General features: G+C 60.3%; 402 protein-coding genes, 10 tRNA genes, 3 pseudogenes and 2 riboswitches (1 of these 417 only partly in view). Of the genes and pseudogenes, 166 read left to right on the top strand and 249 right to left on the bottom strand.

What is annotated here, in order from left to right:
• A protein-coding gene (locus tag AD666_RS18790; protein ID WP_053155141.1) for a transglycosylase SLT domain-containing protein crosses the window boundary here: on the bottom strand, positions 1 to 1,163 show its 5' portion. It extends 259 nt beyond the left edge of the window; 1,163 of the gene's 1,422 nt are visible here — the first part of the coding sequence; the start codon lies at positions 1,161 to 1,163; the stop codon falls past the left edge of the window.
• Between the two features lie 235 nt (positions 1,164 to 1,398).
• Between AD666_RS18790 and AD666_RS18785 the strand changes: the two genes are divergently transcribed.
• From AD666_RS18785 to AD666_RS18775, 3 genes and pseudogenes are all read left to right on the top strand, one after another.
• Complete coding sequence (locus AD666_RS18785; protein ID WP_053155139.1) at positions 1,399 to 2,208, top strand: TatD family hydrolase; 810 nt, start codon at positions 1,399 to 1,401, stop codon at positions 2,206 to 2,208.
• 129 nt (positions 2,209 to 2,337) lie between these two features.
• On the top strand, positions 2,338 to 3,819 hold the full coding sequence (locus AD666_RS18780; protein ID WP_053155137.1) for a methyl-accepting chemotaxis protein: 1,482 nt from the start codon (positions 2,338 to 2,340) through the stop codon (positions 3,817 to 3,819).
• Between the two features lie 157 nt (positions 3,820 to 3,976).
• Positions 3,977 to 4,195, top strand: a pseudogene (locus AD666_RS18775) (terminase); the annotation flags it as partial.
• A gap of 16 nt (positions 4,196 to 4,211) precedes the next feature.
• On the opposite strand, the gene AD666_RS18770 reads toward AD666_RS18775, so the two are convergent.
• The 3 genes from AD666_RS18770 to AD666_RS18760 form a co-directional block, all read right to left on the bottom strand.
• A complete protein-coding gene (locus AD666_RS18770; protein ID WP_053155135.1) occupies positions 4,212 to 5,009 on the bottom strand; it encodes an acyl-CoA thioesterase II in 798 nt (265 codons plus the stop codon).
• Positions 5,010 to 5,239: 230 nt separating this feature from the next.
• On the bottom strand, positions 5,240 to 6,001 hold the full coding sequence (locus AD666_RS18765; RefSeq protein WP_053155133.1) for a CHAD domain-containing protein: 762 nt from the start codon (positions 5,999 to 6,001) through the stop codon (positions 5,240 to 5,242).
• 98 nt (positions 6,002 to 6,099) lie between these two features.
• Positions 6,100 to 6,390, bottom strand: a complete 291-nt coding sequence (locus AD666_RS18760; protein ID WP_053155130.1) for a hypothetical protein — start codon at positions 6,388 to 6,390, stop codon at positions 6,100 to 6,102.
• A 205-nt stretch (positions 6,391 to 6,595) separates the two neighbouring features.
• On the opposite strand from AD666_RS18760, the gene AD666_RS18755 reads away from it, so the two are divergent.
• Positions 6,596 to 7,633: a patatin-like phospholipase family protein gene (locus tag AD666_RS18755; protein ID WP_053155128.1), complete on the top strand. Its 1,038-nt coding sequence runs from the start codon at positions 6,596 to 6,598 to the stop codon at positions 7,631 to 7,633.
• 52 nt (positions 7,634 to 7,685) lie between these two features.
• Here AD666_RS18755 and AD666_RS18750 read toward each other — a convergent pair whose 3' ends face one another.
• The 6 genes from AD666_RS18750 to kdpF all read right to left on the bottom strand — a co-directional run bounded on the left by AD666_RS18750 (position 7,686) and on the right by kdpF (position 15,621).
• On the bottom strand, positions 7,686 to 8,399 hold the full coding sequence (locus AD666_RS18750; protein WP_053155127.1) for a response regulator: 714 nt from the start codon (positions 8,397 to 8,399) through the stop codon (positions 7,686 to 7,688).
• Positions 8,400 to 8,447: 48 nt separating this feature from the next.
• Positions 8,448 to 11,099: a sensor histidine kinase KdpD gene (locus AD666_RS18745; RefSeq protein ID WP_053155125.1), complete on the bottom strand. Its 2,652-nt coding sequence runs from the start codon at positions 11,097 to 11,099 to the stop codon at positions 8,448 to 8,450.
• 53 nt (positions 11,100 to 11,152) lie between these two features.
• Complete coding sequence (kdpC, locus tag AD666_RS18740) at positions 11,153 to 11,698, bottom strand: potassium-transporting ATPase subunit KdpC (RefSeq protein ID WP_053155122.1); 546 nt, start codon at positions 11,696 to 11,698, stop codon at positions 11,153 to 11,155.
• Positions 11,699 to 11,763: 65 nt separating this feature from the next.
• Complete coding sequence (kdpB, locus tag AD666_RS18735; RefSeq protein ID WP_053155120.1) at positions 11,764 to 13,818, bottom strand: potassium-transporting ATPase subunit KdpB; 2,055 nt, start codon at positions 13,816 to 13,818, stop codon at positions 11,764 to 11,766.
• A 10-nt stretch (positions 13,819 to 13,828) separates the two neighbouring features.
• A complete protein-coding gene (gene kdpA / locus AD666_RS18730; RefSeq protein ID WP_053155118.1) occupies positions 13,829 to 15,523 on the bottom strand; it encodes a potassium-transporting ATPase subunit KdpA in 1,695 nt (564 codons plus the stop codon).
• 8 nt (positions 15,524 to 15,531) lie between these two features.
• Complete coding sequence (gene kdpF / locus AD666_RS18725; RefSeq protein ID WP_053155116.1) at positions 15,532 to 15,621, bottom strand: K(+)-transporting ATPase subunit F; 90 nt, start codon at positions 15,619 to 15,621, stop codon at positions 15,532 to 15,534.
• Positions 15,622 to 15,877: 256 nt separating this feature from the next.
• On the opposite strand from kdpF, the gene AD666_RS26160 reads away from it, so the two are divergent.
• Positions 15,878 to 16,045 (top strand): DUF2897 family protein, encoded by a 168-nt coding sequence (locus tag AD666_RS26160; RefSeq protein WP_082339829.1) that lies wholly within the window; start codon positions 15,878 to 15,880, stop codon positions 16,043 to 16,045.
• 63 nt (positions 16,046 to 16,108) lie between these two features.
• On the opposite strand, the gene AD666_RS18720 is transcribed toward AD666_RS26160, so the two are convergent.
• Positions 16,109 to 16,960, bottom strand: a complete 852-nt coding sequence (locus AD666_RS18720) for a DUF1989 domain-containing protein (protein WP_053155114.1) — start codon at positions 16,958 to 16,960, stop codon at positions 16,109 to 16,111.
• 173 nt (positions 16,961 to 17,133) lie between these two features.
• Here AD666_RS18720 and AD666_RS18715 point away from each other — a divergent pair, with 173 nt between their 5' ends.
• The gene (locus tag AD666_RS18715) at positions 17,134 to 18,222 is read left to right on the top strand and encodes an acyltransferase (RefSeq protein WP_082339828.1); all 1,089 of its coding nucleotides are present in this window, start codon (positions 17,134 to 17,136) and stop codon (positions 18,220 to 18,222) included.
• A 76-nt stretch (positions 18,223 to 18,298) separates the two neighbouring features.
• On the opposite strand, the gene AD666_RS18710 is transcribed toward AD666_RS18715, so the two are convergent.
• The 29 genes from AD666_RS18710 to mtnA form a co-directional block, all read right to left on the bottom strand.
• Positions 18,299 to 18,634, bottom strand: coding sequence for a helix-hairpin-helix domain-containing protein (locus AD666_RS18710; protein WP_053155111.1), 336 nt, complete (start codon positions 18,632 to 18,634; stop codon positions 18,299 to 18,301).
• A gap of 114 nt (positions 18,635 to 18,748) precedes the next feature.
• On the bottom strand, positions 18,749 to 20,743 hold the full coding sequence (locus AD666_RS18705; RefSeq protein WP_053155402.1) for a nucleoside-diphosphate sugar epimerase/dehydratase: 1,995 nt from the start codon (positions 20,741 to 20,743) through the stop codon (positions 18,749 to 18,751).
• Positions 20,744 to 20,857: 114 nt separating this feature from the next.
• The gene (locus AD666_RS18700; protein ID WP_172679644.1) at positions 20,858 to 21,871 is read right to left on the bottom strand and encodes a glycosyltransferase family 4 protein; all 1,014 of its coding nucleotides are present in this window, start codon (positions 21,869 to 21,871) and stop codon (positions 20,858 to 20,860) included.
• Complete coding sequence (locus tag AD666_RS18695; protein WP_053155107.1) at positions 21,871 to 22,827, bottom strand: SDR family oxidoreductase; 957 nt, start codon at positions 22,825 to 22,827, stop codon at positions 21,871 to 21,873. Before AD666_RS18695 ends, AD666_RS18700 begins: the two co-directional genes overlap by 1 nt.
• Positions 22,824 to 23,594 (bottom strand): glycosyltransferase family 2 protein, encoded by a 771-nt coding sequence (locus AD666_RS18690; protein ID WP_053155105.1) that lies wholly within the window; start codon positions 23,592 to 23,594, stop codon positions 22,824 to 22,826. Before AD666_RS18690 ends, AD666_RS18695 begins: the two co-directional genes overlap by 4 nt.
• A 4-nt stretch (positions 23,595 to 23,598) precedes the next feature.
• A complete protein-coding gene (locus AD666_RS18685; protein ID WP_053155103.1) occupies positions 23,599 to 25,014 on the bottom strand; it encodes a mannose-1-phosphate guanylyltransferase/mannose-6-phosphate isomerase in 1,416 nt (471 codons plus the stop codon).
• A gap of 98 nt (positions 25,015 to 25,112) precedes the next feature.
• Entirely contained in the window at positions 25,113 to 26,087 is a 975-nt protein-coding gene (locus AD666_RS18680; protein WP_053155101.1) for a GDP-L-fucose synthase, read from the bottom strand.
• Between the two features lie 2 nt (positions 26,088 to 26,089).
• Complete coding sequence (gmd, locus tag AD666_RS18675) at positions 26,090 to 27,208, bottom strand: GDP-mannose 4,6-dehydratase (RefSeq protein ID WP_053155099.1); 1,119 nt, start codon at positions 27,206 to 27,208, stop codon at positions 26,090 to 26,092.
• 53 nt (positions 27,209 to 27,261) lie between these two features.
• The gene (locus tag AD666_RS18670; protein WP_156315961.1) at positions 27,262 to 28,374 is read right to left on the bottom strand and encodes a hypothetical protein; all 1,113 of its coding nucleotides are present in this window, start codon (positions 28,372 to 28,374) and stop codon (positions 27,262 to 27,264) included.
• A 40-nt stretch (positions 28,375 to 28,414) separates the two neighbouring features.
• The gene (locus AD666_RS18665; protein WP_053155095.1) at positions 28,415 to 29,305 is read right to left on the bottom strand and encodes a hypothetical protein; all 891 of its coding nucleotides are present in this window, start codon (positions 29,303 to 29,305) and stop codon (positions 28,415 to 28,417) included.
• Entirely contained in the window at positions 29,295 to 30,353 is a 1,059-nt protein-coding gene (gene pseI, locus AD666_RS18660; RefSeq protein ID WP_053155399.1) for a pseudaminic acid synthase, read from the bottom strand. Before pseI ends, AD666_RS18665 begins: the two co-directional genes overlap by 11 nt.
• 4 nt (positions 30,354 to 30,357) lie before the next feature.
• Entirely contained in the window at positions 30,358 to 30,885 is a 528-nt protein-coding gene (gene pseH, locus AD666_RS26155; RefSeq protein ID WP_256222705.1) for a UDP-4-amino-4,6-dideoxy-N-acetyl-beta-L-altrosamine N-acetyltransferase, read from the bottom strand.
• The gene (gene pseG / locus AD666_RS18650; RefSeq protein ID WP_053155397.1) at positions 30,878 to 31,987 is read right to left on the bottom strand and encodes a UDP-2,4-diacetamido-2,4,6-trideoxy-beta-L-altropyranose hydrolase; all 1,110 of its coding nucleotides are present in this window, start codon (positions 31,985 to 31,987) and stop codon (positions 30,878 to 30,880) included. Before pseG ends, pseH begins: the two co-directional genes overlap by 8 nt.
• A gap of 5 nt (positions 31,988 to 31,992) precedes the next feature.
• Positions 31,993 to 32,694, bottom strand: coding sequence for a pseudaminic acid cytidylyltransferase (gene pseF, locus AD666_RS18645; RefSeq protein WP_053155092.1), 702 nt, complete (start codon positions 32,692 to 32,694; stop codon positions 31,993 to 31,995).
• The gene (gene pseC, locus AD666_RS18640; protein WP_053155090.1) at positions 32,691 to 33,851 is read right to left on the bottom strand and encodes a UDP-4-amino-4,6-dideoxy-N-acetyl-beta-L-altrosamine transaminase; all 1,161 of its coding nucleotides are present in this window, start codon (positions 33,849 to 33,851) and stop codon (positions 32,691 to 32,693) included. The genes pseF (AD666_RS18645) and pseC overlap by 4 nt, the downstream gene beginning before the upstream one ends.
• A gap of 3 nt (positions 33,852 to 33,854) precedes the next feature.
• A complete protein-coding gene (gene pseB, locus AD666_RS18635) occupies positions 33,855 to 34,853 on the bottom strand; it encodes a UDP-N-acetylglucosamine 4,6-dehydratase (inverting) (protein ID WP_053155088.1) in 999 nt (332 codons plus the stop codon).
• A gap of 32 nt (positions 34,854 to 34,885) precedes the next feature.
• The gene (locus AD666_RS18630) at positions 34,886 to 36,142 is read right to left on the bottom strand and encodes a lipopolysaccharide biosynthesis protein (protein WP_053155085.1); all 1,257 of its coding nucleotides are present in this window, start codon (positions 36,140 to 36,142) and stop codon (positions 34,886 to 34,888) included.
• A 233-nt stretch (positions 36,143 to 36,375) separates the two neighbouring features.
• Positions 36,376 to 37,434 (bottom strand): LPS O-antigen chain length determinant protein WzzB, encoded by a 1,059-nt coding sequence (locus tag AD666_RS18625; RefSeq protein WP_053155395.1) that lies wholly within the window; start codon positions 37,432 to 37,434, stop codon positions 36,376 to 36,378.
• Positions 37,435 to 37,613: 179 nt separating this feature from the next.
• A complete protein-coding gene (locus tag AD666_RS18620) occupies positions 37,614 to 37,817 on the bottom strand; it encodes a LapA family protein (RefSeq protein ID WP_371259606.1) in 204 nt (67 codons plus the stop codon).
• Between the two features lie 48 nt (positions 37,818 to 37,865).
• The gene (gene ihfB, locus AD666_RS18615) at positions 37,866 to 38,162 is read right to left on the bottom strand and encodes an integration host factor subunit beta (protein WP_053155082.1); all 297 of its coding nucleotides are present in this window, start codon (positions 38,160 to 38,162) and stop codon (positions 37,866 to 37,868) included.
• Between the two features lie 144 nt (positions 38,163 to 38,306).
• The gene (locus tag AD666_RS18610; protein WP_053155080.1) at positions 38,307 to 38,585 is read right to left on the bottom strand and encodes a hypothetical protein; all 279 of its coding nucleotides are present in this window, start codon (positions 38,583 to 38,585) and stop codon (positions 38,307 to 38,309) included.
• A gap of 221 nt (positions 38,586 to 38,806) precedes the next feature.
• Positions 38,807 to 40,492 carry a 30S ribosomal protein S1 gene (gene rpsA, locus AD666_RS18605; RefSeq protein ID WP_053155077.1) on the bottom strand — a complete coding sequence of 562 codons (1,686 nt, stop codon included), beginning with the start codon at positions 40,490 to 40,492 and terminating at the stop codon, positions 38,807 to 38,809.
• Between the two features lie 119 nt (positions 40,493 to 40,611).
• Complete coding sequence (gene cmk / locus AD666_RS18600; protein WP_053155075.1) at positions 40,612 to 41,301, bottom strand: (d)CMP kinase; 690 nt, start codon at positions 41,299 to 41,301, stop codon at positions 40,612 to 40,614.
• Positions 41,298 to 43,505, bottom strand: a complete 2,208-nt coding sequence (locus AD666_RS18595) for a bifunctional prephenate dehydrogenase/3-phosphoshikimate 1-carboxyvinyltransferase (RefSeq protein ID WP_053155073.1) — start codon at positions 43,503 to 43,505, stop codon at positions 41,298 to 41,300. The genes cmk and AD666_RS18595 overlap by 4 nt, the downstream gene beginning before the upstream one ends.
• Before the next feature lie 28 nt (positions 43,506 to 43,533).
• Positions 43,534 to 44,646 (bottom strand): histidinol-phosphate transaminase, encoded by a 1,113-nt coding sequence (gene hisC / locus AD666_RS18590; RefSeq protein ID WP_053155071.1) that lies wholly within the window; start codon positions 44,644 to 44,646, stop codon positions 43,534 to 43,536.
• Positions 44,647 to 44,659: 13 nt separating this feature from the next.
• Complete coding sequence (gene pheA, locus AD666_RS18585; protein WP_053155069.1) at positions 44,660 to 45,754, bottom strand: prephenate dehydratase; 1,095 nt, start codon at positions 45,752 to 45,754, stop codon at positions 44,660 to 44,662.
• Positions 45,754 to 46,839 carry a 3-phosphoserine/phosphohydroxythreonine transaminase gene (gene serC / locus AD666_RS18580; protein WP_053155067.1) on the bottom strand — a complete coding sequence of 362 codons (1,086 nt, stop codon included), beginning with the start codon at positions 46,837 to 46,839 and terminating at the stop codon, positions 45,754 to 45,756. The genes pheA and serC overlap by 1 nt, the downstream gene beginning before the upstream one ends.
• Before the next feature lie 159 nt (positions 46,840 to 46,998).
• Positions 46,999 to 49,662 carry a DNA gyrase subunit A gene (gene gyrA, locus AD666_RS18575; protein ID WP_053155065.1) on the bottom strand — a complete coding sequence of 888 codons (2,664 nt, stop codon included), beginning with the start codon at positions 49,660 to 49,662 and terminating at the stop codon, positions 46,999 to 47,001.
• Positions 49,663 to 50,034: 372 nt separating this feature from the next.
• Entirely contained in the window at positions 50,035 to 51,111 is a 1,077-nt protein-coding gene (gene mtnA, locus AD666_RS18570) for an S-methyl-5-thioribose-1-phosphate isomerase (protein ID WP_053155063.1), read from the bottom strand.
• 107 nt (positions 51,112 to 51,218) lie between these two features.
• On the opposite strand from mtnA, the gene AD666_RS18565 reads away from it, so the two are divergent.
• The 5 genes from AD666_RS18565 to AD666_RS18545 all read left to right on the top strand — a co-directional run bounded on the left by AD666_RS18565 (position 51,219) and on the right by AD666_RS18545 (position 56,103).
• Positions 51,219 to 52,550, top strand: a complete 1,332-nt coding sequence (locus tag AD666_RS18565; RefSeq protein WP_053155062.1) for a TRZ/ATZ family hydrolase — start codon at positions 51,219 to 51,221, stop codon at positions 52,548 to 52,550.
• Positions 52,551 to 52,612: 62 nt separating this feature from the next.
• Positions 52,613 to 53,311 (top strand): bifunctional 2-polyprenyl-6-hydroxyphenol methylase/3-demethylubiquinol 3-O-methyltransferase UbiG, encoded by a 699-nt coding sequence (gene ubiG, locus AD666_RS18560; RefSeq protein ID WP_053155394.1) that lies wholly within the window; start codon positions 52,613 to 52,615, stop codon positions 53,309 to 53,311.
• Positions 53,312 to 53,315: 4 nt separating this feature from the next.
• Complete coding sequence (mupP, locus tag AD666_RS18555; protein ID WP_053155057.1) at positions 53,316 to 53,987, top strand: N-acetylmuramic acid 6-phosphate phosphatase MupP; 672 nt, start codon at positions 53,316 to 53,318, stop codon at positions 53,985 to 53,987.
• 87 nt (positions 53,988 to 54,074) lie between these two features.
• Complete coding sequence (locus AD666_RS18550) at positions 54,075 to 54,815, top strand: YciK family oxidoreductase (RefSeq protein WP_053155056.1); 741 nt, start codon at positions 54,075 to 54,077, stop codon at positions 54,813 to 54,815.
• Positions 54,816 to 55,176: 361 nt separating this feature from the next.
• A complete protein-coding gene (locus AD666_RS18545; protein WP_053155054.1) occupies positions 55,177 to 56,103 on the top strand; it encodes a GGDEF domain-containing protein in 927 nt (308 codons plus the stop codon).
• 75 nt (positions 56,104 to 56,178) lie between these two features.
• Here the strand turns inward: AD666_RS18545 and AD666_RS18540 are convergent, their stop codons facing one another.
• Complete coding sequence (locus tag AD666_RS18540; protein WP_269802788.1) at positions 56,179 to 56,937, bottom strand: iron-containing redox enzyme family protein; 759 nt, start codon at positions 56,935 to 56,937, stop codon at positions 56,179 to 56,181.
• Between the two features lie 78 nt (positions 56,938 to 57,015).
• Positions 57,016 to 59,475 carry an EAL domain-containing protein gene (locus tag AD666_RS18535; RefSeq protein ID WP_053155050.1) on the bottom strand — a complete coding sequence of 820 codons (2,460 nt, stop codon included), beginning with the start codon at positions 59,473 to 59,475 and terminating at the stop codon, positions 57,016 to 57,018.
• A 304-nt stretch (positions 59,476 to 59,779) separates the two neighbouring features.
• On the opposite strand from AD666_RS18535, the gene AD666_RS18530 reads away from it, so the two are divergent.
• A complete protein-coding gene (locus AD666_RS18530; protein ID WP_053155048.1) occupies positions 59,780 to 64,471 on the top strand; it encodes a deaminase domain-containing protein in 4,692 nt (1,563 codons plus the stop codon).
• Between the two features lie 10 nt (positions 64,472 to 64,481).
• Here AD666_RS18530 and AD666_RS18525 read toward each other — a convergent pair whose 3' ends face one another.
• The 5 genes from AD666_RS18525 to AD666_RS18505 all read right to left on the bottom strand — a co-directional run bounded on the left by AD666_RS18525 (position 64,482) and on the right by AD666_RS18505 (position 68,836).
• Positions 64,482 to 66,299 carry an ABC transporter ATP-binding protein gene (locus AD666_RS18525; RefSeq protein WP_053155046.1) on the bottom strand — a complete coding sequence of 606 codons (1,818 nt, stop codon included), beginning with the start codon at positions 66,297 to 66,299 and terminating at the stop codon, positions 64,482 to 64,484.
• Entirely contained in the window at positions 66,292 to 66,927 is a 636-nt protein-coding gene (locus AD666_RS18520) for a DsbA family protein (protein WP_053155044.1), read from the bottom strand. Before AD666_RS18520 ends, AD666_RS18525 begins: the two co-directional genes overlap by 8 nt.
• Positions 66,928 to 66,930: 3 nt before the next feature.
• Positions 66,931 to 67,872: a rhodanese-related sulfurtransferase gene (locus tag AD666_RS18515; RefSeq protein ID WP_053155041.1), complete on the bottom strand. Its 942-nt coding sequence runs from the start codon at positions 67,870 to 67,872 to the stop codon at positions 66,931 to 66,933.
• A 130-nt stretch (positions 67,873 to 68,002) separates the two neighbouring features.
• A complete protein-coding gene (locus AD666_RS18510; RefSeq protein WP_053155039.1) occupies positions 68,003 to 68,302 on the bottom strand; it encodes a BolA family transcriptional regulator in 300 nt (99 codons plus the stop codon).
• 12 nt (positions 68,303 to 68,314) lie between these two features.
• Positions 68,315 to 68,836, bottom strand: a complete 522-nt coding sequence (locus AD666_RS18505) for a DUF2059 domain-containing protein (RefSeq protein ID WP_053155038.1) — start codon at positions 68,834 to 68,836, stop codon at positions 68,315 to 68,317.
• A gap of 191 nt (positions 68,837 to 69,027) precedes the next feature.
• Here AD666_RS18505 and AD666_RS18500 point away from each other — a divergent pair, with 191 nt between their 5' ends.
• Positions 69,028 to 70,422, top strand: coding sequence for a class II fumarate hydratase (locus AD666_RS18500; RefSeq protein ID WP_053155036.1), 1,395 nt, complete (start codon positions 69,028 to 69,030; stop codon positions 70,420 to 70,422).
• A 59-nt stretch (positions 70,423 to 70,481) separates the two neighbouring features.
• On the opposite strand, the gene AD666_RS18495 is transcribed toward AD666_RS18500, so the two are convergent.
• A complete protein-coding gene (locus tag AD666_RS18495) occupies positions 70,482 to 71,444 on the bottom strand; it encodes a DMT family transporter (protein WP_053155034.1) in 963 nt (320 codons plus the stop codon).
• Between the two features lie 190 nt (positions 71,445 to 71,634).
• Here AD666_RS18495 and AD666_RS18490 point away from each other — a divergent pair, with 190 nt between their 5' ends.
• On the top strand, positions 71,635 to 71,832 hold the full coding sequence (locus tag AD666_RS18490) for a DUF6316 family protein (protein ID WP_053155031.1): 198 nt from the start codon (positions 71,635 to 71,637) through the stop codon (positions 71,830 to 71,832).
• A 117-nt stretch (positions 71,833 to 71,949) separates the two neighbouring features.
• On the opposite strand, the gene AD666_RS18485 is transcribed toward AD666_RS18490, so the two are convergent.
• A complete protein-coding gene (locus tag AD666_RS18485; protein ID WP_053155029.1) occupies positions 71,950 to 73,134 on the bottom strand; it encodes a thiolase family protein in 1,185 nt (394 codons plus the stop codon).
• A gap of 105 nt (positions 73,135 to 73,239) precedes the next feature.
• Positions 73,240 to 74,748: a polyphosphate:AMP phosphotransferase gene (pap, locus tag AD666_RS18480; RefSeq protein WP_053155027.1), complete on the bottom strand. Its 1,509-nt coding sequence runs from the start codon at positions 74,746 to 74,748 to the stop codon at positions 73,240 to 73,242.
• Positions 74,749 to 74,899: 151 nt separating this feature from the next.
• Here pap and mnmC point away from each other — a divergent pair, with 151 nt between their 5' ends.
• The 5 genes from mnmC (at position 74,900) to AD666_RS18455 (ending at position 82,334) form a co-directional block, all read left to right on the top strand.
• The gene (gene mnmC, locus AD666_RS18475) at positions 74,900 to 76,882 is read left to right on the top strand and encodes a bifunctional tRNA (5-methylaminomethyl-2-thiouridine)(34)-methyltransferase MnmD/FAD-dependent 5-carboxymethylaminomethyl-2-thiouridine(34) oxidoreductase MnmC (protein ID WP_053155026.1); all 1,983 of its coding nucleotides are present in this window, start codon (positions 74,900 to 74,902) and stop codon (positions 76,880 to 76,882) included.
• A 170-nt stretch (positions 76,883 to 77,052) separates the two neighbouring features.
• Positions 77,053 to 78,825: an N-acetylglutaminylglutamine amidotransferase gene (locus AD666_RS18470; RefSeq protein ID WP_053155024.1), complete on the top strand. Its 1,773-nt coding sequence runs from the start codon at positions 77,053 to 77,055 to the stop codon at positions 78,823 to 78,825.
• A 3-nt stretch (positions 78,826 to 78,828) separates the two neighbouring features.
• The gene (gene ngg, locus AD666_RS18465) at positions 78,829 to 80,577 is read left to right on the top strand and encodes an N-acetylglutaminylglutamine synthetase (protein WP_053155022.1); all 1,749 of its coding nucleotides are present in this window, start codon (positions 78,829 to 78,831) and stop codon (positions 80,575 to 80,577) included.
• 129 nt (positions 80,578 to 80,706) lie between these two features.
• Positions 80,707 to 81,897 carry an osmoprotectant NAGGN system M42 family peptidase gene (locus AD666_RS18460; RefSeq protein WP_053155020.1) on the top strand — a complete coding sequence of 397 codons (1,191 nt, stop codon included), beginning with the start codon at positions 80,707 to 80,709 and terminating at the stop codon, positions 81,895 to 81,897.
• Positions 81,898 to 82,106: 209 nt separating this feature from the next.
• Entirely contained in the window at positions 82,107 to 82,334 is a 228-nt protein-coding gene (locus AD666_RS18455; RefSeq protein WP_024778700.1) for a YheU family protein, read from the top strand.
• Here the strand turns inward: AD666_RS18455 and csrA are convergent.
• The 3 genes from csrA to AD666_RS18440 all read right to left on the bottom strand — a co-directional run bounded on the left by csrA (position 82,323) and on the right by AD666_RS18440 (position 83,879).
• A complete protein-coding gene (gene csrA, locus AD666_RS18450; RefSeq protein ID WP_053155018.1) occupies positions 82,323 to 82,523 on the bottom strand; it encodes a carbon storage regulator CsrA in 201 nt (66 codons plus the stop codon). The genes AD666_RS18455 and csrA overlap by 12 nt on opposite strands.
• A 150-nt stretch (positions 82,524 to 82,673) precedes the next feature.
• Positions 82,674 to 83,006 (bottom strand): YnfA family protein, encoded by a 333-nt coding sequence (locus AD666_RS18445; RefSeq protein WP_053155017.1) that lies wholly within the window; start codon positions 83,004 to 83,006, stop codon positions 82,674 to 82,676.
• A gap of 57 nt (positions 83,007 to 83,063) precedes the next feature.
• Positions 83,064 to 83,879: an SDR family oxidoreductase gene (locus AD666_RS18440; protein ID WP_053155016.1), complete on the bottom strand. Its 816-nt coding sequence runs from the start codon at positions 83,877 to 83,879 to the stop codon at positions 83,064 to 83,066.
• Positions 83,880 to 84,191: 312 nt separating this feature from the next.
• On the opposite strand from AD666_RS18440, the gene AD666_RS26150 reads away from it, so the two are divergent.
• Positions 84,192 to 84,344, top strand: a complete 153-nt coding sequence (locus tag AD666_RS26150; RefSeq protein WP_018606531.1) for a DUF3309 family protein — start codon at positions 84,192 to 84,194, stop codon at positions 84,342 to 84,344.
• Positions 84,345 to 84,396: 52 nt separating this feature from the next.
• Here the strand turns inward: AD666_RS26150 and AD666_RS18435 are convergent, their stop codons facing one another.
• The 11 genes from AD666_RS18435 to ccmA all read right to left on the bottom strand — a co-directional run bounded on the left by AD666_RS18435 (position 84,397) and on the right by ccmA (position 94,133).
• On the bottom strand, positions 84,397 to 86,490 hold the full coding sequence (locus tag AD666_RS18435) for an LTA synthase family protein (protein ID WP_053155011.1): 2,094 nt from the start codon (positions 86,488 to 86,490) through the stop codon (positions 84,397 to 84,399).
• A 249-nt stretch (positions 86,491 to 86,739) separates the two neighbouring features.
• A complete protein-coding gene (locus AD666_RS18430) occupies positions 86,740 to 87,147 on the bottom strand; it encodes a hypothetical protein (protein ID WP_053155009.1) in 408 nt (135 codons plus the stop codon).
• A gap of 14 nt (positions 87,148 to 87,161) precedes the next feature.
• On the bottom strand, positions 87,162 to 88,370 hold the full coding sequence (ccmI, locus tag AD666_RS18425) for a c-type cytochrome biogenesis protein CcmI (protein ID WP_053155007.1): 1,209 nt from the start codon (positions 88,368 to 88,370) through the stop codon (positions 87,162 to 87,164).
• The gene (locus AD666_RS18420; RefSeq protein ID WP_053155005.1) at positions 88,363 to 88,836 is read right to left on the bottom strand and encodes a cytochrome c-type biogenesis protein; all 474 of its coding nucleotides are present in this window, start codon (positions 88,834 to 88,836) and stop codon (positions 88,363 to 88,365) included. The genes ccmI and AD666_RS18420 overlap by 8 nt, the downstream gene beginning before the upstream one ends.
• The gene (locus AD666_RS18415; protein ID WP_053155003.1) at positions 88,833 to 89,369 is read right to left on the bottom strand and encodes a DsbE family thiol:disulfide interchange protein; all 537 of its coding nucleotides are present in this window, start codon (positions 89,367 to 89,369) and stop codon (positions 88,833 to 88,835) included. The genes AD666_RS18420 and AD666_RS18415 overlap by 4 nt, the downstream gene beginning before the upstream one ends.
• Complete coding sequence (locus AD666_RS18410) at positions 89,366 to 91,354, bottom strand: heme lyase CcmF/NrfE family subunit (protein WP_053155001.1); 1,989 nt, start codon at positions 91,352 to 91,354, stop codon at positions 89,366 to 89,368. The genes AD666_RS18415 and AD666_RS18410 overlap by 4 nt, the downstream gene beginning before the upstream one ends.
• Positions 91,355 to 91,357: 3 nt before the next feature.
• Positions 91,358 to 91,813, bottom strand: a complete 456-nt coding sequence (gene ccmE / locus AD666_RS18405) for a cytochrome c maturation protein CcmE (RefSeq protein WP_053154999.1) — start codon at positions 91,811 to 91,813, stop codon at positions 91,358 to 91,360.
• On the bottom strand, positions 91,810 to 91,986 hold the full coding sequence (gene ccmD / locus AD666_RS18400) for a heme exporter protein CcmD (protein WP_053154998.1): 177 nt from the start codon (positions 91,984 to 91,986) through the stop codon (positions 91,810 to 91,812). The genes ccmE and ccmD overlap by 4 nt, the downstream gene beginning before the upstream one ends.
• On the bottom strand, positions 91,983 to 92,738 hold the full coding sequence (locus AD666_RS18395; protein ID WP_053154997.1) for a heme ABC transporter permease: 756 nt from the start codon (positions 92,736 to 92,738) through the stop codon (positions 91,983 to 91,985). Before AD666_RS18395 ends, ccmD begins: the two co-directional genes overlap by 4 nt.
• A 94-nt stretch (positions 92,739 to 92,832) precedes the next feature.
• Positions 92,833 to 93,501, bottom strand: coding sequence for a heme exporter protein CcmB (ccmB, locus tag AD666_RS18390; protein ID WP_053154995.1), 669 nt, complete (start codon positions 93,499 to 93,501; stop codon positions 92,833 to 92,835).
• Complete coding sequence (gene ccmA / locus AD666_RS18385; RefSeq protein WP_053154994.1) at positions 93,498 to 94,133, bottom strand: cytochrome c biogenesis heme-transporting ATPase CcmA; 636 nt, start codon at positions 94,131 to 94,133, stop codon at positions 93,498 to 93,500. Before ccmA ends, ccmB begins: the two co-directional genes overlap by 4 nt.
• Positions 94,134 to 94,331: 198 nt before the next feature.
• On the opposite strand from ccmA, the gene AD666_RS18380 reads away from it, so the two are divergent.
• Positions 94,332 to 95,903, top strand: a complete 1,572-nt coding sequence (locus tag AD666_RS18380; RefSeq protein ID WP_053154992.1) for a flagellar hook-length control protein FliK — start codon at positions 94,332 to 94,334, stop codon at positions 95,901 to 95,903.
• The gene (locus AD666_RS18375; protein WP_053154989.1) at positions 95,900 to 96,229 is read left to right on the top strand and encodes an EscU/YscU/HrcU family type III secretion system export apparatus switch protein; all 330 of its coding nucleotides are present in this window, start codon (positions 95,900 to 95,902) and stop codon (positions 96,227 to 96,229) included. The genes AD666_RS18380 and AD666_RS18375 overlap by 4 nt, the downstream gene beginning before the upstream one ends.
• A 191-nt stretch (positions 96,230 to 96,420) precedes the next feature.
• On the opposite strand, the gene AD666_RS18370 is transcribed toward AD666_RS18375, so the two are convergent.
• From AD666_RS18370 to AD666_RS18070, 62 genes and pseudogenes are all read right to left on the bottom strand, one after another.
• Positions 96,421 to 96,816: a DUF2802 domain-containing protein gene (locus AD666_RS18370; protein ID WP_053154987.1), complete on the bottom strand. Its 396-nt coding sequence runs from the start codon at positions 96,814 to 96,816 to the stop codon at positions 96,421 to 96,423.
• A 1-nt stretch (position 96,817) separates the two neighbouring features.
• Entirely contained in the window at positions 96,818 to 97,303 is a 486-nt protein-coding gene (locus AD666_RS18365) for a chemotaxis protein CheW (protein WP_003183968.1), read from the bottom strand.
• 72 nt (positions 97,304 to 97,375) lie between these two features.
• Complete coding sequence (locus AD666_RS18360; RefSeq protein ID WP_053155392.1) at positions 97,376 to 98,248, bottom strand: CheW domain-containing protein; 873 nt, start codon at positions 98,246 to 98,248, stop codon at positions 97,376 to 97,378.
• 80 nt (positions 98,249 to 98,328) lie between these two features.
• Entirely contained in the window at positions 98,329 to 99,120 is a 792-nt protein-coding gene (locus AD666_RS18355; RefSeq protein ID WP_053154985.1) for a ParA family protein, read from the bottom strand.
• A 49-nt stretch (positions 99,121 to 99,169) separates the two neighbouring features.
• Positions 99,170 to 100,054, bottom strand: a complete 885-nt coding sequence (motD, locus tag AD666_RS18350; RefSeq protein WP_053154983.1) for a flagellar motor protein MotD — start codon at positions 100,052 to 100,054, stop codon at positions 99,170 to 99,172.
• A gap of 15 nt (positions 100,055 to 100,069) precedes the next feature.
• A complete protein-coding gene (locus AD666_RS18345; protein ID WP_053154981.1) occupies positions 100,070 to 100,810 on the bottom strand; it encodes a flagellar motor protein in 741 nt (246 codons plus the stop codon).
• Positions 100,810 to 101,943 (bottom strand): chemotaxis response regulator protein-glutamate methylesterase, encoded by a 1,134-nt coding sequence (locus AD666_RS18340; RefSeq protein WP_053154979.1) that lies wholly within the window; start codon positions 101,941 to 101,943, stop codon positions 100,810 to 100,812. Before AD666_RS18340 ends, AD666_RS18345 begins: the two co-directional genes overlap by 1 nt.
• A 48-nt stretch (positions 101,944 to 101,991) precedes the next feature.
• On the bottom strand, positions 101,992 to 104,277 hold the full coding sequence (locus tag AD666_RS18335; RefSeq protein ID WP_053154976.1) for a chemotaxis protein CheA: 2,286 nt from the start codon (positions 104,275 to 104,277) through the stop codon (positions 101,992 to 101,994).
• 30 nt (positions 104,278 to 104,307) lie between these two features.
• A complete protein-coding gene (locus AD666_RS18330) occupies positions 104,308 to 105,096 on the bottom strand; it encodes a protein phosphatase CheZ (protein ID WP_053154974.1) in 789 nt (262 codons plus the stop codon).
• A gap of 18 nt (positions 105,097 to 105,114) precedes the next feature.
• Positions 105,115 to 105,486 carry a chemotaxis response regulator CheY gene (locus tag AD666_RS18325; protein WP_003183998.1) on the bottom strand — a complete coding sequence of 124 codons (372 nt, stop codon included), beginning with the start codon at positions 105,484 to 105,486 and terminating at the stop codon, positions 105,115 to 105,117.
• Between the two features lie 163 nt (positions 105,487 to 105,649).
• Complete coding sequence (fliA, locus tag AD666_RS18320) at positions 105,650 to 106,393, bottom strand: RNA polymerase sigma factor FliA (RefSeq protein WP_053154972.1); 744 nt, start codon at positions 106,391 to 106,393, stop codon at positions 105,650 to 105,652.
• Complete coding sequence (gene fleN / locus AD666_RS18315) at positions 106,390 to 107,220, bottom strand: flagellar synthesis regulator FleN (protein WP_003184001.1); 831 nt, start codon at positions 107,218 to 107,220, stop codon at positions 106,390 to 106,392. Before fleN ends, fliA begins: the two co-directional genes overlap by 4 nt.
• Before the next feature lie 116 nt (positions 107,221 to 107,336).
• A complete protein-coding gene (gene flhF / locus AD666_RS18310; protein ID WP_053154970.1) occupies positions 107,337 to 108,686 on the bottom strand; it encodes a flagellar biosynthesis protein FlhF in 1,350 nt (449 codons plus the stop codon).
• Positions 108,687 to 108,697: 11 nt separating this feature from the next.
• Positions 108,698 to 110,827, bottom strand: coding sequence for a flagellar biosynthesis protein FlhA (gene flhA / locus AD666_RS18305; RefSeq protein ID WP_053155391.1), 2,130 nt, complete (start codon positions 110,825 to 110,827; stop codon positions 108,698 to 108,700).
• A gap of 123 nt (positions 110,828 to 110,950) precedes the next feature.
• Entirely contained in the window at positions 110,951 to 112,087 is a 1,137-nt protein-coding gene (gene flhB, locus AD666_RS18300) for a flagellar biosynthesis protein FlhB (protein WP_053154967.1), read from the bottom strand.
• Positions 112,088 to 112,090: 3 nt separating this feature from the next.
• Complete coding sequence (gene fliR, locus AD666_RS18295; RefSeq protein ID WP_371259605.1) at positions 112,091 to 112,867, bottom strand: flagellar biosynthetic protein FliR; 777 nt, start codon at positions 112,865 to 112,867, stop codon at positions 112,091 to 112,093.
• A gap of 10 nt (positions 112,868 to 112,877) precedes the next feature.
• Positions 112,878 to 113,147, bottom strand: a complete 270-nt coding sequence (fliQ, locus tag AD666_RS18290) for a flagellar biosynthesis protein FliQ (RefSeq protein ID WP_047226258.1) — start codon at positions 113,145 to 113,147, stop codon at positions 112,878 to 112,880.
• A gap of 23 nt (positions 113,148 to 113,170) precedes the next feature.
• Complete coding sequence (gene fliP / locus AD666_RS18285; protein WP_053154963.1) at positions 113,171 to 113,920, bottom strand: flagellar type III secretion system pore protein FliP; 750 nt, start codon at positions 113,918 to 113,920, stop codon at positions 113,171 to 113,173.
• Entirely contained in the window at positions 113,920 to 114,333 is a 414-nt protein-coding gene (fliO, locus tag AD666_RS18280) for a flagellar biosynthetic protein FliO (RefSeq protein WP_156315965.1), read from the bottom strand. The genes fliP and fliO overlap by 1 nt, the downstream gene beginning before the upstream one ends.
• 27 nt (positions 114,334 to 114,360) lie before the next feature.
• Positions 114,361 to 114,819, bottom strand: a complete 459-nt coding sequence (fliN, locus tag AD666_RS18275) for a flagellar motor switch protein FliN (RefSeq protein ID WP_053154959.1) — start codon at positions 114,817 to 114,819, stop codon at positions 114,361 to 114,363.
• Positions 114,820 to 114,883: 64 nt separating this feature from the next.
• On the bottom strand, positions 114,884 to 115,852 hold the full coding sequence (fliM, locus tag AD666_RS18270) for a flagellar motor switch protein FliM (RefSeq protein WP_053154957.1): 969 nt from the start codon (positions 115,850 to 115,852) through the stop codon (positions 114,884 to 114,886).
• A 9-nt stretch (positions 115,853 to 115,861) separates the two neighbouring features.
• Positions 115,862 to 116,365: a flagellar basal body-associated protein FliL gene (gene fliL / locus AD666_RS18265; RefSeq protein ID WP_053154955.1), complete on the bottom strand. Its 504-nt coding sequence runs from the start codon at positions 116,363 to 116,365 to the stop codon at positions 115,862 to 115,864.
• Positions 116,366 to 116,565: 200 nt separating this feature from the next.
• Positions 116,566 to 117,939 (bottom strand): flagellar hook-length control protein FliK, encoded by a 1,374-nt coding sequence (locus AD666_RS18260; protein WP_053154953.1) that lies wholly within the window; start codon positions 117,937 to 117,939, stop codon positions 116,566 to 116,568.
• Positions 117,940 to 118,036: 97 nt separating this feature from the next.
• Entirely contained in the window at positions 118,037 to 118,381 is a 345-nt protein-coding gene (locus AD666_RS18255) for an Hpt domain-containing protein (RefSeq protein WP_042731736.1), read from the bottom strand.
• A 31-nt stretch (positions 118,382 to 118,412) separates the two neighbouring features.
• Positions 118,413 to 120,119, bottom strand: coding sequence for a fused response regulator/phosphatase (locus AD666_RS18250; RefSeq protein ID WP_053154951.1), 1,707 nt, complete (start codon positions 120,117 to 120,119; stop codon positions 118,413 to 118,415).
• 99 nt (positions 120,120 to 120,218) lie between these two features.
• Positions 120,219 to 120,518 (bottom strand): annotated as a pseudogene (locus AD666_RS18245) (STAS domain-containing protein); the annotation flags it as partial.
• 102 nt (positions 120,519 to 120,620) lie between these two features.
• Entirely contained in the window at positions 120,621 to 121,070 is a 450-nt protein-coding gene (gene fliJ, locus AD666_RS18240; RefSeq protein WP_053154949.1) for a flagellar export protein FliJ, read from the bottom strand.
• Positions 121,071 to 121,076: 6 nt separating this feature from the next.
• Positions 121,077 to 122,435, bottom strand: coding sequence for a flagellar protein export ATPase FliI (fliI, locus tag AD666_RS18235; protein ID WP_053154947.1), 1,359 nt, complete (start codon positions 122,433 to 122,435; stop codon positions 121,077 to 121,079).
• Positions 122,425 to 123,255: a flagellar assembly protein FliH gene (gene fliH, locus AD666_RS18230; RefSeq protein ID WP_053154945.1), complete on the bottom strand. Its 831-nt coding sequence runs from the start codon at positions 123,253 to 123,255 to the stop codon at positions 122,425 to 122,427. Before fliH ends, fliI begins: the two co-directional genes overlap by 11 nt.
• A 7-nt stretch (positions 123,256 to 123,262) precedes the next feature.
• A complete protein-coding gene (gene fliG, locus AD666_RS18225) occupies positions 123,263 to 124,282 on the bottom strand; it encodes a flagellar motor switch protein FliG (RefSeq protein ID WP_053154943.1) in 1,020 nt (339 codons plus the stop codon).
• Positions 124,275 to 126,059, bottom strand: coding sequence for a flagellar basal-body MS-ring/collar protein FliF (fliF, locus tag AD666_RS18220; protein ID WP_053154941.1), 1,785 nt, complete (start codon positions 126,057 to 126,059; stop codon positions 124,275 to 124,277). The genes fliG and fliF overlap by 8 nt, the downstream gene beginning before the upstream one ends.
• A 15-nt stretch (positions 126,060 to 126,074) precedes the next feature.
• On the bottom strand, positions 126,075 to 126,401 hold the full coding sequence (gene fliE, locus AD666_RS18215; protein WP_003199082.1) for a flagellar hook-basal body complex protein FliE: 327 nt from the start codon (positions 126,399 to 126,401) through the stop codon (positions 126,075 to 126,077).
• Positions 126,402 to 126,639: 238 nt separating this feature from the next.
• Positions 126,640 to 128,034: a sigma-54 dependent transcriptional regulator gene (locus tag AD666_RS18210; RefSeq protein WP_053154939.1), complete on the bottom strand. Its 1,395-nt coding sequence runs from the start codon at positions 128,032 to 128,034 to the stop codon at positions 126,640 to 126,642.
• 5 nt (positions 128,035 to 128,039) lie between these two features.
• Complete coding sequence (locus AD666_RS18205) at positions 128,040 to 129,248, bottom strand: PAS domain-containing sensor histidine kinase (RefSeq protein ID WP_053154937.1); 1,209 nt, start codon at positions 129,246 to 129,248, stop codon at positions 128,040 to 128,042.
• Positions 129,249 to 129,358: 110 nt separating this feature from the next.
• Entirely contained in the window at positions 129,359 to 130,834 is a 1,476-nt protein-coding gene (locus AD666_RS18200) for a sigma-54 dependent transcriptional regulator (protein WP_053154934.1), read from the bottom strand.
• A gap of 161 nt (positions 130,835 to 130,995) precedes the next feature.
• Entirely contained in the window at positions 130,996 to 131,292 is a 297-nt protein-coding gene (locus AD666_RS18195; RefSeq protein ID WP_053154932.1) for a hypothetical protein, read from the bottom strand.
• Positions 131,293 to 131,303: 11 nt separating this feature from the next.
• Positions 131,304 to 131,699: a flagellar export chaperone FliS gene (fliS, locus tag AD666_RS18190; RefSeq protein WP_053154930.1), complete on the bottom strand. Its 396-nt coding sequence runs from the start codon at positions 131,697 to 131,699 to the stop codon at positions 131,304 to 131,306.
• 125 nt (positions 131,700 to 131,824) lie between these two features.
• Positions 131,825 to 133,264, bottom strand: coding sequence for a flagellar filament capping protein FliD (gene fliD / locus AD666_RS18185; protein ID WP_053154928.1), 1,440 nt, complete (start codon positions 133,262 to 133,264; stop codon positions 131,825 to 131,827).
• Positions 133,265 to 133,346: 82 nt separating this feature from the next.
• Positions 133,347 to 133,712 carry a flagellar protein FlaG gene (locus AD666_RS18180; protein ID WP_053154925.1) on the bottom strand — a complete coding sequence of 122 codons (366 nt, stop codon included), beginning with the start codon at positions 133,710 to 133,712 and terminating at the stop codon, positions 133,347 to 133,349.
• A gap of 72 nt (positions 133,713 to 133,784) precedes the next feature.
• On the bottom strand, positions 133,785 to 134,630 hold the full coding sequence (locus tag AD666_RS18175; protein ID WP_053154923.1) for a flagellin domain-containing protein: 846 nt from the start codon (positions 134,628 to 134,630) through the stop codon (positions 133,785 to 133,787).
• Between the two features lie 252 nt (positions 134,631 to 134,882).
• On the bottom strand, positions 134,883 to 135,152 hold the full coding sequence (locus tag AD666_RS18170) for a hypothetical protein (protein WP_053154921.1): 270 nt from the start codon (positions 135,150 to 135,152) through the stop codon (positions 134,883 to 134,885).
• Entirely contained in the window at positions 135,149 to 136,441 is a 1,293-nt protein-coding gene (locus tag AD666_RS18165) for a motility associated factor glycosyltransferase family protein (protein ID WP_053154919.1), read from the bottom strand. Before AD666_RS18165 ends, AD666_RS18170 begins: the two co-directional genes overlap by 4 nt.
• Before the next feature lie 84 nt (positions 136,442 to 136,525).
• Positions 136,526 to 137,452 (bottom strand): ketoacyl-ACP synthase III, encoded by a 927-nt coding sequence (locus AD666_RS18160; RefSeq protein WP_053154917.1) that lies wholly within the window; start codon positions 137,450 to 137,452, stop codon positions 136,526 to 136,528.
• Positions 137,453 to 137,772: 320 nt separating this feature from the next.
• Positions 137,773 to 138,474, bottom strand: coding sequence for a pseudaminic acid cytidylyltransferase (gene pseF / locus AD666_RS18155; protein WP_053154915.1), 702 nt, complete (start codon positions 138,472 to 138,474; stop codon positions 137,773 to 137,775).
• 6 nt (positions 138,475 to 138,480) lie between these two features.
• Positions 138,481 to 138,624, bottom strand: a pseudogene (locus AD666_RS26830) (DegT/DnrJ/EryC1/StrS family aminotransferase); the annotation flags it as partial.
• A 6-nt stretch (positions 138,625 to 138,630) separates the two neighbouring features.
• Positions 138,631 to 141,564, bottom strand: a complete 2,934-nt coding sequence (locus AD666_RS18150; protein ID WP_053154913.1) for a TIGR00180 family glycosyltransferase — start codon at positions 141,562 to 141,564, stop codon at positions 138,631 to 138,633.
• 51 nt (positions 141,565 to 141,615) lie between these two features.
• A complete protein-coding gene (locus AD666_RS18145; protein WP_053154911.1) occupies positions 141,616 to 142,344 on the bottom strand; it encodes a cephalosporin hydroxylase family protein in 729 nt (242 codons plus the stop codon).
• A 27-nt stretch (positions 142,345 to 142,371) separates the two neighbouring features.
• A complete protein-coding gene (locus AD666_RS18140; RefSeq protein ID WP_053154908.1) occupies positions 142,372 to 143,037 on the bottom strand; it encodes an acetyltransferase in 666 nt (221 codons plus the stop codon).
• Complete coding sequence (locus AD666_RS18135; RefSeq protein WP_053154906.1) at positions 143,034 to 144,155, bottom strand: DegT/DnrJ/EryC1/StrS aminotransferase family protein; 1,122 nt, start codon at positions 144,153 to 144,155, stop codon at positions 143,034 to 143,036. Before AD666_RS18135 ends, AD666_RS18140 begins: the two co-directional genes overlap by 4 nt.
• The gene (locus AD666_RS18130; protein ID WP_053154904.1) at positions 144,152 to 145,378 is read right to left on the bottom strand and encodes a class I SAM-dependent methyltransferase; all 1,227 of its coding nucleotides are present in this window, start codon (positions 145,376 to 145,378) and stop codon (positions 144,152 to 144,154) included. Before AD666_RS18130 ends, AD666_RS18135 begins: the two co-directional genes overlap by 4 nt.
• Complete coding sequence (locus tag AD666_RS18125) at positions 145,375 to 145,935, bottom strand: dTDP-4-dehydrorhamnose 3,5-epimerase family protein (RefSeq protein WP_053154902.1); 561 nt, start codon at positions 145,933 to 145,935, stop codon at positions 145,375 to 145,377. The genes AD666_RS18130 and AD666_RS18125 overlap by 4 nt, the downstream gene beginning before the upstream one ends.
• Complete coding sequence (rfbG, locus tag AD666_RS18120) at positions 145,932 to 147,014, bottom strand: CDP-glucose 4,6-dehydratase (RefSeq protein ID WP_053154900.1); 1,083 nt, start codon at positions 147,012 to 147,014, stop codon at positions 145,932 to 145,934. The genes AD666_RS18125 and rfbG overlap by 4 nt, the downstream gene beginning before the upstream one ends.
• Positions 146,996 to 147,769 (bottom strand): glucose-1-phosphate cytidylyltransferase, encoded by a 774-nt coding sequence (gene rfbF / locus AD666_RS18115; RefSeq protein ID WP_053154898.1) that lies wholly within the window; start codon positions 147,767 to 147,769, stop codon positions 146,996 to 146,998. Before rfbF ends, rfbG begins: the two co-directional genes overlap by 19 nt.
• A 305-nt stretch (positions 147,770 to 148,074) precedes the next feature.
• A complete protein-coding gene (locus tag AD666_RS18110; RefSeq protein ID WP_053154896.1) occupies positions 148,075 to 151,644 on the bottom strand; it encodes a glycosyltransferase in 3,570 nt (1,189 codons plus the stop codon).
• A gap of 124 nt (positions 151,645 to 151,768) precedes the next feature.
• The gene (locus AD666_RS18105) at positions 151,769 to 153,337 is read right to left on the bottom strand and encodes a flagellar hook-associated protein 3 (protein ID WP_053154894.1); all 1,569 of its coding nucleotides are present in this window, start codon (positions 153,335 to 153,337) and stop codon (positions 151,769 to 151,771) included.
• 13 nt (positions 153,338 to 153,350) lie between these two features.
• On the bottom strand, positions 153,351 to 155,411 hold the full coding sequence (gene flgK, locus AD666_RS18100) for a flagellar hook-associated protein FlgK (protein WP_053154891.1): 2,061 nt from the start codon (positions 155,409 to 155,411) through the stop codon (positions 153,351 to 153,353).
• Between the two features lie 10 nt (positions 155,412 to 155,421).
• Entirely contained in the window at positions 155,422 to 156,729 is a 1,308-nt protein-coding gene (gene flgJ / locus AD666_RS18095; RefSeq protein WP_053154889.1) for a flagellar assembly peptidoglycan hydrolase FlgJ, read from the bottom strand.
• Between the two features lie 10 nt (positions 156,730 to 156,739).
• Positions 156,740 to 157,825, bottom strand: a complete 1,086-nt coding sequence (locus AD666_RS18090; RefSeq protein WP_172679650.1) for a flagellar basal body P-ring protein FlgI — start codon at positions 157,823 to 157,825, stop codon at positions 156,740 to 156,742.
• Positions 157,826 to 157,855: 30 nt separating this feature from the next.
• Entirely contained in the window at positions 157,856 to 158,551 is a 696-nt protein-coding gene (flgH, locus tag AD666_RS18085; RefSeq protein ID WP_053154883.1) for a flagellar basal body L-ring protein FlgH, read from the bottom strand.
• A 52-nt stretch (positions 158,552 to 158,603) separates the two neighbouring features.
• Complete coding sequence (flgG, locus tag AD666_RS18080) at positions 158,604 to 159,389, bottom strand: flagellar basal-body rod protein FlgG (protein WP_053154880.1); 786 nt, start codon at positions 159,387 to 159,389, stop codon at positions 158,604 to 158,606.
• Between the two features lie 49 nt (positions 159,390 to 159,438).
• The gene (locus tag AD666_RS18075) at positions 159,439 to 160,176 is read right to left on the bottom strand and encodes a flagellar basal body rod protein FlgF (RefSeq protein WP_003199043.1); all 738 of its coding nucleotides are present in this window, start codon (positions 160,174 to 160,176) and stop codon (positions 159,439 to 159,441) included.
• A 231-nt stretch (positions 160,177 to 160,407) separates the two neighbouring features.
• The gene (locus AD666_RS18070) at positions 160,408 to 161,973 is read right to left on the bottom strand and encodes a sigma-54-dependent transcriptional regulator (protein ID WP_053154877.1); all 1,566 of its coding nucleotides are present in this window, start codon (positions 161,971 to 161,973) and stop codon (positions 160,408 to 160,410) included.
• Between the two features lie 303 nt (positions 161,974 to 162,276).
• Here AD666_RS18070 and phhA point away from each other — a divergent pair, with 303 nt between their 5' ends.
• The 3 genes from phhA (at position 162,277) to AD666_RS18055 (ending at position 164,709) form a co-directional block, all read left to right on the top strand.
• Positions 162,277 to 163,062, top strand: a complete 786-nt coding sequence (gene phhA / locus AD666_RS18065) for a phenylalanine 4-monooxygenase (protein ID WP_053154874.1) — start codon at positions 162,277 to 162,279, stop codon at positions 163,060 to 163,062.
• Between the two features lie 97 nt (positions 163,063 to 163,159).
• Complete coding sequence (locus tag AD666_RS18060; RefSeq protein ID WP_003184087.1) at positions 163,160 to 163,516, top strand: 4a-hydroxytetrahydrobiopterin dehydratase; 357 nt, start codon at positions 163,160 to 163,162, stop codon at positions 163,514 to 163,516.
• Complete coding sequence (locus AD666_RS18055; protein WP_053154871.1) at positions 163,516 to 164,709, top strand: amino acid aminotransferase; 1,194 nt, start codon at positions 163,516 to 163,518, stop codon at positions 164,707 to 164,709. Before AD666_RS18060 ends, AD666_RS18055 begins: the two co-directional genes overlap by 1 nt.
• Before the next feature lie 72 nt (positions 164,710 to 164,781).
• Here AD666_RS18055 and AD666_RS18050 read toward each other — a convergent pair whose 3' ends face one another.
• Positions 164,782 to 165,345: an NAD(P)H nitroreductase gene (locus tag AD666_RS18050; protein ID WP_053154868.1), complete on the bottom strand. Its 564-nt coding sequence runs from the start codon at positions 165,343 to 165,345 to the stop codon at positions 164,782 to 164,784.
• Positions 165,346 to 165,517: 172 nt separating this feature from the next.
• On the opposite strand from AD666_RS18050, the gene AD666_RS18045 reads away from it, so the two are divergent.
• Positions 165,518 to 166,972 (top strand): TrkH family potassium uptake protein, encoded by a 1,455-nt coding sequence (locus tag AD666_RS18045; RefSeq protein ID WP_053154865.1) that lies wholly within the window; start codon positions 165,518 to 165,520, stop codon positions 166,970 to 166,972.
• Here AD666_RS18045 and AD666_RS18040 read toward each other — a convergent pair.
• Complete coding sequence (locus tag AD666_RS18040) at positions 166,929 to 167,984, bottom strand: AraC family transcriptional regulator (RefSeq protein ID WP_053154862.1); 1,056 nt, start codon at positions 167,982 to 167,984, stop codon at positions 166,929 to 166,931. The genes AD666_RS18045 and AD666_RS18040 overlap by 44 nt on opposite strands.
• A 136-nt stretch (positions 167,985 to 168,120) precedes the next feature.
• On the opposite strand from AD666_RS18040, the gene AD666_RS18035 reads away from it, so the two are divergent.
• The gene (locus tag AD666_RS18035; RefSeq protein WP_053154859.1) at positions 168,121 to 168,432 is read left to right on the top strand and encodes a DUF962 domain-containing protein; all 312 of its coding nucleotides are present in this window, start codon (positions 168,121 to 168,123) and stop codon (positions 168,430 to 168,432) included.
• A 53-nt stretch (positions 168,433 to 168,485) separates the two neighbouring features.
• On the opposite strand, the gene AD666_RS18030 is transcribed toward AD666_RS18035, so the two are convergent.
• Entirely contained in the window at positions 168,486 to 169,304 is an 819-nt protein-coding gene (locus tag AD666_RS18030) for a UDP-2,3-diacylglucosamine diphosphatase (protein ID WP_053154856.1), read from the bottom strand.
• A 134-nt stretch (positions 169,305 to 169,438) separates the two neighbouring features.
• Here AD666_RS18030 and AD666_RS18025 point away from each other — a divergent pair, with 134 nt between their 5' ends.
• Both AD666_RS18025 and AD666_RS18020 read left to right on the top strand, forming a co-directional pair.
• Positions 169,439 to 170,182, top strand: coding sequence for an AraC family transcriptional regulator (locus tag AD666_RS18025; protein WP_053154853.1), 744 nt, complete (start codon positions 169,439 to 169,441; stop codon positions 170,180 to 170,182).
• A 245-nt stretch (positions 170,183 to 170,427) separates the two neighbouring features.
• Positions 170,428 to 171,315 carry a DMT family transporter gene (locus tag AD666_RS18020; protein ID WP_053154850.1) on the top strand — a complete coding sequence of 296 codons (888 nt, stop codon included), beginning with the start codon at positions 170,428 to 170,430 and terminating at the stop codon, positions 171,313 to 171,315.
• Here the strand turns inward: AD666_RS18020 and AD666_RS18015 are convergent.
• Complete coding sequence (locus tag AD666_RS18015) at positions 171,309 to 171,596, bottom strand: SelT/SelW/SelH family protein (protein WP_053154847.1); 288 nt, start codon at positions 171,594 to 171,596, stop codon at positions 171,309 to 171,311. The two genes, AD666_RS18020 and AD666_RS18015, sit on opposite strands and share 7 nt — an antisense overlap.
• Before the next feature lie 70 nt (positions 171,597 to 171,666).
• On the opposite strand from AD666_RS18015, the gene AD666_RS18010 reads away from it, so the two are divergent.
• On the top strand, positions 171,667 to 173,868 hold the full coding sequence (locus tag AD666_RS18010; RefSeq protein WP_053154844.1) for a patatin-like phospholipase family protein: 2,202 nt from the start codon (positions 171,667 to 171,669) through the stop codon (positions 173,866 to 173,868).
• A 59-nt stretch (positions 173,869 to 173,927) separates the two neighbouring features.
• Here the strand turns inward: AD666_RS18010 and AD666_RS18005 are convergent, their stop codons facing one another.
• The 3 genes from AD666_RS18005 to recQ all read right to left on the bottom strand — a co-directional run bounded on the left by AD666_RS18005 (position 173,928) and on the right by recQ (position 178,677).
• On the bottom strand, positions 173,928 to 175,898 hold the full coding sequence (locus tag AD666_RS18005) for a FimV/HubP family polar landmark protein (protein WP_053154841.1): 1,971 nt from the start codon (positions 175,896 to 175,898) through the stop codon (positions 173,928 to 173,930).
• A gap of 100 nt (positions 175,899 to 175,998) precedes the next feature.
• On the bottom strand, positions 175,999 to 176,433 hold the full coding sequence (locus AD666_RS18000; RefSeq protein WP_053154838.1) for a MarR family transcriptional regulator: 435 nt from the start codon (positions 176,431 to 176,433) through the stop codon (positions 175,999 to 176,001).
• A 117-nt stretch (positions 176,434 to 176,550) separates the two neighbouring features.
• Positions 176,551 to 178,677: a DNA helicase RecQ gene (gene recQ / locus AD666_RS17995; protein WP_053154835.1), complete on the bottom strand. Its 2,127-nt coding sequence runs from the start codon at positions 178,675 to 178,677 to the stop codon at positions 176,551 to 176,553.
• Positions 178,678 to 179,001: 324 nt separating this feature from the next.
• Here recQ and AD666_RS17990 point away from each other — a divergent pair, with 324 nt between their 5' ends.
• From AD666_RS17990 to AD666_RS26825, 5 genes are all read left to right on the top strand, one after another.
• The gene (locus AD666_RS17990; protein ID WP_053154832.1) at positions 179,002 to 179,589 is read left to right on the top strand and encodes a YecA family protein; all 588 of its coding nucleotides are present in this window, start codon (positions 179,002 to 179,004) and stop codon (positions 179,587 to 179,589) included.
• 10 nt (positions 179,590 to 179,599) lie between these two features.
• Entirely contained in the window at positions 179,600 to 179,995 is a 396-nt protein-coding gene (locus AD666_RS17985; protein ID WP_053154829.1) for a YbaN family protein, read from the top strand.
• A 459-nt stretch (positions 179,996 to 180,454) separates the two neighbouring features.
• Complete coding sequence (locus AD666_RS17980; protein ID WP_053154826.1) at positions 180,455 to 180,784, top strand: DUF6124 family protein; 330 nt, start codon at positions 180,455 to 180,457, stop codon at positions 180,782 to 180,784.
• Positions 180,785 to 180,912: 128 nt separating this feature from the next.
• On the top strand, positions 180,913 to 182,511 hold the full coding sequence (locus tag AD666_RS17975) for an Ig-like domain-containing protein (protein WP_156315959.1): 1,599 nt from the start codon (positions 180,913 to 180,915) through the stop codon (positions 182,509 to 182,511).
• Between the two features lie 303 nt (positions 182,512 to 182,814).
• Positions 182,815 to 185,124, top strand: a complete 2,310-nt coding sequence (locus AD666_RS26825) for a hypothetical protein (RefSeq protein WP_053154820.1) — start codon at positions 182,815 to 182,817, stop codon at positions 185,122 to 185,124.
• Positions 185,125 to 185,217: 93 nt separating this feature from the next.
• Here AD666_RS26825 and AD666_RS17965 read toward each other — a convergent pair whose 3' ends face one another.
• Complete coding sequence (locus AD666_RS17965; RefSeq protein WP_053154817.1) at positions 185,218 to 192,333, bottom strand: retention module-containing protein; 7,116 nt, start codon at positions 192,331 to 192,333, stop codon at positions 185,218 to 185,220.
• A 50-nt stretch (positions 192,334 to 192,383) separates the two neighbouring features.
• Here AD666_RS17965 and AD666_RS26470 point away from each other — a divergent pair, with 50 nt between their 5' ends.
• The 4 genes from AD666_RS26470 to AD666_RS17950 all read left to right on the top strand — a co-directional run bounded on the left by AD666_RS26470 (position 192,384) and on the right by AD666_RS17950 (position 197,756).
• The gene (locus AD666_RS26470; protein WP_156315958.1) at positions 192,384 to 192,599 is read left to right on the top strand and encodes a hypothetical protein; all 216 of its coding nucleotides are present in this window, start codon (positions 192,384 to 192,386) and stop codon (positions 192,597 to 192,599) included.
• Positions 192,600 to 192,782: 183 nt separating this feature from the next.
• Positions 192,783 to 194,141, top strand: coding sequence for a TolC family outer membrane protein (locus AD666_RS17960; protein WP_053154814.1), 1,359 nt, complete (start codon positions 192,783 to 192,785; stop codon positions 194,139 to 194,141).
• An 18-nt stretch (positions 194,142 to 194,159) separates the two neighbouring features.
• A complete protein-coding gene (locus AD666_RS17955; protein WP_053154811.1) occupies positions 194,160 to 196,319 on the top strand; it encodes a type I secretion system permease/ATPase in 2,160 nt (719 codons plus the stop codon).
• Between the two features lie 72 nt (positions 196,320 to 196,391).
• Positions 196,392 to 197,756 (top strand): HlyD family type I secretion periplasmic adaptor subunit, encoded by a 1,365-nt coding sequence (locus AD666_RS17950; RefSeq protein WP_053154808.1) that lies wholly within the window; start codon positions 196,392 to 196,394, stop codon positions 197,754 to 197,756.
• A 112-nt stretch (positions 197,757 to 197,868) separates the two neighbouring features.
• Here AD666_RS17950 and AD666_RS17945 read toward each other — a convergent pair whose 3' ends face one another.
• Positions 197,869 to 198,831, bottom strand: a complete 963-nt coding sequence (locus tag AD666_RS17945) for an IS110 family transposase (protein WP_053147561.1) — start codon at positions 198,829 to 198,831, stop codon at positions 197,869 to 197,871.
• A gap of 334 nt (positions 198,832 to 199,165) precedes the next feature.
• Between AD666_RS17945 and AD666_RS17940 the strand changes: the two genes are divergently transcribed.
• The gene (locus AD666_RS17940; protein WP_053154805.1) at positions 199,166 to 200,845 is read left to right on the top strand and encodes a methyl-accepting chemotaxis protein; all 1,680 of its coding nucleotides are present in this window, start codon (positions 199,166 to 199,168) and stop codon (positions 200,843 to 200,845) included.
• A 177-nt stretch (positions 200,846 to 201,022) separates the two neighbouring features.
• Here the strand turns inward: AD666_RS17940 and yegQ are convergent, their stop codons facing one another.
• Positions 201,023 to 202,348 carry a tRNA 5-hydroxyuridine modification protein YegQ gene (gene yegQ / locus AD666_RS17935; protein ID WP_053155387.1) on the bottom strand — a complete coding sequence of 442 codons (1,326 nt, stop codon included), beginning with the start codon at positions 202,346 to 202,348 and terminating at the stop codon, positions 201,023 to 201,025.
• A 151-nt stretch (positions 202,349 to 202,499) separates the two neighbouring features.
• Here yegQ and AD666_RS17930 point away from each other — a divergent pair, with 151 nt between their 5' ends.
• Positions 202,500 to 203,561, top strand: a complete 1,062-nt coding sequence (locus AD666_RS17930; RefSeq protein WP_053154802.1) for an AI-2E family transporter — start codon at positions 202,500 to 202,502, stop codon at positions 203,559 to 203,561.
• Here AD666_RS17930 and AD666_RS17925 read toward each other — a convergent pair.
• The 4 genes from AD666_RS17925 to AD666_RS17910 form a co-directional block, all read right to left on the bottom strand.
• Positions 203,558 to 203,740: a hypothetical protein gene (locus AD666_RS17925; RefSeq protein WP_053154799.1), complete on the bottom strand. Its 183-nt coding sequence runs from the start codon at positions 203,738 to 203,740 to the stop codon at positions 203,558 to 203,560. The genes AD666_RS17930 and AD666_RS17925 overlap by 4 nt on opposite strands.
• An 88-nt stretch (positions 203,741 to 203,828) precedes the next feature.
• The gene (locus AD666_RS17920) at positions 203,829 to 204,023 is read right to left on the bottom strand and encodes a hypothetical protein (protein WP_053154796.1); all 195 of its coding nucleotides are present in this window, start codon (positions 204,021 to 204,023) and stop codon (positions 203,829 to 203,831) included.
• A 244-nt stretch (positions 204,024 to 204,267) separates the two neighbouring features.
• Positions 204,268 to 204,343, bottom strand: a tRNA-Asn gene (locus AD666_RS17915).
• A 198-nt stretch (positions 204,344 to 204,541) separates the two neighbouring features.
• Positions 204,542 to 205,738 (bottom strand): amino acid aminotransferase, encoded by a 1,197-nt coding sequence (locus tag AD666_RS17910; RefSeq protein WP_053154793.1) that lies wholly within the window; start codon positions 205,736 to 205,738, stop codon positions 204,542 to 204,544.
• A 332-nt stretch (positions 205,739 to 206,070) separates the two neighbouring features.
• Between AD666_RS17910 and uvrB the strand changes: the two genes are divergently transcribed.
• The 11 genes from uvrB to AD666_RS17855 all read left to right on the top strand — a co-directional run bounded on the left by uvrB (position 206,071) and on the right by AD666_RS17855 (position 214,239).
• Positions 206,071 to 208,086: an excinuclease ABC subunit UvrB gene (gene uvrB / locus AD666_RS17905; RefSeq protein ID WP_053154790.1), complete on the top strand. Its 2,016-nt coding sequence runs from the start codon at positions 206,071 to 206,073 to the stop codon at positions 208,084 to 208,086.
• A gap of 224 nt (positions 208,087 to 208,310) precedes the next feature.
• Positions 208,311 to 209,792, top strand: coding sequence for a glutamate--tRNA ligase (gene gltX / locus AD666_RS17900; RefSeq protein ID WP_053154787.1), 1,482 nt, complete (start codon positions 208,311 to 208,313; stop codon positions 209,790 to 209,792).
• 146 nt (positions 209,793 to 209,938) lie between these two features.
• Positions 209,939 to 210,014, top strand: a tRNA-Ala gene (locus AD666_RS17895).
• Positions 210,015 to 210,092: 78 nt separating this feature from the next.
• Positions 210,093 to 210,168, top strand: a tRNA-Glu gene (locus tag AD666_RS17890).
• A 53-nt stretch (positions 210,169 to 210,221) separates the two neighbouring features.
• Positions 210,222 to 210,297, top strand: a tRNA-Ala gene (locus AD666_RS17885).
• A gap of 76 nt (positions 210,298 to 210,373) precedes the next feature.
• Positions 210,374 to 210,449 (top strand) — tRNA-Glu (locus AD666_RS17880).
• Positions 210,450 to 210,630: 181 nt separating this feature from the next.
• On the top strand, positions 210,631 to 211,170 hold the full coding sequence (locus AD666_RS17875) for a TetR/AcrR family transcriptional regulator (RefSeq protein WP_053154784.1): 540 nt from the start codon (positions 210,631 to 210,633) through the stop codon (positions 211,168 to 211,170).
• Positions 211,171 to 211,197: 27 nt separating this feature from the next.
• Complete coding sequence (locus AD666_RS17870; RefSeq protein WP_053154781.1) at positions 211,198 to 212,031, top strand: alpha/beta fold hydrolase; 834 nt, start codon at positions 211,198 to 211,200, stop codon at positions 212,029 to 212,031.
• Between the two features lie 76 nt (positions 212,032 to 212,107).
• Positions 212,108 to 212,551 carry a thioesterase family protein gene (locus tag AD666_RS17865; protein WP_053154778.1) on the top strand — a complete coding sequence of 148 codons (444 nt, stop codon included), beginning with the start codon at positions 212,108 to 212,110 and terminating at the stop codon, positions 212,549 to 212,551.
• 155 nt (positions 212,552 to 212,706) lie between these two features.
• The gene (locus AD666_RS17860; RefSeq protein ID WP_053154770.1) at positions 212,707 to 213,666 is read left to right on the top strand and encodes a tRNA-dihydrouridine synthase; all 960 of its coding nucleotides are present in this window, start codon (positions 212,707 to 212,709) and stop codon (positions 213,664 to 213,666) included.
• A 120-nt stretch (positions 213,667 to 213,786) separates the two neighbouring features.
• Positions 213,787 to 214,239, top strand: a complete 453-nt coding sequence (locus AD666_RS17855) for an Hsp20 family protein (RefSeq protein WP_053154767.1) — start codon at positions 213,787 to 213,789, stop codon at positions 214,237 to 214,239.
• A 53-nt stretch (positions 214,240 to 214,292) separates the two neighbouring features.
• Here AD666_RS17855 and AD666_RS17850 read toward each other — a convergent pair whose 3' ends face one another.
• Positions 214,293 to 217,571, bottom strand: a complete 3,279-nt coding sequence (locus AD666_RS17850) for an EAL domain-containing protein (protein ID WP_053154764.1) — start codon at positions 217,569 to 217,571, stop codon at positions 214,293 to 214,295.
• 66 nt (positions 217,572 to 217,637) lie between these two features.
• Positions 217,638 to 218,528, bottom strand: coding sequence for a LysR family transcriptional regulator (locus AD666_RS17845; RefSeq protein WP_053154761.1), 891 nt, complete (start codon positions 218,526 to 218,528; stop codon positions 217,638 to 217,640).
• 166 nt (positions 218,529 to 218,694) lie between these two features.
• Here AD666_RS17845 and leuC point away from each other — a divergent pair, with 166 nt between their 5' ends.
• From leuC to AD666_RS17750, 19 genes are all read left to right on the top strand, one after another.
• The gene (gene leuC / locus AD666_RS17840) at positions 218,695 to 220,113 is read left to right on the top strand and encodes a 3-isopropylmalate dehydratase large subunit (RefSeq protein ID WP_053154758.1); all 1,419 of its coding nucleotides are present in this window, start codon (positions 218,695 to 218,697) and stop codon (positions 220,111 to 220,113) included.
• Positions 220,114 to 220,124: 11 nt separating this feature from the next.
• Positions 220,125 to 220,769, top strand: a complete 645-nt coding sequence (gene leuD / locus AD666_RS17835; protein WP_053154756.1) for a 3-isopropylmalate dehydratase small subunit — start codon at positions 220,125 to 220,127, stop codon at positions 220,767 to 220,769.
• Between the two features lie 137 nt (positions 220,770 to 220,906).
• Complete coding sequence (locus AD666_RS17830) at positions 220,907 to 221,671, top strand: class I SAM-dependent methyltransferase (RefSeq protein ID WP_053154752.1); 765 nt, start codon at positions 220,907 to 220,909, stop codon at positions 221,669 to 221,671.
• A 64-nt stretch (positions 221,672 to 221,735) separates the two neighbouring features.
• The gene (gene leuB / locus AD666_RS17825; RefSeq protein WP_053154750.1) at positions 221,736 to 222,818 is read left to right on the top strand and encodes a 3-isopropylmalate dehydrogenase; all 1,083 of its coding nucleotides are present in this window, start codon (positions 221,736 to 221,738) and stop codon (positions 222,816 to 222,818) included.
• Between the two features lie 54 nt (positions 222,819 to 222,872).
• Positions 222,873 to 223,985 carry an aspartate-semialdehyde dehydrogenase gene (asd, locus tag AD666_RS17820; RefSeq protein ID WP_053154747.1) on the top strand — a complete coding sequence of 371 codons (1,113 nt, stop codon included), beginning with the start codon at positions 222,873 to 222,875 and terminating at the stop codon, positions 223,983 to 223,985.
• Between the two features lie 253 nt (positions 223,986 to 224,238).
• A complete protein-coding gene (locus AD666_RS17815) occupies positions 224,239 to 225,249 on the top strand; it encodes an aspartate-semialdehyde dehydrogenase (RefSeq protein WP_053154744.1) in 1,011 nt (336 codons plus the stop codon).
• 211 nt (positions 225,250 to 225,460) lie between these two features.
• Positions 225,461 to 228,064, top strand: a complete 2,604-nt coding sequence (locus tag AD666_RS17810) for a FimV/HubP family polar landmark protein (RefSeq protein ID WP_053154741.1) — start codon at positions 225,461 to 225,463, stop codon at positions 228,062 to 228,064.
• A gap of 164 nt (positions 228,065 to 228,228) precedes the next feature.
• Positions 228,229 to 229,053: a tRNA pseudouridine(38-40) synthase TruA gene (gene truA, locus AD666_RS17805; RefSeq protein ID WP_053155384.1), complete on the top strand. Its 825-nt coding sequence runs from the start codon at positions 228,229 to 228,231 to the stop codon at positions 229,051 to 229,053.
• Positions 229,054 to 229,116: 63 nt separating this feature from the next.
• Positions 229,117 to 229,749: a phosphoribosylanthranilate isomerase gene (locus AD666_RS17800; protein WP_053154739.1), complete on the top strand. Its 633-nt coding sequence runs from the start codon at positions 229,117 to 229,119 to the stop codon at positions 229,747 to 229,749.
• 256 nt (positions 229,750 to 230,005) lie between these two features.
• On the top strand, positions 230,006 to 230,926 hold the full coding sequence (accD, locus tag AD666_RS17795) for an acetyl-CoA carboxylase, carboxyltransferase subunit beta (protein ID WP_053154736.1): 921 nt from the start codon (positions 230,006 to 230,008) through the stop codon (positions 230,924 to 230,926).
• Positions 230,923 to 232,230 carry a bifunctional tetrahydrofolate synthase/dihydrofolate synthase gene (gene folC / locus AD666_RS17790; RefSeq protein ID WP_053154734.1) on the top strand — a complete coding sequence of 436 codons (1,308 nt, stop codon included), beginning with the start codon at positions 230,923 to 230,925 and terminating at the stop codon, positions 232,228 to 232,230. Before accD ends, folC begins: the two co-directional genes overlap by 4 nt.
• Positions 232,214 to 232,915 (top strand): SPOR domain-containing protein, encoded by a 702-nt coding sequence (locus AD666_RS17785; RefSeq protein ID WP_053154731.1) that lies wholly within the window; start codon positions 232,214 to 232,216, stop codon positions 232,913 to 232,915. Before folC ends, AD666_RS17785 begins: the two co-directional genes overlap by 17 nt.
• Positions 232,916 to 233,014: 99 nt before the next feature.
• Positions 233,015 to 233,575, top strand: coding sequence for a CvpA family protein (locus AD666_RS17780; protein ID WP_053154729.1), 561 nt, complete (start codon positions 233,015 to 233,017; stop codon positions 233,573 to 233,575).
• Positions 233,576 to 233,616: 41 nt separating this feature from the next.
• Complete coding sequence (gene purF / locus AD666_RS17775) at positions 233,617 to 235,122, top strand: amidophosphoribosyltransferase (RefSeq protein ID WP_053154726.1); 1,506 nt, start codon at positions 233,617 to 233,619, stop codon at positions 235,120 to 235,122.
• A 57-nt stretch (positions 235,123 to 235,179) separates the two neighbouring features.
• Complete coding sequence (locus AD666_RS17770; protein ID WP_053154725.1) at positions 235,180 to 236,391, top strand: O-succinylhomoserine sulfhydrylase; 1,212 nt, start codon at positions 235,180 to 235,182, stop codon at positions 236,389 to 236,391.
• Positions 236,388 to 237,143 (top strand): SDR family oxidoreductase, encoded by a 756-nt coding sequence (locus AD666_RS17765; RefSeq protein ID WP_053154722.1) that lies wholly within the window; start codon positions 236,388 to 236,390, stop codon positions 237,141 to 237,143. Before AD666_RS17770 ends, AD666_RS17765 begins: the two co-directional genes overlap by 4 nt.
• 145 nt (positions 237,144 to 237,288) lie before the next feature.
• A tRNA-Val gene (locus tag AD666_RS17760) sits at positions 237,289 to 237,364 on the top strand.
• A gap of 58 nt (positions 237,365 to 237,422) precedes the next feature.
• Positions 237,423 to 237,499, top strand: a tRNA-Asp gene (locus tag AD666_RS17755).
• A gap of 89 nt (positions 237,500 to 237,588) precedes the next feature.
• Positions 237,589 to 237,665 (top strand) — tRNA-Asp (locus tag AD666_RS17750).
• A 255-nt stretch (positions 237,666 to 237,920) separates the two neighbouring features.
• Here AD666_RS17750 and AD666_RS17745 read toward each other — a convergent pair.
• Positions 237,921 to 239,279, bottom strand: a complete 1,359-nt coding sequence (locus tag AD666_RS17745; RefSeq protein WP_053154721.1) for a PLP-dependent aminotransferase family protein — start codon at positions 239,277 to 239,279, stop codon at positions 237,921 to 237,923.
• Positions 239,280 to 239,503: 224 nt separating this feature from the next.
• Here AD666_RS17745 and AD666_RS17740 point away from each other — a divergent pair, with 224 nt between their 5' ends.
• Complete coding sequence (locus AD666_RS17740; protein ID WP_053154718.1) at positions 239,504 to 240,133, top strand: LysE family translocator; 630 nt, start codon at positions 239,504 to 239,506, stop codon at positions 240,131 to 240,133.
• Positions 240,134 to 240,281: 148 nt separating this feature from the next.
• On the opposite strand, the gene AD666_RS17735 is transcribed toward AD666_RS17740, so the two are convergent.
• Positions 240,282 to 241,565 carry an FAD-binding oxidoreductase gene (locus AD666_RS17735; protein ID WP_053154715.1) on the bottom strand — a complete coding sequence of 428 codons (1,284 nt, stop codon included), beginning with the start codon at positions 241,563 to 241,565 and terminating at the stop codon, positions 240,282 to 240,284.
• 183 nt (positions 241,566 to 241,748) lie between these two features.
• Between AD666_RS17735 and AD666_RS17730 the strand changes: the two genes are divergently transcribed.
• The 5 genes from AD666_RS17730 (at position 241,749) to AD666_RS26135 (ending at position 246,216) form a co-directional block, all read left to right on the top strand.
• Positions 241,749 to 241,825: transfer RNA gene (locus AD666_RS17730), tRNA-Val, on the top strand.
• A complete protein-coding gene (locus tag AD666_RS26140; protein ID WP_256222696.1) occupies positions 241,799 to 242,359 on the top strand; it encodes a DUF935 family protein in 561 nt (186 codons plus the stop codon). The genes AD666_RS17730 and AD666_RS26140 overlap by 27 nt, the downstream gene beginning before the upstream one ends.
• Before the next feature lie 169 nt (positions 242,360 to 242,528).
• A complete protein-coding gene (locus AD666_RS17725; RefSeq protein WP_256222695.1) occupies positions 242,529 to 243,155 on the top strand; it encodes a phage minor head protein in 627 nt (208 codons plus the stop codon).
• 111 nt (positions 243,156 to 243,266) lie between these two features.
• Positions 243,267 to 243,746, top strand: coding sequence for a phage virion morphogenesis protein (locus AD666_RS17720; RefSeq protein ID WP_053154712.1), 480 nt, complete (start codon positions 243,267 to 243,269; stop codon positions 243,744 to 243,746).
• A 52-nt stretch (positions 243,747 to 243,798) separates the two neighbouring features.
• Positions 243,799 to 246,216, top strand: a complete 2,418-nt coding sequence (locus AD666_RS26135) for a DUF4238 domain-containing protein (RefSeq protein WP_082339823.1) — start codon at positions 243,799 to 243,801, stop codon at positions 246,214 to 246,216.
• A 175-nt stretch (positions 246,217 to 246,391) separates the two neighbouring features.
• On the opposite strand, the gene AD666_RS17710 is transcribed toward AD666_RS26135, so the two are convergent.
• Positions 246,392 to 247,429, bottom strand: coding sequence for a hypothetical protein (locus AD666_RS17710; RefSeq protein ID WP_053154706.1), 1,038 nt, complete (start codon positions 247,427 to 247,429; stop codon positions 246,392 to 246,394).
• Positions 247,430 to 247,732: 303 nt separating this feature from the next.
• On the opposite strand from AD666_RS17710, the gene AD666_RS17705 reads away from it, so the two are divergent.
• The 4 genes from AD666_RS17705 to AD666_RS17685 all read left to right on the top strand — a co-directional run bounded on the left by AD666_RS17705 (position 247,733) and on the right by AD666_RS17685 (position 251,272).
• Entirely contained in the window at positions 247,733 to 249,121 is a 1,389-nt protein-coding gene (locus tag AD666_RS17705; protein ID WP_053154703.1) for a HEPN domain-containing protein, read from the top strand.
• Positions 249,122 to 249,300: 179 nt separating this feature from the next.
• Complete coding sequence (locus AD666_RS17695) at positions 249,301 to 249,771, top strand: hypothetical protein (RefSeq protein WP_156315957.1); 471 nt, start codon at positions 249,301 to 249,303, stop codon at positions 249,769 to 249,771.
• Between the two features lie 42 nt (positions 249,772 to 249,813).
• Positions 249,814 to 250,215, top strand: a complete 402-nt coding sequence (locus AD666_RS17690; protein WP_156315956.1) for a hypothetical protein — start codon at positions 249,814 to 249,816, stop codon at positions 250,213 to 250,215.
• A 226-nt stretch (positions 250,216 to 250,441) separates the two neighbouring features.
• Positions 250,442 to 251,272 carry a hypothetical protein gene (locus tag AD666_RS17685; protein ID WP_156315955.1) on the top strand — a complete coding sequence of 277 codons (831 nt, stop codon included), beginning with the start codon at positions 250,442 to 250,444 and terminating at the stop codon, positions 251,270 to 251,272.
• Between the two features lie 85 nt (positions 251,273 to 251,357).
• Here AD666_RS17685 and AD666_RS17680 read toward each other — a convergent pair whose 3' ends face one another.
• Together AD666_RS17680 and AD666_RS17675 are read right to left on the bottom strand one after the other, a co-directional pair.
• Entirely contained in the window at positions 251,358 to 252,356 is a 999-nt protein-coding gene (locus tag AD666_RS17680) for an Abi family protein (RefSeq protein ID WP_256222693.1), read from the bottom strand.
• Between the two features lie 130 nt (positions 252,357 to 252,486).
• On the bottom strand, positions 252,487 to 252,780 hold the full coding sequence (locus tag AD666_RS17675) for a DUF3077 domain-containing protein (protein ID WP_053154688.1): 294 nt from the start codon (positions 252,778 to 252,780) through the stop codon (positions 252,487 to 252,489).
• Between the two features lie 526 nt (positions 252,781 to 253,306).
• Between AD666_RS17675 and AD666_RS26820 the strand changes: the two genes are divergently transcribed.
• The 3 genes from AD666_RS26820 to AD666_RS17660 all read left to right on the top strand — a co-directional run bounded on the left by AD666_RS26820 (position 253,307) and on the right by AD666_RS17660 (position 257,422).
• Positions 253,307 to 253,570 carry a DUF6124 family protein gene (locus AD666_RS26820; RefSeq protein WP_371259604.1) on the top strand — a complete coding sequence of 88 codons (264 nt, stop codon included), beginning with the start codon at positions 253,307 to 253,309 and terminating at the stop codon, positions 253,568 to 253,570.
• A gap of 770 nt (positions 253,571 to 254,340) precedes the next feature.
• Positions 254,341 to 256,380, top strand: a complete 2,040-nt coding sequence (locus tag AD666_RS17665; protein ID WP_053154682.1) for an FAD-dependent oxidoreductase — start codon at positions 254,341 to 254,343, stop codon at positions 256,378 to 256,380.
• Between the two features lie 133 nt (positions 256,381 to 256,513).
• Complete coding sequence (locus tag AD666_RS17660) at positions 256,514 to 257,422, top strand: 1-aminocyclopropane-1-carboxylate deaminase/D-cysteine desulfhydrase (RefSeq protein WP_053154680.1); 909 nt, start codon at positions 256,514 to 256,516, stop codon at positions 257,420 to 257,422.
• A 7-nt stretch (positions 257,423 to 257,429) separates the two neighbouring features.
• Here the strand turns inward: AD666_RS17660 and AD666_RS17655 are convergent, their stop codons facing one another.
• Together AD666_RS17655 and AD666_RS17650 are read right to left on the bottom strand one after the other, a co-directional pair.
• Positions 257,430 to 257,978 carry a cytochrome b gene (locus AD666_RS17655; protein WP_053154677.1) on the bottom strand — a complete coding sequence of 183 codons (549 nt, stop codon included), beginning with the start codon at positions 257,976 to 257,978 and terminating at the stop codon, positions 257,430 to 257,432.
• A 150-nt stretch (positions 257,979 to 258,128) separates the two neighbouring features.
• On the bottom strand, positions 258,129 to 259,535 hold the full coding sequence (locus tag AD666_RS17650) for a type VI secretion system Vgr family protein (protein WP_053154674.1): 1,407 nt from the start codon (positions 259,533 to 259,535) through the stop codon (positions 258,129 to 258,131).
• 218 nt (positions 259,536 to 259,753) lie between these two features.
• On the opposite strand from AD666_RS17650, the gene AD666_RS17645 reads away from it, so the two are divergent.
• Positions 259,754 to 260,458, top strand: a complete 705-nt coding sequence (locus AD666_RS17645; RefSeq protein WP_053154671.1) for a YebC/PmpR family DNA-binding transcriptional regulator — start codon at positions 259,754 to 259,756, stop codon at positions 260,456 to 260,458.
• 39 nt (positions 260,459 to 260,497) lie between these two features.
• On the opposite strand, the gene AD666_RS17640 is transcribed toward AD666_RS17645, so the two are convergent.
• From AD666_RS17640 to AD666_RS17605, 8 genes are all read right to left on the bottom strand, one after another.
• Entirely contained in the window at positions 260,498 to 261,811 is a 1,314-nt protein-coding gene (locus tag AD666_RS17640; RefSeq protein WP_053154669.1) for a leucine-rich repeat-containing protein kinase family protein, read from the bottom strand.
• Positions 261,812 to 261,910: 99 nt separating this feature from the next.
• Positions 261,911 to 262,957, bottom strand: coding sequence for an ABC transporter substrate-binding protein (locus AD666_RS17635; protein WP_053154666.1), 1,047 nt, complete (start codon positions 262,955 to 262,957; stop codon positions 261,911 to 261,913).
• A gap of 18 nt (positions 262,958 to 262,975) precedes the next feature.
• Positions 262,976 to 264,091, bottom strand: coding sequence for an FAD-binding oxidoreductase (locus AD666_RS17630; protein ID WP_053154663.1), 1,116 nt, complete (start codon positions 264,089 to 264,091; stop codon positions 262,976 to 262,978).
• Entirely contained in the window at positions 264,088 to 265,443 is a 1,356-nt protein-coding gene (locus AD666_RS17625; protein ID WP_053154659.1) for an NAD(P)/FAD-dependent oxidoreductase, read from the bottom strand. The genes AD666_RS17630 and AD666_RS17625 overlap by 4 nt, the downstream gene beginning before the upstream one ends.
• Positions 265,440 to 265,730: a (2Fe-2S)-binding protein gene (locus AD666_RS17620; RefSeq protein ID WP_053154656.1), complete on the bottom strand. Its 291-nt coding sequence runs from the start codon at positions 265,728 to 265,730 to the stop codon at positions 265,440 to 265,442. Before AD666_RS17620 ends, AD666_RS17625 begins: the two co-directional genes overlap by 4 nt.
• A 7-nt stretch (positions 265,731 to 265,737) precedes the next feature.
• On the bottom strand, positions 265,738 to 266,532 hold the full coding sequence (locus AD666_RS17615) for an ABC transporter permease (protein ID WP_053154653.1): 795 nt from the start codon (positions 266,530 to 266,532) through the stop codon (positions 265,738 to 265,740).
• 6 nt (positions 266,533 to 266,538) lie between these two features.
• Positions 266,539 to 267,408, bottom strand: coding sequence for an ABC transporter permease (locus AD666_RS17610; protein ID WP_053154650.1), 870 nt, complete (start codon positions 267,406 to 267,408; stop codon positions 266,539 to 266,541).
• Positions 267,405 to 268,430, bottom strand: coding sequence for an ABC transporter ATP-binding protein (locus AD666_RS17605; protein WP_053154647.1), 1,026 nt, complete (start codon positions 268,428 to 268,430; stop codon positions 267,405 to 267,407). The genes AD666_RS17610 and AD666_RS17605 overlap by 4 nt, the downstream gene beginning before the upstream one ends.
• A 245-nt stretch (positions 268,431 to 268,675) precedes the next feature.
• Here AD666_RS17605 and AD666_RS17600 point away from each other — a divergent pair, with 245 nt between their 5' ends.
• Positions 268,676 to 269,512 carry an IclR family transcriptional regulator gene (locus AD666_RS17600; RefSeq protein ID WP_053154645.1) on the top strand — a complete coding sequence of 279 codons (837 nt, stop codon included), beginning with the start codon at positions 268,676 to 268,678 and terminating at the stop codon, positions 269,510 to 269,512.
• A 129-nt stretch (positions 269,513 to 269,641) separates the two neighbouring features.
• Here AD666_RS17600 and AD666_RS17595 read toward each other — a convergent pair whose 3' ends face one another.
• Entirely contained in the window at positions 269,642 to 270,394 is a 753-nt protein-coding gene (locus AD666_RS17595; protein ID WP_053154642.1) for an anti-sigma factor, read from the bottom strand.
• A complete protein-coding gene (locus AD666_RS17590; protein WP_053154640.1) occupies positions 270,391 to 270,897 on the bottom strand; it encodes a sigma-70 family RNA polymerase sigma factor in 507 nt (168 codons plus the stop codon). Before AD666_RS17590 ends, AD666_RS17595 begins: the two co-directional genes overlap by 4 nt.
• A 163-nt stretch (positions 270,898 to 271,060) precedes the next feature.
• Between AD666_RS17590 and AD666_RS17585 the strand changes: the two genes are divergently transcribed.
• Together AD666_RS17585 and AD666_RS17580 are read left to right on the top strand one after the other, a co-directional pair.
• On the top strand, positions 271,061 to 272,143 hold the full coding sequence (locus AD666_RS17585; RefSeq protein WP_053154637.1) for a catalase family peroxidase: 1,083 nt from the start codon (positions 271,061 to 271,063) through the stop codon (positions 272,141 to 272,143).
• Entirely contained in the window at positions 272,140 to 272,682 is a 543-nt protein-coding gene (locus AD666_RS17580; RefSeq protein WP_053154634.1) for a cytochrome b, read from the top strand. The genes AD666_RS17585 and AD666_RS17580 overlap by 4 nt, the downstream gene beginning before the upstream one ends.
• A gap of 85 nt (positions 272,683 to 272,767) precedes the next feature.
• On the opposite strand, the gene AD666_RS17575 is transcribed toward AD666_RS17580, so the two are convergent.
• A complete protein-coding gene (locus tag AD666_RS17575) occupies positions 272,768 to 273,919 on the bottom strand; it encodes a M14-type cytosolic carboxypeptidase (protein ID WP_053154625.1) in 1,152 nt (383 codons plus the stop codon).
• 487 nt (positions 273,920 to 274,406) lie between these two features.
• Entirely contained in the window at positions 274,407 to 274,751 is a 345-nt protein-coding gene (locus AD666_RS17570; protein ID WP_053154622.1) for a DUF6124 family protein, read from the bottom strand.
• 128 nt (positions 274,752 to 274,879) lie between these two features.
• Between AD666_RS17570 and AD666_RS17565 the strand changes: the two genes are divergently transcribed.
• A complete protein-coding gene (locus tag AD666_RS17565; protein ID WP_053154619.1) occupies positions 274,880 to 275,527 on the top strand; it encodes a LexA family transcriptional regulator in 648 nt (215 codons plus the stop codon).
• Positions 275,528 to 275,556: 29 nt separating this feature from the next.
• Here the strand turns inward: AD666_RS17565 and AD666_RS17560 are convergent, their stop codons facing one another.
• The 4 genes from AD666_RS17560 to AD666_RS17545 are packed head-to-tail and all read right to left on the bottom strand — an operon-like array spanning position 275,557 to position 281,132.
• Positions 275,557 to 277,506: an acetyl/propionyl/methylcrotonyl-CoA carboxylase subunit alpha gene (locus tag AD666_RS17560; protein ID WP_053154617.1), complete on the bottom strand. Its 1,950-nt coding sequence runs from the start codon at positions 277,504 to 277,506 to the stop codon at positions 275,557 to 275,559.
• Positions 277,506 to 278,336 (bottom strand): gamma-carboxygeranoyl-CoA hydratase, encoded by an 831-nt coding sequence (locus AD666_RS17555; RefSeq protein WP_053154614.1) that lies wholly within the window; start codon positions 278,334 to 278,336, stop codon positions 277,506 to 277,508. The genes AD666_RS17560 and AD666_RS17555 overlap by 1 nt, the downstream gene beginning before the upstream one ends.
• Positions 278,337 to 278,349: 13 nt before the next feature.
• Positions 278,350 to 279,957: a carboxyl transferase domain-containing protein gene (locus AD666_RS17550; RefSeq protein ID WP_053154611.1), complete on the bottom strand. Its 1,608-nt coding sequence runs from the start codon at positions 279,955 to 279,957 to the stop codon at positions 278,350 to 278,352.
• 11 nt (positions 279,958 to 279,968) lie between these two features.
• Positions 279,969 to 281,132 carry an isovaleryl-CoA dehydrogenase gene (locus AD666_RS17545; protein ID WP_053154605.1) on the bottom strand — a complete coding sequence of 388 codons (1,164 nt, stop codon included), beginning with the start codon at positions 281,130 to 281,132 and terminating at the stop codon, positions 279,969 to 279,971.
• 216 nt (positions 281,133 to 281,348) lie between these two features.
• Here AD666_RS17545 and AD666_RS17540 point away from each other — a divergent pair, with 216 nt between their 5' ends.
• A complete protein-coding gene (locus AD666_RS17540) occupies positions 281,349 to 283,046 on the top strand; it encodes an AMP-binding protein (RefSeq protein WP_053154603.1) in 1,698 nt (565 codons plus the stop codon).
• 560 nt (positions 283,047 to 283,606) lie between these two features.
• Here the strand turns inward: AD666_RS17540 and AD666_RS17535 are convergent.
• The 3 genes from AD666_RS17535 to AD666_RS17525 all read right to left on the bottom strand — a co-directional run bounded on the left by AD666_RS17535 (position 283,607) and on the right by AD666_RS17525 (position 286,189).
• Positions 283,607 to 284,506, bottom strand: a complete 900-nt coding sequence (locus AD666_RS17535) for a hydroxymethylglutaryl-CoA lyase (protein ID WP_053154598.1) — start codon at positions 284,504 to 284,506, stop codon at positions 283,607 to 283,609.
• Positions 284,507 to 284,647: 141 nt separating this feature from the next.
• Positions 284,648 to 285,049 (bottom strand): MerR family DNA-binding transcriptional regulator, encoded by a 402-nt coding sequence (locus tag AD666_RS17530; RefSeq protein ID WP_053154595.1) that lies wholly within the window; start codon positions 285,047 to 285,049, stop codon positions 284,648 to 284,650.
• A 210-nt stretch (positions 285,050 to 285,259) separates the two neighbouring features.
• Positions 285,260 to 286,189, bottom strand: a complete 930-nt coding sequence (locus AD666_RS17525; protein WP_053154592.1) for a LysR family transcriptional regulator — start codon at positions 286,187 to 286,189, stop codon at positions 285,260 to 285,262.
• A gap of 174 nt (positions 286,190 to 286,363) precedes the next feature.
• On the opposite strand from AD666_RS17525, the gene AD666_RS17520 reads away from it, so the two are divergent.
• Positions 286,364 to 287,593: an acyl-CoA dehydrogenase gene (locus AD666_RS17520; RefSeq protein ID WP_053154589.1), complete on the top strand. Its 1,230-nt coding sequence runs from the start codon at positions 286,364 to 286,366 to the stop codon at positions 287,591 to 287,593.
• A gap of 147 nt (positions 287,594 to 287,740) precedes the next feature.
• Here the strand turns inward: AD666_RS17520 and AD666_RS17515 are convergent, their stop codons facing one another.
• From AD666_RS17515 to AD666_RS17465, 11 genes are all read right to left on the bottom strand, one after another.
• On the bottom strand, positions 287,741 to 288,610 hold the full coding sequence (locus AD666_RS17515; protein WP_053154586.1) for an oxaloacetate decarboxylase: 870 nt from the start codon (positions 288,608 to 288,610) through the stop codon (positions 287,741 to 287,743).
• A gap of 183 nt (positions 288,611 to 288,793) precedes the next feature.
• Complete coding sequence (locus AD666_RS17510; protein ID WP_053154584.1) at positions 288,794 to 288,976, bottom strand: hypothetical protein; 183 nt, start codon at positions 288,974 to 288,976, stop codon at positions 288,794 to 288,796.
• 16 nt (positions 288,977 to 288,992) lie between these two features.
• Positions 288,993 to 289,652: a hypothetical protein gene (locus tag AD666_RS17505; protein ID WP_053154581.1), complete on the bottom strand. Its 660-nt coding sequence runs from the start codon at positions 289,650 to 289,652 to the stop codon at positions 288,993 to 288,995.
• Entirely contained in the window at positions 289,649 to 290,422 is a 774-nt protein-coding gene (locus tag AD666_RS17500) for a hypothetical protein (RefSeq protein WP_256222691.1), read from the bottom strand. Before AD666_RS17500 ends, AD666_RS17505 begins: the two co-directional genes overlap by 4 nt.
• Before the next feature lie 258 nt (positions 290,423 to 290,680).
• A complete protein-coding gene (gene astA / locus AD666_RS17495) occupies positions 290,681 to 291,715 on the bottom strand; it encodes an arginine N-succinyltransferase (RefSeq protein ID WP_053154575.1) in 1,035 nt (344 codons plus the stop codon).
• Between the two features lie 61 nt (positions 291,716 to 291,776).
• The gene (locus tag AD666_RS17490; RefSeq protein ID WP_053154573.1) at positions 291,777 to 292,793 is read right to left on the bottom strand and encodes an arginine N-succinyltransferase; all 1,017 of its coding nucleotides are present in this window, start codon (positions 292,791 to 292,793) and stop codon (positions 291,777 to 291,779) included.
• Between the two features lie 126 nt (positions 292,794 to 292,919).
• Complete coding sequence (locus tag AD666_RS17485; RefSeq protein WP_053154570.1) at positions 292,920 to 294,269, bottom strand: APC family permease; 1,350 nt, start codon at positions 294,267 to 294,269, stop codon at positions 292,920 to 292,922.
• A gap of 56 nt (positions 294,270 to 294,325) precedes the next feature.
• On the bottom strand, positions 294,326 to 295,078 hold the full coding sequence (locus AD666_RS17480) for an N-formylglutamate amidohydrolase (RefSeq protein ID WP_053154568.1): 753 nt from the start codon (positions 295,076 to 295,078) through the stop codon (positions 294,326 to 294,328).
• On the bottom strand, positions 295,062 to 296,414 hold the full coding sequence (locus tag AD666_RS17475) for a glutamine synthetase family protein (RefSeq protein ID WP_053154563.1): 1,353 nt from the start codon (positions 296,412 to 296,414) through the stop codon (positions 295,062 to 295,064). The genes AD666_RS17480 and AD666_RS17475 overlap by 17 nt, the downstream gene beginning before the upstream one ends.
• Positions 296,411 to 297,055 carry an isochorismatase family cysteine hydrolase gene (locus AD666_RS17470; RefSeq protein WP_053154560.1) on the bottom strand — a complete coding sequence of 215 codons (645 nt, stop codon included), beginning with the start codon at positions 297,053 to 297,055 and terminating at the stop codon, positions 296,411 to 296,413. The genes AD666_RS17475 and AD666_RS17470 overlap by 4 nt, the downstream gene beginning before the upstream one ends.
• Positions 297,056 to 297,057: 2 nt before the next feature.
• Positions 297,058 to 297,915, bottom strand: a complete 858-nt coding sequence (locus tag AD666_RS17465) for a MurR/RpiR family transcriptional regulator (RefSeq protein ID WP_053154557.1) — start codon at positions 297,913 to 297,915, stop codon at positions 297,058 to 297,060.
• 299 nt (positions 297,916 to 298,214) lie between these two features.
• Between AD666_RS17465 and AD666_RS17460 the strand changes: the two genes are divergently transcribed.
• The gene (locus AD666_RS17460) at positions 298,215 to 298,793 is read left to right on the top strand and encodes a histidine phosphatase family protein (RefSeq protein ID WP_053154555.1); all 579 of its coding nucleotides are present in this window, start codon (positions 298,215 to 298,217) and stop codon (positions 298,791 to 298,793) included.
• Positions 298,790 to 299,545 (top strand): precorrin-6A synthase (deacetylating), encoded by a 756-nt coding sequence (gene cobF / locus AD666_RS17455; protein WP_053154553.1) that lies wholly within the window; start codon positions 298,790 to 298,792, stop codon positions 299,543 to 299,545. The genes AD666_RS17460 and cobF overlap by 4 nt, the downstream gene beginning before the upstream one ends.
• 184 nt (positions 299,546 to 299,729) lie before the next feature.
• On the opposite strand, the gene ftrA is transcribed toward cobF, so the two are convergent.
• Positions 299,730 to 300,704 carry a transcriptional regulator FtrA gene (gene ftrA, locus AD666_RS17450; RefSeq protein ID WP_053154550.1) on the bottom strand — a complete coding sequence of 325 codons (975 nt, stop codon included), beginning with the start codon at positions 300,702 to 300,704 and terminating at the stop codon, positions 299,730 to 299,732.
• A 101-nt stretch (positions 300,705 to 300,805) separates the two neighbouring features.
• Between ftrA and AD666_RS17445 the strand changes: the two genes are divergently transcribed.
• The 4 genes from AD666_RS17445 (at position 300,806) to AD666_RS17430 (ending at position 304,282) form a co-directional block, all read left to right on the top strand.
• On the top strand, positions 300,806 to 301,240 hold the full coding sequence (locus tag AD666_RS17445) for a rhodanese-like domain-containing protein (protein ID WP_053154547.1): 435 nt from the start codon (positions 300,806 to 300,808) through the stop codon (positions 301,238 to 301,240).
• 265 nt (positions 301,241 to 301,505) lie between these two features.
• Positions 301,506 to 302,285, top strand: a complete 780-nt coding sequence (locus AD666_RS17440) for an ABC transporter substrate-binding protein (protein ID WP_053154544.1) — start codon at positions 301,506 to 301,508, stop codon at positions 302,283 to 302,285.
• Between the two features lie 103 nt (positions 302,286 to 302,388).
• Positions 302,389 to 303,501, top strand: coding sequence for a M14 family metallopeptidase (locus AD666_RS17435; RefSeq protein WP_053154541.1), 1,113 nt, complete (start codon positions 302,389 to 302,391; stop codon positions 303,499 to 303,501).
• Positions 303,502 to 303,565: 64 nt separating this feature from the next.
• Complete coding sequence (locus AD666_RS17430; RefSeq protein WP_053154538.1) at positions 303,566 to 304,282, top strand: alpha/beta hydrolase; 717 nt, start codon at positions 303,566 to 303,568, stop codon at positions 304,280 to 304,282.
• 165 nt (positions 304,283 to 304,447) lie between these two features.
• Here AD666_RS17430 and AD666_RS17425 read toward each other — a convergent pair whose 3' ends face one another.
• Both AD666_RS17425 and AD666_RS17420 read right to left on the bottom strand, forming a co-directional pair.
• Positions 304,448 to 305,050 carry a hypothetical protein gene (locus AD666_RS17425; RefSeq protein ID WP_053154535.1) on the bottom strand — a complete coding sequence of 201 codons (603 nt, stop codon included), beginning with the start codon at positions 305,048 to 305,050 and terminating at the stop codon, positions 304,448 to 304,450.
• 87 nt (positions 305,051 to 305,137) lie between these two features.
• Complete coding sequence (locus tag AD666_RS17420) at positions 305,138 to 305,422, bottom strand: hypothetical protein (RefSeq protein WP_053154532.1); 285 nt, start codon at positions 305,420 to 305,422, stop codon at positions 305,138 to 305,140.
• Between the two features lie 159 nt (positions 305,423 to 305,581).
• On the opposite strand from AD666_RS17420, the gene selD reads away from it, so the two are divergent.
• Together selD and mnmH are read left to right on the top strand one after the other, a co-directional pair.
• Positions 305,582 to 306,616: a selenide, water dikinase SelD gene (selD, locus tag AD666_RS17415; RefSeq protein WP_053154529.1), complete on the top strand. Its 1,035-nt coding sequence runs from the start codon at positions 305,582 to 305,584 to the stop codon at positions 306,614 to 306,616.
• Complete coding sequence (gene mnmH / locus AD666_RS17410) at positions 306,616 to 307,719, top strand: tRNA 2-selenouridine(34) synthase MnmH (protein WP_053154526.1); 1,104 nt, start codon at positions 306,616 to 306,618, stop codon at positions 307,717 to 307,719. The genes selD and mnmH overlap by 1 nt, the downstream gene beginning before the upstream one ends.
• A 61-nt stretch (positions 307,720 to 307,780) precedes the next feature.
• Here the strand turns inward: mnmH and AD666_RS17405 are convergent, their stop codons facing one another.
• Together AD666_RS17405 and AD666_RS17400 are read right to left on the bottom strand one after the other, a co-directional pair.
• A complete protein-coding gene (locus tag AD666_RS17405; RefSeq protein ID WP_053154524.1) occupies positions 307,781 to 308,833 on the bottom strand; it encodes a permease in 1,053 nt (350 codons plus the stop codon).
• Between the two features lie 90 nt (positions 308,834 to 308,923).
• On the bottom strand, positions 308,924 to 309,598 hold the full coding sequence (locus AD666_RS17400) for a hypothetical protein (protein ID WP_053154521.1): 675 nt from the start codon (positions 309,596 to 309,598) through the stop codon (positions 308,924 to 308,926).
• Positions 309,599 to 309,955: 357 nt separating this feature from the next.
• Between AD666_RS17400 and AD666_RS17395 the strand changes: the two genes are divergently transcribed.
• The 3 genes from AD666_RS17395 (at position 309,956) to AD666_RS17385 (ending at position 312,912) form a co-directional block, all read left to right on the top strand.
• Positions 309,956 to 310,654 (top strand): glutathione binding-like protein, encoded by a 699-nt coding sequence (locus AD666_RS17395; protein ID WP_053154518.1) that lies wholly within the window; start codon positions 309,956 to 309,958, stop codon positions 310,652 to 310,654.
• An 8-nt stretch (positions 310,655 to 310,662) separates the two neighbouring features.
• Positions 310,663 to 311,508, top strand: a complete 846-nt coding sequence (locus AD666_RS17390; RefSeq protein WP_053154515.1) for a PhzF family phenazine biosynthesis protein — start codon at positions 310,663 to 310,665, stop codon at positions 311,506 to 311,508.
• 309 nt (positions 311,509 to 311,817) lie between these two features.
• Positions 311,818 to 312,912: a DUF1615 domain-containing protein gene (locus AD666_RS17385; RefSeq protein WP_053154512.1), complete on the top strand. Its 1,095-nt coding sequence runs from the start codon at positions 311,818 to 311,820 to the stop codon at positions 312,910 to 312,912.
• 75 nt (positions 312,913 to 312,987) lie between these two features.
• Here the strand turns inward: AD666_RS17385 and AD666_RS26815 are convergent, their stop codons facing one another.
• Positions 312,988 to 313,422 (bottom strand): phage infection protein, encoded by a 435-nt coding sequence (locus tag AD666_RS26815; protein ID WP_082339844.1) that lies wholly within the window; start codon positions 313,420 to 313,422, stop codon positions 312,988 to 312,990.
• A gap of 197 nt (positions 313,423 to 313,619) precedes the next feature.
• Between AD666_RS26815 and AD666_RS17375 the strand changes: the two genes are divergently transcribed.
• Positions 313,620 to 314,246, top strand: coding sequence for a glutathione S-transferase family protein (locus AD666_RS17375; protein ID WP_053154506.1), 627 nt, complete (start codon positions 313,620 to 313,622; stop codon positions 314,244 to 314,246).
• A 15-nt stretch (positions 314,247 to 314,261) separates the two neighbouring features.
• Here AD666_RS17375 and AD666_RS17370 read toward each other — a convergent pair whose 3' ends face one another.
• The 5 genes from AD666_RS17370 to AD666_RS17350 all read right to left on the bottom strand — a co-directional run bounded on the left by AD666_RS17370 (position 314,262) and on the right by AD666_RS17350 (position 318,252).
• Complete coding sequence (locus tag AD666_RS17370; RefSeq protein ID WP_053154504.1) at positions 314,262 to 314,798, bottom strand: membrane integrity-associated transporter subunit PqiC; 537 nt, start codon at positions 314,796 to 314,798, stop codon at positions 314,262 to 314,264.
• Between the two features lie 17 nt (positions 314,799 to 314,815).
• Positions 314,816 to 316,474, bottom strand: a complete 1,659-nt coding sequence (locus tag AD666_RS17365; RefSeq protein ID WP_053154501.1) for an intermembrane transport protein PqiB — start codon at positions 316,472 to 316,474, stop codon at positions 314,816 to 314,818.
• Positions 316,455 to 317,099 (bottom strand): paraquat-inducible protein A, encoded by a 645-nt coding sequence (locus tag AD666_RS17360; protein ID WP_053155379.1) that lies wholly within the window; start codon positions 317,097 to 317,099, stop codon positions 316,455 to 316,457. Before AD666_RS17360 ends, AD666_RS17365 begins: the two co-directional genes overlap by 20 nt.
• 11 nt (positions 317,100 to 317,110) lie before the next feature.
• On the bottom strand, positions 317,111 to 317,707 hold the full coding sequence (locus AD666_RS17355; RefSeq protein ID WP_053155377.1) for a paraquat-inducible protein A: 597 nt from the start codon (positions 317,705 to 317,707) through the stop codon (positions 317,111 to 317,113).
• Positions 317,708 to 317,811: 104 nt separating this feature from the next.
• Positions 317,812 to 318,252, bottom strand: a complete 441-nt coding sequence (locus AD666_RS17350; RefSeq protein WP_053154498.1) for a CBS domain-containing protein — start codon at positions 318,250 to 318,252, stop codon at positions 317,812 to 317,814.
• A 201-nt stretch (positions 318,253 to 318,453) separates the two neighbouring features.
• On the opposite strand from AD666_RS17350, the gene AD666_RS17345 reads away from it, so the two are divergent.
• Positions 318,454 to 320,817, top strand: a complete 2,364-nt coding sequence (locus AD666_RS17345) for a DNA polymerase II (protein WP_053154496.1) — start codon at positions 318,454 to 318,456, stop codon at positions 320,815 to 320,817.
• 30 nt (positions 320,818 to 320,847) lie between these two features.
• Here AD666_RS17345 and AD666_RS17340 read toward each other — a convergent pair whose 3' ends face one another.
• The 5 genes from AD666_RS17340 to AD666_RS17320 all read right to left on the bottom strand — a co-directional run bounded on the left by AD666_RS17340 (position 320,848) and on the right by AD666_RS17320 (position 326,169).
• Entirely contained in the window at positions 320,848 to 322,356 is a 1,509-nt protein-coding gene (locus AD666_RS17340; protein WP_053154493.1) for a tripartite tricarboxylate transporter permease, read from the bottom strand.
• A gap of 23 nt (positions 322,357 to 322,379) precedes the next feature.
• Complete coding sequence (locus tag AD666_RS17335; protein WP_053154490.1) at positions 322,380 to 322,871, bottom strand: tripartite tricarboxylate transporter TctB family protein; 492 nt, start codon at positions 322,869 to 322,871, stop codon at positions 322,380 to 322,382.
• A gap of 1 nt (position 322,872) precedes the next feature.
• Positions 322,873 to 323,844, bottom strand: coding sequence for a tripartite tricarboxylate transporter substrate binding protein (locus AD666_RS17330; RefSeq protein WP_053154487.1), 972 nt, complete (start codon positions 323,842 to 323,844; stop codon positions 322,873 to 322,875).
• A gap of 212 nt (positions 323,845 to 324,056) precedes the next feature.
• Positions 324,057 to 324,878: an aldo/keto reductase gene (locus tag AD666_RS17325; protein WP_053154484.1), complete on the bottom strand. Its 822-nt coding sequence runs from the start codon at positions 324,876 to 324,878 to the stop codon at positions 324,057 to 324,059.
• A gap of 139 nt (positions 324,879 to 325,017) precedes the next feature.
• A complete protein-coding gene (locus AD666_RS17320) occupies positions 325,018 to 326,169 on the bottom strand; it encodes an aldose epimerase family protein (protein WP_053154481.1) in 1,152 nt (383 codons plus the stop codon).
• Between the two features lie 293 nt (positions 326,170 to 326,462).
• Between AD666_RS17320 and AD666_RS17315 the strand changes: the two genes are divergently transcribed.
• The 3 genes from AD666_RS17315 (at position 326,463) to AD666_RS17305 (ending at position 328,950) form a co-directional block, all read left to right on the top strand.
• Complete coding sequence (locus AD666_RS17315) at positions 326,463 to 327,212, top strand: hypothetical protein (RefSeq protein WP_053154479.1); 750 nt, start codon at positions 326,463 to 326,465, stop codon at positions 327,210 to 327,212.
• A 111-nt stretch (positions 327,213 to 327,323) separates the two neighbouring features.
• A complete protein-coding gene (locus AD666_RS17310; protein ID WP_053154475.1) occupies positions 327,324 to 328,109 on the top strand; it encodes a sulfite exporter TauE/SafE family protein in 786 nt (261 codons plus the stop codon).
• A gap of 283 nt (positions 328,110 to 328,392) precedes the next feature.
• Complete coding sequence (locus AD666_RS17305) at positions 328,393 to 328,950, top strand: DUF4174 domain-containing protein (RefSeq protein ID WP_053154473.1); 558 nt, start codon at positions 328,393 to 328,395, stop codon at positions 328,948 to 328,950.
• A gap of 128 nt (positions 328,951 to 329,078) precedes the next feature.
• On the opposite strand, the gene ampC is transcribed toward AD666_RS17305, so the two are convergent.
• Positions 329,079 to 330,227 carry a class C beta-lactamase gene (gene ampC / locus AD666_RS17300; protein ID WP_053154471.1) on the bottom strand — a complete coding sequence of 383 codons (1,149 nt, stop codon included), beginning with the start codon at positions 330,225 to 330,227 and terminating at the stop codon, positions 329,079 to 329,081.
• A gap of 233 nt (positions 330,228 to 330,460) precedes the next feature.
• On the opposite strand from ampC, the gene AD666_RS17295 reads away from it, so the two are divergent.
• Both AD666_RS17295 and AD666_RS17290 read left to right on the top strand, forming a co-directional pair.
• On the top strand, positions 330,461 to 331,339 hold the full coding sequence (locus tag AD666_RS17295; RefSeq protein ID WP_053154468.1) for a Dyp-type peroxidase: 879 nt from the start codon (positions 330,461 to 330,463) through the stop codon (positions 331,337 to 331,339).
• Positions 331,340 to 331,417: 78 nt separating this feature from the next.
• Positions 331,418 to 332,164 carry an SDR family oxidoreductase gene (locus tag AD666_RS17290; protein WP_053154465.1) on the top strand — a complete coding sequence of 249 codons (747 nt, stop codon included), beginning with the start codon at positions 331,418 to 331,420 and terminating at the stop codon, positions 332,162 to 332,164.
• A 141-nt stretch (positions 332,165 to 332,305) separates the two neighbouring features.
• Here the strand turns inward: AD666_RS17290 and mapR are convergent, their stop codons facing one another.
• The 3 genes from mapR to AD666_RS17275 all read right to left on the bottom strand — a co-directional run bounded on the left by mapR (position 332,306) and on the right by AD666_RS17275 (position 335,742).
• Positions 332,306 to 333,715 (bottom strand): GntR family transcriptional regulator MpaR, encoded by a 1,410-nt coding sequence (gene mapR, locus AD666_RS17285; protein WP_053155375.1) that lies wholly within the window; start codon positions 333,713 to 333,715, stop codon positions 332,306 to 332,308.
• A gap of 164 nt (positions 333,716 to 333,879) precedes the next feature.
• Positions 333,880 to 335,292, bottom strand: a complete 1,413-nt coding sequence (ccoG, locus tag AD666_RS17280) for a cytochrome c oxidase accessory protein CcoG (protein ID WP_053154462.1) — start codon at positions 335,290 to 335,292, stop codon at positions 333,880 to 333,882.
• A gap of 216 nt (positions 335,293 to 335,508) precedes the next feature.
• The gene (locus tag AD666_RS17275) at positions 335,509 to 335,742 is read right to left on the bottom strand and encodes a DUF3203 family protein (RefSeq protein WP_053154459.1); all 234 of its coding nucleotides are present in this window, start codon (positions 335,740 to 335,742) and stop codon (positions 335,509 to 335,511) included.
• 133 nt (positions 335,743 to 335,875) lie between these two features.
• On the opposite strand from AD666_RS17275, the gene AD666_RS17270 reads away from it, so the two are divergent.
• Positions 335,876 to 336,382, top strand: coding sequence for an MgtC/SapB family protein (locus AD666_RS17270; RefSeq protein ID WP_053154456.1), 507 nt, complete (start codon positions 335,876 to 335,878; stop codon positions 336,380 to 336,382).
• Between the two features lie 109 nt (positions 336,383 to 336,491).
• Here AD666_RS17270 and AD666_RS26645 read toward each other — a convergent pair whose 3' ends face one another.
• Positions 336,492 to 336,656, bottom strand: a complete 165-nt coding sequence (locus AD666_RS26645) for a hypothetical protein (protein ID WP_165887612.1) — start codon at positions 336,654 to 336,656, stop codon at positions 336,492 to 336,494.
• 191 nt (positions 336,657 to 336,847) lie between these two features.
• Between AD666_RS26645 and AD666_RS17265 the strand changes: the two genes are divergently transcribed.
• From AD666_RS17265 to glgB, 3 genes are all read left to right on the top strand, one after another.
• A complete protein-coding gene (locus AD666_RS17265; protein ID WP_053154453.1) occupies positions 336,848 to 338,845 on the top strand; it encodes an alpha-1,4-glucan--maltose-1-phosphate maltosyltransferase in 1,998 nt (665 codons plus the stop codon).
• 113 nt (positions 338,846 to 338,958) lie between these two features.
• Positions 338,959 to 342,303: a maltose alpha-D-glucosyltransferase gene (treS, locus tag AD666_RS17260; RefSeq protein WP_053154450.1), complete on the top strand. Its 3,345-nt coding sequence runs from the start codon at positions 338,959 to 338,961 to the stop codon at positions 342,301 to 342,303.
• An 11-nt stretch (positions 342,304 to 342,314) separates the two neighbouring features.
• Positions 342,315 to 344,549 (top strand): 1,4-alpha-glucan branching protein GlgB, encoded by a 2,235-nt coding sequence (gene glgB / locus AD666_RS17255; RefSeq protein WP_053154447.1) that lies wholly within the window; start codon positions 342,315 to 342,317, stop codon positions 344,547 to 344,549.
• Between the two features lie 166 nt (positions 344,550 to 344,715).
• Here glgB and gudD read toward each other — a convergent pair whose 3' ends face one another.
• A complete protein-coding gene (gene gudD / locus AD666_RS17250; RefSeq protein ID WP_053154444.1) occupies positions 344,716 to 346,059 on the bottom strand; it encodes a glucarate dehydratase in 1,344 nt (447 codons plus the stop codon).
• Between the two features lie 28 nt (positions 346,060 to 346,087).
• Positions 346,088 to 347,434: an MFS transporter gene (locus AD666_RS17245; RefSeq protein WP_053154441.1), complete on the bottom strand. Its 1,347-nt coding sequence runs from the start codon at positions 347,432 to 347,434 to the stop codon at positions 346,088 to 346,090.
• A 121-nt stretch (positions 347,435 to 347,555) separates the two neighbouring features.
• On the opposite strand from AD666_RS17245, the gene AD666_RS26810 reads away from it, so the two are divergent.
• Positions 347,556 to 347,681, top strand: coding sequence for a hypothetical protein (locus tag AD666_RS26810; RefSeq protein ID WP_256222689.1), 126 nt, complete (start codon positions 347,556 to 347,558; stop codon positions 347,679 to 347,681).
• Positions 347,682 to 347,775: 94 nt separating this feature from the next.
• Positions 347,776 to 348,489, top strand: a complete 714-nt coding sequence (locus AD666_RS17240; RefSeq protein ID WP_053154438.1) for a FadR/GntR family transcriptional regulator — start codon at positions 347,776 to 347,778, stop codon at positions 348,487 to 348,489.
• 222 nt (positions 348,490 to 348,711) lie between these two features.
• On the opposite strand, the gene AD666_RS17235 is transcribed toward AD666_RS17240, so the two are convergent.
• Genes AD666_RS17235 through AD666_RS17225 form a run of 3 tightly spaced genes read right to left on the bottom strand, consistent with a single transcriptional unit; the run spans position 348,712 to position 351,304 of the window.
• On the bottom strand, positions 348,712 to 349,893 hold the full coding sequence (locus AD666_RS17235; RefSeq protein WP_053154435.1) for an acetyl-CoA C-acetyltransferase: 1,182 nt from the start codon (positions 349,891 to 349,893) through the stop codon (positions 348,712 to 348,714).
• Positions 349,894 to 349,904: 11 nt separating this feature from the next.
• Positions 349,905 to 350,570 carry a CoA transferase subunit B gene (locus AD666_RS17230; RefSeq protein WP_053154432.1) on the bottom strand — a complete coding sequence of 222 codons (666 nt, stop codon included), beginning with the start codon at positions 350,568 to 350,570 and terminating at the stop codon, positions 349,905 to 349,907.
• 35 nt (positions 350,571 to 350,605) lie between these two features.
• On the bottom strand, positions 350,606 to 351,304 hold the full coding sequence (locus AD666_RS17225; protein ID WP_053154429.1) for a CoA transferase subunit A: 699 nt from the start codon (positions 351,302 to 351,304) through the stop codon (positions 350,606 to 350,608).
• Between the two features lie 129 nt (positions 351,305 to 351,433).
• Here AD666_RS17225 and AD666_RS17220 point away from each other — a divergent pair, with 129 nt between their 5' ends.
• Positions 351,434 to 352,336 carry a LysR family transcriptional regulator gene (locus AD666_RS17220; protein ID WP_053154426.1) on the top strand — a complete coding sequence of 301 codons (903 nt, stop codon included), beginning with the start codon at positions 351,434 to 351,436 and terminating at the stop codon, positions 352,334 to 352,336.
• A 33-nt stretch (positions 352,337 to 352,369) separates the two neighbouring features.
• Here the strand turns inward: AD666_RS17220 and AD666_RS17215 are convergent, their stop codons facing one another.
• The gene (locus AD666_RS17215; RefSeq protein ID WP_053154423.1) at positions 352,370 to 353,209 is read right to left on the bottom strand and encodes an NAD-dependent protein deacetylase; all 840 of its coding nucleotides are present in this window, start codon (positions 353,207 to 353,209) and stop codon (positions 352,370 to 352,372) included.
• A gap of 191 nt (positions 353,210 to 353,400) precedes the next feature.
• Between AD666_RS17215 and AD666_RS17210 the strand changes: the two genes are divergently transcribed.
• The 10 genes from AD666_RS17210 (at position 353,401) to AD666_RS17165 (ending at position 361,126) form a co-directional block, all read left to right on the top strand.
• The gene (locus tag AD666_RS17210; protein WP_053154420.1) at positions 353,401 to 353,910 is read left to right on the top strand and encodes a ferritin-like domain-containing protein; all 510 of its coding nucleotides are present in this window, start codon (positions 353,401 to 353,403) and stop codon (positions 353,908 to 353,910) included.
• A gap of 62 nt (positions 353,911 to 353,972) precedes the next feature.
• Positions 353,973 to 354,242, top strand: coding sequence for a hypothetical protein (locus AD666_RS17205; protein WP_053154417.1), 270 nt, complete (start codon positions 353,973 to 353,975; stop codon positions 354,240 to 354,242).
• A gap of 33 nt (positions 354,243 to 354,275) precedes the next feature.
• Complete coding sequence (locus tag AD666_RS17200) at positions 354,276 to 354,530, top strand: metallothionein (RefSeq protein WP_053154414.1); 255 nt, start codon at positions 354,276 to 354,278, stop codon at positions 354,528 to 354,530.
• 471 nt (positions 354,531 to 355,001) lie between these two features.
• A complete protein-coding gene (locus AD666_RS17195) occupies positions 355,002 to 355,379 on the top strand; it encodes a general stress protein (RefSeq protein WP_053154413.1) in 378 nt (125 codons plus the stop codon).
• A 234-nt stretch (positions 355,380 to 355,613) separates the two neighbouring features.
• On the top strand, positions 355,614 to 356,495 hold the full coding sequence (locus tag AD666_RS17190; protein WP_053154410.1) for a manganese catalase family protein: 882 nt from the start codon (positions 355,614 to 355,616) through the stop codon (positions 356,493 to 356,495).
• A gap of 73 nt (positions 356,496 to 356,568) precedes the next feature.
• A complete protein-coding gene (locus AD666_RS17185) occupies positions 356,569 to 357,498 on the top strand; it encodes a ZIP family metal transporter (RefSeq protein WP_053154407.1) in 930 nt (309 codons plus the stop codon).
• 213 nt (positions 357,499 to 357,711) lie between these two features.
• Positions 357,712 to 358,368: a hypothetical protein gene (locus tag AD666_RS17180; protein ID WP_053154404.1), complete on the top strand. Its 657-nt coding sequence runs from the start codon at positions 357,712 to 357,714 to the stop codon at positions 358,366 to 358,368.
• The gene (locus AD666_RS17175; protein ID WP_053154401.1) at positions 358,365 to 358,796 is read left to right on the top strand and encodes a phage holin family protein; all 432 of its coding nucleotides are present in this window, start codon (positions 358,365 to 358,367) and stop codon (positions 358,794 to 358,796) included. Before AD666_RS17180 ends, AD666_RS17175 begins: the two co-directional genes overlap by 4 nt.
• On the top strand, positions 358,793 to 359,593 hold the full coding sequence (locus AD666_RS17170; RefSeq protein ID WP_053154399.1) for a DUF3618 domain-containing protein: 801 nt from the start codon (positions 358,793 to 358,795) through the stop codon (positions 359,591 to 359,593). The genes AD666_RS17175 and AD666_RS17170 overlap by 4 nt, the downstream gene beginning before the upstream one ends.
• A gap of 126 nt (positions 359,594 to 359,719) precedes the next feature.
• On the top strand, positions 359,720 to 361,126 hold the full coding sequence (locus tag AD666_RS17165) for a saccharopine dehydrogenase C-terminal domain-containing protein (RefSeq protein ID WP_053154396.1): 1,407 nt from the start codon (positions 359,720 to 359,722) through the stop codon (positions 361,124 to 361,126).
• Here the strand turns inward: AD666_RS17165 and AD666_RS17160 are convergent.
• A complete protein-coding gene (locus tag AD666_RS17160) occupies positions 361,113 to 361,517 on the bottom strand; it encodes a YkvA family protein (protein WP_053154393.1) in 405 nt (134 codons plus the stop codon). The two genes, AD666_RS17165 and AD666_RS17160, sit on opposite strands and share 14 nt — an antisense overlap.
• A gap of 163 nt (positions 361,518 to 361,680) precedes the next feature.
• On the opposite strand from AD666_RS17160, the gene AD666_RS17155 reads away from it, so the two are divergent.
• Entirely contained in the window at positions 361,681 to 362,700 is a 1,020-nt protein-coding gene (locus tag AD666_RS17155) for a hypothetical protein (protein ID WP_053155373.1), read from the top strand.
• A 9-nt stretch (positions 362,701 to 362,709) separates the two neighbouring features.
• On the opposite strand, the gene AD666_RS17150 is transcribed toward AD666_RS17155, so the two are convergent.
• A complete protein-coding gene (locus AD666_RS17150; RefSeq protein ID WP_053154390.1) occupies positions 362,710 to 362,904 on the bottom strand; it encodes a hypothetical protein in 195 nt (64 codons plus the stop codon).
• Positions 362,905 to 363,048: 144 nt separating this feature from the next.
• Between AD666_RS17150 and glsB the strand changes: the two genes are divergently transcribed.
• The gene (gene glsB / locus AD666_RS17145) at positions 363,049 to 363,957 is read left to right on the top strand and encodes a glutaminase B (RefSeq protein WP_053154388.1); all 909 of its coding nucleotides are present in this window, start codon (positions 363,049 to 363,051) and stop codon (positions 363,955 to 363,957) included.
• 101 nt (positions 363,958 to 364,058) lie between these two features.
• Here glsB and AD666_RS17140 read toward each other — a convergent pair whose 3' ends face one another.
• Together AD666_RS17140 and AD666_RS17135 are read right to left on the bottom strand one after the other, a co-directional pair.
• Positions 364,059 to 364,388, bottom strand: coding sequence for a hypothetical protein (locus AD666_RS17140; protein WP_053154384.1), 330 nt, complete (start codon positions 364,386 to 364,388; stop codon positions 364,059 to 364,061).
• A gap of 519 nt (positions 364,389 to 364,907) precedes the next feature.
• A complete protein-coding gene (locus AD666_RS17135) occupies positions 364,908 to 366,854 on the bottom strand; it encodes a DNA topoisomerase III (protein WP_053154381.1) in 1,947 nt (648 codons plus the stop codon).
• A gap of 238 nt (positions 366,855 to 367,092) precedes the next feature.
• On the opposite strand from AD666_RS17135, the gene AD666_RS17130 reads away from it, so the two are divergent.
• Entirely contained in the window at positions 367,093 to 367,500 is a 408-nt protein-coding gene (locus tag AD666_RS17130; RefSeq protein ID WP_053154378.1) for a response regulator, read from the top strand.
• A 68-nt stretch (positions 367,501 to 367,568) separates the two neighbouring features.
• On the opposite strand, the gene AD666_RS17125 is transcribed toward AD666_RS17130, so the two are convergent.
• Both AD666_RS17125 and AD666_RS17120 read right to left on the bottom strand, forming a co-directional pair.
• Complete coding sequence (locus AD666_RS17125; protein ID WP_053154375.1) at positions 367,569 to 369,191, bottom strand: MFS transporter; 1,623 nt, start codon at positions 369,189 to 369,191, stop codon at positions 367,569 to 367,571.
• Positions 369,192 to 369,398: 207 nt separating this feature from the next.
• Positions 369,399 to 371,042, bottom strand: a complete 1,644-nt coding sequence (locus AD666_RS17120) for a GMC family oxidoreductase (RefSeq protein ID WP_053154372.1) — start codon at positions 371,040 to 371,042, stop codon at positions 369,399 to 369,401.
• 119 nt (positions 371,043 to 371,161) lie between these two features.
• On the opposite strand from AD666_RS17120, the gene AD666_RS17115 reads away from it, so the two are divergent.
• The 4 genes from AD666_RS17115 (at position 371,162) to AD666_RS17100 (ending at position 375,256) form a co-directional block, all read left to right on the top strand.
• Positions 371,162 to 372,046, top strand: a complete 885-nt coding sequence (locus AD666_RS17115; protein ID WP_053154369.1) for a LysR family transcriptional regulator — start codon at positions 371,162 to 371,164, stop codon at positions 372,044 to 372,046.
• Positions 372,047 to 372,197: 151 nt separating this feature from the next.
• A complete protein-coding gene (locus AD666_RS17110; RefSeq protein WP_053154365.1) occupies positions 372,198 to 372,557 on the top strand; it encodes a cytochrome c5 family protein in 360 nt (119 codons plus the stop codon).
• A gap of 117 nt (positions 372,558 to 372,674) precedes the next feature.
• Positions 372,675 to 373,973, top strand: coding sequence for a D-arabinono-1,4-lactone oxidase (locus tag AD666_RS17105; protein WP_172679649.1), 1,299 nt, complete (start codon positions 372,675 to 372,677; stop codon positions 373,971 to 373,973).
• Positions 373,974 to 373,999: 26 nt separating this feature from the next.
• Positions 374,000 to 375,256, top strand: a complete 1,257-nt coding sequence (locus tag AD666_RS17100) for a DSD1 family PLP-dependent enzyme (protein WP_172679648.1) — start codon at positions 374,000 to 374,002, stop codon at positions 375,254 to 375,256.
• Positions 375,257 to 375,401: 145 nt separating this feature from the next.
• On the opposite strand, the gene AD666_RS17095 is transcribed toward AD666_RS17100, so the two are convergent.
• Complete coding sequence (locus AD666_RS17095) at positions 375,402 to 376,346, bottom strand: transporter (protein WP_053154356.1); 945 nt, start codon at positions 376,344 to 376,346, stop codon at positions 375,402 to 375,404.
• A gap of 204 nt (positions 376,347 to 376,550) precedes the next feature.
• On the opposite strand from AD666_RS17095, the gene AD666_RS17090 reads away from it, so the two are divergent.
• The 7 genes from AD666_RS17090 to AD666_RS17060 all read left to right on the top strand — a co-directional run bounded on the left by AD666_RS17090 (position 376,551) and on the right by AD666_RS17060 (position 386,044).
• Positions 376,551 to 377,600, top strand: coding sequence for an AraC family transcriptional regulator (locus AD666_RS17090; RefSeq protein WP_053154353.1), 1,050 nt, complete (start codon positions 376,551 to 376,553; stop codon positions 377,598 to 377,600).
• A gap of 43 nt (positions 377,601 to 377,643) precedes the next feature.
• Positions 377,644 to 378,261, top strand: coding sequence for a transcriptional repressor LexA (lexA, locus tag AD666_RS17085; protein ID WP_053154350.1), 618 nt, complete (start codon positions 377,644 to 377,646; stop codon positions 378,259 to 378,261).
• Positions 378,261 to 378,893 (top strand): translesion DNA synthesis-associated protein ImuA, encoded by a 633-nt coding sequence (gene imuA, locus AD666_RS17080; protein WP_053154346.1) that lies wholly within the window; start codon positions 378,261 to 378,263, stop codon positions 378,891 to 378,893. The genes lexA and imuA overlap by 1 nt, the downstream gene beginning before the upstream one ends.
• 7 nt (positions 378,894 to 378,900) lie before the next feature.
• Entirely contained in the window at positions 378,901 to 380,316 is a 1,416-nt protein-coding gene (locus tag AD666_RS17075; RefSeq protein ID WP_053154343.1) for a DNA polymerase Y family protein, read from the top strand.
• Entirely contained in the window at positions 380,292 to 383,387 is a 3,096-nt protein-coding gene (locus AD666_RS17070) for an error-prone DNA polymerase (protein ID WP_172679643.1), read from the top strand. The genes AD666_RS17075 and AD666_RS17070 overlap by 25 nt, the downstream gene beginning before the upstream one ends.
• Positions 383,388 to 383,555: 168 nt before the next feature.
• Positions 383,556 to 385,667 (top strand): ATP-binding protein, encoded by a 2,112-nt coding sequence (locus AD666_RS17065; protein ID WP_082339822.1) that lies wholly within the window; start codon positions 383,556 to 383,558, stop codon positions 385,665 to 385,667.
• 107 nt (positions 385,668 to 385,774) lie between these two features.
• Positions 385,775 to 386,044 (top strand): hypothetical protein, encoded by a 270-nt coding sequence (locus AD666_RS17060; RefSeq protein ID WP_053154337.1) that lies wholly within the window; start codon positions 385,775 to 385,777, stop codon positions 386,042 to 386,044.
• A 69-nt stretch (positions 386,045 to 386,113) separates the two neighbouring features.
• Here the strand turns inward: AD666_RS17060 and AD666_RS17055 are convergent, their stop codons facing one another.
• Positions 386,114 to 386,635 carry a DUF4142 domain-containing protein gene (locus AD666_RS17055; protein ID WP_053154334.1) on the bottom strand — a complete coding sequence of 174 codons (522 nt, stop codon included), beginning with the start codon at positions 386,633 to 386,635 and terminating at the stop codon, positions 386,114 to 386,116.
• A 230-nt stretch (positions 386,636 to 386,865) separates the two neighbouring features.
• On the opposite strand from AD666_RS17055, the gene AD666_RS17050 reads away from it, so the two are divergent.
• A complete protein-coding gene (locus AD666_RS17050) occupies positions 386,866 to 387,102 on the top strand; it encodes a YdcH family protein (RefSeq protein WP_053154331.1) in 237 nt (78 codons plus the stop codon).
• A 64-nt stretch (positions 387,103 to 387,166) separates the two neighbouring features.
• Here the strand turns inward: AD666_RS17050 and AD666_RS17045 are convergent, their stop codons facing one another.
• The 4 genes from AD666_RS17045 to AD666_RS17030 all read right to left on the bottom strand — a co-directional run bounded on the left by AD666_RS17045 (position 387,167) and on the right by AD666_RS17030 (position 391,104).
• Positions 387,167 to 388,030, bottom strand: a complete 864-nt coding sequence (locus AD666_RS17045) for a LysR family transcriptional regulator (protein WP_053154328.1) — start codon at positions 388,028 to 388,030, stop codon at positions 387,167 to 387,169.
• Positions 388,031 to 388,093: 63 nt separating this feature from the next.
• A complete protein-coding gene (locus tag AD666_RS17040; RefSeq protein WP_053154325.1) occupies positions 388,094 to 389,812 on the bottom strand; it encodes a hydrogenase maturation protein in 1,719 nt (572 codons plus the stop codon).
• A gap of 211 nt (positions 389,813 to 390,023) precedes the next feature.
• The gene (locus AD666_RS17035) at positions 390,024 to 390,341 is read right to left on the bottom strand and encodes an SCP2 sterol-binding domain-containing protein (RefSeq protein WP_053154322.1); all 318 of its coding nucleotides are present in this window, start codon (positions 390,339 to 390,341) and stop codon (positions 390,024 to 390,026) included.
• A gap of 52 nt (positions 390,342 to 390,393) precedes the next feature.
• Positions 390,394 to 391,104 (bottom strand): histidine phosphatase family protein, encoded by a 711-nt coding sequence (locus AD666_RS17030; RefSeq protein WP_053154320.1) that lies wholly within the window; start codon positions 391,102 to 391,104, stop codon positions 390,394 to 390,396.
• Positions 391,105 to 391,333: 229 nt separating this feature from the next.
• On the opposite strand from AD666_RS17030, the gene sohB reads away from it, so the two are divergent.
• Positions 391,334 to 392,365: a protease SohB gene (gene sohB / locus AD666_RS17025; RefSeq protein ID WP_053154317.1), complete on the top strand. Its 1,032-nt coding sequence runs from the start codon at positions 391,334 to 391,336 to the stop codon at positions 392,363 to 392,365.
• A 126-nt stretch (positions 392,366 to 392,491) separates the two neighbouring features.
• Here sohB and AD666_RS17020 read toward each other — a convergent pair whose 3' ends face one another.
• The 4 genes from AD666_RS17020 to metH all read right to left on the bottom strand — a co-directional run bounded on the left by AD666_RS17020 (position 392,492) and on the right by metH (position 399,184).
• On the bottom strand, positions 392,492 to 392,986 hold the full coding sequence (locus AD666_RS17020) for a DUF934 domain-containing protein (RefSeq protein WP_053154313.1): 495 nt from the start codon (positions 392,984 to 392,986) through the stop codon (positions 392,492 to 392,494).
• A complete protein-coding gene (locus AD666_RS17015; RefSeq protein WP_053154310.1) occupies positions 392,970 to 394,628 on the bottom strand; it encodes a nitrite/sulfite reductase in 1,659 nt (552 codons plus the stop codon). Before AD666_RS17015 ends, AD666_RS17020 begins: the two co-directional genes overlap by 17 nt.
• Positions 394,629 to 395,168: 540 nt before the next feature.
• A complete protein-coding gene (locus AD666_RS17010) occupies positions 395,169 to 395,387 on the bottom strand; it encodes a DUF2970 domain-containing protein (protein WP_024781254.1) in 219 nt (72 codons plus the stop codon).
• Positions 395,388 to 395,473: 86 nt separating this feature from the next.
• Complete coding sequence (gene metH, locus AD666_RS17005; protein ID WP_053154307.1) at positions 395,474 to 399,184, bottom strand: methionine synthase; 3,711 nt, start codon at positions 399,182 to 399,184, stop codon at positions 395,474 to 395,476.
• 153 nt (positions 399,185 to 399,337) lie between these two features.
• Here metH and AD666_RS17000 point away from each other — a divergent pair, with 153 nt between their 5' ends.
• Together AD666_RS17000 and nfuA are read left to right on the top strand one after the other, a co-directional pair.
• Positions 399,338 to 401,629, top strand: a complete 2,292-nt coding sequence (locus tag AD666_RS17000; RefSeq protein ID WP_053154304.1) for a fatty acid cis/trans isomerase — start codon at positions 399,338 to 399,340, stop codon at positions 401,627 to 401,629.
• Between the two features lie 83 nt (positions 401,630 to 401,712).
• Positions 401,713 to 402,297: a Fe-S biogenesis protein NfuA gene (nfuA, locus tag AD666_RS16995; protein WP_053154301.1), complete on the top strand. Its 585-nt coding sequence runs from the start codon at positions 401,713 to 401,715 to the stop codon at positions 402,295 to 402,297.
• A 121-nt stretch (positions 402,298 to 402,418) separates the two neighbouring features.
• On the opposite strand, the gene cobM is transcribed toward nfuA, so the two are convergent.
• From cobM to AD666_RS16975, 4 genes are all read right to left on the bottom strand, one after another.
• Complete coding sequence (gene cobM, locus AD666_RS16990) at positions 402,419 to 403,165, bottom strand: precorrin-4 C(11)-methyltransferase (protein WP_053154298.1); 747 nt, start codon at positions 403,163 to 403,165, stop codon at positions 402,419 to 402,421.
• A 76-nt stretch (positions 403,166 to 403,241) separates the two neighbouring features.
• Entirely contained in the window at positions 403,242 to 403,640 is a 399-nt protein-coding gene (locus tag AD666_RS16985; protein ID WP_053154295.1) for a cobalamin biosynthesis protein, read from the bottom strand.
• Positions 403,637 to 404,332 (bottom strand): CbtA family protein, encoded by a 696-nt coding sequence (locus AD666_RS16980; RefSeq protein ID WP_053154290.1) that lies wholly within the window; start codon positions 404,330 to 404,332, stop codon positions 403,637 to 403,639. The genes AD666_RS16985 and AD666_RS16980 overlap by 4 nt, the downstream gene beginning before the upstream one ends.
• Before the next feature lie 11 nt (positions 404,333 to 404,343).
• The gene (locus AD666_RS16975; protein WP_053154287.1) at positions 404,344 to 404,532 is read right to left on the bottom strand and encodes a CbtB domain-containing protein; all 189 of its coding nucleotides are present in this window, start codon (positions 404,530 to 404,532) and stop codon (positions 404,344 to 404,346) included.
• Between the two features lie 98 nt (positions 404,533 to 404,630).
• Positions 404,631 to 404,854, bottom strand: a riboswitch (cobalamin riboswitch).
• A gap of 200 nt (positions 404,855 to 405,054) precedes the next feature.
• Positions 405,055 to 405,281: riboswitch (cobalamin riboswitch) on the top strand.
• 98 nt (positions 405,282 to 405,379) lie between these two features.
• Here AD666_RS16975 and cobW point away from each other — a divergent pair.
• From cobW to AD666_RS16910, 13 genes are all read left to right on the top strand, one after another.
• Positions 405,380 to 406,444, top strand: a complete 1,065-nt coding sequence (gene cobW / locus AD666_RS16970; protein ID WP_053154276.1) for a cobalamin biosynthesis protein CobW — start codon at positions 405,380 to 405,382, stop codon at positions 406,442 to 406,444.
• Positions 406,445 to 406,447: 3 nt separating this feature from the next.
• Entirely contained in the window at positions 406,448 to 410,230 is a 3,783-nt protein-coding gene (cobN, locus tag AD666_RS16965) for a cobaltochelatase subunit CobN (RefSeq protein ID WP_053154273.1), read from the top strand.
• Positions 410,231 to 410,240: 10 nt separating this feature from the next.
• Positions 410,241 to 411,242 (top strand): ATP-binding protein, encoded by a 1,002-nt coding sequence (locus AD666_RS16960; protein ID WP_053154270.1) that lies wholly within the window; start codon positions 410,241 to 410,243, stop codon positions 411,240 to 411,242.
• A gap of 53 nt (positions 411,243 to 411,295) precedes the next feature.
• Positions 411,296 to 411,898 carry a VWA domain-containing protein gene (locus tag AD666_RS16955; RefSeq protein ID WP_269802975.1) on the top strand — a complete coding sequence of 201 codons (603 nt, stop codon included), beginning with the start codon at positions 411,296 to 411,298 and terminating at the stop codon, positions 411,896 to 411,898.
• Positions 411,899 to 412,093: 195 nt separating this feature from the next.
• Complete coding sequence (locus tag AD666_RS16950; protein ID WP_053154266.1) at positions 412,094 to 413,740, top strand: phospholipase D-like domain-containing protein; 1,647 nt, start codon at positions 412,094 to 412,096, stop codon at positions 413,738 to 413,740.
• Between the two features lie 363 nt (positions 413,741 to 414,103).
• A complete protein-coding gene (locus tag AD666_RS16945; RefSeq protein ID WP_053154263.1) occupies positions 414,104 to 414,952 on the top strand; it encodes a transporter substrate-binding domain-containing protein in 849 nt (282 codons plus the stop codon).
• 54 nt (positions 414,953 to 415,006) lie between these two features.
• Entirely contained in the window at positions 415,007 to 415,669 is a 663-nt protein-coding gene (locus tag AD666_RS16940; RefSeq protein WP_053154260.1) for an amino acid ABC transporter permease, read from the top strand.
• A gap of 9 nt (positions 415,670 to 415,678) precedes the next feature.
• Complete coding sequence (locus AD666_RS16935) at positions 415,679 to 416,341, top strand: amino acid ABC transporter permease (protein ID WP_053154257.1); 663 nt, start codon at positions 415,679 to 415,681, stop codon at positions 416,339 to 416,341.
• Complete coding sequence (locus tag AD666_RS16930; RefSeq protein WP_053154255.1) at positions 416,338 to 417,129, top strand: amino acid ABC transporter ATP-binding protein; 792 nt, start codon at positions 416,338 to 416,340, stop codon at positions 417,127 to 417,129. Before AD666_RS16935 ends, AD666_RS16930 begins: the two co-directional genes overlap by 4 nt.
• Positions 417,130 to 417,154: 25 nt before the next feature.
• Positions 417,155 to 417,541, top strand: a complete 387-nt coding sequence (locus AD666_RS16925; protein ID WP_053154252.1) for a RidA family protein — start codon at positions 417,155 to 417,157, stop codon at positions 417,539 to 417,541.
• 176 nt (positions 417,542 to 417,717) lie between these two features.
• Positions 417,718 to 418,482, top strand: a complete 765-nt coding sequence (locus AD666_RS16920; RefSeq protein WP_053154249.1) for an IclR family transcriptional regulator — start codon at positions 417,718 to 417,720, stop codon at positions 418,480 to 418,482.
• Positions 418,483 to 418,521: 39 nt separating this feature from the next.
• Positions 418,522 to 419,739, top strand: a complete 1,218-nt coding sequence (locus tag AD666_RS16915; RefSeq protein WP_053154245.1) for an amino acid deaminase — start codon at positions 418,522 to 418,524, stop codon at positions 419,737 to 419,739.
• Between the two features lie 153 nt (positions 419,740 to 419,892).
• On the top strand, positions 419,893 to 420,807 hold the full coding sequence (locus tag AD666_RS16910; protein ID WP_053154242.1) for a sugar kinase: 915 nt from the start codon (positions 419,893 to 419,895) through the stop codon (positions 420,805 to 420,807).
• 153 nt (positions 420,808 to 420,960) lie between these two features.
• On the opposite strand, the gene AD666_RS16905 is transcribed toward AD666_RS16910, so the two are convergent.
• Complete coding sequence (locus tag AD666_RS16905; RefSeq protein WP_053154239.1) at positions 420,961 to 421,236, bottom strand: peptidylprolyl isomerase; 276 nt, start codon at positions 421,234 to 421,236, stop codon at positions 420,961 to 420,963.
• 54 nt (positions 421,237 to 421,290) lie between these two features.
• Entirely contained in the window at positions 421,291 to 423,828 is a 2,538-nt protein-coding gene (locus AD666_RS16900) for a PAS domain-containing sensor histidine kinase (RefSeq protein WP_053154236.1), read from the bottom strand.
• A 123-nt stretch (positions 423,829 to 423,951) separates the two neighbouring features.
• Between AD666_RS16900 and AD666_RS16895 the strand changes: the two genes are divergently transcribed.
• Positions 423,952 to 425,067, top strand: a complete 1,116-nt coding sequence (locus tag AD666_RS16895) for a PilT/PilU family type 4a pilus ATPase (RefSeq protein WP_053154233.1) — start codon at positions 423,952 to 423,954, stop codon at positions 425,065 to 425,067.
• 54 nt (positions 425,068 to 425,121) lie between these two features.
• On the opposite strand, the gene AD666_RS16890 is transcribed toward AD666_RS16895, so the two are convergent.
• The 10 genes from AD666_RS16890 to AD666_RS16845 form a co-directional block, all read right to left on the bottom strand.
• Positions 425,122 to 427,077 (bottom strand): acetoacetate--CoA ligase, encoded by a 1,956-nt coding sequence (locus AD666_RS16890; RefSeq protein ID WP_053154230.1) that lies wholly within the window; start codon positions 427,075 to 427,077, stop codon positions 425,122 to 425,124.
• Between the two features lie 188 nt (positions 427,078 to 427,265).
• Positions 427,266 to 428,042, bottom strand: a complete 777-nt coding sequence (gene hbdH / locus AD666_RS16885) for a 3-hydroxybutyrate dehydrogenase (RefSeq protein ID WP_053154227.1) — start codon at positions 428,040 to 428,042, stop codon at positions 427,266 to 427,268.
• Positions 428,043 to 428,049: 7 nt separating this feature from the next.
• On the bottom strand, positions 428,050 to 429,441 hold the full coding sequence (locus tag AD666_RS16880) for a GntP family permease (protein WP_053154224.1): 1,392 nt from the start codon (positions 429,439 to 429,441) through the stop codon (positions 428,050 to 428,052).
• A gap of 291 nt (positions 429,442 to 429,732) precedes the next feature.
• A complete protein-coding gene (locus AD666_RS16875) occupies positions 429,733 to 431,148 on the bottom strand; it encodes a sigma-54-dependent Fis family transcriptional regulator (protein WP_053154222.1) in 1,416 nt (471 codons plus the stop codon).
• 143 nt (positions 431,149 to 431,291) lie between these two features.
• On the bottom strand, positions 431,292 to 432,872 hold the full coding sequence (locus AD666_RS16870; RefSeq protein WP_053155369.1) for an ABC transporter ATP-binding protein: 1,581 nt from the start codon (positions 432,870 to 432,872) through the stop codon (positions 431,292 to 431,294).
• A gap of 14 nt (positions 432,873 to 432,886) precedes the next feature.
• Complete coding sequence (locus tag AD666_RS16865; RefSeq protein WP_053154219.1) at positions 432,887 to 433,909, bottom strand: ABC transporter permease; 1,023 nt, start codon at positions 433,907 to 433,909, stop codon at positions 432,887 to 432,889.
• On the bottom strand, positions 433,909 to 434,967 hold the full coding sequence (locus AD666_RS16860) for a microcin C ABC transporter permease YejB (protein ID WP_053154216.1): 1,059 nt from the start codon (positions 434,965 to 434,967) through the stop codon (positions 433,909 to 433,911). The genes AD666_RS16865 and AD666_RS16860 overlap by 1 nt, the downstream gene beginning before the upstream one ends.
• Positions 434,967 to 436,835: an extracellular solute-binding protein gene (locus AD666_RS16855; RefSeq protein ID WP_053154213.1), complete on the bottom strand. Its 1,869-nt coding sequence runs from the start codon at positions 436,833 to 436,835 to the stop codon at positions 434,967 to 434,969. The genes AD666_RS16860 and AD666_RS16855 overlap by 1 nt, the downstream gene beginning before the upstream one ends.
• A 161-nt stretch (positions 436,836 to 436,996) precedes the next feature.
• Entirely contained in the window at positions 436,997 to 437,278 is a 282-nt protein-coding gene (locus AD666_RS16850) for a peptidylprolyl isomerase (RefSeq protein WP_053154209.1), read from the bottom strand.
• Between the two features lie 97 nt (positions 437,279 to 437,375).
• Complete coding sequence (locus AD666_RS16845) at positions 437,376 to 438,254, bottom strand: triacylglycerol lipase (RefSeq protein WP_053155367.1); 879 nt, start codon at positions 438,252 to 438,254, stop codon at positions 437,376 to 437,378.
• A gap of 325 nt (positions 438,255 to 438,579) precedes the next feature.
• On the opposite strand from AD666_RS16845, the gene AD666_RS16840 reads away from it, so the two are divergent.
• Positions 438,580 to 439,674, top strand: coding sequence for a hypothetical protein (locus tag AD666_RS16840; RefSeq protein ID WP_256222687.1), 1,095 nt, complete (start codon positions 438,580 to 438,582; stop codon positions 439,672 to 439,674).
• Here AD666_RS16840 and AD666_RS16835 read toward each other — a convergent pair.
• Positions 439,663 to 440,733 carry a 3-deoxy-7-phosphoheptulonate synthase gene (locus AD666_RS16835; protein ID WP_053154206.1) on the bottom strand — a complete coding sequence of 357 codons (1,071 nt, stop codon included), beginning with the start codon at positions 440,731 to 440,733 and terminating at the stop codon, positions 439,663 to 439,665. The genes AD666_RS16840 and AD666_RS16835 overlap by 12 nt on opposite strands.
• Before the next feature lie 636 nt (positions 440,734 to 441,369).
• Between AD666_RS16835 and AD666_RS16830 the strand changes: the two genes are divergently transcribed.
• The 5 genes from AD666_RS16830 (at position 441,370) to AD666_RS16810 (ending at position 445,120) form a co-directional block, all read left to right on the top strand.
• The gene (locus tag AD666_RS16830; protein ID WP_053154203.1) at positions 441,370 to 441,804 is read left to right on the top strand and encodes an N-acetyltransferase; all 435 of its coding nucleotides are present in this window, start codon (positions 441,370 to 441,372) and stop codon (positions 441,802 to 441,804) included.
• A gap of 116 nt (positions 441,805 to 441,920) precedes the next feature.
• On the top strand, positions 441,921 to 442,562 hold the full coding sequence (gene uvrY / locus AD666_RS16825; protein ID WP_082339821.1) for a UvrY/SirA/GacA family response regulator transcription factor: 642 nt from the start codon (positions 441,921 to 441,923) through the stop codon (positions 442,560 to 442,562).
• 2 nt (positions 442,563 to 442,564) lie between these two features.
• Positions 442,565 to 444,388 (top strand): excinuclease ABC subunit UvrC, encoded by a 1,824-nt coding sequence (uvrC, locus tag AD666_RS16820; protein WP_053154197.1) that lies wholly within the window; start codon positions 442,565 to 442,567, stop codon positions 444,386 to 444,388.
• Between the two features lie 32 nt (positions 444,389 to 444,420).
• Positions 444,421 to 444,981 carry a CDP-diacylglycerol--glycerol-3-phosphate 3-phosphatidyltransferase gene (gene pgsA / locus AD666_RS16815; protein WP_053154194.1) on the top strand — a complete coding sequence of 187 codons (561 nt, stop codon included), beginning with the start codon at positions 444,421 to 444,423 and terminating at the stop codon, positions 444,979 to 444,981.
• A gap of 63 nt (positions 444,982 to 445,044) precedes the next feature.
• A tRNA-Gly gene (locus AD666_RS16810) sits at positions 445,045 to 445,120 on the top strand.
• Positions 445,121 to 445,580: 460 nt separating this feature from the next.
• Here AD666_RS16810 and AD666_RS16805 read toward each other — a convergent pair.
• Genes AD666_RS16805 through AD666_RS16785 form a run of 5 tightly spaced genes read right to left on the bottom strand, consistent with a single transcriptional unit; the run spans position 445,581 to position 453,787 of the window.
• On the bottom strand, positions 445,581 to 447,047 hold the full coding sequence (locus AD666_RS16805; protein WP_053154191.1) for an FAD/NAD(P)-binding protein: 1,467 nt from the start codon (positions 447,045 to 447,047) through the stop codon (positions 445,581 to 445,583).
• Positions 447,048 to 447,074: 27 nt separating this feature from the next.
• Positions 447,075 to 447,707, bottom strand: a complete 633-nt coding sequence (gene cysC / locus AD666_RS16800; protein ID WP_053154188.1) for an adenylyl-sulfate kinase — start codon at positions 447,705 to 447,707, stop codon at positions 447,075 to 447,077.
• Positions 447,708 to 447,733: 26 nt separating this feature from the next.
• Positions 447,734 to 448,741: an NAD(P)-dependent alcohol dehydrogenase gene (locus AD666_RS26125; RefSeq protein WP_172679641.1), complete on the bottom strand. Its 1,008-nt coding sequence runs from the start codon at positions 448,739 to 448,741 to the stop codon at positions 447,734 to 447,736.
• On the bottom strand, positions 448,738 to 452,814 hold the full coding sequence (locus AD666_RS16790) for an SDR family oxidoreductase (RefSeq protein WP_053154181.1): 4,077 nt from the start codon (positions 452,812 to 452,814) through the stop codon (positions 448,738 to 448,740). Before AD666_RS16790 ends, AD666_RS26125 begins: the two co-directional genes overlap by 4 nt.
• A gap of 37 nt (positions 452,815 to 452,851) precedes the next feature.
• The gene (locus AD666_RS16785) at positions 452,852 to 453,787 is read right to left on the bottom strand and encodes a DMT family transporter (RefSeq protein WP_053154178.1); all 936 of its coding nucleotides are present in this window, start codon (positions 453,785 to 453,787) and stop codon (positions 452,852 to 452,854) included.
• 92 nt (positions 453,788 to 453,879) lie between these two features.
• Here AD666_RS16785 and AD666_RS16780 point away from each other — a divergent pair, with 92 nt between their 5' ends.
• Positions 453,880 to 454,785, top strand: a complete 906-nt coding sequence (locus tag AD666_RS16780) for a LysR substrate-binding domain-containing protein (protein ID WP_053154176.1) — start codon at positions 453,880 to 453,882, stop codon at positions 454,783 to 454,785.
• On the opposite strand, the gene AD666_RS16775 is transcribed toward AD666_RS16780, so the two are convergent.
• The 5 genes from AD666_RS16775 to AD666_RS16755 are packed head-to-tail and all read right to left on the bottom strand — an operon-like array spanning position 454,768 to position 460,090.
• Positions 454,768 to 455,928 (bottom strand): aromatic ring-hydroxylating dioxygenase subunit alpha, encoded by a 1,161-nt coding sequence (locus tag AD666_RS16775; protein WP_053154173.1) that lies wholly within the window; start codon positions 455,926 to 455,928, stop codon positions 454,768 to 454,770. The two genes, AD666_RS16780 and AD666_RS16775, sit on opposite strands and share 18 nt — an antisense overlap.
• A 35-nt stretch (positions 455,929 to 455,963) precedes the next feature.
• On the bottom strand, positions 455,964 to 457,067 hold the full coding sequence (locus AD666_RS16770) for a mandelate racemase/muconate lactonizing enzyme family protein (RefSeq protein ID WP_053154170.1): 1,104 nt from the start codon (positions 457,065 to 457,067) through the stop codon (positions 455,964 to 455,966).
• Positions 457,064 to 458,431 carry an NAD(P)-dependent oxidoreductase gene (locus tag AD666_RS16765; protein ID WP_053154167.1) on the bottom strand — a complete coding sequence of 456 codons (1,368 nt, stop codon included), beginning with the start codon at positions 458,429 to 458,431 and terminating at the stop codon, positions 457,064 to 457,066. The genes AD666_RS16770 and AD666_RS16765 overlap by 4 nt, the downstream gene beginning before the upstream one ends.
• Positions 458,432 to 458,454: 23 nt before the next feature.
• A complete protein-coding gene (locus AD666_RS26120) occupies positions 458,455 to 459,384 on the bottom strand; it encodes an isopenicillin N synthase family oxygenase (RefSeq protein WP_177330469.1) in 930 nt (309 codons plus the stop codon).
• 16 nt (positions 459,385 to 459,400) lie between these two features.
• Entirely contained in the window at positions 459,401 to 460,090 is a 690-nt protein-coding gene (locus tag AD666_RS16755) for a class I SAM-dependent methyltransferase (RefSeq protein ID WP_053154164.1), read from the bottom strand.
• 471 nt (positions 460,091 to 460,561) lie between these two features.
• Between AD666_RS16755 and AD666_RS16750 the strand changes: the two genes are divergently transcribed.
• On the top strand, positions 460,562 to 461,017 hold the full coding sequence (locus AD666_RS16750; RefSeq protein WP_218186708.1) for a hypothetical protein: 456 nt from the start codon (positions 460,562 to 460,564) through the stop codon (positions 461,015 to 461,017).
• Positions 461,018 to 461,373 lie beyond the last annotated feature (356 nt).

The raw sequence follows: 461,373 nt of genomic DNA, 5'->3' as shown, positions 1-461,373 counted from the left end.
AGTTTGGGGCTGGAAAAAAACTTGCGACGGATCATGGCCAGGTACTTTGCGCTGGCCTGCACGTTCGCATCCAGGTTCTGGATATTGCCTACACCTACCCGCTGGGCTGCCGACGGAGTGATCTGCATCAGGCCTGTGGGCCCGCTGCCACTGCGGGCATTGGGTTGCAAGGCCGACTCCTTGAACGCCAGGGCAGCCAGGTTCAGCCAGTCCATGTTTTGAGCCTCGGCATGCTTTTGCAACACCGGACGCAGCTTCTCCAAACGCTGGCGATCGGCCCGAGCCAATGGGTTGTGGACCTGATACAAACGACGATAGATACGCAGGAACGCCGCATCCTGATTTGACGGCACCTTGTAGGTGGTCAGGAATCCGTTGATGCTGGCGCGCAGCATGGCAGCGTCACGGCGAACGAACCAGTGCTCGCTTCGCGGTTCACCAATCAACACCTGTCGATCGAAACGCAGCTTGGGGAGAATCTTGCCCCAGCGCTCGGCAATCGGTTGTTCGACGATCGTCAGGTGAAAGATCCCACCCTGGACCATCTCCAGCACATCTTCCACCGCCAGGCTCGGATCCACCCATTCGATCTTCACCGGTGGCAATTTGAGCAGCCCCAGCTTCTGGTTAATCTGGTTCACGGCATCTCCCGCCGCACTGCCATTGGGCAGGGCCAGGCTCTTGCCGGAGAGCTGTTCCACGCGGGTATAACGTTTCTCGCCCTTTATGCCCACCAGCAGCAGGGGCACATCGGATCGGATCGGATCGCTGGCGCTGACCGCCTGGCCAGCCTGGGGTTCGAGCAATTCGCCCGGCGCCACCATGTCGCCCTCGCCACGGTGCAAAGCACCTAGCAACTGGTCCTTGGCAGTGGGGATGATCTTGAGGGTGATTTCCTGGCCATCGCGGGCGTGGCCGTTCAGGTACTGCTCGAAGGCTCGCAGCCTGTGATATTCGACGCCGATGGATTGTCCCTGGACTTCACCGGAACTGTTTCGACTTTGATTGACCAGCACTTTGAGCACGCGACTGCTGCGGATCTGCGCCAGATCCCGCACGGTACCCGGCGCCACGGTTTGCACTGGTCCGGGCAGCCGCGCTTCGGCCGACCACGGCAAAAGCAGCGAACAACACAGCAGTAACAATACCTGAGGACGTGCCATCCATTCTCCGGGAGGATACCGGGACTCGCCTTTCAGAAAAATCGAGGCTTGAGCCGACGGAAACAGAGCGCCCGAGGCGCTGAAAAGTGCGCAAGACTGGCACAGTGCTGGCTTTTATACCAACCCGACCTGTCTCATGGCCTCAACAGACAGCCTCAACTCATTGTAGTTCTTGGCTTTTCTTATAAATCCACAGCTCTGGTATGCTTTCGGGCCCTTGGGCCGAGATAGCACCATGCAACTCATCGATATCGGCGTCAACCTGACCAACCCCAGTTTCGCCGACAAACACGAGGCGGTGCTCGAACGTGCCTACGATGCCAGTGTCTGCCAACTGGTCCTGACCGGCACCAGCATCGAGGGCAGCGAAGAGGCGATCGAGCTCTGCCAGCGCCTCGATGAAACCGCGCAACGGCTGTTTTCCACCGCCGGCATTCACCCTCACAGTGCCAGCGAATGGACTGCCGACAGCGCGCGGCACCTCAAGGATCTGCTGAAACAAAGCCGGGTCCGGGCGGTAGGTGAATGCGGACTGGACTTCAACCGGGACTTCTCGCCTCGTCCACAGCAAGAAAAAGTCCTGGAAGAGCACCTTGCCCTGGCGGTGGAACTGCAGCTTCCGGTCTTCCTCCACGAACGCGACGCCGACCAACGACTGCTCGAAATCCTGCGGGACTTTCGCGACCGCTTGCCAGCCGCGGTGGTGCATTGCTTCACCGGCGAGAAAAAAGCGCTGTACAGCTATCTCGACCTGGATCTGCACATCGGCATCACAGGCTGGATCTGCGACGAGCGCCGGGGCACGCACTTGCATCCCTTGGTACGCGACATCCCTCGCGGCCGGCTGATGCTGGAAAGCGATGCGCCGTACCTGCTGCCCCGCACGCTGCGTCCCAAGCCCAGGAACGGCCGCAACGAACCGGCTTACCTGACCGAAGTGTTGCGCGAAGTCGCCTTGCACCGGGGTGAGTCCCAGGAAGACCTCGCGGCGCACAGCACAGCGTGTGCCCGAGCGTTTTTCGGGTTGCCGGTCATTCCAGGCTAGGACACACCTCCTCTGCGGCAGTCCCTGGACAGTGTGATCTGTTGATCCGTATCAAAATCCCCAGCCTTGGTTAGCGGCACAATAATGGCACCTTGCCAAAACTGTTTCCGCTATCAGAGAAGACCTTCCATGGGTGCCTGGCTTAGCAACATCTCGCTGAAATACAAATTCTGGGCGGTCAATGCGGTGGCCTTCGTGACCACCCTGCTGCTTGTCCTTTTCGCGGTGCATCTGGAGCAACAGGCTCGCAACCACGCAGCCCTGGCGAATGCCCAGGCCCAGGCCCGGTTGCTCGACCGTTGGCCTGTTGGACAGGCCATGCCCAAGACCGATTACCTGTTGACCTTCCCCCGAGGCCAGGTCCCCGTTTTCGAGGGCGTGCCGTTGCCGACACTGGCGGCGGCCGCAGGCTGGGTCGAGCTCGATGCCAAGCCATTATTCGGCGACCGGCCGCTGTTGGGCGCCGAGGTGATCCAGCGAAGCGACGGCCAGCAACTCGCCGTCCTCGCCCCTGGGGCAAGCCTGAGCCAGGTCTTCAGCGAACGCTTCAGCCAATACGCCGTGGCGGTATTCGTGCTGATGTTGGCGATGCTGGGTGCGTCTCAGTTGTTGATCCGCTTTTTGCTCAGCCAACTCAACACGTTGAAGGACGTGATGCTGCACGTGGAACGGACCGGCGATCTGTCCGCCCGCGTGCCCCTGGCCTGCCAGGATGAAGTAGGCCAGATGGCCGCGGCATTCAATGCCATGCAGGCCGGTTATCAGCGGGTCGTCGATACCGTAGCCAACACCGCTCGACAACTGGACAACGGAGCGGCACGCCTGGCGTCGAGCATGAACGATGTGCGCCACGGCATGCTCGGCCAGCAGAGCGAAACCGATCAGGCAGCAACGGCGATCAACGAAATGTCTGCCACGGTGCACCACATCGCCCAACATGCCGGCGCCACCCGCGACCTGTCGAAAACCGCCGACACCCTGGCCGGCAACGGTCGCGAAGTGGTGGGCCGTGTACAACAATCGATCACCGGGCTTTCATCCGGCGTGCAACAGACCGCCGAAATGATCCAGCGCCTGGCCGAAGACAGCCAGAAGATCAACAGCGTGGTCAGCGTGATCCACAGCATCGCCGAACAGACCAACCTGCTGGCCCTCAATGCAGCCATCGAGGCGGCGCGGGCCGGGGACATGGGTCGGGGCTTCGCCGTGGTCGCCGATGAGGTACGCAACCTCGCCAAGCGGGTGCAAATCTCAACAGACGAAATCACCACCATGATCTCCGCCCTGCAGGCAGGGACCCGGGATGCGGTGGATTTCATGCAGGAAAGTTCCTACAAGGCTGACGACTGCGTACAGCAAGCTCGCGAAGCGGGCGAGGCGCTGGAACAGATTACCGGCGCGGTGGCGCAGATGCGTGAAAGTAACACCCAGATCGCCGTCGCGGCCGAACAGCAGAGCCAGGTTGCCGAAGAAATGAACCGGGCGGTAGTCGGTATTCGTGATGTCACTGAAAACACCGTGCGCCAAACCGTGGACTCGGCCACCACCAGTCATGAACTGGCGACCCTGGCGGGTGAACTGAACAAGGCGATCGGGCAGTTGAAACTCTGAGACACTGTTATCGCAGGCAAGGCCTGCCCGCGATGACAGTCTGCCATTGATCCAGACTCCAGCACCTATCGCTTCGATAGCCAACCACGATTCGCCCGCCCTTCCTGCCGCGCCTATCCTTGGGTCATTCGGTTCCATCGACTCAAGGATCACCATCATGGGCAAACGTCACCCCAACCTTGCGGCCTGGCAATGGCGCGTCTACCCCGACAACCACCGCCAACCGACCCATCAGGTTTTGCAGTTGATTGCGATCCCCCTGTTCATCGTTGCGTTCCTGTTGATCGTCACAGGGATGTTCAAGCTGAACCTGGCGGATGTCGCCATCGGCATCATCGGTGTGTTCGCGTCGCTTTCACTGCAACGTCACCGACACTGAACAGACCGCAGCGTCAGCCGAAGATCGTCACGGTCTGCCGGCTCATGGCGATCAGACGCCCATCGGCGCTCCAGAACTTCGCGGCGACGTGTCCGTAGCCGTCCTGGGCGTGCTCGATTTCGGCCAGGTATTGGCACCAGTCCAGGGTCGTAAGCTCCAGCACCGGCTGGACAAACTCGATGGTCCAGGTGAGCGTGCTGCCCGGCGCCATTTGCGTGAGGTGAGGCAACAACGCGGGAGGCCAGGCGTCCACCAACGCCAGGATGTGAGCCTCGTTGAGCGGTTCCTCCTTTACATCCCCCCGTAACCGTACCCAGCCCCCCATACTCCGGGATTTATTTCCGGTAAACGGCAGGCCGCCGACGCTCCAACGCATTGCCAGATGCCTCATGAACTCCGGCGTGGCGCCTTTGACGTAGGGCAGCTCCTGGCACCGCTCCACCTCAGTGAAGGGCGGAGCAGGTTCGGCGTGTACCGCCACCACGGAAGCACGGGATGCACCGAAGCTGCCCTGGACCAGGGTCACCACCTGCCCCTTCTGCACCGCACGCCCCACGACCTGGCTGACCGCCTTGCCTTCACGCAACACGTCGACCTCGAAACTGACGGGTACGTCCGGTTCGACCGGGCCGACGAAGGTGATCGCCAGCGAACGCACCGGACGATCCGCCGGGACCTGCGCACGCATCGCTTCGTATTGCAACGCCGCTATCAGCCCACCAAAACTGGCGCGTCCCTGGCCCCATTCCGGCGGAACAACCACGGCGCCGGGTTGGTGGCGCACGGCATCGATCAAATCGGAAAAGCGCATGACAACCTCGAAGACTGGGAAGAAAGTTGAACGGATCTTAACCAGCCGGGGGCAATGGCACAGCGCTCATTCCGGCCAAAGAGGCTGACAGAAAAGCCGCCATACCTGAATCTACCCATCTCCATGTGGAAGCGGGCTTGCTCGCGAAGAGGCAGGCACATCCAATAGAGATGTCGACTGACACGCCGCCCGGAGCAAGCCCGCTCCCACAGGCGGAATAGGTGCAGGGGTCAGGATTTTTCGAAGCAACTGGCAATCAGCTTATCGAGAACCCTGTCGGACTTGGCCTCGGCCTTGCCCATGGTGATTTGCCAGACCGGCACGCAAGGTTGCAGATCTCGCTCCTGCTCGGCCCTGGCCAGCCACTGCCAGCAATCGTGCCAGTCACCCAGCGCGCCCTGGGCGGATTTGAGTCGTGGCATGGCCGCTTCGGGCAAGCGGTTGAGTTCAGGGTAAGCCTCGATGGCGTAGCGCACGCGCTTGATCAGCAGGCGCAGCCGATGGCGGTCGTGAGCTGGATCGCGCAAGGCTTCGCCGAGTTTCTTCCATTGTTTGTCCAGACGCTTTTCGATGCGCTTGCGCAGGCCTTTGAGCAGCCCTTCACGTTGGGCGGCACGAATGAAGCGCGGGAACGCGTCGAGGATCATCAACAGCTGCGCCAGCTCCGGGCTTTCGGCCACGGCAGGATAGGCGCCCTCCATCTGCACCCGACGCTGCTCGGCGGCTTGGGCCTTGCCATGTTTCTCAAGATAGGCCGCCAGCACTTCCCGATCACGCAACGGGGTGGTCAGGGTGCCGACCGCCGAAGCGGCGGACTCCAACTGCTCGACGCCGGGCAACCCCCGCAACGGACGAAGCAGGCTGCGCAAACGGCGAACCGTGGTACGCAGGTCATGCAGCGCCTCGCTGTCGGTATGGGCATTCAAGCGGGCCTGGCAGGCCAGCAGGCGGACTTCCAGGCCCAGTATCCGGGCCACCAATCGATCGATCATGGACGTACTCCGTACGCAGCTTTCAGCTGCAAGCGTCAAGTGAGGAGCGATGCATGCCCCTTCACTTGTAGCTCGCAGCTCATGGCTTGTCGCTGGTTTTATCGTCCTGCGCGGGATTCGCGGATGTAGAAACGCGCCTTCTCGGCTTTTCTGGTGCAGCCTTCAAAGGCTTCGAACTGCTGCTGGGTCTTGGCACCGGTCAGCAGCGACAGGGCTTTGGAATAACTCACGGTGCCGGCAAAACCTTCGGCCTTGGCCAGGTCGAGTTCCTTCCAGGCGGCGTCGAGCTGGCTGCCGCAGCTGTCACGGTAAGCGGTTTTGCCGGCGCAACCGGCCAGGGCCAGAACCATCAGGGAAGCCACCAAGGGCAGGCAGATCCGGGCTTTCATCGATAACACCTCAAGGTCAACAGTCGTGCTGGTAAGACGGTCCCGCCAGCAAAAAGTGCCGAGGCCGGACCGCGTTAATTCAAGTGTGGGCGAGAATACAAAAAAGCCACATCGGCGTGTCAAAAAACGACGCCTGCGCCATGACGATTGAGCCGGGCCGTCGATGAGTGCATTGTTGAAGTCTGTTCGACAAGGGGGCCAGGTCATGACAAAACGTGTCGCATTGGTATTGGGCTCGGGTGGCGCACGGGGCTACGCGCATATTGGTGTGATCGAGGAAATCGAACGGCGTGGCTATGACATCGCCTGCATCGCCGGTTGCTCCATGGGCGCCGTCGTCGGCGGGATCTATGCCGCGGGCAAACTCGACGACTATCGCAACTGGATCGAAAGCCTGGACTATCTGGATGTCCTGCGACTGGTGGACGTAAGCTTTCGCCTGGGGGCGATCCGTGGGGAAAAGGTCTTCGGACAGATCCGCAAGATCGTCGGCGAACTCAATATCGAAGATCTGCGCATTCCCTACACGGCCGTGGCCACCGACCTGACCAACCAACAGGAAATCTGGTTCCAGGAAGGTTGCCTGCACCAGGCCATGCGGGCGTCGGCGGCAATTCCCAGCCTGTTCACACCAGTGATGCAAGGCAACCGCATGCTGGTGGATGGCGGCCTGCTCAATCCATTGCCGATCGTGCCGGTAGTGTCCAGCCATTGCGACCTGATCATCGCGGTCAACCTCAATGCCACGAACCAGCGACAATATCGGTTGCCGGTGATCCCACGTCCCGCTGCGTTCCGGCGCCGCTTCGACACCCTGGTCAACTCCTTGGGCTCGCGCATGCCGTTCCGGCGCAAACAAGCCGAACAATTGCTGCTGCTGGAACAGGAGGCGCTGAAGGCGGAGGCAGCGGCGCTCAATCCATGGATCGAATCCGCCGAACCCGAAGGCCAGCAACCGGCCGCCGCGCCTGAGGCCGAAGGCGCACCAAAGTCCGCTACGGGCTCGTTCATCATCGATAACGTCGGCCCGGCTTCGTTATTGGACCTGATCAACCAGAGTTTCGAGGTGATGCAGACCTCTCTCGCCCAGTACAAGATCGCCGGGTACCCGCCGGATGTGCTGATCAACGTGCCGAAACGGGTATGCCGTTTTTTCGAGTTCTACAAGGCGCCTGAATTGATCGCGCTGGGGCGGGAAATTGCCAGTGATACGCTGGATCGGTATGAGCGTGAGGAGCGATGAGTGACTGAAGGATCTCTATTGGCTGTCAGGGCCTGATCGCGATGGCATCAGATCAGACACCACTGAACTGGATCCCACCCTCTTCCAGCAACCGATACCCCACCCCCGCTTCGGTCACGATGAACCGGGGCCGCGTAGGATCATCCGCCAGCTTTTGCCGCAGGTGGCCCACCACAATCCGCAGATAATGGCTGTCTTCGACGTGGGTCGGGCCCCAGATGTCCTTGAGCAGTTGCTGCTGGGTGATGACCCGCCCAGGGTGACGCGCCAGTTGCGCCAACACTGCATATTCCTTGCGGGTCAGCGACACTTCGGCGCCATCGAGCAGCACCCTCCGGTAAGCCAGGTCCACCGTCAGCGGGCCGACGGTCACAGCCGCTTCCCGCCCCTCCGCCGCTGGAACCTGTCGCAGCAGCGCACGGATGCGGGCCAGGAACTCCTGGATGCCGAACGGCTTGGTAACGTAGTCATTGGCCCCATTGTCCAGCGCCTCGACCTTCTGCGCTTCGCTGGCCCGCACCGACAGCACCAGCACCGGTACCGCCGACCATTGGCGAAACTCGCGCAGCACTTGTTGGCCGTCCATGTCCGGCAGGCCCAAGTCGAGGACCAGCAGGTCGGGCTTGTTCAACGCTGCCTGGGCCAGGCCGTCGCTGCCCGTGGCGGCCTCCAGCACCTTGTAGCCCTGGGAGGCCAGGCTGATGCGCAAGAACTTGCGGATCTGCGGTTCATCGTCGATGACCAAAAGTGTGGCGGTCTGGTTCATGAGGTCCGTTCAATACAAATAGATGGCAGGAGAATATCCCAGCCCGGCTCAGGCTTCATCGTCCATGCCCGGTTGTGCCTGCGAGGGCAAGTGCAACGTGATACAGGTTCCGCGTCCGTCGAGCCCTTCGTCCACACTGATCCGCCCGCCATGGGCACCGACCATGCCCTGGCAGATGGCCAATCCCAGCCCGGTGCCCTGTCCGCCCCGATCGCCGCGCGCAGCGGTGTAGAACATGTCGAAGATTTTGTCCCGCTCCTCTGCCGGAATTCCCGGCCCCTCATCGGCCACGGCAAAGAATACTTCGCGATCCGTCGCTCCGGCGCTCAGTAACAACCGGCCGTGCGCCGGTGAGAATCGCGCAGCGTTCTCCAGTACATTCACCAGGGCCTGTTCGATCAGCGCTGCATGGATGTGCAGCAACGGCAGTTCGGCCGGCACCTCGACGCTGACCTCCAGCGACGCCAGCACCGCACGCAATCGATTGAGCGCGCTGCCCACGATATCGGCCGGCGCCACCCAGTCCCGCGCCAGTTTCAGGGCGCCGTGACCAAGCCGGGTCATGTCCAGCAGGTTCTGGATGTAGCGATCCAGCCGTTCGGCTTCGTCGCGAGTGCCTTCAAGCAATTCGCGACGATCTGCCAACGGGATCGCCTCCCCCAGAGCCAGCAGGCTGTCGATGCTGCCCCGCATCGCGGTCAGCGGTGTGCGCAGATCATGGGACACCGAGGCCAGCAAGGCGCTGCGCAGTTGCTCGGTTTCGCCGTGCAAGCGTGCCGCTTCCAGATCCTGGGCCAGCTGGGCCCTCGCCAACGCCTGGGCCAGCGGCTGACCGAGGGCGGCCAGCAGACGTCGCCGCTGACCACTCAACGGCTTGCCGTCCCTGGGGCATGCCCCCAACAATGCCAAGGGCCCACCCTCCACCGACAATGGCCACCACCACCAACGCCCGGATGGCAGCGTACCGGTCCCTGCCCCGGCTGACTGATCATGCTGCCAGGCCCAGTCGGCGGCGGCACGCTCGGCCTCGCTGAAGGTCAGCGGTTCGCCGGTTTCGACTTTCCAGCCCGCCTGGCCACCACGGTTGAGCAGACACAACTGCAAATCGTGCCAACCGTCAAAGTGCTGCACGGCGGCACTGATCACTGCCTGTCTGTCAGTCGCCGCCGTGAGCTTTCGAGACAGGTCGAGCAACTCGCCGGTTTCCTGCTGGGTATCGCGCAGCACCTGCAACTGACGACGCTGGCGAGCGGCGAGGTTGCCGGTCAGGGCCGCCATCAGCAGGAAGAACACCAGCGTCAGCACGTCCTCTTCGCGCTGGATCGTGAAGGAGAAATTCGGCGGGATGAACAGAAAGTCATAGGCCAGGAATGACAGAGCCGCGCACGCCAGCGCGGGGCCGAGGCTGCTGCGCACCGCCACCAGCAAGACCGCCATCAGAAATACCAGGGAAATGTTGGGCAATGCCAGCAGCCCGGAGATCCCCCAGGCCAGCGCGCTTGCGGCCATGGTTGCTAACAGCGCCAACGCATAGTCGAACCCGCTGCGCGCGGCATCTGAACGCACATGGGCGGGACGCGGCTGCTCATCGCTGTCCAACACGTTGATCTCCAGTCCCCGGGCATTTCGCAGCAGACGCGACGCCAGACCGCCGCCGAACCAGCGCCGGCGCAAGCGTGGCCGGGATTGCCCCACCAACACCAGCGTGGCACGGCGCTCGGTGGCGTGCTGGATCAAGGTCCTGGCCACTTCACCGGCCCTCAGCAGCACCACTTCGCCGCCCAGGCGTTCCGCCAGTTGCTGGGCGGTTTGCAGGCGTTGACGCGAGGGCTCGTCCCGGGTGCTGCCGTTATCCACATGCACAAGGCTCCACGGCAGATGCCGGCGCTGGGCGACGCGGCTGGCGTGGCGCACCAGACGTTCGGCCTGGATGTCGCCATCCACCCCCACCAGCAGTCGTCCGCGCACCGCCGGCGCAGCCTGACCCAGTTGCCGATAGCCCTGGGTCAGGTCCTTGTCCACCTGGGCCGCGGCGGTCTGCATCGCCAGCTCGCGCAAGGCGGTCAGGTTGGTCTGGCTGAAGAACGCATCGATGGCTGCCCGAGCCTGCTCCGGGACGTAGACCTTGCCTTCGCGCAGACGCTCCAGCAGCTCACGAGGGGGCAGGTCGATCAGCAGCAGCTCGTCGGCCTCCTGCAGAACCCAATCGGGCAAGGTCTCGCGAACCTGCACGCCGGTGATGCCACGCACCTGGTCGTTGAGACTTTCCAAGTGCTGGACGTTCACGGTGGTATAGACGTCGATGCCGGCGGTAAGCAATTCCTGGATATCCTGCCATCGCTTGGCGTGCCGGCTGCCGGGGGCATTGCTGTGGGCCAGTTCGTCCACCAGCACCAGAGCCGGACGTGCCGCGAGCAGGCCGTCGAGGTCCATTTCTTCAAGCGTCACACCACGGTATTCCGAGCGCACCAACGGTTGCTGTGCCAAGCCACCGAGCAGCGCCTCGGTTTCGGTTCGACCATGAGTCTCCACCACGCCAGCGAGCACCTGCACGCCCTGGCGCAGTTGGGCGTGGGCCGCCTGCAACATGGCGTAAGTCTTGCCGACCCCAGGGGCCGCACCAAGGAAGACCTTGAGCCGACCACGGCCAGTGCGGGGCAAGTTGGCTAACAGTGCGTCGGCACGGTCGGAGTCGCTCATGCGATGGGGTTCTCTCGTTTCAGATTTTGATGCAGTGAATGTTCGACGCCTGATTACAGCTTTTCCAAAGCCAGGTTCAATGCCAGGACATTCACCACCGGCGGCCCCACCAAGGGCTGCTCGATGTGTGCATCGAGTAATTGCTGCACAGTCGAAACCGGCAGATTGCGCGCCGCGGCGACACGCGCCAGTTGATAGGCAATTGCTGCCGGAGGCAAGTGCGGATCGAGGCCGCTGCCGGAGGTGGTGAGCAGCGCCAGCGGTACAGGCCCTTGCTCGGTCACCTGAAGCTTGCGAGCGTCTTCGATCACTCGGGCGGCCAGAGCCGGATTGCTCGGGGAAAGGTTACTGGCGCCACTGGCGACCGTGGCGAAGGCACCGGCCGATGGCCGTGGATGGAACCAGGCATCGCCCTGGAAATCCTGGGCGATCAGCATCGAACCGCGCACCTTGCCGTCGGCATCCTGGACCAGGCTGCCGTTGGCCTGGGCGGGAAACACCATTTGCGCGACGCCCGTCACCACCAACGGATAAGCAACACCTGTGATCAAGGTCATCAGCAATAACAGGCTCAAGGCCGGGCGTAACAGTGTGGACATCTCAGAATCCTCGAATTGAAACAACAACCTCTAGCGACGCTCAGGCCAGTTGGCCGGCATCAGGCTCAGACCAGGTTCAACGCTGTCAGCAACATATCGATTGCCTTGATGCCTGCGAATGGCACCACGATCCCACCCAGGCCGTAGATCAACAGGTTGCGCCGCAACAGTGCCGCCGCGCTCGCCGCCTGCACCCGCACGCCCCGCAGGGCCAAGGGGATCAGCACCACGATAATCAGCGCATTGAAGACGATGGCCGAGACAATCGCGCTTTGCGGGCTGTTCAAGTGCATCACGTTCAACACACCGAGCTGCGGATAGATAGAAGCGAACAACGCCGGCAGGATTGCGAAGTACTTGGCGACGTCATTGGCCACGGAGAACGTGGTCAACGCGCCCCGGGTGACCAGCAGCTCCTTGCCGATCTGCACCACATCCAGCAATTTGGTTGGGTCACTGTCGAGGTCGACCATATTGGCCGCTTCCCGCGCTGCCTGCGTGCCGTCATTCATTGCCATGCCGACATCGGCCTGGGCCAGGGCCGGCGCGTCGTTGGCGCCGTCGCCGCACATGGCTACCAGTCGGCCGTCATTCTGCTCGTGACGAATACGCGCCAGTTTCTTTTCCGGCGTGGCTTCGGCCAGCACGTCATCGACACCGGCCTCGGCAGCAATTGCGGCGGCGGTCAGAGGGTTGTCGCCAGTGACCATCACCGTGCGAATCCCCAGCTTGCGCAGCTCGGCAAACCGTTCGCGGATGCCGGGCTTGACCACGTCCTTGAGATGGATGGCGCCCAACAACTTGCCGTCGACGCACACCAGCAGAGGCGTGCCACCACTCTGGGCGATCCTGTCGACCTCCCGAGCGAGCACCGGGGGCAACTCATCGCGTGGCAGACCAACGAATGCCAGCAGCGAATCGACGGCCCCCTTGCGATATTCGCGTCCCTGATAATCGACACCGGACAAACGGGTCTCCGCGCTGAAGGGGACGACAGTCAGCAAGTCGACAGCGGGCTCGGGCTGCGGATGCAGACCGCGCAGGTATTCGACGATGGACTTGCCTTCGGCGGTCTCGTCGGCCAACGAGGCGAACAGCGCGCCTTCGGCCAGCTCTCTGGCACTGACACCCGGAGCGGCATACACCGCGGCGCAACGCCGATTGCCAAAAGTGATGGTGCCGGTCTTGTCTAGCATCAGCACATGAACGTCCCCCGCCGCCTCCACCGCACGACCGGACTTGGCGATCACATTCAGGCGTACCAGCCGGTCCATGCCGGCGATGCCAATGGCCGACAGCAGACCGCCGATGGTGGTGGGAATCAGCGTAACCAGCAGCGCCACCAGGAAAACCAGCGGCAGGCTGCCATTGGCGAAATGGGCGAACGGTTGCAACGTGACGACCACCAGCAGGAAGATCAGGGTCAGGCCGATCAACAGGATATCCAACGCCACTTCGTTGGGGGTCTTCTGGCGTTTGGCGCCTTCGACCAGGGCGATCATGCGGTCCAGCGTGGACTCTCCGGGGTTGCTCGTGATACGCACCAGCAACCAGTCGGAAACCAGCCGAGTGTTGCCGGTGACGGCCGAACGATCCCCACCGGATTCCCGGATCACGGGTGCCGACTCCCCCGTGATGGCGGCCTCGTTGACTGCAGCAATTCCTTCGATCACTTCACCGTCGCCCGGAATCATCTCCCCCGCCTCGACGCGAACCACGTCGCCCTTGCTCAAGGCGCTGGCGGGGACCGATTCAAAACCTGTAGCTGTCCGGCGGCGTGCAGTGAGGCCGTCGCTACCGGCCTTGAGGCTGTCGGCCCGGGCCTTGCCACGCCCCTCGGCCAAGGCTTCGGCGAAATTGGCGAACAGCACGGTGAACCACAGCCAGAGCGCAATCTGCGCAGCCACGAAGACTGGCACAACGCTGTCGGGAATGAAGCACAACACCGTAGTGAAAATCGCCGTCAACTCCACCACCAGCATCACCGGTGCCCGATACAACTGCCGCGGATCGAGCTTGACGAAAGCTTGCTTCAGCGCGGGCCGCCACAGGGTAGAGATCGAAGTCTTCGGTGCTTGGGCGGCCTTGGTGGCGACCGTTTCGGTTGCAGACATAGTCATCATCGGTTCCTCAGAAGCCCATGCTCAGGTGTTCGGCAATCGGCCCCAGGGCCAGGGTCGGCAGGAAGCTCAGGCCGCCTACCAATAGAATGGTCACGGTCAGCAGGGTCACGAATAACGGACCGTGGGTGGGGAAGCTGTTCTGGCCGATCGGCGCGTTTTTTTTCAGCGCCAGGCTGCCGGCCAATGCCAGCACCGGCAGGATGTAGCCGAAACGACCGATCAGCATGCCCAGGCCCAACATCAGGTTATGGAAAGGCGTATTGGCGCCGAACCCGGCGAATGCCGAACCGTTGTTCGCCCCCGCCGAGGTATAGGCGTACAGCAACTGGCTGAAGCCGTGGGCGCCAGGGTTGCTCACTGCGGACGATGGTCCCGGCAGGCTCGCGGCGACAGCACCGAGCACCAGGACACTGACGGGCATGACCAACAAGGTCACCACCAACAACTGCACTTCCCTGGCACCGAGCTTCTTGCCCAGGTATTCCGGAGTTCGGCCGATCATCAAGCCTGCCAGAAACACCGCGATCAGCACGTTCAACAGCATCCCGTAGAGCCCGGCACCCACGCCGCCGAAGATCACTTCGCCGACCATCATGTTTACCAACGCGACCATGCCGCTGAGCGGGTTCAGGCTGTCGTGCATCGCGTTGACCGAGCCATTGGACGCCGAGGTGGTGGTCACCGACCACAGCACCGTGGCGGTGGTACCGAACCGTGACTCCTTGCCTTCCAGTGGCGCGGCTTGTTCCACCGCCTCGTTGATCAGGGCCGGATTGGGCTGGTATTCCGCCCATAACGAAGTAGCGCCGCCGATCAAGAACAGCACAAGCATGCAGGCGATGATCGCCCGGCTCTGGCGCAGGTCCTTGACGTAGTGGCCGAAAGTGAACACCAGCGCGGCGGGAATCAGGATGATCGAGGCGACTTCGAACAGGTTGCTCCAGGCCGTCGGGTTTTCGAACGGATGCGCCGAGTTCACACCAAAGAACCCGCCACCGTTGGTACCCAGTTGCTTGATCGCAATCTGGCTGGCGGCCGGCCCCAGCGGGATCACCTGGTCCGTGCCCTGCATCGTCACGGCGTGGACGTAATGCGCGAAGGTCTGCGGCACGCCCTGCCACACCAGGAACAAGGCCAGTAACAGGCACAACGGCAAGAGCCCGTAGAGCGTGGCACGGGTCATATCGACCCAGAAATTACCCAGCGTCGCGGCGGACCGGCGCCCGATGCCACGACACAGCGCCACCAGCACCGCCAGGCCAGTGGCGGCGCTGACGAAGTTTTGCACGGTCAGGCCGACCATCTGGCTCAAGTAGCTCAAGGATGCCTCGCCACTGTAGGACTGCCAGTTGGTATTGGTCATGAAACTGACGGCCGTGTTGAAGGCCTGGGTCCACTCCATGCCAGGCAATTGCTCGGTATTGAGGGGCAGATATCCCTGTAGCAGCAGCATTACGAACAGCAACACAAACCCCACCAGGTTGAAGGCAAGCAAGGCCAGGGCATATTTTTGCCAGCTCTGCTCAATAGCAGGATCGACACCAGCCAGGCGATAACAGCCACGCTCCATCGGACCGAGAATGGTTGAAAGCCAGGTGCGCTGGCCCTCCATGACCCTGTAATAGAACCGTCCCAGAAACGGTGCCGGAATCAGCACCAACGCGAAAAAGGCAAGTATCAATCCGTAGTCATAACCGTGCATGGCCGCTCCTAGCTCCGATCCGCGCGCAACAGCGCAACCAGCAGATAAATGAACAGTGCCACTGCCAAGAGCAATGACACCCCGTCCAGAACACTCATGGGATTTCTCCGTGTTACGGCGTCGTGCCGTGTTGGAGCGATTGTCCTCAGGGAGCCTGTAAAGGAGCGAGATCGAGAGTGAGCGTGGGGATAAAAAATGCGTAAAGAATGAGCCAGGGTTTTGTTATGACAACGACAGTGCGCAGCAGACAGTGTGCTGCAGGGGTAATATTGAACCACTGCGAACGACGTTCGCTCCAAACTGTAATGATGGCTGAGGCAAGCGGCCCTTAACGCACGCCTCTAGGAGAGCCCTATGCCCTGGTATGCCTGGTTGATTCTGATTATTGCCATCGGCTCGATCGTCGGCGGCTTGATGCTACTGCGCGACACCGCCAACAAGGTCGAACTGACTGAAGAGCAACGTAAGCGCGTTGCCGAGAGGAACGCCGAAATGGATGCGAAAGAAGCCAAGGATCGTTAACTGTCCATGGCTTGCTTTTTCGTAACCCGGGGCAGGTCCCCTCGCCACGAAAAACTTTTGCGCCTATTTCTCCCAGGACGCCTTGGCAATTTGCAAGCCATGCAGTCCGTTATACGCCGCACGCTCGGGCTGGGCCCAGCCTTCCAGCAATGAATCTGCAAGCTGATAAATCTCCACGCCCAAGGGGCGGCAGACGCTGAGCGGATCCTGGGCATCCGGACCCCACATCGCCAGCGACAAGTCACCGCCAGGACAGGTAGACAAGGCGCATAGAAGATCGATCTCGGCAAAGAACTCCAGATAATCCCCCTTCTGCGCCGGGCAGGCCTTCATGAAGTACATGTCGTCATGATTCAGTCCCGTGCACTGGAAAATATTCAGCACATCATGCACATCGAACTCCGTGAGGCCATGGGGAAGCACTGCACGGGTCAGGTTGGAATGGCAATGGTGATGGAAGTCCTCACCGGTGAGCATCTTGTTCACATAGGGATCACAACGCGTTCCCAACAGATCATGCAGTCGTCCGCCGTGTTCATCGATTCCGTAGCCGGCCAGACTGTCATCGGTGATAGTCACCAAGGGACGCAGGAATGGCAGGTTCGACCACAGTCGGTCATGGGTAGTGACGTGAGCGCCCTGAAGCTGCCGGGTGCGCGCCGCCCACAGGCGCTCCCGCGGATCGTGGGCGTTCCAGACGTTGAAATCCCCCACCTGCGGGCCCACGGGCGTGGTGACGCGAAATACATGGCCGGCCGGCACGTGCCAGGCGCGACCGGTACGGATAGGGACTTCGAATTGTTCGATGAGCGTGCGCTTGTCCTGCTGGGTGCGGATGCGTTCGTAGAACGGCTTGTCCACCTGCAGGGCGGAACCTTTGCTGACCTGGTAGGCGGCTGGATAGTCTTTATACATGGCTCGGATCCTTGATCAGTTTTGATTGATAAATTCGGCTGATCCAAACGCTCATCGGCGACAAACCTTTCGCACCAGAGCAGCAAGGGAAAATTCTTTAGAGGAAGAAGATAGTGCAGGCAAATCAGAAAGATTGCTATGATCAGAAAACGTAAACCAGTTTCAGGTCAAACATGCAAAGGGTTCACTCGATAGACTATTTACGGGGTCTTATGGCCCTGTCTGTTTTATTTTATCATTTTGCCGGCTGGAGCGTGGGGGTGCCAGACTCCAGCACTTTATTGGGCCGCCTTGGTATTTATGCAGTTTCCATATTTTTCATCATCAGCGGAATGTCGCTCTATATCGCCTATCAGCATCAAAACTGGAATAGAGACGAACTGGTTTTCTTTATAAAGAAACGATACCTGCGGCTGATTCCGGCGTTCTGGGCAGGGTGTTTTCTAAGTATTAGTTTATTCTTCCTGACCATCGGTAACCGACCTATCCATTGGGAGACGCTTTTTGTAAATCTCTCGCTCAACCTATCCCTGACGTTTGGCTTCCTGGACCCGGGCAATTACTTGACAGTTGGAGGGTGGTCAATCGGCAACGAGGTTGTTTTTTATGCCATATTTCCTCTTATCATGTGGCAAGCCAAAAACCGAAACCGCTCGATCAAGCTTGCTCTGTTAATAAGTGCAAGCGCGTTTTTATTTTATGCGCTGTACAAACTTTCCACAGGCACGACACTTGCGAGCCAATGGAAAACTTATATCAACCCGCTGAACAATGCCTTCCTGTTCATCCTTGGCATATCTATCGCCTGGGCCAGTAAAAACATTCAACACAAAATCCCTCAAAGCGGACTTATCGCCATTCTGGCACTTAGCACGTTACTGTTCTTGGTGTATCCAGCAGAAGGCAATCAGATTTCCATCGTAACCGGCATTGATCGAGTGCTCTTCACCGCCTTCTGCGGCGCCATCTGCTTTTCAGTTCTTAACATGCGACTCAATCTGGGGAACACCGTTACGCCACTGCTCAAGATCCTCGGTGATATCTCGTACACAATTTATATGTTCCACGGGGCTTTGGGTCAATTCACGCTACAGCTCATCGCTCCGGCATTAGACATGACCAGCCAAGAGGAAAAGTATCGACTCCTCATGTATTTTACTGCTCCGATCACTTTGATTGCTTCGTATTTTTTCTACACCTTCGTGGAAAAACCGATAATGAAATTTGGCCGACAACGAGCAGCTATTCCACAAACTATTTAATAGACTTCAACGTTCATGAGGCTACGTCCACCTGATAAAGGCCAGTCAGGTTCGACCGGCCTCTTCAACATCACACTCAGTTAACTTCCAACTTGTCACGATTTCTGTCCAGAATCGCCTTGCCAATCCCCTTGACCTCAAGCAGTTCATCTACCGACGAAAAGCCCCCATTACTTTCACGATACGCAACAATCGCCTCGGCCTTGGATTTGCCTATTCCCGCCAGCTCCCGTTGCAACGTCGCGGCATCCGCTACGTTGAGATCCACCTTGGCACTTTGAGGTTTTACTGAAACCTCCGATGCGTGCGGCGTGGCTATCGTCTCGGGCTTGGCCGTAGGCGCAGCAATGGCGGCTATGGAAGCGCTGGTCAGAAGGGCAAAAACCAGGGAGTAGAAATAGCCTATACGCATAAGTGACGCTCCATGACATCGTTAAGAGAGAAGCAGCTTTTCCGAAGCTGCCTCTGAAATCTAGGCGATGATGGGCCGCTGTCAAAAGCGTCTACGTTACAGCATATGTAACAATCAAGGTTCGAGGCGACGTTGCTGGTAGATCCAGTCGACAATCTCGCCGTCCGGGGCGTAACCACTGACGGTGTCCCGAAGCAGCTGCCGGACTCTTGCATAGTCATCATGCTCTATGGCTGCCAGCAACTCCGCCAGCTTGGCCTTCAGCACATCCCAGGGCAGATGATCTTCGTTGGCACTCATGATCATAGGATGCGGTGTCGCTACCACGTTGTCGCCTATCAGCAACTCCTCGTAAAGCTTCTCGCCAGGGCGCAAGCCTGTGAACTCGATAGCGATGTCTCCGTGAGGGTTTTTATCTGATCGCACACTCAGGCCCGACAGATGGATCATCTTTTCCGCCAGTTCGACAATCTTTACTGGCTCACCCATGTCCAATACGAAAACATCACCACCCAGCCCCATGGAGCCGGCCTGAATGACCAACTGAGCGGCTTCAGGAATGGTCATGAAATAGCGTGTGATCTTGGGATGAGTGACAGTCAGCGGCCCACCGGATTTGATTTGTTTATGAAACAAAGGAATAACAGAACCAGACGAGCCTAATACGTTACCGAACCGCACCATTGTGAAGCGGGTCTTATTGACACGCGAGACGTTGGACTTATCCCCGAACAGCACAGGGGCCAGTTCGTGGCTGAGGGCCTGTAAAGTGAGTTCGGCAAGCCGCTTGGTACTACCCATCACGTTGGTGGGACGCACAGCCTTGTCCGTTGAAATCAGAACGAAATTCGACACTCCCGCCTGCAAAGCGGCCTGTGCGGTGTTCAGCGTTCCGATCACATTATTTAATACACCCTCCGCAATATTGTGCTCGACCATCGGTACGTGCTTGTAAGCGGCGGCATGATAGACCGTGTCGACACTCCAAGTCTTCATCACATCCAGCAACTTTTCCTGATTCCGCACCGAACCCAGGATAGGCAACAAACGAACGGATAACGACTCTCGAGCGACTCGAGGTTCAAGTTCGGAAAGAATATTGTAGAGATTGAATTCGCTGTGTTCGTATAGCAGCAATGTCGTAGGTTTGAGAGCCAGGATCTGCCGACAAAGCTCCGAACCGATCGATCCCCCTGCTCCGGTCACCAGAACCGCCTGTCCTGCGATGCAGTGCTCAAGCAAATCGGCTTGCGCAGGTACCGGATCACGCCCCAGAAGATCTGCCACATCCACTTCCTGGATGTCGTCCACCTTGACCCGACCGCTCGCTAGATCCATGAAGCCGGGGACACTGCGTACGTGCAGCGGAAAGCCTTCGAGCAACGTGAGGATCTCTCGACGGCGCCCCCGTGATGACGAAGGGATCGCCAGTAGGATCTCCTGCGCACCGGTCTCATCGATCATTTTCTGAATATGTTTGGGCTGGTAGACCTGCAATCCCGCAATGACCCGGTCTGCAATGCTGCGATCATCGTCAATAAACGCGACAGGCCGCATCACCCGCCCCATGCGCAAAGCGGCTACGAGTTGGTTACCTGCGGCCCCTGCACCATAAATAGCGACTTTATGCAGCCCGTCGTCTCGGCTGGCAAACGGCACATGCTGGGCAGCCGTAAACCAGTCGCCCAGGAAGTACTGCCGCATCATCAAGCGCAACCCCCCGATCATGATGAGGCTGAGCCACCAATAGTTGAAAATGATGGAGCGTGGCACAACGTTCGTGTGATTGCTGTACCAATACACTACGAGCGCCAACAGCAAGGCAGAGAGACTGACCGCCTTACAGATGGTGATTAACGCGTCATTACCGAAATAGCGCATGACGGCGCGATACATCCCAAAGCGGATAAAGATCGGAATGGCGATCAGTGGCGCTGAGCCGAAAAGCCATAAATGCGTCTCGATCGGGCTGGCCAACGCCTCGACGCCCAAACGAACGACAAACGCCAGCCATAAGGCGCCCCAGACCAGAAACACATCCGTTGCCACCTGGATCGCACGCTTATGACGCCTTGGCAATCCCAACAATGCCGTTCTTATCTTATCCATAACCCCTTCATGCACCTTGGCCTGCTCCTGAAAACGGTCCATTACCCAATATACGCTGTCACATCATTGACCGTTGGACACTCGAAAAGCGAAAAGCGCGACCCTTGCCTGGAGTCAGGCTTTCTCGAGTTCACCCGCATGAAACTTGATGGCCAGCAACACCAAAGGTACGTAGGCAACTACCAAAGCCAACGCGCCATCCATGTCCAACAAAACCACAGCCGCCGCCAGAGGCAAGAGCCATAACACATTGATCGCCGCCACCGCGAGCGTCACCGGCAAATGCCTGCCATACCGGCGCGAGGCAAATTGATAAGCATGACTGCGGTGAGCTTCATAGACCTTATCGCCCCGCAAGAGACGACGGATCAAGGTCACGGTAGCATCGACAATAAAAACACCCAGCAAAATCAGCCAGACCCAAAGAAGCTTGGATGAAACCCAGGCGGCCTGCAGTGACAACAAGCCCAGGATAATACCGAGGAACCCACTTCCCGCGTCGCCCATAAAGATACGTGCGGGAGGAAAGTTCCAATACAGGAAACCTCCGACAGCCATTGCGAGCACCAACGGAGTCACGATCAGCGTTTCAAAATCACCTAACCAATAAAGCAGGCAAGCCCCAAGGCAAGCGCAAATCGCTTCAACGCTGGCGATTCCGTCGATTCCATCCATGAAGTTATAGAGGTTAAGCAACCACACCAGGTAGAACACCGCCAGAACGTGGCCAAGCCAAGCTAAATTCAGCTCCAGTCCGAACAAAGAGATAGCCGGCAAGCCGCCCAGCCAGTACAACGCCCATATTGATGCCGCAAAATGCCCCAGCAATCGCCACCGAGCAGCGATATGCCCATGGTCATCAAGAAATCCCAACACAGCGATCCCTGCTCCTGCCCCCAGCATTGCCCATAGGGTTGCCCCCGTCAGGAACCCACTGGCTGCCAATACGGGCAGAGCCGCAAGGAAGCTGAGAACAATGGCTACGCCTCCGCCACGAGGAGTTGGGACGGTGTGTGAACTGCGAGCGTTGGGGATATCGATAATGCTTCTGGACAACGCATAACGGCGCAGTAGCCATGTTGTGAGAAATGAAACGACCACAACAACCAGTAAACCTTGCGAGACCATTATTTACCCTGCTTCAAGAAAAAGCTCACCGTGTCTGCCAATCCTTGATCGACGCTAGTGACAGGAGCCCAGCCCAACAATTTACGAGTTTTACTGATATCGACCTGAAGCGAACCGCACAAACGCTTGGAAAAGTCTCCTTTCCCAGCCAATCGCGCAGCGAAGTCGAGTATCCAGGATGGAACAGGAACCAAGCGCGAAGGTTTTTTAAGCGCTCTCGAAATCCGTACTAAAAGCTGGGTAGTGGATAAGTCTTCCCCATCGCTGACCAAGAAAATCTGATTAGCCGCAGCGGGGTGACTTACGCACGTCACGATCAAATCAACCAGATTGTCGATACCTACCAGGCTTCGGGCATTATGAATAGCTCCCAAAGGCAACGGTATTCCTTTACTGAGCCAACGCATCATATTCAGGAAATTGGCTTTGACACCTGGACCATAAACCAGAACCGGGCGGATAATTACCACTTCCATGTCACTTTGCTCCGCCAGTGTCAGCAGCGCTTTTTCAGCCTCCATCTTGGAAACACCATAAGGGTCCAGCGGACAAGGAATATCATCCGGTTTGAAAGGCTGGCCCAGCGCAGTGCTTTCTCCGTTAACCTTGATTGAACTGAGAAAAATAAATCGTCGTACACCTGAAGCGGCAGCCTGGCGTGCGAGATTCAGAGTGCCGTCGACATTAATCTTTCTGAAATCCGCCAGTGGATCAGTCGAAGCATCGCGCATGACATGCACACGTGCAGCGGTGTGGATAACTATATCTACTCCTTCAAGGGCCGCGGCCCATGAAGTTTCAGCGGCAAGATCCGGTATCTGGTGCGTCAGGACACCCGAGAGCTGTCGCGCATCACGAACCGAGGCACTGAGCTCAAAATGCTTATCGCATTTGATCTTATCAACCAAGGCAGTCCCAACAAATCCACTCGCACCTGTCACCAACACTCGAGTCATCGGGAAGACCCTGCAGGACGCTTAATGTATTCAAACAACTTGAACGGAATCTTGCTCAGGACCATAAGCAAATTGGTATAAACACCATTGCGGCGACATGCTTGAACGATCTCCTTGTTCAGATGAAGACTGCTCTTCACACCGGAAGTACTCACGCCGCCAGCCCGCATACGAACCAGAACCCGATCAAGCCTCGCAAATGCAAACTTATGAACCAGCAGCAGCCGAACGAACATCTCATAATCCGCAGATATTTTATATTTTACCGAATAAGGCCCTACCGCCTTGTATGCATCGGCTCGAACAAACGTCGCGGGATGAGGCGGCATCCAACCAAAACGAAGCTTCCAGGGACGAAAATGACCTGCGCTATAGAACCGAGTTACCGTGCCCAAATCCTCAGCGTTGACAAAAACGATATCACCGAACACAAGCTGGCTTTCCGGTGAGGAATTGAAACATTCAACTACCGCGCCAACGGCGTCGCTCGATTCAAAAAAATCATCTGAATTGAGAATACCAATAACATCACCGCTCGCCAGTGAAATGCCCTTGTTCATGGCATCATAAATACCTTTATCTGGCTCACTGACGATTTTCGCGATTCGATCACTGTACTCGTTGACAATAGCCATGGTTGAGTCTTTGGAGGCCCCATCGACAATGATGTACTCGATGTCTTCGTACCGCTGCGACAAGACTGACTCTATCGTGTCGCGAATGGTGGCTGCACTGTTATAGGAAACAGTAATAATCGAAATTTTCAAACCATCATTCCTTTACCCGACCGTATCTATCTTCAAAACGGACAATGTCATCCTCCCCCAGGTAGGTACCCGACTGGACTTCAATCAACTCCAAAGGGATCACACCAGGATTCTCAAGGGCATGAACTTGACCAACGGGAATGTAAGTTGACTGGTTCTCCGTAACCAGATAAGTTTTATCTCCGTTGGTTACCTGCGCCGTTCCGCTCACCACTATCCAGTGTTCCGCCCGATGGTGGTGCATTTGTACCGACAACTTGGCACCGGGATTAACTGTAATACGTTTGACCTGATAACGCGGTCCATTATCGATAGAGTCGTAAACACCCCATGGACGATAGACTTCACGATGATTGGCATACTCGGGACGCTTGCAGCTTTTCAACTGATCGACGATTTTCTTGACGTCCTGTACGTCCCCCTTATGGGCGACAAGCACCGCGTCTTTGGTTTCAACGATCACCAGGTCATCAACCCCGATTGTCGCCACAAGTCGATGGGTAGCATGTACATAGCTGCTGCTGGTACGCTCCGTGATCACGTCACCTTTAAGAACATTGCCATGGGCATCTTTTTCTGCGGTATCCCAAAGTGCGGACCAAGACCCCACATCATTCCATCCGGCGTCCAACGGCACCATCACAGCATCCGAAGTGCGTTCCATCACAGCATAGTCAATTGAGTTTTCAGGGCATGCTGCAAAGGCCTGAGCATTGACGCGTGTAAAGTGCATATCCTCTTGAGCACTGGCAAAAGAGGCACGGCAAGCATGCAGAATATCGGGAGCAAAACGCTCCAACTCTTCTAAATAGCGGCTAGCCCGGAACATGAACATGCCGCTATTCCAAAAATACTCTCCACTTTCCAGATATTTTTGAGCAGCCGCTGAATCGGGTTTCTCCACGAAGCGATTGACAACATAACCACCGTTGCCAAGTGCCTGGCCCCTTTCCAGATAACCAAAACCGGTTTCCGGGTGAGTGGGGACGATTGCGAACGTCACCAGCTTCCCCCCCTCAGCCAGCGCCAAGGCGCGTTCGATACTTGTGTGGAACGCTCCAACGTCTTGAACAAGATGGTCCGCCGCAAGAACCAACAGGACTGGATCCGCCCCCGAAACCGTGGCTTGTAATGCTGCCAGCGCGATAGCCGGTGCGGTATTCCGCCCCACCGGTTCGAGCAGAATACGAGCTTGCTCCATTTCAAGCTGCCGCAGTTGCTCGGCCGCAAGAAAGCGATGCTGTTCATTGCAAATCAGTATGGGCAAATGATGATCGAGCCCTTCCAACCGCTTGATTGTCGATTGGAGTAACGATTGCCCAGCATCCACCAAAGGAAGAAACTGCTTGGGATTGAGCTGGCGAGACAAGGGCCAGAGGCGAGACCCCGCCCCCCCTGCCATGATGACCGGAAGAAACATTCAAGATCGTCCTGTACTGCTGCTATCGAGGTTGGCCATTAAATTTTTTATTCATAGGCTTACGGCGCGACAGGCCGTAAAAACGTACTTAGACAAAATCAATGTCTGGCTTCCAGACGATGCTCTACAAACCATTGATACGCATCACTCAACCCCTCTTCCAGCTCAATCGACGATTGCCATCCCAGCGCGCGAAGCCGGGAGACATCCATCAATTTACGGGGTGTGCCATCAGGCTTGCTGGCATCGAACGACAATCGCCCCTTAAACCCAGTGACTTTGGCGATGGTTTGCGCAAGCTCGCGTATTGTACAGTCCTTGCCTGTCCCCACATTGATATGAGACAGCATAGGCTGGGTGTTGGCCTGATAGGTGGCGCCATCAAGTTCCATCACGTGCACACTGGCCGCCGCCATATCGTCGACGTGAAGAAATTCGCGCATCGGGTTGCCACTTCCCCAGATAACCACTTCCGCCTGGTCTGTCTGCACTGCTTCATGAAAACGACGAAGCAGAGCCGGGATCACATGGCTATTTTCCGGATGATAGTTGTCATGCGGCCCATATAGATTGGTTGGCATGACGCTGCGATAATCGCGGCCATGCTGGCGATTATAGCTCTCGCACAACTTGATCCCGGCAATCTTGGCGATCGCATACGGCTCGTTGGTCGATTCAAGGACGCCGGTAAGCAACGCCTCTTCTTTCATCGGTTGTACCGCCTGCTTGGGATATATGCAGGAGGAGCCTAGGAACAGCAGCCTCTGCACGTCCGAATCATGCGCCGCCCGAATCACGTTAGCTTGAATCATCAAATTGTCGTAGATGAAGTCCGCGGGAAACGTGTTGTTGGCATGAATCCCCCCTACCTTGGCTGCCGCCAGATACACTTGATCAATTTGATTTCGCGCGAAAAAAGCCCGTACCGCCTGTTGATCCAGCAAGTCTAATTCGTCACGGCTGGCACAAAGAACGGAACGATAGCCAAGAGCCTGGAGCCGACGCACGATGGCCGAGCCCACCATGCCTCGATGGCCGGCAACGAAAATGGTCTGGTTCAATTCGCGGGACATTATTAATTCTCCAAGGCGACCGGGACATCGTGGCCGTACTGTTTGAGCAAAGCATGACGCTGAGCCGCCTTGAGGTCTTCCCTGACCATTTCCGCACACATCTCCTGTACGGTGATTTCCGGCACCCAGCCCAGGTTCTTCTTGGCTTTGCTTGGGTCGCCCAACAGCGTTTCCACCTCAGCAGGCCGGAAGTAACGTGCGTCCACGCGAACGATAACATCTCCAACACTCAACGCCGGAGCCAACTGACCGTCGATACGCTCAACGACGGCACGTTCTTCCACACCTTCGCCTTCAAAGCGCAGTGTGATACCCAATTCAGCAGCAGACCAGCGCACGAACTCCCGTACGGAGTATTGAACGCCCGTAGCGATCACATAATCCTCTGGATGCTCTTGCTGCAACATCATCCATTGCATGCGCACATAATCCTTGGCATGCCCCCAGTCCCGCAGCGCATCCATATTGCCCAGGAAGAGGCATTTTTCCAGTCCTTGGGAGATGTTTGCCAGGGCCCGGGTGATCTTGCGCGTTACAAATGTCTCGCCGCGACGTGGAGATTCATGATTGAACAGGATCCCGTTACAAGCGTACATGCCGTAGGCTTCGCGATAATTCACGGTAATCCAGTAGGCATATAGCTTCGCCACCGCATAGGGAGAGCGCGGGTAGAAAGGCGTCGTCTCCTTTTGGGGAATCTCCTGGACCAAACCATACAATTCAGAAGTCGAAGCCTGATAAAAACGGGTCTTCTTCTCCAAGCCCAGCAAACGGATAGCTTCAAGTATCCGCAACGTTCCCATTGCGTCAACATCAGCCGTGTATTCGGGAGACTCGAAACTCACCGCAACGTGAGATTGAGCCCCAAGGTTGTAGACCTCATCCGGCTGAACTTCCTGAATGATCCGAGTCAGGTTGGATGAGTCGCTCAAATCGCCGTAATGGAGGACAAAATTGCGGTTATCGACGTGTGGATCCTGATAGATATGATCGACGCGCTGGGTATTAAAGGACGACGCCCGGCGCTTGATACCGTGGACCTCGTAGCCTTTTTCGAGTAACAGCTCCGCCAAATACGAGCCATCCTGACCGGTAACCCCGGTGATTAGAGCCTTCTTCATATACCTACACTCCCAGTCATTTTTGTAAATCCTAAAAACACCAGCCTGTCCACCTAACCATACGAAGGGGGTGATTCCGCCGCCCTTCCGAAACGGGGTATGAAGCGTTTGAAATACCAATAAAAAACCAACGGAAAAACCAGAAAATCCATCAGATTAAACAAGTAAAATATATCAAACGCAGCACGAAACAAATACAGCAAGAGAACAATCGCCAAAAAATACCTTTCATCAGCCAGCAAGGCTATGAGAGACCAACCGGCAATAAAAATCAGAAAAAATATTGAAACACCAAAAAAGGAATGCAATCGAAGGAATGCGCTATGAGGGTTGCCCCCAAAAGACTCGACCATCGGCACACCTGTTAAATCCACACCCGCAAAAAAGCTGATAGGATCCAGATGGGCAAAATAATCTTGGGCAATGAGATACCTCTCACTCTCCAACCCCGCTGTTAAATTCGTCTGCGACTGCAAAAGATCATAAAAATACTCCCAACCAAAAACCAAAACTATGGCACCGATCAATCCCATAGCCAGAACGACAAAAGCGTTTTTACGCCACAACGCACACAACAACAGCACAAACGAAACAAACAGCCCATTACGGCTGTACAAGGGAATACTTATCAAAAACACTAAAAAAAGCAACGTGACGGAAACAGGTTTACCCCGAAGCTCCCGAGAAAAAATATAACCACTTGCGAGCGCCAGCAGAATGCCCGAATACACGTTCCGACTTGATCCAGTTAAAACCTTATTAAATTCAGTTGGCCCATAACCTTCAGCCACAATCAGCCAAACCGTAGCAGCCAAAAACATCAGAAAGGGATATTCGAAGAACATTGCCGTCTTACGACACTCTACCGCATACCAGGCAATACCAAGCCCTGAAACAAAAACAAAAACCGTGAAAATACTCCGGTACTCAGACCAATCATAGTTAAACAATGAGAACGCGAACAAACAGACAAGCAAAAGCTGCATAGAAAAGAAAGCTAAGCCGTTTCGTCCTCGGGAAACCGATAACATGACAGCGAATACCGCCCCTCCAACGGCCACCGCTCCGGTACGGTAGTCGATCGCCCCATAAAAAAAGGCCAATGCAGAAAAAACGATGTACATGCACGCACACAAAAATGCGCTACCTTGAAGGACAGCGGTCACTCAGTCACCTTTACAAGAAACAGTCCATTTATCATTCAGGCTAAACCCACCCCAAGACTTTGGCCGACGGAGACAGCCGACTGGCTGCCAACACTTCAACATCGTATTTCTTTAGTTCTTCCTTTAATGCTTGAATGACCGGCATTACACCAACGCCATTTTCACCGACAGCGGTTTTATGCAACTCGACCCCTGCCTCATCCAACGTCAATGGTTGAGGGAGCTCCGCATTATTGAAAATTACCTCGGAAGCATCGGCACCATAAAAGTGCGGTCCTTGAAAGTCTAGACCATGAACGATAATTTTCTTGAAGCCCATGGTCTTGGCCAATATAACCAAGCCAACAACACTGGAGACAGCCTGGGGCAGATGTCGGGAGTCTGCACACATCTGAGCCACCACAGGAGCGACTCCCTTGCTACCAAAAATCCGGAAATGCCGATCCTTGATAAATAGCGCCTTGCCTGAGTAAAGCATACCAATCAGACCGATCGAATTCTTAAGCTCCGATAAATTCTTGAAAACAACTTTTGAATTGGAAAAAACATTAAATTTTTCCAGAGCGAAATGCATTTGGTAGGTATTGACAAAAAAACGCAAATTTTTGACGGAGGCATTTTCTACGAAGTGCAAGTCCGGGTCCTTGCACTTCAAAAAAGAAAAATTGAACCCGATGACAAATGCATTCGCACGATCGATACTGTCAAAGGAGTGATTCAAACTCCAACCTGAGGCAAGGATATGACAAACTCGGGAAGAGTCAAATTCATTCACGGGAATAACAAACTCGGACATCCCCATTCGCTTTAATCTGGCTGCCCGCCGCCGCTGCACAACAGATTCAAAACCAAAAATCAAGTGCGCACAGAAGAGCTGAAGCATCAGCGGCAAACGACCGAGGACGGCCCTTATTTGCTTCTTATCTGCCATAGAAATCGTCCATTTTTACAGGAGTGTTTTCCGCTACATCCCTGATCAACACACTACCAACAACACTGTCCATGAATTTAGGAGGCACACCAAACCCTGGCCTCACGCTTCTAACCGAGTCGGCCGTAATAACATCACCTGCCTTCAAGGATTTGACAAAATATAACGAACGCCGAAACTGCACGTTTCCCTGCTCGCTTGATTTTCTACCGTAATCAACCCTGCCCAACGCTGCCCATGCCGTTTTGCTATCCTGACATAAGGCCATCAACTCCGAGGGTTCGAGTGAGAAACTGTCATCGGGCCCACCACCATTCCGGTCAAGTGTGAAGTGTTTTTCAATGATTGATGCACCCAACGCTACGCTCGTAATAGCAGTAGTGTTATCTAATGTATGATCGGACAACCCCGTCACCAACCCGTGTCGCCGGATCATGTCGGGTATCGTTCGCAAATTATAGTCATGCGCAGGAGCAGGATAACCACTGACGCAGTGAAGTATCGCCAACTCCTTACAACCACCCTCACGGGCCGCCACAATGGCCTCCTCTATTTCCTCGGCATCAGCCATGCCAGTGGAAATAATCATGGGTTTCCCCGTACTGGCGACATATTTGATGAGAGGCAAATCAATCGCTTCAAACGATGCGATTTTATAAGCAGGGGCGTTTAATCCTTCCAGCAGATCGACTGCCGTCCTATCGAAGGGCGAACTGAAAATCGTGATACCCAACTTTCGTGCATAATCAAAAAGTGGGGCGTGCCACTCCCAAGGCATGTGTGCCTCTTCGTACAAGTCATATAACGTTCGTCCATCCCATAACCCGCCGCTGATCCGGAACTCATCTGAATCAGACTTCAATGTAATGGTATCGGCTGTATACGTCTGCAACTTGATCGCGTCAGCGCCGGCCTTTTTTGCCTCCTCCATGATTCGCTTGGCGGTTTCAAACTTTCCATTATGATTGGCAGATAGTTCAGCTATGATATAGGGCGGTTCATTTACACCAATCTTCCTGCCAGCGATGTTAATACATGAGTTCGGCATGCTATTAATTCCCATTTCTTGATCGCCATTCAGTGCTTAACAATCCAAAACATATGACGGCATGATAATGCTCTCCGTCGTAGTGCTGGTCGCGCAGAGTCCCTTCCTGCTGAAATCCCAGGCTTCGATGAAACCTGATGGAGCGCTCATTAAAATTCAATGCCTGTCCACATACTTTATGAAGATTAAGAAAGTGGAAAGCGTATTCCAAAGCCGCCTCCCCCAGCTGCCTTCCTGTACCTTTTTCTGCTCGGGGCGCAACATAGAAGCCCCAATCGGCGACTCGGGAAGACGGGTGCTCGGTGAAGTTTATAAAGCCGCGGGAAATGCCATTCATTTCAAAAATCAACAAATGTTTATTGGGATCGCTAGAGGCTCGATTGAACCAGGCACAGTGCTCTTCCAATGAAATTTCATGCTGAGTGTACATATAACGACGAATGTCTGGATGATTTCGCCAAGCAAGGACCGCCTGCAAATCATCTGTCGTCATAGTACGCACTGATAAATGAGTTTGCTCCAAATTATCCATTGTTATAGCTCATGTTTTTCAGTACTCGCTCAACACCTAACCCGTCACAGACATGGCGCGCCTTGTTGCTCAGCTCCATTAAGGCGCCTCCGTGTGTCAAGGCCTCTATGGTTGGAGGCAAGCGGATGGTGATGTCAAATACGTTTTCAATAAGAATGACACTACCCGAATGCAGAAGCGCCTTTGCCCCAGGTTCCTGGTTAGCTGCCAAAATCAACAGAATTGTCGGAACCCCCAAGCATGATCGCTCCCAAGAGGTGCCTCCAGCCGCACCAATAATGAGGTCTGCGCTAGCCATGCGTTCGGCCATATCAACAACGTTAACCAACACTGAGGTTGGCCATGGCATAGTGGCCGCTATGTCTTTTACCAATGTCAAATAAGGTGCCTTAAGTCCCATGACTACGCTGATGTGACAATTGTCAGGTAACGAGCAGGTCTTCAAGGCCTGCAAAACAGTACAGGTTGCGTTCGTTTGGTCCATCCCGCCCATTGTGATCAAAAGATGCTGGAGTGTTGATGATCCACGTCTTACTAAGCTTTTACTTCGCAGACGTGAAAATTCGGGTCTTAGAAGCGCAAACTTTGGGCCGACCAGTATTCGGCAGTTATGGGGTACTAGGCCTCTGTAGTCTTGCTCGGTACGGCCAAGATTCTGATCAAGAAGCAAGCTACAAATATGCTTGCGATCGGCCAGATCATCGATGACTAAAAGCTCTTTGAAGTTTCCCTGTAGTGTTTTTTCCCATTGTATATCCAAGGCATAGTGATCCACCACTAGCCAATGGGGTCTCAATACTTTAAGAAGGTTTTCACATTCTTCAGCATCCTGTAATTGAGTCGTTCCTAGCCAATTTGAGTGTCTTAGCCCATCCCCCCTCGAAACCGGGCTATGGATGTAACTCTCATCAGTTATTGGAGCTAGTCCAAACGCCTGAAAATTTTTATCACGAATGAAGTCAAGTAAATTTCCCGAATGTTCTCGGCAAATGAAATAGCATTCAGCTCCCTCATCTCTTAGGGCTTCAGCCAACGTCAGGCAGCGCATAACATGCCCGCTCCCCATTTGCAGCGAGGCATCGGCTCGGAAAACTACTTTCATGCCATTCACAACTGGCTCGACTCTACTTGGAGTGCTTTGTACATCCATTCCGCACGGAGCCAGTCTTCGGGGGTGTCGATGTCTTGCACACGATGACGCGGCAGCAACACTGCACTGGACTCAAGGCTGAAAATCACTTCGCCCTTCAGCCATGCATCAGCGACCCCCCAATAAAATTGCCCAGCGTCATGATAGCTTTCTTCAAGATCTTGAGAGCGGGTGTTGAAATGCTCAGCATCGAGCATTTCAACACGTCCCGCCTCTGTCAGACGAATCGCTCTCTGGATTGGAAATGCGTAATTGGTGACAGAAAACGCATATTGGCTGCCAGTTTGCTCAAGGATGGTCAAGCCACGCCTCAGATCCTCAGGGCTGACAAAGGGTGCAGTTGCATAAAGGCAGCATACATGCTGAGCTTCAAACCCGTCAGCCTTAAGCCATTCAATAGCCTGCCGTATAACCGGTATGGTTGGAGTGTAATCATCAGACAGCTCAGCAGGGCGCATGAACGGAACGCTTGCGCCGTACTGCCGTGAAACCCTTGCAATTTCATCGTCGTCCGTCGAAACGATAACTTTATCGAAACAACCGCTTTCAAGTGCAGCTTCGATTGACCACGCAATCATCGGTTTCCCGCAAAACATCTTGATGTTTTTCCGGGGGATACGCTTGCTGCCCCCTCGAGCAGGTATCACGGCCAGCTTCATACTTTTAACGCCAATGAGATAGCAGCGACGACTTGATCCTGTTGCTCGTTGCTCATCGAATGAAACATCGGGATGCTAATAGCTTCGCGATAATAATCTTGCGCCCCTGGGAAATCCTCAGGTTTGAACCCCATCTGCGCATAGTACGGCTGGGTATGAACTGGGATGTAATGCAGGTTCACGCCAATCCCTTGCTCGCGTAAGGACTCAAATACTTGACGATGTGTCTTGGTTATTTTTTTTAGTTGCAGTCGAATTACATATAAGTGAAGTCCCGAATAACTATCGGCGTGCTGCCAAGGCGTCGTTACCGGTAATGCTGCCAATAAATCGTTGTAACGAGCAGCCAATTGATGGCGTCGCGCAACATATTGATCCAGGCGTTCCATCTGGCTGACGCCCAACGCTGCCTGCAGTTCAGTCATTCGATAATTGAAGCCAAGATCGATCTGCTGGTAATACCAAGGCCCATCCGTCTCGTGAGTCATCATGTGAGAATCACGGGTAATGCCATGGCTACGCAAGAGCGCCATCTTATTGGCCAGGTCTGCATCGTTGGTCAGGGCCATGCCGCCTTCGGCGGTGGTGATAATTTTGACTGGATGAAAACTAAACACGGTAATATCGCTATATTTACCGTTGCCAATGTATTCGCCTTTGTATTTACCACCAATGGCATGCGAAGCATCTTCGATGACTTTGAAGCGGTAGCGCTTGGCGAGTTTGTGAATTGCCTCCATGTCGCAAGGCTGACCACAAAGATGTACAGCTACAACCACCTTAGGCAAACTACCCTCACGCTCAGCCTTCTCCAACTTCCGCTCTAGCGCGTCAGCACAAAGGTTGTAAGTGAGAGGATCGATATCTACGAAATCAACCTGGGCACCACAATACAAACCGCAGTTGGCAGATGCCACAAACGTAATAGGGCTCGTCCATAAACGGTCGCCCGGGCCAAGACCCAATGCAAGACAGGCAATGTGCAACGCAGATGTCGCGCTGTTAACTGCCAACGCGTGACTGGCACCGACATGCTGAGCAACCAACTGTTCGAAGCGAGGCACCATCGGGCCCTGGGTTAGAAAGTCGGATTGCAACACCCCAATTACCGCATCGATGTCAGCTTGGGTTATATCCTGGCGACCGTAGGGAATCATCGATCAGATACTCCCAATCTTGGCTTCGTTGAGATTGATCCAATTGCGCAAATCGTCGTCGCTCATCCATTCAGTGTTGTTATCGCTGGAGTAAACGAACCCCTCAGCGACCTTCTTGCCATCCTTGATGCGCTTCGGACAAGTTGCCCAGTCATTGATCACCGGAAGGATTTTGAAGTGCTCCGGATACTCATACGTGTAGTAGGAGTCTTCAGCACTGATCATTTGTTCGTGGAGTTTTTCACCTGGGCGGATACCGACGATTGTCTGCTTGGCATCAGGGGCAACGACGCGGGCTAGATCGGTTACCTTCATTGAAGGGATCTTCTTTACATAGATTTCCCCGCCTTCCATGTCTTCAAAAGCATGCCAGACCAGCTCTACCCCCTCTTCCAGGGAGATCATGAAACGAGTCATGCGATCATCCGTGATCGGCAGTTCCCCTTTACCCTTGATCGACATGAAAAACGGAATGACCGAACCGCGCGACCCCATGACGTTACCGTAGCGCACGACCGCCATGCGAGTTTCGTGGCCACCGGCGTAGGAGTTACCGGCAACGAACAGCTTGTCCGACGCCAGTTTGGTTGCGCCATACAGGTTGATCGGACTGCTGGCTTTATCGGTGGACAAGGCAACGACACGCTTGACGCCTTTATCGATGCACGCGTCGATAAGGTTCATGGCACCATTGATATTGGTTTTGATGCACTCAAAAGGGTTGTATTCCGCCGTTGGAACGATCTTGGTCGCCGCAGCATGGACTACGTAATCGACGCCATCCAAGGCTCGGTACAAGCGCTCCTTGTCGCGAACGTCGCCAATAAAGAAGCGAACACGCGAGTCGCCCTCAAACTTCTTCGCCATGTCCCACTGCTTCATCTCATCCCGGGAAAAAATGATGATTTTTTTCGGGTTGTATTTTGCCAGGGTCATAGGCACGAACGTATTACCGAAAGAGCCGGTACCGCCGGTGATGAGAATGGTTTTGTTGGTAAACATTGACGCGTCCCTTGGTTACTTCCCGCACGAGGTCAGGATTGGAATAAACGGTAAGGTGCTGGAGTCAGGCGGTGGAAACTCCAAGCCTTCCAGCACAGAACGAAGAAAAAGCTGATGCACAATCCTAACGGCACCGCCAGCTGGGGCCAAAATTGCGCAAAAATCCAGGTGGCCAGAACGAATACTATCAAACTGACGATGTGACTGTGGATAATGGGCCGATCATGCCCTTGAGCATATAGCCCAAAATGCGGAACCATGCCTACCGCATAGAGCACGGTAGCCGATAGGATCCAGACGAAAAGCCCTTGCTGCGCGCTGTACAGCGGCCTGTCAAGCCACAGCAGCAACGGCCCCACCGCCAATAGCCCGGCCACAGAAAAAATGCAGGAAAAGCTGATCGTCTGCAGCAAGAGCCTACGCATTCCGCTACGAAATCCAGCTGCATTTCCCTGCTGATGAGCGCTTATCAACCCAGGGTAGATAAATGCGAATACACCAGCATCCAGAAAAGAGATAAGCGCCATACTGATTCCCATGAACAGCACATAGGCTCCCAGTGCATCGAGCCCCGCCAGGTGTCCAAACCAGTAACGATCCAGAGTGAAAAGCGCACGGATAGCCAACGTCGCAATCAACAGCGCAAACGCGAGCTTCAGCCCCTTCAAGACCCAGGCCCAATCAATTTCCTGCTGCCACCCGGACAGCCTCATTCGCCATACTCTGGAAAATCCTAAGGATAGAGCCACCAGGCTTCCCAGAACCCACGCACCCAATACAACATCAAGATCTCGGGTCTTCGGAACTCCCCACATCATTCCGGCCACCAAGACCGCCCATATACCGGAACGAAAAAAAAGAACCAGGCTCGCATACAGTTGATCAGACACCGCCACCAGCAAGCGACCGAGTTCCTGAGTAAGGTGCTCAAGAACCAATAACGCAAAAAACCAACCGATGACACTTACAGGTAGCAACCCACCGATAAAAATCAAAGTCAGCAATGGCAGAAAAACCACGTACAGCACCAACGTCAACGCGCCTTGAGCCTTGAGCAGCCCTCCCCATTCCTTCCGGTCACGCTTAAGCAGCTCGCGGGTGCTGTAGGTATAAAAGTCAAAACCCAAAAAATACAAGGAGTAACTTACGGTAGCAGCCAGCAAACCGTAGACACCCAACTCTCCGGGCTCGAGAAATCGAGCCAGAAAAAATATAAGTAAAAACTTACTTACCAGTGTCAAACCGCGAATTGCGATATTGGTAAGCTGTGATAAATTTCGCGTGCGCATGAGATATTCTATTCGGCTTTGCTACTGCGCAGCGATGGCTGCAGAAAGATACCGTTGCCCCCTCCTCATTAGTGCGCCGCCCTCACAATCATGAATAGAACAAGCTCTATCGACAATTGGATGCTACAGGCACAGCGAGGAAGGAGGATCTTTTTATTTTAGGCCAACACTAAAAACCCGCCACAGCCGAACAACCCAGGCTATGGCGAGTTTGAACAAGCACACCGTGTTTATTACACCGGATGAGCTTGCCTTTGTTTGCTTCGGCCTATCACAAATCTAACAAGGGCTATAAAACCGCCCAGCACAAAGCCCACAACAATACCCAAGATAAGAATCAGAGCTTTCTTGGGTTTTACTGGACTCTCTGGCACATCGACGTTACCGTCCTGCCGATAAATCGAAACACGCTCAGGATCAATATTCAACTTACGATAGAAGTTGTATCGCATTTGCAACAACCGCAAATCCTTGATAAAGGCGTCATCGGAAGAACGCGACTCCAACGCATTGATTTCGGCGATCAGCGCCTTGCTGCCTCGCTGGTAATCCATCTTGTTATTTGTCTCTACCGTGATATCGATAGCGGCGGAAGAATTGATTGTAGGCGTTGTAAGCCCGATTGCCTGCGCAATCTTCAATGCTTCGCGAAGTTGCTGTATACGATCCTCTCGTATCCGCAGCGCATTTTCGCGCAAGCTGACAATTCTCTGTTCAAGATTACGCGCCCTGACCGAAGCCTCGGTAGTGACGTTCTTGATCAGCTCCGACTCCGCAGCATCATTGGCGCGCTGTACGTAAGCTTTGGCCCACTCTGTGGCCTCTACCGGATCGTCACTCCTGACAGTAACTGAAAACCGATCCGGAGTGTTCTTGCCGGGACCTTTTATTATTAAATCGCGAGAGAAGCGCTCATATACCTGGCCCAACGCCCCTTTCCGCTGAGACTCTTCGAGTGAAGGAACGTACACCTCATTGAAGAATGCCTGCCGAAGAGTTTCCGCCTGCAGGTTCCGGGCAAACACATCATAAACATGCTGGATAGTATAAAGATCCAACTCCGTGCTTTTCCCTCGACCATAATTCAGCTCAGCAATGCCGTTCTGGGTAGGAGGCATAATAAAAAGCTTGGCTTCATAAACCGGCTTACTGAGGAACGCGTAAGCGCCTGCGCCCACGGCAACCAGTAGAGCCACTCCCAAGATCAGCCATTTTTGAACCCAGAGACCTTGAGCCAGTTCAATCAGATCAACTTCATCAGCGCCACGAGCTTCAATACGATCATTTTGCATGAAGATCCCCGCCCGATATCGCACTTGCAGACACATCAAACGCATCAAAAGGCAAAACGAGCAAGGCCTCAGCAGATACAGTAAAAAACGGAGTCAGATTCAATACGAACAAAACGCACCCAAAAGTCAGAAAAATTGCAGACAGTGATCCTTACCAAGACTACGGGCTCAGGCATCCATTATTTCAACCGTCGACTCACACCAATGAACCATGTGAGCAGAGGTCCTATCATCATACCAGCGAGAAGCGCCAGCAGCACGAAAACCGAGATCGGAAATTGCGGACCCGACCACCCCAAGAATAGCAGCGTAACGGGCTGACGATTTTCGAGCACGAACAGGACAATGGCAGCAGCCACGAGTAGCACAGCTACGACAAACATCAGGCGCTTAATGTTCCGCATCCCCACCCCCTTTTCGTCGATTCTCCTTTAAAGGTCACTCCCCTCCTCCTCATTCACACGATCCCTGAGCTCTTTACCTGGCTTGAAATGAGGAACGAATTTGCCGTCCAGACTTACCGACTGCCCGGTCTTGGGATTACGCCCTACCCGCGGAGCACGGTAATGCAGGGAAAAACTGCCAAAGCCACGGATCTCGATACGATCCCCGGTCGCCAGGCACTGGGACATTTGTTCAAGCATGGTCTTGATGGCCAGCTCCACATCTTTGGATGAGAGTAGCCCTTGATGGGTGACAATTCGTTCGATCAACTCCGACTTCGTCATATTTTTCCCTTCTTTATCAAGCAGCTAGATCAGTGCTTCAAAAGGTTTTAGCATGCCCGAAGGGATTTGAACAGCCCGAGTATTGACAAATCTTTTATGTATCTGGCTATCCCTTTTTTGGTGCAGACACGAGAGCTCTTATGACTATCGGCATATAACCAGCATTGTTCGGGTCAGGTACCCAGCAGGGTTGAAGCCCAAAGGATACCAATCCTCATCCTTTGCATCGTCAGACCGGGTTATCACCTTATAACCCGCCCCTTCGCACTCCCTGGCAGCACGTTTGTGGCATTTCTCCCACCCGGAACCCAGTCCCGAGCAATCAATCTCAATGCCGCTGACGCCGCGCACTGCGTGTGTCTTAGCACTGGTAGAACACCCCACCAGCACCAGAACAACCAAGACTGGAAAAAGCTTCTTCATTCGACTCCTTGAGCCAAGAACCTGACCAATCATACGCACCAGGCTCGGACCCACTCTTATAGATGATCGGCCCACCTGATAAAGAGACAATTTGAATCGGAGGTTGGTTTCGCGGTAACCGCACCGGCGAATCCCCCCCCCTGTACACCACGAAACGCAGAATATCCGCAGGCACAAAAAAGGGCGACCGAAGTCGCCCTTTTTCTACAGAAACCCAGAACTCAGTTCTGTTTTTCCATTTGCGCACGCAGCAGGTCACCCAGAGTGGTGGCCGGCGCATCCGGAGCTGGCTTGTCGCGCAGGCTCTGGATAGCTTCTTTCTCTTCTTCAACGTCTTTCGACTTGATCGAGAGCTGGATTACGCGGCTCTTGCGGTCAACGCTGATGATCTTGGCTTCTACTTCTTCGCCTTCTTTCAGCACGTTGCGAGCGTCTTCAACGCGGTCACGGCTGATTTCGGAGGCTTTCAGAGTCGCTTCGATATCATCGGCCAGAGTGATGATGGCGCCCTTGGCGTCAACTTCCTTCACAGTGCCCTTGACGATGGCGCCCTTGTCGTTTTCCGAGACGTATTCGGAGAACGGATCGCTTTCCAGTTGCTTGATACCCAGGGAGATACGCTCGCGCTCTGGGTCAACCGACAGGATAACGGTGTCCAGCTCGTCACCCTTCTTGAAACGACGTACAGCTTCTTCGCCCACTTCGTTCCAGGAGATGTCGGACAGGTGAACCAGACCGTCGATGCCGCCGTCCAGACCGATGAAGATACCGAAATCGGTGATCGACTTGATGGTACCGGAGATCTTGTCGCCCTTGTTGAACTGGCCAGAGAAGTCTTCCCATGGGTTCGACTTGCACTGCTTGATGCCCAAGGAGATACGACGACGCTCTTCGTCGATGTCCAGAACCATGACTTCCACTTCGTCGCCGACTTGTACGACTTTCGAAGGGTGGATGTTCTTGTTGGTCCAGTCCATTTCGGAAACGTGTACCAGACCTTCAACGCCTTCTTCCAGCTCAGCGAAGCAGCCGTAGTCGGTCAGGTTGGTAACACGAGCGGTGACGCGGGTGCCTTCTGGGTAACGGGCTTTGATAGCGACCCATGGATCTTCACCCAGTTGCTTCAGACCCAGGGAAACACGATTGCGCTCGCGATCGTACTTCAGAACCTTGACATCGATCTCGTCGCCAACGTTGACGATTTCCGAAGGATGCTTGATACGCTTCCAGGCCATGTCGGTGATGTGCAGCAGGCCATCGACGCCACCCAGATCGACGAATGCGCCGTAATCGGTGAGGTTCTTGACGATACCTTTGACCTGCTGGCCTTCCTGCAGCGATTCCAGCAGAGCTTCACGCTCGGCGGAGTTCTCGGCTTCCAGGACACTGCGACGGGAAACGACAACGTTGTTGCGCTTCTGGTCCAGCTTGATGACCTTGAATTCCAGCTCTTTGCCTTCCAGGTGCGTGGTGTCGCGCACTGGACGGACGTCAACCAGGGAACCTGGCAGGAACGCACGGATGCCGTTAACGTCGACAGTGAAGCCGCCTTTAACCTTACCGTTGATAACGCCCTTGACCACTTCCTCAGCTGCGAAAGCCGCTTCCAGAACGATCCAGCATTCAGCGCGCTTGGCTTTCTCACGGGACAGCTTGGTTTCACCAAAGCCATCTTCAACCGAGTCCAGAGCAACGTGAACTTCGTCACCGACGTTGATGTTCAGCTCGCCAGCGTCATTGTAGAACTGTTCCAGCGGGATGAGGGCTTCAGACTTCAGGCCAGCGTGAACGGTTACCCAGCGAGCCTGGTAGTCGATATCAACGATAACACCGGTGATGATGGAGCCTGTCTGAAGGTTCAGGGTTTTCAGGCTTTCTTCAAAGAGTTCCGCAAAGCTTTCGCTCATTTTAATTCCTGTTGATGGGGGCGAAGAATACGCCCGGCTCCACGCCCCAGACGACGTGGGTTAGTTTCATATAAAAGAAGACCGCAGGACTATGACTGGTCCCCTGCGGAGCTTCCTGGTCACCCGGCGATATCGCGAATAGCGATCTCGCTCATGATGCGTTGCAACACCTGATCGATGGACAACTCCGTGGAGTCCAGCTGTATCGCATCGGCCGCCGGCTTGAGCGGGGCTACTGCGCGCTGGGTGTCACGCTCATCGCGCGCACGGATCTCATCTAGCAGACTCGACAGACTAACATCCTCGCCTTTGCCCTTCAACTGCAAATATCGGCGGCGAGCCCGCTCCTCCGCACTGGCGGTCAGGAAAATCTTCAATGGTGCGTCCGGAAACACCACCGTTCCCATGTCCCGCCCATCGGCCACCAACCCTGGCGCCTCCTGAAATGCACGTTGGCGCTGCAGCAAGGCCTCGCGCACCGCTGGCAGCGCGGCAACCTGGGAAGCGCCGGCGCCGACACTCTCCGTACGGATGACATCGCTGACTTCGTCACCCTCCAGAATAATGCGTTGCAGCTGGCCCTCGGTGGCGGCAATGAACTGTACATCCAGATGAGCCGCCAGGGCCTTTAGCAGCTCTTCGTTGGTGAGATCCACGCCATGGTTGCCGGCCGCGAAAGCCAGCAATCGATACAGAGCCCCGGAATCGAGCAGGTTCCAGCCCAACTGCCGGGCCAGGATCCCGGCCACGGTGCCCTTGCCCGAACCGCTTGGGCCATCGATAGTGATGACCGGTGTCTTGATCTTCACGACTGCGCCTCTTGTGCTACTCGAATACCGACCTGCGCGCACAGCGCCAGGAAGTTCGGAAACGACGTCGCGACGTTGGCACAGTCATGGATGCGGATCGGTGCGCTGGCACGCAGGGACGCAACACTGAACGCCATGGCGATACGGTGGTCGCCATGCCCATGGACTTCGCCGCCGCCGATCTGGCCGCCATCGATGATGATGCCATCCGGGGTTGGTTCGCATTTGACACCAAGCGCCAGCAAGCCATCCGCCATGACCTGGATACGGTCCGATTCCTTGACCCGCAGCTCTTCGGCGCCCGTCAATACGGTACGCCCTTCTGCACAAGCCGCCGCCACGAACAGCACCGGGAACTCGTCGATCGCCAGCGGAACCAGCGCCTCCGGAATCTCGATACCCTTGAGTTTAGCCGCTCTTACGCGAAGGTCCGCAACCGGTTCACCGCCGACCTCGCGCTGATTCTCCAGGGTGATGTCCGCGCCCATCAGGCGCAGGATGTCGATCACGCCGGTACGGGTCGGGTTGATCCCGACATGCTCGAGGACCAGGTCTGAACCTTCGGCGATTGACGCCGCCACCAGGAAGAACGCGGACGAGGAGATATCGCCAGGCACTTCGATGTGGGTCGCGGTCAATTGGCTGCCGGACTCGACCGAAGCCGTGGCGCCATTCACCGTGACCGGATAGCCGAAGCCGCGCAGCATGCGCTCGGTATGGTCGCGGGTCGGGGCCGGTTCGGTGACAGTGGTCTTGCCTTCGGCATAGAGACCGGCCAATAGCAGGCAGGACTTCACCTGGGCGCTGGCCATCGGCATGGTATAGGTCAAACCCTTGAGCTTGTGGCCACCACGAATGGTCATCGGCGGACGACCGTCGGCTGCGGTCTCGATGACAGCGCCCATTTCGCGCAAAGGATTGGCGACGCGATTCATCGGACGCTTGGACAGCGACGCATCACCGGTCAGGACACTGTCAAAGTCCTGGGCCGCCAGCAGGCCGGACAACAGGCGCATCGAAGTACCGGAGTTGCCCAGGTAGATCGGACCCGGTGCAGGCTTGAGGCCATGCAGGCCAACGCCATGGATGGTCACGCGGCCGTGGTGCGGCCCCTCGATGACCACGCCCATGTCGCGAAACGCTTGCAGCGTCGCCAGGGCATCTTCGCCCTCAAGGAAGCCTTCCACCTCGGTCACACCTTCAGCCAGGGAGCCGAGCATGATCGAGCGGTGGGAAATCGATTTATCACCCGGTACACGAATACGCCCGCTCAGGGAGCCACCAGGTTGTGCCAGGAAAATCAGATCGTTGGAATTCATAGCGTCCACATAGGCCCGACGGGCCAGGATTTTACTGAAATGCTCGCGGGCTACCCTGGCGCGTGTGAAAACGCCCAGCAATTGGTGCCCGTCCCCTGCATCGACCGCGTCGCGCAAGGCGTCGAGGTCGCTGCGAAATGTATCGAGTGTGCGCAGGACAGCTTCGCGGTTGGCGAGGAAGATGTCGTGCCACATGACCGGGTCGCTACCCGCGATTCTCGTGAAATCGCGGAAACCGCCGGCAGCGTAACGGAAGATCTCAAGATTTTCATTGCGTTTGGCCAATGAATCCACCAGGCCGAACGCCAACAGGTGTGGCAAATGGCTGGTGGCGGCCAGTACTTCATCGTGACGCTCGACTTGCATGTGCTCGACATCGGCACCCAGTTCACGCCACAAACGGTCTACGACCTCCAACGCGGCCGGATCGGTCTGGTCCAGCGGCGTCAATATGACCTTGTGGCGACGAAACAGCTCGGCATTGGAAGCTTCCACCCCGCTCTGCTCGGAACCGGCAATCGGGTGGCCGGGCACGAAACGCGTCGGCATTCCACCGAAAGCTTCGGTGGCTGCGCGCACGACGTTGCCTTTGGCACTGCCGACATCAGTCAGGATCGCCTGCCCAAGTTCCATGGTCGCCAGGCGTGCCAGTAGTTTTTCCATGGCCAGGATCGGCACTGCCAGCTGGATCACGTCCGCGCCCTGGCAAGCGATGGCCAGGTCATCCTCGCAACGGTCCACTACCCCTAGCTCCACCGCCAGCTTGCGCGACTGCGGATCCAGGTCGACACCGACCACCTCACGACACAGGCCGCTTTCACGCAGGCCCTTGGCAAACGAACCACCGATCAGCCCAAGGCCGATCACCACCAGGCGACCGATCATCGGGACGGCAGGTTGCAGTGAAGTGACATCAACCACGTGCCAGGACCTTGCTCAGCGCCTCGAGGAAACGGCTGTTTTCCGCTGGCAGACCAATCGTGACGCGCAGGTGGTTCGGCATGCCATAGTTGGCCACCGGACGGACGATCACGCCCTCGCGCAGCAAGCCCTGGAACACTGGCGCGGCAACACGACCAACGTCAACGCAAATGAAATTCCCCTTGGACGGAATCCAGCTGAGGCCCAACTCACGGAACCCGGCCTCCAGTTGCCCCATGCCCGCCTCGTTCAAGCGTCGGCTTTCGGCCAGGTAGGCCTCATCCTGCAACGCCGCACAGGCACCGGCCAAGGCCAGGCTGTTGACGTTGAATGGCTGACGCACCCGGTTCAGCACGTCGGCCACCACCGCAGTGGACAAGCCATAACCGACCCGTAGCGACGCCAGACCATAGGCCTTGGAGAAGGTGCGCGAGACCAGCAGGTTCGGGTAGGCCGCGAGGAAATCCAGGCCATCCGGCAAGTCGCTGCCTTCGGCGTATTCGATATAGGCCTCGTCCAGCACCACCAGCACATGCTCGGGTACGTCCTGGAGGAAATCGTCCAGGGCCTGGGCATCGAACCAGGTGCCGGTCGGATTGTTCGGGTTGGCGATGAATACCACTCGGGTGTTGGCATCGATGGCTGCCAGCATCGCCGGGAGATCATGCCCCCAATCCTTGGCCGGCACCACGTGGGCGTCGGCACCGACGGCCTGGGTGGCAATCGGGTAGACCGCAAAGGCGTGCTCACTGAAAACGGCATTGAGGCCCGGCGCCAGGTAGGCACGCGCCACCAGTTCGAGGATATCGTTGGAACCATTGCCCAACGTCACCTGGCTCAATTCAACACCGCAACGTTCGGCCAGCAGGCTTTTCAATGCAAAGCCGTTGCCATCGGGATACCGGGTCAGCTCGGTCAATGCGCTGCGGATTGCCTCAAGCGCCTTGGGGCTCGCTCCCAGCGGATTTTCGTTGCTCGCCAACTTGACGATGCTTGCCGGGTCCAGATCCAGCTCGCGAGCCAGTTCATCCACAGGCTTGCCCGGAACGTAAGGCGACAGTTGTTGCACGCCTGGCTGAGCCAGCGCGAGGAAGTTGCCACTCATTTGCTATCCGCCCTTAAAGAACTGCCTTGGGGTAGGAACCCAGCACCTTGAGTGCCACTGCTTCCTGACTGATTTTCTCCAGCACACCTTTTACCAGCGGATCGCGGTGATGGCCGACGAAATCGATAAAGAACACATAGGTCCATTTACCGCTGCGCGAAGGACGGGTCTCAATCCGGGTCAGGTCGATACCGTTATCGTGGAACGGGACCAGCAATTCGTGAAGCGCGCCGGGCTTGTTGCTCATGGAGACGATAATCGAGGTCTTGTCGTCGCCGGTCGGAGGCACTTCCTGATTGCCGATCATCAGAAACCGCGTGGAGTTGTCCGGACGGTCCTCGATCTTTTCGGCCAATCGGGTCAAGCCGTAGAGGCCCGCCGCCATATCCCCGGCGATCGCGGCGGAATTCCACTCGCCCTTCACCCGCTTGGCCGCTTCGGCGTTACTCGACACCGCCACGCGCTCCACATTCGGGTAATGGGCATCCAGCCACTTGCGGCACTGGGCCAGGGACTGGGCATGGGAATAGATCCGGCTGATGCTGTCGGTCTTGGTGTTCTCGCCCACCAGCAAATGATGGTGAATACGCAGCTCGACTTCACCACAGATCACCATGTCGTGCTCGAGGAAGCTGTCCAGCGTGTGGTTGACCGCACCTTCGGTGGAGTTTTCCACCGGCACCACACCGAAATTCACCGCACCGGCCGCCACTTCGCGGAACACTTCGTCGATGGCCGCCATTGGCTTGCTGATCACCGCGTGACCGAAGTGCTTCAAGGCGGCGGCCTGGGTAAACGTGCCCTCCGGCCCCAGGTAGGCGACTTTCAGCGGTTGCTCGAGGGCCAGGCACGAGGACATGACTTCACGGAACAGCCGTGCCATTTCTTCGTTGCTCAGCGGCCCCTTGTTGCGCTCCATGACCCGCTTGAGCACCTGGGCCTCACGCTCTGGGCGATAGAACACCGGCGTCTCGCCTTCGGCCAGGGACGCCATTTTTACCCGGGCAACTTCCTGGGCGCAGCGCGCGCGCTCACTGATCAACTCCAGGACCTTTTCATCCAGGGCGTCGATGCGCAGGCGCAGCGCCTTGAGTTCTTGCTCTGACATCAGCCGTGTTCCTTCTCGAACTCCGCCATGTAGGCCACCAGCGCATTGACAGCGTCGATGTCCACGGCGTTGTAGATCGAAGCGCGCATGCCGCCCACCGAGCGATGCCCCTTGAGATTCAGCAGGCCGCGTTCGTCGGCACCGGCCAGGAACGGCTTGTCCAGACGGTCGTCGGCCAGGCGGAACGGCACGTTCATCCACGAACGGTCGGTCTTGTTGATCGGGTTGCTGTAGAGGTCGCTGGCATCGATGAAGTCATAGAGGGTGCGCTGCTTCACTTCGTTGAGCTTGCCGATGGCCTCGACGCCACCCTGCTCTTTCAGCCACTCGAATACCAGGCCGGACAGGTACCAGGCCAGGGTCGGCGGGGTGTTGTACATCGAGCCGTTGTCGGCCGCGACCTTGTAGTTGAGCATGGTCGGGCACAGGGAGCGGGCGCGACCCAACAGGTCTTCACGGATGATGGCGACCAGGATGCCGCTCGGGCCGATGTTCTTCTGGGCTCCGGCATAGATCATGCCGAAGCGGGAGACATCCACAGGGCGCGAAAGAATGTCCGAGGACATGTCGGCCACGAGCGGCACGTCGCCGGTTTCCGGGATCCAGTTGAATTCCAGGCCGCCGATGGTTTCGTTTGGCGCGTAGTGAACATAGGCCGCGTCCTTGGACAGGTTCCATTCATTCTGGCCAGGAATGGCGAAGTAGTCGTAGGGCTTGGCGGTGCCGGCAATATTGATGCGGCCGTAGCGCGAAGCCTCTTCGATGGCCTTCTGCGACCAGATGCCGGTGTCGATGTAGTCGGCGTGGCCGTTTTCCGGCAGCAGGTTCAGCGGAATCTGGGCAAACTGCTGGCTGGCGCCGCCTTGCAGGAACAGCACCTTGTAGTTGGACGGGATGTTCAGCAGATCACGCAGGTCCTGCTCGGCCTTGGTGGCAATGGACACGAACTCATCGCTGCGATGGCTCATTTCCATGACGGACAGGCCCTTGCCATGCCAGTCGAGAAGTTCACCCTGGGCGCGCTTCAGGACCGCTTCAGGAAGCGCCGCCGGGCCGGCACAGAAGTTATAGGCTCTCTTGCTCACATCCAATCTCGCTCTGATCTGGTGGTCACACATTAATACGGTGTCAGCGAGTGCTCACTGTGGGAGCAAGGCTCGCTTACACAGTTATGCAGTGTCGCAAATTTTCAAAAGGGATAAACAACAAGGGGGCGAATCTTCATCCGCCCCCTGCGTGTCTGCTTAGTCCTGCGGTTCTTCTTCATCTGCGGCAGCGTCGAGCGACTGGTCGCCAGTCATGTCATCGACGTCAGCTCCAAGGGCGCCGTCGAAGGTCACGTTCTCGTCGCCTTCCAGCTCCTCGCCTTCGACTTCCGATGGCTCCTGGACCCGCTCGAGTCCCACCAGCGTTTCGTCGTTGGCCAGCTTGATCAGCGTCACGCCCTGAGTATTACGGCCCAGGCTGGACACTTCGTCGACCCGTGTACGGACCAGCGTACCCTGGTCGGAAATCAACATGATTTCCTCGCCATCGAGCACCTGGACAGCCCCCACCAGGCGGCCGTTACGCTCGTTGCTGACCATGGCGATCACGCCCTGACCGCCACGCTTGTACTCCGGGAACTCGCTGATAGGCGTGCGCTTGCCATAGCCACGCTCGGAAGCCGTGAGGATCTGGCTGCCTTCTTCGGGGATCAACATGGAAATCAGCTTCTGCCCTTCCGGCAGGCGCATACCGCGCACACCGCGGGCGGTACGGCCCATGGCGCGGACGTCGGATTCCTTGAAGCGGGTCACCTTGCCACCGTCGGAGAACAGCATCACTTCACGCTCGCCGTCGGTGATGGCAGCGGAGATCAGCACGTCGCCTTCGTCCAGCTCCAGGGCGATCAGGCCCACGCTGCGCTGGCGACTGAACGATTCGAGCGGGGTCTTCTTCACCGTACCGTTGGCGGTCGCCATGAAGATGTAGTGACCTTCGGTGTATTCCTCGACCGGCAGCATGGTGGTGATGTACTCGCCATCGTCCAGCGGCAACAGGTTGACCAGCGGACGACCGCGCGCAGCACGGGACGCCTCGGGGATTTCATAGGTCTTGAGCCAGTACACCTTGCCCTTGCTGGAGAACAGCAGCAGCGTGGTGTGGCTATTGGCGACCAGCAGGTGAGCGATGTAGTCCTCGTCCTTCACGCCAGTGGCCGACTTGCCTTTGCCGCCACGGCGCTGGGCCTGGTAGGCGGCCAGCGGCTGGGTCTTGGCGTAACCGCCGTGGGAAATGGTCACCACGCGGTCTTCTTCCGGGATCATGTCACCCAGGGTCAGGTCCAGGCGCGCATCGAGGATCTCGGTGCGGCGCACGTCGCCGTATTCGGCGCGGATCACTTCCAGTTCTTCGCGGATCACTTCCATCAGGCGCGTGGCGCTGTTGAGGATGCGGATCAGCTCGCCGATCTGGTTGAGGATTTCCTGGTACTCGGCCAGCAGCTTCTCGTGCTCCAGGCCGGTCAGGCGGTGCAGACGCAGTTCCAGGATGGCCTGGGCCTGTTCCGGGGACAGGAAATACTTGCCGTCGCGCAGACCGTATTGCGGATCGAGGTTCTCCGGACGGCACGAGTCGGCGCCGGCACGCTCGACCATCGTCATCACCGCACTGGATTCCCAAGGGGTGCTGACCAGCGCTTCCTTGGCTTCCGACGGGGTCGGCGAGGCCTTGATCAGGGCGATGACCGGGTCGATGTTCGACAAGGCAACGGCCTGGCCTTCGAGGATATGGCCACGCTCGCGAGCCTTGCGCAGTTCGAACACAGTACGGCGGGTCACCACTTCGCGACGGTGACGCACGAAGGCTTCCAGCAGGTCCTTGAGGTTCAGGATCCGCGGACGACCGTCGATCAGCGCAACGATGTTGATGCCGAACACGCTTTGCAGCTGGGTCTGGGCGTAGAGATTGTTGAGGATCACCTCAGGCACTTCGCCACGACGCAATTCGATCACCACGCGCATACCGTCCTTGTCGGACTCGTCACGCAACTCGGTGATACCTTCGAGCTTCTTCTCTTTCACCAGCTCGGCGATCTTCTCGATCAGGCGGGCCTTGTTCAGCTGGTATGGCAGCTCGGTGATAACGATCTGCTGGCGGCCGCCGACCTTGTCGATATCTTCGACGGTGGAGCGGGCGCGCATGTAGATGCGACCACGGCCGGTGCGATAGGCTTCGATGATACCGGCGCGGCCGTTGATGATCGCGGCGGTCGGGAAGTCCGGGCCGGGAATGTACTGCATCAGCTCATCGACGGTCAGCTCGGGATTGTCGATGAGGGCCAGGCAGCCGTCGATGACTTCACCGAGGTTGTGCGGCGGGATGTTGGTGGCCATGCCCACGGCGATACCGCTGGAGCCGTTGACCAACAGGTTCGGGATACGGGTCGGCATCACCGCCGGGATCATCTCGGTGCCGTCGTAGTTCGGCACCCAGTCCACGGTTTCCTTGTGCAGGTCGGCCAGCAGCTCGTGGGCCAGCTTGGTCATGCGCACTTCGGTGTATCGCATGGCCGCGGCGTTGTCGCCGTCCACGGAACCGAAGTTGCCCTGACCGTCTACCAGCAGGTAGCGCAGGGAAAAGGGCTGCGCCATCCGGACGATGGTGTCGTACACGGCAGTGTCACCGTGGGGGTGATACTTACCGATCACGTCGCCGACGACACGGGCGGATTTCTTGTACGGCTTGTTGAAGTCGTTGCCCAGCTCGCTCATTGCGTACAGCACGCGCCGATGCACGGGCTTCAAGCCATCGCGCGCATCCGGCAGCGCCCGCCCGACGATCACGCTCATCGCGTAGTCGAGGTAGGACTGTTTCAGCTCGTCTTCGATATTGACCGGGAGGATTTCTTTGGCCAGTTCGCCCATGAGAAGCCTGATTCCTTTTTCTGGTGAAACCCCGTGCGTCCAGATGGGACGAACGAAGCTCGCCGCTGCAGAACAAGTGCCATGCAACGACTTACGACAAATCAACGAGTTATGCCATGGATCTGCGCAGTAGAGACTGCCTCGCAAGGCAGCCCTGGAAACCGCCGGATGTTATCACAAGAGCCGCCACGCACCTATCCCCCAGATGCGCATGGTGAGTAGTTAGTTGACCGATGACAGGCTGATATCGGAGCAGAGGCGCTTAGAGGCTTGCCGGATGCAGAATGGTGGGGTGGTTCTGGCTATTCCACTGACTTTAAGGGCCCTATCGCGAGCAGGCTCGCAATAGCGGCTTTTTGGTCAACCCTGATATCAGTGCAACCGCTTGCGACACATCAACTGCGCCAGTTTCGCGGTATCCGGGCGCTCGACGATGCCCTTTTCCGTGATGATGGCGTCGATCAGGTCTGCCGGCGTCACGTCGAATACCGGATTGAAGGCATCCGCCTGCGCGCCGACCCGCTTGCCGCCAACTTCCAACAGTTCGCACCCATCGCGCTCCTCGATGGGAATGTCCTCGCCACTGGCCAGGCTCATGTCGATGGTCGAACTCGGCGCCACCACCATGAAGCGCACGCCGTGGTGCATGGCGCAGACCGCCAGTTGGTAAGTGCCGATCTTGTTCGCCACGTCACCATTGGCGGCGATGCGATCGGCACCGACGATCACCCAGGTCACGCCCTTGGTTTTCATGATGTGGGCGGCCGCGGAGTCTGCGTTGAGGGTTACCGGGATGCCTTCGTTGAGCAATTCCCAGGCGGTCAGGCGCGAACCCTGCAGCCACGGACGGGTTTCGCCGACATAGACGCGCTCGACCATGCCTTCGAGAAACGCGCCACGGATCACGCCCAGGGCCGTACCGAAACCACCGGTAGCCAGGCCGCCCGTGTTGCAGTGAGTGAGGATGGCCTGGGCATTGCCCTGGTGCCTGCGAATCAGATCGACACCGAGCTGGGCCATGGTCAGGTTGGCTTCGCGGTCGCTTTCATGGATAGCCATGGCCTCGGCTTCGAGCGCCGCCAGCGGCTCGACATGCTCCTTCAGACGCGCCAGCCGGTCGCGCATCCGGTCCAGGGCCCAGAACAGATTCACCGCTGTCGGCCGGGATTCGGCCAGCAGCGCAAAGTCGGTTTCCAGCGCGACCCGCCATTCACCGCCTTCGGCAAATCGCGCGCGAGCGGCCAACACCACGCCATAGGCCGCACTGATGCCGATAGCCGGCGCACCGCGCACCACCATCGAACGGATGGCTTCGGCCACGCCGGCCGCACTGTCATAGGCAATCCAGCGTTCCTCGAACGGCAAAAGACGCTGATCCAGCAAGTGCAGGTAGCCATTGCGCCAGTCGATGGCCTTCACCTTCTCAGCTGCCAACAGACGATCGCGCATCCCTCACCCCGCACTCATGAACAAAAGCCGCCGATTATAGCGATCCCTCCGCGAAGACGCTCGGGTATACTTCGCCATCCTTATATATCCGATGGAACCGACCCACGATGCCCAGGACCGCCGTTGCGCTCGACTTATTATTGCTGCCGACCTGGTTGGTGCCTGTCGAACCCGCCGGTGTGGTACTCAAGGATCATGGTCTGGGTGTCCGCGACGGCTGCATTGTCTTCATCGGGCCACGGGCAGAAGCCCTCCAGTGCAACGCCGCCGAAGTCCGCGAGCTGCCGGGCATGCTACTCAGCCCAGGGCTGATCAACGCTCACGGCCATGCGGCGATGACCCTGTTCCGCGGCCTGGCGGACGACCTGCCGTTGATGACCTGGCTCGAGCAGCATATCTGGCCGGCCGAGGGCAAATGGGTCGATGAGGCATTCGTCCGCGATGGCACCGATCTGGCAATCGCCGAGCAGATCAAGGGCGGCATCACTTGTTTCTCTGACATGTATTTCTATCCCAAGGTTGCCAGCGAACGCGTTCATAACAGCGGCATCCGCGCACAAATCGCCCTTCCGATCCTTGACTTCCCGATTCCCGGAGCCGCCAACGCCGACGAAGCCATCCGTCAGGGCATCGAATTGTTTGGCGACCTCAAGCACCATCCTCGGATCAAAGTTGCATTCGGGCCCCATGCGCCCTACACCGTCGGCGACGACAACCTGGAAAAAATCCGCGTCATCGCCGAGGAACTGGACGCAGCAATCCATATGCACGTCCACGAAACCGCCTTCGAAGTGCAGCAGGCATTGGATAACACTGCTGAGCGGCCCCTGGCGCGCCTGGGTCGACTGGGTCTGTTGGGCCCACGATTTCAGGCCGTGCACATGACTCAGGTCAGCGATGAAGACCTGGGGTTGCTGGTAGAAAGCAATTGCAGCGTGATTCATTGCCCCGAATCGAACCTCAAGCTGGCCAGCGGCTTTTGCCCGGTGGAGCGTCTGTGGCAAGCCGGGGTCAATGTCGCGATCGGCACCGACGGCGCGGCGAGCAACAACGACCTGGACCTGCTGAGCGAAACCCGCACCGCGGCGCTACTGGCCAAGGCTGTCGCCGGCTCGGCCACCGCCCTCGACGCCCACCGGGCGTTGCGCATGGCCACGCTCAATGGCGCCCGGGCGCTGGGCCTCGAAGCGACGGTTGGCTCGCTGGAAGTCGGCAAGGCGGCCGACCTGGTGGCCTTCGACCTGTCGGGACTGGCGCAGCAACCGATCTACGATCCGGTGTCACAACTGATTTATGCCACAGGCCGCGATTGCGCGAAGTACCTGTGGGTGGCCGGCAAACCATTGCTGGAGGACGGCCGGCTGACTCGCCTGGACGAATCGCAACTGATCGCCACGGCCCAGGCCTGGGGGCGTCGTATCGGCGGCCATGACGAATGACCCTGCCCCTCGAGCCGCGGCTCGGGGCCCTGATTTTTTTAAAGTTTTTCGAGGATCTGCACATGAGTAACGTCGACCACGCCGAAATCGCCAAATTTGAAGCACTGGCCCATCGTTGGTGGGACCGTGAAAGCGAATTCAAACCGCTGCACGACATTAACCCGCTGCGGGTCAACTGGATTGACGAACGGGTCAATCTGGCCGGCAAGAAAGTGCTCGACGTCGGCTGCGGCGGCGGTATCCTCAGCGAAGCCATGGCTCTGCGCGGGGCGACGGTGATGGGCATCGACATGGGCGAAGCGCCCCTGGCGGTCGCGCAACTGCATCAACTGGAATCCGGCGTCAACGTCGAATACCGGCAGATCACCGCCGAGGCCCTGTCCGAAGAGATGCCCGGGCAGTTCGACGTGGTCACCTGCCTGGAAATGCTTGAACACGTGCCAGACCCCTCGTCGGTCATCCGTGCCTGCTTCCGCATGGTCAAACCCGGCGGCCAGGTGTTCTTCTCCACCATCAACCGCAACCCGAAGGCGTATCTGTTCGCCATCATTGGTGCCGAATACATCATGAAGCTGCTGCCGCGCGGCACCCACGACTTCAAGAAATTCATCCGTCCATCCGAGCTCGGCGCCTGGAGCCGCATGGCCGGGCTGACCGTCAAGGACATCATCGGCCTGACCTACAACCCGCTGACCAAGCATTACAAACTGGCCTCGGACGTTGATGTCAACTACATGATCCAGACCCTGCGCGAGGAGTAAGTCAATGCGTCTGAAGGCAGTTCTCTTCGACATGGATGGCACGCTGCTCGACACGGCACCGGACTTCATCGCCATCTGCCAGGCCATGCGTGCCGACCGCGGCTTGCCGCCGATGAATACGCAGCATATCCGCGACGAGATTTCCGGGGGCGCCCGGGCGATGGTCGCGGTGACCTTTTCCATGGACCCGGAATCACCCGGGTTCGAGGAACTGCGCCAGGAGTTCCTGGATCGTTACCTCAAGGGTTGCGCGGTCCACAGCCACCTGTTCGACGGCATGGCCGAGGTGCTGGCCGACATTGAAGCCGCCAACCTGATCTGGGGCGTGGTGACCAATAAACCCGTGCGCTTCGCCGAACCGATCATGCAGCAACTGGGGCTGGCCGAGCGCTCGAAGGTGCTGATCTGCCCGGATCATGTGAAGAACAGTAAACCCGACCCGGAGCCGTTGATCCTGGCGTGCAAAATGCTGGACCTGGACCCGTCCAGCGTACTGTTCGTGGGCGACGACCTGCGGGACATCGAGTCCGGCCGCAGCGCCGGTACCCGGACCTGTGCGGTGACCTACGGCTATATCCATCCAGACGACAACCCCAGACATTGGGGGGCGGATGTGGTGATCGATCACCCGTCGGCGCTGCGGGAAGTATTGGATAACGCGTTGTGCAGTTGCTGAGCTGAAAGTCGCAGTCGTGAGAAGGGGATCCATCCCCTCACCACAACAGTGCATCACCACGCATCGTTTTGTTTCGTGAGGTTCTTTATGTTTGATTACACCGCCCGCCCCGACCTGCTCGAAGGCCGGGTCATCCTCGTGACCGGCGCCGGTCGCGGCATCGGCGCCGCTGCCGCCAAGGCTTACGCCGCCCATGGCGCCACCGTGTTGCTATTGGGCAAGACCGAAGCCAACCTGACCCAGGTCTACGATGAAATCGAAGCGGCCGGCCATCCACAACCGGCGGTGATCCCGTTCAACCTCGAAACGGCCCTGCCCCACCAGTACGATGAATTGGCGGCCATGATCGAAACCGAATTCGGTCACCTGGACGGCTTGCTGCATAACGCCTCGATCATCGGCCCGCGCACACCGCTTGAACAACTCTCCGGCGAAAACTTCATGCGCGTGATGCACGTGAACGTCAACGCCATGTTCATGCTCACCAGCACGCTGCTGCCTTTGCTGAAACTGTCCAAGGATGCATCGGTGGTGTTCACCTCCAGCAGCGTCGGACGCAAGGGCCGGGCATACTGGGGTGCGTATGGCGTGTCAAAGTTCGCGACCGAAGGGTTGATGCAGACCCTGGCCGACGAGGTCGACTCCGTTTCGGCGGTTCGCGCCAACAGCATCAACCCGGGCGCCACCCGCACCAGCATGCGTGCCCAGGCCTATCCAGGAGAAAATCCACTCAACAACCCGACGCCTGAAGAGATCATGCCGGTCTATCTGTATTTGATGGGCCCGGACAGCACGGGTGTCAACGGCCAGGCTTTCAACGCCCAATAACGCCTCCACTTCACGTCGCGGCGGTTTACCGTCGCGGCGCTGCCTCGTGCAATGCCAAGCCAGGCGAATCGCCAGACCTCTGTCGCTCGACGCCAGTGCCAGGCCCGCATCTGCATTTCACTTCGTTGATTTTCCAAGTGATTTTTCCGTATTGAACGGACTGGCACGAGTTTCGCTCTAAATACCCTCAAACACGCCATGTCCGGCGGGTAACAGGCATTGAGGCGAGACCTGCGGCCACTCAGGGAAAGCAGACTAGACTCAACTCAATGCCTCACGGGATTGATGGACCAGTACGATACGCAGCCCGGCGCTGCCTCGCCCACCCTATCGGGACAGATTTTGCAGGGGCTTACGCCATATGAAAACGCCCACCCAGACCAATACGATTGACTTCGACAGCGCCAAGTTGCAGCGCCTGGGGCTCGGCCAGCCGTCACCGTTATCGGCGCGGTCCGTCACTCTTGAGCAATTGCGCCAACAACTGGGCCAGCAATTGCAGACCAGCCTGGAGCCACAGCGGGTCCTGGGGCTGTTCTTCCGTGAAGTCCAGCGGCTGGTGCCATTGGATGCACTGGCCTACCAGCACAAGCCCAGCGACCTACGCATGGAGTTCGGCCAGCGCGGACACCACGTGCTCAGCTACAACTTGAGTCATGGAGGCGAAGATCTGGGCGAGCTGGTATTCCGGCGCAATCAGCGCTTTACCGATCCCGAGCAGCACGACCTCGAGTCCGTGATGTCGACGCTGCTGTTTCCACTGCGCAACGCCCTGCTCTACCGCGTCGCGACCCAGAGCGCCCTGCGCGATCCGTTGACCGGCACCGGTAACCGCATCGCGATGGAACAGACCTTGAATCGGGAAATAGACATGTCCCGGCGTCATATGCAGCCGCTGTCGCTGCTGATGCTCGATATCGATCATTTCAAGCGCATCAACGACACCTACGGCCATGACGCTGGCGATGTAGTGCTCAAGACTGTCGCCGAGTCGATCAAACAGCAATTGCGCAACGTCGACATGGTGTTCAGGTTCGGCGGTGAGGAGTTCCTGATCCTGCTTTCCAATACCAGCCGAGAGGCCGCAGCCGTGGTCGGTGAAAGGCTGCGTCATGCCGCTCAGTTGCAGGATTATTTTGCAGCGCAAACGAGGATCGACCTGACGGTCAGTCTCGGTTGCGCGACCCTGCTGCCGGGGGAGTCCGTCGATAGCGTGCTCAGAAGGGTCGACAGCGCGCTGTATGTCGCCAAACGAGAAGGACGGAACCGGTTGGCGATGGCGGGCTGAAATGTTTGCGAGCCTGTTCGCAATGAAGTCCGACAGCCAACCTCCCCGTTGGCCATCGGACTGACTCAGGGGTGATCAGCTCCCGGCCAGGGCCAGACGCTCGCGAGTGGATGAGATTTTCTCCTGCTCCAGTTGCATACAGCGTTCCAGGAACAGGTACATGTAGTCATAGCTCTTGCAAATGGCTTGGCGCAGCTCGGCTTGCAAAGCCTTGCTCGGGTTCATGCCCGCCAGCGTGCAGATGATTTCCAGCGCTTCCCACGGGTGGGCGTCGTCGTACTGGGCATGCATCTTCAGCCATTTCATGGCCCGCTTGCGGTCTTCCTCGGCAAAGGCTGCCGCGTAGACACCACTGGAACACACCAGCGCCGACCACTCCCCGGTCGCACCCTCGATGGCATAGTTGGTCGCCGCAATCGCCACGACCAACGAATCCGATGAGCTGGTGTGCCAGCACCAGTGACTCAATGCATGCAGTTCAGGTGGCACCTGCTGTGCTTGCAGGTCTTCCAGCGTAACGCCATGGGCCGCACTCCAGTTCACCCAGTAGTCGGCATGGTTGAGTTCGACACGAATGTTGCGCATCAGCCAACGACGGGCCATGTCCTCGCCAGGGTGGCGGGCAAAGCGGGTCTTGGTGAGGTTCTGCGCCATGTACAAGGCGAATTGTTCGACGACCGGCCAACCACCGATGAGGTAGTGGCGCATGGTCCTGGTGCTGAGCTTGTTATCACGCATGCGCTGATACAGCTCGTGTTCGACAACCCGGCGCTTGCTCTCGCTGCAATCGGCAATGAGCAACTGTGCCCATTTCGGATAGCTTGTGGCGTCCATGAGCGGGCCTGTTCGGTTGAATGTGTCGATCACTGTCTGGCTCCTTTTGATTGTGATTTTTACGGATCAACAAGAGGTTCAGCGGAACGTGCCGGGGGCCTTGAATAACAACGGCTGGGGCCGGGCCGGCCTACACTGCAACGTGTCACAGGTAAACAATTGCGGGCGCTCGATCACATACCCTTGAGCGTAATCCACGCCGATTTCCAGCAATGCCTGCTCGATCTGGGCGGTTTCAACAAACTCTGCAATGGTGCGCTTACCCATGACGTGGCCGATGTGGTTGATCACTTCGACCATTGCACGGTTAATCGGGTCGTCCAGCATATCCTTTACGAAACTCCCATCGATCTTCAGGAAGTCTACAGGTAAATGTTTCAGGTAAGCGAATGAAGACATTCCGGCGCAAAAGTCATCCAGGGAGAAATAACAACCCAAGCCCTTGAGTTCATTAATAAAGCGGATCGCACTGCCTAAATTCGAAATAGCGCTGGTTTCGGTTATTTCAAAACAAATCATTTCTGGCGGAACCGAATAGACCGCAAACTGTTTACGCAAGAAATCGAGAAACGCCTGATCTCCGATAGTCGTGCCTGACAGATTAATCGCACACGTGGCCAGCGGTCTCTGTCCCGTCTCATTCAGGCACTGACGAATGATCTTGAAGACGTTCTCCACCACCCAACGGTCCAGAGAGGTCATCAGGCCATAGCGCTCCGCCGCGGGAATGAAGCTGTCAGGCAATATCATCCGACCGGCTTCGTCATACAGGCGCAACAGGATCTCGATATGCCCGCCGCCATGGTCACCTGGCCCGAGCGCGGCAATTTCCTGGGCATAAAGACAGAAGCGGTTTTCCTCCAGGGCCATGTGCAAACGCTGCACCCAGGCCATTTCGCCAAATCGCAGGGACAGCTCCGAATCGTCGGCGTGATAAACCTGCACGCGGTTGCGGCCCTTCTCCTTGGCCATGTAGCAGGCCATGTCGGCGGCACGCAGGGACGCCTCCAGGGTCGCCGGGTTCTGAGCGATATGCACCAGCCCGATACTGACGGTGGTCACAAAGGGCCGGCCTTTCCAGACGAAATGCAGATTCTGCACGGTCTGGCGCAGCCCCTCGGCGATCTTCTCCGCCGCGTCTGGCGCGCAGTTCTCCAGCAGGATACCGAACTCATCCCCACCCAGCCGGGCAAGGGTGTCGTTTTCCCGCAACCCCGATTGCAACAAAGCACAGATATGGCGCAACAGTTCATCACCCGCCGCGTGGCCGCAGGTATCGTTAACCAGTTTGAACTGGTCCAGATCGAGGAACATCAAGGCATGACGACCGCTCTGGCGCGTCAGGCTGTGCAAGGCCTGCTCCAGGCGGTACTCGAATTCCCGGCGGTTAGCCAGGCCGGTCAAGGCGTCATGGGTGGCCTGCCACGATAGGTTGGCGATGTATTGACGCTCCTGGGTCATATCGTGCAATACCAGCACGGCGCCACTGACCTTGCCGCCATGGCGGATCGGCGCACCCACGAGCGTCACCGAAACCGTGCTGCCGTCCAGGCGCTGGATCAGTTTCGAATGCTCACTGCCGCCACCGAGCCGACCGCTGAGGATATGCTCGATCAGGGTCAAGCCCTCGGTCTGGGCGTTGTCGTCGAGTAAATTGAACAGCGCAGCCAGGGGCAGGCCGGTGGCATGCTCGGCCTTCCAGTGGGTCATCGCCTCGGCCGCAGGGTTCATATAGGCAATGGCGCCCTCGACGTCGGTGGTAATGACACCGTCGCCAATAGACTGCAGCGTGATCTGCGCCCGCTCTTTCTCCACTTGCAGCGCGTTGGCAAAAATCTGTCGTTGGGCCAGAAGTTTATGGGTACGCAACAATGCCAGGACAATCAGACCCAGGGCGGTGGCGAAGTTGGTCACCAGTAACAGGCGCAGAATAAAGCGAGACCCCTCGCCCAGCGCATCACTGAAAGCCTTCGCGGCAGGTGTGACGGAATCGTTGATGGCAAAGATCCGCGCCTTCCAGCCGCGGATATCTGGGTCCGTGGCCTTGCCTTGGGAAATGCTCTCGTGCATCTGCCGGGCGACGCTATTGAGTTCGGTCAGATAGCTGTCCCCCACCGTCCAGAGATCGATGGCTTCTTCCAGGTAACTGAAGTGACGGAAATTCAGGTAGAGCCAGATCAGGCTGGCGACGTCGTCCGGGTGATTGCCCCCCTTGAGGATACCCGCCCGTGCCGCTTCCAGATCCGGCGGCTGGCGATCCAGCGCCACTCGCAGTTCATGACCGCCCTCGGGCACGGCGATGGCTTGCTGGTACTTGTGGAAAATCGCCTCGTCGCGGCTGTCGGCGTAAAGATTGAGATAATAGATCGCATCTTTCTGTCCCTTCGACCAGAGACTTTCTCCCGCCACATAGCCACGGACCGCCGACAATACGTAAAGACTGACGCCTCCCAACAAGGCCTGAAACAGGACAACGGCTATAAAAGGCCAGACGATGCCCAACAACCGGGGAGTTCCGAGAGTCCGCGCTTGATTCATGAGGTCCCTGTCTAGTGGCCTGCTAGGCTCGTCGACCAGCCTTCAGACCGATCATTCCAGCAAGACTAGGAGCAGCGAGAGTTCCCCGCAAGAGGCCACACATTATTTAACGTTGCTCCCACTCGAACACCCGAACCGCTGCTGGCGACGCGTGAGGGTAACTACCGAAAAAGTGACAACATGCCTGCACGCTATACATATCTACCGCCTCGGACTTTCCCTGGACTGATTGGATACGAGGGCTCTCTATTTCGCACTTTTGAAGCGGTAGAGAACCTTTCGTTAGTTATCAGGGAACCCCACTATGCCGTCCTCGCCCGCTTCTGACCTTTCAGCACTGAACCCATGGCCGTCTCATGCCCAAGCGCACCAGGGTCTGCTGGATGAATATGACGCACTGCTGGCAGTGATTCGAAGCAATGAAACACCCTCCGACAGGTTTATCGACAGGCTGCTGATCCCCAGACCGTGCTCGCCCATGGCCCTGGAAAATGAAGTCGGTCAACGTGCATTGCGAGCGCTGATCGAAGACAAGGCTTATCAAGCGCTGTGCGACAGGCTGGATGCCTCGCCCGACAAGCTGACGGTCACGCTGAAAGAAGGCAAAGCCTTTTACTCGACACACCAGAAGAGCGGTCCCGATGTCGTCCAGCTTGAACTCGACAAGCAGCCTGGCTGCCAGGGCTTATTGGTGAACATTGAAAAATCCGCTCTAAGGCTGGGTGGCAAGATCCGCTTCGACAGTCAGTTTTCCCTGATCAGAATGACCCGCTTCTATGGTTTTATCCCTTGGGACCCGCAAGACACCGGACAACGTGAAGCCACGATCGATGCTCTGGAAGAAAAGCGTGCTCGCCATTCACTCGGACTGTGGCATGGCATAAATCTCGACGAAGCCAGCCAGGAACCGACACCCGAACAGGCGCTGACCAACAGTCGGATCATCGACACGGTGCGCCGATTCCTGCCCACACCACAAACCTCCCTGCTGGCCTGTCTCGATGCTGTCGACATCGACAAGCTGACGACGGCGAAACTCCGTGCGAAACCGTCGATGTACCTCGAAACAATCCTGCAATCGGCAAAAGCCCAAGCCTTGGCGAACCTACTGTTGCAAGCCCTGGGCTGGTTCGGTGGCGGAGCCGGCGAAGAAACCGCTCCTGGAATTCGCGTCCAGCTGGTGATCAAAGCCCTTCGCCTGTGGATCGCCTCGGCAGGTGGCGAAAATCCGGAGGGCGTTGCCGGCTATGTTTGGCAAAAGTCGTCCTATTGGGGAAAGAGCTACCAGGAAATCCAGACAGGGTTCGAGGAGCATCTGCTCGCGTCCAAACGCGCCTCGTCCGAGAACGAATCCATTTTGATTGCGGGGCTTTTCCAACCCTTGTTCCCGGCGGAGTTCCAAGTTCGCGATATACCGCCACAATTGGCTTACCGAAGCTCCACTGTCTGGGTGAATTTTGTCCATGGCGTCCATCTCGCCAATGCCATTGACCCTTTGTTATTGCACCGCCTGAACTTCCAGCCATTGGTCGATCTGCCAATACGGCAGGCCGACGAAGCAACATCCGAAGACTTGAAGTTGATTACGCTGACCCGATTGAAACCGATGCTGGAATGGGCCGTGACGAATGGAATGGTTTCTTACAAAGCTGACGCCAACTATTCGACGCAAGATCTACAGGACACCACGCAAAAGCTCGATACCACCATCGATAGTTTGAATCAGGCGATCCGCTGGCTCGACAGTCCACCGCCCGAAAGGCTGAACATTGCCAAACTCAAGGTGGCGAGACTCTTTGGCGAAGGACGCTTCGTGACCGATGGAAGGAAACTGGTCAAGGAAGCCGAAGCTGTTCACGCCGCCCCAAACTTTCGAAGTGTGCCCCCGATTGGCGGAACTGCCCCAAACACTTATTCATTTATTGACGTCTACGCCTCCGGCCAACTCACCGGGCGAAAATGGTTTGTCACCGGGCCCGATGGAAAATATGCAACCAATGCCTGGTTGAAAATCGCCAGTGATCGAACCGTTCAGACGAATCTGTGGTGGCCGAACCTGTCTGCAATACCCCGGGAAGACAGAGTTCTGCCGGATATCGAGAAGACCTTTGCGACTCACTTCAAGATTTACATCCACCAAATCAAAAGCGCCTACAGGACACTGATCGCCCACCAACTCGCGTCTCTTCCGTTGTCTGACCGTCACACCTTGGAATATGGATCGATCAAGGTCTACTCCTTGAGACAAGCAACCACCGGGGTCGAAGCGGCGAATGAGACGCACGAGACGACGCTCCCTCTGCGCGCACGCAACGGATTCATCCTGGCGGCGACCCGAGACGAAAAAACTGCCTACTATGAACTGCTGCCCCGGGCCGGAGTCATCCGGCGCCGAACGGATATGACTTCGCAGCACCTGGGTGGCGAACAAAAAACCGAGAAATGGAGAGTCAGCCGCGGTTCAGCCGTGAGCGCGACAGTGATACGTCACAAGCGTCTCCCTTTCGATTGGGATGCCCATGTAAAAGGAACGGCTCCAGGCGCTGATGCCCACTGCGACGCGATCCTGGATCAGCTCGGTGACACACTTGAACCGACAGAAAGAAATGACAACACCGCCCTGCCAAATACATTGGAGTCGAAGACCACTCACCGAATCACCCGGCACATTGCCCAACATCTGCTTTTCGTCGATGAAAAAGCGCTGTACGACAGTTGCTATGGAAAAACCGAATTCGACCATGAAGAAGCCAGGCGCAAGAAGATCATCGAATGGGCAAAGATGCTGGTGCCTTTCTGGAGCAGCATCGAAGACCTGACCTCAGGTGATCGTGGCCGGCTGGCAAGCGGTGCCTTTGGCCTGTTCATTGATTTTGCATCGTTCGTCCTGCCCATCGGGAAATTCGCCTCGGGCTCATTGAAGCTGGTCAGGACGGTGGGGAAATGGAGTATCCGCGAAACCCTTCCCGCCTTTGCGAAACTCTCGGGCACCTTGCTTAACGCCACCCTGAACCCCCTCGATGGCATTCCATCCTTGTTGCAGGCCGGTAGCCAAAGCGCCTACCGGCTCGGCAGAAAAGGTTATATCAGCCTCAAGTCCTTGAGCGGCAGAGCAGGACAATATGATTTCGTGAAAGGCATGGGCCAGGTCACCGATCCTGGACGATGGCGCCCCCTGCTGCCAAATGATCACCTCGGCGCCGTGCGTGGTGTCGATGATGTGCCTGTGCGCAACGTCGGCACCCTGGAGATTGCCGACTACCGCCTGGTAGACCCGCTCTCCTCCAAACCTTACGGTTCGTCGCTGACCGCGGCTTCAGCCGACTTGTCCCTGGGACGCTCCCACTACAGCACGCTGGTCCGGACCGACGCCCATGTCATCGTCCAGGTGCCGGATAAAACCCGCGTGCGAGAATTGCTTGAAGTCGACGGCAACCGGACCTTTTATCTGGATGATGTGCCCTATCGGTTGCACGATGGACGCCTGCGTCGGGCCAGCCAACTGGACGCCAGCGAACGACTCGGGCAACGCCCATGCCGTGTGCGTCGTGCACCCGACGAGTTTTGCAAGACCAGGTATGTGTTGCCGGGCAAGCCCGCCGAACGGCCACCTGCCGGTGAGTTCGACCCCGAACCGAGTTGGGCCCCCTGGTTCGGCGATACGACGCTTTATCCCTCCGTGCCGAAAACCGTCAATGACCGCGCCCTGTTGGCCTTCGAAGGGAAGATCTATGAACTCAAGGGCGGCAAGCTCAACACTTATAAAGGCCGACCGGAATGGATTGGCCTCACCAGCAAAGTTCCCGTCCCTCGGGAAACCGTTTCGGCGACACTGCAGTTCCAGACCGGTCTGTATGGGGGAATCAAAGTTACGGGTACAGCACAGAACATCGACGATATACATGAGACGGGCGCGTTGATCATCCGCTCTCTCGACGAGAAATCCACGTATGTCTTCACTCGCCTGAACTTCGATGATTACTACATGACGACACTGTCCTCCACCGACAGTGTCGAGTCTGCGCTGACCCTGAAGAAATTGAGCACTGACGACCTGGCGCCAGGCACGGTGGGTGAGGAACTGCAACGGGTGTACATCGGTTCGCTGAATGCGAACAATGCCGCCAGGGTCTACGGCAGAGACCAGATCGAACTGGCGCTGGACAAAATCGATGAAATTTCGATTCCCATTGGAGCGCCTGTCCACCCTCCTTCGAACATGAAGTGGGTGAAAGTTAATACCTACTCCGCTGAAGCCGTGTTGTTCGACCGCAGGACGAGAATGATCGTCTGCGAGCTACCCAATGGCGCGGCCGTCTGGAAGCCTTCCACGCAGGCGCCCGAAGCCCTGCAAAAATCTACAGGGGACGTGTTCAACGCGCTTTTTACAAATCCATCCACCCCCGATACGGCGCCATCGTCAAGCCGGGTCATCACCATCAACGACGCCATGCAGGAACTGCAAAAAATCCTGCCGACGCAAAACCAGAAGAACATCGCCTTCGCCAGCGTGACCACCGCGTCGGGCAAAAATGAAGTCTATGTCAGCGTCTCCGGAATCGAGGACTACACCCGGCATCTGCCACTGTTCAAATCCAGCGGTGGGCTGACCGAGATTCCACGGGGCGACACCACATACTTCAATGTCGACGGCCTCAGGCCGCCCATCGATCCAGCCGCGCTTAGCCTGAGCCCTGAAGGGAAACTGCTGGCCATCCCTCACCTCATGGACGGCTCAGGCAGTTCGGACAGGCTGAGCCGCGTCACTTCGGGTGACAGCGAAAGCAAACTGATCGCCTATCTCAGTGAAAAGTACCCGGATCCGGAAGACATCAAGTCGATCACAATGGCGACGACCCTGCCGCCCTGCGAATCCTGCTCGATTGTCATGAAGGAATTCGGCCATGAACGCGGCGCCGATGCACTGAACGTCATCTGGGGACAGCGGCGCAAGCGACCGGCCACGGAGATGAATACGTCAACCGATTCGGAATGATCCCGCGTCATCAATGCTGTTGCAGATGACCGTAGAGCTTGGCGTAGAGGCCACCATCAGCCATCAATTGCTGGTGACCGCCGTCTTCGGCAATTTGTCCGCCATCGAACACCAGCACCCGGTCAGCCTGTTTCACGGCCGACAAACGGTGCGCAATGATCAGGGTTGTCCGGTTACTCAGGAACCGGGCCAGCGCCTGGTGCAGGTTGTATTCGGTGGCGGCGTCCAGGGCGGACGTCGCCTCGTCGAGGATCACCACCTTCGGCTCGGCCAGTACCATGCGGGCGATGGCCAGGCGCTGGCGTTGCCCACCGGACAAACGCACGCCGGAACGCCCGACGATGCTGTCCAGTCCGTTGGGCAGCTCGCGGATCGTGCTGTGCAACTGCGCGATTTCCAATGCCCGCCAGCAGGCCTCGTCGCTGCGTTCGCGGCCCATGGTCAGGTTGGCCCGCACCGTATCGTTGAACAGTGCCGGGTGTTGCAGAACCACTGCGACATTTTCCCGGATGGTTTCCAGGCCGATCTCCTGTTGCATGGCATCGCCGAAGCGGATGCTGCCCGACTGCGGTGTGTAAAGTCCCAGCAGTAGCTGCACCAGGGTGCTTTTGCCACCGCCGCTGGCCCCGACGATGGCGACTTTTTCCCCGGGCGAAATAGACAGGTTCAACTGGTTGAGCACCAGTTCCTCACCATAACCGAAGCTCAGCCCCTGAATATCGATCCCCACGGTGTCACGCCCCTCGAAGGGGTCGATGTCGCCGCTGTACTGGGGCTCGTCGTTGCGCGCCAGCAACTCGTTGATGCGGCTCAGGGCACCGCCCGCCGCGTAATAGGCGTACTGCAGATTCAACAATTGCTCCACCGGGCCGATCATGAACCACAGGTAGCTGAACACTGCCAGCATCTGGCCAATGGACAGGTCGGAGAACAGTACGGTGAGCATCGCCGCGGCACGAAAGATATCGATACCGAACTGGAAAAGCAGGCCACTGGCGCGGCCCGATGCGTCGCTTTTCCATTGGGAATTGACGGCGTAGTCACGCACTTCCCGTGCACGCAGACCCAGTCGCCCGAGGAAGAAACCCTGGCGGTTACCGGCCCGTACCTCCTGGATGGCATCCAGGGTTTCGGTCAAGGCTTGAGTGAAACGCGAGGTGCTGTCGTTCTCCAGCTTCTTGAGGTGCTTGACCCGTTTACCCAGTTGCACCGTGGCGTAGATCACCAGGGGGTTGAACAGCAGGATCAACAGCGCCAGTTTCCAATGCATCCACATCAGAATGCCCGCGGTGCCCACCAAAGTCAGCATCGCCACCAGGAACCGGCTGAGGGTTTCGCCGACGAACTTGTCGAGGGTGTCCAAGTCGGTGACCAGGTGAGCCGCCACGGTGCCGCTGCCCAGGCTTTCGTATTCACCCAGGGAGATGCGCTTGAGGCGGTCGATCAAGCGGATGCGGATGCGATAGACAATGTCCTTGGCCAATCTTGCGAACAAGCGCGCCTGCAAGACGTTGAACAGCAACGCGCCGCAGCGCAGAACCAGGGTCGCCAGTAGCATCAGCCCGATGTAGCCGGCCGCGCTCTGCCAACCTGTCGGCAAGGCGTGGTTCATCACCTCCAGTGCCGCATCGCCACGGCCCAGTAGCACTTCGTCCACCAGCAATGGCAACAGCAAGGGAATCGGTACGCTGCACAAGGTCGCCAGCACGGCCACGCCGTTGGCGATCCACAGGGCTTTTTTGTGCTTGAGGGCCAGGCGACGGATTTCTGCCCAGGTCAATCGATCGGTGCGTTGCGGGACCGAAGCCCCCTCCGGCAGGTCACGCACAGGCCGCGCGCTCCAGCCAACGACCCAGCAATGGAGACAACTGGCTCAGAGGCTGGTAGCCGTTGGTGAGCAAGGCCAATTGGCCGTCACGCTCGGCGAGCAGCGTGGGGAACCCGGCAATACCGAGGTCCTGCACCCAAGTGAAATCCGCAGCGGTGGCCGCATGTTGGTCGGCACGGTCAAACGCTTCGGCGAACTCGATGCGCGGTAGCCCGGCCTGCTCGGCCAGTTCCACCAGGACGCTGGCATGGGTCACGTCGCGCCCTTGTACATAGAACGCCTGCTGGATCAGCTTCACCAGCTTCCAGGCCAGGTCCGGCGCCAGGCTGCGAGCCGTCACTACCGCCCGGCAGGCAGGTTCGGTGTCATAGACGAAACCGTCCGGCAATGCCCCTTCGAACTTGAATGGCTGGCCGGTGGCCTGTGTCACGGCCTGCCAATGCTCGAGGATGTAGCGCCGGGTCGTCGGCTCCAGCGCCGAACCACTGCCGGTACGCAGCCCCCCCATGACCAAATGCAGTTCGACGCCAGCGGCGTGCGCCTGCTCGGCCAATGCATCGGCTACCGGCGCGAAGCCCCAGCACCAGGAACACATCGGGTCCATCACATAGAGCAGGCGCGACGCCATGGTTCAAGCCTCGGAAGCTGATTGCTTGTAGTTGTAACCGATCGGGTGCGGCATGTTACGAGCTTTCGCCAGCTCGATCTGCTTTTGCCGGTCGATGGCACTGCGCCGGGTCTTCTCGCTCAGCGTGTCCCAGCAATGCGGGCAACTGATACCCGGTACGTAATGCTCCGAAGCGCGATCTTCGACGCTGACCGGCGTACGGCAGGCATGACATTGATCATAGTCGCCCTCGCTGAGGTCGTGGCGAACCGTCACACGGTTATCGAACACGAAGCAGTCACCGCGCCACTTGGTTTCTTCCTGAGGCACTTCTTCGAGGTATTTCAGGATCCCACCTTTGAGGTGATAAACCTCATCGAACCCTTGGCCAAGCATGTAGCTGGAAGCCTTTTCACAACGAATGCCGCCGGTGCAGAACATCGCCACTTTCTTGTGCCTGGCCGGATCGAAGTTGGCTTTGATGTAGTCGGGGAATTCGCGAAAACTGGTGGTCTTCGGGTCGATGGCGCCTTCGAAAGTGCCGATGGACACTTCGTAGTCATTGCGGGTGTCGATCAGCAGCACTTCCGGATCGCTGATCAGTGCGTTCCAGTCCTTGGGCTCGACATAGGTGCCGACCTGCTTGTTCGGGTCCACGCCTTCGACGCCAAGGGTGACGATTTCTTTCTTGAGTTTGACCTTGGTGCGGTAGAACGGCTGTTCGTCGCAGTACGACTCTTTATGGTCGATATCGACCATGCGCGGATCGCTTCGCAACCAGGCCAGCAGTCCGTCGATGCCTTCGCGAGTACCGGAAACCGTGCCGTTGATGCCTTCCAGGGCAATCAGCAAGGTGCCTTTGATGTCGTTATCGAGCATGGCCTTGAGCAGTGGCTCACGCAACTCGACGTAATCTTCCAGGGTGACGAACTTATACAGTGCCGCCACGACAATGGGTGGTGTCATGGGTATTTCTCCAGGTGGCTACCCTCGTAAAGGGTGAACCGGATACGAAAAAAAACGCGCCGGGTAAGCGGCGCGCTGCGGATTCTAACAAATACACGGTGGCTTTAGGAGCACACCTGTGGCGACTGCATCAGTGCTTGCTGCCACCGGCACAGGTCGGCGAAGCCGGGGCCGCGTCGATCTGTGCCCACTCTTCGGGGGTGTAGGTGTGCAGTGCCAACGCATGGAATTCGCCCATCAGCTCGCCGAGGGTGCCATAGACCTTCTGGTGGCGCTTGACCCGATTGAGGCCTTCGAATTGTCGGCTGACCACCACCGCCTTGAAATGGGTCTGCTGCCCGCGGCTATGCATGTGGCTTTCATCCAGCACTTGCAGATGCTCGGGCTGCAGCAGCCCGAGCGTCGATTCGATGCGTTGTTGCATGCTCATATCGGGCTCCGCTTACGGCTTTTTCTTGACCGGGGCGGCGGCTTTCGGTTCGAGCTCGGCGGTCATGTCCGCCAGCAGCTTGTTGACCACCGGCACGGCGCTTTCCAGCTTGGCCTGGGTCAGTTGGGCCGACTGCTGGGTCAGCTGCGGCATTTTTTCCAGGACTTTCTTGCCCAGGGGCGACTGGTAGAAGGCTACCAGGTCCTTGAGCTCCGACTCGCTGAAGTTGGTGGTGTAGAGCTTGACCATATCCGGTTTGAGCTTGTTCCAGCCGATGGCCTGGTCCAGCGCGGCGTTGGCCTTGGCCTGGTAGGTTTCCAGGGTGGCTTTCTTCGACTCGGGCGCCTTGGTCTGCTCGAAGCGTTGGGCAAACATCTGCTGCACCTGCATGTACACCGGGGTGCCCAGTTTGTCAGCATGCGCCAGGGTCAGGAACGCTTCGGCACTGGCGTTGTGGCTGGCGGTATCGGCGAGAACAGGGCCGCTGGCACACACCAGAGCAACTGCGGTACAGATGGCACGAAGACGGGTCATCGAGTTTCCTTTTCTAGCTGGCGAGGTTAAACCCCAGGGGCGACCATTCTGCGCCTAAAAAACGCCGCGCCTCAACCCCGTCCCTTGCCGGGTCCGATTGACGGACCGAACCGGGCGCTCCTACATTGACGGAACCGGTGCCGCCCGCCAGGGCCTAAACAGCGCATTCAGACCTACAGGAGTTTGACCCGATGAGCCGTATTGAAACCGACAGCCTTGGCCAGGTTGAAGTCCCGGATGAAGCCTACTGGGGAGCCCAGACCCAGCGCTCCATGATCAACTTTGCCATCGGCAACGAACGCATGCCGCTGTCGGTGTTGCACGCCCTGGCACTGATCAAGAAAGCCGCCGCACGGGTCAACGACCGCAATGGCGACCTGCCCGCCGACATCGCCCGCCTGATCGAACAGGCCGCCGACGAGGTACTGGCCGGCCAGCACGACGATCAGTTCCCGCTGGTGGTCTGGCAGACTGGCAGCGGCACCCAGAGCAACATGAACGTCAACGAAGTGATCGCCGGTCGCGCCAACGAGCTGGCGGGTAATCCCCGTGGCGGCAAGAGCCCGGTGCACCCTAACGATCACGTCAACCGTTCCCAGAGCTCCAACGACTGCTTCCCGACCGCCATGCACATCGCCGCCGCTCAGGCCGTCCATCAGCAACTGCTGCCGGCCATCGCCGAGTTGTCGGGCGGGCTGGCGGAACTGGCGGCGCGGCACATGAAACTGGTCAAGACCGGTCGTACCCACATGATGGACGCCACGCCCATCACGTTTGGCCAGGAACTGTCGGCTTTCATCGCCCAACTGGACTATGCCGAACGGGCGATCCGTGCCGCGTTGCCAGCGGTGTACGAACTGGCCCAGGGCGGCACCGCAGTGGGCACCGGGCTGAATTCGCCCCATGGTTTCGGCGAAGCGATTGCCGCTGAGCTGGCGGCGCTATCCGGCCTGCCGTTCGTCACCGCGCCGAACAAGTTCGCGGCCCTGGCGGGCCATGAGCCGCTGACCACCCTGTCCGGCGCCCTGAAGACCCTTGCCGTGACCCTGATGAAAATCGCCAACGACTTGCGCCTGCTGGGTTCCGGGCCTCGTGCGGGGTTCGCCGAGGTGAAGCTGCCAGCCAACGAGCCGGGCAGCTCCATCATGCCCGGCAAGGTCAACCCGACCCAGTGCGAAGCATTGTCGATGCTGGCCTGCCAAGTCCTGGGCAACGACGTGACCATCGGCTTCGCCGCCAGCCAGGGTCATTTGCAACTGAACGTGTTTAAACCAGTGATCATCCACAACCTGCTTCAATCGATCCGCCTGCTGGCCGACGGTTGCAGCAACTTCCAGGCGCATTGCATCGCCGGGCTGGAGCCCGACGGCGAGCAGATGGCGGCGCACCTGGAACGCGGCCTGATGCTGGTCACCGCCCTGAATCCGCACATTGGCTACGACAAATCCGCTGAAATCGCCAAGAAGGCCTATGGCGAAGGGCTGACCTTGCGCGAATCGGCCTTGCAGTTGGGGTATTTGACCGACGAAGAGTTCGATGCCTGGGTACGGCCGGAGAACATGCTGGAGGCGGGAAGCCAGGGCTGAGTCGTGTGTGACTGACAGACCTCATCGCGAGCAGGCTCGCTCTCACAGGGGAATGAACCCTATCGCTCTGTAACCATCCGCTCACGCCGGGCCCTGAGCCCGGCCATCAGCGAAGGCCCCAACGCCACCAGCGCCGAACCGAGCACCACCAGCACTGCCCCCCCATAGCCCAGCAGATTGATCTGCTCGGCATGGACGTAATCGGGCCACCACCAGGCGGCCAGCGCCACCGCAGCGAAAGTCACCAGCGGCGTGATCGCCAGGGTCGCACTCACCCGCGAGGCTTCCCAATGAGCCAGGGCCTCGGCAAACGCACCATAGGCAATCAGGGTGTTGAGGCAGCAGGCCAACAGCAGCCAGCCTTGCAAAGGACTCAGTTGCAAGGCCTCCAGCGGATGCACCCACGGCGTGAGCAACAAGGCGCAGAACAGGTAGATCACCATCATCACCTGCAAGGAATTCCAGACCGTCAACAATTGCTTCTGGCCCAAGGCGTAGAAGGTCCAGACCGTCGATGCCAGCAGCACCATAAGAACCCCGGCGGTGTAGTCGCTCAAGGAAGTCAACAATTCCGCGAGGCGCTGGTTGAAGAACAGCGTGAAACCGATCAACAACACCAGCAGGCCGATTCCCTGCCCCAGGCTGAAACGCTCCTTGAACACAAACAGGCTGGCCACCAGCAACATGATCGGCCCCATCTGTACCACCAGTTGCGCGGTGCCGGGGCTCAAGCGATTGAGGCCCATCAGGTACAGGACGTAGTTACCCACCAGTCCCAACACTGCCATTGCCACCAACCAGCCGCCACGCGGGCCAAGCACTTTGCGGCTGGGCAAGCGTCGCGTCGCCGCCAGGTAGATGAACAGCAGTCCGCCGGACACCAGCAAGCGAAACCAGGTCACGGTGATCGGATCCATCACTTGCAGCACTTGCTTGAGCTTGATTGGCAGGATGCCCCATAACAGCGCGGTCAATAAGGCGAGCAGCAGGCCGTAGACCCAACGACCGGACGAAATGTGCATGCAATCCCCGAGGCTCAAGAAAAGAACGGCTATTCTAGTTGGAGAATGCTTTGGCGACACAGAGACAGTTGGGTACTAACAGTTCGGGCAAAAGGGTATGGCACATTGCCGCCTATCGGCTGGCCAAGCGCCAGTGAACGGCAACTCATAGAATGCGCCCTTCGTTCGACGCTTTTTTTGGAGCCTTCCAATGCTTGGCAAACGCGCCCAAGACATCGCCCCGGCGATGGTCTTCCCCAGTGACCGGATTTGCCGGATAAACGGTGAATTCTATTTCAGTACCCGGGAAGGCACCCAGGAAGGCCCGTTCGTCAGCCGCGAGGTTGCCTTGCTCGAAGTCGAGGCCTATATCAAGCGAATGCTGCAGGTGGATAAGGTCGCCAGCTGACGACCTTATCGGGACTGTCTGACCGGAGCAGCAGACCAAAGCATCCCGCTGTTAAATGAGGGCTGCTGCGCAGCCCAACGGGGATAAATCCCCTCACCACAACAGCTCGCGGCTTGATTACCTCACCGCCTCGAACAACCCCGTCGCCCCCATACCGCCGCCCACGCACATGGTCACCACGCCATAACGCAAACTGCGCCGTTGCAGTTCACGCACCAGATGCCCCACTTGGCGCGAGCCGGTCATGCCGAACGGATGGCCAATGGCGATCGAGCCGCCGTTGACGTTGTATTTCTCGTTGTCGATCTCCAGGCGATTGCGGCTGTACAGGCACTGGGACGCGAACGCTTCGTTGAGCTCCCACAGATCGATGTCAGCGATCTGCAGTCCCTTGGCCTTGAGCAGTTTCGGTACCGAGAACACCGGACCGATGCCCATTTCGTCCGGCTCGCAACCGGCCACGGTAAAGCCACGAAAAAACGCCTTGGGCCTGAGCCCCAGGGCCAGGGCTTTTTCCAGGCTCATCACCAGGGTCATCGAAGCACCGTCGGAGAGTTGCGACGAGTTGCCCGCCGTAACCGATCCGTCCTCGGCGAACACCGGCTTCAAGCCGGCCAGGCTCTCATAGGTCGTGTCCGGGCGGTTGCAATCGTCGCGATCGACCACCCCATCGAGGATCTGCACCGCACCGGTGTGCTTGTCTTCGACCTTGTACTTGACCGCCATCGGCACGATCTCATCCTGAAACAAGCCCGCCGCCTGGGCGCGGGCGGTGCGTTGCTGGCTCTGCAAGGCGTAGCGGTCCTGCTCCTCGCGGCTGACCTGATAACGGCGTGCGACGATCTCGGCAGTCTGGCCCATGGGAAAATAGATCCCCGGTACCTGTTCCTTGAGCAACGGATTGATCAGGTTGTCGGTGTTGACGCTTTTCATCGTCAGGCTGATGGACTCCACGCCCCCGGCCACGATGATCTCGCTGCAACCGGAGGCGATCTGGTTGGCAGCGATGGCGATGGCTTGCAGGCCGGAAGAACAGAAACGGTTGAGTGTCATGCCGGCGGTGTCGGTGCCCAGGTGGGACAGCACCGCCACGTTACGACCAATGTTATAACCCTGGGCTCCCTCGTTGGAGCCGGCGCCGACAATGCAGTCTTCGACGCTGGCGGGGTCGATATCACTGCGCGTCAGCAGCGCGTTGACGCAATGGGCCGCCATGTCATCCGGCCGAGTCATGTTGAACTTGCCACGAAAGGACTTGGCCAGGCCAGTCCGGACGCTGTCGACGATCACCACTTCACGCATGGCGCTACCTCATTGTCGTTATTGGATTAAGTGACAACGAGCATAGATCCGACACATAACCGATCGCGATGATCATTCACCTCGCGTATGCAGCGCCATCGTTGGCTACTTCTTGCGCGCCTGCCTTGCACTGCGTTCGAACGCTGCCTCCAGCGCCTCATTGAGGGTGCGCAACACCTTGACCCGTGCCCAGCGCTTGTCGTTGGCCTCCACCAGGGTCCAGGGGGAGATCTCCGTGCTGGTGCGATCCACCATGTCACACACCGCTGACCGGTAGGCGTCCCACTTGTCTCGATTGCGCCAGTCGTCCTCGGTGATCTTGAATCGCTTGAATGGAATTTCCTCGCGCTCCTGGAAACGTTCGAGCTGGGTTTGCTTGTCGATAGCCAGCCAGAACTTGACCACCACCACACCGGCGTCGGCGATCTGCTCCTCGAAATCGTTGATTTCGCCGTAGGCTCGCAACCAATCGGCCCGGCTGCAAAAACCTTCGACCCGCTCCACCAAAACCCGTCCATACCAGGAGCGATCGAACATGGTGAACTTGCCCCGTGCCGGAATGTGCCGCCAGAACCGCCACATATAGGGATGGGCGCGCTCTTCTTCAGTGGGCGCAGCGATCGGCACGATGCTGTACTGGCGCGGATCGAGGGCCGCCGCCACCCGCCGGATTGCCCCACCCTTGCCCGCCGCATCGTTACCCTCGAACACGGCCACCAGAGCATGTCGGCGCATCCGTTTGTCCCGCAACAAACCGGCGAACCGTGCCTGTTCGGTGATCAACTGTTCTTCGTAGTCGGCCTTGTCCAGGCGCAAGGTCATGTCGAGGCTGTCGATCAAAGTGATCTGCTCGTCCAGCGCCGGCAGCGGCGCCACGCTGACTTTCTCCGGCTTGATCTTCGGCCGGTCCAGAGCCTGACGCAACCCTTCGAGCAGAATCCTGCCGACCGTGAGGCTGCGGTAGCAGGCGTCCATGCCTTCGATGACATGCCACGGCGCGTAATCTCGACTGGTCCGGCGCAGCACCCTTTCGCCATACTTGACGAATTTGTCGTAGGTCTCGGATTGCTGCCAGTCCAGCGGGCTGATGCGCCAGCTGTGCAGCGGGTCATCCTTGAGGCTCTTGAGCCGGGCCTTCATCTGCTTCTTGGACAGATGGAACCAGAACTTGAAGATCAACGCGCCCTCATCGCAAAGCATTTTCTCCAGGCGCTCGGCCGCGTTGATCGCCTGGTCCAGCCGAGGATCCTTGAACTCGCCATGAACCCGCCCCTGGAGCATCTGGCTGTACCAGTTGCCGAAGAAAATCCCCATGCGCCCCTTGGCCGGCAGCATTCGCCAATAGCGCCAGGCCGGTGGCCGCGCCAGCTCCTCATCGGTCTGCTGGTCGAAGGTGCGCACTTCGATCAACCGCGGATCCATCCATTCGTTAAGCAACTTCACCGTCTCGCCCTTGCCCGCCCCTTCGATACCGTTGATCAACACGATGACCGGAAAGCGCCCCTGCTGGTGCAACTCGAACTGGGCTTCGAGCAACGCTTCACGCAAGGCCGGCACTTCGGCTTCAAAGGTGTCTTTATCGATGACGTGGCCGATTTCGGCGGATTCGAACATGGGCAGCTCCTTCCAGGGAATGGGCCAAGACTAGCGGATTGGATACGCCGACGCGCAGCAGATTCCATCCAGATGCGCAGTCTGTTGCGATGGATCAAGCAAGCCGATAGCGATCGGCTAGAATGGCCTCCCCGTTTCCACCGAGCCTGCCATGACACCCATCCAGCTCCACGCCCAACTCGACTGGGACGAACACGGTCGCCCGCGCTCGCGGGTGTTCGACGACGTGTATTTTTCCGACCACTCGGGGCTGGAAGAAACCCGCTACGTGTTCCTGGAGCAGAACAACCTGGCCGAGCGTTTTACCGCGTTGCCGGCCAACGGCCGGCTGGTGATCGGTGAAACCGGCTTTGGCACCGGTCTGAATTTCCTCTGTGCCTGGCAGTTGTTCGAGCAATGCGCGCCGGCCAGGGCACGCTTGCACTTTGTCAGCGTCGAAAAATACCCGCTGACTCCGGCGGACCTGCAGCGCGCGCTCGCCCTGTGGCCGTCGCTCAAGGGCCAGGCCGATCAACTGCTTGAACAGTACGTCGCGATTCACCAGGGCTTCCAGCGCCTGGTACTGGCGGGTGGACGCGTCACGCTGACCCTGATGATCGGCGACGCGTTGGAACAGTTGCCGCAACTGGACGGGCAGATCGACGCCTGGTTCCTGGACGGCTTCGCGCCGGCCAGGAATCCCGACATGTGGACCGCCGAACTGTTCGCCGAGCTGGCGCGGCTGGCGGCACCCGACGCCACTTTGAGTACCTTCACCAGTACAGGTTGGGTGCGCCGGCTGCTGAACTCGGCCGGATTCAAGATGAAGCGCACACCGGGCATCGGCCATAAATGGGAAATTCTTCGAGGGACTTATCTCGGCTGGCCGGAGCAGACGCCGGCACCATCCCAGGCGAAACCCTGGTATGACCGCCCCGCCCCACTGGCCGGAGAGCGCCGCGCACTGGTGATCGGCGGCGGCCTGGCCGGTTGCGCCAGCGCGGCCAGTCTCGCGGCACGAGGCTGGCAGGTCACGCTGCTGGAACGCCACGCCGGATTGGCCGAAGAAGCGTCCGGTAACCCCCAGGGCGTGCTGTACCTCAAGCTTTCCGCCCATGGCACGGCGTTGTCGCAGATGATCCTCAGCGGTTTCGGCTACACCCGACGCTTGCTCGAACATCTGCAACGGGGCGTTGACTGGGACGGTTGTGGTGTCCTGCAACTGGCCTTCAACCACAAGGAAGCCGAACGCCAGGCCCAACTGGCCGAGGCCTTCCCCCATGATTTGCTGCACCGGCTGGACCAGTCCGAGGCCGAGGCGCGCGCGGGCATCGGCCTGGCCTGTGGCGGCGTGTTCTATCCCGAGGGTGGTTGGGTGCATCCGCCGGCGTTGTGCCGCTGGCAGGCTTCGGCGCCGGCCATCGACCTACAGACTCACCATGAAGTATTGGAGCTGCGCCGCGTCGACGGGCAATGGCAAGCTTGGGATGGCAAACGGTGCCTGGCCAGCGCACCGGTGGCGATCCTCGCCAGTGCCGCCGAAATCAAACGTTTCGAACCGGCCGCCGACCTGCCGCTCAAGCGCATCCGCGGGCAGATCACTCGCTTGCCGCAGACCGCCCGCAGCCAGGACCTGCGCACCGTGGTCTGCGCCGAAGGCTACGTGGCCCCGGTGCGGCTGGGCGAGCATACCCTCGGTGCCAGTTTCGACTTCAACAACGACGACCTGACCCCCACCGCTGCCGAACATGCCGGCAACCTACAGATGCTGGAGGAAATTTCCGCCGATCTGGTGGATCGTCTGGAGGCCGACGCCCTGGCCCCGGAAAACCTCGAAGGCCGCGCGGCGTTCCGTTGCACCAGCCCGGACTACCTGCCCATCGTCGGCCCATTGGCCGATAGCCAAGCGTTCACCGAGGCCTATTCGGTACTGGGCAAGGATGCCCGCCAGGTACCGGATACCCCCTGCCCCTGGCTCGACGGCCTGTACATCAACAGCGGCCACGGGTCCCGGGGTCTGATCACCGCCCCGCTGTCGGGCGAATTGATCGCCGCCTGGCTGGAAAACGAACCCCTTCCTCTGCCCCGCAGCGTGGCCGAGGCCTGCCACCCGAACCGGTTTGCGTTGCGGTCGTTGATTCGTGGCAAACCCTGACACCATTGCCGACATGCCACAACATCTGTGGGGGCGAGCCAGTCCCCATCCATCGGCTTATAACGCATCGATATAAAACTCACGGCAATCCCTCCGGTCAGTTTCAGAGTACCCGCCCTATCGGCGCGTACCGCTTGACCCCTCCCCAACGGAAAAACCGGTAAGGACTTATGTGCGGATTAGCTGGAGAGTTACGTTTCGATCAACAACCTGCGGACCTTGCGGCCGTAGAGCGAATCACCCATCACTTGGCCCCTCGCGGCCCCGACGCGTGGGGCTTCCATAGCCAGGGCCCGATTGCCCTGGGCCACCGTCGCCTGAAAATCATGGACCTGTCCGATGGCTCGGCCCAGCCGATGATCGACAATCAACTGGGTCTGTCCCTGGCGTTCAACGGTGCGATCTATAACTATCCGGAACTGCGCGCCGAGCTCGAAGCGCTGGGCTATGCCTTTTACTCGGGTGGCGACACCGAAGTGCTGCTCAAGGGCTATCACGCCTGGGGTGAAGCGCTGCTGCCCAAGCTCAACGGCATGTTCGCCTTCGCCATCTGGGAACGCGACGCCAAGCGGCTGTTCCTCGCCCGCGACCGGCTCGGCGTCAAGCCTTTATACCTGTCGCGCACCGGCCAGCGGTTGCGTTTTGCCTCCGCGCTGCCGGCACTGCTCAAGGGGGGCGACATCAGTCCGGTGCTCGACCCGGTGGCACTCAATCACTTTCTGAATTTCCACGCAGTGGTCCCGGCCCCCCGCACGTTGCTGGCCGGCGTTGAAAAACTGCCACCGGCCACCTGGATGCGCATCGAAGCCGATGGCAGCAGCGAACAGAAAACCTGGTGGACCCTGCCCTACGGCCCACGAGCCGATGAACAGAACCTTAACCTGGAAGACTGGATCGATCGCGTGCTCGACAGTACCCGCGAGGCTGTCGCGATCCGTCAGCGGGCCGCCGTGGATGTCGGTGTGCTGCTGTCCGGCGGCGTGGATTCGAGCATGCTGGTAGGACTGTTGCGGGAAGTCGGTGTGGAAAACCTGTCGACCTTCTCCATCGGTTTCCAGGATGCCGGTGGCGAGCGAGGTGACGAGTTCCAGTATTCGGACCTGATCGCCAAGCACTACGGCACCCGTCATCACCAGTTGCGCATCGACGAAAAAGAGATCATCGAACAACTGCCGGCGGCTTTCCGCGCCATGAGCGAACCGATGGTCAGCCACGACTGCATTGCGTTCTATCTGCTATCGCGGGAAGTGTCCAAGCATTGCAAAGTGGTGCAAAGCGGCCAGGGCGCCGATGAACTGTTCGCCGGTTACCACTGGTACCCGCAGGTGGACGGTGCCAGCGACCCTTACGCGGCCTATCGTGCGGCGTTCTTTGATCGCAGTTATGAAGAGTACGCCGCCACCGTGCAACCCCAATGGCTGGTCGCTCACGACGCGGCCGGTGATTTCGTCAAGGACCACTTCGCCCAGCCGGGTGCAGACGCGGCGGTGGACAAGGCGCTGCGCCTGGACAGCACCGTGATGCTGGTAGACGACCCGGTCAAGCGCGTCGACAACATGACCATGGCCTGGGGTCTGGAAGCTCGCACGCCGTTCCTGGATTACCGACTGGTAGAACTCTCGGCCCGGGTCCCGGCGAAATTCAAATTGCCCGACGGCGGCAAGCAGGTGCTCAAGGAAGCGGCCCGGCGGGTGATCCCCGGCGAAGTGATCGACCGCAAGAAGGGCTATTTCCCAGTGCCGGGTCTCAAGCACCTGGAAGGCGATACCCTCGCCTGGGTTCGCGAACTGCTGCTGGACCCGAGCCAGGATCGCGGCCTGTTCAAACCGGCCATGCTCGACCGCCTGCTCACCGACCCCAACGGCCAGCTCACCCCATTGCGCGGCTCCCGGCTGTGGCAACTGGCAGCGCTGAACCTGTGGCTCAGCGAGCAAGGAATCTGATTGATGAAACCCAACCCTACCGTTCACAACCAACGCCTGCTGCGCGGCCAGGCCCCCTCCTACGAGCGCTTGCAGGCTCGTCTGGCCGAAGATGGCAGCGAAATGGGCGCAGCTCCCATCGCCGTGCATTGCGGCTGGGGCCGATTGCTGATCGGCCACACCTTCCCGGACCCTGCCACCCTGGCCCGGGAGCTGCTCAACGAACAACCCGGCGAGCGCGACATCGCGTTGTATGTCGCCGCTCCCCAGCAAGTGCTGGGACTGGAGCCGGCGCATCTGTTCCTCGATCCCTCCGACACACTGCGCCTGTGGTTCAGCGACTATCGGCAAGCCACACGGGTGTTTCGCGGTTTCCGGATTCGCCGGGCCCAGAGCGAGACCGACTGGCAAGCCATCAACCAGCTCTACCTGGCCCGGGGCATGCTGCCTATCGACGCACAACGACTGACCCCGCGCCACCAGGGAGGGCCGGTCTATTGGTTGGCGGAAGACGATGACACCGGCGCGGTGATCGGCAGCGTCATGGGCCTGAATCACCAGAAAGCCTTCAACGATCCGGAAAACGGCAGCAGCCTCTGGTGCCTGGCCGTGGACCCGCAATGTTCAAGGCCAGGGGTTGGCGAAGTGCTGGTGCGTCACCTCATCGAGCACTTCATGAGCCGGGGGTTGAGTTACCTCGACCTGTCGGTGCTGCACGATAACCGCCTGGCGAAAAACCTTTATGCCAAGCTCGGCTTCCGTAACCTGTCCACCTTTGCCATCAAGCGCAAGAACGGCATCAATCAACCGCTGTTCCTGGGCCCGGGGCCCGAAGCGCAATTCAATCCCTATGCCCGGATCATCGTCGACGAGGCGCATCGCCGGGGTATCGAAGTGCAGGTGGACGACGCGGAGGCCGGGCTGTTCACGCTGATCCACGGCAGCCGCCGGGTTCGTTGCCGCGAATCCCTGAGCGACCTGACCAGCGCCATCAGCATGACGTTGTGCCAGAACAAAAGCCTGACCCACAAGGTCCTGAAAAACGCCGGCCTGAACCTGCCGGCCCAACAGATGGCAGGCAATGCCGACGACAACCTGGCGTTTCTCGATGAGCACGCACGGGTGGTGGTCAAGCCGCTGGACGGTGAACAGGGCCAGGGCGTGGCGGTGGACCTGCGCACCATCGAAGACGTGCAGAGCGCCATCGAAGCCGCCCGGCAATTTGACAGCCGGGTGCTGTTGGAGAGTTTCCACGAAGGCTTGGACCTGCGGATCCTGGTGATCAACTTCGAAGTGGTGGCAGCAGCGATCCGGCGTCCGGCGGAGGTGATCGGTGACGGCCAGCACACCATCGGCGCGTTGATCGAAGCACAGAGCCGCCGTCGGCAGGCGGCTACCGGGGGCGAAAGCAAAATCCCGATGGACGCGGAGACCCAACGCACCCTGAGCGCGGCGGGTTATGACTACGACAGTGTCCTGCCGGCTGGCGAACATCTGTTCGTGCGACGCACGGCTAACCTTCACACAGGCGGCGTGCTGGAGGATGTCACCGGCATTCTTCATCCGACCCTGGCCGATGCGGCGGTACGCGCCGCGCGGGCGCTGGACATTCCCATGGTTGGCCTCGACCTTCTGGTGCCAGCTGCCGACCAGCCCGAATACGTCTTCATCGAAGCCAACGAACGCGCCGGCCTGGCCAATCATGAACCGCAACCTACCGCCGAGCGTTTTGTGGATCTGTTGTTTCCCCATAGCCAGGCGGTGGCCTTATAGCGATGTAGCGCCTGAGCGGGCCTCATCGCGAGGCTCGCTCCCACAATATGTCAGGGCGGACAACGGCGACCTGACACCCACCCTTCAGAAGACGGGCCACTCATCGAAACCAACCGATCAGGAGTTTCCATGATCAGCAAAATTCCCGAACCGGATCTCGACTACCTGCAAAAGGTCCTGCTGGAAATGCTGGCCATTCCCAGCCCCACCGGCTTCACCGACACCATCGTGCGCTATGTCGCCGAGCGGCTCGAAGAACTGGGCATTCCTTTCGAGATGACCCGGCGCGGCACGATTCGCGCAACCCTCAAGGGCCGCAAGAACAGCCCGGACCGGGCCGTATCCGCCCACCTGGACACCATCGGCGCTACTGTGCGTGCCATCAAGGACAACGGCCGCCTGACCCTGGCCCCGGTGGGTTGTTGGTCCAGCCGGTTTGCCGAAGGTAGCCGGGTCAGCCTGTTCACCGACACCGGGGTGATTCGCGGCAGTGTGCTGCCATTGATGGCGTCCGGCCACGCGTTCAACACCGCCGTGGATGAGATGCCCATCAGTTGGGACCACATCGAACTGCGCCTGGACGCCTACTGCGCCACCCGCGCCGATTGCGAGACCCTGGGGGTGGGCGTCGGAGACTACGTCGCTTTCGATCCTTTGCCGGAGTTCACCGAGAGCGGCCACATCAGCGCCCGGCACCTGGACGACAAGGCCGGCGTGGCAGCGTTGCTGGCGGCGCTCAAGGCCATCGTGGACAGCGGCGAGGAACTGCTGATCGATTGTCATCCGCTGTTCACCATCACCGAGGAAACCGGCACCGGTGCCGCCGCCGCGCTGCCCTGGGACGTCAGCGAATTCGTCGGCATCGACATCGCGCCGGTCGCGCCGGGCCAGCACTCCAGCGAACACGCGGTGAGCGTGGCGATGCAAGACTCCGGCGGCCCCTACGACTATCACCTGTCCCGGCACCTGCTGCGCCTGGCCAAGGAAAACGACCTGCCGGCCCGCCGGGACCTGTTCCGCTATTACTTCAGCGATGCCCATTCGGCCATCACTGCCGGCCACGACATCCGCACCGCCCTGCTCGCCTTCGGCTGCGATGCCACCCATGGCTACGAACGCACCCACATCGACAGCCTCGCCGCGCTCAGCCGCCTGCTGGGTGCCTATATCCTCAGCCCGCCAGTGTTTGCCAGCGACGCGCAACCGGCCCAAGGCTCCCTGGACCGCTTCAGCCATCAGATCGAGCATGATGCACAGATGGAAAGCGATACCCGCGTGCCGTCGGTGGACAGCCTGGTGGGGCAGCGTTCAGAGAACTGACCGGCACTTTTTGTTGCCTGGGCGATCGTCATCGCGAGCAGGCTCGCTCCCACAGGGGATCTTCAGCGGATGCACATGTTGTGTTCCATACAAACCTTGTGGGAGCGAGCCTGCTCGCGATGGCAATCACCCGGACACCCACGTCCCCAAGGCTAGCCGCCATCGTCCATTGGACGTAGCATCGCGACATTGTCCAGCCGAGGTAGACCATGCTGATTCCCCACGACCAACTCGAAGTCGACACGCTCACTCGCCTGATAGAGGATTTCGTGACCCGCGACGGCACCGACAACGGCGACGACACGCCCCTGGAGACGCGAGTGTTGCGGGTTCGACAAGCCCTGACGAAAGGTCAGGCGATGATCGTCTTCGACCCCGAAAGCGAACAGTGCCAATTGATGCTCAAGCACGACGTGCCCAAACACCTATTTGACTGAACACGCCCCAGGCGTGGCTTGCGCCTTCTTTTTCTGGATTTTCTCGTAGATTTCAAAGCGATGAACATCGATGTGCCGTGGCGCTTCCACGCCGAACCGCACGGTGGTGCCGTTGACCGACAGCACCCGGACGGAAATATCATCACCGATGGAAATCAGTTCACCCACAGCACGGCTTAATACGAGCATGGTCCTTGTCCTTAAGAATGTCTGGACCTTGACCATGCCCGGCCTCACGCATGTTCACAAGACAACGACAAGAATTCAGTAAACCCCTACAAACAAGGCACTCGTGACTGACGGAAACGTCCTGCAAAACCCTGTGGAATTGTCCGGTTCTCAGGAAGCCGAGAACCGCGGACCGAACAGAATGACGCTGGCTCCCAACACACAGAGCGCCACGCCGATCCAGTCGGATCCCAGCGGCCTGGCGCGTTCCACCACCGCCAGCCAGCCGATCGAGGCGATGATGTAGATACCGCCATAGGCGGCATAGGCGCGACCGGCATACGTTGCCTCAATGCGAGTCAACAGCAGCGCGAACAGCGTGAGGCTGAGCAATGCCGGCGCGATCCACCAGGCGCTTTTGCCCTGGCGCAGCCACATCCAGAAGGCGTAGCAGCCAGCGATTTCAAACAGCGCGGCCAGTAAAAACCACAAGTAATTGAGCATTGGAATGTCCATCAGGAAGGCCGGATGGCGCCATCCTGAGGACACCGAGCGCCCAGGTCAACTCGAGCTTTGGCGGGCCTTGGCGCGCATTTTATCGGCCATGGCGGTCATCTCATCGTAAAGCAGCTGCGGATTCTTCTGCTTGGTCGCCCAGGCCAGGCGCCCCTGCTCATGAGGCAAGATCAGGAACTCGCCCTGGGCCACCTGACGATAAATGTAATCGGCGATGTCGGCTGCCGTAATGGGCGAACTCTCCAGCAATTTGCCCACCTGGGCTTTCATCGCCGGGGTCGGGCCACGGAAAGAGTCCAGCAAGTTGGTCTGGAAGAACGACGGGCAGACGACGTGCACACCGATTTCCTGCTGCGCCAACTCCACCAGCAAGCTTTCCGACAAGGCGACCACGCCGGCCTTGGCCACGTTGTAGTTGCTCATCGCCGGCCCTTGCATCAGCGCTGCCATGGAAGCGATGTTGATGATCTTGCCATGGCTTTTTTCCAGCAACGGCAGGAACGCCTTGCAGCCCTTGACCACCCCCATCAGATTGATCGCGATCTGCCAGTCCCAGTCCTCCAGGGATAGCTCACTGAAAAAGCCGCCCGACGCCACGCCAGCATTATTGACGATGATATCGATGCCACCGAGCTTCTCGTCGCAGGCCTGGGCAAATGCAGTCAGCTGACTGTAGTCGCGCACATCACAGCGCTGGACGAAGCCGTCGCCGCCGGCATCACGCACCAGCTTGAGTGTCTGCGCAAGGCCCGCCTCACTGACATCCGACAAGGCCAGGCGCCAACCTTCACGGGCCCAGCGCAGCGCGATTTCGCGACCCAGGCCGGAGCCGGCACCGGTGATCATCATGCGATTTTGCATAGGAAACAGCCTTGTTGTTCCGGGGGAGATGGGCCGAGTGTAGCGAAGGACACGACCTGCCCCATCCTCCATCAGATTGCTGAATGGCAGGGACAAACTTGTAGAGTCCCAGTGAGAGCAAGATCTGTGGGAGCAAGGCTTGCCCGCGATGCAGACACCACCGAGTTTGAACTCACCGGCCAATACCATTAAAAACTTTGAATTTTTTACAGGACGTTACGGTCGGAATTATTAAGCCGCCCGGATTTAATGCAGCGCGCTGGCAGTTGAAAAGTTGTCTCACTCCGAAACTGACCAATAAGGAAATCAACAATGGGCACAATACTCATCATTATCCTGATCCTCCTCCTGATCGGTGGCCTACCGGTCTTCCCACACTCCAGAAGTTGGGGTTACGGCCCATCCGGTATCATCGGCGTAGTGTTAGTGGTGCTGTTGATCCTGCTGTTACTGGGCAAGATATAAAACCCAGGCAAAAAAAAGAGGCCTTTCTCAAGGCCTCTTTTTTTATCGCTCATCAGTCCGGCTTGCCGTCTACCACGCCGGCGGTGTTATCCAGCAGGCTCTTGGTGGCCGTTTGCAGGAAGGACTCAAGCTGGAGCCTCATCTGCGCCGTAGCCGGTGCGTCCGGGATGATTTCCGCACGGGGGTTGCTACCCAACTCATAGCGGTACATCTTCGGCGCCATTTCCTTCTCCCTTGGCAGTACCAGGATCTGGTCGTCGCGGATGATCGCCGTGGTCTGCTCGCTTCCCGATGGCTTGATCACACCGAAACCGGTGTCGCCTTCCGGCAGGTTCAACAGGTCCCGGCCCCAGCATTGGTTGCGCACCTGGCCACCGATCCGGCCCATGATGGTCGGGACGATGTCGACCTGGGTCCCCACGGTGTGATTGCGTTGGCCGAACTTTTCCTGGATGCCCGGGCCGATCAGCAGCATCGGCACGTTGAAACGACCCAGGTCCATTTCGGTGATCTGGCGTTCGTTACCGAAACCATGGTCGCCTACCACCACAAACAGCGTCTCCTTGAAGTAAGGCTCCTTGCGCGCCTTCTCGAAGAACTGGCCCAGCGCCCAGTCGGCATAGCGCATGGCGGTCAGGTGCTCGTTGAGGCTGCCTCGGTCAGTGACCTTCTCCACCGGCAACGGCGTCGGCAGCGCATACGGCGTGTGGTTGGACAGGGTTTGCAGCAAGGCATAGAACGGTTTGCCATTTTCCCGCGCCTTGAGCTCGATCAGGCCACGGTCGAACATGTCCTGGTCGGACACACCCCAGGTCGGATCGGAAAATACCGGGTTCACGAAGTCGTTACGCCCGATGAAATTGGTCATGCCCTGGCCGCTGAAGAACCCCGACTGATTGTCCCAGGCAAAATCGCCGTTGTAGACGTACACATCGTCGTAATCACGGGCACTGAGCAGTTGCGGCAGGCCCGACAGCTTGTGGCTGCCTTCCGGCGTCTGCATCAGGTATTCAAAGCCCGGCAGGTTCGGGAAACAGGCCATGGTGGCGAACATACCCTGGTGGGTATGGGTGCCGTTGGAAAAGAAACGATCGAACAACAGGCCTTCCTTGGACAATTTGTCCAGATATGGCGTGATGTTTCCCGGCGCGCCCAAGGCGCCCACCGAGTGCCCCGCCATGCTTTCCATGAGGATGACGACCACGTTCTTGATCGGCAGGGTCTTGTCGACCGGTGGCGTGTAATCACGACGTACGGCGGCGGTCTCGGTATCCACCAGTTTGTCGTCGGGCATCACCAGCATGTCGCGCACGGTCTGCTGGGCCAATGGTTGTTCGAGGGTGGCTTTCCAGATGTTGTCACGGTCTTCGGACATCCGACTCTTGGCCGCTTCCACCAACGACAGCGTACCGTTGAGGCCCAACTGGTTGGCGAAATTCGAATCGGTGGTATAGACGTCCCCCCAACGCATGGGTGGCCCCTGGCGCAGGGTGCCACGGGCGGCAGCGACGGCCACCAACAGGCAGACCATGAACACCGCTACACGCCCATACCACGGGGCGACCCGGCGCGTGCTGATGCTACCGCCGCTGAAAGGTCCACGCGGTCGGGTCGCACGATCGGCGCCCTTGAATGCAAAACTCAGGAGAAGGGTTCCGCCGACCCAGGCCAGCAGGTAGCGAACCACCGGAAAACCATACCAGAGCATGCTCATTACGGTCTTCGGATCTTCCTTCACGTACTGGAAGACCAGGCCATTGAGCCGTTGGTGGAACTCGCGGTAAAAGTCCATTTCCATCAAGCCCAGGAACAGCGCGATGCTGGAGGTCACCGTCAGCCAGAAACGGAAGAATCCGCGTGCCGCCATTGCCCGGACACTGACCAGGGACAGCAGCAGCGGAATACTGAGATAGACCACCAGTCTCAGGTCGAAACGCAGACCATTGACGAAGGCCTCGACGAAGGTCGAAGCCGGGGTATCGAGGATCATCTCGCGGTTATAAACCAGCAGCGCCAGGCGCAGCAGGCTGAACATCACCATCATCACCAGGGCACAGAGCAAGGTATAGGCCAAGTGTGATTTGACGGTCGGTTGCAGCAGGCGATGCGTACTTCGCTGTGGGCTCAGGGCGTCCGGAATTGCCATGTCTTTTGAGGACCTATTGGAGTGTGTGAGACAGATGGAACAACGGCGTCCCCCTCTGTTGCCCGAGGGGTTTGCGCAGAGGGGGCAAATCTTGCACGAACGGTCGGGGCATTTCCATTAAATAACCGACGGCAATAAAAGCGCGAGGAATTGTCCTCAAGCATTTGTGAAAATTTCGTTCAATGCATATTCGGAAATACAAAAAACCCGGTCCGCCGATGGCATTGACCGGGCTGTCGTGGAGAGCGATTAACGGAACTGACGCCCCAGACCCGCCGGCACCCCTTCGATGGTGGTTTCCTCCCAAGGGCCGTTAGGGCTGACAGAGCGGCTCCAGCCGTTATTCCAACGGTAGTAGGTCCGTTGGCGGTAAAAGGTATTGGTCTGGTTATCCAACACATAGACCCCAAGCTTTGCGTCCCAATGACTGTTGCCGCCCGGCGGCGGGGCGAAGCTGGCGGAAGTACGGGGCAGCGGCTTGGCCGGCTTGCTCGGCGTAGCCGGTTTGCCGGGGACCGTCGATGGCACCGGCTTGCTGGCAGGTCCGGAAGGCGGGATGGGTGGCAACGGCGCCGAGGGCTCCGGCGGGCGGTGGACCGCACAAGCGCTCAGGCCCAGGACGAGCGAAAGCAGGGTGATACGAGCGAGGGCGGTCATGGTGCGAGTTCCTGTCATTGGTCCGGGCTGTCGATGGTCAGTTGTTGCGGCGTCCGGGTGCTGCTCGCCAGAGGCTGGCTGCGACCAATCCATTCGCCGGCGGTCGGTTGACCGGCGCGGGAAATCCGCGCCACCAGTTGGACTTCGGGGAAGTTCGACAGTTTCAGTTGCGGCATCATCGCATCCGCATCGCCCAGTTCGACATTGGCCGGCAGGTCAGCGACCGTCAGGCGCTTGGCAGCCAGCGGCGCGGGCGGGCCGGAAGCGGCGCGGGCAAAGACGAACACGCTGTCGCCCGGCTTGACCTTGGCCTTGACCGCCGGAGCCAGGTCGACGCGCACCGTGAGTACGGCAGCGGCTGTCGTTACGGCAGCCGGGGCCGGGGCGACCTTGCCACCACTGGCCTGAAGCTTCTCGGTGGCGCGAGCGATGCCGCCCTGCAAGGCCTCACGGGACTTGTCACCTTCCGGCAGTTGCGCCAGCAGGCGTCCCCAGTAATCGATAGCGTCCTGATAGCGCTCGCCCTCGAACGCAGCGATCCCCAGCAGGCCCAGACTAGTGACTTCCTTGGGGTCGACCTTCAGGGCTTCGTCGGTCAAGGCCTGGACCTTGTCGGACCATTTCTTCCCGTCGGCGAAATACTGGGCCTGAGCCCATTGCCCGAGCAGTTCAGGTTGCCGACCGGCGAGCGCCACGGTGCGCTCGAAGATCTTCGCCGCGTCCGCCGGACGGTCCTGGGCCATGTACGTACGCCCCAGGAAATACAAGCCCTCCGCGTTTTCCGGTTGTGCCGCCACGGCCCTTTCCAGGCGCCGGGTCATTTCTTCCATCGACTGTGGTGCCTGGGCAAATTCGCGGGTCAGCTCGACTTTGTCGCTGGCGCCGAAGTGCAGGTACAACCCCAGGCCCAGCACCGGCACGAGCACGGCGGCGAGCAATGGCAATGGCTTGCCCAGTCGGGACTCCCGTGGCGCGTCGGCGCCTTCGGTGTCGGCGAGCAATTCACGGGCAGCTTCGGCGCGGCCGGTGTCCAATTGCGCGGCGTTGAGCACGCCCTCCTCCTGCTCGGCCTGCAGTTCGGCGACGCGCTCCTGATACAACGCTACGTTGAGGGCAGTACGGTCCTCTTCCCGCTGGGCGCGGCGACCGCGTAACACAGGGATCAGCAGAAAACTCAGGGCAACCAGGAGAAGCAGACCTGCGGCGAGCCAGAAATCAATCATGCTTGGTGTTATCCAACAGTTGGTCGAGGCGTTGGCGCTCTTCGACGGAAAGCGAGTCCGGGGCTGCGGTGCGCTGGACCCGGCGACGGCGCACGATCACAGCAATGACGACGAAACCGCCAAGCAACAGCCCGGCGGGACCGAACCAGAGCAGCGCGGTCTTGGAGGTCAGGGCCGGGTTGTAGCGCACGAACTCACCGTAGCGATCCACCATGAAATCGATGATCTGCTGGTTGTCCTTGCCCTCACCAAGCATGCGGAAGATTTCCTTGCGCAGGTCGGCGGCAATCGGCGCATTGGAATCGGCGATGTCCTGGTTCTGGCACTTGGGGCAGCGCAGTTCCTTGGTCAGCTCGCGAAACCGCTCGCGCTCGGCGTCGTTGGCAAACTCATAAGTATCGATGGCGGCATGCGCCACACCGGCGAGGCTCAAGCCGAGGATGACAGCGGCTAACCAGCGCTTCATGGCTTGGCCTCGTCCACCAGCGCCTGATACTTGGCAGCGAGTTTCTCGCGCCAGACCTGCTCGTCGATCACGCCGACGAATTTGTCGCGGATGATGCCCTTGGCGTCGATGAAGAAGGTTTCCGGCGCGCCATAGACCCCCAGATTCAGTCCCAAGGTGCCTTCCTCATCGCGAATGTCCAGTTGGTAGGGGTTATGGAATTCGGCCAGCCACTTCAAGGCGTCGGCGTTGACGTCCTTGTAGTTGACGCCGTAGATCACCACACCGTTCTGGGCCAGCTTATTCAGCACCGGGTGCTCGACCCGGCAGGAAATGCACCAGGTGCCCCATACGTTGACCAGCGCCGGCTTGCCCAGCAGATCGGCGCGAGTCAGGGTCCTGTCGCCTTGCACCGAAGGCAGGGTGAACTCCGGAAACGGCTTGCCGATCATCGCCGAGGGCAAATCAGCCGGGTTCAGGAACAGCCCCCGGTACAGAAAGACCGCCACCACCAGGAACAGCGCCAGCGGCAACAGCATCAACCAACGTTTCATGCAGTGGCTCCCGTTACACCCAGGGCTTCACGCACCCGGGTCTTCACCTTGACTCGATAGCGCCGGTCCAAAGCCGCCAGCGCCCCACCCAGGCCGGTGAGCAGGCCACCGAACCAGATCCAGCGTACGAACGGCTTGACGTGCACCCGTACCGCCCATGCCCCCTCACCCAGGGATTCGCCCAGCGCCACATAGAGGTCGCGGGTGAAACCGGCATCGATCCCGGCTTCGGTCATTACTGAGTTCTGAACGGTGTAGAGGCGTTTTTCCGGGTGCAACACCGTCACTTCCTGGCCGTCACGGATGACCCGCACGGTGCCCTTGTCGGACGTGAAGTTCGGCCCTTCGAAATGCCTGGCCCCTTCGAAAACGAACTGGTAGCCCCCCAGCTCCATGGACTCGCCCGGCGCCAGCCGCAGGTCGCGCTCGGCGCTGTTCTGGCTGGACAGGACCACGCCCAGGGCGCAGACGGCAATGCCCAGGTGCGCGATCTGCATGCCCCAGTAACTGCGGGTCAGGGTTGGCAGGCCCTTGATCAGGCCCTTGTGGCGGGTCTTGTCGAAGATGTCCCGGATGCCGGCCAGCAATACCCAGGCCGCCAGCACGAACGTCGCCAGCACCGCCCAGTTGAAATCGCCATAGACGATGCCGGCCACCACGGACAAGGCGGCGGTACCCAGCAGCACCGGGGTCAACATGCCCACCAGCCACTTGACCGGCGTGTCTTTCCAGCGCACCAGCACGCCGACCGCCATCACCACCATCAGGATCGCCATCAGCGGGATGAACAATGCATTGAAGTACGGCGGCCCCACCGACAGCTTGGCGCCGGACAGCGCATCGAGCACCAGCGGGTACAGCGTCCCCAACAGGATCATCGACGCCGCCACCACCAGCACCAGGTTGTTGCCCAGCAGCAGGGTTTCCCGCGACCAGAGGTTGAAGCCGACCTGACTCTTGACCACCGGAGCACGCACCGCGAACAGCGTCAGCGAACCGCCGACCACGAACAGCAGGAATATCAGGATGAACACGCCACGCTCAGGGTCCGAGGCGAAGGCATGCACCGACGTCAGCACGCCGGAACGCACCAGGAAAGTCCCCAGCAGGCTCAACGAAAACGCCGCGATGGCGAGCAATACCGTCCAGCTCTTGAACACGCCGCGTTTTTCCGTAACGGCCAGGGAATGGATCAGCGCCGTCCCCACCAGCCACGGCATGAAGGAAGCGTTCTCCACCGGGTCCCAGAACCACCAGCCGCCCCAGCCCAACTCGTAATAGGCCCACCAGGAACCGAGGGTGATGCCGATACCGAGGAAGGCCCAGGCGACAATGGTCCATGGACGCGACCAGCGGGCCCAGGCGGCATCGAGGCGACCGCCCAGCAAGGCAGCGATGGCGAAGGCAAACGCCACGGAGAAACCGACGTAGCCCATGTAAAGCATCGGCGGGTGAACGATCAGGCCGATGTCCTGCAGCAGCGGGTTAAGATCGCGGCCATCCATCGGCACCTGGGGCAGGATGCGCTCGAACGGGTTGGACGTGACGATCAGGAACAGCAGGAAACCAGTGCTGATCATGCCCATCACCGCCAGCACCCGAGCCAGCATGACTTGAGGCAACTGCCGGGAGAACACCGAGACGGCGAAGGTCCAGCCGCTGAGGATCAGCGCCCACAGCAGCAATGAACCTTCGTGGGCACCCCACACCGCGCTGAACTTGTAGTACCAGGGCAACGCGCTATTGGAGTTGCTGGCGACATATGCCACGGAGAAGTCATCGACCATGAAAGCATAGGTCAGGCAACCGAAGGCGAACACCATGAATGCGAACTGCCCCCAGGCCGCCGGTTGCGCCAGGCTCATCCACAGGCGGTCACCGCGCCAGGCGCCGAGCAACGGCACCAAGGCCTGTACCAGGGCCAGACACAAGGCCAGGATCATCGCCAGGTGGCCCAATTCGGGGATAAAAAGTCCTGCCGTCATCGATCAGCCCTCCTTCACGGGAGCAGGTGCCGATTGACCACTGTCTTTCAACGCCTTGGTCACTTCCGGCGGCATGTATTTTTCGTCGTGCTTGGCCAGCACCTCATCGGCCACCACCACGCCGTCGGCATTGAGCTTGCCCAGGGCGACGATGCCCTGCCCTTCGCGGAACAGGTCGGGAAGTATGCCCCGATAGGTGATGGTCACGGTCTTGTTGAAGTCGGTGACGTTGAAGGTCACGTCCAGCGAATCCCCGGATCGCACCAGCGAGCCCTTCTCCACCATGCCGCCGGCACGGATGCGCGTGTCCTTCGGTGCTTCGCCATTGGCGATCTGGGTCGGGGTGTAGAACAGGTTGATGTTCTGTTGCAAGGCGCTGAGGGCCAGGCCGACCGCGGCGCCCACCCCCACCAGGATCGCAAGAATGATGACAAGACGCTTTTTGCGCACCGGATTCACTGACCACTCTCCCGGCGCAAACGACGCGCCTCTTGTTGCAGATACCGCTTGCGGGCCAGGATCGGCACCGCCACGTTGAGGACCAGCACGGCCACGCAAATGCCATAGGCTGACCAGACATACAGGCCATGATGGCCCATGGCGAGAAACTCGCCGAATGAAGCGAAACTCATCGAGCGCTCTCCAGGCTGTTCTGTACTTCGGCCTTCACCCAACTGGCGCGGGCTTCGCGCTTGAGCACTTCCAGGCGCATGCGCAGCAGCAACACCGCGCCGAAGAAACAGTAGAAACCCAGCGCAGTGAGCAGCAACGGCAGCCACATTTCCACGGGCATCGCCGGTTTTTCGGTCAGGGTAAAGGTCGCGCCCTGGTGCAGGGTGTTCCACCACTCCACCGAATACTTGATGATCGGGATGTTGATCACGCCGACAATCGCCAGAACCGCGCAGGCCTTGGCCGCACTCTCACGATTGCTGATGGCGTTGCCCAGCGCAATGAGACCGAAGTACAGGAACAGCAGGATCAGCATCGACGTCAGTCGGGCATCCCAGACCCACCACGAACCCCACGTCGGCTTGCCCCAGATTGCCCCGGTGACCAGCGCCACGGCGGTCATCCAGGCGCCAATGGGCGCGGCGCATTGCAAGGCAACGTCGGCCAGCTTCATCTTCCACACCAGCCCGACCACCCCGCATACCGCCAGCATCACGTAGATGGACTGGGCCAGCACCGCCGTGGGAACGTGGATATAGATGATGCGGAAACTGTTGCCCTGCTGATAGTCCGGAGGGGCGAAAGCCAGGCCCCAGACCACGCCGATACCGATCAGCAGCAGTGCGGCGATGCTCAGCCAGGGCAACAACCTGCCACTGATGCCGTAGAACCATTTGGGTGAGCCGAGCTTATGAAACCAGGTCCAATTCATTGCTGTTTCCATCACGGTCGCGGCTCGCTGTCACGCGCCGCAGGGTATGCCTTTACTTCACGGGAAGTGGTCAGTTTTTGACCAGGCCTCATTATTATTCGCCGACGCTGATCTTCAGGCCAGCAGCTATTGCAAAGGGTGTCAGGGTTATCGCCAGGGCGGTCAGGCTCCCAAGCCACAGCAGATAACCGGTTGCCGGCATGCCTTGCAGCGCGGCTTGCAAAGCCCCGCTGCCGAGAATCAGGACCGGGATGTACAGCGGCAGGATCAACAGCGCAAGCAACAGGCCACCGCGCTTCAATCCTACGGTCAATGCCGCGCCCACTGCGCCGAGCAGGCTCAACACCGGTGTACCCAGCAACAGAGACACCAGCAACACCGGCATGCAGGCGGCGGGTAACCCCAGCATCATCGCCAGCAGCGGCGAGAGCAACACCAGCGCCAGGCCGGAAAAAACCCAGTGTGCCAGTACCTTGGCCAAAACCAGAAGGGCCAGGGGGTGCGACGAAAGGACCCACTGTTCCAGCGAGCCGTCCTCGAAATCACTGCGGAAAAGCCCGTCCAGCGAGAGCAGGACCGATAAAAGCGCCGCCACCCAGACCAACCCCGGCGACAAGGTTTGCAACAATTGAGTCTCGGGGCCAACCGCCAGCGGGAACAGCGCAATGACGATGGCGAAAAATACCAAGGGGTTGGCCAGTTCGGCCGGTCGGCGGAACAACAGGCGTGCTTCGCGGGCGAGCAACAGGCCAAACACAGTCATACGGCCCAATTCCCCAGATCGATATTGCGGTAACCGGACGGCATCCGGGCCAATGTATGGTGGGTGGTCAGCAACACCATGCCGGCGTTTTCGCAGTGGCGAGCCAAATGCTCCTCCAGTTGCGCTACCCCTTGTTTGTCCAGGGCGGTGAACGGTTCGTCGAGAATCCACAGCGGCGGGCTGTCCAGATACAACCGGGCCAGGGCCACGCGGCGCTGTTGGCCGGCGGACAGGGTATGGCACGGTACGTCTTCGAAACCGCGCAATCCTACCCGCGACAATGCCTGCCAGATCGCCTCCCGCCCGACGGGCCGATGCAGCGCGCAGAGCCAGCTGAGGTTTTCTTCGGGGGTCAGCAGGTCCTTGATACCCGCGGCGTGGCCGATCCAGAGCAGGTTGCGGGCCAGTTCGCTGCGCTGCTCCTGCAGCGGCTGGCCGTTGAGCAACACGTGGCCAGCGGTCGGTTGCATCAATCCGGCCAGCAAGCGCAACAAGCTGGTCTTGCCGCTGCCGTTGGGACCACTGACCTGCACCATATCGCCAGGCGAGAGTCTCAATTCGAGGTGTTCGAAAAGCAGCCGCAAGTCTCGCTCACAGGCGAGGCCGACGGTTTGCAAAAGAGGACTGGTCAAGGGATCGCGGGCCTTATACGGTTCAAGTCGGCGGTGCAGCGGCCGTTAAAGAGGTGCAGCATAGATGCTTTGAGGGCCTGTTCCACAGAGCTGCGTCAAACAATTGCAAGGTTTTCGCCACTGCCTGAAAGACGGGCGGCATTATACATGCCGCTCCCGGGTCTAAAGAGAGCTTATTTTTCCAAGGTAAGACCGCAGATGACAGGCGACATGAACATCCTGCCGCTGCCCCAGGCCACGGCAACGACACGCACGCCGGTGGTCAACGGCGAGCTGCTCAAACTGTTGACGCCGGTCGAGGGCCTGATCGGCTCCGGCCAGACCGCCCAGGCCGAGGTCTTGTCACTTAAACAGGCGGACCAGACCTTTCAGCTGTTGCTCAAACTCACCCTGGACAGCGGTCGCCAGGCCACGGTACAGGCCACCAGCACCCAGCCGCTGCCCCAGGGCACCAGCCTGGCGGTGACCCAGCCGTCCGCCAACAACCTGGCGATTGCCGTGCAGCAGGCCGTCGCGTCCAGCGTGGCCGCCCTGACCCGTATCGACACAACACAGATGCCCGTCGGCACCTTGTTGCAAGGCAAGGTCATCACCAGTCAGGCGCTGCCGCAGGTGCCAGGGCAGCCGGTGGTCTACCGGTCGTTGGTGAGCCTGCTCAACACCGCCCAGGCCGGCGCCACCCTGGATATCGACAGTCCCCAGCCGCTGCGTATCGGCGCGCTGCTCAGCGCCCAGGTCCAGGATGCCCAGACACTGAAGTTCGTTCCATTGAGCAACCGCCAGGAACAATTGGCGGTGAGCCAGCAACTGGTCACCCAAGTGAGCCGTCAGGGCTCGCTGGACAATTTGATTACCGTGTTGCAGAACCTGCCCGCCACCGAAGACACCGGTATCGAGCTGCGCGCCGCGGTGACGCGCCTGTTGGCCAGTCTGCCGGACGTCCAGCAACTGAGCACGCCCAAGGGCCTCGCCCTGGCCCTGGCCTCCAGCGGCGTGTTCCTGGAAAGCAAATTGCTGGCCGGACAACCGCCCGCCGTGGCGCCGGACCTCAAGGGTGACCTGCTGAAACTGATCGCTCAACTGACACCGGCCCTGCCCGCCTCCACTAACCTGAGTGCAATCATTGCTGCCAACACCCTGGCCCAGGCACTGCCCAGCTTCGTGCGCAACGCCCTCGGCACCCTCGGTCAGGTCAGCGCCAAGCCGCAACCCACCAGTTTTCCCCTCCCCTCGCGCCTGTTGAAAGAGCAGGACGACGAAGGCGATCTTGAACACCTGCTGCGCCTCGCCGCTGCCGCCGTGTCGCGCCTGCAGAGCCATCAACTGTCCAGCCTGGAACAGACCGGCCTGACCGACGACGGTCGCTTGATGAGCACCTGGCAACTGGAAATCCCGATGCGCAACCTGCAGGATATTGTGCCGTTGCAGGTGAAGTTTCAGCGCGAGGAAACCCCGCCCCGTGAGCAATCGAACGAGCATCGGGAAGAACGCGAGACACGACAGCAGCTCTGGCGGGTCGAGCTGGCGTTCGACATGGAGCCGCTGGGGCCGTTACAGGTTCAGGTGCAGCTGCTCAGCGGCAGTCTGTCGAGCCAGTTGTGGGCACAACGGCCTTACACGGCCAGCCTGATCGAAAGCAACCTGGCCGCGCTGCGCGAACGCCTACTGACCTGTGGTCTGAACGTGGGTGATCTCGATTGCCATCTCGGCACCCCGCCCCAAGGCCCCAAGACCCGGCTCGAACAACGCTGGGTGGACGAAACCGCATGACAAGCCACACCGAACCCCGCCAGGCCATCGCCCTCAAGTACGATGGCCATCACGCCCCGACCCTCACCGCCAAGGGCGACGAAGCCCTGGCCGAGGAAATCCTGCGGATCGCCCGGGACAGCGAAGTACCGATCTATGAAAACGCCGAGCTGGTGAAGCTGCTGGCACGGCTGGAATTGGGGGATAGCATTCCGGAAGAGTTGTACCGCACGATTGCCGAAATCATCGCGTTTGCCTGGAACCTCAAGGGCAAGTTTCCTCAGGGCTATGACCCGCACGCGCCGAGTCTCGAGAAAGACGTGACCGATCGCGGCGACGATTACTGACCACGACGACCTTGGGATAAAAAGATCCTGGCTGCTACCCGATGCTGGTCAGTCAGGGATCAAACGGCGCTACAACACCCGTGGGAGCATAGCTTGCTCGCGATTGGGGCAGGTCAGTCGACAATTGTCTTGACTGGTCTACCGCTATCGCGAGCAAGCTGTGCTCCCACAGGTTCTGCGACTTGAGGCGCTCACCCGCCCCGGTGCAACTTACTCATCAACTCCGCCTCGGCCTGGGTCAAGCCGCAGGCCTGGGTCAGTTCGTCGACGCTGGCGCCCATGCCGACCAGGCGGGCGGCCTGGGCGAAGGACAGGCTGGAGGGGTCGCGCTGTTCCAGTTGGGCCAGTTTGTCCGGCAACGGCGCGAGCACGGCACGCAGCTCATGGATGGCTTCGCCCATGCGCACGGTGCCGTTCTGGTAATCGTCGACACGCTTGGCCAAGTCCTTGATGCGCTGGTCACGCAGCGCATCGCCCTGGGCCTGCTGTGCGGCGATCTGCCGCTGGCCGCGTATGTACGCTAAAAACATCGCCAGCGTGCCCGCCCAGAACAGGAACAGGACAATGACTGCTACCTCAAGGATCAAATCAGATACTCTCCAGTTCCGACCACTCTTCTTCGCTCATCATTTTTTCCAGCTCGACCAGGATCAGCAACTCGTTGTTCTTGTTGCAGACGCCCTGGATGAACTTGGCCGATTCTTCGTTACCGACGTTAGGCGCGGTTTCGATTTCCGACTGACGCAAGTAAACCACTTCGGCAACACTGTCGACCAGGATACCGACCACTTGCTTGTCGGCCTCGATGATCACGATACGGGTGTTGTCGTTGACTTCTGTGGAGCTCAGGCCGAAACGCTGACGGGTGTCGATCACGGTGACCACGTTACCACGCAGGTTGATGATACCCAGCACGTAGCTGGGCGCACCCGGCACCGGCGCGATCTCGGTGTAGCGCAGCACTTCCTGCACGCGCATCACGTTGATGCCGTAGGTTTCGTTATCGAGCTTGAAGGTGACCCATTGCAGGATCGGATCTTCGGAACCCTTGAGAGACGACGCCTTATCATTCATACCCTGACCCCTCGAAAAACCGCCTGTGGCGGTGTGTATTCTGCCCCGTGACGCTGCGCGTCGCCGGTTGTGTTATTTCGGTTTCTGGACCGGCTTGGTGCCGCCCAGGTGTTTTGCCCCGCCGCTGGCGATCAGCTCAGCCAACTCGGAAACGTCCAGCAAGGCGCACATGTGTTCGATCACCGTACCGGCCAGCCATGGCCGTTGCCCTCGATGGCTGCGCCACTTGATTTCGTTCGGGTCCAGGCGCAACGAGCGACTGACCTGATGCACCGCCAACCCCCACTCGTAACCCTGTACCGAAATCACGTACTGCAAGCCCTGGCGAAAATCGTCGCGATAACGATCCGGCATCACCCAGCGCGCGGTATCCAGTACCTTCAGGTTGCCGGCCTGGCTGGGCAGGATCCCGAGGAACCATTCCGGTTGGCCGAACAACGGCGTCAATTCCTGCCCGGCCAGGGAATAAATCGATCCCAGGCACACCAGCGGCACGGCCAGGGTCAACCCGGCCACATCGAACAACAGGCACTCGAACGCTTCGGCGGCCCAGGCCGGACGGTCGTCGCCCGGCACCGGTGGCGGCGGACTGCTCGGCGGCAGGTGGACTTCCACCACCGGCTTGACCAGGCCCTGCAACAACGGCGCAACGGTCGAGACCGGCGCCAGGATTGGCGCGGGTGCCTCCATCACTTTCACCGGCGGCTTGACGAACGGTGCTTCGACCGCCGCAGTCATGACCGACTGGCGTGCATCACGGGCCTGCTCCTCGAGCACGGCCGCTTGAAACTCATCCAACGCGCCTTCGGCTTCGACGGGTTCGGGCGTAGCCTCGACCACGCTCGGCTGCGGTGGCAGTTCTTCGGTCGCTTCCTGCAGAAGCCCGTCCAGGTAGGACTGCAAGGCCAATTGCGGACGCGAGGTTGTCTTGATCGGGCGGTTCATTGAAACAGTGCACCGCATATGGATGTTATCGGCATGATTGCCATGGGACTTGAGCCTGGGAAACATTTAGAGGCGTTCAATCAGGCCACCTGCTGTGGAACGAGCTGCTGAGCCAGCAGATGCTTGAGCAGTGCCCGGTAAGCCAGCACGCCACGGCTCTTGCCATCGAATTGCGAAGGAGTCAGGCCGGCACGGCTGGCATCGCGCAGGCGTGTGTCCACCGGGATATAGCCTTGCCAAATGTCATCGGGATACATGTCGCGCAATACCCGCAGGGTGCCCATGGAAGCCTGGGTGCGCCGGTCGAACAGGGTTGGCACGATGTTGAAGGCCAGCGATTGCTTGCGCGAGCGGTTGACCATCGCCAGGGTGTTGACCATCCGCTCCAGGCCTTTGACCGCGAGGTGTTCGGTCTGCACCGGGATCACCAACTGCTGGCTGGCCGCCAGGGCATTGACCATCAATAAGCCGAGCAGCGGCGGGCTGTCGATGATCGCGTAATCGAAATCCTGCCACAGCTGCGCCAGACTCTTGGCGATCACCAGGCCCAGGCCGCTCTGGCCAGGCGACTGGCGCTCCAGGGTGGCCAGGGCGGTGCTGGACGGCAACAGTGAAATCCGCTCGTCACTGGTGGACAACAACAATTGCCCCGGCAACCCTTCGGGCACGCTGCCCTTGTGCAGGAACAGGTCGTAGTTGCTGTGCTCGAGGCTGTCGGGATCGTAGCCGAAATAGCTGGTCATCGAGCCGTGGGGGTCCAGATCGACAATGACCACGCGCTTGCCCGCCTCCGCCAGCAATCCGGCTAAAGCGATGGAAGAGGTGGTTTTACCCACGCCCCCTTTTTGATTGGCAACTGCCCAGACTCTCATTCGGATCGTTCCTCCCGGCCGAAACTGGCTCGACCGAGAAATAGCTCGGTTATAAAGCGGGTGACGGAGAATTGACGGCGCTCTGTCTTCCCGGTGTCTTGACCGGAGCCGGTGCAGTTTGTGTGCCAGCCCGCTTCAATGCCGCGTCCGGCGTCGCGTGGGCCGTGCCGGTACCGGTCAGGCTGCGGCGCACATCAAGGTTGCGCGACACCACCAGTACCACGCGACGGTTCTTGGCCCGCCCTTCGACGGTGGCGTTGTTGGCCACCGGCTGGAACTCGCCATACCCCACCGATGCCAGGCGACCCGGGTTGACGCCCTGCATGGCGAGCATGCGCACGATGCTGGCCGAACGAGCCGAAGACAATTCCCAGTTGGTCGGGTACTGCGCGGTGCGGATCGGCTGGTCGTCGGTGAAGCCTTCCACATGAATCGGGTTGTCGAACGGCTTCAGGATCGCCGCCACTTTATCGATGATATTGAACGCCATGTCGCTGGGCATCGCATCGCCGCTGCCAAACAACAGGCTGGAGTTGAGCTCGATCTCTACCCATAGCTCATTGCCGCGCACGGTCATCTGGTTGGAGCTGATCAAGTCGCCGAACGCAGCGCTGATATCATCGGCGATGCTTTTCAGCGGATCGCTGCCACCAGCGATTCCGGCATCGACCTGCTCGGCGTCCCTGACCAGCGGCTTGGCCGGCGTCGTGGTCTTGGGTCGTTCCTCCCCGATGGGAATGGGCTTGAGGGCACGGTCCGAGTCGGTAAAGACCCCTATCAACGCTTCGGAAATAACCTTGTATTTGCCCTCGTTCACCGACGAGATCGAGTACATGACCACGAAAAAGGCGAACAGCAACGTGATGAAATCGGCGTAGGAAACCAGCCAGCGTTCATGGTTGACGTGTTCTTCATGATGTCTGCGGCGCGCCATGGTCCATTACTCCCATCAATCCATGAAGCCCTGAAGCTTCAACTCAATGGAACGCGGGTTCTCACCCTCGGCGATGGACAGGATGCCTTCCAGCAACATCTCGCGATAACGCGACTGGCGTAATGCGATGGACTTGAGCTTGGCGGCAATCGGCAACAGCACCAGGTTCGCACTCGCCACGCCATAGATGGTGGCGACGAAGGCCACCGCAATGCCGCTGCCCAGCTGCGATGGATCGGCCAGGTTGCCCATCACATGGATCAGGCCCATGACCGCACCGATGATGCCAATGGTCGGTGCGTAACCGCCCATGCTTTCGAACACCTTCGCCGCTTCGATGTCGCGACTCTCCTGGGTGTAGAAATCCACTTCCAGAATGCTGCGGATGGCTTCCGGTTCGGCGCCATCCACCAGCAATTGCAGGCCTTTGCGCGAATAGGCGTCCGGCTCCGCATCGGCGACCCCTTCCAGGCCGAGCAGGCCCTCCTTGCGAGCGGTCAAGCTCCAATTCACGACGCGATCGATACCACCGGCCAAGTCCACCCGTGGCGGGAAAAGGATCCAGACCAGAACCTGTATGGCGCGCTTGAAAGCGCTCATGGGCGATTGCAACAAAGCCGCACCGATGGTGCCGCCGAGCACGATCAATGCTGCGGGGCCGTTGGCCAGCGCGCCCAGATGGCCGCCTTCCAGATAATTGCCACCAATGATGGCGACGAACGCCATGATGATGCCGATCAGGCTGAGTACGTCCATTACACGCACGCCTCGACCAGGTGCTTGCCAATATCGTCCAGCCCGTATACCCCATCGGCCAGGTCCGCTTTGACGATCGCCATCGGCATGCCATAAATCACACAGCTGGCTTCGTCCTGGGCCCATATCGTACTGCCGCCCTGCTTGAGCAGGCGCGCGCCTTCGCGACCATCGGCGCCCATGCCGGTGAGCACCACCGCCAGAACTTTGTCGCCGTAGGATTTCGCAGCGGAACCGAAGGTGATGTCCACGCAAGGTTTGTAGTTCAAGCGCTCATCGCCAGGCAGGATTTTCACTGCGCCACGGCCATCGATCATCATCTGTTTGCCACCCGGCGCCAGCAGGGCCAGGCCAGGACGCAGGATATCGCCGTCCTCGGCTTCCTTGACACTGATGCGACAGAGCTTGTCCAGGCGTTCGGCGAACGCCTTGGTGAACGCGGCAGGCATGTGCTGAATCAATACGATGGGTGCCGGGAAGTTGGCCGGCAACTGGGTCAGAACCCGTTGCAACGCCACCGGGCCGCCGGTGGACGTACCGATGGCGACCAGCTTGTAGGCCTTTCGCTTGGGCGCGGGCGACGAAGCCGTGGCCGTGGCTGGCGCAGAACGGGCCGGCACGGGGGCCGGTACACTGCGTGAGGGCGAAGGACTGAAGCTGCTCGATGGCGCCGGGGCAGGCGCCGGGGCAGCCACAGGCGCCGAGGCCGGTGGGCTATAGGCGCTGACACGCCGGTTGCTGCGGGAAATGCTGTGGACCTTCTCGCAGAGCAACTGCCGGACCTTGTCGGGGTTGCGCGAGATGTCCTCGAAATTCTTCGGCAGGAAATCCACCGCACCGGCGTCCAGCGCATCGAGGGTCACCCGAGCGCCTTCGTGGGTCAGTGAGGAAAACATCAATACCGGAGTCGGGCAGCGCTGCATGATATGCCGCACGGCCGTGATGCCGTCCATCATGGGCATCTCATAGTCCATGGTGATCACGTCCGGCTTGAGGGCCAGGGCCTGATCGATCGCCTCTTTGCCGTTGGTCGCGGTGCCGACGACCTGAATACTCGTATCCGCTGAAAGAATTTCCGAGACGCGGCGGCGGAAGAACCCCGAATCGTCCACCACCAGGACTTTAACTACCATAAACACTCCGTTAGACGAGGCGCGGCCCTGGGCCACGCCCCTCCAGAATCAAATACGCCGTGTGGCGTAACGCTTGAGCATGCTTGGCACATCGAGGATGAGCGCAATGCGACCGTCGCCGGTGATGGTGGCGCCGGACATGCCTGGGGTCCCCTGGAGCATCTTGCCCAACGGCTTGATGACCACTTCTTCCTGGCCTACGAGCTGGTCGACGACAAAGCCGATCCGCTGGGTGCCCACCGAAAGGATCACCACATGGCCCTCGCCCTGTTCTTCATGGGCGGCGGAACTGACCAACCAGCGTTTGAGGTAGAACAGCGGCAACGCCTTGTCCCGCACGATCACCACTTCCTGGCCGTCCACCACGTTGGTTTTCGACAAGTCGAGGTGGAAAATCTCGTTGACGTTGACCAGCGGGAAGGCGAATGCCTGGTTGCCCAGCATCACCATCAGGGTCGGCATGATCGCCAGGGTCAGCGGGACCTTGATCAGAATCTTCGAGCCCGAACCCTTGACCGACTGGATGTTGATCGAACCGTTGAGCTGGGAAATCTTGGTTTTCACCACGTCCATGCCTACACCGCGGCCCGACACGTCGGAAATCTCGGTTTTGGTCGAGAACCCCGGAGCGAAGATCAGGTTGTAGCACTCGGTGTCGCTCAGGCGGTCGGCGGCATCCTTGTCCATCACGCCGCGCTTCACGGCGATGGCGCGCAGTATTTCAGGGTCCATGCCCTTGCCGTCGTCGGAGATCGACAGAAGGATGTGGTCACCCTCCTGCTCGGCCGCCAGGATCACCTTGCCGCTACGGACCTTGCCCGCGGCTTCGCGCTCTTCCGGCGACTCGATACCGTGGTCGACCGCGTTGCGCACCAAGTGGACCAGCGGGTCGGCCAAGGCCTCGACGAGGTTCTTGTCGAGGTCGGTTTCTTCACCCACCAGTTCCAGGTTGATTTCTTTCTTGAGCTGGCGAGCCAAGTCACGTACCAGGCGCGGGAAGCGCCCGAACACCTTCTTGATCGGTTGCATCCGGGTCTTCATGACCGCGGTCTGCAGATCGGCCGTGACCACGTCGAGGTTCGACACGGCCTTGGACATGGCTTCGTCCTGGCTGTTGAGGCCAAGGCGCACCAGACGGTTACGCACCAACACCAGTTCGCCAACCATGTTCATGATCTCGTCCAGGCGCGCGGTATCGACCCGCACGGTGGTTTCGGCTTCACTGGCAGGTTTTTCCGGCGGTGGCGCGGCGGCAGCGCGGGCTGGCGCCGGGGCGGCAGCGGCAGCGGCAGCGGCAGCGGCAGCGGCAGGCTTGGGTGTCTCGGCCTTCGGTTCCGGCGCCTTGGCGGCGGGTTTTGGCGCAGCCTTGGCGGCCGGTGCAGCCGTAGTCGCGGCAGTTGCAGGCGCAGCGGAAGCCGTACCGACTTCGCTGAATTTGCCCTTGCCGTGCAGCTCGTCAAGCAGCGATTCGAATTCCTGATCGGTGATCAGGTCACTGCCGGCCGCTGCAGCCGAAGGCTTGTCCGCGGTCGGCGCAGATGCGATAGCCGACTCCAGTGCATCAACGGCAAACGTGCCCTTGCCATGCAATTGGTCGAGCAGCGCTTCGAATTCATCGTCGGTGATATCGGAATTGTCACCTGTTGCATTCGGAGCGGCAGGCGCCGCTGCCGGGGCTACGGCGTCGGGCGCGAACTGACCTTTGCCGTGAAGCTGGTCGAGCAGCGACTCGAACTCGGCGTCGGTGATTTCATCGCTGGCCGTGCCCTCGGCAGCCGGGGCAACAGGTGCTGCCGGGGCCTGGGCTTCGGCTTTCACCGCGCTCAGGGAGTCCAGCAGTTGTTCAAATTCGTTATCGGTAATATCGCCCGACGCTTCGGCAACCGGCTCTTCGACAGCGGGTTCTTCAACCACGGCTTCGACCGGAGCGGCTTCGTCAGCCGATTGCGGCTCGGCCAGGCGCGACAGCGCGGCGAGCAACTCAGGCGTGGCGGGGGTAATGGGCGAGCGCTCGCGCACCTGGCTGAACATGCTGTTGACCGCATCCAGCGCTTCAAGCACCACGTCCATCAACTCCGAGTCAACGCGACGCTCCCCCTTGCGCAGGATGTCGAACACGTTCTCGGCAATGTGACAGCACTCCACCAGCTCGTTGAGCTGGAGGAAGCCGGCGCCTCCTTTTACAGTGTGGAAACCGCGAAAAATTGCATTGAGCAGATCCGCATCATCGGGACGGCTTTCCAGCTCGACCAATTGTTCGGACAGTTGCTCTAGAATCTCGCCGGCCTCAACCAGGAAATCCTGAAGGATCTCTTCATCGGCGCCGAAGCTCATCAAGGGGTGCTCCTAAAACAGGGCTAAAACTCAGAATCCAAGGCTGGACAGCAAATCGTCCACATCGTCCTGACCGGACACAACGTCTTCTCTTTTATCGGCATGAATCTGCGGACCTTCACCCTGAGAGAGATGTTTTTGTGGATCTTTTTCAGCGAGCATCGCCGCACGGTCATGTTCGATGCCCGCAAAGCGGTCCACCTGACTGGCCATGAGCACGAGTTTGAGCAGATTGCTTTCGACTTCGGTGACCAGTTGGGTCACGCGCTTGATCACCTGACCGGTCAGGTCCTGATAGTCCTGGGCCAGCAAGATGTCATTGAGGTTGTTCGCCACGGCGCGGTTTTCGGTGCTGCTGCGCGTCAGAAAACCGTCGACGCGACGGGCCAGCTCGCGAAACTCTTCCGCTCCGACTTCACGCCGCATGAACCGGCCCCAATCGGTGCTCAAGGCCTGGGCTTCGTCGCTCAGGCCGTTGACCAGGGGCGTTGCGCTTTCCACCAGGTCCATGGTGCGGTTGGCCGCGGCCTCGGTCAGCTTGACCACATAGGACAGACGCTCGGTCGCATCAGTGATCTGCGAGACTTCCTCGGCCTGCGGCGTGTTCGGGTCGATCTGGAAATTGACGATCGCGCTGTGCAGTTCACGGGTGAGCTTGCCGACTTCCTGATACAGACCACGATCTCGGGTCTGATTGAGCTCGTGGATCATCTGGACTGCATCGCCGAAGCGGCCTTTTTCAAGGTTCTCGACCAGTTCGTGGGCATGTTTTTTCAGGGTCGATTCGAAATCGCCCATTGAAGATTCGTTATGCTCCATAGCTCCCCCGTGGCGCCATTAACCGATGCGTTCGAAGATTTTTTCGATCTTCTCTTTCAACGCCTGGGCCGTGAAGGGTTTGACCACATAGCCGTTCACACCGGCCTGGGCCGCTTCGATGATCTGCTCGCGCTTGGCTTCGGCGGTGACCATCAGCACGGGAAGGTGCTTGAGTTTTTCATCGGCGCGCACGTGACGCAGCAAGTCGATACCGGTCATGCCGGGCATGTTCCAGTCTGTTACCAGAAAGTCGATACTCCCGCTGTTGAGGACCGGGATGGCAGTGGTGCCATCGTCCGCCTCGACCGTGTTGGTGAACCCAAGGTCACGCAACAGGTTTTTTATGATCCGCCGCATCGTTGAAAAATCGTCAACGATGAGGATTTTCATGTTCTTGTCCAATTCGACCTCCAAGCAGTCTTAAACGTGTCCAGCACCTGAACGCGCCATTTCAATCAATCCGGCACAACACTCGACAACGGTCCGGAACACACCGTACGGCGACTGACGCGGCTTGCCTCGCCAACCTCGCCCAATGCGTTCCTGCCGCCTGTCAGCGCGCTCGCCACTCCCCCAAACGCCCCCGTAAACGGGCCGCGCACTGGCTGTGTAACTGGCTGACCCGCGATTCGCTGACTCCCAGGACTTCACCGATTTCCTTGAGGTTCAGCTCCTCGTCGTAGTACAGCGCCAAGACCAGTCGCTCGCGCTCCGGCAAATTGGCAATCGCATCCGCCAACGCACTCTGGAAGCGTTCATCTTCCAGGTCACGCGACGGTTCCATGTAGGTACTTGGGCCATCCTCATGCAGCCCTTCGTGTTCGCCGTCCTGCAACAGGTCGTCGAAACTGAACAGGCGGCTGCCCAGGGTATCGTTCAAAATCCCGTAATAATCGTCGAGACTCAACTGGAGTTCGGCCGCAACCTCGTGATCTTTAGCGTCACGCCCGGTTTTAGATTCAATGGCGCGAATCGCGTCACTGACCATGCGGGTATTGCGGTGGACCGAACGCGGTGCCCAATCGCCCTTGCGGACCTCATCGAGCATCGCCCCACGGATACGGATACCCGCGTAGGTCTCGAAACTGGCGCCCTTGCTAGCGTCGTATTTGTTCGCCACTTCGAGCAGGCCGATCATGCCGGCCTGGATCAGATCCTCGACCTGGACACTGGCTGGCAGACGCGCCAGCAAGTGATAGGCAATACGCTTGACCAGGGGCGCGTAACGCTCCACCAGCTCGTATTGGGCGTCCCGTGCCGATTTCTTGTAGAGATGGTTGTAACCGCTGGCTGTCATAACACGGGCCCTGCTGTTTGTTGCACAAGACGCTCGACGAAAAATTCCAGATGCCCGCGTGGGTTTGCCGGTAGCGGCCAGGTATCGACCTTCTGGGCGATTGCCTTGAACGCCAGCGCGCATTTGGAACGTGGAAAGGCTTCATAGACGGCACGTTGCTTCTGGACGGCCTTGCGTACGCTTTCGTCGTAAGGCACGGCGCCCACGTATTGCAGCGCAACATCCAGGAAGCGATCCGTGACCTTGGTCAACTTGGCGAACAGGTTGCGTCCCTCCTGGGGGCTCTGGGCCATGTTGGCCAGGACGCGGAAGCGGTTCATGCCGTAGTCGCGGTTCAGCAGCTTGATCAGGGCATAGGCGTCGGTGATGGACGTCGGCTCGTCGCAGACCACCAGCAACACCTCCTGGGCTGCGCGCACAAAGCTGACGACCGAGTCACCGATGCCGGCCGCGGTATCGATCACCAGCACATCGAGGTTGTCACCGATGTCGCTGAACGCCTGGATCAGGCCCGCGTGCTGCGCCGGAGTCAGATGAACCATGCTCTGGGTGCCAGAGGCGGCCGGCACGATGCGAATCCCGCCAGGGCCTTGCAGCAGCACGTCACGCAGCTCGCAACGACCTTCGATGACGTCCGCCAGGGTGCGCTTGGGTGTGAGCCCCAGCAGCACGTCGACGTTCGCCAGGCCCAGGTCGGCGTCCAGCAGCATGACCCGTCGGCCAAGCTCTGCCAGAGCCAGGGACAAGTTCACTGACACGTTAGTCTTGCCGACGCCACCTTTGCCGCCGGTCACCGCGATCACCTGTACGGGATGCATGCTGCCCATGTTCGTTCTTTACCTTGTCTTACTTAGACGGAGGCCACATTACTGGCTGCGCGTTCACATTGAACATTGCATGGCAGACCATCGATGTAGGTACAAAAAAAATATTCATGATTACCTCAGCCAACCTGCTTGGTCGGGCTGTGGTAGATATCAGCGAACATGTCAGCCATGGCTTCTTCGCTGGGTTCGTCCTGCATTTGCACACTCACTGCACGGCTGACCAGTTGATGGCGACGCGGCAGATGCAAATCATCCGGGATCCGCGGCCCATCGGTCAGGTACGCCACCGGCAGATCGTGACCGATCGCCAGGCTCAATACCTCGCCCAGGCTTGCCGTTTCGTCCAGCTTGGTCAGGATGCAACCGGCCAGACCACAGCGCTTGTAGCTGTGATAAGCGGCCGTTAGAACCTGTTTCTGGCTGGTGGTTGCCAACACGAGATAATTTTTTGACCGTATACCGCGACCGGCCAGGCTTTCAAGCTGCATACGCAGGGCCGGATCGCTGGCTTGCAGGCCGGCGGTATCGATCAGCACGACGCGCTTGCGCAGCAGGGGTTCCAGCGCCTGGGCCAGGGATTGGCCCGGGTCCACGTGGGTCACCGACACATTGAGAATCCGACCCAGGGTCTTGAGCTGTTCCTGGGCGCCGATGCGGAAACTGTCCATGCTGACCAGGGCAATGCTCTGGGCACCGTACTTGAGTACATAACGGGCGGCGAGCTTGGCCAGGGTGGTGGTCTTGCCCATGCCGGCCGGGCCGACCATCGCAATCACCCCGCCCTCTTCCAGCGGCTCGACTTCCGGCGTGGCGATCATCCGTGCCAGGTGCGCCAGCAGCATGCGCCAGGCCTGGCGAGGCTCCTCGATGTCATTGATCAGCGCCAGCAGGTCGCGAGCCAACGGGCCGGACAGGCCGATGCGTTGCAGGCGACGCCACAGGTTGGCCTGGGCCGGACGGCTACCTTGCAACTGATTCCAGGCCAGGGAGCCGAGCTGGACTTCCATCAACTCGCGCAGGCTGTTGAGTTCGAAGCGCATCGAGTCCAGGGCCCGCGGATCGAGACCGGGGGCTGGCGCGGCCGGTGCCGGAGCCGGACGACGCGGCTCGGCCGGGGTCGGCTCGATCAGTGGCTCGGCAGCGGTCAAGGGCAGGCCGGCGGTCAACGGCTGGCCGGCGAACAATTGACGATTGGTACCCGCCGCGGCCTCGCCTTCGCTGCTGCGCAGGCTCAGTTCAGCCTGGGCGCTGGCGATGCGCGACTGGGTCTTGCGCAGCTCATCCTCGAGTTCCATGTTCGGAACCCGCGGGGCCAGCGCAGACAGTTTGTAGTCCAGGGCCGCCGTCAGCTCGACACCGCCGGCGATCCGGCGGTTGCCGATGATGGCTGCTTCGGCGCCCAGCTCGTCACGAACCAGTTTCATGGCCTGACGCATATCGGCGGCGAAAAAACGCTTCACTTGCATAAACCACTACCTCAGCCGTTGGGCCCTACTGTCGCAACAATGGTCACTTGCTTGTTGTCCGGTATTTCCTGATACGCCAGCACATGCAGCCCCGGAACTGCGAGGCGGCCGAAGCGCGAGAGCATCGCGCGGATCGGACCTGCCACCAGCAGGATCACCGGTTGGCCTTGCATCTCTTGCCGCTGGGCTGCCTCGATCAACGAACGTTGCAGCTTCTCGGCCATGCTTGGCTCCAGCAGAACACCCTCTTCCGAGCCTTGTCCTGCCTTCTGAAGACTATTGAGCAATATCTGTTCCAACCTTGGTTCCAGAGTGATCACAGGCAGCTCGGACTCAGTGCCTACAATGCTTTGGACGATTGCACGGGATACGCCGACCCGCACCGCAGCCACCAGGGCGGCGGTATCTTGACTCTTGGAAGCGTTGTTGGCGATCGCTTCGGCGATACTGCGGATGTCGCGCACCGGCACCTGTTCGGCCAGCAGCGCTTGCAGGACCTTGAGCAGTTGCGACAACGAAACCACACCTGGCACCAGCTCTTCGGCCAGTTTGGGCGAGCCTTTGGCCAGTACCTGCAACAATTGCTGGACTTCTTCGTGGCCAATCAGCTCGCTGGAGTGCTTGTACAGAATTTGATTCAAATGGGTTGCAACCACGGTACTGGCGTCCACCACGGTGTAACCGAGGGACTGGGCCTGGGCCCGTTGACTGATTTCGATCCACACCGCTTCCAGGCCGAAAGCCGGATCCTTGGCGGTGATGCCGTTGAGCGAACCATAGACCTGACCCGGGTTGATCGCCAGTTCGCGATCCGGGTAGATCTCGGCCTCGGCCAGGATGACCCCCATCAGCGTCAGCCGATAGGCGCTCGGCGCCAGGTCGAGGTTGTCGCGGATGTGCACGGTGGGCATCAGGAAGCCCAGGTCCTGGGACAACTTCTTGCGCACGCCCTTGATCCGCGCCAGCAACTGGCCGCCCTGGTTACGGTCGACCAATGGGATCAGGCGATAGCCGACTTCCAGGCCGATCATGTCGATGGGCGTCACGTCGTCCCAGCCCAGCTCCTTGGTTTCCATGGCGCGCGCTGGCGACGGCAACAGCTCCTGCTGACGCTTGACCTCTTGCAGGGCCTGCTCCTTCTGCACGTTCTGCTTCTTCCAGAACAGGTAGGCACCGCCTGCCGCCACGGCCGCCATGCTCAGGAAGGAGATGTGCGGCATGCCCGGCACCAGCCCCATCACCGCCATCAGACCCGCGGCCACGGCCAGAGCCTTGGGCGATGCGAACATCTGCCGGCCGATCTGCTTGCCCATGTCTTCGGAGCCCGAGGCACGGGTGACCATGATCGCGGCGGCTGTGGATAACAACAGTGATGGCAATTGCGCCACCAAACCGTCACCGATGGTCAGCAACGCGTAGACCTTGCCGGCGTCGCCGAAGGTCATGCCATGCTGGAAAATACCGACAGCCATGCCGCCGATAAGGTTGATGAACAGGATCAGCAGACCGGCGATGGCATCACCGCGCACGAATTTGCTGGCACCGTCCATGGAACCGTAGAACTCGGCTTCCTGGGCCACTTCCAAGCGACGCGCCTTGGCCTGACCCTGATCGATCAGACCGGCGTTGAGGTCGGCGTCGATTGCCATCTGCTTGCCGGGCATCGCATCGAGGGTAAAGCGCGCGCTCACCTCGGAAATCCGTCCGGCACCCTTGGTCACCACCACGAAGTTAATGATCATCAGGATGGCGAAGACCACGATACCGACCACGTAGTTACCGCCGATCACCACCTCACCGAAGGCCTGAATCACCTTACCGGCGGCGGCGTGACCTTCCTGGCCATGGAGCATGACCACGCGGGTGGACGCCACGTTCAGCGCCAGGCGCAACAACGTTGCCACCAGCAGGATGGTGGGGAACACCGCGAAATCCAGCGGACGCAGGGCGTACACGCAGACCAGCAGGACCACGATCGACAAAGCGATGTTGAACGTGAAGAACACGTCCAGCAGGAACGGTGGTACCGGCAGCATCATCATGGCCAGCATGACCATGAGCAACAGCGGCACGCCCAGATTGCCCCTGCTGAGGTCTACGACGTTGCTGCGCGCGGTGCTGAGTAGCTGAGAGCGATCCACCAATATTCCCCGTTCCGTGAAGCAAACTTTTGACGCCCGGAGCGGGCTCGGAGGGGGTATTGCAAGAAGCCTTCCAACTTTTGCCAAAGGCCAGAACAGGGGCCTGAAAGCCAACCCGGTGAATCAAGAGTCGCGGCGCAGGTCCGGCGGAATCGGCAAGTCCTTGAGCGGTTCGGGTCGCTTGCCCTTGCCGGCGCGGTGCTGACGGATCTGGTACACGTAGGCCAACACCTGAGCCACCGCCAGGTACAAGCCGCCAGGGATTTCCTGGTCGAGTTCGGTGGAGTAATAGATCGACCGCGCCAGCGCCGGGGATTCGAGCAGCATCACTTCGTTGGCAACGGCGATTTCACGGATCTTCAACGCCAGGAAGTCGCTACCCTTGGCGAGCAACACCGGGGCGTTGCCTTTGTCGGGGTCGTACTTGAGCGCCACGGCGTAGTGGGTCGGGTTGGTGATGACCACATCGGCCTGCGGGATCGCCGCCATCATCCGCCGCTGGGACACTTCGTGTTGCAACTGACGAATCCGCTGTTTGACCTCGGGCTTGCCCTCCTGCTCCTTGTGTTCGTCACGAACTTCCTGCTTGGTCATCATCAGCTTCTGCTTGCTCTGATAGAGCTGGATCGGCACGTCGATCGCTGCGATCAGAATCAAACCACAGGCCATCCACAAGGTACTCCAGCCCACCAGTTGCACACTGTGGATGATGGCCTGCTCCAACGGTTCATGGGCGATGCGCAGCAGATCGTCGATGTCGGCTTGCAACACTGTCAGGGCCACGAACAGGATCAGCAGGAACTTGCCAAGTGCCTTGAGTAACTCCATCAGCGCCGTGGTGGAGAACATCCGCTTGAGACCCGAGAGCGGATTCATCCGACTGAACTTGGGCGCCAGGCTTCCGCTCGCGAACAACCACCCTCCCAGGGAAATCGGACCGATGATGGCAGCCAGCAGAAGGAAAATCAGGATCGGCTGCATCGCCAGGATAGCGATCTTGCCCGAATGCAGCAGGTATTGGGTCATGGCCCCCGGCGTGAGCAACACCTCACGGGGCAAAGAGAAGTTCAGGCGCATGATCTCCAGCAGGTCCAGGGCCAATCCTCCCCCATAAATCAGCAGTCCACCGGCACCGGCCAGTGTCACCGCCAGGGTGTTGAGCTCCTTGGAGCGCGCAATCTCCCCCTTCTCCCGGGATTCGCGCTTGCGCTTGTCCGTGGGGTCTTCTGTCTTGTCCTGACCGCTCTCGCTTTCCGCCATGGTTCAGCGCGCCTGTGCCATGTCACGCAGCAACTGCAAGGCCTGGGTGGCCAGCGGCTGATACTGATTGAGGATATCTCCCAGGCTGATCCAGAAAATCACCATGCCAAGGACGAGAGTCAGTGGAAAACCGATGGAGAAAATGTTCAGTTGCGGCGCGGCGCGGGTCATGACCCCGAATGCGATATTGACGATCAGCAATGCTGTGATTGCAGGCAAGACCAGAACCATGGCAGCTCCCAGCACCCAACCGAGCTTGCCGGCGACATCCCAGAAATGGTTGACCAGCATCGCACTGCCCACCGGCAAGGTCGTGAAGCTTTCGGTCAATACCTCGAACACCACCAGATGACCGTTCATGGCCAGGAACAGCAGCGTAACCAGCATGGTCAGGAACTGCCCGATCACCGCCGTGTTGACCCCGTTGGTGGGGTCGATCATGGAGGCGAAAGCCATGCCCATCTGGATCGAGATGATCTGCCCGGCCACCACGAACGCCTGGAAAAACAATTGCAGCGAAAAACCCAACAACACACCGATGAGGATCTGCTCGGCCACCAGCATCAGCGCACTGAGGTCCAGGGCGTTGACCGGCGGCATCGGCGGCAGGCCGGGCACGATGACCACTGTGATAGCCAAGGCAAAATAAAGGCGCACGCGCGTGGGTACCAGAGTCGTGCCGAAGACCGGCATGCTCATCAATACGGCCGTCACGCGAAACAGCGGCAGGATGAAGGACGCCACCCACGTACTGATCTGGGTGTCCGTCAACGCTAGCATCGACATCGGGTCAACCGATCAACTGGGGAATACTGCCGTACAACTGCAGGATGTATTCCATGAAGGTTTGCACCAGCCATGGACCGGCGACGATCAGCGTCACCAGCATGACCAGCAGACGTGGCAGGAAGCTGAGGGTCTGTTCGTTGATCTGGGTTGCGGCCTGGAACATCGCCACCAGCAGGCCCACCAACAAACTGGGAATCACCAGCACGGCCACCATCATGGTCGTCAGCCAGAGAGCCTCGCGGAACAGGTCTACCGCTACTTCAGGCGTCATATCTTGCTACCTGCACGAATGGTCTAAACACCGCCGAAACTGCCTGCCAGCGTACCGATGATCAAGGCCCAGCCATCCACCAGCACAAACAGCATGATCTTGAACGGCAGGGAAATGATCAGCGGCGACAGCATCATCATACCCATCGCCATCAGCACACTGGCGACCACCAGGTCGATAATCAGGAACGGGATGAAAATCATGAAGCCAATCTGGAACGCGGTTTTCAGCTCGGACGTCACGAAGGCCGGCACCAGGATGGTCAGCGGCGCCTGGTCGGCGCTGGGGATATCCGTACGCTTGGACAGGCGCATGAACAGTTCCAGGTCGCTGCTGCGGGTCTGGGCCAGCATGAAGTCCTTGACCGGCACCTCAGCCTTGGCCACGGCTTCCTGGGCGGTGATTTTCTCTGCCAGGTAAGGTTGCAGCGCATCCTGGTTCACCCGATCGAACACCGGAGCCATGATGAACATGGTCAGGAACAGCGCCATGCCGGTAAGGATCTGGTTCGACGGCGTCTGCTGCAGGCCAAGGGCCTGGCGCAGGATCGAAAAGACAATGATGATCCGGGTGAAACTGGTCATCAGCATGACGAACGCAGGGATGAAACTCAGCGCCGTCATGATCAGCAGGATTTGCAGGCTGACCGAGTATTCCTGGGCTCCTTCGGCGTTGGTGCCGAGGGTGATCGCCGGGATCGACAACGGATCGGCGGCAAACGCCAACGGTGCGGCCAGCATCAAGGCCAGCGCCAACAGAATGCGCAACGGCATTACTTTCTATCCTTCTGGTCTTTACCCAGCAGTTCCATGAGGCGCTGGGCAAATTCGGGAGCAGCCTGTTCGGAAGTGGGCACCTGCACCGGCTCCTTGAGCACGTGCAACGCGGTGATGGTGCCGGGACTCATGCCCAGCAGGATCTGTTCATTGCCAACCTGCACCAGCACCAGACGATCACGCGGCCCCAGCGCGCGGGAGCCGACGATGTCGATGACCTGCCCCTTGCCGGCCGGCCCCGCCTGCTGAACGCGACGCAGCAGCCAGGCCAGGAAAAAGATCAACCCCAGCACCAACAGCAGGCCGAGCACCAATTGCGCCAGCTGCCCGGCCATGCCACTGCCGGTCGCCGCTGCGCTTGCCGTTGCAGTCGCCGCAGGCTCGGCGGCCAACACGCTGAACGGCAGCATGAGGGCTGTTGCGATAACCCCTTTCACTCAGCGCAGCTTCTTGATGCGTTCGCTCGGGCTGATCACGTCCGTCAGGCGGATGCCGAACTTCTCGTTGACCACCACCACCTCGCCATGGGCGATCAGGGTGCCGTTGACCAGCACGTCCAGCGGTTCGCCGGCCAGGCGGTCCAGCTCGATCACCGACCCCTGGTTGAGCTGCAGCAGGTTGCGGATATTGATGTCGGTGCTGCCCACTTCCATGGATATCGACACCGGGATGTCGAGAATCACGTCCAGGTTCGGTCCATCCAGCGTCACCGGCTCATGACTCTTGGGCACGCTGCCAAACTCTTCCATCGGCAGACGGTTGGACGCATGGGCGCCGGTGTCGGCGGCCAGCAAGGCGTCGATGTCGGCCTGCCCGGCTTCACCGGCTTCTTCCAGGGCCGCAGCCCATTCATCGGCCAGCGCCTGGTCGTCCTGGTTGTTCATATCGTTAGCCATCATTTGTCCTCGGCGGGCAAAAATCAGTAAAAAACCTAAATTCGATTACAGCGTTCGACACCACTCAACGGCGTTCGATCGGCTCGATTACCTGCAACGCCAGGTTGCCTTTGTGAGAGCCCATCTTGACCTTGAAGGCCGGCACGCCGTTGGCGCGCATGATCATGTCTTCGGGCATTTCGACGGGAATGATGTCCCCTGGCTGCATGTGCAGGATGTCCCGCAGGCGCAGTTGACGCCGGGCAACCGTCGCCCCGATCGGCACATCCACGTCCAGGACGTCCTGGCGCAGGGCATTGATCCAGCGCTCGTCCTGATCGTCGAGGTCCGACTGGAAACCGGCGTCGAGCATTTCGCGCACCGGCTCGATCATCGAATAAGGCATGGTCACGTGCAGATCACCGCCTCCTCCGTCGAGCTCGATGTGGAAAGTCGATACCACAATGGCTTCGCTCGGGCCAACGATGTTGGCCATGGCCGGGTTCACCTCCGAGTTGATGTACTCGAAGTTCACTTCCATGATCGCCTGCCAGGCTTCCTTCAGGTCAACGAAGGCCTGCTCCAGCACCATGCGCACCACCCGCAATTCGGTGGGAGTGAATTCACGCCCTTCGATCTTGGCGTGCCGACCGTCGCCGCCAAAGAAGTTGTCCACCAGCTTGAACACCAGCTTGGCGTCCAGAATGAACAACGCGGTACCGCGCAGCGGCTTGATCTTCACGAGGTTCAAGCTGGTGGGCACATACAGCGAATGCACGTACTCACCGAACTTCATCACCTGCACGCCACCGACGGCCACGTCGGCCGAACGGCGCAGCATGTTGAACATGCTGATGCGGGTGTATCGGGCAAAACGCTCGTTGATCATCTCCAGGGTCGGCATGCGTCCACGAACGATGCGGTCCTGGCTGGTCAGGTCATAGCTTTTGACGCTGCCCGGTTCAGTAGCGGTTTCGGTCTGCACCAGGCCGTCGTCGACACCATGCAACAGCGCGTCGATTTCGTCCTGGGACAAAAGGTCCTGCACGGCCATGTCGTGTTCCTACTGCAATACGAAGTTAGTGAAAAGCAGTTGTTCGATCACCACTTTGCCCAGCTCTTTCTGAGCCACTTCCTGAACGCTGGCCGTGGCTTTCTGACGGAGCATTTCCTGGCCGACCGGAGTCGCCAGGGTGTCGAAATTCTGTCCGGAAAACAGCATCACCAGGTTATTGCGGATCAGCGGCATGTGCACACGCAGCGCTTCGAGGTCGGCCTGGTTGCGGCCCAACAAGGTAATGCTGACCTGCATGTAGCGCTGGCGACCATTCTGGGTGTAGTTGGCCACGAACGCAGGCGCCATGGGCTCGAAAATAGCCGGCTGCTTGCCGACCGGAGCCGCTTCGGCCACGGGCGCTGGCTTGCTTTGAGCGTTGTGCATGAAATACCACGTCGCCCCCACGGAAACACCGATCGCCAGCAGCAAGCCCACCACGATCAGAATGATCATCTTGAGTTTGCCTTTGGTCGCGGGGTCTTTTACAGCTGCTGCTTCGCTCTTCGCCATGCCAATAATCCGTCACTAATCGGGGGGTTTACGGTTGCATGGGAAGGCAGGAGCAAGTGTTATGCCAGAAGCAATTTGCAAAACTCAAAACAACTGTGGGAGCGGGCTTGCTCGCGAAGGCGGAGTGTCAGTCGACGTCATCGATACTGATATACCGCTTTCGCGAGCAAGCCCGCTCCCACAGGGTCTGTGGCGCCTGATCAGGCGTAGTAATCCACCGCGCTGGTGCCGATGACGCTGGTGGTGTTGGCTGCGGCATCGGCCACGTTGGCCGGCAGGCTTTCATCGGCCGAATCCAGACGCGAACCGCTTGAGGTGATGCGTCCGGCCTGGGCCTGCTGCTGTGCCTGTTGGTCCTGGTTCTGGGAGCCACGGGACTGATCGGAAACGTTGACATCGACCTGCCCCATGCCCTGTTGGGCGAAACTGTCCCGCAAGCGGTGCATCTGGCCTTCGAGGGCCTCGCGAACGCCGGAATGGGCGCTCATGAAGGTCACCTGGGTCTGCTGGTCCGGAACCATGTTCACCCGGATATCCAGTCGCCCGAGTTCGGCCGGCTGCAATTGGATGTCCGCCGCCTTGAGATTGGCGCTGGAGAGGTACATGACCCGGTTGACGATTTCTTCAGTCCAACCGCTCTGGTTCATGGCGATGGGCTGGTTGACCGGTACCGCATTGGCCGTCTTGGGTGTAGCGGCCTGGGTCAGTGCCGCCAGACGGTTGGCGAAATCATCCACCCGGGTATCGCTGGATGCAGCGCCCAAATCCTTCAGACCTTCGCTGATGAGGCCGCTAAAGGCTTTGTCGCCGCCCTGACTACCCGGGCCGGTGCTGTCCTGGTCGGCCTGGACGCTGAGCATATTGGCCATGCCGGCGGCAAATGCCTGGGCCGACGTGGACGTCTGTTCAGCTTCGAGCGGCGCCGTAGCGGCCGCCTTTGGCTGGCTGGCAGCGGAAACATGGCCGCTCTGCTCCATCGCCAGGCGCAGCACTGGCAGGGCATCGAGGGGATCAGCCTGTGGATCGAACTCCGGATCCACCACTGGCGTCTCGGCCTTGGCCGGCGTGATCAGGGGAACAACCGGCGATGCCACCGCAGTAGCCACTTGAGATGCAGAGGAAGCGTCCACCGGCGCGGGGGCAACCTCCACGGTCACGACCGGTGCGACGGTCTCCGGCAACAAGGCAGGATCGAGCGTCGGATCGGCAGGCTGAGCCTCGGCCACAGGCGCTTGGGCGGTATCGTCGCGGTCTTCGCTGGCGCCCTGATCGTCAGCCGTAGCCGGCTTGTCGGCGGGCAAAGGTTTGCCGCTATCGGCAACGGTCGGTTCTGGCGCGGCAGCCGTTTCGCTGTCGACCTCCTTCTTGACGGGGTTGTCGGGGCTCTTATCACGCACCGGCTTGATCGAAGGGTCCGAGACCGACGGTGATTTGACAGGCGTCTGCTTGGCGAAGACCTGCGCGAAGCTGGAGGCTCTATTCCCTGGCTCCGGGGCCGCTGCCGGTGAATTGACGGCGGTCTGGGGCTTGGCCTGGGTAGCGGCCTGCAGCAGTGTGTTGGGCGTAACGGGCATAAAAGTCTCCGCTGCACTGAAATCATAGGTACAGTCGGGACAAGTCACTGCAAGGGTTGGGCCAACTCAGGCAAACATGGAATTGCGCGCACGACTCTCAGCAGTGGAAACCTTCGCGCTCTTCCCTGCAAAGGTTGCGCACATGAGCAAATTCACTGTCGATTTCGCTGACCAGTTTCTCGATGCCACCCAGCGAAGGCTGTTTGGCGCGCTGCTCCAGCTCACCGCACAGCTCGGCCAGGCGGATGGCGCCCATGTTGCTGCTGCTGCCCTTGAAGCTATGGGCCGTGGCACTCAGTTTCTCGGCGTCGCGGGCCTCGTGCAGCACCCGAAGGCGAGCCTCGGAATCGTTGAGGAAGGTATCGAGCAATTCCAGATACCCTTCCTCCATGACTTCCTTCAATGTGCTGAGCACATCGCGGTCCAGATGTATCTCACTCACTTGTTCACTCCTTGATCAAGAATGGCCTGGATTATGCCAGAGCCTCCCAGAAAAACTCCACGCGTACATTACGACCATCGTCTGACCAGACGGCCTGATGGCTCAACTGGCGTACCAGGCTCACGCCTCGCCCGGACAGCCTGTCGCAGTCCTGCGGGCGCGCCAGCACATGGGCGACATCGAAGCCCCCACCACTGTCTTCGACCTCAATCACCAAGCGCCCCCCCTCACCATGGGGGGTAACGTGCAAATGCACCCTGATATGACCGTCACTCAACGCCTCCAGGCGTGAGTTGCGCTCCGTATAGTAGCGCGCAAAACCCGACGCATCACGCTTGATACCCGAGTCGAGTCCCAGCACCCCATGCTCAAGGGCGTTGGAATACAGCTCCGAGAGAACGCTGTAGAGGGCTCCACTCTGAGCCCTGAGCCCATGAACCTCCTGCAACAGCTGCAGCAAGTACGGCATCGGATTGAACCGCCTGAGCGTCTGCGCCCGGAATTCGAAGCTCACCGACCAGTCCAGGGGGCTGGACTGGCCGCTATCGGAATAGACCGGTGGCGGCGGGTTGAGTTGCGTCGGCGCAACCATCCGCACCTCCACCATGCTGAAGTCATCGCGAGCCTCGCCACGGAACTCGCGCAGCGACTGCTGGATTTCTTCAAAAAGGCAGTCCGGCTCGCGATTGGCAGCGAATACCGCCTGTAGCCGTTCCACACCGAACAGTTCTTCCTCTTCATTACTGGTATCGATCACACCATCCGACAACAGGAATACCCGATCCCCCACCGCCATGGGATGCACTTCGGTACGGTCGTCGAACAGTTGTGGCGTCAGTACGCCCAACGGCAAATGGCGCGCTGGCAGGGGCTTGCGCGCGCCGCTGAGACTGTCATGCAGGTAGCCGTCGGGCATGCCACCGTTCCAGATTTCCACGGTGCAACGCTGAAAGCTCAGGCACAACAGCGTCGCGCAGCAAAACATGTCGACCGGCAGGATGCGCTTGAGCTTGGCATTCATCTCCCGCAGGATCTGCGCCAGGCCGTAGCCCTTGGCGGTCATGCCGTAGAAGACCTCCGCCAAGGGCATGGCGCCGACCGCCGCCGGCAAGCCGTGCCCGGTAAAATCCCCCAACAGGACGTGCATGTCTCCGGCCGGATTGAAGGCGGCCAGGAGCAAATCGCCGTTGAACAGGGCATAGGGCGATTGCAGGTATCGGATATTCGGCGCGCTCAGGCAGCCGGAATGGGCGATCTTGTCGAACACGGCCTTGGCGACCCGTTGTTCGTTGAGCAGGTAATCATGGTGTCGAGCGATCTGGTCGCGCTGTTCGACAACCGTGGCCTGCAACCGGCGCAAGCGGTCCATGGCCTTGATCTTGGCCGCCAGAATCACCTGGTTATAGGGTTTGGCCAGGAAATCGTCGCCACCGGCCTCCAGGCAACGAGCCAAGGCTTCACTTTCGGTCAAGGACGTGAGAAAGATGATGGGGACCAGCTGTTCGCCGGCCAGGTGCTTGATCTTCTGTGCCGCTTCGAATCCGTCCATGACGGGCATCATGGCATCCATCAATACCATGTGAGGACGTTGCTGCCGGTATACCTCCACCGCCTCGGCGCCATCGGCGGCAGTCAGCACATGATGACCCTGGCGACGGACAATGGTCGACAACAGCAGCCGATCAGCGGCACTGTCCTCGGCAATCAGGACCGTCAGGGGCTCGGTATCGGACAACATGGCTGCCGGTCAAGCTTTGCCTGCATGAAGCTTGTCCCGATGGGCGTGGTCGTGCTGCGCTGCGTCTTTAGGATCCGACCTGTCCTCTTTCGGGCCGTCGATGTCGAACAGCTTGTCGAAATTGGAAATCGCAAGAATCTTGCGCACATCCGCACTGCAGTTGGAGACGCTCACATTGGCGTCTTCCCCTCCGGCGTAATCCCGAAGCAGGAGCAACATGCCCAAGGCGGAGCTATCAAGATAAGTGGTGTCTTTCAGATCCACGACGTAAATTTCGGGCTTTTGGGAAAACTTTTCGTAAGATTCACGAAATTCCTGATGCCGCCCGAAATCGAAACGACCCTTGATCGAAATCGTCAGTTTCTTCCCATCGCCGGAGACTTCTGTAACGACTGACATAGTAGGCTTCCCTGTCATGGACATACGTGTACAAGGTGTAGCACCTGGTAGAGGTCTGAGCAAGGTTTTGGATCGCCCGTTCCTCTAAATTCGGTGCCGCGATCAGAATGGATCCTGGCGCGGCAGGCGCTGGGACAGTTCATCCAGCAATTTTTGCTCGCGCTTGTCCTCCAACTGCCGCGCCTCATCGATATAGCGCTGCACCAGCTTGCGCAGCCCTTCGACCCGGGCGAAGGCCTCTTGCCAGCTCTGGCGAGCCTTCTCCAGATTGTTCTGGTGCCAGACCAGGCTCTGGCGCTGCTGGTCGATGGCCGTCCCCAGTTGCGCGAGAAACCCCTGATAGCCCAATAACCACTGGCCGGAAACGCCGTGGCTGCCACGGGCGATCCATTGTTCCTGATATTCGAGGCGAAAATTCTCGAGGTCCGCCAGTTTGCTTTCGGCGACGGCCACCTGGCCCTGAAAATACGCCAAACGTTGAACGGCAGTTTTCTCGGCCTTTTCCGCCATATCCACCACAGGCGCCAGACGCGCCGCACGACTCGTGGCCATGATCGGTTATCCGCCGGATACCGGGGCGAAGATGGTCTGCAGGTGCGCTTCGCTGGCTCCCATGCCAATGTTGTCGTTCAGGCTCTGGCGCAGGTAAACCGCCATGGCCGGATAAAGATTGATGGCAGTGTCCGTCTCGCGGTCGCCACCCGGCACGTAGGCCCCCACACTGATCAGATCGCGGCTCTGCTGGTAACGCGACCAGTATTGCTTGAACTGTTGCGCACGCTTCAGGTGTTCGGCGCTGATGACGGACGGCATGACCCGGCTGATGGACGCCTCGATATCGATGGCCGGGTAATGCCCCTCCTCCGCCAGGCGCCGGGACAGCACGATGTGCCCGTCGAGCACACCCCGCGCCGAGTCGGCAATGGGATCCTGCTGGTCGTCCCCTTCGGAAAGGACGGTATAGAACGCGGTGATCGAACCGCCGCCCTTTTCGGCGTTACCGGCACGCTCCACCAGCTTGGGCAATTTGGCGAACACCGAAGGTGGATAACCCTTGGTGGCCGGGGGCTCGCCGATGGCCAGGGCGATTTCCCGCTGGGCCTGGGCGAAACGGGTCAGCGAGTCCATCAGCAACAGGACATTCTTGCCCTTGTCGCGGAAATATTCGGCAATACGGGTGCAATACATGGCGGCCCGCAACCGCATCAACGGCGCATCGTCCGCCGGCGAAGCCACCACGACGGAACGCTTGAGGCCCTCCTCGCCGAGGATGTGCTCAATGAATTCCTTTACCTCACGACCCCGCTCGCCGATTAACCCGACCACGATGATGTCGGCTTCGGTGAAGCGGGTCATCATGCCCAACAGCACACTCTTGCCCACGCCGGTACCGGCGAACAGACCCAGACGCTGACCGCGCCCCACCGTCAACAAACCGTTGATGCAACGAATGCCCACGTCCAGCGGAACGCTGATGGGATCACGCTTGAGCGGGTTGATGGTCGGGCCGTCCATCGGCACCCAGTCCTCGGCCTTCATGCCGCCCTTGCCATCCAGGGCACGACCGGCCCCATCCAGCACTCGGCCGAGCATGCTCATGCCCATGGGCAGTCGGCCCGTATCGGCCAAAGGCACCACGCGCGCACCGGGGGCGATCCCGGCCACACTGCCCACCGGCATCAAAAAGACTTTGCTGCCGGAGAAGCCCATGACTTCGGCTTCGACCTGTACGGGATGATAAGTGTCGTCGTTGATGACCAGGCAGCGGCTGCCCATGGCGGCGCGCAGGCCTTCGGCTTCGAGGGTCAGGCCGACCATGCGCAGCAGGCGCCCTTCCAGGATGGGCTGGCCGGCCAGTTCGGTGGCCTCGGCATAGCTGCCCAGGCGCTTGCCGAAGCTGGTTCGTTCAAGACGCATCGCGACCATCCGGTTCAGCTGCGATCAATTCAGCGGCGTCCGGGCTGACGCCAGCGGTGACCTTGGGTTCATCCGGCAATTGCAGGCTCAGGTCCGGAGCGGCCGGATGCAGGGCCTGCTCGTGAAGCTGGTCGAACAACTTGGCCATGATCTGCGCAATGCGGGTTTCGATGGTCGCGTCAATGCGGCTGTGTTCGGTTTCCACCCGGCAACCGCCCGGCAGCATGGACTCGTCTTCGACGATGCGCCAGGTTTCCTCATGACGTTCGCGCAAGGCCTTGACCAACGCAAAATCCTGGGGATTGATGTAGAGCCGCACATTGTCCACGCCCAGTGGCAAGAGCTTGAGGGCTTCGCGCATGACGTGTTCGATCTGGCTCGAATCGATGGCCAGTTCGCGCTGGATCACCTGCCGGGCGATGTGCTGCACCAACCCCACCAGGGATTTTTCGATCTGCGTATCCTGCTCGGCGATGGGCTCGAACAGGTTGTGCATCAACGCCTCCATCGTCTGAAGCTTGGCCGCCAGTGCAATGTCGGCTTCCTGGCGGACCTTGATCGAGGTGCTGTGGAAGCCTTCCTTTTCACCGATGGCGAAGCCTTCGTTGTAGGCTTCCTGACGAATGCTTTCGACTTCCTCCAAGGTCAGCGGCTGGACTTCCTCCAGTGGCACTTCCTCGATTTCCGGCAACTCCTCCACCGGCTCGGGTTCAGGCTCCGGCACATGGGGGTCGAAGCTGGGCAGCGACCAGACGTCGAAACCGCCGACGTCCCGGGCGCGGATCAGGTCGCTGGGTGCTTCATCACTCTTGGCAGACATAACGACCTTAGATCATCTCTTCGCCGCCCTTGCCACCGAGCACGATTTCTCCGGCTTCGGCCATGCGACGGGCGATGGTGAGGATTTCCTTCTGTGCGGTTTCCACGTCGCTGACGCGCACCGGGCCCTTGGCCTCGAGGTCGTCGCGCAACAGTTCGGCCGCCCGCTTGGACATGTTCTTGAAGATCTTTTCCTTGACGCCTTCGTCCGATCCCTTGAGGGCCAGCACCAGCACATCGGAGGACACTTCGCGCAACAGGGCCTGGATACCACGGTCGTCGACATCGGCCAGGTTGTTGAACACGAACATGAGGTCTTCGATCTGACCGGACAGGTCTTCGTCGAACTCGCGGATCGAGTCCATCAGCTGACCTTCGATCGAACTGTCGAGGAAGTTCATGATGTCCGCCGCACGCTTGATGCCACCCAGGGTGGTGCGCGAGGCATTGGAGTTGCCCGAGAACTGCTTCTCGAGGATCTGGTTCAATTCCTTCAGGGCCGCCGGCTGCACGGTGTTGAGCGACGACACCCGCAGAATGATGTCCAGGCGCGCCTTGTGATCGAAGTTGCCGAGCACTTCGCCGGCCTGGTCCGGATCGAGGTAGGCCACCACGATCGCCTGGATCTGCGGGTGCTCGTAACGGATCACGTCGGCCACGGCACGTGGCTCCATCCACTTGAGGCTGTCCAGGCCACTGGTGTTGCCACCCAGCAGGATCCGGTCGATCAGACCGTTGGCCTTGTCTTCGCCCAGGGCCTGGGTGAGCATTTTGCGCACGTAGTCATCGGAACCGACGCCGAGGCTGGTCTGATCGCCGACGATGTCGACGAACTCGCTCATGACCTGCTCGACCTGTTCACGATGCACGTTACCCATCTGGGCCATGGCCACGCCCACACGCTGGACCTCCTTGGGCCCCATGTGACGCAGCACCTGGGCGGCATCGGTCGACCCCAGGGACAGCAGCAGGATCGCGGCTTTGTCGACCCGGGACAATTTGGCTACGGCGGCTCGATTATCACTCATCTGCGTTAATCCACTCTTTCACGACCTGGGCCACACGACCCGGATCTTCTGCCACCAGACTCTTGATGGCGTTCAACTGTGCGTCATAACCTTCGCTCGGGCTTGGCAGCAGAATGCTCTGCGGCCCGCCGAGGCTGACGCGATCGTTGGCCAATTCGCCATCCAGGCCGCCCATGCCTCCCAGCTCTACATCACCCAGGCCGGCCAGTTGCTTGTTCTTGCCGCCATTGGTGATGTTGTTGAGCACCGGACGCAGCACCCCGAATACCAGCACCAGGATGAACAGCACGCCCAATACTTGCTTGACCACATCCCAGAACCAGGGTTGCGAATAAAACGGAATTTCGGCGATCACCTCTCCGCGCTCGGAGGAGAACGGCACGTTGATCACGCTGACGCTGTCACCACGGCTGGCGTCGAAACCGACGGCGTCTTGCACCAGGCGGGTGAAGCGCGCCAGTTCGTCGGCGCTCCATGGCGCACGGGTGGTTTCGCCATTGGCCGGGTTGACCTTGACCTGATCGTCCACCACCACCGCAACCGACAGACGGTTCAAACGCCCCTGCTGTTGCTTGGTGTGGCTGATGGAACGGTCCAGTTCGAAGTTCCTGGTCGCTTGCTGACGCTTGTCGGCCGGGTACGGCGCGAGCATCGGCTGGCCGGTGGCCGGGTCCATGATCTGCTGACCGTTGGCGTCCACCAGCGGCTGGCCTGGCTGCACCATGCCGGCGGCACCGGCGGCACCACCCGTGGTCTGCGGCGCACTGGCCGGTGATGGCGGCTGGTTGCTCAAGGCACCGGGCACACCTTGTGGGCCATTGCTGGCGGTGCGCTGCTCGGTGACCGACTGCTCGCTGCGCAACGCCGGCTGATCGGGGTTGAATTGCTCGGACGTCGATTCAACGGCGCTGAAATCCACATCGGCCGACACTTCGGCTTTGTAACGGTCATTGCCCAGGATCGGTTGCAGGATGTTATGCACACGCTGGGTCAACATGCCTTCCATGCGACGGCTGTAATCGAATTGTTTGCCGGCCATGGTCAGTTCGGAGTTTTCCACCTGATCGGACAGCAGGTTGCCTTTCTGGTCGACCACGGTGATCTGCGACTTGCTCAACTCGGGAACGCTGGTCGCCACCAGATTGACGATCGCCAGGACCTGGCCAGGCTCGAGGGCACGGCCCGGATAAAGGTCGACCAGTACCGAAGCACTCGGCTTGCGCTCATCACGCACAAACACCGAGCTTTTCGGAATCGCCAGGTGCACACGAGCCCCCTTGACGTTGTTCAGGCTGGAGATGGTACGCGCCAGTTCGCCTTCCAGGCCACGACGATAACGGGTCGCTTCCATGAACTGGCTGGTGCCCAGGCCCTGGTCCTTGTCGAGGATCTCGAAACCGACATTGCCGTCGCTCGGCGTCACGCCGGCGGCGGCGAGCTTGAGGCGCGCACGGGCGACATCGTCAGCCTTGACCAGCAAGGCGCCGGAGTTGGGCTCGACGGTGTATGGAATGTCGGCAGAAGCCAGGGTCTCCATGACTTGCTTGGCGTCCATGCCTTCCAGGCTGCCGTACAAAGGACGGTAGTCCGGCTGCTGAGACCACAGCACCACGGCAAAACCAATCGCCACGCTGGCAGCCAGGCCGACCAACAGGCCCACCTGACGCAGCATGGTCATCTCGGAGAGATTTTCCAGGAAGGACAGGCCGAACAGCGGCGGTTTGCCGTCGGTCGGGGTGGCCTTGGCCGGAACGTTATCTACGGCTGCTTCTGCCATGACTCAATAGTTTCCTTAAACCGGCATCTGCATGATGTCTTGGTAGGCTTGAACCAGTTTATTGCGAACCTGGGTCAACGCCTGGAACGAGACACTGGCTTTCTGCGAAGAGATCATTACGTCAGTCAGGTCGACGCCACTTTTGCCAATTTCAAAGGCACTGGCTAATTGGTTCGATGCCTGCTGGGTATCGTTCACTTTATTGACGGCCTGACCGAGCATGTCGGAAAAGCTGCTGCCACCCACCTGGGGTACGGCGACCGATTTCGGCTGGGCCATGGCGTCCATTTGCATGGCCCGCATGTCCAACATCAATCGATTAAATTCAATACCTTGGCTCATGCTCTATTCTCTCTGGCGGTCCGCGTTTTTTTGACACTTGGTCAGCGGGTATCTAGGTAGTAGCAACAAGGGTGCCAGCTCCATGGCCGCGATAAACAAATGCGCATACCGTCCCGTCAGGCTCCCGTGGGAGCGAGCCTGCTCGCGATAGCGGTCTGACAGTCAAGCTGTGCATCGCTGGAATCACCGCCTTCGCGAGCAATCTCGCTTCCAAAGGAATGGCGGTGTCGGTGTGTTATCAGCTAGCGAACAGATAAGCCTCCACATCCATACCGGCATCACGCATCTGCGCCAGTTTGTAGCGCAAGGTGCGGGGGCTGATGCCCAAGCGTTCTGCCGCCTCCTTGCGACGCCCGCGCTCGGCGCGCAGGGTGTCGATGATCATCTGGAACTCACGCCGACGCAGGTCGTCGCCCAAAGCGCCGGCCGACTCGCCATCCACGTCCACCGGGGCCGCAAACACCGGTGCGGGTGCCGCTGCCAACACGGGCAACGGCGCACAGGCCACCGGACCGGCCAGGCAGAAATCCTCCGGCTGGATCAAGCCGCCCTGCTGCAGGATCAGCGCCCGCTGGATGGCGTTATCCAGCTCTCGTACGTTCCCGGGCCATGGATACGCAACCAGGCAGGCCTGGGCCGCCGGCGAAAGCCTCGCCGTCGCGTGTTTCATTTTATTGACGTGCCGGGCCAATAGCCGTTCAGCCAGCGGCAGGATATCGGCAGTGCGTTCGCGAAGTGGACGCCAGGCCAGGGGAAAAACCGACAGGCGGTAATAAAGGTCTTCGCGAAACCGTCCCGACGCCACTTCGCCCGCAAGGTCGCGGTTGGTGGTCGCCACCACGCGGATATCCAGGCTGATGGGTTTGCGCCCACCAACCCGCTCCACCTCCCGCTCCTGGAGCACCCGAAGCAGCTTGGCTTGCAAGCCCAGGGGCATTTCGGAGATCTCATCGAGCAAAATGGTGCCACCATCGGCCTGTTCGAATTTGCCGGCCTGGGCCGCAATGGCCCCGGTAAACGCCCCCTTCTCATGACCGAACAGTGTCGCTTCGAGCATGTTGTCGGGAATTGCCGCACAGTTGATGGCAATGAACGGTTCGTTGGCGCGACGGGATTGCTGGTGGATATAACGCGCCAACACTTCCTTGCCTGTACCGGATTCACCGGAAATCAACACGGTTGAATCACTGCGCGCCACTCGCGCCGCCAATTCCAGTAATTGCGCACTGGCCGGCTCGAACGCCACCGGGCCTTCACCCTCGACAACAGGGGTGCCCAACGCATGACGCGCCACCAGATCAAGCAGCGCCTTGGGTTCGAATGGCTTGACCAGATAATCCGCTGCGCCCTGGCGCATGGCTTCCACCGCACGCTCGACCGCCCCATGGGCCGTCATCAGCAATACCGGCAACTGAGGGTGACGGGCACGCAACAACCCGAGCAACTGATGCCCATCCATACCCGGCATGTTCACATCGCTGACCACCAGGTTGAAGGTTTCCCGAGCCACCGCCTGCAACGCATCCTCAGCCGAACCTACGGCCACGTAGCCATGCCCGGCCAAAACCAGCGTATCGGCCAGCGCTTCACGCAGGGCCCGATCATCCTCTACCAGCAACACCTTGATCGCCATCGCTATCACTCCACCTGCGGCGCACTGGAAAACAATGGCAGGCACACCGTTGCACAGGTCCCACGCCCCAGCCGCGAACGTAACGTCAATTCTCCCTGATGGGCACGAGCCACGGCCTTGACCACGGTCAGGCCGAGCCCGGTGCCAGTCGCCTTGGTCGTGAAGAACGGCTCGCCGAGGCGTGCCAGCACGGCCGGCTCGATACCACCGCCGCTGTCGCTGACACACAGGCGAAGGGAATCATCGCGGGTATAAAGGTGAATCTTCAGGCGAACTGTCTCGCCGCCAGCCTGGATCGCATTTTCGATGAGATTCAGCACCGCCCCCACCAAGGTGTCGCGGTTACACAGCACCTCGCCGACATGGCTGTCGCACTGCCAGCGGATCGGCAAACCCTGTACATGGGTAGACGCCGCCGCTTGCAACGCCTGCAACAAGGCTTTCGGCGTCACGCGATCGGTCAGCGGCAACTCGCCACGGGCGAAGACCAGCATGTCCCGCACCTGATGTTCCAGCTCGTGCAAACGCTCTTTCAGGCGCCCGGCGAAACGCTGCTGGGTTTCCATCGGCAGTTGTTGCTCGGTCAAATGACTGGCGTACAGCAAAGCGGCGGACAACGGCGTACGAATCTGGTGCGCCAGCGACGCCACCATTCGCCCCAGGGAAGACAGACGCTCATGGCGCGCCAGCTGGTCTTGCAAGTGACGGGTTTCAGTCAGGTCGTTGAGCAGCACCAACTGCCCGGGCTCGGCGTCCAGCGAACGGGTCGAGATGGACAGGCGTCGTCCGTTCTTGAGGGATACTTCATGACCATCGTCTTCACGAGGTGCGAAGCATCGGGTTATGACATGTCGCCACAGCTCGCCTTCGAGCGGCAGCCCGAGTAATTCGCAAGCGGCCGGGTTGGCCTCGCGGACAAAGCCATGGGCATCGATGACAATGACGCCGCCCGGCAAAAGATCGAGCAGATTCTGCAACCGGTTGGCCAGGCGTTCCTTTTCCGCCAGCTCCTGCATGCGCTGGGCGCTGACCACTGCCAATTCACCCTTGAGCTCAGTAACACGGGCTTCGAGCAGACTGTAGGAATCGGTCAGCTGGCTGGACATCTGGTTGAACAGAGAAAACGCCTGCTCAAGTCCGAGCCGGCTTGCCTGCTCGGCGGACGGCATGCTCCCTGATTCGGAGGCAGGAGATATCTGGGCGACTTGGGGCATCGGACTCTCTCGCTTGGCTGACCGTCAGTTAAACGGAATGTTGAGAGAGCCTTAGCAATACCCATGCCTAAAAAAAACCGCCTGAAAATCAGGCGGTTGCAAAACAGGCGTCAATCATCCGCCTGTTCGTCTCCTTCGCGACGGCTCATGCCGTACTTGCGCATCTTCTCCACCAGGGTGGTGCGACGGATACGCAGGCGCTCCGCTGCCCGAGCCACGATGCCGTTGGCGTCATCCAAGGCCTGCTGGATAAGCCCTTGCTCCAGGCCACCGAGGTAGTCCTTGAGATCAAGACCTTCAGGCGGCAGCATGGCATTGGCCGTGAAATCAGGCGTGTGGCCGTTGATCGCCACCCGCTCTTCCAGATCGGTGCGCAGGCTGTCGACCATTTGCTCATCTTCGTCGTCGACGTAGCGGAATTTCTTCGGTAGCTCAGCCACGCCGATCACGCCATAGGGATGCATGATCGCCATGCGCTCCACCAGGTTGGCCAATTCGCGCACGTTACCCGGCCAGCCATGACGACACAGGGACATGATCGCCGCCGAGTTGAAGCGGATCGAACCGCGCTTTTCGTGCTCCATGCGCGAAATCAGCTCATTCATCAGCAACGGGATGTCTTCGACACGCTCGCGCAACGGCGCCATTTCGATCGGGAATACGTTGAGGCGGTAATAGAGGTCTTCACGGAAACTGCCTACCTCGATCATGCTCTCGAGGTTCTTGTGGGTCGCAGCAATGATGCGTACATCGATACTCTGGGTTTTGTTACTGCCCACACGCTCGAAAGTACGCTCCTGCAGAACTCGCAGCAGCTTGACCTGCATCGGCAGCGGCATGTCACCGATTTCATCGAGGAACAGCGTACCGCCGTTGGCCAATTCGAAACGCCCGGCCCGACTGGTGATGGCGCCTGTGAAAGCGCCCTTCTCATGACCGAACAATTCGCTTTCCAGCAACTCGGCCGGGATTGCGCCACAGTTGACCGGCACGAACGGAGCTTCACGACGCTTGGAATGGTAGTGCAGGTTGCGCGCCACCACTTCCTTGCCGGTGCCCGACTCGCCCAGGATCAACACACTGGCGTCGGTGTCGGCCACCTGTTGCATCATCTGGCGCACGTGCTGGATCGCCCGACTGGTGCCGACAAGACTGCGGAACAGATTGGGTTCGCGGTGCCTGCCACGCTCACGAGCCTGGTCGTACATCTCGCGATAGACCTGGGCGCGGTGCAGCGAATCGAGCAACTTGCTATAGCTAGGGGGCATTTCCAGGGTGGAAAGCACCCGGCGGCGCTGGTCTTCCGGTAAGTCAAGGGAAGAATTTTCGCCCATTAACAAAACCGGAAGGAACTCATCCCAGGTTGACAGTGTCTTTAGCAAGCCCAAAAGAGTTGCGGGAGCATTTACGGTCCCGATAAGGACGCAAATGACTTCACGACTGGACGACAGAGAGCCGACAGCCTGCTGCCAATCATGGCTGCCGCAGGGCAAATTTTCTTCACCGAGAAAATTCAGGATTACCGCCAGATCACGGCGGCGGACGCTGTCGTCATCGATCAGGAGAATTTTGGTTTCACGCCACATGCAATAGCAACTTCCTAGTCAACTCAGAGCCCGGGATTTGGGGGCAAGCTAGACGCTTGCAGACTTGTTGTGCCTGTAGACGTCTGAAATCTGAAAACAGTTACTAGTTAAGTCAAAAAACGGGTCACAGTCAAATTTATGGCGCACTTTGCATGGATTTATTATCCAAACAAGTTGTAGACCTTTGCCGCATTTTGTGCTTGATGAACCTGCGACATCTCGTCGACGATTGCCTGGCGCTCCCCTGTCGCAGCCTCCAGAAGCTGCTTGTAGACCCCCATCAGTTCCTCAAGATTGGCGCGCAATGCCGCTCCATCCACCTCGTACGCCTCCAGCACATCTTCCATGCAGGAACGACACGTCATGTCCAACTGACCAATGGCCTCCCAATTGCGCTCGGCCAAAGCATCGACCAGAGCGTCACGGGTTTGTTCTATTCGCTGCAGGACATGACTCATGGGAGTGCTCCTTAGAATTGCGGACCGGGATCGGCGATACCATCCCAGCCTTCCTTGACCGTACGAAGCAGATCGGCCACTTCGTCAAGGATCTTCGGGTCGGTCTTGGCGTTGGCTTCGGCCAAGCGTTGCATCATGTAGGCATAGAGACTATCCAGCTCAGCCACGGACTCGGCCTGGTTTTCCAGGTCCAGGCCTTCGCGCAGGCCGCCGATAATGCCGATGGCCTTGCCAATGAAAACACCTTTATTAGCGATGTCTTTACGCTCCATGGCACCTTTGGCCTGAGCAATACGATCCAGCCCCCCTTCCATGAGCATTTGCACCAGACGGTGAGGACTGGCCACGGAAGTCTGGGCATGGGCACCGACCTTCTGATATTGCCGAAGGGCCAACATCGGGTTCATGTTTTACCTCATCCAAACTCTGTATTCGTATAACCAGTCTATCGACCTGGCGTCAGAATTCTTTAGATCAAAAACCAAAAAGCCCGGCAAGCGTCATCCGCTGCCGGGCTTCTGGCGCTCATAGGTTACGAGGCGTTTTTCTGGGCATTGATCGCTTCGAACATCGAAGTGATATTACTTGCCGTCGCCTTGAGCTGACCGACCAGCTTGTCCATGTCGTTGTATTTTTTAGTCAACGTAGCCGTCAGGGTTTCGATCCGACGATCCAAAGCTTCCTGCTGGCTTGCCAGATTCGTCTTGATCTTGGCAAGGCTGGTCGAACGGGCATCGAGAATGCCGTTGTTGCCCGTCAAGGTGTATGGCGTGATTGCATCGTTCATGCGTTCCAGCAGGCCTTTGGCCGCAGTACCGGTCGCAGCCGGATCCCCCAGGAACAGTTTCTGGATCTCACCGCCCAGTTGCTGGGTATCCATCGCCTTCGAAAACTTGGTGCTATCGAAGTCCAACGCACCGGTTTTCTGGTTGGTGGTAATACCCAACTGCGAAAGCACGGTCAGCTTGTCACCGGCACCGGTGGTCACCAACGGCTCGCGAATCGAAGCCAGGATGCTACGCGCCAGCGGGTCACCTGTCAGCGCCGCGCCAACTGTAGGCTTGCCGTCAGCGTCCAAAGTCGGCTTGGTCAGAGTGTTGACACTGCTGACAACCTGATTGTACGCATCGACGAACGCTTGAATCGACTTCTTCAGGCCATCATTGTTCGGCCCGACTGTCACGGTAGTGGTTCCAGTGGTGGCCACCAGATTCAAGGTCAATCCCGAAATAGCCTTGTCGACGGTATTGCTTTTGCTGGTCAGCGTCAGGCCATCCACGGTGAAGCTGGCGTCTGTGGCGAAATCGCCAATGGCACCTGCCGAAGTCGCCGTAGGCGTTGCCCCCATTTGCTGGCCGGCATTGACTTCCAGGCCGGCAATGCCGCTAAGGGTGATGTCGGAACCGGCACCGGTCGTCGTAGACCCCATTACCAAGCGCGAGCCGAACGAGTCGGTGACGATGTTCGCACTGAAACCGTTGATGCCTTGCTGGGCGTTGATCGCGTCACGCACCGACTGCAGGGTTGCGTTCGCACCAATGGTGACGGGGCGAGATACACCGTTTTGAGTGATGGTGAGCGTACCGCTCGGAATGGCACTGGTTGGACCGCCTGCAAAAGCAGCAGTAGCCACCTTGGAGGACGTCGCCAGGTTGTTGATCTTGATGGAATAAGTGCCATTCACCGCCGTATTGCTGGCCACGGCCGTCAGCACTTTGGGATCAGCCGACGTTGCGTTGTACCCTAGAAACTGCGGGGTCTTGGTGTCCCCCAGATTTTTGATCGCCGTCTGAAAGTTCGCCAGGACACTTTTGAGAGTACCAACACCGGAAATCTGCGCAGTATTGATGGAGGTCTGACGGGTGATCTGGTTCTGCTTGGCAGATTTATCAGCATCAACCAGAGCCTTGACGATCGCGGTAGTATCGAGGCCGGAACCTAAACCCAAGCCAGGTAGAATTGGACTTGCCATGTGGGACTCCCTTCAGTGTGTCGCCGGCTTTTTGACCACTACAACGCCCAAAAGAACATAGCAACAAAATTCATGCCAGCTATCAGACTTTCGCACTGAATAGCAGGCTGTTTGCATCATTCAAACTGTTTGCCAGCTTCAAGACTTCCTCGTTAGGGATCTGACGGACCACCTCACCAGAATCACCGGCAATCACTTTGACCACTACTTTGCCAGAAGGCTCGTCAATCGAGAACTCCAGGTTGCGCTTGACCGATTGAACAAACTTTTCGATTTCCTGAACAGCCCGTTTAAGCTTTTCCTGTTCAACCTGCTCGCTTTTGCGCTCATCCTTGACGGCAACCGCAGGCGCGGCTTCCGCTCGAGGCTTCTCCACCGGCTTGCTGGCAACAGTTGTCGCCTGCTGAGCCGCAGGATAAGACAAGTTCAGCTTCACGCTCATATCCATGTCCAACACCTCTTAAACTGAAAAAGCGAGGGAGCACGCAAGCGCACCCCCCCGCTAAAATTCATCCAGCGATTACTGAAGCAGTTTCAGTACAGCGGATGGCAATTGGTTGGCCTGGGCCAGAACCGAGGTGGAAGCCTGTTGCAGAGTCTGCTGCTTGGTCAGCTGTGCAGTTTCAGCAGCGAAGTCGGTATCTTGTACGCGGCTCAGTGCAGCACTGGCGTTTTCGTTGATGTTCTGCAGGTTCGAGATGGTGCTCGAGAAACGGTTTTGAGCAGCACCGAGGTCGGCACGAGTACTGTTGATTCGTCCCAGAGCCGCGTCGATGGCCGAGATGGCCGACAGAACTGCCGAGTGGTTAGCGCCGTTGGAGGTACCCGAAATGGTAGTACCGGTCATGCCCAGGGCGCTGGAGTCGAAGCTCGAAGCCAGAGTCAGGGTGATCTGGTTGTCCGAAGTGGTGTTCGAACCTACCTGGAATTCCATCGAACCAGCAGTACCGTCCAGCAGAGCCTTACCGTTCAGGTTGGTCGACTGAGCGATACGGGTCAGTTCAGCAACGGACTGTTGGTATTCTTTGTCCAGAGCGGTACGGTCGGCAGTGCCGTTGGAGTCGTTTCGCGATTGCAGTGCAATTTCACGCATACGCTGCAGAATGTTGGTCGACTCTTGCAGGGCGCCTTCAGCGGTCTGAGCGATCGAAACACCGTCGTTGGCGTTTTTGATAGCCATGGTCTGACCACGGATCTGCGAAGTCATACGGGTAGCGATCTGCAGGCCGGCGGCGTCGTCTTTGGCGCTGTTGATTTTCAGGCCGGAAGACAGACGGGTCATCGAAGTCGACAGCGCGTCGGAAGCGCGGCCCAGGTTCTTCTGAACACCCAGCGATGTGGTATTGGTATTTACTGTTAAAGCCATGACGAATTCCTCGTTGGTTGGGTACTGCGGCTTCCGGCCCTGGCAACTCGCCGGGTGTGGCCTAGAGAACCTTCGTAATAGTTATCGTCGTAATCGGAGCTTGCTTTAGCAGTTTTTTCAAATTTTTTGCCATCAGGGTGCCACCCCTCATAAATCAAGGACTTGGACGAGATCGAGGACTGAAAAAATGACGCCAGAGATATGTCGACCAGGATTCCGGGGGAGCAAGACAAGGCAGCCTGTCGGTGAAGCCTAGATACGAGCCCCGCCCGTCAGCAGATCGACGAGTTCGCGGTCGAGATAATCTGCCAGTGATAGCCAGTTCTGCGCTATCTGGTCATTGATCATCAAGGTCAACAGCTCATGCCATGACGAGTGGATGTCACTCGTCATATTTTCAACCAACAGTTGAGCAGACTCGACCAGTACCACCATCGCCAGCCCCGCCTCGACGTCCCGCCCCAGGCGAAACAGCCGGGCACAGTCATGAGCCTCCCGGACCACGTCTTGAAGTTTGTTCACTGGGTAAACTCCGGATCGAAATCAGTGCCGGCGATCATCGCCCCGTCCCGGCTACTGTTAAAGAAACGCACCCGGGGATGCCCGGCGATAAAACGCTCCAGTTCACACAGATAACTGCGGAAGTTGAGCTGGGTCTTGACTCGCTGCCCATGACCATCGAGCACCCAGTGCCTTGCGGCGTCCAATTTGGGCCCCAGGTCCCCGTCATTCCACCCTGCATGAGTCCTGTCATGGGGGAACGCGAAGTCAGCACCGAACAGAGTGACCCTTGACGCTCCCATTTTGACGGCCAGGTCGACGGCCGGATGGATCACACTGCCCCCCACATACAACTCATGCCGGAGCATCTGCTGGCGCATCTGCCGATAGATCGGACTGGCGGAATACCCCACATACCGCGCGCCCTGCCAAGCTTCAATTACCAGCGGATCAGCCATGGGGAGATAAACCAGCGTAACGCCGCCTGAATGTTCGGCCGGGAGGTGCCGCATCGAAATGCGTTGATCGATGGTGACCACGATATCTGGTCGTATGCCATGGTTGATCAACGGTCGGTAGGCAGTATCGACACAAATCAACAAGGGCCGCTCGGCCTGGTCATGCAGGTTGCGTAGTTTCTCGAAGTGCTGCTCGAGGCTGGGCCCGGTTGCGATGACGAAAGCGTCCCGCCCCTTATAAGAACCGAACAGCTCGCCTACATCACGATCACGCTGCACCAGGTTGAAGGTCGATCGCAGGCGCTCGATAATCTCCGGGGCACCGGGATCGAACTCCCGATTGTTGAACACCAGATGGGTTTCACTGATTAATCGGTCGCGAATCTTGGCGTTGTAGTCGTCGGCCAACACCAGTTCTGCAGGCAAGGCGAAGAACGGTAGCTGGATTTCCGTCAGATCGCCGGCGTAAAGCAACTCGACGCGAGGATCGACGAGCCATGGCGACTGGTCCAGCACCTGCAACACCAGCGCGAACACAGAGCCGTTGAGAATATGCACGTACAGGCGCTCAAGCGCTGGTCTCTCCAGCATCCGGTTTTGCAGATCACCCAGCCCCGTGCCATAGACATGCACAACGGCAGCGTCCGACGGCAGGCTGGAGGCCTGTAGCTCGGCCTCGGCGAGGCGGTCATGACGACTGGTCAGCTGAATGCCATTGATGCTCAAGGTCGAGCCCATACCCTCCACCAGATCCGCCTGCAATCGGCTGGCATCCTCCAGCACCAGGCGTTCGGCCAGGGCCGGCCAGCGCTGTTCGATCAGTTGGAGATTGCGCGCGAAGAACTCACTCATTGCGTCTCGCCTTTCGTCGGGCAAAAAAAAATAGCGCTCAAGATTACACCTTGGACGCTATTTTTGTGCCCGGATCCAAGTGAATCAAGGACGATAGATGATCGCCGAGCCCCAGGACAGCCCGACCCCGAAACCGCTCAGGGCCACGCGTTTCCAGTTGGAATCGAGTACATGCTTTTCCAGCAGCAAAGGAATGCTCGACGATACCGTGTTCCCGGTCTCGACCATATCCTTGATAAATTTCTCTGGTTCACCTTCAAATCGCCGCGCCACGGCATCGACAATCGCCGCGCTGCCCTGATGGATGCAAAACGCGTCGATATCAGCGGGCTGCAGATCGGAATCGGCCAGCAACTCATGCAGGTGGGCAGGAACCTTGAGCAAGGCGAAGTTGAACACCTGACGGCCATTCATGAAGAACACGCCGTCGCTGACCTTCAGATGCGGCGCACCGGAACCGTCGGTGCCGAACTTGGATTTGCCCAGTTGCCACGGCGCATCTTCACCCATCCACGTGGCGGTGGCGGCATCGCCGAACAGCATCGTGGTGTTGCGGTCTTCCGGGTCAACGATCTTGGAGTACGGGTCAGCCGTGATCAACAGCCCGTTCTTCAAGCCAGCGGCTTCCATGAAGCCCTTGATGGCATAGATTCCGTAGACATAACCCGAACACCCCAGGGAGATATCGAATGCTGCCACGGTGGTAGGCAAGCCCAGCTTGTCCTGAACGATGGCCGCCGTATGGGGCAATCCTTCCTCATCACCGTTCTGGGTGACCACGATCAGTACATCGATGGCTTCGCGCTTCAGACTGGGATTGTTGGCAAACAGCGCGTTGGCAGCTTCGACACACAAATCCGAGGTTTCCTGGTCGTCACCCTTGCGAGGCAGGAATGCCGAGCCGATCTTGCCGAGAATGAATTCTTCATCCTTTTCAAACTTCGCACCCTGTGCGTAATTGTCCACGCCGGCTACAGGAACGTAGCTCGCAATGCTCTTTATGCCAATCATTACGGCTTCCCAATCAAAAACAGCCCAATACCACCGCTCGCAGGAATCGAGGGGCGCCGACAAAGGGAAGTACAAAGGGCTATCACTGGACCCGATAACGGCCAGGCGCCATCTTCCCGGTCAATACAATACAGTGAAGATGCGCGTTATGACTCGCAGGTCACGCAATTTTGCCGAATAAGGCCGATCAACAGGCTATTCAACCAGCGACCAGGTCAACGGCATACCCCACTTAATTACAAGGCGAGCGCGACGCGCCGACGATTGACTCTGCATTATTCAGCCGATGATTGGCGAAGCGTCAGCGCGGATCAGTATCTTCATTGCAGCTCTCCGCCAGCCTTCAATGCGGCGAAGAGGTATTCGGCACGCGTCCAGTCCTCAGGCGTGTCGATGTCCTGCACCAGATAACGGGGCAGGATCACCGGCAAGCTTTTGGATGAAAACAGCACGTCACAGCTCAACCATGCTTCCCGGCGCCCCCAGTAGAACTGGCCGGCATCGTGGAAGGTCTGAGGCAAGTCCTGGGAACGAGTGTTGCGAAACTCAGGATAGAGCGGCGTCAGTGCCCCCTGCCTATCCAGGGTCAAGGCACGCTGCACAGGGAAGCCGAAATCCGTGACAGAAAACGCGAACGATCTCTCGGGATGCGCCCGTAATAGCTCCAATCCCTGCCGCAGGTATCGGGCCTGCAGCAGCGGTGCGGTGGCATAGATGCAACATGCCAGATCAAATGCCCGCTCCTGCAACTCCCTCAGGGCATGGGCGATCACCGCGGCCGTTCCCGTGAAATCATCGGCCAATGCCGCCGGGCGCATGAACGGAACCTGCGCACCGTGGGCCTGAGCCAGCCGGGCGATTTCTTCGTCGTCGGTGCTGACAATCACTTCATCGAACAATTGTGACGACAACGCGGTTCGAATCGAGTGGACAATCATCGGCACGCCGTCGAACGGCTTCAGGTTCTTGCGAGCGATCCGCTTGCTGCCGCCACGGGCGGGAATGATCGCGACAGTACTCACTGGCCGTTACCCCTCAAACAATCGGCGAAGTTGCTCAACCACATAACCCAATTGTTCGTCGCTCCGGGAAGAAAACATGGGCAAGCTTATGGCCTCGGTGTAATAACGTTCGGCCTGGGGAAAATCGCCTTCGGCAACCCCCAGGTCGCGCCGTGCCTATGCGAGCAATTGTGCCCAGTCCACTGCATGGGCTTCGCCCAGCGTAAAAGGCGTCCCAGTGACGGCCAGGCTCTGGTTGTAGGCCGGGTCTTGAGCAAAACGTGCCTGCCATTTTTTCCGAAGCGCAGCCACCGCCTGAGGATTTTCCGGCAAGGTGCCGGGGTGTGCGATCTGGACCTGCGGCGTCCACACGGTCAACAACCCGTGGTCTGCGACCCGCAGGCACAAATCGACATCGGCATACGCCTGTGCAAAATACTCCTGATCGAGCCCGCCCAGCTCGTCGAACACAGCCTTGCGCACCATCAGGCACGCACCAGAGACCGCCGAGCAGTCCTGCTCGACCTGTAATCGATACATATAGCCTTGAGCGTCCTTTTCCTCGCCAACGAATGCTGAAACCACACCGCCCTCGAAGCCTAAAATCAGCCCGGCGCCGGTCACACCACCTTCGCGATCCACCAGCTTGGCACCGACTACGCCGACTTCCGGACGTTGGGCCTGGTTCAGCAACGCTTCGATCCAATTGGCATTGATCACCTCAGCGTCGGCTGCCAACAACACCAGGTATTCACCCTGCGCCTGCGCGGCAGCCTGATTAAGCAACGCCGAAGAACTCAAGCGCTGCTCGTTTTTAATCAAATGGATCCGCCCACGAGCGTTTTGTTGAAGGCTGTCGAGCCAGTCCAGAAGTTCCGCTGACTGACTGCAATTATCAGTAATGATGATTTCGTTGTTTTGGTAGCGCGTGCGTTGCAATACGCTCACCAGGCAGCGCTGCAAATCCGCCTGATTGTCTTCGCTGGCGATAATGATCGACACTTTCGGTCGGTCGGTATGACGGTAGTCGACACGCAAGCCACCAAACGCCTCGGCGCTCACCTGCGCCTGGTAGCCGCGGTTTTTCAGATGACGCAGCAAGGCCTGACGCGCCTGCTCGTTCGGCGCCATGGACGCTGCTGGTGCGAGCAACAACGGTTCGGCCAGATGCGCCAGTCCTGCCATCCCACCCGCCTCGATCAGGCGCAGCAGCAAGTCGAACTCCAGCGCATCGGCGAACTCCCGATCATAGCCACCGACATCGTTCAGTGCTTCGCGACTGATCAGCCAATGCCGTGACATCAGCGCCGGCAGGCTTTGCAATAAATCGAGGTTGAAGGCCGGACGGAAAATATCGGTCAGAGTGCCGTTACTGCGACGATGAATTTCATCCATTGCCACCGCACGGCAGCCGTCGGCTTTCTGCAATTCCAGGCTGGCACGCAACAAACCGGCAGCGGTGAACTCATCGCCCGCCTCGGCCAGCAGCAGCCAATCGGCGCTTGAACGCCGGGCTATCTGATTGAGCCGGTCGACATAATTATCGGCAGTGACCTTGACGAAATGCACCGTGTGTTTTTCGGTGGTGACGGCCGGCAGTTCTCCAGTGGTGAAGACCACGACCTTGAAGGCCCGGAAAGCGCTCTCCATTAGACTGTCGAAGGTGCGCTGCAACTTGTCCATGTCAGCTTCAAGATCGAGCAGCAGAATGCCGAACTGCGGGCCTCCACCCGTGGCCGCCAGATGCTGGTTGATCTTGCGCACGGCCGTGTCGTTCGGTTGACGCGCCTGCAACCAGTTCAACAGCCGACCCGACGGCATGCTGTCGAGCAATCGGCGACTGTCGAAGGTCGGGACACTGTCCAGCCGCGCAATCCAGTCGCTCAGCACTTTTGCTTCGGCGGACTCTCCCTTATCCAATATCTGCTGCTCCAGTTTCTGCACGACGTGGCGGTTGAACGCGCCCAACTGCACGGCTTCCAGCAAACGGTTCTGGATGGTTTCCGGGCTATCGTTTGAATAAGTACGTTGCAGCCGGTGCTGCTGGAGCAGTGCACCTTCCATTTCTTCCAGTTGCAAACGGCCGGCAGGCATCGCGTGCAGCAGGAATTCATATTCGGTGAGTCGATCAAAAAAAGCCTGGTTGTAGAACGGCATCTCGACATACTGCTCAGTACCGAATACCCGCTTCGGCCCCACAGTCGGATCCTTCCAGTAGGACTCGAAAATCGGCTCGATGGTCAACGCGTTGCGCTGGGCAAGGCTGTCCGCAAGTGCCTGGAAACTTTTCATGGCGAACTGCGCGGTCTGGGCTTCGTCCAGATCGCTGATGCCGGTTGGCAACGTCGCGAGGAAAGCGGCGAAACGCTCGCGGTCGGCGACGGAGCGGGCATCCTTGAAACTCAGTGTGCTCATGATTTCGGTGTTGTGGTCGGAGCGGCCATAATTGACCTCTCGCACCACATACGGCCTTGGCAGAATGCGCGCCTTGGCCCGTGCCAGCATGTAGTACACGTGGCCGATTTCCTGCCACTGGAAAATTGTCCCGTCCGGCATCGCTGCATACCAGTCGCGCAACAGCGCCGTGCGATGCACCGCATAGAACGGCGGGATGTACTGGCTCATGCAATCAAGCACACGATCCTGGGCACGGTCGGCGCAGTAGTCCTCCTGCACCTTTTTGTCTCGCCTGTAGTACTGCACATAGTTGGAGTGCGTCAGGTACATCAGGCAGTAGCCGTGGCACAGGCCGTAGTCAGGGTTGGCCTCAAGGAAATCAACCGATTCGATCAACGCCTCGTGCACCAGGAAATCGTCATCGGAGGCGAAGACCATGTATGGCGTGGTGACCTGTTCGACGCCGTACTTGAGCTTGTTCTGGATTCCCCAGTAGCCAAACTCGGGCAAATGCCGATAGTCGATGGTCCGGGCTATTGCGCCGGCGCCTTCAAGCGCGGCGGACGAGGAGTCGAGAACCAGGATCCGGCAAGGCAACGTGCTATAGAACTGCAATGCCCTACGCAGGAACGCCGGGCGATTGTGTGTAATCAGCACCAGAGTGAACAGCTCACTCAGGGGCAATGTATGTTCAGAACCATGGATGCCTTGCATTTCTTTCCTCGCCAAAATCGACTGCCGATGAACGCTTGAATGAGGGACCGTTTAGCGCACTCGGCGCAGGTAACCGTCCGGTGCGACTGTGATCAGCAACTTGCTGTGGATCGCTTGATCGATCTCAAAATCGCGGTTCTCTTCAAGGTAGGCCCAGACTGCGGTTTTCGGGTTGTCTCCCTTGCCCCACGGGCGATCGGGGAACGCGTCCTCCGGCATATCTTCGACCACGGTATCCATCACCACACAGTAACTGCCCACCGAGACCAGCGGCGCATAGAGACGCAGCTCTTGCAGCACGTGTTCATGGGTGTGGTTGGAGTCCAGCACCACCAGTACTTTCTTGCCCTGGATACGTTCACGGACCTGATCGACGACTGCAGTGTCGATGCTGGAACCCTGGATCATGCTGATCCGTTTGCTCATCGGATGAGCTTCGATGGCCTCGCGGTTGTGCTGACGAATATCGATATCGACACCCAGCACTTCACCATGGCCTATCAGCTCAAGCATCGAGGCGTAGAACACCAGCGAACCGCCATGGGCGATCCCGGTTTCAACAATCACGTCCGGACGCAGGTTCCAGATGATTTCCTGCATGGCGACCATGTCCTGCGGGAACTGAATGATCGGCCGGCCCATCCAGCTGAAGTTGTAGGTGTATTTGTGCTTGGCCGTGGTGCCGACCCAGCCCAGCGACTGCTCCTGCAGCGCTTTGTCCTGTTGCAAGCCTTCGATGTTGCCTTTTACTTCTTCGCGAAACTGCTCATGGGGATTCATTGAACTCTCCAGAAAATAGGGAAGCAACTACTTCAGTACCCGACCGTCGGGATAAGGCACTGAGTTAGTCTTGATGATCCTGGCGGGATTGCCCGCCACGACCGAGAAATCAGGAACGTCCTTGGTGACCACGGCACCGGCACCAATGGTGACCCAACGGCCAATACGCAGGCGCGGCAGGATCGTCGCATTCGTGCCGATAAAGGTGCCGTCGCCGACTTCCACACAGCCGGCGATACACACGCCTGGTGCCAGGAACACCGAATGACCGATTCGCCCTTCGTGGCCCACGACGCTGCCGGCACTGATGCTGGTGTTGTCGCCCAGTGTGACTTCGGCCTGCATCAGTACACCTTCTTGCAGATAGCACCCCGCTCCGACACGGATCATGCTCAAATCGACACTGGGATGAATGAACTGCCCCAGGCGCGCACCGGCCTCGACCAGTTGGCAGGTGGTCTCGTAGCGCAACCGGGTGGAGCCGGTGATCAGGTTGACGAAATGAACATCCGGACCGTTGAGCTCGCCCACTCGATCAGATCCGCCGACCACCGGTACGCCGTGGAACAACGTGCCCTGTTTGCGCGGATCGTTATCCAGAAATGCAAAATCGATATTCGGCACGCTGCGTTTGACGGCGAGCAGCATTCGCACCGCTTCCGGGTTCGCGGCCCCCAGCAGATACATCTTCACAGCGCGTGCCTGCTTACCAGTTGGCCGAGCACGACATCCACCACGCGTTGCTGATCGGCATCGGTCATGTCGTGATAACTGGGCAGGTTGAAGGCTCGCTCGGGCAAGGCGAACGCATTTGGCGTATCCACGACATGAGCACTGAACATGGGCAACGACGACAGCGGCCAGAAAAATACCCGGGCGTCGATGTTCGCGGCCTCGAAAGCGCCAATCAACTGCTCGCGACGCACGCCGGTATCCGCATCGAATACAACAGTGGGCATCCAGTAGCCGTTGCGTCCATGTGCCGGTTCAGGGTTCAGGGAAACGCCCTGCACGCCTTCAAGTGCCTGCGCATAATTGGCGAAGATTGCCCGCTTGCGCGTGATCAACTCCTCGATCCTTTCCACTTGGGCACAGCCGACTGCCGCCTGCAGATTACTCATCTTGTATTTGAAGCCGAGCATTTGTGGCCAGAACTGCTTGGTGCTACCGGCTACCCGGCCATGATTGGACAAGGTAAGGACGCGCTCGTACAACGCTTTGTCCGAGGTGACGAACATCCCGCCCTCGCCAGTGGTCATTGTCTTGGTGCCATGAAACGAAAAAGCCCCGAACGCGCCCAGCGAGCCCGCCGCTTTACCGCGCCATTGCGAACCGATGGCCTCCGCCGCGTCCTCGATCACCGGAATGCCGAACTCCCGACCGATTGCCAGCAAAGCGTCCATGTCACACAGGTTGCCGTACAGATGAACCGCCAGGATCGCCTTGGTTCGCGCTGTGATGGCGCGTCTGACTTCCTGAGGGTCAAGGCACCAGCTATCACTCAGCACGTCAACGAATACCGGGGTGGCCCCCAGGTAGGTGATCGGCGCTGCGGAGGCAATCCAATTGGTGTTGGCCAATATCACTTCGTCGCCAGGACCGATGTCCAGCGCCGCCATGCCCATGTGCAGGGCTCCGGTGCAGCTGGAAGTCGCAATTGCGTAGTTCGCCCCCAGATGCTCGGCAAAACTGCTTTCGAAGCGGGTCAGATACTCGTAGCAACGAGCTCCCCAACCGTTCTGCACAGCATCCAGGGCATAGCGCGCTTCAAGCTCGCCAACACTGGGTTTGGTGTAATGAATTCTGCTCATCGAATGCTCAACTCCGGCACGGCAACGACAAATTTAGCTCCCCATTGGGTTGCATGGGCCAACTGGCGGGTAACTTCTTCCAGCAGATTCCACGGCAGCACCAGAATGTAGTCAGGCTTTTCCAGCGCTATGCGCTCGGGCGCCACAACAGGGATGCGGCTACCTGGCAGGTACTTGCCTTGCTTATGAGGGTTGGCATCGGCCACCCAGGCCAAAAGATCCGGCTTGATCCCGGCGTAGTTGAGCAAGGTGTTGCCTTTGGCGGCGGCGCCGTAGCCCACCACACGCTTGCCGTCGGCCTTGGCTTGCAATAGAAACCGCAGCAACTGATGTTTGATCCGCTCGGCCGCGGGCGCCAGGGTCGCGTAGTACTCGACCGTTTTCACACCCGCCGCCAGTTCGAGCTGTAACTGCTTTCGCACTTCTGGCTGCACAGCGCGTCGTTCGCCATCCTGACGCTGGACGAATACCCGTAGCGAGCCTCCGTGGGTGGTCAACTGGCTGACATCGAAGACTTCCAGGCCGTTGCGCTCGCACAACGCCTGAACGGCGGTGAGTGACAGGTAGGAATAGTGTTCGTGATACAGCGTGTCGAACTGCTGCCCAGCCATCAGCGTCAGCAATTGCGGGAACTCGAAGGTTGCCACTCCCGTGGGTTTGAGCAGGGTCGCAAAGCCGGCGAGAAAATCATTGATGTCCGGTACATGGGCCAGCACGTTGTTGGCAGCCATCAAGTCGGCGGCCCAGCCTTCGCTTTTCAGCTGCGTCGCCGTCTCGCGACCAAAGAACACCTCGCGAATCTCCAGGCCCTTTTCACGCGCCGCCTGCGCAGTGCTGCGGGTCGGCTCGACGCCCAGGCACGCTATGCCGCGCTGAGCGACGAACTGCAACAGGTACCCGTCGTTGGCAGCAATTTCCACAACGCGGCTGTCGGCATTTAAAGCAAAACGCTCGACCATCGCATCCACATAGGACTCGGCATGGGCCAGCCAGGTTGTGGAGAATGAACTGAAATAGGCGTATTCGGCATCGAACAGGCTGTCCGCGCTGGTGTAATCCTCGGTCTGTACCAGCCAGCATTGCTGGCATACCGCGGCTTTCAACGGAACCCACTGCTCGGCCTCGGCCAGGCGATCGGCATGCACATAGGCGTTGGAAGGTGGAGCGGTACCGAGATCGATCAACGGCAGGCTCAGTGGTGCAGCGCAACCACGGCAATTCATAGACGCACTCCGGCAAAATTTTGATCGAGCGGACGATGACTGGCGTCCCTGGCCGACAGATTATTGACAGGCAGCGGCCAAGTAATGGCCAGCCTGGGGTCGACGACCGACAGGCCGCCCTCATGCTCTGGCGCGTAGTCGGCGCTGTGCAGGTAAAGCAATTCGGCGTCGTCGGTGAGGGTCTGGAAGCCATGGGCAAATCCGGCCGGAATCAGCAGACTGCGGCCATCCCCGGCTTTCAGATGTTCGGCATGCCAATGTAAAAAGTTCTCCGAATCTGGTCGAAGATCCACGGCCACGTCCCATACCTCCCCTCGCAAGCAGGTGATCAGCTTGGCTTCGGGTGCCTGGCTTCCCTGGTAATGCAGACCGCGCACGCTTCCACGCTCGCGGGTGCAGGAATGGTTGATCTGGCGAATGTGAAAAGATTGGCCGAACGCCATCAGGCTACCTTCACAAAATAATCGGGCGAAATGCCCTCGCTGATCTTCAAAACGTTTGTGCTGGACGCTGAATAGTCCGGCCAGGGGCAGTTCCTTCAGGGAAAATTCGCTCACAGCGTCCCCCGATACAGGCTCAATTGGCCGAGTGTAACCGCGCGCATGTCGTCGCCTTGCTGCCAGGCCAAATGCCAATCGAGTGTCTGGGCCAGGCATTGCTGCAATGTCCAACGGGGCTGCCAGCCCAGGAGCTGGCGGGCGCGACTGCTGTCCAGGCGCAGGAGGCCGGCCTCATGCAGATCGCTCGGCTCGATGCGCAAACCAGGCGCTTCAGGCCAGCGATCGGCGAGCAGCTGGACCACTTCGCCCACGCTGCGCATGTCCGCTTCGCCGGGTCCAAAGTTCCACGCCCCGGCAAATTTCGGCCCCTCTGTATAGAGGCCTGCCGCCACCAACAGATAACCGGCCAGCGGCTCCAGCGCATGCTGCCAAGGGCGCACGGCTTGCGGATAGCGCAGGGTCACCGGCTCATCCGCCGACCAGGCCTTGAGGACATCCGGAATCAGGCGCTCGGGTGCGAAATCCCCTCCGCCCAGCACGTTACCGGCACGGGCCGTGGCCAACGCCAAACCGTGATCGGCGTATCTTTCGGCCGGGAAGAACGACGCCGCGAAAGACTGCGCCAGCAACTCGCAACAAGCCTTGCTGCTACTGTAGGGGTCATGACCACCGAGAGGCTCGTCCTCACGATATGGCCACACCCACTCTTTATTGGCGTAAACCTTATCAGTGGTCACTAGCACGCAGGCTCGCACGCCGCCGACCTGGCGTATGGCTTCGAGCAGGTTGAGCGTACCCATGACATTGCTGGAGTAGGTCCCTAGCGGATCCCGGTAACCTTCACGCACCAACGGCTGGGCAGCCAGGTGCAGGACGATTTGCGGTTTCACTTCAGCGATCAACTCCAACAGCGCGCCAAGATCGCGTAAGTCGCCACGTCGGTCATTGATCCCCTCGTGCACACGCGCCAGCTCGAAAAGGCTGGGACGGGTCGATGGCTCCAGAGCGAACCCGCTGACCTCAGCACCGAGACTCTGCAGCCACAGCGCCAGCCAACTGCCCTTGAACCCGGTGTGACCGGTCAACAGGACACGCTTGCCGCGCCAGAATTCCGGGCTCAGTCCCATTGCTTCCACGGTGCCTCCCCGGTTTGCCACAGCGCTTCCAGATGGTTCTTGTCACGCAGGGTGTCCATGGGTTGCCAGAAACCGTCGTGCTGATAGGCCATTAGCTCCCCACGACTGGCGAGATCATCAAGAGGGCCGGATTCCCAAGAGGTTTCATCCCCTTTGATCATAGGCAGGACATCGGGGGACAAGACAAAGAAGCCACCATTGATCCAGCCACCATCGCCGCGCGGCTTTTCGGTGAAGCCGAGCACCCGGTCCCCATCGCGATCCAACGCGCCATAGCGTCCTGGTGGTTGAACTGCGGTCACCGTCGCGGATTTACCGTGACCAAGATGAAACTCCACCAACGCGCTGATGTTCAGGTCCGATACACCGTCGCCATAGGTAAAGCAGAAGGCTTTTTCGTCTTTCAGATAACGCGATGCGCGCCGCAAACGACCGCCGGTCATAGTCTCCTCGCCGGTGTCGATCAATGTGACGCGCCAGGGTTCGCTGTAGTTCTGGTGGACATCCATGCGGTTTTCACGCATGTCAAAGGTCACATCGGAGGTATGCAGGAAGTAGTTGGCGAAGAAATCCTTGATCGCGTAGCCCTTGTAGCCCAGACAAATCACGAAATCATGAATTCCATGGGCGGAATACTGCTTCATGATGTGCCAGAGAATTGGCTTACCGCCGATCTCGATCATTGGCTTGGGTTTGAGGTGCGACTCCTCGCTGATGCGCGTGCCCAGGCCACCCGCCAAAATAACTGCCTTCATCAACTCCCCTCTCGTTCATCTCAGGGCCGCGCGCGGCTGTCTTGAGCTTCGCGGGCCTTGTGGCTAAACCGGTTGCCAGTTCAAGTACTGTCGGGATGACCCGCGAGTGCTCTTTTTATGGCGATTCAGGGAGGGACTTGCAGGAAACGCGCCAGCTCAAGGGAGGATAAACGGTATGAGAAAGGGACGCCCCCTGCTGGATTAGCCAGGGCTGTCCCTTTGATGAATAACAACAGAGCTTGCGATTGGCTGTCCCAACAAAACAGGTAAAACCAAGGTCACCTGCGATAGGCATCCGTCTCAGCTCAGCCCGGCAACCAACCCTCCGCCCAGTAGTTAAGGTTGTTACCCCGCAATAGATAATCGCGCAGCACTTCTTCTCGCAGCGCGTCGCCCATACGGTAACTGGCATCCGGGTCAGACAGATGCATGCGGATTGCCTCCAGCCATTCTTCGGTACTGTTGCTGACGACCTTCGTACAGGGCAGATAGCCGCGATAGGCCTCGGTGTCGGTGCAGATGACCGGATACCCGCAAGCGCCATATTCCAACAGGCGCAGGTTGCTCTTGCAGTCGTTGAAAATATGAAATTCCAACGGGGCGAGAGCCAGGTCGAGATTGAGACTGGCCAGTTTGGCTGGATAGGCTTGCAGCCCGACGCCGGAATGGAACTCGTGAACGAACGGACGCAGCGCCTCTGGACACATGCCGAAGAATACCCAATCGACCTCATCGGCCAACAAACGTACGACGTCTGCAATGATTGCCAGGTCGCCATCATGACTTGTTCCGCCGCCCCAACCGACGCGGGGTTTACGTGAGGTACGCCGTTGGCTGGTCAATCCGAGCCACAGATGCGGTGCAAGCATGTTCGGAACGACCCGGATGTCGTGATGCATGTCTCGCAGGGCATCAGCCAGGGGCTGGGTCGACACCACGACACGGTCACACAGGCCAACGCCACGACGCACCAGTTTATCGACCCCAATTTCGGCTTTACGGATATGCGCATTCTTTTTCGGCACATCGATCACGTAATCATCGAGTTCAAAGATCCGAAACGCCCGTGAGGCATTTTTGACCCGTTCAACCTCGTCGACCGCGCCTTGGCTGTATCGGCCCTGCAACACGATCACATCGGGCGAGCAACGCTCAAGTTCAATGTCCGACGGCGTGTGATAACTCAAGTGCCCGACCACGCGACCGGCAGCCTCCAGTTCCAGAAATGGCTGGCTGACGCGGTAATGGCCCACGGCGGTCGCATTGATGGGAATCGCCAGGACCTTGGGCAGAATCTGCCGTGAGAACGGATCCCAGCCGTCCTTGAAACCTGGTTCCATGCTGAAATTACTGGTCCCCAGGCTCAGGTTAGGGTTATAGGCCGGATCCCGGGCCACCAACGGCATCCAGCGCCGATAGAAACTTTTCTGCTCGGCCTGCAACACGCTGGGCGTTGGATGGGGAGCCGACGCAGGCACCGCACGCACCAACTCGGCGTAAGGCGTCCATACCACCAGGTGGCCGCTCTCCCTGACTCGCAGGCACAGGTCGGTACCATTAAGCACCTGCGACAGGTCTTGCTCATCCAGCCCGTTCAGGTCATCGAATATTGTCTTGCGTATCAGCAGACACTCAATACTCACGGCACTGAAGTTTTGCACCGTTTGCTGACGCTTCATATAGCCCGGCGTACTGAGCGGCTCACCACGATTCGGGACGCCAATGGCTCCGCGCAAGCCCAGCACCAGGGCCGTACCTTCGATGCGGCCTTGCGAACTTACCTGGCGCCCGCCGACCACTCCGACCTCAGGACGCTGGGCATGGTTGAGTAATTCATCCAGCCAATCGGGATTGACGATCCGGTTGTAGGAACTGAGGAACAACAGGTAATCGCCCCGCGCCTGAGCCGCGGCGAAATTGTGCACAGCCGCCAGATTGTCACCGTGATCACAGCGCAGAATCCGCAGCTTGTCACCGCCGACCTGCTCCATGGCCGACAACCAGTCACGAGCATCAATCGCAGTACTGGCGTTATCGACAACAAGAACTTCGTATCGGGTATTGGCCGTCTTCTCCAACAGGCTTTCAACACAGCGCTCCAAAGTGTCGAGATCGTTGCGGGTGGCAATGATGATCGACACCATGGCCGGTTGATCATGCAGATAGTCCACGCGGTTGATCAGCGGCACACTGCCGGAACGGATCCGATGGGGCGCGCCAATCCGCTGTAAATGAGCGGCCAGCACACCTGGATTGTGCTCGACGACTTGCGGTTGCATCAGCCATTGGGAGAGGCGCAACGTTGATTGCACCAGAACCTCAGTGACATGCCCTACCGCATGAGGGCCGTTGGTTTCCACCAGGCGCCAGATCAGGTCGTGGACAGCCAGGTCGCCGAAGCCGTCGGCAATGCCCCCAAGCGCCACAGCCTGCTGCCGCTCAAAAGCCAGGACTCGCCCGATATAGGGGTAACTGCGCATCAGGTCCAAGTTGAAATCCGGCTTGAACACCGGTTCGACCGAAAGATCGTCGCGCAGGCCACCCTCGTCACTGTAAAGGCACCGCACGTCTGGCATTTCTACCATGCGTTCGGCCAACAACAGCAACGCACACTCGCTCAGGCGATCACCGGCACGCAGCAGATAGACCCAGTCAGCATCGTGCAGCTCAGCCAGCAAGCGATTGAACTGAGCGACCGGGTTTTCCTCCAGAAGCACATAGCGCACATCTTCATCGGTTTGCGAAGAATCGCAGAGCACCACGATCTGTTCTGCAGCGTAGAGCTGTTGGCGAATGCTCTTGAGCGTTACGTTCAGCGCGTGGGTGTCGCCATTGGCGTCCAACACAATCGGTACGATGCGTGGACGCCAGCTCCAACTCTGCAAGCGCGTCCCCAACAAGCGCTCCTGCGCTGGATTCAAATGACGACAGGACAGCCACTCCTGATAAAGGTCGGTAAAACTGTCACTTTCGCTGCCGACCCGAGACTCAATGAGTGTTTGAATAAAACCCAGCTGCCGACCAAGACCGGTTTCTTCCCAGGCATAGGGCTGCCCTTGAATGGCATCGGCCAATGCGATATAGCGCACCCAGCCGGGAGCAGGTGCCGGCTCGCCACTACGCAGGGCAAGCATCTGCTTAAGCCAGTCGAGTTCCGTCATCACGGCATTGCTGACCGATAACTGGTTACTCAAGCGTGCCGGATGCAAACGCTCCAGACTCAGCACCTGGCTGATCACCACCAGATTACCGCGTCGCAGCAGACAGGCGAACAAGGCGAAGTCCAGGCGAGCGATAAAACCATCCCCCACCTGGGTCAGCGCGGGCAGGTATTCCAACGCATGGCGGGTACGCAACAACGCCCCGCTCAAACCGCTGAGGAAATTGATCAGGGTACTTTCAAGAATCCCCAACAGATCCTCACCCTTGAACAAGGTAACTCCGGTGGAAAAACAGCAGTTTTCCAGACGCTCTGACAGCAGCAGGTAATCCTCATCGCAGAACTGCCGTTGCGCGGTCACCAGACTGACATCTTCGTGGTCAACGAAACCGATGATCTGCTGCGCAATACATTCAGGCAACAACTGATCATCGTCACACAGGAACTTGAGAAACTCGCCTGTAGCCTCTTGCGCACATGCCAGCAGGTTACCTTGGAAGCCCAACCGGCTTGGGTTACACACGTAACGCAGTCGGGTCGTGGCCGGCACTTCGCAAGCAGCGACGAGTTGGCGGATTTCCTCGCCACCGCTGTCATCACAAACTATGACTTCCAGAGGGGAGTAGGTCTGATTCAGCGCACTTTGCAGCGCCGCCTGGAAGAATTGCGGATTGAAAGCGGGGATGGCAATGGTAACGAGAGGGGCTGATTTCACTGTGGCTGAACTCGCGAGCGGCGGGAGCTCACTTCAACGAAGTGAAACCCCCTTAACCGCTGAATGAAAACGGTTTTTCGCTCGGCATTCGCAACCATCGCAGGATGATCACAAAGGCGCTGACTCAGACTTTGTTGAACAGGCCCAACTGAGCGATTTTGCTGAAGGCCAGTTGCGAAGCCTGCAGCATGGTTTGCTGTAGCGTCAGGCGGGTCATGACTTCCGCTGGATCGGAATCGCGGATGGCACCCTGAGTCTGGGTATTGGCCAACGCCAGGCTCTGGTTGATGTCGGTCTGGGTCACCAGCGATGCCCCGCGCCCGCCCACCGAACTGAGGCTCGACGACAGCTTATCAATACCAGCAGACAAGTTACCGACACCGGCAAGGACCGCCGCGTTCATTTTCTGAATGGCGATCGGGTCATTATTGGTTGGCGTCGATAACGCTGTTTTCAGCTGACTTACGGTGTCCAGGACGTTTTGGGTCTGGTGCGTATTGACCCCTATGGAAAACTGATCGCCTGTACCAGGCGTGCCGGACACGGTAAACGAAACACCTGAGGCCGTTGCAGTCGTTCCGGCCATGGTGCCAGTAGATACCGGCGTGCTATTGGCGGTCAGGGGGGACGCATACAGCTCGAAATCGGTGGCACTGGTGAACTTGAGGACCGCTCCGCCGCTTGGGAAGCTGGCATGGTAGTCCACGCTGTTAGTCACCGTGGCACCCGTGACCAGGGCTGCGGTCGGATTACCCGGACTGCGCGACGTGATGAAGCTGTCCGGCTTGGCCGCCAGGGTAAACGTGTGGCCGGCGATAACAGCGTCAGGGTTGGTATCACCGGCCTTGAGGTTAATGTTGAGCTTCAAATCAACGCCCCGGAAGCTCACCGTCTGCGAATCTGCGGTGCCGGATTTGAACGCGCCGTTCTGGCTGGCTTCAGCCGTCACGTCATTGCCCAACGCATCGGTGATCTGCAACTGAGTGCTGCTCAAAAACGATACGGTGTAAGGTTCACCGCTGCGAAATTTGGCGTTGTAGGTCACATCGGACTCGACCTGACCGTTGGACAACACCACGCGATTGTCATCCACGGCCGGCGCTACCAGCGTGGTTCCGGTGCGATTGGTGTTGATTGCCTGTTGGAATACTTCCCAACCGGTACTGTTGGTGGCCATCGACTGGGTATCGCCAATCGGCAGATCGAGCGTCACCTGATCTCCGTTATAGCTGTACGTGCCGTCGCTATTGCGCGAGAACGGCGCTACGTCGCCCTTTGAACCGGAGAAAATGTATTTGCCGTTTTCGTCCTTGCTGTTCATAAGGCTGAGCAACTGCTCTTCGATCTGCCCCAGCTCGGATGCGTTCGCCTGCCGATCGCTGTCGGTGTAGCCCGCGTTACCGGCACCTAAAGCCAGTTCCTTGGCCCGTTGCAGCACATTATTGATACTCGTCATCACCGCTTCGGTTTGGCCCAGCGTGCCCTTGATGGTGGTCATGTTGGCCGAATACTGATTCAGCATCGAAGCCTGCGTACCCAACTGCAACAAGCGCGAAGCCCCTACCGGATCATCGGCGGCGGTATTGACCCGCACCAGGCTGCTGGCTTCTTCGCTGGTCTTGACGACTTTGGCGAAGTTCTTCTGGTAGTTCGCAGCCGTGCTTTCGTAAAACTGGGAGGTAGAGATGCGCATGGGCTACGGCTCCTTAAAGACTGTTGATCAGTGTGCTGAAGATTTGCTGCGCCGCCTTGATGATCTGCGAAGACGCGGTGTAGTACTGCTGGAACTTGACCAGGTTGCCGGTTTCTTCGTCCAGGTCCACACCCGACAGCGAATCGCGGGCGTTCTTGGCGTTGTTCAGGATCGCTCCGGTGGCGGCGCTGTCGAGCTTGCCTTGGGCGGCCTTGGCCCCCACGCCTTCCACGAGCTTGCCGTAGGCATCGTTCAGGGAAATACCCTTGCTGCTCGAACCGGTGTCCACGGTCTTGGCCGTCTGCAACGCAGCCAGGGCAGTACCGTTACGGTTGTCCAGGCTGCCGGGCTGGCTGAGGCTGATGTTGATGCCAGCCCCATCCGATGGCGCTCCAGCAATGGACATCTCGAACGTGACGGTGCGCTGTGCCGGCGGAACGGACGAATCCATGATCGGGTTGCCGCTGGCGTCCTTGAGCGGAACACTCAAGCTCAGTGTATTGCTCTGGCCAGGGGTGATCGTGCCGCTGCTGATCAGGCCGCCCTTGGCATCCAGCAAGCGGTAACCCTGGCTGGTACCTGAAGCCGCGTCGAAGACCACCTTGACCGGCATGGAATTCTTGATGCCGTCCTGGATGATGGACGTGGTGGCTTGATCATAGATGTCAAACTTCGTCGTCAGGGTCGGCTGGCCGCTGGCAGGAATGGTCAGCGTGCCGCTACCGCCCGGCGCGATGGCAGCGCCCAACGGCGCGGCAATCGCCAACCGCTTGGAGTCGGTCATTTCGGTCTTGATGCTGCCCGCCGCGTTGCGGGTCGGGGTGATCTTGAACGAATCACCGGCCACCGGAGCGCCGCCAGCGAAGGACATGGAGAAACCATCGATCACCGGTGGCGGTGTGGTGGTGGTGCTGAACGCGCCCATCGACGTGCCTTCGGGCAAGCGTTGCACGATGTACCCGGTGGCGCTGGTGAACGTCACTTTGTAGTCGTTGGTGGTCAGCTTGCCGGTGTCCTCGATGGACACGTTGAAGTTACCGGCGCCGGCACTGTTGTTCAGTGAAGCGACGCTGCGCTGGCTCATCTGCGCGGTGCTGTTGATGTTGCTGAACAGGTTGGAGCCGAAGGCTCCGTTCATGTCGATGCCGGACGCCTGGATGCGGTTCATCTGGTCGGCGACCACCAGCGCCACACGGCCCAACTCGTTCATGGCCGGGTCGAGCACGGTGCTGCGGTAGCGCATCAGGCCACCGATTTCGCCACCGGTGAGCACCGAGGTAATGTCCATGGAACTGGAACCGCTGTTGAGCTGGATGCCCATGCGACCCGGGTCGTTCTTGTCCGGCACGGCCTCAAGGGTATTGGTGATGTTGCCCATTACCAGCGGTTGGCCGGAGCCCAGGTAGATGTCCAGGCTGCTGCCGTTTTCCACGACCTGGGTGCCGGTGAAAGTCGACAACTGGCGAATGGCCTCGCCACGGGAATCCAGCAGGTCGTTGGGCGCACCGCCGGTGTTGGAGACTTCGGCGATTTTCTTGTTCAACTGGGCAATGGTGGTCGCCAGTTTATTGACCTGATCGACCATGCTGCTCAGGTTGCCGTTGATGTTATTGCTCTGCTCCGTCATCTGGCTGGCAACCGAATTGAACCGGTTACTCAAGGCCTGGGCGTCGCTGAGCAGCAACTGACGCGAGGCATCGTCGCCCGGCTTGGCATTGACGTTCTGCACCGAGGCGAAAAACTTGGTCAGCGCGCCGTTCAGGCCGGTGCCACTGTCCGACAACAACGAATCCAGGGGCGTGATCTGCCCCTGATAGGCTGCCGCATCGCTGTTGAGCGATGTGGTGGTCTTCAGTTGAGCTTCGAGATAGGAGTTATACACCCGGCGCACATCGGCCAGCGTCGTGCCCGAACCGATGAACACGTTGCCGTACTGGTTCGACGCCTTCGTGGTCTGCACGGTCTGCTGACGCGAATAACCGGCGGTATCGACGTTGGCGATGTTGTTACCGGTGGTCACCAACGCGGTCTGGCTTGCAGACAGACCCGACATCCCTATGTTGAGCAAACTCATGGTTCAGACCTTATAAAGTCGTGGTGGCGCTTACAGATGCGTAGTTTTGGTAACTCGTCATCTGCCGGGCAATATTCGAAATCTTGCGGGCGTAGTTCGGGTCGGTGGCATAACCGGCCTTTTGCAGCTCGCGTACAAACTGTTCCGGGTTATCGGCCGACTTCAGCACATCTTGATAGCGGCTGTTGCTTTGCAGCAGATTGACCAGGTCATGGAAACTGTCGCGGTACGAGGCGTAGGAACGGAACTCGGCCGTCTCCTTGACCATCTCGCCATTACGGAACTCGCTGGTGATTGCCCGCGCCGAACCGCCTTTCCAGTTCTGGCTGGCCTTGATGCCGAACAGGTTGTGACTGCTACTGCCATCAGGCTGGCGCATGACCGATTTGCCCCACCCGGTTTCCAGGGCGGCCTGGGCCACCAGGTAACGCGGGTCGACACCGATGCGATCTGCCGCTTCCTTGGCCATGGGCAACATGGCGTTGACGAACTCGTCGGCATCGCGGAAGGCCTTGCGGGCCGGCGCAAGTGGCGGCTGGGCCACGGCACGGCCGTAGATCTGCATATCCCCTTTCGACTCGGAGGCCTTGAGCGCAGCCAGCCAGTCGCCATTGGCCAATTCGCCGGACGCGGGCTTGACGGCTGCGACGGCACGATCCGGCAGAATATTTTGCGCAGCGGCGTCGCCCGTGGCGTTGACCGCGGCCGAAGGCACCAGGCCGGCCAGCAAGCGGTCAGCCAGTTTCGGCGGCAGGGCCAGGCGACGCTGGTTGAGCAGTTCCATGTCGTTGCGGTGGATGCCTTCTGCGCCATGCGGCGCATTCGCGGCCCGCGACGCCCACAACGGACGCTGGCCGCTGGTGCGCGAAAGAGGCCCGTCGGACAACGTTCCCGCCGCCACGGGCGTGGGTACCGGCGCCTTGGCCACCTTGTCCAGCGCTTCTTGCTGCTTGGCAGCCGACAAAGTAGCCGCCTCGCCCGACGCCAACGGTTTGTTCTTGGACATCTGACGCAACAGCACATCGGCCAGGCCGATGCCGCCACCTTCGCGGGACATGGAGACGGCCAACTGCTGGTCGTACATTTCCTGGTACTGCTTGGCCTCGGGCGTGTTCATGGGGTTGTCCTTGCCCAGGGCCTCGGTGGCCGAACGCATGGACTTGAGCATTTCGCCGAGGAACAGTGACTCGAATTCCTGCGCCACCTTGCGCAGGTTGCCATCGCTGTTCTTGTCGCCGACCTTGAGCTGGTTCAGGCGATTCAGGTCCGAGTAGGACGCCGAATCCCCGCTGATCAAGGCACCTTTGCGCATATCCATGGCTCGTTCCTTAAATCACGATCAGGTCGGCGTGCAACGCCCCGGCCTGCTTCAAGGCTTCGAGGATTGCCATCAGGTCACCCGGTGCCGCGCCGACCTGGTTCACCGCCCGGACGATTTCATCCAGGGTAGTGCCCGGGCCGAACTTGAACATCGGCTTGGCTTCCTGTTCGGCATTGACCCGCGAACGGGGAACTACCGCGGTCTGGCCGTTGGACAACGGGCCCGGCTGGCTGACGATCGGGTCTTCGGTGATGGTCACCGTCAGGCTGCCGTGGGTCACGGCGGCCGGCGAAACCTTGACGTTCTGGCCGATCACGATCGTGCCGGTGCGCGAGTTGATGATGACTTTCGCCACAGCCTGGCCAGGATCGATTTCCAGGTTTTCCAGGATCGACAGGTAGTCGACCCGCTGGCTCGGGTCCAGGGGCGCGGTGACGCGGATCGAACCGCCGTCGATGGCCTGGGCCACGCCTGGGCCGAGCATGTCGTTGATTTTGTCGACGATGCGCTTGGCGGTGGTGAAGTCGGAGCGGTTGAGGTTCAGCGTCAGGCTGTTGCCCTGGTTGAAACCGCTCGGCACCGCACGCTCCACCGACGCACCACCGGGGATTCGACCGGCCGACGGAACGTTGACGGTGATCTTCGAACCGTCACGCCCTTCGGCATCGAAACCACCCACCACCAGGTTGCCCTGGGCGATGGCGTAGACGTTGCCGTCGATACCCTTGAGCGGTGTCAGCAGCAGTGTGCCGCCACGCAGGCTCTTGGAGTTACCGATGGACGAAACGGTGATGTCCACCTGCTGACCGGGCTTGGCGAACGCTGGCAGATCGGCACTGACCGACACCGCAGCGACGTTCTTGAGCTGCACGTTGCCCGAACCGGCCGGTACCTTGATACCGAACTGCGACAACATGTTGTTGAAGGTCTGCAGCGTGAACGGCGTCTGGGTGGTCTGGTCACCGGTGCCGTTCAGGCCCACGACCAGGCCGTAGCCGATCAACTGGTTGGAACGCACACCGGAAATGCTGGCGATGTCCTTCAAACGCTCGGCTTGAGCGGCGAAGGCTGCCGACATCAGCAATGCACCCATCAACAGCTTCTTAAGATTCAACGGGGCCACCTAGAAAGGGAACTTCGGGCTGAGGAAGAAACGGTCGAACCAGCCCGGCTGGCTCGCATCGGCAAACGCACCGGTACCCGAGTAGGTGATGCGCGCATCCGCCACACGAGTCGACGACACAGTATTGTCGGTAGCGATATCGTCAGCACGAACCATGCCGGCGATGCGCACCAGTTCGTCACCGGTATTCAAGGTCAGCCACTTCTCGCCACGTACGACAATGATGCCGTTGGGCAGCACATCGGCGACAGTGACGGTAATCGAGCCGGTCAGGCTGTTGCTCTGCCCGGACTTGCTGTCGCCCTTGGTGGCCCGGTCGGCGCCATAGCCGGCGTTGAGGCTCAGGTCACCGCCACCGATAGGGTTGTTGGTGGTCATGCTCGAACCGAACAACGAGGTCAGGCCGACACTGGTTTCGCTGGTCTTGTCGATCTGCGAGTTGGCGTTCTTGCTGGCCTGGGTCCGCTCGTTCAGGGTGATGGTGATGAGGTCACCGACCCGGAAGGCCTTGCGGTCGCTGTACAGGTTCTGCTCGAAACCGGCCTGATAGATCGAGCCGTTGTTGGCGGCGGCCGGCAACGGCGTGCGCGGCAACACCGGAGCGTAGTATGGGTCATTGGGCTTGGGCGTAGGCGCGACGCAGCCCGCGAGCGCGGTGATCCCACTCAGTGCCAGTACAGATACAAAGCGATTCATGACCCTACCTCTAGGTGTTGCAAGGCGGCTTGCGACCGCCTCATGGACGTAATTACAGATTCTGCGTAACGAACGAGAGCATCTGGTCGGCGGTGGAGATCACCTTGGAGTTCATCTCGTAGGCGCGCTGGGTGGTGATCATGTTGACCATCTCCTCAACGGTGCTCACGTTGGAGGTTTCCAGGGTGTTCTGCAGGGTGGTGCCGAAACCGTTCAGGCCCGGCGTACCGACTTGTGGCGCACCGCTGGCGGCGGTTTCCAGGAACAGGTTGTTGCCCACCGCTTGCAGGCCGGCCGGGTTGATGAAGTCGGCGGTCTGCAGGTTGCCGATCACCTGAGCGGCCGGGTTGCCCGCCACGGTGATGGACACGGTGCCGTCACGGCCCACGGTGAAGGTCTGGGCATCGTTCGGGATGATGATGGCCGGCTCCAGGGCGAAACCGCTGGCGTTGACGATCTGGCCATTGGAATCGAGGTGGAACGTACCGTCACGGGTGTAGGACGTGGTGCCGTCCGGTTGCAGGATCTGGAAGAAACCGCGACCGTCGATGGCCATATCCAGTGGCTGCTCAGTGGTTTGCAGGCTGCCGGCGTTGAAGTTCTTCTGCGTGCCGACGATGCGCACACCGGTACCCACTTGCAGGCCCGACGGCAGTTCGCTGTCCTGGGTCGACTGGGCACCTGGCTGGCGCTTGACTTGGTACAGCAGGTCCTGGAACTCGGCGCGATCACGTTTGAAACCCGTGGTCGAGACGTTTGCCAGGTTGTTGGAAATAGTGGAAAGGTTGGTGTCCTGGGCGGACAAACCTGTTTTGGCAACCCACAGAGCCGGAAGCATTCGATTCTCCTCGTACGCCTGATTTTCGGCGCGACGCTTTAATTAATGGTTAGATCTGCAAGACCCGAGCCATGGCCTCGTCGCCTTCTTTGGCGGTGTTCATCATTTTCACGTGAAGCTCAAATTGCTTGGCCAGGGCCAGCACCGAAGTCATCTCATCCACGGCGTTGACGTTGCTCGCTTCCTGGAAGCCCGACACCAACTGCACGTTGGCGTCGATCGGCGCCGGCTGGCCATCCTTGGTACGAATCGAGCCGTCGAGCCCTTTGGTCATATTCTTGAGGTCGGGATTGACCAGCTTGATGCGGTCGACCTCAGCCATCACGCGCGGACCTTCGCCCATGGCGCGGATGCTGATGGTACCGTCCTGGCCAATCTCGATTTTCTGCTCCGGCGGCACGGCAATCGGACCGCCGTTGCCCATCACCGGCATACCGTTGCCGGCCCGCAGAACGCCCAAGGCGTCAACGTTCAGGCTGCCGGTACGCACATAGCTTTCACCGCCGTCCGGGTTCTGCACGGCCATCCAGCCTGGCCCGCTGACCGCCACGTCGAGGTCGCGACCGGTTTCAACCAGCGCGCCTGGGGTGAAGTCAGTGGCAGGACGTTCGGACATGGCGAATGCCCGCGCCGGAAAGCTGTCGCCGAACACCGGCATCGAACGCGCCTGCTCCAGGTCTTTCTGAAAACCGTTGGTGGAGATGTTCGCCAGGTTGTTGGCATGAGCCCGCTGCGCCAATGCGTTCTGGCTGGCACCGGTCATTGCCACATAAAGGTACTTGTCCACTTTCGTTCCTCTGCATGCCGGACGTTTGCCGCCCACTGCTGTACTGCTGAGCCTTAAGCAATTTGCAGACCAAGTTATTTCCTGACGCTCAAGAGCCCGGAAAACAAAGGGTTTGAGGGAATTGAAGGGAGTTTTTTCAGCAAGGGGAAAGACGTAAAACCGGCGGTGTCATGCCGCTTACGGCAAGCAACGGCCTTTGATAGCCTCGCCACAAAAGGAACTGTTTGTCAGTCACTCACGAGCCGGCTCCTTGCCCACCTCATACTCACGCAACTTGTTGGCAATGGTCGTATGGGAAACCCCCAACCGCTTACCCAACTGCCGGCTGCTGGGGTGTTCGGAATACAGGCGTTCCAGCACGGCCTTCTCGAAACGCCCGACGATCTCATCCAACCCGCCTTCAAGGGAAAAATCCCCCAGGGGCTGACGCACGCCATAGTCCGGCAAGCGGATGTGCTCGGCCTTCACCGTACCGCCATCGCACAGGGAGACGGCCTGGAACAATACGTTTTCCAATTGCCGGACATTGCCCGGCCAGTGGTAATGGCTCAGTCGCTCCATTGCCGCCGGAGCCAGCTTCGGTAACGAGCAGCCGATTTGCCGGCTGGCCTGATCGAGAAAGTGCTCCACCAGCGGCGCCAGGCCATCGAGACATTCACGCAGCGGCGGGATGTGCAGCGACAGCACATTCAAGCGGTGATACAGATCCTGGCGGAATTCTCCCCGAGCACAGAGCTCGGACAGGTCCACCTGGGTCGCGCAGATCACCCGCACATCCAGGTACACCTCTTCATCGCTGCCCACCCGTCGGAAGCAACCGTCCTGCAGGAAGCGCAGCAGCTTCACTTGCAGACGCGGGCTCATCTCGCCCACGCCGTCGAGAAACAGGGTCCCTCCGGCAGTGAGCTCCAGCAGGCCAAGCTTGCCTTCGGCGCGTGCGCCTTCGAAGGCGCCGGGGCCGTAGCCGAACAGCTCGGTCTCGGCCATCGACTCCGGTAACCCCGCGCAGTTGAGCGCCATTAATGGCGATTGCCCGCGAGGGCTCGCCAAATGGCATGCACGGGCCAGCAATTCCTTGCCGGTGCCGGTTTCGCCTTCTATCAGCAGCGGCGCATCCAGCGGTGCCATGCGCCGGGCTTCGCGGACTACGGCCGCCATGACTTTGGAGCTCTGGAAGATACTGTCGAAGCCCCGCAGTTCCTGCTTGCGTACGTTATAGATACGCTCACCGACCCGGTCGGCGCGGTGCAAGGTCAACACCGCGCCGGCCATGGCCTCGCTGTCGTCGTGCTCCGATTGCAGCGGAGCAATGTCGGCCAGGAACACATCACCCTTGACCTTGACCCGCAGTCCGTTGATGCGCGACTGATTGGCTCGCACCAGTTCCGGCAAATCGAAATCCTCGGCGTACCGGGACAATGGAATGCCCGGCACCTCATCCACCCGCACCCCGAGCAACTGCGCCGCCGCCCGGTTGGCCGCGACGATGGATCCGCCCATGTCGATGGACAGCACCGGAAACTCCAGGGCGCCGAGCAGGGCATTGAGCTCCATATGCCGCCGCTCGCTGGGCATCAGCCCTACGCGCTTGACGCCGAATACCCCGGCGATGCCCTCGAATTTCGGTCGCAGCGCCTGGAATTGAATGTTGATCAGGTTCGGGCAATGCAGGTAGATCGCATTGCCGTGCTCGCCACCGACTTCGCCCCGGGCGACGTTGATTCCGTATTCCACCAGCAGGTTGAGGATATCCCGAAGGATGCCGATGCGGTTCTGGCAATGGACTTTGATGCGCATAAAAGGCCCGATGAGTAGGAACAGCCTGCACGCCACCCGCTTTTTTCTGTCTGGCAGCGCAAATAGTCGTCAAGATTATGTGACAGTTGTAGGCCGATTCCCACCGCGAAATCTCGATACGCGTTAACTCCGTTCAGATACGTAAAGAAAACGTTACGAATTTCCATCAATCGCCCGTCTCGCCTTCCATGGAGCTGCTGTGCATCTGCGTGTATCGGGTTTATCTCTAATGCATCGCTGGACATAACAACAAACAGCTTTCCCCGGTTCGAAACACCGGTGAAAAAACAGCAGGAGAGCAGCATGAAGCAGACGCAATACGTGGCCCGCGAGCCCGATGCGCAAGGTTTTATTCACTACCCCGCCGAAGAACACGCGGTGTGGAACACGCTGATCACCCGCCAGCTGAAAGTCATCGAAGGCCGTGCGTGCCAGGAATACCTGGACGGCATCGACAAACTTGGCCTGCCCCACGACCGCATTCCGCAGCTGGGAGAAATAAACAAAGTGCTGGGCGAGACCACGGGCTGGCAAGTCGCCCGGGTGCCAGCGCTGATCCCCTTCCAGACCTTCTTCGAATTGCTTGCCAGCAAGCAGTTTCCGGTGGCGACTTTCATTCGTACCCGTGAAGAACTGGACTACTTGCAGGAACCGGACATCTTCCACGAGATATTCGGCCACTGTCCGCTGCTGACCAACCCCTGGTTCGCCGAGTTCACCCACACCTACGGCAAGCTCGGCCTGCAGGCCTCCAAGGAAGAGCGCGTCTACCTGGCTCGCCTGTACTGGATGACCATCGAGTTCGGCCTGGTGGAAACGCCTCAAGGTCGACGCATCTACGGCGGCGGCATCCTGTCATCGCCCAAGGAAACCGTGTATTGCCTGTCCGATGAGCCGGAGCACCAGCCCTTCGACCCGCTGGAAGCCATGCGCACGCCGTATCGCATCGACATCCTGCAGCCAGTGTATTTCGTGCTGCCCGAACTCAAGCGCCTGTTCGACCTGGCCCACGAAGACATCATGGGCATGGTCAAGCGCGGCCGGGAACTGGGCCTGCACGCACCGAAATTTCCGCCGAAAGCCGCCTGAATGGCGTTTTTCGACCTCAAGTGAGTCTGTTGCACCGCACGGCTTTGCTTTAGCGTGGGTGCATCGACGCTTTCATCTATTGATCCAGGAACACACCATGAACACTCTGAACCAAGCCCACTGCGAAGCCTGCCGCGCCGACGCCCCACAAGTCAGCGACGAAGAACTGCCGGTCCTGATCAAGCAGATCCCGGACTGGAACATCGAAGTGCGCGACGGCGTGATGCAGCTGGAAAAAGTCTTCCTGTTCAAGAATTTCAAGCATGCCCTGGCGTTCACCAACGCCGTCGGCGAGATTTCCGAGGCCGAAGGCCATCACCCTGGCCTGCTCACCGAATGGGGCAAGGTCACCGTGACCTGGTGGAGCCACTCCATCAAGGGCCTGCACCGCAACGACTTCATCATGGCCGCCCGCACCGATGACGTGGCCAAAACCGCCGAGGGCCGCAAGTAATGCATTTCGACGCCATCGGCCGGGTGCCCGGCGACCCGATCCTGGGCTTGATGGAGGCCTACGGGGCGGACAGCAACCCGAGCAAATTCGACCTGGGCGTTGGCGTCTACAAGGATGCACAGGGCCTGACGCCCATCCTGGAGTCGGTGAAACTGGCCGAACAGCGGCTGGTGGATCGCCAGACCACCAAGACCTACATCGGTGGTCATGGCGATGCTGTATTCGGCCACTTGATCAACGCGCTGGTGCTGGGCGCCGGCTCCTCGCTGATCGCGCAACAGCGTGCTGGCGCCACACAGACCCCGGGAGGCACCGGGGCCTTGCGCCTGAGCGCCGATTTCATCGCCCAGTGCCTGCCGGGCCGTGGCGTCTGGTTGAGCAATCCGACGTGGCCGATCCACGAAACCATTTTTGCAGCCGCCGGCGTCAAGGCCAGTCATTACCCTTACGTGGGCAACGACAACCGTCTGGATTTCGAGGCGATGCTGGCGACCCTGAAGCAAGCGCCGACCGGTGATGTGGTGCTGTTGCATGCCTGCTGCCACAACCCCACCGGCTTCGACCTGTCCCATGACCAATGGCGCCAGGTATTGGAGGTGGTGCGCAGCCGTGAACTGCTGCCGCTGATCGACTTCGCCTATCAGGGCTTTGGCGATGGCCTGGAGCAGGATGCCTGGGCTGTCCGGTTGTTTGCCGATACCTTGCCCGAAGTATTGATCACCAGCTCCTGCTCCAAGAACTTCGGCCTGTACCGCGACCGTACCGGCGCGCTGATCGTCTGCGCCCGCGATGCCGACAAGCTGGTGGACGTGCGCAGCCAACTGGCGAATATTGCCCGCAACCTGTGGTCGACCCCACCGGATCATGGCGCGTCGGTGGTGGCGACCATCCTCGGTGATGCAGCACTTAAAAGCCGGTGGAGCGATGAGGTAGAGCACATGCGGCTGCGTATCGCGCAGTTACGCAATGGCCTGCTGGAGGCGCTGGAGCCCCATGGTTTACGGGAACGCTTCGCCCATATCGGCGTGCAACGCGGGATGTTTTCCTACACCGGTTTGAATCCGGAACAGGTCAGGCAACTGCGCGAGTGCCACAGCGTGTACATGGTCGGTACGGGCCGGGCCAACGTGGCCGGCATCGACGCCACTCGCCTGGACTTGCTGGCCGGGGCCATTGCAGACGTCTGCAAATAACCAACACCGAAAGCTCAAACGGCGGACAACCTGTGGGAGAAACGCTTGCTCCCACAGGTTAGTCTGACGGACCTACGCCCCCGTCCACTCACCAACGAATTCAGCCGTATCCTCCTTCGGCGCGATCCGGGCTTCTTTCTGCGGCGTGCCCAGGTAGAGGAAGCCGATCACCTCTTCGCCAACCTCCAGGCCAAGCCCCTCGGCCACATGTGGCGAATAGGCCAGTTCCCCCGTGCGCCAGACTCCACCGATGCCTTGGGCGTAGGCCGCCAGCAGGATGGCGTGCGCCGCGCAACCCGCCGCCAGCAGCTGTTCGGACTTGGGCACCTTGAAATGGTCCTGCAGACGAGCGATCACCACCACGACGAGCGGTGCGCGCAACGGGCCATTGAGGGCCTTTTCCACCACGGCCTCGGGTACCAGCGGGTCATTGAAGCGCGCCGCTTCGGCCAGCAGTTCGCCCATGCGATAACGCGCTTGCCCTTCGACCGTCAGGAAACGCCATGGCCGCAACTGGCCGTGATCCGGAGCGCGCATTGCGGCAGCGAACATCACTTCCCGTTGTTCGGCCGTGGGCGCCGGCTCCATCAGGCGTGGAACGGAAACACGGTTGAGCAGTACGTCGAGAGCCTGCATCAGGCACCTCCCTGGAAAAAATGTCCGACTATTCTAGTGGCTGCACGGCCCGTCCGTCAGCGCAAATTCCGATGTCAGGCTCCTGCTCGCCGCAAGCGCCCAAAGGGGCTGGTTTACACGAAGTCTGTCGCAGGTAGAATGGCGCCCTTCCCTTTCAGCCCGAGCGGACTCCATGGCGTTGCCGACCCTACGGATCATTGGTTTTATCATCGGCATCTTCCTGATCACGCTGGCGATCTTCATGGTCGTGCCCATGGCCACCCTGCTGGTCTTCGAGCGCACAGGCGACCTGCCATCATTTCTCTGGTCGAGCATGATCACCTTCGTCGCCGGCCTGGCCCTGGTGCTGCCCGGACGCCCTGAACACATTCATCTGCGCCCCCGGGACATGTACCTGCTGACCGTCAGCAGCTGGGTGGTGGTGTGCATCTTCGCGGCGCTGCCATTTCTGCTGACCCAGCACATCAGCTATACGGATTCGTTCTTCGAAAGCATGTCGGGGATCACCGCCACCGGCGCTACGGTCCTCAGTGGCCTGGACACCATGTCTCCCGGCATCCTCATGTGGCGCTCGCTGCTGCACTGGCTCGGCGGTATCGGTTTCATCGGCATGGCGGTAGCGATCCTGCCGCTGCTGCGCATCGGTGGCATGCGGCTGTTCCAGACCGAGTCGTCGGACCGTTCGGAAAAAGTCATGCCCCGCTCCCATATGGTGGCGCGACTGATCGTGGCGTCCTACGTCGGCATTACCATATTCGGAACCCTGGCGCTCTGGTGGGCTGGAATGAGCCCGTTCGATGCCATCAACCATTCGATGTCGGCGATCTCCACCGGCGGGTTTTCCACCTCGGACCTGTCCCTGGCCAAATGGACCCAACCGGCGGTGCATTGGGTCGCTATCGTCATCATGATCCTCGGCAGCCTGCCGTTCGCCCTGTATGTCGCGATGCTGCGAGGCCATCGTCGGGCGCTGATCAAGGACCAGCAGGTTCAGGGTCTGATCGGTGTGTTGTTGGTCACCTGGCTGGTCCTCGGCACCTGGTATTGGGCCACCACCGACCTGCATTGGCTGGACGCACTGCGCCACGTGGCGCTGAATGTGACGTCCATCGTGACCACCACGGGATTCGCCCTGGGAGACTACAGCCTCTGGGGCAATTTCTCGCTCATGCTGTTTTTTTACCTGGGCTTCGTGGGCGGCTGCTCGGGTTCGACGGCTGGCGGGATCAAGATTTTCCGCTTCCAGGTCGCGTATATCCTGCTCAGGGCCAACCTCATGCAATTGATCCACCCGCGCGCGGTGATCAAGCAAAAATACAACGGTCACCGCCTCGATGAAGAAATCGTGCGGTCGATCCTTACGTTCTCGTTCTTCTTCGCCATCACCATCTGCGTGATCGCCCTCCTGCTGTCCTTGCTGGGCGTGGAGTGGATGACCGCGCTGACCGGGGCAGCCAGTACGGTGTCCGGCGTCGGCCCGGGGTTGGGGGAAACCATCGGGCCGGCCGGCAACTTCGCGCCGCTGCCGGATGCGGCCAAGTGGATCCTGTCGGCGGGCATGCTCCTGGGTCGCCTGGAAATCATCACGGTGTTCGTGCTGTGCATCCCGGCGTTCTGGCGTCACTGACCGGCTTGAGTCCCCTTGCCGCCCGGTATTCTCCGGGCGTGGCATCGAACCAGCGGCGGAAGGCGCGGAAAAAATTGCTCGGATCGGCAAACCCCAGCAGATAGGCGATTTGCAGTAATGTCATGTCCGGCTGTGTCAGGTACTGCTCGGCCAGTTCTCGGCGGGTGTCGTCGAGCAAATGCTGGAAGCTGGTGCCCTCCTCCTGCAGCCGTCGCTGCAAGGTCCTCTGGGACAAGTGCAATGCCTGCGCCACCACATCGCGCTTGGGTTCGCCCTGGGGCAACAGCCGGCAGAGGGCTTGCCGCGCCTTGTGGGTCACTCGGCTTCCCGAAAAACGGGCCAAGTACTCGCCGGCAAAGCGGTCGTGAAGCAATGCCATGGCCTCGTTGGCCGTCGGCAGCGGCGCTTCCATGTCTGAGCGCTCGAAGACCAGCGCATCGTACGGCGCATTGAATATCAGCGGCGCGGCAAAAGCCTGCTGGTAAGGTGTCGGATCAAGGGGTTCAGGGGCCTGGAACAACACTTTCACCGGATGCAGGGTGCGTCCGGTCAGCCAGTTGCACAGGCTCAGCGCACAGGCCAGGGAGGCCTCGGTACTTTGCCGGGTGGGCGGAATATGGTCGCCGTGCACCGTCAGGATCAGTCCGTAATGGCCATCCAACTGGCGAATACTGACCTCGGCGCTTTCGGCGATGATTCTCTGATAGCGCACCAGCCGCTGGAAACCCTCGATCAACGTGCGGCTGGACATCAGGGCATAACCCACCACATGGAACGACGCCGGGCGGACTACCTTGCCCATGTTCAGGCCGATGGCCGGGTTACCCGATAGCTCCACCGCCCGTTGCCAGAGTCGCGTCATCGAGTCCTGGGGGAACCGGGCGTCCGGATCGTCCAACGCATCAAAGTCCAGCCCCAGTTGCCCGAACAGCGCGCGACAATCCAGGCCGTCCATTTCCAGCGCCTTGACAATCCCCATCGCCCAGCTGGAAGAAGTGGTTCGTTCGCCCATACGTTTCCCCCGCATGACGGGCCGTGTGCCACGGCCGGTTTTGCGAAGGATACTAAAGTGGCGCTCTTTGTCACTGGCCAATGCAACCGTTCGCCCTAGACTTGGATACAGCACAACAACCAAAGAGCCCGCAGTCTTGGAAAAGCGCAAACGATTCGACAGCTTTGCCGAGTTTTACCCGTATTACCTCGGCGAACACAGCAACAGCACCTGTCGGCGCCTGCACTTCGTCGGCACCTCCCTGGTCATCCTGATTTTCGTCCTGGCGCTCGTCGCAACCGTCTGGTGGTGGTTGATCGCCTTGCCGGTGGCCGGCTACGGCTTCGCCTGGGTCGGGCATTTCTTCTTCGAAAAGAACCGGCCGGCCACCTTCCAGCATCCGTTCTACAGCCTGTTGGGGGATTTTGTGATGTACCGCGACATGCTGCGGGGCAAGGTGGCATTCTAACCGGCGGACCAGGGTGTTCTTATCGCGGGGCAAGCCTTGTCCCGCGACACGACTCAAGCAGGTTCGGAAATCTTCAACCCGGCCTTGATCTGCGCCTCGCGCGCCTGGGCATCCGCCAACCGGTACAACTCGATCGAGCCATCCCAGTGTTCGATCAATGCCGTGCACGATTCGACCCAGTCACCGCAGTTGAGGTACTCCACCTCTCCCACCTTGCGAATCTCGGCATGGTGAATATGGCCGCACACCACGCCGTGCAACTCACGTTTCACGCATTCGTGGGCGATGGCCTCCTCAAAGTCGCTGATAAAGCTGACAGCGGTCTTCACCTTGTGCTTGAGGTAAGCCGACAGTGACCAGTAGCCGTAGCCATAACGGGCGCGCCAATGGTTAAGCCAACGGTTCAGTGTGAGGGTCAGTTCGTACGCCGAATCGCCGAGGAATGCCAACCAGCGATGGTAACGGGTGATGACATCGAACTGGTCGCCGTGGATCACCAGCAGGTGCCGGCCATCGGCGGTGACATGCACCGCCTCGTCCACCAGCTGGATATTGCCCAGGATCAGCTTCGAATAGCGCCGCAGAAATTCATCATGGTTGCCGGTGACGTAGATCACTTCGGTGCCGCGCTTGCTCATGGTCAGCAAGCGTCGGATGACGTTGGTATGCGCTTGGGGCCAGTACATGCCGCCGCGCAGTTTCCAACCGTCGATGATGTCACCGACCAGGTAGATCCTGTCGGCGTGATAGCCCTTGAGGAACTGCGACAGGTGCTCGGCCTGGCAGTCCCGGGTGCCCAGGTGTACGTCGGAAATCCACAGGGTGCGGACACGCTGCTTGCGGCTGGGTCTGGCGAGCTCGGCGCTGGTCATGGGCACCCCCTCTATCGTTTTCACCACTGTGCACGCTGGCGATTAATGCCCCATGACAAACACAAGTCCATTGCATGACAGCGCGCTACGTCACGTCCTCAGTGTATCCTGACGGCCTGCCACGGGAGACCGCGATGAGACCGATCCTCACGCTACGCCAATACAGCCAGGACCTGATCGTCCACAGCCATGACCATGCGCAATTGGTATTCGGGTTGTCCGGTGCGCTGGATTTCGAGATCGAAGGTTGCGGCAGCCAGGTGGTCCGGCAGAGTTTCGTGGTAGTGCCGGCCGGAGCACACCACGCTTGTGACAGCCCCCACGGCAGCCGCTGCCTGGTGATGGACGTGCCGGGCGACGACTGGATCGATCAGTGCCTGGGGGACCACGCCGACGCCAGCCGGCGGTTGCTCGACAGCAGTGCCCGCTTGCCCCTGGATGCGGGGCAAAGCCAATTGGTCTGTTGGCTGGCAAGTAGCCGGATGGACGATCCGTTGATTGCCCGACAGGGAGCCGTGCTGCTCCTGGCCAGTCTCAATGGGGCTCGTCCCGCCACGACCGGAGGCCGTCGCCTGCCCTACGCCGCGCTCGACGCTCACATCGACCAATACGCGGCCTATCCGCTTCAAGTGGCGGACCTGGCCCAGGTCGCCGGGCTGTCCAGCGCCCGCCTGCATGCGCGCTTCATCGCCGAATGCGGCCAGACGCCGATGGAGTACATCCGCAGCCGTCGCCTGCACAAGGCCGTAGGGTTGCTGCGCGACACGGACCTGCCGATTGGCGAGGTCGCTCACCGGGTCGGCTATGGCTCCCAGAGCGCCTTTGCCGCCGCGGTGTTGCGCGAATTCGGCGTGTCGCCGAGCAAGCTTCGGCGCTAGCCTGGCGCTAAAAATCGCCAGGATCGCGACAGACACACCGCTCTTGACCACGTTTAAATACTGACCGGAGAAAGCTTCGGTGGAAGCGGGCTTGCTCGCGAACGCGGTGTGTCAGTGAATACTTTCGTGACAGGTCGGTCGCATTCGCGAGCAAGCCCGCTCCCACAGGGGCGGCGGTGTTCCGGGCTTTTGTGAATGCCTCCCTCAGGGATCCGCCTGTTACCGTTTTGTCTGGAAGGATTGTGATGACGCCCCGTACCGCCCTCGGCGCCCTGCACATTGGCGCTCTCATGTTTGGCCTGACTGGCGTGTTCGGCAAGCTCGCCGTCGCGTCGCCGACAGTCATCGTGTTCGGTCGTGCGGTATTTGCCGTACTGGCCCTGGCGTTCTTCGCCCGCTTTGCCAGCCGCGCCCGTTGGCAGAAACTCCGTGCGGCGGACGGCCGGCGATTGCTGCTGGGTGGCCTGCTGTTGGCGGGACATTGGGTCAGCTTTTTCATTGCGGTAAAAGTCGCGGGGGTGGCGGTCGCCACGTTGGGGTTCGCCAGTTTCCCGGCCTTCACGGTATTGCTCGAAGGACTGATCTTTCGCGAGCGGATTCGCGCTAATGAAATCCTGCTGGTGGTGTTGGTAAGCATCGGGCTGGTGCTGGTCACGCCAGCATTCGACCTGGCCAGCAGCGCCACCTCCGGGCTCCTGTGGGCGGTGGCATCGGGGTTGCTGTTTTCCCTGTTGTCGCTGACCAACCGCGCCGGCTCCGGCCATGTCCCTCCCGTACAGGCCGCGCTCTGCCAGAACCTGGTGGTCGGGTTATGCCTGTTGCCCCTGGCCGCTCCGCAACTGAGTGATGTGCGCCCGCTCGACTGGCTGTGGATCGGCCTGCTCGGGGTGTTCTGCACCGGTCTGGCACACAGTCTGTTCGTTGCCAGCCTGGGGGTGATCAAGGCCCGCACCGCGGCCGTGGTCTTCGCCATGGAACCGGTCTATGGCATCGCCATGGCCTGGCTGTTGTTCAGCGAGACCCCGACCTTGCGCATGCTGCTGGGCGGCCTCCTGATCATCGTCGCGATCGTGGTGTCGAGTCAGTTGAGTTCGAAGAAACCACAGGCAAGCGTCGAAGCGACGTCTCACTGAACCCGGTCGTTATGGCCCAGGTCCCGTTCCGGATCGATACGGTCGCGCACCCGCTGCTTCAGCACCTTGGCCTCAGGGAATCCGCCATCAGCCTTGCGCTCCCAGAGTTGCACGCCGTCGCAAGCGATGCGGAACACTCCGCCAGTGCCGGGCACCAGGGAAACTTTGCCCAAATCGTCGCCGAACGTGCTGAGCAGCTCCTGGGCCAGCCAGGCCGCACGCAGTAACCATTGGCATTGAGTGCAATAGGTGATGACGATTTCCGGTTTTTGCTCAGTCATTGGAGGTCGGCTCGTGGGTTCGAAGGCATCGCTATAATACTCGCCTTTGCCCCACGCCCCGAGATTGACGATGCGCCGCTTGCTGCCCTGCCTGCTCTTGCTATTGATGCCCCTGTTCGGCCATGCCAGTGAATCCGCCGTCGACACCCCGCGCCCGAAGATTGGCCTGGTGCTGTCCGGCGGCGCGGCGCGAGGCCTGGCCCATATCGGTGTGCTCAAGGCCCTGGAAGAGCAAGGCATCAGGATCGACGCCATTGCAGGCACCAGCATGGGCGCCGTGATCGGCGGGCTGTACGCTTCCGGCTACAAGATCGACGAACTGGAAAAACTCGCCCTGGACATCGACTGGCAACAGGCCCTGTCCGATGCCCCACCCCGCAAGGACGTGCCATTCCGACGCAAGCAGGACGACCGGGACTTCCTGGTGAAACAAAAACTGAGCTTTCGCGATGACGGCAGCCTCGGCCTGCCATTAGGCGTTATCCAGGGACAAAACCTGGCCCTGCTGCTTGAGAGCCTGCTGGCGCATGCCAGCGACACCCGAGACTTCGACAAACTGCCGATCCCGTTCCGTGCCGTCGCAACGGACATTGCCAGCGGTGAAAAGGTCGTGTTCCGCAAAGGCCACCTGCCCAAGGTCATCCGCGCCAGCATGTCGATCCCGGCGGTGTTCGCTCCGGTGGAGTTGGACGGCCGCCTGCTGGTGGATGGCGGCATGAGCGACAACATCCCCCTGGATGTGGCGCGGGAAATGGGCGTGGACATGGCCATTGTGGTCGACATCGGCACCCCGCTGCGCAACCGTAAGCAACTGGTCACGGTATTGGACGTCCTGAACCAGTCGACCACCCTGATGACCCGGCGCAATTCGGAAGAACAACTGGCCACGCTGAAAAAAGACGACGTGCTGATCCAACCGGCCCTGGCGAGTTTCGGCTCGACCGACTTCGGCCAGGCTCGTGAAATGATCGATGCGGGTTACCGCGCCACTCGGATTCTCCAGGCCCGCCTGGCACACCTGCGCCCCCTCGAGGCAGCCGATCCGCAACTCGTGGCGGCCCGCACCCCCAGCGAACGGACACCGGTCATCACGGCGATCCGCGTGGAGAACGACTCGAAGGTCGGCGACGATGTGATTCGCTATTACATTCGCCAGCAGATCGGCGAGCCGCTGGACCTGGGGCGCCTGCAAACCGACATGGGCACGCTGTACGGCCTGGATTACTTCGAGCAGGTGCAATACCGCGTGGTCCATAAGGGGTCGGACAATACCCTGGTAATCAATGCCCGGGGCAAGCGCACCGGCACCGACTATCTACGGCTGGGACTGAGCCTGTCAGACGACATGCGCGGTGACAGCGCCTTCAACCTCGGTGCCAGCTATCGGGTCAACGGCATCAACCGCCTGGGCGCCGAATGGCTGACCCGGGCGCAGATCGGCGACAGGCAGGAATTGTACAGCGAGTTCTATCAGCCCCTGGATGTAGGCTCGCGCTACTTCATTGCCCCTTATGGGCAGTTCGAATCCCGCAATGTCGACGCGATCCTGGACAATGACCCGATCGCGCAGTATCGCGTTGAACGTTACGGACTGGGCCTGAACCTGGGCCGCCAGATCGGCAACAGCGGCGAGATCCGTTTCGGGGTCGGCCAGGCTTGGGGCAAGGCGGACGTACGCATCGGTGATCACGACCAGCCCAGCGAAGACTTCAACGAAGGCTTCTATGAGCTCAAGTACTCGTTCGATTCCCTGGACAACGTGTATTTTCCCCACGAAGGCGAAGACGTCGGTCTGTCCTGGCGCCAGTACGATCCAGGACTGGGCTCGGACCAGCGTTACCGCCAGTGGGAGCTGAAGCTGGACAAAGCCCTGAGCAATGGCCCGAACACGTTTATTCTCGGCGGGCGCTACGGCCGCACCCTCGACACGGCCGAGGTCGTGACTTCCAGCTTCGTACTTGGCGGGGCACGGCAGCTATCAGGTTTTCGCGAAGACGGGATTTCCGGGCAGAACATGAGCCTGATGCGCGCCGTTTACTATCGCCGGCTGACCCCACGAGCCTACCTGCCCCTGGATTTCCCACTGTACTTCGGCGGCTCGCTGGAACGGGGCCGGGCCTGGAACAACGACAACGCGTTCGACAGCGGCTACATCAATGCCGCTAGCATTTTCCTGGGTTTCGACACGCCACTGGGGCCACTGAACTTCAGCTACGGCTTCAACGACGACGATGAACAAGCGGTGTACCTGAATTTGGGGCAAACGTTTTGACGGGTCTGGCTGGGCTTGCCCGCGAAGAGCTGCACCCAGCCAGCCTTGATCCCAGCGTATCAGCGAATCCCGGCCAGCAGCACCCTAGCGGTCTGCTTGAGCGGTTCGTCGCCGTCCTCAAGCAGTTCCTCCAGCAGCGTGACGGCGGTCTTCAAATCGCCCTCATCAATGCAGTTCTGCGCCTGTTCCAGCTTTTCCGAATGTTCCGCGGCCTGAGGCTCCAGGGACATTGACTCTGACTCAGAGGGCAGCGGCTCCAGCTCGAGCGACTGTTCTTCATCGGCAAATCCATCAAGAAAGGCGTCATCCAGCGACTCGGTTTCCAGCGGGGCGCTCCACTGCAGATCCGACTCGTCGAAACCGGAAAGCGACAGCCCCTCCGAAGCCTCGGCAGCGGGTGACGCAGCGGCGTTTTTTCCAGCGACGGAGCCCTGCCCATCGGCCAGGTCCCAGCTGGTTTCCATGGACAGCGCGTCCAGGTCCAGCTCGAATTCGTCGCCGGATTCAGGTGCGGGTTCAGGAAGCGGAGACGGTGGCGGCGCTGACACCACCTCGGGTGCGCTGGTCACGGCAACCTTCGGATACCGCCCGCGAATTTCCTCCAGCAGGCTGGCATCGACGCCCTGGGTGGCCAAATGATGCTCCTGAGCCTGAAAACCGATGGCGTCGCCCTGCTTGCCCAGCACTTCCAGCAACTTCAGGCCCAGGTCCGTGCGCTCCGGTTCCGCCAACAGCGCGGCCCGCAACAATCCCGCTGCTTCGCTGAAGCGACCATAGGTGAGGTAGATCCCGACGCCTTCCAGTACATCCCCTAAAGGCGTGTCGCCGTTATTGAATGAGGTCGCGGCCTCGGACTGCCCCGTGTCGACCGGCGATGCAAAGCTTTCAGTATCGTCGTCGAGCAGCAGTTCGGGACGCTCGCTCATGGACTCCGAGCCAGCCTGCGCCTGTTGCCTACGGCGCATGACCAGCAACAGCGCGAGCAGCCCCAACAGGCCTGCCAGCGCCGCCCACAACAAACCGCTGAAGCCCTCGGACTCTGCTTCTGGCGCTGTCATGGGAGGCTCGACAGCCGTTGTGTCATTCATCGCCTCGCCTGCCGGTGGCGCCGGTGGCGGTGTTGCCGCGGTTTCGGCAGCAGGGCTGACCTCGGCCAATTTCGCCTGCAACTCGCTGATCTGCTTGCGTTGACCGGCCAGTTCTTCATCCTGGGCCTGAATCCTGGCTTGAAGTTCGTCGATGGTTTTCTGTTGCTGCTGGTTTTGCAGCACGCTGGCGGCCAGTTGTTCGTCAGAAGCGGCAGCGGCGGGCCCAGTCGCTGCTTCGGCGGGGGACGGCAGTACCGCCGAGTCGGGCAGTAACAAGCGTTGACCGATAGAAAGCCGGTCACTGCCCGGGTTCAGGGCCTGGATGCCCTGCATCAACTCATTGACCGAACCGCCGCTGCCGGCAGCGTGCAGGCGTTTGGCAATGAGCCAGGGGTTGTCACCCTGCACGACGGTGTAGTGCTTGCCTTGTGTGGCGGGGGGCGGCTTGATGGCAGGTGTTGCCTGGGCCGGCAGCGAAGACCGGGACACATCGGCAAGTGGGTCGGCGGCAGGCACGACGCCCGGCGTGCCCGGCGGGTCGATCAGTACGGTGTATTCGCGCAGCAGGCGTCCATTAGGCTGATTGAGCTGCACCAGAAAATTGAGAAACGGCTCCTCCACCGGCTTGCTGGAGGTCACCCGGATGAAACTGCGCTCACCACGCAGCACCGGCGTAAAGCGTAGATTGTTGAGAAAAAACACCCGTTCCACGCCGGCTCGGCTGAAATCGTCCGGGCTCGCCAGGCTGGCCGAAAGATCGCCCTCTTCCAGCCCGGCCACGTCGACCAGGGCAATATCAGCGCGCAACGGCTGGTTCAGGGCTGAATGGAGCGTGATCTCCCCCAGCCCCAGCGCAGACGCCAAAGCCGAATACCCCAAGGCACCCAAGACGACCGACACGTTGACGCAACTGCGCAACGTGGACTGCAAACTTTCAAGCATGGGTATCCCTTTCGATTCGAACGCTTCCAATACGAACGCTTAGTACTGGTTATAGTTCGCTAACCGCCGAATCTCAAAGGCATGCCAGCCGTGATATGCCTCAGGATTTTTCCAGATTGGCGAGGATTGTGCCGTGAACGCGCATGCACACGCGCATGTCCGCTTCGTCGACGCCTTCGAACAGTTCCTTGCGCAACTGGGTGGCAATGGTTTCGATCTGCTCGATCAACGGCCGGGCCGGTGCGCAAAGGACGATTTTCTTGGCCCGACGGTCTTCGGCCACGGCCTGGCGCTGCACCAGCCCCTGAGTTTCCAGGCTGTCGAGCAGGCGTGCGAGGGTCGGGCCCTCGACGGCGACGCTCTGGGCCAATTCCCGCTGGGTCGGCGCGTGTTCGAAACGGGCCAGGTGCAACAGCACCAGCCAACGCGCCTGGGACAGGCCCAGCCCGGCCAGGCGCCGGTCCAGCTCGGCACGCCAACCTCGGGACATCTGCGCCAGTTGCATGCCAAAACGGTGTTGATCGGTTAACGACATAAAAAACTCATCAGATCTGAAATAGAGGAATACTAATTATTAGTCAGCTAAGCATGCGTATCGGATTCAGGCAAGGCCCGCTCCGTACTGAATCGTTAAAGGGACGCAACATATTGATCAGACTTCGAATTCCGACTGCAAGGCGGCCCTGACGCAATACAGGACGCCTTCCGGCACACGCCCGACAAACAGCGCGGCAACCTCCGACACGGAAGGTAATTCGCCCTCGCCATCGAGGAACGCGTCCTGGACCTCGCCCAGCAATTCCTCCGGCAGGTCCAATGCCTGTTCCAGGGATAATTGCTGCATGCCAATGGCCTCGGCGAGCATCGCGTAGACGTTCTTTTCCGAGCATTGCAATTGCCCGGCAATCTGCAATGGCGTCATGCCGGCCCGGGCAAGGGTAATGAGTTCGTGGCGCACATCGGCCACCGATTTCGGCGTCTCGGCCTCCCCGCCCAAGACCTGGAGGAACGCCTCGCCATAACGCTCCAGCTTGCGTGCGCCCACACCGCTGACCCGGGCCATTTCGGCGAGGGAGGTGGGTTGGCTGCGCAGCATTTCCAGCAACGTCGAGTCGGGGAAAATGACATAGGGGGGGACGCCGTGCTCCTCGGCCAGTTTGCGACGCAAGGCGCGCAAAGCTTCCCACTGATCGCGCTCCTCGCCACGCACCAGTTGGCTGGCCTGGCTCTTGCTGCTCTTGACCGCCGTTGCCGGCTTGAGATCACGACGCAACTCCAGGGTGACCTCGCCTTTGAGCAACGGTCGGCAACTCGCACTCAGGCGCAGGCCGCCGTAGCCTTCCAGGTCGATATCCACCAGGCCACGCGCCACCAGTTGCCTGAACAACGAACGCCATTCGCTCTCGGAACGGGCCTTGCCCACGCCGAACACCGACAGATGCTGATGGCCGAAGCTGCGGACCTTTTCGTTGTCCTTGCCCAGCAAGACATCCACCAGATGACCGACGCCATAGCGCTGGCCGGTGCGATAAATGGTCGACAGCGCCTGACGGGCCGGTTCGGTGGCATCCCAGGTTTCCACGCCATCGACACAATTGTCGCAATGCCCGCACGGCTGGGGCATGTCCTCGTCGAAATAGGCAAGCAAGGTCTGGCGTCGGCAACGGGTTTCTTCGCACAGCGAGAGCATGGCATCGAGCTTGTGCTGTTCAAGGCGCTTGTGGCGCTCGTCGCCTTCGGAGTTCTGCAACATCTGCTTGAGCATCACCACGTCCTGCAGGCCGTAGGCCATCCAGGCATCCGCGGGCAAGCCATCACGGCCCGCTCGGCCGGTTTCCTGGTAATAGGCCTCCAGGGACTTGGGCAGGTCCAGGTGCGCGACGAAACGCACGTTGGGCTTGTCGATGCCCATGCCGAACGCCACGGTGGCAACCATGATCAGGCCTTCTTCGTTGAGAAAGCGCTTCTGGTGATAGGCCCGCAGGTCGTTGGGCAGACCCGCGTGATACGGCAGCGCCGGAAATCCCTGGTCGCAGAGGAACGCCGACACCTCATCGACCTTTTTTCGCGACAGGCAGTAGACGATACCGGCATCGCTGCGACGCTCGGCCAAGAACGCCAGCAACTGCTTGCGCGGCTGCTCCTTGGGCACGATGCGGTAGAAAATATTGGATCGGTCGAAGCTGGACAGGAAGCGCTCGGCGTCCTGCAAGTGCAGGCGCTCGACGATTTCCTCGCGGGTACGCTTGTCGGCGGTGGCGGTCAGGGCGATGCGCGGTACGTCCGGGAACAGTTCCGCCAGTTGCCCCAGTTGCAGGTACTCACGACGGAAATCGTGACCCCACTGGGAGACGCAGTGGGCTTCGTCGATGGCGAACAGGGCAATTTCAAGGCCCTGCAGGAATGCCAGCATGCGCGGCTGCACCAAGCGCTCGGGGGCCAGGTACAACATCTTCACTTCGCCGCGCTTGATCCGCGCCGCCAGGTCCCGCTGCTGATCGGCACTCAAGGTAGAGTTCAGCGAAGCGGCGGCAACCCCCAGTTCCTCAAGGGTGGCGACCTGATCGTCCATCAGGGCGATCAGCGGCGAAACCACCACCGCCAGGCCGTTGCGCAACAGCGCCGGCACCTGGTAGCACAAGGACTTGCCACCGCCGGTGGGCATGAGCACCAGGGCATCGCCACCGTTGGCCACGCGCTCAATAATGGCACCCTGACGGCCACGGAAACTGTCGTAGCCGAAGATGTCCTTGAGGACGCGTTGAGCCTGTTCGAGCATAGAAACTCCAAAAATCACCGAAACATCCCTGCAAGGCTGGTTCAGAATCGAAAAGGCTGCACCGGCAAATCGTAAGGGCGCGTTTCGAACCGGTGGGACACCGCAGGGCATCACAAAACGCGGCAGTATACCCGAGGCCTTCGTCCCAGAGGGCGATGCTGACAAGAGGTGATCGCGCCTTCTCACGCTCCCACATTGATCGGGGGCGCCGCTGTATTCGCGGCCACCTCGCGCCTTAAAGAGGCAAATCTGCCACGCGGCTGGCCTGGGCGCTCAAGAAGGCCTAGAATTCCCGCATTGTTTATTCCCCCAAGGTAGCCCGCAATGTCCTTCGCTGAGCAATTGACCCGCCTGCAAGTCTTCCTCGATGCCGATGAGCTGCACGACGAAGCGCTGGATTACGTGGCCGCTCATGGCTATCTGACCGCCCTCTCGATCTGTTCCGAGCAGGTGCCCGACCGGGAGTGGATCGACGCCCTGTTCGCCGAAGAGCCGCATTACACCGACGAAGCCCAGCGCACCGAGATCGAAGCGACGCTGGTGGGTCTCAAGGCCCATATCGCTCGTCAGCTGGCCTCGGACGAAGAATTCGAACTGCCGTGCGAACTCGACCTGGGCGACGACCCGGACGATTCTGAATTACGTGGCTGGTGCATCGGCTTCATGGAGGGTGTCTTCCTGCGCGAAGCCGCCTGGTTCGAAACCGCCGAAGAAGAAGTCAGCGAAATGCTCCTGCCGATCATGGTCGGTTCCGGCCTGTTCGATGAACAACCGGAGTTTTCCGACATCGCCGCCGACCCGAACCTGATGGACGACATGATCGTGCAGATCCCGGAAGCCCTCACCGCCCTCTACCTGCTGTGCAACGCACCGGACGAGAAACCGGCGATTCTCAAGCCTCGCCATCACTAAGATACGGCCTATGGACAACCCCATAGGCAACCGCCCCCTGATGTTGCGCTACGTCCTGCTGTCCATCGGCTGGCTGAGCGTGGCGTTAGGGGTGATCGGGATCTTCCTGCCGGTACTGCCCACCACCCCCTTCCTGCTGCTCGCCGCGGCCTGCTTCGCCCGCAGCTCGCCACGCTTCTACCGCTGGCTGGTGGAACATCCCCGGCTCGGCCCGTGGATCAGCGACTACCTCAGCGGCCATGGCATCCCACTCAAGGGCAAGGTCTACGCCATCGGTTTGATGTGGGCGAGCATCCTGTTGTCCTGCTACCTGGTGCCGCTGCCGTGGGCACGGGGGTTCATGTTGACCAGTGCGGTGTTGGTGACGGTTTATATCCTCAGGCAAAAGACGCTGCGCCGTCCCTGATTGCAGTCCAACCCTGCCTGTTGCTTCTAGCGCACCGAATCCCCTGTGGGAGCAAAGCTTGCTCGCGATGCGGGCGATCGGGTTTCTGAAAGCGGAACTGTCCCCAGCGATCCAATGTTTATTCTGCCGTAGGACACTGCTGGACTTGGCTACATCGCCTTGCGCCATTGCCTACAACTACGCCAGAATCCGCCGGCTTGTGCGCCTTGGGGGTGGGTTCTATCGTTTGCGGGTCGCTGACTGATCAGCGATCGGGTTTAGCGACCCGGATCACTCTAGGCACAATAAGCACTCCATGCTTCGTTGCAGTTCTGACTGCAATTACGTTATGGCGGCTGTATGTGGGAGACCTTCGGGTCTGCCGGGTGCCTACGACCGGTTCGCTAACCCGCATGCAGCCGCCACCCAGTTCTGTTTAGCGACAGGTTTGGGTGGTGCCATCCCCGTAGGAGATTCACCATGTTCAAACCAACCCCCAATCCGCCGGACACCGATCCAACCCCAACAGCCTTCGACAAAGCCGCCAAACGCGCCCTCGATTTTTATCTAGAGTCAAAGCCCGACACCGATCCGCCCCCCAATCAACTCTTTACCGTCGTAAACGGCATCGACACCGAACACCTGCTCGCCAACCTCAGCGAAACACTGGCCTCGGCCGACGCCATGATCAGCGACCTGGCCTTTGAACTGGACGGTTCGCGGCGGCACGTGGCGCTGGGCATCCAGCAGTTGATCGAGCTGAGCGGATTACTGGCGAACCGGGCGCTGGACACCGTCAACCCGCGCTAGTCGACACACCGACCGCTCGTCTTAAACCAGTCCTAACCTGTAAGTTCTGACAGTAGCCAGTCTCTTCAGCCTGGAGTGTGATGACCATGTCTCTAGAGGTCACGGTCATCACTTGCCAGGAGAACCCGATGGCTAACCACTCTTCTACCCTGGACGATCTGTTCGCGCTTTATCCCGTCATCATTCCGGGTTGGATTACGCCAGTGAAACCGGTCGACCTCGCCGATGGCGGTATCCCTAAAAGCCTTTACGACGATCAGCCTCAAGGGCTCCAATGCTTGATTGACCCGTTGCCGGAGATGCAGCGTTTAGCCTGGCCGCTGGCGGCTTGGGATCGAGTCGATCTGTATGTCAATGACAACCCCACTCCCGTCGCTGGCGATACCGTCCAGCCAGGGGAGGAAGGAAATCGCATGTCGTTGCATATCCCCCATGGACGCTTGATCCATGGCGTCAACAGGCTGTACTACCTGGTGACCCGTCCCAGTGACAATTCCTCACAGCCCTCCAGGGACTTATTCGTGTTGTATCACCTGCGCGCTCCGGGCGAACCCGCGCCGGAAGGCCTGGATCTGGTGATTCCCCCCGATGTGATCCGCGATGGGGTCAGTGCCGAACGGGCAGCGCAGGGCGTGGAGTTTGGTTTTACCTACTCCAACCCGCGAAGCTACGACCGCATCGATTTTCTGTTGGGAGATGTAACCGTCCCGTTCGAGGTGATCGACGCTTCGACCCCCGTGACAAAAACCCTTTTCACCGACACCTTTCAACAGGTGGGTGACAACGCCAATACCTTGATCCAATACCGGGTTACTGATCAATTGGGCAATTTCAACCAGTCATCCGCCAAGCGCCTGGATATCCACCTGAACCAACTTGCCCCACCGCAAATCACCTCGGTGAAAGATGCCCAAGGCGCTGACATTCCCGATGGCACAAGCACCGAGGCTACCGCCGTCACGCTCAGGGGCACCGGGGTGAGCGGTCAGCGAGTGGAGATTTTCGACGTCATCGACTCCAAAGGTATCGCCTACGTCGACGGCGGTATCTGGACCCACGCCGTCATCGGCTTGGCCATGGGTCACCACAGCTTCACCGCCAAAGGGAAATATGGAACCGAACCGGTGTCGCAACCCTGGACGTTTACTGTCGGAACCTCCGAGATCATTGATACAACCCCACATGTCTTTACCCAGATCATCTACACCACCAGCAACTTCGCGTCGAAAAATCGTTACTACGACTTGGAACGAAAGCCAACCGGAGGAATGCCCCCGTATACCTACCGGTCCAGCAAGCCAAGTGTCGCCACGGTCGATGCTGAAGAAGGAGGCGTTCTGGTCAAGGGCGCCGGCACTACCACAATCACCGTTCGTGACTCCGCAGGGAAAACCTCGAGCTACGACGTCACAGCCGGCAGGGTTCACGACGTTATCCTAAATAACGGGAACGCCTACATGGATGCATGGCAAGCCAATACCTGGGCTACGCCTTACGTTCAGGCCGGGGGCTTCAGGCCCGAATTTGGTTGGGGCAGCTCTCTGATTACGCGCTTCGAGATCGGAAGCGAGTGGCTATATCCGACCGTATTGATATGGGCTCCTCCCCCTATTCCCCCAAACGGCAGCTGGGGATTTACCTCGTTCCCGTCAGACATTGTGAGTTCTACTGACAACGCCACGCATTTTGCGGGAAGGGCTCTGATCTGTATGCGGGTCATCGGGTAAATGCACAAACCTGAATTTCGGCTCAGGCGCGGCGGGAACCCGTCCCCAGATCCCGGACCCCTTACCCCTGTACCTGCTGGTGACGGTGTATTTCCTCAGGCAGAAGCAACTGCGCAGGCCTTGCCTGCCGTTTGCGCAGTGAATCACCGTCTCCGGCATATTTTCGCGTTCAACCAACAGTCCCTACCATCCGTCCTAAACCTGTTCTCTACTGTCAATTCTGACAGTAGGCAATTGCCTCGGTGTGGCGTGTGATAAGCCCTACCCAAGAACCTCACGCCCGTCACCCGCTAGGAGAACCCGATGGCTAGCCACTCTTCTACCCTGGACGATCTGTTCGCGCTTTATCCCGTCATCATTCCGGGTTGGATTACGCCAGTGAAACCGGTCGACCTCGCCGATGGCGGTATCCCCAAAAGCCTTTACGACGATCAGCCACAAGGGCTCCAATGCCTGATTGACCCGTTAAATGAGATGCAGCGTCAATCCTGGACGCTGGCGGCTTGGGATCGAGTCGATCTGTATGTCAATGACAACCCCACTCCCGTCGCTGGCGATACCGTCCAGCCGGGGGAGGAAGGAAACCGCATGTCGTTGCATATCCCCCATGGACGCTTGATCCATGGCGTCAACAGGCTGTACTACCTCGTGACCCGCCCCAGTGACAATTCCTCACAGCCCTCCAGGGACTTATTCGTGTTGTATCACCTGCGCGCTCCGGGCGAACCCGCGCCGGAAGGCCTGGATCTGGTGATTCCCCCCGATGTGATCCGCGATGGGGTCAGCGCCGAGCGAGCGGCGCAGGGCGTGGAGTTTGGTTTTGCCTACTCCAACCCGCGAAACTACGACCGCATCGATTTTCTGTTGGGGGATGTAACCATTCCGTTCGAGGTGGCCGACGCTTCGACACCTGTGGTGAAGACCTTGTTTACCGATACCTTCCAACAGGTGGGTGACAACGCCAATACATTGATCCAATACCGGGTGACCGACCAATTGGGCAATACCAATCAGTCGCCCATCAAGCGTTTGGATATTCATCTTGGTCGGCCGTCAGATCTGCTTCCCCCTTCGGTGAAAGAGGCCGCTGGCGCGACCCTGAACCCGGTCAATGCCAAGGACACGCTGACCGTTCAGGTGCCGGCCAACGCCGCGCTGCTGCCCGACGACACATTGAAAGTCACCTGGACCGGCGCGTCGGGCACGCCAGCCGGAGGTTCACACACCTCGGGCGAATGGCCGGTCAGGGATGGCTTGGAGGTTCCGATTCCGAACAGTGTAGTGGCGTTCAGCATGGGTAAAGCGGTGACGGTCAGTTACACGGTGATCCAGAACGGCGTGGAGTCGCCGCCCTCGGAGGTATTGACGTTAAATGTGCAGGCGATGCCCGTGGCCAGCCTGACGATACCGTTGATTCCGGAGGCGGCGCAGGGGGGGCTTGGTAGTGAGTTGGATCTGAGTAAATTTATCGGGGATGCACGCGTTACCGTAGCGCCTTGGCCGTTGATTGCGGTGGGGCAGCGGGTTTGGCTGAGTTGTGAAGGCACCAGGACCGACGGTACAAAGCATACGATCATCTTGCAAACCGCGTCCGAAGTGACCGCTGATGAAGTCCAAGCGGGACTGCTCAAACCGGTTTCACGGGGCCAGCTACAACTTTTGCGGGACCGCTCTGACCTGACCATTGTGCTGCGGGTAACCTTCAACGCTTCCGCTGATGTCCTGGAGGCCACCGCCTTTCCGTTACGCACTTATTCGGTCAAGTCCGCAGTGCTGGATACACCGCTTATTACCTCGGTCAAGGATTTAAGCGGCACCCCAATCTCCGATAGCGGTTATACACTCGCGACGAGCGTAAGGCTGACCGGCGAAGCAACGCCCAATACGAAAGTCGAAATTTTTGACAGCAGTGGATATATAAGAACCGTAGAAGTTGATGCCAATGGCTTATGGCATGACACCCTCAGTGGACTCCAGATAGGGGGGCATAGCATCACCGCTCGGGCGACCTACCGTGATAATCCAGTGTCGCCTCCTTGGCGATTTACAGTAGTGGAACCTATGGCGATCGATACCAGCGACGCCATTCTCAGCACGAGAATGTATAGAACTGCCAAGTTTCCAGCGCGCCCGCCGGTAGGTGCATACGTGGAGCGGACACCGACAGGGGGGGTGCCTCCCTATATATACACCTCCAGCGATCCCAATATTGCTGAGCTTCTTACGTCAACACAACCACGGGTTGTGTCGAAATTCTCAGGGTCGGCCACCATCACCGTTCATGATCAATTCGGTGGGCACGTCAGCTACCCAGTCACCACCTCCGGCGTTTGGCTGCTCATGGGCATGGGTGATGTCTATAAATGGCACACGTACTGGTATTGCTGGAGCGCTGCGGTGAGCTTTGGAGGTGTCATCCCAGACCTTCAGACTTGGGGAGCCATTCGAACAATCCATGACGGTGACCCGGGTTTGAGCAACCTGCGTTCATGGACTTCAAACCCAGCTCCCGGTGATAGAAGAGAATATTCCATCAATCCTTTGACAGGGGCTACTGAGTCATTGCATCAGGATGACGACTATGCGACAGGATGGATGATCAAGGCGATATGACAGTCCCCGCCCCCCAGCGGCAATTCGGCGCCGTTGGCCTCGGCCGATGCATTTCCAGCGAGGGAAAGGCGGGGTCTGTCGTTTCAGTTCACCTCACACCGTATCCACCTTCAACGAATGATCATTCAGCATCCCATTGATGATCGTCGCCGTGTCCGCCCCGCCCGATATGATTCCGCCCGCCCCCGGTGTGACACCGTAGTGGCTGGCGAGGTCGACACCGGCCAGGTCGATGGTCTGGTTCGGGTTGGCGCCGGCGGTGGTGCTGACGTCGATGCTGGTGATGACCGAGGCACCGCTGCCCGTGACGGTGAAATGCAGGTAATCGTCCAGCGATGCGCTGCTGCCGCTCTCGCCCAATAGCAGTTGGGACAGGTCGAGCTTGTCCAAGCCCGGGGTGAAGTCGGTCACGACATCGTGGCCGCTGTTGCCCGCCTGCCACTGGAAGGTGTCAGCGCCGCTGCCGCCGGTGAGGGTGTTGTTACCCAGGCCGCCGATGAGGATGTCGTCGCCACCGCCACCATTGAGTACGTCATGGCCAAGCCCACCGTCGATGCGGTTGTTGCCGCCGTTACCGGTCAAGGTGTCGTTGAAGTTCGAACCCACCAGGTTCTCGATGCTGCCCAGGGTGTCGGTGCCGGAGCCCCAGGTGTTTTGTGCAGCCAGCAGGCTCAGGTTCACCGTGACGCCCGCCGTGGCATGGGCGTAGCTGGCAGTGTCGTTGCCCGTGCCGCCGTCGAGCAGGTCGTTGCCCGCGCCGCTGTAGAGCCAGTCATTGCCCGCGCCGCCATGCAGCGTGTTGTTGCCCGAGCCGGCGCTGAGGATGTCATTGCCGTCTCCCGCGTTCAGGACGTTGTCGCCGTTGCCGGCCAGCAGCACGTCGTCCCCGCTGGTGCCCGTCAGGGTGTGGCCCGCCTGGTAGCTGATGTCCACCGCCGCGCTGTCGCTGCCGCCATGGTTGTCGCTGGCGGTGTAGGTGCCGTGGTAATCCGGCGCGCTGTCTTGGGCGCCGGCGTAGTTGACGGTCAAGGTCAGTTGGTAGTTTTCCGAGGCATTGACGTTGCCATTGCCTGGGTTGGGGATGTTGGTCACGTGGATCTGGTAGTTGCCGTCCGCCGCTGCGGTGAACGAGGCACCGTCGTTGATGGCGATGAAAGGCCCGCCATTGAGGGAGTATTCCAGGGCGATGCGCCCTGCCGCCAGGTTGTGGTCCAGGGTAAGGGTTTCGCCCTGCTTGAGGCTGATGTTGAGCCGGTCTTCATCGTTGGCATTGTTGTTGGATACCGCCCCCAGCGCACCGCTGACCACCAGCACCGCCGTCATGGCGGCAGCATTGGCGACGAAGGTGCTACGGTCGAGATTGATCGACTGTACGTTGTGGCCGGTGAAGCTGACCGTGCCGGTAGTGCCGGTGAAGTCCGCGCCCCTGGCGATCCAGCCAGTATTGAAGCCGGTGGGCGAAGCAGTCAGCGGATCGCCGTTGGCATCGCTGTCATTGCCCAGCAGCAATTCACCCGGCACCACGATATTGCCCGACAGCACGTTGGTGATGATGTGGTCGTCCATCGCTACGGGCGCGCTGTTGGGCACGACCTTGATCACTAGCGTGGAGTTCGCCAGATCACCGTCGTTGTCACTGACGGTGTAGCCGATGTTCTCGGTGATGAGCGTGCTGGTGGTGGTTTGCGAGGTGTAGTTGTACTCGCCGGTGTCGAGGTTGACCACCAGAGTGCCGTCGTGATCGGTGGCGATGCTCAGGGTGTTGTCGACCGTGTTGAAGGTGCCATGGTTGGCTCCGCCGCTGGCAGTCAATGCGCCCTGTCCACCGTTGGCGGCCGGGTTATAAGAATAGGTCGTGCCATCCACCACCAGGCTTTTGACAAAGCCGCCGTCGGCGCCGAACGAACCGCCCTCGCCCAGCAGACTGCCGGTGACCGGCACGCCTTGCACAGTGCCGGAAAGCACCGAATTGAGCTGGTTCAGGTCGGTGACCACCACCGCGTTGGTGTCCGTGTGGGTACTGCCGTCGTAGGCCAGCGGATCGAGGTTGGCATTGCTCACGCCACTGCCCAAGCCGATGGCGTAATTCTTGATGCCGTTGGCGTCGAGAAACGCTTTCCATGCAGCCTCATCCGCCGTGCCGGTTTCCTGGCCCGAGGTGGGTTTGCCGTCGGAAAAGAAGTAGCCGACGTTCTGCGCCCCGGTCAGTTGCCCGGAGGTGACGAAGGCCGTCTTCGCCGCAGCCACTGCCGCGTCGTAGTTGGTGCCGCCTCCGGCCGACAGGTTGGTGAGCAATGTCTTGGCGGTCGCCACATCCACCCACACGGACGTCTGGTCGGTGGCGCTGCTGCTGAAGGTTACCAACTGGACCTTCACGTCCCCCATGTCATCGTATTTATCCAGCAAGGCGCTGATGGCCTGTTTCGCCAAATCGAGCCGCGACAGCCCCGGCACACCGGAAGGATCGGCCATGCTGCCGGACACATCGAGCACGATCAGCAGGTTCGAGTCGATCTCCACCGCCGTCACCGAACGCTCGGACGCAACGGTCGTGGGCACATCGTCGACAATATTGACCACCAGGCTGCCGGTCGCCTTGTTGCCGAGGGCGTCCGTGGCTTCATAGGTGAAGCTTTCGCTCAGGACATTCGGGCCGTCGTTGACGTGGGGCGTCGTGGTGGCGGGAGAGGTCAGCGTGTAGGTGTAGGAACCGTCCGGGTTGAGCAACAATTGGCCGTAGGCGCCGGTGGCGTTGCCCACCAGAGTGAACGTCACGGCGCCCGTGGCACCGGTGACCGAGCCCACCAGGGACCCCGTGGCCGTTTCACCCGTAGCACTCGGGTCGCTGCCGTTGACCGTGCCCGGCGCCAGGTCCTGGCCGTCCTGCTGCAGGTCGAGGGCTTTTTCGTAGACGGTGATGTCCTGATCGGTTTCAGCGACCAGGCAACTGTTGTGCACATCAATGGTGATCGTCGTGGTGCTCTCATCGCCATCGGCGTCGCGCACGGTATAGGTAAACACGTCCGTGGCGCCGGGTGCGCCAACGCTGTCCGGGTTGCTGTGGTAGACGGCGTTGCCGTTGGCGTCCAGGGTCAGGTAGCCGTAGGTGCCGTTGATCTGGGTGTTGAGCCCGCCAATGGCGGGGGTCGAGGTATCGTTGCCGACGCGTATACCGATGATCGTTCCGCCATCGGCGCCGAGTACGTCGTTGTACAGCACGTTGCCGCTGACGGTGCCGCCCTCCAACACCGAAGCGGTATCGCAGTGAGCCTGCGGCACGTCGTCGACGATGTTGATGACGATGGTACTGGTCACCGTGTTGCCCAGGGAATCCGTGGCCTGATACGTGAAGCTCTCAGTCATCACGTTCGGGCCATCGTTGGCGTGGGGCGTCGTGGTGGCGGGAGAGGTCAGCGTGTAGGTGTAGGAACCGTCCGGGTTGAGCAACAATTGGCCGTAGGCGCCGGTGGCGTTGCCCACCAGAGTGAACGTCACGGCGCCCGTGGCACCGGTGACCGAGCCCACCAGGGACCCCGTGGCCGTTTCACCCGTAGCACTCGGGTCGCTGCCGTTGACCGTGCCCGGCGCCAGGTCCTGGCCGTCCTGGTTCAGGTCGAGGGCTTTTTCGTCGACGCTGATGTCCTGGTCCGGCGTGGCGATGAGGCAGACGTCATGCACATTGATGGTTATGGTGGTGGTGCTTTCATCGCCATCAGCATCGCGCACGGTGTAGGTGAACACGTCGGTGGCGCCGGGTGCGCTGACGCTGTCCGGGTTGCTGTGATAGACCGCATTGCCATTGGCGTCCAGGGTCAGGTAGCCGTAGGTGCCGTTGATCTGGATGTTGAGCCCGCCGATGGCCGGCGTCGAGGTGTCGTCGCCGGCGCGTACACCGATCACCGCGCCGCTCGGGGCCGGCCCGTCGGCACCGCCCACGTCGTTGTCCAGCACGTTGCCGCTGACCGTCCCGCCCTCCTGCACCGAGGCAGAATCGGCATGAGCGGTGGGCACGTCATCGACGATGTTTACATCCAGGTTGCCGGTAGCGGTGGTGCCGTTGTCATCGGTGAGCACGACCGTGAACTGTTCGCTCAGGCTGTTGGCGCCGTTGGCGTTTGGATGGGACTCGTTGTCCAGCAAGGTGTAGCTGTAACTCACAACGCCAGTAATGGCGTTGAAACCGGTGATGGTCAGGGTGTTGCCCAACGCGGTGGTGATGGATTGCGGGAAGCCTGCCACCACGCCGCCGGTGACGACGTTGATACCGCCGACGCTGAGGGTTTGCACCCCATCCAGTGCGGTGACAGTGAACGTACCGCTCTGGGTCAGGGCCGGCGCATCGGGACTGGTGCCATCGGAGAGGTTGTTCTCCTGCACCACCAGCTCGCCGCCCTCTGTGTCGAGGCCGTCGAGGATCACCGGGTCGTCGTTGTTGTGGACTTGCAGCACCAAGTTGGCGGTGCTGGTGTCGCCGTCGGCATCGGTCAGGGTATAGGTGAAGGTTTCGGTGCCGCTGCCACCGCCGTGCAGGCCTTTGAAATCCGCATCGGCTGTATTGAGAGTGTAGGTGTAGGAACCGTCGGCGTTGAGGACCAGAGTGCCGTAGGTCCCGGTAAACGTGCCCGCCGTGACAGGGCCGGACGCCACGTGATCGGCGCCTTCGGTGTCGTTGGCCAACACGTTGCCGGTCAGGGTCAGGCTGCTTTCCGATGCGGTGCCGTTGCTGTCGTCCACGGCCTTGGGCACGTCATCGATGATGTTCACATCCAGGTTGCCAGTGGCAGTGGTGCCGTTGTCATCGGTGGCCACCACCGTGAACTGCTCGCTCAGGCTGTTGGTGCCGCTGGCATTCGGGTGGGCCTCGTTATCCAGCAGGGTGTAGCTGTAGCTGACCACGCCGGTGACGGCGTTGAAGCCGGTGATGGTCAGGGTATTGCCCAGCGCCGTGGTGATCGATTGAGGGAAACCGGCCGCCACGCCACCGCTGACCACGGTGATGCCACCGACGCTCAGGTTCTGCACACCGTCCAGCGCTGTCACGGTGAACGTGCCGCTCTGGGTCAGGGCCAGTGCATCCGGGCTGGTGCCATCGGCCAGGTGTTGTTCCCGGACGGTCAGCTCGCCGCCTTCAGTGTCCAGCCCCTGGATGATCACCGGATCGTCGTTGTTATGGACCTGCAGCACCAGATTGGCGGTGCTGGTGTCGCCATCGGCATCGGTCAGGGTGTAGGTGAAGGTTTCCGTGCCGCTGCCGCCGCCATGCAACGCGATGAACTGCGGATCGCTGGTGTTGAGGGTGTAGGTGTACGACCCGTCGGCATTGAGCACCAGCGTACCGTAGGTGCCGGTGAACGTGCCGGGGGTGATGGGGCCGGACGCCACGGTGTCGGCGCCTTGGCTGTCATTGGTCAGGACGCTGCCGCTCAGGGTCAGTTGGGTCTCCGAGGCGGTACCGGCGTTGCTGTCATCCACGGCCTGGGGCAGGTCATCGACGATGTTCACGTCCAGGCTGTCGGTGGCGGTGGTGCCGTTGTCGTCGGTAACCACCACGGCAAACTGCTCGCTCAGGCTGTTGGCACCGCTGGCATTCGGGTGGGCCTCGTTATCCAGCAGGGTGTAGCTGTAGCTGACCACGCCGGTGACAGCGTTGAAGCCGGTGATAGTCAGGGTATTGCCCAGCGCCGTGGTAATCGATTGAGGGAAACCGGCCGCCACGCCACCGCTGACCACGGTGATGCCACCGACGCTCAGGTTCTGCACACCGTCCAGCGCTGTCACGGTGAACGTGCCGCTCTGGGTCAGGGCCGGTGCATCCGGGCTGGTGCCATCGGCCAGGTGTTGTTCCCGGACGGTCAGCTCGCCGCCTTCAGTGTCCAGCCCCTGGATGATCACCGGATCGTCGTTGTTATGGACCTGCAGCACCAGGTTGGCGGTGCTGGTGTCGCCATCGGCATCGGTCAGGGTGTAGGTGAAGGTTTCCGTGCCGCTGCCGCCGCCGTGCAACGCGATGAACTGCGGATCGCTGGTGTTCAACGTATAGGTGTAAGTGCCATTGGGGTTAAGCACCAGGGTGCCGTAAGTGCCGGTGAACGTGCCGCCAATGATCGGCCCGCTGTCGGGGCCGGTGGGTATACGATCGGCCCCCTGATGGTCGTTGGGCAAGACGTTGCCGGTGAGGATGACCAACGATTCCGACGCTGTACTGGCGTGGCTGTCGTCGATCGCCTGGGGCACATCGTCGGTGATATTGACGTCCAGGGTGCCGTTCGCGCTGTCACCGTCGTTGTCCACGGCCACGACCGGGAACTGTTCAGTGAGGGTATTGGCGCCGGCACCGGCCGGATGGGTTTCGTTGTCCGTGAGGGTGTAGCTGTAGCTGACGACACCGGTGGCGGGGTTGTAGCCTGTGATGGTCAGGGTGTTGCCCAGTACCGTGGTGATCGATTGAGGAAAACCTGCCGGTACGCCGCCAGCGATGACGCTGATGCCCCCGATGCTCAGGCTGCTCAGCCCGTCGGGGGCGTTGATGGTGAAGGTACCGCTTTGCACCAGCGCCGCCGGGTTGCTGGCCGAACCGTCGGACAGACTGGCCTCGTCTGCCGTCAGCTCGCCGCCCTCCACGGTCAGCCCGTCGAGGGTCACCGGGTTATCAGGCGTCTCGGGGGTCACTGGCGGTACGGTTCCATCGTCACCGTCATCCGCATCCCCCGCCAGGCGCAGCAGAGGAAATTCGGGAATCCCGTTGAATCCCGCCGTAGGGAATCCGATGCTCGGGTCAACCGCCCCGCCCACCTCTTCCAGCAGCACAAAACTGTGTCCCCCCCCAAGGCCGCCCGGGGCATTGCCAGCACCGGGGCCGGCCGCCGTGGCTTCGCCGGTCTGGGTCGGGTCGGCACCGGCGGCGATGGCTTGTTGCAGCTTCTGCACATCGGTCAGTTGCGCATCACTCGGTGCCGCTGCCTCAGGCGTCTCGACGCGAGGCGCCTGCCGGGCCAGCAACTGCGAGGTCAGGGTCAGGTCGCTTTCACGTCCGAGGGTCAACTCCTGGCCATTGGCAAGCTGCACGGCCACGGCACCCTCGGCACCGGTCACCAGATGCTCACCGGCATACAGTCGATCTCCCTCCACCAGCGGGCGTCGCAGGCCCCCGGCCGCTTGCGCGAAAACCTGCCCGATTACCTTGCTGACGGTACCGATGAGCGCTGCCATGTGCATTCCTCCGTTGCCAACCGCGGTCGGCATGTCTGGGTGAAGAAGCGATGCCTGAAGAGCCCCCCGAAAATCTGGAAAATCTGCCAGGTTTCACAGGATCCGAAGGGCTAGCTCTTTGCCACAATGACAAAAAACCGTCGCAAAACATCACCCTTCATTTCGCTCTTTCGACCACTTCCCCACGTCGTTCAAAAATTTCCATGGAACTTTTGTTGACGCCTAAAAGCCGTCAGAACCCGCATTTTCAAAGGCTTTCGCTTTGAACAATGTGCCGCTTTTTTCCAAGCACATAAGTTTTTTTCGGAATAACTGCTATGAGAAATTCTTCTTAGGTTTCTCGCAGGATGTTCTTAGCTGTGTTGTTACAAGGTTGAAACGGTTTTGATCTTAAATACGTCAAGATTTTGGCGACACAGAAGCACAACAGACCTCAGGAGATGCACCCCATGCGCGTTTTATCCCCCCTCTGCAGCGCGGTTTTGCTGGCCATGGCCTGCTCTTCTCACGCCCAGGCCATGTCATTGACCGAAGCGATCCAGAGCACCATCGCGACCCATCCGGAACTGGCCCAACGAGTGGACAGCCGTCTGTCGGCCAATGAAGACGTCAAGGTCGCCAGGGGGGGCTTTTTCCCGTCGGTGGATTTGAATGCCGGCTACGGCCGGGGCTACAGCGATAACCCCAGTACTCGGGGACAAGGCGACCACCACACCAATGTCCTGACTTACACCCAGTCGGAGTTGCGCCTGCGGCAGATGCTCTTTGACGGTTTCAACACCACCAACGAAGTGGAACGCACCAAAGGCGTGGTCAACTCCCGCGCCTATTACGCCCAGGGCACTGCCCAGGACTTGGCCCTGCGCACCATCGAGGTCTATCTGGAAGTGCTCAAGCGCCGCGAACTGGTGACCCTGGCCAAGAACAACCTGCAAGCCCACCTGCGAGTCAACGACCAGATCGGCCTGCGCACCGAGCGCGGGGTGGGCAGCACCGCCGACTCCGACCAGTCCAATGCCCGCCGCGCCCTGGCGGAAAACAACTACGACACCGCCCAGGTAGACCTGGCCGACGCCGAGGCGAACTTCTACAGCGTGGTCGGACGCATGCCCGACGAGCTGGAAACGCCCCCCTCGACCCGAGGCGAGATCCCCGCAGACCTGCGCCAGGCCCAGCAAAGCATGGTAGAGAACAACCCGTACCTGAAATCGGCCCAGGCCGACATACAGTCCGCCCAGAGCCAGTATGAATCGGCCAAGTCGCCGTTCTACCCACGGTTCGACGCCGAAGCGGCGGTGGGTGCCAATAACAACATCGGTGGCGAAGAAGGCCATGACAACAACTGGCGGGTCGGTGTGGTGATGAACTACAACCTGTTCCGCGGCGGTAGCGACAAGGCGCGACTGGCCTCCAATTCCCACCAGATCAACCAGGCCATGGACATTCGCAACAACGCCCTGCGCCAGCTCAACGAAGACACGCGCCTGGCCTGGAACGCCATGAACAATGCCCGCAAACAGACCCCCACCGCCCGGGAATATGCCGACACCACCGCCCGTGTCCGGGCGGCGTACCAGGATCAGTTCGGCCTCGGCCAGCGGACCCTGCTCGACCTGCTCGACAGCGAAAACGAGCTGTACAACGCCAACCGTCGCTACACGGAAGTCCGCTACACCGAGGAATACTCGATGTACCGCGTGCTGGCGAACATGGGCGTGTTGCTGAGCAAGCAGCGGGTAGTACTGCCCGCTGACGCAGTTGCCCAGACCGAGGTCAAGAACGAAGCGCGGTTGCCTGAACTGAAGTAGTCCACGGGGAGCGATCCGATGACCAGCATGGCACCCGCAACGCCCAGCGCCGATCCGCGCGTGACTGTCGATGACCCATTGCTGGACGGTCTGTTGATCCTCTGCAAACTCCATGGCGCGACGGCCAGCCGCGCCAGCCTCAGCGCCGGGCTTCCAATGGCGCACCAACGGCTGAGCCCGGACCTGCTACCTCGCGCGGCGGCCCGGGTCGGTTTGCAGGCGCGGGTGCTGCGTCGCAAGCTGGCCGAAATTTCACCGCTCAACCTGCCGGTGATGCTGATTCTCGCCGGTGGCCGCTGTGCGGTGCTGCGGCGCTGGGGTGAGGATGGCCAAGCGTTGATTTTGCCCAGCGAAGCCGATGGCGGCGAACAATGGGTCAACGCAGAGGAACTGGCCCTCGACTACAGCGGCCAGGCCCTGTTCGCCCGACCACGCCATGAACTCGAAGACCTGCGAGCACCCTTGGTGCCACGGGTCGAGGCCTGGTTTCGGGATACCTTGAAACTGTCGCGCTGGCTGTACAGCGACGCGATCCTGGCGAGCCTGCTGATCAACCTGCTCGGGCTGATGGTCCCGCTGTTCGTCATGCAGACCTACGACCGCGTGGTGCCGAACCAGGCCACGTCCACCCTGTGGGTGCTGGCCGTGGGGCTGTTGATCGGCACGGGATTCGAGCTGGTGCTACGAGTGGTGCGCGCCCACCTGCTGGACACGGCCGGCAGGAAAACCGATGTGATTCTCTCCGCGACCCTGTTCGAGCGCATCACCGGGATGGCCATGAAAGCACGGCCAGTGACCATAGGCGGTTTCGCCCAGAGCATCCACGACTTCCAGGGGCTGCGGGAATTTCTCACGGCTGTCACCTTGACCAGCCTGATCGACCTACCCTTCGCCGTGCTGATGCTGCTGGTGATCGGCCTGCTGGGGGGCTGGCTGGTGGTGATTCCGGTGGTGGCTTTTCCGATCACCATTGTCTTCGCCATGATCATCCAGGCACGCCTGCGCGACACCGTGCAAAAAAGCCTGGCCCTGGGCGCCCAACGCCAGGCCCTGCTGATCGAAACCCTCGGCGGTCTGGAAACCCTCAAGGCCTGCAGCGCCGAAAGCGAGCGTCAGCATCAGTGGGAAAGCACCCACGGCGCCCTCACCCGCCTGGACAGCCATGCGCGCAACCTCTCGGCCCTGGCGACCAACGGTACGCTGTTCCTGCAACAACTGGCCGGCATGGCGACCATCGTTGCCGGCGTCTACAGCATCATCGCCGGCAACCTCAGCGTCGGTGCGCTGGTGGCAAGCTACATGCTGGGCAGCCGGGTTCTCGCGCCGCTGGGACAAATCGCCGGGCTGATCACGCGTTACCAGCAGGCCCAACTCACCATGCGCAGCACCGACGCCTTGATGGCCTTGCCCCAGGAGCGCGACGCCAAACAGCGGCCATTGGACCATCCTCAATTACAAGGTGCCCTGGACATCCAGGGCGTGACGTTCCACTACAACGGCCAGAACACCCCGGCCCTGGCGAACGTGAGCTTCAGCCTCAAGCCCGGCGAGCGGGTCGGGATCATCGGCCGCAGCGGCTCGGGCAAAAGCACCCTGGCACGGCTGGTGATGGGGTTCTATGCACCGGAGGAAGGTCAGTTACTGCTCGATGGCCTGGACCTGCGACAACTGGACGTCGCCGACCTTCGGCAACAGATCGGTTACGTTGCCCATGACCTGCCGCTGCTGGCCGGCAGCCTGCGGGACAACCTGACCCTCGGCGCTCGCTACATCAGCGACGCACGCATGCTGGAAGTGGCGGAACTGACCGGCGTCACCGAACTGGCCCGCCAACATCCCCAAGGCTTCGACCGCCCGGTGGGCGAACGTGGCCAGTTGCTGTCCGGTGGGCAGCGCCAGGCGGTACTGCTGGCCCGGGCGCTGCTGCTCGATCCACCGATTCTGCTGCTGGACGAACCCACCAGTGCCATGGACAACAGCAGCGAAGATGCCTTGCGGCAAAAACTCCAGAACCACGTCCAGGGCAAGACCGTGCTGCTGGTCACCCACCGCACCTCGATGTTGAGCCTGGTGGAGCGGCTGGTGGTGCTGGACAACGGTCGGGTCGTGGCGGATGGGCCCAAGGACGTGGTGATCGATGCGTTGCGCAAGGGGCGAGTGGGTTCCGGGGCGGTTTAACAGCTTCCATGCCTGCTCGCTCCCATCGGTCATGTGCCGAGCTTCAACTTCATTTAACCGACGAGTACCGCCATGTCTGCTCAAACATCCGATTCCGCCGCCCGAAGCTACTTCGGCAGCTTCAGCAAAAGCGCCGAAAGCGAGTTCATGTCGGAAACCACCGGGGCTGCGTTGCAGGATTCGCCCCGTCGGTCCCGCGTCACGGTGTGGCTGGCCGCCGGGCTGATTATCACCGGGCTGGTGTGGGCGAAGCTGGCGGTCTTGCAGGAAGTCACCACCGGTGAAGGCAAGGCGATTCCGTCGAGCAAGGTGCAGGTCATCCAGAACCTGGAGGGCGGCATCGTCACCGAGATTTTCGTGCGCGAAGGCCAGATGGTGAACAAGGGCGATACGCTGCTGCGCCTGGACGACACGCGCTATCTTTCCAACAAGGGTGAAAGCGAAGCCGACCGGTACGCCCTGATGGCCCAGGTCGAGCGCCTGTCGGCCGAGGCCGAGGGCCGGCCGTTCCAGGTATCCGCCGAAGTGACCGCCAAGGCACCGCAGGTGGCCGAAGACGAGCGCTCGCTGTATGAACAACGGCAGCGGCGCCTGGCCAGCGAACAACGCACCCTGACCGAACAACTGCGGCAGAAAACCCAGGAGCTGGCGGAGTTTCGCTCCAAGCAAGGCCAATTCAGTTCCGCCCTGGCCCTGCTGCAGGAAGAAATGAACATGTCCGCACCGCTGGTGAAAACCGGGGCGGTGTCGCCGGTGGAAATCCTGCGGCTCAAACGCAGCGCGGTAGAAGTCCGCGGCTCGCTCAACGCCACCACCCTGGCAATTCCCCGGGCCGAATCGGCGATCAACGAGATCAAGAGCAAGATCGACGAATCGGAACAGAGCTTCCGCTCGGACGCAGCCAAGGAGCTCAACGAGAAACGCACCGATCTGTCGAAAATCACCGCTTCGAGCATCGCCATCGACGACCGCGTGACCCGCACCACCGTCGTCTCGCCGGTGCACGGCGTGATCAAACAACTGAAGGTAAACACCATCGGCGGCGTGGTCCAGCCGGGCAGCGACATGGTGGAAATCGTGCCCCTGGAAGACAACCTGCTGATCGAAGCCAAGGTCCGCCCACAGGACGTGGCCTTCCTCCATCCGGGCCAGAAAGCCATGGTCAAGTTCAGCGCCTACGACTACACCATCTATGGCGGTCTGAGCGCCAGGCTCGAACTGATCGGTGCCGACACCATCACCGACGACAAGGGCAACAGCTTCTACCTGATCCAGGTGCGCACCGATAAGAACCACCTGGGCGGCGATGCCAAGCCGTTGCTGATCATCCCGGGGATGGTGGCGACGGTGGATATCATCACCGGGGAGAAAAGTGTGTTGGATTACTTGCTCAAGCCGGTGTTGAAGGCCAGGACCGAGGCGATGCGGGAGCGCTGATATCCTCAGGAGAATGTGTTGTTTGATACGCCGCCTTCGCGAGCAAGCCCGCTCCCACAGTGGATCTGCGACGGACACTCATTCGCCCACTGGAGATCTACTGTGGGAGATTCTATGTTGCAGGGCAACCCTGCAACATCGGCTTCGGCTGGTATTCGCTCTGATTTTTCATCAGAGCGAATGCAACTCGGCAGAGCTTACGGGCAAGCACCACCAATGCCTGAGTTTTTGAAAAGCCTCTTGCCAGGTATGACTCGTAGAAGGGTTTCCATCTAGGCGAGCGAGAGGCCGTCATCGCAGCGATGTGAGCTAAGCGCCTTATCTCTGGATCGCCTTTCTTGGTTAGATACCGGGGGCCATTCTTTTTGCCAGAGTCATCCACCCTCAGGTCCATTCCCAAAAACGCAATAAATGCATTGCTGTTCGCAAAATTGCCCCGCATGTAACTGGTGGCCAGTCCGGTTGCGACCAGCTCGCCTACGCCTTCGATGGCTTTACAACGGACGATGTTTTCTGCAATTCCTGAGTCTTTGCTGACCTTTCGTAGCAGTTTCTGAATAGCCTTGATCGCTTGCTCAAAGGCTGTTTGCTGAGTGGCCAGCGCTTCCTTCAGCAGAGGCTCGTCGATCCAGCTCAACATCAGAGCGGTATGATTTCTGACCAGCGTCGCACGTCTATGAAGCAAGCTCTTTAGCGTTGTGTAGGCCTTTGGAGGGGGACACCAGAGCCGCAGCTCGTGCTGTTCATTGGTCAAATACCGCGCTAACAAACGAGCATCACAAGGATCGTTCTTGGCTCGCTGCCCAATGCCGCGACGATAGTTACTTACCCGATAAGCATCCACGACATAAACCTGATGCCCCATCGCATGAGCCAAGTCGACGGTGTCCAGGTGATAAATGTTGGTAGCTTCAATGGCAATGGCGCTTTGGGCGGGCAACGTTTTAAGCCAGCGTTTTAGGGTTGTTCGATCATTCTTAACGGTATCTATCGTTTGCAGATCAGAGCGATATACAGCGATTTCGGCCTTAGCGACATCAATGCCAACAACCGTTTGCGAGGTAAGGATTGTCATAACAAATCCTCGGGGCTAGGGTTTAGGTGCTTGTCGGGGTCTACCTTTGCGCTGGCTTGCATCTATCGTCGATCTTGTCGATGAATTCCATATTGGCGCTTTGGGTAGAAGGGGCGGGACGAGAAGTCTCCCACGGTCCGTACTGGCTAGAGTCGGAATCGAGCTTTTAGTCCCGCCCACCCCTTCAAGTCTAAACATACAAGCGAGCCTGCTCGCGAAGGGGCCGCCCAGATCAACCCTTCCCTAAGCCCCTGCTCACCTTGTCCTACAGTTTTGCCGTGCGATGCCGTTAATACAGCTAACCACGCCAATAACACCTACAAGAGTGAACAGCATGCGCCTGAGCCTGAAGGCTAAAGTCCTGTCCCTGGCAATACTCCCGGTATTGCTGTCCGCTGCGATCATCAGCCTGACCACGGCATTCATCCTGAAGGAACAGGCCGCCAACGAGGTCCGGCAGACCCGTGAGCGCCTGCTCGCCGAGGCCAAGGCCACGCTGCAGAATTACGTGGCGGTGGGCCTGACCGCCATCAGGCCGCTGTACGATGCCGCCGCGCCCGGCGATAACGCTGCGCGAGCCCAGGCGATCAAACTGCTGTCGAACGTCAGCTACGGCAAGGACGGTTATTTCTTCGGCTACGACTCCGAAACCGTGCGCCTGTTCAAGGCCAACAGCCCCGATGGCGTGGGCAAGAGCTTCAAGGACAACCGCGACCCGAACGGTGTCTACGTCAACCGTGATCTGGTGAAGGTCGCCAAGGACGGGACCCATTACCTCGAATACAGCTCGCCACTGCCCAACAGCAAGGACCTGGTGCCCAAGCTCGGCTACACCGAATACCTGCCCAAATGGGACATGGCAGTGGGCAGCTCGGTCAACCTGGACGGCATCGAAGCCCAGGTTGCCCTGGTGGAAGCCAAGGTCCATGAGCGTGTGCAAGGGGTGATATTGAGCATTGTCGGCATCGCCGCCGTCGTGTTGCTGGTGATTGCGGTGGTGGGGCTGCTGCTGGCCAACACCATCCTGCGACCGCTGCACCTGATGAAAGACAACCTCGATGACATCGCAGCGGGTGAGGGCGACCTGACCCGGCGACTGGCCATAACCAGCCAGGACGAGCTCGGTCAACTGGCCGGTTCGTTCAACCGCTTTGTCGACAAGATTCACAGCCTGGTACGGCAGATCACTGACATGACGTCGCAATTGACCGGGTTGGTGACTCAGGTATCCGAACAGGCCCAGCGCTCCGAGCAGGCCATGGAACGGCAGCGCCACGAAACCGACCAGGTCGCCACGGCGATCAACCAGATGTCCTCGGCCGCACAGGAAGTGGCTCGCAGCGCCCAGGGCGCGGCTGTCGCGGCCCAGCAGACCGATGAAGAGGGTCAGTCCGCCAAGCGCGTCGTGGCCGGCAGCATCCAGCAGATTCATGCGCTGGTAGAGGATATCCGCAGCAGCGGCGTGTCCCTGGACAGTCTGCAACAGGACGTGGCCTCGATTGTCAGCGTACTGGGCGTGATTCGTTCGATTGCCGAGCAGACCAACCTGCTGGCCCTCAACGCCGCCATCGAAGCCGCACGGGCCGGGGAGGCCGGGCGCGGCTTTGCGGTGGTGGCCGATGAAGTCCGGGCCCTGGCCAGTCGGACCCAGCAGAGCACCCAGGAAATCCAGGGCATGATCGACCGCCTGCAATCGGGTACCCATGCCGCCGTGGAAGCGATGCGCCGCTCCAGTGAGGCCGGCGATGGGACGTCGGTGCGGGCCAACGAGGCGGGGGCGTCCCTGGACACCATGGCGCAACTTATTGGCACTATCAACTCCATGAACGCCCAGATCGCCAGCGCCGCCGAGGAGCAAACCGCCGTGGCCGAGGAAATCAACCGCAGCGTGCACCAGATCGCCGTGGCAGTGGACACCGTCGCCGACGAAACCCAACTCGGCGCCCAGACCTCCCGCAGCCTGAACGAGCTGGGCCAGCGCCTGGGCAAACTCGTGGGTCAGTTCCGGATCTGATCCCCAGGAGTTGCCGAAGGCTGCGGTCTTTCGCTCTCGATCCAGATGCAACGCCTGGGCAACCGGGCCCTATCGGGAGAGGAGGACCGCAGCCTTCGGCAGTTTCTGCGATCAAAAGGTCAATGCATGCTATTGTGGGAGCGAGCAAGCCCGCTCCCACAATAGACGGCGGCGCCCCTAAGCCTGGCGCACATCCCGCATCAACAACCCGAACCGCAAATCCACCGCATCCGGAATCGGCACGTACACCACATGCCCGTCTCCCGGGGCGACGTCGATGCGTTGGCCTTTGACGTCCTGCAATTGATGCAGGTCGAAGTGGAAGTTGCCCTTGGGTGTCATCAGTTCCAGGTGGTCGCCGACTTCGAAGCGGTTCTTGACCTTCACCTCGGCCAGGCGTTCGCGGCGCTCGCCGGTCAGTTCGCCGACGAACTGCTGGCGCTCCGACACTGAGCTGCCGTTCTGGTAGTTCTGATACTCATCATGTACATGCCGCCGCAGGAAGCCCTCGGTATAGCCGCGTTGGGCCAGCGACTCCAGGTCGGTCATCAGGCTGCGGTCGAATGCCCGACCGGCCACGGCGTCGTCGATGGCCCGGCGATACACCTGGGTGGTGCGGGCGCAATAAAAGTGCGACTTGGTCCGGCCTTCGATTTTCAGCGAGTGCACGCCCATGCGAGTCAGCCGCTCCACATGCTGCACCGCCCGCAGATCCTTGGCGTTCATGATGTAGGTGCCGTGTTCGTCCTCGAAGGCCGGCATGGATTCGTCCGGGCGGTTGGCTTCCTGGAGCAGAAACACCTGGTCCGTGGGTGCCCCGAGGCCCAGGGTGGGTTCGGGTTGATAGGTGTGCACGATATCGCCCGTCGCATTTTCCACCGCCGGTTGCGCCGAGTACTTCCAGCGACAGGCATTGGTGCAACTGCCCTGGTTGGCGTCGCGCCTGTTCAAATAACCCGACAGCAGGCAACGACCGGAATAGGCCATGCACAGCGCACCGTGGACGAACACTTCCAGTTCCATGGCCGGCACGTGTTCGCGAATTTCGGCGATTTCCTCCAGGGATAATTCCCGCGACAGGATGATCCGGCTCAGGCCTTGTTGCTGCCAGAACTCGACGCTCGCCCAGTTCACCGTATTGGCCTGCACCGACAGGTGGATAGGCATCTCGGGGAAATGCCGGCGAACCAGCATGATCAGCCCGGGATCGGACATGATCAGCGCATCCGGCGCCATGGCGATCACCGGTTCGAGGTCCTTGAGGAACGTGCGCAGCTTGGCGTTGTGCGGCGCAATGTTGACGACCACGTAGAATCGCTTGCCCATGGCCTGGGCCTCTTGGATGCCCAGAGCCAGATTGGCGTGGTCGAATTCATTGTTGCGCACCCGCAGGCTGTAACGCGGCTGGCCGGCGTACACCGCGTCGGCACCGTAGGCGAAGGCATAGCGCATGTTTTTCAGGGTGCCGGCGGGGGCGAGCAGTTCGGGGGCTACGAGGGGCATGGTGGCGTCGGATCGCAAAAAGCGGCGAGGGTAGGCCACGCACGGCCGGACGGTATTGACGCAGGTCAATATCCGAAGGAGCAAACGCGACGGCACTCCGGCGAGTCCGGGCTGACTAAAGGTTATCCGGCCTTGTAGACATGGAAAGCTGATGAACCGAAAGATGCTGCAAAACAAATCCCAGATGCTGTTGCTTGCCCTGGTCACCATTGCCTTCATCTGGATCCTGCTGCCGTTCTACGGCGCAGTGTTCTGGGCGGTGATCCTGGGCATCGTCTTTGCGCCGATGCAGCGTCGCCTGCAACTCAAGTTCGGCTGGCCGCGCAACGTCACGTCGCTGTTCACTCTGAGCACCTGCGTGGTCATTGCGATCCTGCCGGTGATCGTCATCAGCACGCTGTTGGTGCAGGAAGGGGCGGCGCTGTACAAGAGTCTGGAGAGCGGAGAGCTGGATGTCGCCGATTACCTGGCCCGGTTCAAGGATGCCTTGCCACCGTACTTCCAGCATCTGCTTGACCGCTTCGGCCTGGGTAACCTGAGTGGGTTGCGGGACAAGATCGTCAAGAGTGCGATGCAGGGCAGCGAGTTCTTCGCCACCCAGGCCTTCAGCTTTGGCCAGGGTACGTTCCAGTTCCTGGTGAGCTTCTTTGTCATGCTCTATCTGTTGTTTTTCTTCCTGCGCGATGGCGCGGAGCTGGTGCGCAAGGTGCGTACCGCCATCCCCTTGGCCGAACACCAGAAACGTCGCCTGCAATTGAAGTTCAATCGGGTGGTGCGAGCGACGGTCAAGGGCAACCTGCTGGTGGCCATCACCCAAGGGGCCCTGGGCGGATTGATTTTCTGGATCCTGGGAATTCCGACGGTACTGCCGTGGGCGGTGCTGATGGCGTTCCTGTCACTGCTGCCGGCCGTGGGGGCGGGCATCGTCTGGGCACCGGTGGCGGTCTATTTTCTGCTGTCGGGGGCGATCTGGCAGGGCGTCGTCTTGACGCTGTTCGGTGTATTCGTGATCGGGCTGGTGGACAACTTCCTGCGTCCGATTCTGGTGGGCAAGGACACCAAGATGCCTGACTACCTCGTGTTGGTCTCGACGCTGGGCGGCCTGGCGGTGTTCGGGTTGAACGGGTTCGTGATCGGGCCGCTGATTGCCGCGCTCTTCATCTCGTGCTGGGCGCTGTTTGTCGAGAGTGGGCCCAAGGTGAAGTTGCCTTAGGCGGTCAGGACATAAGGGCCGATACGTTGCGACAACGCCTGGGCGGCGGGCAGTGAAGTCAGCGGGCCGCTGATCGTCACGCCGTCCTGGACCAGATACCAACAGGCCAGCAGGCCACGTTCCCTGAGCGGGGCGGGGACGGCGCTGCCAACGACAGACATGATGTGAATCTTGGACATGAGAACCTCCATCAATCGATGGGGTTACCTTACGACTCAGCCGGCAGGACGAAAAATCAACAGCCTCGATAGTAGGAATCGACGCCGCTCAATCGACGACCTGATCGAGCATGTGCAGCACTTCCCGTTCGTTGAGCAGGCCTTTGCGCACCAGATTTTCAGTCAACAGCGAAAGGAATTTGGCGCTGCGATGGCCTTCCAGTTGCTTGAGCTCGGTCAGCGCGTTGTACACCTTGCTCGAGGTGCACAGGCCGACGATGCGGTGGGGATTCTGCGTAGGCATACCTTCGTCCTTGTTGTTATAAGCTGCTGTTCATGGACAAGCGCCAGCTTGCGGCGGCGTCATGACACCCGCGTGACAGCTTGGGTTGCAGGAAAAGAAAGCAGGATTCAGACCATAATGCCTTTTTGGCGCCGGATTATTGTTCCGGTAGCGACATCGGGCAGGCTTAAATGGCCATGAGCCTGAGAATCGCCCACAAAAAAGCCCCTGAATCTTTCGATTCAAGGGCTTTTGTATTGCTATCTGGCTCCACGACCTGGACTCGAACCAGGGACCCAGTGATTAACAGTCACTTGCTCTACCAACTGAGCTATCGCGGAATGACGCGTATGTTACTGATTGGAAAAGAGAAGTCAAGCTTTGAGTGATGATTGGGGGATTGGAAGGCAGTGGGCGATCCTTTGCTCACTTGTTACCGCTTCACCCAGCCCCTGAGACGGGAAACGCACGAACCATGTGGGAGCGAGCAGGCTCGCTCCCACAGGTTTTTTTCATTGAGTCCCGTTATTCAGCGGGCTTCAGATGACCTGCACGATCGCCTTGGTCACCACGTCGATGTTGTTCTGGTTCAGCGCCGCCACACAGATGCGACCGGTATCCAAGGCGTAGATGCCGAACTCGTTGCGCAGGCGCGCTACTTGTTCGACGGTCAGGCCGGAGTAGGAGAACATCCCGCGCTGGCGTGCAACGAAGCTGAAGTCGCGGTGCGGTGCGGCCTTGGCGAGCAGGTCCACCATCTGGTTGCGCATGCCGCGGATCCGCAGGCGCATTTCGGCCAGCTCCGCTTCCCATTGGGCTCGCAGCTCAGGGCTGTTGAGCACGGCGGCCACGATGCTGGCGCCGTGGGTCGGCGGGTTGGAGTAGTTGGTGCGGATCACACGCTTGACCTGGGACAGCACGCGAGCACTTTCTTCTTTCGATTCGCTGACGATCGACAGGGCGCCAACGCGCTCGCCGTACAGGGAGAACGACTTGGAGAACGAGCTGGATGCGAAGAAGGTCAGGCCCGATTCGGCGAACAGGCGCACGGCCGCCGCGTCTTCGTCGATACCGTCGCCAAAACCCTGGTAGGCCATGTCCAGGAACGGAACGTGGTTCTTGGCCTTGACCACCGCCAGTACGTTTTTCCAGTCTTCCGGGCTCAGGTCCACGCCGGTCGGGTTGTGGCAGCAGGCGTGCAGCACGACGATGGAGCGGTCGGGCAGGGCGTTGAGGTCTTCCAGCAGGCCCGTGCGGTTCACGTCATGGGTGGCCGCGTCGTAGTAGCGGTAGTTCTGCACCGGGAAACCGGCGGTTTCGAACAGGGCGCGGTGATTTTCCCAGCTTGGGTCGCTGATGGCCACGACGGCGTCGGGCAGCAGTTGCTTGAGGAAGTCGGCGCCGATCTTCAGCGCGCCGGTGCCACCCACGGCCTGGGTGGTGATGACGCGGCCGGCGGCGATCAGCGGAGAGTCCTTGCCGAACAGCAGGGTCTGGACCGCCTGGTCGTAGGCGGCGATGCCATCGATTGGCAGGTAGCCACGGGAAACGTGCTGGGCCACGCGAATCGTTTCGGCTTCGACCACGGCGCGCAGGAGTGGAATGCGCCCCTCCTCGTTGCAGTAAACACCCACGCCCAGGTTGACCTTATTGGTACGGGTGTCGGCGTTGAATGCTTCGTTGAGGCCCAGGATGGGGTCGCGGGGTGCCAATTCGACAGCGGAAAACAGGCTCATTATTGCGCGGCTCTGAATGGAGTATGAGGGGACGTGTCGCGCTCCAGCCGAATGCACTAGAGCGGTGCACAAACGGGGAGCTAGTATAGAGGCCATCACCGGGCACGGCGACAGGCGATTCGGCATTTACGGTAAGTATTTTCGATTTTTTTCGACCGTTAGTCCTGTCGCAGCGTCAAAGACTCCAAGGCGTGTAGGACGTTCGTCTTGAAAGCGAAGGCATTCACCTCCACATTGTCTGCATTCCAGCTTTTTCCTCGGACGACATCAGTCGTTTCGGTCTTCCTCGTTCCTGTCGCCTGGCCGACAGGAGTGAACCCAGAGGTTATGTCATGTCTGAATTCCAGCTCGTCACCCGATTCAAGCCCGCCGGCGACCAGCCGGAAGCCATCCGCCTGATGGTCGAAGGTATCGAGGCGGGGCTTTCCCACCAGACGCTGCTGGGTGTGACCGGCTCGGGCAAGACCTTCAGCATCGCCAACGTGATCGCCCAGGTGCAGCGTCCGACCCTGGTACTGGCGCCGAACAAGACCCTGGCGGCGCAGTTGTACGGTGAGTTCAAGGCGTTTTTCCCCAACAACGCGGTGGAGTATTTCGTTTCTTACTACGACTACTACCAGCCTGAAGCCTATGTGCCGTCCTCGGACACCTTCATCGAGAAGGATGCCTCGATCAATGACCACATCGAACAGATGCGGCTCTCGGCCACCAAGGCGTTGCTCGAGCGCAAGGACGCGATCATCGTCACCACCGTGTCATGCATCTACGGCCTCGGCAGCCCGGAGACGTACCTGAAGATGGTGTTGCACGTCGACCGAGGCGACAAGCTCGACCAGCGCGCCTTGCTGCGCCGCCTGGCGGACCTGCAATACACCCGCAACGACATGGATTTCGCCCGGGCGACGTTCCGGGTCCGGGGTGATGTAATCGATATCTACCCGGCGGAGTCGGACCTGGAGGCGATTCGCATCGAGCTGTTCGACGATGAGGTGGAGAGCATCTCGGCGTTCGATCCGCTGACCGGGGAGGTGATCCGCAAGCTGCCGCGCTTCACCTTCTATCCCAAGAGTCACTACGTGACGCCACGGGAAACCCTGCTGGACGCCATCGAGGGCATCAAGGCCGAGCTGCAGGAGCGCCTGGAATACCTGCGCTCGAACAACAAGCTGGTGGAAGCCCAGCGCCTGGAACAGCGAACCCGTTTCGACCTGGAGATGATCCTGGAACTGGGCTACTGCAACGGCATCGAAAACTACTCGCGCTACCTGTCGGGCCGCCCGGCGGGCGCGCCACCGCCCACCTTGTACGATTACCTGCCGGCCGATGCCTTGCTGGTGATCGACGAGTCCCACGTCAGCGTGCCTCAGGTCGGCGCGATGTACAAAGGCGACCGCTCGCGCAAGGAAACCCTGGTGGAATACGGGTTCCGCCTGCCCTCGGCACTGGATAACCGGCCGATGCGCTTCGACGAATGGGAGGCCGTCAGTCCGCAGACGATCTTTGTCTCGGCCACCCCCGGCAACTACGAAGCCGAGCATGCCGGCCGTGTAGTCGAGCAGGTGGTGCGGCCGACCGGGCTGGTCGACCCGCAGGTGGAGGTGCGTCCGGCACTGACCCAAGTGGACGACTTGCTCTCGGAAATCAACAAGCGCGTGGCGGTGGAGGAGCGGGTATTGGTCACGACGCTGACCAAGCGCATGGCCGAAGACCTCACCGACTACCTGGCCGACCATGGTGTGCGGGTGCGTTACCTGCACTCGGACATCGACACGGTGGAGCGGGTCGAGATTATCCGGGACCTGCGCCTGGGCACCTTCGACGTGCTGGTGGGCATCAACTTGCTGCGCGAAGGCCTGGACATGCCGGAGGTGTCGCTGGTGGCGATTCTCGACGCCGACAAGGAGGGTTTCCTGCGCTCCGAACGTTCGCTGATCCAGACCATCGGCCGTGCGGCGCGTAACCTCAACGGTCGGGCGATCCTGTATGCCGACAACATCACCGGCTCCATGGAACGGGCTATCGGTGAGACGGAGCGCCGTCGTGAGAAACAGATTGCGTTCAACCTGGCGAACGGCATCACGCCCAAAGGGGTGTTCAAGGACGTTGCCGATATCATGGAAGGCGCCACCGTGCCGGGCTCTCGCAGCAAAAAGCGTAAGGGCATGGCCAAGGCCGCCGAAGAAAGCGCCCGCTACGAGGCCGAACTGCGCTCGCCCAGCGAAATCACCAAGCGGATCCGGCAATTGGAAGAAAAAATGTACCAGTTGGCCCGGGACCTGGAGTTCGAGGCGGCGGCGCAGTTGCGCGACGAGATTGGGAAGTTGCGGGAGCGGTTGCTCACTGTCTGAGTCTTTTGTTGCCTGTCAGGGCCCTATCGCGAGCAGGCTCGCTCCCACATTGGACTTGTGGCGTTCACAAATCCCCTGTGGGAGCGAGCCTGCTCGCGATTGAGGGCGACTCGGTCCAAAGGTCGGCTATACAAATCCCCCTCTGACTGGAGCCCGCCCACCATCGCCTGTTACCATTCGCCCCCTGTTTCACCTTCGCTTTTATCTTCTTTTTGAGACATGCCATGACCACCGTCCGCACCCGCATCGCGCCTTCGCCCACTGGCGATCCCCATGTCGGCACCGCCTACATCGCCTTGTTCAACTATTGCTTTGCCAAGCAGCACGGCGGTGAGTTCATCCTGCGGATCGAAGACACCGATCAGTTGCGCTCGACCCGTGAGTCCGAGCAGCAGATTTTCGACGCCTTGCGCTGGTTGGGCATCGACTGGAGCGAAGGTCCGGATGTCGGCGGCCCGCACGGCCCGTACCGCCAGAGCGAGCGTGGTGACATCTACAAGCAGTATTGCCAGCAGTTGGTGGACATGGGGCATGCGTTCCCGTGTTTCTGCACCGCCGAAGAGCTGGACCAGATGCGCGCCGAGCAGATCGCCCGTGGCGAAACCCCGCGCTACGACGGCCGTGCGCTGCTGCTGTCCAAGGAAGAAGTCGCCCGTCGCCTGGCGGCCGGCGAGCCCCATGTCATTCGCATGAAAGTGCCGAGTGAAGGCGTCTGCGTGGTGCCGGACATGTTGCGCGGCGATGTCGAGATCCCGTGGGATCGCATGGACATGCAGGTGCTGATGAAGACCGATGGCCTGCCGACGTACTTCCTCGCCAACGTGGTCGACGATCACCTGATGGGCATCACCCACGTGTTGCGGGGCGAGGAATGGCTGCCATCGGCGCCGAAACTGATCCTGCTCTACGAGTACTTCGGTTGGGAACAGCCGCAGTTGTGCTACATGCCGCTGCTGCGTAACCCGGACAAGAGCAAGCTGTCCAAGCGCAAGAACCCGACCTCGGTGACCTTCTACGAGCGCATGGGCTTCATGCCCGAGGCGATGCTCAACTACCTCGGCCGCATGGGCTGGTCGATGCCCGACGAGCGTGAGAAGTTCTCGTTGCAGGAAATGGTCGAGCATTTCGACCTGTCGCGCGTCTCCCTGGGAGGCCCGATCTTCGACATCGAGAAGCTGTCATGGCTCAACGGCCAGTGGCTGCGGGACCTGCCGGTGGAAGAGTTCGCCGCTCGCGTGCAGAAGTGGGCATTCAACCCCGAGTACATGATGAAAATCGCGCCCCATGTGCAGGGCAGGGTAGAAACCTTCAGCCAGATCGCCCCGCTGGCCGGTTTCTTTTTCGCTGGTGGCGTGACGCCGGATGTGAAGTTGTTCGAATCCAAGAAGCTCTCGGGCGATCAGGTGCGTCAGTTGATGCAACTGATCCTGTGGAAGCTCGAAAGTCTGCGCCAGTGGGACAAGGACAGCATCACCGCGACCATCCAGGCCGTGGTCGAGTCTCTGGAGTTGAAATTGCGCGATGCCATGCCGCTGATGTTCGCCGCCATTACCGGCCAGGCCAGCTCGGTATCGGTGCTCGACGCGATGGAAATCCTCGGGCCGGATCTGACCCGTTTCCGTCTGCGCCAGGCCATCGATCTGCTCGGTGGTGTGTCGAAGAAGGAAAACAAGGAGTGGGAAAAACTGCTGGGCGCGATTGCTTAAGCGGTCGATGAGGCAGGGCACACCCCGGTTTTCCGGGGTTTGTCGGTAAGTGATTGTTATCCCGGCAAAAAATTTTCAAATTTGTTGAAAATAAATTTGACAGCCCTCCGATACGCCCTTAAGATTCGCCCCGTCCTCAGCGATGAGGGGCTATAGCTCAGCTGGGAGAGCGCTTGCATGGCATGCAAGAGGTCGACGGTTCGATCCCGTCTAGCTCCACCAATTTACACTTCAAGGTCTGGCCACACCGACCTTGAAGGGATCAACACTCAGCGTTGATCAGTTGTTAGAAGGGTTTGCGTCCCCTTCGTCTAGTGGCCTAGGACACCGCCCTTTCACGGCGGTAACAGGGGTTCGAGTCCCCTAGGGGACGCCAGTTTTACAGAAGCGATATTGCAATATGTCGCTCCGCCGCAAGGCGAAAAATTCGGGGCTATAGCTCAGCTGGGAGAGCGCTTGCATGGCATGCAAGAGGTCGACGGTTCGATCCCGTCTAGCTCCACCAATCGACAGGTTCAAGGTCTGGCCACACCGGCCTTGAATCGATCAGTTCTCAGTGCTGATCAAGCAAGAAGGTTTGTGTCCCCTTCGTCTAGTGGCCTAGGACACCGCCCTTTCACGGCGGTAACAGGGGTTCGAGTCCCCTAGGGGACGCCACGATTACCCGCTCTGCGGGATTTTTAAGGGTCATTCAATCATTGAATGGCCCTTTTGTTTTTCTGGCGTTCAGCCAATTTTCAATCTCAATAAAATGATGCTTCTGACGGGCGGTCCGTGAATTCGCTTGCAGAAATTTATTATGCGAATAATATTTCAGTCGTAATATTTGGAGGCAGCGATGAGCGATAAAAAGGCACAGACCCGTGAACGCATTATCAAGGCCGCCAGCGACGCGCTGATTCAGCGTGGCCCGGCCGAGCCGAGCGTGGGCGAGGTGATGGGCGCGGCCGGGCTGACGGTCGGCGGCTTTTATGCCCATTTTGAAAGCAAGGACGCCTTGATGCTGGAGGCGTTCAAGCAATTGCTCAGTCGGCGTCGCGGTTTGATCGCCGACATGGATGCCGAACTGACCGGTGAAGAGCGGCGTGCTCTGGTGGCCGCGTTCTATCTGTCGCGAAAGCACCGGGACTCCACTGAGAATGCCTGCCCGATCCCCGCATCGATCGGTGAGCTCGGGCGGCTGCCGGACCCTTTCCGTGAAGTGCTCAATGAGCACGTCGAGCTGATGACCGCACAGTTGGCGGCCAGCCCGGAGGACGCCGACAAAGCCCTGGCCGATATCGCCTTGATGGTCGGCGGCCTGGCCCTGGCGCGGGCGTTGGGGCCGGGAGATTTATCGGATCGTTTATTGCGTGCGGCCAAATCGGCGGTGCGCTGAGCACAGACGCAGTTCTGGAGATGAGCGATGGACAGGTTGAGCTGGATTCGCGGCGTCAATGGCACGCTTGGCCGGGTAGCCCCGCGCCTGGTGGCGAAGAAAATGCGGACGCTGTTCATGCGACCACGAAATCTGCCGCCACGGGACTGGGAACTGCCCTTGCTGGCGAGTTCCGAGCGCGTCACCTTGCGCTTCGGTCTTTCTGCCTTGTGCTGGGGCAAGGGACCGACTGTTTTGCTGATGCACGGTTGGGAAGGGCGGCCCACGCAATTCGCTGCGCTGATCACCGCGCTGGTGGACGCCGGGTATACGGTGGTGGCGCTGGACGGGCCGGCCCATGGCCGCTCTCCCGGTCGCGAGGCGAATGTTCTGCTGTTCGCCCGGGCCATGCTGGAAGCCGCGGCTGAGCTGCCGCCATTGCAGGCAGTGATCGGGCATTCCATGGGCGGCGCCAGCGCCATGCTCGCGGTCCAGTTGGGCTTGCGCACCGAGACGCTGGTCAGCATTGCCGCGCCGGCGCGCATCCTTGGGGTGTTGCGTGGTTTCGCCCGGATGATGGGATTGCCGCCCAAGGCGCGCTCGGCGTTCATTCGTCAGGTGGAAAATGATGTGGGTATGCCGGCTTCGAAGATGGATGTCGCGCACTATCAATTGGACGTGCCGGGTCTGATCGTCCATGCCGAGGATGATACGTCGGTTCCGGTTACGGAGTCGCAACTGATCCATGATGCCTGGTTCGACAGCCGCCTGCTGCGGCTACCGGCGGGCGGGCACCAGCGGGTGCTGGCCGATCCGCGCGTCATCGAAGGCGTGTTATCACTGCTGGCCGGGCGTAACCTGCAAGCGCGGCAATCGGCCTGAGTGTGCGAGCAAGGCTGGCCCGGGTCCCGCAGGGATCGGGTACACTGCCTCGATCACATTCGACCGGGAGAGGGGCATGGGCTGGGATCGGGCAACACCGTTCATCATTGATCTTCAGGTAAACCCCGAAGATATCGACGGGCTGGGCCACGCCAACAACGCGGTCTATGTCACTTGGCTTGAGCGCTGTGCCTGGCGTCATTCCCAGCGGCTGGGACTGGATCTGGCGGAATACCGGCGACTGGACCGGGCCATGGCGGTAGTGCGTCATGAAGTCGACTATCTGGCTGCTGCCTACGAAGGGGACGAGTTGCAACTGGCAACCTGGATCGTCGATTGGGACCAGCGATTGAAGATGACCCGGCATTTCCAACTGATTCGTCCCAGCGACAACACCACCTTGCTGCGTGCCCAGACCACCTTCGTCTGCATCGAACTTTCCACCGGCAGGCCCAAGCGCATGCCGCCGGAATTCGTTGAGGGTTATGGTGCGGCCATACCCACGGCAGCGTTGTCATGAGTCGAACCCCTGTGGGAGCGAGGCTTGCCCGCGATAGCATCGCCTCGGTATCAGAATAAACCGAGGTGTCTGCATCGCGGGCAAGCCTCGCTCCCACAGGATTGGGGCAAAATCCGGTAAACTGCCGCACGTTTTTTCGTTGAGTGCGTTTTCCCATGCAAATTGCCCTGGCGCCCATGGAGGGGTTGGTCGACAACATCCTGCGGGACGTCCTGACTCGCGTTGGCGGTATCGACTGGTGCGTGACCGAGTTTATCCGCGTCAATGACCGCCTGCTCACGCCGGCCTACTTCCATAAGCTTGCCCCGGAGCTGCTGACCCATGCGCGGACCGCTGCCGGCGTGCCGTTGCGGGTGCAACTGCTGGGTTCGGACCCGGTGTGCCTGGCGGAGAACGCCGTGCTGGCTTGCGAGCTGGGCGCGGAAGTGATCGACCTGAACTTCGGCTGTCCGGCCAAGACCGTGAACAAGTCCAGAGGCGGGGCGGTGCTGCTCAAGGAGCCGGAGTTGTTGAACGAGATCGTCGAGCATGTGCGTCGCGCGGTGCCCGGCCATATTCCGGTCACCGCCAAGATGCGCCTGGGGTTCGATAGCCCGGACGGCGCGCTGGTCTGCGCCACGGCCCTGGCCGAAGGTGGCGCCGCGCACATCGTGGTGCATGCGCGGACCAAGACCGACGGTTACAAGCCGCCGGCGCACTGGGAATGGATCCCGCGGGTCCAGGAAGTGGTCAAGGTGCCGGTGTTCGCCAATGGCGACATCTGGAGCGTGGAGGATTGGCGCCGTTGCCGTGAAATCAGTGGCGTCGAGGACATCATGCTCGGTCGCGGTCTTGTTTCCCGTCCCGATCTGGCCCGGCAGATCGCCGCGGCCCGGGCTGGCGAGGAAGTGATCGAGATGTCCTGGGCCGAGCTGCAACCGATGCTCCAGGACTTCTGGATGCAAGTGGTCGAGCAATTGACTCCGCGCCAGGCCCCCGGTCGGCTGAAGCAGTGGCTGGCGATGCTGACGCGCAATTATCCCGAAGCGGTTGTGCTGTTCAGCGCGTTACGACGGGAAACCGACCTGGATGCGGTGGGCCATTTGCTGGGAGTGCAGCGCACCGAAGCGGCCTGAAAAAAATTTCGAAAAAAGCTCTTGAAAAGTATTTGGCGGACCCTAGATAGGGGGTACGCGATGCCGAATTCGGGTCGCGGAGACAAAAAACCTTGCTGAACTTTTCAGGAGATTTGAATCATGAGTACTGCATTCTCGCTGGCCCCTCTGTTCCGTTCCTCGGTGGGCTTCGACCGTTTCAACGACCTGTTCGAAACCGCCTTGCGTAATGAACCGGGCAGCAGCTATCCACCCTACAACGTGGAAAAACATGGCGATGACGAATACCGCATCGTGGTCGCCGCCGCCGGGTTCCGGGAAGAAGACCTGGACCTGCAGGTGGAAAAAGGTGTGCTGACCATCAGCGGCGGCAAGCGCGAGGCCAGCAACGACAGCGTGACTTACCTGCACCAGGGCATCGCCCAGCGTGCGTTCAAACTGTCCTTCCGGTTGGCCGATCATATCGAAATCAAGTCCGCCGGCCTGAGCAACGGTCTGTTGAGCATCGACCTGTTGCGGGTGATTCCGGAAGAGGCGAAAGCCAAGCGCATCCCGATCAACGGTGCGCAGCAACAACCCGCGCTGCAGAACTGATGCATCGCCACTGAAAAAGGGCGCCGGAAGGCGCCCTTTTTCATGCTCGTCGCTTACGGCAACAACCGCTCGAACGCTTCCAACGGCAACGGCCGGCTGTGCAGGTAGCCTTGGTACAAATGGCAATCGAGCCCCTGCAGGAACTGTAACTGTTCCAGGGTTTCCACACCTTCGGCAATCATCTCCAGATTCAGGCTGCGGGCCATGGCGACGATGGCGCGGATGATTTCGGCGTCGTTGGGGTCGCTGGTGGCATCGCGCACGAATGACTGGTCGATTTTCAGCGTGTCCACCGGCAGGCGCTTGAGGTAGGTCAGCGATGAATAGCCTGTGCCAAAGTCATCCATGGCAAAGCTCACCCCCAGTTTCTTGAGGCGGCGCATCTTGCCGATGGTGTCGTCCAGGTTCTGGATCACGATGCCTTCGGTGATTTCAAGCTTGAGCATGGAGCAGGGCAGGCCGTGAATGGCAAGACTGGTTTCAATACGTTCGACAAAATCGCTCTGGCGGAATTGTCGCGGGCTGATATTCACGCACAGGCTGAAGCGCCGGGGATCGACCTTGCCCTTGGCGATCAGTTGCCTGAAGCCGTCGCAGGCCTCGTCGAGGATCCAGGTGCCGACTTCCAGGATCAGTCCGCTGTCTTCCAGGACCTTGATGAACTCGTTGGGCGACTGGGCGCCCAGTTCCGGGTGATGCCAGCGCACCAGGGTTTCGGCCCCGATGATGCGGTTGTCCCGGGCATCGACCTGAGGCTGGAAATGTACGCTGAACTCGCCACGGGCCAGGGCCTGGCGCAGGTCTGTCTCCATGCGCAGCCGTTCGCTGGCGGCCTTTTGCATTGTGGCCTGGAACATCTGCGAAGTGTTGCGTCCCGAATCCTTGGCGCGGTAGAGCGCGATGTCGGCGCGCTTGAGCAGGTCGGCGGGCGTGGTGCCATGGTCGGGGATCAACGCCATGCCGATGCTTGGTGTGACTTGTAGCCGCTGGCCATCAAGGGACATCGGTTCGGAGAGCAACTCGCGCAAGGTGTCGGCCAGCTTCTGTACCTGTTCGCTGACTTCAGCGCGAGTGCCTTCCAGGCCGCTGAGCAGCACCACGAACTCGTCGCCACCCAGTCGTGCGACGGTGTCTTCCTGGCGCACGCTGGCTTCAAGGCGGGCAGTGATGATCTTCAATACCGTGTCGCCCACCGGGTGGCCAAGGGAGTCGTTGATGTGCTTGAAATGATCCAGGTCCAGGAACAGCAGCGCGCCCCGCAGGTCATGGCGTTTGAGCAGGGCGATCTGCTGGCTCAGCCGGTCCATCAACAGGGCGCGGTTGGGCAGGTTGGTCAGCGGGTCGTGATAGGCCAGGTGGCGGATCTGTGCTTCGGCGTTGCGCAACAGGCTCACGTCCCGGGCCGTCAGCAACAGGCAGGCCGTTTCATTGAGCGTGATGGGCTCCACCGAGACTTCCACGGTGAGCATCTCGCCGCGCTTGTTGCGCCCGAGCATTTCCAGATGATGGACGCGACCCTTGAGTTGCAGTTCGGCCAACAACGCCGTGCGTTGCTTGGTTTCCGCCCAGATACCCACCTCATACACCGTATGGCCGATCACTTCGTCGGCACGGTAGCCGGTCAGGCGACAGAAACCATCGTTGACCTCAAGGTAGCGGCCGCTGTCGCGTTCGGTGATGGTGATGGCGTCGGGGCTGGAGTGGAACGCCTTGGCGAATTTCTCTTCACTGGCCTTCAGGGCTGCTTCGGAGCGTTGCTGCTGGGTGATGTCCCGCAGGGTGGTGACGATGCAGGGCTGGTTGCCGACATTGATCTGTCGGCTGGAGATCACGCAGGTCAACGGATAGCCGGATTTATGGTGCACGACAATGGCGACGTTGCTCAGCGACTGCTCGCGGATCACTCGTTCGATGCGTTGCAGGCTGCTGCCCGAGGCGTCCCATAGACCGATTTCGTCGGCGGTGCGGCCAATGACTTCGCTGGCGACCCAGCCGAAGGTCTGGGTGAAGCTGGAGTTAATCTCCAGGAACCGACCGCTGTCATGGTGGGTGACACAGATCGGGTCGGGGCTCACCTGGAACAGTGTGGCGAATTTCTCTTCCGACGCCGCCAGGCTCTGTTCACGCTCCACCTGGTCGGTAATGTCCAGCAGGGTTCCGGCCATGCGCAGGGGGCTGCCGTCTTCGTTGCGATAGAGGCGTGCGCGGCTTTCCAGGTAGCGGGAGCTGCCATCCGGTAGCTGTACGCGGTAGGTCAGCTGGTAGTTGCCGGCCGGGCCCTCGCGCAGGCTGCGGTAGGCGTTGCGCATGTTGTTGCGTTCATTGTCCGGTACGCCCTCGAAAAACGCATCGAAGGATTCATGGAAGGGCTTGGGCTCCAGGCCGTGCAGCTGGGCGGCCCGGGCCGAGCCGTAGAGCATGCCGCTGGGGATGTGCCAGTCCCAGGTACCCAGCTGTGCCGAGTCGAGCGCCAAGTCCAGGCGTTCCTGGCTGTCCTTGAGCGCCTGTTCGGCCAGTTTGCGTTCGGTGGTGTCGAGGAAGGTGCTCAACAGGTAGGGCTGGCCTTCGAGCTCGACTTTCTGCGCGCTGAGTATGCCGTTGTGAATCTGGCCGTTGCTGGCCCGGAACTCCACTTCCATGCTGACCAGCTCGCCCTTGGCCTTGGTCGCTTCCACCAGCCTGGCTCGTTGGCTGGGGTCGACCCACAAACCCAGTTCCAGAGTGGTCCGTCCGATCACGTCATGCACCGGCCAGCCGAACAGGCTTTCGAAATACTGGTTGGCTTCGCTGATCAGTCCATCTTCCTGGCGGGTCAGCAAGACCATGTTCGGGCAGAGATGGAAGAGCGTGGCGAAACGTTTTTCGGAGCTGCGCAGGGCCTGTTCGCGCTCGCGCTGGTGGGTGATTTCGCGGATCACGCCGATCATGCGCGGACGACCGTGCTTGTCGGGCAATACGCTGCCATTGATCTCCAGCCAATGCAGGCTGCCATCGGGCCAGACGATGCGGTGGTGCATGGCCTGTTCCAATGGCGCGCCAGCCACGGCCGCGTGGAACGCCCGGATCGCCTTGGCCCGGTCTTCGGGCAGCAACAGGTCGAGGTACTCAACGTCCGTTGGCAGCGGCTGGCGCGGATCGAAGCCGAACAGCGCCTGGGTACCCCGGGACCAACTGATCTTCCCGGTCTCGATATCCCACGACCACGCCCCCAGGTGCGCGCCGTTCAGGGCGGCCAGCAGCTGCGGTGCGCTGTCCCAGCTTTGCTCGGACCGCTTGGGGTCAAGCGCCTGGATGCGTGGCAAGGGCGGGGTATGGTCGGCAGGGTTGGGCATTATCTAGCGAGCCTTGGGCAGTTGGGCGTTAAGCACAGGCATTCGGCACCAGAGGAGTAGCACAACCTATGCCTGGGTCCCTGGCAGATCGATTTGTGCGTCCAGTAGGGCCATGAAAGCCCGAGCAGCGTTCGACAGCGTCCGTTCGGTGTGCAGGATATAGCCTAGCTGGCGACTGAGCTGTATGCCCGGTAAAGGAATGCGCGCTACCTGATCGTCAAGCATAGTGCGTGGCAGGACGCTCCACGCGAGGCCGATGGAAACCATCATTTTTATGGTTTCCAGATAATTCGTGCTCATGGCGATGTTTGGCGTCAGGCCCTGGGCCTCGAACAGGCGCTGGACGATGTGATGGGTAAAGGTATTGCCACCTGGAAATACCGCCGGGTGCAGCGCAATGTCCGCCAGGCTCACGGTGGGGTTCTCCAGTAACGCATGCTCTGGCGCCACCACGAAGTCCAGAGGGTCGTCCCACACCGGCATGGCGCGCATCAGGGCATGCGGCTCCGGGGCGAGGGTGATGATCGCCAGTTCCGCCCGGCCATGAAGGATTTCTTCGTAGGCGACTTCCGAATCCAGAAACTGGATATCCAGCGCCACCTGCGGGTAACGACGGGTGAATTCGCGCAGCAGAGGCGGCAGGCGATGCAGGCCGATGTGGTGGCTGGTGGCGAGCGTCAGCCGTCCGGTGACTTCGCCGGTCAGGTTGGTCAGGGCACGACGGGTGTCGTCCAACACGTTGAGGATCTGATAGGCCCGTGGCAGCAGCGCCCGGCCGGCCTCGGTCAAGCCTATCTCGCGGCCCAGCCGGTCGAACAGACGCACGTTGAGCTGCTGTTCCAGGCCGGCGATCCGCTTGCTGACCGCCGGTTGGGTCAGGTGCAGGCGTTCACCGGCACCCGAGAAACTGCCCGTCTCGGCAATGGCGATGAAGGCGTTGAGGTTCGCAAGGTCCATGGCCGTCTCGATGGGATTCCTGTGAGTTATGCAAAGCATGAAAAATATGAATTTGAGTTATTTAATGTAGCCTCTTACCATCAGCCTCACAAGCCAAAGGGTTATTGATTCAATAAAAGCCCAGGCATAGAACCAAATAGAAACAAGCTGATGAGGAAACCGTCCAATGGCCGGCAAAACGCTCTACGACAAGCTCTGGGACTCGCATTTGGTCAAACAGCGCGACGATGGCTCGGCGCTGATCTATATCGATCGTCACATCATCCACGAAGTGACCTCGCCGCAGGCCTTTGAAGGCCTGCGCCTGGCCGGGCGCAAGCCATGGCGCATCGACGCCAACATCGCGACCCCGGACCACAACGTCCCGACCACGCCGGAGCGCAAGGGCGGCATCGAAGCCATCGTCGATCAGGTCTCGCGTCTCCAGGTTCAGACCCTCGATGACAACTGTGACGAATACGGCATTGTCGAATTCAAGATGAACGACGTGCGCCAGGGCATCGTCCACGTTATCGGCCCGGAGCAGGGCGCGACCTTGCCCGGCATGACCGTGGTGTGTGGCGACTCCCACACCTCCACCCACGGCGCATTCGGTGCGCTGGCCCATGGCATCGGCACTTCCGAAGTCGAGCACGTGCTCGCCACCCAGTGCCTGGTGGCCAAGAAAATGAAGAACATGCTGGTACGCGTCGAGGGCAAGCTGCCATTCGGCGTGACTGCCAAGGACATCGTCCTGGCCGTGATCGGCAAAATCGGTACCGCCGGCGGTAACGGCCATGCCATCGAGTTCGCCGGCAGCGCGATTCGTGACCTGTCCGTCGAAGGCCGCATGACCATCTGCAACATGTCCATCGAGGCCGGCGCCCGCGTCGGGCTGGTGGCGGCCGATGAAAAGACCATCGAATACGTCAAGGGTCGCCCGTTCGCCCCGAAAGGCGCCGAATGGGACAAGGCGGTCGAAGCCTGGAAAGACCTGGTGTCCGATCCCGACGCAACATTCGATACCGTGGTCGAGCTCGACGCCGCGCAGATCAAACCGCAAGTCAGCTGGGGCACGTCTCCGGAGATGGTGTTGGCGGTGGATCAGAACGTCCCGGATCCGGCCAAGGAAATGGACCTGGTCAAGCGCGACTCTATTGTCCGCGCCCTGAAATACATGGGCTTGAGCGCCAACCAGGCGATCACCGACATTCAACTGGACCGCGTATTCATCGGCTCCTGCACCAACTCGCGGATCGAAGACCTGCGCGCTGCGGCGGTGATTGCCAAGGGGCGCAAGGTGGCCTCGACCATCAAGCAGGCCATCGTGGTGCCGGGCTCAGGGCTGGTGAAAGCCCAGGCGGAAGCGGAAGGGCTGGACAAGATCTTCCTCGAAGCCGGTTTCGAATGGCGTGAGCCAGGCTGCTCGATGTGCCTGGCGATGAACCCGGATCGCCTGGAGTCGGGCGAGCATTGTGCGTCCACCTCCAACCGTAACTTCGAGGGGCGTCAAGGCGCCGGTGGCCGTACGCACCTGGTCAGCCCGGCCATGGCCGCGGCTGCCGCTGTCAACGGCCGTTTCGTCGACGTTCGTGAATTGATCTGAAGGAGCGCAGCATGAAAGCTTTTACCCAGCACACTGGTCTTGTCGCGCCTCTGGATCGTGCCAACGTCGACACCGACCAGATCATTCCCAAGCAATTCTTGAAATCCATCAAGCGCACCGGTTTCGGTCCGAACCTGTTCGACGAGTGGCGCTACCTGGACGTGGGCCAGCCGTACCAGGACAACTCCAAGCGCCCGCTGAACAAGGACTTCGTTCTCAACGCCGAGCGCTACCAGGGCGCCAGCGTGTTGCTCGCCCGCGAGAACTTCGGTTGCGGCTCGAGCCGCGAACACGCGCCGTGGGCGCTGGAAGAGTACGGCTTCCGCAGCATCATCGCGCCGAGCTATGCCGATATCTTCTTCAACAACAGCTTCAAGAACGGCTTGCTGCCGATCATTCTGAGCGATGCGCAAGTGGACGAGTTGTTCCAGCAGGTCGAGGCCAATCCGGGCTATCAACTGCAGATCGATCTTCAGGCCCAGACCGTGACCCGTCCCGACGGCAAGGTGTTGAGTTTCGAGATCGATGCGTTCCGCAAGCACTGCCTGCTCAATGGGTTGGACGATATCGGCCTGACCCTGCAGGACAGCGACGCGATTGCGGCGTTTGAGGCCAAGCATCGGGCGAGCCAGCCTTGGTTGTTTCGTGATGCTTGATTTTGCGTAAGGCGTAATGATGCCATCGCGAGCAGGCTCGCTCCCACATTGGGTTTGCGGCGTTCACAAGAACCCTGTGGGAGCGAGCCTGCTCGCGATGAGGCCAGCCCAGACAACACAACCCTTAAGGACATCCCATGACCAGCACCGCCCACAGTCAGGTTGTACAAAAGCAATTCGGTGAGCAGGCCTCGGCCTACCTGAGCAGCGCCGTGCACGCTCAGGGCGCCGAGTTCGCGTTGCTACAGGCGGAGCTTACCGGTCATGCCGGCGCCCGTGTGCTGGACCTGGGTTGCGGCGCCGGTCATGTGAGTTTCCATGTGGCGCCATTGGCCGCTGAAGTGGTGGCCTACGACCTGTCCCAGCAAATGCTGGACGTTGTGGCCGCGGCGGCAGCGGATCGGGGCCTGGGCAATATCGGCACGGTGCGCGGCGCCGCCGAACACCTGCCGTTCGCCGAGGGCGAGTTCGATTTCGTGTTCAGCCGTTATTCGGCGCATCATTGGAGCGATCTGGGCCTGGCCCTGCGGGAAGTGCGTCGGGTGCTCAAGCCGGGTGGGGTGGCGGCATTCATCGATATCCTTTCGCCGGGTGCGCCATTGCTGGACACCTACCTGCAAAGTGTCGAAGTGCTGCGCGACACCAGTCATGTGCGCGACTATTCGGCTGGCGAATGGCTGCGCCAGGTCAGCGAGGCGGGGTTGCATACCCGTAGCACATCGCGCCAGCGCCTGCGTCTGGAGTACCGCTCCTGGGTCGAGCGCATGCGCACGCCCGAAGTGATGCGCGCCGCGATCCTCGAGCTGCAACGCTCGATGGGCGATGAAGTGCGTGAATATTTTGAGATTGAGGCCGATGGTTCGTTCAGTACAGATGTACTGGTGCTGTGGGCCGAGCGATAGACTTTTCCCGGCCAGTCCCAGGTTGCAAAGCCTGGGGCGCGTCGACAGAGCAAATGAGGAATACATGAGCAAGCAGATTCTGATTCTCCCAGGCGACGGCATTGGTCCGGAAATCATGGCCGAAGCGGTCAAGGTCCTGGAGCTGGCGAACGACAAGTACGGCCTGGGCTTCGAGCTCAGCCACGACGTGATCGGTGGCGCGGCCATCGACAAGCACGGCGTGCCCCTGGCCGATGAGACCCTGGATCGCGCCCGTGCCGCCGACGCCGTGCTGCTGGGCGCCGTGGGCGGTCCGAAATGGGACAAGATCGAGCGCGACATTCGCCCCGAGCGCGGCCTGCTGAAAATCCGTGCGCAACTGGGCCTGTTCGGCAATCTACGTCCGGCGATCCTTTATCCGCAACTGGCTGATGCGTCGAGCCTGAAGCCGGAAATCGTCTCGGGCCTGGACATCCTCATCGTCCGTGAACTGACCGGCGGTATCTACTTCGGCGCCCCGCGTGGCACCCGTGAGCTGGATAATGGTGAGCGTCAGGCCTACGACACCCTGCCGTACAGCGAGAGTGAAATCCGCCGTATCGCCCGGGTCGGTTTCGACATGGCCCGCGTGCGAGGCAAGAAACTGTGCTCGGTGGACAAGGCCAACGTGCTGGCGTCCAGCCAATTGTGGCGCGAAGTGGTCGAGCAGGTGGCCAAGGATTACCCGGACATCGAACTGAGCCACATGTACGTCGACAACGCGGCCATGCAACTGGTGCGTGCGCCGAAGCAGTTCGATGTGATTGTCACCGACAACATGTTCGGCGACATTCTGTCCGACGAAGCGTCGATGCTCACGGGTTCCATCGGCATGCTGCCGTCGGCCTCCCTGGACGCCAACAATAAAGGCATGTACGAGCCGTGCCACGGTTCGGCGCCGGACATCGCGGGGCAGGGCATTGCCAACCCGCTGGCGACCATTCTGTCGGTGTCGATGATGTTGCGCTACAGCTTCAATCTCAACGCCGCCGCCGATGCCATCGAGAAGGCGGTCAGCGTGGTGTTGGACCAAGGGTTGCGCACCGGTGACATCTGGTCGGCCGGTTGTACCAAAGTCGGTACCCAGCAAATGGGCGACGCAGTAGTCGCCGCGCTGCGGAATCTGTAATCTCTCGGGCCCACTGCCTGGACGGTGGCCCACTTTTGTAAAGGTGTAGTTGCGATGAAACGTGTAGGTCTGATCGGTTGGCGCGGCATGGTCGGTTCCGTGCTCATGCAGCGAATGCTGGAAGAGCAGGATTTCGATCTCATCGAGCCGGTGTTTTTCACCACTTCCAATGTTGGTGGCCAGGGCCCTTCCGTGGGCAAGGACACCGGTGCGCTCAAGGATGCCTACAGCATTGAAGAGCTCAAGACCCTTGACGTGATCCTGACGTGCCAGGGTGGCGACTACACCAGCGAAGTCTTCCCCAAGCTGCGCGAAGCCGGCTGGCAGGGTTACTGGATCGACGCTGCTTCGAGCCTGCGCATGAAGGACGACGCGGTGATCATCCTCGACCCGGTGAACCGCAAGGTCATCGACCAGCAGCTGGACGCGGGCACCAAGAACTACATCGGCGGCAACTGCACCGTCAGCCTGATGCTGATGGGCCTGGGCGGCCTGTTCGAAGCCGGCCTGGTGGAATGGATGAGCGCCATGACCTACCAGGCGGCCTCCGGTGCCGGCGCGCAGAACATGCGTGAACTGATCAAGCAGATGGGTGCGACCCACGCAGCCGTCGCCGATGACCTGGCCAACCCGGCCAGCGCCATCCTGGACATCGACCGCAAGGTGGCCGAGGCAATGCGCAGCGATGCGTACCCGACCGAAAACTTCGGCGTGCCGCTGGCCGGCAGCCTGATTCCGTGGATCGACAAGGAACTGCCAAACGGCCAGAGCCGTGAAGAGTGGAAGGCTCAGGCTGAAACCAACAAGATCCTGGGACGCTTCAAGAGCCCGATCCCGGTGGATGGCATCTGCGTGCGCATTGGCGCCATGCGCTGCCACAGTCAGGCGCTGACCATCAAGTTGAACAAGGACGTGCCGATCGCCGACATCGAAGGGCTGATCAGCCAGCACAACCCATGGGTGAAACTGGTGCCGAACAACCGTGAAACCAGTATGCAGGAGCTGAGCCCGACCAAGGTCACCGGCACCCTGAACGTGCCGGTGGGCCGTTTGCGCAAACTGAACATGGGTTCGCAATTCGTCGGTGCTTTCACCGTCGGCGACCAACTGCTGTGGGGCGCGGCCGAACCGCTACGCCGCATGCTGCGGATCCTGCTCGAGCGTTGATCGGTTTGTTGCAGTGAAAGAGCCCGTGCCTTGCGAGAGGTGCGGGTTTTTTTATGGATATTGTGTTGGCTCTAATGGCCTCATCGCGGGCAAGCCTTGCTCCCACAGGGGATCTACAATGGCCCCAAGACCAGTGAGAGCAAGGCTTGCCCGCGATGAGGTCGCCACAGTCACCGGAAATCCCAGCCCCATTTGCCTGCATACCTGCCACCCGGTAAAGTGCCGCTCCCCCCGTTTTGCCTGAGGTAGTCCCATGAGCCAGTCCTTCGATATTGCCGTGATCGGCGCCACCGGTACTGTCGGCGAAACCGTTGTCCAGATTCTCGAAGAACGCGACTTTCCCGTCGCCAACCTGCACCTGCTGGCCAGCAGTGAGTCGGCGGGCAGTTCGGTGGCGTTTCGAGGTAAAAACGTGCGGGTGCGGGAAGTCGATGAGTTCGATTTCAGCAAAGTCCAACTGGCGTTTTTCGCCGCCGGACCGGCAGTGACCCTGAGCTTCGCTCCCCGTGCCACCGCCGCCGGTTGCGCCTTGATCGATTTGTCGGGCGCTTTGCCACCGGAGCAGGCGCCGCACATCGTGCCTGAAGCCAACGCTCACATGCTGGCGGGGCTGGGCAAGCCCTTTCAGGTGAGCAGCCCCAGCGCATCGGCCACGACGCTGGCGGTCGCGTTGGCGCCGTTGCGGGACTGCCTGGATCTGCAGCGTATCAGCCTGACCGCCAATCTCGCCGTTTCCGCCCAGGGGCGTGTCGCGGTCAGCGAGTTGGCGCGCCAGACGGCCGAGCTGCTCAATGCCCGCCCGCTGGAGCCGAAGTTCTTCGACCGGCAGATGGCGTTCAATCTGCTGGCCCAGGTGGGGACGCCGGACGAGCAGGGCCATACACCGCTGGAAAAACGTCTTGTGCGTGAGTTGCGGCAGGTGCTGGATCAAGCTTTATTAAAGATTTCCGTTACTTGCATTCAAGCCCCGGTGTTTTTCGGCGATAGCTTTAGCGTGACCGTGCAGTCTGCAACGCCCGTCGATCTGGCGAAAGTCAGTGCCGTCCTGGAAGCCTCACCCGGCATCGAGCTGGTGGAGGCGGGTGATTATCCGACGCCCGTGGGCGACGCAGTGGGGCAGGACGTGGTTTATGTGGGACGCGTACGCGCCGGTATCGATGATCCGATGGAGCTCAATTTGTGGCTGACCACGGATAACGTGCGCAAGGGCGCGGCCCTCAACGCGGTGCAGGTGGCGGAGTTGTTGATAAAAGACCTGCTGTAAAAGATACTTGGCAACAATTTGTCGAATGATTCTAGCTGGGCGCTATGCTTGGCGAGAGTAATGAAGGCGAACCATGCTCCCGGAGTATTTCCGGGCATGTGTGAAACGATCGCGCGCACCGTTGTTTACTGGGGGCAGTGCGCAATGCCTCGCGGCGGCGACAACACTATCTTCTCGCTGGCCGAGGAATGTTCAAACAAAGGAAGAGGCTATGGTTCAAGTTCGCAAACTGGTGTTAGCAATAGCGGCCGCCTCGGCGCTGTCCTCCGGTATGGCGCAAGCGCTCGGGCTTGGGGAATTGACCCTCAAGTCGCCGCCGAACCAGCCTCTGGTCGCCGAGATCGAGTTGCTCGATGTGCAACAGCTGACCGCTGCCGAAGTCGTACCGAGCCTGGCCTCGCCCGAAGAATTCGCCAAGGCCGGCATCGACCGCCAGGCCTTTCTCAATGACCTGACGTTTACCCCAGTGATCAACACCAGCGGCAAGAGCGTCCTGCGCGTGACCTCCAGCCGGCCGCTGTCCGAGCCGATGGTCAAGTTCCTGGTGCAGGTTCTGTGGCCCAACGGTCGCCTGCTGCGCGACTACAGCGTGCTGCTCGACCCTTCCAAGTTTTCGCCCCAGGCGGCCGAGGCTGCTCGACCGAAACCGCCCCAGGTCATCTCGACGCCGGTGACCGGTGCTACCAAGCCGTCCCAATACACCACCACGCCGCGCGACACCCTGTGGGAAATCGCCGCCAAGGCGCGCAACGGTGGCTCGGTCCAGCAAACCATGCTGGCGATCCAGGCGCTGAACCCGAACGCATTCATCGATGGCAACATCAACCTGCTCAAAACTGGCCAAGTGCTGCGCCTGCCGGATCCGGTGCAGAGCACCGCGTTGCCGCAGGCCCAGGCCATTGCCGAAGTGGCGGCGCAGAACGCGGCCTGGCGAGGGCGTCAGGGACGCCAGGGCGTGGCACGTAGCGGCCAGCAGCAACTGGACGCGACCAAGCGTGGCCGTGGCGAAAGCGCACCGGCGCAGGCCGTCGGTCGCGATAACCTGAGCCTGGTATCGGCCGAATCTGCGAAGAAAGGTGGCAAGGGCCCCGCCGGCGATGCCCAGGCGCTGAGCAACAAGCTTGCGATCACCCAGGAGAGCCTCGACTCGGCTCGCCGCGATAACGAAGAACTGAAAAGCCGCATGGCGGACCTGCAGAGCCAATTGGACAAATTGCAGCGCCTGATCGAGCTCAAGAACGATCAACTGGCCAAGATGCAGGCCGAAGGCGCCGCTGTACCACCGGCTCCCGGATCGACCCCGGCGATGTCGGCGCAACTGACGCCGCCGCCACCCTCGGCACAAGCTCCGACAACTGCGCCCGCACCGGCCGCCCAGACTACGCCGCAAGCCACGTCCGAGGCCGCCCCTGAAGCGACGCCGCCGGCTGCTCCTGCCGAGCAGAAGTACAACGACCTGCTGACCAATCCGATCCTGCTGGGATTGATCGGTGGTGGGGTGGTGATCCTGCTGTTGCTGCTGTTGTTACTCGCTCGTCGTCGCAAGGCGCAACAGGAAGCCGAGAAACACCTGCGCATGGCCCGAGCCCTCGAGGAGGAGGCCGACTTCTCCCCGGAGCTCGATCTGCCCCCGAGCAGCTTCGAGGGCATTGAAGTCCCACCGCCAAGCGTAAAACTCGAACCCAAGCCAGCGCCGGCGCCAGCGCCCAAGCCGGCTCCGGTCGTGGCTCCTGTCGTAGCTCCCGTTGTAGTTACGCCGCCTATCGCTGCGCCACTGGTAGCGCCGGCCGCCGATCGGTCCGACGACGTGCTGCCCCAGGCTCAGGCCCATATCGATCGTGGTCGCCTGAACCAGGCGGCTGACCTGCTCGAGCAAGGCATCAAGGCCGAACCACAACGCAGTGATCTGCGCCTTAAACTGATGGAGGTCTACGGTCAGCAAGGCGATCGTGATGCGTTCGTCGCCCAGGAGCGCCAGCTGGTGGCCAATGGCGATAATTACGCCCAGGTCGAACAACTCAAAAGCCGCTTCCCGGCCATGGCAGTCGCCGCCGGTGCTGGCCTGGCCGCCGCAGCAGTGGCCGCCGAACTGGACGCGCAGTACGTCAAGGAACTGCTGGAAGACACGCCGCCGACCAATGAAGAGCTCGACAATGCTTTCGATCTGAGCCTGGACGACCTGGAGACCGCACCGACCACGCCGGTGCCCGAACCGGTTCCCGAGCTGGACGCATTCCCGGCCGACGATGACCTGAGTTTCGAGTCGGTGCTCAAGCAGCAGACCGAAGCCGCCGAAAGCCTGGACGACTTGTCGGAGTTCGACCTGGACCTGGGAGCCGATGCGCCAACGCCGGCCCTGGCCGACGAAGATTTCCTGCTGGATCTGGACGACGACCTCAAGGGGCTGGACGTGTCGCCAGCCGAGACGCCGGCTCTGGACGATACCCCGGCCGATGACCTTGAGCTGCCGGCGGATTTCGACCTGTCCCTGGCCGATGAAATGGATGTTCCCGAGGCGCCGAAGGATCCTTTCGAGTCCGAACTGGACGATGTCAACGCAGAACTGGAGCGTCTTTCCGAGGGTCTGGGCCAGCCGTCTTTCACCGCTGAGGATGCTCTCGCCAGTGCGGAAGACGAGCCGGACTTCGATTTCCTCAGCGGCACCGACGAAGTGGCGACCAAGCTCGACCTGGCCCAGGCTTACATCGACATGGGTGACAACGACGGCGCCCGGGATATCCTGGGTGAAGTCCTCAATGAAGGCGATGCGACCCAGAAGAGCGAAGCTCAGGAGATGTTGTCGCGCCTGGCCTGAGGTCATAGGGGTATTCAGAGCGGCAGCCGGTGAGGCTGCCGTTTTTGTATGAGAGGAGGTGGTGTCTGCACTGGCATCCCACCCCATCAGCCTTATAATGCCCGCCTTTGCGTACCTCAGCAGGCTGTAATTCTTTGGCAAACATAGACAATCCGGCCGCCGAAATGGCGGCCGACGGCTTTTTCCGGATCGCCCTGGGCGTTGAATACAAAGGCTCGCGCTATCGCGGCTGGCAGCGCCAGGCCTCCGGTGTGGCGACGGTGCAGCAGACCCTTGAAGAGGCGCTGTCCAAGGTCGCCGATTCACCCGTGTCGCTGCATTGCGCCGGTCGCACCGATGCCGGCGTGCACGCTTGCGGGCAAGTGGTGCATTTCGATACCCAGGCCGAGCGGTCGATGAAGGCCTGGGTCATGGGCGCCAACATCAACCTGCCACACGATGTCAGTGTCAGTTGGGCCAAGGTGATGCCCGCGCATTTCCATGCGCGTTTCAAGGCCATTGCCCGTCGCTATCGCTATGTGATCTACAACGACCAGATCCGTCCGGCGCACCTGAACGAAGAAATTACCTGGAACCATCGTCCGCTGGACGTCGAGCGCATGGCCGAGGCCGCGCAGTGCCTGGTCGGCGTCCACGATTTCAGCGCCTTCCGCGCCGGCCAGTGTCAGGCCAAATCGCCGATCAAGGAGCTGCATCACCTGCATGTGACCCGTCACGGCAAGATGATCGTACTCGACATCCGCGCCAGCGCATTCCTGCATCACATGGTGCGCAACATTGCCGGGGTATTGATGACCATCGGCGCCGGCGAGCGGCCGGTGGAATGGGCCAAGGAAGTGCTCGACAGTCGCATCCGCCGCTCCGGTGGTGTGACGGCGCATCCGTTTGGCCTGTATCTGGTGCAAGTTGAATATCACAAGGAATTCGAGCTGCCGGAGCGTTACATCGGGCCACATTTCCTCACGGGCTTCTCGGAACTCGACGGCTGACGCCCTCCGCTGCATTTGCTACCATCCGGGACTTTCACGGATCTGCCTGAGGTTTTTCACGATATGCCAGCCGTTCGCAGCAAGATTTGCGGGATCACCCGCGTCGAGGACGCGTTGGCGGCAGTCGAGGCCGGGGCCGATGCCATCGGACTGGTGTTTTACGCCAAGAGTCCCCGGGCGGTGACGGTGCAGCAGGCAAGGGCGATCATCCGTGCATTGCCGCCGTTCGTGACCCCCGTGGGCCTGTTCGTCAATGCCAGCCGTTGCGAGCTGGGCGAAATACTCGACGCGGTGCCGCTGGCGCTGTTGCAGTTCCACGGTGACGAGACGCCGGCCGATTGCGAAGGCTGGCATCGCCCGTACATCAAGGCGCTGCGGGTCAAGGCCGGTGATGATATCGCCGCCGGTTGCGAAGCTTTTGCCAGTGCCAGTGGCATTCTGCTGGACACGTATGTCGAAGGCATTCCCGGAGGGACCGGCGAGGCATTCGACTGGTCGCTGGTGCCCCAGGGTCTGAGCAAACCCATCATCCTGGCCGGAGGGTTGACGGCTGACAACGTGGCCGAAGCCATTCGCCAGGTCCGTCCGTACGCAGTGGATGTGAGCGGCGGGGTAGAGCAGGGCAAGGGCATCAAGGATCCAGAAAAGATTCGTGCGTTCATGGCTGCTGTGCGCAGCAGTCAGTCGCCAATGTGACGGCTGGCAGACTGCCGCCGTCCATACCTGCACTGTACAAAGCAGGCAGGCGCCGCCTCAGGGCGGGCCGATAGCGTAGTGGCAACCGCGGTGAAGCAGTTGTCGGAATGGCAGGGAAGGTCGAGCTGCTCGCAGGTCATGTTTCGCGCTGACCGTGGTGGCTCCCCGAACCCCGTCACACAATGAATTTAGCTCAAGGGCATACGCGGGGCCGCGAACCAGAGCGTTCGGGCCGCCGGTACTGGAGAAAGAAAGCATGAGCAACTGGTTGGTAGACAAACTGATCCCTTCGATCATGCGTTCCGAGGTGAAGAAAAGCTCGGTGCCCGAAGGTCTGTGGCACAAATGTCCATCCTGCGAAGCGGTGCTGTATCGCCCCGAGCTGGAAAAGACCCTGGATGTTTGCCCCAAGTGCAACCACCACATGCGCATCGGCGCACGTGCCCGTATCGACATCTTCCTGGACGCCGAAGGCCGTGTTGAGCTGGGTGCCGACCTGGAGCCCGTGGATCGCCTGAAATTCCGCGACGGCAAAAAATACAAGGACCGCCTGACCGCGGCCCAGAAGCAGACCGGTGAAAAGGACGCCCTGGTGTCCATGAGCGGTACGCTGCTGGGCATGCCGGTAGTGGTTTCGGCCTTTGAATTCTCGTTCATGGGCGGGTCCATGGGCGCCATCGTCGGCGAGCGCTTTGTTCGTGCCGCCAACCATGCCCTGGAAAACCGTTGCCCGATGGTCTGCTTCTCCGCTTCCGGCGGTGCGCGGATGCAGGAAGCGCTGATCTCCCTGATGCAGATGGCCAAGACCTCCGCGGTGCTGGCGCGTCTGCGAGAGGAAGGCATTCCATTCATCTCGGTACTGACCGATCCGGTCTATGGCGGCGTATCGGCTAGCCTGGCGATGCTTGGCGACGTGATCGTCGGCGAGCCGAAGGCCCTGATCGGCTTCGCCGGTCCGCGCGTGATCGAGCAGACCGTTCGCGAAAAACTGCCGGAAGGCTTCCAGCGCAGCGAATTCCTGCTGGAGCACGGCGCCATCGACATGATCATCCATCGCCAGGAGCTGCGTCCGCGCCTGGGTAACCTGCTGGCGCAACTGATGGGCCTGCCGACGCCTAAGTATGTCGCCACGCCCATCGAGCCGATGGTAGTTCCACCGGCGCCTGCGGGCCTATGATCCAACGTACCCTGAGCGATTGGCTGGCCTATCTCGAGCAGCTGCACCCGTCGGCTATCGACATGGGGCTGGAGCGCTCGCAGGTCGTCATGTCCCGCATGGGGCTGGGCAAGCCGGCCCCCAGGGTCATCACTGTCACCGGCACCAATGGCAAGGGATCGACCTGCGCCTTCATGGCCTCGCTGTTGCGGGCCCAGGGGCTGAGTGTCGGTGTGTACAGCTCGCCGCACCTGCTGCGTTATAACGAGCGGGTGCAGATCAACGGCGTCGAGGCTGGCGACGCCGAGCTGTGCGAGGCCTTCGTCGCGGTGGAAGCCGGGCGAGGCGAGATATCCCTGACCTATTTCGAGATGGGCACTCTTGCGGCGTTCTGGTTGTTCGCGCGTGCCGGTCTCGATGCCGTTGTGCTGGAAGTGGGCCTGGGAGGTCGCCTGGACGCCGTCAACCTGGTGGATCCAGACGTCGCGCTGGTGACCAGTATCGGCGTGGACCATGCCGATTACCTGGGCGACACCCGCGAATCCGTGGCTTTCGAAAAGGCCGGCATCTTCCGCCAGGGCGCGCCTGCGCTCTGCGGCGACCTCGATCCACCACAGCCATTGCTGGACAAGGCTCGGGAACTGGCCTGTCCGTTTTTCCTGCGTGGGCGCGATTTCGATCTGGCCATGACCGAGCAGCATTGGCAATGGCGTGGCAGCGATGCCCAGGGTAATCCGGTGGAGTTGCATGACCTGCCGCTGCTGGACCTGCCAATGGAGAATGCCGCGCTGGCACTCCAGGCCTACCGGTTGCTGGGGCTGCCCTGGGATGCCGGCCAGATCGTCAAGGCCTTGCAGGCGACCCGTGTCGTCGGCCGGCTCGATCGCCGCACGTTCGATTGGCAGGGCAAGCGCCTGAGCCTGCTGCTGGATGTCGGCCACAACCCCCATGCGGCGCACTACCTGGCCGAGCGCCTGGCTCGTCGGCCTGTGGCGGGGCGGCGACTGGCGGTATTCGGGTTGCTGTCCGATAAGGATCTGGATGGCGTGGTCGAGGCGTTGAGTGCTAGTGTCCAGCATTGGGCAGTCGCGCCGCTGGACTCGCCGCGCTCGCGTCCGGCGACACAATTGCAGGCGGCCTTGCAGGCGCGTGGCGCTTCGGTAGATGCTTATGCAAGTGTGGTCACCGCGCTGGAAGGGCAGTGCGCCCTAGCGACCGCCGACGACGAAATCCTGGTGTTCGGATCATTTTTTTGTGTCGCCGAGGCCCTTCAATGGCTGAGCCGGCGCTCCACGGAGGAAGCTGCAGATGGCATTGCTGGATAAGGCATACAAGCAGCGCATGGTAGGGGCCCTGGTATTGGTGGCCCTGGCGGTGATTTTCCTGCCGATGCTGTTTTCCCGTCAGGACGAGCAGCGTCAGGTCACGGTCGATGCACCGGCCGCGCCCCAGGCGCCGGCGATGCCACCGGTGCAGGTCGAGCCGGTGACGGTGCCTGAGCCCCAGGCGCTGCCCCAGGAGCCAGTTCCAAGCGATGAAGAACTGGCCGCGCAACCCGCGCCTGCCATGCCGATCACGCCCGCTCCAGCGGCTCCTGCGGCGCCGACCGCTGCACCGGCTGCACCGACTACATCGAGCAAGCCGCCTGTTGCAGCGGCTCCTGTGCCAGCCGCGCCTGCTGCTCCGGCAGCCAAGCCGGCGCCGAGCCAGCCGATCACCGCTGCGCCGATCAAGCCGGACACCACCCAGAGTCGTGTGGACGCCAATGGCCTGTCGGTCAGTTGGTCCGTGCAGTTGGCCAGCCTGACCAGTCGCGAAAGCGCCGAGAACCTGCAGAAATCCCTGCGCAGCCAGGGGTACAACGCCTACATTCGTTCCGCCGATGGCAAGAACCGGGTGTTTGTCGGGCCGTTGATCGAGCGTGCCGAGGCCGATCGCCTGCGGGACTTGCTCGGTCGCCAGCAGAACCTCAAGGGCTTTGTGGTGCGCTTCCAGCCGGAGCGCGGTTGATTGCGGTTCGCCTGATTTGAATCACACTGACAATCGCAGCTTACCGACAGCTCTGCGCTCTGCTAAAATGCGCCGCCTTATCCGTCTGTAGGCTGCACCGTGCCATTTACCTGGGTTGACTGGGCGATCGTTGCGATCGTCGCTATCTCCGCATTGATCAGTCTGAGCCGCGGCTTCGTCAAGGAAGCCCTCTCGCTGCTGACCTGGATCATCGCGGGAGTCGTAGCCTGGATGTTTGGTGGCTCGCTGTCCCAGTACCTCGCCGGATACATCGAAACGCCGTCGGCTCGCGTCATCGCGGGCTGTGCCATTCTGTTTATCGCCACCTTGCTGGTCGGCGCAATGATCAACTATCTGATCGGCGAACTGATCCGCGTCACCGGGCTTTCCGGGACGGACCGGTTCCTGGGCATGGCTTTCGGCGCCGCGCGTGGCGCGTTGCTGGTGGTCGTGGCCGTCGGGCTGCTGAGCCTGGGGCCGGTACAACAGGATAAGTGGTGGCAGGAGTCCCGGCTCGTGCCACAATTTTTATTGGTCGCAGACTGGTCCAAGAACCTGATCCTGGGTTGGAGCAGTCAGTGGCTTGCCAGCGGTATCAGCGTACCCGCTGAAATACCGTTCAAGGAACAGCTCTTGCCGATGGCCAAAACGCCTCAGTAAGGGTTGTTCAGTTCAGATCCATTAAGTAGGGGTTGCGTCGCATGTGTGGCATCGTCGGTATCGTCGGTAAGTCGAACGTCAATCAGGCGCTGTATGACGCGCTAACCGTGCTCCAGCACCGCGGCCAGGACGCTGCCGGTATCGTGACCAGCCATGATGGCCGGTTGTTCCTGCGCAAGGATAACGGCCTGGTGCGTGACGTGTTCCAACAGCGCCACATGCAGCGCCTGGTCGGCCACATGGGCATCGGCCATGTGCGTTATCCGACCGCGGGCAGCTCGACCTCGGCTGAAGCTCAGCCGTTCTACGTCAACTCGCCGTACGGCATCACCCTGGCACACAACGGCAACCTGACCAACGTCGAACAGCTCGCCAAGGAAATCTACGAATCGGACCTGCGTCACGTCAACACCAGCTCCGACTCGGAAGTGATGCTCAACGTGTTCGCCCACGAGCTGGCCCAGCGCGGCAAGCTTCAGCCTACCGAAGAGGACGTGTTCGCCGCCGTGTCGGAAGTGCATAACCGTTGCGTTGGCGGCTACTCGGTGGTGGCGATGATCACTGGCTACGGTATCGTCGGTTTCCGTGATCCCCATGGCATCCGCCCGATCGTGTTCGGCCAGCGTCACACCGACGAAGGCGTCGAGTACATGATCGCCTCCGAAAGCGTATCCCTGGACGTGCTGGGCTTCACGCTGATTCGCGACCTGGCCCCGGGCGAAGCGGTCTACATCACTGAAGACGGCAAGCTGTTTACCCGCCAATGCGCGACCAACCCGTCGCTGACGCCCTGCATCTTCGAACACGTGTATCTGGCGCGCCCTGACTCGATCATGGACGGCGTCTCGGTCTACAAGGCGCGCCTGCGCATGGGCGAGAAGCTGGCCGAGAAGATCCTGCGCGAGCGTCCGGACCACGACATCGATGTCGTTATCCCGATCCCGGACACCAGCCGCACCGCGGCCCTGGAGTTGGCGAACCACCTGGGCGTCAAGTTCCGTGAAGGCTTCGTGAAGAACCGCTACATCGGTCGTACCTTCATCATGCCGGGTCAGGCTGCGCGGAAAAAATCCGTGCGCCAGAAGCTCAACGCCATCGAGCTGGAATTCCGTGGCAAGAACGTGATGCTGGTAGACGACTCCATCGTGCGCGGCACCACCTGCAAGCAGATCATCCAGATGGCGCGCGAAGCCGGCGCCAAGAACGTGTACTTCTGCTCGGCGGCCCCGGCCGTGCGCTACCCGAACGTCTACGGTATCGACATGCCGAGTGCCCATGAGCTGATCGCTCATAACCGTACCACCCAGGAAGTGGCCGACTTGATCGGCGCCGACTGGCTGATCTACCAGGACCTGCCGGACCTGATCGAGGCGGTCGGTGGCGGCAAGATCAAGATCGACCAGTTCGACTGCGCGGTGTTCGACGGCAAGTACGTCACCGGCGACATCGACGAGGCTTACCTGAACAAGATCGAAAGCGCTCGTAACGATGCGTCCAAGGCCAAGACCCAGGCGGTCAGTGCGATCATCGATCTGTACAACAACTGAGTGACAAACCGGCCCTGAGGGGCCGGTTTGCGTTAAACCGATTGAAGGAGTGGCAGCATGAGTCAGGATTGGGATGCCGGTCGGCTGGACAGCGACCTTGAAGGCGTAGCGTTCGACACCCTGGCGGTACGCGCCGGCCAGCATCGTACGCCAGAAGCCGAACATGGCGATCCGATGTTCTTCACTTCCAGCTATGTGTTCCGTACCGCTGCCGATGCGGCGGCCCGGTTTGCCGGTGAAGTGCCGGGCAACGTCTACTCGCGCTATACCAACCCCACCGTGCGAGCGTTCGAAGAGCGTATCGCCGCGCTCGAAGGCGCCGAGCAAGCGGTTGCCACCGCCACCGGCATGGCCGCGATCATGGCGGTGGTGATGAGCTTGTGCAGCGCCGGTGACCACGTACTGGTGTCGCGCAGCGTCTTCGGCTCGACCATCAGCCTGTTCGAGAAATACTTCAAGCGCTTCGGCGTGGAAGTCGATTACGTGCCCTTGGCTGACCTGTCCGCTTGGGATGCGGCAATCAAGACCAATACCAAGCTGTTGTTCGTGGAATCGCCTTCCAATCCGCTGGCCGAGCTGGTGGACATCGCCGCCCTGGCGGAAATCGCCCATGCCAAGGGCGCCATGCTGGTGGTGGACAACTGCTTCTGCACTCCGGCGCTGCAACAGCCGTTGAAGCTGGGGGCGGACGTGGTGGTGCACTCGGCGACCAAGTTCATTGACGGCCAGGGGCGTTGCATGGGCGGTGTGGTGGCCGGCCGTGGCGAGCAGATGAAAGAAGTAGTGGGCTTCCTGCGCACTGCCGGTCCGACCCTCAGCCCGTTCAACGCCTGGGTCTTCCTCAAGGGCCTGGAGACGCTGGGGCTGCGCATGAAGGCTCACTGCGCCAACGCCCAGGCCCTGGCCGAGTGGCTGGAGCAGCAGGACGGCATCGAGAAGGTGCATTACGCCGGTCTCAAGAGCCATCCACAGTACGAACTGGCCGTGCGTCAGCAGCGTGGTTTCGGTGCGGTGGTGAGCTTCGAGGTCAAGGGTGGCAAGGAGGGCGCCTGGCGTTTCATCGACGCGACCCGTCTGATCTCCATTACGGCGAACCTGGGCGACAGCAAAACCACCATTACTCATCCGAGTACCACCTCCCATGGTCGTTTGTCGCCCCAGGAACGTGAGTCGGCAGGCATCCGTGACAGCCTGATCCGCGTTGCGGTCGGCCTGGAGGATGTAACGGACCTGCAGGCCGATCTGGCTCGTGGGTTGGCGGCCTTGTGATTGACGGCATTCATGGCCGGGTTGCGCTCGTAACGGGTGCCGCCCGGGGCATTGGTCTCGGCATCGCGGCCTGGCTGATCTGTGAGGGCTGGCAGGTGGTCCTGACCGACCGGGATCGCGAGCGCGGTTCCCGGGTCGCCAAGGCCCTCGGAGATAACGCATGGTTCGTTGGCATGGACGTGGCGGACGAAGCACAGGTCGCAACGGGCATCGCCGAAGTGCTCGGCCAGTTCGGTCGCCTCGACGCGCTGGTATGCAATGCCGCCATTGCCGATCCCCACAACATCACCCTGGAAAGCCTCGACCTGGCTTACTGGAATCGAGTCCTGGCGGTCAACCTGAGCGGACCGATGCTGCTGGCCAAGCACTGTGCGCCATACCTGCGTGCCCACAACGGCGCCATCGTCAACCTGGCGTCGACCCGTGCCGCGCAGTCCGAGCCTGACACCGAGGCCTATGCAGCCAGCAAGGGCGGGCTTCTGGCCCTGACCCATGCCTTGGCGATCAGCCTGGGGCCAGAGATCCGCGTCAACGCCGTGAGCCCCGGCTGGATCGACGCGCGGGACCCTTCGCAGCGCCGTGCAGAGCCGCTGACCGATGCCGATCATGCGCAGCATCCGGCGGGCAGGGTGGGTACGGTAGAAGACGTAGCGGCCATGGTGGCGTGGTTGTTGTCGCGCAATGCCGGTTTCGTCACGGGCCAGGAGTTCGTGGTGGACGGTGGCATGACCAAGAAAATGATTTACGAATAAGAACAGCGGCGAGCTGCGAGCGATTTCGCGGTGTTGGCGTTTCTGCTTGCAGCTTGTCGCTCGAAGCTGTTTTTGAAAAAAACTCAATCCTGCTATTGACTTAGCTTCGGCACCTGCGTAAATTTCGCGGCCTCAGCGAAGCAAAGGGTGATTAGCTCAGCCGGGAGAGCGTCTGCCTTACAAGCAGAATGTCGGCGGTTCGATCCCGTCATCACCCACCATGTTCCATGAGAGTCTTGCGAGAGCAAGATGGAAGCTGTCAGAAGCCTCCACCGACGCGCAGCGGTAGTTCAGTCGGTTAGAATACCGGCCTGTCACGCCGGGGGTCGCGGGTTCGAGTCCCGTCCGCTGCGCCATATTTTCCGAAGCAGGTTCGCCTGATTCGAGATCGAAACCCAAGGGTTCCGATCAGATGAGTTAACTGGACGCAAGTCCATAGCGATACGCAGCGGTAGTTCAGTCGGTTAGAATACCGGCCTGTCACGCCGGGGGTCGCGGGTTCGAGTCCCGTCCGCTGCGCCATATCTGCTTCGAGGCCCACTGAACGCCTTTAAGCTAAGAAGAGAACCGCAAGGTTTCTTCCAATCGATAGCAAAGACCCTGGTCGAAAGACCGGGGTTTTTTGTTTCTGCCTGTCCAAACCTGACCCGTTCTGTTTTTGAAAGCGTGAGTTGTGGTTTGTGCGCATTCCATCACAGGGAAGTATGAGCGCTCACCTGCGCAGGGGAGTGAGACGTTGATGCTGGACTTCTGATGAGTTTGGAGGTTGTGCCTGGTTCAAACGGGCCCATCCGGCTCGTGCTTCAGCAGGTCCGACAGGCGGTTCAGCCCCTGGGTCAACGCCTCGAAAGACGGGCCACCCAGACACAGGCGAATACCGGTCATCTGTTCATCGCGATCCACCATCAGCGATTGTGGTGTCGTCACCCTGATGCCCGCCTGGGCTGCCGCTTTCGTCAAGCGCTCAGCGGCGTCACGAGGCATTGGTAGCCAGATGTGATAAGCGTCCGGGTGCGAGACGCATTCGGTGTCGCCGAGCCATTCGGCGGCGAGGCTGGTCCTGCGCCGAGCTTCATGACGCAAGTCCTGCTGGATGGAGGCGATGACGCCGTTGGACAGCCAGTCTTCCACCACGGCGCAGGACAACGGCGACGGGCCCAGGGGAATGTCCTGCAGATGTTCCTGCGCAGCGTCATGCATTTCAGCGGGCAGCGTGAGCATGCCGATTCTCAACCCGGGGCCGAGGGACTTGGACAGGCCATTGACGTGCAACACCCTTTCGGGCGCCAGCGTCGCAAGGGCAGGCACTGGCGCAGATCCCAGCGCGTAGACACCATCCTCGATGATCCAGGCACCCGCTTGTCGACAGACCTCGACGATAGCCTGCCGTCGCGCCGCACTCATCGTCGCCGTGGTGGGGTTGTGAAGGGTGGGAGTGAGATAGACCACTTTGCCGGCGGTCGTTGCGAGACGGTCGAGGGCGTGCGCAAGCGCCTCCGGCAGCATGCCTTGCCCATCGATCTCGATCCCCTGCATCCGATAGCCTTTGCGCCGGGCCAGCGCAATCGCGCCGGGATACGTGAGGCGTTCCGTCAGGATCACCCCGTGGGGGCCGCAAGCGAGGTCGAAAGCCAGGGAAATGGCCTGGCGGGCATTGCCCGTCAGCACCAAGTGGGACGGTTCAACCACGATGCCGAGGGTTTCGAGCCAACGGGCCAGCAGGCGCCGATGTTCCAGGTGTCCGGCGGGGGGTGAGTAGAGATTGAGATGATCGGCGTCGATCTTGCGAGCGATACCGGTCAAGGTTCGCGCCAGGAGACGGCTCGTCAACAGGGCGGGGGGCACATTGGATGAAAGATCGATCAGTTGCTGCCCGTGTGCCTGCAGGATGGCCACGAACGTTGCCCGACCCTTGACGCTGCGCACCAGACCCCGCCGTTCCAGGGCGGCATAGGCTTTCGTCACCGTACCCAACCCGACCCCCAGCTGCCATGCGAGCTGTCGATGAGCGGGGAGGCGGTCGCCGCTTTTCAATCGTCCTTCAACGATGTCGTCAGCCAGGGCGCACACCAGGCGTTCTGATGCGTTCGCTTCGATGTCCGCAAGGCGGGGTATCCAGGGCGATTGAAGGCGCATGGTGAGTATCCGGTGAATGAATAGTGTCGCGTGACACTATTTAAATAGTCATGAAGTGTCACGCGCATTATGGTGTTTCCAAATCATTCGTTAAACCGCGACAGCAGCAGGGAGCGCCAGATGTTCAGCCATGTCACCGTGGGGGCGCAGGACTTTGAGCGGGCCGGCCATTTCCTGAATAAGCCTATTCACGGGGTTCGACCTCCATTCCCGGGAGCGTCCTTATGATCGACCATCCGATCATGCTCGCCTTTGGCAGCTACATCCTTGCCGCCGCCAGCCCAGGCCCCAGCAATATGGCGATCATGGGGGTGGCGATGCGTGACGGGCGCTCCCACGCTCTGGTCCTGGCGTCCGGCGTCATGACAGGTTCGCTGTTCTGGGCATTCCTGGCGGCAAGGGGCATCTCCGCCTTGTTGACGGCTTGTGCTCAGGCACTCTTCGTCATCAAGGTGGCGGGTGGGGTCTATTTGCTTTACCTGGCGATGCGTGCGGGCAAGGCTGCCATGGCATCGACACACGAGAGCGCCGGTGCGGTTGCCGGACGGGAGGCTCGGCGTTATCTGCCTTTGTACCGCCAGGGCGTGCTCATGCACATCGGCAACCCCAAGGCCGTCATGTCCTGGATAGCGATCATGTCGCTCGGGCTCCGTGAAGACGCGCCAGTCGGTACTTTGCCTGTGATCATCGGCGGTTGCGCCTTGCTCGGCATCATCATCTTCGGCGGCTACGCCATCGTGTTTTCGACGGCCAGGATGATTGCCGGCTACACCCGGCTGCGGCGCTGGGTTCAAGGGCTGTTCTCTGCGCTGTTTGCGGTCGCGGGATTGAAGCTCCTCGTGTCGTCTCACTGATGTTCCGGTGTTGTGAAGTCGCGAGGAAAAACGAAGGCGGATGCCTCGATCGGTCGCCAGCCCATGAATGGCAACCACCAGCGCACTATCGTCGAAGACCTGGTCACAGGCAGCCCTCACTTGTCACGCGGGGCTGCCGAGCGTGGGGTTACACCCCAAGCTTGTCCCGCAACCCGTAATACCAAGCCCCCAGCGCCGCAAACGGCGTGCGCAACAACTGGCCGCCAGGGAACGGGTAGTGGGGCAGGTCGGCAAACGCATCGAAGCGCTCGGCCTGGCCGCGCAACGCTTCCGCCAGGACCTTGCCCGCCAGATGCGTATACGTCACGCCATGACCGCTGCAACCCTGGGAATAATAGATGTTGTCCCCCAGGCGCCCGACCTGAGGAAGACGCGACAGCGTCAGCAAGAAATTGCCCGTCCAGGCGTAATCGATCTTTACATGCTTGAGCTGAGGGAAGGCCTTGAGCATCTTCGGTCGAATGATCGCTTCGATGTTAGCCGGATCCCTGGCGCCATAGACCACGCCGCCCCCGAAGATCAGGCGCTTGTCACTCGTCAGCCGGTAATAGTCCAACAGGTAGTTGCAGTCTTCGACGCAATAGTCCTGGGGCAGCAGGCTATGGGCCAACTCGTCCCCCAGCGGCTCGGTGGTGATGACCTGCGTGCCGCACGGCATGGACTTGGCCGCCAGCTCCGGTACCAGATTCCCCAGATACGCGTTACCGGCGACGATAATGAACCTGGCCCTGACCTTGCCCTGTGGCGTATGCACCACCGGGCTGGCGCCACGCTCGATTCGAACGGCCGGTGATTGTTCGTAGATGACACCGCCAAGGGACTCCACGGCCGCCGCTTCACCCAGCGCGAGGTTGAGCGGATGAATATGGCCGCCGCTCATGTCCAGCATACCGCCGACATACTCATCGCAAGCCACCACCTCGCGAATGCGACGCTGATCCATCAGTTCCAGCTGGGTATGACCGAAGCGCTCCCATAAGCGTTTCTGGGACTCCAGATGACCCATCTGTTTGGCGGTAAGGGCCGCGAACACACCGCCGTCCTTCAAATCGCACTGGATCTGATACTTCGCCACCCGCTCGCGAATGATCCGACCGCCCTCGAACGCCATATTGCCCAGCAACTGCGCCTGCGCAGGCCCGACACTGCGTTCGATCACATCAATATCGCGGCTGTAGCTGTTAACGATTTGCCCGCCGTTGCGACCCGAAGCGCCAAACCCCACCTTCGCCGCCTCGACAATCGTGACCTTGAAACCGTTCTCCAGCAAAAACAGGGCAGAGGACAGGCCGGTGTAACCCGCGCCGATGACACACACGTCGGTTTCGACGTCATCCTGCAGGACCGGGCGCGACGGCGTCGGGTTGGCCGACGCGGCGTAATAGGACGCTGGATAAGGAGTGTTCGCCATTCTGCAACCTCTGTTTTATATTTTTTACGAGTGCGCCGATCCTACCCGAGATAAAAATCGGCCGCCAGCCACCGCAAAAACTTCGTCGCGGCGGCGAAATTAAATATTTTGCATATTCATAGGGTTAGGTGAAAAAAAGGTGTTGACACCCCTTTGGAATTCCGTAGAATGCCGCCTCACAGCAGGCACGTAGCTCAGTTGGTTAGAGCACCACCTTGACATGGTGGGGGTCGTTGGTTCGAGTCCAATCGCGCCTACCAAACAAAATCCGCTCTGCTGGGCGGTGTGAGGGGGAATCCGAAAGGGTTCCCCTTTTTCTTTGCCTAAGAAAACGTTCACAAACCAAAGGCTTCGTTCACACCAGACATCCGCGACGGCGCGCAGCCATCGTCACCACCGCACTCAACGCCTGCATCGGCCACGTCGTCGACCTCAACTTCGGCCCCCAGGTCATCGCACCGCGCTATGCCCTCTGGCAACAAGAAGAAATCGACAAGTCCCTGGCCCAGCGCGACAAGGCGCTGACCGCGTCCGGCGTAAAGTTCACCAATGCCTACTGGCAACGCACCTACAACCTGCAGGACGATGACCTACAACAAGCGCAGACCCAAAGCGAAAAGCCCGCATTCGCCGGAGCCACGCAACACCCGGCGCCGGATCAAACTGCCCTCGACCAAGCCATCCATAACCTGCCGACCGAACACTTGAACCAGCTGACTGAAAACCTCGCCAACCTGATGTTCATGGCCGACACCTGGGGTCGCCTAAGCACCAGCTCAGACCGGGAAGACTGACATGCCCAGCCCTGCAAAACAGCTCGACCCCGCAGACCTCAAGGCCATCTTCGGCTTCGAACCCGCCCACGCCATCGCCTACCTGAAAGCCAAGGGCTACACCATCACCTGGCATTGACAAGACATCCTCGACCAAGCCCACGACCATGCGTTCACCGTGGCAAAAGCCATGCGCCTGGACCTACTCAGCGACATCCGCGCCGCCCTGGAGACCGCCCTTCAACAGGGCCAAACCCTCCAGCAATTCACCGCCAACTTGAAACCCATCCTACAAGCCCAGGACTGGTGGGGCCGGCAAGTCATCGTCGACAGCCGAGGCAATGCCGAACCCGTCCAGCTCGGCAGCCCACGCCGGCTCAAAATCCTCTACCAAACCAACCTGCAAAGCGCCTACATGGCCGGCCGCAAAGCCGGCATGGAACAAACCACCGAGACCCACCCGTACTGGATGTACATCGCCATCCTCGACGACAAAACCCGGAGCAGTCACCGCGCCATGCACGGCCAGGTCTTGCGTCACGACGACCCCATCTGGCAAACCATCTTCCCGCCCAATGGCTTCAACTGCCGCTGCCGCGTCATCGCCCTGAGCGAAGCCGCCGTCAAACGCCGAGGGCTCACCGTCATATCAAGCCTAGGGAAAACCTTCACCGAAACCATCGAGACCGGCACCGACAAACGCACCTGCGAGATCAGAACCGTCACCATCACCGGCATCCGCCTCACCAACGCCCAAGGCCACACTCTCACATTCCGCACCGACCCAGGCTTCAACCACGCTCCTGGGCCAGTCTGAACACACCTCCCCGTGGCGAGGGAGCTTGCTCCCGCTGGGCTGCGCAGCAGCCCCAAACCCAGCCCAACCAATACCTCCTGACCCACTGCAAACCAAAATGGAAGGCATCCCATGTTCATCATCGAACTAGACCACCAACGCCTACAACAAACCCTAAGCAAAGTGGAACAGGCCATCGGCGACCTCACGCCACTGATGCACAGCCTGGCCGCCGAACTCACCAGCCAAACCGAAGAAAACTTCGAACAGGAAGGCCGCCCGCAATGGCCCGAGCTTTCTGACGTCACCATTGAACGCAGAGCTGAAACAGGGCATTGGCCCGGAAAGATGCTGCAAGCCAGTGCTGCCGGCCTGGCGGCCTCAATTACCACGCAAGCCACCGAGAGCTCGGTGCTGGTAGGCAGCAACAAACCATATGCGGCAATGATGCAGTTCGGTGGGGACCAGGCGGACTTTCCGCAGCTGTGGGGTGATATCCCGGGTCGGCCGTACTTGCCCATGGATGCTGAAGGCAACCTGCAGCCCGAAGCGGAAAAGGCCTTCTTGGATTTAGCATTAGCTCACCTAGTATATAAAGGCTCGCTGACGTAGCCTTAAGCACTTCCCGGCAAACCTCATAATGATAAAAAGGACTTAATATTAAATGAAGGATACTTTTTCTAAGCGGAGTGTAATGAGCAAAACCAGAGACAATCATTTTGTACCGCAATGGTATCAAAAAGGCTTTATGGATGATCGAGACGACCAGCTCTGCTATCTCTCGCGCAGAGAAATAGACCTTAAGAATGGCGGCACCAAAATAGTGCACTCTAAAAGGTGGCATACGCCAGCTCAACAATTTTATAAAAAGGATCTGTATTCAACGTTCTTCGGCACAGAAATAAATGACGATATAGAGCATAAGCTTTTTGGCCCAATTGATGATAATGGCTCCAAAGCCATTCGCGCTTTTTTGAATGACGATCAATCGCAATGGCATCATAATTTTCAAAATTTTTTTATTTATCTTGACGCACAAAAATTGAGAACCCCTAAAGGATTGGACTGGATCAAAAGTAAGTATCCAGAACTAAGTCAGATGCAGCTTATGATGGAGATGCAGTCGTTACGCTCAATGCATTGCACTTTATGGAGTGAAGGAGTCCGAGAGCTAGTTTCAGCAGAGGAATCGGATATAAAATTCATCGTTTCCGACCATCCCGTCACGATCTACAACTACGCATGCCCTCCAGCATCAAAGTTGTGCGGATACCCAGATGATCCAGATATTTCATTAAAGGGTTCGCAGACAATATTTCCGCTGAGCAAGAACCGTTGCTTGATTCTAACTAATCTTGAATATGCCAGAAATCCGGATGATGTTAATCCTCTAGAGCAGCGAACCAACCCGACTCGCGTTCGCCCAAGTATGGTGAGCACCATCGAGTTTATTAGCTCTCGCAAGCTATCGGCAGCTGAAGTCAACCAAATTAATCATATCATTAAAAGTAGAGCTATCTCATCGGTAGCAGCCGGAAAAGAAGAATGGCTTCATCCTGAAAATAATATCAAATGTGACTGGAGTGAAATCAAGCAAGTATTGCTGCCGCCGAAGAATGAACTTCATAGATTCGGCGGTGAAATTTACGCACGTTTTGATGATGGTTCCGTGCACTATCAGGATGCATTTGGTAGAACAGCGCCAAAAAACAAATTGCTAGATAAGCACATTAATGAAGCTCAGATTGGACGTAACGATTTTTGCGGTTGTGGTAGCGGTCGCAAATACAAAAACTGTTGTCGAAACCTTCCTATAGATCTTCGAACGACTTGGAGTGTGGCAAGTGTCCGAGAGCGTAACTTGGCATTTTGCAACTGTATTCGGGGAGTTTTAGGCCTAGACAGCGGCAAAACGTGGGTGGACGTCAGACGTGAGCTATCCAACAACCAAATATCACAAATTTATGAATTTTATTCGATCTTATGGCCGCGTGAAACAGATATCTATTCATTATTACCTAAGTCCGATGGGAAATTTCGCGCGCTTTACAGCGGGATTTTAGATGTTCGAACGATTGGCGCACATGCGTTGCCAATGGCAACTTTTTTTGATGAGTTTTTAGTTGAAAACCCAATAACCAATCCTAATAACGTTAAGCCGGAGTTCAGCCCAATTAAATCACCCGAAAAATATAAATATCAAGCTTTGAAGGACTTTCTTTTTATGCTTGAGATGGAACCATTTATCGGGTTTGGCCTAATCAACCTTATCCCAAACCCCGCTGAGTTTGACCTTGACTTGTTGGGCGCAATGATGGAAATGGCTAGGACCCGTTCGGATCCGCGCACTCCCGATATAACCTGTGAACAAGATAAAAAGATATCTCTCAGATTGGCGACTGAAGATCTGCTAAATTCGATGGCGATGATGCCGAGGGACGTAAAAATACAAATGCTAGTTAGTCAATTCGGATTGACTGAGAAACGTGCAGAAAATGCTATTATTGAACTGGAGGAAAGTGCGGAAAACTCACCACTGACGCTGTTGCAACAATTAGACGCCGATAAAGCAAGTCAGTTCTTTCAGTTTAGGATGGGGCCAAACTATGAAATGTCGCTATTTGTAGCGCAAGTCACTGGTTCAGTATTGGTCACGGACAGTGGTTCGAGATGGCGAGAGCTGGTTGTTGCTCAGCACCGAGATCAAGGACTTATAAACTACCCTTGGAGCAATGCACTTGATCAGATAGTTTCGATTCCCGTCGATTACCAATTATTGGAAAAACTCGAGAAATCTCAATCTCACTTCGCCACATTCAGAAAACTGATAAAATCAGCAGATCGTATGATTTTGGACAATGACTGCTCCCCGACTAAACTGAGTCGGCTAGCTGATCAAGCTAAGATGTGTATGAACCAGATTGAAAAAGCCGCAGAGCCAGTGGTAACACATACCTTGAAGGTATTAAGCCCAGCTGGAGGGTTCTATGACGCCCACGTCCAACGTTTACTTGCTCGTTCCGGCTGCTCGAGATACGACAATCAGGTTAGATCCGTTTTTGGCGTTTCCTTTCAAATTTAAATTTTTTCTCCCACTGTAATTTTCCAAAAGAACAAATCCACTCCCTTTACTTTTGTAAAGGGGGATAGATGTTTGCTGTCCATACGCATCGTATTCTTATACGCTATAACTTCAAGGACACTCGTAATGGCATCTAGGGGCGTATAAGCTGCGCAATTCATTTCATTATATTTAATCAATCGTCTCGCATAAACTTCTCATAAGAATGAGCATGATAGGAACACAGTCCGCCATTGTCCTGATCTTCTTGCCCCAAACTTTCGTCACACATTTCACATTCTGTGTATTCAAGTTCCGCAGCGCACCACAGACAGGACTGCTCATGAATTAGGAACGTATTTTTGCTACATTGATTGCAGCGTTCTAGGAGTGGTTCATCCCCGTCACGTGGATCATAGCTATGGGCTTTCTCTACCGCGTCGATCATGAGTTGGGCTATCAATACTACGCACCCGCAGGCGATACATGTAGCCTGAAAGCTATCATCGTTGGATTCAACCGTATCGCCTGCGTCCAAGTTTTCTTGCGCAGGTGCTAATAAGGCGGAAGCGCATTCCGGGCACTTGCATTCTTTCAGCCATGGTTCCATCCCTTTTGGCACACAAGCATCTGCCCAAGCCTCTTCGCATTGGTGGGTGGTGTCTACAAAAAACCTGTGATGCAACAGCATCAGTTGCCAGGCATCGCCAAGAATTGCTGCTGGCGGCTCTCCCAGTTCTGTCTGAATGAAATCCCGGAGCACTGGGAATAGTTCAGCTACGAAATCGGCCACCTCACCTAAAGTGTGAGCTGGATGCAGGTGCTCCAGATGGTTGCGACAGGCCTGTAGCTTCTCGATCACATCCCAGTCAACATCGATTTCAAAAGCTTCGAAACGCTTTTGAATCGTTCCAACGTCGATTGTGGTGGCCTTGAATTTGCCGACTGGCACCCAGTTGATACCTCCATAGCCATCTGAATGAGGCAAGACCTCCGGCGGATTGAAAATCAGAGCCGCCGCATCAGCAGGATCATCGACACACGTAGCAATTTTGTACTTGAATAGTAGCAGTACTCCAGCGAAGAGATTTCGAATAGCCGAGAGCGCCCGCGCTGGATCTCCCTCAGGGTGCCTACAGCGCTCGAAGTCCTCAACGCCTAACCTGATGGAGGTAAGCGCATTCTCGCGAAGCTTGGCGGCATCAAGCATCGGCATGGGGCGTGGGAGGGCCATGTGGTGATTGTCCTGAAGGCGTCAGATAGTTCGGGAGAGCTTAGCCGATAGCTCGGTGAATCGCTCGCCGCACCTGATAACCACCGTAGCGGGGACTAGCTCTATTCAGAATCATTACATTGCCCCAAGTTTCATGAGTACCTAATTTCAGGTCCACTTTGAACCACTTTCCACTCATGGCGGGCAGCAATTGGCAGATACCAAGATGGCGCTTCCAGGATTCAAGGCATGGGGCACTCTCCAAATGGTATTACCATTCTGCCCCGCTTGGCGCCTATATAGTTAACCTTAAAAGGATTTCACATGCGAATTGAAGAAGAATACAAAAAATCAGGCTATTTCTGGCTGCCTGGAAAGGAAGAGAGCAAAATTCCCGGGATATTATCAATCGACAATGGTGGAAAAATTAAATTAGAAATTATAGGCCATTTTAATGATGGTCCCAGCTTACTAAGCAATGATGGCTTAAGTCGTATAATTGGCCATGTCGAAAAAGACGGGTTGGTAACTCTGGATAATTGCTTTTATATAACAAAAAATATTTCATTGGGCGGCATATCCAAATCAACAGTACACGTAAATACCGTTTTCGGCGGAGCTGCATGGGGTAAGGAGGAGACCGTAACCTTCAACACCTTTTCGTTTTCAGTTGACTGCTTAGACGAATGGGTTGGAATTAGTGGCATTGATGTAAGTACTGACTGGGATGCTAGGGCTGCAACAATTAATTACTACCCACCCGAAGAAAAAGTCTTCTCGCTTGATAACGGCATGAAGCTTGAAATTTGCTTTGCATATACTCTTCCAGTATTTCCAAATATCACAGAGGCCAAAATTACTCAGCGAACCTATTTTAGACTCAGCTCAGAGGAGTTACTAAACTTAGATGACTTCACGACTACTGCCTTTAAAATAACAAATTTAATGTGCTTTGCTATAGGCGAGATTGTTAGCTTGAAAAATGTATCGGCAACCTCGCGTGAGTTGCAGCGCGGCGTGGACAATAAGCAATATTCTGTTCCGATCTCAATTTACTATCAAAGCATTCCGTTCTCTGAAAAAATGCCAAAGAAAGATCGGCGCTCGATGCTTTTTAATTTTGCCGTTATTACGACCAGCGCACAGCAGGTCCTCAATAATTGGTTAAATGCTTATGAGTATCTGTACCCAGCACTTAATTTATATTTTTCAACGAAAACTGGCGCCCAGAAATATCTTGAAGGTAAATTTCTGGCTTTGGCACAAGGGCTAGAGACTTACCATAGAAGAACCAGCAGCGAAACATTAATGGAGCCAAAGTCCTTTGAGGCGGTGGTAGAAAAAATCCTTTGCGCGTGTCCGGAAGAACATGTCGGCTGGCTACAAGGTAGATTGATGCACGGCAACGAAATCAATCTTGGCAAGCGATTAAAAAGAATTATTGAACCATTCAAAAAACACCTTGGAACAAGCGCAGAACGAAATAAGATGCTAAAGAAAATTGTAGACACTAGGAACTACCTGACGCATTACAATGAGGATTTGAAAGATACTGCTGCCAAAGAAGGAGATCTTTGGGGTCTTTGTGCGAAAATGGAGTCCATATTTAACTTGCACTTTCTTAAGGTCATTGGGTTTACTGAAGAGGAAATAGATTGGGTAGTAAAAAATAGCTTTCCACTAAAACAAAAATTACAGGGAGCTAATATGTGATACTTCACTATTGCTCGCGGCGTTAGCCTCCCTTATTGGCAGGAAGCGGCTCTCCAAGGGAACAGCTTCCCGCCCATCACACCAGCCCCATAAGGGACAGACAGTAACTGCAACAGGTTGGCTTGATCCCACACAGACTCCATGGTTCCCTTTACCTCTACACGTCTGATCTGGATCCCATGAGCAATCACGAAGAGTTCCCACAGCAGTGGGGCGACCACCTCCACGCTGAAGCTCCAATTACCGCACAAGAATACGTACCGCCTAAAACATCTAGCGCACTGCGGCTTGAGGACATGTACCCCGAGCCATTCGAGCAGCTGTGCTGGTGGCTTCTTCAGAAAGAACACACGCTCACTGGCTGTCAGCGCCTGGGTAACAAAGGAAAGATTTCCCAGCACGGCATCGATTTATTCGCATTCGATCGTCTGAGCAAGGACCGTTTATTGGTATTCGAATGCAAGTGCTGGAAAGATTTCACTGGCAGCAATCTGACCGCCGCAGTCGACCGTTTCCTAGCGGGCGAGTGGGCAAAATCCGCGGGACGCTTCACGCTGATCCTGGCTCAAAGCACCGTTCGGTCTCTTGACCAAGCCTGGGTCGAAGCCAGCCTCAAACTGTCGGCGCGTGGTATCGAGGCGGATTTATAGACAGCGGAACACCTAACGGAAAAGCTCAAAAACGCCCCAGACGTGCTCACTCGTTTTTTCTCCGGGCCACATGTCGATCAGTTCTGCAATCAGTGGATGCAGCGTGAGGGCTTTCAGGAAATGTTCCTGAAAGCCCTCAAAGATCCGAGAGCAGAAGTGTCAGCGTTGGCAAATGAATTTCTGAACAGCGGAGCGATTGACAAGGAAGACCTCACCGTTCGCCATGCGAACGGCCGACATTGGGCCTTGAAAAAGCTATGGGTCGATGTATCGGCGATGCTCCCCACACCCGAGGACTATCCAGGCTCGGCCATCATTTCGATCTCCATGCCCGACACTGAAGGTGTAATGGTGGTCCTGGACCAATTGTGGCTGCTGAACAACTTATTAGGTAACGAGGGGGAACCGCTGCTGGCGCAATGCCGTCCTTTTTTCAAGGCGTAACCACGCAGACACCGAATAACCACATAGTTGACTTGAAAACTGCCGGTTCCTCCTGCCTGAGCCAGCAGCCCAAGAACTCATCAATGTCGCGGACGAGTTTTCAGCACAGTACCTACAGAGTTTGAAGCAAGTCGAGACGCAATGGGAGGCGCAACACTTTCCCGTCGTGAAATGGGCGGGTACGCGAGTCGCATTATGCAAAGTCGATGCTTGGGTGTGGGAGCAAATGCTTGAGTTCGCCAACGTGCACGACACCAATAACGGCAACTCTGCATGGCACATGTTCCACAATGCGTCGAATAGACTCATGCCGGTTTCAAGCGCTGGGTACCATGGCGTTATTTTCGGCGCCGCCATCGAGGACCTTTGCTACATGGATCAGGTTGCAATTCTATGGGAACCGCCGACCTATCATGCTTACAATGAATCCCGGTGGACGTGTATGGAGACCTATCAGTGGCTGACCAACGAGTTGCTCCCTGCAATCGGGCGTTGGCAGGCGGGTCAAATCGGCCGATATTGGCGGAACTGGCTACGTCCATTAGCAACACGAGCAAAGATCGCCCGTGTCACCAAGTTTTGGAGCAGCTCAGAACCTTACAGCGATGTGCGCAGAATGCCGTTGGTCGAGGCTGACAGATTCCGAGAACTGGGAGTCCTGGAAACATTGGAGATGCTTCAGTATTTTTACAACAGTGATCGAAGCAACCGTGCTCGGTTTACGACCAATCAGCGTGCAGGTTTGTATCGCGCCCTGATGCTGTTACTCAAAGGCGGCAAGGGCTTTACCGGGTATATGCGCTCAAGCTTAGGTATCAGCTCAGCAGAGACCCATGAGGACCCATGCGAAGCCATCAGCGACATGTTGAAACAGGCTCACTTTGTTCCGCTCAGTGACAACACCGATTACGTGATGAGAGCCATGCTGGAAGCAACCGGTCGCAACGGAGATTGGATCAGTCCAAAGGATCGCGAACAAATCTTCCAGGCGCTGCTTCCCTACATGCAAGTCTATGACCGCCAGTTGCTCATCGAACGTCATAGTCGCTACCTGTGAACATCGCGCAGGTATCAGCCTGCGCTTTTCCCTAAGCCCCAAGCACAGTCGGTTCCAAACAACCGTCCTCACGGCATAAGGATGGTCATATCCCGAACAGCCCCCGAGGGAACCCGGTTTCATCAGGAAAGCCCAGCGCCGCCAAGGGGCAGCCAGGTAACGTGGGTTTAGCGTCGATAACGTCTGCCACCTGATGGATCCATTTCGAGTTGACGCCGATATTTTTGACCAGATACCAGATTACCGCGATCAGACCATAAAGACGGCTCGTCGCATTCGAGTCGAGGCCGAGCCTCTGAAAGTAGGGATCGTTTGCCACGGTGGGTATAGGGTTAGCTGAAATCTGGTTCCAGATGCGACTATGGTGCGCACACCGGTTGCGCAGGGTGCTGATCTCCTGGAGCCATTCTTTAAGAATTCTTGCATGAGTGAGACCGAACCGTTTGCAGATTCTGTTCCGATGGCTGTCTTTGAGTATCTCGTAGTACTTCGATGCTATTCCAAAGTCCCATGCTTCGACGATCACCCAAAAGGGCATTGCTTTACGCTGCTGTCGATGCCACTCGATGCTGTCCTCGCGGCTACGAGCAATTTGCTCTTCTTGACGCTTTGACCAGTCGTTCCAAATGTTGCGTGACTTACCCTGTTTGGTCGTGAAGGTCCTGGTTTGCGAAGGATTGATGTAGCGGATGTCCTGATAGGCCAGCGGGTCGTGATAACCCACCTCGTGAGCGATTGCCGAGCGTAAGTGCACCTCAACGCGCTCAATGGCATCAAGCATCAGTTGGCGCAATTTTTTGTCGAACAGATAGAGTTCAATAACGGAATCGAAATGAGTGCCAGGGGTAAACGCGTTTTGACGTCGTGGTTTTTTACCTGCGGCGCATAGCACCACGTCGCCCTTGGCGTTACGAAGAAATTCACGGCACGGATACCAGAATCCGCTCAAGCGGTAGTAGCCAATCTGACTGAGTTTACGTTCGGCGCGGGGTACGTCGAGGATCTGCATACCACGGCTGGTGAGCAGAGCGCATAGATCGCTGTAGGATCGAAACGGCTTTGGCGGAGCTAATGGCTGCAACATCCTTTGTCCAGAAAAAAGAAGGCCCAAACATAGTGCTGGACTGAGCCAGCACCAGAGGTTCGGGCGCTATTGGGTTAATTATCTGCGCTCATTACCGCGCAGTCAACGCGGCGTGTGCTCCTGTAGACCGTCATGGTTTCACCCCATACAGGTCCAGCCCGGGTTTGGGCGTAACGGTCATTACCACGTCATCAATGACCGCCTTGCCCATCACCGTAAAATAATGCGCAGCCCAGGCGTGTCGGTCGGTATCGCGTATGAACGCTGCGTCTTCGGCAAACGCCTTCGCCAGAAATAGCAAGTCTGACGCCATTGCCAGTGCCTCGTAGACGGGTACGCCAGCGCTGACATGAAACAGCGGATGACCTGAGCAAGAGACGAAGGGCGTCAGGCCGATGGTCTTTTCTTCCGTGTATTCAGTCATTGATCACCTCCAATGATGGAGGTGTAGTGAGATTCAGATTCTGAATCGAGGGGATCGGAGGACGGGAATCTGTATGGGGTGACTGTTCGCATTGTCTAGCTCCTTGACCGTTAGGAACTGCCACTTCTCGTTACCAAGCGAATGGGTGGCAGCTGCGCGCAGGTTGGTAAACCGGGAGTCAAGGAAACCGGCACGCCCGAGAGCGTCCCACGCACAGCCGCCATAACAATATTGCAGGCGTAACGAACTAGCCATTGAGAATGGCGCTGTTGCGTAACTCATCGGGTTACCAATCCCGGTCGCTGAATTTGCAGCGACCTGAAGAAAATATCCCGGTGAAGAGCTGGCCATCAAGGGAGCTACGATTAAAAAAACACCGTAAAAGGCACCTCCTACGCAACTATCGGAGTTTGCCTACAACTCCGGAAAAGGTCATCCATTTTATCCGGCGGGTCGAGTCCTCCAGCCATACACACCCCGTAACCCCGAGCCCTAGTCCCGAGGCTACGCCACCTCCGATCGGGCGCTGGATTTCTATCTGAAACCGAAAGGAACCGACGCCAAAACCGACCGACCACCGGGCCAGCTCTTCACCGTCATCAACGGCATCGATACCGAAAGTCTGCTCGCCAACCTCAGCGAAAGCTTCGCCTCGACCAACGCGATGATCAACGTCCTGGCATTCAATCTTGAGGGGGCACAGCGACATATTGTCTTTGGTGTTCAACAAGTCATCGAGTTGAGCGAACTGTTGGTCAACCGGGCGCTGGACAACGTCGATCCACGCTAGCACCCAGCCTGTAACGTACGCCTACCGGGCCGCCGACCCACCGGCCCGCACGGCAGCCTGTGCAGTGTCCTTTTACCCACTGCACACGTAACCCACGACGGGCTATCTTCACGGCATGCGGCTCATCGAACTCAACGACGGCACCCGCGGAATAAGCTCATCCATGTTGCCGGACGAGCGTTGAACCGCTACGCGCTACAAGCTCATCTGACCTGCGTACAGTAGCTGTAGTGGTCAAAATAATCAGAGCCCGCTTCGGCGGGTTTTTTAATGTTTGGAGAAAACTCATGTCCGGTAAGTCACTTGGCACCCTGGCGCTGACTTTGGCTGCAAAGATCGGGGCTTTCACTGGGGCACTTTATAAGAAGAGTCGAGACGCAAAAAAGCGAAGCGAAAAGAATTGGAAAGCCTTTTAATAGTCTGGCAAAAAGTGTCGGTACAGCAATTGGCAGCATTCCAGCTGTTCTACGGCGCTGGTTGTACACTCGGCGAGCGTGGCCAAAGAGATCGCAAACCAGTCCGCCCTGGCGGGGTTGAAGGCCGCCCCGCAACGCCGATTTTCGCGATTTGCAAACCTTCACACTCGTCTCTGTGCACGGCCCTCGCTCCCACAGCAAGACCGGTAGAAAACCCCTGCACATTTGGATCATTAACTTGTCAGTTATGGTCATTGAGCGATCGCCCCCGGCCTTTTAGGCTGTTGGGCATGACTGACGGAGGCCGCAGAGCTTTCGCATTTTTTCCGTGATTTGCCCGTTGTGGAGTGACCAATGACCGCCTCTCATTACCCGCACCTGCTGGCCCCGTTGGATCTGGGTTTCACCACGCTGCGCAACCGTACCCTGATGGGGTCGATGCACACGGGCCTTGAGGAGAAGCCTGGTGGCTTCGAACGCATGGCGGCGTATTTTGCCGAGCGTGCCCGGGGCGGCGTGGGGCTGATGGTCACCGGCGGGATTGCGCCGAACGACGAGGGTGGGGTCTATTCCGGCGCAGCCAAGCTGACCACGGAAGAAGAGGCGCTCAAGCACAATATTGTGACCCGGGCCGTGCACGAGGCCGGAGGCAAGATCTGCATGCAGATCCTCCATGCCGGACGTTATGCCTACAGCCCCAAGCAGGTGGCGCCAAGCGCGATCCAGGCGCCGATCAACCCGTTCAAGCCCAAGGAGCTGGACGAAGCGGGCATCGAGAAACAGATCAGTGACTTCGTCAGCTGTTCGGTATTGGCGCGCCAGGCGGAATACGACGGTGTCGAGATCATGGGCTCGGAGGGTTATTTCATTAACCAGTTCCTCGCGGCCCACACCAACCATCGCACCGACCGTTGGGGCGGCAGCTATGAAAACCGCATGCGCCTGCCCGTGGAGATCGTTCGGCGGGTACGCGAGGCGGTTGGCCCGGATTTCATCATTATCTTTCGCTTGTCGATGCTGGATCTGGTGGAAGGCGGCAGTACCTGGGAAGAGATCGTTCAGTTGGCCAAGGCCATCGAGCAGGCCGGGGCGACGATCATCAACACCGGCATCGGCTGGCATGAAGCACGGATCCCGACCATCGCCACCAAGGTTCCGCGTGCAGCGTTCAGCAAGGTCACGGCCAAGCTGCGCGGCTCGGTGAGCATTCCGCTGATCACCACCAACCGCATCAACACGCCGGAAGTCGCCGAGCGGATCCTGGCCGAAGGTGACGCCGACATGGTGTCCATGGCTCGGCCGTTCCTGGCGGACCCGGAGTTCGTCAACAAGGCAGCCGCCGGCCGGGCGGATGAGATCAATACCTGTATCGGCTGCAACCAGGCCTGCCTCGACCATACCTTCGGCGGCAAGCTGACCAGTTGCCTGGTGAACCCACGGGCGTGTCATGAAACCGAGCTCAACTACCTGCCGGTGACAAAGGTGAAGAAAATCGCCGTGGTCGGTGCCGGCCCGGCCGGGCTGTCTGCCGCGACCGTGGCGGCCGAGCGCGGTCATCAGGTGACGCTGTTCGATTCGGCCAGTGAGATTGGTGGGCAGTTCAATATCGCCAAGCGGGTGCCGGGCAAGGAAGAGTTCTACGAGACGTTGCGCTACTTCAACCGCAAACTGCAGACCACCAACGTCGAAGTGTGCCTCAACACCCGTGTGGATGTGGCGCAACTGGTGGCAGGGGGTTACGACGAGATCATTCTCGCCACCGGTATCGCGCCACGGGTTCCGGCGATTCCTGGTGTGGAGCATGCCAAAGTCCTGAGCTATCTGGACGTGATCCTGGAGCGCAAGCCGGTAGGCCGCCGTGTTGCGGTGATCGGGGCGGGCGGTATCGGCTTTGACGTGTCGGAGTTCCTGGTTCACCAGGGCGTCGCCACCAGCCAGGATCGCGAAGCCTTCTGGAAGGAATGGGGTATCGACACCCGACTGGAGGCGCGTGGCGGCGTGGCCGGGATCAAGGCCGAGCCCCATGCGCCGGCGCGTCAGGTATTCCTGTTGCAGCGCAAGACTTCCAAGGTCGGTGATGGTCTGGGCAAGACCACTGGCTGGATTCACCGCACGGGGCTGAAGAACAAACAGGTGCAGATGCTCAACAGCGTTCAGTACCTGAAGATCGACGACGAAGGCCTGCATGTCCGCATCGGCGAAACCGGCGAGCCGCAGGTGTTGGCGGTGGACAACATTGTGATCTGCGCCGGCCAGGATCCGCTGCGCGAACTCCAGGAAGGTCTGGAAGCGGCGGGTCAGACCGTCCACCTCATCGGCGGCGCCGACGTGGCGGCGGAGCTGGATGCCAAGCGGGCGATCAACCAGGGTTCGCGGTTGGCGGCGCAGTTGTAAGGTCTGACTTCTCACCGATTCTTGTAGGAGCGGGCGATCCCGCTCCTACAAATGCAGTGGGGTGAGCCTGGTTACTGCGGTCATCCGCGACCAAACTGATAAGATGCGGCCTCTTCCTGCAAGGCTTGCCGCAATGCTCCTTCCCGCCCTCGACTGGCACCCGCAACCCAAACTCGAACGGCTTTCTCTGGACTGGCTTAGCCGTGCCGGTGTCGAGGTGGCGGTGTTGCGCCTGGATCGGATCGATCCGCTGATCAGCGGCAACAAATGGTTCAAGTTGCGCCATCATCTGCGTATCGCGCATGAGGCTGGAGCCAGCGGCCTCATGAGCCTGGGCGGTGCCTACTCCAATCATCTGCATGCCCTGGCTGCGGCCGGTCAGCGTTTCGGGTTCCCAACGGTCGGGCTGTTGCGAGGACATCCTCGGGAGACGCCGACCGTGTTCGATCTGCAAGCGTTCGGCATGACCCTGCACTGGTTGGGTTACGGTGGATACCGAGAGCGACACGCTGCGGATTTCTGGCGACCCTGGCAGGTGCGTTATCCGCATTTGCATCCAGTGCCCGAGGGTGGTTCGGGGTTGCCCGGCGCGCAAGGCTGCATGGCCTGGGTGGCCATCGCCCGTGCGCAGCTGGCGGCCTTGGAGTGGGCGGATTATCACGGCTGGTGGTTGGCCTGCGGCACGGGAACGTCGTTGGCGGGGGTGGTGCTGGCGGAAGCGGGGGAGCGACCGGTCCATGGCGTGCTCGCGGTGCCCGAGGATCACGGTGTGGCGTCGCAGGTCGCAAGCATCCTGCGAGAAGCCGGCCTTGCTAATCCGCGTTATGAACTGCTCGACGGCAGCCGTGACGGGTTCGCCCGGGTCGACGCCGAGCTCAGCGCTTTCATCAGGGCGACCGATACCCTCGAGTTGGAGCCGCTGTACACCGGCAAGGCGCTGATGATGCTCAAGGCACGGGTGGAAACCGGGCAGTTCGCACCCGGCACCCGCCTGATCTTCGTCCATACCGGCGGCATGCAAGGCCGCCGTGGATTCGAGTGACGGGCTGTCAGCCGCGTTTGGGCATCATGCGCAGCAGTGTGTTATCGCGCACCACGTAGTGGTGATACAGCCCGGCCAGGGCATGCAGGCCGATCAGCCAATAGCCGATGGTGCCACCCAGTACGTGCCAGCTCTCGAGCCGCTTGGCGAAATCCTTGTCCTGGTCGACGAGCAATGGCAGGTCGAACCCATAGAACATCACTTGATGCCCTTCGGCGCTGGTGATTAGCCAACCCAGCAGTGGCATGGCGATCATGAACAGGTACAGCGCCCAGTGCATCAGGCGCGCCAGAACGGTCTGCCAGGCAGGCGATGCCGGAAATATCGCCGGTGCCTTGCCTATGCTGCGGGCGAACAGGCGCAGCCAGACCAGCAGGAACACCGTCAGACCAAGCATGAAATGCGCTTCCTTGATCAGCGTTCGACCGCCACTGCCCTTGGGAAAGATCCCGCGTAATTCGATGCAGGCATAGACCACCGCCAGCAGCACCAGCATCAGCCAGTGCAGGGCGACCGTGACGGTACTGTATCGGCTCTCGGAGCTTTTCCAGGGCATTGCAATATCTCCAACTGTCAGGGTAGAGCACCGTCTTGAGCGGCGTTGTGTTTACTGTAAGCCCGTTTCGCTGGGTTCGCTTGTGCCAGATCAGGTTTTGCCGGCTCGGCGCAGGTGGGATTCTGCGCGAGCCAGCCCCCCTTCGTCGTGTCAGGCTGTGGTGTCGGGAGGGTTCAAGAGCCAGTCGAACAGTAGCCTTGCGTCCCGGTTGCCTGATGCGGGTTTACGTGGCGCGGCGACTTGTCCGCTGCCGGTGTCGATGGCGCCAGGACATAGCACTGGCCGGTCGGGGTCGCCATCGAGGAAGCTCACCAGCACTTCACTGCCGGCTATCAGGGGGCTGTTGCCATTGGACATCCGTCGCGACACGGGCAGCGCGACGCCTTCCTGGTCCGGGGTCCACAGGCTGACCTGGATCCGCCCACGCTCGTCGGGCGTGGCTGGCTGGTTCGGTGGGCCGAGTACGTAGGCAATGTGATAACCGGGAACGCAGGGCTTGGGGTGGTCGAGGGCTGGCCTGAACACCGTAGACCAGGGAATGGCCGAGAAACGGCTTCGGTAGTCCCGGACCGGCGGCGAGAGGGATGGATTCGCTTCGAGAATGGACGCTTGCTGCCCGCTATGCTCGACCTCGGTGACAAGCCATTGGTCGTTGAAGGTGGAAATCGGGTGCCCTGCGATTTGCATGACCTGACCGCTGCGCAGCACGGGCAGGGTAGTTTGACCGCAGACTTGCCGTTGTCGACAGCGCAACCGTTCCAGGTTCCGACGCCCGACCTGGTGGGCATGAGCCAGGGCTGGATTGCCCCGCACTGGCTCGCGATCGGCATCGTTGAAGGCATGATTCGCGGCGTTGGCGGTGGCGCGGGTCGTTGCACGGTCGCTGAAGCGGGGAGGCAGGAAGGGCGTCGAGTGCTGGTAATGCTGGTAGAGCCGCTCGATCGGCGGTTGGCAATTGGCGTCGGCACGCAGGAAAAGTTCGCCCGGTCGCGTGGGAAAGCTTTTCGGATCTTCTGCGAATACCACGACATGACCGTAGGGCGTATGTTCGAAGTGGTAATGGATGCCTTCTTCCTCGCACAGCCGTTGCAGCAACTCCAGGTCGCTTTCCTCGTACTGGATGCAGAACGGACGACACGGGTACTGCCCATGGGGCAATTCGAAACGGTAACTGTGGGTGGGCAGAGCGTGGTCCTCCAGCAGGCATTGGAGGATCTGGACGACGCTGAGTCTCTGGAAAACCCGTCGTTTCGGGCCTTGTTCCAGCATCTGCAGAAAAGGAACCAGTGTCAGGCGATAGCCGATACGGTGCGGGGCATGGGCGCTGAGGCTGACGTCGTACACGATTCCGTGCACACCCGTTGTGCGGTCCATGTACAGGTAGGCCGGTTGCCCCAGTAATGCGTCGGGGCTGATGGGAGGGGCCAGGCCGATCAGTTCGAGGTCGAAGCGATACGGCTGGTTGAGCGCTTCCCGACCGCTGAACCGCAGCACTTGCAGGCGCAAGTCGCTTTGCGTGAGCGTCAGGCTGAAGGGGCTTTCCGTGTCATTGCGCATTGCAGTGCTTACTTGAGAAGTGAAAGCGATGAGGGTACGAAACCATTGGGCAAAACGGGTGAGGCGAGTCGCTATTTCAGAAAACCCCTACAATGCGTTGCGAAAATGTCGATTTTCCAGGGTGCATTTTTTGGTCGATCAGTCGGTTTAGGCCGTATAAACTTGCGCCACAGCGTCGGCCAGCAGATGTCTCGGCGCGTCAGACAAGAGAGTGAGTAATGGGCGCACAGTGGAAGGTTAAACACAAAGAAGCGGCTGCCAACGCCAAGGGTAAGATCTTCGGCAAACTGGTGAAAGAAATCAGTATTGCTGCACGAAACGGCGCCGATGTTGCCACCAACGCGCACCTGCGGCTGGTAGTCGAGCAGGCCAAGAAGGCTTCCATGCCCCGCGAGACCCTGGAGCGTGCCATCAAGAAAGGCTCCGGACAGCTCGGTGAAACCGTGCAATACCACCGCGTCACCTACGAAGGCTTCGCGCCTCACCAGGTGCCGCTGATCGTCGAGTGCGTGACCGACAACATCAACCGCACCGTGGCCGAGATCCGCGTTGCGTTCCGCAAGGGCCAGTTGGGCGCTTCGGGTTCGGTGTCGTGGGACTTCAACCATGTGGGCATGATCGAGGCCACGCCGGACAGCCCGGACGCCGATCCGGAAATGGCCGCCATCGAAGCTGGCGCCCAGGATTTCGAGCCGGGCGAAGAGGGCGCGACCCTGTTCATTACCGATCCTACCGACCTCGACGCTGTGCAGAAGGCGCTGCCGGAGCAGGGCTTCACGGTGCTGTCCGCCAAGCTGGGCTACCAACCGAAGAACCCGGTCAGCGGCCTGTCCGACGAGCAGATGGCTGAAGTCGAAGCGTTCCTGGAAGGTCTTGACAACCACGATGACGTGCAGGATATGTTCGTCGGGTTGGCCGGTTAAACAAAGCCTGTGGCGAGGGAGTTTGCTCCCTCGTCGCGGTCAGTGTTTGAGTTTCCCCAGGCACTGTTCGATCTCATCAAACCCGGGCCGGGCCAGCACAACTGGCTGACAGCAGCGTGCCTGCAGCTCTTGCAGTGTTCCAAGCTCCACGCCGTCGGGTTCGACTCTCTCCAGCAGTTCTCCCAGCAGAATTCCAAACGCCCGTACTTCGATGCGCTGCAATGCCCTGGTCTGCAGGCTGTCTGTGGTGGCATGGAATGACGCTGCGCCGAAATCCCCCAAGAGGCAATCGCCCTGCTCATTGAACAGAATGTTGTGTCCGTACAGATCACCATGGGTGATGCCTTGGCGATGCAGATGCGCCGCCACCGAGGCGATGCCGTGGGCGATACGCAACGCTACGGGCAGACCCAAGCGCAGTTCATCGGCATACACGTCACGGGTGCAGGATTCCAGGCTCGGCAGTCCGGCCAGATTGCGATAACGGGGTTCGACCAGTGCCATGACCAGCCCGGCCTGTTCCTCGGGATGCCCGACGATCTGGCCCAACACCTCGATCAGGTTCGGATGCCGGCCCGCCGTGATGCAGGCATGCATTTCGTGCAGCGGTGAGCCATCACTGGTCATCTCGCCCTTGTACAGCTTCACCGCAACGTTCCGGGCCGCCTGGCCAGGGGGCTGCCATTGCGCCTGATGAATCACCCCCGAGGCGCCTTCGCCCAGCCGTTGCCGCACAGTCAACTGCGACCAATCGATGGGCGTCGTGCTGTTCGGTGCGGCGGCTTCGGCCTGGGTCTCCAGCGGATTCCCGGCGTAAGCCAGCCAACTGAGGCTGGGCAGTTCAAGCAGCCATTGCGGCAGTTCGGTCAGTCGATTGGCGGCGACGCGCAGTAGCTCGAGTTGGCGGCACTGCGCCAGGCTCTCCGGCAATTGCTGCAGACGGTTGCCGGCCAGCATCAGTTTTTGCAGATAAGGGCGATGACCCAGTTCGTCCGGTAGCTGACTGATGCAATTGTCCGTCAGGATCAGCCAGCGCAGCAGCGGCGGCAGGGCCGCGCCCGTCACCCGTTCGATGCGATTGGCCTTGAAGCCGACCATGGTCAAGGCGGCGCAGCGGCCCAGGCATTCGGGCAGTTCGGTGAAGCGGTTGTTCGAGCAGAACAGGATGCGCAGCCGACTCAACCGATGCAGGTCGTCGGGTAGCGTATCGAGCTGATTGCCACTGAGGTCGAGGATTTCAAGGGAGTCCGCCAGGTCAAAAATTTCACCAGGGAACTGCGTCAGGCCGCAGGCCAGGCTGAGGCGGGTGATGCCCGACAGTTGGCCGGCGCGAAGTTGGTCAAGGGTGTCCATGGTACGGTCGCTGTGATCAAGGGGAATCTGATGCCAGCTAGTTTGTTATAAAAAACTGTGGCGAGGGAGTAAATCCTCTCGCCACACGCGCTATGCCGGTTAGCGCTCGATGCTGCGGTTCCACCGAGCATTCCATGCCGGGCGCTGTTCATTGACCTGGTCCCAGTCCACCGCAATCGCTGTTGTGAGGTATTGCTTCATCGCTTCGACCTGGCCACGGGTCTTGTCGGTGGTCGGGGTGTTGGGGTTGGACGGGATCTGGTCGCCTTCTTCCAGGGCGATGGCCTGGGCCTCTGGGGTCAACAGGAACGCGGCGAGTTTCTGTGCCAGTTCAGGCTCGGTGTTGCGTGCGATGGCACATTCGGCAACGTTGAGGACCACGGCGCCTTCCTTCGGTTGCGCGTACTCCACTGGCATGCCCTTGAGTTTCAGCGCGGTGACCTGGGTAGGTGTCAGCGGAAACAACGCCGCTTCGTCGGTCTGCAGCATTTCCGAGATCTTCGCCGAGCTGGGGATGTATTCCAGCACGTTGCGTCCGACGGTGTCCGGCCAGGCCTTGAAGCCCGGTTCGACGTTGGTCTCGTTGCCGCCCTGGATGCGGTTGAACATCAGAAAGCCGTGCAGGCCGAAGGTCGATGAGGCCACCGACTGGAACACCAGCTTGTCCTTGAAGCGCGGGTCGGCCATGTCCATCCACGAAGTGGGCGCGCTCCAGCCTTTTTCCTTGAACAGCCGCGTGTTGTAGGCCAGTCCGGTCACGCCGAGGCTGACCGCGACGGCTTCGTCCTTGATGCGACCCTTGGCCGGAATTTGCGCCAGGGTCGGGTTGTCCTGAAGCTTGTCGCACAGCCCCATGGCGATGGCGCGATACATGATGCCGTCATCCAGGAACATGACGTGCATCTGCGGGTTGTCCTTGCTGGCCTGGACTTTGGCCAGGATGTCGGCGGAGGTGCCGGGTACGATCACCACTTTTACGTTGTTGGCTTTCTCGAAGGCTGGCAAAACCTTGTCGGCGTAGAGCCGCTCCATGGTCCCACCGTTCATGCCCAGGTAAAGCGTCGGCTCGGCGTGTGCCTGGCCAATGCCGAGCAAGACGCTCAAGCAGGAAAAGCCCAGAAGTGCAGTGCGTTTGACGTTATTCATTGGCGCGACCTTCCTCTATCAAGCAACGGAGATGGAGTGAAACCGGGTGATGGAAAACGCATCCAGCGGCGTGTTCGAGGCGCCGCAACAGATGATTTCGGTGAGTGCCTGGCCCACCGCAGGGCCGATCTGGAAGCCTGCGCCGGCGAAGCCGAACGCGTGCAACAGACCGGGTTGGGTACCGCTGTGGCCGATTACCGGCTGGCGATCGGGCAGGTAACCTTCGGTGCCGCTCCAGGTACGAATCGCCTGGGCGCCCTCCAGAAACGGGTAGAGCTCGACCGCCTGGCGCAGAATCTCGAGCACGGCGTTCTGGCCGGGACGGGCGCGTGCTTCGTCCAGCGCGAAACCCTGACCACCCCCCAGCACGCAATTGCCGCGAGCGACCTGGCGGGCATAGATTCCGCCGCCTTCCACGCCGGTACTGGCATCCATCACCCATGGCAACGGTTCGGTGACCAGCATGGCCGGGTGTCCGGCGTACATCGGCACGGCTTCGCCGAATTGCGCGGCAAAATGGCTGGCCCAGGCGCCGGCGCAATTCAGCAGCCAGGGTGCGCGAAACGTCAGGCCGGTTTCGGTACGCACGACAAAGCGCTGGCCATCATGTTCAACGGTGTTCACGGGGCATTGTTCGTGGACCTGGGCACCGTGCCTGCGAGCGGCCTGGGCGAATGCCGGGGACACCAGTCGTGGGTTGGCGTGGCCGTCATCCGGGCACAGGGACGCTCCCACCGCGACGGCGCCCACCCAGGGGAAGCGGCTGTGCAGCTCGTCATGATCCAGTAGTTGCAAGTCGAGGCCGAAGCCCTGACTGCTGGCGGCATAATCCTGCAGCGCTCGCAGGTCATCGGTGCTACGGGCCAGTTTCAGATGACCGCTGCGCTGGTATTCGCCGTCGATGCCGATCAGTTGTGGCAACTGGCTCCAGATTTCATGGGCCCGCTGCGACAGTGGCAGTTGAGACAAGGGCCGTCCCTGGCGCCGCACGCCGCCGTAGTTCACGCCGCTGGAGTGAGAGCCGCAGAAATCCCGTTCTAATAGCGCCACCCGGCGCCCGGCCTTGCTCAGGAATAATGCCGCCGAAGCACCGACAATGCCGCCGCCGATGATCACCACGTCCACTTCGATCATGGTTCGACCTCCAGGCCGAAGGGCAGGGGCTTGACCGGCGCCTGGGCCCGCAAGCGACCGACCCCGCAGACCGGGCGTGCGCTTTCGCGGGCAATGATTTCCGCGGCCGCTGCGCCGCACATCCTGCCCTGACAACGCCCCATGCCGACCCGGCAATGGGCCTTGACCCGGTTGATTTCCCAATGGCCTTCGTTCACCACCCGGCGGATGTCGCCGGCGCTGACTTCTTCGCAGCGGCAGATCACCAGGTCGTCGGTGGCGTCGCCGGCCCAATGTTCCGGAAAGATGAAAGCCTGTTCCAGGCCCTGGCGAAAACGACCGATACGTTCCAGTGAGCGCTCCAACCGAGCGCAACGTTGGGGATCGACGCGGTATCCGAGGTCTGCGAGCAAGGCCAGGGCGGCCCGTTCGCCGGCTTTTTCCGCCGCATCGGCGCCCATGATCCCGGCCCCGTCGCCCGCCAGGTAGACGCCGGGCACACTGCTGCGACCGGCGGCATCCCGCTGGGGCAGCCAGGCCCGGTTGAGCGGCTGCCAAGTGAATTCGCAGCCCAGCAGGTCGGCCAGTTGGGTTTCGCTGCGCAAGCCATGGGCGAAGGCCACCGCATCGCAATCGAGAAAGTGCTCGCCTTTTGCGTTGCGCCATTTCAGCCCGTGCACCCGGCGCTCACCTTCGATCCGCGACAGGTTCGCGCCTTGATGCACGACGATGCCGCGAGCGGCCAGCCAGCCTCGGTAGTAGAGGCCCTTGGCGAGCGTGGCCGGTTGCACCAGCAGGCCAGGCAGCGCGCGGGCCTGGGCGCTTAACGGGGCACTGTCGAGCACCGCGACCACATTGGCACCGGCCTTGGCATATTGATACGCCACCAGATACAGCAGGGGGCCGCTGCCGGCGAACACCACTCGTTCGCCGATGGCGCAGCCCTGGGACTTCAGGGCAATCTGCGCCGCGCCCAGGCTGTATACCCCGGGCAAAGTCCAGCCCGGCACAGGCAGGATACGGTCGGTGGCGCCCGTCGCGACGATGACGGCGGCGTACTCGAGCCGGGCGGCACGCCCCTGATGCAAGGTATCCAGCAAGCCAGCCTCGGCATTCCACACCAGCGTGTCGGGACGGTAGTCGAGTTGTCCGCGCAGTGCGTCGGCGGTCTGGTGGATGGCAGTGGCCTTGTGCGCTTCGAAGCCATACAGGCGGGTCGGTGAGCGTTTGAAGTTGGCCGGTTGGCGCCGATAGATCTGCCCACCGGCGCGGGCGGCTTCATCCAGCAGCACGGGAAATACGCCGTGGGCGACCAGGGTCTCGGCAGCACGGATCCCGGCCGGGCCGGCGCCGATGATGGCGATCGGTTTCATACCTGCCGCCCCGGCTCGCGAGTGATCTGTTGCCCGGCTTCCAGGAAGGTGGAGCAGGCGCGTACGCGGCGGCCGTCGCCCAGGCGCACCCAGCAATCCTGGCACGCGCCCATCAGGCAGAAACCGGCCCTGGGTTCGGCGCTGAAATCGCTGCCGCGCAGGTGTTCCTCGCGGGTCAGCACTGCGGTCAGCAAGGTATCCCCCAGCAGGCCGGTAGCCGGTGTGCCGTCGAGGGTAAAATCGAGCACCGGGCGGTCGCCTTCGGCCAGTCGTTTCAGCAGAGCCATGGCGCCCTCATTGTTTGCCTACCAAGACCCGATCCAGGCCGTAGACCCGGTCGAGCAGAATCATGGTCAGCGCCGTCAGGGCAATGACCAGCGCCGACACCGCGGCCATCATCGGATCGATGGATTCGGTGGCGTAGACGTACATGCGCACCGGCAGGGTTTGTGTGGCCGGTGACGTGACAAAGATCGACAGCGTGACTTCATCGAAGCTGTTGATGAACGCCAGCAGCCAACCTCCGGCTACGCCCGGCAGGATCATCGGCAGGGTGATCTGCCGGAACAGCGTGAAGCGTCCCGCCCCCAGCGATTGCGCGGCCTGTTCGGCGCTGCGGTCCAGACCGATGGCCGAAGCCAGCACCAGTCGCAGCACGTAGGGCGTAATGACCAGCACATGGGCGAAGATCAGCCAGGTGAAGTTGCCGTTGACGCCCATCAGCGCGAACAGCCGCAACAGCGCCACGCCCAGCACCAGGTGGGGGATGATGATCGGCGACAGGAACAGGCCGTTGAAGAAATCCCGACCCGGGAATTCGAGACGGGTGATTGCCAGCGCCGCCGGCACCGCAATCAACGTCGCCAGCGAGGCCGCGCAGAACGCCAGGGCCAGGCTGTTGTAGAACGCATCGACGAAATCCGCGCGCTCGAACACGGCACGGAACCAGCGCAGGGAGAAATCCGTGGTCGGCAGGCTCAGGGTGTTTTCCGGTGTGAAGGCGACGAGACAGACCACCACCAGCGGCGCCAGCATGAAGACCACCACCAAGGCATGGAACAACAGGGCGAAAGGACCGTTCCTGGACATGACGAATTACCCCAGTGACTTCTTGTAGCGGCCTTCGATCATGCGGTTCCACGACAGCATGATCAGCAGATTGAGCAGCAACAATGCGATGGCAATCGCCGCGCCCATGGGCCAGTTGAGTTCCGACAGGTACTGGTCGTAGATCAGCGTGGCGACCATTTTCAGGCGACGTCCGCCCAGCAGGCCGGGGATGGCGAAGGAGCTGGCGGCCAGGCCGAACACGATCAGAGTGCCGGACAGCACGCCGGGCATGATTTGCGGCAGCACGACCTTGCGTATCACCGTGAACTGGCTGGCGCCCAGGGACAATGCGGCCTGTTCGGCGGCCGGGTCGAGTTTTTGCAATGAGGTCCAGACCGGAATGATCATGAACGGCAGCATCACATGGACCAGGGCGATAACCACCGCGAACGGCGTGTAGAGCAGCTTCATCGGCGCGCCGCCAAAGGCCTGCAGGGTTTGGTTGACCAGACCGTCTGCACCCAGTAACAGGCTCCAGCCGAAGGCCCGCACCACCACTGAAATCAGCAGCGGGGTCAGGATCAGGATCAGGAAAATCGAGCGCCACGGTGCCCCCATGCGACTGAGGATGTAGGCCTCGGGCACGCCGATCAGCACGCAGAGCAACGTGGTCAGGGCACTGATCCAGAAGGTGCGCAGAAAGATCTCGTAGAAATACGGATCGCCCAACAGGCTGATGTAGTGATCGAAGGTGTAGGCGCCGCTGTCGATGCCCGAGCCATAGTCGAAGACGTTGAACGACAGCACCAGCGTCAGGCCCAGGGGGATGACCAGCAAGCCCAGGTAAAGCGCCAGGGCCGGTGCGGACATCAGGTAGCCCGGGCGGCCCCGGCGTAGTCTATCCAGCCACTTCATGCCGGCACCTCGTCCACGCTCAGCACCCGCAACAAGGCCGGGTCCCAGTCCAGGCCTACAACCGTGCCTTCGGTCAGAGGGGCGGAGCCGTCGTTGCGGCGTACGACGCAGAGCTCGCCCAGATCGGTGGACACGCCGTACAGCCACTGGCTGCCGAGAAAGAAACGACTGACGAGGGTGCCTTGCAGGCGCCCGGTACCGGCGGGGCACAGGTCGATTTTTTCCGGCCGCAGGCTCAGGGTCAGGTCACCCGTACCTGGGCTGCAGGCCTGGACAACGCCCGCGCTGTCACGTTCGCCCGGCAGCAGGTTGGCTTTGCCGACGAAGCCGGAGATGAACTCCGTGCGAGGATGTTCGTAGAGGGTGTATGGCGCGTCGATCTGGGTGATGCGCCCGGCCTGCATCACCACGACCCGGTCGCTGATGGACAACGCTTCGGACTGGTCATGGGTGACCATCAACGTGGTAATGCCAACCTCCCGCTGGATGCGACGGATTTCGAATTGCATCTCTTCACGCAGGTTGGCGTCCAGGTTGGACAGCGGTTCGTCGAGCAACAACACCGGCGGCTCGATCACCAACGCCCGGGCCAGTGCCACACGTTGACGCTGGCCACCGGAGAGTTCCCGTGGGTAACGCTCGGCGTGCCGGTCCAGGCGCACCAGTTTCAACACCCGATCCACCCGAGGTTGCAGCTCGGCGTTGGGCACTTTGCGCATGCGCAGGCCGAAAGCCACGTTGTCCCGGACGGTCATGTGGGGAAACAGTGCATAGCTCTGGAACACCACGCCCAGGCCGCGACTGGCAGGTTTGGCGTGGGTGATGTCCCGGCCATCCAGCAGGATGCGACCGCTGCTGACTTCGACGAAGCCGGCGATCATTTGCAGGGTGGTGGTTTTGCCGCAGCCGGAAGGGCCCAGCAGCGAGACGAATTCGCCTTTTTCCACCGAAAGGTTGGTGGCAACCACGGCGTCGATGTCGCCGTAGCGTTTGCTCAAGTCTTGAAGTTGCACGAAAGCCATGACCGCGCTCCACCTGAGATTGTTATGCGTCGCCAGCCGGCGCGCTTTTTTGTATGGGCAGATACGAAGGGATATTGCGGGGTGCGTTGGCGCTCGACCTTGGGTCGGCTGCCGCTGTTGTTCGAATCGCCCCTGTATGGACGCAGAGTAGGACGAAGACTAGGATGGGCTCAATGGACTATTTCACTGAAGCGATGATTATTTTCAGTTTTATTCGGTGAGCAAATTTTTATACGAGAAAGGTGATGAAAAATTCCATTGATCGGAATAAAGAAAAAGGCGAAGTGGGCGTCGGCGCGGTATCCAGACTGTTTGCCGTGTTGCGCACCCTTGGGGACACCGCCGAGGGCGGCGAGCGGGTAACGCAACTGGCCCAGCGCATCGGCCTTTCCCAGCCGACCACCCATCGCATGTTGCGCAGCTTGATGGACGAGGGCATGGTCGAGCAGGATGCACGCAGCAAGCGTTATCGCCTGAGCCTGGACTTCTTCGCCCTGGCCGCCCGCGCCGGCAACACCGGTAACCTGCGCGAACTGGCGCGGCCGGCCATGTTGCGGCTGTCGGCCTCACTCGGGGACTCGTTGTTCCTGCTGGCCCGCAGTGGTTTTGATGCGATCTGCCTGGACCGTAGCGAAGGGCCTTTCCCGATCCGCACCTTCACCGGTGACATCGGTGGTCGGGTGGCGCTGGGGGTAGGTCAGGGCAGCCTGGCGATTCTGGCGTTCCTGCCGGAAGAAGAGCGCGACACCGTCATTACCTACAACCTGCCGCGGCTCAAGGATTTTCATCTGTACGACGAAGTCTTCCTGCGCTCGGAAGTCGAGAACGTGCGCACCCTGGGTTACGCCGGACGCAATACGGGCGTGTTGCAGGGGATGGCGGGGGTGGCCGTGCCGATCCTCGACCGCGAAGGCCGGGCCGTAGCGGCCTTGAGCGTGGCCACGATCAGCGATCGGCTGGGGCCGGATCGCCTGCCGACCGTGGTGGAAATGCTCAAGCGCGAGGCGAACCTGATCGGGCCACGAATCAACCCGTTCGATCCGGTGTTGCGCCGGCCATCGCAGGTGTTCGGGCAGGGGTGAGTACATCAAACATCCGCAGATCCCTTGTGGGAGCGGGCTTGCTCGCGAATGCGGTGGTGAAGTCAACATTGATGTTGAATGTCAGGTCGCTTTCGCGAGCAAGCCCGCTCCCACAGGCATCTGTGGTGGTCAGAAGTTAAGTGTCTGCCTGAGCTTCTGCGCCGCCGGCAGGTCGCTGGGAATGACCATCGCATAGTTGTAGCCTGGCCCGGACCAGTACTCGGCCTGCAATTCGCCGTCGCGACGACTGCCCCGGGGCAGCAGGAAATTCCTGGGGCCCGGAGGTCGTACATAAAAGCTGATCTTCTGACCGCTCGGGTCCTGATAGACCACCATGGCCGCCGCCCCTTGCTCGGTGCTGAGCAACCGTCCACTGACGGGTTTGAAACCCGCGCCCGACAAATCCGGCAGCCGATTGATCTGGTTGAAGTAGCGGTCGAGCCAATCCTGCATGCTGTGTCCATCGCCGCTCTGGTAGTCGGCCGGCAGGATGCCTTGCTGGGCAAATAAACGGTATGCCTGCATGGCGTCCGCCATGGGGGCCGCAGCGCTGAGAAGCGTCATTTCCCGGGCATGCCAGCCACCGAACCCGCTCACGCTGACGGCCAGCAACAGGACAGCCGCGCTGGCCAGATAACGGCGGGCACGGTGCTTCAGGCGCAGGCGAATCATGGCTGGATCGAGGTCCGGATTCGTCGGTTGCTGCAGGGCTCCGCTCAAGGCTGTGCGCAAGTGCTGCGCATCCTGCTGCCAGGCCCGGACCTTGGCGGCGACGTCGGGGTGATTGGCGAGGTACGTGTCCACCAGGTGCTGGTCGGCCTCGCTCAGTTGTCGATCAATGTAGGCGTGCAGGTCGTTTTCGCTGGGGGGCATGCTGATCATTTGAGTATCCGCAGGGCAGGGCGGGTGATTTCGCCTTCGCTGAGTTGGCGCAGGGCCTGGCGGGCACGGGACAGGCGAGACATCACGGTGCCGGTCGGTACGTCGAGAATGTCCGCGACTTGCTGGTAGCTCAAGCCTTCCACCGACACCCACAACAGCAGGGCGCGTTGCTCGGTGGTGAGCTGATCGAACGCCTGGAGCGACGATTGGGCGATCACGCTGCGCTCGGCCGAAGGCTGGGTGTCGTCGCGACCGGTGAAAAATTCCAGCATGCGCGCATAACGCCGGGAACGGCGATGAGCGTCGAGGAACTGCCGATAAAGAATGGAAAACAACCAGGCGCGCAAGTCACCCTCGGGACGTTTGTCCTGCCATTTCGACAGCGCTCGTTCCAGGCAAGTCTGCACCAGGTCATCGGCGTTGCTGGGGTTATGCGTCAGTGACACGGCAAAGCGCCGTAGCCTGGGGATGAGCACGCGCAACTGGTCATCGAGTTCGTTCATGGGAGGCTTCTGTGAGGCAGTCAGTGCACCGAGGCTGGAAAGACGACCCGCGAACAAGATTATTCCAGAGCAGGAAAAATAAATACGAGGCCTGGGAATAAACCTGCCGTGCCTACGTCTGACGGGTCCTTCCTCAAATGGCCTTGGGCCTTGGAGCTTCGTCATGGTTGACCCTTCCGCTTCACCGAGCCGGCCGCCGTTGAGTCCCGCAGCCCTGGCGCTGCGCCTGAGTGGCATCGCCGTCATTGTGGCCGCGTTGGGCGGGGCGTTTGCCTACGTCAACGGCTCCCTTGACCCACAGCGACTGACGCCCGATGCGCTGGTCAATGTGCTGGAAAAAAATAACGGTGTTCACCCCGGTTTTCGACGCAACCATTCAAAAGGTGTCTGCGTTGCCGGCTATTTCGAAAGCAGCGGCGAGGCACGAGCCTATTCCCGAGCCCAGGTGTTCATGGAGTCGCGCACGCCGGTAGTCGGACGTTTCGCCTTGCCCAGTGGGAATCCTTACGCACCGGACGGCAGCGTGCCGATCCGCAGTCTTGCGCTGCGTTTCACCCAGGCCAACGGCCAACAATGGCGTACCGGCATGAACAGCATGCCGGTGTTCCCGGTGGGTACGCCTGAGGCGTTTTACCAGTTCCAACAGGCTCAACTGCCCGACCCGGCCACGGGCAAACCCAATCCGGCGGCGGTGCCGGCGTTTTTTGCCGCGCATCCGGAAGCCATGCCGTTTCTGCAATGGATCAAGACGGCCAGGCCGTCGGCCAGTTATGCCACTGAAACCTATAACGGTATCAACGCGTTTTATCTGGTCAATCAGGCAGGGCAACGTCAGGCGGTGCGCTGGGGCGTGGTGCCCTTGAGCCAGGATACGGCGGACGCAACGCCACCCCAGGGGGCCGACTTTCTCGAACAGGACCTGGCCAAGCGCCTCGCTGCCGGACCGTTGCGCTGGCGGTTGAACATCACTTTGGCCAACCCGGGGGATCCAGTAAACGACGCCAGCAAGGTCTGGCCCGCCGATCGCAAGGTGCTCAATGCCGGCACGCTGGTACTGGAGCGCACCCAGGCGCAGGACAACGGTGAATGCCGCGACATTAACTACGACCCGCTGATCCTGCCCAGCGGTATCGAAGGTTCCGAAGACCCGTTGCTGGTCGCACGGTCCGCCGCCTATGCCAGGTCCTACTTGCGGCGTGCCAGTGAAGTGAATCCATTGCCCGCCAACCAGGAGTCCCGCCCATGAACGCCCCCCATCACTTCGCGCCGCTGGCTCGGTTGCTCCACTGGCTGATGGCCCTGATGATCATTGCCATGCTGTTCATAGGCGCGGGCATGGTGGCTTCGGTGTCCGAGCGTCATGAGTGGCTGCTGCAACTGCACAAGCCGTTGGGGGTGGCGATCCTGCTGTTGGTGATCGTGCGTCTGGTGGTGCGGTTCACGACTCGGCAGCCGTCGCTTCCCGCCGATCTGCCGGGCTGGCAGGCGTTGGCGGCCAAAGCGTCGCATGTCCTGCTGTACGCCTTGATGCTGGTGTTGCCGTTGTTGGGTTGGGGAATGATTTCAGCGGCCGGGGACCCGGTGATGCTCAGCGACACGCTGCAACTGCCTTCGATTCTACCGGCGGACGCACCGACCTTCGCGCTGCTGCGCAAGGCCCACGGTTACCTGGCGTATCTGTTGTTCCTGACCGTGCTGGTGCATCTGGCGGCGGCGCTGTTTCACGGTTGGGTAAGACGGGATGAGGTGTTGGACAGTATGTTGCGGGGTAGAGATCGGACTTGAGACGGATGAAGGTTTTGTGGCGAGGGGATTTATCCCCGCTGGGTTGCATAGCAACCCAACCCCCTCGCCACAAGGAGTGCTTGCTTCAGCGCAACTCGTCGACCATGTCCGCCATGGTACTCAATACATCCTTGCCCAGTTGCATCGAGCGCTTGCCGGACCAGCCTGTGTGCGGGTTCGGGTGGTCGTTGTGGTCTTTGAAAGGCATTTCCAGGGTCAAGGAAAGGCAGTCGTATTTCTGACCGACTGCATTACAGGCCAGCGTCATGTTGGCCTGGCCCGGTTCGTCCCGGGTGTAGCCATAGGTGGTCTGGAAGTCTTTGGTCTGGTGTTTGAGGTGGCTGCGGAAGCGTTCTTCGAGTTTCGCAATGCGTGGCGTGTAGCCTGGATTGCCTTCGCAGCCGGCCGTGAATACGTGAGGAATTTCCTCGTCGCCATGGACGTCCAGAAACAGATCGACGCCGTATTTCTCCATTTGCTGCTGTACGAAAAACACCTCAGGGCTTATCTCCTGGCTGGCATTCTGCCAGGCGCGGTTGAGATCCTGGCCCATGGCGTTGGTCCGCAGATGGCCATGGAACGCACCGTCCGGGTTCATGTTCGGTACCAGGTACAGGTCGGCCTTGGTCAATAGCCGGTTCAGTTGTGCATCGTCCTTGTCCTCGAGGCGTTCGATCACCCCTTCCATGAACCATTCGGCCATGTGCTCGCCAGGATGCTGCTGGGCGATGATCCAGATCTTGCGTTGGCCTTCGGCACCGCTGCCTTTGCGCAGCAATTGAATGTCGCGCCCTTCGGCGCTTTTACCGGTGGCCAGTTGTTCGATTCCGGCCTTGTGTTGTGCCTGCTCGATCAACCAGTCGTGTCGGCCACGGCTGTAGGGTTCGAAATAGGCGAACCAGGCATGAGACTGTTCGGCTTCAAGATGAAAACGCAGGGCATCGCCTTCGAACTGAGTAGGGATGCGGAACCAGTTGACGTGATCGTAGGATGCGACGGTCTGATAACCCGTCCACGCCTTGTTGTAGGACGATTGACTGGCATTGAGCAGTCTGAAGGAATATTCCTGACCAACGTGAAGACCGCTGGCTTTGAAGTGGAACCATTGGAAGTGGGCGCTGCGGGTGTCGGGTCTGATTTTCAGCAACGACTGCAACGGGTTGCTGATGTCCACGACTTCGATGTTGCCGCTGTCGAAATTGGCAGTGATATCAAAAGAGGATTTAGCCACGGTCACGATTCCCGAAAAGGATTTTTATGGCCGTTACTTTACACGCTGGAAAAGAAAAATCGGGACGATTTGCATCATGCGCGAAGGGGGCGTCCTCCCTGGACGCAAAAGCAGCTTAGAGAGTCTGCAATTGATTCTCAAGTGCTGCCTGTCAATAGTTTTCACCGCGATGGCGGGTGATGTTTGTCAACGGGTTTTCATTTGCTATCATCGCCGCCATCAAAATCAGCCACACCCAAAAGACTTCATTAGCCTGAAGCCATAAGCCGAAAATCGGCCAAAAAAAGACCCGGCAAAAAGCCGGGTCAAAAACCGTGATTAGCCTGATGAGGAGATATTCCAGAAGTCCGACCTAAGGTCTTCTGGTCTATCGACTGATCTCGCGACCAGCTGATGCAATAATAATCATTATCATTTGCAAGTCAAATGATTTTATTGCATTCATTGGAAAAAATTTTCCTGCCGGTCGCGTCCGCCGCGCCATTCCCAATGGTTACGCCTGACGGGTAGGGTAGCTATCCAGCGAGCGGTCAAGCATTGCCTTGACCAGATCAATCATATGCACCACTGAAAATGCCAGGTCACGGCTCGAACCTTCCAACCGATTGGCTGACTCGTGGGCGGTGGCAGCTGCGCAGCGCAGCAGGTCGCACGCGTGAACCAGGGCTTCTTCTCCGCTGATGTTGCGGTTCACGTCGAAAAAACGATGCTCTTGAGTCTCTGAAACACCCGGTTTCAAGTAGTAATCCAGGGCCCGCTGGGCGGCCGGGCAATCCTGTAGCGAAGGGAACGCGCTGTCGAAAGGGTTGATAGGCTCGTCTTTGTTGGCAGTGTCCATGGTATCGAGGTTCTCCGTGAGGGGCTTGGATCCTCGATTCAGAATAGTACTAATCGTAATTGTGACGGCGATTTAAATACTACAATATGTGTTTTGATGGTGGAGATCATCCACGTATCGTGCCGCTCATGGATAAATGGATAGAGTTGGTCAAGGCCAAGATGAAGGAGCTGCGCGTCACGCAAGTGGTGCTCGCAGAACGTTTGGGAATGTCTCAGGGCGGCGTCGGCCATTGGCTGACCAAGCGCCGGCAACCCAGTGTCGAAGACATGAACCGGGTCCTGCAGGAATTGGGCATGGAGTTCCTCGAAGTGGCGATGGTGATCCGCGAGCCGGACACATCGACCGAAGAGGGGATGGCCCTGGCGCAAAAGTACAACCCGTACTTCCGCTACCCGGTGAGCGACTGGCAGGATGTTGGCGCAGTCCGCGAAGGTGCTCCTGGCGATTACAGCCAGGCACGCTTTGAGCTGACGGACTACCACGCGCAAGGAGACGCGTTCTGGCTGGTCGTGGTGGGGGATGCGATGACTGCCCCGACCGGGTTGAGCATTCCCGAGGGGATGTCGATCCTGGTGGACCCGGCCATCGAGGCGGTGCCCGGCAAGCTGGTGATCGCTCAGTTACCGGGTTGCAGCGATGCGACCTTTCGCAAACTGATCGAAGAGAGCGGGCAGCTTTACCTGGTCCCGCTCAATCCGACATACCCGAAAAACCTGTACACCGAGCAGTGCCACATTATCGGTGTCGTCGTGCAAGCCACTATCCGGTTCTGATCGTATCGGCCCCTGGGACGGGCCGATATCTACTCCTCGAATGCCACCAGCGTGCTGCCTTCGCTGACCATATCGCCTTCCTGGCAATACAACGTTTTGATCACGCCGGCCTTGGGCGCACGGATGCTGTGTTCCATCTTCATGGCTTCCAGCACCACCAGTTGAGTACCTGCTTCCACTGTCTGGCCGGGGCTCACCAGCACCCTGACGATGCTGCCGTTCATGGGCGCGGTCAGGCCACCCTGGTGGCTGTGGCTGGCTTCGGCGGCGGCCAGCGGATCGTACAGGTCGATGCGGTGCAGATCCCCGTTCCACTGCAGATACAGGCTGTCGCCCAGGCGTATGACGCGATGGCCACAGCGCAGGCCGTTATGCTCGATGATCAGTTGCTCGCCACGCAGCTCCGCGGCCGCAGCCTGGAGGTCCAGCGTCACCGCCCGGTCCTGGCCGTCGCAGCTCAAATGCAAGGTGGTTTCCCCTGGCAAGCCCAGGCGCAGTCCGGTGGGACGGGACCAGGGCGAGCCGGCATCGTCGGATCGCTGGCGTGGCGTCAGGCTCAAGGCGAACCCTTGGGCTGCGGCGTACCAGAATGCGTCGTCCAGTTCACCAGATTCCGGCAGCAATTGCGTCTGGTAACGTGGGATAAATCCGGTGTCCAGTTCGGCCGCCGCGAAGGCCGAATGAGCCAGAATGCGCCGCAGGAAGCCGATATTGGTTTTCAGGCCACCGATGGCAAATTCGTCGAGCATGCTCAACAACCGCAACCGTGCCTGTTCACGGTCTTCACCCCAAGCGATCAGTTTGCCGAGCATCGGGTCGTAGAAAGGTGAAATTTCGTCGCCTTCCTCCACTCCGCTGTCGACGCGACGGCCGGGTCCTGCCTGGGATTCACGGTACAAGGCCAGCCGCCCCGTAGCGGGCAGAAAGTCATTGGCCGGATCTTCGGCGTACAGTCGCACTTCGACGGCGTGGCCTCGCAGGGGAACCTGCTCCTGGGTGATGGGCAACGGCTCACCCTGGGCGACGCGGATCTGCCAGGCGACCAGGTCCAGGCCGGTGATGGCTTCGGTGACCGGGTGCTCGACCTGCAACCGGGTGTTCATTTCCATGAAGAAGAACTCGCCCCGCGAATCCAGCAGGAATTCCACCGTGCCCGCGCCGACGTAGCCGATCGCCTGGGCCGCACGCACGGCGGCTTCGCCCATCGCCTTGCGCAATTGCGGGGTCAGGCCTGGGGCGGGCGCTTCTTCCACCACCTTCTGGTGACGGCGCTGGATCGAACAGTCCCGTTCGTTGAGGTACAGGCAGTTGCCATGCTGATCGGCAAATACCTGGATTTCCACATGACGCGGCTTGAGCAGGTACTTTTCCACCAGCATCCGTGAGTCGCCGAACGACGACTGCGCTTCACGTTGCGCCGAGGCCAGGGCTTCGGCCAACTGGCTGACGTCTTCGACGACTTTCATGCCTTTGCCGCCACCACCGGCCGTGGCCTTGAGCAGGACCGGGTAGCCGATGCGCCCGGCGGCGTCGCGAAAGGTATCCAGGTCCTGGGCTTCGCCATGGTAACCAGGCACCAGGGGGACGCCGGCGGTTTCCATCAGCGCCTTGGCCGCGGATTTACTGCCCATGGCGTCGATGGCCGACGCCGGCGGGCCGAGAAAGATCAGCCCGGCATTTTCAATCGCCCTGGCAAACCCGGCGTTCTCTGAAAGAAAGCCGTAGCCCGGATGAATGGCCTGGGCGCCGCTGGCGTGGGCCGCGGCAATCAGTTTGTCGATCTGCAGGTAGCTTTCGGCGGCCTTGCTGCCGCCCAGGTCGACGCGTATATCGGCTTCGCGGCTGTGGCGAGCGTCGCGGTCGATGGCGCTGTGCACCGCCACAGTGGTCAGCCCCATGGCCTTGGCGGTGCGCATCACGCGGCAGGCGATTTCACCGCGATTGGCCACCAGCAATGTGGTGAGGACGGGGGCGGTCATCAACGCGACTCCTTATGTTTCGACGCGGCAGGGGGCGTATCGGCTTGCCAGTTTGGCGCCCGTTTTTGCAGGAAGGCCCGCAGGCCTTCCTGGCCCTCGGGACTGACACGGATGCGAGCAATGGCATTTTCCGTATACCGCCGCAACGCCGGGGTAAGGGCACCGCTGCCGACTTCGCGCAGCAGTTCCTTGCTGGCGCGCATGGCCGCCGGGCTGTTGAGCAGCAGGTTGCCGATCCATTGTTCGACTTGGGCATCCAGCGTCTCGGGCGGGTAGCTTTCCGACAATAAACCGAGTTCTTTCGCACGCTGGCCGCTGAAGCGTTCTGCGGTAAGGGCGTAGCGTCGGGCCGCTCGCTCACCAATGGCCTGCACCACGAACGGACTGATGACCGCCGGTGCCAGGCCAATGCGCACTTCCGACAGGCAGAATTGCGCATCATCGGCGCCGATAGCCATGTCGCAGGCGCTGATCAACCCCAGGGCGCCGCCGAACGCCGCACCCTGAACGACCGCCAGCGTAGGAATTTTCAGCTTGGCCAGGTTGTACATCAACTCAGCCAATTCCCGGGCATCGTCGAGATTGGTGTGGTAGTCGAGTTCGGCCGACTGTTGCATCCAGGCCAGGTCGGCGCCGGCGCTGAAATGTTTGCCACGTCCCCGGATCAACAGGAAACGCAGGTTTGGATCATTGCCGATATGGTCGAGGGCAAGGATCAGCTCGCGGATCATTTCGGCGTTGAAAGCGTTGTTTTTCGACTCGCGACTCAGCCACAGGGTGGCGACGCCGCGTGGGTCGGTGAGCAGTTCGAGGGTGTTGAAGTTATCCATGGACATTTCCCGGTTACATCCGGAACACGCCGAAGCGGCTCGGTTCAATGGGGGCGTTGAGTGACGCGGACAGGGCCAGGCCCAGTACGTCGCGGGTCTGGGCCGGGTCGATGACGCCGTCGTCCCACAACCTGGCGCTGGAATAGTAGGGGTGACCCTGTTCTTCGTACTGGTCGAGGATCGGTTGCTTGATCTCGGCTTCCTGCTCGGCGCTGAACGGGTGACCGCTGCGTTCGGCCTGTTCGCGCTTGACCTGCACCAGCACCCCGGCGGCCTGTTCGGCCCCCATCACGCCGATGCGTGCGTTCGGCCACATCCACAGGAAACGTGGGTCATAGGCCCTCCCGCACATGCCGTAGTTACCCGCACCAAAACTGCCACCGATGATGACGGTGAATTTAGGCACCCGGGCGCACGCCACCGCGGTGACCAGTTTTGCGCCGTGCTTGGCGATGCCACCGGCTTCGTATTTTTGCCCGACCATGAACCCGGTGATGTTTTGCAGAAAAAGCAGTGGAATGCCCCGCTGGCAGGCCAGTTCGATAAAGTGCGCGCCTTTTTGCGCCGCCTCGGCAAACAGGATGCCGTTGTTGGCGAGGATCGCCACCGGGTAGCCGTGCAGGTGGGCAAAGCCGCACACCAGCGTGGTTCCGAACAAGGCCTTGAACTCGTCGAATACCGAACCGTCCACGAGGCGTGCGATCACCTCTCGCACATCGAAAGGCTGTTTGGCATCGGCCGGCACCACGCCGTACAGCTCTTCGCTCGAGTACAGCGGGGCGATCGGCGTGCGGGCCTGCACGTCACCGAGTTTGCGCCAGTTGAGATTGGCGATGCTGCGGCGGGCCAACGCCAGGGCATGCTCGTCGTTGTCGGCGTAATGGTCGGCCACGCCGGAAGTCCTGCAATGCACATCCGCACCGCCCAGATCCTCGGCGCTGACCACCTCACCGGTGGCGGCTTTGACCAACGGCGGGCCGGCGAGGAAGATAGTGGCCTGCTGGCGAACCATGATCGCTTCGTCGGCCATCGCCGGTACATATGCGCCACCGGCGGTGCACGAGCCCATGACCACCGCAAGCTGCGCGATACCCTGGGCGCTCATGTTGGCCTGGTTGAAGAAAATCCGTCCGAAGTGCTCGCGGTCCGGAAAGACTTCGTCCTGACGGGGCAGGTTGGCGCCACCGGAGTCCACCAGGTAAATGCAGGGTAGGCGATTCTGCTGGGCGATGGCCTGGGCCCGCAGGTGTTTCTTCACCGTCAGCGGGTAGTAGGAACCGCCTTTGACCGTCGCATCGTTGGCGACAATCATGCATTCGACACCTTCCACGCGACCGATCCCGGCGATAACGCCGGCGGCAGGGACGTCTTCGCCATAAACCTGATGGGCGGCCAACGGGCTGATCTCCAGAAAGGGCGAGCCCGGATCCAGCAGCCGGTTGATGCGTTCGCGAGGCAGCAGCTTGCCCCGTGAGGTATGGCGTTCCTGAGCCTTGGCGCCACCCCCTTGCCGGATTTGATCGAGCAAGGTGCGCAGGGCCTCGACCTGGCCGAGCATGGCATCGCGGTTGACGATGAACTCCGGCGAGCGGGGGTTGAGCTGAGTGTGCAGCGTGGCCATGGTCAGCTCCGTTAGCGAGTTTCGTTGAACAGTTCGCGGCCGATCAGCATCCGACGAATCTCACTGGTGCCCGCGCCGATTTCGTACAGTTTGGCGTCACGCAGCAGACGTCCGGCGGGGAACTCATTGATATAGCCGTTGCCCCCCAGGATCTGGATGGCGTCCAGAGCCATTTGTGTGGCGCGTTCGGCGGTGTAGAGAATCACCCCGGCGGCGTCCTTGCGGGTGGTCTCGCCGCGCTCGCAGGCCTGGGCCACCGCGTAAAGGTAGGCGCGGCTGGCATTGAGTTGGGTATACATGTCGGCCACCTTGCCCTGGATCAGCTGGAACTCGCCGATGCTCTGGCCGAACTGTTTGCGGTCATGGATGTAGGGGACGATGAGGTCCATGCAGGCCTGCATGATTCCGGTGGGGCCGCCGGACAGCACCACGCGTTCGTAGTCGAGGCCGCTCATCAGGACCTTTACGCCACCGTTGAGCACACCGAGGATGTTTTCTTGCGGTACTTCGACGTCATCGAAAAACAGCTCGCAGGTGTTGGAGCCGCGCATGCCGAGCTTGTCGAACTTGTTGCTGCGACTGAAGCCTTTCCAGTCGCGCTCGACGATGAATGCGGTGATGCCGTGGGGACCCTTTTCCAGGTCGGTCTTGGCGTAGATTACGTAAGTGTTGGCGTCGGGGCCGTTGGTGATCCAGGTCTTGCTGCCATTGAGCACGTAACGATCACCGCGCTTGTCGGCCCGCAACTTCATGGACACTACGTCGGAGCCCGCGTTGGGCTCGCTCATGGCCAGGGCGCCGACATGTTCGCCGCTGATCAGCTTTGGCAGGTATTTGGCTTTCTGTTCGTGATTGCCGTTGCGGTTGATCTGGTTGACGCAAAGATTGGAGTGAGCGCCATAGGAGAGAGCGACCGAGGCCGAACCGCGACTGATTTCTTCCATCGCCACCACATGGGCGAGGTAGCCCAGCCCGGCGCCGCCGTACTCTTCCGGTACGGTAATGCCCAGCAGGCCCATATCGCCGAATTTGCGCCACATGTCGGCAGGGAACAGGTTGTCACTGTCGATCTGAGCCGCGCGAGGGGCCAGTTCGGCCTGGACGAAGGCTTGCACCTGGTCACGCAACATGTCGATGGTTTCGCCGAGGGCAAAATTCAGGGATGGGTAGCTCATGGGACACCTTTGGCTTTTTTGTGGGTGCGGAGGAGCGATGGGATGGCTCTCACCTTTACGTTAACGTAAACCTGCGATGGGTGACTGTCAATCGCCCTTTACGTTAACGTCAACTTGAGCGAGAGTAAGGACGCTGCATCAGCTTTCCTGTGGCGAGGGAGCCTGTGTGCATACGGTTCACCGATACACCCACTAATAAAGACAAGAGGGAGCATCATGGATCAACCCGGTTCGCATTCGCAGCTCAGCTATACGCGAGGTTTGCAGGCCAAGGACCTGCTGGCGCAAACCATCGGCGAGGCTTTCGACCAGACCGTGCAGCGGTATCCCGATGGTGAGGCGCTGGTGGTTCGTCATCAATCGGCGCGTTACACCTGGCGAGAATTGGCCGAAGCTGTCGACCTGCACGCTCGGGCCTTTCTGGCGCTGGGTTTGCAAACCGGCGACCGCCTCGGTGTATGGGCACCCAATTGCGCCCAGTGGTGCATCAGCCAGTTCGCCAGTGCAAAGATTGGTGTCATCCTCGTCAACATCAACCCGGCCTATCGCACCTCCGAGCTGGAGTATGTGCTCAAGCAGTCCGGGTGCCAGTGGCTGGTGTGCGCTGGGGCGTTCAAAACTTCCGATTATCACGCCATGTTGCAATCTCTTGCGCCGGAGCTGGCGCAGCAGTCGATCGGCCATCTGGACAGCGAGCGCTTGCCGGACCTGCGAGGCGTGATCAGCCTCGATCTACAGCCGCCGTCAGGCTTTTTGCCCTGGTCGCAACTGGCGGCGCTGGGCATGGCGGTATCGCCCGCGCAACTGGCTGAACGCGAGGCCGGCCTGCACATCGATCAGCCGGTCAACATTCAATACACCTCTGGTACCACTGGCTTTCCCAAGGGCGCGACCCTCAGTCACCACAATATTCTCAACAACGGTTACATGGTGGGTGAAAGCCTGGGCCTCACGGCCAACGATCGGTTGGTGATCCCGGTACCGCTGTATCACTGTTTCGGCATGGTGATGGGCAACCTGGGCTGCATGACCCACGGCAGCACCATGATCTATCCCAACGACGCTTTCGATCCGTTGCTGACCCTGACCACCGTGGCCGAGGAAAAAGCCACTGCGCTTTATGGTGTGCCCACCATGTTCATTGCCATGCTGGACCACCCTGAGCGACGCGAACTGGACCTGTCCAGCCTGCGCACGGGAATCATGGCCGGCGCGACTTGCCCGATCGAAGTGATGCGGCGGGTCATCAGCGAGATGCACATGGCCGAATTGCAGATCGCCTACGGCATGACGGAAACCAGCCCGGTGTCATTGCAGACCGGTCCTTCAGACGAATTGGAATTGCGCGTCACCACTGTCGGCCGTACCCAGCCGCACCTGGAAAGCAAGATTATCGACGAGGCTGGCGAAGTCGTCCCTCGAGGGACTATCGGCGAGCTGTGTACCCGCGGCTACAGCGTGATGCTCGGTTACTGGAACAATCCCAAGGGCACTGCCGAGGCTATCGATCCAGATGGCTGGATGCACACCGGCGACCTGGCGACCATGGATGAACAGGGTTATGTCTGCATCGTCGGACGCAACAAGGACATGATCATCCGCGGTGGCGAGAATATTTATCCTCGTGAACTGGAAGAGTTCTTCTTTACCCATCCGGCGGTGGCCGACGTACAAGTGATCGGCATCCCGTGCTCGCGTTATGGCGAAGAGATCGTCGCCTGGATCAAGTTCCACCCCGGCCACAGTGCCACCGAACAGGAACTGCAGGCCTGGTGCAAGGAGCGCATTGCCCACTTCAAGACACCGCGTTACTTCAAGTTCGTCGAGGCGTTTCCGATGACCGTCACTGGGAAGATCCAGAAATTCCGCATGCGTGAAATCAGCATTGAAGAAATTTGCGACAGGGAATGCTGAGGCTGACCACAAGGAAAAACCCAAACACCAGACAGCACAAAGGGGAGCCGAAGCTCCCCTTTAATTTTGTCGTCGCGTGCTCTTTTTATTATTGAGGGGCGGCCTGTTGTTGTTTTTGGCAGCCGTGACCCTTTACCGCTGTTTTGGGCGATCCCCATCCGGGATCAAGAGCAAACGTATTTTTTTGAGCGCTGATCTGCTTTTTCGCTTCGCGATCCAACCGATTCGGGTACTACCTGACGGTAGTCTTATTCTTCTCTGCCCGGTTGCGGGTTGCTCCTGGAAGCACCCTGAAAAGCACATCTTCTCCAAAAAAATCTGTTAGCTGCGTCTCTGCCGTGTTGTTTTTGTTATGTCAGAGTCGTTTCGTCTTGTTTTTATTGGTTTGCTACTTTTTTATTCTTGTTATGCCAGAGAGAAAGCAGGTGCCGTGCCAACTTTTAAAAGTCCTTTAAAATCAATGGCTTGATTTTTCCGGGCGCCGTCGAGGGCACGGCAGATCTGACAAATTGTTTCCGTGTTACTCGTTTCGCCGTCGTTACAAACGAGGCAGGTAACACTCACGACGCGCTGCGTGCCTTGGCCACCCGTGAACCGGTCGGGCGACCCAGCACGTCACAGATCTGTCGGCCCGCGTGAATCAATGCATCCAGGTCAACCCCGGTTTCAATGCCCAAGCCGTTGAGCAAATACAGTACGTCTTCGGTGGCGACGTTACCGCTGGCGCCCTTGGCGTAGGGGCAGCCGCCGAGCCCGGCAATGGAGCTGTCGAACACGGCGATGCCTTCCAGCAGGCTGGCGTACACATTGGCCATGGCTTGACCGTAGGTGTCATGGAAATGCCCGGCGAGCTTGCTACGCGGCACTTGTTCGCCGACCACCTCGAACATCCGGCGGGTGGCGCCTGCGGTGCCTGTGCCGATGGTGTCGCCCAGGGATACTTCATAGCAGCCCATCGCATACAACTCGCGGGCCACCCAGGCGACCTGCTCAGGCTTGACCGCGCCTTCGTACGGGCAGCCCAGCACGCAGGACACATAACCCCGCACGCTGACGCCGCTCTGCTTCGCAGCCTCCATGATCGGTGCGAAGCGGTTCAGGCTTTCCTTGATGGAGCAGTTAATGTTGCGCTGGGAAAACGCTTCGGACGCCGCGGCGAATACCGCCACCTCCGTGACGCCGGCCGCCAGTGCATCCTCGAAACCCCGCAGGTTCGGTGCCAGAGCGCCGTAGGTGACGCCGGGCTTGCGCTGGATTTGTGCAAACACATCGGCGGAGCCGGCCATTTGCGGCACCCATTTGGGCGAGACAAAGCTGCCGACCTCGATGTAACCCAGGCCAGCGGCGCTCAAGGCATCCACCAGGCGAACTTTGTCGGCGACGCTGATGGGTTGGGCTTCATTCTGCAGGCCGTCGCGGGGGCCGACTTCGATCAGGCGTACAAAGGAGGGGAGGGACATGGAGATTGACCTGTAGTGGTGGGGCTCATCAGGTCCAGTGTGGGAGCGGGCTTGCTCGCGAAAACGGTGTGTCAATCGACAGATGAGTCGAAATAAATCCGCGTTCGCGAGCAAGCCCGCTCCCACAATGGATCCGTATCGTTACTGGACGGTTTTTTCACCCTTGAGCGTCTGCTCCAGCGCCTGGATGCAGCGTTCTTCGGCGGTGTCGAGTTCAAGCTTCATCTGTTCGATATCGAGCAATTGCTGTTCGAGTTGTTCCCGGCGCTCGGCGATCTTGGCCAGCATGCTGTGCAGCTGTTTCTGGTTGCCGCTGGAAGGGTCGTAGAGTTCGATCAGTTCGCGGCATTCGGCCAGGGAAAAACCAATACGCTTGCCCCGCAGGATCAGTTTCAGACTGACCTTGTCCCGCGGCGAATAGATGCGTTCCTGCCCACGTCGTTCGGGGCTCAGCAAGCCTTGTTCCTCATAGAAACGAATGGCCCGGGTGGTGATGTCCAATTCGCGGGCAAGGTCGGAAATGCTGTAGGTCTGGCTACTCATGGAAGCGCTCGAAACGGAAGGGGCTGGGGCTAAGCTAATGGCAGGTTGACGTTCACGTCAAGCAAAGCGCTCTGGAACTCAGGGACCCAAAACCTGTGGGAGCGAGCCTGCTCGCGATAACGCGGCACCTTCAACATCAAAGCAACCTGATCCACCGCTATCGCGAGCAGGCTCGCTCCCACATTGGATCGTTTCCCCGTTTTTAGTCGCCTAGACCGTCTCCAGTTTCCTCTCATGCGCTGTCACCTGCTGGCACAGCTCGATCATCTGCTCGCGCATCCAGCGGTTGGCCGGGTCCTGGTCGGTGCTTTCATGCCAGTAAAGATGGGTTTCCACTGGCGGCACATCGTTGACCGGCAGCAGGAAGGCATGCAAATCGTGACGACGCGTAAAGCGTTCAGGCACGGTCATGACCATGTCAGTCTGTTGTAACACCTGGGAGGCCATCAGGTAATGTTGGGAGCGCAGGGCAATCTTGCGCTGGATGCCCATCTTGCCGAGGGCGAGGTCGACATAGCCCAACCCGTTGCGCCGGCTGGAAATATGAACGTGGGTCTGGGCCAGGTAGTCATCGAGGCTGAGCTTTTCCTTGCCCGCCAGCGGGTGCCCCTTGCGCATGGCGCACACATAGCGATCTTCCATCAGCTTGACGTGACGCACTTGCGGGTCGGTATTGAGCGGCGCGTCCACGGCAAAATCGAGGCGGCCAGCGGCAAGTTCCTTGGTGGTTTCGCGACGCTTGGACAGAAAGCTCTCGATGGCCACGGTGGGCGCCAGTCGGCGCAGGCGCTGGAACAGCGGCGGCAGAATCACGCCTTCGGTGAGGTCGGTCATGCTGATGCGGTAGGTCTTGACCGCCTGGAGCGGGTTGAAGATCCGGCTTTCCTGCACTGATACCCGCAGCAGCGACAAGGCATTGCGCACCGGGCCGATGATGTTCTGGGCCATGGGCGTGGGGACCATGCCTTGGGCGGTGCGTACGAACAGCGGATCGTTGAACGTCTCGCGCAGGCGCGCCAGGGCATTGGATACCGCTGGCTGGGTGATGCCGACGATCTGCCCGGCGCGGGTCAGGTTGGCTTCGGTGTAGATCGCATCGAAGACAATAAAAAGGTTGAGGTCGACCTTGCTCAGATTCATGCGCTGCACTCTTGTTCTTGGACTGTTGTGAGGTGCCAGGTGGCGATGCGAATCAGTGAAACATATATCGGTGATGAATGTTAATACACGCCGAGAATAGGTTAGGTAAATTTTCGTAGCTGAACTAGGATCGATTTCATGACCTAAAACAACCTCTGCCAAGAAGGTGCTCTCATGGATTTCGCGTATTCCCCCAAGGTTCAGGAGCTGCGTGAACGCGTCACGGCGTTCATGGACGCCTACGTCTACCCGGCCGAAGCGGTATTCGAACGGCAAGTGGCTGAAGGCGACCGCTGGCAGCCCACGGCCATCATGGAGGAGCTCAAGGCCAAGGCAAAAGCCGAGGGGCTCTGGAACCTGTTCCTGCCTGAGTCTGAGCTGGGCGCCGGCCTGACTAACCTGGAATACGCGCCACTGGCGGAGATCATGGGGCGCTCCTTGCTGGGCCCGGAGCCGTTCAACTGCTCGGCACCGGACACCGGCAACATGGAGGTGCTGGTGCGTTACGCCAATGAAGAACAGAAGCAACGCTGGCTGGAGCCGTTGCTGCGTGGCGAGATCCGTTCGGCCTTCGCCATGACCGAACCGGACGTCGCCTCTTCGGACGCTACCAACATGGCCGCCCGTGCCGAGCGCGACGGCGACCAGTGGGTGATCAATGGCAAGAAGTGGTGGACCTCCGGTGCCTGCGACCCGCGTTGCAAGATCCTGATCTTCATGGGGCTGAGCAACCCTGATGCGCCGCGCCATGCCCAGCATTCGATGATTCTGGTTCCGGTGGACACCCCTGGGGTAAAAATCGTACGACCGCTGCCGGTGTTCGGCTACGACGATGCGCCTCACGGCCACGCTGAAGTGCTGTTCGACAACGTGCGGGTGCCGTACGAAAACGTGCTGCTGGGTGAAGGACGTGGTTTCGAAATTGCCCAGGGGCGCCTTGGCCCAGGCCGGATTCACCATTGCATGCGTTCTATCGGCATGGCCGAGCGAGCATTGGAATTGATGTGCAAACGTGCGGTGAGTCGCACCGCTTTCGGCAAACCGTTGGCGCGGCTGGGCGGTAACGTCGACAAGATCGCCGATTCGCGGATGGAAATCGACATGGCGCGGCTGCTGACCTTAAAAGCGGCCTACATGATGGACACCGTTGGCAACAAAGTGGCCAAGAGCGAAATCGCCCAGATCAAGGTCGTGGCGCCCAACGTGGCCTTGAAAGTCATCGACCGTGCGATCCAGATTCACGGCGGTGCCGGGGTTTCCAACGATTTCCCGTTGGCCTACATGTACGCGATGCAACGCACCCTGCGCCTGGCCGACGGCCCGGACGAAGTCCACCGCGCCGCCATCGGCAAGTTCGAGATCGGCAAGTACGTGCCCAAGGAAATGCTGCGCAGCGGGCGCTGAAATATCATTTCACCCCGGTGACGCCATCGCGAGCAGGCTCGCTCCCACAGGATACAGCGGCGGTCATCAATCTTTGCGTCTGCCATAGCAACCTGTGGGAGCGAGCCTGCTCGCGATACGTCCTTGAATCTCACCACAGGTTAAAGGTCACTCCTTGACGCTCATGTACTCCTCGGCCCAGCGGATGTATTCCTCGGGTTGGGTGTACGTGTGGGTCAGTTCGGTGGCGCTGAGGTCCGAAGCCTGAGTGAAGATCTGCCGTTGTTCGCGAAGGCTGTCGTAGGTGGCCTTGATGGCCGCGAAATAGGCACCGTGACCGTCGATGGTGACCCGCACACCCAGCTCGGCGAGGCGCTTGTCGTCACGAAGGAGCGGGTTGCCGTAGGTGACGAGCATCAACGGTACGTTCAGGTTCTCGCTGATTTTCTCCAGATGCTCGAAGTCCTGCACGCCCACCATGCAGATCCCGTCAGCCCCGGCCCGCTCATACTGTTGGGTGCGGCTGATGATTTCCTGGACCGGCAGGATTGCGGCATTGGTGCGGGCGATGATTGCCATTTCCGGATCGACCCGGGCTTCCAGCGCTGCACGAATCTTGCCGACGCCTTCAGCGACGCTGATCAGGTCGGTGGATTTGCGCCCGAATTGTGCCGGCAGCAGCGTGTCTTCAATTGTCAGCGCCGCGACGCCGGCGCGTTCGAGTTCGATGATCGTGCGCATCACGTTCAGGGCGTTGCCATAGCCATGGTCGGCGTCGGCGATTACCGGCAATTGGGCGACACGACCGATACGGGTGGCCTGTTCGGCAAATTCGCTCAGGGTGATCAGCGCAAAGTCCGGCGCGCCCAACACTTGCAACGATGCAACCGAGCCGCCCAGGATACCCACTTCAAACCCCAGGTCGGCGGCAATGCGCGCCGACATCGGATCGAACACCGACGCGGTGTGGTAGCAGGTCTGGGAAGCCAGCAGTTGGCGGAAGTTACGGCGTAAATCTTGATGGGAAAGCCTGGACATATAAGTTCCACCAATGGAATGGAAGGGCTTGAGCAAAAGTGTCAACGCCGAAAGTACCAAAGGCTATCACGTGGCTACCACCCAGATGATGACGAATGTGCATGGGCTATGTTGGCAGCGCATCAAAAGGCCGCGGACCTGAGGTCGGCGGCCTGGGTCATGCACCCTTCATTACCGGGCTATTCAGCCTTGGGCCGGAACGCTCCAGATTTTCTTGATCTCATGAATATTTCCGACGTTGAAACGTGTCGGGAAGCCAGGAATGGTGCAGTAGATTTCGCTGCTCAATTGGGTTGCGGTATGGACCACATTGGTTCCCGCTCGCAGCAAAGGGGCTTCGTCCCAGTTGTTCATCAGATTGTTCATGTTTCTTCCTTTTAGTTTATTGGGCAGCGTAAGGCTGCCCGGGATTGAGCAATGACAGCGTCTGTGTAAATAACGCTGTTTCTTGCGCGGCAATGCCGGGGTAAAGCGGCATGTAGTGCTCGTCGAAACACCAGGCTTCGTCGATCTTTTTTGACGTCTCGGGATGAATGAGCAAACTCAATGACGCGGACATTGACTCAGGGGCAACTTGTCTGTGGATCTCTCTCAGCGCCGGCATGTATAAAACTTCGCCAGGTGCGAGTTTGACTGTTCGCTCTTTGCCTAGTCGGGGTGTCCTGCCTGATTGCAGAGGCAGGTCGTCCAGTATTTCGCGTATGACAGTGGTGTACCCGTCGCCGCTATAGCCAACGGCATACATTTCAAAGTCATGGCTATGATTCAGGTCGTAAATGAATGTCTCGCTTTCGTCGTAAGTATCAACCGGCGACCAGAAGCCCATGCGAAGGGTGAATAGATCATTGCTGTACAAAACAAAAGCATAAACGTTGTAAAGACTGTTATGCGTAGCAAAACCGTCCTGCTGGATCGTGGCATGGAGATGGTCGCTCAATAAGGAACGATTGGTTGCCAGTTGCCGGAGGTCTTCGATGATGTGAGTGTTGTCACGCTGCAGATCATAAGTGCCCAGCCGTGCAACAAATGTTTCCAGCTTCATGCTGCCATCTCCAATGGATGCAACAGTTGGTCCAGTCGCGGGTTTTGGTGTCGTTTCAACAGTGGGAGGTAGCTCAATGCATGCCGTGGCGCAGCCTGATAAAGCAACTGGAAGGCCTTCCATGCCACGGCGGGGTGATAGTGGTAGATCAGCTCCTCGGCCACGGCGGTCCCCTTGGGATCCCGAATCGTTTCGAGCAGCTCCAGACTCACGAGGTACCGGGCGGCACTTTCATCGTGAGGGAGCCAGGCGACTTTTTTCAGCGAAGTTCGATCAAACACGCCGATGTCCGAACTTTTGTTCAGCAGGTTGATTCTGCCTGCCAGTCGGGCTGAAGTCTGGTGTACTTGGCCATAGTCGAAGACTGTTCGACTGCCCTCGATGACCAGTGGCTTGTTCGGCCTGACAGTAACGACATCGGTTTTTTCAAGTTCATTATCGTGACGTGCATATCGCTGGACTTCGAAGGGGTGGTCAAGTGCGAATAGAATACTTTTCCCCGGTACCGAAAACAGGTGTGGGGAGGGCCTGTTATGGGTAATGGTCGTGAGGGTGATATTACCGATCCCTGTGCAATGCAACGTCAGGGTTTTTGTGTGAGGGTTGACCATGCGCATAATGGTTGCGCGTCGGGATTGTGCTGTGGCAAGTGTCTCGTTGTCACACAGCGTGGTAATCAGTTCATTGATTTCCGTTGCCATGTTTAATGTTTTTATTCTTTTCATAATGTCTTCCAGTGGCAATGGATTGGAAATCAGATTCTTGATCATGAGCGTCTTTTCGTTGCAGTGAGTTGGTGTTGGGAAGTATGGATTTTGACTGTGGGAGTGGCAATTATGGAATTGTCGATAAGTATTGCCGATGAACTAAGTGCTTATCGAGCAATCATGCAGCTCGGCATTTTTTCGATGTATAGAACATGTCCCCTCATGTTGCTGAGGGGATCGAAAAGAGTCTGGTGAGGGGGTGATGGTAAGCAGGGAAAGCGTGGTCAGGCCACTGCTTTGGATAAGGTATTTATGTTCAGGCTACGCCGCTACGGCCTGCCGGGCCTGACTGAGCAGCGGCACCGCCCGTACTGTGTCACCGGGTTGCATTTGCAGTCGCTTGGCGGTGAGTCGATCGACGAGCAGGCTATGACCGTGCAGATGGGCCCGTGCGCTGGTAACCCGGCAGTGCGCCAGGCGACGGTTGTGGATCAGCCACACCGGCGCCTGTTCATCCGGCGTGCCGATGGCCAGGGCCAGCGATTGGCTGTCGCGTACGCTGCGGATTTTCGAGACCGATGCTTCGATCACCGGGCCGCCGTCGAAAATGTCGATATAGCCCTTATGGCTGAAGCCTTCGGCACCCAGGATCTTCAGGGCCGGCTCGGTGTTCGGGTGGGCGCGGCCGATCACAGCCTGGGCCTGTTCGGTGAGCAGGCAGGTGTACAGCGGTTGGCGCGGCATCAGTTCGGCAATGAAGGATTTGTTGCCCATCCCGGACAACTGATCGGCGTAGCTGAAGTCCTTTTGGAAAAAGTGCCGGCCCAGGCTGTCCCAGAACGGTGAGCAACCCTGCTCGTCGGCGTGGCCCCGCAGTTCGGCAATCAGTTTTTCGCCGAACAGTTGGGAGAACTCCGCGACGAACAACAGCCGCGCCAGGGACAGCAGGCGCCCGTTATGGCCGTGACGCTGGGCCGGATGCAGGAACAGCGAGCAGACTTCCGATTGCCCGGTCATCTCGTTATTGAGGAACAAGGTCGGGATCTGACGCTGTATTCCCAGCTCCGGCGCAGAGCTGACGGTGACCCCGACCCGGTAGTTGTACCACGGCTCCCGCAGCCCGACCGCACCGGTCAGGGCACTGATACCGACCACCTGTCGGTCATCGTCCTCGAGCACGAACAGATAGTCGGCGTCGGCGCGTTCGACTTGCCCGGCAAAAGTGCGCTGGGCCCAGCGCACACGGTGGGCCAGGCGCTCTTCGTTGGCCGGCAGGCTGGTGACGCCAGGGCCTGCACAACGCGCGAGCTCCAACAGCGCAGGCAGGTCGGTGATGGCGACCGGGCGGACAATCATGATGCAGCTCCTTGATTCTGTCGGCCTTGAGGTGTTGGCAGGGCCCGACTTCCCGCGACGTTCATAAGCTGACCATCCGGATCCGCTCGCCTTCGGTGATTTCCAGCGCCGTGAGCATGTCAGGTGTCAGGGCCACGGGGCCCTCGGCATTGACGTCCAGCTCGGCCACGATGGCCCGATAACCTCCAAGGTCGTCGTTACTGACCAGATAACGGCCCCGTGCGTCGATCTGCGAGCCTTTGCAAGCCTGGGCCACACGACTCTGGGCGATGGATCGGATGCACGGGACACGGGCGTGCAACGTTGGTCCGCCATCGAATAAATCCACGTAGCTGTTGGTTTCGAAGCCCTCGCGTTCCAGAATGTCGAAGGCTTCCTGTCCATCGGGATGCACCCGGCCGATGCACGCCTGGGCCTCGGGCGACAACATCGGCACATAGATCGGGTACTGGGGCATCAACTCGGCGAGAAAGGTGCGACTTTGCAGGCCGCATAGGCGTTCGGCTTCGGCGTAGGGCAGGGCGAAGAAATGCTGGCCGATGGCATCCCAGAACGGTGATTGGCCGTCATCGCTGCTGTAGCCGACGATTTCAGTGATAACCGATTCGGCAAAGCGTTGCGGGTGTGCGGCGATGAACATCAGCCGGGCTCGGGACAGCAGTTCCGATTCCGGGGTGCGTACCCGCTCGGCATCGATGTGAAAACCGCGCAGCAGTGTCTGGCCATTGAGGTCCTGGCACACCGATAATGCGGGTACACCATGCTGGATGTTCAGTTCCCGGGATGAGCTGGAAAACGGACGGTTACGCAGGCTATAGAACGGTTCGTTGCAACCGGTTCGGGCGAGAATCTCCGAACAGCCCACCAGGCGGCCGGAGGCCAGGTCTTGTAGGACGAACAGGTAGTTCTCCCCGCCCGGGCTTTGCACATCGGCCTCGAACGAGGCGCATGAGTCGAGGATTTTCTCCCGCAGGCGCTCGGTGTCGTCTGGAAGCGAAGTGACACCCACCAGGCTGTCGCGGGCCAGCTGCTGCAGTTGCGGCAAATCGCTCAATTGAACTGGACGTAAGGCCAGCATGGATTGCACTCCTGTTCCAGAGCCCGGTGGCCGCACCGGGCGTGACGATCACTGTCGATGTCCACGCGTTGTAACCGTTGTGTTGTATCAAGGCGGCGCCGGGCAGCCGGCAGCCACCGTTTGACCTCATTGACCCGCTGGGTCGGGCAGGGCCGTGCCGGCAGCGAATTTATTGAGCACGCATAGATAGACGATGCCCGCCGCGACCCAGATCAGGCCGAGCTTTTGCGCGTCCACGCCCATGTTGTACAGAATGGCTGCGACGATGCCGAAGCCGATCAAAGGGCAGACCAGGTGACGGATCACTTGCCCGGACCGCTGGCGGCGCCAGTAATGATTGATCACCGTGATATGCAACAGCATGAAGCCGCTCAGTGCGCCAAAGTTGACCAGGGAGGTCAGGGTGTCCACGGCATTGATGAACAGATAGCAGATCAGCAATGACAGTACGGCGACCAGATAAATGCTCACATACGGGGTGTTGTGTTTCGAATGGACCTTGGCCAGCACCTTGGGCAACTTGCCGTCCCGGGCCATGCCGAACAGCAGGCGCGACACCGCCGCTTGTGAGGTGATCGCCACGGCCACGCCCCAGGACAAGGCGGTGGCAACCGCGGTCAGGGTCGCCAGCCAACTGCCGGCCGCCAGTTCGGCGATTTCATAGAAAGCGGTATCGGCGGATTTGAAACCCATGCCGGCCGCCAGGTCGGTGGCGATCCAGGTTTGCGCCACGAAGATCGCGCCCATCACCAGCAGGGTCAGCATCGATGCCTTGCCGACGCTGCGCCCCGGATCACCCTTGATCTCTTCGGCCAGGGTGGAAATAGCATCGAACCCCAGGAATGACAGCACGGCGATCGACACGGCTTGCATCAGCAGGGCGAAGTTGAAGTGATCCGGGCTGTACAGCGGCGCCAGGGTCAGTTGGCCGTTGCCGGCACCGCCGTGCAGGGCGTTCCAGGCGTAGAACAGGAAAATGCCCAGCACCGCCAGTTGCGCCAGCAGGAAGATGATATTCATGCGCGCAGTGAAGGAGATGCCCCGCAGGTTGACGAAGGTTGCGCTCACCAGGAAGGCCAGGATGAAGCCGACCTTGGGAATCTCCGGGTATAGATGATTCAGCGCCATGGCGGCGTAGACATAGAGCAGCGGCGGGATCAGCAGGTAGTCCAGCAGCATCAGCCAACCGGCGATGAAGCCTACGTGTGGGTTGAGGCCCCGTTGTGCGTAGGAATAGACGGAACCGGCTACCGGAAATGCCCGGGCCATGCTGCCATAGCTCAGCGCAGTGAACAGCATCGCCACCATGCCGATGATGTACGCCAGTGGCACCATGCCAGGCGCCTCGGCATTCACGTAGCCGTACACGCCGAACGGTGCGATGGGAATCATGAAAATCATCCCGTAGATCACCAGGTCCGCCAGCGACAGGCTGCGCTTCAATTCCTGTTTGTAGCCAAATACCTCGATGCTCACAAGCCGTTCTCCTTTTCAGCCGATCATTGATTTCGTTGTGCCTTGTCGCGGGCTTTCTACAGCAACGGCGCCAGGTAGTCGCACCAGGTTCGTACCGCTTCGGGGGTGCGCAACAGATCGTTGCGCACTTCGATCAACACCGAATCCAGGCCGCGGCCATCGCCGTGCACCGGGACTGTCATGTCGCTCAAAGGGTTGATCCGGTAGGGCTGGTTGCCCGCCACACGCAGCGAGTGCCGGCTCAGCCCGTCGACGATACGCTGGGCGTAATCCACCGCTTCGGCGAACAGCACACCGGCCTCCAGGGCGCGAGGCTGGCCATAGAACACCGGCGTGAAACTGTGGATGCCCACCACCCGCACCGGCCGCTGGTCGGCCAGGCGCTGGTCGATCAGCGACCGCAGGCGGTCATGGAACGGGTGGAACAGGTACTGTTGCCGATAAGCGCGAGTGGCCTCGTCCAGGGACTGATTACCCGGTATCTGATAAATCTCGCTCTGGGCCGGGATGCTGTCCGGCACATGGAGCGGGCGGTTCAGGTCGATCAGCAACCGTGAGTAGTTGGCCGCCATCAAGGTTGCGCCGAGCGTTTCGGCCAGGCGCTCGGCCAGGTCCAGAGCGCCGATGTCCCAGGCAATGTGGTCATGGGATGCCGTTTCATCCAGGCCCAGGTCATTCAGGGCGGCGGGGATGAAACGGCTGGCATGTTCGCACACCAGTATCAGAGGATGCCCGGCGTTCTCCCGGATCAACCGGTAGGCGGGCTCGGTATAGAGACCCGACTCGGCACACTCAATAGATTCGCGCATAGTGCTCACAACGCTCGGCAGGTGATAGCGCCTGGGTCAAGGCCAGCTCCTCGGCCTTCAAGGCGAAGTAGGTGTCGACCAGCGGGCCGGGCAAGGCTTCCAGCAGTGCCCCGCTATGACGTAAGCAGTCCAGCGCCTGAGTGAGGGTGGTCGGCAGGGCGATAATGCCACGAGCCTCCCGTTGTGCCTTAGTCAAATCGTCGGGTATTTCGTCGGTGACAGCGTTGAGCGCGAGGCGCTGTTCGATGCCCAGGCGCCCGGCCATCAACAATGCAGCCATGGCCAGGTGCGGCGAGGCGGTGGCGTCCATCGCGCGGAACTCCAGGTTGTACTGGTTCGCCACCGGTTTCGCGCCCAGGCTCACGGTCGGGCAGATACGCAATGCCGCCTCGCGGTTGCGCTGTCCCAGGCAAGCGTAGGACGCACTCCAGTGATGGGGTTGCAGACGTTCATAGGACACCGGTGTCGGCGCGGTCAGCGCGCACAGGGCCGGCAGATAGTGCAGCACACCGGCCGCCCAATGCCGACCGACGCTGGAGAGACCGTTGGCGCTCGTGGCGTCGTGGAGCACCGGGTCGCCGCTCAAGTCTTGCAGGCTCAGGTGCAGGTGTACGCCGTTGCACACGGCATTCTCCGAGGTCTTGGGGGCGAAGCTCACCGCCAGGTCCATTTGCCGGGCAATTTCGCGAGTGATTTCCCGCACGTTCACTGCACGGTCGGCGGCAGCGACGCCCAGGGCGGGGCGGCAGGTGATTTCGTATTGGTGCTTGCCGTATTCGGGCAGGAACATCTCCGGTTCGACACCACCGGCCCGCAATGCACTGAGCAACCATCCGGCGAACCCCGCCTGCTGGCGCTGGGCTTGCAGGCTGAAGGCCAGACGATCGGGTTGAAGCTGGGGAGCCTGAAGGCTGAATTCATGCTCGAAGGCGGCAAAGATTTGCAAGCCCAGCTCGGCGCGGTAGCGCTCCACTTCGTCCTGCAACAGCGTGCGTGGGCACGTGCTCCATGGGCGCCCGTCGGTTTCCCGCACGTCGCAATGGATGAAATCCAGGACGGGGGCCTGAGCATCGGGGCCATTGGTGATGGTTACGCGGCTGGACAGGTCCGGGATCAGCCGCAGATCGCCATAAGCGCCCCAGGGATTGACCGAGGCAATGATGTCCTGGGGGGTCAGGGCACTGTTGGCCGGCACCCAGCCGCAACCGGCGGTGACGTAATGAGGCAGTTCATCGCTGGGAAACGAACGGCCGCGGGTCACCCCGATCAGATCGGTACTGACCAGCGTGGTTACGGGCAGCGGTGCCAGCGGCGTAGCGCCTTCGAGTCGGCTCACGGCAGCATCTCCTGCAAGCGTCCGAGTACGGTGTCGGTATCGGTGATCCAGCAATAGCCCTGGATTGCGTTCAGGCAGGCCAGGTGGCGTTGTTCGGTGTAGGTGGCGCAGGCGTCTTCCACCAGGGTGACCAGGTAGCCGCGGTCGGCGGCGTCGCGCACGGCCATGTCGACGCATTGGTCCGTGACGATGCCGGCGACGATCAGGTGCCGGGTCTCCAGGTTGCGCAATACATAGTCGATGTTGGTGGAGTTGAACACGCCAGAGGACGTCTTGGGCAAGACGATTTCATTCTCCAGCGGTGCCAGCTCGGCGATGATCTGCGCCTGTGGGCTGCCCTTGGGCAGGTGCATGTCCGACAATTTGTGGTCCAGCGAGCGGTCGCGGCCATCGGCGGTGAGGCTTTCGATGTGGGTGTGCAACACGTTCTGCCGGACTGCTCGTAACCCCGCCAGCAGGCGCTGCTGGTTGGGAATCACCAGGTCGCGGGCACGACGGATGAAATAGTCGGCCTCGGGGGCGTCCAGGTGGGCATCGAATTGCGGCTCCAGCCAGGCGCGTTGCATGTCCACCAGCAGCAAGGCGGTGTGGTCGCGGGTGAAGGGCAGGTCCCTGGGGGAGCGGTGGGGGAGTGAGAACATCCTTATTTTTCCTCCAGCAGATGCGTGTTGAACTCTGTGCGCAGGGCATCGATGCCTTCCAGGCGTTCGGCCAGCTCCGGGCATTGCAGGGTCAGGCAGGCGATCAGCGCCTCGACCTGGGCCAGGGCCGGGACCAGGCTGTCGAACGCCGAGACCGACGATTCCACCGGTGCACTGATGATCAGGTCGGCCAGTTCGCGCAAGGGCGATGTGTAGATATCACTGAACAGCACGACCCTGGCGTGGCGCTCCTTGGCCGCATTGGCTACGCGCAAGGCCTGGGCCTGGTAGCGACGATAATCGAAGATCAGTACCACGTCCTGGCGCTGCACGTCGAACAGCCGGTCGGGCAATTGGGCGTTGTCCTCGAGGGCAAAACAGCCAGCGCGAAGCAGGCGCAGGTGGTTGAGCAGATACTGGGCCAGGAAACTGCTGAAGCGTCCGCCGAAGCAATGCACCTGATGCCGGTTGTCGAGGAGCCACTGCATCAGAATGCGCACATCTTCGGGCTGGGTCAGGGCCTGGGTTTCAAGGAGCGTCTGATGGCTGGCGGCCAGGTACTGGCTCCAGGTATCGCCCTGTTGCAGTTTGGCGCGGGGGTGTAACAGTGTCCGGGGAGAGCGCAGCCGATGATCCATGTCGACCAGTAGCGCATCCTGGAACTCGGCATAACCACCGAAACCGAGTTTTTTCACCAGCCGCACGATGGTCGGGTCGCTCACGCCGGCATGCTCGGCCAGGCGCGACATCGGCCCCAGGCCGTTGCGTGGATAGTGATCGAGCAGAGCGCGCACGACCTTGCGTTCCGACGGTGTCAAATCCAGACCGGGGTCGGTAATCAGGTCTCTGAGGGGGGGCATCCGTGCTCCTTGCCTGGATGGGTGTTGGATTTCTTTCATAACTCCTGAAAAGAGTATTTATGTAGCGGGTACTACATGTCCAGCGCTTTTTACGTTCCGTTTAAAATGCTCGAAAATGGTGCGAAACCCCTGTAGGACGGGGACTTGGTAGATCGGCATTTGTGTGTCAGCCAATGCTCCTTTTCATGTAAGAGATAACGTCACTTTGTCCTAGATATTTGATTTCATATAAGGTGTTGTACAAGAAACTGCCCCAGCATGGCCGTCCCTTTAGTCCCTCCGGTTGCGTAGAGCCCTGTGTGCAAGCCACTCGTCTGACCCTGCTGTGCCATGCCCGTACCGTCGCTCAGAAAGCGGCGCGCTTTGCCTTGGACGAACCGGTGGATACCGATTGGCTGTCCAGGCGCCCGGACGTCGGCCATGGCTTTGGCAATGTCCGGCAATTGCTTTGTGGTCCAGAGCTACGCACTCGCCAGACGGCGGCTCTGTACGGCGAAACCTTCCGGGTGGAGCAAGCCCTGGCCGATTGTGATTTGGGGCAGTGGCGCGGTTTGTCTATCGACGAACTGCTCAAGGCCGAACCGCAGCGCTTGCAAGCCTGGCTGGACGATCCCGATGCAGCGCCCCATGGCGGCGAGTCCATCACCCGATTGTGTCGCCGTGTCGGAGACTGGCTGGCCAGCCTGGAAAACACCCCTGGGCATGTGCTGGCTGTTACTCATCCGTTCGTGATCCGGGCGGCCCTGGTGAATGTCCTGCACTGCCCGGCGTCCACATTCAATCGCATCGATGTCGAACCGCTGTCCGCCTTGGAGTTGCGGTTCAACGGCGTGTGGCGATTGCGCACCCTGGGGCCTGACGTGGAGCCAAACCAATGAAGAGATTGTTGGTCATCGGCATCGGTGCCGGCGATCCGGATCATCTGACGATGCAGGCCGTGAAAGCCTTGAACCGGGTGGATGTGTTCTTTCTCATGGACAAAGGGCCTGCCAAGCATTCCTTGGTGGATTTGCGGCGTGCAATCTGCGAGCGCTACATCGTCGATCACACCTACCGTTTCATCGAGGCTGAAAGTCCCGAGCGCCAACGCGGCGAGCTGGATTACACCCGCAGTGTCGAGGCACTGAACCGTGCCAAGCAGGCGATGTTCGAAAGGCTGATCAATGAAGAATTGTCCGATGGACAGTGTGGCAGTTTCCTGGTGTGGGGCGATCCGTCGTTGTATGACAGCACCGTGCGCATCCTCCAGGCGATTCTTGATTCGGGATGCTGTACCTTCGAATTCGAAGTGATCCCCGGCATCAGCAGTGTCCAGGCCCTCGCGGCAAGGCACAAGGTGCCGTTGAACAGCATTGGCGGTGCGCTGGAAATCACTACCGGACGTCGGTTGGCGAAGACCCAGGTGGGGGACGGGGCCAGCGTGGTGGTGATGCTCGATGCGCAGGATGCGTACCGCCAGGTGAGCGACCTGGACACGCACATCTACTGGGGCGCCTATCTCGGTACGCCGGATGAAATCCTGATCGCAGGCCGGTTGGGGGAGGTGGCCGATGATATCGAACGTACCCGCAAGGTCGCACGTCAGGCTAACGGATGGATCATGGACACCTATTTGTTGCGTAAACCCTGAAAGTTCGCAGGCATGTCTTAATGCCGATCAGTTAAGCCACAACCTGTGGGAGCAAAGCTTGCTCGCGATTGGGCCGGGTTTGGTACAACGGTGTCGGCTGGCCTACCGCTATCGCGAGCAAGCTTTGCTCCCACGGGTTTGACTGACCGGCATTCGGGCAAGCCCTGGTGCTACAGGCGCTTGTTCAGCGGGACGGCCTCATACCCCGTCCAAACCGCTCCCGATACACCGACGGCGCCAACCCCACCACGCTGCGAAAAGCCACGCGAAAGCTTTCGACCGAACGGTAGCCGCACAACTGGGCGATGTTGTCGGTGGTGTCTTCGGTGCTTTCCAGCAACTCGCGGGCTCGCGCCAGGCGCTCATGTTGCAACCAGGCCTTGGGCGACTGGCCGCAGGCCTGGGTGAAATGGCGCAAGAAGGTGCGTTCGCTCATGGCGGCCTGACTGGCCAGTTCGCGTACGCCGAGGGGTTCATGGAGGCGTTCGCGGGCCCATTGCATCACGCGTGACAGATCACCACGGGGCGTGCGGCTGACCGGTGAGGGAATGAATTGCGCCTGGCCGCCCGTGCGTTGCGGTGACATGACCAGCCGACGCGCCACCGCGTTGGCGACCTGGGCGCCGAAGTCCCGCGCCACCAGATGCAGACAGGCATCGATACCCGCCGCGCTGCCGGCCGAGGTGATGACCTGGCCGGCATCTACATACAGTACGTCCGGATCCACCAGGATGGCGGGAAAGTTCTCGGCCAGTTCATCGGTGTAGCGCCAGTGGGTGGTGGCGCCCAGCCCGTCGAGCAGGCCGGCAGCCGCCAGCACGAAGGCCCCGGAGCAGATCGATAGCAGGCGCGCCCCTCGGGCGTGGGCGTTGCGCAATGCGTCGAGCAGGGCCTCGGAAGGTGTTTCGCTGCGACTGCGCCAACCGGGAATCACAATCGTCCGGGCCGTCTCCAGCAGTTCCATCCCGCCATCGGTCAGGATCTGGAAACCACCCATGGCACGCATCGGGCCGTCATCGACCGCAACGATTCGATGTTCATACCAGGGGAAATCGAATTCCGGTCGGGCAAGGCCGAATATCTCGACGGCTACGCCGAATTCGAACGTGCACAAGCCATCGTAGGCGAGGACGGCGACAAGGCCGGGGGAGGGCTGCATATGGCGGAAAATTCCCACAGAGTGTCTTACGGGCCACTGTAGCGGTTAGTATCAGACGGATAAAGTCTGCCTACGCCCTCATCCTCCATGGAGTACACCTGATGACCAGTCTGGTTAGTGAAGTACCGGCTGCCCCGTCCGACGTCGCCCTGCAGCATTTCAGTCGTCGTCTGACGTTCGAAACGGATTGTTCCGACGTCCATGCCAGCCAGCAGGCCGGGCAGGTCGATTTTATTCTTCTGGACGTGCGCGGGCCGCTGGCGTATGAGCGAGGGCACGTGCCGGGGGCGGTCAACCTGCCAACCCGGTCGATTACCGCCCAGGCATTGTCGGTGTATCCGCCGGACACATTGTTCGTGGTCTATTGTGCAGGTCCGCACTGTAACGGGGCGAACAAGGCGGCGGTCCGCCTGGCGACCCTGGGTTACCCGGTCAAGGAAATGATCGGTGGCATCATGGGCTGGCTGGACGAAGGCTTTCGCCTGACCGGTTCGGTGGAGCGGGTGACGGACACAGCGATCGGCTGCGACTGCTGAAGCCTTTTCTCTGTTTGACAGCCTTCGGTGGCAGGGGCCTCGCTCCCTCGCCACCACAGGTCCGTCAGGTCTTTCGTAAATCCGTAAGTCTGCGGACGAATCCGGGTATTTCTGTAAGTATTTGTCGCTTCAACATAACTTCCCGCCTGAGCACCCCTCTAGACTGCCGGCCACTTCGGTTTTGCCGACCTGATGCTGCACTCCGGTAAGCCGTCGAATCTGCCCGATCCGTCAAAGAATAAAATCAGCGCACGCAGGAGAGTTCATGAAGAAGCTAGCAATGTTCGGTGCCCTGGCACTGTCCGTGTTGTCTCTGTCGGCCGTAGCCGAAGATGCCAAACCGATCCGTCTCGGGATCGAAGCCGGTTACCCACCCTTTTCGATGAAGACGGCCGATGGCAAGCTGGCCGGCTTCGACGTCGATATCGGTGATGCGCTGTGTGAGCAGATGAAAGTCAAGTGCATCTGGGTCGAACAGGAATTCGACGGCCTGATCCCGGCGCTGAAAGTGAAGAAAATCGACGCGATCCTGTCGTCCATGACCATCACCGACGATCGCAAGAAAAACGTCGATTTCACCATCAAGTACTACCACACCCCAGCGCGCTTCGTAATGAAGGAAGGCTCCACGGTCAAGGATCCGCTGACCGAGCTCAAGGGCAAGAAAGTCGGCGTGCTGCGCGCCAGTACCCATGACCGTTTCGCCACCGAGGTGCTGGTGCCGGCGGGCATCGACCTGGTGCGCTACGGCTCCCAGCAGGAAGCCAACCTGGACATGGTCGCCGGCCGTCTCGACGCCATGTTGGCCGACTCGGTCAACCTCGATGAAGGTTTCCTGAAGACCGACGCCGGCAAAGGCTTCGCCTTCGTAGGCCCGACCTACGAAGATGCGAAGTATTTCGGTGGCGGCGCCGGCATTGCCGTGCGCAAGGGCGATACGGCCCTGGCCGAGAAATTCAATGCCGCCATCACCGAAATCCGCGCCAACGGCACGTACAAGAAGGTGCAGGACAAGTACTTCGCCTTCGACGTCTACGGGCATTAATCCCGCGGACGCCAAGGTGGCCCTCCGTTGACGCGGTCGGCCACCTTTTTCATGGGCGATTGTTTTACCCTGCGTCCTGAGCGCTTTCGTATTTGGAGATTTCATGCAACGCATCGACCATACCCTGCCATGGAGCCACCTGGGAACCGAGCGCCGGCTCAGTGTGTTTCGTTACGGCCACGGCCCGCGCAAGGCCTACATTCAGGCCAGCCTGCACGCTGATGAGTTACCTGGCATGCGCACGGCCTGGGAGTTGAAACAGCGGCTCAACGAACTGGAAGCCCAGGGGCTGCTCAAGGGTGTGGTTGAGTTGGTGCCGGTGGCCAACCCCATCGGGCTGGACCAGCATCTGCAAAGCGCCCACATGGGGCGTTTCGAGCTGGGCAGCGGCAAGAATTTCAACCGCTCCTTCGTGGAGCTCAGCGCCCCGGTGGCGCAACGCATCGGCGACCGGCTGGGGGACGACCCGGCTGCCAATATCACCCTGATCCGCCAGACCATGACGCAGGTACTGGACGAACTGCCGGCACCACCTTCGCAACTCGAAGCGCTGCATCGCCTGCTGCTGCGACACGCCTGCGATGCCGACATCACATTGGACCTGCACTGCGATTTCGAGGCGGTCATTCATTTGTATGCCTTGCCGCAACACTGGCCGCAATGGCGCTCCCTGGCGGCGCGGTTGAAGGCCGGTGTGGCACTGCTGTGCGAGGACTCGGGCGGCAGTTCGTTCGACGAGTCCTGTTCATCGCCCTGGCTGCGCCTGGCCAAGGCGTTTCCCGAGGCCGCGATCCCGCTGGCCAACCTGGCAACCACGCTGGAATTGGGGAGCATGGGCGACACCCGAGTGGACCAGGCCCAGGCCAATTGCGAAGCCATTCTGGGGTTTCTCGCCGAGCAGGGTTTTATCGGCGGCGACTGGCCGGCGGCGCCTGCGCACTGTTGCGGAGGGTTTCCGTTCGAAGGCACGCAATACCTGTTCGCACCGCACCATGGTGTGGTGAGCTTCCTGCGTGAGGCCGGTGAGTGGGTGGAGCAGGGTGATCCGGTGTTCGAAGTGGTCGATCCGCTGAATGATCGGGTCACCACGGTAACGGCCGGCACTGCCGGTGTGTTGTTTGCCCTGGACCGTGGACGTTACACCCAGCCGGGTATCTGGCAGGCGAAAGTGGCCGGGGCTGAACCGATTCGCAGCGGGAAATTGATCAACGACTGATAACTGCGGTCTACCTCACCGCACGGCGGTTGCCGTGCGGCTATCGAACGATGGAGGAAGATGAATGCTCAGAGCCCTCACGCTGTTTCTGCTGCTGGTGTCTGCCGGGGCGCAGGCCCAACCGGCACTGCACACGGACCTGCCGCTGAACTACCTGGCGGACGCCGATGAGCAGACGAGAGACCGGCCACTGGTGATTTTCCTGCACGGCTCCGGCAGCAACGAACAGGACCTGTTCGAGCTCAGGGAGGCGTTGCCCGAGCACTACAACTACCTCTCGGTTCGAGCGCCAAAGGTCATGGAACCGGGCCATTACCAGTGGTTTGCGAAAAAGGGCGAGGGTGCTTATGACGGCGACACCTCGGATTTGAAGGCCAGCGGCCAACTGCTGCTGGATTTCATCGCAAAGGCGCGGGCCAAATACCCGACCGACGCCAGTCAGGTGTTCCTGGTGGGCTTCAGCCAGGGTGCGATGATGAGCTACGAAGTGGCCCTGCGACACCCCGATGCTGTCGGCGGCATCGCCGCGATGGGCGGGCGGGTCCTGTCCGGGCTGCGGGCCGAACTGACGCCCGACGAGTCGCGCCGGGCGCTGGCCGTGTTCATCGGCCACGGCACGGCGGATCCGATCATTCCCTACCATGACGGCACCGACGCCAATACGTTCTTGAAGACCCTGGCCCTGGAACCTGAATTCCATGCCTACCCGGGTGTTGGCCACAGCATCAGCGCCATGGAGGTAAAGGATCTGCGAGCCTGGCTGGAACGGCTCAATCCCTGAAATGGGTCACCCCCGTGGGAGCGGGCTTGCTCGCGAAAGCGGTGGCTCTGCCTGCATTGATGGTGAATGTGCCATCGTCTTCCGGGCAAGCCCGCTCCCACAGAAGGTCCATTCACCACCGTCCCATTGTGGGAGCGAGCTTGCTCGCAATGGATGCGACGCGGTTCATTTGCCGGACGACGATTTCCCACCGGCAATCTGCTGCACCAGCGCCTCATGACCTTCCTTGTCACTGGCCCTGGAAATGATCTGCACCACCGCCATGCGCGTGCCGGAGGCGCCCAGCAGCGTGGTGTCGAGCGTCGGTCCGCCGCCCTGGGTGGCGCGGGTATCGAGCTGGCGCAAACCCAGGCCGGTACTTTTCAGGGTCAGGCTTTTTTCACTCAGGATCCTGGCATCCGGCAAGGCTTTGGTTCGTTGGGCAGCGTAGTCAGCCATGGTCGCGTCAAGAAACGCACCGTCGTCGTCCTTTACGTTCGCCCCGTCGATGATGGTGTTTTCAGCGGTGATCACCACGGTTTTGCGGGTGGCGTTGCTGTACATCGTTCCCGATGCCCCCCCTGTGCCCTGGGCCGCCTCACCAGCGGGCAGCGGGGTGACAGTGAAACCCTTTGGCAGGGTGAAGGTAAACTTGCCGCCCAGCATCGAAACCTTCCGGGCCGGCAAGTCACCGTCGGTTTTGGGCTGGGCCGAATGGGCAGGCACCATGACCAGGCCTGCGATGGCCGTCAGAAACAGAGCGGCGGCGTGTTTACTCAGCAGTGACATCGAAACTCTTCCCGTGAGGCGCGTGAAGCGCCAATCATCCCACGGGTCATCACCTGGCTCCAGCAGTGTCCGGCAGGCTTGTATACCTCAGTCCGGCTCTACGTCCAGTTGCAGAGTGTCGTCGGCCAGGCGCTCGGTGCGCCGGACAATGCCACTGATCTTCCGGCCCTCGGCCCTGAACACGACGATCTGGGCCTTTTCCAGGTCCTCGGGCAGTGGCGGCTGCACGCGCAGCGCGAACCATGGCGGCTCATCGTCGTCGAGGCGCATGATGTGGAAGTGGCATTCGACGCTTTTGGTTTCTCGACCAAACAAGGTATCGAGACCGTAGTCAAGGTGTGTGCCGTGGTCGGTTGCAGGGGGCAGGGACATCGCAATCTCCTGGCTGAATGCGCGACTGATGTTCAAGTGATTCTCTGCGTGAAGGAAAATTCCCTTTGGTAAGACGCAAGGGCTGCGCCATCGCTGCAAGCGCTGAAGCATCGGCGTTGCTGCTAGAATCGCCCACCTTGACCTACGCGAGGTATGCCCATGAGCGAACCTATTCGCCTCACCCAGTACAGCCACGGCGCCGGTTGCGGTTGCAAGATTTCACCCCAGGTACTGGAGGTGATTCTGGCCGGTAGCGGCGCGCAGAATCTTGATCCCAGGCTGTGGGTCGGTAACGCCTCCCGGGACGATGCTGCGGTATACGCCATCGATGAGGAGCGCGGGGTGGTGTCGACCACTGACTTTTTCATGCCGATCGTCGACGATCCGTTCGATTTCGGTCGTATCGCCGCCACCAATGCCATCAGCGACATCTACGCGATGGGCGGCGATCCGTTGATGGCGATTGCGATTCTCGGCTGGCCCGTCAACGTACTGGCTCCGGAAATCGCCCGAGAGGTGATTCGCGGTGGTCGTTCGGTGTGTGATGAGGCGGGCATACCGCTGGCGGGCGGCCATTCGATCGACGCGCCCGAGCCGATTTTCGGCCTTGCCGTCACGGGGCTGGTGAGCAAGCGCCACATGAAGCGCAACGACACCGCCACCGCCGGCTGCCTTCTTTACCTGACCAAGCCCCTGGGCATCGGTATCCTGACCACGGCGGAAAAGAAGGGCAAACTGCGCACCGCCGACGTGGGGCTGGCCCGTGACTGGATGTGTACCCTCAATAAACCCGGCAGCCGCTTCGGCAAGCTCGACGGTGTGACGGCGATGACTGACGTCACCGGTTTCGGCCTGCTTGGGCATCTGGTGGAAATGGCCGATGGCAGCGGTCTCACGGCACGCATACGCTATGACGCCGTGCCACGGTTGCCGGGGGTCGAGTATTACCTCGACCTGGGCTGTGTGCCGGGCGGCACGTTGCGCAACTACGACAGCTACGCCAGCAAGGTCGGTCGGGTCCAGGAACTGCACAAGCGTGTGCTGTGCGATCCGCAAACCAGCGGCGGGTTGTTGATTGCGGTCAGTCCCGAGGGCAACGAGTCGTTCCTGGCGGTGGCCGCCGAGCTGGGCCTTGCGCTGGAACCGATTGGCGAGCTGGTCGAGCGACAGACCAACGCGGTCGAGGTGTCATGATGGCCAATGACATTACCGATTACCGCGAGATTTTCCTCAACGACCGGCCGATGATGGATACCCGCGCGCCCATCGAATTCCACAAGGGTGCGTTCCCCGGCGTGGTCAACCTGCCGCTGATGACGGACATCGAACGACAGCGGGTCGGTACCTGCTACAAGCAGCAAGGCCAACAGGCGGCCATTGTGCTGGGGCATCAATTGGTGTCTGGTGAGATCAAGGCGCAACGCATCCAGGCCTGGGCCGAGTTTGCCCAGGCTCACCCGGACGGCCTGCTGTATTGCTTCCGTGGTGGTTTGCGCTCGCAAATCGTCCAGCAATGGCTCAAGGACGAAGCGGGTATCGAATATCCCAGAGTTGGCGGCGGCTACAAGGCCATGCGCACCTTCCTGCTGGACACCGTCGAACAGGCGGTTGCCCAGTGCGACCTGGTATTGCTGGGCGGCATGACGGGCACCGGCAAGACGGAGGTCCTGACCCGGTTGAACAACGGCCTCGACCTGGAAGGCTTCGCCAATCACCGGGGTTCAAGCTTCGGCAAACGTGCTACCGGACAGCCTTCGAACATCGATTTCGAGAACCGCCTGGCGGTGGACGTGCTGAAAAAGCGCGCCGCCGGCATCGAGCAGTTCGTGGTCGAGGATGAGAGCCGCGCAGTCGGCAGCTGTGCCTTGCCGTTGCCGTTGTACCAGCGTATGCAGCAGGTTCCGATGGTCTGGCTCGAAGACAGCGTGGAGCGACGGGTCGAGCGGATCTTGCGGGACTACGTCATCAACCTGAGCGCCGAATTTGTCGCTGTACACGGCGATGAGGGGTTTATGTTGTTCTCCGAGCGGTTGCTGGCGAGCCTGGACAACATCCATAAGCGCCTGGGCGGTGACCGCCATCGGCGCTTGATGACGATCATGGAAGCCGCCTTGGCCGAGCAGGCCGATAGCGGTGCCGTCGACCTTCATCGTGGCTGGATCGAAGGTCTGCTGCGTGAGTACTACGATCCGATGTACGCATTCCAGCGGGAAAAGAAGGGCAGGCGGATCGAGTTTTCCGGGGAGCAGGCCGCTGTGCTGGAATACCTGCGTGAGCGAGCGGCCCGGACAAAGTGAGCAAGTTCAACTCCCACATCGACCGAGGTGGGAGTCCTGCCAAGGGGCGGCGACAGACGCGTTAAAGCAGCGCTGCCCCGATCAATCCGAAGACGATGCCTACCAGGATGGTCAGCAGCGCCACGGTCACCAGCACCCGGGCGTCAAAATCTTTGCGCAACATCAGCAGTGACGGCAGGCTGATGCTCGGCAGGGTCATCAACAATGCCACGGCCGGGCCGGTGCCCATGCCCAGGGACATCATGGTCTGGACAATAGGGATCTCCGCCGCGGTCGGTATCACGAACAGCGTGCCGACGATCGCCAGCGGTACCAGCCACACCAGACTGTCGGCCATGGCCCCGTCGACATGAGGAAACAGCCAGACCCGCGCAGCGCCCAGTACCAGCACGGCCAGCACATAGACCGGGATGGTGCTCCAGAACAATTGCCATAAGGTGCGGGCCCAACGGACGGCGAACGGTTGCGCATCCACCACGCTGGCCTCGGTCACCGCTTCCACCGCCGCTTCGGGCAGGATCTCTGGCCGTGCGATGCGCTGTGCCACCATCGACACGCCAAACACCAGCACGATACCCGCCACCAGGCGCAGAGCGGTGAAGCCCCAGCCCAACACGAACCCCATGAAGACCAGGGTCGCGGGGTTGAGTACCGGGTTGCCGATCCAGAAAGCCAGCGCCGCGCCCACCGAGACGTTCTGCCGGCGCATGCTGGCCGCTACCGGCGCCGCGCAGCATGAGCACATCATGCCGGGCAGGGCGAACAACCCGCCGCGCAAGGTCGAGGCAAAGCCGGCCTGGCCGAACAGGCGTAACAGCCAGTCGCGGGGGATCAGCACCTGCAACAGGGAGCCGAGGATCACCGCCAGCACGGCAGCTTTCCAGATGGCCAGGAAATACACCTTGGCATAGGTCAGTGCCGCCATCAGTGGCGCTGTCTGGGCATCGTTGAGAATCGAGTTGCCGATGTTGTGGCTATCGGCGGCGACGAACGCCTTCAGATAATAGGGCGACCATTTGACATAGTAGAGCCCGACAACGGCCACGAGCAGGAACAGGGCGGGTTTCCACCAGAACGACCAGCTCCGGTCGTCGGCGGCAGAGGTTGGAGACATGAAAAGCGTCCGGTCAGCTGGAGAGTGGGCGCATCATACCTCAGCCTGCCCTGTCCGTGACCTGCCCTGACCGTAGGAGGTGTCGACAGGTCAGGTCGGACAGGTTTCCTGCCCATTGTCGAGGCCTTGCTTGTAAGTCCGGCTGGAGAGGCTGGCCTTGCCGTTGTGCCAGGTCAGCGTCAGCACGTACAGCGAATCGAAATCCCCCGACGCCCAGTCTTCGGTGATGGTCTGCTTCTTGCCCACGGCTTCGCCGGCGACCTTGTTGATCAGTTCGGGCAGATAGCCATGTGACCAGGCCGTGTAGATAGTGGCGTTGTGGTATTTGTCTTCCAGCAGTTCATTTGCGAGGTCGCTGGTGTCATTGGCCGAATATTCGATATTGACGGGGAGCCCGAGCTTGATGGCGCTGGGACTGATGGTCATCAGCGGACGAATATAGCTGTATGAATTATCCAGCTCACCCTCTTCGACGTTGCGGGTCGGGTTGGCCGCGAACACGTAATCGGCCTTGCCGAATTTTTCCGGCAGCAGGGTAGCCAGATCGATGGCGCGATTAAGCCCCCGGCAGTTGAGCTGGCCCAGGCCGCCGGCGGGTTTCTCGGCGTGGCGCAGGAACACCAGGGTCTGGACACCATTCACCGGCTGGGCGCGGCTGACGCTGGACTCCAGTGACAACACCAGACCGCAGGCTACCAGCAGTGTCGGTAGCACCAGCCATGAACGGGGTTTGAAATGTCTGGCGAAATTCAGTGGCTTGATCATCGATAGTAGTCTTCGGCTGTCTCGAATCGAACATCGAGTCAGGCTGACAAACCCTGGCACCGCGAAGCGTTTGGCCTCGGGTGTTTTCCCTGTCGTTACACCCGCTTCGATTCCCCGGGGCATTGCTCAGAGTCCTCTGAAGCCCTTTGGTTCGATCCAGCGGCGGCTTCTTCCATGAGATGGGATGAACGTTAGCGACAGGATGTTGCGAAATTAAGAAGAGTCGGTGTGAATCCCATGACGGTGTATGGGGGCCGGAACCCGTCATCGAAGACGAGCCGGGCGAGGAAACCTCTGATGCCTCCAGGGCGATCCTGAATTATGCTCCATCCTTTTAAAGTCGCTGTGGAGCCCCCCGTGCCCAACCTGACCCCATTCCCCATCACCCAGAAATGGCCCGCCCAGTATCCCGAGTGGATCCAGCTCTACTCTCTGCCAACCCCCAACGGGGTAAAGGTCTCGATCATGCTGGAGGAGATCGGCCTGCCTTACGAACCCCATAAAGTGGACTTCGACAGCAACGACCAGTTCTCTCCCGAGTTCCTGTCCCTGAACCCCAACAACAAGATCCCGGCGATCCTCGACCCTCATGGGCCTGGAGACCAGCCGTTGGCGTTGTTCGAATCGGGGGCGATCCTGATTTATCTCGCGGACAAGAGCGGTCAGTTACTGGCCCGGGAATCGGCGGCGCGTTACGAGACGATCCAGTGGCTGATGTTCCAGATGGGCGGGATCGGGCCGATGTTCGGGCAGTTGGGCTTCTTCAACAAGTTCGCCGGCAAGGACTACGAGGATAAGCGACCGCGTGATCGTTATGTCGATGAGAGCAAGCGCCTGCTCAAGGTGCTCGACGGTCGCCTGCAAGGACGAGACTGGATCATGGGCGAGCGCTACACCATTGCCGATATCGCCACGTTCCCCTGGGTGCGCAACTTGATCGGTTTCTATGAGGCGGGTGATCTGGTGGGCATCCAGCATTTCCCGAATGTAACGCGGGTGCTGGAGCGCTTCCTGGCGCGACCGGCGGTGATTCGCGGACTGAAGATTCCGGAGTGAATACATCCATGGCCCACCGATTCGATTTCAAGCAACTGGATGTGTTCAGCGAAGTACCGCTCAAGGGCAATCCATTGGCCGTGGTGCTGGGGGGCGATGGGCTCGGTGATGAGCAAATGATCGCGTTTGCCAATTGGACGAATCTCAGCGAAACCACTTTTTTGCTCGAGCCTCGGCATCCGGAGGCGGATTACCGGGTCCGGATTTTTACGACCTCGACCGAACTGCCCTTTGCCGGCCATCCGACGCTGGGCAGTTGCCATGCCTGGCTGGAAGCGGGAGGCGTGCCGAAAGGGCAGGAGATCGTGCAGGAGTGCGGCGTTGGCCTTGTCAGAATTCGTCGCAGCGAACACGGCTTGTCATTCTTGGCACCGCCGTTGATCAAATCCGGGCCGCTGGAGGCCGATGTGCTTGAGCGGGCGCGAAACGGGCTCGGGCTGGCGGCCGAGGCCATTGTCGAGGCGCAATGGGTCGACAACGGCGCGGGGTGGCTGGCCTTGATGCTCCGGGACCGGCAACAAGTCTTGAACCTCAAGCCTGATTATCACCAATTGCTGGATCTGGCCGTAGGCGTCGTGGCGCCCTGGGACCCGGTCGTCGATGGTGTCGACGCGCAATTCGAAGTCCGGGGTTTCATTGCCGGCGACGGAATGCCGGAGGACCCGGCCACCGGCAGCTTGAACGCCGGTCTCGCCCAATGGATGCTCGCCAAGGGGCTGGCACCGTCGTCTTATGTGGTCAGCCAGGGGTTGACCATGGGCCGGGCCGGGCGGATTCATGTGGAACAGGTAGGTGAGGAGGTCTGGATCGGTGGCGCGGTGGTGACCTGCATCGACGGCTCGCTGACTTTGTGAGCCGGGAAGTTGCGAACACACGAAACCTGATGTGGGAGCGAGCCTGCTCGCGAAAGCGGTGGGTCAGTTTGCATCGATGTTGAATGTACCACCGTCATCGCGAGCAGGCTCGCTCCCACAAGGGGGCCTTGGTGCTCACGGTTTTGCATCCAACAATGATCTACTGTGGGAGCGGGCTTGCTCGCGAAAGCGGTGGGTCAGTTGCATCGATGTTGAATGTGCCCCCGTCATCGCAGCCAGTTCTGCCTTGCTCCCACGTGCCCGGCACAGGGTATCTGGCCACAGAAATAACAAAACTGTTGGAGTTTTATGCGATTCAATCGAGGGTTGATCGGTCTGTTTTCCTTGCTGGCCCTGGCCGGTTGCGGCAGTCGTCAGGCCCAGGAGCCTGAACGCCAGCCAGCACAGGTCAAGGCGCAGATCGTTCAGTTGCTGCCCGCCAGGACGGTAGACCGAGAGGGCTGGGCCACCGATATATACGTCGCGTTTGCCGCTCAGCAGATCCCGCCCACAACACAGAATATCTGCTCGGTGCTGGCGGTGACCGAACAAGAGTCCACTTTCCAGGCCGATCCGACGGTGCCGGGGTTGGGCAGGATTGCCCGGCAGGAAATCGACCGGCGTGCGGCGAAGTTGCACATCCCCAATGTATTGGTCAGCGGCGCGCTCCAGGTGCGGTCCCCCAATGGCAAGAGCTATGCCGACCGGCTCAACGGGGCGCGCAGCGAGAAGGAATTGAGCGGCATCTTCGATGATTTCATCGGTATGGTGCCGTTGGGCAAGACGCTGTTCGACGGCTTCAACCCGGTGCATACCGGCGGGCCGATGCAAGTCAGCATTGCTTTTGCCCAGGCCAATGCCCGGAACTACCCCTATACGGTGGACGGCTCGATTCGTCGCGAAGTGTTCAGTCGTCGAGGCGGCATGTATTTCGGCATCGCTCATTTGCTGGGGTACCCGGTGAGCTACATCGAACCGCTGTACCGTTTTGCCGATTTCAATGCCGGCTGGTATGCCAGTCGCAACGCGGCATTCCAGCACGCAGTGAGTCGCGCCTCAGGGATTACCCTGGTATTGGACGGCGACCTGATCCGGCATGATTCGATCATGCCCGGCAGCACCGAACTGGCAGTGCGAACCCTGGGAAAGTCATTGGGGATGCGCAATCCGACCATCCGTGACCAATTGGAGTTGGGTGACACCCTGGCCTTCGAGGACAGCAAACTTTACAAGCGGGTGTTCGAGCTGGCTGAGAAAGCCGAAGGTAAACCGCTGCCCCGTGCGGTGCTGCCGGGCATCGTGCTAAAGAGTCCGAAGATCACTCGCAAACTGACCACGGCTTGGTTTGCCAAGCGGGTGGATGAGCGTTATCAGCGATGCGTGAGTCGGTCATCCGGGCGTTAGACAACGATCATGAAAAAGCCCGGCGGGTTAGGCCGGGCTTTATTGGGACGCTTTCGGGTGTTGCGGTCAGACAACTCATACGCGGTTCTGCGGCAGACGGTCGGAACCCCCTTCAGCTACACGATTTTCGATCAGACGATCGGAGCCACCTTCAGCAACGCGATTCTCGATCAGGCGGTCGGAACCTCCTTCGGCCAAGCGTTTCTCGATCAGGCGATCGGAACCACCTTCAGCAACGCGATTCTCGATCAGGCGATCAGAACCCCCTTCGGCAACGCGTTTCTCGATCAGGCGGTCGGAGCCATCTTGAGCAACACGTTTCTCGATCAGGCGATCAGAGCCATCTTGAGCAACACGTTTTTCCATCAGGCGGTCGGAACCCCCTTCGGCGACGCGTCGTTCGATCAGTCGATCAGAGCCATCCTGGGCGACGACCGGATGGGAGGAAGCGGCGAATGCGTTGGCGGCCAGAACCGAGAAAGCGAGGCTGAGGATGATTTGGCGTTTCATGATGGTGTGCTCCGGGGTGTTGTGGGTTGGTGTGGCGCCATTGTTGCGCCGGGCAATCATCAAGAGAACTTCATTGACGTGATGGTGACCATCGACGGCAGTGATAGCTGATCGGGAAAGAGCGCCTGTCGTCCATCGGACGGAACATCGGCCAGCCGCCGGGTTCTATCGTCTGAACCCAACAGGGAGGCTGGCTTATGTACCAGTTATTCGGCCACAGACAATCCGGTTCCTCGGCCGTGGAGATTGCGTTGTGCCTGTGCGGCGTGCCCTATCGCCGGATAGATGCCTACTCGACTGAAGACAGCGAGGCGGCGACAGAGCTCGAGGCGTTGAACCCGCTGAAACAAGTCCCGACCCTGCAGTTGCCGGACGGCTCCGTGTTGACCGAAGCCGCGGCCATATTGATTCATCTAGGGTTGACCTTTCCTGCATCGAAGTTATTGCCGGACGATCCCGGGCTGCGCGCACAAGCCATAAGGGGTCTGGTCTACATCGCAGCCAATTGCTATACACCCATCGGCATCATCGATTTTCCGGAGCGTTGGCTGGAGGCGGACGACGACACCCGGCAGCAGTTAGTGTCGGGCACCCAGCAACGGCTGTACCGCAACTGGGCGTTGTTTGCCGATCAATTCCCGGCACAGCCGTTTCTGGGGGGGCATGAGCCAGGAGCGCTGGATATCCTCGCGGCTGTCATCACTAAGTGGCAAGGAACGCGAGAAGCCATGCTCCGCGCACGGCCCGCCTTCCACGATGTATTGGAGCGAATCGATCATCACCCGCGTGTTGCGCCGGTGTTGTCGCAGCACTGGCCGTCGTAGGCGCGGCCGAAAGGATCATGGGCAGGTTTTTCGGGCAGCGGCCCGAACGACCAGGTCGACGAATTGCCGCACGTTGTTCTGATGGGCTGTCACCAGATCATCGAGTGCGGCTGTTGCCGGTGTTTGCAGTGTGCTGCGGCAGGTGAGAGGAGAGGCTTCGTTGCCAAGGCTACGCAAGCGCCATTGCACATCCATACGGGCGTAACGGCCAGGGATCGAGTCGAAGCGCTGCACGTCCACCCGCAACAATAATCGGGCCGCCCCAGGGTTGCTCAGTGGCTCCTCCAGACTGCTGCGCAGCTCATCCGCGAGGCTGGCACCCCACCATTCGGTTTCCAGGATGACCAGGCCACTGTTGCCTTGGCGTATGACCATCTGGGGACGATCCACCTGGGGCGGAACGCTCACTTGCTCGATCCGGATGTCGGCGTTGGCGGGCGGTTGGCTCGCCGGTTGAGCCGGGCTCAAGGTGTGGTAATGGACCGGATCGCTGCGGCAGGCGCCGAGCAGCAGCAGGGCAGCAACCAGGGCGGATTTCAGCATCGGCGGCATGGGACGGGCTCCTGTGATCATTCGTCCACCGGGAATGTGAGGTTCTGTGCCGGAGCGTCCTTGGGACGGCCGCGAAGCAGCGATTCAGGATGGCGGCTCAGGTAGTCGGACAGTTCGCGCAGCGAGCGTGACATACGTCCCAGGTCGTCGAGGGTCTGGGTCAGTTGTTCGCGCTGCGGCGAATCTTCAGCCAGGGTGGAGTTGGCCGATTGCAGGGTCTTGCTGACGTCCTGCAAGGTGTTCTGCACCCCCGGCAGGGTCTTGCTGTTGAACTGCGTCAGGCCTTTGCGCAACTCCACCAGGTTGCCATCCAGGTTGCTGGCGATGCTTTCCAGCGGCAGTTTGTTGATCCGTTCGACCACCGATTGCAGTTGCTCCTGCAACTGCTGCAGGCTTCCCGGGATGGTCGGGATACGGACAGGACGGGCATTCGGATCGAACGCGACTTTTTCGGCTTTGGGGTAGAAATCCAGGGCAATGTACAACTGTCCGGTCAGCAGACTGCCGCTGCGCGCCTGGGCACGCAGGCCCCGCTCGACAAAACTGCCCATCAGGCGGGCGGAGGCGGCTTCGTCCTCCGGATCGTGATTGAGCGCCTTGAGCAGTTTCTCGTGGGCTTTACCCAGCCGCTGGGGATAGATCACAACGCCGACGTTGAGGGGGAAATTGCGCTGTTTTTCGTCAAAATCCAGGTTGATGGCCACCACCCGACCGATCTCTACGCCCAGGAATTCGACGGGTGCACCCACCCGCAATCCGCGAAGTGCCTGATCGAAACGAAGCGCCAGGTATTGTGCCTTGCCGTTGGGTGGCGCCAGGGCACTCTGTTCGTCGGCGAACAGTTCGAACGTTTTGTCCTCGCTGGCGGAGGTATCGTTGGGGCTGTATTCCGGTGCCCGGAACGCAATACCGCCCAACAGCAGTGCCGAGAGCGATTCGGTCTTGACTGCAAATCCGTTGGCGCCGACGTTCAGGTCCACCCCGCTGACGTTCCAGAACCGGGTGTTTTCGGTGACGTATACATCGTTGGGCGCGTTGATGAACACGTCGATATTGACGCCTTTGCCGTCGGCGTCCAGCCCGTAGGACACCACTTGGCCTACCGGGATCTTGCGCAGGTACACGGGAGAGCCGATGTCCAGGGAACCGAGGTCCTGGGAGTGAAGGGTAAAGCGCTTGCCCGGTTCGCCGTAGGTAATCGGCGGCGGGGCCTCAAGGCCAGTGAACGACTTGGCGCGCACCTTGGACTGGCCGGCATCGGCGCCGATGAAATCGCCGGAGAGTAAAGTGTCGATTCCGGAGATACCGCCAGCGCCGATGCGCGGCCGTACCACCCAGAACACCGAGTCCTCGTGCGTGAACGTGTCGGCTGTCTTGGCGAGCTTGACCGTCGCGGTGACGTTTTTCTGATCGTCGCTCAGTTGCACGTCGGTGACCTGGCCGATCACCACGTTGCGGTACTTCACCTGGGTCTTGTTGGCGGTCAGGCCCTGGCCGGTCTTGAAGGTAATGGTGATGGTCGGGCCCTCCTGCAGCCAGTTATTGACCACCAGGGACAACCCCACCAGCACTGCGATGATTGGCACCACCCACACCAGCGACACCGTCCAGCGGCGGCGGGTGACATGGGCGCGGCCCGGTAACGGTTTGTGTCCGTCAGTGGTTTGTGACTTCATCCATGGCCTCCTCGGATGGGGGGGTGTCCCAGATCAACCGTGGGTCGAAACTCATGGCCGACAGCATGGTAAACAACACCACGAGGCCGAAGAACAGGATCCCCGGTCGTGGTTCGATATCGCTCAGTGCCTGGAATTTCACCAGGGCCGCCACCAGGGCCACCACCAGCACGTCGAGCATCGACCAATAGCCGATGACCTCTACCAGCCGGTAGAGCTTTGCCCGCTGGAGCTGAGCCCAGGTGCTGCGCCGCTGGACGGTGACCAGCAGCAGGGTCAGAACCACGAATTTGATGCCCGGCACCGCGATGCTGGCGATGAAGATGATCAGGGCGATGTCCCAGGCGCCGCTATGCCAGAACTCGATGACACCGCTGATGATAGTGCTGTCGGCACCGTCGCCGAGCATCTGCGTGTTCATCACCGGGAGCAGGTTGGCTGGAATATAGAACACCAACGCGGCCAGCATATAGGCCCAGGTGCGAGTGATGGGATCGGGTTTGCGTCGATGCAGGACGGCGTCGCAACGGGGGCACGTCTGGGGTTCGTGGGTCATGTCGCAGGCCAGGCCGCAGCCATGGCACAGGCACAGGTTGAGGTCGCTGGCCTGGGGCGGGGGGCGCAATGGCTCGCCGTTCACAGCTGATCCCAGAGGTCGCGGATGTCGCGCCCGGCAATCCGGATCATCAGCAGGCTCAAGGCCGCCAGGGCGAACAGGCCGATGCCGGGCAGCACGTCCAGCAGCCCGGCGAGCTTGATCACCGCCACCAGGGCCCCCAGCAGGCAGACCTCCAGCATGCTCCACGGCCGCAGGGTTTCCAGGCTGCGCATGCACAGGTTGAACCCCGGCGCCCGGCGGTTGCCGTAGGCGTGGCCCAGCACCCAGAGCAGGAGCACCAGTTGAAGGGCCGGCGCGACGATGATTGCCACCGCGGCGACCAGTGCGATGAAGGTGATCGGTCCCTGACTCAGCGCCACGATGGCGTCCCACAGCGTGGCGCTGTTGCTCAGACCCTGGAAGCGGATGTTCATCACCGGATAGACATTGGTGAAGGCCCACAGCACGGCGGCCGTCACGCTCAGGGCGAGGCGTTTTTCGATGGTCAGGCCGTTGTAGCGCTGAATCACCGCATGGCATCGCACGCACGAGGCTTTCTGGTGCGCCACGAGTACGACCGGCTCGTACACCGCATCGCAATGCTCGCAGATGATCAGTCGGTCGGTATCGGCCATGGGGATGCTCGGCAGGACAACCCCTTCAATATAGAAGTCCGTCGAGAATGAGCAACCCGTCTGACGGGCCATGTGAGGATTTATCCCACACGGCCCGGGATCGATCATTCTCCGCGGATGTACTGCTCCAGCTGCCGGATCAGGTCGGCCTGCTCGGCGATGGCTTCCTTGACCAGGTCACCGATGGACAGCAGGCCGACCAGCTTGCCGTCTTCCACCACTGGCAGGTGGCGCAGGTGCTTTTCGGTCATGATGCTCAGGCAGGTCTCGACGTTCTGGTGCGGGTCGATCGTGATCACGGGCGAGACCATGATCTCGCTGACCCGCGTGCCCACCGACGAGCGACCATGCAGGACCATTTTACGGGCATAGTCGCGCTCGCTGATGATGCCCAGCACCTCATCATTTTTTACCACCAGCAAGGCACCGACATTCTTTTCGGCCATGCGCATCAGCGCCTGTAACACCATGTCGTCCGGTGAGACGGTGTGTACTTGCTGGTTCTTCTCGTCTTTCATCCGGAGCAACTGTGCGACGGTTTTCATGAAGGGCCTCGAGTGTTTTTTTGCGGGTGGTAAAAGAATCGTAGACCCGGCGGCACAGAGCAAGCGGTAAAGCGGCGGCCAGTCGTCCAAAAGCGTCATGGCCGGCGAAGTCGCATGCCCTTCACCAGGGTGGCGAGGGGGATAAATCCCCTCGCCACGGGTAGAATCCGGCTATACGCATAAATTCGAGGTTTGCAAACGGTGGATCTACAGCAGGGCTTCGTTCTGACCCGGCATTGGCGCGATACCCCGGCGGGCACCGAAGTCGAGTTCTGGCTGGCCACCGATGCAGGGCCACAGCGTGTGCGCCTGGCGGTGCAGCCGTCGGTGGCGTTCGTGCCACAGATCCAGCGCGGCCAGGCGGAAGCGTTGTTGCAGGGAGAAAAAGACGTCGAGTTGCGTCCCCTCGACCTGCTGGATTTCGAACATCGTCCGGTGCTGGGCCTGTATTGCCGCCAGCACGCTCAACTGATGCGGCTGGACACCACCCTGCGCCGGGCTGGGGTAGAGGTGTTCGAGGCCGATATCCGACCGCCGGAGCGTTACCTGATGGAGCGCTTCATCACCGCGCCGGTCTGGTTCGGCGGCACCCCCGCCGCCGACGGCCTGCTGCTCGACGCCCAGATGAAACCCGCCCCCGACTACCGTCCGGCGTTGCGTCTGGTGTCCCTGGACATCGAGACCACTGCCCAGGGCGAGTTGTATTCCATTGCCCTGGAGGGCTGCGGTGAGCGTCAGGTGTACATGCTCGGCCCGCCCAATGGCGATGATAGCGGCGTGGATTTCCAGCTCGAATACTGCGAGTCCCGCACTTTGCTGCTGAAAAAGCTCAACGACTGGTTCGCCCGTTTCGACCCTGACGCGATCATTGGCTGGAACCTGGTGCAGTTCGATCTGCGCGTGCTGCACGAACATGCCCGGCGGCTGGCGGTACCGTTGCGCCTGGGACGCGGGGGTGAAGAGATGCAGTGGCGCGAGCATGGCGCACGCAACAACCATTTCTTTGCCTCGGCGACCGGACGGCTGATCATCGACGGCATCGAGTCCCTGCGTTCGGCGACGTGGAGTTTCCCTTCGTTCAGCCTGGAAAACGTCGCACAGACCTTGTTGGGGGAAGGTAAGTCGATCGACAACCCTTACCAGCGCATGGATGAAATCAACCGCATGTTCGCCGAGGACAAGCCCGCCCTGGCTCGCTATAACCTCAAGGACTGCGAGTTGGTGACGCGTATTTTCGCCAAGACCGAACTGCTCAAGTTCCTGCTGGAGCGAGCCAGCGTCACCGGCCTGCCGGCGGATCGCAGCGGGGGGTCAGTGGCTGCGTTCACGCATCTGTACATGCCGCTCATGCACCGACAGGGGTTCGTTGCGCCGAATCTCGGTCAACGCCCGCCCCAGGCCAGCCCGGGCGGTTTTGTCATGGACTCTCAGCCGGGGCTCTACGAGTCGGTGCTCGTTCTGGACTACAAGAGCCTGTATCCATCGATCATCCGCACCTTTCTCATCGATCCGGTGGGCTTGATCGAAGGCTTGCGTCACCCGGACGACCGCGAGTCGGTGCCCGGTTTCCGCGGCGCGCGGTTCTCCCGCACGCGGCATTGCCTGCCGTCCATCGTGGCACGGGTCGCCGAAGGCCGGGAAACCGCCAAACGCGAGCGCAATGCGCCGCTGTCCCAGGCCTTGAAGATCATTATGAACGCCTTCTACGGCGTGCTCGGTTCCAGTGGCTGTCGCTTTTTCGATCCGCGGCTGGCCTCGTCCATTACCTTGCGCGGCCACCAGATCATGCAGCAGACCCGGCAGTTGATCGAAGCGCGGGGGCATGTGGTGATCTATGGTGACACCGACTCCACGTTCGTCTGGCTGCGCCGTGCCCACGGGCAGGAAGAGGCGGCCAATATCGGGCGTGAACTGGTGGCTTACGTCAATCAGTGGTGGCGCGAGTACGTGCATGAGACGTTCGGCCTGGAGAGTGCGCTGGAGCTGCAGTTCGAAACGCATTTCAAACGCTTCCTGATGCCTACGATCCGGGGCGCCGAAGAGGGCAGCAAGAAACGCTACGCCGGGCTGGTGACCCGCGACGACGGCAGCGACGAAATCGTCTACAAGGGGCTGGAGGCCGTGCGCACCGACTGGTCGCCGCTGGCCCGGCAATTCCAGCAGGAGTTGTATGAGCGGATCTTCCACCGCAAGCCTTACCAGGATTACGTGCGCGACTACGTGCACCAGACCCTCGCCGGGGCGTTCGATGATCGGCTGATCTACCGCAAGCGCCTGCGCCGGCCGCTGGACGACTACGAACGCAACGTTCCGCCCCATGTGCGGGCGGCGCGGATTGCCGACGAGTTCAACCAGCGCCAGGGGCGTCCACGGCAGTACCAGAGCGGCGGCTGGATCAGTTACGTCATCACTGTCGCCGGCCCCGAGCCGCTGGAGACCCGCAGCGCGCCCATCGACTACGACCACTACGTGACCAGGCAGCTGCAACCGGTGGCGGATGCGATCCTGCCGTTCGTGGGGGATGATTTCCTGACGCTGGTGGGCGGGCAGATGGGGTTGTTCTGAGGGCTCGCTCCCACAAGCGTTCACCGCTGCTCAATCATCCTCATGCAGGCGAATACCGCGCCTATGAAGCAGATGAGGCACCACCAGCACCAGCAACGTCAGCCCCAGAAACGTGGCCGAAATGGGTTCGGTCAGGAATACCATCCAGTCGCCCTGGCTGATGGATAACGCGTTGCGCAGTTGTTTCTCCGCCATCGGCCCCAGCAGCATGCCGACGATGACAGGCGCAACGGGAAAATCGAAACGCCGCATCAGCACGCCGGCCCAACCGATCGCCAGCATCAGCATCAGGTCGAACGAGGAATGGCGCATGCCGTACACGCCAATGGAGGCAAACACGAGAATGCCCGCGTTGAGGTACGGCCGCGGGATCTGCAGCAGCTTCACCCAAAGCCCCACCAGCGGCAGGTTGAGCACCAGCAGGATCAGGTTGCCGATGTACAGCGATGCCACCAGCGTCCAGACCAACTCACCCGATGTCTGGAACAGCATGGGACCCGGTTGCAGGTTGTAGTTCTGAAAGGCCGCCAACAGTATCGCCGCCGTGGCCGAAGTGGGAATGCCAAGGGTCAGCAGCGGTACCAGGGAACCTGTGGCGCTGGCGTTATTGGCCGCTTCCGGGCCGGCCACGCCTTCGATGGCGCCCTTGCCCTTGCTGGCGGCGAATTCTTCCGGGTGCTTGCTCAACTTGCGCTCGGCCGAATAGGACAGGAAGGTCGGGATCTCGGCGCCGCCGGCCGGGATGGAGCCGAAGGGAAAACCGATCATCGTTCCGCGTATCCAGGCGGGAACGGAGCGTTTCCAGTCGGCACGGGTCATCCACAACGAGGTCATCCGATGCCGCCCGGTCGTTTCTTCCCCTTGGTAGAGCAGGCTGTACAACGCCTCGGCGACGGCAAACAAACCAACGGCCACCAGCACCACTTCAATGCCATCCACCAGCTCGGGCACGCCCAGGGTGTAGCGGGCGATGCCTGAGGTGGAGTCCAGGCCGATCAGGCCAATGGTCAAGCCGATGCCCAGGGAAGCGAAGCCGCGCAACATGGACGCGCCCAGGACCGCCGACACCGTGGTGAATGACAGCACCAGGATGGCAAAGTACTCAGCCGGCCCGAACCTGAGGGCCAGCGTCGCGACGAGGGGCGCGAACAGCGTCAGCAAGAGGGTGGCGACCGTGCCGGCCACGAACGAGCCGATGGCGGCCGTCGCCAGGGCAGGCCCCGCGCGGCCGTTGCGGGCCATGAGGTTGCCTTCCAGGGCCGTGATCATCGACGACGACTCGCCCGGCGTATTGAGCAGGATGGAGGTGGTCGAGCCGCCGAATTGGGCGCCGTAATAGATCCCGGCGAACATGATCAGGGCACCGGTCGGGTCGACCTTGGCGGTGATCGGCAACAGCAACGCCACCGTCAATGCCGGTCCGATCCCCGGTAACACACCAATGGCGGTGCCGAGCAAACAACCGATGAAACCCCATAGCAGGTTGATCGGATCCAGCGCCGAAGCAAAACCCGAAGCCAGGTTCAAGAGAATGTCCACTGCATGATCTCCTTCGACCCAAATCAGATCCAGGCATTGATCAGGGGCGGCAAAGCGACCCCCAACCCGGCATTGAACAGCCAGTAGATCGGTAGCGTCAGGGCTATGCCGATGGCGAGGTCACGCAGGGGATGGCGGCTGCCGAACCCGCGTGCCGAGCAGGCGAACAGCAGCGCCGCGGCCAAGACGAACCCGATGACATTGATCAGCAGGGCGATCGCCACAATGCCGGCGGTTACCCAGGCCGCTCCCGACTTTCCGTTGGCCTGCAGGTTGGAGGCCTGAAGATCCCGCGACAGCTCACGAAAACCGCCCGTCATCGCCTGGTAGCTCAGCACCACGCCCACCCCGGCCAGGAACACGGCCACGGCGCAGGGATAGACGTGAGCCCCCAGAATGACGAAACCCATTTCGGGGGGAAAGCGGAAGGCGCCAATCGCAAGGACCAGACCGATGGCGATCACGCCGACGCCGATGGCCAATTGGATTGGCACTATTGCGTTCGGGCGGGCCATGTCAGAGCAATCCGACCTTCACCAGCATGGCCCGCAGGCGCGCATGCTCCTCATCGACGAATTTGCCGAACTCGTCACCGGTCAGGATGACCTGTGTCCAGGCGTTGGCCTTGATGTTCTCCTGCCAGACCTTGCTATGGGTGGCGGCCAGTACGGCGTCGGTGACTTGCTGGCGTTGTTCCGGCGTGAGATTCGCCGCGCCGTAAACGCCACGCCAGTTGCCGATGGTGACGTCATAGCCACTTTCCTTGAGGGTCGGCGCGTCGATGCCTTCGACACGGTTGGGGGCACCGATGGCCAAAAGGCGGAACTGTTTGGATTGCACATACTTGGCCAGCTCGGCATAGCCCCCGGTGATCACGGTGATGTGTCCACCCAGGGTCGCGGCGACGACTTCGCCGCCCCCGGCATAGGCGACGTAGTTCACCTGATTGACCGGAATATCCATCTTGCTCGCCAGATCAGCGATGCCGATGTGATCGATCGAACCCTTCGAGCCACCGCCCCACTTGATACTGGAAGGCTTGGCCTTGAAGTCTTTCAACAAGTCATCCAGGTTCTTGTAGGGCGAATCCTGGCGGACGGCAAGCACGTTGTATTCGGTGAACAGCCGGGCGATGGGGGTCACATCCTTCAAGGTGATCTGCGGTTTGTTCTGCTCCACCGCCGTGACCATGATCGCGCCTACCACCAGCAGTGCGTTGGGATCGCCCTTGGTGCTGTTGGCAAATTGCGCCAGGCCCAACGTACCCCCGGCACCCCCCTTGTTCTCGAACGTGACGGACTTGGCCGCCTCGGCCTCGACCAGCGCCTTGCCCAGGATCCGCGCGGTCTGGTCGTAGCCTCCGCCCACGGAGCCAGGGGCCATGAATTTCACGGTGTCCAGGGCGAGGGCGGGGAGTGCGAGTGTGGCAGCGCCCAGGGCTGCGGCGAGAGCGATGCAACGGCTGAAGGGGTGGGTTTTCGTGAGCATGAGGTTTCTCCCGCGATTATTGTTTTTGTCGGTACCGGTTGATCCAGCCTAGCAGTGCCGCGGGATTTTGGGAGAAACACAGGGTGGCTGCTGTCGGTGAGGATTGACCCTGTGGAAGCAAAGCTTGCTCACGATGGTGGCGGTCCATACAGCTTTGAGGAATCAGACTCACCGCTATCGCGAGCAAGCTTTGCTCTCACGGATCTATTTATTCACACCATCGCCAGCCGCTGCTTGCCCTGGGGCTGCGGGAAGATCAGGTCGAGGGCGGCGAGGTCCTGGGGGGCGAGCTTGAGATTCGCCGCTTCGGCGTTCAAGCGTACGTGTTCCGGTTGTACGGCTTTAGGGATGGCGATGACGTTGTCCTGGCGCAGCAACCAGGCCAATGCGATCTGCGCGGGTGTAGCCCGGTGGCGCTCGGCGATCTGGCTCAGGGTTTGATCCTTGAGCAGATGCCCGCCCTGGCCGACCGGGCAGTAGGCCATGACCGGCAGGGAGCGTTGCTGGCACCAGGGCAGCAGGTCGAATTCGATACCTCGCTCCTGCAGGTTGTACAGCACCTGATTGGTGGCGCAGGCAGGGGAAGCCAGTTCTTCAAGGTCGGCGACATCGAAGTTCGAGACGCCCCAGCGGCCGATCTTGCCTTCTTCGCGCAGGCGTTCGAAGGCCTCGACGGTTTCTTCCAGTGGGTATTGGCCGCGCCAATGCAGCAAGTAGAGGTCGATGTAGTCGGTATCCAGTCGCCGCAGGCTGCGTTCGCAGGCTTGCGGGATGCCCTTGCGGCTGGCGTTGTGGGGATAGACCTTGCTCACCAGAAACACCTGGTCTCTCAGGCCGGTGATCGCTTCGCCGACCACTGCCTCGGCACCGCCCTCGGCGTACATCTCCGCCGTGTCGATCAGGGTCATGCCCAGTTCGATGCCCAGGCGCAGGGCCGCGACTTCTTTTTTTTGCTGGGATGGCTCTTCCCCGATGCGCCAGGTGCCCTGGCCGATTACCGGTACGGACATGCCTGCCAATTCGAGTGTGTTCATGCCTGCCTCCTGTGTGCTTGAACCTCAGACGTGTGGCAGCAGGATAGACCAAGTGTTCAAAGCCGATTATCGGTGGGTGCGAGCAGGCTCGCTCCCACAAGGTGGCGGCTTGCGCCGGATCCTGCGGGAGCGATCAGGTTTACTTCGCCGAGAACTTCAAGACCATGGTCTGGGTATAGGTCTGGCCTGGATCAAGCCGTGTGGAAGGGAACGCCGGCTGGTTGGGCGAGTCGGGAAAGTGTTGGGTTTCCAGGGTAAACGCGCCCCAGTGCGGATAGGCCTTGCCTTGCTTGCCCTTGACCGTGCCATCGAGGAAGTTGCTGGTGTAGAACTGCACGCCAGGCTCCGTCGTGAAGAGTTCCAGACGCCGTCCCGACTGCGGGTCGTAGACATCGGCGGCCGGTTTGCTTACGTCACCCTTGGCATCGAGGACCCAGTTGAAATCGAAACCACCCTGTTTCGGTTCGGCGAACTTGAGCTGGGGATGGTCAGCCTTGATATGGGTGCCGATGGCAGTCGGTTTGGTGAAGTCCATCGGGGTGCCCGCCACGGGTGCCAGTTCCCCGGTGGGGATCAGCTTGCCGGTGACCGGCGTGTAGCGGGCGGCATGAAGTGTCGCCACCTGCTTCAGGATGTCGCCATTTCCGGCGCCGGCGAGGTTGAAGTAGCTGTGGTTGGTCAGGTTCAGCACCGTAGGCTTGTCGGTGGTGGCCTTGTATTCAATGCGTAACTCGTTCTGTTCGTTGAGGCTGTAGGTGACGTCGGTTTTCAGTGCACCGGGAAAACCCATCTCACCGTCGGCCGACAGGTAGGTCAGGGTCACGCCCACCGAGTCCTTGCCGTCATGGGGCACCGCCTTCCATACGCGTTTGTCGAAGCCTTGCGGTCCGCCATGCAGGGAGTTGCCATGGTCGTTCTGCGGTACCTGGTAACGCTTGCCGTCCAGCTCGAATGCACCGTCGGCCAAGCGATTGCCGAAGCGGCCGATGGTGGCGCCGAAATACACGTTGCCGTTCTTTTGATAACCCTGGACATCATCGAAACCGAGCACCACGTCGGCGGTCTTGCCATGTTTGTCCGGCACGATCAGTGACTGGAGTATCCCGCCGTAGGTAATGACGGTGGCCTCCATGCCGTGACTGTTACGCAGGACATATTTCTCCACCGGCGTGCCGTCGTCGGTCTTGCCGAATGCGCCGTGTTCGTTGGTCAGGCCGGCGGCCTGGGAGGCGGGGGTGGCGATCATCAGAGACACTCCGAGGGCCGTGAGCAGCTGTCTGGATTCAAGCATGGTGTGACCTTCCTGTGGTTTTGTTGTTGTTTTGAACGCGCGTCGAGTCCGTTACTGGTCGGACAGCGCTGAAGGTTTTTCTGTTCAGTAGTCTTTCTATTTGTGTGGATCGAAACGATTTATAGCTATAAATCGAGAATTTTCAACTAAAAAGTCAGACTAATTGGATGTCGCGAGTCATGTCCCGGCAGGAGCCCCCTCGCCGGGCACTGCACTTTTATGATTTTTGCCGCTCTATCCATGGCCAGGAAGCGGCGAGCCCCACCGCCTCCCCATGCTCAGATCGAGAGTCGATGGCCGATGTTTTTTATCCCTTGAGGGAATTACGACGTTGCGGTCCGGTGCTATCGGCCGTCGTCCTCATGTTGCTCAGTGGCGGTTGCACTCATCAGCAGGGCCAGGACATGGTCACGCAGTTCAGCAACACCAAGCCCCAGGAGTTTCTGCAGACCAGTGTCGACCGCATGGCCACGCTGTCGATGCATGACAACCTGCAGAGCCTTTATCTGCTGATGAACAAGTTGTACCTGCGCAATCCCGAAGAACTGCGCAAGTCGGGCTTCCTCGATGCGCGCAGCGCTGAAAAGCAGGTGCGCATGGCGATCGAGCAACAGCAGCCTCTGCCGACCCTGGGTGGAAAAAAGGATCTTGCAGCGTTGAGTTATGCCATGAGCCCGGAATTTCTCGGCGACCGGGTGGGTGCCTTTATCTACGCCATCGGCAGCATGCTGGTCACGGCCCATGGCAACCGGCTCGAGTTCTACATGACCGACACCATCGACCCGCGCTTTGTCAGCAACGCGGCGCGCAATATTGAGAAGGCCACCTGGCTGCTAAGCCAGCGACAGGATAAGGACGGCAAGCCATTGCTGTTCTCCAATGAGATTTCGGAAGAGGGCAGTAACCTGAGCTTCGCCGTCGAGTTCGGCAAAATCGTTGCGCGGTTGGACCTGCTGACACAGATGCTGGATGAGCGTTACCGGCGGATCGGGTTGAACTATGCCCAGAGCCTGCTGTTTCTCAACTTCTTGCCTGTGCAATAGCTTAAAGCCGAAAAAGCATAAAGATAGATCACAATGATATAGGGGCGTTATAAGAAAAATCGCTATGCTCGCGGCCAGTTTTTTCCTTGCGGTTGCGCTGAGACGGGTTTGATGGATTTCGGTAATGTCGGTTTAGTCGTAGCGGGCCTGGTGGTCGGTTTCATTGTCGGAATGACCGGCGTCGGCGGTGGTTCGCTGATGACACCCATTCTGTTGTGGTTCGGCATCAATCCCGCGACGGCGGTAGGGACGGATCTACTGTATGCGGCTATTACCAAGTCCGGTGGCGTCCTGGTTCACGCCAGGAACCGCAATATCGATTGGGCTATCACGGGTTGGTTGACGTTGGGCAGTGTGCCAGCGGTCGGGCTGACGCTGTGGTTTCTCAGCAGCCTGCACAGTTCGCCCGACGCCATGAACGCTGTCATCAAGCAGGCTCTGGGTTTCGTGCTGTTTGCCACGGCACTGGCGATCCTGTTCAAGAAACGCCTGCTGCAATTTGCCCACGACCGCGCCGGCGGACACTACAACCCCACGGGCTCGCGACTCAACCTGCTGACCGTTGTCACCGGCCTGGTGTTGGGGACGATGGTTGCACTGACGTCCATCGGCGCCGGCGCCCTGGGCACCGTCGCCTTGTTCATCCTCTATCCGTTTCTCCTGACCAGGCGCCTGGTGGGGACGGAAATCGCCCACGCCGTGCCACTGACCCTGGTTGCCGGCCTGGGTCACGCCAGCATGGGCAACATGGACTGGCACATCCTTGGCTTCCTGCTGGTCGGCTCGTTGCCGGGTATCTACCTGGGCAGTCACTTGTCGGGCCGCATCTCCGATGACCTGCTGCGCCCGTGTCTGGCGGTGATGCTGGCGATGATCGGGTTCAAGTTGGCGTTCTGATAGATCCACAAGGTTTCAGTGATCATGTGGGAGCGGGCTTGCTCGCGAATGCGGTGTGTCAGTTGGCGCAGATGTCACTGACGCGCCGCATTCGCGAGCAAGCCCGCTCCCACAGGAATTCGTCTCAGGCTCTGCATTGCAATTGCCTTCTCGCGCCCCGGTTGCGCAATGAATCTGCTGGCCTAAGCTTCAAGGCAGACAGGCGCAGTATCGGGCGACTCTCTCGCGGAACATTCGCCGCCCTGTGCAATCAGTACAGCGTGAATACCAAAAGGAGAGGCGCATGCTCATTCGGTCATTGACCTTCGCTACCTTGCTGGCCGTCGCCGGCCCCTTGTTCGCTGCCGATGGCGACTCCCCTTTGTTGGCGGAGGCAGGCAAGTCCCGCCCGTTGATCGTCATCGCCCCCAGCACTGTCGACCCGACCTGGGTCAGCCTGAAAAAGGCCCTGGAAGAGCCAACGGGCAAGCAAGGCTTTTCCGAACGCAACATGGTGCTTTTCACCGTGCTCAACACGATAGGGCAGCGAGACGGTAAAGATCTGGATCCGCAGAGCACCATGGCGTTGATCCGTTCACTCAAATTGGGTGCCGGTGCCCAGACCAAGATCATTCTGGTGGGCAAGGACGGGGAAAAGAAGCTTGAACATTCCGGGGCCATTGCACTGAAAGACATTTTCGACACCGTCGATAAATTGCCGGCAGCCGAAAAAGAAGCCACTCCTCCAGCCCCGCCACCCGCGCCGGAACCCGCACCGACCAAGGATGCGAAGGGGGCCAAGCCCGGCAAGGCAGGCAAACCCGCAAAATCGACGGAGCCACCGAAGCCGTTGGATGACTGAGCAGTGGGAGCAAGGCTGTGAGAGGCGGTCTGTGGGAGCAAGGCTTGCCCGCGATGCAAACACCGCGGTCGATCAGGCATTGCGCGTCGATGCCATCGCCGGCAAGCCTTGCTCCTACAGCCTTGCTCCTATTTCTCCGCCAACGCCGTCAGGATCCGGTATGCCACTTTCACCCGTTCCTCGATCGGGTAGTTCTTGTTCGCCAATAGCACGATGCCCATGTTTTGCGCAGGCACGAACGCCACGTAGGCGCCAAACCCGCCCGTCGACCCGGTCTTGTTGATCCAGGCATTGTCCGGCGCCGGGCGAGGTGGATCGAGGGGGGCTGCCTTCTGTGGCATGAGCGCCATCTGTGGCGAGTTGCCAGCCAGCAGCGCTTCCAGGCTGATCGGGTAAGGGTAGAACTCCCAGCCCAGCCCCTGGGTCATTTCGCCGACCTGATAGAACCCGGTGTGAGTGGTGGCGATGGCCTGGCGCAGGTGGGTGTCCAGTTTTTCAGGATGCAGATTGGCCTCGACAAAACGAATCAGGTCCGACGAACTGGTTTTTACGCCATAGGCTTCGGCGTCCAATGCGCCGGGACCGACCCGGACGGGTTTGCCGTCCTTGGCATAGCCTTGGGCATATCGGCTCGACTGCTCCGACGGCACATTCAGATAACTGTGCTTGAGACCCAGCCCCGGCATCACCACGTTTTCCATCGCCTCGTCGAACGGCCGATCCAGGCTGCGGGCCGCCAGGTAGCCGAACAGGCCGATGCTCGGATTCGAGTAGAGCCGTTGGGTGCCGGTCGGGTAGAGCGGTTTCCAGGCCTTGAAATAATCGAACATCCGCTGCGGGTGGTCGGCCTCATCGGGGAACTGCAACGGCAGCCCACCTGGGGTATAGGTGGCGAGGTTGAGCAGGGGAATGGCGTCCAGGGCGCTGCCTTGCAACTCGGGGGCATAACGGCCGGCCGGGTCCGAGAGGGAGAGCTTGCCTTGGGCCAGGGCATAGGCGCCGAGGGTTGCGGTGAAGGTTTTGCTGACCGAGCCGATCTCGAAGAGGGTCTGGTCGGTGACAGGGTTTTTCGTATCCTTCGACGCGACACCGTAGTTGAAATAACGAGGTTGGCCACCCACCGTGACCGCGACGGCCATGCCAGCGATGTCCTGTTGTTTCATCAAGGGTCGGATCGCCGCGTCGACCGTGTCCTGGATAGGGTCCTGGGCAAAGCCCTGCGGCATTCCACACAGCAGGACGAAAGCGCCTGCCAGTAGCGATTTGGCAATGTACATGTCTGACCGTTCTCCGTGGATCGGTGCACCGAAGGGGTGGTCAATCTAGGCACTTTTCAATGAGCAGGCAACGGGAGGTCATTCACGCCGGGCCTGGTTCCGAGTCCTCCGACGGTGTTGCCAGAGCGTTCCTACAGCGGGTACGAGTCGCCCAGGCGTATCGGGCATCGTACGGCAGTCACCACAAACCTGCGGCCGGCGGGTAAACTCTCGTTCTTTCCAGAGGAGATCACATGAGTTACTACCAGCCCGGCATTCTCGCCACCCCTGTCCCGCCTCAGGCCCGTCATTTGTTTTTCGCCCTGGAATCGGTCGAGGCGCTGCCGGCTGCGATCGATAGATTGTCGCTGCAACTGGACGGTCGTGCGGTAGTCGGTTTTGGGGAGTCGCTGGTTCAGGCGCTGGGTGCGCAAATTGAAGGCCTGCGGGCATTTCCTGCCTTGGCCGGCGTGGGGGTTGATAACCCGTCGACCCAACATGCGCTGTGGTGCTGGCTGCACGGCGAAGACCGTGGCGAACTGCTGCACCGTAGCCGCGCCATCGAGGCGGCGCTGGCGCCGGCGTTGCGCCTGGTGCAAATGAATGAAACCTTCCGCCACATGACCGGCCACGACCTGACGGGCTACGAAGACGGCACCGAAAACCCCCACGACGAAGCTGCCATCGCTGCAGCCCTGGCCCAGGGTAACGACGGGCTTCGCGGAGGCAGCTTCGCGGCGATCCAGCAGTGGCAGCACGATCTGGACGGGTTTGCCGCGATGCAGCCCCATGAGCGCGACAACATCATGGGCCGGCGCCTGAGCGACAACGAAGAACTCGACGACGCACCGGAGTCGGCTCACGTCAAACGCACCGCCCAGGAAAGCTTCGCCCCGCAGGCCTTCGTTGTGCGCCGCTCCATGCCATGGATCGAAGGCGACCGTGCTGGCCTGATGTTCCTGGCCTTCGGCTTCTCCCTCGATGCCTTCGAAGCCCAACTGCGGCGCATGAGCGGCCTGGAGGACGGCATCACCGACGGGCTGTATCGCATGAGTCGGCCGATCACCGGTGGTTACTACTGGTGCCCGCCACTGTTGGACGGACGGCTGGATCTGCGGGCCCTGGCCCGTTAAGCGCAGCGGTTTGTGCAAAGCGCGGCGTGAACGCTATTCTTGGCCCGGACGTCTATCCGGGGAACGGGAGAAGCAATCGTGGATAAAGTCATTGTCATCACCGGGGGCGGCCGAGGCATCGGAGCCGCCACGGCGCTGCTGGCTGCCGAGCAGGGGTATCGGATCTGCATCAACTACCAGTCCGACGAGAACGCCGCGCATGATGTGCTCGAACAGGTCCGCGCCAAGGGCGCCCAGGCGATCGCCGTGCGGGCCGACGTCAGCATCGAGGACGAGGTGGTCGGCCTGTTCCATCGGGTGGACGCTGAACTGGGGCGCGTGACGGCCCTGGTGAACAATGCCGGGACGGTGGCCCACAAGTCCCGGCTCGACGAAATGTCCGAATTCCGCATTCTGAAAATCATGAAAACCAATGTGCTGGGGCCGATTCTCTGCGCCAAGCATGCGGTGTTGCGCATGTCACCCAGGCATGGCGGGCAGGGCGGCAGCATCGTCAATGTCTCTTCGGTGGCGGCGCGCCTGGGGTCGCCGAACGAATACGTCGATTACGCCGCATCCAAGGGCGCATTGGATACGTTCACCATCGGCCTGTCCAAGGAAGTGGCCGGCGAAGGTATCCGCGTCAACGCGGTGCGTCCGGGTTACATCTACACCGATTTCCACGCCCTGAGTGGTGATCCTGACCGGGTCAGCAAGTTGGAGTCGGCCATTCCCATGGCCCGGGGTGGTCGTCCGGACGAAGTGGCCGAAGCGATCATTTGGTTGCTGTCGGACAAGGCGTCGTATGCGACCGGGACGTTCGTGGAGCTGGGTGGGGGGCGTTGAGATCTAGGTTGTCTGGTCTGGCCTCATCGCGAGCAGGCTCGCTCCCACACTGGACCGCGTGCAACCGCAAATTCATTGTCGAAACGATTCAAATGTGGGAGCGAGCCTGCTCGCGATGAGGCCGGCACAGGCAACCCAATATCAAAATGAGCGAATAATCCGCCCCAACGTCTCCATGGCCTTCTCCGACGCTTCTGTCCACGGGCTGCCATAGTTCAACCGGATGCAGTTCCTGAACCGCCGGGTCGGTGAAAAGATCGGGCCCGGCGCGATGCTGATGCCCTGGGCGAGGGCCATCTGGAACAGTTTCAGAGAGTCCATCTGCTCCGGCAATTCCAACCACAGAAAATAGCCGCCCGCCGGCTGGCTGACGCGGGTCTGGGCCGGGAAGTGGCGGGCGATGGCGGCGAGCATCGCGCTCTGCTGTTCCTCCAGGGCGTAGCGCAGTTTGCGCAGATGCCGGTCGTAGCCGCCGTGTTGCAAATAGTCGGCGATGGCGGCCTGGGCGGGCATCGAGGCGCACAGTGACGTCATGAGCTTCAATCGCTCGATCTTGCGGGCATAGCGACCGGCGGCGACCCAGCCGATGCGGTAGCCTGGCGCCAGGCTCTTGGCAAACGAACCGCAATGCATCACCAACCCTTCGGTGTCGAATGCCTTGGCCGGTTTTGGAGCCTGCTGGCCGTAATAGAGTTCGGCGTAGACGTCGTCCTCGATCAAGGGCACCTGATGACGACTCAGCAACGCCACCAGCGCCTTTTTCCGCTCCTCGGGCATGGTCGCGCCCATGGGGTTCTGGAAACTGGTCATGCACCAGCAGGCCTTGATCGGATGGCGCTCCAGCGTCTGTTCCAATACATCAAGATCGATACCGTCGCGCGGATGCACGGGGATTTCCACGGCCTTGAGCTTGAGCCGCTCCAGCACCTGCAGGCTGGCGTAGAACGCCGGCGCCTCGATGGCCACCAGGTCGCCGGGCTCGGTCACGGCTTGCAGGCACAGGTTCAAGGCTTCCAGGGCGCCGTTGGTGACCAACAATTCCTCCATGGGCAGCATCAGCCCGCCGACCATGTAGCGCAGGGCGATCTGCCGGCGCAGTTGCGGATTGCCAGGCGACATGTCGGTGACCACCACCCGCGGGTCCATGTCCCGCGTGGCGCTAGACAGCGAGCGGGACAGGCGTTGCAGCGGGAACAACGTCGGGCTGGGAAACGCCGAACCAAAGGGGACGGTCGCGGGGTCCTTGATCGACTCCAGTACGGAAAACACCAGCTCGCTGACGTCGACTTCGGTGGATTCGTGCACCTGGCTGCTGATCACCGGCTCGGAAAACGGACTCGGCGCATGGTGGTTGACGAAGTAGCCGGAGCGCGGCCGGGCCCGGATCAGCCCGCGTCGTTCCAGCAGGTAGTAGGCCTGGAACACCGTGGAAGGACTGACGCCATAGGTCTGGCTGGCATAACGCACCGACGGCACGCGCTGTCCCGGCCCCAGCATGCCGGAGCGGATCAGTTCTGCGATGTCGTCGGCGAATTTTTCGTAGCGCTTCATGGCGGGTCCGGTCTTGTACGGTTCAGGGTAGTGCGTGGCTTGCGCACCAATTGTGGGAGCGGGCTTGCTCGCGAATGGCGGTACATTCAGCATTGGTACAACCTGGCACACCGATTTCGCGAGCAAGCCCGCTCCCACAGACAATGGCTTGGCATCTTAAAGCTTCACCGATTCATCGGCGCTACAAAACGGCTCTTGGCCACGCTGTAGATCTCGGGCTCGTCACTGTCGACCACCTTGAAAGTCATCTCCTGCGAGCCGCTGCGGGGCCTTTCGCTGAGCATCGCCACCGACACCGGCACGTCGACGATCTCCCCTGGCGCCAGGCTCAGTTGCGTCTTGCCCTGCAGGACGAAGCCGTCGCCGTCCACCAGGGACAGGTGGTAATCCTGGCGCTGCTGGGTCTTGTTGATGATCTTCAGGCTGTAGATGTTCTCGATCAGCCCCTGGCTGTTTTCGCGGAACAGGCCGCGGTCCTTGCTGACGTCCAGCGAAACCATGGGCCGCTGCACCAGCGCTATCGCCAGCGCCGCGATCATCACCAACAGCACGGCGGTATAGCCGATCAGCCGGGGCCGCAGCAGATGCGTCTTGCCCCCTTGCAACTGATGCTCGGAGGTGTATTTGATCAAGCCACGGGCGTAGCCCATCTTGTCCATGATCGAATCGCAGGCGTCGATGCACGCCGCGCAACCGATGCATTCCATCTGCAGGCCGTCGCGGATGTCGATGCCGGTGGGGCAGACCTGCACGCACATCTGGCAGTCGATGCAATCGCCCAGGCCGATATTGGCCGGGTTTACCTCGCGTTTGCGCGGGCCGCGGATCTCGCCACGGGCGGCGTCATAGGAAATGGTCAGCGTGTCCTTGTCGAACATCACGCTCTGGAACCGTGCGTAGGGGCACATGTGCATGCACACCGCCTCACGCAACCAGCCGGCGTTGAGGTAGGTCGCGCCGGTGAAGAACAGCACCCAGAACAGGCTGATACCGGCTATTTGCAACGTCAGCAACGCTTCGGCCAGTGGCCGGATCGGGGTGAAATAGCCGACGAAGGTGAGGCCGGTGAGCAGGCTGATGCCCAGCCATAATGTGTGCTTGGCCGAGCGGCGCAGCAGCTTGTTCAGGCTCCAGGGCGCGGCTTGCAGCTTGATCCGCTGGTTACGATCTCCTTCGGTGATTTTTTCACACCACATGAAGATCCAGGTCCAACTGCTTTGCGGACAGGTGTAGCCGCACCACACCCGCCCGGCGAACACGGTGATCGCAAACAGGCCAAAGGCGGCGATGATCAACAGCCCCGACAGGAGGATGAAGTCCTGGGGCCAGAACGTCGCGCCGAAGATGTGGAATTTGCTTTCCGACAGATCCCAGAGCACCGCCTGGCGGCCGCCCCAGTTCAACCATACGGTGCCGAAGAACAGCAGGAACAGAAACCCGGCGCCGCTCATGCGCAAGGTGCGGAACAAACCGGTGAAGCTGCGGGTGTGGATCAGGTTATCGGTGCTCCGGGCCTTTATCTTGCCTGGAGTGGGGTCGAAGGTCTGTATCAACTGGACGGGGATTCGGTCGCTCATGGTCGGTCGCTCATCAGCCGTTATCTGGCCGGGGCACTATGACCACGAAACTGTTTGCATAACAGGCTCAGGTATTTCGATTAAAACCGGATCAGATGGCCTGTAGCCCAGGCCCTGCGACACTTTGATGCACCCTGATTGATCTGCTCGAGGCTGCCATCCTGTTTGCGCCTGCCACCCGGGTGCCAGGGAAGAAGGGCAGCCCCGCAGGGGGTCTCAAATAGCCGAACCGCTGTCGGTGGCCTTGAGGTTGCGGCGCCCATCGTTCGCTCCGGCTACAGTCAATGCGTCGACTTCGGCCTCGGTGAGGTAGATCCGTTTGCCGTTGAGGTCCACGGCTGACATGGCTTTATCGGCGTCGGTAATGATCGTCAGCTCGCTGGCGGAACACTCCAGCGTGCCGTCGGCTGTCTGGAATTCGCAGATGCCGTCAGTGATGTTCATAGTCATGGTGTCACTCCTTCACGTTGATAAGCGTTAGGTGTCGCCGGCAAGGCAGGGTTCGTTGCGTCGGATCAGCGGTCGGGCGCACCTCTGGCGTCGTTTGCGGTCCATCGTTCATGGACTGAAAGAGGAGGCACCTATGGAAACCTGGTGGCATCAGGTCTGGATCACTATGCAGTCGGAATTCGCCGATATCGGCGACACACAACAGATGACCCGGGTCACCGTGCGCCTGGTGATGGCCGCGCTGCTGGGCGGCATCCTGGGGTTCGAGCGAGAACACAAGGGCAAGGCCGCAGGCGTGCGCACCCATATGCTCGTTGCCCTGGGGGCTGCGCTGTTCGTATTGGTACCGCAGATGTCCGGTTCCCAGGCCGATGCGATGAGCCGGGTGATACAGGGCGTGGTGGCGGGCATCGGTTTTCTCGGCGCCGGCACTATCCTGAAAAACAATGAAGGCGACGAAGGCCAGGTAAAGGGCCTGACCACGGCCGCCGGCTTGTGGATGACTGCGGCCATCGGCGTGGCGGCGGGCCTGGGCAAGGAAGGAACGGCGGTATTGAGCACGGTGCTGGCACTGGCGATCTTCAGCGTGATGCCGGTGATTGTCCGGGCTCTGGAAAAGGAGCGGGACGACAAACCCTGATTTCATGGCCACTTGCACAGAACTGCTGGCGACGTGGCCTGCCAGCCGACCTTGACGGTGGCTGACAGTCCGTTGCCGCTAACGCCCCATGATGCTTATGAATGATGCCTCAAACCCGCTCCGGCGAATTCTCGTTCGGCGGGTCGCCCACGGGCGGCTGCGGGTCGAGGGGCGGGTCCTTTTCCGGTATGGGCTCCGGGTCGGGGCCAGGCGGTGGCAAAGTGGGGTCGTCGATGTTCGGATCAGGTGTTTCGGCCGGGATGGGAATATTCATCGGGACGGGTCTCCGTGAGGCATATGGCTTGAGTCGTGCTTATCCTTGTTGACCATCCGGGACCAGGTTCGATCCCCCCAGGTGTCCCGGGTAAATCTCGCTGAACTTTTGGTTGCCGGCCCGGTTCGGAGGTTAAGTGAGTTTTTTATCGTCACAAGCACGTCCATGGGGCGTAAAAGGAGCGATGCTCGATGACTGCTGAACACTCGACTGACTTGGCGTACAACCCGCACTTGCCACTGTCCCACGCCTTGTTGCTGCCACGTATCGCCATTGAGAACACCATGCCGGTGATCGACGGTGGGCAATTCGCCGCCAAGGTCGTCGCCGGGCGGGATGTGACCGTGACCAGCAAGGTCTTCGCCGACGGTCATGACAAGCTGGCCGTGCGGATCCGCTGGCGGGCGCTGGAGGATGAGGTCTGGAACAGCGAGGTCATGACCGACCTTGGCAACAACAGCTGGCGAGGCCAGTTCAACGTACCCGAACAGGGCCGTTACGTGTTCTGTATCGAGGCCTGGTTCGATCAGTTCGCCAGCTTCCGTTATGAACTGGAGAAGAAGTACGGCGCTGGGGTACCCATCAGCCTCGAATTGCAGGAAGGGCGCAACCAGGTGCAACTGGCCGCCGAGCGTAGCGACGGCGAATTGAGCGAGGAGTTGGCAGCGTTGCACCATGAGCTTTCGGGCCTGTTGCCCGAGGAGCAGGTGGCGCTGTTTCTCGCACCACGCAGTGCCGATCTCATGTCCTTGGCCGATCATCGACCCTACCTGAGCATCAGTCCCGAGTACCCGCTGGACGTAGAGCGCAAAGAAGCCGAGTTCGCCAGCTGGTATGAGCTGTTTCCCCGCTCGATAACCGACGATCCCAACCGTCACGGCACATTCAATGACGTGCATTCGCGCCTGCCGATGATCCGTGACATGGGTTTCGACGTGCTGTATTTCCCGCCGATCCATCCCATCGGTCGCAGCTTCCGCAAGGGGCCGAATAATTCCCTGACCGCCGGGCCCGACGATCCGGGCAGCCCGTATGCCATTGGCAGCGAGGAGGGCGGACACGAGGCGATCCACCCACAATTGGGCACCCTGGAGGATTTTCGGCGCCTGGTGGCGGCTGCCGCGGATCACGGCCTGGAGATCGCCCTGGACTTCGCTATCCAGTGTTCCCAGGATCACCCTTGGCTCAAGCAACATCCGGGCTGGTTCAGCTGGCGGCCGGACGGCACGATCAAGTACGCCGAGAACCCGCCGAAGAAATACCAGGATATCGTCAACGTCGATTTCTATGCGGCCGATGCCATCCCCAGCCTGTGGATGGAGCTGCGGGATATCGTGGTGGGCTGGGTCAACGAAGGCGTGAAGATGTTCCGCGTCGACAACCCACACACCAAGCCGCTGCCGTTCTGGCAATGGTTGATCGCCGATGTGAGGGCGCAGTACCCCGAAGTGATTTTCCTCGCCGAAGCCTTCACCACGCCGGCGATGATGGCGCGGCTGGGCAAGGTCGGTTATTCCCAGAGCTACACCTATTTCACCTGGCGCAATACCAAGGCCGAGCTGGCGACCTACTTCACCGAGCTCAACCAATCGCCCCTGCGCGAGTGCTACCGGCCGAACTTTTTCGTCAACACTCCCGACATCAACCCGGCCTTTCTCCATGAGTCGGGACGCCCGGGTTTTCTGATCCGCGCGGCGCTGGCGACCATGGGCTCGGGTTTGTGGGGCATGTACTCGGGGTTCGAGTTGTGCGAATCGGCGTCGGTACCGGGCAAGGAGGAATACCTTGACTCGGAAAAATACGAGATCCGCCCAAGGGACTTCACCGCGCCGGGCAACATCATTGCCGAGATCGCGCAGCTCAACCGTATCCGCCGTCAGAACCCGGCGCTGCACACCCATCTGGGTCTGAAAATCTATAACGCCTGGAACGACAACATTCTGTTTTTCGGCAAGCGCACGCCCGATGGCAGCAATTTTGTCCTGGTGGCGGTGAGCCTGGACCCGCACAACCCCCAGGAAGCGAATTTCGAGTTGCCACTGTGGGAAATGGGTTTGCCGGACGACGCCCAGACCCAGGGCGAGGATTTGATGAATGGACACCGCTGGACCTGGTACGGCAAATACCAGTTCATGCGCATCGACCCGGCCTACCAGCCGTTCGGGATCTGGCGGATCAGCGCGGCGTAAGGCTGTGCAACGAGAGATGCCAGCGAGGGCCTTTATGTAGAGGGGATGTATCCCCTCGCCACAAATGAGCCCTAGTGCCCCAACGGCCTTATTGAATTCATCAGGAGTTGCAAATGGCGAAAAAACCGCGGTCCGCCACATTCATCAAGGATCCGCTCTGGTACAAGGATGCGGTGATCTACCAGGTCCACGTCAAATCGTATTTCGATTCAAACAACGACGGCATCGGCGACTTTCCCGGGTTGATCGAGAAGCTCGACTACATCGCCGACCTGGGCGTCAATACCATCTGGTTGCTGCCATTCTACCCATCACCCCGGCGCGACGACGGCTACGACATCGCCGAATACCGTGGCGTCAGCCCGGACTACGGCACCATGGCCGATGCCCGGCGTTTCATTGCCGAAGCCCACAAGCGCAACCTGCGGGTCATCACCGAGCTGGTCATCAACCACACCTCGGACCAGCACCCGTGGTTCCAGCGCGCCCGCAAGGCCAAGCGGGGCTCGGCGGCGCGGGATTTCTACGTCTGGTCCGATGACGATCACAAATACGACGGCACGCGGATCATTTTCCTCGACACCGAGAAATCCAACTGGACCTGGGACCCGGTGGCCGGCCAATACTTCTGGCACCGCTTCTACTCCCACCAGCCCGATCTCAACTTCGACAACCCACAGGTCATCAAGGCCGTGTTGTCGGTAATGCGTTACTGGCTGGACATGGGCATCGACGGCCTGCGCCTGGACGCGATCCCGTATTTGATCGAGCGTGACGGCACCAACAACGAGAACCTGCCCGAGACCCACGATGTCCTCAAGTTGATCCGCGCCGAGATCGACGCCAACTACCCGGACCGCATGCTGCTGGCCGAGGCCAACCAATGGCCGGAAGACACCCAGTTGTACTTTGGCGATGTCGATGCCCAGGGCCTCAATGGCGACGAATGCCACATGGCGTTCCACTTTCCGTTGATGCCGCGCATGTACATGGCGCTGGCCCAGGAGGACCGTTTCCCCATTACCGACATTCTGCGCCAGACCCCGGAAATTCCCGCCAACTGCCAATGGGCGATCTTCTTGCGCAACCACGATGAGTTGACCCTGGAGATGGTCACCGACAAAGAGCGCGACTACCTGTGGAACTACTACGCCGCTGACCGGCGGGCGCGGATCAACCTGGGGATTCGTCGACGCCTGGCGCCGTTGATGGAGCGCGACCGTCGCCGTGTGGAGCTGCTCAACAGCCTGCTGTTGTCGATGCCCGGTACGCCGACCTTGTATTACGGTGACGAGATCGGCATGGGTGACAACATCTACCTGGGCGACCGCGATGGCGTGCGCACGCCGATGCAGTGGTCCATCGACCGCAACGGCGGCTTCTCCCGGGCCGACCCGGCCAGCCTGGTGCTGCCGCCGATCATGGACCCGCTGTACGGCTACCAGTCGGTCAACGTCGAGACTCAGTCCGGCGACCCGCATTCGCTGCTCAACTGGACGCGGCGGATGCTGGCGGTGCGCAAGCAATCCAAGGCGTTCGGTCGTGGCACCTTGAAGATGCTGTCGCCGAGCAATCGCCGGATTCTGGCCTATACCCGCGAATACACCGGGCCCGACGGCAAGCACGAAATCATCCTGTGTGTGGCCAACGTGTCCCGTAGCGCCCAGGCCGCCGAGCTGGATTTATCCGCTTATGCGGGCATGGTCCCGGTGGAGATGTTGGGAGGCAACGCGTTCCCGCCTATTGGCCAGCTGAATTTCCTGTTGACCCTGGCACCGTACGGTTTCTACTGGTTTGCCCTGGCGGCGGAAAACCAGATGCCGAGCTGGCATGTGGAACCGGCCCAAAGCCTGCCGGATTTCACCACGCTGGTGCTGAAGAAACGCCTGGAAGAATTGCTCGAAGCCCCGGCGCGCGCCACGTTGGAGCAAACCATCCTGCCGAGCTGGTTGCAGAACCGGCGTTGGTTCGCCGGCAAGGACAGTGCCATCGAGAAAGTCGACATCGTCTATGGCGTGCGCTTTGGCGAGCCACAGCATCCGGTGCTGCTCAGTGAAATCGACGTGACCAGCGCAGGGCAGACGCTGCGCTATCAATTGCCGTTCGGCCTGTTGGCCGAGGATCAGGTGGGGGCGGCGTTGCCGCAGCAACTGGCGCTGTCGCGGGTTCGCCGGGGTCGCCAGGTGGGGCTGATTACCGATGCGTTCAGCCTGGAAACCTTCGTACGGTCCGTGCTGCAAAACATGCAGGCCGGTACGGTGTTGCCCTGCACGGACGGTGAGCTGCGTTTCGAACCCACCGAAGGGCTGGCTGCGCTGAACCTCGGGGACGTGCCGGAGGTGCGTTACCTGTCCGCCGAGCAGTCCAACAGCTCGGTGGTAGTGGGCGGCAGTCTCGTCCTCAAGCTGATCCGCAAGGTCGCGTCCGGCGTGCATCCAGAGTTGGAGATGAGCGCGTACCTGACGGCGGCGGGCTTCAGCAATATCTCGCCGCTGCTGGGGGCGGTGATTCGCCGCGACGCCCAGGGCGAGGATGCGTTGCTGATGATTGCCCAGGGCTATCTGAGCAATCAGGGTGACGCCTGGGAATGGACCCAGAACAACCTGGAGCGGGCCTTGCGCGATGAGTTGGCCGATGCGGTCTCCGAGCAGGAGCAGCATTACAACGCCCTGGGCGAACTGAAGGATTTTGCCGGCATGCTCGGTCAACGCTTGGGGGAAATGCACCAGGTACTGGCCCAGGCCACCGACAATCCGGATTTCGCTGCGCAGAAAACCACTGCCAAGGATGCCCAGGCCATCGGTAAGGACGTGGCCGCCCAAGTGGAAAATGCTCTGCGCCTGCTTAAGCAGCACCAGGACCAATTGAACCCGACGGACCGGGCGATGGTCGCACGCTTGCTGGAACACAGGAAAACCGTTCTGGCCCATGTACAGGAACTCGCCGGCAAGGCTGCCGGTGGCTTGCGCATCCGCGTCCATGGAGATTTGCATCTGGGGCAAGTGCTGGTCATCAAGGGCGACGCTTACCTGATCGACTTCGAAGGCGAGCCGGCGCGGCCGTTGCATGAGCGGCGGGGCAAGCACAGCCCGTACAAGGACGTCAGCGGCGTGCTGCGCTCTTTCGACTATGCGGCAGCCATGGCGATTCACTTGCACACCGTCGACAGCACGGCCGATGCCGACGCGGCCCGGCAACGGGTAGCCAATCGTTATCTGGCAGAGGCCCGCCAGGCATTTGTCCAGGCATATAGGCTGGCGGCAGCTAGTCTTGCCCATGAGTGGAAGGATGCTGAAGGCGAAGACGCCGCGCTGGCGTTGTTCGGCCTGGAGAAGGCGGCCTATGAAGTGGCCTATGAAGCCGAGAATCGCCCCGCCTGGCTGCCCGTGCCGTTGCACGGTCTGTACGGGTTGTTGAGTGGGCTAAAACCCTTTTCCGACTTAGCCGGACCGAATTAGTGGAGAGAATCATGAGTGTCTCGAACAAGGATCCACAGGGGCAGGCCAAGGAGTCATTGCTGCCGTCCCTGCGTGACATCGACGCGTTGGTGCGCGCCGAACACCACGACCCGTTTTCCATCCTGGGACCTCACAGCGATGGTGCTGGCGGACAGTTTATCCGGGCGTACCTGCCCGGTGCCCTGAGCGTGCAGGTCGTCGCCCGTGACGGAGGTGAAGAACTGGGTGAACTGCAATTGACCGAAACACCGGGTCTGTTCGTGGGGCATTTCGACCGCGCCCAGGCCTACCTGCTGCGCACTCGCTGGGCCGGGGGCGAGCAATTGGCCGAGGACCCTTACAGCTTCGGGCCGTTATTGGGGGAAATGGACCTCTACCTGTTCGCCGAAGGCAATCATCGCGACCTCAGTTCCTGCCTCGGTGCACAATTGACCACCGTCGATGGCATCGAAGGCGTGCGCTTTGCCGTCTGGGCGCCGAATGCGCGGCGGGTCTCGGTGGTGGGGGATTTCAACGTCTGGGACGGGCGTCGCCATCCGATGCGCATCCGTTACCCGTCGGGCGTCTGGGAGTTGTTCATCCCCCGCCTGGGCGCCGGGGAAGCCTACAAATACGAAATTCTCGGTGCCCACGGCATCCTGCCCCTCAAGGCGGATCCGGTGGCGCTGGCCAGCCAGATGCCACCCGATACCGCTTCGAAAGTGGCCACGCCGTTGAAGATCGAGTGGCAGGACGATGAATGGATGCAGCATCGACGCGAGCGCCAGCTACCCGGCGCGCCGTTGTCGATCTACGAACTGCACGCCGGGTCCTGGCAATGCGAAATCGACGAGGCAGGGGAGGTGTCTCGCCAATACAACTGGCATGAACTGGCCGAGCGTTTGATCCCCTACGTCAAGGAGCTGGGCTTCACCCATGTCGAGTTGATGCCGATCATGGAGCACCCGTTTGGCGGTTCGTGGGGTTATCAACCGTTGTCGCAGTTCGCCCCGACGGCGCGTTATGGTTCGCCGGATGACTTTGCCGCATTCGTCAACGCCTGCCACCAGGCCGGCATCGGTGTGATCCTCGACTGGGTGCCGGCGCATTTCCCCACCGATACCCACGGCCTGGCCCAGTTCGACGGCACCGCGCTATACGAATATGGCAACCCGCTGGAAGGCTTCCACCAGGATTGGGACACCCTGATCTATAACCTGGGGCGTACCGAAGTCCATGGCTTCATGCTGGCTTCGGCGCTGCACTGGCTGAAGCATTTCCACGTTGACGGCCTGCGGGTAGATGCCGTGGCGTCGATGCTGTATCGCGATTATTCGCGCAAGGCCGGCGAGTGGGTGCCCAACCGCCACGGCGGACGCGAGAACCTGGAGGCCATCGACTTCTTGCGGCACCTCAACGATGTGGTGGCGCTGGAGGCACCCGGTGCCCTGGTCATCGCCGAAGAGTCCACCGCCTGGCCCGGCGTCAGCCAGAGCACGCAACAGGGCGGCCTGGGCTTCGCGTATAAGTGGAACATGGGCTGGATGCACGACTCGCTGCATTACATCCAGCAGGACCCGGTGTACCGCGCTCACCATCACAACGAACTGAGTTTTGGCCTGGTATACGCCTGGTCGGAACGGTTCGTCCTGCCGATCTCCCATGACGAAGTGGTCCACGGCAAACGCTCGTTGATCGACAAGATGCCCGGCGACCGTTGGCAGAAATTTGCCAACCTGCGGGCGTACCTCAGTTTCATGTGGGGCCATCCGGGCAAGAAACTGCTGTTCATGGGCTGCGAGTTCGGCCAGTGGCGCGAATGGAACCACGACCAGCAATTGGACTGGTACCTGACGCAATACGCCGAGCACCGTGGGGTGCAGCAACTGGTCAGCGATTTGAACCGCCTCTACCGCGAGGAGCCGGCGCTGCATGACCAGGACGATGCGCCGCAAGGCTTCCAATGGTTGATTGGCGACGATGCGATGAACAGCGTCTATGCGTGGCTGCGCTGGAGCAAGGAGGGACGGCCGGTATTGGTGGTCGCCAACTTCACGCCTGTGCCGCGCGAGAGCTACCGGGTCGGCGTACCGTTCGCCGGACGTTGGGTGGAATTACTCAACAGCGACGCCGACACTTACGCCGGTTCCAACTATGGCAACGGTGGCGGAGCCTCCACCGAGGAAGTGCCCAGCCATGGCCAGGCGCTGTCGCTGGAACTGAACCTGCCGCCGTTGGCGGTGTTGATCTTGCGGCCGGAGGGTTAGTTGCCGATGGCTGTGGTGGTCCTGAATCAGGATCACCACAGGTCCGATGTGGGAGCGGGCTTGCTCGCGAAGGGGGCCTGACAGCCACTGTCAATGTCGACTGTCACACCGCTTTCGCGAGTAAGCCCGCTCCCTATAGGGGGTGCGCAGGAGGTCGGGGGCCTTTTCAGCGCACCAGGCACGGCTGTTTGTTATTGAACGTCCAGCCTGGAATCAGGTACTGCATCGCCACCGAATCGTCCCGTGCCCCCAGGCCCATGCCTTTGTACAACTCATGAGCCTTGGCCAGTTGATCCGTGTCCAGCTCGATCCCTAATCCCGATTTTTTCGGCACTTGCACGCAACCCCCCTGGATCTGCAAAGGCGCCTTGGTCAGGCGCTGGCCGTCCTGCCAGATCCAGTGGGTGTCGATGGCGGTGATGTCGCCCGGCGCGGCGGCGGCCACGTGGGTGAACATTGCCAGGGAGATATCGAAGTGGTTATTGGAGTGAGAGCCCCAGGTCAGGCCCCATTCATTGCACATCTGCGCGACGCGAACGGAGCCCTGCATGGTCCAGAAGTGTGGGTCGGCCAGGGGAATGTCCACCGACTGCAAGGTGACCGCATGGCCCATCTCGCGCCAGTCGGTGGCGATCATGTTGGTGGCGGTTTTCAGCCCGGTGGCGCGGCGGAACTCGGCCATGACTTCACGGCCCGAATAGCCGTTCTCGGCGCCGCAAGGGTCTTCCGCATAGGCGAGGACTTTGTGCTGGTCACGGCACAAGCGGATCGCTTCCTTGAGCGACCACGCACCATTCGGGTCCAGCGTGATACGGGCCTGGGGAAAGCGTTCGGCCAGGGCAGTGACGGCCTCGATCTCTTCATCCCCTTTGAGCACGCCGCCCTTGAGCTTGAAATCCTGGAAGCCATAACGCGCATGCGCCGCTTCGGCCAGGCGCACCACGGCGTCGGCATCCAAGGCTTTTTCGTGACGGACCCGGAACCAGTCATTGTCGGCGTCCGGCTCACTGCGGTAAGGCAGGTCGGTCTGTTGACGATCGCCCACATAGAACAGATAGCCGAGCATCTTCACTTCGTCGCGTTGCTGGCCCTGGCCAAGCAAGGCCGCGACCGGTACGTCCAGGTGCTGGCCCAGCAGGTCCAGCAGCGCTGCTTCCAGGCCGGTGACGGCATGGATGGTGATGCGCAAGTCGAATGTCTGCAAACCACGGCCACCCGCATCGCGGTCGGCGAACGCCTGGCGAACGCTGTTGAGAATCTTCTGGTACGTACCGATGGGATTGCCGACCACCAGCGCACGAGCGTCTTCCAGCGTCTGGCGAATGCGTTCGCCACCGGGCACCTCGCCCACGCCGGTGCGACCGGCGTTGTCCTTGAGAATCACGATATTGCGGGTGAAGAACGGGCCATGGACGCCGCTGAGGTTCAGCAGCATACCGTCATGGCCGGCCACGGGCACGACTTGCATGCTGGTGATGATCGGGGCTTTGCTGGCTTCTTGTGGACTCATGTGTACTTATCCTTGAACGAATCGAATGTCAGACGTGGCTGGCCGCAGTGTCGGTCGGCGTCGTTGCGGATTTGGGCTTGGGTGTATTGCGTGCTGCGAAGACGATGATCGCGGCGATGATCGAAGTCGCTGCCAGGCCGTAGAGGCCGCCCTGGATCGAACCGGTGTGCTGCTCCAGCAGGCCGAACGTGGTCGGTGCGACGAACCCACCGAGGTTGCCCACGGAGTTGATCAGTGCAATCACACCGGCAGCGATCCGTGCGTCCAGGTAAGCCTGGGGAATCGGCCAGAACAGCGACGAGGCCGACTTGAATCCGAGTGCCGCGAAGCAGATGGCGACGAACGCGAAGATCGGCCCGCCCGTAGTGGACAAGAACATCCCGGTCGCTGCGATCAGCAGGGCAGTGGCCACCCAGGCCTGTTGGAATTTCCATTTGGCGGACATCGAAGCGAAGGCGTACATGCCAACGATGGACAGCAGCCAGGGGATGGAGTTGAACATCCCGACCTGGAGGTCGCTGAGTTCGCCCATCTTCTTGATGATGCTCGGCAGCCAGAACGTGGCGGCATAGATCGTCAATTGAATGAAGAAGTAGATCAGGCAGAACAGGATGATCTGACGATCCTTGAGCAACTGGCCGATGGACAGTTTGATCGGCGTGGCCGCTTCGCGTGCCCGTTGTTCATCGTCGATGGCCTTGACCAGGGCGTCCTGCTCATCGCGGTTGAGCCATTTGGCATCGTGAGGCTTGGAGTCCAGCCAGAACCAGACGAAGGCGCACAGGCACACCGAGAACATCCCTTCGATGAAATACATCCACTGCCAGCCGTGCATGCCCAGGCCGTTGATCTGCAACAGCAACCCGGACAACGGGCCGGAGATCAGCGAGGCGATGGCCGAGCCGCTGAGGAAAATGGCGATGGCCTTGCCGCGCTCAGCGCCGGGTAACCAGCGGGTGAAGTAATAGATCACGCCAGGGAAGAAACCGGCCTCGGCCACGCCCAGCAGAAAGCGCAGGATGTAGAAGTGGGTTTCGTTCTGGATGAAGGCCATGGCTGCCGCCACCAGGCCCCAGGTGAGCATGATGCGAGTCAGCCAGATACGGGCGCCGATTCGTTGCAGGAGGATGTTGGACGGGACTTCGAACAGCGCATAGCCGATGAAGAACAGGCCGGCGCCAAAGCCGTAGGCCGCGGCACCGATCCCCAGGTCGTGCTCCATGTGCGTGCGCACGAAGCCGATGTTCACTCGGTCGATGTAGTTGACGATAAACATGATGACGAACAGCGGCAGGATGTGGCGCTTGACCTTGGCGATGGCCGACAGCAGCACCGGATCCGCGCCGGCATTTGCCTGGAGGCTGGATGTGTTCACTGGTATTTCTCCCACTCGTTATTTTTATGCGGGGCATCGCACAATGCGTGTCGATGTTGATAGACATCATACAACCTGATTTTTTTCGATGACAAGGGCTTTTTGATCACGATTGGATCGGATGGTTGAAGTTCTTATACCTTTGTTTGCTGGGTTTTTTGGCGAATTTTTTATTTATAGTGGGGCGCTGAAGGAGATGTTGGCTGCTATGCACGACGTCAATAAGGCCGCAAAAAACAAACAGTGATGAGTGTTGTCATACAAGTTGGCGCTTCAAGCATGCATACTCCAGTGGGCGCTGGTGATAGGATCTCAGGTCTGTATCCGAGGAAATTCTGGCGATGCCGCAAGACACCGACGCGCCCCTGCGCAAACGTACCCATAACCTGGCCCATGAGCTGGTGGCAAAGCTCAGCCAGAGCATCTTGCTGGGTCAGTTGAAACCGGGGCAGAAGCTGCCATCGGAAGGCGCCATCGTGCAGGAGCATGGCGTCAGCCGCACGGTGGTGCGCGAGGCCATTTCCAAACTGCAGGCTTCAGGGCTGGTGGAAACCCGGCATGGCATCGGTACCTTCGTGCTGGAGCAAACCGGCGAGCCGGGGCTGCGTCTCAATGTCGACACGGCGGCTGGCGTGCGGGGGATTCTGGAACTGCGGCTGGGCCTGGAAACCCAGGCGGCGGCCCTGGCGGCCCAGCGCCGCAGTGAGCGCCAGTTGCAGCAAATGCGCCAGGCGCTGGATGACTACCAACGGCTGCTCAGCAACAACGACAGTTGCGTGGAAGCCGACCGGCGCTTTCACCTGCTTATTGCCGAGGCGACGGACAACACCTGTTTTGTCGAAATCATGCAGCACTTGGGCAGTGCAATGATTCCGAGGACCCGGGTGAACATGGCAGAGCGCGGCCAGGCGGACCTGGGGAAACTGGCGCAGTTGGCCAACCTGGAACACGAAGCGATTTTCAACGCCATCAAACGGCAGGACCCCGACGCCGCCCGCGCCGCCATGTGGTTGCATCTGACCAACAGCCGCGACCGGTTTGGTGCCAGGTCCTGAGATCCTCTGTGGGAGCGGGCTTGCTCGCGAAAGCGGTGGGTCAGCTTGCATCGATACTGAATGTAATGGCCCTTTCGCGGGCAAGCCCGCTCCCACAGGGCAAGTTCTCGGATAAAACAACAGGCAAAAAAAAACCGGCGCAACCCAAGTTGCGCCGGCGCTGTTGCCGATGGCTGTGCGGCTATTCGTGGGGCCGCACGGCCACCGTTGAACCCGCTTCTGTCAGGCCCGTTCCAGTGCCAGGGCCACGCCTTGTCCACCGCCGATGCACAGTGTCGCGAGGCCCTTCTTGGCGTCGCGCTTGATCATCTCATGCAGCAATGACACCAGCACCCGGCAACCGGACGCACCAATCGGATGGCCCAGGGCAATGGCGCCGCCATTGACGTTGACCTTGTCCATGTCCCACTTCAGTTCCTTCGCCACCGCCAATGACTGGGCGGCGAAGGCTTCGTTGGCTTCGATCAGGTCAAGTTGCTCCAGCGACCAACCGGCCTTGTCCAGGCAGCGGCGAGTGGCCGAGACCGGCCCGATGCCCATGATGGCCGGGTCGACGCCGGCGTTGGCGTAGGCGCTGATTTTCGCCAGTACTGGCAGGCCCAACACCTTGGCTTTTTCCGCACTCATCAGCACGACGGCCGCTGCGCCATCATTGAGCGAGGACGCATTACCGGCGGTCACGCTGCCGTCTTTCTTGAAGGCAGGCTTGAGCTTGGCCAGGGATTCGGCGGTGGTGCCGGCCCGAGGCTGTTCGTCGATGGCGAATGCCACGGGATCGCCCTTGCGCTGAGGAATCAGGATCGGTGTGATTTCATCGGCGAAGCGACCGCCTTCGATGGCTGCAACGGCCTTCTGTTGAGACGCGGCGGCAAAGGCATCCTGCTCTTGGCGACTGATGCCGTACTGGTCCACCAGATTCTCGGCGGTGATGCCCATGTGGTAATCGTTGAATGCATCCCATAGGCCATCGGTGATCATGCTGTCGATCATCTGCGCGTGGCCCATGCGCAGGCCGGTGCGCGCAGCCGGCAACACGTAGGGGGCCAGGCTCATGTTTTCCATGCCGCCGGCGATGATGACGTCGGCGTCGCCGCAGCGGATCGCCTGGGCCCCGAGGTGCAACGCCTTGAGGCCCGAGCCGCAGACCTTGTTCAGCGTCAGCGCCGGGACGGCGTGGGGCAGGCCGGCGAGGATCGACGCCTGGCGGGCCGGATTCTGCCCTGAGCCGGCGGTCAGTACCTGGCCGAGGATGACTTCATCGACCTGCTCGCCGGACAGCCCGGTCTGTTCCAGCAGGCGACGGATCACCGCTGCCCCGAGCTCCGGCGCGGGGATGGAAGCCAGCGAACCCTGGAAACTGCCGATAGCGGTACGGGTAGCGGCGACAATCACGACTTCTTGCATCGAATCTCTCCTCACTGGGCAGCGAACTGCATTTCAGGGACGTGGTCCGGCACGATCAGTTTGCCGGCGGTCTTGGCGACGATTTCCTCGACGCTGACGCCTGGGGCGCGTTCCTTGAGGATGAAGGCTCCGTCCTGGATTTCCAGGTAGGCCAGGTCCGTCAGTACACGCTTGATGCAACCGGCGCCGGTCAGTGGCAGGGTGCAACGTGGCAGCAGTTTCGACTCGCCGTCCTTGGACGCGTGGGTCATGGTGACGATGATGTTTTCGGCACCGGCCACCAGGTCCATGGCGCCGCCCATGCCCTTGACCAGCTTACCGGGAATCATCCACGAGGCAATGTTGCCCTGCACATCCACCTCGAACGCGCCGAGCACGGTCAGGTCGATGTGACCGCCGCGGATCATGGCGAACGATTCGGCCGACGAGAAGATCGAAGCGCCGATACGCGCGGTGACGGTCTGCTTGCCGGCGTTGATCATGTCGGCGTCGACTTCGGCTTCGGTCGGGAACGCGCCCATGCCGAGCAAGCCGTTTTCCGACTGGAGCATGACCTCCATGCCTTCGGGGATGTAGTTGGCGACCAGGGTGGGGATGCCGATGCCCAGGTTCACGTAGTAGCCGTCCTGCAGTTCGCGGGCGACGCGTTGGGCCATTTGTTCGCGGGAAAGTGCCATGGTGTTATTCCTTCATTCGGGCCGGGGGCAGAGGATCACTTGCGTACTGTGCGTTGCTCGATGCGCTTCTCGAACGTGCCGCAGATGATCCGGTCGACGTAGATGCCTGGGGTATGGATCTGCGTCGGGTCCAGTTCGCCGGGCTCGACGATTTCCTCGACTTCCACCACGGTGATCTTGCCCGCCGTTGCGGCCAGCGGGTTGAAGTTCTGAGCGGTATGGCGATAGACCACGTTGCCGAAATGGTCGGCTTTCCAGCCTTTGACGATGGCGAAATCGCCGGTAATGGACTCTTCCATCAAGTATTGGCGACCGTGGAATTCACGGGTTTCCTTGCCTTCGGCCACGGGGGTGCCGACGCCGGTTGCAGTGAAGAAAGCCGGGATGCCCGCGCCGCCGGCGCGCATTTTCTCCGCGAGGGTGCCTTGGGGCGTGAGCTGGACTTCGATTTCGCCACTGAGCAATTGCTGCTCGAAGAGAGCGTTTTCACCCACGTAGGAAGCGATCACCTTGCGTATCTGTCGGTCTTCCAGCAGCACCCCAAGGCCGAAACCGTCGACGCCGCAGTTGTTGGAAACCACGGTGAGGTCGCGAATGCCCTTGCGCTTGATCTCGGCGATCAGGTTCTCCGGAATGCCGCACAGGCCGAAGCCGCCGGCGATGACGGTCATGCCATCCTTCAAGCCTTCCAGCGCTTCTTCATAAGAGCTCACGCGTTTGTCGAAACCTGCCATAGACACCTCTTTTATTCTTGATGGGGTCGCAATGAAACGCAGTGTTGCGTCAAGTCATATATTTGTTAAGTTGATTTTTAAGGTAGATTGATTGGTAAAACTCAATAATTGAATGGGAGCTCAGCGCCAATGACCCTCAAGCAGATCCGCGCCTTTCTCGCCGTGGCCCAGAGCCTGAGTTTTGCCGTGGCCGGCGAGCGGTTGCACCTGTCCCAATCCGCCTTGAGTCTGACCATCAAGGCGTTGGAGGATGGCCTGGGTGGCCGCCTGTTCAGCCGCAACACCCGCAATGTGGCGCTGACCCCCGAAGGCGAATCCCTGTTGCCGCTGGCACGACGGTTGATTGCCGACTGGGATAACGCCGAGGATGAAATGCGTCAGCGCTTCACCCTCCAGCGAGGCCGCGTGACACTGGCGGCGATGCCGTCGTTTGCCGGCAATCTGCTGCCCCCGATCCTGAAGACTTTCCGCGTCCGCTATCCGAACGTCAACGTCACAGTCAACGATGTGATCAACGAACAGGTATTGGAGATGGTGCGTGATCGCCACGTCGAACTGGGCGTTGCGTTCGAGCCGATGCAGGGCTCGTCCCTGGCATTTACGCCGTTGTACCTGGACCGTTTCGTCGCGGTGGTGCCGTTGGATTCTCCTCTGGCCCACCGCAGCGAAGTTCAGTGGCAGACGTTACTTGAGCAGCCGTTCATCACCCTGCAACGGCCCTCCACCGTGCGGGTGATGCTGGAAGAGCATCTACAGGCCCGGGGCATGAAGTTGCCGGTGGAGTTCGAAAGCCACCAGTTGGCGACGGTCGGGCGCATGGTCGCCAGCGGGTTGGGAGTGAGCGCGGTGCCAGCGCTGTGTGTCGGGCAGATGCATGAGTTGGGAGCGCGTTGCATCACCCTCAGCGATCCGGTGGTCGAGCGGGCCATCGGTGTGTTGACCAAACCGGGGCATGAATTATCAGCGGCGGCGCAGGCGTTGTTCGACACATTCAGGGATCAGCAGTTGGGCGTACAACTAACCAGAGGCTGAGCACCGTCCCCCACAGGGGATCTGCGGTGATCATCAGGTTCCGCGCTCGGCGAGCAACGGCAACACCCGTTCGCAAGGCTCTTCCACCTTCAGATCGAGCAACTCATCTGCCCGGGTCTTGCCCTGATTGATCGCCAGCAGTGGCTTGCCTTGGTCCTTGATCGCACGGCATAAGCGAAACGCCGACCAGGCCATCAGCGACGAACCCACCACCAGCAAACCGTCCGCCGACTCGACGGCTTGGGTGGCGCGGGTGGCGGTGGGGGCTGCGACGTTTTCGCCGAAAAACACTACGTCGGGCTTCAGACGATCACCCTCGCAGTGAGGGCAGCGGGGCACCTGGAAGCGTGCTTCGAATGTCGGATCCAGCAGGGTATCGCCGTCGGGCGCCTGGGTTGCGTCGATGCCGGCCAGGTAAGGGTTTTCAGTCTCCATCAGTTTCTGGATCTGCTGGCGTTCGCTGCGCTGGTTGCAATCCAGGCACAGCACACGGTGCAGGCTGCCATGGAGTTCGATCACGTCCCGGCTGCCGGCCCGGTCATGCAGGGTGTCGACATTCTGAGTGAGCAGGTGGGTGATGCGTTGCTGTGCCTGCAACACTGCCAACGCCTCATGAGCCGCGTTCGGCCGGGCCTGTTGCAGGCGCGGCCAGCCGAGCATCGCCCGGGCCCAGTAGCGCCGTCTCGCTTCGGGCCTGGCGAGGAATTCCTGGTACATCATGGGTTGCCGTCCCCGTCGTACACCGTCGCTGTCCCTGTAGTCGGGGATGCCGGAGGGGGTGCTGATCCCCGCTCCGGTGAGCACCAGGAAACGGCGTCCGGTCATTTGAGCCTGTAGCTGATCGATCGGTTCGAGGTGCAGATCGTCGGGCATCTGTGTTCTCCATTGTCCTGGAGCGGTTGAGATTAGCACTGGGTTTGGCGTGTGGTCGCTCACGACGCCTTTCGTCGCCCTGGGCCAACGTTGCTTCAAACTTTCTTCCTGCCCGGAACATCCACCTCTATGTGCGGTACTTCAGAACCGTCGCGCTGCAATGCTGTGCGACCACGGGTAAGGAGAAGGAAATGGCAACGCCTAAAGAGAACCTGCTGGACTGGCTCAACGACGCCCATGCCATGGAGCAGCAAGCGGAGAAGATGCTCAAGGCCCAGGCCGAGCGCCTGGAACATTACCCGGTACTCAAAGCCCGGATCGAAGAGCACCTCCAGGAAACCCTCGGGCAACAGAAACTGGTCGAGCAATGCATCCAGCGCTTGGGCGGCAGCACTTCGATGCTCAAGGACATGGCCGGCAAACTCATGGCCTTCGGTCAGGCGGTCGGTGGCATGACGATGAGCGATGAGGTGGTCAAGGGCGCCATGAGTGGCTATGTGTTCGAGAACCTGGAAATTGCCTCCTACACGGTGCTGATCGAAGCGGCGAAAGTGGCCGGCGACGTCGAAACGCAGCGGGCCTGCGAACAGATCCTGCCCCAGGAAATCGCCATGGCCGATTGGCTGCGCGACCATCTGCCGGAAATTACCCAAGCGTTCCTCGAGCGTTCGGCAAATCCGCATACCGAAGCCAAGCGCTGAGATAACAAAAAGCGCTCGGCCATGTCCGGGCGCTCCCTGAACTTGCCAGGAAGAGAAGAGGTATGAAGCAGACCACCGGTGAGGTGCGGGCCATCAATCGACAGAGCGCGATGGCGGGGGTGTACGTCACGGAACAGGATGGCCACACCGTGCTTGAACTGCGTTCGGCCCAGGACATCGATATCGGCGACATTCTCGAATGGGACAGTGGCGACGCCCTGGGCAGCCAGCCCTATCGCAATTTGACCAAGGGCTGGAGCGCCGAGGTGTATGTGGTCAAGCACGGCGTTGCGGCCGCCAACCTGGAAGTCCGGTTGCTGGTGGGTTCTTGAATGGGGCCATGAAGCGTACCCAGGAGAAGGAGCATGAGCGAATCGAAATTGAAATGCGGCTGTCCCGATTGTCAATGCGAGGTCGACCCACAACGGGTGTTCAATCACGACGGTGAGGCATATTGCTGTCAGGCCTGTGCGGAACAACACCCCAACGGCGAGCCTTGTCCATCGCCCGATTGCCACTGTGAGCGCAGCGGCAAGGTCGATGAGCGGGACATCACCAATAACCAACTGGACGATGCGCTGGAGGAAACGTTTCCGGCCAGCGATCCGATTTCTCCGTGAGCATTTTTATCCGGGTATCGGCGACAGGGTATCCGGACACCGCAAGCCGGTCAGTGCGGTGGTGCAGGACAACACCGGCAGCCCGCGAGTTTTGGCTTCCTGGAACGGCGCGAGGCCAGGGTGACGAGACCGGTGCAATGGGGTGCCGGCGCCGCCCGACCTTTGGCAGACGGCGTGGAAAGACACGCACTGTTTTTTATTCGGCGGATTGATAGACAAACTTCTTGTGGGAGCGAGCAAGCTCGCTCCCACAAGACAGTGTCTGATTGTCGAAAAGTTTAAAACTATTTATCGAATGCCGTTTGTTCAATAGGGTGTGCTTATGCAGTGGCTTTATTAAATAAACGTGAACTCGATGGCGTCGACCGTTCGTCGCCGCTTGCGACAGTTAATTAAAACCTTGGTCTGCGCAAGCTTTCCGAATAAGACGAGCCAACTGGTTCGCTAACAGCAACTAACGAGGTGAATGAAATGGCTAACACAGGCAATAACAACCCTGGCAATTTCGCTAACGATCGTGAGAAGGCATCGGAAGCCGGCAAAAAAGGCGGCCAGGCGTCGGGAGGCAATTTTGCCAATGATCCGGGACGCGCAGCCGAGGCTGGACGCAAAGGTGGACAAGCCTCGGGCGGCAATTTCGCCAACGACCCCGAGCGCGCCGCAGAAGCCGGCCGTAAAGGCGGCCAAGCCTCCGGTGGCAATTTCGCCAACGACCCTGAGCGCGCCTCGGAAGCCGGCAGAAAAGGTGGTCAGGCCTCTGGCGGCAACTTCGCCAATGACCGTGAGAAAGCCTCCGAAGCCGGTAAAAAAGGTGGCGAAAACAGCCACGGCGGCGGTCGCAAATCTTAAGTGCTGAAACCTTGCGGGTCCCGGCTGTTAGCTGGGGCCTGCAACGGTCGGTTATATATTGCCGCTCCGTATAATAATTTTATTGCGTGATGATTTATACGATTCGTATAAATTACCGTCCGTCTCGTTTATTGAATAAAAGATAAATTTTATTCATTTGATTTCTTCAGACGTTAATGGGCCTGCTATTTGGCAGCCTGCTCATGACCCGTGCCCTGATCGAGGAGTTCAATCATGTTTTTACATAACAAACGATTGCAGTACACCGTGCGTGTCGCCGAGCCTAACCCGGGACTCGCGAATTTGTTGCTGGAGCAATTCGGCGGTCCGCAGGGTGAGCTGGCAGCGGCCTCGCGTTACTTTACCCAGGCCTTGGCTGAGGATGATCCAGGTCGCAAGGATCTGCTGATGGATATCGCCACCGAGGAGCTCAGCCATCTGGAAGTGATCGGTTCGATCATTGTGATGTTGAACAAGGGCGCCAAAGGCAAAATGGCCGAAGGCGTTGACGAGGAAGGCCAGCTGTACCGTGACATCAACGGCGCCGGCAATGACTCCCACGTCACGAGCCTGCTTTACGGTGCCGGTGCGCCGCTGACCAACTCGGCCGGCGTGCCCTGGACCGCTGCCTATGTCGACACCATTGGCGAGCCCACTGCGGACATGCGCTCCAATATTGCTGCCGAGGCCCGTGCGAAGATTGTCTATGAGCGTCTGATGAACCTCACTGACGATCCAGGTGTGAAAGAAGCGCTGGGCTTTTTGATGACGCGCGAAATTGCGCACCAGATGTCGTTCGAGAAAGCCTTGCACTCGATCCAGCCCAATTTCCCGCAGGGTAAATTGCCAGGCATGCCGGAGTTCACCAACGTGTACTTCAATATGTCGCAAGGCGAACCGACCGTGCGCGGACCCTGGAACCAGGGCGATGAGTGGGAATTCGTCGAGAACCCGACGCCGGCAGTGGATGGCGGTGACGGCATGGCCAGCGTGCAACTGAGCGAAGAGGATGAAGCGCTGCTGATGGACATGAAAGCGCGGACGATGTCCAACCCTGAAAGTGACCCCACCACGGGTGCCGACTTGGGTTCGGGGATGCAAGGTGACAAACTATAGAAACAAAGCGACCTGTAGAAACAAAACGGCGAGGGGGCCTGGCTTCCTCGCCTGACACTTTTAAGGATATTCGATGGACCAGCCCACTTCCCGGATCCGATCCCCCTGGCGTACCTGGCTGGACCCGGTGCAAAACAATCCGTTGCTGGGGGCGAGCTTCTGGTTCGGGTTGATCATGGTCGCGGCGCTGCTGCTCTATAGCGGCTACAACGCGCTGGTGGGGGCCGATCGCCATAACCTGGGCTATGCGGTACTGGGCGGCACGTCCGGATTCGCCGCCACGGCCCTTGGCGCCATGATGGCGGTGGTGCTGCGGGACATCTCGTCGCGAACCCAGGACATCATGCTGGGGTTCGCCGCAGGCATGATGCTGGCGGCCAGTTCGTTCTCGCTGATACTGCCTGGCATCGAAGCCGCCCAGGTCATTTGCGGCAATCAGTTGCTCGCCGCGTTTGTCGTCGTGCTCGGCCTGGGGCTCGGCGTTGCGCTGATGATCGGCCTCGACCGTTTCGTCCCACACGAACATGAGTTGAGTGGCCGGCGAGGCCCACAATCCGAGCGCATCAACCGGGTCTGGTTGTTCGTGCTGGCGATCACCCTGCATAACCTGCCGGAAGGCATGGCCATTGGCGTGAGCTTCGCCGACGGCGACTTCAAGGTCGGTCTGCCGCTGACCACGGCGATTGCCATCCAGGACATCCCCGAGGGACTTGCCATTGCCATGGCGCTGCGGGTCACCGGTATCAGCACTTTGCGCGCTGCACTGATCGCGGTGGGTTCCGGGCTGATGGAACCGCTGGGCGCGGTGATTGGCCTGGGCATGTCCTCGGGTGTGGCCGTGGCTTATCCCATCAGTCTGGGCCTGGCGGCCGGGGCGATGATTTTCGTAGTGTCCCACGAGGTGATTCCCGAGACACACCGCAATGGTCACGAAACGCCCGCAACCCTGGGGTTGATGATGGGGTTCGCGGTGATGATGTTTCTCGATACGGCGCTGGGTTGAAGGCGATTGCCGCCAAAAAAAATCGGGCACTGGCCCGATTTTTTTTCGCCTGCACGTGATCAAGCGGCGATGAATACCGCACAGCGTCCAATGTCGAAACTCGTTGGAACTACCCTTCGCCGCACTCCGTCACTTGTTCTGAGAGGCACATAGTCGGGCATCGCTTTGGTGGTTGCCCGTTAATGAGTTTTCATCGAGCAGGCGTAGACAGACATGACTATCCCGGACAACAACTCCGAGCGACAACGCGGTAATTCGGGCCAGCCCCGGCCTGAAGATCACCTGAACCACATCAAGGAGGACGTGAACGAGACCCTCGGCAGCGCCCGCGAACAGGCCGACGCGCAGTTCGGTCGTTACCGCGATACGGCGGCGGACCAGATCGACGCCCTGGCGCGCGGTGCCAAGTCGGCCATGTCGGAACTCGAAGCCAATGACACCCTCGGCTTGTCCCACTACCTGGCGGACATGGCGGATTCGATGACCGGGTTGGCCGGGAAACTGCGCAACATGAGCGCCGAGCAACTGCTGCATGACGGCTCCCGGCTGGCGAAGGAAAACCCGGGTCTGTTCCTGGCCGGCAGCATCGCCGTGGGCTTCGGGCTGTCGCGGTTTCTCAAGGCGGGTAATTCGCCGGTGAGCGCGGAGGTCGAGGATCCGGCCGCCGGTCATTCCAACCCGCCGCAGGGTGGTTTTGCCGGACGCGAGCCCTTCGATCCGATCCCCGACCCCATCGGTCCTGGCGCCGGCACCGCCACTGGCCTGGCCACCGGCATCACCCCCACGTCCCCCAGTGTCCAGGATCATCCCGGTGATGCCCCCGCCGGCTTGCTGCCGGGCTCGGCCAACAGCAGAGGAGAATTGCAATGAATCGACCTGACCCAGATATCCAGCGTTCGACGGGCGCTTCTGTCACCGATAACGATGCCTCCGTGGTGGGGTTGCTCAAGCAACTGACCCATGAAGTCCCCTCGCTGTTCACCAAGGAACTGGCGTTGGCCAAGGCCGAATTCCAGGCCAGCCTCACCACCCTCAAGGCCGGTATTGCCGCCGTGGCGGGCGGTGCAATCGTGCTGCTGGCCGGTTTCATCATTCTGCTGATGGCAGTGGTCTACGGCCTGAGCACGATCATGCAGCCATGGTTGGCGGCGCTGATCGTGGGTGTGGTGGTCATGGTCATCGGTTTTGCCATGGTGCAGTCGGGCAAAAAGCAGTTCGAGCCATCCCACTTCAAGCCTGACCGCACGCTCGATGCGCTGAACAAAGATCAGGACGCCTTGCGGAGGAAAGCCTCATGAAGGATGAATTCAAAACCGAATCGCAGAAGAGCCCGGAAACCATCGAACGGGAAATCGACGAGCAGAGGGCTCATATCAGCCATATTGTCGATGCCTTGGGCAGTAAGTTCACGCCGGGTCAAATGCTTGACCAGGCATTGACTTTGGTAAAGGGCAACGGCTCGGAGTTCTTTGGCAACCTGGGCGCCACCGTGCGCAACAACCCGGTGCCCACCGTACTGACCACGGTGGGACTGTGCTGGCTGATGCTCGGCCAGAACCATCCGCCACGCGTCGGTTACCGTGTCGGGCCGGACCAGGATTCTTCCGGATGGGCCGAAGGGCTTGCCGATGGCCTTGGCAGCGCCAGGGAGCATCTGCACAGCACCAGCGACTCACTGCGCGATGGTTTCCATCATCTCAAGGACAAGGCAGCGCATTTGGCCGACGGCCTCGGCGCCAATGCCCGCCATGCCCGTCACAGTGCGCGGGAAACCCGTGAGCGCCTGAGCCAGGGCTCACAGGACCTGGGCGATCAGTTCAGTCGCCTGCTCAAGGAGCAACCGCTGATGATGGCTGCGGCGGGCATCGCCTTGGGCGCCATGCTCGGCGCGGCATTGCCCTCCACCGCTACGGAGCAACGGGTGATGGGCAGGACCAGCGCCGACCTCGCTGACAAGGCCAGGCGGACAGCGCGTGAGGGCTATGAAACGGTGCGCGATACGGTGAGCAAGACCACCGAGCATCGCCAGGAGCCACCCGCTCGCACCCAGGCATCCTCCGCTACGGACCTGTCCGATGGGCTGGGAACTTCATAGACCAGGGCACCGGATCGGCGCAGGTGCTGCGCGAGCCTGCGCCATCGACTGTCGAGACTGACAGTAGCCAAGGCGCCATGACCGGTATTTCATGGCTTCAATGACCGCAGCTTCGGGGAACAGCGCATGGAGCATCAGGTTTCGTTCAGCGGACATCTGATTTTCATCGGTTTTGGCACCATTGCCCGAGCCATCCTGCCGTTGCTGTTGAGCCAGGAACACATCCCGGTCAAGCGCATCACCGTCATCGCGCCAATAATCGACCACAACATCTGGTTCAAGGAGCGGGGGATCCGCTTTGTCCGCCAGGCGTTGACTGAACACTCTTTTGTCCAGGTCCTGGACCGTGTCGTCCGGCAGGATGATTTCATCGTCAATCTTTCCGTGGAAGTCAGTTCACTGGCACTCATCACGTATGCCTTCGACAGAGGCGCGTTGTATCTCGACACCTGTGTCGAACCCTGGGCGGGCGGCTATGACGATCCCCGCCTGGAGCTTTCGCGTCGCACCAACTACGCGTTGCGTCACGATGTACTGGCGTTGCGCAAGAAGCTGGGCAAAGGCCCGACGGCCGTGGTGGCGCACGGTGCCAACCCCGGCCTGATCACGCATCTGCTCAAGGCCGGGCTGGTGGACCTGGCGCTGCAATTGAACCACCCGCTACCGCAGAATCGCGACGGTGTGGACTGGGCCAGGCTGTGCATGGAAACGGGGATCAAGGTCATTCATTTCGCCGAGCGCGACACCCAGGTTTCTCACCGGATCAAGCAGGACGATGAGTTCGTCAATACATGGTCGGTGGAGGGGTTCATCAGCGAGGGCAGCCAACCGGCGGAGCTGGGCTGGGGCAGTCACGAGCGAACTTGGCCAGCATCCGCCAGGCGTCATCGCTTTGGTGCGCGCAACGCCATCTACCTCGAACGCCCGAGCGCCAGCGTGCGGGTCAAGACCTGGACCCCTTTGGGCGGCCCCTGCCTGGGGCTGATGATCACCCACCACGAAATTGCGTCCACCGCCGACCTGCTGACGGTGAAAAAGGGTCAGAGCCTGGTCTATCGGCCCACCGTGCATTACGCCTATCACCCGTGCAACGACGCGCTGTTATCCATCCATGAGTTGATCGGGCGCGGATGGCAGACCCAGCGCCAGGAGCGCATCCTCAACAGCGAGATCGAAAGTGGTGGGGGCGATGCATTGGGCGTTCTGCTGATGGGGCATGCGCTGAATGCCTACTGGTTCGGCTCGATATTGAGCGTCGATGAAGCCCGAGCGCTGGTGCCCTTCAACAATGCCACCAGCCTGCAAGTGGCCGCCGGGGTGCTGGCGGGGGTGGTCTGGGCCGTTGAGCATCCGGCGCGTGGCATTGTCGAGCCGGAACAGATGGATTATGAGCGTGTGCTGGAAGTGGCCAGGCCCTACCTGGGCACCCTGGTCGGCCAGCGCACCGACTGGACGCCCAGCGGCAACCATCACGAGGCGTCAGGGGAGGGGGCGGTCGAGGATTGGCAGTTCGAACACTTCACGCGTCTCTGAACGAGTCTCGGAACAGGAACCACACCCCCACCAGCACGGCTAGCCAGAGCAATACGATCACCACGGCGGCCACCTTGTTGACCGGGCGCTGGCCCTGGTTCTCCTGCCATTGCCGGGCCTTGTCTTCACATTCGGCCAGCACCGCAGATGGCATCAGGCGCAGAGCCAGCCAGATACCCAGCGGCAGCAGGATCATGTCATCCAGATAACCCAGTACCGGAATGAAGTCCGGTATCAGATCGATCGGGCTCATGGCGTAGGCCACCACGACGACTGCGATCATTTTGGGCAGCCATGGCGTCAGCCGGTGACGATAGCAGAACCATAGCGTCATGGTCTGGTGCTTCAGGGCCCTGGCCCATTGGCGAAGTCGTTTGAAAGGCGATGTCATTGAGCTCTGACGGATCGTGGCGGTCTGGCAAGGGTAATCGCAAACCAGGCACGGTGTATCAAGGCCGTGACGACAGGCCCATGGCGCCTGGCCTTCATGATGCGGTGCCACGCCCTCGGCGGCCTATACTCATTACCATGACATGAGCCCGGGGGGCGCAATCGTGCTGCGTTCGCTGATGCTGGCGGTCCTGATCGTCCTGGCGGGGTGCGCCATGCCGCAGCGCGGTCAACAGCCGGACACCGTGGCGATTGCCCAGGACACCTGGCGCCAGGCTGACCGGGAGATAGTCGCGGCGTCCAGGAGTGCCATCGAGCAGGCCGAACGCTACGCTCGTGGGTCGATGGAACATTGGCGGGTGCTGGTCTACGAACGGACCGAGGCGGAGTTCATCCCCTGGTTCAGCAGTTATTGGACTCAGGAATGGCTGGCGGTGAAAGTCAGTTGGTATGCCGCCAGTGCCGAAGGGGAGGCGGATTCCCCGTCCAGGCGCCTGGCGGCCTACTTGCAGGAGCAATATCGCGAGCAAGTGCTGGAACCTGTCGCCGTGGAAATCGCTCCCGAAGCGATCCGGGCCAACGCAACGAGTTATTACGCGAGCCTGCTCAATCAGCAGGTCCCTGTAATCGCCCAGCGTCATCGTATCCCGCTGGAGCTGATGAACCGTCGTCTGCACGGCATTCCGGCGATCAACCTGGGACCGCCGGCGGCGCGCAATGCTTCGCTGTACGAGTTGGTCCACACCGACCCGCTGAATACCTTGCCGGCCTACGCTGCCTTGATCGATCACGTCAATAAAGCCGCCGCCACGGGTTCGGGCCCATCGGACGCGGTGATCGCCACGGTGGCGCAACGCACCAGTGAAAAGATCGAAGGGCAGTTCGCCACGCGGGGAGCGACCGGCGCGGCCGCGGCCGTGGCAGGGAAGGCGGCGGGGGCTTTGATTTCCGTGGGAGTGGCGGGCATCCGCGCAATCATTCACGAGGGCGAGCGGCCGGAAATGGAAGCGCAGATCCGCAAAAGCCTGAGCGCCGCTTTCGACGAGGCGTGGTTCAAGTCGCTCAAGCACCCCCTCAGCGGCGTGCTGGCGCCGGTCTATTACCTGGACGAAGAAATCAGAGACAGCCTGGTGGAAATGGAACTGACAAACCGGCCCGTAGAGTTGCCGCAGCTCAAGCCGTAGATGACGGGCTCATTCCGTCCCAAGGGTGATGCGGCAACCCTTGCGTTGACGGATCTGTTCGTCCGAGGGCCGTTCCTTGATGAATTCGAAGCGCGGTTCGCCTTCGCTGTATATCACCAGCCAGCCCCATTCCAGTTCGCTCTCGTCCTGTCCCGGCTGGGGTGGCGACGCCCACCAGGGTTCCTTTTGCATGATCTGACGCATCGTGTGCTCCTGCCGGTTGATCTTTCACTATAGACCGCCCGATTAGACGACTGATGCGGGCATGAGTGTGCTCTGTTCCCGCTTGTCGACGTCTAGGGTCTGTATCCCCGCATACGAACGGGCAATGACTGGACCCCCGCACCCATGCAAGCACTGTTGAACGAGATCCTCGATGCGGTCCGCCCCCTGATCGGTCAGGGCAAGGTGGCCGACTACATTCCGGCCCTGGGCACCGTGCCCGCCAATCAGTTGGGCATTGCCGTGTATGGCAACGACGGCGAGATGTATTACGCCGGCGACGCCGAAACGCCATTTTCCGTGCAGAGTATTTCCAAGGTTTTCAGCCTGGTGCAGGCCATCCAACACTCCGGCGAAGCGATCTGGGAACGCCTGGGCCATGAGCCGTCCGGCCAGCCCTTCAACTCCCTGGTACAGCTGGAGTTCGAACGCGGCCGCCCGCGCAATCCGTTCATCAATGCCGGTGCCTTGGTGATCTGTGACATCAACCAGTCGCGTTTTGCCGCTCCGGCGTTGTCGATGCGCGATTTCGTGCGGCGCTTGTCGGGTAATCCCCAAGTGATGGTGGACGGCAAGGTCGCCGAGTCGGAGTATCAGCATCGCGCCCGTAACGCGGCGATGGCTTACCTGATGCAATCGTTCGGCAACTTCCATAACGACGTGGAGGCGGTGCTGCGCAGCTATTTCAGTCACTGTGCGTTGCGTATGAACTGCATCGACCTGGCCCGGGCGTTCTGTTTCCTGGCCAATGACGGTTTCTGCAAGCACAGCGGCGAACAGATCCTGAGCGCCCGCCAGACCCAGCAGGTCAACTCCATCATGGCCACCAGCGGGCTGTATGACGAGGCCGGCAATTTCGCTTATCGCGTCGGTCTGCCTGGCAAAAGCGGGGTAGGTGGCGGGATCGTGGCCGTGGTGCCGGGGCGTTTCACGGTATGTGTCTGGTCGCCGGAACTCAATGGCGCAGGCAACTCACTGGCCGGCATGGCAGCGCTGGAACTGATGAGCCAGCGGATCGGCTGGTCGGTGTTCTAGCTTTGTCGGAAATGCGCCAGCGCGATGATCATGTCCCATGAAGGAAGACGAAAAAGGGCCCGTTCCTGGTGAGGAATCGGGCCCTTTTCATTCAGGATCAATCAGTAGAGGCGGTCGATGACCTGCACCTGCGAGGTGTTTTGCACCGTTTGCCAGGCCTGGGTCAGCGTCTGCAGTACGCGACCGATGTAGTCTTTGTCGGCGGCGGCCTTCTTGCCGACGTAGCCCTGCCCGCGGCGATACATCTTCAGCCGGGCACACAGGTCTTGCGTGTTCCTTTCGAACTCGTCTTCCTGGGTGTACGGCGACAGGCAATCCATATGTACCTGACCAGTCTTGCTGATCCACAGGATATGGCTGTCGAGGGTGTCCTTGTGTGCAGCGAACATGCGAGCCAGTTCATCAATAGATGGTTGATTGTTCAGATTCATGTGTAAGCCCCTTGACCATTCGGTTGATCTGTCTGGTGGTTCGCAAAAAACTTCGCCATTCGGTAAGTCGGGTACCGAAACCAGGCCGTCAGCATTCATCCGTCGAGCTTCGGCGGTGTCGTCAAACGGCTGTGTAGTGCTATCGAAGGGCTGCTACGCAAATGCGCTACAACGAAGAGAAACAGCGAAGAACCATTCAGGCATCGTCAACTTTCGAGGGTCGACCCGCGCGTCATGAGGATCTTCGCCAGCGTTTCTCGTCCTTGTTTCCGGACGGTCATGCCAGGTCAGCACCTTCAATCTGCCTTGTGGGCAGTCCCTTATCCAAAAAACAGCTCGGCGGTCAGACGAGCTTGCTCAAACGGTTACCTGTACTCCCGATCGGGGAGACGTCTGCATCATGCAAGGGCAAATCTGTGTCGTCAACGGTTTTGTAGTGATTATTTTTGTTCACTACATATTGTCGGACAAGATGATTTGGGTATGAAAAGGCTAGCCTGGGTGCGATGGCCGGTGTGTTCAGGTTGCCTTGGCTTTGGTCGCTTTGCGCGGTGTGCCGGCAGCCTTGCGCTTGGCCGGTTTGCGTTTGTTCTTCCAGGGCGTGGCGCTGCGACCGGCGGGACTGGCCGGACCGCTGATGGTCAGACTCATGCCCTGACAGCGGGCGATGTGCTTGCTCATCCAGGCGGCCTGGCGTGTGACGAATTCTTCCAGGCTCATTTCCCCGCTTTGCACCATGTCCAGCGCCTGTTCCCAGATGGCGGTGGTGCCCGGGTCGGCAATGGCGCGGGGCACTGCGTCGATCAGGCTGAAAGCCGCGGGGGTGGCCGACAATGCCTTGCCATGCTTGATCAGGTAACCGCGATCGAGCAGGCCCTGGATGATCGAGGCTCGCGTCGCTTCGGTGCCGATGCCGGTGGTGTCCTTGAGCTTCTGCTTGAGCAGCGGATCCTCCACCAGCCTGGCGACGTTCTTCATGGCCTTGATCAGGTCGCCCTCGGTGAATGGCTTGGGCGGCTGGGTCCACAGGTCCTTGAGCGTCACTTCATCCACGGCACAGTCATGGCCTTCGATCAATGCCGGCAAGGTTTGCGGTGCCGGGGCTTCCCGACCTCGTGCGGGAGCCAGGGCTTCGGGCAGGGCGCGTTTCCAGCCGGCCTCGACGATCTGCTTGCCCACAGCACGCAGCACCTGACCGCCGCACGTGAACTCGGCCTGGGTGCGGTCGTATTCATGGAGCGGCAGGAACTGCGCCAGATAGCGCGCACGTATGAGGGTATAAACGGCTCGTTGCTTGCCGGCGAGCTTGTCGAGGTTCTTTGCGGCAATGGTAGGAATAATGCCGTGGTGGGCGCTGACCTTGGCGTCGTTCCACGCCCGGGATTTGCGTTGCGGCTGCAGATGCTCGCCCAGCGGCACGAGGCTCGGGTCGGCCTGGGCGAGGGCGGCAAGAATTGCCGGCGCTTCGCTGTGCTGGCTCAACGGCAGGTAGCCACAATCGCTGCGCGGGTAGGTAATGAGCTTGTGGGTTTCGTAGAGCGACTGGGCGATGTCCAGGGTTTCCTGGGCTCCGAGGCCTAGCTTCTTCGAGCAGATTTCCTGCAGGGTGCCCAGGTCGAAGGGCAACGGCGCCGCTTCTCGCAGGCGCTCGGTCCGTACCTGGGTGACCAGCGCGGTCCCGGCGGTGCTCATGGCCTGGGCGGCTTCGCGGGCCAGGGCCTGGTTCAGGCATCGTTCCTGGTCGTCACAGGCTTGCGGATCGGCCCGCCACTGAGCGGTGAACCCGGTGCCGGCATGGCGCAGCTGGACGTCGATGGCCCAATAGGCGACCGGCACGAAATCGGCGATGCTGCGGTCGCGGTCCACCACCAGCCGCAGGGTCGGTGTCTGCACACGGCCTACCGGCAACACGCCCTGGTAGCCGGATTGCCGTCCCAGCAAGGTGAACAGGCGACTCAGGTTCATGCCAATCAGCCAGTCGGCCCGGGAGCGACCCAGGGCCGAATGGTACAGGTTGAACGTTTCGGCACCCGGTTTGAGGGCGGCCAGGGCCTTGCGGATCGAGGCTTCATCCAGGGCCGATAGCCACAGACGCTTGATTGGCCCGCGATAACGGCAATGTTCCACCAGCTCCCGAGCGATCATCTCGCCCTCCCGGTCGGCATCGGTGGCGATCACCAGTTCCCTGGCTTCTCCGAGCAGGCGCTTGACCGCCTTGTACTGGCTGGCGGTCTTCGGCTTGACGGTCATTTTCCATTGCGTCGGCACGATTGGCAGGTCGGCCAGCACCCAGCGCTTGTACCGCGCATCGTAGGCGTCGGGCGGGGCGGTTTCCAGCAGGTGGCCGATGCACCAGGTGACCGTGACGCCTGCTCCTACCCAGCAACCGTCACCCCGCCGCCTTGCACCGAGTACGGCGGCGATGTCCTTGGCCTGGGACGGTTTTTCACAGAGGTAGAGCTGCATGACGCCTGTTTTCCTAACGGTTTACTGAGGCCGTAGCATGGTCAGGGATCGGCCCGAGGGCAAGTTTTATCTGTATGCATATACAGATCAAACGTTGCGCTGCGTTGCAGCAGAGCGTTTGGCATGACGTTCGGCGGGTGTAGCGGCAAGCAGAATGAATTAATGGAAAAGGTGCAACTCATAAATGGCAGAGCGGTAAAAACCGTGAAAATTTCCGAGGGCAAGGAGAGTCAATCACATGAATTCGATGCCAAACGGCAATGGGCAGGCGACCACTCGTTTGATTCTTGTCGTTGAAGATGACCCGACCATCCTGGAGTTCTTGTGCGAGATACTGGAGGACGAGGGTTTTGTCGTGGAACCCCGGGAAAGTGCTGACTCAGCGTTGACATTCCTTGAGCAGAGCGCCGATTACGTGGACTTGCTGCTCACCGATATCACCATGCCCGGCAAGATCGACGGCGCGGACCTGGCCAACCTCACCGGGGACCGTTGGCCGCAGATCCCGCTGTTGATCATGTCGGGCTACGAAACGCCGGAAAGCGCCGGTATCAAGCACCACGCTTCGTTCATTGCCAAGCCATGGGCGTTGGGACAGATGCTGGATCTGGTAGAAAGCACGGTGAAGAATCACCAGATCCATTGATGGAGAATGAGGAGCCTCTGTGGAAGTCAGGTTGGCTCCCACAGATGTGCCGGACCGCCGCCGTTCCCTCAGTTTTTGTCCAAGTCCACGTTACGGGTTTCCCGCAGGCAGAGCATGCCCACGATCAGGCTCACCGCGGTGATGACCACGGGGTACCACAACCCATAGAAGATATCCCCGGTGTAGACCACCAGGGCGAATGACACGGTGGGCAGGAAACCGCCGAACCAGCCATTGCCGATGTGGTAGGGCAACGACATGGAGGTATAGCGGATGCGGGTGGGGAACAGTTCGACCATCAGCGCCGCCAGTGGGCCGTAGCACATCGCCGAAATGATGATCAGCGCCACGATCAGCACGACGATCATCGTGCGGTTGATCTGCTGGGCATCGGCTTTTTGCGGGTAGCCTGCCAGGGTCACCGCGCCGCGCAGGGCGGCTTCGTCGAAGCCTTCCAGCTTCACGTCGCCCACGCTGACTTGCACCGTGCTGCCGGCCGGGGCCGCGACGCTGCTGTAGGGCAGGCCTTGCTTGACCAGGAAGGTCTTGACCTTGTCGCAGGGGCTGTCGAAGCGCGCCTTGCCCACGGGATCGAATTGGAACGTACAGGTCGCCGGGTCGGCGACCACGGTGATCGGTGCCTGGCGGCTGGCCTGGTCGATGGCCGGGTTGGCGTAATGGGCCAGGGTCTTGAAGATCGGGAAGTACAACGCCGTCGCCAGCAGCAGACCCACCATCAGTACCGGTTTGCGTCCGACCTTGTCCGATAGCCAGCCAAAGAAAATGAAGAAGGGCGCGCCGATGATCACGCTGACGATCAGCAGGCTGTTCGCCAGGGCCGGGTCCATCTTCAGGAACTGAGTGAGGAAGAACAGCACGTAAAACTGTGCGGCATAGAAGGTCACGGCTTGGCCGGCATTGATGCTGAACAGGGCGATCAGCACCACTTTGAGGTTTTCCCACTTGCCGAAGGATTCGCGAATCGGCGCCTTGCAGCATTTGCCTTCTTCTTTCATTTTCAGGAACGCTGGCGACTCATGCAGGCTCAGGCGGATCCAGGTGGAAATGCCCAGCAGCAGGATCGACAGCAGGAACGGGATGCGCCAGCCCCAGACTTCGAACTGATCGCCGGTGAAATAACGGCAGCCCAGCACGACCAGCAACGAGAGCAACAACCCAAGGGTGGCGGTGGACTGGATCCAGCTGGTGTGGAAACCGCGTTTGCCTATCGGCGCGTGCTCGGCGACGTAAGTGGCCGCACCGCCATATTCTCCACCCAGGGCCAGGCCCTGGAGCATGCGCAGCACGACGAGGATGATCGGCGCGGCGATGCCGATGCTGGCGTAGTTGGGCAGCAGGCCGACGCAGAAGGTCGCCAGGCCCATGAGAACGATCGTGGCCAGAAAGGTGTATTTGCGCCCGATCATGTCCCCCAGCCGCCCGAACACCAGGGCGCCGAACGGCCTCACGATGAAGCCGGCGGCGAAGGCCATCAGGGCGAAGATGAACGCCGTGGTGTCGTTGACGCCGGCGAAGAACTGCTTGCTGATCACCGCGGCCAGGGCGCCATAGAGGAAAAAGTCGTACCACTCGAACACCGTCCCCAGGGACGAGGCGAAGATGACTTTCTGGGTTTCCTGGCTGGTGCCCATGCTGCGCGTAGCTTCCAGGGGCTGAACATGTTCGGACATAGCGGTATCCCTCACAGTGATTGTTTTTGTTGTTCCACTGTCGACGCCGGTATTGGCGTTGTTGCTTGCTGCATTCCTTGAAATCGGCGCACGTCCCATGTGGGAGCGGGTTTGCTCGCGAAGGCGGTCTATCAGTCAGCGGCGATGTTGGCTGACACACCGCTTTCGCGAGCAAGCCCGCTCCCACACCGGATTTTCATTATTCCCTCAGACCGTAGCGGTTTCCTTTTGCACTGTAGTGTTCCGGGTTTGCTGCTCCAGCATCATCTGCGCCGCCTTCTCGGCAATCATCAGCGTCGGTGAGCAGGTGTTGCCCGAGGTGATGCGCGGCATGATCGAGGCGTCGGCGATGCGCAGGCCTTTGATGCCATGCACGCGCAACTGCGCATCCACCACCGCTTCGCGATCCTGGCCCATGCGGCAGGTGCCCACCGGGTGAAAAATCGTCGTGCCAATCCGGGCAGCGGCCTGGTGCAGTTCTTCTTCCGTCTGCAGGCTCGGGCCCGGCAGGTATTCCTTCGGCTTGAAGACGCGCAAGGCCGGGGCGGCGACGATACGGCGAGTCAGGCGAATGGCGTCGGCGGCGACTCGCAGGTCCTCGGGATGGCTCAGGTAATTGGGCTGGATCAGCGGCGCCTCGTTCGGGGCCGCCGAGCGGATGTCCACCCGGCCACGGCTTTGCGGACGCAGGTCGCAGACCGAGGCCGTGAAGGCCGGGAAGGTGTGCAGCGGTTCCCCGAAGCGTTCCAGGGACAATGGCTGAATGTGGTATTCAAGGTTGGCCGAGGTCTGTTCCGGCCCCGAACGGGCGAAGGCGCCGAGCTGGCTGGGAGCCATGGACAGCGGGCCGCTGCGGTCATATAGGTAGCGCAGGCCCATGCCCATCTTGCCCCATAAACTACCGGCGATCTGGTTCAAGGTGCGGGCGTTTTCCAATTGGTAGATCAAGCGCAGTTGCAAGTGGTCTTGCAGATTGCCGCCTACGCCGGGCAACTCCTGGGCCACACCGATACCCAGCCGTTGCAGCAGATGGCGCGGACCGATCCCGGAGCGTTGCAGGATGCCTGGCGAGCCAATGGCCCCGGCACACAGCACGATTTCCTTGCGCGCCTTGAAGTTAATCGCCTTGCCTTGACAGCGTGCGCTGACGGCTTCGGCCCGACCGTCGCGCAGCAGTACGCGGTCGACCTCAACCTCGGTGAGTACCCTGAGGTTGGCGCGCTGGCGTACCGGTTTGAGGAAGGCCTTGGCGGCGTTCCAGCGCACCCCGGCTTTCTGGTTGACCTGGAAATAACCGCAGCCTTCATTGTCGCCGCCATTGAAGTCGTCGACGTTGGGAATGCCGCTCTGTTCGGCGGCGGTACGGAAGGCATCGAGGATCGGCCATGACAAGCGCTGGCGTTCTACCCGCCATTCGCCGGCGGCCCCGTGCAGTTCGGAGGCTCCGGCGAAGTGGTTTTCGCTTTGCTTGAAGAGTGGCAGTACGTCCTTCCAGGCCCAGCCGGGATTGCCCTCGGCGGCCCAACCATCGTAATCCGCCGCTTGGCCGCGCATGTAGATCATGCCGTTGATGGAGGAGCAGCCGCCCAGTACCTTGCCACGCGGATAACTCAGGGCACGTCCTTGCAGGCCAGGTTGGGCTTCGGTCTTGAAGCACCAGTCGGTACGCGGGTTGCCGATGCAGAATAGATAACCCACGGGGATGTGGATCCAGGGATAGTTGTCGCGCGCCCCGGCTTCGAGCAACAGTACCCGGTATTGTGGATTGGCCGAAAGCCGGTTGGCCAACAGGCATCCGGCAGGGCCGGCGCCCACGATTACATAATCGTATTCATCGATGACAGGTTGCATCCGCGACCTCGTTTCTTGTTCTTGTGGTACCCATCCTAGTTGTTAGTTTTCGTTTGAAAAATGTTAGTTTTCACGCACCCGCTGTGCGTTTACAAACAGCAAGGTGCAAGGGAGCGGACATGTTCGACTGGAATGACCTGCGTTATTTTCTGGAACTGCAACGCAGCGGCCGCTTGCTGACCGCCGCACGACGCCTCAACACCACCCATGCCACGGTGGCCCGGCACATCGAGGCCATCGAAAAGAGCCTGGGCACCGCGCTGTTCGTCCAGCATGCCCAAGGCTACGAACTGACGCCGGCCGGCGAGACGCTGCTCAAGCATGCCGAGGCCATGGAAAACGTGGCGCTGTTGGCTCAGGAGGACATCACCCAGTCCAGTGCACCCTTGGGCAAGATCCGCCTGGGCGTGACCGAAGGGCTGGGCATCATGTTCCTCGCCAGTCGCATGGACAGCCTGTTCCAGCGCTATCCGGGCCTGGAAGTGGAGCTGGTGGCGGTGCCTCGGTTCGTCAGCATCCTCAACCGCGAAGCGGAAATCAGCATTCATCTCGAACGGCCGGCGGCCGACCTTTTGGTGACTCGTAAACTCACTGACTACAGCCTGGCGCTGTACGCCAGCCAAGCCTACCTGGATCGCTCGCCGCCGTTGCGCAGTCGCGACGACCTGGCCCGTCATGCCTGGATCGGGTATGTCGACGACTTGCTGTTCAGCCAGGAACTGATGTTCCTCAACAGTTTCTGCCGTAACCCACGGGTGGTGTTCCACAGCACCAGCGTCATCGCCCAGCAACAGGCTGCGCGCTCGGGGCTGGGCATCGCCGTGTTGCCTTGCTTCATGGCCAGCAGCGACCCGGCGCTGGTGCCCCTCCTGCCCGACGAAACCATCCGGCGCAGCTACTGGATCAGTACCCGTCGCGAATTGCACAGGTCCGTGCGCCTGCGCGTGCTGTGGGATTACGTGGTGCAGTTGTGCGAGCGCGAGCAGGGGGTATTGCTTCCCTGAGCGGGCGATCCCCAAAGGAGGGCTGTCCTGTGGGGAGCAAGGCTCGTCTGCGCTGGCCGTTCAAGTCCCCTTTATTGGCCGGCAATGACCTCAGCCGATGGCTCTGCATGTCTTAGTGTGGTAACCGCCAGACCACAATAAGAGAGCTCCCATGTCGGCGAAAATCCCTTGGACGTTGTTGCAGGTCCTTACTTTTGTGCTGCTCGCAGGTTGCGGCGAAGAAGCCAGGCCTCCCGCATCTACTGTATTCACGGCCATGCCCGCCGACGCGGCGCTTGCCCAGATCTACGACAGCAGTTGCAAGCTCTGCCATGCCAACCCTGGCGCCGGAGCGCCCCTGACGGGTGACACAAATGCCTGGGCGCCCAGAGTGGCCCAGGGCGCCGACACCCTGCTGGACCACGCGATCAACGGCTACAACGGCATGCCGCCGATGGGGTTGTGCATGCACTGTTCCGAAGAGCAGTTCATGGCATTGATCGCCTTTATGTCCGGCCAACAATTCCAATAACAAGAAGATGGGTACCCAGGCATGACGATGAGTTATTCACGGCGCTGCTTGTTGAAGCAGGCGGGTGTTGTCGCCGCCTTCACGGCTCTGGGCAGCCAGGGCGCGCTGGCCGACCTGATGCGCGCCCCGCGCCTGATTCCCTGGCGCAACTGGTCTGGCGGGCAAAGTTGCCTTCCGGCAGCGCGCCTGGCGCCCAAGGATCTCGATGAGCTGGTGCAAGTGGTGAGCCGTGCCGAAGGACGGATTCGTCCGGTGGGCTCCGGCCATTCCTTCAGCGCGCTGGTGCCCACCGATGGGACGCTGCTGTCGTTGAGTTATTTCAGCGGTCTGCTGGATCACGACGCGGCGAGCCTGCAAGCCGAGTTCGGCGGTGGTACGCCAATGTCGCGCATGGGGCCGGCACTCAAGGCCATCGGCCAGGCACTGCCGAACATGGCGGACGTGGATTACCAGACCCTGGCGGGCGCGATTGCCACCTCGACCCATGGCACCGGCAAGGCCTTTGGCTCGTATGCGTCTCAGGTCGTTGGCTTGCAGATGGTGACCGCCCGTGGCGATGTGCTCGATTGCGATGCCAATCGCCATCCGGACGTCTTCAAGGCGGCCCGGGTATCGCTTGGCGCGTTGGGGCTGGTGACCCGCGTACGCCTGCAGAACCGTGCCGCGTATCGGTTGCGCGAGCGCCAATGGGTGGCGAAAACCGAAGAGTTGCTGGAGGACGTGGAAACCAACACCAGGGACAACCAACACTGGGAAATGCAGGTGGTGACCCATTCCGACTACGCACTGTCGATAGCCCTGAACGAAACCGAGGACCCGGCCACGCCCCCCATCAGCCCCGAAGAAGAGGGCGGCAACGAATTCGTCACCCTGATCGAAAAGCTCGACAAGTATGGCAGCGACTTTCCGGCCACACGACGGGCCCTGCTCAACAGCCTTCGGCTGGTGGCGGATTTTGACGACCGGGTCGGCGATTCCCATGACATCTATGCCAACGCCCGCACCGTGCGTTTCAACGAGATGGAGTATTCGGTGCCGGCCCAACACGGCCCGGCGTGCCTGCGAGAGATCCTTGCGCTGATCCGTGACAAGGACCTGCGCACCTGGTTTCCCATCGAATACCGTTACGTGCGGGCCGACGACATTGCCTTGAGCATGTTCGAGGGCCGCGACAGTTGTTCGATCTCGGTGCACCAGCATTACCAGATGGATCACCACAACTTCTTCGCGGCCATCGAACCGATCTTCTGGAAATACCAGGGCCGTCCGCACTGGGGCAAATTGCATTCGCTCAACGCCAAGGCGCTTCGGGCGCTGTATCCGCGCTGGAACGAATTCGCTCAGGTGCGCCAGGCCCTGGACCCTGACGGGAAATTTCTCAACGGACACCTTTCATCGATTCTGGGGGTGAGCTGATGGGCTTCAATCGTCGTCGTTTCCTCATGGGGACGCTGGGCACCGGGGCCTTGCTGGTGGGTGCCGGGGCTTGGCTACGGCCGACGGATCAAGGCAGCGGCTACAGCGATTATTTCCACCAACTGAACCGTGAACTCAAGGCCCATGGCCCCATGCGACCGGTCATGCTGATCGACCTGGATCGACTCGATCACAACATCGACGTGGTCAAGGCTTCGGTCCGACGCACCGGCAAGCAATTGCGGCTGGTGGAAAAATCCCTGCCGGCACCCGGGTTACTCGATTACATCGGTCGGCGGGCCGAGACCCGACGATTGATGTCATTCCACCAGCCATTCCTCAATCACGATGCGCGGCAGTTTCCCGAGGCCGATATTCTCTTGGGCAAGCCCCTGCCGGTGCGTTCCGCCGAGCTGTTCTATCGACTTCACAAAGGCGCGTTCGATCCGTCGCGCCAGTTGCAATGGCTGCTGGACACGCCCGAACGTCTCGAGCAGTACCGGGCCCTGGCCCAGGGGCTCGGCACGCGCATGCGGATCAATATCGAACTGGATGTGGGGCTGCATCGCGGCGGAGTGACCGATGACGGGGCGCTGGAGGCGATGCTCAAGCTGATCCGCGCTCACCCGGCGCAGCTGGAGTTCGCCGGATTCATGGGCTACGACCCCTTCGTCGGGATGGGTGTGCCGGAGCTGCTGGCGAGCCCGGAAACCCTGCTGGCCCGGGTCATGGCAATCTATAACGCTCGGGTGGATTTCCTCCGCTTGCGCTACCCCGACCTGTGGCACCCGAGCCTGACGTTCAACACCGCCGGCAGCCCAAGTTATCGCCTGCATGAGCGGGAAAACCTCAGCACCGAAGTCTCGGTGGGCACCGCCATGCTCAAGCCCAGCCATTACGATTTGCCGTCGCTGAGTGAACATGTACCGGCGGCCTACATCGCTACGCCAGTGTTGAAACGTACCGGCGCGGTGAATATCCCGGCGCTGGATGACACGTCGCGGATTTTTTCCTGGTGGGACGTGAACCAGCGCGCCACGTTTTTCATCTACGGGGGCAATTGGATGGCCGACCTCGAATCGCCCCCCGGCTTGAAGAGCAACGGCCTGTATGGCCGCAGCTCCAACCAGGAAATGGTCAACGGCTCCGAAGCAGTAGGGTTGGCGGTGGAAGACCAGGTGTTCCTGAGACCGACCCAGACCGAGTCGGTGTTGCTGCAATTCGGCGATCTGCTGGCGGTGCGTGGGGGAAGAATTGTCGAGACGTGGCCGGTCTACAGCTGACCGACAACCAGAGAGATAGAAGAGTTGCCACAGATCCAATGTGGGAGCGGGCTTGCTCGCGATAGCAGAGGTCCAGTCGACATCGATGTTGAATGTCAGTCCGCTATCGCGAGCAAGCCCGCTCCCACGGGATGAGTGATGTCAATCAGAGCTCAAACGGAATACTGACCTTGGCCCACAGCATTTCGCCCTCGGGCCGGTTTTCCACGTCGAATTCCTTGGCCCAGCGGATCTCGGCGCTGGCGTATTTGAGGAACGTCAGGTGCAGCGCCGGGCCGATGGCGAACACCTGTCCGCGCACGCCATCGTCCACATCCTGCCCGGCGAATTGCACGGTGCGTCCGTACTGTTTGTCGTCGGTGGTCTGCTTGAGGTAATAGCCGTTTAGGCCCAGCCGCAGGTTGTCAGTCACGCGGTAACTGACGGAATAATCGAAGTGGAAAATCTGCCCCGAACGGTAATCGGTGTCCTTGTTCTCGCGGTTGAAACTGTAAGTGGTCTTCATTGACACCTCGGTTCTTTCCGTGGGCAGCCAGGTGAAGGAGAACAGCGGCTTGTAGGTGTAGAAGTTGGTGCTGGTGTTGGCCAGGCGATCCGCGTCGTATTCGCCAGTCGGCACAGTGATTTCCACGGCGGCGGCCAGGGTCAGGTTCTTGCCCATGTCCCACAGCACGATGGGTGAAATCGTGGTGTCGCCCATGCTTTCGCGGGTGTCCTGCAGACCGAACACCGAGATTTCCTGCTTGAGCCAGGGCTGGGCGATATAGATGCCAAACCGTCCGCCTGCCACCCGCAGCGGGCTCAGGTAATCGATACGCGGGACCACTGCCGTGGATTCGATCTCCACATTGGGTACTTCACCGCCCAATGAACTGATGTTGAATTTCCGAGCCTTGTAATGGTTGTAATACAGGTTGAACGCGAACATGTTGTCCGGAAGGCTGTCGACCTCCAGCGGCAACACGAAAAAGCCGTCGGTGCCGGGGCCGATGTTATCGACACCGGTTTCGGTGGCCAGTGCCGGCAAAGCGCAAGCGCAGGCCAGGCCCAGGGTCATTTGCAAGGCGAATGTCGTGCGGATCGGGTTCATGGGGGAGCTCGTTATTATTGTTGGAGAAGCACCTAAAGTCCGAGCCATAGAAATAAGCCGTTCGTGACCGGTAGGGCAGGGTATTGGCGGCCACACAGGGGACTTGGGCGGCCACATTTTGTATCCCCCGTTGCATTGGCTCATGCTAACGTTCATGAAATAACCGGTTACAAAAACGCCTCCTAACGTGCCCCGGACCCGCCCATGCTCAAAGTCATCGACCCTACCTATGAACTGGCGCTGGTGTCGCCGTTCCTGCTGCAAACCCTGGCTGAAGTCGTGACGGACAAAGGCTTCGACGCGGCCGGCCTGTGTCGCGGGCTGGGGTTCGGTCTCGACGATCTACAGGATCCTGCGCAACGAATTTCCTATCGTCAGGCCGTCGTCATGATTCAACGGGCGCTCAAGCTGTTGCCCGACAAGGGCTTGGGATTGTGGGTCGGCGATCGCAACGTCCTGGGCACCCTGGGCTTGTTGGGGCATGTCTTGTCGCTGTGCGAAACCCTGCGCGATGCCTTCGCCCTGGGAGTGCGTTACCAGCACACCACCGGCGGAATCGCGGTGACCAGCGTCGAAGAAACCCCGGAGCGGATCATGGTCGAGGCGAGCTGCCGGCTGCCCTTTGCCGAGATCCAGGTGTTCGCGGTGGAGGAATTCTTCGCCAGCCTGATGGTTTATGGCCGGGCACTGGCAGGGTCGGATTTCAAGCCCGAAGCCGTGGAGTTCATGCATGCCGCGCCGTCCTATGCCCAGGAGTATCAGCGCATACTGGGCCCCGTCGTGCGCTTTGGATGCCGGCACAATCGCATGCTGATCGATGTCCGCTGGTTGGACCTGCGCCTGCCCAATCACCACCCGCTGGCCCTGCGTCAGGCCCTGGCTTTGCTGGAACAGGAGGCCGCCGAGGGGCATCAGAAGATCGACCTGATCCAGGCCGTGGAACGGGCGATTGCCCGGGACCTGACCCGGGGCAGCCACATCGAGAAAATCGCCGGCGATCTCAACATGAGCAGCCGCACCCTGCGCCGTCGTCTGACCGAACACAACCTGACGTTCGAAGCCTTGCTGGAGCAGGTGCGGCGCGGACGGACCCTCATCCTGCTGGCCAATCCCGGATTGTCCATCGAACGCATCACCGAGGAGGTGGGCTACAGCGATGTGCGCAGTTTCCGTCGGGCGTTCCGACGCTGGACCGGCATGAGCCCCAGCGCGTTTCGCAGTGAAGGGGCCGAGGCTCACAGCACGACCCTGTGAACTGACTGGCGGCGCTTGTCAGAAAAAACCGACAAGAGTACAAATGTACTCCATGACGACACTCACTCCCCGCCGCACCGCCATCCTGACCTTCATTCGCGAGCGCATCGCCGATCAGGGCCAGCCTCCCAGCCTCGCTGAAATCAGCGAGGCGTTCGGTTTTGCCTCCCGTAGCGTGGCGCGCAAGCATGTGCTGGCGCTGACCGAAGCCGGTTTTATCGAAGTCAATCCGCACCAGGCCCGGGGCATCCGATTGCTGAACCAGCCGCCGCGCCCGGAGCTGCTGGACGTGCCGGTGCTGGGACGGGTGGCCGCCGGCCTGCCCATCGGTGCCGATGCCGAGGTTCATGACCGCCTGATGCTGGACCCGGCGATATTCAGTAAAGCGCCCGATTACCTGTTGCGAGTCCAGGGCGACTCGATGATCGGCGACGGCATTCTCGACGGTGACCTGGTGGGCGTACAACGCACGCCTCAGGCTTCGAACGGGCAGATCGTGGTGGCACGGCTCGACGGTGAGGTCACCATCAAGCGCTTCGAGCGAGTCGGCGAACAGGTGCGTTTGCTGCCGCGCAACCCGGCCTATCAGCCGATCATCGTCGAGGCCGACCGGGACCTGGCGATAGAAGGGGTGTTTTGTGGCCTGTTGAGGCAAGGCTGATGGGAGCGGTCGTTGCGCTGGATACGCTGTTCAACGGCGGCCAGGTCTGGAAGGGCCGCCCTGCGCCGCCGGCCGCCAGCCCGCAACCCACCGGCCATGCCGCCCTGGACGCGGCGTTGCCCAGCGGCGGCTGGCCGGAGGCGGCGCTGACGGAAATTCTCCTGGCCGCGCCGGGCGTAGGCGAGTTGCAACTGGTGTGGCCGACCCTGGCGCGGCTGTCGGCGGCGCGGGAGCGGATCGTGCTGGTGGCGCCGCCGTTCGTGCCCTATCCCCAGGCCTGGCAGAACGCCGGGGTAGACCTGCGCCAGTTGTCGGTGATCCGGGCCGACGAGCGCGATGCCCTCTGGGCCACCGAACAGTGCCTGCGTTCGGGCAGTTGCGGCGCGGTCCTGTGCTGGCCTCGCCAGGCGGACGACCGGGCCCTGCGCCGCCTGCAAGTGGCGGCGGAAACCGGCCAGACCCTGGCATTCGCCTGGCGCTCGATCCAGGAAGCCGTCAACCCGTCGCCGGCCGCACTGCGCATCGCCATCGATGCCCGGCCCGGGCAATTGCGCGTGCTCAAATGCCGAGGTGGCTTGGCCCATTCCGGGCCGATTGCCTTCGCTACACCTGCATCACGAACCGGGTATTGAGGTTGCGATGCGCTGGGTCTGCATTCTTTTCCCGCAATTGGCGCTGGACGCCGCGCTGCGCCAGCGCCCCGATCCCGAGGAGCCCCTGGCGCTGCTGACCGGCCCGCCCCAGCGTCGGGTGCTGCAAGCGGTCAATGACTCGGCACGGGCCCTGGGTTTGCGCCCCGGCCAGACCATGACCGCCGCCCAGGCCTTGAGCAAAGGCTTTGCCACCGCCGAATACGACGCAGCGCAGATCGAGCGCTGGCAACAGTTCCTGGCGGCCTGGGCCTACCGTTTCAGCTCCCAGGTCAGCGTGCATTACCCGCGCACGGTGTTGTTCGAGATCGAGTCGAGCCTGGGCCTGTTCGGCCCCTGGCCGGTGTTCGAGGCGCGGCTGCGGGCCGAACTGACCGAGCTGGGGTTTCGTCATCGCATCGTCGCTGCTCCGAACCCGGTGGCGGCCCGGGTGCTCGCCAATGCCCACGATGCCTTGGTGGTGCCCGATGCCGAAACCCTGCAACAACGCCTGGCGCAGATGCCGGTGGACCGGATCGGCCTTGCGCCCGACGTCGCCACCGCATTGTCGCGCATGGGGCTGCGTTGCCTGGGGCAGGTCCAGTCCTTGCCCCGGCACACCCTGGCGCGACGCTTCGAAGCCCAGGTGCTCAAGCACCTCGATGCGTTGATCGGCAGCCGCACCCTGGCGCTGTCGTTCTACTTGCCGCCGGACCGTTTCGATGTGCGCATCGAACTCAATTACGACGTCCAGTCCCACCAGGCGCTGCTGTTTCCGTTGCGTCGATTGACGGGGGATCTGTCGGCCTTCCTGTGTGGTCGCGACAGCGGTGTGCAGCGTTTTGACCTGCACCTGGAGCATGCCGGGTTGCCGGACACCGTGATCAAGGTCGGCCTGCTCAGCGCCGAACGCGAGCCGTCGATGCTCTTCGAACTGGCCCGTGGCCGGTTGGAGCAGGTGCAGGTCGAGGCGCCGGTGCGTGGCTTTCGCTTGTGTGCCGAAGACCTGCCGAGTTTCGTACCCCAGCGTCTGGAATTGTTCGATGAGCGCCCTCAGCAATCCTTGCCTTGGGAGCAACTGCGGGAACGGCTGCGGGCACGACTGGGCGATGAGGCGGTGCAGGGCCTGGGTTTTCGTGATGACCACCGGCCTGAATGTGCCTGGCAGATGTCGTCCCAGCCCCAGCCCTGTCCCGTGCGCGCCGGTGTACAGCGTCCTGGCTGGTTGCTGGACGAATGCCAGGTCTTGCCGGAAGGCCAGGCGCGTATCCTCATGGGCCCGGAGCGTATCGAGACCGGTTGGTGGGACGGGGCCGACGTGCGTCGGGATTACTACCTGGTCGAAACCCGCGCCGGGCAACGCGGCTGGGCCTATCGACCGGTGGGCGAGGGCGGGCCGCTGTGGCTGCAAGGCTGGTTCGCATGAGCGTCGAATATGCCGAGCTGCATTGCCTGTCCAACTTCAGTTTCCAGCGCGGTGCCTCCAGTGCGCTGGAGCTGTGCCGGCGGGCCAGTCAACAAGGCTATCGGGCCCTGGCGATCACCGACGAATGCACGTTGGCCGGGATCGTCCGGGCGTGGCAGACGGCCAGGGAACTGAAACTGCACTTGATCGTCGGCAGTGAGATCCAGATCGAGAACGGTCCGAAACTGGTGTTGCTGGTGGAAAACCTGGAGGGCTATCAAGCCCTGTGCCGGTTGATCACCCGCGCCCGGCGTCGCAGCGAGAAGGGCCGTTATCGCATCGTGCGGGAGGATTTCGATGAACCCTTGCCGGGGCTGCTGGTGCTGTGGGTGCCTGACGAGAGCGCCGAGGAGCAGGGGCGTTGGCTCCAATCGATTTTTGCCGGGCGCTTGTGGTTGTCCGTTCAATTGCATTGCGGGCAGGACGACCGGCGTCGCCTGACCGACCTGCTGGCGCTGGCCGAGCACCTTGGGCTTCCCGCCGTGGCGACGGGCGACGTGCACATGCACGTACGTGGACGTCGCGCCTTGCAGGACACCATGACCGCCATCCGCCACCACGTCACGGTGGCCGAGGCCGGCCAGCGTCTGCACCCCAACGGCGAGCGGCACTTGCGCAGTCTCCAGGCCCTGGCCGATCTCTACCCTCGCGCATTGCTCGACGAGACCCTGGACATCGCTCGGCGTTGTACCTTCGACCTCGGCCAGTTGCGTTATCAATATCCTCGTGAACTGGTGCCGCAAGGGCATGATCCGGCGTCCTGGCTGAGAGAGCTGACCGAACGTGGCATCCGTGAACGCTGGAAAGGACGTGTGGAAGACAAGGTCCGGCGGCAGATCGACAACGAACTGGCGTTGATTGCCGAACTGGGCTACGACAGCTATTTCCTCACCGTACAGGACATCGTCAGCTTCGCTCGCAAGCAGAACATCCTTTGCCAGGGACGTGGTTCTGCGGCCAACTCGGCGGTGTGTTATGCCCTGGGTATCACCGAAATCGACCCGAGCCAGACCAACCTGTTGTTCGAGCGATTCCTGTCCCGGGAGCGCAACGAGCCGCCGGACATCGACGTCGATTTCGAACATGAGCGCCGGGAAGAAGTGTTGCAGTACGTCTTCCAGCGCTACGGTCGTCATCGGGCAGCGTTGACGGCGGTGGTCAGCAGTTACCACGGGGCCGGTGCGGTGCGGGACGTCGCCAAGGCCCTGGGCCTGCCGCCGGATCAGGTCAACGCCCTGGCCGATTGTTGCGGCCGCTGGAGCGACGAAGCTCCGCCGCTGGATCGGTTGCGTGAGGGTGGTTTCGACACGGACAGCCCAGTGTTACGCCGGGTGCTGAGCCTGACCCAACAACTGATCGGCTTTCCCCGCCATCTGTCCCAACACCCCGGTGGCTTCGTGATCAGCGAACGACCCCTGGACACCCTGGTCCCGGTGGAAAACGCTGCCATGGCCGAGCGCACCATCATCCAGTGGGACAAGGATGACCTGGATGCGGTCGGGCTGCTCAAGGTGGACATCCTGGCGTTGGGCATGCTCAGTGCGATCCGCCGTTGTTTCGACCTGATCGAGCGTTATCGGGGGCAGCGCTACACCCTGGCGGATTTGCCCCGTGACGATGCGGCCACCTACGAGATGATCAGCCGCGCCGACACCATCGGCGTGTTCCAGATCGAGTCACGGGCGCAGATGGCCATGTTGCCTCGGCTCAGGCCCAGCAAGTATTACGACCTGGTGATCGAGGTGGCTATCGTTCGGCCAGGCCCGATCCAGGGCGGAATGGTGCATCCGTACTTGAAACGGCGAAACGGGGAGGAGGCTGTCATCTACCCTTCGCCAGAATTGGAAGAGGTGCTTGAGCGCACCTTGGGTATCCCGCTGTTCCAAGAGCAGGTCATGCAGATCGCCATCGTTGCTGCCGATTACACGCCCGGCGAAGCAGATCAGTTGCGCCGTTCCATGGCTGCCTGGAAGCGCCACGGTGGTCTTGAGCCTCATCGGGAACGTCTGGCCGACAGAATGCGTAAAAACGGCTACAGCCCTGAATATGCCGCGCAACTCTTCGAGCAGATCAAGGGCTTCGGCAATTACGGTTTTCCCGAGTCCCACGCCGCCAGTTTCGCCTTGTTGACCTACGTCAGCAGTTGGCTCAAATGCCACGAACCGGCGGCGTTCGCCTGTGCCCTGATCAATAGCTGGCCCATGGGTTTCTACAGCCCGGACCAGATCCTGCAGGATGCCCGCCGGCATCGATTGCAGATCCGTCCGGTGGATGTGCGCGCCAGTGACTGGGATTGCAGTCTGGAGCCCCTGGAAGGCCGGCAACCGGCGATCCGCATGGGCTTGCGGCTGATCAAGGGTTTTCGCGAGGACGATGCCCGGCGCATCGAAGTGGCACGTCGGCAACGGGTTTTCCATGACGTGGCTGACCTGGGCGAGCGTGCGCAACTCGATGCACGGGCCTTGGAACAATTGGCCGATGCCGGTGCCTTGCGCGGCCTGGCGGGGGATCGTCATCGCGCCCGCTGGGAGGTGGCCGGGGTGCAAAAACAATTGGGCCTGTTCGCCGGTTTGCCCAGCCAGGAAGAGCCGCCTGTGATGCTGCCCAAACCGTCGGTCGGCGAAAATCTGTTCGCCGATTACGTCACGCTCGGTACGACACTGGGCCCCCATCCGCTGGCCCTGCTGCGTCCTGAACTGCGCGCCCGGCGTTGTCGCAGTTCGCGGGAATTGCAGGACGTGGAACATGGACGCAACGTCAGCGTCGCCGGTCTGGTCACCGGCCGCCAGCGCCCCGGCACGGCCAGCGGCGTGACCTTCGTCACTCTGGAGGATGAATTCGGCAACCTCAACGTGGTGGTCTGGCGCGACCTGGCCGAGCGCCAACGCAAAATCCTGGTGGGGTCGCAATTGCTCAGGGTCGATGGACGCTGGGAAAGCGTCGGCGAAGTGCGCCACCTGATCGCCGGACGCTTGAGCGACCTGACCGGGCTGTTGGCAGGCATCAACGTACGCAGTCGCGATTTTCGTTGACCCAAGCCTGCTCGCGATGGCGGTGTGTCTGTGCCCATGGATTCTGACTTTACTGCCATCACCATGGCTTGAACATGAAACCAAACGCCAACCCCATGCTCGAAGCTCTGAACACAAGAAGTTCGCAAGCCGATTTCCCGGCAGGTATTCGAGGTTCAGAGTCGACCCATGCAGTTCTTATCCCAGCACTACGGGTGTCCCGGTTGGGGCGGTGAAATGGCCCGGCGTATCCGCTCGTACGATTGGAGCCAGACTGAACTGGGCGCTATCGAACACTGGTCCGCCAGCCTTCGCAGTGCCGTCCAGATGTTGCTGGCTTCGCCCTTGCCGATGGTCATGTTGTGGGGGCGCCAGGGCTTCATGATTTACAACGACGCCTACGCCGAGTTTGCCGGCGGGCGTCACCCCTATCTGTTGGGATGCGCGGTGGAACTGGGTTGGCCGGAGGTGGCCGAGTTCAACCGTCACGTGTTGGACGTCTGCCTGGCCGGTGGCACTCTGTCCTATCGCAGCAAGGAGCTGGTGCTGCTGCGCAATGGCAAGCCCGAAGATGTGTGGATGGACCTGTTCTACAGCCCCGTGCCCGACGATGACCAGGCCCCGGCCGGTGTGCTGGCGATTGTCGTGGAAACCACCGGACTGGTTTTGTCCGAGCGAGCGCGCCAGGAGGCGGAGCGCAGTTATCGTGCCGTCAACGAGCGTATTCAGTTGGCCCTTTCCGCCGGGCCTTTGCTGGGTTCGTTCGTCTGGGACATCCAATCCGATACGCTGTCGGGCGATGAGCGTTTCGCCCGTACCTTCAACTACCCACCGGACACGTCGCTGGATGCGCTGCCCATCGAGGTCGCCCGCCAGCGCATTCATCCCGACGACCTGAATGAGCTCAACCAACGGATCGAGCTGACCTTGCGCACGGGCGGCCCTTTCAATGCCGAGTATCGGGTTCGTCGATCTGGGGATGACGATCTATGGGTACAAGCCAGTGGCCGGTGCGAGTTCGATGCGGCGGGCAGGCCCTTGCGTTTCCCTGGCGTGCTGATCGACATCAACGAGCGCAAGACTGCCGAAGCGTCGCTGCTCAGGTTTACCCGAGACCTGGAGCAACGGGTAGCCGATGAGGTCCAGGCGCGGTTGGCGGCCGAGGAGCAGTTGCGTCAATCGCAGAAACTGGAAGCCATTGGCGGGCTCACCGGCGGCGTGGCCCATGACTTCAACAACCTGTTGCAAGTGATCGCCGGCAACCTGCATTTGCTGGCGCGCCACGAACCGGACAACCGTAACGTGCAGCGGCGGGTCAGTGCTTCCATTGAAGCCGTGGAGCGGGGCGCCAAGTTGTCCTCGCAACTGTTGGCGTTCGCTCGTCGCCAGCCGTTGTCGCCGATGGTCTACAACCCGTGGCGCATTTTCGATGGTCTGGTCGAATTGCTGCAGCGGGCCTTGGGCGAGACCATCCGGATCGAAGTGACCTTGCCCGACGATCCCTGGTGCATCCACGTGGATCGCAATCAGTTGGAAAACGCGCTGTTGAACCTGGCGATCAACGCCCGCGATGCCATGGGCGGCGAGGGCACCATCCGCATGGTCGGCGAGAACATCGTGCTCGATGAGTCGGACTGTGCCGGCAAGGGCATCCCGGCAGGTGATTATGTGCGACTGTCGGTGATCGATAGCGGCGCAGGCATGCCGCCCGATGTACTGAATCAAGTGTTCGAACCGTTTTTCACCACCAAGACCGACGGCCAGGGTACCGGCCTGGGACTGAGCATGGTGTTCGGGTTCGTCAAGCAGAGCGGCGGTCATATCGAGATAACCAGCGACGTAGGCGAGGGCACGCGGGCGCAGATGTATTTCCCCCGCAGCCACAAGCCAGAAACCGGGGAACAAATACACTGTCACCCACTGGCACCTGGCAAGCATGAGACGATCCTGGTGGTGGAGGACAACGACGACGTGCGTGGTGCATCGGTAGAGCTGCTGGAACAGGCGGGTTATCGAACCATCACGGCCCCCAACGCCGACGTGGCCATGAAGTTGCTGCTCGAAGGCGCCTCGGTGGACCTGATTTTTACTGACGTGGTCATGCCCGGTCTGATCAAGAGTTCGGACCTGGAGGCGTGGGCGAAGGTACAGACCCCGCCGGTACCGGTGCTGTTCACCTCGGGTTACACCCGGGACATCATCTCCCGCAACCACCAGTTGAGCCCGGACACTCATCTGCTGAGCAAACCCTACGGGCCGGACGCCCTGACGCAGATGGTCAGGGCGGTGCTCAACGGCTGATCGCGGGCTCAAACAAATGGAACCGAAGCTGCAAGGCTCCCTTCGAATGATCAAGGCCGGTCATCGCGCCGGCCCCTGTCAAGAGCCCCTGTCGGGAAGAGGTGTCCATGAACGACAAGCCTGCAAACACTCAGCATCAAGGTCAGACGCAGACCTCATCACCGCGTAACGACCCGGCTATCGATCCCCAGGTGCCGGGTGCCAGTCCGGTCGGCCCGGCGGGAGCGGACCAGGCGCAGAGCGCTGCCGAGGAGGTCGATCAGAAACAACATCACCACGAGAACGACAATACCTTCAGCCCGGGCTTCAAGCCCGATCCAGACCGGCCGAAATCGGGTGACAGTACCGACGCCGATATCGACACCGACGGCGGTTGATGGCATCACGCAAAAAGGGTCGTCCTCCTGGGACGACCCTTTTTTACTCACGATGCAGGTAGCAAAACGTTATTTGCTGGGATGAGCGGCCTGGAGTTTCTTGGCCATTTCCAAATGTTCTTGCAGGTGCGGCAACATCTTCTGAGCGAACGCCTTGAGCTCAGTGTTGCCCGCTTTCTTGTCGTCCGTCACGGTCTCGGCTTCTTTCTTGAACAAGGCGATGGTTTCTTCGTGGGCCTTGACCTGATTGTTCGCATAGGCGGCATCGAAGGATTCGTCGCGTACTTCGAGGATCTTGGCCTTGGCCTTCTTCATCAGCGTGGTTTCGTCCGGTACTTCGATGTGGTGTTGTTTGGCCAGCGACATCAGTTCCTGGTTGGCCTTGGTGTGGTCGGTGATCATTGTGTTGGCGAATGCTTTCACATCCGCCGAGGCGCTTTTTTCCAGGGCCAATTTGCTGGTTTCGATTTCCGCAATGCCACCGACCGCGGCGTCGTCGACGAAGTCGTTGGAACTCGCGGCCCAAGCCATGCCCATGCTGGTACTCAGGGCTACTGCCAGGCCGAGTCGGCGCAGGGTAATTCCGTCCATTGGTCAATCTCCATACAGGTTGTACGAACAGTTTGTACGCGTGATTCTTGGTATCACTGTTCAATGGAGGACGGCGTGCGGGCAAAGGTTTGATTGGAAAGCGCTGCGGTACGACGAACGGTCACCGCTGGTCGGATTGACGGTCGACAGAACCCCGTTGGCGAGGCCATCCTGATAATTGACGAGCCCCGTCAAGGTGCTTGCCACCGAACCACCAAAGGAGGTGTTCCATGCCGGTGCCCCATGATTTGTCCCAGGATCTCAACTTCACCAAGGACGAGATCCAGCAAAAGCGCAGCGAGAATCCAAGACTGGATTCATTACTCCAAAAATACTCCCAACTCGATGCCGAGGTCGTAGAGGCCGAGAAGCCGACATCCGCGGGAATGCCTGACGCTGCCCTGGAGACACTCAAGAAGGAGCGGTTGATGATCAAGGACCAAATCGTGCTGCACCTGAAGAAATAAACGGGTGGCGAGGGTCATCCCACAGGGCCGCGAGCGGCCCTTTCAACGGTTTTTCCAGGGGCGATCAGCTCAACGGGTCCCAGCGCTGGGACCAGTCGCTGCCGCTCCTGATGATGGCTCGCAGCACTTCGAACGCCTGTTGCAAGGCCGCTGAATCCCGATCCCGGGAATAAACCAGGTAAGTGGGGTAGTTGAATTCAGGTGCCTTGGGTACCCGTTCGAGAATGCCGCTGTCCAGGTAGCTTTGCACGACGCGCGTGCGGAAGTAGCCGCTGCCACCGTTTTCCAGGATGTATTGAAGGGCCAGTGGGCCCAGGTTGAAGGTCACGGCGGCCTTGGCTTTGTCCGGCAAGGCCGTGTCGTGCTGGCGACGGAAATCGCTGCTCCAGTCGATGTACACGTAGGGCTCGGGGCACGTGGCCAGGCGCACCAGGATCAGTTTCTCCTCCAGCAATTGTTCCACCTGCAGTCTTGGCCAGTACTCGGGTTGATACACCACCGCCGCGTCCAGCAGACCCAATTCCAGTTGCTGCAGCAGTTTTTCGCCATCGCGGATGTCCATCCGCAAGGCGTGGCCGGGGATTTTCTGGCGCAGTTCCCGGGCCCAACTGAGCATCAACGGGTTGCACAGGCTGACCTCGCCACCGATGTGCAGGACATTGCGATAGCCCTCGGGCAATGGCAAGTCCCGACGGGCCGCTTCCCAGGTCTGCACAAGTTGATTGGCGTAGACGACGAAGGCCTCGCCGTCTGGAGTCAAGCGTGCGCCGGCGCGATTGCGCACGAACAGCGCGCAGCCTAACTGGCTTTCGAGCTTCTGGACCCTGGCGGTGATCGCCGTTTGGGTGACGTGCAGCTTGTCAGCCGCGGCGGCGAGGCTGCCGTGGCGGACAATTTCCAAGAAGGTGCGGGCGAGGTCGATGTCCATGTTCAAGCCGATGCTGGGGAAGCGGGCATTGTAAGAGCTGGCTCGCCTCCCCGATACCGGCAGTCACTGGACGGCTTCGACCTGCGCCACCCGCGCCCATGGCGCAACCAGGCGCTCGGGCGTACGGCAGGCCTTGTGCTTGAAGACGAAGTGGCGACACTTCTCGGCGAAACCGCGGCGGTTGTCCACCATGTCGTGACGCATTTCCTTGAGCTCACCGTCACGACACGCCTGGATCGCCGGCAGGCTCCGTTCGGCCTTGCGGGTCCGGATGGCTTCATAGGCCGGATCGAGCCACGCGCCATTGGCCCGTTGCAGCAACCAAAGGCCGAATTCATCGAGGCAACGTGGGCCAATCTCCTGGACCATGCCGTAGCGCAGCGCCTGGCGTGCGCTGATGGGCAGGCAGTCCTGGGTGAGCTTCCAGGCCATGTCCGGGCCGACCGCGCGCGGCAGGCTGTAGGTCCAGTATTCGGAGCCGTACAGACCCATGGTCGCGTAGTGGGGATTGAGCACGATGTCGCTGCGCGCCAACACGATATCGGCGGCCAGGGCCAGCATCACACCGCCGGCCCCGGCGTTGCCCGTCAGCCCGCAAACCACCAGTTGCCGGGCGTTCAGCAACTCCAGGCAGACGTCATCGATGGCCTGGATATTGGCCCAGGCTTCCAGGCCGGGTTCGGTGGCAGCCTGGATCACGTTCAAATGCACACCGTTGGAAAAACTGCCGCGTCCGCCCCGGATCAGCAGGACCCGAGTATCCCTGGACTTGACCCAGCGCAGTGCGTCCACCAGGCGTCGGCATTGTTCGGTGCTCATCGCGCCGTTATAGAACTCGAACGTCAGCTCCCCGACATGACCGCATTCCCGGTAGCGAATGGGTTGGTAGGCCTCATCGCTGAAGGAATGCCGGGCCAGCGAGCCGTCGAGCACCGGGACATCGTCGAGTTGCCCCGCCAGTACGTGGCGCGCCGGTCGCTTGAAGTTCTGCTCGCCGGGTTGTGGCTTGCGACGCAGGGAACCGATCCACAGGCTCGCATCGCCGGTCGCCACCAGCACCGCATCGTCACGCACGGCCAGCAGCGTGCCGGGCAAGCCACGGCGGACATCCGCATGGGCGTCGTAGAGATAGAACTGGTCACCGGCCAGGCTTGCCAGCACGCCGGGCTGGCCGTCCGCGGCGTCGATGCAACGTTTGATGAATGCAGTGCTGTCGTGCCAACTGAAGGTCCGGTCGTCCTGGGTCATGTTCGGTTGCAGGCGGCCGATCACGTCACGACGGTTGTAATCCAGTGGTATCGGTGCGAAACCATTGGTGAATTTCTCCACCACTTCATGGATACACTGGATAGCCGCATCGCTGACCGGGCCGTTGTACAGCTCGGACTTGCGCAAACCCTCGGGCAGGTTGAACTCGCAGGTGGCCCAGACCGGCCCGGCATCCATCTCTTCTACCGCTTGCAGTGCCGTCACGCCCCAGCGTTCGACTTGCCGCATGATGGCCCAGTCCAGAGCGCTGGCGCCGCGATCGCCGACAATGCCAGGGTGAATGATCACCACCGGACGGCGGGGATTGCGCCACAACCGCTCGGGGACGCGGTCCTTGAGAAACGGGCAGATCACCAGGTCGGCGTCGCTTGCTTCGATTTGTCGACAGACCGAGTCGCTATCGGTGAACAGCACCACGCTGGGACGATGACCGGCTTCGCGCAGCGCCAGCCAGGCGCGTTGGGACAGGCCGTTGAAGGCGGTCGACAGAAGAATGATCTTCAGTGCAGGCATGGGTCTCTTTCCTTGAGATGAGCGGGCACAGGCTCCGAATGAGCCGTCCCTGGCCTTGATGGAGACGCCAAGTTAGCGGTGGAGGGATGAGGATGAACTGACGAGGATCAAGGTTGTGTGCCCTTGGGAGATTCGGAAGGGCAGAAACACGAATCCCGCCTCGGGGCGGGATTCGTTGGCAGCCGGGCAGCGCCCGCGAGGGCGCCTGGTCTCAGGCCGGGAACAGTTCGGACAGCTTCATCGACAGCATCATGTCGCCTTCGACGCGCAGCTTGCCACCCAAGAAGGCCTGCATGCCGTCGGTTTCGCCGCTGACGATGCCCTTGAGGGTTTCGCTGTCCATGACCAGTGTGCAGTTGGCATCGGCGTTTTCACCTTCCTGCAATTCACAGGTCTGGTTCTTGACGATGAGGGCGTACTGCTTGTTTTCATCGGTGATGTTGAAACCGAACACCAGGTCCAGGCCTTTGGCGGCTTCGGCGTTGAACTTGGCTTTCATCTTTTGTACGGCGTCGACTACGGAGGTCATGGTTTCGATCCTTATTCGGGTGGATACAGCAAGGGTCTGTGGTAATTCGACCTCAGCGAAAAGTGATGAGGTCCGGGGTCCTTAACAGTTGTAGATGGGCATGACTGTTGAAGGAAGCCAGGGCGACCTCGCGGCCCCTGAATTTCAGGTGGTTGAGCGAGGTGTTGACGATTTGCCAATTCAATTCGAAGGCCTGCGGGGCAGGGATCCGGGTAATCAGGTGGAGCAGGGCGGTGATGGTGCCGCCGGAGGTGAACACGGCGATCTTGTGGGTGTTGTCGGCCTGATCCAGGAGACGATGCAGGCCGGCCTGGACCCGCTCCACGAAACCCGACCAGCTTTCCAGTCCTGGCGGGTCGTACTGGCCGCTGAGCCAGCGCTCGATGATCAAGGCGAAGATACGCTGGAATTCGGCGCGGTTCTGCGCGGCGTTGCGCAGGATATACAGGGCCTCGGGTTCTTCGGGCAACATGTCCGGCAGAAGGGCGCGGATCACCGCGTCGGCGTCGAATTCGTTGAACGCCGGGTCGATTTCCAGTCCAGGCACCGGCAGCCCGGCGGCGGACATCTGGCCCAGCGCGCCCGTGGCGGTGTCCTGCTGGCGGCGCAGGTCGCCCGAGAGGCAGCGATCGAACACGACACCGAGCTCTGCCAGGTGACTTCCCAGCACTTGCGCCTGGCGGACACCATTGGGCGACAGAACATCGTAGTCGTCCGCACCAAAGGAGGCCTGGCCATGTCGAATCAGATAAATACTGCCCACGTCCGCGTCTTCCCGGTACGTTGAAGGTCTGGCGAGGTTATGAGGATGACGGAGAGCTGTCAATGAAAAAACATACGCTTGTTTGAAATGCTCGTTACAGCCTTGTCCGGCCTCGTCCGGCGTAAGGTAACCACAGGTTTCCCGGCTGGCAGCGATGCGGGTGCATGGGTATGCTGGGAGCGTCTGGTATCCGCCCCCGAGCGGTGAGTTGAATCTATTAGGAGTCATCGTGGAGTTTTTTATCGAATACGCCGGGTTCCTGGCCAAGACCGTGACGCTGGTGATCGCCATACTGGTGGTGCTGGCCAGTTTTGCTGCATTGCGCAGCAAGGGGCGGCGCAGGTCGGCCGGCCAGTTGCAGGTGAGCAAACTCAACGATTTCTACAAAGGATTGCGTGAGCGCCTGGAACAGACGCTGCTGGACAAGGATCAGCTCAAGGCTTTGCGCAAGAGCGAAGGCAAGACTGAAAAGGCCAAAAAGAAACAGAAGGACAAGCCGGCGGCCAAGTCGCGGGTGTTCGTGCTGGATTTCGATGGCGATATCAAGGCATCGGCCACCGAGAGCCTGCGTCATGAAATCACCGCGTTGCTGACCCTGGCGACCCCGAAGGACGAAGTGGTACTGCGGCTGGAAAGCGGTGGCGGCATGGTCCACAGCTACGGCCTGGCCTCTTCGCAACTGGCACGGATCCGGCAAGCCGGCATACCCCTGACGGTGTGCATCGACAAGGTCGCGGCCAGCGGTGGCTACATGATGGCCTGTATCGGCGAGAAGATCATCAGCGCGCCGTTCGCCATTCTCGGCTCCATTGGTGTGGTGGCACAGTTGCCGAACGTCAATCGCCTGTTGAAGAAACATGACATCGACTTCGAAGTCCTGACGGCCGGTGAATACAAACGCACGTTGACGGTATTCGGCGAAAACACCGAGAAGGGCCGGGAGAAATTCCAGGAAGACCTGGACATCACCCACCAGTTGTTCAAGCGTTTCGTGTCCAGCTACCGGCCGCAACTGGCCATTGATGAAGTAGCGACCGGTGAAGTCTGGCTAGGGGTCGCAGCGTTGGGCAAACAGTTGGTGGACGAATTGAAGACCAGTGACGAGTACCTGGCCGAACGCGCCAAGACTGCCGAGCTCTACCACTTGCACTACGCCGAACGCAAAAGCTTGCAGGAGCGTATCGGCGTGGCTGCCAGCGGTTCGGTGGACCGGCTGCTGCTGAACTGGTGGAGTCGCCTGACGCAGCAGCGGTTCTGGTAATACCAATCATCGCCAATCTCTTGTGGGAGCAAGCAGATTCGCTCCCACAAGAGGCCGCTGGTCATCGACGACAAAAAAAGCCCTGAACCGGCATGACCGGATCAGGGCTTTTTATTTGGAGCAGTCTCAGCGACGACGAAACAGCGGCAGCGGTTCGTCAGTGGCCGCCTGGTAAGTCACCGAAAAATCCTTGAGGCTTTCGAGGGCTTCGTAAGGGTCCTTGTCGGCGCGCAGGGCAAAGGCATCGAAACCGCAGCGGCGCATGTAGAACAACTGGTCCCGCAGTACGTCGCCAATGGCTCGTAGTTCACCCTTGAAGCCGTAACGGTCACGCAGCAAGCGAGCGTTGGAATAGCTGCGCCCGTCGGTGAACGCCGGGAAATTCAAGGCGATGACCTGGAATTGGTTGGCGTCGTCACCGATTTCTTCGGCTTCCTCGTCCGCGTCCAGCCATACGCCCAGGCCGCCGTCACGGGCCTGCAGGGCGCGAGCGTGATCCCGCCACAGCGCCAGGGGGACGATCAGATCGTCGCAATTGGAGATACCGTCGAGAGTCGCGTCCTTGGGCAGCAGGTGCCAGGTTTCGTCGATGACCTCGTTGTTCTTAATGATTCGCTGCATAGACGCGTTCCTTGAAGAGGTCGATGCCGATACGTTGGTAAGTGTCGATGAAGCGCTCGTCTTCGGTACGTTGTTCGATGTACACGTCGATCAGCTTCTCGATCACGTCGGGCATGTCATCCTGTGCAAAGGACGGGCCGAGGATCTTGCCCAGGCTGGCGTCACGGGAACCGCTGCCGCCCAGGGAAACCTGATAGAACTCTTCGCCTTTCTTGTCCACGCCCAGAATGCCGATATGGCCCACATGATGGTGGCCACAAGCGTTCATACAGCCGGAAATGTTCAGATCCAGCTCACCGATGTCGAACAGGTAGTCCAGGTCATCGAAACGACGCTGGATCGATTCGGCGATAGGAATCGACTTGGCGTTGGCCAGGGAGCAGAAGTCGCCACCCGGGCAGCAGATGATGTCGGTCAGCAGGCCGATGTTCGGCGTGGCGAAGCCTTGCTCGCGCAACTCGCCCCACAAGGTGAACAGTTGGCTTTGCTCGACATCCGCCAGGATGATGTTCTGCTCGTGGGACGTGCGCAGGAGGCCGAAGCTATAGCGGTCGGCCAGGTCGGCCACGGCATCGAGCTGCTTGTCGGTGATGTCGCCCGGTGCGACGCCGGTCGGCTTCAGGGACAGGGTGACCGCAACGTAGCCTGGCTTCTTGTGGGCCAGGGTGTTGCGGGTGCGCCAGCGTGCGAAGCCTGGATATTCCTTGTCCAGCGCAGCCAGCTCGGCGTCTTGATTGCTCAAGGCCTTGTACTGCGGGTCGACGAAGTGCTTGGCCACCCGGTGAACTTCGGCTTCGGTCAGCGTGGTCTGGCCGCCGCGCAGGTGAACCATTTCGGCCTCGACCTTTTCGGCGAACACTTCAGGCGTTAGCGCCTTGACCAGGATCTTGATTCGAGCCTTGTACTTGTTGTCGCGGCGGCCGTAGCGGTTGTACACCCGCAGGATGGCGTCGAGATAGCTCAGCAGGTCCTGCCAGGGAAGGAACTCGTTGATGAACGAGCCTACTACCGGGGTACGGCCCAGGCCGCCACCCACCAGTACACGGAAGCCCAACTCGCCCTCGGCGTTATAGACCGCCTCCAGGCCGATGTCGTGTACCTCGATCGCTGCACGGTCCGAGCTCGAGCCGTTGATGGCGATCTTGAACTTGCGCGGCAGATAGGCGAATTCCGGGTGGAAGGTCGTCCACTGGCGCACGATTTCGCACCACGGCCGGGGGTCGATCAGCTCATCGGCGGCGACACCGGCGAACTGGTCGGTGGTGACGTTGCGCAGGCAGTTACCGCTGGTCTGGATCGCGTGCATCTGCACGGTCGCCAGCTCGGCCAGAATGTCCGGTACGTCTTCCAGGGCCGGCCAGTTGTACTGGACGTTCTGCCGGGTACTGATGTGGGCGTAGCCCTTGTCGTAGTCGCGCGCAATCTGCGCCAGCTTGCGCACCTGGCGCGAGGCCAGTTGGCCGTAGGGCACCGCCACGCGCAGCATTGGGGCGAAACGCTGGATATACAGGCCATTCTGCAAGCGCAGGGGGCGGAATTCTTCTTCGCTCAGCTCGCCTGCCAGGTAGCGTCGGGTCTGGTCACGGAACTGCTTGACGCGGTCCTCGATGATCCGCTGATCGTACTCGTCATATACGTACATATAAGTCTCGGTCTCAGGCTTGGGCCGATCAGAAACAGCTGCGTGTTGGCTCGCTGGAATCGGGTTCTGCCTCGGCAATTCTGCGCGCACGGCCGCGCACTCCTAAAGGAGCCGATGCAAGATACCTGTTTTGGGATATGCGCAAAAGTGATGTTTGAGTATATGCAAAGAACCAAATCGACTAATGAGTTTGATTATTGCCTAACCCACATTTGTCGTGCGGGCAATCATCGTCTTAACTGTGGTCGAGTCCCTATGCAATCACCTACAAAACCGACAAGAGGCGATGCAATGAGCAATCCGACCAAAGCAAGGAAAAGCGACAGTACCGTTGATGCCTGGGCCATTCTGTTCCTGATTATTCTGGTGGTAGGCACGGCGGTGTTCTGGGTCAGCCATCAATAATCCGTTCGTCCACGCTATAACCCTCTGTGGGAGCGGGCTTGCTCGCGAAAGCGGTGGTTCAGTCAATATTGCTGTCGACTGACACATCGCTTTCGCGAGCAAGCTCGCTCCCACAAGGATATTGGGGAATGGCTGTTACAACCCCGCCAGATGCACCACCAGCTTGACGATGCCGAACAGGGTCAGGGCGAATATCACCGTGAAGGCGATGCCCAGTATCACGAAGTGACTCGGTTTGCCGTGGGTGAAGTCACGGGCGCGGTTCTTGCCGCTCTGCACGCCGAAGGCGGCAGCCAGTACGCTGTGCATCATCTGCAGCAGGGTAGGCGGCTTGTTGTCGACTGGATCGTCCATATATCCCTCGTCTGCCATGTGTTTGGGACAAGCATAGACAACCCGCGAAAAAAGATCGCGACCGTTGCCGGCCGCGATCTTCCGGATCAGCTGTCGTAACCCAGGTTAGGCGCCAGCCAGCGCTCGGTCACGCTCAGGTCCTGACCCTTGCGACCGGTGTAGCTCTGGACCTGGTCCTTGTCGATCTTGCCCACGGCAAAATACTGCGCCTGGGGATGGGCAAAATACCAGCCGCTGACCGCTGCCGCTGGGAACATGGCGTAGTGCTCGGTGAGGAACACGCCGCTGCGCCCGGCCTTCAGTTCGCTGGCCTCGGGGTCGAGCAGGCGGAACAGGGTGGCTTTCTCGGTGTGGTCCGGGCAGGCCGGGTAGCCCGGAGCAGGGCGGATGCCGGTGTATTGCTCCTTGATCAGGGCCTCGTTGTCCAGGTTTTCGTCCTTGGCGTAGCCCCAATAGTCCTTGCGCACCTGCTGGTGCAGCCATTCGGCGCAGGCTTCGGCCAGGCGGTCGGCCAGGGCCTTGACCATGATCGAGTTGTAGTCGTCACCAGCCTCCTGGTAGGCCTTGGCCACTTCTTCGGCGCCGATGCCGGCGGTGGTGATGAAGCCGCCCACGTAGTCGGTCACGCCGCTGTCCTTCGGCGCGACGAAGTCGGCGAGGGAGAAGTTCGGCTTGCCGTCGGTCTTGATGATTTGCTGGCGCAGGTGATGCAGGCGCGCCAGTGGCTTGCCGTCCTCGCCATAGACTTCCAGGTCGTCATCGTGCACCTGGTTGGCCGGCCAGAAACCGAACACGGCGCGGGCGCTGATCAGCTTTTCATCGATGAGCTTGCGCAGCATCGCCCGGGCGTCCTCGTACAGCGCGGTGGCGGCTTCACCCACCACCTCGTCGGTGAGGATGCGCGGGAACTTGCCCGCCAGGTCCCAGGAAATGAAGAACGGAGTCCAGTCGATGTACTGCGTCAAGACATCCAGATCGATGTCGTCCAGCACCCGGGTACCGGTGAAAGTCGGCTTGACCGGCTCGTAGCTGCTCCAGTCGAACTGTGGCTTCTTGGCCACCGCTGCCGGATAGCTCAGGCGCTCGGTGCGGGCGCTGCGGTTGGCGGTGCGCTCGCGCACGTCGGCGTATTCCTGACGGGCCTTCTCGACGAACGCGGACTTGAGTTCCTTGGACAGCAGCTGGGTCGCCACGCCCACGGCGCGGGAGGCGTCGGTGACGTAGATCACCGCGTCGTTGCTGTACTTGGGCTCGATCTTCACGGCCGTATGGGCCTTGGAGGTCGTCGCGCCGCCGATCATCAGGGGCAGATGGAAGTCCTGGCGCTGCATCTCGCGCGCCACGTGCACCATTTCATCCAGGGATGGAGTGATCAGGCCGGACAGGCCGATGATGTCGCATTTCTCGTCCTTGGCGACTTGCAGGATCTTCTCCGCTGGCACCATCACGCCCAGGTCGACGATGTCATAGCCGTTGCAGCCCAGCACCACGCCGACGATGTTCTTGCCGATGTCGTGGACGTCACCCTTGACCGTCGCCATCAGGATCTTCCCCTTGGCTTCTGGCTTGTCGCCTTTTTCCGCTTCGATGAACGGAATCAGGTGGGCCACGGCCTGCTTCATGACGCGGGCGGACTTGACCACCTGGGGCAGGAACATTTTGCCGGCGCCGAACAGGTCGCCAACGATGTTCATGCCAGCCATCAATGGTCCCTCGATCACTTCGATCGGTCGGGCGAAGGACAGGCGCGACTCTTCGGTGTCTTCGACGATGTGCGTGGTGATGCCCTTGACCAGCGCATGTTCCAGGCGCTTGTTGACGTCCCAGTTACGCCATTCCTCGGTTTCCGCTTCCTTGACGCTGCCGTCGCCCTTGTACTTGTCAGCGATGGCGAGGAGGGCATCGGTGCCCTCCGGGGTCCGGTTGAGGATCACGTCTTCCACGGCGTCGCGCAGCTCCTGCGGGATCTGGTCGTAGATCTCCAGCTGGCCGGCGTTGACGATGCCCATGGTCAGGCCCGCGCGGATCGCATACAGCAGGAACACCGAGTGGATCGCTTCGCGCACCGGGTTGTTGCCGCGGAACGAGAACGACACGTTGGACACGCCGCCGGACGTCAGTGCATAAGGCAGTTCGTCGCGGACATAGGCGCAGGCGTTGATGAAGTCCACGGCATAGTTGTTGTGCTCTTCGATACCGGTGGCGACGGCGAAGATGTTCGGGTCGAAAATGATGTCTTCCGGCGGGAAGCCGACTTCATTGACCAGAATGTCGTAGGAGCGCTTGCAGATTTCCTTCTTGCGCGCCTCGGTATCGGCCTGGCCGGCTTCGTCGAAAGCCATCACCACCACGGCGGCGCCGTAGCGCTTGCACAGCTTGGCGTGATGGATGAACTGCTCGACGCCTTCCTTCATGCTGATGGAGTTGACGATGCCCTTGCCCTGGATGCATTTGAGACCGGCTTCGATCACTTCCCATTTGGAGGAGTCGATCATGATCGGTACACGGGAGATGTCGGGTTCGCCGGCAATCAGATTGAGGAAGGTCACCATGGCCTTCTTCGAATCGAGCATGCCCTCGTCCATGTTGATGTCGATCACCTGCGCACCGGCCTCGACCTGTTGCAGGGCCACTTCCAGGGCTTCGGTGTAGTTGTCCTCGCGAATCAACCGGGCGAATTTGGCGGAGCCGGTAATGTTGGTCCGCTCGCCGACGTTGACGAACAGCGAGTTGCGATCGATGGTGAACGGTTCCAGGCCCGACAGGCGGCAAGCCCTGGGAATCTCGGGGATCTGCCGCGGCGCGTAGCCGGCCACGGCCTTGGCGATGGCTTCGATGTGTGCTGGCGTGGTGCCGCAGCAACCGCCGACGATGTTCAGGAAGCCGCTCTGGGCAAATTCTTCGATGACCTTGGCGGTGTCCACCGGCAGTTCGTCATACTCGCCGAATTCGTTGGGCAGGCCGGCGTTCGGGTGCGCCGAGACGTGGGTACTGGCCTTGTTCGACAGTTCTTCAAGGTAGGGGCGCAATTCGCGAGCACCCAGGGCGCAGTTCAGGCCGACGGAAATCGGCTTGGCGTGGGCCACGGAGTTCCAGAACGCCTCGGTGGTCTGGCCGGACAGGGTGCGGCCGGAGGCGTCGGTGATGGTGCCGGAGATCATGATCGGCAGTTCCACGCCCAGTTCTTCATACACTCCTTGCACGGCGAAAATCGCCGCCTTGGCGTTCAGCGTGTCGAAAATGGTTTCGATCAGGATGAGGTCGACGCCGCCTTCGATCAGGCCCTTGGTGGCCTCGGTGTAATTCTCCACCAGTTCATCGAAGGTCACGTTGCGGTAACCGGGGTTGTTCACGTCCGGCGACAGCGAGCAGGTGCGGCTGGTCGGGCCGAGCACGCCGGCAACGAAGCGCGGCTTGTCCGGGGTTTCGAGGGTCTTGGCGTCGGCGACCTGGCGGGCCAGGCGTGCGCCTTCCAGGTTCAGCTCATAGGCCAGGCCCTGCATGCCGTAGTCGGCCTGGGACACCTGGGTAGCGTTGAAGGTGTTGGTTTCGAGGATGTCGGCGCCGGCGTCCAGGTAGGCTTTTTCAATGGCGCCGATCACGTCGGGGCGGGTCAGCACCAGCAGGTCGTTGTTACCCTTGACGTCACTCGGCCAGTCGGCGAAGCGTTTGCCTCGGTAATCCTGTTCCTCCAGCTTATAGCTCTGAATCATCGTGCCCATGCCACCGTCGAGGATCAGGATGCGTTCCTTGAGGGCTTGCTGGAGAAGATAGAGGCGAGCGCTGCGATCAGACATGAGGACTACCTGGAAAAAGCCATTACGAAGGCGGAAATGATAGCAAGCTTGTGCAGGATTTGAGCGTGAGTGGCTTTTACATGAATATCGCTCATGTTTGCATCGGCGTGCTGGCCCGGTAGAATCGCGGGATTCATGCTTAGGGATCGAGACATGCCGTACCGCTTCTTATTCGGCAGTCTGTTGCTGCTGTTGTCTTTTCACACAGCCGCAAAGGATCCCGTCCAGGCGCTGTCCTACACCCGCGACATCCAACCGATCTTTACCGAGAAGTGCGTGGCCTGCCACGCTTGCTATGACTCCGCCTGCCAGTTGAACCTGGGCAGCGGTGAGGGCGCGATCCGGGGCGCCAGCAAGCTGTCGGTGTACGATGGCGAGCGGCGCCAGGCGGCCGCTCCGACGCGCTTGTTCTATGACGCTTCCGGTAAGCGTGCCTGGCAGCAAAAGGGCTTTTATTCCGTACTCGATGCCCAGGGCAGCCAGGCGGCGCTGATGGCGCAGATGCTGGAGCTGGGGCACAGCACGCCGCTACAGCCCAACGCCAAGTTGCCGGAAGACATCGTATTGGGGCTGGATCGGGAAAACAGCTGCGCGATGCCAGGGCAATTCGCTGAATATGCCGCCGCGCATCCCAGGGAAGGCATGCCCCTGGCCGTCACCGGCCTGACCGACCAGCAATACCAGACCTTGCAGCGCTGGCTGGCCGCCGGCGCCCCCATCGACCAGCAGGCCCTTGCTCCGAGCGCTGCCGAAGCCTTGCAGGTGGTGCAGTGGGAAAACCTGCTCAATGCCCCTGGCGCCCGGGAAAGCCTGGTCGCCCGCTGGTTGTTCGAGCATTGGTTCCTGGCGCATATCTACTTCAAGGATGGCGAGCCAGGGCATTTCTTCCAGTGGGTGCGTTCGCGCACACCCACCGGCCAGCCCATCGACCTGATCAATACCCGCCGCCCGAACGACGATCCCGGCACCCGCTTCTATTACCGGCTCTGGCCGGTGCAGGGGGTGATTGTGCACAAGACCCACATCACCTATGGGTTGAGCGCGGCCAAAATGGCGCGGGTCAAGAGCCTGTTCTACAAGGGCAATTGGCAAGTCACGGCATTGCCGGGCTACGGCCCGGAGCGGCGGTCCAACCCGTTCTCCACGTTCGAGGCGATCCCGGCCCAGGCCCGTTATCAGTTCATGCTCGACAATGCCGAGTATTTTGTCCGCACTTTCATTCGAGGCCCGGTGTGCCGGGGCCAGATTGCCACGGATGTGATTCGCGACAATTTCTGGGCGCTGTTCCAGGCCCCCGAATATGATCTTTACATCACCGACCCGAACTATCGCGGCCAGGCCACGCCCTTGCTGGCGATGCCGGGGCAGAACGACGACGTGGGCAGTGTCGTCAGCTTATGGCTCGATTACCGCGACAAACGCAACGAGTACGAAGCCTTGCGCCGGGACAACTACGCCGAGGTGCCGTCACCGAGTTGGTCGACCCTGTGGGCCGGAAACGACAACGCGCTGCTGAGCATTTTCCGGCACTTCGACAGCGCTTCGGTCACCAAGGGGCTGATCGGTGACGTGCCGCAGACGATGTGGCTGTTCGATTTCCCGTTGCTGGAGCGCACTTACTACCAGTTGGCGGTCAATTTCGATGTCTTCGGCAATGTCTCCCACCAGGCCCAGACCCGACTGTATTTCGACCTGATCCGAAATGGCGCGGAACTGAATTTCCTGCGTCTGATGCCAGCCGATTCACGGCAGGGCTACCTCGATGACTGGTATCAGTCCGGCGGCAAATTCAAGATGTGGTTGGATTACGAGGACATCGACAACGATAAGCCGACCGCCCTCAAGCTCGATGAGCAGGATCCCAAGCGTGACTTCGCCAGGCAATTGCTGCTTCGCTACGGGGAGCTCAATGCGCGACCCGATCCGATCAACCGTTGCGAAGGCGCCTATTGCTCGCGCCCGAACATCGATCCTGCGCTGCAGAATGCCGAACAGGCCCTCAGTCGCCTGGTATCACGGCCGGCCGCCGGGCTTGGCGTGATACACCATTTGCCCGAGGCAACTCTGCTGCGTATCGAAACCGCTGGCGGCCGGCGCGAGGTCTATAGCTTGCTGCGCAACCGGGCCCACAGCAACGTAGCCTTCCTGCTGGGCGAAGCGATGCGTTACCAGCCGGGGCTGGACACCCTGACGGTGTCCCCGGGCGTACTCAGCAGTTACCCGAATTTCATGTTCAACATCCCGGCCGGGCAGGTCCCGGCGTTTGTCGATGCCATGGAAAAAGCCGAGGAGAGTCAAGCCTTCGAGCGGATTGTCGAGCGCTGGGGCATCCGGCGCAGCCATCCGCAGTTCTGGCAGTACTTCCATGACCTGAGCCGGTACATCCAGGAAACAGAGCCCCTGGAGACGGGTGTGTTGGATATGAATCGCTATCAGAACCTTTGATCGGCTTTCCTGACAAAAATACTGGGACTTTGTCCGACGCCCTGATTTGGCGTAAACTGCCGGCAAGCCTGCGAGGAGTTTCCATGACCGCCATAACCATTACCGACGCCGCCCACGATTACCTGGCCGACCTGCTGTCCAAGCAGAACACCCCGGGTATCGGGATCCGCATCTTCATCACCCAGCCTGGCACCCAGTACGCGGAGACGTGCATCGCCTACTGCAAGCCGGGGGAAGAGAAACCCGAAGACACTGCCCTGGGGCTCAAGAGCTTCACTGCGTATATCGACTCGTTCAGCGAAGCTTTCCTGGACGACGCGGTGGTCGACTACGCCACCGACCGCATGGGTGGCCAACTGACCATCAAGGCCCCGAACGCCAAGGTGCCGATGGTCAATGCCGACAGCCCGATCAACGAGCGCATCAACTATTACCTGCAAACCGAAATCAACCCGGGGCTGGCCAGCCACGGCGGGCAGGTTTCGCTGATCGACGTGGTGGACGACGGCATCGCCGTGCTCCAGTTCGGCGGCGGCTGCCAGGGCTGTGGCCAGGCGGACGTGACGCTGAAGGAAGGCATCGAACGCACCTTGCTCGAGCGTATTCCGGAGCTCAAGGGCGTGCGCGATGTGACCGACCACACGCAGAAAGAAAACGCCTACTACTGACGGCTATTCGCCGCAGTCCATGTGGGAGCGAGCTTGGTGGAGCCGAGCTTGCTCCTGCATCGTTGCAAGCTGACCCACAGCTTTCGCGAGCAAGCCCGCTCCCACAAGGTATTCGTACACCTCAAGGCCTATAGAGATGGGCATGCCCGGCGCGGTACAGCGACGATTCGCTGAAAAGGTCATTGCCCAATACCCGTCCCACCAGAATCAGCGCCGTGCGGCGAAAGCCCTTGGCCTGCACCCGTGCCGCGATGTCGGCCAGCGTACCCATCGCCCAATCCTGATCCGGCCAGGTGGCTCGATGAATCACGGCAATCGGACAATCCGCGCCGTAGTAGGGCAGTAACTCCTCGACGATTTTTTCCAGATGATTGACCCCCAGGTGAATCGCCAGGGTCGCGCCGTGCTGCGCGAGGCTGCTCAGTTCTTCTCCGGCGGGCATGACGGTTTTATCGGCATAGCGGGTGAGAATCACGCTCTGGGACACGTCCGGCAACGTCAGTTCGGCACCCAGCAGGGCGGCGCAGGCGGAGGTGGCGGTGACGCCGGGGATGATCTCGAAGGGGATATCCAGTTCCCGCAGGACGCGAATCTGCTCGCCAATGGCGCCGTACAGGCTCGGGTCGCCAGAATGCACGCGGGCCACGTCCTGGCCCTTGAGATGGGCGCTCCTGATCAACTCGATGATCTGCTCCAGGTGCAGTTCGGCGCTGTTGATCACCCGTTCTGCATTGTGACCTTCAAGGACGGCCACCGGCACCAGGGAGCCGGCATAGATGATCACCGGACAATTGCGAATCAAGCGCTGGCCCTTGACGGTAATCAGTTCCGGATCGCCGGGGCCGGCGCCGATGAAGTAAACGGTCATGACCGGTTCCTAAAAGAGGGTGGGGCGACGCCTGGATGAGAAGCGCTCATGATCCAGGGAGGGCGATTATCGGTTTTTAACAGCTGACCGCCAATGCCAGCGTCGCCTGAGGGCTTTTCTGGCGGAGAATCCGCAGCCTGGCGGGTGGGGTGCCCAACTGCTCGGCCAGGGCCAGCGCCGCGCTCTCGGCAACGCCGTAACAGCCGGTGCGTTCGAATGCGCTCTGTGAGCGGTGGCTGAGCCGTTGATCATAACCCGCCAGCTGGACAGCGCTGAAGCAGATCAGCGGCAGTGCCAGTTGTTCGGCCAGTTGCAGCAGGCCCGGCTCGTTGCGCTTGAGGTCGATACTCGCCAGGGCCCGTAGTTCATTCAGCTCAATGCCGTGGGCCCGCAGCGTTTGCTCAAGCAGGGCCCGCAACGCCTCGGCGGAGCAACCCCGGCGACAGCCAAGACCCGCCACCAGAATGTAGCTCACGCGCCGTGATGAGCCGGGTCGCCACGGCGGAACAGCCAGGCGCTGATCAGGCCCAGGGCCAGCCAGAACGCAATGTTGGTCAGTTGCGAGGCGATCTTGAACTGGCTTTCAAGCGCTTCGGGCGCCAGCATCGAGTGAACTTCCGGTTGTGGTGCGCCGATCACGTGGGGCACCACCAGCGTCGCCAGGCCCAGCAGTTTGAGCAAACCATGTCGGCCGAACGCAATCAGGGCGATACCCACCGCCGTGGACGCCGCGGTACCGATCCACCACATCTGCCGGTGAGCCAGGTCGGCAGCGGCTGTACCGGGGAGCTCCGGTGGCAGGCCGAGGGTCGGCGCCAGGACGAAGGTGGCATAGCCGGCCAAGCCCCAAAGCAAGCCCTGGGACGTGCGGGCCGGCGCGCGCAAGGTGTACAGGCCCGCCAGCATCAGGGCGAAACCCACCGCGACCACCAGATTGCCGCCGGTGGTGGAGAGCACGCGTTGCCAACCGTCTTCCGGTTCCCAGGCTCCGGCATCGTGGGTGTGGGCAACACCGTCGGCGTGCTGATGGACTTCGGCGGTCGGCGCTTTTTCGTAGGTTTCGGCCTGCAGAATCAGTGGCGACACCCAGAGACTTTGCAGGAGCGTCAGCAGCAGGGCGGCCAGCAATCCGCTGAAACCGGCGGTCCGGGCGATTCGCTTGAACATGGTGGCAGGTCTCAGTGGCAGGGAAAGGCGGCGCTGTGGCGGGTGTCGTGGGCGGCGTTGTGCACCGCTTCGATGTGGGAGAAACCGGCGAAATACACCAGCGCCGCGCCTATGATCGAGGCGAGGATCGCCGCGCTCAGGCGTTGGCTCAGGGTGCTGGTGCTGCTGGCGGAGCGGGCGGTGGTGCTGATGGTCGACATGGCGTCCCTCTGTTGTTGTCCAGTGGGTGAGTCGAGCGCAAGGAAACCCCGGGCCAAAGCCCGCCAGGGATCGAACAGCGCCCGCCCACCGCGGGTTTGTCAGTGTTTGAGTCGTGGGCCGGTCTCCGGGCTCACGAGGGGCAGGGCCTGCGCCTTGCCTGCAAGCGTCACCTTCCCATGTCATCGGACACAGTGGCTCAGACGCTTCGCTCGCTTACCGTTGCGGGGGCAGCACCGGACTGTCGTGGCCTCGGAGTAAAGCACACGATTCACCGGTTTCCCGTTTCACCCTGTGAAGGGCACCCATAACAAGCGCACAGGAAAGCATGGGTGGGGGCGGGGCGTCAATTACAGGCCGATACCGAGTCGCGGCCATCGCGAGCAGGCTCGCTCCCACAGTTGATCTGTGTTGGACATGAATGTTGTGTGCGACGAGATTCATTGTGGGAGCGAGCCTGCTCGCGATGGGGCCGGCATAGACACCACAGAACTCGAAGACATTGACCCGCCCCCATACCCTGCGTAGCCTTGCGCCTTCGAGGTTCTTCGACACGCGTCGAAGCTAAGAAGGGAACGCGGTCCAAGCCGCGGCTGCCCCCGCAACTGTGAACGGTGATGTGCCTGCCAGGCCACTGTGCATACCCTGAAAGGGCGCACGGGAAGGCGCAGGAAATGTCAGTCCAGGTTTATATAAAAGCCGGACCGGCCCGCCGTCAGCCAGGAGACCTGCCTCGAGACAGACTTCTCATTACAACCGGGCGGGGTGATCCGGTGGCGAAATCTTCCGCGCATGCCTGTGCCAGCGGTTGTCGTCCCGTTTGCCCGCCACCTTGCCAAAGGGCATCCGATGAAAACACTGGCCAAGCTCCCCGTCACTATCGTCACCGGTTTCCTCGGCTCGGGTAAGACCACCTTGCTGCGGCACATGCTCGACAACGCCCAGGGCCGGCGTATCGCCGTCATCGTCAACGAGTTCGGCGAGCTGGGCATCGACGGCGAGATCCTCAAGCAATGTTCCATCGGCTGCACCGAGGAAGAGGCCAGCGGCCGCGTCTATGAACTGGCGAACGGCTGCCTGTGCTGCACGGTGCAGGAGGAATTCTTCCCGGTGATGCGTGAGTTGGTCGCACGCCGTGGCGACCTCGACCATATCCTCATCGAAACCTCCGGGCTGGCGCTGCCCAAGCCGCTGGTCCAGGCCTTCCAGTGGCCGGAAATCCGCAGTGCCTGCACCGTCGATGCGGTGATCACCGTGGTCGACAGCCCGGCCGTGGCCGCTGGCACTTTCGCCGCTTTCCCGGAGCAGGTGGATGCCCAGCGCAAGCTCGACCCGAACCTGGACCACGAATCTCCGCTGCACGAGCTGTTCGCCGACCAACTGGCCAGCGCCGACCTGGTGATCCTCAACAAGGCTGACCTCATCAGCCCGGACGATCTGGCGAAAGTGCGCCTGGAGGTTGCCGAGGAGCTGCCGCCGGCGGTCAAGGTCATCGAAGCCAGCAGCGGCCGCCTGCCGCTGGACGTGCTGATCGGCCTGGGCGCTGGCTCCGAAGAGCACATCGACAGCCGTCACAGTCACCACGATCATCACCATGACGGCGACGATGACGACCACGATCATGACGCCTTCGATTCCATTTCCATCGAACTGCCACAGGCTGACGAAAGCCTGCTGCTGGACGCACTGACCCAATTGGTGGTCCAGCACAACGTGCTGCGGGTCAAGGGGTTCGCAGCGATCCCCAACAAGCCGATGCGCCTGTTGATCCAGGGGGTAGGCACGCGCTTCGACAAGCATTTCGACCGCCAGTGGGGCGCCGAAGAAGCGCGGGTCACCCGCCTGGTGCTGATCGGCCAGACCCTGGACGCCACTCAGCTTGAAGCGCAGCTGCGCGCCGCACTCGGCGCCTAAGCCATGCACCTGCTCAGGACCCAGCCCGGCGGTTTCGTGTCGGATGACAACATCGCCGACCTGGGGCAAACCCCCGCCGAGCTGGTGATCCTGTGCAGCGGCGACAGCAGCCTGGCGCTGCTGGCCGAAGCGGCGCGGCAGTTGCCGGACGATTATCCCCAATTCCGTCTGGCCAACCCGATGCAGGTGCAGAATCACGCGTCGGTGGACCTGTATTTCGAAGATGTATTGCGTCACGCCAAGGTCATCCTGTTGTCGCTGCATGGCGGCATCGGCTATTGGCGCTATGGCATCGAACGCCTGATGGAACTGGCCGGGCGTGGCGTGAAACTGATCCTGGTGCCGGGGGACGACCGGCCGGACCCGGAACTCAGCGACTTGAGCAACGTGCCCGCCGCCGACCGCGACCGGCTCTGGCAGTACCTGCGTCAGGGCGGTCTGGGCAATGCCCTTGACCTGTTCCATCAGCTTGCCAGCCAATGGTTCGGCCGCGATTACCCTTGGGGTGAACCGCAAACCCTGCCGCGCACAGCCCTCTACCACCCAGACAAAACCAGCGCTACCCTCGACGATTGGCGAGCCGACTGGCAGGCCGATCAAGCAGTGGCGGCGGTGCTGTTCTACCGTTCTCACTTGCAAGCGGCGAATACCGCGTTTATCGACGTGTTCTGTCAGCGGCTGCAAGCGGCGGGGCTCAATCCCTTGCCGATGGCAGTCGCCAGCCTCAAGGAGCCCGGTTGTCTGGCACAGGTCGAAGACTGGCTGGACGAGGTCGAGGCAGGGGTGATCCTCAACACCACCGGATTCGCCCAGTCCAGTCCCGAAGCGCCGCACCTGCGCCCGTTCCGCCGCAACATTCCGGTAATCCAGGCCATCTGCGCCCAGGACAACGAGCCCGGTTGGCGCGCCAGTGAGCAGGGGTTAGGGCCGCGAGATCTGGCCATGCACATTGCCCTGCCGGAGCTGGACGGACGGATCATCAGTCGCCCCATCAGCTTCAAGGACCTGGCCTGGCGCAGCGAGCGCAGCCAGAGCGACGTGGTCTGTTACCGGGCGGCCGTCGAGCGCATGGATTTCGTCGCCGAACTGGCCCGGCGCTGGACCACCCTGGCGCGCCTGCCCAACGCAGAGAAACGTGTGGCGCTGGTCCTCGCCAACTACCCGACCCGGGACGGGCGCATCGGCAACGGGGTGGGCCTGGACACCCCCGCAGCAGCGTTGAACATCCTGCGGGCCTTGCGGGCGGAGGGCTATCCGCTGCCGACCGAATTACCTGCCACCGGGACGGCGTTGATCCAGCAGCTACTCGGCGGTGTCAGCAATGATCTGGACAGCCTCGACCTGCGACCTTGCCACCAGAGCCTGGCACTGGAAGCTTACCAGACGATGTTCGACGCACTGCCCGAGGCCAACCGCAGAGCCGTATTCGAACGCTGGGGCGGTCCCGAGCAGGATCCGATGTTCCGCCAGGGCCGACTGATGATTGCTGGCCTGCGCCTGGGCCTGACGTTCGTCGGCATCCAGCCGGCCCGGGGGTATCAGGTCGATCCGAGCGCGGTGTACCACGATCCGGATCTGGTGCCGCCTCACGGTTACCTGGCGTTCTACTTCTGGCTGCGCCACGCCTATGGCGCCCACGCGGTCATTCATGTCGGCAAGCACGGCAACCTCGAATGGCTGCCCGGCAAGGGTGTCGGGTTGTCGGAAAGCTGCTGGCCGGACGCGCTGCTGGGGCCGTTGCCGAATATCTATCCGTTCATCGTCAACGATCCGGGCGAGGGGGCCCAGGCCAAGCGGCGGACCCAGGCGGTGATCATCGATCACCTGATGCCGCCACTGACCCGGGCCGAAACCTACGGGCCGCTACGCAATCTCGAGCTGTTGGCTGACGAATACTACGAAGCACAGTTGCTCGACCCTCGCCGTGCCCGGGAATTGCAGCGAGACATCCTCGATCTGGTGCGCGAAACCCATATCGACCGTGAACTTGAGCTGGACGGCGACGCCGATGCGGCGATCTGGCTGCCGCGCCTGGACACTTACCTGTGCGACCTGAAGGAGTCGCAGATCCGCGATGGCCTGCACATCTTCGGTGAATCCCCCACTGGCCGGCTGCGCATCGACACCTTGCTGGCGTTGCTGCGCATTCCCCGGGGCGATGGCAAGGGCGCGCAGTCGAGTGTGTTGCGGGCGCTGGCCAAAGCGTTCGAGCTGGGTTTCGATCCGCTGGATTGCGCGTTGGCCGAGCCCTGGAACGGGGCCTGTCCCGAGGCCTTGCGTCGGGTCAGCGATGGACCTTGGCGCACCCTGGGCGACACCCGGGAGCGCCTGGAATTGTTCGCCGGGCAGTTGATCGAGCAGGCCCTGGCGGGCGAGGTCGAGCAACTGCATGCACCGGGGTGGGAGGCGGTGGGCTGCATCGTCGAGCATCTGCGATCCGTCGTGGCCCCTCGTCTGGACGCCTGCGGCCCGGCAGAAATGCGTGGCCTGCTCGATGCAATGAGCGGTCGCTTCGTACCGGCCGGCCCAAGCGGCGCGCCGAGTCGAGGACGCCTGGACGTGCTGCCCACCGGGCGCAATTTTTTCTCGGTGGACGTGCGCAACCTGCCCACCACCACGGCGTGGCGCATCGGTTTCCAGTCGGCGAACCTGATACTCGAACGGCATTTGCAGGACCACGGCGATCATCTGCGTCAGCTTGGCCTCTCGGTGTGGGGCACCGCCACCATGCGCACCGGCGGCGACGACATTGCCCAGGCCATGGCGCTGATGGGCGTGCGTCCCGTGTGGGCTACGGGCAGCCAGCGGGTCGATGATTTCGAGATCTTACCGTTGAGCCTGCTGGACCGGCCTCGGGTCGATGTGACATTGCGGGTGTCCGGGTTCTTCCGGGACGCCTTCGCCAACCTGATCCGGTTGTTCGACGCGGCGGTGCAAGCCGTTGCCGCCCTCGATGAGCCGGATGACATGAACCCGCTGGCAGCCAAGGTGCGCTGCGAGCGCGAGGCACTGTTGGCGTCGGGCCTCGAGCCGGACGCGGCGGCCCGTCAGGCCGGTTGGCGGATCTTCGGCGCCAAGCCCGGCGCTTACGGCGCGGGCGTGCAGGGAGCGGTCGACGGCCGCCTGTGGCAGAGCCGCGAAGACTTGGCCGAGGTGTACCTGAACTGGGGCGGCTACGCCTACGGTGCCGGCGATGAAGGCACCGCTGCTCGTGAATCGTTCTCCCGGCGCCTGAGCCAGGTGCAAGCGGTCTTGCAGAACCAGGACAACCGCGAGCACGACCTGCTCGACTCCAACGATTACTACCAGTTCCAGGGCGGCATGCTGGCGGCCGTGGAAACCCTCAGCGGCGCAGCGGCGGCCAGTTACCACGGCGATCACAGCCAGCCGGACCTGCCGAAGGTCCGGACCCTGAAGGAAGAACTCAACCGGGTCATCCGCTCACGTGCGGCCAATCCCAAGTGGATCGATGGGGTCAAACGTCACGGCTACAAAGGCGCGTTCGAACTGGCGGCGACGGTGGACAATCTGTTTGCGTTCGACGCCACCACCCAATTGATCGACGATCACCAGTACGCTTTGCTGGCCGATGCCTACCTGCTCGACCCCGATACCCGGGACTTTGTCCGCCAACACAATCCCGACGCGTTGCGGGACATGACCGAGCGCATGCTCGAAGCCCAGCAGCGCGGGATGTGGCAGGATCCGGGGGCGTATCGCGAAGCCCTGGAAAGTTTGTTGCTGGACATAGAAGAGGACCCTCAAGGGGCCCTCGACCATCCATGAGATATCCGATATGACCGACCTCCATTTCCCGCTCTGCGCCGTGGTCGGCGCCGACCCGCTGAAACTGGCCCTGTGCCTGGCCGCCATCGACCCCAAAATCGGCGGCGTGCTGATCGAGGGGCCGCGGGGCATGGCCAAGTCGACATTGGCACGGGGCCTGGCGGACCTGCTGGCGAGCGGGCAATTCGTCACCTTGCCCTTGGGCGCCACCGAAGAGCGGCTTGTGGGCACTCTCGATCTCGACGCGGCGCTGGGGGAAGGGCGCTCGCAGTTTTCCCCCGGCGTGCTGGCCAAGGCTGACGGTGGCGTACTGTACGTCGATGAGGTGAACCTGCTGCCCGATCATCTGGTGGACCTGCTGTTGGATGTGGCGGCCAGTGGCGTCAACCTGATCGAGCGCGATGGCATTTCCCACCGGCATCCGGCACGTTTTGTGTTGATCGGCACGATGAACCCGGAAGAGGGCGAGCTGCGTCCGCAACTGCTCGATCGCTTCGGCCTGAACGTGGCGCTCGGCGGGCATACCGCACCGGCGGAGCGTGGGCAGATCATTCGACGGCGGCTGGATTTCGACAGCGATCCCGTGGCGTTCTGCGCCGAGTGGGCGGAGGCCCAGCAACAGCTGCGCGAGCGTTGCCAGCGAGCCCGCGACCGGTTGCCCACCATTGCTCTGGACGATGTTTCACTGGGGCAGATCACTGAGCGTTGTTTCACTGCCGGCGTCGACGGTTTGCGTGCCGACCTGGTCTGGCTGCGGGCCGCCCGGGCCCATGCCGCATGGCGCGGTGCCGATGCCATCGACGCTGAAGACATCGACGCCGTGGCCGAATTTGCCTTGCGTCACCGCAGGCGTGGCCATTCGATGCCGGCACCGGCACCGTCCCAGGCACCGCCCACGGCTGAAACGGCCTCGAAATCGAAGGAAAGCCAGGGCCAGTGGGGTGATCTGCCAGCCACTGCGCTGCCGACCGGTGCCCGGCGTGACGTGCCGATCTGGCCAAAAAAGCCCTAGGCATCCGCCCCCGTTCGCCAGTGGGGGCGGATGCCAGGCCCCGGGCGGGACGGTTGGGCCAGGGACGCCAGGGTCGCGGTAAAGCGGCGGCCAGCGGCACGGTGAATTGGCCGGCTACCTTGCTCAACGGGCGTCCGCGCCAGCGTAAAGACCTATGTTTGCAGGAACGCCACCGTTCGCCCCATGAGCTGTGGCTGGTGGTCGTGGATGCCTCGGCTTCGACCCGTCGTCATCGGGCCTTGAGCGATGGCAAGGGCCTGCTGGCGCAACTGTTCGACAACGCTTACCGACAGCGCGCCCGGTTGGCACTGCTCAAGGCCAGCGGCGTTGCCCCGACCTGGCAGGTGCAAGGGCTCAAGGCCTCAGCCGGGCTGCGGGATTGGCTCGATGATCTGGGCGCCGGTGGTGGTACGCCGTTGCTGGCGGCGTTGAATGAGGCCGGACACTGGTTGGCTGCCCGACGCAAGCGTTTCCCGGCGGAGCGGCAGCGGGTGCTGGTGATGACGGACGGACGTGTGAAGGAAGGACTTTCGCTGTCGCCTCTCGAATGCCCGTGCCTGTTGATCGACATCGAGCGCGGCCCGATCCGGTTGGGTCGGGCCCGGCAGTTGGCGGAACAACTGGGGGCTGAATATCGGCATATCGATCAGATGTAACAGGGTTGAATTCTGGTCGGACGTCTTCGCGAGCAAGCCCGCTCCCACACTTTAATCTGCCGCAAACGGAAATGATGACTGCCGCGGACTTTGTGGGAGCGGGCTTGCTCGCGAAGGCATCACCTCGGTCCCGGGTCTGCACACCTGAGTTGGATCACTACACTATGCTCAGCCTGCCCTCACACGGAATGAACCATGCGCGTACTTGTCACCAACCCCCAGGACGATTTCCGGGTCAAGGCCTACGCCGGCACCAATGGCGTGCTGCTTGCCATGGACCTGGCCGAACACCGGCGCAAGGGCTTGCTGGGCTTTGCCATCGAAAAACAACAGGGTGACAAGCCGTGGCTGTTCCTGTTCAACAGCCTGACTTTCCCCGATAAGGCCCACACGTTTCCCCAGTTCCACGCCACGCCCAGCGACAAGGCACCCTTGCAGAAATTTCGCTGGGCCGACTATGCCATCAATCCCGGCGTGACCATTCACTACCGCGTGCACCTGGCCTATGGCAGCCCCGATGCGCCGCAATTGGGGGAATCCCTGGAGGTTACGGTCACCAGCGACAACGGCCAGCCGGCCGGCCAGCGGGTGATCTTCAATCGTGCCGTGGCCGCCAGCCAGGCGTTCCAGCGCAAGTTTCCCGAGCTGGATGCGTTGATCAGTGCCAACAAGCACCTCTCCATCGATGACTGGCCCGATGCGCCACGCCGTTGGCTGGAAAACGGCCTGCTGGGGCGCGTGATCGGTTTCATCGACCGGGCGCTGGATGCCACTTGGGCCTTGGATGTCGCCATCTACGAGTACGAGCTGCCAGTGATCGTCGATGCGGTGAATGCTGCGTACGCCCGTGGCGCACAGGTGCGGGTGCTGTACCACGCCGAGCCGGGTGACGACACCACGTTGCGCAACGAAGCCAGCCTTGAAAAACTGCCGGCGGCCAACAAGCGCGGACGGGTGACCCACAATATTTTCCACGACAAGTTCATCGTCCTGAGCAAAGTCGATGGCGCCGGGGCGCTACAGCCCGAGGCCGTCTTGTGCGGTAGCACCAACTTCACCGCCAACGGCGTCTACCGCCAGGCGAATGTCGTTCATGTACTGGACGATCCCAGGGTGAGCGACAGCTATCGCCAGGTCTTCGAACAAATCTGGGCGACCCCCGGCGACGTCGATGCCACCCGTGAATGGCTCAATCGCAACAACCCCATGGAGCCGGAACAGCCGTTGTTCGCCGGGTTCTCGCCGCGCACGGGAGAGGGCGACCTGGACCGCTTCGTCGACATCATCAACGGCGCCCGCAAGGACCTGCTGTTCGTCACAGCATTCGTCCTGCCTGACCGGATCCTCGACGCCTTGCTCGGTAAGCCCCACGACGACGTCCTGCGCTACGGCCTGCAAAACACCACCAGCCGCATCACCGGTTTCCATGCCGACCGCACCGCGGAATTCGCCGCCACGGCGCTGCTCAATACCGGTTTGGAAGGCTGGCTCAGGGAAAACATGAAAGGCCAGAAGGGCAACCTGCTGGTGCACACCAAGGCCATCGTCACCGACTTCACCAGCGACACGCCGACCATCATCAGCGGTAGCCACAACCTCAGTGCCGCGGCCAGCAGTGGTAACGACGAGAACTACCTCATCATCCAGGGCGACACCGACCTGGCCGACCGCTACGGGCTGGAACTGCTGCGGTTCTATGAGCATTACCGGTTTCGTTATTTCGCAAAGAAACTCGCGCTCAAGCAGGTCAGGCCGTTGGCAACGGATGACAGCTGGAGTGATGACTATTACCGCGACGGGGACTTGCGGATGTTGTCTCGGGTGAGGTTTTGCGGACGCTAGATCCTGTTCCCAATGCGGCAGTGGCCAAATCATTGTGGGAGCGAGCCTGCTCGCGATAGCGGAATGTCAGTCAATGAAGATGAGGCTGACCTGACGCCATCGCGAGCAGGCTCGCTTCCACAGGATGCACCGCGTGGCTCCGATTTGGGGCCTTGGTACCCGCACACCCGCTGTCAACGGTAACAATCGGCTCGCGGCCGCACGCGCCGGCAAGGCCTCGTTTTTCCCATCCTTCTGATTTCTATCACTTTCCTTTTTCCTCCCCTAAAGGCCTTGATCCTGTGGCACACTTTCTGCTGTCTATTCCGTTGTTACATACCTGATTCCGGTATAGCGGAATAAACCCATCGTGGAGTGCTAGCCATGCATCGCCGACCTTCCTTGTTCAAAGCGTGTGTTTTTCTCTTCGCGGCCACGACGGCTGCCATGGGTGTCGCCCAGGCGGCCGATAGCAAGCTGGACAGTGTGCTGCAACGCGGGAAATTGATTGTGGGCACCGGCAGCACCAACGCGCCGTGGCACTTCCAGGGAGCGGATGGCAAGTTGCAGGGCTTTGATATCGATATCGCGCGCATGGTCGCCAAAGGCCTGTTCAATGACCCGGAGAAAGTCGAGTTCGTGGTGCAATCCTCCGACGCGCGCATTCCCAACCTGCTGACCGACAAGGTCGACATGAGCTGCCAGTTCATCACCGTCACCGCCAGCCGCGCCCAGCAAGTGGCCTTCACCTTGCCGTACTACCGCGAAGGTGTCGGCCTGCTGCTGCCCGCCAATAGCAAATACAAGGAAATCGAAGACCTCAGGGCCGCCGGCGACAGTGTCACCGTGGCGGTTCTGCAGAACGTCTACGCCGAAGAATTGGTGCATCAGGCACTGCCCAAAGCCAAGGTCGATCAGTACGACAGCGTCGACCTGATGTATCAGGCCGTGAACTCCGGGCGCGCCGATGCCGCCGCCACCGACCAATCCTCGGTCAAGTATCTGATGGTGCAGAACCCCGGCCGTTACCGCAGCCCGGCCTACGCCTGGAGCCCGCAGACCTACGCCTGTGCGGTCAAGCGCGGCGACCAGGACTGGCTGAACTTCGTCAATACCACCTTGCATGAAGCCATGACTGGCGTGGAGTTCCCCACCTATGCCGCGTCGTTCAAGCAGTGGTTCGGCGTGGAGCTGCCGTCGCCGGCGATCGGTTTCCCTGTCGAATACAAATGATCCCATGGGGCCGGGGCGCCGCTGTGAGGCGTCCCGTCGAAGGTACAGTCGACCATGAATTATCAGTTGAACTTTGCCGCCGTCTGGCGCGATTTCGACACCTTGCTGGCGGGACTCGGCCTGGGGCTTTCCTTGGCGCTGGTGTCGATCGCCATCGGTTGCGTGATCGGCCTGGCAATGGCGTTCGCGCTGCTCAGCAAGCATCGGCTCCTGCGGGCCGCCGCGTCGGTGTATGTCACGGTGATCCGCAACACGCCGATCCTGGTGTTGATCCTGTTGATCTACTTCGCCTTGCCAAGCCTGGGTATTCGCCTGGACAAGCTGCCGTCGTTCGTCATCACGCTCTCGCTATACGCCGGGGCCTACCTGACCGAAGTGTTCCGCGGCGGGTTGCTGAGCATCCACAAGGGCCAGCGCGAGGCAGGGCTGGCCATCGGCCTGGGTGAGTGGCAAGTCAAAGCCTATATCACCGTGCCGGTGATGCTGCGCAACGTGTTGCCGGCCTTGTCGAACAACTTCATTTCGCTGTTCAAGGACACCTCCCTGGCGGCGGCGATTGCCGTGCCGGAGCTGACCTACTACGCCCGCAAGATCAACGTGGAGAGCTACCGGGTGATCGAAACCTGGCTGGTGACCACGGCCCTGTATGTCGCGGCCTGTTACCTCATTGCCATGGTGTTGCGGTATTTCGAGCAGCGCCTGGCGATCCGCCGTTAGGAGTGTCCCATGTACGAATCCCCCAGTTGGTTGCATGAGTTGTGGGTCGCCCGGGACACCCTGTGGGCCGGATTCCTCACTAGCGTGCAGTGTTCGGTATTGGCAATTTTGCTGGGTACCTTGATTGGTCTGCTCGCCGGATTGGTGCTGACGTACGGCCGGACCTGGATGCGCGCGCCGTTTCGCTTCTATGTCGACCTGATTCGCGGCACGCCGGTGTTCGTGCTAGTGCTGGCCTGCTTCTACATGGCGCCGGCCCTGGGCTGGCAGATCGGTGCGTTCCAGGCCGGGGTCCTGGGCCTGACGCTGTTTTGCGGCTCCCATGTGGCCGAGATCGTACGCGGTGCCTTGCAGGCGTTACCGCGTGGGCAGATGGAAGCGAGCCAGGCCATCGGCCTGACGTTTTTCCAGGCGTTGGGCTATGTGCTGTTGCCCCAGGCATTGCGGCAGATCCTGCCGACCTGGGTCAATTCCTCCACCGAGATCGTCAAGGCCTCGACCCTGTTGTCGGTGATCGGCGTCGCCGAGCTGCTGCTCAGCACTCAACAGATCATCGCCCGGACCTTCATGACCCTGGAGTTCTATCTGTTCGCCGGGTTTCTCTTTTTCATCATCAATTACGCCATCGAATTGCTCGGTCGGCACATTGAAAAGCGGGTGGCCTTGCCATGACTGACGTTTCGACTTCCACCAACGCCCGACCGCTGCTGGACATTCGCGGTCTGCGCAAACAATACGGCCCACTGGAAGTGCTCAAGGGGGTGGACCTGAGCATGCAGCGCGGCAACGTGGTCACGCTGATTGGCTCCAGCGGCTCGGGCAAGACCACGCTGCTGCGCTGCGTGAACATGCTGGAAGAATTCCAGGGCGGCCAGATCGTGCTCGACGGCGAGTCCATCGGCTATGAAGAGGTCGATGGCAAGCGCGTTCGCCACGCCGAAAAGGTCATCGCCCGGCACCGGGCCATGACCGGCATGGCCTTCCAGCAATTCAACCTGTTTCCCCACCTGACCGCGTTGCAGAACGTCACCCTGGGCCTGCTCAAGGTGAAAAAACTGCACAAGGACGAAGCGGTGGCCCTGGCCGAGAAATGGCTGGAGCGGGTCGGGCTGCTGGAACGTCGCGATCATTTTCCCGGTCAGTTGTCCGGCGGCCAGCAACAGCGGGTGGCGATTGCCCGCGCAATTGCCATGAATCCCAGCCTGATGCTGTTCGATGAAGTGACCTCGGCCCTCGACCCGGAACTGGTGGGCGAGGTCCTGAATGTGATCAAGGGCCTGGCCGAAGACGGCATGACCATGCTGCTGGTGACCCACGAGATGCGCTTTGCCTTCGAGGTGTCCGACAAGATCGTGTTCATGAACCAGGGGCGCATCGAGGAGCAGGGACCGCCCAAAGAGCTGTTCGAACGCCCGCAATCCCCGCGCCTGGCGGAATTTCTCAAGAACACACGTTTTTAATCCCATTCGACAAGGAGAAACACCCATGAGTATTACGCGCTACGGCACCGGCAGCACCGCAGGCGGCGGTCAGCCTCGCCCATTCGCCCGCGCGGTGGAGGCAGACGGCTGGTTGCATGTGTCCGGCCAGGTGCCGGCGATGGATGGCGAGATCATTGCCGGGGGGATCGTCGAGCAGACGCACCAGACCATGAAGAACCTGATCGCCATCCTCGAAGAGGCCGGCTACGGTCTGGAGGACGTCGTGCGTTGCGGCGTGTGGCTGGACGATCCGCGGGATTTCTGGAGCTTCAACAAAGTGTTCGGCGAATACTTCAGCCCGGAACACGCCCCGGCCCGGGCTTGTGTGCAGGCCAGCATGATGGTCGATTGCAAGGTCGAGATCGATTGCATTGCCTACAAGAAAAAGTGAGGCCCCATCGCGGGCAAGCCTTGCTCCTACAGATCAAGCTGTGCCTGTGGGAGCAGGCTTATTCCCATAAGAGCAAGTATTTTACCTGTGGGAGCAAGGCTTGCCCGCGATAGCGATCTACCAGGCGCCACAACTGTCTGGTTAAACTCCGGGCCAACTGAATGGGAACCCAAGACATGACCGAAGACACCATCAAACGCCGGGCCCGGGGACTGGATCGGGCGTTCGATATCCTCGATTTCCTCAAGGAAATCGGCCAGCCGCTGCGCCCGAATGACATCGCCAGCGGCATCGGCAGCCCCAAGTCCACGGTCTACGAACTGGTGGCGTCGCTGCTGGAGCGGCGCATCCTCGAGCCGGTGGGCAAGGACGGCCATGTCTACCTGGGCCGCCAGTTGTACTTTCTCGGGCAGGCGCACCTGCGGCATTTCGACCTGAGCCGCGAGGCCGATCATGCCTTGCAGGAAATCGTCAGACAGACCCGTGAAACCGCCCAGATGTGCCTGCTCAACGGGCGCAAGTACACGGTGGCCTTGATGAAGGAGGGCGAGCGGCATTTTCGCATTTCCTCGGACATCGGCGAAAACGCGCCGATCCCATGGACGGCCTCCGGTCGCCTCTTGCTGGCACATTTGAGTGATCAACAGATCATCGACCTGATCGACCCTGACGACTTCATTCTGCCGGACGGCGAGCGTCTGTCCGTGGAGCAGTTCCTCAAGGAAATCCGCCAGGCCGGTGTCGATGGCTTCTTCTCCTTCGACAGCGTGGCCGACACCTTTACCCACTGCTTCGCCGCACCGGTCAAAGACCCGGACGGCGTTGCCATCGCGACCCTGTGCATCGTCGCCCCTCGGGCCGACGCCAGGAACAATTACGCCGACTATCGCCGGGTGCTGATCGAAAGCGCCAACAACCTGGCCCGTCGCATCAATGAATAGACCGTCGCGGCTGCCTGCGGCCGTGTAAGGAGTTCGAACATGTCTTCTGCCATTCATGACGCTGCCGTAGAAAAGGGCGCCGCCACCGCCGGCCAATACTTGCTGCGGGACGTCAGCCTGCCGGCCCTGGTGCTGCACCGCGAGGCGTTGGAGCACAACATCCGCTGGATGCAAAAATTTGTCAGCGACAGCGGTGCCGAGCTGGCACCCCACGGCAAGACCAGCATGACCCCGGCGCTGTTTCGCCGGCAACTCGATGCCGGGGCCTGGGGCTTGACCCTTGCCACGGCGGTGCAGACCCGTGCCGCCTACGCCCATGGTGTTCGCCGGGTGCTGATGGCCAACCAATTGGTGGGAACGCCGAACATGGCGTTGATCGCCGATTTGCTGGCCGATCCGACATTCCAATTCCATTGCATGGTGGATCATCCGGACAACGTTGCGGACCTGGGCGCGTACTTCGCCTCTCGGGGTGTTCGGCTGAACGTGATGATCGAATACGGCGTGGTCGGCGGTCGTTGCGGGTGCCGGACCGAGGCCGAGGTGTTGGCCCTAGCCGACGCTGTCCGGGCGCAACCGGCCTTGGCGTTGACGGGTATCGAAGGTTACGAGGGCGTGATCCACGGTGACCATGCCATCAGCGGCATTCGCGCGTTCGCCGCGTCCCTGGTGCGCCTGGCGGTGCAGTTGCAGGACGCCGGCGCCTTCGCCATCGCCAAACCGATCATCACCGCCTCGGGGTCGGCCTGGTACGACCTGATCGCCGAATCCTTCGAAGCCCAGAACGCCCACGGACGCTTCCTCAGTGTGCTGCGCCCCGGCAGTTACGTGGCCCACGACCATGGCATCTACAAGGAGGCCCAGTGCTGCGTGCTGGAGCGACGCAGCGACCTGCACGAAGGCCTGCGCCCGGCCCTGGAAGTCTGGGCTCATGTGCAATCGTTGCCGGAGCCGGGCTTCGCGGTGATCGCCCTGGGCAAGCGCGACGTGGCCTACGACGCCGGGCTGCCGGTGCCGCTCAAGCGCTTCAAGGCCGGGGCTGAAGCGATAACGGGAGATGACCTGAACGGCTGCAAGGTGACGGCGGTGATGGACCAGCATGCGTTCATGAACGTGGCGCCGGGTATCGAGCTACGGGTGGGCGACATCATTGCGTTCGGTACTTCCCACCCATGTTTGACCTTTGACAAGTGGCGGGTGGGGTGTTTGGTGGATGAGCAGTTGCGGGTGGTCGAGAGCATGGAGACTTGTTTTTAAGACTTGAGGTCGCGTCGCGGCCTTCGCGAGCAAGCCCGCTCCCACATTCGGACAGTTGTGAACGCTGCATTTGTGTTTAACAAAGGTCCCTGTGGGAGCGGGCTTGCCCGCGAAGACGACCTGCCAGACATCCAAAAACCACAGGACGCCCCCATGAACGCTTCCAAACCCCGCATCGCCCTGATCGGCGAATGCATGATCGAACTGCAACAACGCGCCGACGGCAGCCTGCAACAGAGCTTCGGTGGCGATACCCTGAACACGGCGGTGTACCTGTCCCGTGCCGTGGGCGACAAGAGCTCGGTGGATTACGTCACTGCTCTGGGCGATGACAGTTTCAGCGATGCCATGTGCCAGAGCTGGGCGGCGGAAAATATCGGATTGGACCGGGTCCAGCGCTTGCCCGGACGTTTGCCGGGCTTGTACTGCATCCAGACCGACGCGACAGGCGAGCGGCGGTTCCTGTACTGGCGCAACGAAGCGGCGGTGCGCGATTGCTTCACCACGCCGGCGGCCGCGCCGATCCTGGCGGCGTTGCCGGATTACGACGTGCTGTACTTCAGCGGTATAACCCTGGCGGTACTCGGTGAGCAAGGACGGGCCAGGCTCATCGAAGTCTTGATCCAGGCACGGCGACGGGGGGCCCAAGTGGTGTTCGACAACAACTATCGACCCAGGCTCTGGGCGTCAGTGGAGGCGGCCCGTGCGGCCTATCGCAGTGTCTTGCCGTACGTGGAACTGGCCCTGCTGACGGTGGACGACGAACAGGCCCTGTTTGGCCATGCCGACTGCGACGCGGTGTTCGCGGCGTATGCATCGTTAGGCACGCCGGAAGTGGTGCTCAAACGTGGCGCCGAAGCCTGCCTGATCCGTTGCGATGGGCTGTCCTATGAGATTCCCGCCCAGCGGGTCGAACGCGTGGTGGATACGACAGCGGCGGGGGATTCGTTCAGCGCTGCGTACCTGGCCAGCCGCTTGCTGGGTGGCAGTCCGGCAGAGGCCGCCGAGGCCGGGCATCGGCTGGCGAGCCGGGTGATTCAGATGCCGGGGGCGTTGATCCCCAAATAATGGAAACACCCCATAAATAACCTGCGGGAGCAATCTGTGGGAGCAAGGCTTGCCCGCGATACAGGCGGTGCGGTCGTTCAGTCTGCCGCGTTATCGTTCATCGCGGGCAAGCCTTGCTCCCACAGTTGCTTCCACAGGGGCTTGGCCCGTCAGTCAGTCCCGATAGAACACCTGCACCAGGTGATACCCGAACTTGCTCTTGATCGGCCCATGCACCACCCGCAACGGCTTCTTGAAGATCACCGCATCGATCGCTCCGACCATCTGCCCCGGTCGTATTTCGCCCAGGTCGCCACCGCGCTTGCCGGAGGGGCAGGTGGAGTATTTTTTGGCCAGAACATCGAAGGCTTCGCCCTTGGCGATGCGTTGCTTGAGCTGTTCGGCTTCTTCGGCGGTTTTCACCAGGATATGGCGGGCTTGGGCTTTCATTGCAGCGGTGACCTGAGCGGTGGTGGGGCGACGGGGCGGCGATTATGCCTCAAGTCAGGTGTCATGGTTGATCATCGTCCGAATCTTGTTGGCCAACAGATCCAGGGTGAACGGTTTGGCGACCATGTCCATACCTTGTTCCAGGAAACCCTGGCGTTCGGCGGCCTTTTGCGCGTACCCGGTCATGAACAGCACTTTCAGGTCGGGCCGGTGCTGGCGGGCAATTTCAGCCAATTGACGACCGTTCATGCCGGGCAGGCCGACGTCGGTGACCAGCAAGTCGATCCGCCGGTCCGACTCCAGCAATGGCAGGGCCGTCTTGGCGTCCTTGGCTTCCAGGGCGGCGTAACCCAGGGCTTCCAACAAGTCGAGCACCAGCATCCGGACCGCGGGTTCGTCTTCCACCAGCAACACGGTCTCCCCGGCAATCGCGGCTGGCGTGTCGACGGTCTCGGCCTGGGTGTGCTGCTCGGCCGGTGCCACGTACAGGCGCGGGAGGTACAACTGCACCCGCGTGCCCTGGCCCGGCATGCTGTCCAGGCTCAGGTGTCCGCCCGACTGCTGGGCGAACCCGTAGATCATCGACAATCCCAGGCCGGTGCCCTGGCCGATGGGCTTGGTGGTGAAGAAGGGGTCGAAGGCCTTGGCCAGTACGGAAGGAGTCATGCCGCTACCGTTGTCGCTGACGGCGATCATCACATAATCCCCGGCCTTGACCGGTTCCAGGGTGCTGATATCGCTGCCGTCGAGGTAGATGTTGGCGGTTTCGATAGTCAGCTCGCCGCCATCGGGCATGGCGTCCCGGGCGTTGATCACCAGGTTGAGCAGAGCGTTTTCCAGCTGGCTGGCATCGGTGCTGATCGGCCAAAGTTCATCGGCCAACTGCAATCGCAGCAGGATGTGATCGCCCGTGGTCCGGCTCAGCAGGTCTTCGAGTGAATGCACCAGGTCGTTGGGGTTCAGCGGCTTGCGGTCCAGAGACTGGCGCCGGGAGAACGCCAGCAGCCGATGGGTCAGGGCCGCGGCGCGATTGGCCGAAGACATGGCCGCTTCGGTGAAGCGACCGATCTCGGCGGCGCGGCCATTGGCAATGTAGCGCTGCATCAGATCGAGACTGCCCAGGATGCCGGTCAGCATATTGTTGAAGTCATGGGCGATACCGCCGGTGAGCTGACCCACGGCTTCCATCTTCTGGGCGTGGCGCAGGGCTTCTTCGGCACGTTCACGCTCGAACATCTCGCTTTGCAGGCGCTGGTTGGCTTCGGCCAGTTCTCGGGTACGAGCGATGACCCGCTCTTCCAGCGTTTCGTTGAGGTGCCGCAGGGCTTCCTCGGTTTTCTTGCGTTCAGTCTCGTCGATCACAAAGATGTAGAAGCCGTTCACTGCGCCGTCTGCTCCGTGGCGGGGCAGGTAGTTGACCAGCGCGTGGCGCGGCCGGCCGTCGCGATGGGAGGTCTGCAAGGCGAAACTGCAGGGTTTGCCCGCCAGGGCGCCGGCAATCTGTTCGGCACGTGCGGCGTAGGCCTCGTCGCCGAGTACTTCGCGAATGGTCTTGCCATACAGCTCCTGGGGCGTGAGGCCGTACCAATCCAGATAGGCACTGTTGTTCAGGCGGAAACGCTCTTCGTGGTCCACATAGCTGATCAGCACCGGCATGGCGTTGATGATCAGCTGCAATTCGGTCTGGCTCTGGCGCAGGGCCTGTTCGGTACGCTTGCGCTCGGTCAGGTCCAGGGCCGCGCCGAGAAAGCGCTTGGGCCGTCCGTGGCGGTCCTTGTAGCAACGACCGCGCACGAACACCCAGCGCAGTTCGCCATCGGGTTGCAGCAGGCGGTATTCCTCGGCGTATTCGCTGCCGTGGGTGATGCAATGCTTGATACTGCGGGCCACCATGGCCCGGTCTTCGGGGTGCACGCCTTCGAGGTAGGCGCTGATGGGCAGTTGTCGCGACAGGTTCGGATCGACTCCATGCAGCAGGGCGAAATGCGCGTCGGCGATGAAGCGGTCTTCGCTGATGTCCCAATCCCACGTACCCAGCGCATCGGCGGCAGCGAGGGCCAGTTGCAGGCGCTCTTCGCTTTCCTGCTGGGCCTTGAGGCTGGCCTCGGAGCGTCGTTCGAACTCCAGGGCCAGGCGCCGCCGCTCGCTGCTCTCGATGGCGGTGACCAGAATGCCTGCCACGGCGCCGCTTTCATCGCGCACGGGGCTGTAGGTCAGGTCCAGCCAGAGGTCGCAGAGGCGGCCGGCAAAGGGCAGACGCCATAACTGGTCGCGGCAGGTGTGCGTACGACCTTGCAACACGCCCTGGTAAATCGGTTCGGTCACGCTACGCAGTTCGGGCCAGGCCTCATGGGTGGGCTGGCCAAGGGCACGGGGATGCTTGTCACCTGCCAGACGGGAAAAGGCGTCGTTGTAGACGTGGACCAGTTGCGGCCCCCACAGCAAGGCCATGGACATGGGGGAGTGGAGCACGATGTCCACGGCGGTGCGCAGGCTTTGCGGCCAGGTTTCGGGGGCGCCCAGCGGGCTCGAGGTCCAGTCCAGTCGGGCGATCAGGCGCTGGGTAACGCTGCCGGCGGGTGTTGCGTTCATCTCGGAGTTCCTGGATGTCGTGTGGTGTCGACTATCCTCTGGAAAAGGAAAGCGCGGGTTGGTCTGGACGATTGCATGCTCGGGTCAACGTGTTTCATTGATATCTCGCGGAAGTTTCAGTCCATGGAAATTGATCCCTTGTTGCGAATCCTGGCGAGCCAGGATGGCTCCGACCTTTACCTGTCTACCGGTGCGCCACCGTGCGCCAAATTCGAGGGTGCGCTCAAGCCATTGGGCACCCAGGCGTTCAAGGTCGGCGACATCGCCGGGCTCGCCGAGTCTTTGATGGACGCCGAACAGCGTCTTGAGTTCGATCGGGAACTGGAAATGAACCTGGCCATTTCACTGGCCGGTGTCGGGCGATTCCGGGTCAACATCTTCAAGCAGCGCAATGACGTGTCGATGGTGATACGCAACGTCAAGCTGGATATTCCGCGCTTCGAAGACCTCAAGCTGCCCAAGATACTGCTGGACACCATCATGCAGAAGCAGGGGTTGATGCTGTTCGTCGGCGCGACGGGGTCGGGCAAGTCCACTTCCCTGGCGGCGCTGATCGACTACCGCAATCGCAACAGCAGCGGCCATATCATTACCATCGAAGACCCGGTGGAATATATCCATCGGCACAAGAAGTCGATCATCAACCAACGGGAAGTGGGGGTCGATACCCGCAGTTTCCACGCCGCCCTGAAGAATACCCTGCGTCAGGCGCCGGACGTGGTACTGATCGGGGAAATCCGCGACCGTGAAACCATGGAGCATGCCCTGGCCTTCGCCGACACCGGACACTTGGTGATTTCCACCCTGCATGCTCACAACGCCAACCAGGCCCTGGACCGGGTCATCAATTTCTTTCCGGAAGAGCGACGGCCGCAGCTGCTCAATGATTTGGGCAACAACCTCAAGGCATTCGTGTCCCAGCGTCTGGTGCGCACTCGCACGGGGCAACGTCGGGCCGCCGTGGAGGTCATGTTGGGCTCGCCCACGGTGGCCGACCTGATCCGACGCAACGAGTTGGGCGAACTCAAGGGCATCATGGAAAAGTCAGAGGAGCTGGGAATGCAGACCTTTGACCAGGCGTTGTTTCATCTGGTGGTCGAAGGGGCCATCGATGAGGAGGAAGCCTTGAAGAATGCCGACTCGGCGAACAATCTGCGTTTGCGTTTGAAGCTGCATGCCGAGTCGGGCGCGGCACCTGCGAGTGATCCGGCGGCGGGGGAGTGGGGGTTGATGGATTGACGCTGTGGCGAGGGGATAAATCCCCTCACCACAGAAAAGCGGTTTGTGCTGCGTCTAGACAGCCAGCTCCACCCGATCCCGAAACTGCTCCAGCGCCTCGGGGTTGACCAGGGCATCGGTGTTTTTCACGGCTTCGCCATGCACCACGTTACGCACCGCCAGTTCCACTACCTTGCCGCTGATGGTCCGTGGAATGTCGCTGACCGCCAGGATCTTCGCCGGGACATGGCGCGGTGTGGTGTTGGCGCGGATGACCTGGCGGATCCGTTGCTGCAGCGTTTCATCCAGCACCACGCCATCGCGCAAGCGCACGAACAGCACCACCCGCACGTCACCTTGCCATTGCTGACCGATGGCGACGCTGTCCAGTACCTCCTCGACTTTTTCCACCTGCCGATAGATTTCCGCCGTGCCGATACGCACACCGCCGGGGTTGAGCACCGCATCGGAGCGTCCGTGGATCAGGAAACCGCCGTGGGGCAGTTCTTCGGCGTAATCGCCCTGGGCCCATACGCCAGGGAACTGACTGAAGTAGGAGGCACGCAGCTTTTCCTGATGGGGATCGTTCCACAAGCCGATGGGCATCGCCGGGAAATGCCGGGTGCACACCAGTTCGCCTTTTTCGCCGATGACTGCCTGCCCGGCCTCGTTCCAGACCTGCACCGCCATGCCCAGGCTCTTGCCTTGCATCTCGCCGCGACGCACCGCTGACAGTGGGTTGCCGTTGACGAAACACGACACGATGTCGGTGCCGCCGGACATCGACGCCAGGCAGACGTCGGCCTTGAAGTCGCGATACACATAGTCGTAGCTATGGGGCGCCAGCGCCGAGCCGGTGGACAGGAGGGTCTTCAAGCTGCCCAGGTCGTGGGATTGCCGGGGTTTCAGGCCCTGGTTTTCCAGGGCCGCGAGGAATTTCGGGCTGGTGCCGAACACGCTGATGCGCTGCTGGTCGATCAGATCCAGCAGGCGTTCGGGGCCGGGGTGGAACGGCGATCCGTCGTAGAGGATCACGGCGCTGCCGACGGCGAGCGCCGAGACCAGCCAGTTCCACATCATCCAGCCGCAGGTGGTGTAGTAGAACAGACGATCCTCGGAACCGAGGTCGACGTGCAGGCCGTGCTCCTTTACATGTTGCAGCAAGACACCGCCCGTGCCGTGGACGATGCATTTCGGCACGCCGGTGGTGCCGCTTGAATAGAGGATGTACAGCGGGTGATCGAACGGCACGCTGGTGAATGCCGGCTCGCCGCCGGGTTGGTAGAACTCGTCCCACAAAGCAATATTGGCCGGGGTCTTGAAATCGCCCAGGCCGGCATCGGGCCGGGCATAAGGCAGCACGATCAGTTGTTGCAGCGAAGGCAGTCGTTCGAGGATTTCATTGACCTTGGTCCGCTGGTCGATGACCTTGCCGGCGTAGCGGTAACCGGCGCAGGTCATCAGTACCTTGGGTTCGATCTGGCCGAAGCGGTCGATCACCCCTTGGGTGCCGAAGTCCGGCGACGAGCAGGACCAGATGGCGCCCAGGCTGGTGGCGGCAAGCATGCCCACCAGGGTTTGCCAGGTATTGGGCATGCACGCGGCGACACGATCCCCTCGGGTCACGCCGGCAGCTTGCAGGCTTCTTTGCAGGCCGGCAACGTGGGCGGCCAGTTCGGCCCAGGTCAGCTGCGCCTGGTCGCCGCTTTCGTCGACCGCCACCACTGCCACGGCATCGTCGCGACGGCGCAGCAGGTGTTCGGCGAAATTCAGTGTCGCCCCTGGGAACCATTGGGCGCTGGGCATGTGGGGGCCTTCCACCAGCACCTGAGTGGGCGCGTGGTGAAAGCGAATATCGAAGAAGTCGACGATGGCCTGCCAGAAGGCGTCGCGCTGGTCGATGCTCCAGGCGTGCAGGGCGGGATAGTCGTTGAGTTGCAGGTGGTGCCGCGCGTTGATGAACTGGCGAAAGGCGTTCATGCGCGACCGGGCGATGCGTTCGGGGGCGGGTTGCCAGAGGATGTCGGACATGGGGTGCCTCTTGTTTTTATGTGCACATACAAACTATAGAGCGAGCCGGGTCTTATTGGGGCACAGTCCTGTGGGAGCAAGGCTTGCCCGCGATGAAAACGCCTCGGTTGCAAGGCTGACCGCGTCAGCTTCATCGCGGGCAAGCCTTGCTCCCACAGGTTCCTCCAATTACTGACAGTGATTCAAAGCTACTGGGCCAACCACCCACCATCGATATTCCACGCTGCGCCGCGCACCTGGCTGCCGGCTTCGCTGCACAGGAACAGCACCAGTTCCCCCAGTTGCGGCGGGGTCACGAACGCGAGGGAAGGTTGTTTCTCGGCCAGCAGGTCGTGCTGGGCCTGTTGCGGGTCGACACCCGAGGCGATACGGTCGTCGATCTGTTTCTGCACCAGCGGCGTCAGTACCCAACCTGGGCAAATGGCATTGCACGTCACGTTGCTGGTCGCAGTTTCCAGGCCGACCACTTTGGTCAGACCGATGACCCCATGCTTGGCGGCGACATAGGCGGCTTTGCCCACCGAGCCGACCTGACCGTGGACCGAGGCGATGTTGACGATCCGCCCCCAGCCTTTGGCGCGCATGCCCGGCAGGCTCAGCCGGGTGGCATGGAACACCGAGGACAGGTTGATGGCGATGATCGAGTCCCAGCGTTCCACCGGGAAATCCTCCACGGCGGCCACGTGCTGGATGCCGGCGTTGTTGACCAGGATGTCCACGCCGCCAAACTCGCGCTCGGCGTAGGCGAGCATGTCGGCGATCTGCGCCGGGTCGCTGACGTCCGCCGGGTGATGGCCGACCTTGCCACCGAACTGTTTCACCTCGGCGATCACCGCCGAGGCATCGCCGAAACCGTTGAGGATCAGATTGGCGCCGGCCTTGGCCAGACCCAGGGCGATGCCCAGGCCGATGCCGCTGGTAGAACCGGTGACCAGGGCAGTCTTGCCCGAAAGTGTCGTTGTCATGGAAACCTCACACAATGCCAGTGGCGTAGAACACACCGATCACGAAGAACACCGCGAGGGTCTTGATCAGCGTAATGCAGAAAATGTCTTTGTAGGCTTCACGGTGGGTCAGCCCGGTGACGGCCAACAGGGTGATCACCGCGCCGTTGTGGGGCAGGGTGTCCATGCCGCCGCTGGCCATGGACGCGACCCGGTGCAGCACTTCCAGGGGAATGTTGGCGGCGTGGGCGGCGCTGATGAAGGTTTCGGACATGGCCGCCAGGGCGATGCTCATGCCACCCGAGGCGGAACCGGTAATGCCGGCCAGCAGCGTCACGGTGACCGCTTCGTTGACCAGGGGATTGGGGATGCTCTTGAGCCAGTCGGCCAATACCAGGAAGCCTGGCAAGGATGCGATGACGGCGCCGAAGCCGTATTCCGAAGCGGTGTTCATGGCGGCGAGCAACGCACCGCCCACCGCGCTCTTGCTGCCTTCGGCGAGCTTGCTGCGAATGGCCCGGAAGCCGAACAACAACACCAGGATAATGCCCACCAGCAATGCGGCCTGCACCGCCCAGATCGCGGTGACCTTGGCGATGTCGCTGGTCACCGGCGCCGCCATGCCCGGCAGCGCCAGGCTATGGGTTTTGCCGTACCACTGCGGTATCCATTGGGTAAACAGCAGATTCATGATCCCCACTGCCAGCAGCGGCGAGACGGCGATCCAGGGGTTGGGCAGCTTGATGTCTTCGGCGGTTTCCGGCTCGTTGCGCAGCTCGGTGCCATAACCTTCGCCCAGGCGTTGGGCCTTGTTGCGCTGGCGTTGCAGGAACAGCATGCCGATGCTGAACACGAAGAGCGTGCCGATCACCCCCAGCCACGGCGCGGCCCAGGCGGTAGTGTTGAAGAAGGTGCTGGGGATGATGTTCTGGATCTGCGGCGTGCCGGGCAGGGCGTCCATGGTGAACGAGAATGCACCCAGGGCGATGGTGGCCGGGATCAGTCGCTTGGGAATGTCGCTCTGGCGGAACATCTCGGCGGCGAACGGGTACACCGCGAACACCACGACGAACAGCGACACGCCTCCGTAGGTCAGCAATGCGCAGACCAGCACAATCACCAGCATGGCCTGGCGCGTGCCCAGCAGACGAATCGCCGCTGCCACGATGGAGCGGGAGAAGCCCGACAGCTCGATCAGCTTGCCGAATACCGCGCCGAGCAGGAACACCGGGAAATACAGTTTGATGAAACCGACCATTTTCTCCATGAACACCCCGGTGAACGCAGGGGCGACGGCGGACGGGTCGGTGAGCAGGACGGCGCCGAGGGCGGCGATGGGGGCAAAGAGGATGACGCTGTAGCCGCGGTAAGCGGCCACCATCAGCAGCGTGAGGGCTGCCAAGGCAATGATCACACTCATGGTGTGTCTCCTGGATTGTTATTGTTGTGATGAAGCGGTAGGAGACGGGTAAGCGAGTTTTGTGCCAGATGCTTAACTTATTGAAATATATGGATAATTTTTAGAGTGTCGATGAGGGATCAGAATTTTGTCTCTGTTTTGAGATTTTCGGGGGGCTTGCTGGCCTCATCGCGAGCAGGCTCGCTCCCACAAAGGGAGCAGTGTACGCGATAAACTGTGGGAGCGAGCCTGCTCGCGATGAGTGCGAAGCACTCCAAATGGCTAGTCCAAAAATAGAGATATATTGTCTCGTTACAGAGACTCGGCAATCCCCAGCGCCACCATCTTCTTATACAAAGTCGACCGCCCCAACCCCAACCGCTCCGCCGCTTGCACCACCTTGCCCCCGCATTGCGCCAGGGTGGATTCGATCAGTTGCCGGTCGAATCGGGCCCGGGCCTGGGCGAAAGTCTCCTGCGACAACAGTTCCACGCCAGCGCTTGCCGTGCGGGTCACCGGTGTGAAGGTGCCGATGGCAGCGCGGATGTCGGCGGCAGTGAGCACCGGGTTGTCGCTGAGCAGCGCCGCCCGTTCCAGCACATTGCGCAGCTCCCGGATGTTGCCCGGCCAGGCATGTTGTCCCAGCAGATCGAGTGCGTCGTCGTTCAGCTCGTGCTGGCTGCGCAGTTCTTCGAGGATCGCTTCGCTCAGGGCCGGCAGGTCGTCCAAACGTTCGCGCAACGGCGGAACCTGGATCGGCAGCACGTTGAGGCGGTAGTACAGGTCGGCGCGGAATTCGCCCCGTTTGATCGCCGCTTCCAGATCCGTGGAAGTGGCGGCGATGACCCGCACATCGCTTTGCAGCACCTCGTTGGAGCCTACCGGCTCGTATTCCTTTTCCTGGAGCACCCGCAGCAGCTTGCTTTGCAGTGGCAACGGCATATCGCCGATCTCATCGAGAAACAGCGTGCCGCCCTGGGCGATCTGCAACTTGCCGGGGCGGCCCTTGCGGTCGGCTCCGGTGAAGGCACCGGGGGCGGTACCGAAAAACTCGGCTTCCAGCAGCGATTCGGGAATCGCGGCGCTGTTGATGCTCACGAACGCCTTGTGCGCCCGTGGCGAGGCGCTATGGATCGCCTGGGCCAACAACTCCTTGCCGGTGCCGGTCTCGCCGAGCAACAGCACTGGCGAGTCGGCGCTGGCACTGCGGCGGGCGCGACGCTTGACCTCCAGGCCGGCGCTGCTGGTACCGATGAAGTGGGCGAAGTTGTATTTGGCCTGCCGTGCCCGCAGTAGCGAACGGGTGGAGGCCAGTTCTTCCTGCATGCTCTGATAGCGTTTGAGCATCGGCGACAGGCTGTGCAGTTCGCCGAACAAGGCAAAACCAATGGCGCCGATCACCGCGCCCGCACTGTCGTGGATCGGCAGGCGCATGACCACCAGCGGCTCCTTGGGCATGTCCTGTATGTCCAGCAGGATCGGCCTTCCGGTGCGTACCACTTCGCGCAAAAGGCTGCCAGGGATGACGCTCTCGCAAGCCCGGCCAATCGCCTCCTGCGCTGAGTTCAGGCCGAAGCGCCGGGCGTATCGCTCGTTCATCCAGACGATATTCGCATCGCGGTCGACGATCACCGTGCCCTCGCTGGACTGCTCGATGATCTCGAACAGCGAACGGATCGCCAGCGTGCGTACGCGCTTGTAGTCCTTGAGGTTTTCGGTGGGGGTCATGGTCATTCCAGGATGAGTGGTTTCTGTCCGGGCCTCTTCGCGAGCAAGCCCGCTCCCACGCAGGATACTCAGTGTCGTTCAAATCCAGTGTGGGAGCGGGCTTGCCCGCGAAGGCCACGACGCGGTCCAGCTTCAAGGCTCGATTATGCCCACTCCGGATGCGCCGCCGCCAACAGCTCCTGGGTGTAGGGATGTCTGGGCGACTCGAACACCTCATGGCTGGGGCCTTGCTCGACGACCTTGCCGTCCTTGATCACGATCATGTCGTGGGCCAGGGCACGCACCACGGCCAGATCATGGCTGATGAACAGGTAGGTCAGGCCGTGTTTTTCCTGGAGTTGTCGGAGCAGGGCGACCACCTGTTTTTGCACGGTACGGTCCAGCGCCGAGGTCGGTTCGTCCAGCAGGATCAGGGCTGGCTTGAGCACCAGCGCGCGGGCAATGGCGATGCGCTGACGCTGACCGCCGGAAAACTCATGGGGGTAGCGATGGCGGCTCTGGGGATCGAGGCCGACCTCCTCGAGGGCCTGTATCACTCGGGCCTCGCATTCCCGGGCGCTGGACGGGCTGTGGACCTCCAGGCCTTCGCTGATGATCTGTTGCACCGACATCCGTGGGCTAAGGCTGCCGAACGGGTCCTGGAACACCACCTGCATCTGTCTGCGCCACGGCCGCAGTTCCTTCTGCGACAAATGATCCAGTGCCTGGCCCTGGAAGCGAATACGGCCTTCGGATTCGATCAGTCGCAGGATCGCCTGGCCGAGGGTCGACTTGCCGGAGCCGGATTCGCCGACGATACCCAGGGTCTTGCCGCGCTGGATGTTCAGGCTGATGCCGTCCACGGCCCGCAGGTATTCCTTGCGCCGGAACAGCCCGCCGCCCAGGGCGAAACTCACCCGCAAATCCTGCACCTGCAACACGTCTTCGCGCTCGTCCCGGGGCAAGGCTTCGCCTTCCGGCTCGGCATGCAGCAGCTCACAACTGTAGGGGTGTTTCGGCGCGCTGAAGAGGGTTTCGCACGGTGCCTGTTCAACGATTTCCCCGGCCTTCATCACACAGACCCGTTGGGCGATGCTGCGCACCAGGTTCAGGTCGTGGCTGATCAACAGCAACGACATGCCCAGGCGTTGCTGTAATGACTTGAGCAGCAGCAGGATCTTGCGCTGCACGGTGACGTCCAGTGCGGTGGTCGGCTCGTCGGCGATCAGCAGTTCTGGCTCGCAGGCCAGGGCCATGGCGATCATTACCCGTTGCCGCTGGCCGCCGGACAGCTGATGGGGGTAGGCCTTGAGCCGTTCGACAGGCTTCTGGATGCCGACCAGGGCCAGCAGTTCGAGAATGCGCTGGCGCGCCTCTTTGCCGCCCAACCCCCTGTGCAGCATCAGGGTTTCGCCGATCTGCTTCTCTACGCTGTGCAGCGGATTCAACGAGGTCATCGGCTCCTGGAAGATCATCGCGATGCGGTTGCCGCGCAGCTCGCGCAGGGTTCCGGCGTCGGCGCCTACCAGTTCCTGGCCCCGATAGCGGATGCTGCCGGTGGTGCGGCTCTCGGTTTGCGGCAGCAGTTGCAGGATCGAATGGGCTGTCACCGACTTGCCCGACCCAGACTCGCCCACCAGGGCCAGGCACTCACCGGGGCGGATGTCCAGGCACAGGTTACGCACCACCGTGTGGTCGTTGAAGGCCACACTCAGGTCGCGGATTTCAACCAGGTTTTCGTTCATCTCAGGATTCTGTTTCATGATCGTGGGTCAAAGGCGTCACGCAATGCCTCTCCAATGAACACCAGAAGAGAAAGAATCAGCGCCAGGGTGAAAAATGCCGTCAGCCCCAGCCATGGCGCTTGCAGGTTCTGTTTGCCCTGGGCGATCAGTTCACCCAGGGATGCGCTGCCGGCCGGCATGCCGAAACCGAGGAAGTCCAGGGCCGTGAGGGTGGAAATCGCCCCGGTGAGGATGAACGGCAGGTAACTCAAGGTGGCGTTCATCGCGTTGGGCAAGATGTGCCGCACGATCACCTTGCGGTCCCCCAGGCCCAGGGCCCGGGCCGCCTTGACGTATTCGAGGTTGCGCCCGCGCAGGAACTCGGCGCGCACCACATCCACCAGGGCCAGCCAGGAAAACAGCGCCATGATCCCCAGTAGCCACCAGAAATTCGGCTCCACGAAGCCGGACAGGATGATCAGCAGGTAGAGCACCGGCAGCCCGGACCAGACTTCCAGCAAGCGTTGTCCCAGCAGGTCGACCCAGCCGCCGTAATAACCTTGCAACGCACCGGCGGCGATGCCGATCAGTGCACTGATGGCAGTCAGTGCCAGGGCGAAGAGGATCGACACCCGTGCGCCGAAGATCACTCGGGCCAACACATCCCGGGCCTGGTCGTCGGTACCCAGCCAGTTGACGGAGGAGGGTGGGCTCGGAGACGGCTGGTTGAGGTCGTAGTTGGGCGTGTCGTCGCTGAACGGAATCGGCGGAAACAGCAGCCAGCCGCCACCCTTGTGGATCAGGTCCTGCACATAGCTGCTGCGGTAGTCGGCCTGGAACGGCAGTTGTCCGCCAAACGCCTGCTCGGTGTAGCGCTTGAACACCGGGAAATACAGGGTGTTCTGATAGCTGACCACCAGGGGCTTGTCATTGGCGATCAACTCCCCACCCAGGGTCAGAATGAACAGGCCGATGAACAGCCACAGCGACCACCAGCCGCGCCGGTTCTTCTTGAAGCGCTCGAAGCGCCGTCGGCCCAAGGGCGAGAGCTTGAACATCAGGCGTTCCTCGCGGCGAAATCGATGCGCGGGTCCACCAGGGTGTAACAGAGGTCGCCGATGAGTTTGATGATCAGGCCGAACAGCGTGAAGATGAACAACGAGCCAAACACCACCGGGTAATCCCGCGATACGGCGGCCTCGTAGCTCATGCGTCCCAGGCCATCGAGGGAAAAGATCACCTCGATCAGCAGCGACCCGGCAAAGAACACGCTGATGAAGGCCTGGGGAATCCCCGACACCACCAGCAGCATCGCGTTACGGAACACATGGCCATACAACACGCGGCGTTCGCTCATGCCCTTGGCCCGCGCCGTGACCACGTACTGGCGGGTGATTTCATTGAGAAACGAGTTCTTGGTCAGGATCGTCAGGGTGGCGAAGCCGCCGATCACCAGCGACGTCACCGGCAGCACCAGATGCCAGAAGTAGTCGGCGATCTTGCCCAGGGTCGACAGCGACTCGAAGTTGTCCGACACCAGCCCGCGCACCGGAAACCAGTTCAGCGACGTGCCGCCGGCAAACATCACGATCAGGAACATGGCGAACAGGAACGCCGGCATCGCATAGCCGATGATGATCGCCGTGCTGCTCCACATGTCGAAGGCCGAACCGTGGTGCACCGCTTTGCGAATCCCCAACGGGATCGACACCAGGTAGGTGATCAGCGTGGCCCAGAGCCCCAGGGAAATGGTGACCGGCATTTTTTCAAGAATCAGGTCGGTGACCGTGGCACCGCGGAAGAAACTCTTGCCGAAGTCCAGGCGGGCATAGCTGCTGAGCATCAGCCACAGGCGCTCATGGGCCGGTTTGTCGAAGCCGTATTGTTTCTCGATGTCCTTGATCAGTTGCGGGTCGAGGCCGCGACTGGCCCGCGAGCTGCCGGTCATGGCGCTGCCGGAACTGCCGACACTGGCACCGCCGATGCCTTGCAGGTGGGCGATGGCCTGTTCCACCGGTCCGCCCGGTGCGGCCTGCACGATGACGAAATTCACCAACAGGATGATGACCAGTGTCGGAATGATCAGCAGCAGGCGCCGTGCGATGTAAGCCCACATCAGTGCGGCCCTCCGGGTGAACCGCGCTTGATGCGCTCGGCGGTCATCTGCTCGTTGGTCAGTGGCGTGGTGCTGATCTCCCACCAGCTTTCGATGGCTTCGTCATTGCTGGCCTGGATTTTCGGAATGCCAAAGCGATTCCACCACACGGTGGAGCTGCCCGGCGGGTAATAGTTGGGTATCCAGTAGTAGTTCCATTGCAGCACCCGGTCCAGGGCGTGGGCATGGCGGAGCATGTCGCCTTGGGTCGTGGCCTTGACCAAGCCATCGATGAGGGTATCGACGGCCGGGTCCTGCAGGACCATGTAGTTGTTGGCGCCCGGATCGTTGGCCGCCGCCGAACCAAAATAGTTATAGAGCTCCATGCCCGGCGAAGTGCTGACAGGATAGCCGGTGATGATCATGTCGTAGTCGCGACTCATCAGGCGATTGATGTATTGGGACGGGTCGATGCGCCGGATGCTCATGTCGATGCCGATCTGCTTCAACGTCCGCTTGTAGGGGAGCAGCAGGCGGTCGATACCGTTCTGGCTGTTGAGGAAAGTGAAGCTCAGCGGTTCGCCCTCGGCATTCACCAGGCGGTCGCCGTCGGGTTTCCAGCCGGCTTCTTCCAGCAGCGCCAGGGCCTGCAGTTGTTTGTCCCGGATCACGCCGCTGCCGTCGGTCTTGGGCGCTTCGAACACCTGGGTGAAGACTTCGTCGGGGATCTTGCCGCGCAACCGTTCGAGGATCGCCCGTTCGCCCGCGTCGGGTAGTTGCCGGGCTGCCAGGTCGGTGTTGGAAAAGAAGCTCTGTTGGCGCACATAAAGGTTGCGCATCATCTGCCGGTTGCTCCATTCGAAATCCCAGAGCATGGCCAGGGCCTGGCGTACGCGGCGATCCTGGAACTGCGGCCGTTGCAGGTTGAACACAAAGCCCTGGGCGGTTTGCGGGGCCTCGGTGGCCAGGTGGGCCTTCTGCAGGCGACCGTCACGCAGCGCCGGGCTGTCGTAGCCGATGGAGTAGCCGGTGGCGGAGAATTCGCGGTTGTAATCGTAGGCGCCGCCGCGCAACACCTGGCGCGCCACGTCGGTGTCACCGAAATATTCGATGCTGAAGTGATCGAAGTTGTAGAGCCCACGGCTGACGGGCAGGTCTTTGCCCCACCAGTCGGCATTGCGCTCGAACGTGATGCTGCGTCCGGAGTCGACCTTGCCGACCCGGTACGGGCCGCTGCCCAACGGTGCCTCGTAGCCACCTCCGCCGGCGAAATCCCGGGTCTTCCACCAATGTTCGGGAAAGACCGGCAGGGTGGCGATGTCCAGGGGCAGGGTGCGGCTCTCGTTGTTCTTGAAGTCGAAGCGAACGGTGCGTTCGGACTCCACCTCGACGCCTTTGACGGCTGCTAACTGGGTGCGATAGCGCAGGCTGCCCTGGGTCATCAGCAGCTCGAAGCTGTAGCGCACGTCCTGGGCGGTGATGGGTTTGCCATCGGCAAAGCGCGCCTTGGGGTTCAGGTAGAAGCGCAGGGACAGGCCATCGTCGGCGCGTTCCATTTTCTCCGCCACCAGGCCGTAGACGGTGTAAGGCTCATCGAGGGAACGCTGGGCCAGTGGCGAATACAGCAAACCGTCGATCTGGCTGACGCCGATACCCTTGTCGATATAGGGCAACAGATGGTCGAACTGGCCGATCTCGATGGCCGAGCGGCGCAGGGTTCCGCCTTTGGGCGCCCGGGGATTGACGTAGGCGAAGTGGCTGAAGCCTTCGGGATATTTGGCCGGCTCGCCATAGACGGTCAGGGCATGCTGCGGTGCGGCATCCACACCAGTGGCGCCTGTCAGCAGGAGTAGGGCGGTCAAGAACAGTGAGGGGAACGCCAGTTGCATTGTCAACCCTTGCGGCGAAGGGATTATCTGTAAGGGCAAGACCTGTGGGAGCAAGGCTTGCCCGCGATGAACGATAACGCGGCTTAACGGTTGGACCGCGGCGCAGCAATCGCGGGCAAGCCTTGCTCCTACAAGGTGGGCTTCATGTCGATAAGCCGGGGTCAGTCCTTGCGGCTGGTCACTTCCAGCAGGTGGTAGCCGAACTGGGTCTTGACCGGGCCTTGCACCACGTTGATCGGGGCGCTGAACACCACGGTGTCGAACTCCTTGACCATCTGGCCTGGACCGAACGAACCCAGATCGCCGCCTTGACGGCTGGACGGGCAGGAAGAGTTGGCTTTCGCGACTTCGGCGAAATCGGCGCCGGCTTCGATCTGGGCCTTGAGTTCGTTGCACTTCTCTTCGGTGGAAACCAGGATGTGGCGGGCAGTGGCTTGGGCCATGGAGAAAAATTCCTTTCAATGATTTCAAAGGTATTGAGCCTACCGGATTCGACTGAGGGTTGTTGTCAAAATTGCGTCAAAACCTTGAACCGGTGGATCAAAGGCCGGCTTTGCGCAGGCGTTCGGCATGTTTTACATAAAGCGCCACAGGGTCTGCGCCCTTGCGGGCGCGCCCGGACCCCAGGTCAATGGCGTCCATATGATCCATTGGATAGTCGGAGCGGATGACCTTACCCAAGTGTGAGCTGAATCGTCCGACCAGACCGTCGTTCTGCCCGGCTTCGGTGATGAAATATTCGGAAAAAGCGCGGCAGAATGTCTGGTAGGGAGCTGTCGCGTCGGGGATATCGCCGCAGACGTCTTGCAACGTGCCGCTCCAGGAGTAATAACGCACGCCATTGACGACGTCCGGCCCCTTGCTGCCCCAGTTCTTTGGCAACCCCTGGGGAAATTTGTCGTTGAACGCGCCTACACCTTCGGTGGTCAGCGCCCCCAATGCCGCTATGGCGTGGTGAGGCAGCTGCGCCTGGCCGCCCAGTAATGAAATGAAATCGGCAAACAGCGTCGCAACCCTGCTCGCCACGTGTTCCGGCAGGCGTCCGGGGGTGAGTGCCTTGCGAAGGAAGTCGGCCAGTTCGGAGCCATGATTGGGGCCACTGACCGACGTCACCGAGGCGACGCGGTCCGGTGTCACGGCGGCGGCGTAACGGGCCGCCAGCGCACCCTGCCCGTGACCGATCAGGTTGACCCGGGTGGCGCCGGTTCCGCTCAGGACGCGGTCGACCTGAGCCAGCAGTTCTTCCCCGCGTGCCTCGTTCGTATAGGTGGCCGACAGGTAGGGAATGAAGACCCGTGCACCGGCGGCGCGCAATGTCTGTTTGATTCCATGGAAAAGTTGATCCCCTGCGACCCTGTCAAACCCGAACAAACCATGGACCAACAGGATGGGAAATTGAGTGGTTGCATTCCGTTGCATGTTCGTACCTTTTTCGAAGAGGTTCATGTTGAATTGACGACGTCACTCTAATGCAGGCCCTTAAGTGAAGGTGTAGGAAGAAACCGCTCCAGCTCGTCGAAAACGGAATTAATGAAGCGGGAAAGATCAGCAGTTCGTTCAAGTGGGCGGGTTGGTATCCGGACAGGTCCGATAGGTCCGGTGGCGTGCGGCTACAGTTTTGGGTGCAAAGGGACCACTGGCGCTGTCGTCTCGTCTGACTGTGCATCGCGTGCGGCAGCGCTTTAATGGTCCTGTCGGGCGCTCTACGGGAGCGGCGCCTTCATCCAAGGATTGGAAGTTGCACATGAGCATTGAACTGTCAGGCCGGCGACACCGGCCCAATGCCCGCAAGACATTGCGGGCACCCCTTCTGACGGCGGCAAGGGGAGAGGTGATCGACCCTGCCTGGCCCAAAGTCGTCGTGAACATCAGACCCTATCCGATGATGACGTGTGGTGATGAGGTGACGCTGTTCTGGCATGGCCTCAATTCGGATGGCGAGCCGTACCGATACGAAGTCCGTCGCTACGTCACGGAGCGACAAATCGATCGGGATGTCACCTTTGTCGTGCGAGCTCCTCATATCGTCGAGCTGGACAGCGGTTCATTGGAAATTTCCTATCGCGTGACCGGAAGACGCTTGCCGGCATCGATGGATTCGGAACCCTTGCAATTGGTGATCGGCGATGCGCCCTTGCAACTCTTGCCGGCCATTGCCAGGGATGCCGTGGGCGGCACCCTTGACCCCGGTCGAGTACCCGATGGCACCTGTGTGGCCATCCGGCCTTATCCCAGAATGGCGGTCGGGGACCGGCTGATCCTGATAGGCAGCCGGAGCGGCAGGGCACTGTGGCGCGATGTGCTGGACATCGAGGCCCATGCCGTCGGTCGCGAAGTGTCGTTCTGGCTGGATGCTTCGCAGTTGGCCCCGCATCTCGGACATCAGCTGGACCTGGCATACATCGTCAGGCGTGGGCATGCGGTGCGTCGCGCCGAGACCCTGTCGCTGCATATCGGCCCGTTGGTACGCCCTGCCTTGAAGGCACCGCGGCTCCTGGGCGTGAGCGATGGTGAGCTGGAAGTTGACGCCCTGCGCGACGGGGTCACCGTGATCATCGAGGCGAGCGGCTTCGAGGCCGGTGAGTGGATCTGGCTGCAATGTGACGGAAACTACAGCCATGTCGAGGAGCGCGAAATCGTCGAGGCCATGGTTGGCCAGCCGATCACCTTTACGGTGCCCGCCGCTTATTGGCACGGCCAGCTTGGCCGGTCCGTGCGTATTCGCTATCAGGTCGAGCGGCTGGACGATGTGAGCCAGCAGTTTCCCGGGGTGCTGGTTGCCGTTCGTTCCCGAAGCGCCCTCGAGGGAGAGGGCGCCCTTGAACATTCAAGCGGCTGAAACCAACTGGCGATGGGCCTGGCGCAGCAGTTGTTCGGTGGCGTCCCAGCCCAGGCAACCGTCGGTTACCGATACACCATAGCGCATCGACGGACTGATGGGCTGGCAGCCCTCGAACAGGTGACTTTCCAGCATCATGCCAACCAACGAGCGGTTCCCTTGTAGACGCTGCTCCAGCACGTCATTGAATACCTGCGGCTGGCGCGCCGGGTTCTTGCCGCTGTTGGCGTGGCTGCAGTCGACCATGATCCGGGCCGGTATCTTCAGACGATTCAGGTCGTCGTGTATTTGCATGACACTCTGGCGATCATAGTTCGGCCCTCGGTGGCCGCCCCGCAGCACCAGGTGGGTATCGGGGTTGCCCTGGGTCTGGATGATCGCCGGATGGCCCTGGCTGTCGACGCCGAAATGCCGATGGGGGTGAGCGGCGGAACGCATGGCGTCGCAGGCGATGCCGACCCCGCCGTCCGTGCCGTTCTTGAAACCGACCGGCATGCCGAGGCCGCTGGCCATTTCCCGGTGGATCTGGGATTCGGTGGTGCGGGCGCCGATGGCGACCCAGCTGAGCAAGTCGTCGAAGTAGCTGGCGGCCATGGGTTGCAGCAACTCCGTGGCAACGGGCAGTCCGAGTCGCAGCACTTCGCGCATCAGTTCACGGGACAGCGTCAGGCCAGTGGCCATGTCATCGCTACCGTCCAGGTGGGGGTCGTATGCGAGGCCTTTCCAGCCCACCGTGGTGCGGGGCTTTTCCACGTAGGCGCGCATCACCAGCAGCATGCTGTCGCGCACGTCATGGGCAAGACGGGCCAGGTTCGCGGCGTATTCGAGCGCGGATTTCGGGTCGTGGATAGAGCAGGGACCGACAATGACCAGCAGGCGGGGGTCTTCACCGTTCAAGATCGAGCGGACGGCCTGGCGGTGGCCGTTGACCTGCTGGCTCAACGCATGGCTCAGGGGTAACTGCTGTTTGAGCTGCAGCGAGCTCGGCAACCGCAGGGTGAGGGCTTCATTGGCAGGGTTGAGCGAGGACAGCGGCAAAGCGGAGACGGACGAGTTCATGATCTGGCTTCCTGGACGAGCAGCGGGTTCGTTCCCGCGCGTCAGTCCTATTGAGGTGTTCGACAATTGGCCGTATTGGCCGGCAATGCAGGCATGCCACCGAGAGGTGACCGATCGGAGGCGGCAGGCTGTCCCGAGCGGTGGCTGGTAAATCGCCAGGCGGCAAACGTGTCGTAACGGTAATAAGTGGCGTAGTTCATGGCTGAATCCTCAAGTTTGTCGGGTGTTGCAAAAAGTGTTGGGTCGGAAAAACAAAACCCCCGGTCGGGAGGCCGACCGGGGGTTTGGAAAACTCTGGAAGGCGACCCGTTTGCAGTGGGCGCCGGTGGGGTATCAGGCGCGCCAGTGGCTAAACCAATACCCAAAATAAAAGTTGACCGGAGTTTGGACGCCGTTCGCCCGCGCAGCCGCAACCGAGCGTGCGGCGCTGGCGGTGTGGAGCGATAAGAGGGCGTTTGACATGGTGCGTCTCCGATGAATGGGCCTGAGCTTACTCGACGGCAGTGCGCCGGTTCAATAAGAAAATTCTATCGGGTATAGGTGCCGCTCCGGATGGTTGAGTCTGGCGGGCTTTGTGACAGACTTCAACGTTATGCCAAGTCAGCTAAATCCTTGATTAACCCTCACGAGGTAACCATGAGTTTCCAGTGGCGCGCAGCCGAGGCCGGGGACATCGGCTTCGCCCGGCAGTTGACCTGCACCAATATGCTCCCTTACCACCTGCGCCATGATTTGCTCTGGCAGGATGAGGCGTTCGACTTGGCCTGGATTATTCGCCAGAACTGGATCATCTGCCACGATGACCAGGTAGTGGGTTTTGTCAGTCTCAGTCGTGACGCCAGGGCGTTGTACATCCGAGAGCTGCAGATCGCCGAAGCATTCCGTGGGCAGGGCGCCGGTACCTGGGCGATCGCACAGGTGTGGAGCATGGTGAGGTTGGAGCGTCGGCCGGCGCTGCGTCTGACGGTGTTCAGGGACAACCCGGCCCGTGGGCTCTACGAACGGCTGGGGCTGCGCGTCGTGGGGGAGGATGAATGTTTCCTGAGGATGCAGCGAGACGCCGATGCTTGACGCATCGGAACCTGCATGTGTTGTAACTTTTAAATGCCCCTTTGCGCTAGGTCTGTCGACAGCTTTTTTGCTAAGGTGTGAAGCAACCCATATAAGACCAATCGTGAGGTGTCTGCTTGATTAGGGTGTTAGTGGTCGATGACCATGATCTCGTTCGTACGGGCATTACACGAATGCTGGCTGACATCGACGGTCTGCAGGTGGTTGGCCAGGCCGAATCCGGGGAAGAGTCCCTGATCAAGGCGCGTGAATTGAAGCCTGATGTGGTACTGATGGACGTGAAGATGCCCGGCATCGGCGGTCTTGAAGCCACGCGTAAACTGCTGCGCAGCCACCCCGATATCAAGGTTGTCGCGGTGACCGTCTGCGAAGAAGATCCGTTCCCGACTAGGCTCCTGCAGGCGGGAGCGGCGGGTTATATCACCAAGGGGGCCGGTCTGAACGAAATGGTCCAGGCCATCCGACTGGTATTCGCCGGCCAGCGCTACATCAGCCCGCAGATTGCCCAGCAACTGGCCATCAAGTCGTTCCAGCCGACCACCGAGTCGCCCTTCGATGCGTTGTCGGAGCGGGAGATCCAGATTGCCCTGATGATCGTCGGCTGCCAGAAGGTGCAGATCATCTCCGATAAGCTGTGCCTGTCGCCCAAGACCGTCAACACCTACCGTTACCGTATCTTCGAGAAGCTTTCGATCAGCAGCGACGTCGAGTTGACCTTGCTGGCGGTGCGTCACGGCATGGTCGATGCCAGCGCCTGACAATGACCGAACTGTTTGATCCAAGCGCTTTCCTGTCTACGTGCAGTGGCCGCCCAGGCGTGTACCGCATGTTCGACAGCGATGCGCGCCTGCTCTATGTCGGCAAGGCCAAGAACCTCAAGAAGCGTCTGGCCAGCTACTTTCGCAAGACCGGACTCGCTCCCAAGACCTCCGCTCTGGTGGGGCGCATCGCGCAAATCGAAACCACCATCACTGCCAACGAGACCGAAGCGCTGCTGCTCGAGCAGACGCTGATCAAGGAGTGGCGGCCGCCCTACAACATCCTGCTGCGGGACGACAAATCCTACCCCTACGTGTTTTTGTCCGATGGGGCGTTTCCGCGCCTGAGCATTCATCGTGGGGCCAAGAAAGCCAAGGGCCGGTATTTCGGTCCTTACCCCAGCGCCGGGGCGATTCGTGAAAGCCTGAGCCTGCTGCAAAAGACCTTTTTCGTCCGCCAGTGCGAAGACAGCTACTACAAGAACCGCACCCGACCCTGCCTGCAATACCAGATCAAACGCTGCAAGGCACCCTGCGTCGGGCTGGTGGAGCCCCAGGTCTATGCCGAGGATGTGCGCCACTCGGTGATGTTTCTGGAAGGTCGCAGCAATGCACTGACCGATGAACTGTCGGCGGCGATGGAAGAGGCGGCGATCAACCTTGAATTCGAAAAGGCCGCCGAGTTGCGGGATCAGATCGGCCTGCTGCGTCGTGTCCAGGACCAGCAGAGCATGGAGGGTGGCAGTGGCGACGTCGACGTCATCGCTTCGTTCATCAATCCGGGCGGCGCCTGCGTTCACCTGATCAGCGTGCGGGGCGGCCGGGTGCTGGGCAGCAAGAACTTTTTCCCCCAGGTGGGTATCGAGGAAGATGTGGCCGAGGTCATGTCGGCCTTTCTCGGCCAGTACTACGTCAGCAGTCCTGAACGCGACTTGCCGAGCGAGCTGATCGTCAACGTGGTCCATGAGGACTTTCCGGCCCTGATCGAAGCCATTCATACGCTGCGCGGTCGTGAACTGACCATCAGCCATCGCGTACGCGGCACCCGTGCACGCTGGCAGCAACTGGCCGTGACCAACGCCGAACAGGCCCTGGGTGCGCGCCTGGCCAATCGTCAGCACGTCGCGGCGCGGTTCGATGCCCTGGCTGACGTACTCAATCTGGACGAACCGCCCCAGCGGCTGGAGTGCTATGACATCAGCCATTCCAGCGGCGAGGCCACCGTGGCGTCCTGCGTGGTGTTTGGTCCGGAAGGTCCGATAAAGTCCGATTACCGGCGTTATAACATCGAAGGCGTGACCGCCGGCGATGACTACGCCGCGATGCATCAGGCGCTGATGCGCCGCTTCGGCAAACTCAAGGACGGGGAGGGCAAGCTCCCGGACATCCTGCTGGTGGACGGCGGCAAAGGGCAGTTGTCCATGGCCCGGGATGTGCTCAATGAACTGATGGTGCCGGACCTGATCCTGTTGGGCGTGGCGAAGGGCGCGACGCGCAAGGCCGGTTTCGAGACGCTGTACCTGAACGATGCAGCCCATGAATTCACCCTCAAAGGGGATTCGCCGGCGTTGCACCTGATCCAGCAGATCCGTGACGAAGCCCACCGTTTCGCCATTACCGGACACCGTGCCCGTCGAGGCAAGACCCGCCGTACATCGACGCTGGAAGGTGTGGCAGGCGTCGGCCCGACACGGCGGCGCGACCTGTTGAAACATTTCGGTGGATTGCAGGAGCTGTCTCGTGCCAGCATCGAGGAGATAGCCAAAGCACCCGGTATCAGTAAAAAGCTCGCTGAGTCGATTTATGCAAACCTGCATAGCGAGTAGAATGCCCGTCAACCTCGCAGCCAGTTGTGCCGATGAATATCCCAAATCTGCTTACCGTTCTACGTGTCCTGCTCATCCCGATCTTCATAGTGCTGTTCTATTTGCCGTACCACTGGAGCTATGTGGCGTCCGCCTCGGTGTTCGCCATCGCCGCCGCCACCGACTGGCTGGATGGCTATCTGGCCCGGCTGTTGAAACAGAGCACACCATTCGGTGCCTTTCTCGATCCGGTGGCCGACAAGCTGATGGTCGCGGTGGCCCTGGTATTGCTGGTGCAGGAGCACGGTAACCTCTGGCTGACCTTGCCGGCGGCGGTGATCATCGGTCGCGAAATCGTCGTCTCGGCACTCCGGGAGTGGATGGCCGAACTCGGCGCCCGCGCCCAGGTGGCCGTGTCGAACCTCGGCAAGTGGAAAACCGCCGCGCAGATGTTGGCCCTGGTTATCCTGCTGGCGAATCCGTCGGACTTCAGCTTCTGGGTATTGCTCGGCTACGCCTTGCTGCTGATATCCGCAGGCCTGACGCTCTGGTCGATGGTCCAGTACCTGCGCGCCGCCTGGCCGCATCTGCGGACCGACGTGGACTCGAAATAAAACTTTTTTGAATCAAAGGGTTGACGGCGTAATCTGAATCTATAGAATGCGCCACACCAAGACGCGGGAATAGCTCAGTTGGTAGAGCACGACCTTGCCAAGGTCGGGGTCGCGAGTTCGAGTCTCGTTTCCCGCTCCAAGATTCAGAAAAAAGCCACTCAGATGAGTGGCTTTTTTTTTTGCCTAAAATTTGTGTGCAGGGGCATGGAGTGGTTAGCGTTTTTGAGCAAAGCGCCCTCGAATCGCTTCTGAGGCGTAGCTTCTCACCTTATTCATCCCCCAAAGACATTGATATCATTCTATACACCTCTGGGCAGGGGAGGTTGGGACGTCTTCGGAAGCGGCCTTATACCTTGTTCATCCTGTGAGAATGGCTTTGTCAGCTTGACCTTGGGGGCCCTCATTGGCAGATTCCGTATCAGCTTTTAAATTCGCTCAGGTACTCGACGACCCGTTCGGCTTCCTGGGCAATTGGGCTTCGTCGCGTTCGAACGACTGGCAAAGAATGCTGGCGGTGGCATTTGCTTCTCCACCCGGTGCCGACAAATCCTAGGGTTGAGCCCGGGATCGTTGGTCTGCTCTGGCTCTATCCGCTACTGCTACGTTCGCCTTCCTGCCTGTGGCGTGCTTTTCCGGTCACTGGCAATCGACAACTGGTCTTGAGGCGTTTCACGCAGCTTGGGACGCAGTCCATTGCTCACAGGTGCATCTGCTAGCAAGGTGGTTATGCGGGTGGCCAACTTGATAGAAAAACGCCGCAGCTCGGGTACTGCCGTGGCCTCCCAATACTGGGCTTTGAGCATGGGGCCCACGTAACTAAGCCAGGGTATCGGTTGATATTGCTGATCCAATACGCACAATTGCTCGTCCACCTGGATCCCGAAACCACAAGGGGCGGCGCTGATAAGCCCTTGCTTCAGCAAATTATTGACCAAGGGAGACTCGACTCGCTGGATATCGAGATTGGGACCGGTGCAATTGATAATTCTGCTGACCTTGAGCGATTCAGTTGCCTGGTCGCTGCGCCGTCGAAAGTCGACAATCAGGCCTTCGCCCAGCAGCGCCACGTTAATCAGCCTGCCGGCATGAATGGTCAACTGGCCATTGTCCAGATAATGCTGAAAATGTTCGAAAGTCGCAGGTGCCAAACGGTGACGGTGGACGTCCCACCAAGGCTGGACATGTCGCAGGAATTGTCGCTGCTGCGCGGTATCCATCGCCGACCAGAGTTTTTGTACCCAGGGGCGTAGGCTGTCAACCACGGCTCGCCAGTCGCCGCCTTGGTGCTGGTGCGCTTTGACCCGTTTGCGCAGCGTCGCCATCAATTGTCGAGGCGAGCCGCGTCCCAGGTGCACTGGAGCGGAAAGAGGCGCAATGGCCTCCTGAAGATGACCCAAGGGCAAGAGCCCGCGCCGCGAGAGCAGATGGATAGGGCCTCGATGGCCCTTTTGGACGAGCTGCAGCGCCATGTCCACCGCCGTCAGGCCAGTGCCGATCAACAGTACCGCGGCGGCTGGATCAGACGCCAAGCAAGTGGGTGGTTCCCAGGGATCGTGCGCATAAGTTTCCGGGCGCAAGGTCTTGTTCAAGTTGCAGCAGTCGGCGGGAGGGAAGTTGCCAAAGGCGAGGATCACATGATCCGCCTCAAAAGTACGCCCGTCTGACAGCTTGAGCTGGGCGCCGTCGCCGTAGGGTTGCACCTGTGTGACCTGCGCGACAATCCGTGACAGTTGTACGCCAGGATTGAATCGTTCAGCGCTGTCGAGGACATCGTTCAAGTAGCTGCCATAGAGGCTGCGACTGACGTATGAGGTGGGCTCGACATCGTAGTGCCGGCTTTTGCAGAACCTCAGAAAGTCTTCCGGAACGTCGTCCAGCGCGCTCATTTTTCCAACGCTGGCGTTCAATAAGTGGAGGGGGCTGTTGGTGCCGTAGGCCAGCCCTCGGGCCATAGCCCGCGTGCGATTGATCAATATGATATGCAGGTTGGTGCAACCGCTGCGCAGGATCTGTGCCGCGGTGGCCACACCACTGAAACCGGCACCGACGATGACAAGCGTCTTCATGATAGTTGCCCTGTGGTGACGTAATGGCTAGTTCCAGCACCGACGGTGGTGCAGGAATGTTTCGATAGTGTGTGCTGCCTGCTCGACAGAAGCCGCTGCGCTATCGATCACGATGTCGGGAGACAGAGGGCGCTCATAAGGGGAGTCGATACCGGTGAAGTTCTTGATCAGGCCCTGACGTGCCTTGGCGTATAACCCTTTGGGGTCTCGTCGCTCCAGGACTGCCAGTGGCGCATCAATGAATATCTCAATGAAATCGTCAGGGGCGAAGAGAGCCCTGGCCATGCGCCGTTCTTGTTCGAACGGCGAGATCAGGCATACCAAGGTGATCACGCCGGCGTCCACCATCAATCTGCCCACCTCGGCCGTACGCCTGATGTTTTCCTTGCGATCGTCATCGGCAAAGCCCAGGTCGGCGGTCAGGCCCTGACGAAGCCGGTCGCCGTCCAACAGGCAGGTGTGTAGTCGATGCTTATGCAGGTTGGCCTGGACCCGGTTGGCAATGCACGACTTGCCCGCGCCGGACATGCCGGTGAACCACAACAGGAGAGAACGATGGCCTTTCAGGTCGGAGTGGTCCTGACGTCCGATTTCAAAGTCATGGAGGACCAGATCCGAATGTGAATGAACGGTAGGCGGTAGTGCCAGCGAAGAGGGCATGAGGTATCTCCGTGGAGCTTGTATGATCAGAGCTCAATGACCGCGCGATAACGCACCTGGTTGTTGCGCAGCGCATCCAGGGCATGGTTGATGCGTGTCGCCGGGAAGGTTTCGACCAACGGCCAGACGCGATGCTCGCTGGCAAATGCCAACATTTGCAGCATGTCGTGACGCCCGCCGACGTTGGCGGTGGAGACGGTCAGGGTTTTGTAGGTCATGGCTGCGATGTCCAAGGTGATCGGGTTGGGCATGCCGGCAAAACACAAGGTGCCGCGGGGGCGCAGCAAGGCGATGGCGCTGGCCCAGTCCTGATCGTTGGAGGCGGTCACCAGCAGGAAGTCCAGGGTGTTTTCCTGTGCGTGCAACGTGGCCGGATCCAGGGTGTGGAAGTGGCGAGCACCCAGCTCCATGGCCTGGGCTTTCTTGTCTTCTGAGCTCGACAGCGCGGTCACGGTGCACCCGAACTTGGAGGCGAACTGAATGGCCAGGTGGCCCAGCCCTCCAATCCCCAGAACGCCGACCCGCATGTCCGGACGCGTACCGTGCAGCAGTGCGGTGAACACGGTCTGTCCTGCACAAAACAAAGGCGCTGCCATGGGGGAGGGCAGTGCGTCGGGGATGGCGAATACAAACCGTGCGTCGCAGGTCAAAAAGTCCGCGAAGCCCCCTCGGTGCCCATCGCTGCAGGTAGGCACCACGTTTGGGCAATGCTGCTCTTCACCCTTCAAGCACCACTCGCAGGCCAGGCATGCACCTTTGTACCAACCGACGCCGACCCGTTGTCCCAAGGCGAGCCCCGCTACCAAAGACCCGCTGCGAACTACTTCCCCCACCACCTCATGACCACATACTTGTGGGTATTGAGATGCTTCGCCCCAATGACCTTCGATCAAATGCAGGTCACTGGTACAGGCTCCACAATGGGTGACCCGGATCTCGACTTCATTGGGACCCGGGTCCGAGCGTGGATAAGTAAAAGGCTTCAACGGCGAGCCCGGGCTATGTGCCGCCCATCCGGTGGTGGTATGCGTCATGGGGTCTCTCCTGTGTGTAGGTGGAGCGCCGTGAGGTATTGCTGCGTCCATTCGGCATCGATCACCGGGCATTTCAGATGCGCGAGGTGTAACGGGGCCGGATGGCTGAAATGCTCGAAGTCGGCGATGATCATCGGAAGAATCAGCAACGTGCGCTGGAGCACGGGGTTGCCGGGTGCCTGGGTCTTGAGTCTGGCTTGCCATTCGGCCAAAGGGAGGGCCGTGAACCGGTTCGTCCCTAAGAGTGTCTGGATCCAGGTGCACATTTGTACCCAGCGGGTGCTCACCGGGTTGTAAAGGTGATGGATCGGTGCCGAGTGCGTCGTCGGCTGGCCGAGGGCGCAATGCACGAAGATCCGGGCGACATAATCGACCGGCGTGAGATTCAGCGACCAGTCGCTTTGTGCTGGCCAGGCCTTGAGTGCGAGGCAGCTTCGAATCATCAGTCCGACGTAGTCGTCGGGGTTGATGCGGTCGCAGGCACTGGCGTGGACGGGGGCGCTGATGTCACCACATCGCAGGATGTTCAGATCTATTCCTGTCCGTTCACAGAACGTTATCGCCACGCGTTCGGCAACCAGCTTGGCTCGATTGTAGCCGGTCGTCGGGATCGTTTCCGGCAGGGTCGAGGCGAAGATGACGCCGGCACCGCCCAGGGCAGCCAGGCGCAGCATCTCCAGGACGCCGCCTACATTGGTTTCGGCCAGGCGTTCATAACGCTTGAGCCAGTTGACCTCGGCGCCGCAATGAATGATGCAATCGACTTCCGAGGACAGTTGCCGGTGAGCCTCGGGTGACAGGCCTAGCCTGGGTTGGCTCAGGTTCGCAGCCACGACCTCTACTGGCCCCAGATCGGCCACCCGCTGCTGCGCGTGAGCCGGGCTATCGGCCCGCACCAGGCACAGAATGCGCTCCACGCCCGTCGTCTGTTGCAATTGGCGAACAATCATCCGTCCCAGGTACCCCGTAGCCCCTGTAACCAGGATCGTTCGCCGTGCCTGGCGCGGCGGCACATGCGCCACAGGTGCTTGCAGCCGGGACAGGTAAAGCTCGGTTTCGGCATCGACCGAGAAGGGGGCCTCCTGCACGGATTCCCCTTGGAGCCTAAGAGCGAGCAACTGCGTAATGCCTGCCAGGGTCGCATTACGGGTGATGTCGGCAACAGACAGATCGGCGCGGAAAGTGCGGTTAATCAGGTTCATCAGCTCCAGCAGCAACAGGCTGCCGCCCATCTCGAGGAAGTCGCTGTCAGGGCCCAGGGTGACACCCTGAAGGCGCAGGCAATCGCCCCACAAGGCGGCGACCCGGGATTGCAAGGGCGTGAGCGACGGTTCGTCATCCGGCAGGGAAACCAATGGCAGTTGCAGCAATAGGTGCGCGCCCAGGCGCTTCTGGCTGGCACCGGCCGGGATCGAGGGGCTCAGGAAATAGGCCACCGGAACGCTGAAAGCGGGCAGGTGTTGACTCGCCCAATGCCGCAGCACGGTGGCCAGGGGCGGATGTTCGGGGTCCGCCGGCGTGACGAAGGCGACCAGTTGCAGGTCAAGCCCGTCGCCTCGCGTGGTGACCAAGGCCGTGCGCACCTCGGGGTGAGCAACCAGGACACGTTCTACGTCGCTGCTGAATACCTTGAACCCCCGCAGCTTCAAATGCGTGGTGCTGCGGCCCAGCAGATGGATGTTTCCGGCCTCGGTGAGTCGCACCATATCACCGGTACGCAGCAGCCGTCGGGCCAGTTCCGGCTGGGTCAGCGCCAGCGGGTTGGTTATGAACGCTGCCTGATCGGCCGCATCGTTGTGGAGATAGCCTGGTGTGAGTCCCGGTGAGTGCACATAGAGTTCGCCGGGACTGCCCAGGCGAACGCATTCAAGTGTCGAGTCCAACACGTAGGCCTCGGTGCCGGGGGTGAGGTGCAAGCGGCCTGCGGGGCCGATCAGGGCGACGTCCCCGGCTTCGTTCGAGCCATACAGATCGAGTATCCGGCAGTGGGGCAGGCAACGTTCGAGTTGTTCGCGAATCGCGTCGGGCAGTTGCTCGCCACTCAGCCAGAGAGTGTGCACGGTGCGAAATGCCTGTTGGAACGCCTGCTCGTTTTGCAGCAGGCCGGCTACCAGGCTGGGCGTTATCATAAGTTGAGAGAGACGGCTGTCCTGGATAAAGCCTGTGAGGGCGTGGGGATCCAGCACCATGGCGTCCGGAATCAGGCAGGCAACCGCACCGCTGAAGATAGGGTAATACACATAGCCGGTCATCCAGGCATTGAGCCCCACACGGTCACCGGGTCGGATGTGCTGTTGCCAGAATGCGAGGGAATCGAGGCGACCGTTGTCAGCAATAGTGACCACCTTTGCCATGCCCGTGGTGCCGGAGGTCAGCAAACCATAAGCGACGTCCCCGAACGGCTGCGCCCGTAGCTCGCGCGCTTCGCCGCAGTGCTCCGGCAGATGGTCCAGCACCAGCGACCGGTAGCGGTCTGCCAGGGGCTTGAGGGTGAGGGTATCTCCCACCACGGCTACTGGGTCGAGTTTCGCCAGGATGTCCGCGGTCGCGTCGGTACCGTACCAGTGAGGGATGTCCAGGTATGGCCAGCGCAGCAGGCTGCAGGCGGTCATGGTCACCAGCGTGCGCAGGTCCTTGTCCAGGCGGATTGCGACCCAGCCCCCATGGGGGCACATGTCTAGGAGGCGCTCAGCCAGATTGCAGGCCTGGGCATTCAGTTCGCGAGCGCTCAGGCTGTGTTGGGGACTGACCGCGACAATGGTGTCTGGCGCATCGCACAGCAACGCATGCAGGCGCGCGTGCCAAGAGGGGGATGGTGCGCGGATTGAGGCGTTGAGACATTGGGTCCTGATCTGCTGTTGGCGGCTGTGTTGGGCTGCCGCCCATTGATGCTGGGCGATCCGTGAGCTGATTTCATCTGTCGCCGGGTTATCTCGCTCGACGATGATCAACGCAACTTCGGTCTGGCGTGCTTGCGGGCTGTCGGGGCAGATCAGGCAGAGCTGGCGATGACCCAGGTGCCTTACGAACTCAAGCGACACGGGTTCTTCAGCGGTCGTCAGTGTCACGAGGGGCAAGTCTTGCAGTTGTTCGACTTCGCGGGTAAGCGCATCGAAATGATTGTGCGCAGGGCTGCTCAATAACCAGACAGCATAGTCGTCAGGCAATTGCGCTGCCCACCGCAAGGCACGTAGATGCTGCTGCCTTGTCGACGCCAACAACAGCACCCGTAGCCGTGCCGCTACCGGTTCATAAAGGCAAACGAGGTGATCCGCCATAGATGGCGCCCGTTGCCAGGCGGCCGCCAAGTGGAAGAACCTGTAGAGGGGCTGTTTGTCCCGCGCCGTGGATTCGACGGTTTCCGGGAAGGTGATTTGCGGGTGCGCGACTTGGGCAAAGCCGCAGGAGCGCTCGGCATCGTCATGCCAGCCTTGGAAAAACTGCCACTGTTCGACCTTTTCCGGTTCCCAGCTCAAAAGGCGAGGCGAAAAGTCGATACCGGCAAAATCACAAAAGCGCGCCAGGGTGCCCCGCGTATCACCCATCAAGTCGGCATCACTGTCCAGGTACAGCACCTGGTTGGCATCGCACTGTTCAAGTACCCGCTCATGGATGCGAGCCAGCTCATCGAAGCCGGATTCATCCGCGTCGAAATAGGTCGTGCCGCCGCTCTGGCTGACACGGTACAGCGACCGCATCACATCCAACGGTTGGCGGACCAGGAACACATGCCTGAACTGTGCCAGCCACGTGCTATCAACCGAATCGAAGTCGACGAAGTAGGCAATTTCCTTGGAGAATTGCAAGCGGTGTGGTGGTGCTGGAGGTTCACCGAGCAATGCCATCGCATCGACGTAGTCGGTGATTCCGGGCGGCCCGTTATTGATCCGACGGGTTTGTTCAATCAACGCATGTTTTTCGGGAAAATGCTTGGCCAGGAAGGGCTCGGAGAGCCTTTCATGCAACACCCTGACGTCTGGGTGCTGCATTACGGCCCGCTCGAAAGCGGTAGAGCGGCTGCGAGACACCGCCCACAGGATCACATTGGGCAGGTAATGAGATGACGTCAGCATAAACAGCTCCTTGTTAAGGCCTGTGCATGTGAAGCGTTCAGCGAGTGGCGGTGGGCTTTTTCAGCAGGATGAAGCCTGAAATCAGGATCAGGGCCAGACCGGCCGCGGTGCGGCCATTGAGCACTTCGTTGAACAGCAAGGCCCCCCAGGCGATGGCGAAGATCAGGTAGGTGTAGTCGAATGCGCCGATGATCGAGGTTTCGCCGATTTGATAGGCCCGGGCAATGCCGGTGCTGACCAGTACCATCAGGACCGCCAGCAGCACCATCACGCCCCAGTCACTGATCGCCATCGGCGACCAACCGCCCACCAGGAAACGCAGGCCCTCATTGCCCGGTAGGTGAGGGCCGGTCTGTGCGACGACAACGCTGCCGACCATGCCCATCAATAGCAGGACGATGTTGAGAGCCAAGGCCAGGTGCATCGGTACCTCCTTCGCGCACTTGCCCTTGGTCACGACCGCTGCGAGCGCATAGAAAATGGCCGCGAGCACGGGCAGCAGAGTCCATAGGTTGAAGTCACCCTGACTTGGCCTGAGTGTGACCACGACCCCGACGAACCCCACCAAGATGGCCAGCCATTTGCGCGGTGTGACATGCTCTTTCAGGGTGATTGCCGAGAACAAAGCGATAAACAGAGGTGTCGTATAGATTGCCAACGCGGCGATGGTCAGGCTGATAAAAGGCAGGGCGCTGTAAAAGGCGATCCACATCAAGGCAAGCAACAGGCTTCTCGTTCCTACCCACAAGGGGGAGAGTGGCCACTGTTGCGTTGTGTCGCGGCGGTACATCAATAAGGCGGCGAGCATGCCAATGGCCAGGAGCGAGCGGATCACATAAAGCTGCCACATCGATGTCTCGGTACTGGTGGCCTTGATAAGCGCGTCTGACACTGACAACAGGAACACCGAACCCACGACGATGAGGATGCTTTGTCGGTTTTCGGCGGCCGTAACCGTTGTTGTCGCAGACATGACGGGTCCTTTATGTGATCGACCTCAAGGATTCTGATTGAGCTCGAATTGCAGTTAAAGTGACTTATGGTTACGCAGGAGGAATGAAAATTATGGATAACTTCAAACGCTCACTGCCCCCACTTTCCAGTTTGGTTCCCTTTGAAGCCGCGGCCCGTCTGGAAAGCTTTTCCAAGGCCTCGGACGAGTTGCATCTCACCCAGGCAGCGATCAGTAAACAGATTCGAGCCCTGGAAGAGTTTCTCGGTGTCGCGTTGTTTATCCGTAGAAATCGAGCCGTATTCCTGACCGAGGCGGGCGCCGAGTTTCGCGACGCAGTGCGCACGGCGTTCCTGGGCATTGCGTCGCGGGCCGAAGACCTGAAATCAGGACGACACAACAGCGAAATCGTCCTGGAGGTTCAATTGTGCGAAGCCTTCTACTGGTTGACGCCGAATATCTCACCCTTGCACAGGAAGTACCCTGATCTGGAGGTTCGCCTCAATGCGTCCATCCAGCCCATTACCGAAACCGCCGAAAAATTTGATATCGCCATCCAGACCTCAGGCCGGCCATCCGGCGATCACACTCTGCTGTTTACCCTGAGTGATGACGTGTTTCCGGTATGCAGTCCCGGTTACCTGGCATCTTTGGGTGACCGGCCACTGACCTTGCAGACCTTGGCGGACTTGCCTTTGCTGCATCATGTCGCCACCCCCCAGTATTGGAGTACCTGGAGCGACTGGCTAGGGGAGTTCCACATCAGGGCCGGAGAACTCAAGGGCAAGTTCTATGACAGCTACCCGGTCATGATGCAGGCCTGTGTCGAAGGACTGGGTTTCGCCCTTGGGTGGCGCCGGACCAGTGAAAAGATGCTCGCCAGTGGTGAACTGGTGCGTCCTTTCTCCGAATCGATTCATCTCCCGGAAGCCCTGAGTGTGTACAAGTGGCGTGATGAGAACCTGAGTCCGCCGGTTCGCCAGGTACTGGAATGGTTGACTTCATCCTTCGGGGAATGAACCCTCCCGGCCTGCGTGCAGCAGTCCCAACGCAGCCAGGGTTTTTTTCTGAATGTCGTGTACAGCATGTTCGCTGTTGGCTCCCAATGCTGGGTCGACGATGAAGCGACCTTGTTGGTAGCCATCACTGTTCAGGCCACGCTGTACACTGGCGCACAAGGGAATATCTTCCTCACGGATCACGGCGACGAAATCGATCACCTCCTGCTCTTCCTGAGAGGGTAGTGCTTGCGTGCAGAACCATTCGACTACCTGAAGGGTCTTGTCGACGCTGATTGGCAGATGATGCAATACATTCATGTAGCCCCCGGGGTAGACCTCCAGGCAAAAGTTCGGCCACAGATACCATGCGCCGAATTCGCGAGACCGTGTTGAGCTTTCCTTCATCGTATAGCCCTGGTTCGCACCACTGTCGCTGCTGAGGTGGGCGTGATAGTGCTCGTGGATCGCCAGGTGATAACTCTTCAGGTCAAGGGTCGCCGTCGAGAGTGTGGGATGGCACATCGGGCAGTGGTAGCACTCCGAGTAGTTTTCCACGGAGACTTTCCAATTGGACTGCACGCCATATTCTTTGGAGTAGGCGTGAAACAGCTTTTCCGGTGCTGGTGAGAAGGTTCGAATTGATGCTTCAAGACCAGGCAGCAAGGCCTGCATAGGCCGCGCGTGCAAGTCGAAGTTGATGAATATGAAACCGCAGAATACGTCCAGGCGTACCGGTTTGAGTTGAACCTGATCCGTGCTGAAGTCTTTGAGGTGTTCGGATTTACGGGCGCTGATCAACTGTCCATGGGTATTGTAGGTCCAGGCATGATAGGGGCAGGTCAATAATCCAGGTACATGGCCGCTGCCTTCCACCAGTCGATGCGCGCGATGCTGGCAGACATTATGGAACGCCTGCAGCGTACCATCCTTGTCCCGAACCACGAGAGCACTGCGGCGGCCGAGATCGCGCACTCGATAGTCACCCGCGTTGGGCAGGGCGGAGATGTGGCAGACGTATTGCCAGGTACGTGCAAAAATCGCTTCCATTTCCCGGTCGAATAACTGGCTGTCAGTGTAATGTTCGTTAGGTAAGGTAAAAGACGCAAAAGGGTCGATGTCGAACCCGCGAACCAAGTGCAAGGGTGAAGGGGCGCCGGTCATGGGACCTCCATGGATCAGGTTGAAAACCGTGAAGTTCATCCGTACTGTGCGACGGGATGCTCGAACTGCCGAGGGTCAAGGGTCAGTCCCAGACCTGGGCTGTCACGCAGGTAGGCACGTCCCTGGCTGATTTCGAAATCCACCTCGGCCAGTCGTACCTCATGGTGTCGGCAGCAGTTCCAGCTGGCGCGATGCAGGCGGCCGGGAGTCGAGGCGGCCAGGTGCATCACGGCACTGTCACTGATCTGTGTGCCGCCGACGTCTTCGATGTTCATCCGGATGCCGTGGTAGGCACAGAAGTCCCGAAGTTGCCGGGCTTTGGTCAGACCCCCGACGCGGCCAATCTTCAACCCTATCAACTGGGCGATGTTCTGGCGCTGGCCTTGTACCAGGTCACCAAGGGTAACGATGGATTCGTCAAGAATGATCGGGTTGCGTGTCAACTCACGCACGGCTCGGCACTGTTCCATTGATTCGCAGGGCTGTTCGAAGCACACAGTTGGGTCCTTCACGCTGTTCATCACGGAGACGGCCTCCGCCACTGTCCAAGCACGATTGACATCGAACGTGATGACTTCTCCGGGCAGGCGCTGCTCAAGCAGGTGCCGGATCTGGGCGACATCCTCATCCACCCCGATGCCGACCTTGCAGGAGTGGGTGCGATAGCCCTCACTGCGGGCGAGTGCCAGATAGTTCGCCATCTGCTCTGCGTCGTCGGTGGGAATGCTGCTTTGCAAGGCAATCGACGCTTGGAACCGGCCGCCGAGCAACGCATATATCGGCAATTGGCAGTGTTTGCCCAGGATGTCCCAGCAGGCCAGGTCAATTGCTGCTTTCACATAGGGATGACCCGGTAGCATGACATCCATGCGTGCATTGATCTGATCCAGGTGCAAGGGGTTCTCCCCAAGCAGGTGCGGTGCCAATTCGTCGATGCCGGCTCGCACGCCTTTGGCGTAGGCCGGCAGGTAAGTGGCACCCCAGGGGCAACTCTCGCCGACGCCCACCAGACCGCTGTCCGTGGTGATCAGGACGATGGTGGTGTCGAGTGAGTCGTAGTGCAGGCGACCGCCGCTGAGGCTGTACTTGTTCTTGAGTGGTACATCCAGTTGGTAGACCTTGATAGAGGTGATCTTCATGGCGTGACCACTCCCTCTCGCAACCCATGGCCGACTGCCTGGGCAGGGGACGGGAAGCCCAAAATCGACTGATGAAAGATTTGCTCGATGACGGGCAGTTGCAACGCCTGCTGGAGTTCGCCAACGGCTGCAATACTGTCCAGACACGGCTCGTAGCTATCCAGGTGCTCGGCAACCCAGCTGGGGCCGCAACTCCAGTTCACCACCTGCTCGATCAGGGCGTCCGAGAGGCCCATTGCGCGGCCGATCTGACAGGCCTCGTCGAGGATGACCTTGTTGATGCAAGCCAGAAACTCCACCAGGTGCGAGGCCAGTTTGATCTTGTTGTCATTGGTGAATACAACGCCTGAATGGAACAGCGGTGCGAGGGTGGGTGTGATACGGCCCAAGGCGTCTTCAACCACATCGCCGCTGTGGCGATAGTTGCGATTGGCACCATAGGGCGAAGGGGCATGAAAATTGGGCAGGGTGAGGCACAGTTCGTTTTCCCGCTCACTCAAGGCGGCTACTTTTACGTGATTGTCCTGGCTGTCGAACAGCTTCCCCGCCTGGCAATAGCGCTGGGCGACGATGCGTCCCAGCGGCATTGCCACCCCCAGTTCATCGGCCAGTGCCTCGGTGAGGCTCGTGTCCTTGATGGTGATCTCCAGCGTACAGGAATGATCGTAGCTGGCGTCGAATATGAACGGAGTCAGCTGGTTGCTGACAAAGCAGTTTCCCCGCGAGACTTTCACGTAGTCCCACAGCCAATGCAGGGGAATATCGTTGGCCCTGGCGATGATCAGCAATTCGGCCCATACCACGGTGGCGGTGTAGAACAGCAGGTTGGTGAGCAGCTTGACCGATTGGCCGGCTCCAATTTCTCCCACATAGAAGGATTTGCGGCCCATGGTTTCAAGCATGACCTGGCTCAAGCGGTAACCGCGTTCATCACCGCCAATGTAGAAACACACATTGGCGAAATCCACGCCCATATGTGACAGGTTGCTGACGGGCGCTTCCAGGCTGAAGATGTTTTTTTGCCTGGCCAGTTCAGCGATATGACGGGTGTTGTGATAGTCGGTGGTGGATGTGTCGATCCAGACCGTCCCTTGCGCCATTCCTGCCAGGGCGCCGTGTTCGCCCGTCATGTTTTCCAGCACGTGGTGCGGTAGCGGTAGGCAGGTCACCACGATCTGGCATGTGTTAGCGCACAGCGCAGGGGTGTCTTTCCAGGAGGCGCCCAACTCGGTCACCGGGCGAGCATGCGTGGGGTCGATATCGTACACCTGGACCTCGTAGCCCGCGTTCAACAGACGTTCTATCAATGGACGGCCCATGTTCCCGGTACCGATGAAGCCGACTTTCGGCTTGGCAGCTTGCATATCGATTCCTCCTGATGGTGGGGTCAAGCGAGTTCGCGAGCCCTGCCAGCACCCTGGCCGGTTACCCAGATTGAGTTGAAGTTTTCAAGCATGACTTGCTGGCACGATACGACCTGGTCGCTGCCCAGAGGGTTGAACTCAGCGTCCACGTTCGGATATACAAAAAACGGCAGCGACACCCTGCCGCTGTTCGCACGGTGGATGACTTGGTGGGGTGTACTGGTAAAGAGGCCATTACTCCACTTCATCAGCATGTCCCCCAGGTTGACCACCACCTCCTGCCCGCGAGGCGGTACATCGATCCAGCGTCCTTGGGAAAAAGCGCGTAGCGCACAGGCATCACCAGCTTCCTGGAACAACAAGGTGAATATGCCGTTGTCGGTATGTTTGCCCGCGCCACTGCGCTGGGGTGGGTAGTACAGGGCGCGCTGGATCAATACTGGGTCGGAAAAGAAGGGCTCGAAGAATCGCTTGTCCAAGCCAAGTGCAAGCGCCAGCCCTTGTAATAATCGAGGCACCACGTTGTGCATGACTTGATCCTGCAGGGCCAGCATCGTCTTGGCGAAACCGGGAGCCGTTTGCTCGTCGGGCAGCAGGTTTGGGCCGGTGAAGGGCTTTGCACAATTCGCGGCCTCCCTTCCCATGTCGAAGTGCTGTTTACAATCGGGGCCGGTAGGAGCATGCAATGTCTCACCAAAGGTATGTACATAACCCCGGCAGGTTCTTGGACTGACCTGTTGGTAGACGTGGGAAAACTGATTCTTGATTTCCAGCGGCAGGGCGAAAAACTGTCGTGTCGCAATAAACGCCTGATCGATTAAATGCGGATTTATACCGTGATCAGTTAAATAAAAGAATCCGTCCTGAATACAGGTTTCCCGCAGGCGCCGCACTTCATGCGTCGTATCGATAGACTCAAGCATCTCAAGTGAAATACGATTCAAGGCGTCCATGCTCTGATTCCCTTATTTATTGGGCAACTCTAAATGCCAAGTAGTGAGCGTGTACCTCATCTAAATAAGGAGCATTCATCAGTGACGGTAGGGGTGAAATTTTTTTTGCCGCGACTAAACTGTCCAGCATGTTCGCGAAGTTTTCTGCTTCATAGAACGTGCAGCGCGTGCTGAACAATAAAAGTCCGCCTGGGGCGGTCATGCGGATAAGTTCGTGAATGGCTTCTGTGGGCAGGTGACCCTCGATGAACGCACCACAGCACAAAGTTGCGTCATACTGGTTGTCCGCAATCAATGTGTTGTGTTCGGTCAGGTCCACCCCACCGTACAGAGCCCTATACGCCTGGGTTTGACGCGCCAACCGGGTCATCGCCGGTGACAGATCGCAACCTTCTACGGCGCTAAAACCTCGCTGGACCAGCTCTTTACCCACGAGTCCGGTTCCGCAGCAGGCATCCATGATGTGCAACGAGCTACGTAGTTGTCTGTTGTTTTCGTCCACGTTGCCAAGAAGTGATGTCAGCAGGTCGCTGATCATGCGTGGGCCGCAATAATTCTCCTCCAACACATCATTGTCGTAATCAACAGACCACGTTTCATAGTAGTCCCTCAGGCGAAAGTAGTCGCGATTGAAGTTTAGAGCGCGATTGACTGATGTTGGGGTGCTGGCGTTGGAACTTCTCGTGACGTGATTTTCGCTGGCCATTCTGTATTCTCCGGAAAATTATTTTTCAGGTTGAATGAATCAGGGTGGTGGCGTAAGTGGGTGTTTATTCTTATTCGCTGGCCGCTGCACTGTAAAGGCCAAATAGATGACTTATCCTTCAGGTTTTTCCTACATGGTTAACCAGATGTTATAGATGCCGTGGCAGGAATTTGACGGAAAGCGCTATTGCTCAGGCTTTCGCTGAAGGCATTCGGGAACTCTTCGCTGGTCGCGAATTTTCCATAGCTGTAGCCACCGTCAATAGATTGGAAATCTCAATTTTCAATCTCAGCCTTATCTTACAAGTTATAGAGCACGATATGACGTGGCTTCCAAGTGACCCACCATGGGGGCTGTCAGCCGGTTGACAAGCTAATGTCGTGGTAGTCTTCATGTGTGCTCCCTGGCAACGGACTGTGCTTACACTGGGGCGGTCCGCACCGTCGAAGTATTTTCCATAGGAGGTTTCGCGTGCTCTGGAAGTCAAATCTCGTAATGCTTGCCTTGTCTGCCGTTGCCTTTTCGGCGCAGGCTCAGTCCGATCGTCAAGTGGTCGAGGACATGGTGACTCGCTCGGCCAATGTCTGCCCAGGCCACAGCACCGAGCGCACCACGCCCGCGGTGAAGGCGGTGCCTGTCGGCGCGTTGCGGGTTATGCTTGAACGTGGCCTGGTCATGTGTCCCGATCGGCGCCTCGACGTCGACGCGCCAGCTGTGTTCTATGGCAGAGTTGGCGTATTTGAATGGAACCCAGAAGTGCCTGAAAGCTCCGAGGTGATCGCCAAGCAGATCGACGCCATGACCCGCAAGGACGAATATCCCTCGGACACTTTGGTTTGGGACGCCAAAGGTATGCCCCTTGAGCAGCGCACTGTGCCAGCTTTTGAACCCAAGCCAGGAGCTGCTGTGCTGTACCAGGTACGGTAAGTCGTGTCGACGAGGCGCGTGGAAGTAAGGGGCCGGTTGGTTATGGCCTCTTGAGAGTCTGGCGCGGGTAAAGAAGTTAGAGCGCTACGTTTAGCACCCGCGTCACGGAACCCGATCAAGCAATTACCTGAAGATTCAGGAGCAGTTCGGTGAGGAGCCGCTTCAACAGTTGCTTGAGCTGCTCAGTAAGTTGAAGAGATTACACGGTTTGGAGTGATGTTCTTCCTGCTCTGATCAGTGCAGCGCGCTCTTGGCATGGCAAGCGAAAGTGCGGCATTGTCCACGCATAAAAAATCCAGCCTGAGCCGCTCCGCCCAGACTGACTTATCAGTCTGGGCGGTTCCTGGATCGACTTT

Source organism: Pseudomonas sp. Pf153, from assembly GCF_001269775.1.
GTDB classification, from domain to species: domain Bacteria; phylum Pseudomonadota; class Gammaproteobacteria; order Pseudomonadales; family Pseudomonadaceae; genus Aquipseudomonas; species Aquipseudomonas uvaldensis.
Note: the sequence above shows the minus strand (reverse complement) of the source record. Positions and strands in the feature narration are given on the sequence as shown.

Excerpts from the sequence above, each read along its gene's own strand:
- AD666_RS18785 (WP_053155139.1), top strand. The coding sequence starts at position 1,399 with ATGCAACTCATCGATATCGGCGTCAACCTGACCAACCCCAGTTTCGCC.
- AD666_RS18780 (WP_053155137.1), top strand. The coding sequence starts at position 2,338 with ATGGGTGCCTGGCTTAGCAACATCTCGCTGAAATACAAATTCTGGGCG.
- AD666_RS18770 (WP_053155135.1), bottom strand. The coding sequence starts at position 5,009 with ATGCGCTTTTCCGATTTGATCGATGCCGTGCGCCACCAACCCGGCGCC.
- AD666_RS18765 (WP_053155133.1), bottom strand. The coding sequence starts at position 6,001 with ATGATCGATCGATTGGTGGCCCGGATACTGGGCCTGGAAGTCCGCCTG.
- AD666_RS18760 (WP_053155130.1), bottom strand. The coding sequence starts at position 6,390 with ATGAAAGCCCGGATCTGCCTGCCCTTGGTGGCTTCCCTGATGGTTCTG.
- AD666_RS18755 (WP_053155128.1), top strand. The coding sequence starts at position 6,596 with ATGACAAAACGTGTCGCATTGGTATTGGGCTCGGGTGGCGCACGGGGC.
- AD666_RS18750 (WP_053155127.1), bottom strand. The coding sequence starts at position 8,399 with ATGAACCAGACCGCCACACTTTTGGTCATCGACGATGAACCGCAGATC.
- AD666_RS18745 (WP_053155125.1), bottom strand. The coding sequence starts at position 11,099 with ATGAGCGACTCCGACCGTGCCGACGCACTGTTAGCCAACTTGCCCCGC.
- kdpC (WP_053155122.1), bottom strand. The coding sequence starts at position 11,698 with ATGTCCACACTGTTACGCCCGGCCTTGAGCCTGTTATTGCTGATGACC.
- kdpB (WP_053155120.1), bottom strand. The coding sequence starts at position 13,818 with ATGACTATGTCTGCAACCGAAACGGTCGCCACCAAGGCCGCCCAAGCA.
- kdpA (WP_053155118.1), bottom strand. The coding sequence starts at position 15,523 with ATGCACGGTTATGACTACGGATTGATACTTGCCTTTTTCGCGTTGGTG.
- kdpF (WP_053155116.1), bottom strand. The coding sequence starts at position 15,621 with ATGAGTGTTCTGGACGGGGTGTCATTGCTCTTGGCAGTGGCACTGTTC.
- AD666_RS26160 (WP_082339829.1), top strand. The coding sequence starts at position 15,878 with ATGCCCTGGTATGCCTGGTTGATTCTGATTATTGCCATCGGCTCGATC.
- AD666_RS18720 (WP_053155114.1), bottom strand. The coding sequence starts at position 16,960 with ATGTATAAAGACTATCCAGCCGCCTACCAGGTCAGCAAAGGTTCCGCC.
- AD666_RS18715 (WP_082339828.1), top strand. The coding sequence starts at position 17,134 with ATGCAAAGGGTTCACTCGATAGACTATTTACGGGGTCTTATGGCCCTG.
- AD666_RS18710 (WP_053155111.1), bottom strand. The coding sequence starts at position 18,634 with ATGCGTATAGGCTATTTCTACTCCCTGGTTTTTGCCCTTCTGACCAGC.
- AD666_RS18705 (WP_053155402.1), bottom strand. The coding sequence starts at position 20,743 with ATGGATAAGATAAGAACGGCATTGTTGGGATTGCCAAGGCGTCATAAG.
- AD666_RS18700 (WP_172679644.1), bottom strand. The coding sequence starts at position 21,871 with ATGGTCTCGCAAGGTTTACTGGTTGTTGTGGTCGTTTCATTTCTCACA.
- AD666_RS18695 (WP_053155107.1), bottom strand. The coding sequence starts at position 22,827 with ATGACTCGAGTGTTGGTGACAGGTGCGAGTGGATTTGTTGGGACTGCC.
- AD666_RS18685 (WP_053155103.1), bottom strand. The coding sequence starts at position 25,014 with ATGTTTCTTCCGGTCATCATGGCAGGGGGGGCGGGGTCTCGCCTCTGG.
- AD666_RS18680 (WP_053155101.1), bottom strand. The coding sequence starts at position 26,087 with ATGTCCCGCGAATTGAACCAGACCATTTTCGTTGCCGGCCATCGAGGC.
- gmd (WP_053155099.1), bottom strand. The coding sequence starts at position 27,208 with ATGAAGAAGGCTCTAATCACCGGGGTTACCGGTCAGGATGGCTCGTAT.
- AD666_RS18665 (WP_053155095.1), bottom strand. The coding sequence starts at position 29,305 with ATGGCAGATAAGAAGCAAATAAGGGCCGTCCTCGGTCGTTTGCCGCTG.
- pseI (WP_053155399.1), bottom strand. The coding sequence starts at position 30,353 with ATGCCGAACTCATGTATTAACATCGCTGGCAGGAAGATTGGTGTAAAT.
- pseH (WP_256222705.1), bottom strand. The coding sequence starts at position 30,885 with ATGGATAATTTGGAGCAAACTCATTTATCAGTGCGTACTATGACGACA.
- pseG (WP_053155397.1), bottom strand. The coding sequence starts at position 31,987 with ATGAAAGTAGTTTTCCGAGCCGATGCCTCGCTGCAAATGGGGAGCGGG.
- pseF (WP_053155092.1), bottom strand. The coding sequence starts at position 32,694 with ATGAAGCTGGCCGTGATACCTGCTCGAGGGGGCAGCAAGCGTATCCCC.
- pseC (WP_053155090.1), bottom strand. The coding sequence starts at position 33,851 with ATGATTCCCTACGGTCGCCAGGATATAACCCAAGCTGACATCGATGCG.
- pseB (WP_053155088.1), bottom strand. The coding sequence starts at position 34,853 with ATGTTTACCAACAAAACCATTCTCATCACCGGCGGTACCGGCTCTTTC.
- AD666_RS18630 (WP_053155085.1), bottom strand. The coding sequence starts at position 36,142 with ATGCGCACGCGAAATTTATCACAGCTTACCAATATCGCAATTCGCGGT.
- AD666_RS18625 (WP_053155395.1), bottom strand. The coding sequence starts at position 37,434 with ATGCAAAATGATCGTATTGAAGCTCGTGGCGCTGATGAAGTTGATCTG.
- AD666_RS18620 (WP_371259606.1), bottom strand. The coding sequence starts at position 37,817 with ATGTTTGTCGTAGCTGTGCTACTCGTGGCTGCTGCCATTGTCCTGTTC.
- ihfB (WP_053155082.1), bottom strand. The coding sequence starts at position 38,162 with ATGACGAAGTCGGAGTTGATCGAACGAATTGTCACCCATCAAGGGCTA.
- AD666_RS18610 (WP_053155080.1), bottom strand. The coding sequence starts at position 38,585 with ATGAAGAAGCTTTTTCCAGTCTTGGTTGTTCTGGTGCTGGTGGGGTGT.
- rpsA (WP_053155077.1), bottom strand. The coding sequence starts at position 40,492 with ATGAGCGAAAGCTTTGCGGAACTCTTTGAAGAAAGCCTGAAAACCCTG.
- AD666_RS18595 (WP_053155073.1), bottom strand. The coding sequence starts at position 43,505 with ATGATCGGTCGCCTGGTGGTGATCGGCCTTGGGCTGATCGGTGGTTCG.
- hisC (WP_053155071.1), bottom strand. The coding sequence starts at position 44,646 with ATGAGTGGCAACTTCCTCGCGCTGGCTCAGCCAGGCGTGCAACAACTG.
- pheA (WP_053155069.1), bottom strand. The coding sequence starts at position 45,754 with ATGTCAGAGCAAGAACTCAAGGCGCTGCGCCTGCGCATCGACGCCCTG.
- gyrA (WP_053155065.1), bottom strand. The coding sequence starts at position 49,662 with ATGGGCGAACTGGCCAAAGAAATCCTCCCGGTCAATATCGAAGACGAG.
- mtnA (WP_053155063.1), bottom strand. The coding sequence starts at position 51,111 with ATGCGCGATCGTCTGTTGGCAGCTGAGAAGGTGAAGGCCATCGACTGG.
- AD666_RS18565 (WP_053155062.1), top strand. The coding sequence starts at position 51,219 with ATGCCCAGGACCGCCGTTGCGCTCGACTTATTATTGCTGCCGACCTGG.
- ubiG (WP_053155394.1), top strand. The coding sequence starts at position 52,613 with ATGAGTAACGTCGACCACGCCGAAATCGCCAAATTTGAAGCACTGGCC.
- mupP (WP_053155057.1), top strand. The coding sequence starts at position 53,316 with ATGCGTCTGAAGGCAGTTCTCTTCGACATGGATGGCACGCTGCTCGAC.
- AD666_RS18550 (WP_053155056.1), top strand. The coding sequence starts at position 54,075 with ATGTTTGATTACACCGCCCGCCCCGACCTGCTCGAAGGCCGGGTCATC.
- AD666_RS18545 (WP_053155054.1), top strand. The coding sequence starts at position 55,177 with ATGAAAACGCCCACCCAGACCAATACGATTGACTTCGACAGCGCCAAG.
- AD666_RS18540 (WP_269802788.1), bottom strand. The coding sequence starts at position 56,937 with ATGGACGCCACAAGCTATCCGAAATGGGCACAGTTGCTCATTGCCGAT.
- AD666_RS18535 (WP_053155050.1), bottom strand. The coding sequence starts at position 59,475 with ATGAATCAAGCGCGGACTCTCGGAACTCCCCGGTTGTTGGGCATCGTC.
- AD666_RS18530 (WP_053155048.1), top strand. The coding sequence starts at position 59,780 with ATGCCGTCCTCGCCCGCTTCTGACCTTTCAGCACTGAACCCATGGCCG.
- AD666_RS18520 (WP_053155044.1), bottom strand. The coding sequence starts at position 66,927 with ATGGCGTCGCGCCTGCTCTATGTGATGGACCCGATGTGTTCCTGGTGC.
- AD666_RS18515 (WP_053155041.1), bottom strand. The coding sequence starts at position 67,872 with ATGACACCACCCATTGTCGTGGCGGCACTGTATAAGTTCGTCACCCTG.
- AD666_RS18510 (WP_053155039.1), bottom strand. The coding sequence starts at position 68,302 with ATGAGCATGCAACAACGCATCGAATCGACGCTCGGGCTGCTGCAGCCC.
- AD666_RS18505 (WP_053155038.1), bottom strand. The coding sequence starts at position 68,836 with ATGACCCGTCTTCGTGCCATCTGTACCGCAGTTGCTCTGGTGTGTGCC.
- AD666_RS18500 (WP_053155036.1), top strand. The coding sequence starts at position 69,028 with ATGAGCCGTATTGAAACCGACAGCCTTGGCCAGGTTGAAGTCCCGGAT.
- AD666_RS18495 (WP_053155034.1), bottom strand. The coding sequence starts at position 71,444 with ATGCACATTTCGTCCGGTCGTTGGGTCTACGGCCTGCTGCTCGCCTTA.
- AD666_RS18490 (WP_053155031.1), top strand. The coding sequence starts at position 71,635 with ATGCTTGGCAAACGCGCCCAAGACATCGCCCCGGCGATGGTCTTCCCC.
- AD666_RS18485 (WP_053155029.1), bottom strand. The coding sequence starts at position 73,134 with ATGCGTGAAGTGGTGATCGTCGACAGCGTCCGGACTGGCCTGGCCAAG.
- pap (WP_053155027.1), bottom strand. The coding sequence starts at position 74,748 with ATGTTCGAATCCGCCGAAATCGGCCACGTCATCGATAAAGACACCTTT.
- mnmC (WP_053155026.1), top strand. The coding sequence starts at position 74,900 with ATGACACCCATCCAGCTCCACGCCCAACTCGACTGGGACGAACACGGT.
- AD666_RS18470 (WP_053155024.1), top strand. The coding sequence starts at position 77,053 with ATGTGCGGATTAGCTGGAGAGTTACGTTTCGATCAACAACCTGCGGAC.
- ngg (WP_053155022.1), top strand. The coding sequence starts at position 78,829 with ATGAAACCCAACCCTACCGTTCACAACCAACGCCTGCTGCGCGGCCAG.
- AD666_RS18460 (WP_053155020.1), top strand. The coding sequence starts at position 80,707 with ATGATCAGCAAAATTCCCGAACCGGATCTCGACTACCTGCAAAAGGTC.
- AD666_RS18455 (WP_024778700.1), top strand. The coding sequence starts at position 82,107 with ATGCTGATTCCCCACGACCAACTCGAAGTCGACACGCTCACTCGCCTG.
- csrA (WP_053155018.1), bottom strand. The coding sequence starts at position 82,523 with ATGCTCGTATTAAGCCGTGCTGTGGGTGAACTGATTTCCATCGGTGAT.
- AD666_RS18445 (WP_053155017.1), bottom strand. The coding sequence starts at position 83,006 with ATGCTCAATTACTTGTGGTTTTTACTGGCCGCGCTGTTTGAAATCGCT.
- AD666_RS18440 (WP_053155016.1), bottom strand. The coding sequence starts at position 83,879 with ATGCAAAATCGCATGATGATCACCGGTGCCGGCTCCGGCCTGGGTCGC.
- AD666_RS26150 (WP_018606531.1), top strand. The coding sequence starts at position 84,192 with ATGGGCACAATACTCATCATTATCCTGATCCTCCTCCTGATCGGTGGC.
- AD666_RS18435 (WP_053155011.1), bottom strand. The coding sequence starts at position 86,490 with ATGGCAATTCCGGACGCCCTGAGCCCACAGCGAAGTACGCATCGCCTG.
- AD666_RS18430 (WP_053155009.1), bottom strand. The coding sequence starts at position 87,147 with ATGACCGCCCTCGCTCGTATCACCCTGCTTTCGCTCGTCCTGGGCCTG.
- ccmI (WP_053155007.1), bottom strand. The coding sequence starts at position 88,370 with ATGATTGATTTCTGGCTCGCCGCAGGTCTGCTTCTCCTGGTTGCCCTG.
- AD666_RS18420 (WP_053155005.1), bottom strand. The coding sequence starts at position 88,836 with ATGAAGCGCTGGTTAGCCGCTGTCATCCTCGGCTTGAGCCTCGCCGGT.
- AD666_RS18415 (WP_053155003.1), bottom strand. The coding sequence starts at position 89,369 with ATGAAACGTTGGTTGATGCTGTTGCCGCTGGCGCTGTTCCTGGTGGTG.
- AD666_RS18410 (WP_053155001.1), bottom strand. The coding sequence starts at position 91,354 with ATGACGGCAGGACTTTTTATCCCCGAATTGGGCCACCTGGCGATGATC.
- ccmD (WP_053154998.1), bottom strand. The coding sequence starts at position 91,986 with ATGAGTTTCGCTTCATTCGGCGAGTTTCTCGCCATGGGCCATCATGGC.
- AD666_RS18395 (WP_053154997.1), bottom strand. The coding sequence starts at position 92,738 with ATGAATTGGACCTGGTTTCATAAGCTCGGCTCACCCAAATGGTTCTAC.
- ccmB (WP_053154995.1), bottom strand. The coding sequence starts at position 93,501 with ATGACTGTGTTTGGCCTGTTGCTCGCCCGCGAAGCACGCCTGTTGTTC.
- AD666_RS18380 (WP_053154992.1), top strand. The coding sequence starts at position 94,332 with ATGACAGGCGACATGAACATCCTGCCGCTGCCCCAGGCCACGGCAACG.
- AD666_RS18375 (WP_053154989.1), top strand. The coding sequence starts at position 95,900 with ATGACAAGCCACACCGAACCCCGCCAGGCCATCGCCCTCAAGTACGAT.
- AD666_RS18365 (WP_003183968.1), bottom strand. The coding sequence starts at position 97,303 with ATGAATGATAAGGCGTCGTCTCTCAAGGGTTCCGAAGATCCGATCCTG.
- AD666_RS18360 (WP_053155392.1), bottom strand. The coding sequence starts at position 98,248 with ATGAACCGCCCGATCAAGACAACCTCGCGTCCGCAATTGGCCTTGCAG.
- AD666_RS18355 (WP_053154985.1), bottom strand. The coding sequence starts at position 99,120 with ATGAGAGTCTGGGCAGTTGCCAATCAAAAAGGGGGCGTGGGTAAAACC.
- motD (WP_053154983.1), bottom strand. The coding sequence starts at position 100,054 with ATGGCGCGCCGCAGACATCATGAAGAACACGTCAACCATGAACGCTGG.
- AD666_RS18345 (WP_053154981.1), bottom strand. The coding sequence starts at position 100,810 with ATGGACGTACTCAGCCTGATCGGCATCATCATGGCGTTCGTCGCCATC.
- AD666_RS18340 (WP_053154979.1), bottom strand. The coding sequence starts at position 101,943 with ATGGTAGTTAAAGTCCTGGTGGTGGACGATTCGGGGTTCTTCCGCCGC.
- AD666_RS18335 (WP_053154976.1), bottom strand. The coding sequence starts at position 104,277 with ATGAGCTTCGGCGCCGATGAAGAGATCCTTCAGGATTTCCTGGTTGAG.
- AD666_RS18330 (WP_053154974.1), bottom strand. The coding sequence starts at position 105,096 with ATGGAGCATAACGAATCTTCAATGGGCGATTTCGAATCGACCCTGAAA.
- AD666_RS18325 (WP_003183998.1), bottom strand. The coding sequence starts at position 105,486 with ATGAAAATCCTCATCGTTGACGATTTTTCAACGATGCGGCGGATCATA.
- fliA (WP_053154972.1), bottom strand. The coding sequence starts at position 106,393 with ATGACAGCCAGCGGTTACAACCATCTCTACAAGAAATCGGCACGGGAC.
- fleN (WP_003184001.1), bottom strand. The coding sequence starts at position 107,220 with ATGGGCAGCATGCATCCCGTACAGGTGATCGCGGTGACCGGCGGCAAA.
- flhF (WP_053154970.1), bottom strand. The coding sequence starts at position 108,686 with ATGCAAGTGAAGCGTTTTTTCGCCGCCGATATGCGTCAGGCCATGAAA.
- flhB (WP_053154967.1), bottom strand. The coding sequence starts at position 112,087 with ATGGCGGAAAGCGAGAGCGGTCAGGACAAGACAGAAGACCCCACGGAC.
- fliR (WP_371259605.1), bottom strand. The coding sequence starts at position 112,867 with ATGCTAGCGTTGACGGACACCCAGATCAGTACGTGGGTGGCGTCCTTC.
- fliQ (WP_047226258.1), bottom strand. The coding sequence starts at position 113,147 with ATGACGCCTGAAGTAGCGGTAGACCTGTTCCGCGAGGCTCTCTGGCTG.
- fliP (WP_053154963.1), bottom strand. The coding sequence starts at position 113,920 with ATGCCGTTGCGCATTCTGTTGGCGCTGGCCTTGATGCTGGCCGCACCG.
- fliO (WP_156315965.1), bottom strand. The coding sequence starts at position 114,333 with ATGCTGCCGTTCAGCGTGTTGGCCGCCGAGCCTGCGGCGACTGCAACG.
- fliN (WP_053154959.1), bottom strand. The coding sequence starts at position 114,819 with ATGGCTAACGATATGAACAACCAGGACGACCAGGCGCTGGCCGATGAA.
- fliM (WP_053154957.1), bottom strand. The coding sequence starts at position 115,852 with ATGGCCGTGCAGGACCTTTTGTCCCAGGACGAAATCGACGCGCTGTTG.
- fliL (WP_053154955.1), bottom strand. The coding sequence starts at position 116,365 with ATGGCGAAGAGCGAAGCAGCAGCTGTAAAAGACCCCGCGACCAAAGGC.
- AD666_RS18260 (WP_053154953.1), bottom strand. The coding sequence starts at position 117,939 with ATGCCCGTTACGCCCAACACACTGCTGCAGGCCGCTACCCAGGCCAAG.
- AD666_RS18250 (WP_053154951.1), bottom strand. The coding sequence starts at position 120,119 with ATGTTGTCCGATACCGAGCCCCTGACGGTCCTGATTGCCGAGGACAGT.
- fliJ (WP_053154949.1), bottom strand. The coding sequence starts at position 121,070 with ATGGCCACGAGTCGTGCGGCGCGTCTGGCGCCTGTGGTGGATATGGCG.
- fliI (WP_053154947.1), bottom strand. The coding sequence starts at position 122,435 with ATGCGTCTTGAACGAACCAGCTTCGGCAAGCGCCTGGGCAGCTATGCC.
- fliH (WP_053154945.1), bottom strand. The coding sequence starts at position 123,255 with ATGTCTGCCAAGAGTGATGAAGCACCCAGCGACCTGATCCGCGCCCGG.
- fliG (WP_053154943.1), bottom strand. The coding sequence starts at position 124,282 with ATGAGTGATAATCGAGCCGCCGTAGCCAAATTGTCCCGGGTCGACAAA.
- fliF (WP_053154941.1), bottom strand. The coding sequence starts at position 126,059 with ATGGCAGAAGCAGCCGTAGATAACGTTCCGGCCAAGGCCACCCCGACC.
- fliE (WP_003199082.1), bottom strand. The coding sequence starts at position 126,401 with ATGAGCCAAGGTATTGAATTTAATCGATTGATGTTGGACATGCGGGCC.
- AD666_RS18210 (WP_053154939.1), bottom strand. The coding sequence starts at position 128,034 with ATGGCGATCAAGGTGTTGCTGGTAGAGGATGATCGGGCCCTGCGTGAA.
- AD666_RS18205 (WP_053154937.1), bottom strand. The coding sequence starts at position 129,248 with ATGCCCCAAGTCGCCCAGATATCTCCTGCCTCCGAATCAGGGAGCATG.
- AD666_RS18200 (WP_053154934.1), bottom strand. The coding sequence starts at position 130,834 with ATGTGGCGTGAAACCAAAATTCTCCTGATCGATGACGACAGCGTCCGC.
- AD666_RS18195 (WP_053154932.1), bottom strand. The coding sequence starts at position 131,292 with ATGAGTCATGTCCTGCAGCGAATAGAACAAACCCGTGACGCTCTGGTC.
- fliS (WP_053154930.1), bottom strand. The coding sequence starts at position 131,699 with ATGAACCCGATGTTGGCCCTTCGGCAATATCAGAAGGTCGGTGCCCAT.
- fliD (WP_053154928.1), bottom strand. The coding sequence starts at position 133,264 with ATGGCAAGTCCAATTCTACCTGGCTTGGGTTTAGGTTCCGGCCTCGAT.
- AD666_RS18180 (WP_053154925.1), bottom strand. The coding sequence starts at position 133,712 with ATGGATATGAGCGTGAAGCTGAACTTGTCTTATCCTGCGGCTCAGCAG.
- AD666_RS18175 (WP_053154923.1), bottom strand. The coding sequence starts at position 134,630 with ATGGCTTTAACAGTAAATACCAATACCACATCGCTGGGTGTTCAGAAG.
- AD666_RS18165 (WP_053154919.1), bottom strand. The coding sequence starts at position 136,441 with ATGAGTGAGTTCTTCGCGCGCAATCTCCAACTGATCGAACAGCGCTGG.
- AD666_RS18160 (WP_053154917.1), bottom strand. The coding sequence starts at position 137,452 with ATGATTGGCATAAAGAGCATTGCGAGCTACGTTCCTGTAGCCGGCGTG.
- AD666_RS18150 (WP_053154913.1), bottom strand. The coding sequence starts at position 141,564 with ATGCAAGGCATCCATGGTTCTGAACATACATTGCCCCTGAGTGAGCTG.
- AD666_RS18145 (WP_053154911.1), bottom strand. The coding sequence starts at position 142,344 with ATGAATCCCCATGAGCAGTTTCGCGAAGAAGTAAAAGGCAACATCGAA.
- AD666_RS18135 (WP_053154906.1), bottom strand. The coding sequence starts at position 144,155 with ATGAGCAGAATTCATTACACCAAACCCAGTGTTGGCGAGCTTGAAGCG.
- AD666_RS18130 (WP_053154904.1), bottom strand. The coding sequence starts at position 145,378 with ATGAATTGCCGTGGTTGCGCTGCACCACTGAGCCTGCCGTTGATCGAT.
- rfbF (WP_053154898.1), bottom strand. The coding sequence starts at position 147,769 with ATGAAGGCAGTTATTTTGGCGGGTGGCCTGGGCACGCGCATCAGCGAG.
- AD666_RS18105 (WP_053154894.1), bottom strand. The coding sequence starts at position 153,337 with ATGCGCATCTCTACCTCCCAGTTTTACGAAAGCACGGCTGCGAACTAC.
- flgK (WP_053154891.1), bottom strand. The coding sequence starts at position 155,411 with ATGAGTTTGCTCAACATAGGGATGTCGGGTCTGTCTGCAAGCCAGACC.
- flgJ (WP_053154889.1), bottom strand. The coding sequence starts at position 156,729 with ATGGATATGCGCAAAGGTGCCTTGATCAGCGGGGATTCGGCGTCCTAC.
- AD666_RS18090 (WP_172679650.1), bottom strand. The coding sequence starts at position 157,825 with ATGGGTGCATTGCTGATGTCGGCAGCCTTCGCCGCTCAAGCCGAGCGT.
- flgH (WP_053154883.1), bottom strand. The coding sequence starts at position 158,551 with ATGAATCGCTTTGTATCTGTACTGGCACTGAGTGGGATCACCGCGCTC.
- flgG (WP_053154880.1), bottom strand. The coding sequence starts at position 159,389 with ATGCTTCCGGCTCTGTGGGTTGCCAAAACAGGTTTGTCCGCCCAGGAC.
- AD666_RS18070 (WP_053154877.1), bottom strand. The coding sequence starts at position 161,973 with ATGCGCATCAAAGTCCATTGCCAGAACCGCATCGGCATCCTTCGGGAT.
- phhA (WP_053154874.1), top strand. The coding sequence starts at position 162,277 with ATGAAGCAGACGCAATACGTGGCCCGCGAGCCCGATGCGCAAGGTTTT.
- AD666_RS18060 (WP_003184087.1), top strand. The coding sequence starts at position 163,160 with ATGAACACTCTGAACCAAGCCCACTGCGAAGCCTGCCGCGCCGACGCC.
- AD666_RS18055 (WP_053154871.1), top strand. The coding sequence starts at position 163,516 with ATGCATTTCGACGCCATCGGCCGGGTGCCCGGCGACCCGATCCTGGGC.
- AD666_RS18050 (WP_053154868.1), bottom strand. The coding sequence starts at position 165,345 with ATGCAGGCTCTCGACGTACTGCTCAACCGTGTTTCCGTTCCACGCCTG.
- AD666_RS18045 (WP_053154865.1), top strand. The coding sequence starts at position 165,518 with ATGGCGTTGCCGACCCTACGGATCATTGGTTTTATCATCGGCATCTTC.
- AD666_RS18040 (WP_053154862.1), bottom strand. The coding sequence starts at position 167,984 with ATGGGCGAACGAACCACTTCTTCCAGCTGGGCGATGGGGATTGTCAAG.
- AD666_RS18030 (WP_053154856.1), bottom strand. The coding sequence starts at position 169,304 with ATGACCAGCGCCGAGCTCGCCAGACCCAGCCGCAAGCAGCGTGTCCGC.
- AD666_RS18025 (WP_053154853.1), top strand. The coding sequence starts at position 169,439 with ATGAGACCGATCCTCACGCTACGCCAATACAGCCAGGACCTGATCGTC.
- AD666_RS18020 (WP_053154850.1), top strand. The coding sequence starts at position 170,428 with ATGACGCCCCGTACCGCCCTCGGCGCCCTGCACATTGGCGCTCTCATG.
- AD666_RS18015 (WP_053154847.1), bottom strand. The coding sequence starts at position 171,596 with ATGACTGAGCAAAAACCGGAAATCGTCATCACCTATTGCACTCAATGC.
- AD666_RS18010 (WP_053154844.1), top strand. The coding sequence starts at position 171,667 with ATGCGCCGCTTGCTGCCCTGCCTGCTCTTGCTATTGATGCCCCTGTTC.
- AD666_RS18005 (WP_053154841.1), bottom strand. The coding sequence starts at position 175,898 with ATGCTTGAAAGTTTGCAGTCCACGTTGCGCAGTTGCGTCAACGTGTCG.
- AD666_RS18000 (WP_053154838.1), bottom strand. The coding sequence starts at position 176,433 with ATGTCGTTAACCGATCAACACCGTTTTGGCATGCAACTGGCGCAGATG.
- recQ (WP_053154835.1), bottom strand. The coding sequence starts at position 178,677 with ATGCTCGAACAGGCTCAACGCGTCCTCAAGGACATCTTCGGCTACGAC.
- AD666_RS17990 (WP_053154832.1), top strand. The coding sequence starts at position 179,002 with ATGTCCTTCGCTGAGCAATTGACCCGCCTGCAAGTCTTCCTCGATGCC.
- AD666_RS17985 (WP_053154829.1), top strand. The coding sequence starts at position 179,600 with ATGGACAACCCCATAGGCAACCGCCCCCTGATGTTGCGCTACGTCCTG.
- AD666_RS17980 (WP_053154826.1), top strand. The coding sequence starts at position 180,455 with ATGTTCAAACCAACCCCCAATCCGCCGGACACCGATCCAACCCCAACA.
- AD666_RS17975 (WP_156315959.1), top strand. The coding sequence starts at position 180,913 with ATGGCTAACCACTCTTCTACCCTGGACGATCTGTTCGCGCTTTATCCC.
- AD666_RS26825 (WP_053154820.1), top strand. The coding sequence starts at position 182,815 with ATGGCTAGCCACTCTTCTACCCTGGACGATCTGTTCGCGCTTTATCCC.
- AD666_RS17965 (WP_053154817.1), bottom strand. The coding sequence starts at position 192,333 with ATGGCAGCGCTCATCGGTACCGTCAGCAAGGTAATCGGGCAGGTTTTC.
- AD666_RS26470 (WP_156315958.1), top strand. The coding sequence starts at position 192,384 with ATGCCTGAAGAGCCCCCCGAAAATCTGGAAAATCTGCCAGGTTTCACA.
- AD666_RS17960 (WP_053154814.1), top strand. The coding sequence starts at position 192,783 with ATGCGCGTTTTATCCCCCCTCTGCAGCGCGGTTTTGCTGGCCATGGCC.
- AD666_RS17955 (WP_053154811.1), top strand. The coding sequence starts at position 194,160 with ATGACCAGCATGGCACCCGCAACGCCCAGCGCCGATCCGCGCGTGACT.
- AD666_RS17950 (WP_053154808.1), top strand. The coding sequence starts at position 196,392 with ATGTCTGCTCAAACATCCGATTCCGCCGCCCGAAGCTACTTCGGCAGC.
- AD666_RS17945 (WP_053147561.1), bottom strand. The coding sequence starts at position 198,831 with ATGACAATCCTTACCTCGCAAACGGTTGTTGGCATTGATGTCGCTAAG.
- AD666_RS17940 (WP_053154805.1), top strand. The coding sequence starts at position 199,166 with ATGCGCCTGAGCCTGAAGGCTAAAGTCCTGTCCCTGGCAATACTCCCG.
- yegQ (WP_053155387.1), bottom strand. The coding sequence starts at position 202,348 with ATGCCCCTCGTAGCCCCCGAACTGCTCGCCCCCGCCGGCACCCTGAAA.
- AD666_RS17930 (WP_053154802.1), top strand. The coding sequence starts at position 202,500 with ATGAACCGAAAGATGCTGCAAAACAAATCCCAGATGCTGTTGCTTGCC.
- AD666_RS17925 (WP_053154799.1), bottom strand. The coding sequence starts at position 203,740 with ATGTCCAAGATTCACATCATGTCTGTCGTTGGCAGCGCCGTCCCCGCC.
- AD666_RS17920 (WP_053154796.1), bottom strand. The coding sequence starts at position 204,023 with ATGCCTACGCAGAATCCCCACCGCATCGTCGGCCTGTGCACCTCGAGC.
- AD666_RS17910 (WP_053154793.1), bottom strand. The coding sequence starts at position 205,738 with ATGAGCCTGTTTTCCGCTGTCGAATTGGCACCCCGCGACCCCATCCTG.
- uvrB (WP_053154790.1), top strand. The coding sequence starts at position 206,071 with ATGTCTGAATTCCAGCTCGTCACCCGATTCAAGCCCGCCGGCGACCAG.
- gltX (WP_053154787.1), top strand. The coding sequence starts at position 208,311 with ATGACCACCGTCCGCACCCGCATCGCGCCTTCGCCCACTGGCGATCCC.
- AD666_RS17875 (WP_053154784.1), top strand. The coding sequence starts at position 210,631 with ATGAGCGATAAAAAGGCACAGACCCGTGAACGCATTATCAAGGCCGCC.
- AD666_RS17870 (WP_053154781.1), top strand. The coding sequence starts at position 211,198 with ATGGACAGGTTGAGCTGGATTCGCGGCGTCAATGGCACGCTTGGCCGG.
- AD666_RS17865 (WP_053154778.1), top strand. The coding sequence starts at position 212,108 with ATGGGCTGGGATCGGGCAACACCGTTCATCATTGATCTTCAGGTAAAC.
- AD666_RS17860 (WP_053154770.1), top strand. The coding sequence starts at position 212,707 with ATGCAAATTGCCCTGGCGCCCATGGAGGGGTTGGTCGACAACATCCTG.
- AD666_RS17855 (WP_053154767.1), top strand. The coding sequence starts at position 213,787 with ATGAGTACTGCATTCTCGCTGGCCCCTCTGTTCCGTTCCTCGGTGGGC.
- AD666_RS17850 (WP_053154764.1), bottom strand. The coding sequence starts at position 217,571 with ATGCCCAACCCTGCCGACCATACCCCGCCCTTGCCACGCATCCAGGCG.
- AD666_RS17845 (WP_053154761.1), bottom strand. The coding sequence starts at position 218,528 with ATGGACCTTGCGAACCTCAACGCCTTCATCGCCATTGCCGAGACGGGC.
- leuC (WP_053154758.1), top strand. The coding sequence starts at position 218,695 with ATGGCCGGCAAAACGCTCTACGACAAGCTCTGGGACTCGCATTTGGTC.
- leuD (WP_053154756.1), top strand. The coding sequence starts at position 220,125 with ATGAAAGCTTTTACCCAGCACACTGGTCTTGTCGCGCCTCTGGATCGT.
- AD666_RS17830 (WP_053154752.1), top strand. The coding sequence starts at position 220,907 with ATGACCAGCACCGCCCACAGTCAGGTTGTACAAAAGCAATTCGGTGAG.
- leuB (WP_053154750.1), top strand. The coding sequence starts at position 221,736 with ATGAGCAAGCAGATTCTGATTCTCCCAGGCGACGGCATTGGTCCGGAA.
- asd (WP_053154747.1), top strand. The coding sequence starts at position 222,873 with ATGAAACGTGTAGGTCTGATCGGTTGGCGCGGCATGGTCGGTTCCGTG.
- AD666_RS17815 (WP_053154744.1), top strand. The coding sequence starts at position 224,239 with ATGAGCCAGTCCTTCGATATTGCCGTGATCGGCGCCACCGGTACTGTC.
- AD666_RS17810 (WP_053154741.1), top strand. The coding sequence starts at position 225,461 with ATGGTTCAAGTTCGCAAACTGGTGTTAGCAATAGCGGCCGCCTCGGCG.
- truA (WP_053155384.1), top strand. The coding sequence starts at position 228,229 with ATGGCGGCCGACGGCTTTTTCCGGATCGCCCTGGGCGTTGAATACAAA.
- AD666_RS17800 (WP_053154739.1), top strand. The coding sequence starts at position 229,117 with ATGCCAGCCGTTCGCAGCAAGATTTGCGGGATCACCCGCGTCGAGGAC.
- accD (WP_053154736.1), top strand. The coding sequence starts at position 230,006 with ATGAGCAACTGGTTGGTAGACAAACTGATCCCTTCGATCATGCGTTCC.
- folC (WP_053154734.1), top strand. The coding sequence starts at position 230,923 with ATGATCCAACGTACCCTGAGCGATTGGCTGGCCTATCTCGAGCAGCTG.
- AD666_RS17785 (WP_053154731.1), top strand. The coding sequence starts at position 232,214 with ATGGCATTGCTGGATAAGGCATACAAGCAGCGCATGGTAGGGGCCCTG.
- purF (WP_053154726.1), top strand. The coding sequence starts at position 233,617 with ATGTGTGGCATCGTCGGTATCGTCGGTAAGTCGAACGTCAATCAGGCG.
- AD666_RS17770 (WP_053154725.1), top strand. The coding sequence starts at position 235,180 with ATGAGTCAGGATTGGGATGCCGGTCGGCTGGACAGCGACCTTGAAGGC.
- AD666_RS17745 (WP_053154721.1), bottom strand. The coding sequence starts at position 239,279 with ATGCGCCTTCAATCGCCCTGGATACCCCGCCTTGCGGACATCGAAGCG.
- AD666_RS17740 (WP_053154718.1), top strand. The coding sequence starts at position 239,504 with ATGATCGACCATCCGATCATGCTCGCCTTTGGCAGCTACATCCTTGCC.
- AD666_RS17735 (WP_053154715.1), bottom strand. The coding sequence starts at position 241,565 with ATGGCGAACACTCCTTATCCAGCGTCCTATTACGCCGCGTCGGCCAAC.
- AD666_RS17725 (WP_256222695.1), top strand. The coding sequence starts at position 242,529 with ATGCGCCTGGACCTACTCAGCGACATCCGCGCCGCCCTGGAGACCGCC.
- AD666_RS17720 (WP_053154712.1), top strand. The coding sequence starts at position 243,267 with ATGTTCATCATCGAACTAGACCACCAACGCCTACAACAAACCCTAAGC.
- AD666_RS26135 (WP_082339823.1), top strand. The coding sequence starts at position 243,799 with ATGAAGGATACTTTTTCTAAGCGGAGTGTAATGAGCAAAACCAGAGAC.
- AD666_RS17710 (WP_053154706.1), bottom strand. The coding sequence starts at position 247,429 with ATGGCCCTCCCACGCCCCATGCCGATGCTTGATGCCGCCAAGCTTCGC.
- AD666_RS17705 (WP_053154703.1), top strand. The coding sequence starts at position 247,733 with ATGCGAATTGAAGAAGAATACAAAAAATCAGGCTATTTCTGGCTGCCT.
- AD666_RS17695 (WP_156315957.1), top strand. The coding sequence starts at position 249,301 with ATGAGCAATCACGAAGAGTTCCCACAGCAGTGGGGCGACCACCTCCAC.
- AD666_RS17685 (WP_156315955.1), top strand. The coding sequence starts at position 250,442 with ATGCTTGAGTTCGCCAACGTGCACGACACCAATAACGGCAACTCTGCA.
- AD666_RS17680 (WP_256222693.1), bottom strand. The coding sequence starts at position 252,356 with ATGTTGCAGCCATTAGCTCCGCCAAAGCCGTTTCGATCCTACAGCGAT.
- AD666_RS17675 (WP_053154688.1), bottom strand. The coding sequence starts at position 252,780 with ATGACTGAATACACGGAAGAAAAGACCATCGGCCTGACGCCCTTCGTC.
- AD666_RS17665 (WP_053154682.1), top strand. The coding sequence starts at position 254,341 with ATGACCGCCTCTCATTACCCGCACCTGCTGGCCCCGTTGGATCTGGGT.
- AD666_RS17660 (WP_053154680.1), top strand. The coding sequence starts at position 256,514 with ATGCTCCTTCCCGCCCTCGACTGGCACCCGCAACCCAAACTCGAACGG.
- AD666_RS17655 (WP_053154677.1), bottom strand. The coding sequence starts at position 257,978 with ATGCCCTGGAAAAGCTCCGAGAGCCGATACAGTACCGTCACGGTCGCC.
- AD666_RS17650 (WP_053154674.1), bottom strand. The coding sequence starts at position 259,535 with ATGCGCAATGACACGGAAAGCCCCTTCAGCCTGACGCTCACGCAAAGC.
- AD666_RS17645 (WP_053154671.1), top strand. The coding sequence starts at position 259,754 with ATGGGCGCACAGTGGAAGGTTAAACACAAAGAAGCGGCTGCCAACGCC.
- AD666_RS17640 (WP_053154669.1), bottom strand. The coding sequence starts at position 261,811 with ATGGACACCCTTGACCAACTTCGCGCCGGCCAACTGTCGGGCATCACC.
- AD666_RS17635 (WP_053154666.1), bottom strand. The coding sequence starts at position 262,957 with ATGAATAACGTCAAACGCACTGCACTTCTGGGCTTTTCCTGCTTGAGC.
- AD666_RS17630 (WP_053154663.1), bottom strand. The coding sequence starts at position 264,091 with ATGATCGAAGTGGACGTGGTGATCATCGGCGGCGGCATTGTCGGTGCT.
- AD666_RS17625 (WP_053154659.1), bottom strand. The coding sequence starts at position 265,443 with ATGAAACCGATCGCCATCATCGGCGCCGGCCCGGCCGGGATCCGTGCT.
- AD666_RS17620 (WP_053154656.1), bottom strand. The coding sequence starts at position 265,730 with ATGGCTCTGCTGAAACGACTGGCCGAAGGCGACCGCCCGGTGCTCGAT.
- AD666_RS17615 (WP_053154653.1), bottom strand. The coding sequence starts at position 266,532 with ATGTCCAGGAACGGTCCTTTCGCCCTGTTGTTCCATGCCTTGGTGGTG.
- AD666_RS17610 (WP_053154650.1), bottom strand. The coding sequence starts at position 267,408 with ATGAAGTGGCTGGATAGACTACGCCGGGGCCGCCCGGGCTACCTGATG.
- AD666_RS17605 (WP_053154647.1), bottom strand. The coding sequence starts at position 268,430 with ATGGCTTTCGTGCAACTTCAAGACTTGAGCAAACGCTACGGCGACATC.
- AD666_RS17600 (WP_053154645.1), top strand. The coding sequence starts at position 268,676 with ATGAAAAATTCCATTGATCGGAATAAAGAAAAAGGCGAAGTGGGCGTC.
- AD666_RS17595 (WP_053154642.1), bottom strand. The coding sequence starts at position 270,394 with ATGATCAGCATGCCCCCCAGCGAAAACGACCTGCACGCCTACATTGAT.
- AD666_RS17590 (WP_053154640.1), bottom strand. The coding sequence starts at position 270,897 with ATGAACGAACTCGATGACCAGTTGCGCGTGCTCATCCCCAGGCTACGG.
- AD666_RS17585 (WP_053154637.1), top strand. The coding sequence starts at position 271,061 with ATGGTTGACCCTTCCGCTTCACCGAGCCGGCCGCCGTTGAGTCCCGCA.
- AD666_RS17580 (WP_053154634.1), top strand. The coding sequence starts at position 272,140 with ATGAACGCCCCCCATCACTTCGCGCCGCTGGCTCGGTTGCTCCACTGG.
- AD666_RS17570 (WP_053154622.1), bottom strand. The coding sequence starts at position 274,751 with ATGGACACTGCCAACAAAGACGAGCCTATCAACCCTTTCGACAGCGCG.
- AD666_RS17565 (WP_053154619.1), top strand. The coding sequence starts at position 274,880 with ATGGATAAATGGATAGAGTTGGTCAAGGCCAAGATGAAGGAGCTGCGC.
- AD666_RS17560 (WP_053154617.1), bottom strand. The coding sequence starts at position 277,506 with ATGACCGCCCCCGTCCTCACCACATTGCTGGTGGCCAATCGCGGTGAA.
- AD666_RS17555 (WP_053154614.1), bottom strand. The coding sequence starts at position 278,336 with ATGGATAACTTCAACACCCTCGAACTGCTCACCGACCCACGCGGCGTC.
- AD666_RS17550 (WP_053154611.1), bottom strand. The coding sequence starts at position 279,957 with ATGGCCACGCTGCACACTCAGCTCAACCCCCGCTCGCCGGAGTTCATC.
- AD666_RS17545 (WP_053154605.1), bottom strand. The coding sequence starts at position 281,132 with ATGAGCTACCCATCCCTGAATTTTGCCCTCGGCGAAACCATCGACATG.
- AD666_RS17540 (WP_053154603.1), top strand. The coding sequence starts at position 281,349 with ATGGATCAACCCGGTTCGCATTCGCAGCTCAGCTATACGCGAGGTTTG.
- AD666_RS17535 (WP_053154598.1), bottom strand. The coding sequence starts at position 284,506 with ATGTCCCTCCCCTCCTTTGTACGCCTGATCGAAGTCGGCCCCCGCGAC.
- AD666_RS17530 (WP_053154595.1), bottom strand. The coding sequence starts at position 285,049 with ATGAGTAGCCAGACCTACAGCATTTCCGACCTTGCCCGCGAATTGGAC.
- AD666_RS17525 (WP_053154592.1), bottom strand. The coding sequence starts at position 286,189 with ATGAATCTGAGCAAGGTCGACCTCAACCTTTTTATTGTCTTCGATGCG.
- AD666_RS17520 (WP_053154589.1), top strand. The coding sequence starts at position 286,364 with ATGGATTTCGCGTATTCCCCCAAGGTTCAGGAGCTGCGTGAACGCGTC.
- AD666_RS17515 (WP_053154586.1), bottom strand. The coding sequence starts at position 288,610 with ATGTCCAGGCTTTCCCATCAAGATTTACGCCGTAACTTCCGCCAACTG.
- AD666_RS17510 (WP_053154584.1), bottom strand. The coding sequence starts at position 288,976 with ATGAACAATCTGATGAACAACTGGGACGAAGCCCCTTTGCTGCGAGCG.
- AD666_RS17505 (WP_053154581.1), bottom strand. The coding sequence starts at position 289,652 with ATGAAGCTGGAAACATTTGTTGCACGGCTGGGCACTTATGATCTGCAG.
- AD666_RS17500 (WP_256222691.1), bottom strand. The coding sequence starts at position 290,422 with ATGATCAAGAATCTGATTTCCAATCCATTGCCACTGGAAGACATTATG.
- astA (WP_053154575.1), bottom strand. The coding sequence starts at position 291,715 with ATGATTGTCCGCCCGGTCGCCATCACCGACCTGCCTGCGCTGTTGGAG.
- AD666_RS17490 (WP_053154573.1), bottom strand. The coding sequence starts at position 292,793 with ATGCTGGCCTTACGTCCAGTTCAATTGAGCGATTTGCCGCAACTGCAG.
- AD666_RS17480 (WP_053154568.1), bottom strand. The coding sequence starts at position 295,078 with ATGCGCGAATCTATTGAGTGTGCCGAGTCGGGTCTCTATACCGAGCCC.
- AD666_RS17470 (WP_053154560.1), bottom strand. The coding sequence starts at position 297,055 with ATGTTCTCACTCCCCCACCGCTCCCCCAGGGACCTGCCCTTCACCCGC.
- AD666_RS17465 (WP_053154557.1), bottom strand. The coding sequence starts at position 297,915 with ATGCCCCCCCTCAGAGACCTGATTACCGACCCCGGTCTGGATTTGACA.
- cobF (WP_053154553.1), top strand. The coding sequence starts at position 298,790 with ATGAAGAGATTGTTGGTCATCGGCATCGGTGCCGGCGATCCGGATCAT.
- ftrA (WP_053154550.1), bottom strand. The coding sequence starts at position 300,704 with ATGCAGCCCTCCCCCGGCCTTGTCGCCGTCCTCGCCTACGATGGCTTG.
- AD666_RS17445 (WP_053154547.1), top strand. The coding sequence starts at position 300,806 with ATGACCAGTCTGGTTAGTGAAGTACCGGCTGCCCCGTCCGACGTCGCC.
- AD666_RS17440 (WP_053154544.1), top strand. The coding sequence starts at position 301,506 with ATGAAGAAGCTAGCAATGTTCGGTGCCCTGGCACTGTCCGTGTTGTCT.
- AD666_RS17435 (WP_053154541.1), top strand. The coding sequence starts at position 302,389 with ATGCAACGCATCGACCATACCCTGCCATGGAGCCACCTGGGAACCGAG.
- AD666_RS17430 (WP_053154538.1), top strand. The coding sequence starts at position 303,566 with ATGCTCAGAGCCCTCACGCTGTTTCTGCTGCTGGTGTCTGCCGGGGCG.
- AD666_RS17425 (WP_053154535.1), bottom strand. The coding sequence starts at position 305,050 with ATGTCACTGCTGAGTAAACACGCCGCCGCTCTGTTTCTGACGGCCATC.
- AD666_RS17420 (WP_053154532.1), bottom strand. The coding sequence starts at position 305,422 with ATGTCCCTGCCCCCTGCAACCGACCACGGCACACACCTTGACTACGGT.
- selD (WP_053154529.1), top strand. The coding sequence starts at position 305,582 with ATGAGCGAACCTATTCGCCTCACCCAGTACAGCCACGGCGCCGGTTGC.
- mnmH (WP_053154526.1), top strand. The coding sequence starts at position 306,616 with ATGGCCAATGACATTACCGATTACCGCGAGATTTTCCTCAACGACCGG.
- AD666_RS17405 (WP_053154524.1), bottom strand. The coding sequence starts at position 308,833 with ATGTCTCCAACCTCTGCCGCCGACGACCGGAGCTGGTCGTTCTGGTGG.
- AD666_RS17400 (WP_053154521.1), bottom strand. The coding sequence starts at position 309,598 with ATGATCAAGCCACTGAATTTCGCCAGACATTTCAAACCCCGTTCATGG.
- AD666_RS17390 (WP_053154515.1), top strand. The coding sequence starts at position 310,663 with ATGGCCCACCGATTCGATTTCAAGCAACTGGATGTGTTCAGCGAAGTA.
- AD666_RS17385 (WP_053154512.1), top strand. The coding sequence starts at position 311,818 with ATGCGATTCAATCGAGGGTTGATCGGTCTGTTTTCCTTGCTGGCCCTG.
- AD666_RS26815 (WP_082339844.1), bottom strand. The coding sequence starts at position 313,422 with ATGAAACGCCAAATCATCCTCAGCCTCGCTTTCTCGGTTCTGGCCGCC.
- AD666_RS17375 (WP_053154506.1), top strand. The coding sequence starts at position 313,620 with ATGTACCAGTTATTCGGCCACAGACAATCCGGTTCCTCGGCCGTGGAG.
- AD666_RS17370 (WP_053154504.1), bottom strand. The coding sequence starts at position 314,798 with ATGCCGCCGATGCTGAAATCCGCCCTGGTTGCTGCCCTGCTGCTGCTC.
- AD666_RS17365 (WP_053154501.1), bottom strand. The coding sequence starts at position 316,474 with ATGAAGTCACAAACCACTGACGGACACAAACCGTTACCGGGCCGCGCC.
- AD666_RS17355 (WP_053155377.1), bottom strand. The coding sequence starts at position 317,707 with ATGGCCGATACCGACCGACTGATCATCTGCGAGCATTGCGATGCGGTG.
- AD666_RS17350 (WP_053154498.1), bottom strand. The coding sequence starts at position 318,252 with ATGAAAACCGTCGCACAGTTGCTCCGGATGAAAGACGAGAAGAACCAG.
- AD666_RS17335 (WP_053154490.1), bottom strand. The coding sequence starts at position 322,871 with ATGGCCCGCCCGAACGCAATAGTGCCAATCCAATTGGCCATCGGCGTC.
- AD666_RS17330 (WP_053154487.1), bottom strand. The coding sequence starts at position 323,844 with ATGCTCACGAAAACCCACCCCTTCAGCCGTTGCATCGCTCTCGCCGCA.
- AD666_RS17325 (WP_053154484.1), bottom strand. The coding sequence starts at position 324,878 with ATGAACACACTCGAATTGGCAGGCATGTCCGTACCGGTAATCGGCCAG.
- AD666_RS17320 (WP_053154481.1), bottom strand. The coding sequence starts at position 326,169 with ATGCTTGAATCCAGACAGCTGCTCACGGCCCTCGGAGTGTCTCTGATG.
- AD666_RS17315 (WP_053154479.1), top strand. The coding sequence starts at position 326,463 with ATGGCCGATGTTTTTTATCCCTTGAGGGAATTACGACGTTGCGGTCCG.
- AD666_RS17310 (WP_053154475.1), top strand. The coding sequence starts at position 327,324 with ATGGATTTCGGTAATGTCGGTTTAGTCGTAGCGGGCCTGGTGGTCGGT.
- AD666_RS17305 (WP_053154473.1), top strand. The coding sequence starts at position 328,393 with ATGCTCATTCGGTCATTGACCTTCGCTACCTTGCTGGCCGTCGCCGGC.
- ampC (WP_053154471.1), bottom strand. The coding sequence starts at position 330,227 with ATGTACATTGCCAAATCGCTACTGGCAGGCGCTTTCGTCCTGCTGTGT.
- AD666_RS17295 (WP_053154468.1), top strand. The coding sequence starts at position 330,461 with ATGAGTTACTACCAGCCCGGCATTCTCGCCACCCCTGTCCCGCCTCAG.
- mapR (WP_053155375.1), bottom strand. The coding sequence starts at position 333,715 with ATGAAGCGCTACGAAAAATTCGCCGACGACATCGCAGAACTGATCCGC.
- ccoG (WP_053154462.1), bottom strand. The coding sequence starts at position 335,292 with ATGAGCGACCGAATCCCCGTCCAGTTGATACAGACCTTCGACCCCACT.
- AD666_RS17275 (WP_053154459.1), bottom strand. The coding sequence starts at position 335,742 with ATGACTATGAACATCACTGACGGCATCTGCGAATTCCAGACAGCCGAC.
- AD666_RS17270 (WP_053154456.1), top strand. The coding sequence starts at position 335,876 with ATGGAAACCTGGTGGCATCAGGTCTGGATCACTATGCAGTCGGAATTC.
- AD666_RS26645 (WP_165887612.1), bottom strand. The coding sequence starts at position 336,656 with ATGAATATTCCCATCCCGGCCGAAACACCTGATCCGAACATCGACGAC.
- AD666_RS17265 (WP_053154453.1), top strand. The coding sequence starts at position 336,848 with ATGACTGCTGAACACTCGACTGACTTGGCGTACAACCCGCACTTGCCA.
- treS (WP_053154450.1), top strand. The coding sequence starts at position 338,959 with ATGGCGAAAAAACCGCGGTCCGCCACATTCATCAAGGATCCGCTCTGG.
- glgB (WP_053154447.1), top strand. The coding sequence starts at position 342,315 with ATGAGTGTCTCGAACAAGGATCCACAGGGGCAGGCCAAGGAGTCATTG.
- gudD (WP_053154444.1), bottom strand. The coding sequence starts at position 346,059 with ATGAGTCCACAAGAAGCCAGCAAAGCCCCGATCATCACCAGCATGCAA.
- AD666_RS26810 (WP_256222689.1), top strand. The coding sequence starts at position 347,556 with ATGGTTGAAGTTCTTATACCTTTGTTTGCTGGGTTTTTTGGCGAATTT.
- AD666_RS17240 (WP_053154438.1), top strand. The coding sequence starts at position 347,776 with ATGCCGCAAGACACCGACGCGCCCCTGCGCAAACGTACCCATAACCTG.
- AD666_RS17235 (WP_053154435.1), bottom strand. The coding sequence starts at position 349,893 with ATGCAAGAAGTCGTGATTGTCGCCGCTACCCGTACCGCTATCGGCAGT.
- AD666_RS17230 (WP_053154432.1), bottom strand. The coding sequence starts at position 350,570 with ATGGCACTTTCCCGCGAACAAATGGCCCAACGCGTCGCCCGCGAACTG.
- AD666_RS17225 (WP_053154429.1), bottom strand. The coding sequence starts at position 351,304 with ATGGCAGGTTTCGACAAACGCGTGAGCTCTTATGAAGAAGCGCTGGAA.
- AD666_RS17220 (WP_053154426.1), top strand. The coding sequence starts at position 351,434 with ATGACCCTCAAGCAGATCCGCGCCTTTCTCGCCGTGGCCCAGAGCCTG.
- AD666_RS17215 (WP_053154423.1), bottom strand. The coding sequence starts at position 353,209 with ATGCCCGACGATCTGCACCTCGAACCGATCGATCAGCTACAGGCTCAA.
- AD666_RS17210 (WP_053154420.1), top strand. The coding sequence starts at position 353,401 with ATGGCAACGCCTAAAGAGAACCTGCTGGACTGGCTCAACGACGCCCAT.
- AD666_RS17205 (WP_053154417.1), top strand. The coding sequence starts at position 353,973 with ATGAAGCAGACCACCGGTGAGGTGCGGGCCATCAATCGACAGAGCGCG.
- AD666_RS17200 (WP_053154414.1), top strand. The coding sequence starts at position 354,276 with ATGAGCGAATCGAAATTGAAATGCGGCTGTCCCGATTGTCAATGCGAG.
- AD666_RS17195 (WP_053154413.1), top strand. The coding sequence starts at position 355,002 with ATGGCTAACACAGGCAATAACAACCCTGGCAATTTCGCTAACGATCGT.
- AD666_RS17190 (WP_053154410.1), top strand. The coding sequence starts at position 355,614 with ATGTTTTTACATAACAAACGATTGCAGTACACCGTGCGTGTCGCCGAG.
- AD666_RS17185 (WP_053154407.1), top strand. The coding sequence starts at position 356,569 with ATGGACCAGCCCACTTCCCGGATCCGATCCCCCTGGCGTACCTGGCTG.
- AD666_RS17180 (WP_053154404.1), top strand. The coding sequence starts at position 357,712 with ATGACTATCCCGGACAACAACTCCGAGCGACAACGCGGTAATTCGGGC.
- AD666_RS17175 (WP_053154401.1), top strand. The coding sequence starts at position 358,365 with ATGAATCGACCTGACCCAGATATCCAGCGTTCGACGGGCGCTTCTGTC.
- AD666_RS17170 (WP_053154399.1), top strand. The coding sequence starts at position 358,793 with ATGAAGGATGAATTCAAAACCGAATCGCAGAAGAGCCCGGAAACCATC.
- AD666_RS17165 (WP_053154396.1), top strand. The coding sequence starts at position 359,720 with ATGGAGCATCAGGTTTCGTTCAGCGGACATCTGATTTTCATCGGTTTT.
- AD666_RS17160 (WP_053154393.1), bottom strand. The coding sequence starts at position 361,517 with ATGACATCGCCTTTCAAACGACTTCGCCAATGGGCCAGGGCCCTGAAG.
- AD666_RS17150 (WP_053154390.1), bottom strand. The coding sequence starts at position 362,904 with ATGCGTCAGATCATGCAAAAGGAACCCTGGTGGGCGTCGCCACCCCAG.
- glsB (WP_053154388.1), top strand. The coding sequence starts at position 363,049 with ATGCAAGCACTGTTGAACGAGATCCTCGATGCGGTCCGCCCCCTGATC.
- AD666_RS17140 (WP_053154384.1), bottom strand. The coding sequence starts at position 364,388 with ATGAATCTGAACAATCAACCATCTATTGATGAACTGGCTCGCATGTTC.
- AD666_RS17135 (WP_053154381.1), bottom strand. The coding sequence starts at position 366,854 with ATGCAGCTCTACCTCTGTGAAAAACCGTCCCAGGCCAAGGACATCGCC.
- AD666_RS17130 (WP_053154378.1), top strand. The coding sequence starts at position 367,093 with ATGAATTCGATGCCAAACGGCAATGGGCAGGCGACCACTCGTTTGATT.
- AD666_RS17125 (WP_053154375.1), bottom strand. The coding sequence starts at position 369,191 with ATGTCCGAACATGTTCAGCCCCTGGAAGCTACGCGCAGCATGGGCACC.
- AD666_RS17120 (WP_053154372.1), bottom strand. The coding sequence starts at position 371,042 with ATGCAACCTGTCATCGATGAATACGATTATGTAATCGTGGGCGCCGGC.
- AD666_RS17115 (WP_053154369.1), top strand. The coding sequence starts at position 371,162 with ATGTTCGACTGGAATGACCTGCGTTATTTTCTGGAACTGCAACGCAGC.
- AD666_RS17110 (WP_053154365.1), top strand. The coding sequence starts at position 372,198 with ATGTCGGCGAAAATCCCTTGGACGTTGTTGCAGGTCCTTACTTTTGTG.
- AD666_RS17105 (WP_172679649.1), top strand. The coding sequence starts at position 372,675 with ATGCGCGCCCCGCGCCTGATTCCCTGGCGCAACTGGTCTGGCGGGCAA.
- AD666_RS17100 (WP_172679648.1), top strand. The coding sequence starts at position 374,000 with ATGGGGACGCTGGGCACCGGGGCCTTGCTGGTGGGTGCCGGGGCTTGG.
- AD666_RS17095 (WP_053154356.1), bottom strand. The coding sequence starts at position 376,346 with ATGAACCCGATCCGCACGACATTCGCCTTGCAAATGACCCTGGGCCTG.
- AD666_RS17090 (WP_053154353.1), top strand. The coding sequence starts at position 376,551 with ATGCTCAAAGTCATCGACCCTACCTATGAACTGGCGCTGGTGTCGCCG.
- lexA (WP_053154350.1), top strand. The coding sequence starts at position 377,644 with ATGTACTCCATGACGACACTCACTCCCCGCCGCACCGCCATCCTGACC.
- imuA (WP_053154346.1), top strand. The coding sequence starts at position 378,261 with ATGGGAGCGGTCGTTGCGCTGGATACGCTGTTCAACGGCGGCCAGGTC.
- AD666_RS17075 (WP_053154343.1), top strand. The coding sequence starts at position 378,901 with ATGCGCTGGGTCTGCATTCTTTTCCCGCAATTGGCGCTGGACGCCGCG.
- AD666_RS17065 (WP_082339822.1), top strand. The coding sequence starts at position 383,556 with ATGCAGTTCTTATCCCAGCACTACGGGTGTCCCGGTTGGGGCGGTGAA.
- AD666_RS17060 (WP_053154337.1), top strand. The coding sequence starts at position 385,775 with ATGAACGACAAGCCTGCAAACACTCAGCATCAAGGTCAGACGCAGACC.
- AD666_RS17055 (WP_053154334.1), bottom strand. The coding sequence starts at position 386,635 with ATGGACGGAATTACCCTGCGCCGACTCGGCCTGGCAGTAGCCCTGAGT.
- AD666_RS17050 (WP_053154331.1), top strand. The coding sequence starts at position 386,866 with ATGCCGGTGCCCCATGATTTGTCCCAGGATCTCAACTTCACCAAGGAC.
- AD666_RS17045 (WP_053154328.1), bottom strand. The coding sequence starts at position 388,030 with ATGGACATCGACCTCGCCCGCACCTTCTTGGAAATTGTCCGCCACGGC.
- AD666_RS17040 (WP_053154325.1), bottom strand. The coding sequence starts at position 389,812 with ATGCCTGCACTGAAGATCATTCTTCTGTCGACCGCCTTCAACGGCCTG.
- AD666_RS17035 (WP_053154322.1), bottom strand. The coding sequence starts at position 390,341 with ATGACCTCCGTAGTCGACGCCGTACAAAAGATGAAAGCCAAGTTCAAC.
- AD666_RS17020 (WP_053154313.1), bottom strand. The coding sequence starts at position 392,986 with ATGCAGCGAATCATTAAGAACAACGAGGTCATCGACGAAACCTGGCAC.
- AD666_RS17015 (WP_053154310.1), bottom strand. The coding sequence starts at position 394,628 with ATGTACGTATATGACGAGTACGATCAGCGGATCATCGAGGACCGCGTC.
- AD666_RS17010 (WP_024781254.1), bottom strand. The coding sequence starts at position 395,387 with ATGGACGATCCAGTCGACAACAAGCCGCCTACCCTGCTGCAGATGATG.
- metH (WP_053154307.1), bottom strand. The coding sequence starts at position 399,184 with ATGTCTGATCGCAGCGCTCGCCTCTATCTTCTCCAGCAAGCCCTCAAG.
- AD666_RS17000 (WP_053154304.1), top strand. The coding sequence starts at position 399,338 with ATGCCGTACCGCTTCTTATTCGGCAGTCTGTTGCTGCTGTTGTCTTTT.
- nfuA (WP_053154301.1), top strand. The coding sequence starts at position 401,713 with ATGACCGCCATAACCATTACCGACGCCGCCCACGATTACCTGGCCGAC.
- cobM (WP_053154298.1), bottom strand. The coding sequence starts at position 403,165 with ATGACCGTTTACTTCATCGGCGCCGGCCCCGGCGATCCGGAACTGATT.
- AD666_RS16980 (WP_053154290.1), bottom strand. The coding sequence starts at position 404,332 with ATGTTCAAGCGAATCGCCCGGACCGCCGGTTTCAGCGGATTGCTGGCC.
- AD666_RS16975 (WP_053154287.1), bottom strand. The coding sequence starts at position 404,532 with ATGTCGACCATCAGCACCACCGCCCGCTCCGCCAGCAGCACCAGCACC.
- cobW (WP_053154276.1), top strand. The coding sequence starts at position 405,380 with ATGAAAACACTGGCCAAGCTCCCCGTCACTATCGTCACCGGTTTCCTC.
- cobN (WP_053154273.1), top strand. The coding sequence starts at position 406,448 with ATGCACCTGCTCAGGACCCAGCCCGGCGGTTTCGTGTCGGATGACAAC.
- AD666_RS16960 (WP_053154270.1), top strand. The coding sequence starts at position 410,241 with ATGACCGACCTCCATTTCCCGCTCTGCGCCGTGGTCGGCGCCGACCCG.
- AD666_RS16950 (WP_053154266.1), top strand. The coding sequence starts at position 412,094 with ATGCGCGTACTTGTCACCAACCCCCAGGACGATTTCCGGGTCAAGGCC.
- AD666_RS16945 (WP_053154263.1), top strand. The coding sequence starts at position 414,104 with ATGCATCGCCGACCTTCCTTGTTCAAAGCGTGTGTTTTTCTCTTCGCG.
- AD666_RS16940 (WP_053154260.1), top strand. The coding sequence starts at position 415,007 with ATGAATTATCAGTTGAACTTTGCCGCCGTCTGGCGCGATTTCGACACC.
- AD666_RS16935 (WP_053154257.1), top strand. The coding sequence starts at position 415,679 with ATGTACGAATCCCCCAGTTGGTTGCATGAGTTGTGGGTCGCCCGGGAC.
- AD666_RS16930 (WP_053154255.1), top strand. The coding sequence starts at position 416,338 with ATGACTGACGTTTCGACTTCCACCAACGCCCGACCGCTGCTGGACATT.
- AD666_RS16925 (WP_053154252.1), top strand. The coding sequence starts at position 417,155 with ATGAGTATTACGCGCTACGGCACCGGCAGCACCGCAGGCGGCGGTCAG.
- AD666_RS16920 (WP_053154249.1), top strand. The coding sequence starts at position 417,718 with ATGACCGAAGACACCATCAAACGCCGGGCCCGGGGACTGGATCGGGCG.
- AD666_RS16915 (WP_053154245.1), top strand. The coding sequence starts at position 418,522 with ATGTCTTCTGCCATTCATGACGCTGCCGTAGAAAAGGGCGCCGCCACC.
- AD666_RS16910 (WP_053154242.1), top strand. The coding sequence starts at position 419,893 with ATGAACGCTTCCAAACCCCGCATCGCCCTGATCGGCGAATGCATGATC.
- AD666_RS16905 (WP_053154239.1), bottom strand. The coding sequence starts at position 421,236 with ATGAAAGCCCAAGCCCGCCATATCCTGGTGAAAACCGCCGAAGAAGCC.
- AD666_RS16900 (WP_053154236.1), bottom strand. The coding sequence starts at position 423,828 with ATGAACGCAACACCCGCCGGCAGCGTTACCCAGCGCCTGATCGCCCGA.
- AD666_RS16895 (WP_053154233.1), top strand. The coding sequence starts at position 423,952 with ATGGAAATTGATCCCTTGTTGCGAATCCTGGCGAGCCAGGATGGCTCC.
- AD666_RS16890 (WP_053154230.1), bottom strand. The coding sequence starts at position 427,077 with ATGTCCGACATCCTCTGGCAACCCGCCCCCGAACGCATCGCCCGGTCG.
- hbdH (WP_053154227.1), bottom strand. The coding sequence starts at position 428,042 with ATGACAACGACACTTTCGGGCAAGACTGCCCTGGTCACCGGTTCTACC.
- AD666_RS16880 (WP_053154224.1), bottom strand. The coding sequence starts at position 429,441 with ATGAGTGTGATCATTGCCTTGGCAGCCCTCACGCTGCTGATGGTGGCC.
- AD666_RS16875 (WP_053154222.1), bottom strand. The coding sequence starts at position 431,148 with ATGACCCCCACCGAAAACCTCAAGGACTACAAGCGCGTACGCACGCTG.
- AD666_RS16870 (WP_053155369.1), bottom strand. The coding sequence starts at position 432,872 with ATGAACGAAAACCTGGTTGAAATCCGCGACCTGAGTGTGGCCTTCAAC.
- AD666_RS16865 (WP_053154219.1), bottom strand. The coding sequence starts at position 433,909 with ATGTTCAAGCTCTCGCCCTTGGGCCGACGGCGCTTCGAGCGCTTCAAG.
- AD666_RS16860 (WP_053154216.1), bottom strand. The coding sequence starts at position 434,967 with ATGTGGGCTTACATCGCACGGCGCCTGCTGCTGATCATTCCGACACTG.
- AD666_RS16855 (WP_053154213.1), bottom strand. The coding sequence starts at position 436,835 with ATGCAACTGGCGTTCCCCTCACTGTTCTTGACCGCCCTACTCCTGCTG.
- AD666_RS16850 (WP_053154209.1), bottom strand. The coding sequence starts at position 437,278 with ATGGCCCAAGCCACTGCCCGCCACATCCTGGTTTCCACCGAAGAGAAG.
- AD666_RS16845 (WP_053155367.1), bottom strand. The coding sequence starts at position 438,254 with ATGCAACGGAATGCAACCACTCAATTTCCCATCCTGTTGGTCCATGGT.
- AD666_RS16840 (WP_256222687.1), top strand. The coding sequence starts at position 438,580 with ATGAGCATTGAACTGTCAGGCCGGCGACACCGGCCCAATGCCCGCAAG.
- AD666_RS16835 (WP_053154206.1), bottom strand. The coding sequence starts at position 440,733 with ATGAACTCGTCCGTCTCCGCTTTGCCGCTGTCCTCGCTCAACCCTGCC.
- AD666_RS16830 (WP_053154203.1), top strand. The coding sequence starts at position 441,370 with ATGAGTTTCCAGTGGCGCGCAGCCGAGGCCGGGGACATCGGCTTCGCC.
- uvrC (WP_053154197.1), top strand. The coding sequence starts at position 442,565 with ATGACCGAACTGTTTGATCCAAGCGCTTTCCTGTCTACGTGCAGTGGC.
- pgsA (WP_053154194.1), top strand. The coding sequence starts at position 444,421 with ATGAATATCCCAAATCTGCTTACCGTTCTACGTGTCCTGCTCATCCCG.
- AD666_RS16805 (WP_053154191.1), bottom strand. The coding sequence starts at position 447,047 with ATGAAGACGCTTGTCATCGTCGGTGCCGGTTTCAGTGGTGTGGCCACC.
- cysC (WP_053154188.1), bottom strand. The coding sequence starts at position 447,707 with ATGCCCTCTTCGCTGGCACTACCGCCTACCGTTCATTCACATTCGGAT.
- AD666_RS26125 (WP_172679641.1), bottom strand. The coding sequence starts at position 448,741 with ATGACGCATACCACCACCGGATGGGCGGCACATAGCCCGGGCTCGCCG.
- AD666_RS16790 (WP_053154181.1), bottom strand. The coding sequence starts at position 452,814 with ATGCTGACGTCATCTCATTACCTGCCCAATGTGATCCTGTGGGCGGTG.
- AD666_RS16785 (WP_053154178.1), bottom strand. The coding sequence starts at position 453,787 with ATGTCTGCGACAACAACGGTTACGGCCGCCGAAAACCGACAAAGCATC.
- AD666_RS16780 (WP_053154176.1), top strand. The coding sequence starts at position 453,880 with ATGGATAACTTCAAACGCTCACTGCCCCCACTTTCCAGTTTGGTTCCC.
- AD666_RS16775 (WP_053154173.1), bottom strand. The coding sequence starts at position 455,928 with ATGACCGGCGCCCCTTCACCCTTGCACTTGGTTCGCGGGTTCGACATC.
- AD666_RS16770 (WP_053154170.1), bottom strand. The coding sequence starts at position 457,067 with ATGAAGATCACCTCTATCAAGGTCTACCAACTGGATGTACCACTCAAG.
- AD666_RS16765 (WP_053154167.1), bottom strand. The coding sequence starts at position 458,431 with ATGCAAGCTGCCAAGCCGAAAGTCGGCTTCATCGGTACCGGGAACATG.
- AD666_RS26120 (WP_177330469.1), bottom strand. The coding sequence starts at position 459,384 with ATGGACGCCTTGAATCGTATTTCACTTGAGATGCTTGAGTCTATCGAT.
- AD666_RS16755 (WP_053154164.1), bottom strand. The coding sequence starts at position 460,090 with ATGGCCAGCGAAAATCACGTCACGAGAAGTTCCAACGCCAGCACCCCA.